426 protein-coding genes, 2 tRNA genes, 1 other RNA gene, 4 pseudogenes, 11 riboswitches and 2 other annotated features (2 of these 446 running past the window's edge) are annotated in these 461373 nt (G+C 31.1%); of the genes and pseudogenes, 315 read left to right on the top strand and 118 right to left on the bottom strand.

Annotation, left to right across the window (positions count from 1 at the left end; all coding sequences use genetic code 11):
* From ACWJKE_RS11380 to prfB, 5 genes are all read left to right on the top strand, one after another.
* A protein-coding gene (locus tag ACWJKE_RS11380; RefSeq protein ID WP_216303968.1) for a hypothetical protein crosses the window boundary here: on the top strand, positions 1-982 show its 3' portion. The gene continues 47 nt to the left of window position 1, outside the view; only the last 982 of its 1029 coding nucleotides appear in the window; its start codon lies off the left edge, out of view; its stop codon occupies positions 980-982.
* Positions 955-1635, top strand: coding sequence for a ComF family protein (locus ACWJKE_RS11375; RefSeq protein ID WP_258280592.1), 681 nt, complete (start codon positions 955-957; stop codon positions 1633-1635). The genes ACWJKE_RS11380 and ACWJKE_RS11375 overlap by 28 nt, the downstream gene beginning before the upstream one ends.
* Before the next feature lie 422 nt (positions 1636-2057).
* Positions 2058-2591: a ribosome hibernation-promoting factor, HPF/YfiA family gene (gene hpf / locus ACWJKE_RS11370; protein ID WP_165413081.1), complete on the top strand. Its 534-nt coding sequence runs from the start codon at positions 2058-2060 to the stop codon at positions 2589-2591.
* A gap of 197 nt (positions 2592-2788) precedes the next feature.
* Entirely contained in the window at positions 2789-5290 is a 2502-nt protein-coding gene (secA, locus tag ACWJKE_RS11365) for a preprotein translocase subunit SecA (protein WP_216303966.1), read from the top strand.
* A gap of 138 nt (positions 5291-5428) precedes the next feature.
* A protein-coding gene (gene prfB, locus ACWJKE_RS11360; RefSeq protein ID WP_216303965.1) for a peptide chain release factor 2 occupies positions 5429-6536 on the top strand; the annotation gives its coding sequence in 2 pieces (ribosomal slippage) (positions 5429-5506 and positions 5508-6536; 1107 coding nt in all).
* A 171-nt stretch (positions 6537-6707) separates the two neighbouring features.
* Here prfB and arcC read toward each other — a convergent pair.
* From arcC to arcA, 4 genes are all read right to left on the bottom strand, one after another.
* Positions 6708-7658 (bottom strand): carbamate kinase, encoded by a 951-nt coding sequence (arcC, locus tag ACWJKE_RS11355; protein ID WP_165413083.1) that lies wholly within the window; start codon positions 7656-7658, stop codon positions 6708-6710.
* A gap of 85 nt (positions 7659-7743) precedes the next feature.
* Positions 7744-9156: a basic amino acid/polyamine antiporter gene (locus ACWJKE_RS11350; RefSeq protein ID WP_216303964.1), complete on the bottom strand. Its 1413-nt coding sequence runs from the start codon at positions 9154-9156 to the stop codon at positions 7744-7746.
* A gap of 95 nt (positions 9157-9251) precedes the next feature.
* Positions 9252-10250: an ornithine carbamoyltransferase gene (argF, locus tag ACWJKE_RS11345; RefSeq protein ID WP_258280591.1), complete on the bottom strand. Its 999-nt coding sequence runs from the start codon at positions 10248-10250 to the stop codon at positions 9252-9254.
* 27 nt (positions 10251-10277) lie between these two features.
* A complete protein-coding gene (gene arcA / locus ACWJKE_RS11340; protein ID WP_216303963.1) occupies positions 10278-11501 on the bottom strand; it encodes an arginine deiminase in 1224 nt (407 codons plus the stop codon).
* An 808-nt stretch (positions 11502-12309) separates the two neighbouring features.
* Between arcA and ACWJKE_RS11335 the strand changes: the two genes are divergently transcribed.
* Both ACWJKE_RS11335 and aroD read left to right on the top strand, forming a co-directional pair.
* Positions 12310-13626 carry a YjiH family protein gene (locus ACWJKE_RS11335; protein WP_462958834.1) on the top strand — a complete coding sequence of 439 codons (1317 nt, stop codon included), beginning with the start codon at positions 12310-12312 and terminating at the stop codon, positions 13624-13626.
* A 167-nt stretch (positions 13627-13793) separates the two neighbouring features.
* Positions 13794-14558: a type I 3-dehydroquinate dehydratase gene (aroD, locus tag ACWJKE_RS11330; protein ID WP_462958833.1), complete on the top strand. Its 765-nt coding sequence runs from the start codon at positions 13794-13796 to the stop codon at positions 14556-14558.
* A gap of 146 nt (positions 14559-14704) precedes the next feature.
* On the opposite strand, the gene proS is transcribed toward aroD, so the two are convergent.
* Positions 14705-16141, bottom strand: coding sequence for a proline--tRNA ligase (gene proS / locus ACWJKE_RS11325; protein ID WP_216303961.1), 1437 nt, complete (start codon positions 16139-16141; stop codon positions 14705-14707).
* Between the two features lie 447 nt (positions 16142-16588).
* On the opposite strand from proS, the gene ACWJKE_RS11320 reads away from it, so the two are divergent.
* Together ACWJKE_RS11320 and ACWJKE_RS11315 are read left to right on the top strand one after the other, a co-directional pair.
* Positions 16589-18757, top strand: a complete 2169-nt coding sequence (locus tag ACWJKE_RS11320; RefSeq protein WP_220287803.1) for a Tex family protein — start codon at positions 16589-16591, stop codon at positions 18755-18757.
* 57 nt (positions 18758-18814) lie between these two features.
* Positions 18815-18993: riboswitch (FMN riboswitch) on the top strand.
* Positions 18994-19084: 91 nt separating this feature from the next.
* Entirely contained in the window at positions 19085-19714 is a 630-nt protein-coding gene (locus tag ACWJKE_RS11315; protein ID WP_216303959.1) for an ECF transporter S component, read from the top strand.
* Between the two features lie 111 nt (positions 19715-19825).
* Here ACWJKE_RS11315 and ACWJKE_RS11310 read toward each other — a convergent pair whose 3' ends face one another.
* The 4 genes from ACWJKE_RS11310 to tsaE all read right to left on the bottom strand — a co-directional run bounded on the left by ACWJKE_RS11310 (position 19826) and on the right by tsaE (position 22484).
* The gene (locus ACWJKE_RS11310; RefSeq protein WP_216303958.1) at positions 19826-20743 is read right to left on the bottom strand and encodes a polysaccharide deacetylase family protein; all 918 of its coding nucleotides are present in this window, start codon (positions 20741-20743) and stop codon (positions 19826-19828) included.
* 130 nt (positions 20744-20873) lie between these two features.
* On the bottom strand, positions 20874-21323 hold the full coding sequence (gene rimI / locus ACWJKE_RS11305) for a ribosomal protein S18-alanine N-acetyltransferase (RefSeq protein ID WP_216303957.1): 450 nt from the start codon (positions 21321-21323) through the stop codon (positions 20874-20876).
* Entirely contained in the window at positions 21316-22029 is a 714-nt protein-coding gene (gene tsaB, locus ACWJKE_RS11300; protein WP_216303956.1) for a tRNA (adenosine(37)-N6)-threonylcarbamoyltransferase complex dimerization subunit type 1 TsaB, read from the bottom strand. The genes rimI and tsaB overlap by 8 nt, the downstream gene beginning before the upstream one ends.
* Positions 22026-22484, bottom strand: a complete 459-nt coding sequence (gene tsaE / locus ACWJKE_RS11295; RefSeq protein WP_216303955.1) for a tRNA (adenosine(37)-N6)-threonylcarbamoyltransferase complex ATPase subunit type 1 TsaE — start codon at positions 22482-22484, stop codon at positions 22026-22028. Before tsaE ends, tsaB begins: the two co-directional genes overlap by 4 nt.
* A 130-nt stretch (positions 22485-22614) precedes the next feature.
* On the opposite strand from tsaE, the gene ACWJKE_RS11290 reads away from it, so the two are divergent.
* The 10 genes from ACWJKE_RS11290 to nth all read left to right on the top strand — a co-directional run bounded on the left by ACWJKE_RS11290 (position 22615) and on the right by nth (position 31194).
* Positions 22615-22690, top strand: a tRNA-Trp gene (locus tag ACWJKE_RS11290).
* A gap of 40 nt (positions 22691-22730) precedes the next feature.
* Positions 22731-22806 (top strand) — tRNA-Trp (locus ACWJKE_RS11285).
* Between the two features lie 114 nt (positions 22807-22920).
* Positions 22921-23901, top strand: a complete 981-nt coding sequence (locus tag ACWJKE_RS11280) for an NAD(P)/FAD-dependent oxidoreductase (RefSeq protein WP_216303954.1) — start codon at positions 22921-22923, stop codon at positions 23899-23901.
* A gap of 597 nt (positions 23902-24498) precedes the next feature.
* Positions 24499-25410, top strand: coding sequence for a cysteine synthase A (gene cysK, locus ACWJKE_RS11275; protein ID WP_216303953.1), 912 nt, complete (start codon positions 24499-24501; stop codon positions 25408-25410).
* A 283-nt stretch (positions 25411-25693) separates the two neighbouring features.
* Positions 25694-26287, top strand: coding sequence for a serine O-acetyltransferase EpsC (gene epsC / locus ACWJKE_RS11270; protein WP_187351438.1), 594 nt, complete (start codon positions 25694-25696; stop codon positions 26285-26287).
* Positions 26288-26301: 14 nt separating this feature from the next.
* On the top strand, positions 26302-27294 hold the full coding sequence (gene queG, locus ACWJKE_RS11265) for a tRNA epoxyqueuosine(34) reductase QueG (protein WP_220320449.1): 993 nt from the start codon (positions 26302-26304) through the stop codon (positions 27292-27294).
* A 38-nt stretch (positions 27295-27332) separates the two neighbouring features.
* Positions 27333-28040 carry a lysophospholipid acyltransferase family protein gene (locus ACWJKE_RS11260; RefSeq protein WP_165413622.1) on the top strand — a complete coding sequence of 236 codons (708 nt, stop codon included), beginning with the start codon at positions 27333-27335 and terminating at the stop codon, positions 28038-28040.
* Between the two features lie 223 nt (positions 28041-28263).
* On the top strand, positions 28264-29457 hold the full coding sequence (locus ACWJKE_RS11255) for a glycine C-acetyltransferase (protein WP_216303951.1): 1194 nt from the start codon (positions 28264-28266) through the stop codon (positions 29455-29457).
* A 122-nt stretch (positions 29458-29579) separates the two neighbouring features.
* Positions 29580-30539, top strand: a complete 960-nt coding sequence (locus ACWJKE_RS11250) for an L-threonine 3-dehydrogenase (RefSeq protein WP_165413624.1) — start codon at positions 29580-29582, stop codon at positions 30537-30539.
* Positions 30540-30558: 19 nt separating this feature from the next.
* Positions 30559-31194 carry an endonuclease III gene (gene nth, locus ACWJKE_RS11245; protein ID WP_216303950.1) on the top strand — a complete coding sequence of 212 codons (636 nt, stop codon included), beginning with the start codon at positions 30559-30561 and terminating at the stop codon, positions 31192-31194.
* A 126-nt stretch (positions 31195-31320) separates the two neighbouring features.
* On the opposite strand, the gene trhA is transcribed toward nth, so the two are convergent.
* Positions 31321-31974 carry a PAQR family membrane homeostasis protein TrhA gene (gene trhA, locus ACWJKE_RS11240; protein WP_220320450.1) on the bottom strand — a complete coding sequence of 218 codons (654 nt, stop codon included), beginning with the start codon at positions 31972-31974 and terminating at the stop codon, positions 31321-31323.
* Between the two features lie 351 nt (positions 31975-32325).
* On the opposite strand from trhA, the gene ACWJKE_RS11235 reads away from it, so the two are divergent.
* The 4 genes from ACWJKE_RS11235 (at position 32326) to ACWJKE_RS11220 (ending at position 36253) form a co-directional block, all read left to right on the top strand.
* Positions 32326-32916, top strand: coding sequence for a DUF1836 domain-containing protein (locus ACWJKE_RS11235; RefSeq protein WP_165413627.1), 591 nt, complete (start codon positions 32326-32328; stop codon positions 32914-32916).
* A 178-nt stretch (positions 32917-33094) separates the two neighbouring features.
* The gene (gene pepT / locus ACWJKE_RS11230; RefSeq protein WP_216303948.1) at positions 33095-34321 is read left to right on the top strand and encodes a peptidase T; all 1227 of its coding nucleotides are present in this window, start codon (positions 33095-33097) and stop codon (positions 34319-34321) included.
* Between the two features lie 281 nt (positions 34322-34602).
* Entirely contained in the window at positions 34603-35889 is a 1287-nt protein-coding gene (locus ACWJKE_RS11225; RefSeq protein WP_216304583.1) for a S1C family serine protease, read from the top strand.
* A 172-nt stretch (positions 35890-36061) separates the two neighbouring features.
* Positions 36062-36253, top strand: coding sequence for a hypothetical protein (locus tag ACWJKE_RS11220; RefSeq protein WP_165413630.1), 192 nt, complete (start codon positions 36062-36064; stop codon positions 36251-36253).
* Positions 36254-36390: 137 nt separating this feature from the next.
* On the opposite strand, the gene ACWJKE_RS11215 is transcribed toward ACWJKE_RS11220, so the two are convergent.
* Together ACWJKE_RS11215 and ACWJKE_RS11210 are read right to left on the bottom strand one after the other, a co-directional pair.
* Positions 36391-38391: a fructose-1,6-bisphosphatase gene (locus ACWJKE_RS11215; RefSeq protein ID WP_216304582.1), complete on the bottom strand. Its 2001-nt coding sequence runs from the start codon at positions 38389-38391 to the stop codon at positions 36391-36393.
* A 258-nt stretch (positions 38392-38649) separates the two neighbouring features.
* Complete coding sequence (locus tag ACWJKE_RS11210; protein WP_216304581.1) at positions 38650-40323, bottom strand: SulP family inorganic anion transporter; 1674 nt, start codon at positions 40321-40323, stop codon at positions 38650-38652.
* Between the two features lie 409 nt (positions 40324-40732).
* Here ACWJKE_RS11210 and ACWJKE_RS11205 point away from each other — a divergent pair, with 409 nt between their 5' ends.
* A complete protein-coding gene (locus ACWJKE_RS11205) occupies positions 40733-41749 on the top strand; it encodes a MarR family transcriptional regulator (protein ID WP_216304580.1) in 1017 nt (338 codons plus the stop codon).
* A gap of 137 nt (positions 41750-41886) precedes the next feature.
* Here ACWJKE_RS11205 and ACWJKE_RS11200 read toward each other — a convergent pair whose 3' ends face one another.
* Both ACWJKE_RS11200 and ACWJKE_RS11195 read right to left on the bottom strand, forming a co-directional pair.
* Positions 41887-42705, bottom strand: coding sequence for an IS3 family transposase (locus ACWJKE_RS11200; RefSeq protein ID WP_253198320.1), 819 nt, complete (start codon positions 42703-42705; stop codon positions 41887-41889).
* Between the two features lie 74 nt (positions 42706-42779).
* Positions 42780-43463, bottom strand: a complete 684-nt coding sequence (locus tag ACWJKE_RS11195) for a helix-turn-helix domain-containing protein (RefSeq protein ID WP_258280590.1) — start codon at positions 43461-43463, stop codon at positions 42780-42782.
* Positions 43464-43577: 114 nt separating this feature from the next.
* On the opposite strand from ACWJKE_RS11195, the gene ACWJKE_RS11190 reads away from it, so the two are divergent.
* From ACWJKE_RS11190 to ACWJKE_RS11175, 4 genes are all read left to right on the top strand, one after another.
* Positions 43578-44114, top strand: coding sequence for a transposase (locus tag ACWJKE_RS11190; RefSeq protein WP_462958831.1), 537 nt, complete (start codon positions 43578-43580; stop codon positions 44112-44114).
* Entirely contained in the window at positions 44069-44950 is an 882-nt protein-coding gene (locus tag ACWJKE_RS11185; protein ID WP_462959350.1) for an IS3 family transposase, read from the top strand. Before ACWJKE_RS11190 ends, ACWJKE_RS11185 begins: the two co-directional genes overlap by 46 nt.
* 378 nt (positions 44951-45328) lie before the next feature.
* A complete protein-coding gene (locus ACWJKE_RS11180) occupies positions 45329-45898 on the top strand; it encodes a LemA family protein (protein WP_216304635.1) in 570 nt (189 codons plus the stop codon).
* A gap of 43 nt (positions 45899-45941) precedes the next feature.
* On the top strand, positions 45942-46772 hold the full coding sequence (locus tag ACWJKE_RS11175; RefSeq protein WP_462959362.1) for a TPM domain-containing protein: 831 nt from the start codon (positions 45942-45944) through the stop codon (positions 46770-46772).
* Positions 46773-47067: 295 nt separating this feature from the next.
* Here ACWJKE_RS11175 and ACWJKE_RS11170 read toward each other — a convergent pair whose 3' ends face one another.
* The 6 genes from ACWJKE_RS11170 to ACWJKE_RS11145 all read right to left on the bottom strand — a co-directional run bounded on the left by ACWJKE_RS11170 (position 47068) and on the right by ACWJKE_RS11145 (position 55744).
* Positions 47068-47532 carry a class I SAM-dependent methyltransferase gene (locus ACWJKE_RS11170; RefSeq protein ID WP_220320384.1) on the bottom strand — a complete coding sequence of 155 codons (465 nt, stop codon included), beginning with the start codon at positions 47530-47532 and terminating at the stop codon, positions 47068-47070.
* A gap of 537 nt (positions 47533-48069) precedes the next feature.
* Positions 48070-49224 carry a glycerate kinase gene (locus ACWJKE_RS11165; RefSeq protein ID WP_216302335.1) on the bottom strand — a complete coding sequence of 385 codons (1155 nt, stop codon included), beginning with the start codon at positions 49222-49224 and terminating at the stop codon, positions 48070-48072.
* Positions 49225-49267: 43 nt separating this feature from the next.
* The gene (locus ACWJKE_RS11160) at positions 49268-50590 is read right to left on the bottom strand and encodes a 6-phospho-alpha-glucosidase (protein ID WP_462958830.1); all 1323 of its coding nucleotides are present in this window, start codon (positions 50588-50590) and stop codon (positions 49268-49270) included.
* A gap of 20 nt (positions 50591-50610) precedes the next feature.
* Positions 50611-52233 carry a PTS transporter subunit EIIC gene (locus ACWJKE_RS11155; RefSeq protein ID WP_216302333.1) on the bottom strand — a complete coding sequence of 541 codons (1623 nt, stop codon included), beginning with the start codon at positions 52231-52233 and terminating at the stop codon, positions 50611-50613.
* A 68-nt stretch (positions 52234-52301) separates the two neighbouring features.
* On the bottom strand, positions 52302-54866 hold the full coding sequence (locus ACWJKE_RS11150) for a glycoside hydrolase family 38 N-terminal domain-containing protein (protein WP_462958829.1): 2565 nt from the start codon (positions 54864-54866) through the stop codon (positions 52302-52304).
* Positions 54867-55021: 155 nt separating this feature from the next.
* Positions 55022-55744 carry a MurR/RpiR family transcriptional regulator gene (locus tag ACWJKE_RS11145; RefSeq protein WP_165413641.1) on the bottom strand — a complete coding sequence of 241 codons (723 nt, stop codon included), beginning with the start codon at positions 55742-55744 and terminating at the stop codon, positions 55022-55024.
* A 397-nt stretch (positions 55745-56141) separates the two neighbouring features.
* Between ACWJKE_RS11145 and ACWJKE_RS11140 the strand changes: the two genes are divergently transcribed.
* From ACWJKE_RS11140 to ACWJKE_RS11130, 3 genes are read left to right on the top strand one after another with little or no spacing between them, the layout of a single operon-like run.
* On the top strand, positions 56142-56714 hold the full coding sequence (locus ACWJKE_RS11140) for a GNAT family N-acetyltransferase (RefSeq protein WP_462958828.1): 573 nt from the start codon (positions 56142-56144) through the stop codon (positions 56712-56714).
* A 22-nt stretch (positions 56715-56736) separates the two neighbouring features.
* Positions 56737-56844, top strand: a complete 108-nt coding sequence (locus ACWJKE_RS11135; RefSeq protein ID WP_216302330.1) for a LemA family protein — start codon at positions 56737-56739, stop codon at positions 56842-56844.
* A 10-nt stretch (positions 56845-56854) separates the two neighbouring features.
* Positions 56855-57733: a TPM domain-containing protein gene (locus ACWJKE_RS11130; protein ID WP_216302329.1), complete on the top strand. Its 879-nt coding sequence runs from the start codon at positions 56855-56857 to the stop codon at positions 57731-57733.
* Positions 57734-57868: 135 nt separating this feature from the next.
* Here the strand turns inward: ACWJKE_RS11130 and ACWJKE_RS11125 are convergent, their stop codons facing one another.
* Positions 57869-58390 carry a DUF4230 domain-containing protein gene (locus ACWJKE_RS11125; RefSeq protein WP_220320380.1) on the bottom strand — a complete coding sequence of 174 codons (522 nt, stop codon included), beginning with the start codon at positions 58388-58390 and terminating at the stop codon, positions 57869-57871.
* A 410-nt stretch (positions 58391-58800) separates the two neighbouring features.
* On the opposite strand from ACWJKE_RS11125, the gene glgP reads away from it, so the two are divergent.
* The 4 genes from glgP (at position 58801) to ACWJKE_RS11105 (ending at position 63775) form a co-directional block, all read left to right on the top strand.
* Positions 58801-60420, top strand: a complete 1620-nt coding sequence (gene glgP, locus ACWJKE_RS11120) for an alpha-glucan family phosphorylase (RefSeq protein ID WP_462958827.1) — start codon at positions 58801-58803, stop codon at positions 60418-60420.
* Positions 60421-60900: 480 nt separating this feature from the next.
* Positions 60901-61056 (top strand): recombinase family protein, encoded by a 156-nt coding sequence (locus ACWJKE_RS11115; RefSeq protein WP_462958826.1) that lies wholly within the window; start codon positions 60901-60903, stop codon positions 61054-61056.
* Between the two features lie 217 nt (positions 61057-61273).
* Positions 61274-61834 (top strand): VanZ family protein, encoded by a 561-nt coding sequence (locus tag ACWJKE_RS11110; protein ID WP_462958825.1) that lies wholly within the window; start codon positions 61274-61276, stop codon positions 61832-61834.
* A gap of 567 nt (positions 61835-62401) precedes the next feature.
* Positions 62402-63775: an NAD(P)/FAD-dependent oxidoreductase gene (locus ACWJKE_RS11105; RefSeq protein WP_462958824.1), complete on the top strand. Its 1374-nt coding sequence runs from the start codon at positions 62402-62404 to the stop codon at positions 63773-63775.
* 213 nt (positions 63776-63988) lie between these two features.
* On the opposite strand, the gene ACWJKE_RS11100 is transcribed toward ACWJKE_RS11105, so the two are convergent.
* The 3 genes from ACWJKE_RS11100 to ACWJKE_RS11090 all read right to left on the bottom strand — a co-directional run bounded on the left by ACWJKE_RS11100 (position 63989) and on the right by ACWJKE_RS11090 (position 66196).
* Positions 63989-65017, bottom strand: coding sequence for a branched-chain amino acid aminotransferase (locus ACWJKE_RS11100; protein WP_216302323.1), 1029 nt, complete (start codon positions 65015-65017; stop codon positions 63989-63991).
* A 269-nt stretch (positions 65018-65286) separates the two neighbouring features.
* A complete protein-coding gene (locus tag ACWJKE_RS11095) occupies positions 65287-65430 on the bottom strand; it encodes a hypothetical protein (protein ID WP_216302322.1) in 144 nt (47 codons plus the stop codon).
* 127 nt (positions 65431-65557) lie between these two features.
* Positions 65558-66196 carry a RusA family crossover junction endodeoxyribonuclease gene (locus ACWJKE_RS11090; protein WP_216302321.1) on the bottom strand — a complete coding sequence of 213 codons (639 nt, stop codon included), beginning with the start codon at positions 66194-66196 and terminating at the stop codon, positions 65558-65560.
* Between the two features lie 399 nt (positions 66197-66595).
* Here ACWJKE_RS11090 and tsaD point away from each other — a divergent pair, with 399 nt between their 5' ends.
* Complete coding sequence (gene tsaD, locus ACWJKE_RS11085; protein WP_216302320.1) at positions 66596-67618, top strand: tRNA (adenosine(37)-N6)-threonylcarbamoyltransferase complex transferase subunit TsaD; 1023 nt, start codon at positions 66596-66598, stop codon at positions 67616-67618.
* Positions 67619-67723: 105 nt separating this feature from the next.
* Here the strand turns inward: tsaD and ACWJKE_RS11080 are convergent, their stop codons facing one another.
* A complete protein-coding gene (locus ACWJKE_RS11080; RefSeq protein WP_216302319.1) occupies positions 67724-68830 on the bottom strand; it encodes an AI-2E family transporter in 1107 nt (368 codons plus the stop codon).
* A gap of 317 nt (positions 68831-69147) precedes the next feature.
* Here ACWJKE_RS11080 and ACWJKE_RS11075 point away from each other — a divergent pair, with 317 nt between their 5' ends.
* The 15 genes from ACWJKE_RS11075 to kamE all read left to right on the top strand — a co-directional run bounded on the left by ACWJKE_RS11075 (position 69148) and on the right by kamE (position 86543).
* Entirely contained in the window at positions 69148-69771 is a 624-nt protein-coding gene (locus ACWJKE_RS11075) for a TetR/AcrR family transcriptional regulator (RefSeq protein WP_216302318.1), read from the top strand.
* Between the two features lie 24 nt (positions 69772-69795).
* Positions 69796-71907: an efflux RND transporter permease subunit gene (locus tag ACWJKE_RS11070; RefSeq protein WP_216302317.1), complete on the top strand. Its 2112-nt coding sequence runs from the start codon at positions 69796-69798 to the stop codon at positions 71905-71907.
* A gap of 42 nt (positions 71908-71949) precedes the next feature.
* Positions 71950-74277 carry a methyl-accepting chemotaxis protein gene (locus ACWJKE_RS11065; protein WP_216302316.1) on the top strand — a complete coding sequence of 776 codons (2328 nt, stop codon included), beginning with the start codon at positions 71950-71952 and terminating at the stop codon, positions 74275-74277.
* Between the two features lie 347 nt (positions 74278-74624).
* Positions 74625-75719, top strand: coding sequence for a hypothetical protein (locus ACWJKE_RS11060; protein WP_220287271.1), 1095 nt, complete (start codon positions 74625-74627; stop codon positions 75717-75719).
* A gap of 38 nt (positions 75720-75757) precedes the next feature.
* A complete protein-coding gene (locus ACWJKE_RS11055; protein WP_220320375.1) occupies positions 75758-76015 on the top strand; it encodes a cysteine-rich small domain-containing protein in 258 nt (85 codons plus the stop codon).
* Between the two features lie 105 nt (positions 76016-76120).
* A riboswitch (Lysine riboswitch) is annotated at positions 76121-76301 on the top strand.
* Between the two features lie 201 nt (positions 76302-76502).
* Positions 76503-76883: a 3-aminobutyryl-CoA ammonia lyase gene (kal, locus tag ACWJKE_RS11050; RefSeq protein WP_216302313.1), complete on the top strand. Its 381-nt coding sequence runs from the start codon at positions 76503-76505 to the stop codon at positions 76881-76883.
* Between the two features lie 158 nt (positions 76884-77041).
* Positions 77042-77866: a 3-keto-5-aminohexanoate cleavage enzyme gene (gene kce, locus ACWJKE_RS11045; protein ID WP_216302312.1), complete on the top strand. Its 825-nt coding sequence runs from the start codon at positions 77042-77044 to the stop codon at positions 77864-77866.
* A 48-nt stretch (positions 77867-77914) separates the two neighbouring features.
* The gene (gene atoD / locus ACWJKE_RS11040) at positions 77915-78568 is read left to right on the top strand and encodes an acetate CoA-transferase subunit alpha (protein ID WP_220287272.1); all 654 of its coding nucleotides are present in this window, start codon (positions 77915-77917) and stop codon (positions 78566-78568) included.
* A 1-nt stretch (position 78569) separates the two neighbouring features.
* Positions 78570-79235: a 3-oxoacid CoA-transferase subunit B gene (locus tag ACWJKE_RS11035; RefSeq protein ID WP_165412589.1), complete on the top strand. Its 666-nt coding sequence runs from the start codon at positions 78570-78572 to the stop codon at positions 79233-79235.
* Between the two features lie 12 nt (positions 79236-79247).
* The gene (kdd, locus tag ACWJKE_RS11030) at positions 79248-80285 is read left to right on the top strand and encodes an L-erythro-3,5-diaminohexanoate dehydrogenase (RefSeq protein ID WP_216302310.1); all 1038 of its coding nucleotides are present in this window, start codon (positions 79248-79250) and stop codon (positions 80283-80285) included.
* Positions 80286-80427: 142 nt separating this feature from the next.
* Positions 80428-81681 (top strand): lysine 2,3-aminomutase, encoded by a 1254-nt coding sequence (kamA, locus tag ACWJKE_RS11025; RefSeq protein WP_220287273.1) that lies wholly within the window; start codon positions 80428-80430, stop codon positions 81679-81681.
* A 37-nt stretch (positions 81682-81718) separates the two neighbouring features.
* Positions 81719-82726, top strand: a complete 1008-nt coding sequence (gene kamB / locus ACWJKE_RS11020; RefSeq protein ID WP_216302308.1) for a lysine 5,6-aminomutase reactivase subunit KamB — start codon at positions 81719-81721, stop codon at positions 82724-82726.
* 1 nt (position 82727) lies between these two features.
* Complete coding sequence (gene kamC / locus ACWJKE_RS11015; protein WP_216302307.1) at positions 82728-84188, top strand: lysine 5,6-aminomutase reactivase ATPase KamC; 1461 nt, start codon at positions 82728-82730, stop codon at positions 84186-84188.
* A gap of 10 nt (positions 84189-84198) precedes the next feature.
* The gene (kamD, locus tag ACWJKE_RS11010) at positions 84199-85755 is read left to right on the top strand and encodes a lysine 5,6-aminomutase subunit alpha (protein ID WP_216302306.1); all 1557 of its coding nucleotides are present in this window, start codon (positions 84199-84201) and stop codon (positions 85753-85755) included.
* On the top strand, positions 85755-86543 hold the full coding sequence (kamE, locus tag ACWJKE_RS11005) for a lysine 5,6-aminomutase subunit beta (protein ID WP_220287274.1): 789 nt from the start codon (positions 85755-85757) through the stop codon (positions 86541-86543). The genes kamD and kamE overlap by 1 nt, the downstream gene beginning before the upstream one ends.
* A gap of 93 nt (positions 86544-86636) precedes the next feature.
* On the opposite strand, the gene ACWJKE_RS11000 is transcribed toward kamE, so the two are convergent.
* Together ACWJKE_RS11000 and ACWJKE_RS10995 are read right to left on the bottom strand one after the other, a co-directional pair.
* A complete protein-coding gene (locus ACWJKE_RS11000; protein WP_220287276.1) occupies positions 86637-87983 on the bottom strand; it encodes a short-chain fatty acid transporter in 1347 nt (448 codons plus the stop codon).
* A 172-nt stretch (positions 87984-88155) separates the two neighbouring features.
* Positions 88156-89505, bottom strand: a complete 1350-nt coding sequence (locus ACWJKE_RS10995; protein ID WP_216302303.1) for a TIGR00366 family protein — start codon at positions 89503-89505, stop codon at positions 88156-88158.
* A 268-nt stretch (positions 89506-89773) separates the two neighbouring features.
* Here ACWJKE_RS10995 and ACWJKE_RS10990 point away from each other — a divergent pair, with 268 nt between their 5' ends.
* Positions 89774-91045 (top strand): M14 family zinc carboxypeptidase, encoded by a 1272-nt coding sequence (locus tag ACWJKE_RS10990; protein WP_462958823.1) that lies wholly within the window; start codon positions 89774-89776, stop codon positions 91043-91045.
* A gap of 62 nt (positions 91046-91107) precedes the next feature.
* On the opposite strand, the gene abc-f is transcribed toward ACWJKE_RS10990, so the two are convergent.
* Positions 91108-93033: a ribosomal protection-like ABC-F family protein gene (gene abc-f, locus ACWJKE_RS10985; protein ID WP_216302301.1), complete on the bottom strand. Its 1926-nt coding sequence runs from the start codon at positions 93031-93033 to the stop codon at positions 91108-91110.
* A gap of 281 nt (positions 93034-93314) precedes the next feature.
* Between abc-f and ACWJKE_RS10980 the strand changes: the two genes are divergently transcribed.
* The 12 genes from ACWJKE_RS10980 (at position 93315) to ACWJKE_RS10925 (ending at position 105191) form a co-directional block, all read left to right on the top strand.
* On the top strand, positions 93315-93953 hold the full coding sequence (locus tag ACWJKE_RS10980) for a redox-sensing transcriptional repressor Rex (RefSeq protein WP_165412578.1): 639 nt from the start codon (positions 93315-93317) through the stop codon (positions 93951-93953).
* A gap of 193 nt (positions 93954-94146) precedes the next feature.
* Entirely contained in the window at positions 94147-94926 is a 780-nt protein-coding gene (locus ACWJKE_RS10975; protein ID WP_165412577.1) for a short-chain-enoyl-CoA hydratase, read from the top strand.
* A gap of 82 nt (positions 94927-95008) precedes the next feature.
* Positions 95009-96148, top strand: coding sequence for an acyl-CoA dehydrogenase (locus ACWJKE_RS10970; RefSeq protein ID WP_216302300.1), 1140 nt, complete (start codon positions 95009-95011; stop codon positions 96146-96148).
* A 14-nt stretch (positions 96149-96162) separates the two neighbouring features.
* Complete coding sequence (locus ACWJKE_RS10965; RefSeq protein WP_216302299.1) at positions 96163-96945, top strand: electron transfer flavoprotein subunit beta/FixA family protein; 783 nt, start codon at positions 96163-96165, stop codon at positions 96943-96945.
* Between the two features lie 20 nt (positions 96946-96965).
* Positions 96966-97973, top strand: a complete 1008-nt coding sequence (locus tag ACWJKE_RS10960) for an electron transfer flavoprotein subunit alpha/FixB family protein (RefSeq protein WP_216302298.1) — start codon at positions 96966-96968, stop codon at positions 97971-97973.
* A 118-nt stretch (positions 97974-98091) separates the two neighbouring features.
* Positions 98092-98940: a 3-hydroxybutyryl-CoA dehydrogenase gene (locus tag ACWJKE_RS10955; protein WP_165412573.1), complete on the top strand. Its 849-nt coding sequence runs from the start codon at positions 98092-98094 to the stop codon at positions 98938-98940.
* Between the two features lie 201 nt (positions 98941-99141).
* On the top strand, positions 99142-100308 hold the full coding sequence (locus ACWJKE_RS10950) for an iron-containing alcohol dehydrogenase (RefSeq protein WP_216302297.1): 1167 nt from the start codon (positions 99142-99144) through the stop codon (positions 100306-100308).
* A gap of 410 nt (positions 100309-100718) precedes the next feature.
* Positions 100719-101588: a sulfide/dihydroorotate dehydrogenase-like FAD/NAD-binding protein gene (locus ACWJKE_RS10945; RefSeq protein WP_462958822.1), complete on the top strand. Its 870-nt coding sequence runs from the start codon at positions 100719-100721 to the stop codon at positions 101586-101588.
* On the top strand, positions 101588-102970 hold the full coding sequence (gene gltA, locus ACWJKE_RS10940) for an NADPH-dependent glutamate synthase (protein WP_216302295.1): 1383 nt from the start codon (positions 101588-101590) through the stop codon (positions 102968-102970). Before ACWJKE_RS10945 ends, gltA begins: the two co-directional genes overlap by 1 nt.
* A gap of 112 nt (positions 102971-103082) precedes the next feature.
* Complete coding sequence (locus ACWJKE_RS10935) at positions 103083-103505, top strand: C-GCAxxG-C-C family (seleno)protein (RefSeq protein WP_216302294.1); 423 nt, start codon at positions 103083-103085, stop codon at positions 103503-103505.
* An 11-nt stretch (positions 103506-103516) separates the two neighbouring features.
* Positions 103517-104398 (top strand): DNA-3-methyladenine glycosylase family protein, encoded by an 882-nt coding sequence (locus ACWJKE_RS10930; RefSeq protein WP_216302344.1) that lies wholly within the window; start codon positions 103517-103519, stop codon positions 104396-104398.
* Between the two features lie 79 nt (positions 104399-104477).
* A complete protein-coding gene (locus ACWJKE_RS10925; RefSeq protein ID WP_216302293.1) occupies positions 104478-105191 on the top strand; it encodes a TVP38/TMEM64 family protein in 714 nt (237 codons plus the stop codon).
* Positions 105192-105250: 59 nt separating this feature from the next.
* Here the strand turns inward: ACWJKE_RS10925 and ACWJKE_RS10920 are convergent, their stop codons facing one another.
* Positions 105251-105961, bottom strand: coding sequence for a TIGR01906 family membrane protein (locus ACWJKE_RS10920; protein WP_216302292.1), 711 nt, complete (start codon positions 105959-105961; stop codon positions 105251-105253).
* 292 nt (positions 105962-106253) lie between these two features.
* Here ACWJKE_RS10920 and ACWJKE_RS10915 point away from each other — a divergent pair, with 292 nt between their 5' ends.
* From ACWJKE_RS10915 to ACWJKE_RS10880, 8 genes are all read left to right on the top strand, one after another.
* Entirely contained in the window at positions 106254-106541 is a 288-nt protein-coding gene (locus ACWJKE_RS10915; protein ID WP_165412565.1) for a co-chaperone GroES, read from the top strand.
* 78 nt (positions 106542-106619) lie between these two features.
* Positions 106620-108248, top strand: coding sequence for a chaperonin GroEL (groL, locus tag ACWJKE_RS10910; RefSeq protein WP_165412564.1), 1629 nt, complete (start codon positions 106620-106622; stop codon positions 108246-108248).
* 200 nt (positions 108249-108448) lie between these two features.
* A riboswitch (purine riboswitch) is annotated at positions 108449-108546 on the top strand.
* A 153-nt stretch (positions 108547-108699) separates the two neighbouring features.
* Positions 108700-110154 (top strand): IMP dehydrogenase, encoded by a 1455-nt coding sequence (gene guaB / locus ACWJKE_RS10905; protein WP_165412563.1) that lies wholly within the window; start codon positions 108700-108702, stop codon positions 110152-110154.
* A gap of 73 nt (positions 110155-110227) precedes the next feature.
* Positions 110228-111757 carry a glutamine-hydrolyzing GMP synthase gene (gene guaA, locus ACWJKE_RS10900; RefSeq protein WP_216302343.1) on the top strand — a complete coding sequence of 510 codons (1530 nt, stop codon included), beginning with the start codon at positions 110228-110230 and terminating at the stop codon, positions 111755-111757.
* 336 nt (positions 111758-112093) lie between these two features.
* Complete coding sequence (locus ACWJKE_RS10895) at positions 112094-112534, top strand: hypothetical protein (RefSeq protein ID WP_462958821.1); 441 nt, start codon at positions 112094-112096, stop codon at positions 112532-112534.
* Between the two features lie 164 nt (positions 112535-112698).
* Entirely contained in the window at positions 112699-112821 is a 123-nt protein-coding gene (locus tag ACWJKE_RS10890) for an ATP-binding protein (RefSeq protein WP_290441237.1), read from the top strand.
* On the top strand, positions 112818-113528 hold the full coding sequence (locus ACWJKE_RS10885) for an ABC transporter ATP-binding protein (RefSeq protein ID WP_462958820.1): 711 nt from the start codon (positions 112818-112820) through the stop codon (positions 113526-113528). The genes ACWJKE_RS10890 and ACWJKE_RS10885 overlap by 4 nt, the downstream gene beginning before the upstream one ends.
* Entirely contained in the window at positions 113521-115131 is a 1611-nt protein-coding gene (locus tag ACWJKE_RS10880) for a hypothetical protein (protein ID WP_462958819.1), read from the top strand. The genes ACWJKE_RS10885 and ACWJKE_RS10880 overlap by 8 nt, the downstream gene beginning before the upstream one ends.
* 172 nt (positions 115132-115303) lie before the next feature.
* On the opposite strand, the gene ACWJKE_RS10875 is transcribed toward ACWJKE_RS10880, so the two are convergent.
* Together ACWJKE_RS10875 and ACWJKE_RS10870 are read right to left on the bottom strand one after the other, a co-directional pair.
* Positions 115304-115495, bottom strand: coding sequence for a hypothetical protein (locus tag ACWJKE_RS10875; RefSeq protein WP_165412559.1), 192 nt, complete (start codon positions 115493-115495; stop codon positions 115304-115306).
* A gap of 298 nt (positions 115496-115793) precedes the next feature.
* Entirely contained in the window at positions 115794-117074 is a 1281-nt protein-coding gene (locus tag ACWJKE_RS10870; protein WP_462958818.1) for a LysM peptidoglycan-binding domain-containing protein, read from the bottom strand.
* A gap of 386 nt (positions 117075-117460) precedes the next feature.
* Between ACWJKE_RS10870 and ACWJKE_RS10865 the strand changes: the two genes are divergently transcribed.
* From ACWJKE_RS10865 to ACWJKE_RS10795, 15 genes are all read left to right on the top strand, one after another.
* Positions 117461-118810: a glucose-6-phosphate isomerase gene (locus ACWJKE_RS10865; RefSeq protein WP_462958817.1), complete on the top strand. Its 1350-nt coding sequence runs from the start codon at positions 117461-117463 to the stop codon at positions 118808-118810.
* 17 nt (positions 118811-118827) lie between these two features.
* Positions 118828-119265, top strand: coding sequence for a YaiI/YqxD family protein (locus ACWJKE_RS10860; RefSeq protein WP_216302287.1), 438 nt, complete (start codon positions 118828-118830; stop codon positions 119263-119265).
* Positions 119266-119598: 333 nt separating this feature from the next.
* Entirely contained in the window at positions 119599-121605 is a 2007-nt protein-coding gene (locus ACWJKE_RS10855) for a triple tyrosine motif-containing protein (protein ID WP_220287495.1), read from the top strand.
* 131 nt (positions 121606-121736) lie between these two features.
* Positions 121737-122453 (top strand): pseudouridine synthase, encoded by a 717-nt coding sequence (locus tag ACWJKE_RS10850; RefSeq protein WP_462953268.1) that lies wholly within the window; start codon positions 121737-121739, stop codon positions 122451-122453.
* Between the two features lie 486 nt (positions 122454-122939).
* The gene (gene rnr / locus ACWJKE_RS10845; protein WP_462958816.1) at positions 122940-125126 is read left to right on the top strand and encodes a ribonuclease R; all 2187 of its coding nucleotides are present in this window, start codon (positions 122940-122942) and stop codon (positions 125124-125126) included.
* A 178-nt stretch (positions 125127-125304) separates the two neighbouring features.
* A complete protein-coding gene (smpB, locus tag ACWJKE_RS10840; RefSeq protein ID WP_216302283.1) occupies positions 125305-125805 on the top strand; it encodes an SsrA-binding protein SmpB in 501 nt (166 codons plus the stop codon).
* 225 nt (positions 125806-126030) lie between these two features.
* Positions 126031-126384: a transfer-messenger RNA gene (gene ssrA / locus ACWJKE_RS10835) on the top strand.
* Positions 126385-126801: 417 nt separating this feature from the next.
* Entirely contained in the window at positions 126802-127581 is a 780-nt protein-coding gene (locus ACWJKE_RS10830) for an ABC transporter ATP-binding protein (protein ID WP_462958815.1), read from the top strand.
* A complete protein-coding gene (locus ACWJKE_RS10825) occupies positions 127556-129502 on the top strand; it encodes an FtsX-like permease family protein (RefSeq protein ID WP_462958814.1) in 1947 nt (648 codons plus the stop codon). Before ACWJKE_RS10830 ends, ACWJKE_RS10825 begins: the two co-directional genes overlap by 26 nt.
* A 319-nt stretch (positions 129503-129821) precedes the next feature.
* Positions 129822-130493: a response regulator transcription factor gene (locus ACWJKE_RS10820; protein ID WP_216302280.1), complete on the top strand. Its 672-nt coding sequence runs from the start codon at positions 129822-129824 to the stop codon at positions 130491-130493.
* Positions 130490-131509, top strand: coding sequence for a sensor histidine kinase (locus tag ACWJKE_RS10815; protein WP_216302279.1), 1020 nt, complete (start codon positions 130490-130492; stop codon positions 131507-131509). The genes ACWJKE_RS10820 and ACWJKE_RS10815 overlap by 4 nt, the downstream gene beginning before the upstream one ends.
* Before the next feature lie 1085 nt (positions 131510-132594).
* Positions 132595-133269, top strand: coding sequence for a response regulator transcription factor (locus ACWJKE_RS10810; RefSeq protein WP_462958813.1), 675 nt, complete (start codon positions 132595-132597; stop codon positions 133267-133269).
* 1 nt (position 133270) lies between these two features.
* Complete coding sequence (locus ACWJKE_RS10805; RefSeq protein ID WP_462958812.1) at positions 133271-134287, top strand: sensor histidine kinase; 1017 nt, start codon at positions 133271-133273, stop codon at positions 134285-134287.
* A 161-nt stretch (positions 134288-134448) separates the two neighbouring features.
* Positions 134449-135216 (top strand): ABC transporter ATP-binding protein, encoded by a 768-nt coding sequence (locus ACWJKE_RS10800; protein ID WP_462958811.1) that lies wholly within the window; start codon positions 134449-134451, stop codon positions 135214-135216.
* On the top strand, positions 135209-137191 hold the full coding sequence (locus ACWJKE_RS10795; protein ID WP_462958810.1) for an FtsX-like permease family protein: 1983 nt from the start codon (positions 135209-135211) through the stop codon (positions 137189-137191). Before ACWJKE_RS10800 ends, ACWJKE_RS10795 begins: the two co-directional genes overlap by 8 nt.
* A 115-nt stretch (positions 137192-137306) precedes the next feature.
* On the opposite strand, the gene ACWJKE_RS10790 is transcribed toward ACWJKE_RS10795, so the two are convergent.
* Positions 137307-138362, bottom strand: a complete 1056-nt coding sequence (locus ACWJKE_RS10790) for a 3D domain-containing protein (protein ID WP_220287491.1) — start codon at positions 138360-138362, stop codon at positions 137307-137309.
* Between the two features lie 441 nt (positions 138363-138803).
* Between ACWJKE_RS10790 and ACWJKE_RS10785 the strand changes: the two genes are divergently transcribed.
* The 16 genes from ACWJKE_RS10785 (at position 138804) to ACWJKE_RS10710 (ending at position 154373) form a co-directional block, all read left to right on the top strand.
* Positions 138804-139487, top strand: coding sequence for a response regulator transcription factor (locus ACWJKE_RS10785; RefSeq protein ID WP_220287489.1), 684 nt, complete (start codon positions 138804-138806; stop codon positions 139485-139487).
* A 105-nt stretch (positions 139488-139592) separates the two neighbouring features.
* Positions 139593-140600: an ATP-binding protein gene (locus ACWJKE_RS10780; protein WP_462952627.1), complete on the top strand. Its 1008-nt coding sequence runs from the start codon at positions 139593-139595 to the stop codon at positions 140598-140600.
* Between the two features lie 72 nt (positions 140601-140672).
* Positions 140673-141437, top strand: coding sequence for an ABC transporter ATP-binding protein (locus ACWJKE_RS10775; RefSeq protein WP_462958809.1), 765 nt, complete (start codon positions 140673-140675; stop codon positions 141435-141437).
* On the top strand, positions 141424-143349 hold the full coding sequence (locus ACWJKE_RS10770) for an FtsX-like permease family protein (RefSeq protein WP_462958808.1): 1926 nt from the start codon (positions 141424-141426) through the stop codon (positions 143347-143349). Before ACWJKE_RS10775 ends, ACWJKE_RS10770 begins: the two co-directional genes overlap by 14 nt.
* Entirely contained in the window at positions 143346-143582 is a 237-nt protein-coding gene (locus tag ACWJKE_RS10765) for a hypothetical protein (RefSeq protein ID WP_462958807.1), read from the top strand. The genes ACWJKE_RS10770 and ACWJKE_RS10765 overlap by 4 nt, the downstream gene beginning before the upstream one ends.
* Positions 143583-143834: 252 nt before the next feature.
* Positions 143835-144704 (top strand): DUF1002 domain-containing protein, encoded by an 870-nt coding sequence (locus ACWJKE_RS10760; protein WP_216302271.1) that lies wholly within the window; start codon positions 143835-143837, stop codon positions 144702-144704.
* Between the two features lie 374 nt (positions 144705-145078).
* The gene (locus tag ACWJKE_RS10755; RefSeq protein WP_462958806.1) at positions 145079-145627 is read left to right on the top strand and encodes a serine hydrolase domain-containing protein; all 549 of its coding nucleotides are present in this window, start codon (positions 145079-145081) and stop codon (positions 145625-145627) included.
* Entirely contained in the window at positions 145608-147017 is a 1410-nt protein-coding gene (locus ACWJKE_RS10750) for a serine hydrolase domain-containing protein (protein WP_462958805.1), read from the top strand. Before ACWJKE_RS10755 ends, ACWJKE_RS10750 begins: the two co-directional genes overlap by 20 nt.
* 74 nt (positions 147018-147091) lie before the next feature.
* On the top strand, positions 147092-147787 hold the full coding sequence (locus tag ACWJKE_RS10745) for a response regulator transcription factor (RefSeq protein ID WP_462958804.1): 696 nt from the start codon (positions 147092-147094) through the stop codon (positions 147785-147787).
* A complete protein-coding gene (locus ACWJKE_RS10740; protein ID WP_462958803.1) occupies positions 147777-148874 on the top strand; it encodes a sensor histidine kinase in 1098 nt (365 codons plus the stop codon). Before ACWJKE_RS10745 ends, ACWJKE_RS10740 begins: the two co-directional genes overlap by 11 nt.
* Positions 148875-149324: 450 nt before the next feature.
* Positions 149325-150218 carry a metallophosphoesterase gene (locus tag ACWJKE_RS10735; RefSeq protein WP_216302268.1) on the top strand — a complete coding sequence of 298 codons (894 nt, stop codon included), beginning with the start codon at positions 149325-149327 and terminating at the stop codon, positions 150216-150218.
* Positions 150219-150306: 88 nt separating this feature from the next.
* Entirely contained in the window at positions 150307-150600 is a 294-nt protein-coding gene (locus tag ACWJKE_RS10730) for a DUF1002 domain-containing protein (protein ID WP_220320586.1), read from the top strand.
* A 333-nt stretch (positions 150601-150933) separates the two neighbouring features.
* The gene (locus ACWJKE_RS10725; protein ID WP_462958802.1) at positions 150934-151098 is read left to right on the top strand and encodes a hypothetical protein; all 165 of its coding nucleotides are present in this window, start codon (positions 150934-150936) and stop codon (positions 151096-151098) included.
* Positions 151099-151431: 333 nt separating this feature from the next.
* The gene (locus ACWJKE_RS10720; RefSeq protein ID WP_462958801.1) at positions 151432-152403 is read left to right on the top strand and encodes a tRNA dihydrouridine synthase; all 972 of its coding nucleotides are present in this window, start codon (positions 151432-151434) and stop codon (positions 152401-152403) included.
* 479 nt (positions 152404-152882) lie between these two features.
* Positions 152883-153758, top strand: coding sequence for an alpha-amylase family glycosyl hydrolase (locus ACWJKE_RS10715; RefSeq protein WP_462958800.1), 876 nt, complete (start codon positions 152883-152885; stop codon positions 153756-153758).
* Between the two features lie 273 nt (positions 153759-154031).
* Complete coding sequence (locus tag ACWJKE_RS10710; RefSeq protein WP_165413571.1) at positions 154032-154373, top strand: zinc ribbon domain-containing protein YjdM; 342 nt, start codon at positions 154032-154034, stop codon at positions 154371-154373.
* A gap of 125 nt (positions 154374-154498) precedes the next feature.
* On the opposite strand, the gene ACWJKE_RS10705 is transcribed toward ACWJKE_RS10710, so the two are convergent.
* The 4 genes from ACWJKE_RS10705 to ACWJKE_RS10690 all read right to left on the bottom strand — a co-directional run bounded on the left by ACWJKE_RS10705 (position 154499) and on the right by ACWJKE_RS10690 (position 159032).
* Positions 154499-155788, bottom strand: a complete 1290-nt coding sequence (locus tag ACWJKE_RS10705; protein WP_462958799.1) for a homoserine dehydrogenase — start codon at positions 155786-155788, stop codon at positions 154499-154501.
* Between the two features lie 115 nt (positions 155789-155903).
* A complete protein-coding gene (locus tag ACWJKE_RS10700) occupies positions 155904-157190 on the bottom strand; it encodes an O-acetylhomoserine aminocarboxypropyltransferase/cysteine synthase family protein (protein WP_462958798.1) in 1287 nt (428 codons plus the stop codon).
* Positions 157191-157302: 112 nt separating this feature from the next.
* A riboswitch (SAM riboswitch) is annotated at positions 157303-157414 on the bottom strand.
* Between the two features lie 133 nt (positions 157415-157547).
* Positions 157548-157658: riboswitch (SAM riboswitch) on the bottom strand.
* 74 nt (positions 157659-157732) lie between these two features.
* Complete coding sequence (locus tag ACWJKE_RS10695; RefSeq protein ID WP_462953259.1) at positions 157733-158701, bottom strand: permease prefix domain 1-containing protein; 969 nt, start codon at positions 158699-158701, stop codon at positions 157733-157735.
* 1 nt (position 158702) lies between these two features.
* Complete coding sequence (locus ACWJKE_RS10690) at positions 158703-159032, bottom strand: PadR family transcriptional regulator (protein ID WP_165413575.1); 330 nt, start codon at positions 159030-159032, stop codon at positions 158703-158705.
* A 203-nt stretch (positions 159033-159235) separates the two neighbouring features.
* Between ACWJKE_RS10690 and ACWJKE_RS10685 the strand changes: the two genes are divergently transcribed.
* The 3 genes from ACWJKE_RS10685 (at position 159236) to ACWJKE_RS10675 (ending at position 161956) form a co-directional block, all read left to right on the top strand.
* On the top strand, positions 159236-160084 hold the full coding sequence (locus tag ACWJKE_RS10685; RefSeq protein WP_462958797.1) for an undecaprenyl-diphosphate phosphatase: 849 nt from the start codon (positions 159236-159238) through the stop codon (positions 160082-160084).
* 63 nt (positions 160085-160147) lie between these two features.
* Complete coding sequence (locus ACWJKE_RS10680) at positions 160148-160699, top strand: hypothetical protein (protein ID WP_462953257.1); 552 nt, start codon at positions 160148-160150, stop codon at positions 160697-160699.
* Positions 160700-160723: 24 nt separating this feature from the next.
* A complete protein-coding gene (locus ACWJKE_RS10675) occupies positions 160724-161956 on the top strand; it encodes a WD40/YVTN/BNR-like repeat-containing protein (RefSeq protein ID WP_462958796.1) in 1233 nt (410 codons plus the stop codon).
* A 129-nt stretch (positions 161957-162085) separates the two neighbouring features.
* Here ACWJKE_RS10675 and ACWJKE_RS10670 read toward each other — a convergent pair whose 3' ends face one another.
* Together ACWJKE_RS10670 and ACWJKE_RS10665 are read right to left on the bottom strand one after the other, a co-directional pair.
* Positions 162086-162583: a cupin domain-containing protein gene (locus tag ACWJKE_RS10670; RefSeq protein ID WP_462953255.1), complete on the bottom strand. Its 498-nt coding sequence runs from the start codon at positions 162581-162583 to the stop codon at positions 162086-162088.
* A gap of 155 nt (positions 162584-162738) precedes the next feature.
* Entirely contained in the window at positions 162739-162930 is a 192-nt protein-coding gene (locus tag ACWJKE_RS10665; protein WP_462959368.1) for a hypothetical protein, read from the bottom strand.
* A 291-nt stretch (positions 162931-163221) separates the two neighbouring features.
* Between ACWJKE_RS10665 and ACWJKE_RS10660 the strand changes: the two genes are divergently transcribed.
* The 6 genes from ACWJKE_RS10660 (at position 163222) to ACWJKE_RS10635 (ending at position 168629) form a co-directional block, all read left to right on the top strand.
* Complete coding sequence (locus ACWJKE_RS10660) at positions 163222-164241, top strand: hypothetical protein (RefSeq protein WP_462958795.1); 1020 nt, start codon at positions 163222-163224, stop codon at positions 164239-164241.
* 33 nt (positions 164242-164274) lie between these two features.
* Positions 164275-165162: an ABC transporter ATP-binding protein gene (locus ACWJKE_RS10655; protein ID WP_462953253.1), complete on the top strand. Its 888-nt coding sequence runs from the start codon at positions 164275-164277 to the stop codon at positions 165160-165162.
* Positions 165163-165165: 3 nt separating this feature from the next.
* Positions 165166-165933 carry a hypothetical protein gene (locus tag ACWJKE_RS10650; protein WP_216302253.1) on the top strand — a complete coding sequence of 256 codons (768 nt, stop codon included), beginning with the start codon at positions 165166-165168 and terminating at the stop codon, positions 165931-165933.
* 142 nt (positions 165934-166075) lie between these two features.
* Positions 166076-166795 (top strand): response regulator transcription factor, encoded by a 720-nt coding sequence (locus tag ACWJKE_RS10645; RefSeq protein WP_216302252.1) that lies wholly within the window; start codon positions 166076-166078, stop codon positions 166793-166795.
* Positions 166796-166797: 2 nt separating this feature from the next.
* Complete coding sequence (locus ACWJKE_RS10640; protein ID WP_462958794.1) at positions 166798-168213, top strand: sensor histidine kinase; 1416 nt, start codon at positions 166798-166800, stop codon at positions 168211-168213.
* A 53-nt stretch (positions 168214-168266) separates the two neighbouring features.
* Positions 168267-168629, top strand: coding sequence for a YccF domain-containing protein (locus ACWJKE_RS10635; protein WP_216302250.1), 363 nt, complete (start codon positions 168267-168269; stop codon positions 168627-168629).
* A gap of 139 nt (positions 168630-168768) precedes the next feature.
* On the opposite strand, the gene ACWJKE_RS10630 is transcribed toward ACWJKE_RS10635, so the two are convergent.
* Together ACWJKE_RS10630 and ACWJKE_RS10625 are read right to left on the bottom strand one after the other, a co-directional pair.
* Positions 168769-169779, bottom strand: a complete 1011-nt coding sequence (locus ACWJKE_RS10630; protein WP_462958793.1) for a sensor histidine kinase — start codon at positions 169777-169779, stop codon at positions 168769-168771.
* Complete coding sequence (locus ACWJKE_RS10625) at positions 169776-170438, bottom strand: response regulator transcription factor (protein ID WP_220286983.1); 663 nt, start codon at positions 170436-170438, stop codon at positions 169776-169778. The genes ACWJKE_RS10630 and ACWJKE_RS10625 overlap by 4 nt, the downstream gene beginning before the upstream one ends.
* Positions 170439-170722: 284 nt before the next feature.
* Here ACWJKE_RS10625 and ACWJKE_RS10620 point away from each other — a divergent pair, with 284 nt between their 5' ends.
* The 7 genes from ACWJKE_RS10620 (at position 170723) to ACWJKE_RS10590 (ending at position 176717) form a co-directional block, all read left to right on the top strand.
* Positions 170723-171496 carry an ABC transporter ATP-binding protein gene (locus ACWJKE_RS10620; protein ID WP_462958792.1) on the top strand — a complete coding sequence of 258 codons (774 nt, stop codon included), beginning with the start codon at positions 170723-170725 and terminating at the stop codon, positions 171494-171496.
* Positions 171486-173486, top strand: a complete 2001-nt coding sequence (locus ACWJKE_RS10615; RefSeq protein WP_462958791.1) for an FtsX-like permease family protein — start codon at positions 171486-171488, stop codon at positions 173484-173486. The genes ACWJKE_RS10620 and ACWJKE_RS10615 overlap by 11 nt, the downstream gene beginning before the upstream one ends.
* Before the next feature lie 25 nt (positions 173487-173511).
* Positions 173512-173655 (top strand): hypothetical protein, encoded by a 144-nt coding sequence (locus ACWJKE_RS10610; protein ID WP_216302245.1) that lies wholly within the window; start codon positions 173512-173514, stop codon positions 173653-173655.
* Positions 173656-173984: 329 nt separating this feature from the next.
* Entirely contained in the window at positions 173985-174692 is a 708-nt protein-coding gene (locus tag ACWJKE_RS10605) for a lantibiotic protection ABC transporter ATP-binding protein (RefSeq protein ID WP_462958790.1), read from the top strand.
* The gene (locus ACWJKE_RS10600) at positions 174692-175417 is read left to right on the top strand and encodes a lantibiotic immunity ABC transporter MutE/EpiE family permease subunit (RefSeq protein ID WP_462958789.1); all 726 of its coding nucleotides are present in this window, start codon (positions 174692-174694) and stop codon (positions 175415-175417) included. Before ACWJKE_RS10605 ends, ACWJKE_RS10600 begins: the two co-directional genes overlap by 1 nt.
* A gap of 1 nt (position 175418) precedes the next feature.
* Complete coding sequence (locus ACWJKE_RS10595) at positions 175419-176162, top strand: lantibiotic immunity ABC transporter MutG family permease subunit (protein WP_220320345.1); 744 nt, start codon at positions 175419-175421, stop codon at positions 176160-176162.
* Positions 176163-176174: 12 nt separating this feature from the next.
* On the top strand, positions 176175-176717 hold the full coding sequence (locus ACWJKE_RS10590; protein WP_462953250.1) for a NisI/SpaI family lantibiotic immunity lipoprotein: 543 nt from the start codon (positions 176175-176177) through the stop codon (positions 176715-176717).
* Between the two features lie 248 nt (positions 176718-176965).
* Here the strand turns inward: ACWJKE_RS10590 and ACWJKE_RS10585 are convergent, their stop codons facing one another.
* Positions 176966-177388 carry a VOC family protein gene (locus ACWJKE_RS10585; RefSeq protein ID WP_462958788.1) on the bottom strand — a complete coding sequence of 141 codons (423 nt, stop codon included), beginning with the start codon at positions 177386-177388 and terminating at the stop codon, positions 176966-176968.
* Between the two features lie 228 nt (positions 177389-177616).
* Between ACWJKE_RS10585 and ACWJKE_RS10580 the strand changes: the two are divergent.
* The 6 genes and pseudogenes from ACWJKE_RS10580 to ACWJKE_RS10555 all read left to right on the top strand — a co-directional run.
* Positions 177617-177931, top strand: a pseudogene (locus tag ACWJKE_RS10580) (winged helix-turn-helix domain-containing protein); the annotation flags it as partial.
* 1 nt (position 177932) lies between these two features.
* Positions 177933-178439, top strand: a complete 507-nt coding sequence (locus tag ACWJKE_RS10575) for a hypothetical protein (protein ID WP_462958787.1) — start codon at positions 177933-177935, stop codon at positions 178437-178439.
* A gap of 653 nt (positions 178440-179092) precedes the next feature.
* Positions 179093-179761: a YczE/YyaS/YitT family protein gene (locus tag ACWJKE_RS10570; protein ID WP_462958786.1), complete on the top strand. Its 669-nt coding sequence runs from the start codon at positions 179093-179095 to the stop codon at positions 179759-179761.
* Positions 179762-180125: 364 nt separating this feature from the next.
* Complete coding sequence (locus ACWJKE_RS10565) at positions 180126-180902, top strand: IS4 family transposase (protein WP_462958785.1); 777 nt, start codon at positions 180126-180128, stop codon at positions 180900-180902.
* 43 nt (positions 180903-180945) lie between these two features.
* A pseudogene (locus ACWJKE_RS10560) lies at positions 180946-181113 on the top strand (transposase); the annotation flags it as partial.
* A gap of 75 nt (positions 181114-181188) precedes the next feature.
* Positions 181189-181455: a hypothetical protein gene (locus ACWJKE_RS10555; RefSeq protein WP_462958784.1), complete on the top strand. Its 267-nt coding sequence runs from the start codon at positions 181189-181191 to the stop codon at positions 181453-181455.
* Positions 181456-181783: 328 nt separating this feature from the next.
* Here the strand turns inward: ACWJKE_RS10555 and ACWJKE_RS10550 are convergent, their stop codons facing one another.
* The 4 genes from ACWJKE_RS10550 to ACWJKE_RS10535 all read right to left on the bottom strand — a co-directional run bounded on the left by ACWJKE_RS10550 (position 181784) and on the right by ACWJKE_RS10535 (position 187040).
* On the bottom strand, positions 181784-183313 hold the full coding sequence (locus ACWJKE_RS10550) for a HAMP domain-containing sensor histidine kinase (protein ID WP_462958783.1): 1530 nt from the start codon (positions 183311-183313) through the stop codon (positions 181784-181786).
* 14 nt (positions 183314-183327) lie between these two features.
* On the bottom strand, positions 183328-184074 hold the full coding sequence (locus ACWJKE_RS10545) for a response regulator transcription factor (protein ID WP_462958782.1): 747 nt from the start codon (positions 184072-184074) through the stop codon (positions 183328-183330).
* On the bottom strand, positions 184061-185962 hold the full coding sequence (locus ACWJKE_RS10540) for a serine hydrolase domain-containing protein (RefSeq protein WP_462958781.1): 1902 nt from the start codon (positions 185960-185962) through the stop codon (positions 184061-184063). Before ACWJKE_RS10540 ends, ACWJKE_RS10545 begins: the two co-directional genes overlap by 14 nt.
* 262 nt (positions 185963-186224) lie before the next feature.
* Entirely contained in the window at positions 186225-187040 is an 816-nt protein-coding gene (locus ACWJKE_RS10535) for a polysaccharide deacetylase family protein (RefSeq protein WP_216302239.1), read from the bottom strand.
* A gap of 185 nt (positions 187041-187225) precedes the next feature.
* Here ACWJKE_RS10535 and ACWJKE_RS10530 point away from each other — a divergent pair, with 185 nt between their 5' ends.
* The 10 genes from ACWJKE_RS10530 (at position 187226) to ACWJKE_RS10485 (ending at position 198332) form a co-directional block, all read left to right on the top strand.
* Positions 187226-187609: a YmaF family protein gene (locus tag ACWJKE_RS10530; RefSeq protein ID WP_462958780.1), complete on the top strand. Its 384-nt coding sequence runs from the start codon at positions 187226-187228 to the stop codon at positions 187607-187609.
* A gap of 250 nt (positions 187610-187859) precedes the next feature.
* Positions 187860-188516, top strand: coding sequence for a response regulator transcription factor (locus ACWJKE_RS10525; RefSeq protein ID WP_220286989.1), 657 nt, complete (start codon positions 187860-187862; stop codon positions 188514-188516).
* Entirely contained in the window at positions 188497-189867 is a 1371-nt protein-coding gene (locus ACWJKE_RS10520) for a HAMP domain-containing sensor histidine kinase (protein WP_462958779.1), read from the top strand. The genes ACWJKE_RS10525 and ACWJKE_RS10520 overlap by 20 nt, the downstream gene beginning before the upstream one ends.
* 62 nt (positions 189868-189929) lie before the next feature.
* A complete protein-coding gene (locus ACWJKE_RS10515; protein WP_462958778.1) occupies positions 189930-192254 on the top strand; it encodes a glycoside hydrolase in 2325 nt (774 codons plus the stop codon).
* Positions 192255-192396: 142 nt separating this feature from the next.
* Complete coding sequence (locus tag ACWJKE_RS10510) at positions 192397-193224, top strand: metallophosphoesterase (protein ID WP_462958777.1); 828 nt, start codon at positions 192397-192399, stop codon at positions 193222-193224.
* A gap of 186 nt (positions 193225-193410) precedes the next feature.
* Entirely contained in the window at positions 193411-193734 is a 324-nt protein-coding gene (locus ACWJKE_RS10505) for a rhodanese-like domain-containing protein (RefSeq protein WP_462958776.1), read from the top strand.
* A 96-nt stretch (positions 193735-193830) separates the two neighbouring features.
* Positions 193831-196311: a CoA-disulfide reductase gene (locus tag ACWJKE_RS10500; RefSeq protein WP_462958775.1), complete on the top strand. Its 2481-nt coding sequence runs from the start codon at positions 193831-193833 to the stop codon at positions 196309-196311.
* A 254-nt stretch (positions 196312-196565) separates the two neighbouring features.
* The gene (locus ACWJKE_RS10495; RefSeq protein WP_165414309.1) at positions 196566-197018 is read left to right on the top strand and encodes a DUF134 domain-containing protein; all 453 of its coding nucleotides are present in this window, start codon (positions 196566-196568) and stop codon (positions 197016-197018) included.
* A 112-nt stretch (positions 197019-197130) separates the two neighbouring features.
* Positions 197131-197958 (top strand): Mrp/NBP35 family ATP-binding protein, encoded by an 828-nt coding sequence (locus ACWJKE_RS10490; protein WP_462958774.1) that lies wholly within the window; start codon positions 197131-197133, stop codon positions 197956-197958.
* 17 nt (positions 197959-197975) lie between these two features.
* The gene (locus ACWJKE_RS10485) at positions 197976-198332 is read left to right on the top strand and encodes a NifB/NifX family molybdenum-iron cluster-binding protein (RefSeq protein WP_462958773.1); all 357 of its coding nucleotides are present in this window, start codon (positions 197976-197978) and stop codon (positions 198330-198332) included.
* A 151-nt stretch (positions 198333-198483) separates the two neighbouring features.
* Here the strand turns inward: ACWJKE_RS10485 and ACWJKE_RS10480 are convergent, their stop codons facing one another.
* On the bottom strand, positions 198484-198927 hold the full coding sequence (locus tag ACWJKE_RS10480; protein ID WP_216302222.1) for a DUF2383 domain-containing protein: 444 nt from the start codon (positions 198925-198927) through the stop codon (positions 198484-198486).
* A 372-nt stretch (positions 198928-199299) separates the two neighbouring features.
* Between ACWJKE_RS10480 and ACWJKE_RS10475 the strand changes: the two genes are divergently transcribed.
* The 21 genes from ACWJKE_RS10475 to pssA all read left to right on the top strand — a co-directional run bounded on the left by ACWJKE_RS10475 (position 199300) and on the right by pssA (position 221143).
* Positions 199300-200205 carry a GntR family transcriptional regulator gene (locus tag ACWJKE_RS10475; RefSeq protein ID WP_220320355.1) on the top strand — a complete coding sequence of 302 codons (906 nt, stop codon included), beginning with the start codon at positions 199300-199302 and terminating at the stop codon, positions 200203-200205.
* A gap of 34 nt (positions 200206-200239) precedes the next feature.
* Positions 200240-200653: a methylaspartate mutase subunit S gene (gene glmS, locus ACWJKE_RS10470; RefSeq protein ID WP_216302221.1), complete on the top strand. Its 414-nt coding sequence runs from the start codon at positions 200240-200242 to the stop codon at positions 200651-200653.
* A gap of 20 nt (positions 200654-200673) precedes the next feature.
* Positions 200674-202068 carry a methylaspartate mutase accessory protein GlmL gene (gene glmL, locus ACWJKE_RS10465; RefSeq protein WP_216302220.1) on the top strand — a complete coding sequence of 465 codons (1395 nt, stop codon included), beginning with the start codon at positions 200674-200676 and terminating at the stop codon, positions 202066-202068.
* A 20-nt stretch (positions 202069-202088) separates the two neighbouring features.
* Positions 202089-203546 (top strand): methylaspartate mutase subunit E, encoded by a 1458-nt coding sequence (locus ACWJKE_RS10460; RefSeq protein WP_216302219.1) that lies wholly within the window; start codon positions 202089-202091, stop codon positions 203544-203546.
* A 56-nt stretch (positions 203547-203602) separates the two neighbouring features.
* The gene (locus tag ACWJKE_RS10455) at positions 203603-204844 is read left to right on the top strand and encodes a methylaspartate ammonia-lyase (protein WP_216302218.1); all 1242 of its coding nucleotides are present in this window, start codon (positions 203603-203605) and stop codon (positions 204842-204844) included.
* A 91-nt stretch (positions 204845-204935) separates the two neighbouring features.
* Positions 204936-205778, top strand: a complete 843-nt coding sequence (locus tag ACWJKE_RS10450; protein ID WP_216302217.1) for a fumarate hydratase — start codon at positions 204936-204938, stop codon at positions 205776-205778.
* 24 nt (positions 205779-205802) lie between these two features.
* On the top strand, positions 205803-206360 hold the full coding sequence (locus tag ACWJKE_RS10445) for a Fe-S-containing hydro-lyase (RefSeq protein ID WP_462958772.1): 558 nt from the start codon (positions 205803-205805) through the stop codon (positions 206358-206360).
* Between the two features lie 32 nt (positions 206361-206392).
* Positions 206393-206656 carry a citrate lyase acyl carrier protein gene (citD, locus tag ACWJKE_RS10440; RefSeq protein ID WP_165414717.1) on the top strand — a complete coding sequence of 88 codons (264 nt, stop codon included), beginning with the start codon at positions 206393-206395 and terminating at the stop codon, positions 206654-206656.
* Between the two features lie 12 nt (positions 206657-206668).
* Positions 206669-207541 (top strand): HpcH/HpaI aldolase/citrate lyase family protein, encoded by an 873-nt coding sequence (locus tag ACWJKE_RS10435; protein ID WP_220320359.1) that lies wholly within the window; start codon positions 206669-206671, stop codon positions 207539-207541.
* 49 nt (positions 207542-207590) lie between these two features.
* The gene (gene citF, locus ACWJKE_RS10430; RefSeq protein WP_216302213.1) at positions 207591-209129 is read left to right on the top strand and encodes a citrate lyase subunit alpha; all 1539 of its coding nucleotides are present in this window, start codon (positions 207591-207593) and stop codon (positions 209127-209129) included.
* A 168-nt stretch (positions 209130-209297) separates the two neighbouring features.
* Positions 209298-210341: a [citrate (pro-3S)-lyase] ligase gene (gene citC, locus ACWJKE_RS10425; protein ID WP_216302212.1), complete on the top strand. Its 1044-nt coding sequence runs from the start codon at positions 209298-209300 to the stop codon at positions 210339-210341.
* A 7-nt stretch (positions 210342-210348) separates the two neighbouring features.
* Entirely contained in the window at positions 210349-210858 is a 510-nt protein-coding gene (gene citX, locus ACWJKE_RS10420; protein WP_462958771.1) for a citrate lyase holo-[acyl-carrier protein] synthase, read from the top strand.
* Positions 210851-211726: a triphosphoribosyl-dephospho-CoA synthase CitG gene (citG, locus tag ACWJKE_RS10415; RefSeq protein WP_216302210.1), complete on the top strand. Its 876-nt coding sequence runs from the start codon at positions 210851-210853 to the stop codon at positions 211724-211726. The genes citX and citG overlap by 8 nt, the downstream gene beginning before the upstream one ends.
* A 33-nt stretch (positions 211727-211759) precedes the next feature.
* On the top strand, positions 211760-212998 hold the full coding sequence (locus ACWJKE_RS10410; protein ID WP_216302209.1) for an ATP-binding protein: 1239 nt from the start codon (positions 211760-211762) through the stop codon (positions 212996-212998).
* 2 nt (positions 212999-213000) lie between these two features.
* On the top strand, positions 213001-213870 hold the full coding sequence (locus tag ACWJKE_RS10405; protein ID WP_216302208.1) for a response regulator: 870 nt from the start codon (positions 213001-213003) through the stop codon (positions 213868-213870).
* 154 nt (positions 213871-214024) lie between these two features.
* Positions 214025-215233: a sodium/glutamate symporter gene (gltS, locus tag ACWJKE_RS10400; RefSeq protein WP_462958770.1), complete on the top strand. Its 1209-nt coding sequence runs from the start codon at positions 214025-214027 to the stop codon at positions 215231-215233.
* Positions 215234-215686: 453 nt separating this feature from the next.
* Positions 215687-216895, top strand: coding sequence for a sodium/glutamate symporter (gene gltS / locus ACWJKE_RS10395; RefSeq protein WP_216302206.1), 1209 nt, complete (start codon positions 215687-215689; stop codon positions 216893-216895).
* Positions 216896-217118: 223 nt separating this feature from the next.
* Entirely contained in the window at positions 217119-218831 is a 1713-nt protein-coding gene (locus ACWJKE_RS10390; protein ID WP_216302205.1) for a sigma-54 interaction domain-containing protein, read from the top strand.
* A 176-nt stretch (positions 218832-219007) separates the two neighbouring features.
* Positions 219008-219160 (top strand): hypothetical protein, encoded by a 153-nt coding sequence (locus tag ACWJKE_RS10385; protein ID WP_216302204.1) that lies wholly within the window; start codon positions 219008-219010, stop codon positions 219158-219160.
* Between the two features lie 59 nt (positions 219161-219219).
* Positions 219220-220398 carry an acetyl-CoA C-acetyltransferase gene (locus tag ACWJKE_RS10380; protein WP_216302203.1) on the top strand — a complete coding sequence of 393 codons (1179 nt, stop codon included), beginning with the start codon at positions 219220-219222 and terminating at the stop codon, positions 220396-220398.
* 226 nt (positions 220399-220624) lie between these two features.
* The gene (pssA, locus tag ACWJKE_RS10375) at positions 220625-221143 is read left to right on the top strand and encodes a CDP-diacylglycerol--serine O-phosphatidyltransferase (RefSeq protein WP_165413341.1); all 519 of its coding nucleotides are present in this window, start codon (positions 220625-220627) and stop codon (positions 221141-221143) included.
* A 218-nt stretch (positions 221144-221361) separates the two neighbouring features.
* On the opposite strand, the gene ACWJKE_RS10370 is transcribed toward pssA, so the two are convergent.
* Complete coding sequence (locus ACWJKE_RS10370) at positions 221362-222132, bottom strand: polysaccharide deacetylase family protein (RefSeq protein WP_216303876.1); 771 nt, start codon at positions 222130-222132, stop codon at positions 221362-221364.
* Positions 222133-222451: 319 nt separating this feature from the next.
* Here ACWJKE_RS10370 and hydF point away from each other — a divergent pair, with 319 nt between their 5' ends.
* Positions 222452-223654, top strand: a complete 1203-nt coding sequence (hydF, locus tag ACWJKE_RS10365; RefSeq protein WP_462958769.1) for a [FeFe] hydrogenase H-cluster maturation GTPase HydF — start codon at positions 222452-222454, stop codon at positions 223652-223654.
* A gap of 542 nt (positions 223655-224196) precedes the next feature.
* On the top strand, positions 224197-224409 hold the full coding sequence (locus tag ACWJKE_RS10360) for a heavy-metal-associated domain-containing protein (RefSeq protein ID WP_165413344.1): 213 nt from the start codon (positions 224197-224199) through the stop codon (positions 224407-224409).
* Positions 224410-224589: 180 nt separating this feature from the next.
* Here the strand turns inward: ACWJKE_RS10360 and ACWJKE_RS10355 are convergent, their stop codons facing one another.
* Positions 224590-225081 (bottom strand): metallophosphoesterase family protein, encoded by a 492-nt coding sequence (locus ACWJKE_RS10355; protein WP_165413345.1) that lies wholly within the window; start codon positions 225079-225081, stop codon positions 224590-224592.
* 164 nt (positions 225082-225245) lie between these two features.
* Between ACWJKE_RS10355 and ACWJKE_RS10350 the strand changes: the two genes are divergently transcribed.
* From ACWJKE_RS10350 to ACWJKE_RS10325, 6 genes are all read left to right on the top strand, one after another.
* Complete coding sequence (locus ACWJKE_RS10350) at positions 225246-225956, top strand: hypothetical protein (protein WP_216303874.1); 711 nt, start codon at positions 225246-225248, stop codon at positions 225954-225956.
* A 3-nt stretch (positions 225957-225959) separates the two neighbouring features.
* Positions 225960-226259 (top strand): hypothetical protein, encoded by a 300-nt coding sequence (locus tag ACWJKE_RS10345; protein WP_216303873.1) that lies wholly within the window; start codon positions 225960-225962, stop codon positions 226257-226259.
* Between the two features lie 12 nt (positions 226260-226271).
* Positions 226272-227249 carry a 2-hydroxyacid dehydrogenase gene (locus ACWJKE_RS10340; protein ID WP_216303872.1) on the top strand — a complete coding sequence of 326 codons (978 nt, stop codon included), beginning with the start codon at positions 226272-226274 and terminating at the stop codon, positions 227247-227249.
* A 194-nt stretch (positions 227250-227443) separates the two neighbouring features.
* Positions 227444-228040 (top strand): sulfurtransferase-like selenium metabolism protein YedF, encoded by a 597-nt coding sequence (gene yedF, locus ACWJKE_RS10335; protein ID WP_462958768.1) that lies wholly within the window; start codon positions 227444-227446, stop codon positions 228038-228040.
* 215 nt (positions 228041-228255) lie between these two features.
* Complete coding sequence (locus ACWJKE_RS10330; RefSeq protein WP_216303870.1) at positions 228256-229494, top strand: YgeY family selenium metabolism-linked hydrolase; 1239 nt, start codon at positions 228256-228258, stop codon at positions 229492-229494.
* Between the two features lie 64 nt (positions 229495-229558).
* Positions 229559-229768 carry a hypothetical protein gene (locus ACWJKE_RS10325; protein WP_462953244.1) on the top strand — a complete coding sequence of 70 codons (210 nt, stop codon included), beginning with the start codon at positions 229559-229561 and terminating at the stop codon, positions 229766-229768.
* Between the two features lie 197 nt (positions 229769-229965).
* On the opposite strand, the gene ACWJKE_RS10320 is transcribed toward ACWJKE_RS10325, so the two are convergent.
* The 3 genes from ACWJKE_RS10320 to ACWJKE_RS10310 form a co-directional block, all read right to left on the bottom strand.
* Positions 229966-231516 carry a putative ABC exporter domain-containing protein gene (locus ACWJKE_RS10320; RefSeq protein WP_216303868.1) on the bottom strand — a complete coding sequence of 517 codons (1551 nt, stop codon included), beginning with the start codon at positions 231514-231516 and terminating at the stop codon, positions 229966-229968.
* Positions 231513-232214: an ABC transporter ATP-binding protein gene (locus ACWJKE_RS10315; RefSeq protein ID WP_216303867.1), complete on the bottom strand. Its 702-nt coding sequence runs from the start codon at positions 232212-232214 to the stop codon at positions 231513-231515. The genes ACWJKE_RS10320 and ACWJKE_RS10315 overlap by 4 nt, the downstream gene beginning before the upstream one ends.
* Before the next feature lie 224 nt (positions 232215-232438).
* Complete coding sequence (locus tag ACWJKE_RS10310; RefSeq protein ID WP_258280580.1) at positions 232439-232561, bottom strand: hypothetical protein; 123 nt, start codon at positions 232559-232561, stop codon at positions 232439-232441.
* Between the two features lie 214 nt (positions 232562-232775).
* Between ACWJKE_RS10310 and ACWJKE_RS10305 the strand changes: the two genes are divergently transcribed.
* A complete protein-coding gene (locus ACWJKE_RS10305) occupies positions 232776-233045 on the top strand; it encodes a hypothetical protein (RefSeq protein ID WP_216303866.1) in 270 nt (89 codons plus the stop codon).
* 46 nt (positions 233046-233091) lie between these two features.
* On the opposite strand, the gene ACWJKE_RS10300 is transcribed toward ACWJKE_RS10305, so the two are convergent.
* Together ACWJKE_RS10300 and ACWJKE_RS10295 are read right to left on the bottom strand one after the other, a co-directional pair.
* Positions 233092-233259, bottom strand: coding sequence for a hypothetical protein (locus tag ACWJKE_RS10300; RefSeq protein ID WP_216303865.1), 168 nt, complete (start codon positions 233257-233259; stop codon positions 233092-233094).
* Positions 233260-233434: 175 nt separating this feature from the next.
* Positions 233435-234322, bottom strand: a complete 888-nt coding sequence (locus ACWJKE_RS10295) for a LysR substrate-binding domain-containing protein (RefSeq protein WP_216303864.1) — start codon at positions 234320-234322, stop codon at positions 233435-233437.
* Positions 234323-234444: 122 nt separating this feature from the next.
* On the opposite strand from ACWJKE_RS10295, the gene ACWJKE_RS10290 reads away from it, so the two are divergent.
* From ACWJKE_RS10290 to ACWJKE_RS10210, 17 genes are all read left to right on the top strand, one after another.
* On the top strand, positions 234445-236010 hold the full coding sequence (locus tag ACWJKE_RS10290; RefSeq protein WP_216303863.1) for a nitrite/sulfite reductase: 1566 nt from the start codon (positions 234445-234447) through the stop codon (positions 236008-236010).
* 201 nt (positions 236011-236211) lie between these two features.
* On the top strand, positions 236212-237387 hold the full coding sequence (locus tag ACWJKE_RS10285) for an SAM-dependent methyltransferase (protein ID WP_290441250.1): 1176 nt from the start codon (positions 236212-236214) through the stop codon (positions 237385-237387).
* A 68-nt stretch (positions 237388-237455) separates the two neighbouring features.
* A complete protein-coding gene (locus ACWJKE_RS10280) occupies positions 237456-237809 on the top strand; it encodes a CidA/LrgA family protein (RefSeq protein ID WP_216303861.1) in 354 nt (117 codons plus the stop codon).
* The gene (locus tag ACWJKE_RS10275; protein ID WP_216303860.1) at positions 237802-238500 is read left to right on the top strand and encodes an LrgB family protein; all 699 of its coding nucleotides are present in this window, start codon (positions 237802-237804) and stop codon (positions 238498-238500) included. Before ACWJKE_RS10280 ends, ACWJKE_RS10275 begins: the two co-directional genes overlap by 8 nt.
* A gap of 89 nt (positions 238501-238589) precedes the next feature.
* Positions 238590-239153 carry a hypothetical protein gene (locus ACWJKE_RS10270; RefSeq protein WP_216303859.1) on the top strand — a complete coding sequence of 188 codons (564 nt, stop codon included), beginning with the start codon at positions 238590-238592 and terminating at the stop codon, positions 239151-239153.
* 176 nt (positions 239154-239329) lie between these two features.
* On the top strand, positions 239330-240103 hold the full coding sequence (sigG, locus tag ACWJKE_RS10265; RefSeq protein ID WP_165413361.1) for an RNA polymerase sporulation sigma factor SigG: 774 nt from the start codon (positions 239330-239332) through the stop codon (positions 240101-240103).
* Positions 240104-240272: 169 nt separating this feature from the next.
* A riboswitch (cobalamin riboswitch) is annotated at positions 240273-240446 on the top strand.
* Positions 240447-240823: 377 nt separating this feature from the next.
* Entirely contained in the window at positions 240824-241672 is an 849-nt protein-coding gene (gene cbiQ, locus ACWJKE_RS10260; RefSeq protein ID WP_375294770.1) for a cobalt ECF transporter T component CbiQ, read from the top strand.
* Positions 241673-241684: 12 nt separating this feature from the next.
* Positions 241685-242512 (top strand): energy-coupling factor ABC transporter ATP-binding protein, encoded by an 828-nt coding sequence (locus ACWJKE_RS10255; RefSeq protein WP_216303857.1) that lies wholly within the window; start codon positions 241685-241687, stop codon positions 242510-242512.
* A 63-nt stretch (positions 242513-242575) separates the two neighbouring features.
* Positions 242576-243328: an energy-coupling factor ABC transporter permease gene (locus ACWJKE_RS10250; RefSeq protein WP_216303856.1), complete on the top strand. Its 753-nt coding sequence runs from the start codon at positions 242576-242578 to the stop codon at positions 243326-243328.
* Complete coding sequence (locus ACWJKE_RS10245; protein ID WP_216303855.1) at positions 243328-243651, top strand: energy-coupling factor ABC transporter substrate-binding protein; 324 nt, start codon at positions 243328-243330, stop codon at positions 243649-243651. The genes ACWJKE_RS10250 and ACWJKE_RS10245 overlap by 1 nt, the downstream gene beginning before the upstream one ends.
* 40 nt (positions 243652-243691) lie before the next feature.
* Positions 243692-243880: riboswitch (cobalamin riboswitch) on the top strand.
* Between the two features lie 34 nt (positions 243881-243914).
* Positions 243915-244097, top strand: a complete 183-nt coding sequence (locus ACWJKE_RS10240; RefSeq protein ID WP_216303854.1) for a helix-turn-helix domain-containing protein — start codon at positions 243915-243917, stop codon at positions 244095-244097.
* Positions 244098-244288: 191 nt separating this feature from the next.
* Positions 244289-245416, top strand: coding sequence for a tyrosine-type recombinase/integrase (locus tag ACWJKE_RS10235; RefSeq protein ID WP_220287858.1), 1128 nt, complete (start codon positions 244289-244291; stop codon positions 245414-245416).
* Position 245417: 1 nt separating this feature from the next.
* The gene (locus ACWJKE_RS10230; protein ID WP_220287860.1) at positions 245418-247388 is read left to right on the top strand and encodes a tyrosine-type recombinase/integrase; all 1971 of its coding nucleotides are present in this window, start codon (positions 245418-245420) and stop codon (positions 247386-247388) included.
* Complete coding sequence (locus tag ACWJKE_RS10225; RefSeq protein WP_220287862.1) at positions 247388-247762, top strand: DUF6262 family protein; 375 nt, start codon at positions 247388-247390, stop codon at positions 247760-247762. Before ACWJKE_RS10230 ends, ACWJKE_RS10225 begins: the two co-directional genes overlap by 1 nt.
* A 94-nt stretch (positions 247763-247856) precedes the next feature.
* Positions 247857-248396 carry a cob(I)yrinic acid a,c-diamide adenosyltransferase gene (locus tag ACWJKE_RS10220; protein ID WP_216303853.1) on the top strand — a complete coding sequence of 180 codons (540 nt, stop codon included), beginning with the start codon at positions 247857-247859 and terminating at the stop codon, positions 248394-248396.
* Positions 248397-248459: 63 nt separating this feature from the next.
* Positions 248460-248624 (top strand): hypothetical protein, encoded by a 165-nt coding sequence (locus tag ACWJKE_RS10215; protein ID WP_462958767.1) that lies wholly within the window; start codon positions 248460-248462, stop codon positions 248622-248624.
* A riboswitch (cobalamin riboswitch) is annotated at positions 248615-248802 on the top strand. It overlaps the preceding gene by 10 nt.
* Before the next feature lie 199 nt (positions 248803-249001).
* Positions 249002-249853 carry a YitT family protein gene (locus tag ACWJKE_RS10210; protein WP_216303851.1) on the top strand — a complete coding sequence of 284 codons (852 nt, stop codon included), beginning with the start codon at positions 249002-249004 and terminating at the stop codon, positions 249851-249853.
* Between the two features lie 140 nt (positions 249854-249993).
* On the opposite strand, the gene ACWJKE_RS10205 is transcribed toward ACWJKE_RS10210, so the two are convergent.
* Positions 249994-250422 (bottom strand): DUF3842 family protein, encoded by a 429-nt coding sequence (locus ACWJKE_RS10205; protein WP_216303850.1) that lies wholly within the window; start codon positions 250420-250422, stop codon positions 249994-249996.
* Between the two features lie 248 nt (positions 250423-250670).
* Between ACWJKE_RS10205 and ACWJKE_RS10200 the strand changes: the two genes are divergently transcribed.
* Positions 250671-252335: a ribonuclease J gene (locus ACWJKE_RS10200; protein ID WP_216303849.1), complete on the top strand. Its 1665-nt coding sequence runs from the start codon at positions 250671-250673 to the stop codon at positions 252333-252335.
* Positions 252336-252550: 215 nt separating this feature from the next.
* Here the strand turns inward: ACWJKE_RS10200 and ACWJKE_RS10195 are convergent, their stop codons facing one another.
* The 4 genes from ACWJKE_RS10195 to ACWJKE_RS10180 all read right to left on the bottom strand — a co-directional run bounded on the left by ACWJKE_RS10195 (position 252551) and on the right by ACWJKE_RS10180 (position 254567).
* Positions 252551-252937 carry a thioesterase family protein gene (locus ACWJKE_RS10195; protein ID WP_369811890.1) on the bottom strand — a complete coding sequence of 129 codons (387 nt, stop codon included), beginning with the start codon at positions 252935-252937 and terminating at the stop codon, positions 252551-252553.
* A 229-nt stretch (positions 252938-253166) separates the two neighbouring features.
* Positions 253167-253514: a hypothetical protein gene (locus ACWJKE_RS10190; RefSeq protein ID WP_216303848.1), complete on the bottom strand. Its 348-nt coding sequence runs from the start codon at positions 253512-253514 to the stop codon at positions 253167-253169.
* A gap of 235 nt (positions 253515-253749) precedes the next feature.
* Positions 253750-254121 carry a CoA-binding protein gene (locus ACWJKE_RS10185; protein ID WP_216303847.1) on the bottom strand — a complete coding sequence of 124 codons (372 nt, stop codon included), beginning with the start codon at positions 254119-254121 and terminating at the stop codon, positions 253750-253752.
* 179 nt (positions 254122-254300) lie between these two features.
* On the bottom strand, positions 254301-254567 hold the full coding sequence (locus ACWJKE_RS10180; protein ID WP_165415082.1) for a hypothetical protein: 267 nt from the start codon (positions 254565-254567) through the stop codon (positions 254301-254303).
* 195 nt (positions 254568-254762) lie between these two features.
* On the opposite strand from ACWJKE_RS10180, the gene ACWJKE_RS10175 reads away from it, so the two are divergent.
* The 6 genes from ACWJKE_RS10175 to ACWJKE_RS10150 all read left to right on the top strand — a co-directional run bounded on the left by ACWJKE_RS10175 (position 254763) and on the right by ACWJKE_RS10150 (position 261769).
* Positions 254763-255197, top strand: coding sequence for a MarR family winged helix-turn-helix transcriptional regulator (locus ACWJKE_RS10175; protein ID WP_220286780.1), 435 nt, complete (start codon positions 254763-254765; stop codon positions 255195-255197).
* Positions 255198-255233: 36 nt separating this feature from the next.
* Positions 255234-257009, top strand: a complete 1776-nt coding sequence (locus tag ACWJKE_RS10170; protein WP_216303845.1) for an ABC transporter ATP-binding protein — start codon at positions 255234-255236, stop codon at positions 257007-257009.
* Positions 257006-259027 carry an ABC transporter ATP-binding protein gene (locus ACWJKE_RS10165; protein WP_216303844.1) on the top strand — a complete coding sequence of 674 codons (2022 nt, stop codon included), beginning with the start codon at positions 257006-257008 and terminating at the stop codon, positions 259025-259027. The genes ACWJKE_RS10170 and ACWJKE_RS10165 overlap by 4 nt, the downstream gene beginning before the upstream one ends.
* A 298-nt stretch (positions 259028-259325) precedes the next feature.
* Entirely contained in the window at positions 259326-259484 is a 159-nt protein-coding gene (locus tag ACWJKE_RS10160) for a hypothetical protein (protein ID WP_165415072.1), read from the top strand.
* A gap of 508 nt (positions 259485-259992) precedes the next feature.
* Positions 259993-261237 carry a group II intron reverse transcriptase/maturase gene (gene ltrA, locus ACWJKE_RS10155; RefSeq protein ID WP_220287628.1) on the top strand — a complete coding sequence of 415 codons (1245 nt, stop codon included), beginning with the start codon at positions 259993-259995 and terminating at the stop codon, positions 261235-261237.
* 52 nt (positions 261238-261289) lie between these two features.
* Positions 261290-261769, top strand: a complete 480-nt coding sequence (locus ACWJKE_RS10150; protein WP_462958766.1) for a DUF6143 family protein — start codon at positions 261290-261292, stop codon at positions 261767-261769.
* 91 nt (positions 261770-261860) lie between these two features.
* On the opposite strand, the gene ACWJKE_RS10145 is transcribed toward ACWJKE_RS10150, so the two are convergent.
* Complete coding sequence (locus ACWJKE_RS10145) at positions 261861-262058, bottom strand: cold shock domain-containing protein (protein WP_165413285.1); 198 nt, start codon at positions 262056-262058, stop codon at positions 261861-261863.
* Between the two features lie 739 nt (positions 262059-262797).
* On the opposite strand from ACWJKE_RS10145, the gene ACWJKE_RS10140 reads away from it, so the two are divergent.
* The 8 genes from ACWJKE_RS10140 to ACWJKE_RS10105 all read left to right on the top strand — a co-directional run bounded on the left by ACWJKE_RS10140 (position 262798) and on the right by ACWJKE_RS10105 (position 268653).
* Positions 262798-263169 carry an ATP-binding cassette domain-containing protein gene (locus ACWJKE_RS10140; RefSeq protein WP_220286778.1) on the top strand — a complete coding sequence of 124 codons (372 nt, stop codon included), beginning with the start codon at positions 262798-262800 and terminating at the stop codon, positions 263167-263169.
* Positions 263170-263731: 562 nt separating this feature from the next.
* Positions 263732-264364: a response regulator transcription factor gene (locus ACWJKE_RS10135; protein ID WP_253198250.1), complete on the top strand. Its 633-nt coding sequence runs from the start codon at positions 263732-263734 to the stop codon at positions 264362-264364.
* On the top strand, positions 264346-265446 hold the full coding sequence (locus ACWJKE_RS10130; RefSeq protein ID WP_216303840.1) for a sensor histidine kinase: 1101 nt from the start codon (positions 264346-264348) through the stop codon (positions 265444-265446). Before ACWJKE_RS10135 ends, ACWJKE_RS10130 begins: the two co-directional genes overlap by 19 nt.
* A gap of 108 nt (positions 265447-265554) precedes the next feature.
* Entirely contained in the window at positions 265555-266928 is a 1374-nt protein-coding gene (locus ACWJKE_RS10125) for an ABC transporter permease (protein WP_216303839.1), read from the top strand.
* Between the two features lie 10 nt (positions 266929-266938).
* On the top strand, positions 266939-267604 hold the full coding sequence (locus ACWJKE_RS10120) for an ABC transporter ATP-binding protein (RefSeq protein ID WP_216303838.1): 666 nt from the start codon (positions 266939-266941) through the stop codon (positions 267602-267604).
* Positions 267605-267746: 142 nt separating this feature from the next.
* Positions 267747-268004 (top strand): hypothetical protein, encoded by a 258-nt coding sequence (locus ACWJKE_RS10115; RefSeq protein ID WP_220286776.1) that lies wholly within the window; start codon positions 267747-267749, stop codon positions 268002-268004.
* Between the two features lie 87 nt (positions 268005-268091).
* Entirely contained in the window at positions 268092-268199 is a 108-nt protein-coding gene (locus ACWJKE_RS10110; protein WP_216303878.1) for an oleate hydratase, read from the top strand.
* A 178-nt stretch (positions 268200-268377) separates the two neighbouring features.
* Positions 268378-268436 (top strand) — a sequence feature (sodium ion sensor (DUF1646 type); this cis-regulatory element may regulate processes involved in with the transportation of sodium ions).
* 82 nt (positions 268437-268518) lie between these two features.
* Positions 268519-268653: a hypothetical protein gene (locus tag ACWJKE_RS10105; RefSeq protein ID WP_258280576.1), complete on the top strand. Its 135-nt coding sequence runs from the start codon at positions 268519-268521 to the stop codon at positions 268651-268653.
* Between the two features lie 235 nt (positions 268654-268888).
* Here ACWJKE_RS10105 and ACWJKE_RS10100 read toward each other — a convergent pair whose 3' ends face one another.
* Positions 268889-270337 (bottom strand): DEAD/DEAH box helicase, encoded by a 1449-nt coding sequence (locus ACWJKE_RS10100; RefSeq protein ID WP_216303836.1) that lies wholly within the window; start codon positions 270335-270337, stop codon positions 268889-268891.
* 527 nt (positions 270338-270864) lie between these two features.
* Here ACWJKE_RS10100 and ACWJKE_RS10095 point away from each other — a divergent pair.
* The 9 genes from ACWJKE_RS10095 to ACWJKE_RS10055 all read left to right on the top strand — a co-directional run bounded on the left by ACWJKE_RS10095 (position 270865) and on the right by ACWJKE_RS10055 (position 275969).
* Complete coding sequence (locus ACWJKE_RS10095) at positions 270865-271359, top strand: DUF2975 domain-containing protein (RefSeq protein WP_216303232.1); 495 nt, start codon at positions 270865-270867, stop codon at positions 271357-271359.
* A 36-nt stretch (positions 271360-271395) separates the two neighbouring features.
* Positions 271396-271602 (top strand): helix-turn-helix domain-containing protein, encoded by a 207-nt coding sequence (locus tag ACWJKE_RS10090; RefSeq protein ID WP_165413294.1) that lies wholly within the window; start codon positions 271396-271398, stop codon positions 271600-271602.
* A gap of 201 nt (positions 271603-271803) precedes the next feature.
* Entirely contained in the window at positions 271804-272448 is a 645-nt protein-coding gene (gene ppaX / locus ACWJKE_RS10085; RefSeq protein WP_216303231.1) for a pyrophosphatase PpaX, read from the top strand.
* 50 nt (positions 272449-272498) lie between these two features.
* Positions 272499-273071 (top strand): DUF5317 family protein, encoded by a 573-nt coding sequence (locus ACWJKE_RS10080; protein ID WP_216303230.1) that lies wholly within the window; start codon positions 272499-272501, stop codon positions 273069-273071.
* A gap of 108 nt (positions 273072-273179) precedes the next feature.
* Positions 273180-273665, top strand: coding sequence for a hypothetical protein (locus tag ACWJKE_RS10075; RefSeq protein WP_216303229.1), 486 nt, complete (start codon positions 273180-273182; stop codon positions 273663-273665).
* The gene (locus ACWJKE_RS10070; RefSeq protein WP_165413298.1) at positions 273649-274290 is read left to right on the top strand and encodes an accessory gene regulator ArgB-like protein; all 642 of its coding nucleotides are present in this window, start codon (positions 273649-273651) and stop codon (positions 274288-274290) included. Before ACWJKE_RS10075 ends, ACWJKE_RS10070 begins: the two co-directional genes overlap by 17 nt.
* Positions 274291-274310: 20 nt before the next feature.
* Complete coding sequence (locus ACWJKE_RS10065; protein WP_216303228.1) at positions 274311-274445, top strand: cyclic lactone autoinducer peptide; 135 nt, start codon at positions 274311-274313, stop codon at positions 274443-274445.
* Positions 274446-274724: 279 nt separating this feature from the next.
* A complete protein-coding gene (locus ACWJKE_RS10060) occupies positions 274725-275570 on the top strand; it encodes a DUF1186 domain-containing protein (protein WP_216303227.1) in 846 nt (281 codons plus the stop codon).
* Between the two features lie 171 nt (positions 275571-275741).
* Complete coding sequence (locus tag ACWJKE_RS10055) at positions 275742-275969, top strand: hypothetical protein (RefSeq protein ID WP_165413301.1); 228 nt, start codon at positions 275742-275744, stop codon at positions 275967-275969.
* Positions 275970-276029: 60 nt separating this feature from the next.
* Here ACWJKE_RS10055 and murI read toward each other — a convergent pair whose 3' ends face one another.
* Entirely contained in the window at positions 276030-276836 is an 807-nt protein-coding gene (gene murI / locus ACWJKE_RS10050) for a glutamate racemase (protein ID WP_216303226.1), read from the bottom strand.
* 383 nt (positions 276837-277219) lie between these two features.
* Here murI and ACWJKE_RS10045 point away from each other — a divergent pair, with 383 nt between their 5' ends.
* The 5 genes and pseudogenes from ACWJKE_RS10045 to ACWJKE_RS10025 all read left to right on the top strand — a co-directional run bounded on the left by ACWJKE_RS10045 (position 277220) and on the right by ACWJKE_RS10025 (position 284227).
* A complete protein-coding gene (locus tag ACWJKE_RS10045) occupies positions 277220-278650 on the top strand; it encodes an amino acid permease (protein WP_462952607.1) in 1431 nt (476 codons plus the stop codon).
* A 464-nt stretch (positions 278651-279114) separates the two neighbouring features.
* Positions 279115-280105, top strand: a pseudogene (locus ACWJKE_RS10040) (hypothetical protein).
* Between the two features lie 525 nt (positions 280106-280630).
* Positions 280631-281320: a response regulator transcription factor gene (locus tag ACWJKE_RS10035; protein ID WP_165413305.1), complete on the top strand. Its 690-nt coding sequence runs from the start codon at positions 280631-280633 to the stop codon at positions 281318-281320.
* Positions 281321-281324: 4 nt separating this feature from the next.
* Entirely contained in the window at positions 281325-282710 is a 1386-nt protein-coding gene (locus ACWJKE_RS10030; protein ID WP_216303223.1) for a HAMP domain-containing sensor histidine kinase, read from the top strand.
* A 38-nt stretch (positions 282711-282748) separates the two neighbouring features.
* Positions 282749-284227, top strand: coding sequence for a hypothetical protein (locus tag ACWJKE_RS10025; protein ID WP_462953235.1), 1479 nt, complete (start codon positions 282749-282751; stop codon positions 284225-284227).
* A gap of 28 nt (positions 284228-284255) precedes the next feature.
* Here ACWJKE_RS10025 and ACWJKE_RS10020 read toward each other — a convergent pair whose 3' ends face one another.
* On the bottom strand, positions 284256-285176 hold the full coding sequence (locus tag ACWJKE_RS10020) for a polysaccharide deacetylase family protein (protein ID WP_462953234.1): 921 nt from the start codon (positions 285174-285176) through the stop codon (positions 284256-284258).
* A 231-nt stretch (positions 285177-285407) separates the two neighbouring features.
* On the opposite strand from ACWJKE_RS10020, the gene ACWJKE_RS10015 reads away from it, so the two are divergent.
* Positions 285408-285533 (top strand): cob(I)yrinic acid a,c-diamide adenosyltransferase, encoded by a 126-nt coding sequence (locus tag ACWJKE_RS10015; protein WP_216303237.1) that lies wholly within the window; start codon positions 285408-285410, stop codon positions 285531-285533.
* 234 nt (positions 285534-285767) lie between these two features.
* Entirely contained in the window at positions 285768-287243 is a 1476-nt protein-coding gene (locus tag ACWJKE_RS10010) for a 4Fe-4S dicluster domain-containing protein (RefSeq protein WP_462958765.1), read from the top strand.
* Between the two features lie 73 nt (positions 287244-287316).
* On the opposite strand, the gene ACWJKE_RS10005 is transcribed toward ACWJKE_RS10010, so the two are convergent.
* Entirely contained in the window at positions 287317-288909 is a 1593-nt protein-coding gene (locus tag ACWJKE_RS10005) for an ABC transporter permease/substrate-binding protein (RefSeq protein ID WP_462958764.1), read from the bottom strand.
* Positions 288909-290036, bottom strand: coding sequence for an ABC transporter ATP-binding protein (locus tag ACWJKE_RS10000; protein WP_165413311.1), 1128 nt, complete (start codon positions 290034-290036; stop codon positions 288909-288911). Before ACWJKE_RS10000 ends, ACWJKE_RS10005 begins: the two co-directional genes overlap by 1 nt.
* Before the next feature lie 571 nt (positions 290037-290607).
* On the opposite strand from ACWJKE_RS10000, the gene ACWJKE_RS09995 reads away from it, so the two are divergent.
* A complete protein-coding gene (locus ACWJKE_RS09995; protein ID WP_253198191.1) occupies positions 290608-291042 on the top strand; it encodes a hypothetical protein in 435 nt (144 codons plus the stop codon).
* A 67-nt stretch (positions 291043-291109) separates the two neighbouring features.
* On the opposite strand, the gene ACWJKE_RS09990 is transcribed toward ACWJKE_RS09995, so the two are convergent.
* Positions 291110-292135, bottom strand: coding sequence for a DUF3048 domain-containing protein (locus tag ACWJKE_RS09990; RefSeq protein WP_220286769.1), 1026 nt, complete (start codon positions 292133-292135; stop codon positions 291110-291112).
* A gap of 267 nt (positions 292136-292402) precedes the next feature.
* On the opposite strand from ACWJKE_RS09990, the gene ACWJKE_RS09985 reads away from it, so the two are divergent.
* The 3 genes from ACWJKE_RS09985 (at position 292403) to ACWJKE_RS09975 (ending at position 295155) form a co-directional block, all read left to right on the top strand.
* Positions 292403-293143 carry a LytR/AlgR family response regulator transcription factor gene (locus ACWJKE_RS09985; protein ID WP_216303218.1) on the top strand — a complete coding sequence of 247 codons (741 nt, stop codon included), beginning with the start codon at positions 292403-292405 and terminating at the stop codon, positions 293141-293143.
* On the top strand, positions 293131-294462 hold the full coding sequence (locus ACWJKE_RS09980) for a sensor histidine kinase (RefSeq protein ID WP_462958763.1): 1332 nt from the start codon (positions 293131-293133) through the stop codon (positions 294460-294462). The genes ACWJKE_RS09985 and ACWJKE_RS09980 overlap by 13 nt, the downstream gene beginning before the upstream one ends.
* A gap of 477 nt (positions 294463-294939) precedes the next feature.
* Positions 294940-295155, top strand: coding sequence for a hypothetical protein (locus ACWJKE_RS09975; RefSeq protein ID WP_216303216.1), 216 nt, complete (start codon positions 294940-294942; stop codon positions 295153-295155).
* A 197-nt stretch (positions 295156-295352) separates the two neighbouring features.
* On the opposite strand, the gene ACWJKE_RS09970 is transcribed toward ACWJKE_RS09975, so the two are convergent.
* Positions 295353-295955, bottom strand: a complete 603-nt coding sequence (locus tag ACWJKE_RS09970) for an accessory gene regulator ArgB-like protein (RefSeq protein ID WP_220286767.1) — start codon at positions 295953-295955, stop codon at positions 295353-295355.
* A gap of 174 nt (positions 295956-296129) precedes the next feature.
* On the opposite strand from ACWJKE_RS09970, the gene ACWJKE_RS09965 reads away from it, so the two are divergent.
* The 29 genes from ACWJKE_RS09965 to ACWJKE_RS09825 all read left to right on the top strand — a co-directional run bounded on the left by ACWJKE_RS09965 (position 296130) and on the right by ACWJKE_RS09825 (position 318707).
* Entirely contained in the window at positions 296130-296279 is a 150-nt protein-coding gene (locus ACWJKE_RS09965) for a cyclic lactone autoinducer peptide (RefSeq protein WP_165413317.1), read from the top strand.
* A gap of 307 nt (positions 296280-296586) precedes the next feature.
* The gene (locus ACWJKE_RS09960) at positions 296587-296802 is read left to right on the top strand and encodes a hypothetical protein (protein WP_216303214.1); all 216 of its coding nucleotides are present in this window, start codon (positions 296587-296589) and stop codon (positions 296800-296802) included.
* 163 nt (positions 296803-296965) lie between these two features.
* Positions 296966-297712, top strand: coding sequence for an ABC transporter ATP-binding protein (locus tag ACWJKE_RS09955; RefSeq protein ID WP_216303213.1), 747 nt, complete (start codon positions 296966-296968; stop codon positions 297710-297712).
* Positions 297687-299147, top strand: a complete 1461-nt coding sequence (locus ACWJKE_RS09950; RefSeq protein WP_216303212.1) for a hypothetical protein — start codon at positions 297687-297689, stop codon at positions 299145-299147. Before ACWJKE_RS09955 ends, ACWJKE_RS09950 begins: the two co-directional genes overlap by 26 nt.
* Positions 299140-300018 (top strand): PqqD family peptide modification chaperone, encoded by an 879-nt coding sequence (locus ACWJKE_RS09945; protein ID WP_216303211.1) that lies wholly within the window; start codon positions 299140-299142, stop codon positions 300016-300018. Before ACWJKE_RS09950 ends, ACWJKE_RS09945 begins: the two co-directional genes overlap by 8 nt.
* 18 nt (positions 300019-300036) lie before the next feature.
* A complete protein-coding gene (locus ACWJKE_RS09940; RefSeq protein WP_462958762.1) occupies positions 300037-300318 on the top strand; it encodes a hypothetical protein in 282 nt (93 codons plus the stop codon).
* Positions 300308-300892, top strand: a complete 585-nt coding sequence (locus ACWJKE_RS09935; RefSeq protein ID WP_462958761.1) for a thioredoxin domain-containing protein — start codon at positions 300308-300310, stop codon at positions 300890-300892. The genes ACWJKE_RS09940 and ACWJKE_RS09935 overlap by 11 nt, the downstream gene beginning before the upstream one ends.
* A 115-nt stretch (positions 300893-301007) precedes the next feature.
* The gene (locus tag ACWJKE_RS09930; RefSeq protein WP_216303209.1) at positions 301008-302168 is read left to right on the top strand and encodes an urease accessory protein UreH domain-containing protein; all 1161 of its coding nucleotides are present in this window, start codon (positions 301008-301010) and stop codon (positions 302166-302168) included.
* Positions 302169-302195: 27 nt separating this feature from the next.
* Complete coding sequence (locus ACWJKE_RS09925) at positions 302196-302492, top strand: hypothetical protein (RefSeq protein WP_165413325.1); 297 nt, start codon at positions 302196-302198, stop codon at positions 302490-302492.
* 141 nt (positions 302493-302633) lie between these two features.
* Positions 302634-302924: a response regulator gene (locus ACWJKE_RS09920; protein WP_220286764.1), complete on the top strand. Its 291-nt coding sequence runs from the start codon at positions 302634-302636 to the stop codon at positions 302922-302924.
* Positions 302921-303142, top strand: a complete 222-nt coding sequence (locus ACWJKE_RS09915; RefSeq protein ID WP_220286763.1) for a hypothetical protein — start codon at positions 302921-302923, stop codon at positions 303140-303142. The genes ACWJKE_RS09920 and ACWJKE_RS09915 overlap by 4 nt, the downstream gene beginning before the upstream one ends.
* Positions 303143-303308: 166 nt before the next feature.
* Positions 303309-303449 (top strand): hypothetical protein, encoded by a 141-nt coding sequence (locus tag ACWJKE_RS09910; protein WP_220286762.1) that lies wholly within the window; start codon positions 303309-303311, stop codon positions 303447-303449.
* Positions 303450-304696: 1247 nt separating this feature from the next.
* Complete coding sequence (locus tag ACWJKE_RS09905) at positions 304697-305482, top strand: hypothetical protein (RefSeq protein WP_462958760.1); 786 nt, start codon at positions 304697-304699, stop codon at positions 305480-305482.
* Positions 305483-305727: 245 nt separating this feature from the next.
* Positions 305728-306621, top strand: coding sequence for a hypothetical protein (locus ACWJKE_RS09900; protein WP_220286760.1), 894 nt, complete (start codon positions 305728-305730; stop codon positions 306619-306621).
* 560 nt (positions 306622-307181) lie between these two features.
* Positions 307182-307310 (top strand): hypothetical protein, encoded by a 129-nt coding sequence (locus ACWJKE_RS09895; RefSeq protein WP_258280573.1) that lies wholly within the window; start codon positions 307182-307184, stop codon positions 307308-307310.
* Between the two features lie 274 nt (positions 307311-307584).
* On the top strand, positions 307585-307773 hold the full coding sequence (locus ACWJKE_RS09890; RefSeq protein WP_216303199.1) for a hypothetical protein: 189 nt from the start codon (positions 307585-307587) through the stop codon (positions 307771-307773).
* A gap of 122 nt (positions 307774-307895) precedes the next feature.
* Positions 307896-309026, top strand: coding sequence for a site-2 protease family protein (locus tag ACWJKE_RS09885; protein ID WP_216303198.1), 1131 nt, complete (start codon positions 307896-307898; stop codon positions 309024-309026).
* 48 nt (positions 309027-309074) lie between these two features.
* The gene (locus ACWJKE_RS09880) at positions 309075-309272 is read left to right on the top strand and encodes a hypothetical protein (protein WP_268064019.1); all 198 of its coding nucleotides are present in this window, start codon (positions 309075-309077) and stop codon (positions 309270-309272) included.
* Between the two features lie 380 nt (positions 309273-309652).
* On the top strand, positions 309653-310669 hold the full coding sequence (locus ACWJKE_RS09875) for a zinc metalloprotease (protein WP_258280572.1): 1017 nt from the start codon (positions 309653-309655) through the stop codon (positions 310667-310669).
* Between the two features lie 117 nt (positions 310670-310786).
* Positions 310787-311083, top strand: coding sequence for a hypothetical protein (locus ACWJKE_RS09870; RefSeq protein WP_220286758.1), 297 nt, complete (start codon positions 310787-310789; stop codon positions 311081-311083).
* A 227-nt stretch (positions 311084-311310) separates the two neighbouring features.
* Positions 311311-311577: a hypothetical protein gene (locus ACWJKE_RS09865; protein ID WP_220286757.1), complete on the top strand. Its 267-nt coding sequence runs from the start codon at positions 311311-311313 to the stop codon at positions 311575-311577.
* A gap of 104 nt (positions 311578-311681) precedes the next feature.
* Positions 311682-311807 (top strand): hypothetical protein, encoded by a 126-nt coding sequence (locus ACWJKE_RS09860; RefSeq protein WP_263492334.1) that lies wholly within the window; start codon positions 311682-311684, stop codon positions 311805-311807.
* Positions 311808-311996: 189 nt separating this feature from the next.
* On the top strand, positions 311997-312176 hold the full coding sequence (locus tag ACWJKE_RS09855) for a hypothetical protein (RefSeq protein ID WP_216303194.1): 180 nt from the start codon (positions 311997-311999) through the stop codon (positions 312174-312176).
* 170 nt (positions 312177-312346) lie between these two features.
* Positions 312347-313144 carry an alpha/beta hydrolase gene (locus ACWJKE_RS09850; RefSeq protein ID WP_220286756.1) on the top strand — a complete coding sequence of 266 codons (798 nt, stop codon included), beginning with the start codon at positions 312347-312349 and terminating at the stop codon, positions 313142-313144.
* Between the two features lie 236 nt (positions 313145-313380).
* On the top strand, positions 313381-313644 hold the full coding sequence (locus tag ACWJKE_RS09845) for a TM1266 family iron-only hydrogenase system putative regulator (protein WP_216303192.1): 264 nt from the start codon (positions 313381-313383) through the stop codon (positions 313642-313644).
* Between the two features lie 73 nt (positions 313645-313717).
* Positions 313718-315136 (top strand): [FeFe] hydrogenase H-cluster radical SAM maturase HydG, encoded by a 1419-nt coding sequence (hydG, locus tag ACWJKE_RS09840; RefSeq protein ID WP_220286755.1) that lies wholly within the window; start codon positions 313718-313720, stop codon positions 315134-315136.
* A 303-nt stretch (positions 315137-315439) separates the two neighbouring features.
* Entirely contained in the window at positions 315440-316885 is a 1446-nt protein-coding gene (locus ACWJKE_RS09835) for an NAD(P)/FAD-dependent oxidoreductase (RefSeq protein ID WP_220286754.1), read from the top strand.
* 126 nt (positions 316886-317011) lie between these two features.
* Positions 317012-317374 (top strand): Na-translocating system protein MpsC family protein, encoded by a 363-nt coding sequence (locus ACWJKE_RS09830; protein ID WP_220286753.1) that lies wholly within the window; start codon positions 317012-317014, stop codon positions 317372-317374.
* A 142-nt stretch (positions 317375-317516) separates the two neighbouring features.
* Entirely contained in the window at positions 317517-318707 is a 1191-nt protein-coding gene (locus ACWJKE_RS09825; RefSeq protein ID WP_220286752.1) for an L-lactate MFS transporter, read from the top strand.
* Between the two features lie 202 nt (positions 318708-318909).
* Here ACWJKE_RS09825 and thiT read toward each other — a convergent pair whose 3' ends face one another.
* A complete protein-coding gene (gene thiT / locus ACWJKE_RS09820; RefSeq protein WP_216303187.1) occupies positions 318910-319551 on the bottom strand; it encodes an energy-coupled thiamine transporter ThiT in 642 nt (213 codons plus the stop codon).
* 87 nt (positions 319552-319638) lie between these two features.
* Positions 319639-319743, bottom strand: a riboswitch (TPP riboswitch).
* Positions 319744-320015: 272 nt separating this feature from the next.
* Between thiT and ACWJKE_RS09815 the strand changes: the two genes are divergently transcribed.
* Positions 320016-320879 carry a polysaccharide deacetylase family protein gene (locus ACWJKE_RS09815; protein WP_220286751.1) on the top strand — a complete coding sequence of 288 codons (864 nt, stop codon included), beginning with the start codon at positions 320016-320018 and terminating at the stop codon, positions 320877-320879.
* A 66-nt stretch (positions 320880-320945) separates the two neighbouring features.
* Here the strand turns inward: ACWJKE_RS09815 and metA are convergent, their stop codons facing one another.
* Positions 320946-321863, bottom strand: coding sequence for a homoserine O-acetyltransferase MetA (gene metA, locus ACWJKE_RS09810; protein ID WP_220286750.1), 918 nt, complete (start codon positions 321861-321863; stop codon positions 320946-320948).
* A gap of 112 nt (positions 321864-321975) precedes the next feature.
* A riboswitch (SAM riboswitch) is annotated at positions 321976-322087 on the bottom strand.
* 210 nt (positions 322088-322297) lie between these two features.
* Here metA and ACWJKE_RS09805 point away from each other — a divergent pair.
* Positions 322298-323683, top strand: a complete 1386-nt coding sequence (locus ACWJKE_RS09805) for an MATE family efflux transporter (protein ID WP_258280571.1) — start codon at positions 322298-322300, stop codon at positions 323681-323683.
* 83 nt (positions 323684-323766) lie between these two features.
* On the opposite strand, the gene yjeM is transcribed toward ACWJKE_RS09805, so the two are convergent.
* Positions 323767-325299, bottom strand: coding sequence for a glutamate/gamma-aminobutyrate family transporter YjeM (gene yjeM / locus ACWJKE_RS09800; RefSeq protein ID WP_220286749.1), 1533 nt, complete (start codon positions 325297-325299; stop codon positions 323767-323769).
* A 238-nt stretch (positions 325300-325537) separates the two neighbouring features.
* Between yjeM and ybaK the strand changes: the two genes are divergently transcribed.
* The gene (gene ybaK / locus ACWJKE_RS09795; protein WP_216303183.1) at positions 325538-326008 is read left to right on the top strand and encodes a Cys-tRNA(Pro) deacylase; all 471 of its coding nucleotides are present in this window, start codon (positions 325538-325540) and stop codon (positions 326006-326008) included.
* Positions 326009-326440: 432 nt separating this feature from the next.
* Here the strand turns inward: ybaK and ACWJKE_RS09790 are convergent, their stop codons facing one another.
* The 3 genes from ACWJKE_RS09790 to ACWJKE_RS09780 all read right to left on the bottom strand — a co-directional run bounded on the left by ACWJKE_RS09790 (position 326441) and on the right by ACWJKE_RS09780 (position 328395).
* Positions 326441-326995, bottom strand: coding sequence for a sugar O-acetyltransferase (locus ACWJKE_RS09790; protein ID WP_220286748.1), 555 nt, complete (start codon positions 326993-326995; stop codon positions 326441-326443).
* Between the two features lie 289 nt (positions 326996-327284).
* Positions 327285-327617, bottom strand: coding sequence for a hypothetical protein (locus ACWJKE_RS09785; protein ID WP_462958759.1), 333 nt, complete (start codon positions 327615-327617; stop codon positions 327285-327287).
* Between the two features lie 223 nt (positions 327618-327840).
* The gene (locus ACWJKE_RS09780; RefSeq protein WP_216303180.1) at positions 327841-328395 is read right to left on the bottom strand and encodes a hypothetical protein; all 555 of its coding nucleotides are present in this window, start codon (positions 328393-328395) and stop codon (positions 327841-327843) included.
* Positions 328396-328805: 410 nt separating this feature from the next.
* On the opposite strand from ACWJKE_RS09780, the gene ACWJKE_RS09775 reads away from it, so the two are divergent.
* Positions 328806-330035: an aminopeptidase gene (locus tag ACWJKE_RS09775; RefSeq protein ID WP_187351415.1), complete on the top strand. Its 1230-nt coding sequence runs from the start codon at positions 328806-328808 to the stop codon at positions 330033-330035.
* 376 nt (positions 330036-330411) lie between these two features.
* Complete coding sequence (locus tag ACWJKE_RS09770; protein WP_165412632.1) at positions 330412-330579, top strand: zinc-ribbon domain-containing protein; 168 nt, start codon at positions 330412-330414, stop codon at positions 330577-330579.
* A 150-nt stretch (positions 330580-330729) separates the two neighbouring features.
* On the opposite strand, the gene ACWJKE_RS09765 is transcribed toward ACWJKE_RS09770, so the two are convergent.
* Positions 330730-330894, bottom strand: a complete 165-nt coding sequence (locus tag ACWJKE_RS09765; RefSeq protein ID WP_165412633.1) for a hypothetical protein — start codon at positions 330892-330894, stop codon at positions 330730-330732.
* 231 nt (positions 330895-331125) lie between these two features.
* Here ACWJKE_RS09765 and ACWJKE_RS09760 point away from each other — a divergent pair, with 231 nt between their 5' ends.
* Entirely contained in the window at positions 331126-331851 is a 726-nt protein-coding gene (locus ACWJKE_RS09760; RefSeq protein ID WP_216303179.1) for a hypothetical protein, read from the top strand.
* A gap of 43 nt (positions 331852-331894) precedes the next feature.
* Positions 331895-332320 (top strand): acyl-CoA thioesterase, encoded by a 426-nt coding sequence (locus tag ACWJKE_RS09755; RefSeq protein ID WP_220286745.1) that lies wholly within the window; start codon positions 331895-331897, stop codon positions 332318-332320.
* Positions 332321-332350: 30 nt separating this feature from the next.
* On the opposite strand, the gene ACWJKE_RS09750 is transcribed toward ACWJKE_RS09755, so the two are convergent.
* A complete protein-coding gene (locus ACWJKE_RS09750; protein ID WP_220286744.1) occupies positions 332351-332959 on the bottom strand; it encodes a 3'-5' exonuclease in 609 nt (202 codons plus the stop codon).
* A 252-nt stretch (positions 332960-333211) separates the two neighbouring features.
* Between ACWJKE_RS09750 and ACWJKE_RS09745 the strand changes: the two genes are divergently transcribed.
* The 3 genes from ACWJKE_RS09745 (at position 333212) to ACWJKE_RS09735 (ending at position 337485) form a co-directional block, all read left to right on the top strand.
* Complete coding sequence (locus ACWJKE_RS09745; RefSeq protein ID WP_220286743.1) at positions 333212-334885, top strand: sensor histidine kinase; 1674 nt, start codon at positions 333212-333214, stop codon at positions 334883-334885.
* 4 nt (positions 334886-334889) lie between these two features.
* Positions 334890-335591 (top strand): LytR/AlgR family response regulator transcription factor, encoded by a 702-nt coding sequence (locus ACWJKE_RS09740; protein ID WP_216303175.1) that lies wholly within the window; start codon positions 334890-334892, stop codon positions 335589-335591.
* 457 nt (positions 335592-336048) lie between these two features.
* On the top strand, positions 336049-337485 hold the full coding sequence (locus ACWJKE_RS09735) for a carbon starvation CstA family protein (RefSeq protein WP_216303174.1): 1437 nt from the start codon (positions 336049-336051) through the stop codon (positions 337483-337485).
* Between the two features lie 84 nt (positions 337486-337569).
* On the opposite strand, the gene ACWJKE_RS09730 is transcribed toward ACWJKE_RS09735, so the two are convergent.
* Entirely contained in the window at positions 337570-338745 is a 1176-nt protein-coding gene (locus tag ACWJKE_RS09730; RefSeq protein ID WP_220286742.1) for an amidohydrolase, read from the bottom strand.
* 241 nt (positions 338746-338986) lie between these two features.
* Positions 338987-339166 carry an asparagine synthase gene (locus ACWJKE_RS09725; RefSeq protein WP_216304641.1) on the bottom strand — a complete coding sequence of 60 codons (180 nt, stop codon included), beginning with the start codon at positions 339164-339166 and terminating at the stop codon, positions 338987-338989.
* A 225-nt stretch (positions 339167-339391) separates the two neighbouring features.
* Here ACWJKE_RS09725 and ACWJKE_RS09720 point away from each other — a divergent pair, with 225 nt between their 5' ends.
* The gene (locus ACWJKE_RS09720) at positions 339392-339556 is read left to right on the top strand and encodes a hypothetical protein (RefSeq protein ID WP_165412643.1); all 165 of its coding nucleotides are present in this window, start codon (positions 339392-339394) and stop codon (positions 339554-339556) included.
* Positions 339557-339870: 314 nt separating this feature from the next.
* Here ACWJKE_RS09720 and ACWJKE_RS09715 read toward each other — a convergent pair whose 3' ends face one another.
* Positions 339871-340284: a hypothetical protein gene (locus ACWJKE_RS09715; RefSeq protein WP_165412644.1), complete on the bottom strand. Its 414-nt coding sequence runs from the start codon at positions 340282-340284 to the stop codon at positions 339871-339873.
* Positions 340285-340609: 325 nt separating this feature from the next.
* On the opposite strand from ACWJKE_RS09715, the gene proB reads away from it, so the two are divergent.
* The 6 genes from proB (at position 340610) to xdhC (ending at position 348393) form a co-directional block, all read left to right on the top strand.
* Entirely contained in the window at positions 340610-341428 is an 819-nt protein-coding gene (gene proB, locus ACWJKE_RS09710) for a glutamate 5-kinase (RefSeq protein WP_216304244.1), read from the top strand.
* A 65-nt stretch (positions 341429-341493) separates the two neighbouring features.
* Complete coding sequence (locus tag ACWJKE_RS09705) at positions 341494-342750, top strand: glutamate-5-semialdehyde dehydrogenase (protein ID WP_462958758.1); 1257 nt, start codon at positions 341494-341496, stop codon at positions 342748-342750.
* Between the two features lie 563 nt (positions 342751-343313).
* Entirely contained in the window at positions 343314-344657 is a 1344-nt protein-coding gene (locus ACWJKE_RS09700) for a nucleobase:cation symporter-2 family protein (protein ID WP_220286740.1), read from the top strand.
* Between the two features lie 68 nt (positions 344658-344725).
* Positions 344726-347005 (top strand): xanthine dehydrogenase subunit XdhA, encoded by a 2280-nt coding sequence (gene xdhA, locus ACWJKE_RS09695; RefSeq protein ID WP_462958757.1) that lies wholly within the window; start codon positions 344726-344728, stop codon positions 347003-347005.
* A 19-nt stretch (positions 347006-347024) separates the two neighbouring features.
* Positions 347025-347912 (top strand): xanthine dehydrogenase subunit XdhB, encoded by an 888-nt coding sequence (gene xdhB / locus ACWJKE_RS09690; RefSeq protein ID WP_220286738.1) that lies wholly within the window; start codon positions 347025-347027, stop codon positions 347910-347912.
* The gene (gene xdhC, locus ACWJKE_RS09685; RefSeq protein ID WP_216304250.1) at positions 347905-348393 is read left to right on the top strand and encodes a xanthine dehydrogenase subunit XdhC; all 489 of its coding nucleotides are present in this window, start codon (positions 347905-347907) and stop codon (positions 348391-348393) included. The genes xdhB and xdhC overlap by 8 nt, the downstream gene beginning before the upstream one ends.
* 119 nt (positions 348394-348512) lie before the next feature.
* On the opposite strand, the gene ACWJKE_RS09680 is transcribed toward xdhC, so the two are convergent.
* From ACWJKE_RS09680 to ACWJKE_RS09655, 6 genes are read right to left on the bottom strand one after another with little or no spacing between them, the layout of a single operon-like run.
* Positions 348513-348977, bottom strand: a complete 465-nt coding sequence (locus ACWJKE_RS09680) for a nucleoside deaminase (RefSeq protein ID WP_216304251.1) — start codon at positions 348975-348977, stop codon at positions 348513-348515.
* A gap of 45 nt (positions 348978-349022) precedes the next feature.
* A complete protein-coding gene (locus ACWJKE_RS09675) occupies positions 349023-350375 on the bottom strand; it encodes a uracil-xanthine permease family protein (RefSeq protein WP_220286737.1) in 1353 nt (450 codons plus the stop codon).
* A gap of 28 nt (positions 350376-350403) precedes the next feature.
* Positions 350404-351597 carry a knotted carbamoyltransferase YgeW gene (ygeW, locus tag ACWJKE_RS09670; RefSeq protein ID WP_220286736.1) on the bottom strand — a complete coding sequence of 398 codons (1194 nt, stop codon included), beginning with the start codon at positions 351595-351597 and terminating at the stop codon, positions 350404-350406.
* Between the two features lie 36 nt (positions 351598-351633).
* Complete coding sequence (locus ACWJKE_RS09665; protein WP_462952574.1) at positions 351634-352944, bottom strand: YgeY family selenium metabolism-linked hydrolase; 1311 nt, start codon at positions 352942-352944, stop codon at positions 351634-351636.
* A gap of 58 nt (positions 352945-353002) precedes the next feature.
* A complete protein-coding gene (gene dpaL / locus ACWJKE_RS09660) occupies positions 353003-354214 on the bottom strand; it encodes a diaminopropionate ammonia-lyase (RefSeq protein WP_216304255.1) in 1212 nt (403 codons plus the stop codon).
* A 19-nt stretch (positions 354215-354233) separates the two neighbouring features.
* On the bottom strand, positions 354234-354872 hold the full coding sequence (locus tag ACWJKE_RS09655) for a helix-turn-helix transcriptional regulator (protein ID WP_462958756.1): 639 nt from the start codon (positions 354870-354872) through the stop codon (positions 354234-354236).
* A gap of 251 nt (positions 354873-355123) precedes the next feature.
* On the opposite strand from ACWJKE_RS09655, the gene ssnA reads away from it, so the two are divergent.
* The 8 genes from ssnA (at position 355124) to ACWJKE_RS09615 (ending at position 366846) form a co-directional block, all read left to right on the top strand.
* The gene (gene ssnA, locus ACWJKE_RS09650) at positions 355124-356455 is read left to right on the top strand and encodes a putative aminohydrolase SsnA (RefSeq protein ID WP_462958755.1); all 1332 of its coding nucleotides are present in this window, start codon (positions 355124-355126) and stop codon (positions 356453-356455) included.
* Between the two features lie 29 nt (positions 356456-356484).
* Positions 356485-359487, top strand: coding sequence for a putative selenate reductase subunit YgfK (gene ygfK, locus ACWJKE_RS09645; protein WP_462952572.1), 3003 nt, complete (start codon positions 356485-356487; stop codon positions 359485-359487).
* 20 nt (positions 359488-359507) lie between these two features.
* On the top strand, positions 359508-360881 hold the full coding sequence (gene hydA / locus ACWJKE_RS09640; protein WP_216304259.1) for a dihydropyrimidinase: 1374 nt from the start codon (positions 359508-359510) through the stop codon (positions 360879-360881).
* Positions 360874-363432, top strand: coding sequence for a selenium-dependent xanthine dehydrogenase (gene xdh, locus ACWJKE_RS09635; RefSeq protein ID WP_462959361.1), 2559 nt, complete (start codon positions 360874-360876; stop codon positions 363430-363432). Before hydA ends, xdh begins: the two co-directional genes overlap by 8 nt.
* A 12-nt stretch (positions 363433-363444) precedes the next feature.
* Positions 363445-364194 carry a selenium cofactor biosynthesis protein YqeC gene (gene yqeC, locus ACWJKE_RS09630; RefSeq protein ID WP_462958754.1) on the top strand — a complete coding sequence of 250 codons (750 nt, stop codon included), beginning with the start codon at positions 363445-363447 and terminating at the stop codon, positions 364192-364194.
* Positions 364195-364284: 90 nt separating this feature from the next.
* Entirely contained in the window at positions 364285-364878 is a 594-nt protein-coding gene (mocA, locus tag ACWJKE_RS09625) for a molybdenum cofactor cytidylyltransferase (RefSeq protein WP_216304261.1), read from the top strand.
* Positions 364871-365680, top strand: a complete 810-nt coding sequence (gene yqeB, locus ACWJKE_RS09620) for a selenium-dependent molybdenum cofactor biosynthesis protein YqeB (protein WP_216304262.1) — start codon at positions 364871-364873, stop codon at positions 365678-365680. The genes mocA and yqeB overlap by 8 nt, the downstream gene beginning before the upstream one ends.
* Before the next feature lie 143 nt (positions 365681-365823).
* On the top strand, positions 365824-366846 hold the full coding sequence (locus ACWJKE_RS09615) for a molybdopterin-binding protein (RefSeq protein WP_462959360.1): 1023 nt from the start codon (positions 365824-365826) through the stop codon (positions 366844-366846).
* A 148-nt stretch (positions 366847-366994) separates the two neighbouring features.
* On the opposite strand, the gene ACWJKE_RS09610 is transcribed toward ACWJKE_RS09615, so the two are convergent.
* From ACWJKE_RS09610 to ACWJKE_RS09595, 4 genes are all read right to left on the bottom strand, one after another.
* On the bottom strand, positions 366995-368455 hold the full coding sequence (locus tag ACWJKE_RS09610; RefSeq protein ID WP_462952569.1) for an IS1182 family transposase: 1461 nt from the start codon (positions 368453-368455) through the stop codon (positions 366995-366997).
* Positions 368456-368756: 301 nt separating this feature from the next.
* The gene (locus tag ACWJKE_RS09605) at positions 368757-370271 is read right to left on the bottom strand and encodes a DUF7852 domain-containing protein (protein WP_462952568.1); all 1515 of its coding nucleotides are present in this window, start codon (positions 370269-370271) and stop codon (positions 368757-368759) included.
* Positions 370272-370470: 199 nt separating this feature from the next.
* Positions 370471-371223: a CsxC family protein gene (locus tag ACWJKE_RS09600; RefSeq protein WP_216302674.1), complete on the bottom strand. Its 753-nt coding sequence runs from the start codon at positions 371221-371223 to the stop codon at positions 370471-370473.
* 154 nt (positions 371224-371377) lie between these two features.
* Positions 371378-372184 carry a CsxC family protein gene (locus ACWJKE_RS09595; protein ID WP_216302675.1) on the bottom strand — a complete coding sequence of 269 codons (807 nt, stop codon included), beginning with the start codon at positions 372182-372184 and terminating at the stop codon, positions 371378-371380.
* 278 nt (positions 372185-372462) lie between these two features.
* Between ACWJKE_RS09595 and ACWJKE_RS09590 the strand changes: the two genes are divergently transcribed.
* Both ACWJKE_RS09590 and clpA read left to right on the top strand, forming a co-directional pair.
* Positions 372463-372780 carry an ATP-dependent Clp protease adaptor ClpS gene (locus ACWJKE_RS09590; protein ID WP_216302676.1) on the top strand — a complete coding sequence of 106 codons (318 nt, stop codon included), beginning with the start codon at positions 372463-372465 and terminating at the stop codon, positions 372778-372780.
* Positions 372781-372782: 2 nt separating this feature from the next.
* Complete coding sequence (gene clpA, locus ACWJKE_RS09585) at positions 372783-375080, top strand: ATP-dependent Clp protease ATP-binding subunit ClpA (protein WP_216302677.1); 2298 nt, start codon at positions 372783-372785, stop codon at positions 375078-375080.
* A gap of 60 nt (positions 375081-375140) precedes the next feature.
* Here clpA and ACWJKE_RS09580 read toward each other — a convergent pair whose 3' ends face one another.
* Positions 375141-375509, bottom strand: a complete 369-nt coding sequence (locus ACWJKE_RS09580) for a VOC family protein (RefSeq protein ID WP_216302678.1) — start codon at positions 375507-375509, stop codon at positions 375141-375143.
* A gap of 204 nt (positions 375510-375713) precedes the next feature.
* Here ACWJKE_RS09580 and ACWJKE_RS09575 point away from each other — a divergent pair, with 204 nt between their 5' ends.
* The 4 genes from ACWJKE_RS09575 to asnS all read left to right on the top strand — a co-directional run bounded on the left by ACWJKE_RS09575 (position 375714) and on the right by asnS (position 379807).
* Positions 375714-376463: an MBL fold metallo-hydrolase gene (locus ACWJKE_RS09575; RefSeq protein WP_216302679.1), complete on the top strand. Its 750-nt coding sequence runs from the start codon at positions 375714-375716 to the stop codon at positions 376461-376463.
* A gap of 240 nt (positions 376464-376703) precedes the next feature.
* Positions 376704-377567: a YitT family protein gene (locus ACWJKE_RS09570; protein ID WP_216302680.1), complete on the top strand. Its 864-nt coding sequence runs from the start codon at positions 376704-376706 to the stop codon at positions 377565-377567.
* Positions 377568-377651: 84 nt separating this feature from the next.
* A complete protein-coding gene (locus tag ACWJKE_RS09565; protein WP_216302681.1) occupies positions 377652-377885 on the top strand; it encodes a hypothetical protein in 234 nt (77 codons plus the stop codon).
* Positions 377886-378073: 188 nt separating this feature from the next.
* Positions 378074-378349: a binding site (T-box leader), on the top strand.
* 66 nt (positions 378350-378415) lie between these two features.
* Entirely contained in the window at positions 378416-379807 is a 1392-nt protein-coding gene (gene asnS / locus ACWJKE_RS09560; protein ID WP_216302682.1) for an asparagine--tRNA ligase, read from the top strand.
* 348 nt (positions 379808-380155) lie between these two features.
* Here the strand turns inward: asnS and ACWJKE_RS09555 are convergent, their stop codons facing one another.
* The 3 genes from ACWJKE_RS09555 to ACWJKE_RS09545 all read right to left on the bottom strand — a co-directional run bounded on the left by ACWJKE_RS09555 (position 380156) and on the right by ACWJKE_RS09545 (position 383615).
* Positions 380156-380326, bottom strand: a complete 171-nt coding sequence (locus tag ACWJKE_RS09555; protein WP_165414303.1) for a DUF362 domain-containing protein — start codon at positions 380324-380326, stop codon at positions 380156-380158.
* Positions 380327-380741: 415 nt separating this feature from the next.
* Positions 380742-382733 carry a transketolase gene (gene tkt / locus ACWJKE_RS09550; RefSeq protein ID WP_216302683.1) on the bottom strand — a complete coding sequence of 664 codons (1992 nt, stop codon included), beginning with the start codon at positions 382731-382733 and terminating at the stop codon, positions 380742-380744.
* 150 nt (positions 382734-382883) lie between these two features.
* A complete protein-coding gene (locus tag ACWJKE_RS09545; protein WP_216302684.1) occupies positions 382884-383615 on the bottom strand; it encodes a YesL family protein in 732 nt (243 codons plus the stop codon).
* Positions 383616-383887: 272 nt separating this feature from the next.
* On the opposite strand from ACWJKE_RS09545, the gene ymfI reads away from it, so the two are divergent.
* The 5 genes from ymfI (at position 383888) to cysS (ending at position 389104) form a co-directional block, all read left to right on the top strand.
* Positions 383888-384628: an elongation factor P 5-aminopentanone reductase gene (gene ymfI, locus ACWJKE_RS09540; RefSeq protein ID WP_216302685.1), complete on the top strand. Its 741-nt coding sequence runs from the start codon at positions 383888-383890 to the stop codon at positions 384626-384628.
* A 126-nt stretch (positions 384629-384754) separates the two neighbouring features.
* Positions 384755-385084: a hypothetical protein gene (locus ACWJKE_RS09535; RefSeq protein ID WP_216302686.1), complete on the top strand. Its 330-nt coding sequence runs from the start codon at positions 384755-384757 to the stop codon at positions 385082-385084.
* 198 nt (positions 385085-385282) lie between these two features.
* Complete coding sequence (locus tag ACWJKE_RS09530) at positions 385283-385414, top strand: hypothetical protein (protein WP_258280570.1); 132 nt, start codon at positions 385283-385285, stop codon at positions 385412-385414.
* Between the two features lie 705 nt (positions 385415-386119).
* Positions 386120-387529 (top strand): group II intron reverse transcriptase/maturase, encoded by a 1410-nt coding sequence (ltrA, locus tag ACWJKE_RS09525; RefSeq protein ID WP_462952630.1) that lies wholly within the window; start codon positions 386120-386122, stop codon positions 387527-387529.
* A gap of 168 nt (positions 387530-387697) precedes the next feature.
* On the top strand, positions 387698-389104 hold the full coding sequence (cysS, locus tag ACWJKE_RS09520; protein WP_220286465.1) for a cysteine--tRNA ligase: 1407 nt from the start codon (positions 387698-387700) through the stop codon (positions 389102-389104).
* Between the two features lie 82 nt (positions 389105-389186).
* Here cysS and ACWJKE_RS09515 read toward each other — a convergent pair whose 3' ends face one another.
* Positions 389187-389330, bottom strand: coding sequence for a hypothetical protein (locus ACWJKE_RS09515; RefSeq protein WP_165413030.1), 144 nt, complete (start codon positions 389328-389330; stop codon positions 389187-389189).
* Positions 389331-389570: 240 nt separating this feature from the next.
* Here ACWJKE_RS09515 and ACWJKE_RS09510 point away from each other — a divergent pair, with 240 nt between their 5' ends.
* From ACWJKE_RS09510 to ACWJKE_RS09500, 3 genes are all read left to right on the top strand, one after another.
* Positions 389571-390065 (top strand): hypothetical protein, encoded by a 495-nt coding sequence (locus ACWJKE_RS09510; protein ID WP_216302688.1) that lies wholly within the window; start codon positions 389571-389573, stop codon positions 390063-390065.
* Positions 390066-390085: 20 nt separating this feature from the next.
* The gene (locus ACWJKE_RS09505; protein ID WP_216302689.1) at positions 390086-390916 is read left to right on the top strand and encodes a type I phosphomannose isomerase catalytic subunit; all 831 of its coding nucleotides are present in this window, start codon (positions 390086-390088) and stop codon (positions 390914-390916) included.
* Between the two features lie 170 nt (positions 390917-391086).
* Positions 391087-391782 (top strand): peptidylprolyl isomerase, encoded by a 696-nt coding sequence (locus ACWJKE_RS09500; RefSeq protein WP_253198144.1) that lies wholly within the window; start codon positions 391087-391089, stop codon positions 391780-391782.
* Positions 391783-391856: 74 nt separating this feature from the next.
* On the opposite strand, the gene ACWJKE_RS09495 is transcribed toward ACWJKE_RS09500, so the two are convergent.
* Positions 391857-392303, bottom strand: a complete 447-nt coding sequence (locus ACWJKE_RS09495; RefSeq protein ID WP_220286463.1) for a hypothetical protein — start codon at positions 392301-392303, stop codon at positions 391857-391859.
* 65 nt (positions 392304-392368) lie between these two features.
* Positions 392369-392809 (bottom strand): cell wall hydrolase, encoded by a 441-nt coding sequence (locus ACWJKE_RS09490; protein ID WP_216302691.1) that lies wholly within the window; start codon positions 392807-392809, stop codon positions 392369-392371.
* Between the two features lie 486 nt (positions 392810-393295).
* Here ACWJKE_RS09490 and ACWJKE_RS09485 point away from each other — a divergent pair, with 486 nt between their 5' ends.
* Positions 393296-394504, top strand: coding sequence for a serine/threonine-protein kinase (locus ACWJKE_RS09485; RefSeq protein WP_216302692.1), 1209 nt, complete (start codon positions 393296-393298; stop codon positions 394502-394504).
* Between the two features lie 193 nt (positions 394505-394697).
* Complete coding sequence (locus ACWJKE_RS09480) at positions 394698-395951, top strand: C40 family peptidase (RefSeq protein WP_220286462.1); 1254 nt, start codon at positions 394698-394700, stop codon at positions 395949-395951.
* A gap of 102 nt (positions 395952-396053) precedes the next feature.
* Here ACWJKE_RS09480 and ACWJKE_RS09475 read toward each other — a convergent pair whose 3' ends face one another.
* The 9 genes from ACWJKE_RS09475 to ACWJKE_RS09435 all read right to left on the bottom strand — a co-directional run bounded on the left by ACWJKE_RS09475 (position 396054) and on the right by ACWJKE_RS09435 (position 405256).
* Complete coding sequence (locus ACWJKE_RS09475) at positions 396054-397151, bottom strand: DUF3810 domain-containing protein (RefSeq protein WP_216302694.1); 1098 nt, start codon at positions 397149-397151, stop codon at positions 396054-396056.
* 122 nt (positions 397152-397273) lie between these two features.
* Positions 397274-397669 (bottom strand): large-conductance mechanosensitive channel protein MscL, encoded by a 396-nt coding sequence (gene mscL, locus ACWJKE_RS09470; protein WP_216302695.1) that lies wholly within the window; start codon positions 397667-397669, stop codon positions 397274-397276.
* A gap of 148 nt (positions 397670-397817) precedes the next feature.
* Entirely contained in the window at positions 397818-398921 is a 1104-nt protein-coding gene (locus ACWJKE_RS09465; RefSeq protein WP_216302696.1) for a GerAB/ArcD/ProY family transporter, read from the bottom strand.
* 45 nt (positions 398922-398966) lie between these two features.
* On the bottom strand, positions 398967-399182 hold the full coding sequence (locus tag ACWJKE_RS09460; RefSeq protein ID WP_216302697.1) for a hypothetical protein: 216 nt from the start codon (positions 399180-399182) through the stop codon (positions 398967-398969).
* Positions 399183-399200: 18 nt separating this feature from the next.
* Positions 399201-400355 (bottom strand): Ger(x)C family spore germination protein, encoded by a 1155-nt coding sequence (locus ACWJKE_RS09455; protein ID WP_216302698.1) that lies wholly within the window; start codon positions 400353-400355, stop codon positions 399201-399203.
* Positions 400352-401932 (bottom strand): spore germination protein, encoded by a 1581-nt coding sequence (locus tag ACWJKE_RS09450; RefSeq protein ID WP_216302699.1) that lies wholly within the window; start codon positions 401930-401932, stop codon positions 400352-400354. The genes ACWJKE_RS09455 and ACWJKE_RS09450 overlap by 4 nt, the downstream gene beginning before the upstream one ends.
* A gap of 123 nt (positions 401933-402055) precedes the next feature.
* Positions 402056-404002, bottom strand: a complete 1947-nt coding sequence (locus ACWJKE_RS09445; RefSeq protein WP_216302700.1) for a DUF6449 domain-containing protein — start codon at positions 404000-404002, stop codon at positions 402056-402058.
* Positions 403977-404876, bottom strand: a complete 900-nt coding sequence (locus tag ACWJKE_RS09440) for an ABC transporter ATP-binding protein (RefSeq protein WP_216302701.1) — start codon at positions 404874-404876, stop codon at positions 403977-403979. The genes ACWJKE_RS09445 and ACWJKE_RS09440 overlap by 26 nt, the downstream gene beginning before the upstream one ends.
* Before the next feature lie 2 nt (positions 404877-404878).
* Positions 404879-405256: a GntR family transcriptional regulator gene (locus ACWJKE_RS09435; RefSeq protein ID WP_216302702.1), complete on the bottom strand. Its 378-nt coding sequence runs from the start codon at positions 405254-405256 to the stop codon at positions 404879-404881.
* Between the two features lie 340 nt (positions 405257-405596).
* On the opposite strand from ACWJKE_RS09435, the gene ACWJKE_RS09430 reads away from it, so the two are divergent.
* Positions 405597-405761, top strand: coding sequence for a zinc-ribbon domain-containing protein (locus tag ACWJKE_RS09430; protein ID WP_165413014.1), 165 nt, complete (start codon positions 405597-405599; stop codon positions 405759-405761).
* A 110-nt stretch (positions 405762-405871) separates the two neighbouring features.
* On the opposite strand, the gene ACWJKE_RS09425 is transcribed toward ACWJKE_RS09430, so the two are convergent.
* Positions 405872-408376 (bottom strand): cation-translocating P-type ATPase, encoded by a 2505-nt coding sequence (locus ACWJKE_RS09425; protein WP_216302703.1) that lies wholly within the window; start codon positions 408374-408376, stop codon positions 405872-405874.
* 510 nt (positions 408377-408886) lie between these two features.
* Positions 408887-409076: riboswitch (M-box (ykoK) riboswitch) on the top strand.
* 427 nt (positions 409077-409503) lie between these two features.
* Between ACWJKE_RS09425 and ACWJKE_RS09420 the strand changes: the two genes are divergently transcribed.
* Positions 409504-411222 carry an ABC transporter permease gene (locus ACWJKE_RS09420; protein WP_216302704.1) on the top strand — a complete coding sequence of 573 codons (1719 nt, stop codon included), beginning with the start codon at positions 409504-409506 and terminating at the stop codon, positions 411220-411222.
* A gap of 23 nt (positions 411223-411245) precedes the next feature.
* Entirely contained in the window at positions 411246-412562 is a 1317-nt protein-coding gene (locus tag ACWJKE_RS09415; protein ID WP_216302705.1) for an ABC transporter ATP-binding protein, read from the top strand.
* A gap of 282 nt (positions 412563-412844) precedes the next feature.
* On the opposite strand, the gene ACWJKE_RS09410 is transcribed toward ACWJKE_RS09415, so the two are convergent.
* A complete protein-coding gene (locus ACWJKE_RS09410) occupies positions 412845-414065 on the bottom strand; it encodes an amidase domain-containing protein (RefSeq protein ID WP_462958753.1) in 1221 nt (406 codons plus the stop codon).
* Between the two features lie 187 nt (positions 414066-414252).
* Between ACWJKE_RS09410 and ACWJKE_RS09405 the strand changes: the two genes are divergently transcribed.
* From ACWJKE_RS09405 to iadA, 5 genes are all read left to right on the top strand, one after another.
* Positions 414253-415611 carry an MATE family efflux transporter gene (locus ACWJKE_RS09405; RefSeq protein ID WP_216302707.1) on the top strand — a complete coding sequence of 453 codons (1359 nt, stop codon included), beginning with the start codon at positions 414253-414255 and terminating at the stop codon, positions 415609-415611.
* Between the two features lie 202 nt (positions 415612-415813).
* Positions 415814-416548 carry a polysaccharide deacetylase family protein gene (locus ACWJKE_RS09400; RefSeq protein WP_268064013.1) on the top strand — a complete coding sequence of 245 codons (735 nt, stop codon included), beginning with the start codon at positions 415814-415816 and terminating at the stop codon, positions 416546-416548.
* A gap of 174 nt (positions 416549-416722) precedes the next feature.
* A complete protein-coding gene (locus tag ACWJKE_RS09395) occupies positions 416723-418750 on the top strand; it encodes a sigma 54-interacting transcriptional regulator (protein ID WP_216302708.1) in 2028 nt (675 codons plus the stop codon).
* 214 nt (positions 418751-418964) lie between these two features.
* Positions 418965-420635, top strand: a complete 1671-nt coding sequence (gene yfcC, locus ACWJKE_RS09390) for a putative basic amino acid antiporter YfcC (protein WP_253198145.1) — start codon at positions 418965-418967, stop codon at positions 420633-420635.
* A gap of 27 nt (positions 420636-420662) precedes the next feature.
* Positions 420663-421838 carry a beta-aspartyl-peptidase gene (iadA, locus tag ACWJKE_RS09385; RefSeq protein WP_216302709.1) on the top strand — a complete coding sequence of 392 codons (1176 nt, stop codon included), beginning with the start codon at positions 420663-420665 and terminating at the stop codon, positions 421836-421838.
* A gap of 46 nt (positions 421839-421884) precedes the next feature.
* On the opposite strand, the gene ACWJKE_RS09380 is transcribed toward iadA, so the two are convergent.
* Entirely contained in the window at positions 421885-422655 is a 771-nt protein-coding gene (locus ACWJKE_RS09380; protein ID WP_216302710.1) for a polysaccharide deacetylase family protein, read from the bottom strand.
* Between the two features lie 350 nt (positions 422656-423005).
* Between ACWJKE_RS09380 and ACWJKE_RS09375 the strand changes: the two genes are divergently transcribed.
* Positions 423006-424157, top strand: a complete 1152-nt coding sequence (locus ACWJKE_RS09375; protein ID WP_220319914.1) for a Rossmann-fold NAD(P)-binding domain-containing protein — start codon at positions 423006-423008, stop codon at positions 424155-424157.
* 166 nt (positions 424158-424323) lie between these two features.
* Here ACWJKE_RS09375 and ACWJKE_RS09370 read toward each other — a convergent pair.
* Positions 424324-424425 (bottom strand): annotated as a pseudogene (locus tag ACWJKE_RS09370) (chemotaxis protein CheV); the annotation flags it as partial.
* A 237-nt stretch (positions 424426-424662) separates the two neighbouring features.
* Here ACWJKE_RS09370 and ACWJKE_RS09365 point away from each other — a divergent pair.
* The 4 genes from ACWJKE_RS09365 to ACWJKE_RS09350 all read left to right on the top strand — a co-directional run bounded on the left by ACWJKE_RS09365 (position 424663) and on the right by ACWJKE_RS09350 (position 432272).
* Positions 424663-427692, top strand: coding sequence for a DEAD/DEAH box helicase (locus ACWJKE_RS09365; protein ID WP_220286452.1), 3030 nt, complete (start codon positions 424663-424665; stop codon positions 427690-427692).
* Between the two features lie 70 nt (positions 427693-427762).
* On the top strand, positions 427763-428575 hold the full coding sequence (locus ACWJKE_RS09360; RefSeq protein ID WP_220286451.1) for an SWIM zinc finger family protein: 813 nt from the start codon (positions 427763-427765) through the stop codon (positions 428573-428575).
* A gap of 46 nt (positions 428576-428621) precedes the next feature.
* Positions 428622-430424: an ABC transporter ATP-binding protein gene (locus ACWJKE_RS09355; protein ID WP_462952563.1), complete on the top strand. Its 1803-nt coding sequence runs from the start codon at positions 428622-428624 to the stop codon at positions 430422-430424.
* 15 nt (positions 430425-430439) lie between these two features.
* Positions 430440-432272 (top strand): ABC transporter ATP-binding protein, encoded by a 1833-nt coding sequence (locus ACWJKE_RS09350; RefSeq protein WP_462952562.1) that lies wholly within the window; start codon positions 430440-430442, stop codon positions 432270-432272.
* 107 nt (positions 432273-432379) lie between these two features.
* Here ACWJKE_RS09350 and ACWJKE_RS09345 read toward each other — a convergent pair whose 3' ends face one another.
* The gene (locus tag ACWJKE_RS09345; RefSeq protein WP_462958752.1) at positions 432380-434989 is read right to left on the bottom strand and encodes a cation-translocating P-type ATPase; all 2610 of its coding nucleotides are present in this window, start codon (positions 434987-434989) and stop codon (positions 432380-432382) included.
* 711 nt (positions 434990-435700) lie between these two features.
* On the opposite strand from ACWJKE_RS09345, the gene ACWJKE_RS09340 reads away from it, so the two are divergent.
* The 7 genes from ACWJKE_RS09340 (at position 435701) to ACWJKE_RS09310 (ending at position 441702) form a co-directional block, all read left to right on the top strand.
* Positions 435701-436393 carry a response regulator transcription factor gene (locus tag ACWJKE_RS09340; RefSeq protein ID WP_462958751.1) on the top strand — a complete coding sequence of 231 codons (693 nt, stop codon included), beginning with the start codon at positions 435701-435703 and terminating at the stop codon, positions 436391-436393.
* A 127-nt stretch (positions 436394-436520) separates the two neighbouring features.
* Positions 436521-437423, top strand: a complete 903-nt coding sequence (locus tag ACWJKE_RS09335; RefSeq protein WP_462958750.1) for an ABC transporter ATP-binding protein — start codon at positions 436521-436523, stop codon at positions 437421-437423.
* A 1-nt stretch (position 437424) separates the two neighbouring features.
* The gene (locus ACWJKE_RS09330; protein WP_462958749.1) at positions 437425-438186 is read left to right on the top strand and encodes a hypothetical protein; all 762 of its coding nucleotides are present in this window, start codon (positions 437425-437427) and stop codon (positions 438184-438186) included.
* 190 nt (positions 438187-438376) lie between these two features.
* Entirely contained in the window at positions 438377-439090 is a 714-nt protein-coding gene (locus tag ACWJKE_RS09325; RefSeq protein ID WP_462958748.1) for a hypothetical protein, read from the top strand.
* A 19-nt stretch (positions 439091-439109) separates the two neighbouring features.
* On the top strand, positions 439110-440033 hold the full coding sequence (locus tag ACWJKE_RS09320) for an ATP-binding cassette domain-containing protein (protein WP_462958747.1): 924 nt from the start codon (positions 439110-439112) through the stop codon (positions 440031-440033).
* Positions 440026-440763: an ABC transporter permease gene (locus tag ACWJKE_RS09315; RefSeq protein WP_462958746.1), complete on the top strand. Its 738-nt coding sequence runs from the start codon at positions 440026-440028 to the stop codon at positions 440761-440763. The genes ACWJKE_RS09320 and ACWJKE_RS09315 overlap by 8 nt, the downstream gene beginning before the upstream one ends.
* A 39-nt stretch (positions 440764-440802) precedes the next feature.
* Complete coding sequence (locus ACWJKE_RS09310) at positions 440803-441702, top strand: sensor histidine kinase (protein WP_462958745.1); 900 nt, start codon at positions 440803-440805, stop codon at positions 441700-441702.
* Between the two features lie 36 nt (positions 441703-441738).
* On the opposite strand, the gene gltX is transcribed toward ACWJKE_RS09310, so the two are convergent.
* Positions 441739-443394 (bottom strand): glutamate--tRNA ligase, encoded by a 1656-nt coding sequence (gltX, locus tag ACWJKE_RS09305; RefSeq protein ID WP_462958744.1) that lies wholly within the window; start codon positions 443392-443394, stop codon positions 441739-441741.
* Between the two features lie 511 nt (positions 443395-443905).
* Here gltX and ACWJKE_RS09300 point away from each other — a divergent pair.
* Positions 443906-444556 carry a Type 1 glutamine amidotransferase-like domain-containing protein gene (locus ACWJKE_RS09300; RefSeq protein WP_462958743.1) on the top strand — a complete coding sequence of 217 codons (651 nt, stop codon included), beginning with the start codon at positions 443906-443908 and terminating at the stop codon, positions 444554-444556.
* Between the two features lie 53 nt (positions 444557-444609).
* On the opposite strand, the gene ACWJKE_RS09295 is transcribed toward ACWJKE_RS09300, so the two are convergent.
* Together ACWJKE_RS09295 and ACWJKE_RS09290 are read right to left on the bottom strand one after the other, a co-directional pair.
* Positions 444610-446028 (bottom strand): MATE family efflux transporter, encoded by a 1419-nt coding sequence (locus ACWJKE_RS09295; protein WP_220319922.1) that lies wholly within the window; start codon positions 446026-446028, stop codon positions 444610-444612.
* A 146-nt stretch (positions 446029-446174) separates the two neighbouring features.
* Positions 446175-448259 (bottom strand): helix-turn-helix domain-containing protein, encoded by a 2085-nt coding sequence (locus ACWJKE_RS09290; RefSeq protein WP_220286444.1) that lies wholly within the window; start codon positions 448257-448259, stop codon positions 446175-446177.
* Between the two features lie 211 nt (positions 448260-448470).
* Between ACWJKE_RS09290 and ACWJKE_RS09285 the strand changes: the two genes are divergently transcribed.
* From ACWJKE_RS09285 to ACWJKE_RS09275, 3 genes are all read left to right on the top strand, one after another.
* Entirely contained in the window at positions 448471-449139 is a 669-nt protein-coding gene (locus ACWJKE_RS09285) for a hypothetical protein (RefSeq protein WP_216302728.1), read from the top strand.
* A 189-nt stretch (positions 449140-449328) separates the two neighbouring features.
* A complete protein-coding gene (locus ACWJKE_RS09280) occupies positions 449329-450237 on the top strand; it encodes a GNAT family N-acetyltransferase (RefSeq protein WP_216302729.1) in 909 nt (302 codons plus the stop codon).
* Between the two features lie 102 nt (positions 450238-450339).
* Complete coding sequence (locus ACWJKE_RS09275; protein WP_369811888.1) at positions 450340-450486, top strand: DUF2651 family protein; 147 nt, start codon at positions 450340-450342, stop codon at positions 450484-450486.
* 8 nt (positions 450487-450494) lie between these two features.
* Here ACWJKE_RS09275 and queC read toward each other — a convergent pair whose 3' ends face one another.
* From queC to queD, 4 genes are read right to left on the bottom strand one after another with little or no spacing between them, the layout of a single operon-like run.
* Entirely contained in the window at positions 450495-451151 is a 657-nt protein-coding gene (gene queC / locus ACWJKE_RS09270) for a 7-cyano-7-deazaguanine synthase QueC (RefSeq protein WP_216302731.1), read from the bottom strand.
* Positions 451152-451190: 39 nt separating this feature from the next.
* Positions 451191-451781, bottom strand: coding sequence for a GTP cyclohydrolase I FolE (gene folE, locus ACWJKE_RS09265; protein ID WP_216302732.1), 591 nt, complete (start codon positions 451779-451781; stop codon positions 451191-451193).
* 3 nt (positions 451782-451784) lie between these two features.
* Positions 451785-452450, bottom strand: a complete 666-nt coding sequence (gene queE, locus ACWJKE_RS09260; protein ID WP_462958742.1) for a putative 7-carboxy-7-deazaguanine synthase QueE — start codon at positions 452448-452450, stop codon at positions 451785-451787.
* Position 452451: 1 nt separating this feature from the next.
* Positions 452452-452883: a 6-carboxytetrahydropterin synthase QueD gene (gene queD / locus ACWJKE_RS09255; protein ID WP_216302734.1), complete on the bottom strand. Its 432-nt coding sequence runs from the start codon at positions 452881-452883 to the stop codon at positions 452452-452454.
* 366 nt (positions 452884-453249) lie between these two features.
* Here queD and ACWJKE_RS09250 point away from each other — a divergent pair, with 366 nt between their 5' ends.
* A complete protein-coding gene (locus tag ACWJKE_RS09250) occupies positions 453250-454758 on the top strand; it encodes a DUF1846 domain-containing protein (protein ID WP_165413913.1) in 1509 nt (502 codons plus the stop codon).
* Positions 454759-454848: 90 nt separating this feature from the next.
* Here ACWJKE_RS09250 and ACWJKE_RS09245 read toward each other — a convergent pair whose 3' ends face one another.
* Both ACWJKE_RS09245 and ACWJKE_RS09240 read right to left on the bottom strand, forming a co-directional pair.
* On the bottom strand, positions 454849-455607 hold the full coding sequence (locus tag ACWJKE_RS09245) for an acyl-CoA dehydratase activase (RefSeq protein ID WP_220319925.1): 759 nt from the start codon (positions 455605-455607) through the stop codon (positions 454849-454851).
* Entirely contained in the window at positions 455595-456605 is a 1011-nt protein-coding gene (locus ACWJKE_RS09240; RefSeq protein WP_216302735.1) for a 2-hydroxyacyl-CoA dehydratase family protein, read from the bottom strand. Before ACWJKE_RS09240 ends, ACWJKE_RS09245 begins: the two co-directional genes overlap by 13 nt.
* Before the next feature lie 342 nt (positions 456606-456947).
* On the opposite strand from ACWJKE_RS09240, the gene ACWJKE_RS09235 reads away from it, so the two are divergent.
* A complete protein-coding gene (locus tag ACWJKE_RS09235; RefSeq protein ID WP_165413910.1) occupies positions 456948-457742 on the top strand; it encodes a MerR family transcriptional regulator in 795 nt (264 codons plus the stop codon).
* 223 nt (positions 457743-457965) lie between these two features.
* Positions 457966-458997 carry a PTS sugar transporter subunit IIC gene (locus ACWJKE_RS09230; RefSeq protein ID WP_258876414.1) on the top strand — a complete coding sequence of 344 codons (1032 nt, stop codon included), beginning with the start codon at positions 457966-457968 and terminating at the stop codon, positions 458995-458997.
* A gap of 100 nt (positions 458998-459097) precedes the next feature.
* On the opposite strand, the gene ACWJKE_RS09225 is transcribed toward ACWJKE_RS09230, so the two are convergent.
* Positions 459098-460222: a 3D domain-containing protein gene (locus ACWJKE_RS09225; protein WP_220319927.1), complete on the bottom strand. Its 1125-nt coding sequence runs from the start codon at positions 460220-460222 to the stop codon at positions 459098-459100.
* A gap of 485 nt (positions 460223-460707) precedes the next feature.
* On the opposite strand from ACWJKE_RS09225, the gene ACWJKE_RS09220 reads away from it, so the two are divergent.
* On the top strand, positions 460708-461373 hold the 5' end (the start) of the coding sequence (locus tag ACWJKE_RS09220; protein ID WP_462958741.1) for a DEAD/DEAH box helicase. It continues 2283 nt past the right edge of the window; 666 of the gene's 2949 nt are visible here — the first part of the coding sequence; the start codon lies at positions 460708-460710; the stop codon falls past the right edge of the window.

Raw genomic sequence — 461373 nt, 5'->3', positions numbered from 1 at the left:
TAGCAAAGAAATTTTAAGATGTTCTTTAAACAGCAAAAAAAGAATTGATGTTGTATCTATGTTTTACAATTCCTCTGATATATTGTTAGAAACTATAATTGAATATGTTAATGAAAAGAAAAATATATTGTATATAACTAATGAAAACCAGAGGAGTATTGATATTATTTACTTCATAAATAAATTTAGTAATTTAGGTCAATATGTATATTCACCTGAAACGAATTATGGCAGTGTGAATGAGTATTTACATATATGCAATCATGAAAATGCGTTAAAACTCCAAGAAAAATTTGATTTGATTATTTATAATGATATTAGAAGTTTTCCTAAATACACTAAGCAACAAATAAAAAAAGTGTTATTAAGAATGTGTAAAGCAAATAGTGTAGCTATAGCCTATTCTGTAGAGAATGTTTTAAGCGAGGGCACGCCAATAATGTTTCCGTTAAAAAACAATAATATTCCGATTATAGAGCCTAGAATCATAACTACGAGGATAAATCTTAGTACGGATATACCTTTGGTTGTTTATCAATATTTGAATTGGTCAATTATATCTAATAGAAAGGTAATAATATTTACACCAGATGAGGAAAAAACTATAGCGGTCTTTGAGTATCTATGTAATTTCAAAGAAAAGTTAAGTGAAAATATTTTTTTGTTTATTAGTAAAAAAAGCGATGCTAATATTAAAGTAAAGTTCATGAATGAAGATGAGGGGATAATAGTCACTAATGACTTTGAAGAAAGTTATTTAGAATTTCATTCAATTGATGTTATAGTTTATTTTGCTGATAATGATAAATATAATCATAAGCAACTATTATATTTATCAAGTAAGGTTGGGAGATATGAAAGTATACAAAGGGGAGAGGCTATATTTTTAGCTAATGTTGAAACTGTGCAAATGGATAAAGCTAAAAATATAGCTAGAAAATTTAATGAGAAAGCGTGGGAGCGAGGATTATTAAATATATAAGAAAAATACTTTATTGTTTAGTTCAGCTCATATATTCAGGCGATGAACAGTGCGTGATTTGTAGTGGATATAGTGAGGAAAGTGAAGCTTTGTGTACTAAATGCAGAGAAAAATTGAAGCGCTGTGTGCAAAGCTTTTGTATAGGTCGCAATGAAGAAAAATATCTTGTTTGGTCAGTGTTTTATTATTCTAATATAGTAAAAGAATTAATTATTAGGCTTAAATATAAAAGCGATTTTATATGCGGTGAAATCTTAGCGGAATACATGTTACAACTTGTAAAAAGCAATGAATTACAGTTTGACTTAATATCTTATGTACCTATGACTAAAAAAGCTTTAAAAAATAGGGGGTATAACCAAAGCGAGTTTTTGGCAAGCTATTTATCGCGATTTTTAAATATTCCAGTGATTTGCAACTTGATTAAAACTGAGGATACTAAAGATCAAATAGGTCTCAATGGCGAAGAAAGATGGAACAATATGGAGAAATGTTTTGAGATCCAAAAAAATGAAGCTATAAAAAATAAAAATATTTTGCTCATTGATGATGTTATAACCACTGGGGCTACAGCGTTTCATTGTGCTCACAAACTGAAAGAAAGTGGGATAAATAATATTTATATATTGACAATAGCCAAAAGTAATGTATAATACGTATTGTAGTAAGTTAGGTTTGTGGTTGAAAGTCGATGCCAGTCGCAGGCGAAACGATCCACGTAAGTTAAACAAAGTTTAGCGAGCATGGTGCGGCTTAGAGGTTAGTCCTGCCGTTTAGTAGACGAGAGTGTTAGTAGTGAGAGGGTAATTCTGGGTAGCAAAAGCTCCAGCAGGCGAGTGTGGGGTCAAAGACCAGGTCAACTAACTTAATATATAAAAACTCCTAATATTATATTAGGAGTTTTTATTTTATTGGTACCTAAAAATATCGAATATAATTTAAATTGTATTAATATTATGTGAATTCTGATTTTAATGGTTGCTATTTAGCATTAAAAGTAATAGAATTGAAATATAAAACATATATCATGCTTAGCAATTAAGCAGTATGTAGATATTAGAGAGGGGCTGTAAGTATGAAAGTCAAAGTAATAGGAAGAAATATAGAGATAACAGAAGCCTTGAAAAATATTATAGACAAGAAAATAGCAAGATTGGATAAGTATTTTAGTCCAGATGTGGAAGCACAGACAACATTAGGCGTTTGTAAGAATAGACATACAATAGAAGTTACAATCCCTTTTAATGGAGTTATTTTAAGATCAGAAGAGCAAAATGAAGATATGTATACATCATTAGATATTGTAGTTGATAAATTAGAAAGACAAATTAGAAAAAATAAAACAAAATTAGAAAAAAGGAATAGAGGAACATCTCTTAAATTTCAAGGCATACCAAAATATGATAAGAACGAAGATGATGGTATAGATCCTAAGATAGTAAAGATGAAGAAATTTGCATTTAAACCTATGTCAGCAGAGGAAGCAGTACTTCAAATGGAACTCGTTGGTCATAGTTTCTTCGTATATATGAGTGATGGTAGTTCAGAGGTAAATGTAGTATATAAAAGAAAAGATGGAAATTATGGTTTGATAGAACCAGAATTTTAAAATATATTAAATTTAAAGGATTAAAGTAAATTTACTTACTTTAATCTTTTTTTAACTTAAAAAAAGTATAGTGAAAAATTATTAATGATAATTTACAAAATTTATAAATTCGTATAAGTTGAACAGTAACAAATTAAGTGGTATAATTTTAAGTATATATTTAGGGACTATTAAAATGAATAGTGAGGATGAAAAGTATGAAATTTTTTGAAAAGTTATTTGGTAGTTATAGTGATAGAGAGATAAAAAGAATAATTTCAACAGTAGATAAAATAGAAGAATTAGATCCGTTGATGACTAGTTTAAGCGATGAAGAACTTAAATCAAAAACAGAAGAATTTAAAACTAGATTAAATAAAGGAGAGACTTTAGAGGATATATTACCTGAAGCCTTTGCGGTGGTTAGAGAAGCTTCATGGAGAGTTCTTAACATGAAGCATTTTAGAGTACAACTAATTGGTGGAATAGTACTGCACCAAGGAAGAATAACAGAAATGAAAACGGGTGAAGGAAAGACCTTAGTGGCTACACTTCCCTCATATTTGAATGCGTTAACAGGAAATGGTGTTCACATAATTACAGTTAATGACTACCTTGCCAAAAGAGATAGCGATGACATGGGACGAATACACGAATTCTTAGGTATTTCTGTAGGCGTAATTATTCATGATTTAGATCAAACACAAAGGCAAGCGGCCTATAATTCAGATATAACATATGGGACAAATAACGAATTTGGGTTTGACTATTTAAGAGATAATATGGTTGTTTATAAAGAAGAAAGAGTTCAAAGAAAATTAAACTTTGTAATCGTGGATGAGGTTGATTCTATATTAATAGATGAAGCTAGAACACCGCTTATAATATCTGGAGAAGGAGAAAAATCTACGGATTTTTATAAAGTAGCAGATTATTTTGTTAAGGGTCTAGTGAAGGAAGAAGATTATACTATAGATGAAAAAGCTAGTGCTGTTATATTATCTAATGCTGGTATAGATAAAGCGGAAAAATATTTTCATTTAGAGAATTATGCTGATGCAGAAAATATGGGTATACAGCACCATACAGTTCAAGCTTTAAAAGCAAACTTCATCATGAGAAAAGATAAAGATTATATGGCAAAGGATGGTCAAGTTATCATAGTGGATGAGTTTACTGGAAGACTCATGGAAGGCAGAAGATATAGCGATGGGCTTCACCAAGCTATTGAAGCAAAAGAGAGCGTCAAAATTGAAAAAGAGTCAAAAACTCTTGCAACTATTACCTTCCAGAACTATTTTAGAATGTATAATAAGTTATCGGGCATGACTGGAACTGCGCTTACAGAAGAAAATGAATTTAGAGAAATATACGGATTGGATGTAATAGTAATACCTACAAATATGCCATTAACAAGAATTGATAACGCAGATTTAGTGTTTAAAACTGTTAATGGGAAATATAAAGCTATAGTAGATGAAATAGTTGAAACTTATAAGAACAAGCAGCCCGTTCTCGTAGGAACTGTTAGTATAGAAAAATCAGAATTATTATCTGATATGCTTAAAAAAAGAGGAATTCCTCATCAAGTACTTAATGCTAAATATCATGAAAGAGAAGCGGATATAGTCTCTCATGCAGGAGCACGTGGCATGGTTACCATAGCAACTAATATGGCGGGCCGTGGTACAGATATTAAGCTTGAAGAAGGCGTTGTTGAAGTTGGTGGACTCAAGATAATTGGAACTGAAAGACATGAATCTAGGCGTATTGATAATCAGCTTAGGGGTCGTGCTGGTCGTCAGGGAGATACTGGAAGCTCAAGATTTTACATATCACTCGAAGATGATTTAATGAGAATATTTGGGTCTGAAAGACTTCAAGGGGTTGTAGGAAAATTAGGATTAACTGATGAGGACGCTATTGAAAGCAAGATGGTAAGTGGTGCTATAGAAAGTGCTCAAAAGAAAGTTGAAGGAAATAACTTTGATATAAGAAAAAATGTTGTTCAATATGATGATGTAATGAACCAACAGAGAGAAATAATTTATAGACAAAGAACAGAGGTTCTTCAAGGCGAAAATATAAAAGATCAAATTGAAGAAATGATACAAGATGTTGTTTTCTCTGCAGTTGATTCACATATTAGTGGAGTTGAGGAAAGTTTTGATGAGGAATTAGTAAAACTTATTAACTATCTTGAAGAAATATATCTTCCAAAGGGTATGGTTTCAATAGAAGAACTTTCTAAAACATCTAATGAGGAAATTAAAAATACTCTTTTAGAAATAGCTAAAAAAATCTATGAACAAAAAGAAGAAAATTTTGGTGACGAACAAATAAGAGAAGTCGAAAGGGTTATTCTTCTAAGGGTAGTAGATAGTAAATGGATGGATCATATCGATGAGATGGAACATTTAAAGCAGGGCATTGGACTTAGAGCTTATAAGCAACAGGACCCATCACAAGCCTACCAAATGGAAGGTAGCGATATGTTTGCTGAAATGATTGAAAATATAAAGACGGAAACTGTTAAATACTTATTTCATGTGCAAATAGAAAAAGCACCTGAGAGAGAAATGGTTTCTAAGATTACATCAACAAATCATGATAATTCCATTAAAAATGAGCCAATTAAAAAAGTTACTAAACAAGGAAGAAATGATGAATGTTCTTGTGGTTCAGGGAAAAAATACAAAAATTGCTGTGGCAGAGGTTAATAATTATTAATAACTTCAAACAACCGCATAAGGGATAATAATAGTTGGAAATATAAAACCGTCAATTTCCAACTGAAAAGGGATGAGCAATTGATTCTTGCTTATCCCTTTTCAAATATAATGAAAGAGGTGCTATAATTGATAATACTAATCGAAGAAACAATAAGTGAATTAAACGTATTAAAAAGTAATGTAGAAGAGATTAGGGTGTCTCTTTGACGTAGCGTCTATGGAAAAACAATTAAAAGAACTTGAGTTTACAATGCAGGAGACGAGCTTTTGGCAGGATATAAAAGCGGCACAACAAGTTACTCAAAAAGCTAAGGGTATTAAAGATAGAATTGATAGATTCAATTTAATAATTAGTAAGATAGAAGATTTGGAAGTGCTAATTGAACTAAGTGAGGAGGAAGAAGATGATTCCTCTATAGCAGAAATGAAAAGTGAATTAAAAGACCTAACGCTGGATACAGATAGGTTCAGGATAGAAATTTTATTAGCTGGGAAATATGATATAAATAATGCGATTTTAACGCTTCATACCGGTGCAGGTGGAAGTGACGCTCAAGATTGGACAGAAATGCTTTATAGAATGTACTCAAGGTGGTGTGAAAAGAAGGGATATAAGATCGAAGTTTTAGATTATCAGCCATCTGATGAAGCGGGTATTAAAGCAGTGACATTAAAAATAACTGGCGAATATGCCTATGGATATTTAATGGCCGAAAAGGGAGTGCATAGGTTAGTGAGAATTTCACCTTTTAATGCAAATGGTAAGAGGCAAACCTCGTTTGCATCTTGTGAAGTACTTCCAGAGCTTACCGATAATCAAGATGTTGAAATAAAGCCTGATGACCTGAGAATAGATACTTATAGATCTGGAGGGGCAGGAGGTCAACATGTAAATAAAACTGACTCAGCCATAAGGATTACCCATATACCTACGGGTATAGTAGTACAGTGTCAAAATGAAAGAAGTCAGCATAGTAATAAACAAACTGCGATGAAGATGCTTATGGCAAAATTATTGGATTTAAAGGAAAGAGCTAAAAAAGATAGAATAGAAGACTTAACCGGGGATTTGAAAGAAAATGGTTGGGGAAGTCAAATTAGATCTTATGTATTTCATCCATATAATTTGGTAAAGGATCATAGGACTAATACAGAAATGGGTAATGTAGATGCAGTTATGGATGGGGATATTGATATTTTTATCGAGGCGTACTTAAGGCAGAACAATAAATAACATCAGGTATAGCTACAATAAAGAAGGGTGGTACCATTATAGAAATGTAGACACATTTCTATTTGAACCTAAAAGATCCAGCAGAATATATTGTATATTCTGCTGGATCTTTTATTTTTGTTATGTATAGGTCATAAGCATTTTCATCTTATGACTTACATTTAAAGTTTATTATTTTGTTATCACTGTTCCTGCTGTTCCGCTTATTGCTTCTCTAGCTTTTTCGAGTGATGTTATAATTGCTTTTCTGCCTTCTTGTGCTTCAACGAAAGCAAGAGCCGCTTTTATTTTTGGAAGCATAGAACCAGGAGCAAAATGTCCTTCTTTAATATAAGTTTTAGCTTCTTCAACAGTTATTATTGAAAGATTCTTTTGATTTGGAGTACCAAAGTTAATAGCAACCTGTTCAACGGCTGTAAGTACAACTAATGCATCAGCATTTAGTAATTCAGCTATTTTAGAAGAAGCAAAATCTTTATCTATTACTGCTGGAACGCCCTCAAGGTTTCCATTTCCATTATCAATTACAGGTATACCGCCACCGCCAACAGTTATAACAATATGTCCAGCTTCAACTAATGTTTTGATAATAGGTTCTTCAACTATAGCCATTGGAAGTGGTGAAGCCACTACGCGTCTCCATCCTCTATTTGAATCCTCTTTCATTATATATCCTTTTTCAATCATTAATTTCTTAGCCTGTTCCTCTGTAAAGAAAGAACCTACTGGCTTAGTTGGATCCTTAAATCCTGGATCATTCTGATCAACAATTACCTGAGTAACTACTGTTGCAACGTCCTTATTTATTCCTCGTTTTCTCATCTCTGATCTAATGCTTTGTTGCAGATGATAGCCTATATAACCTTGGCTCATAGCACCACATTCAGGAAAAGGCATTATTGGGCTATTTTCATTTATAGAAGCGGCTGCTTCATAAGTAGCTACGAGTTGACCTACTTGAGGTCCATTACCATGAGCAACAATAACCTCGTGACCCTCTTCAATTAAATCTACAATGGCTTCTGACGTCTGTCTTGCTGTTACTAATTGTGCTTCTGATGTAGTATCCTTTGGATTTGCTTGAAGGGCATTTCCACCAAGTGCTATTACTATTCTTGACATATATATTTCTCCTTTTATATTATATATAAAATATAATTTATTTAATAACTTAAAAATATTTTATAAAATTTCATTGAAATAATGTTTAAAGTTGAATTTTGCCAATTGAAAGCAGTATAATCATTAAGATTGCAACTACCATAATGGCTACCATTCCTATTTTCTCGTTTATTTTAATAGGTTCATTCTTTTCTTTCCTAGCCTTTAGATATACAAATATACCCACTGCATATAGTATTACTGCTGCTCCTAGATAATTTATTCCTACTGCGTAAATTACATATAGTGAATAGGTACAGGCTAATATAGAAACTATCTTATCTTTAGCTCCTAGGACATCTGTAAATGCAACTTTAACTGCATATAGTGATGAAAGCAAATATGGAATTAAAATACATGTTGTTGAAATTAAAAACACACTACCATATGCAGACTGAAGTGCTGGTAAAAGTAGCGAAAGTAAAAATATTTGAGTTAATCCATCAGTTAGTAATAATGAATTTACTGCAGCACCATTGTCATTTTGTTTAATAAACCATTTTGGCATTGTGCCACCCTTTGCCGCAACATAAGGAATTTCTGCTGCAAGCATAACCCAACTAATTAGGCAGCCTACAAGTGAAATAATTAAACCAACTTTAACGATTACAGCTCCAATACTGCCAAGTACAGTAATTGATAACATATCTGCTAGAGGGGTTTGTGAACTAGCAAGAGTATTAGCTGAAATTACTCCCATAGCGGTTGTTGAAACCAGTATATAAAGCACTAAAGTTATAATTAAACTTATTATTGTAGCAGTTCCGACAGTCTTTTGAGATTTCGCTCTCTCAGAAAGCACTGTTGCAGCTTCGATACCAATAAAGCACCACAAAATTGTACCCATTGCTCCTTTAATTTGCAAGAACACGGTGGTAGAACCCCCCGTAGAAGCTAATATTGTTTTCCAATTATCAACATTAAAAGTTCTAGTTTTAAATATTGCAAGACCAAATACAATTACCATTAATAAGGGTATGATTTTTGCAACTGTGGCAACGGCATTTATTATTCCGGCGCTCTTAACTCCACGCATTTGTATATAATGAATTATCCATAATAGTGCAGATGCTAATAAAAATGTTACTATAGGTTTTACGTCACCTACTAAACTATTAAAAGTTTTAAATATAAGAATAAAAAATGCAACGTTTCCAAGCCAAGCGCTTAACCAATATCCCCAGGCTGAATTGAATCCAACAAATTCTCCAAAGCCTTCTTTTGCATAAGTGAATATGCCCCCTGTAAGCGCTGGTCTTTTGTTTGCAAGTAATTGAAATACTAGTGCTAAAAATGCCACGCCAAGTCCACCAATTACCCATGCAATAATTACTGCTTGAGGGTTTGCTTTACCGATAAGATCAGTTGGGCTATTAAAGATGCCACCACCAATCATGGAACCAACTCCAAGAGCAATTAATAGAGACAAGCCTAGCTTCTTATCTTTATCCTTTTCCATTTTATAATCTCCTTTTGATTAATGTATTAGCCATATTTTAAATTGGTGAGAGCAATAATATTGCCCTCACCAATTAATTTTATAATTATTTTAGGCTAGTTTCCAAGTGTAGCAACCATAATTGCTTTGATTGTATGCATTCTGTTTTCTGCTTCATCAAATACTATAGAATGTGTACTTTCAAATACTTCATCTGTAACTTCTAAACCTTCAAGACCATATTTTTCAAATATATCTTTACCTACAAGTGTTTTTAAATCATGAAAAGCTGGTAGGCAGTGCATGAATTTAACGTTTTTATTACCTGTCTTATTAAGCATTTCCATATTAACTTGGTATGGCCTTAATAATTCTATTCTTGATGCCCATACTTCGTCTGCTTCGCCCATAGAAACCCATACGTCTGTGTAGATTACATCTGCATTTTTAACTCCTGCATCCACGCTATCTGTAATAGTAATTTTTGCTCCTGTTTCTTTAGCAATTTCATTGCATTTTGAAACTAATGCTGTTTCTGGGAATAAGCTCTTTGGTGATACTATTCTAAAGTCCATACCCATTTTAGCAGCACCAATCATCAATGCATTTGCCATGTTGTTTCTTCCATCTCCAGCATATACAAACACAATGTCGCTTAATGGCTTGTCAAAGTGTTCTTTTATAGTTAAAAAATCTGCAAGAATTTGTGTTGGGTGGTCTTCAGTTGTTAATCCGTTCCATACTGGAACTCCTGCATATTTTGCTAGTTCTTCAACTATTTCTTGGCCATATCCTCTATATTCTATTCCATCATACATTCTGCCAAGAACTCTAGCTGTATCTGCTACAGATTCCTTTTTGCCAATTTGAGTTCCTGTAGGTCCAAGGTAAGTTACATGAGCTCCTTGGTCTAGTGCTCCTACTTCAAAAGCACATCTTGTTCTTGTAGAACTCTTTTCAAATATTAGCGCAATATTTTTACCTTTTAATTTCTGTTGTTCTGTACCTGCATACTTAGCTCTTTTTAAATCTCTAGCTAAATCTAAAAAGTAGTTTATTTCATTTGGAGTAAAGTCCATCAAAGTTAAAAAGTTTCTGTTTCTTAAGTTAAACATAATAAATTCCTCCTAATATTGTTGTTTTTATAAGTTATCTCTATTTAGTGGCATACTCATACATCTTGGGCCGCCTCTTCCTCTTGAAAGTTCGGCACTTGGCATTGTGAGTACTGTTACACCATGTTTTGATAAAATTTCATTAGTAACATAATTTCGTTCATAAGTTATAACTTTTCCTGGTGCAATAGCTAGAGTGTTTGATCCGTCGTTCCATTGTTCTCTTGCTGCTACAATAGCGTCACCACCTCCGCATCTTATTAAATCAACTGAAGGCACTTTTAATGCAGATTTTAATACATTTTGTAATATATCTTTTTCTTGCTTAATATTTAATTGTCCATTGACACCTTTTGTAATTTCGAAAACATTAAGTGGTCCTTCTATCTCTGGGTGTATTGTAAATTTATCATAATCAACCATAGTAAATACAGTATCAAGATGCATAAATGCTCTACTAGATGGAATTTCTAATACTAATACTTTTTCAAAAGTAGTATGTTTTTCAAACAAATTTCTTGCTACAACTTCTATAGCTTCAGGTGAAGTTCTTTGACTACACCCTATTGCAAGGGTTGTGGCAGATAATATAAGTTCGTCTCCACCTTCGATATTACTTGGAAGGCTTCTATCATACCAAAGTGGCACTTCATTTTGTTTGAAGGAACTATGATATTCATGAATAAATTCTAGGAACAAAGTCTCACGTCTTCTAGCTTCAGTTTGCATAGTATTTATAGTAATACCATTTCCAATTGAAGCACCTGGATCGCGAGTAAAGTAAAGATTAGGCATAGGATCTAAGTAGAATGGATACTGGGTTCCTATTAATCCTCTTAGAGAATGAATCTCCTTAACAGCTATTTCGTTTTTTCTAACTCCAGCCATAAGTATATCAATCATTTCTCTTGTAGGCTTTGACATTAAATAATCATAAAGAGATTTATATATTTCTTTATTACTAATGTGACTTTCAAGTAAAAACTGTTGTAAAAATATTTTTTTGGTTTGATCCTCGATTAAAGCCTCTGTAACAAGTTCTTCTAAATAAAGAACTTCCACATCGTTTTCTTTTAATATTTTTGCAAATATATCATGTTCTTTTCGCGCTACTTCTAAATAAGGAATATCATCGAAAAGTAATCTTTCAAGAAGATTTGGTACTAAATTTTCTATTTCTCTACCGGGTCTATGTAGCATTACTTTATTAAGTTTTCCTATTTCAGAAGTTACATTTATAAATGACTCCATTTAATTTAGCCCCCTATTCGTTTTTGTTTATGCCATTATTATAAAGTGTACAATTATATAAGGAAAACCCAGGATTCTACTGTAATTCCATATATAACGTACATGTAAGCTTTGTTATTGATTTAACACTGCATATTTATGCTAAGCTTTATTTTGCTCAGTAATACTATGGATGTTTCCGCTTGAAAATTTAGAATATTAGATTCTATGTATATATATTCACAATGCTTTAGTTTACTATGCATAATACTAGAAATAAGGTATAAACATTCATAAAACTTTTTTCTGGTTATTTATACCTATAAATGTATAGTAATATCTAGATAAAAGCTACATAGCCTATATATTATTAATTATAACGTTAATAATTATGCATATAAACTTATTTTTCATCATAATATCGGACTAAAACCGTTAACAATATTATTTATTAACAAAATGTTCATAATATCGATATATAAAAGGTGATGATGTGAGACAGAAAAAAAATAATTAAATCCCCAAAAGGCATCTATAAGGGGATTATTGTATTAAATAACAATTAATTAAATTGGAGCGGAGGGAGTGTAGCGTGAATTTCCTTATTTATTGTGAATTATTTATTCGCATATAATGAATTGGTTTCGTAAATTTAGTATGTTAGCATTAGTTATTGAGTTTATACATACATTATTCATGAAAGAACTTTGAAAAAGATGCAGCTTTCCATCCTTCTTTTTTACTTCCTTACATAAGAATTATAAATAATTATAAATGCATTTTCTACTTGAAAATGCTAAAAAAATTAAATAAACATGGGAGGTAAATGATGAATAATTCAGAAAAGATAAAAGTAAACAATACGGCCAATGTATTTAAATTTTTAGGTTATAGTATAATTGGGATATTCATGTTTTTTATAACACTAACTATAAACGGGAAAACAACTATCCCCATAGACCACATAGTTACAGGACTAAAAGGGTTATCCACGAAAGGTGCTGGAATTTATGGATTAGTAGTTATTGTTTTAGGGGGGGTATATCCTTTCTATAAAAAAACATGGAATAAAGATAAGGTTAAAACAGTATTTTCTTTACTTAAATTATTAGGTATCATAATAGGATTTATGGCATTTTTTAAGATTGGACCAAGTTGTCTATTCGAAGAAGATATGATTCCATTTTTATTTGATTCATTAGTTATTTCAGTAGGGATAATTGTTCCTGTAGGTTCGGTATTTTTAGCATTTTTAGTTGGTTATGGACTTATGGAATTTATAGGTGTTTTAATGAAACCAGTTATGAGACCTATATGGAAAACACCAGGACGTTCTGCTGTTGATGCAGTTGCTTCTTTTGTGGGAAGTTATTCTATTGCATTGTTAATTACGAATAGGGTTTATAAAGAGGGGAAATATACAACAAAAGAAGCCGCAATAATTGCTACAGGATTTTCCACCGTATCTGCTACTTTTATGATTATAGTTGCCAAAACATTAGGAATAATGAATTTATGGTCTGAATATTTTTGGGTAACATTAGTAGTTACATTTATCGTTACAGCCATAACTGCAAGAATAAGACCTTTAAGTAAGAAATCTGATGAATACTATAATAATCAAAATGGTTATCCGGAAATATCTAAAGAGGGGAATAAATTTAAAAACGCATGGGAAGCAGGTCTTAAAGCTGCCCAAAATTCAGTGCCAATAGGAAGAAACATTGTTGAAAATTTAAAAGATGGATTTATTATGGCCATGGGAATATTACCATCAATAATGTCTGTAGGATTAATAGGATTAATTCTTGCAAAATATACACCTGTGTTCAATATAATAGGGTATGTTTTTTACCCAATAGTTTCACTGTTTAAACTACCTGAAGCATTACTTGCATCAAAAGCATGTGCAGTGGGGATAGCTGAAATGTTTTTGCCTGCATTGTTAGTTGTTGGGGCCCCGATCGTAACAAGATTTGTAGTTGCTGTAGTATCAATTTCATCCATATTGTTTTTCTCTGCATCAATACCATGCATATTGTCAACCGATATACCAATAAGTATACGTGAAATACTTATCATATGGTTTGAAAGAACAGTATTTACATTAATAATAACTATACCTATTGCGTATCTAATATTATAAATAAGTCGATTTAAGGGGGGGGATTTACCTCCCTTTGATTTTTGAGTGATTTATTCATAGTTTATAGGGGGAAGAAAAGATAAGGAAACTTTACTATATTGGTAATGACTGGTATTATATCTAGAAAAGAATTAGTGTCGCAAGTTACTTTGAAGGGGTGGGTGTTAATGAAAAAAGTAGTTACTATTAAAGCTGTTACGATTGGTGAAGGCCTACCTAAAATCTGCGTTCCAATGGTTGGAGAAACTATTCTACAGCTTATAGAAGAAGCTGAAATTTTAAAAAGGATTGATTTAGATGTTGTAGAATGGCGTGTAGATTTCTTCGAGGAGGCTACAAATATAGAGAGAGTTAAGAAAGCATTACAAGCAATTAGGAAAGTGCTAGTTGACAAGCCCATTATCTTTACATTCCGTAGTGCTAAAGAGGGTGGACAAAAGGAGATTAGTACTGCATTTTATTTTGAATTAAATAGATTAATTTCTGAAACAAAGCTTGTTGAAGTTATAGATATTGAATTATTTAACGATGAAAAAGATGTAAAAGAATTAGTTGAAGCAGCACATGCAAATGGCGTAGCGGTTATTATATCTAATCATGATTTTCATAATACACCAGAGAAAGAAGAAATTATATCTCGATTACGTAAGGCTCAAGGATTAGGTGCAGATATTCCTAAAATCGCAGTAATGCCTACTTGTGCAGAGGATGTGATTATACTGTTAGATGCAACGCGTATTATGAATGAAAGATATGCGGATGGTCCTATTATTACAATTTCTATGGCGGAAAAAGGGATTATCAGTAGACTATCAGGTGAATTATTTGGCTCCGCATTAACATTTGGCGCAGTCAAGAAGGCTTCTGCACCAGGTCAGATTGCTGTAGTAGAATTACGTAGAACTATTCAATTACTTCATAATAACACGTAAAAAAATTAGACCGCAATAGGATGATTTAATGATTTTTATTTATTATGATCAATAAAAAAGCCATAGAGGTATAACGCGATTTATTAAGGTATAAATTTAAAAAATTAAAAGCGATTGGCATAAACCAATCGCTTTTATATTTAAATTTAATAAGCTCTTCCCCAAATAACTGTAGCTTTAGATGGTTTTCCACAACATAAGCAAACGCCTTTTTCTTCTGGCATATTAAATGGCATGCATCTAGAAGACGCACCGGCTACTTCTTTTACTTTTTCTTCGCAAGCGAGTTCTCCACACCATGGAGCGCTAACAAATCCTAAAGTTTTATCAAGAAGTTCTTTTAATTCTTCTACGGTGCTCGCGTTAAAGGTTCGGGTATCTTGTGCATTTTTAGCTTTTTCAAATAAAGATTTTTGAATATCTTTTAAAATCTCGGGTACTAATGCTTCTAGTTCTGACATTGGAACAATTATTTTTTCGCGGCTATCCCGTCTCACAAGTACTACTTGGTTGTTTTCTATATCTTTTGGACCAACTTCTAAACGTAGCGGAACACCTTTCATTTCGTATTCGCTAAATTTCCATCCAGCCATTTTATCGCTAATATCCATTTTTACACGTGAAAGCTTTGATAATATATTTTTAAGTTCTGTAGCTTTTTCAATTACGCCTTCTTTATGAGGTGCAATTGGAACTATGATAAGTTGAATTGGAGCTACTGCTGGTGGCAGTATTAGACCATTATCATCACCGTGAACCATAATTAAAGCGCCGATAAGTCTTGTAGACATTCCCCAAGAAGTTTGGTGAACATAAGCAAGTTTACCTGTTTTATCTGAATACTGTATGTTAAATGCTCTTGCAAAACCATCTCCAAAATTATGAGAAGTACCACATTGAAGTGCTTTTCCATCATGCATTAAACTTTCAATTGTGTAAGTTTCATTTGCTCCTGCAAACTTTTCTTTTTCTGTTTTCTTACCTTTTATAACTGGAATAGCAAGGGTTTCTTCACAAAAGGTTGAATATATATTAAGCATTCTAAGAGTTTCCTCTTTTGCTTCTTCCGCCGTTGCATGAGCGGTATGGCCTTCTTGCCATAAAAATTCTGAACTTCTAAGAAAAGGTCTTGTGGTTTTTTCCCAACGAACAACGGAACACCATTGATTATATAATTTAGGGAGATCATTGTAAGATTGAATTATTTTTGAATAGTGGTCACAAAATAATGTTTCAGAAGTTGGCCTAACGCAAAGCCTCTCTGCTAGTAGCTCGTTGCCTCCGTGTGTTACCCAAGCAACCTCTGGTGCAAAGCCTTTAACATGATCTGCTTCCTTTTGAAGTAAGCTCTCAGGAATGAACATTGGCATATATACATTTTCATGACCTGTATCTTTAAACATTTGATCTAAAGTTTTTTGAATATTTTCCCAAATTGCATAGCCATAAGGTCTTATTACCATGCAACCTCTAACGCTCGCATAATCAGCAAGTTCCGCTTTTTTTACAATATCGGTATACCATTTTGCAAAATCTTCTTCCATAGAGGTAATAGATTCTACAAATTTTTTTCCTTTTGCCATAATTATTTTCCTCCGATTCAATAAAATATTTTAAAATAAATACAAAAAAACCCGTAAAAGGGCACTATAAAATCAATCATAGAATAAAAATAATAATATGTCAAGAAAACAATTCGTAAGGATTATTAATACCGCTTGTAAAGTTAACAAAGCATTTTTTTGAATCTATATAGGGTATAATATATGTGTTAACTATAAAAAAGCAATATAAGACAAAGGGTTAAAAGACAAGACCATATTAACCTTTCGAATATTTCTCCTAAAAATTTCTATATAGTGTATAGATATGAGGATAGAATTCGTGGTATGATTAAATATGTTGATTTTAGTCCATTAAATTTAAAATATAAATTATGTGAGGAGGAATAGCTATTTAGGTACATGAAAATAAAGTATCATAGTGCTTGTTATTTATTTAAATGTGACTTGCAAAAATAGCTAAAAAACATGGGGAATATAACTAACAGATTAATTAAAGAATTTTCAATAACTAAAGAACAGGCGGAAAGTGTAATTGAATTATTAGATGAAGGGAATACAGTTCCTTTTATAGCTAGATATAGAAAAGAGAGAACTGGGGGACTTGATGATATAATCCTTAGAAACTTTACAGAGAGGCTTATATATCTTAGGAACTTAGAAGAACGAAAAACAGATGTAGTACGTCTTATCGGTGATCAAGAAAAACTAACCGCGGAAATTGAGGAGTCAATAAGAAAAAGCGAGACATTGACAGAAATAGAGGATATATATAGACCCTTTAAGCCTAAGAAAAGAACTAGAGCTATCATTGCGATAGAAAAAGGGCTTAAACCTTTAGCTGAAATTATTGTATGCGGCGAGTTTAAGGGTGATATAAATGAGTATGCAGAGAAATTCTTAAGTGAAGAAAATGCAGTAAATAGTACTTCGGACGCACTTCAAGGTGCTGGGGATATTATTAGTGAAATGATTTCAGATGAAGCTGATTACAGAAAGTGGATTAGAGCATTAGTGCATAATCAAGGAAATGTTGAAACTAAAGGCGGTTCTGATGACACTACTCCATTTGAAATGTATTATGAGTATAAAGAAGGGGTTAAATCTATTCCACCGCATAGAATTCTTGCTATAAATAGAGGCGAAAATAGTAAGATACTTTCTGTGAAAATCAAAGCCGATAATGATAAGATTACTCAGTACTTAAGAGCTAAATGTTTAAAAGGGAATAATGAAACTGATAAGTATATAGAGTTAAGTATAGGTGATTCCGTAAAAAGACTTATATTCCCATCAATTGAGAGAGAAATAAGGTCCGGACTCACAGAAAAGGGTGAAACTAGCGCTATTGAAATATTTAAAGCTAATTTAAAGGCACTCTTAATGCAGTCACCTATAAAAGGAAAGGTAGTGCTTGGATTTGATCCTGGGTTTAGAACAGGGTGCAAAATAGCGGTGCTTGATGATACTGGTAAGCTTTTAGATATAGCTACAGTATACGCTACTGCGGGCAGTAAGGACGGTATTCAAAAATCTATAGATATTATTAAAAAATTGGTAATTAAGCATAATGTAGAAGTAGTGTCACTCGGTAATGGGACTGCTAGTCGTGAATCTGAAGAAATTTTAGCGCAGATAATTAAAGAACTTAAGGATGAATGCTCAAAAGATTTGTACTATGTTATAGTCTCGGAAGCGGGAGCCTCAGTATATTCAGCGTCAGAGCTTGCATCTAAAGAATATCCAGATATAGATGTATCTATTAGAGGAGCTATTTCTATAGGGCGAAGACTTCAAGATCCATTAGTGGAGCTTGTGAAAATTGACCCGAAAGCTATTGGAGTTGGACAATACCAACATGATGTAGCAGCTAAAAAACTCGATGAATCCTTAAAAGGAGTAGTTGAAGATTGTGTTAATGCTGTTGGCGTAGATCTTAACATTGCAACACCCTCTTTATTAGCTTATATATCAGGGATAAATGCTGCTATAGCTCAAAATATTGTAGCGTATAGAGAAGAAAATGGTAAGTTCAAAACTAGAAAAGAATTATTAAAAGTGAAAAGATTAGGAGCAAAAGCATATGAGCAATGTGCAGGATTTTTAAGGGTTATGGAGAGTAATGAATTTTTAGATAACACCTCAATTCATCCAGAAACGTATAATGCTACTAAAAAATTATTGGATTTTTTAAGGTACACAAGAGAAGATCTTAAATCTTTAAACTTTAAAGATTTGGATGATAGACTAAAAGATATTAATATTAATATGGATGAGCTTGCACAAATATTGGAGATAGGTGTTCCAACTCTTAGAGACATTATTAAAGAAATTAAAAAGCCTGGTAGAGATCCAAGAGAAGAACTACCGAAGCCGATATTAAAAACGGGTGTAGTTCAAATGTCCCATCTTAAACCGGGAATGAAACTTATGGGTACTGTTAGAAATGTGTCTGACTTTGGAGCTTTTGTTGATATTGGAGTTCATCAGGATGGGTTAGTGCATATAAGCCAGTTATCAGATAAATTTGTAAAGCATCCATTGGATGTGGTTAAGGTTGGCGATATAGTAGAAGTTAGTGTGATAGAAGTTGATGAGAAAAGAAAAAGAATATCATTATCAATGAAAAATAATTAATTAATATGTTGCTTATTTTACTGTATTTATATATAATTAAATTATAAAATAAAATTTAATAATCTTCAGGGCGGGGCTAATTTCCCCACCGGCGGTAAAGCCCGCGAGCCGTAAGGCTGATTCGGTTTAACGACATTTTGGAAGAGAGTTTTCCTTCCGAAGTCGTTAAGACAGCACCCTTGGGTGATGATTTGATTCCGAAGCCGACAGTATAGTCTGGATAAAAGAAGATGTGATATATATATAAATTTGCCCTGGCATAGTACTATGTCAGGGCTTGTATTATATCCATCCCTAGGAGATATAGTTAATTAGGGGGCACTAAAAATGAGAGACGAAAAACTTGTTAAACTAATCAAAATATCACTTTTATCTGTTATGGCTTTTCTTTTGATGTACATTGAGTTACCAATACCGATTTTCCCTGATTTCTTAAAAATTGACATCAGCGACCTGCCAGCACTTTTAGGGGCCTTTGCATTAGGACCAATAGCGGGAGTAGTTATTGAACTCTTTAAAAATATATTACATGGAATGCTAGCTACTAAAACAGCCTTCGTTGGAGAAGTAGCAAATTTTCTAGTGGGTTCATGTTTAGTATTAGTATCGGGATATATTTACAAGGCCCGCAAAAGCAAAGGTGGGGCTATTGCTGGATTATTAATAGGAGTAATTTGTATGTCGATTTTTGCAGGGATATTAAACTATTTTGTTGTTTTACCTTTATATGAAAAAGTATTAGGATTCCCAGTAGCTAGCGTTATAGAAATGGGATCAAAAATAAATCATAACATTGTCGATTTGAATTCTTTCATTATTTGGTCAATTATTCCTTTTAATTTACTTAAAGGAATGGTATTATCAGCAATGACCTTAGCTTTATATAAGAGTGTTTCGCCTATACTTCATAAAGAGAATATGGAGAGAGAATACAAAAGTAGAGAACAAAAAATATAAAAAACACTGGTATATAAATAGGGACTTATTTCAAAGATTTTAAAAAAAGGGTATTAACAAACTAAAGGATGACTTCTGCACAATGCAGAAGCCATCCTTTAGTTTTATTGTTCACCATTCACAATTAACCATGCTTTTAAATGTAGATATGGATGTTTTAGGATATATTCCATATCTATTTAGCTCTAGTAAAGAATCTCCTCTCTTTACGCTTCCATTATTAACAGTAACAGCCATTCGTATTCCTATTTTAGGCAGAAGGGTTAATACATCATCGTTATGGTGTCCATAAGGATAAGATAGATAATGGCTGCCGGTTAGTTCCGTATTTTTTATTAAATCTTTTTTTACATAATCTAAAGGTTTTGTAATTAAATAACCCTTGTTATTCTCTGTTTTATGTAAATTATGGGTATGGTTTGAATATTCAAATACATCAGTAGTTTCAGAAATATTTTTCCAACTTAAGAATTGTTGTGTTTTAGGATTAAATTCAACACTATTATCCTTGACATAAGATGTAATTAAAAATTGTGCAGCTTTAAAATTATATTTCTTCAAAATAGGATAGGCATAAATGTAGCTACTTAAATATCCATCATCAAATGTTATACATACTGATTTTTTAGGTAGTTCCAAATTCCCTAAAAGCCACTGTTCTAATTCAGCTAGATTTATTGTAGTGTATTTATTAGTGTATAAGTAGTCCATTTGTTGCTGAAAATTTTCAAGATTTAATACTACACCATTATTTGTAAATGTGTTTTCTTTTTTCTTTAGTAGATGATGATACATCAATATTGGTATTTTTTTTGACACACCTTCAGTTTGATCAAATGTTCTAACAATCGGATCTTTAAGCGTTGTTGATAAGCGTGGGATGTTAGATGAATTATCTACTGGTTTTGGTGATTTACTCTGAGAATCATCTGAAACTATTGTGCTTTTACTGGAAGTTGGACTAGCTAAGGAATTGCATCCAACCAATAGTAATGCAAAAAATAGTGCTAATATAATTTTTTTGGTCATAAATATTACCCCTTACTCTAATATATTTTAAACAGTTCACCCACATTATACCATTTTATTCTCATGCTTGCTAAATTTTTAGTAGAGAATAAAAAAAGACTGGCAAGAGCTAGTCTTTTTACGCTATCTGCTATAGGTGTCGATTCCACATAATTACTGCATCTTCCCCGTTATCTTCATAATAATGACGTCTAATGCCTTCATTTTCAAAGCCATACTTTTGATATAAGTTTATAGCAGCGAAATTTGAACTTCTAACCTCTAAGGTTATTGCTGTAACTTTTAGTTTCCTGCAAATTTTAAATAAGGCTTCCACGATGAGGTCGCCGCCGCCATGACCACGGGCATCAGGGTGAATTGCAACATTAGTAACATGGGCTTCATCTATAATTAGCCACATTCCTCCATAACCTACTATAGAATTGCCCTTTTTTAATACAACATATTTAGCAAATTTATTATCTAGTTCACTTTGGAGTGATTCGTAGCTCCATGAAATAGGAAAGCTTAACTCGCTAATATTGAGTATGGATTTAATAGATGATGCGTCCATTGGGCAAATTTTAAAATCGCTATTCATTTTTTATTTGCCTCATCTTTTCTTCGTACTCCCTCTCAGCTTGCGGCTGCCTAAGGTAAATAGGCACTGACGAGTATATATCATCGAATGTTCCATTAGATAAAAGGTTGAGCCCTAATTCGCCTAGGGATGAAGCCTTAGCTAAGTTTAAATGCGCTGGAGCAAAATTGGCTTTAGGTAAATTTGCTATAAGTTTTTCTTTGAATTTGAAAGTTCCATCTCCTACAAAGGAAATATTGCAATTTTTCTCTTTAAGCATATTTATTAATTCATCTAAGGAAATATTAATATAGTCACTGATGCGGGTGAGCTCGTAATTATTAAAAGTATATAAGGCAGTATAAACATTATCTCTTAAAGCATCTAGCAAAGGACAAATAATTCCATCTGTATATGCTAAGTTATATGCTAAAGAATCTAAGGTAGATACAGTTACAAAAGGCTTTTTTGAGCCTTGGCTTAACCCCTTAATGGTAGCCATCCCTATTCTAAGGCCTGTAAAGGAACCGGGCCCCTTTGATGCTACAAAGGCATCAATATCACTTATGGTTATTCCTGTATTTTTTAATAATTCATCAATTATAGGCATAAGTATTTGAGAATGTTGTTTTTTATAATTAAAAGTTATTTCACCAAGAACTTTGTTATCGTCAAGGATAGCACAAGTTGCTGATTGTGTAGCAGAATCCAGACTTAAAATCTTCATAGTTTTATCTCCTTTATATAATCATATCTTTTATCAGAATATCGGATGTTGATCTTTCTGAAATCATCTCCCAATCTAGGAAGTTTTTCTATGGTAATGGATAAATTATTGGGTGGAATCAGTTCTTCAATATAATTAGCCCACTCAATAATACTAACGCCATCACTAAATATATATTCATCAAAGCCTATAGCTGCTATTTCGTCAGGGTCATTTACCCTGTAGACATCAAAATGATATAATTTCAAGCGACCTGTATATTCATTTACAATTGTAAATGTAGGGCTTGTGATATGATCTTTTATATCTAAGCCTTTTGCAATTCCTTTTGTTAAATGAGTTTTGCCAGTGCCTAAGTCACCAATTAAGCAAACTATGTCCCCTGAATTTACATGTGAACCTATTAATTCGCCTATTTTATAAGTTTCGTCTACTGTAGTTACTATGTATTCCATAAGTTTCACCTCACTAAATATTTTATCCTAAAACATAGAAAAAGAAAAGGCCTCAGTGTTTCCTAAGAGATTAAAATATAAAAAAATCTTGCATTTATTTATAACACGTGATATAATTCAGATGTATTTTAGGGGTATGGCTCAATTGGTAGAGTAGTGGTCTCCAAAACCATTGGTTGTAGGTTCGAGTCCTACTACCCCTGCCATTTTTACATTTTTACATTTTTGCATTTTAAAAGTTAATAAAGGGGTATGGCTCAATTGGTAGAGTAGTGGTCTCCAAAACCATTGGTTGTAGGTTCGAGTCCTACTACCCCTGCCAAATAAAACCTGTGAAATTATTTTCACGGGTTTTTACGTTACTTATTTAAATATGCATTATAATGAATCATTAAATTTTAATGTTAGGCATCTGAAAAAAACTGGAGGGTATGTAATGCAACTATATGACATAGTAGTAATTGGGGGAGGTACAGCAGGCCTTGCAGCAGCTATTTCAGCTAAAGAGCACTATAAATGTAGAATTTTGATTTTAGAAAGAGAAAATCAATTAGGCGGAACAATAAATCAGTGTATTCATAATGGATTTGGCAAGAATATTTTTAGTGAAGAATTGACAGGACCGGAGTTTGTGCAGAAATTTATAGATAAAGTTAATAAATTGGGTATTTCATATAAATTAAATACTACTGTTTTAGATTTAAGTAATACTAAAGAAATTAATGCAGTGAATGCGTGTGATGGGATTTTTAAAATTGGAGCGAAAGCTATAATAATTGCGACCGGGTGTAGAGAAAGGCCAAGAGGATTTTTGAATCTGCCAGGTAGTAGATGTGCAGGTATATACACGGTGGGGTGTGCACAGAAATTTATAAATATAGAAGGATATATGCCAGGAAAAGAAATAGTTATATTGGGTACAGGAGATATTGCATTAACAGTAGCAAGTAGGCTAGCAATTGAAGGAGCTAATGTTAAAGCTGTAGTTGAAAGTAAAGATTTTATTGAGGCAACTGACAAAAAACTCATTGATTCCCTGAATGATTTTAATATACCTTTAAAAATAAAACAGAAGGTGGCGGATATCAAAGGCAAAACAAGGCTTGAGGGGATAACTTTAGTAAAAATTAATAAAAATAATGAAGTTATTAAAGATAGTGAGGAATATATTTCTTGTGATGCGTTACTATTATCTGTAAACTTATATCCGGACAATGAATTAGCAAAACAAGTAGAAATACTAATTAATGAATCAACAGGGAAAATTGAATTAAATGAAAGTTCACAAACTAATATAGCCGGCGTCTTTGCCTGCGGAAGCGTAGCTATTGGTTATGATTCTTCTGAAAATGTGGTAAAGCAAAGTTATAACATAGGTATTAGCACTTCGCAATACATAAAGAATTCTAACATCTAGTACGTAAACTTTTATGGTTTACCAATATAAGTGAATTTAAAACTGTTAGCTTATTTTAATGGTTTTTTTTATTTGTGTAAATATAAACGTGAAAAATAATGACATAAAAACAAAAAAATAGTATTGACATATTTTGATGTTAAGAATATAATAAAGAAAAGTAATTCATACTGAAATACTAGGAAATACTTAGAAGAAGGAAAGTAATATAAGAAGAATTTACAGAGAGAGAGTCTAAAGCTGAGAGGATTCTTATGGTCGACTTATATGAAGTGCCCTTTGGAGTTATGCACCGAAAAAGTCACATGAATGTGTCTTTGGTAGGCTGCATCGGGATTCACCCGTTATAGTGATAGAGCATAGCGCTGTGCTTGAAAAAGTGGCTTTATAATCAATTTAGTGGTTATAACTTAGAGTGGACCACGAAGTAAAACTTCGTCTCTAAATTAGAGGGAGTTTTTTTTGTACCCAAAAACTTTTGAAATATTAAAAATATAATTATATACGTGATGATTTTTATTTAAAATACTAAGGATGCAGGAATATAGATAGCTTTTGAAGGTAGATTACTTATTTTAAAATTGGAGGGATATTATTATGATGTATAACAATGTTTTAGATATGATAGGAGCAACACCGGTTCTAAAATTAAATAAATTAGTTGAGGGTGATATGGCTGATATTTTTGTGAAATTAGAAAAATACAATCCAGCTGGAAGTATTAAAGATAGAGCTGCCCTTGGAATGATAGAGAAAGCTGAAAAACTAGGAATATTAAAAGAAGGATTTACTATAGTTGAACCAACCAGTGGAAATATGGGAATAGCTTTGGCTATGATTGGAAGAATTAAAGGGTATGAAGTAATTATTGTTATGCCAGATAGCATGAGTGTTGAAAGACGCAATTTGATTAAGTCTTATGGAGCACAACTTGTACTTACAGATGGGATAAAAGGGATGAAGGGTGCTATAAATAAGGCAAAAGAAATAGCGGAGGGAAATTCTAGCTTTTTTATGCCACAACAATTTATTAATTTAGCAAATCCAGAAAAACATTATGATACTACTGCAGAAGAAATTATTAGAGATGTAGAGGACGTAGATATTTTTGTAGCTGGAGTAGGAACTGGAGGAACAATTGCTGGGATAGGAAGAAGATTAAAAGAAGCTAAACTTGGAATTAAAGTAGTTGCGGTTGAACCAGAAAACTCTCCCGTATTATCAGGAGGGGAACCTGGACCTCATAAAATACAAGGAATAGGAGCAGGTTTTGTGCCAGATATCTATGATAGTAGTGTAGTTGATGAAATAATAAAAATTTCTGATGAAGAGGCTTTTGAAATAGCAAAAAGAATAGCTAAAGAAGAAGGCATATTAGTAGGGATTTCAGCAGGGGCTAATATCGCAGCAGCTATGAAAATTGCGAGTAAAGTAGGCAAGGGTAGAAAGATTGTAACTGTTGCACCTGACGGAGGAGAAAAATATATTTCAATGGGAATCTATGATTAAATTTTTAACGACATTTCAAAAGGAAAGTCTCCCACTTCTATAAGTGGGAGTTACTACCCTAACAAATAGAAAACTTCAGTGGGGGCATAAATCTCCTTTTGAAGTCGTTAATTTATCTTCTACTAAGATGGTGCAGCTCCGCAGGAGATGATTTAACAAGGTGAAAATATTTATTTCTACTCTATAGATAAGTAGTCTGTGGGTTAACATATATGGAAATTTATATCTAAGAATATGAATTTCGATATTCACAAAATATAATTCTATAGGAGGGAATTATCATATGTTTAAAATGTTTAAATTGCTAGGATACGAAATTAATAATGTATTAGAAAAGGATCCAGCAGCTAAGAATTGGGTAGAAGTAATATTATTATATCCGTCTATCCATGCTATAATAATATATAGAATAGCTCATTTATTATATAATCATAAAATCTATTTTATATCTAGATCTATATCTCAATTAGCTAGGTTTTTTACTGGAATAGAAATTCATCCAGGGGCTAAAATAGGAAAAGGATTATTTATAGATCATGGGACGGGAGTAGTAATTGGAGAAACTACAGAAATTGGGGACAATGTGACCTTGTATCAAGGAGTTACACTAGGTGGAACAGGTAAGGATACAGGAAAAAGGCATCCTACTTTAGGCAGTGATGTGGTGGTGGGTGCTGGTGCAAAGATTTTGGGACCAATTAAAATAGGAACTGGTAGTAAGATTGGTGCCAATGCTGTAGTTTTAAAAGATGTATTAGCTAAGGCCACTGCTGTAGGTATTCCTGCTAGAATAATTTTTGTAAAGAATTCAACTATAATAGAAATTAAGGATTATGCAGGTGAAACTAAAAGAATGTACAACGATATGGTAATATAAAAGGGAAAGACAATATGGATATTAAAGAAGAAATAATAAAGTTTTGTAAAAAAAATGGCTTAGATGTAATAGGATTTAGCAAATGTAGAATTTTCTATGAGCTAAGTCCTTATTTTGAGAAAAGAAAAGAACTAGGGCTAGAAAATGAGTTTGAGGAGCAAATTGTAGATAATAGAATAAATCCATTTATATATATGCCCAGTGGGAAAACTATAATTTCTATTGCGTTTCCATATCTATATGATTTAGATTTTAATCAGAGAACGCATTTTTCAAAATATACCATGGGTAGAGATTATCATGTTGTTACAACTGAGTATATGGAAAAAATTTGCAAATTCATTGAAGGCATGGGTGCAAAAGCTATGTGCTTTGTGGATAGCAATGCGCTTCCGGAAAGATACATTGCGTGCAGTAGTGGAGTGGGATTCATAGGAAAAAACAATACTTTGATAACTGAAAAGTACGGCTCATATGTTTTTTTAGGAGAAATAATAACAGATCTAGTAATAGAGCCAGACAAGCCACTTAAGCAAAAATGTGGTGATTGTGAGATGTGTTTAGCAGCCTGTCCTACAAATTCTATAGTCAAAGGGAGAGTAGGAATAAATAATGATTCAAATATATGTCTATCCTACATAACACAGAAAAAAGATATAGAGGATTCTTGGTTCGAAAAATTAAATGGCAGACTATTTGGCTGTGATACCTGTCAGAGAGTATGTCACTTTAATAAAGAAATTGAATTTAGCTCTATTGAAGAATTTAAACCTTATGAACATATGAAGAGAATCGACGTGCAAGCATTAATGAATATTGATAATCGGTTATTTAAAGATAAGTACAAGATAACTTCTTGTGGATGGAGAGGTAAAAATATACTTAAGAGGAATGCAATGATTAATGAGGTTATTACAGAAAAATGTAAAATTATAACTATAGAGAAGGATACATCGCCTTATATAAGAGATTATTATTATAGACTTTTAAAGCTTTTAAAATTATAATAATGTTATAATTATTTATTATGAAAGGTGGAATTGTGATGGTTTCTAAAGCGGTGTTAAGAATAATAGACATTTTGCCAGATAAAGTTGTATCCTTTATAGCAAATAAACTAATTGATTCATATATTAATAAATACGCAAACATTAAAACTCACGGAATAGAGAAAATTAATGATATAAAATCTCCTATAATTTTCATATGCAATCATTTAAGCAATGCAGATGGTATAGTTATGAATAAGTTATTAAAGGACCACAATGTAACTTTTGTTGCCGGCGTAAAGCTAACAGATAATAAGCTTACAAAATTAGGTTTTCACGTTGCTAAGACAATAAAGTTAAAACCTAATTCAGCAGATAAGGAAGCTATATCTAAAATTGTTAGTACGCTAAAACAAGGCAATAACATTATGATTTTTCCAGAGGGTACTAGAAGTAGAAATGGAAAAATGATAGAGGGTAAGAAGGGTCTTATATTAATGGCTAAATTATCAAAGGCAACAATTGTTCCAATAGGTATTTGGGGAACGGAAAAGTTACTATCAATTAATGACAATGACATGGCGTCAGAAAGATTTAATTATGCAGATGTAAACATTAATATTGGTGGGCCTGTTTTACTCCCAAGTAAAAACCAAGATGAGGATAAAAACGAGTATTATGATAGGGTTATGCATGAAATAATGTCAAGTATAGCTGTGATGCTACCAGAGCAGTATAGGGGAGTATATTCCGATTGTAAATGAAAGAAAAGTTTCATTAGTATAAAAAAATGAAGAAAAAAACTTTATGATGGATTTTATTTGATCGAAAAGTATATAAAAAACATTTTTTACATTAAATTGGAATAAATTTTATAAATTAAAGGCATTTTACTATTAAATGATATATAATAGAGTTATGATTAAATATGAAATTCTCATGGATTATAATGAGAATTTCAAAAATAAAAAGTTGGAGGTATGTTACATGGGAAGTAAAGTACTTGGGAAATTTTTAAAAGAAAATTTAGAAGATTTGAAAAGTAAAGGTTTATATAATGTGATAAATACCCTAAAGAGTTCAAATGGGCCTGTTATTACAATTGGAGATAAAAAATTAATTAACTTATCTTCAAATAATTATTTAGGTCTTGCTACTAATCCTAGAATGATTGAGGCTACTATTGAAGCAACTAAAAAATATGGTGCAGGAGCAGGTGCTGTTAGAACAATAAATGGTACTTTAGAAATTCATATCGAATTAGAGCAAAAACTTGCTAAATTTAAACATACAGAAGCAGCTATTGCTTTTCAGTCAGGGTTTAATTGTAATATGGGCGCAATTTCAGCAGTAATGAATAAAAAAGATGCAATTCTTTCAGATTCATTGAATCATGCATCAATAATAGATGGATGTAGATTATCTGGTGCGAAAATCATAAGAGTAGAACACTCTGATATGGTAGATTTAAGAAATAAGGCAAAAGAGGCAGTAGAATCGGGTTTATATGAAAAAATAATGGTTATTACCGATGGCGTATTCTCTATGGATGGGGACATTGCGAAACTTCCGGAAATTGTCAAGATAGCAGAAGAGTTTGACTTAATAACATATGTTGATGATGCTCACGGTTCAGGAGTCCTTGGAAAAGGGACAGGCACCGTACATCACTTTGGATTGTCAGATAAAATAGATTTCCAAATTGGGACTTTATCAAAGGCTATTGGAGTTGTAGGTGGATATGTAGCTGGATCGCAGAATCTAATTGATTGGCTCATGGTTCGTGCTAGACCATTCCTATTCTCAACATCACTAACTCCAGGAGCTGCAGGTGCGGCTATTGAAGCTATTAATATTCTTACAGAAAGCACTGAGTTACATGATAGGCTTTGGGAAAATGCAAATTATTTAAAGAATGGTTTAAAAGAACTTGGCTTTAATATTGGAAATAGTGAAACTCCTATTACTCCATGTATAATAGGAGACGAAGTTAAAACTCAAGAATTTAGTAAGAAACTTTTTGAAGAAGGCGTTTACGCAAAATCGATAGTATTTCCAACTGTTAGAAAGGGAACTGGGAGAGTAAGAAATATGCCCACGGCAGCTCATACAAAAGAAATGTTAGATGAAGCTTTAGCTACTTATGCAAAAGTTGGCAGAGAAATGAACATAATAAAATAAGGAATATGCAGCTCCGCAGGAGCTGATTTAATTTAGGTATAACACATAATTACTAGGTGTTATACCTAAATTAATATTAAATATTAGGAATATTTATTTAATGTAGAGAGGAAGGGTGTAAAATGAAAAAAATATTAGTAACAGGGGCATTAGGACAAATAGGTTCTGAACTCGTAATGAAAATGAGAGAAATTTATGGCAGTAATAATGTAATAGCTACAGATTTAAGGAAATCTGAGGATAGTCAAGTAGTTACTTCAGGACCTTTTGAAATACTGGATGTAACTGACCATAAAGCTATGCTTGAGCTTTGCAAAAAATATGAAATAGATTCATTAATTCATTTAGCAGCCTTATTATCAGCAACAGCTGAAGCGAAACCACTACTCGCTTGGAATATAAATATGGGTGGACTTGTAAATGCTTTAGAGGTTGCTAGAGAACTTAAATGCAAGTTCTTTACACCTAGCTCTATAGGGGCGTTTGGACCATCTACACCTAAAGATAATACTCCTCAGGATACAATCCAAAGACCAACAACTATGTATGGTGTAAATAAAGTTTCAGGAGAATTATTATGTGATTATTACTATAAGAAATTTGGGGTTGATACAAGAGGAGTACGCTTCCCAGGTTTAATTTCTTATGAAGTTCTTCCAGGTGGAGGGACAACAGATTATGCTGTTGATATATATTATGAAGCATTAAGGTCAGGTAAATACACTTCATTCATTGGCAGCGGGACAAAAATGGACATGATGTATATGCCAGATGCAATAAATGCAATAATTAAGTTAATGGAAGCTGATGCATCAAAATTAATACACAGAAATGCATTTAATATTGCGGCTATGAGTTTTGAACCAGAAGAAATAGCTAATGAAATTAAAAAACATATTCCAGGATTTAAAATGGATTATAATGTAGATCCAGTAAGACAAGGAATAGCTAATTCATGGCCAAATTCAATGGATTCAACCTGCGCTAAAAATGAATGGGGATTTACTGCTGAATATAATTTGCCTAAAATGACTATTGATATGCTCGAAAAATTAAGAGCTAAAGGAATTGGCGCTGAGTAATGAAAAGTAGGTGACTTATATGAATAAAAAAACAATAAAAGCAGTGCTTGAAATTCTTAACGAAACGTATGCGGGGACAAAGTGTGGCTTGGATTTTACAACGCATTATGAACTTTTAGTATCAACCATACTATCAGCACAGTGCACAGATGATCGAGTAAATATTGTTACAAAGAAGTTGTATAAGAAATATAATACACCAGAATCCATGATCGCTTTATCAGACTTAGAACTAGGTGAAAAAATTAAAAGCTGTGGATTTTATAATAATAAGAGTAAAAATATTTTGGGAGCTACAAAATTAATATTAGAAAAATATAATGGAGAAGTGCCAAGCACGATGGAAGAATTAATAGATCTTCCAGGAGTTGGGAGAAAAACTGCTAATGTGGTTTTATCTAATGCATTTGGTATTCCGGCAATTGCTGTAGATACTCACGTTTTTAGAGTATCAAACAGAATAGGGCTTGCCCCAGGAAAGAACGTTTACGAGGTAGAGCAGAAGCTTATGAAAAATATTCCTAAAAAAATGTGGAGTGATGCTCATCATTACATTATATGGCATGGCAGAAAAATATGTAAAGCTAGGAAACCTAATTGCGAGGTGTGTCCAATAGCTCCTTATTGTGAATTTCTAAATGGAAAAGGAAAATAGGTAGCAAACTTTAGCTAGCTGAAAATCGAAAAATAAAAGCCCTTTATATTTTGAAAATATTAAAGAGCTTTTATTTTTTGAATATACTAATGGAATTATATTTTTAAAATTTTTACTATATTAAATTTAGTTAATGTACATTATGTACTTAAACATAAGTATAAAATGACAAAGGCTTCCAAGCATAATAAAAATATGAAATATCTCGTGAAATCCAAAAAGCTTTAGGTTTATTTTGGGACGTTTAGTAGCGTATATAACAGCTCCTACAGTATAAAAGAGCCCACCGGCTAGTAGCCAGATAAATCCACCTAAGGATATAGCCTTTATAATAGGGACAATAGCAATGACAGAAATCCAACCCATTAAAATATAGAATCCAGTGTATAGCGATCTAGGGGCATCAAACCAAACTATCTTCAAAATAATTCCTATAAGAGCTAAAATCCAAATACCAAAAAAAAGGAGGGTTCCAATGGTGCCTTTTAAAGCGATTAAGCATATAGGAGTATATGTCCCTGCTATTAGAACATATATCATAGAATGATCTACTCTTCTAAGTATTTTTATAACCTTTTGTGAAGATAAGGACTGGTGATATGTTGAACTCGCACAATAAAGGAGTATTGAACTTACCCCAAATACTGCAAGTATAATAGTGTTATACATATTTGAAATGATTAAGGAATATTTAATTAGAAGAATTAAACCTATTAGGGATAAAAAAGCGCCAGCTAAGTGTGTAAGGCTGCTTACAGGTTCTCTAAATTTTGATAACAAATCACTCACTCCTTTAAAATTAAAATTTATTATTTAAATCTAATGATTTTAAAAAATAAGGATAAACTTTTTGTAACATTTACTAGTTAAATATAGGTTTCAGTTATAGTAAGTCGATATATAGTTTTTGAAACTATATTAGCTATGTATTAATACTACATTATAAAGTGATAAAAATCAATAGTAATAATATTAAATTTATAGTTAATATTGTAACATCTAAGATGATGATTTAATTATTACAAACACCATCAAACAAAAGTCATAAGTTAGAGTGCTTATAATTGTAGATTATTCATAATTGTGGATTATGAGTAATCTATGCTATATAATGAAGGCGAGGTGGAATAAATGGATTATAACAAGGAAAGTCTAAATGAATTAGTTGAAGAGATTATAGGAACAAAAGATATCAATTTAATGGAAATACCGTGCGTAGATTTATATATGGATCAGGTTACAACTTTTTTTAATGAAAAGCTTGGAAGTCTTAGAAGAAATGAAGAAGATAAAATTCTTACAAAAACTATGATTAATAATTATACTAAAGGTAAGGTTTTGATGCCAGCAAAAAATAAAAAATATACTAATGAACATATGATTCTGCTGACACTTATCTATAATTTGAAGCAGACTATATCAATTAATGATATTAATACAATATTTGATCCTATTATTGATATAAAAGCTCCTCAAAGTATGAGTATTCCATTAAAAGATTTATATAATAATTTTTTAGCAATTAAAGAAGTTCAAAATCAAGAGTTTGCAGAAGATATAGATAAAGATACCGAATTTATAAAAGAGAGAATTAAAGAAATGGGAAAAAAAGATGGGGAGTTAATAGAATTAATATTAATGATATTACTACTTATTAATAAAGCTAATATGCAAAAGAGAATGGCGGAAAAATTAATTGATAACTTTTTGAAAAAAAAATAATAAATTTTGTACATATTTCATTTATGGAGTTCTGATATAAAACTTAGTAATGAAAAATAAACTATTAACAGTTATTTTATTTAAATATGCTTATAAAAAGTGTTTAAAATTCGAGCTAATTGTAATATAATGGTATATATCTAGTGAATTAGTTTATGAATGATAAGGAGATGAGCATATGTCAAAAGTTGTAGAAAAATTTTTAAAGTATGTTAGTTACGATACTAAATCTGATGAGGAATCAACTACGGTTCCAAGCACAACTGGCCAAATGAGACTTGCGACAGAATTAGTTAAGGAATTAAAGGCAATGGGGCTAAAACAGGCAAGTGTAGATGATAATGGATATATAATGGCGACTGTCCCCGCAAATGTACAAAAAAACATACCAACTATAGGATTTATAGCACATATGGATACCGCTCCAGATATATCAGGAAAAAATGTTAACCCTAAATTTGTGTACAACTATGATGGCGAAGACATAATATTAAATAAAGAAAATAATATAGTACTGTCTCCAAAAGATTTTCCGGAACTAAAGAATTACGTAGGGAAAACCCTTATAACCACCGATGGAACTACGTTACTGGGGGCTGATGATAAAGCAGGAATTTCAGAAATAATGTCTGCTGTAGAATACTTAATAGAAAACCCCCATATCCCACATGGTACTATTCGTATTGGATTTACACCAGACGAAGAAATAGGCCGTGGTGCAGATATTTTTGACGTGAAAAAATTTGATGCAGATTTTGCATACACTATGGATGGAGGAACTATCGGAGAACTAGAATATGAAAATTTCAACGCCGCAGGAGCAAAAATTTGTATTCATGGAAGAAATGTTCACCCGGGTTCGGCGAAAGGAAAGATGATTCACTCTACACTTATAGCAAACGAATTTGTAAATTCAATGCCACAAAATGAGACACCCTCAAATACAGAAGGTTATGAAGGATTCTATCATTTGATTAGTCTTAATGGTGAAGTTGAGGAATCAAAACTTCAATATATTATAAGGGATTTTAATAGTGAAAGATTTGAAAATAGGAAGGTATTTATCAAGGATGTAGCATATAAACTAAATAAAAAATATGGTAATGGTACAGTTGAAATAGATGTTAAGGACCAATATTTTAATATGAAAGAAAAGATAGAGCCGGTTAAACATATTGTAGATACAGCATTCTTGGCTATGAAAGAAGTAGGGATAAATCCTATAACGCAACCTATTAGAGGCGGTACGGATGGTGCAAGGCTTTCCTTTATGGGACTTCCAACGCCCAATATATTCGCAGGTGGACATAATTTCCATGGTAAATATGAATTCATTCCAACATTTGCTATGGAAAAAGCTGTTGAAGTGATACTTAAAATAGTTGAGTTATATGCTGGTAAATAATACGGTGAATCTTTACAATAAAGAAAACCATTATATTTTTATATAATGGTTTTCTTTATTATTTCATCATCTCAAGCGATGATGAAATGTCGTTAAACAAATAATATTAATTAAAAGTTTGTTAACAAGTTTGTCACTAAATTGTAACATAAAGGTCTTAGAATGTAATTAAAGATAAAATAAAAAAAAGTATATATAAATCAAATTTTATTATAATGTTTGAGGGAATAATAGTTAATGACTAATATCTATACACCGGGGTAAATGAGGAGGAAAATAATATGAGCGACGATACAAATAACAATGAAACGAACGAAAACATAATCCATAGTGAAGGGGTTAACGAAAAACTTACGGTAAATGCAGATAATGATGGGTATAACGAAAAAGAAAGTGAAAACACTAATCTTAAGCTAGAAAATATTAATTATACGGAAGTAAACAATAAAAAGGTGAAAAAAAATAAATGTGGGATGGGTAAGAGAATATTATCTTACATAATAGTAGGTATAGTATGTTCTGCGCTTGGAGGTGTAGGTTCTGCTGTTGTAACAATGAATATGATTAAGGACACAAGAACGACTGGTACACCTGCAACTAATACACCGGCGTCTAGTAATTCAAATGTAAAGCTTACTACTGCTAATAGTACAGAGGAGTTAACTACACCTGAAATTGTAAAAAAGGTAGGGCCCGCTGTAGTTGCAATTTCTACAAATACATCTAGTGTAAGTAAGGATGTTAGGAGGCAAGATCAACAGCAAGAAGGTGTTGGAACTGGAATAATATTTAGTAAAGACGGATATATTTTAACTAACTATCATGTCGTAAGCGGGGCTCAGAATATTAAAGTTATGCTTAGTGATGGAAAGGAAGTTTCTGCAAAAATAATCAACTATGATGCTACAGCTGATGTAGCTGTAATTAAATTAGCTGATAATACTAATGTTCCAGGTGTGGCTGAATTTGGAGATTCAGATACGCTTCAGGTAGGGGAATCTGTGGTAGCAATAGGTAACCCTTTAGGGAAAGAATTACTGGGGTCTGTTACTAAAGGAGTTGTTAGTGCAGTTAATAGGCAAATAAGTATTGAAAATAAAGATTTAAAGTTTATTCAAACGGATGCAGCAATTAATCCAGGTAATAGTGGTGGCCCGCTTGTGAATTCTAAGGGACAAGTTATAGGGATAAATACTGCTAAAATAGGTCAAGAAGGAGTAGAAGGATTGGGGTTTTCAATACCGATTAATACAATAAATCCTAAAATTGAGAGTTTGCTTAAACCGGTTCTTAACATAGGAATTTCTTGCAGAGACATCACTGAAGATATTTCAAAGGAATACAATATTCCAGTGGGAGTATACATTGCACAAATTAAAGAGTTTAGTGCCGCAGAGAAATCTGGAATGCGAGTAGAGGACACAATTATTAAATTTGATGGTAAAAAGATTAAAACTGTGGAAGAAATAAATAAGATTAAAGGTACACATAAAGCAGGTGACATAATTAAAATAGAATTGGTTAGAGAAGGAAAGACGATAAAAGTAAATTTAACACTTTCTGAGTAAATTTAACGACATCAATTCGCGGCTCCACAGGAGATGATTTAATGTATAGGATAAATAAAAGAAGCAGGGAATCATACGATTCTCTGCTTCTTTTATTTATTAACAAATTTTTAAATTTAAAACACATAAAAAATATCTTTTGTGGGAAAATAGCAGTGAAGGAGTGATGAAAATGGAAATGAACACCAGAGACACTATTATGAAAAAATTATTAGATGCACAAGAAAATACTAGAGATTATCAATCATTTGCAAGAGAAGTATCGGAAGAAACAGTAAGTAATACATTTAGGGAATTTGCAGAACAATCTGCAATGCAAGCTCAAAAATTGCAAGAATTATTAAATGTGCATGACGGAAAGTAGAAATATTAGCTATTTAAATTAAGTTACTTATAACTCATATTATATTGCAGCCCTAAAAGTGATAATTAACAAGGGTAAAGCCACTTGGCTCATTGAGCATCAGGTGGCTTTAAATTCTAAGTTTTATAAAACTCTTTTTATAAGTTTACTCGTTGTTCTTTAATAAGTCCTTTTCTGTATGCTGTAAGAAGCGACTCTAAATCTTTAATTTGATCCTGAATGTCGAGACCTACATCCGTATCTATTACACGTATACGATACGTAGATTTTTCTAGAACTATAGTAGAAGAAAGAATATCCTTACCTTCATCGATAGCCTTTTGCGTAGATTCAAAAGGTGCATGGGATGCTAAAAGCAATCCATAGGAATTATAAATAAGTGTATAGCCTGCGATGCCTGTTTCTGGTTGGTAAGCCTTAGAAAAACCACCATCAATAACTAAAAGTTTACCATTAGCTTTTATAGGACTCTCTCCTTGTATAGTTCTTACAGGAACATGACCATTTATAATATGTGAATCATGGGGGTTTAACTCAAATTCAGCCAATATATTATTGCATATTGTTTCATCATCCCTATATTTATAGTATGGATTTTTAACTTCTGTATGAGCGCTTTTGTCATTTATAAAATATCGCTCAAAGGTAGTCATTCTATCCTTTCCAAATAAAGGCGAATTACAACCACACCACAAATACCATATGGTGTCCAAAGCATAAAGCTTAGATTCTGAATTTGCTTTCCCAAAATAGGCTTCTCTTGCGACACGTTCAGTTCTATCTATATAGGATTTTCCACTATAAGTGATGTTATCTATTTTCATTTTCTTAAAACTACCATCATCAGTCAGTGCAACGCATCCATGATAAAGCAAATTGGAGTTATATCTTAAGTACATACTACCTTTAGAATATAAGAAACGTATATGCTTTTGGAGCTTTTCACTATTTGAGAAAGAGGATTTAAGTTTGTCAATAAGTTCCCTTTCCTCTTCAGATAATTTATAAGGGTTACTTGGATCTATAGTTGGGAAATTAGTATCGTTTAGCGTATATTCTTTTCCCTCAATTTTAATGATACCCTTTTCATAGTCTATCTCATCAAGAAGTAGCCTGTCCTGCATTTCATAATTAGGACGCCTTTTTATTATCGCACCTTCAAGCTTAAATTGAATTATAGAAATGGCTTTATGCATTTGAGACATTAGGTTAAGGTCTTTTTCTCCATAATTATCTTCAGAAAGAACTTTAGGCTTAAAGGATTTACATGGGTCATCCTTATAAAAATGTAGAGCGAAGGTTGCCAGGGGCAATAAGTTAATGCCGTAACCTTCTTCTATAGTATCTAAATTTGCATACCTCGTTGAAATACGAAGAACAGTAGCAATACAACTTTCAGAGCCGGAGGCTGCTCCCATCCAAAGTATATCGTGGTTACCCCATTGTATATCAATAGAGTGGTAACGCATAAGGGTATCTAAGATTATATGAGCTCCAGGTCCTCTATCATAAATATCGCCTAAAATATGAAGCCTATCTACAGTAAGCCTTTGAATTAGGTTTGAAATAGCAATTATAAATTCTTTAGCTCTCCCAATTTTAATTATGGTTTGAATAATTCCATTGTAATACTCCTGTTTATTAAAAGTGCTTTGTTGTTCGTGAAGTAATTCTTCAATAATGTACGAAAAATCTACAGGCAGTGCTTTCCTGACTTTAGATCTAGTATATTTTGAGGAGATGGTTCTACAAATTTTAATAAGTTTATGAAGAGTGATTTTGTACCAATCGTCTATATCATCCTCTTCTTTAAGCGCTAGGTCTAACTTTTGTTCAGGGTAATATATAAGGGTTGCTAGTTCTTTTTTTTCACTATCTCTCAGTGAATTACCAAAAATATCATTAATCTTTCTTTTGATTACGCCAGAGGCATTCCTAAGAACATGGTTGAAGGATTCATATTCGCCATGAATATCTGTAAGAAAATGCTCAGTTCCTTTAGGTAGGTTTAAGATAGCTTGTAGATTTATTATTTCGGTACAAGCATCTGGAATTGTGGGATACTTGCTAGCCAACAACTTAACATATCTCAAATCTTCCTCTATAGCATCAATTGGTGTCTCACTAGAAAATATCATTTTTGACTCTCCTTTATAATGGAAATAATTCTATTGGGGTAGCCCATTTAATATAAAGGCTACAGTTAATAGTATAATACATTTATATAGATTATTGTAATATTAAAGCAAAATATTTTTTATTTTAAATATAGGTTAATTACAAAAATATGATTTTGGAGAGTACTTGTATTTGAAACAGGTAGGGCTTAAACAATAAAAAGTACACTGACTTATGCCAATGTACTTTTTAGTATAGGTAAGATATCTCTTACTATTTTATAAAATTTGATGTTTTAATGAGACTTTAGGAGTTTTCAGTAGTAAATTAGCCCTAGCAATAGCTTCTTCAACATTACTGCAGAAATTTTCTTTTCCTAGAATATCTATAAACCCATATTTTTCAAGAACATTAGTAGGCTGTTCTTGAAGATTTAATATTATTAACTGAGTGTGATGTTTTGTGCAAAGGGAGTGAAGCATTTTTAAAGCGTGGTATCCCGTAGCATCTATAGCAGGTACATTGGGCATTTTTACAATTAAAATTTTAGTAGGAATACCTATTTCTCTAATAGCATGTACAAATTTATCTGCTGCACCGAAAAAGAAAGGTCCATTAATTTCATATAGAGATACATTTTCTGGAGTCTTTATGCTATCTATAAGCTCTACTTGGTCTTCGTCTTTATGTTCATCTAGAACAAATCGTACGTCTGTAACATCTGCCATTCTTCTCATAAATAGCAATGATGCAAGAAGTAAGCCTACTCCTATAGCGATTACTAGATCGAGGAAGAGTGTCAAAAAAAAGGTAACTAAGAGCACTAAAGCATCACTTTTAGGAGCTTTAAATATTTGCTTAAAGGATTCCCATTCTCCCATATTGTACGACACTATAATTAATATTGCTGCCAAAGACGACATAGGTACAAGTTTTACATATGGCATAAATAATAAAAGTATTACGAGCAGTGCTAAAGCATGAACAATACCCGCAACAGGAGTTCTGCCACCGTTTTTTACATTAGCGGCAGTTCGTGCTATTGCACCAGTTACAGGAATGCCTCCCACAAGACCAGAACAAATATTAGCAAACCCTTGAGCTACAAGTTCCATATTAGATCGGTGTGAACCACCAATCATACCATCAGCGACTACTGCAGATAGTAAGGACTCTATACCACCTAAAATTGCAATTGTTAGAGCTGGAAGCATGAGTTCTTTTATCATACTAAAAGAAGTATGAGGAAGAGAAATACTGGGCAATGAACTTGAAATCTCACCAAACCGGCTTCCGATAGTTTCTATATTTAAATTAAATAAAAGGGTTAATATAGTGGCTATCACTATCGAGACAAGCGTCCCTGGAATTTTTTTATTTACTTTAGGCCAAAATATAATTATTAAAAGTGAAAGAATACCAATAATCATACTTTGCATGTTTAAAGTGTTTAAATTATTAAAGTAAGCAATCCATTTAGGAACAAAGTCTGAAGGCACGGTTTGCATGGTTAGCCCAAAGAAGTCTTTAATCTGAGTGGAGAAAATAATAATAGCGATACCGCTTGTAAATCCGGTGGTAATAGGGTAGGGAATAAATTTTAACATACCACCAAATTTAAGAAGTCCCATTATTATAAGAAAGATGCCTGCGAGTATTGTCGATACAATTAGGCCATCGATGCCATATTTTTCAACAATACCAAATACAATAACTACAAAAGCACCAGTAGGACCACCAATTTGAACCCTGCTTCCTCCAAGCAAAGAGATTACAAATCCGCCGACGATTGCTGTATAAATCCCTTTTTCGGGAGAGGCACCAGAAGCTATGGCAAGAGCGATAGATAAGGGGAGAGCAATAATAGCAACAATAATTCCAGCAACAAAATCTTTGATGAACTGCTCTTTAGAATAATTTTTTAAACAGGTAAATAGTTTTGGGACGAACATAATTTTCACTCCTCTATTTTAATTAGCATTCGAATATTAAAAATAACTATAAAAGAGTATTATTTTAATTAGCATTCGAATATTAAAAATAGATACATATGAGTACTACTTTACTCCAAATATAATTATTTTTAATATTATTATACTTGAATATTACTTTACTCCAAATATATTAGTTTTTGATATTAAAATTCTATAAACAACAAAACTGTATTTAGGTATACGTGATATTAAATACTGTATAACATATTTATTATATCATATTTTACACAAAAAAAATATATTTTGTTATAAGAGAAAATCCTTTTATTGATTTGGTATAACATTTTTGATACAATATTGAATGTTAGATAGGCGTGTGAAATAATAAATCCTATTAATGCTAAACTAACATATAAGGGGACATATTATGGAACAAAATGAGCATTTGTTTAATATACATTCGTTATATAATCTAGCGAGATATGCTTTTTTAAAAATTGAATCTAATTACGCAAGGATGGTAGAAACTTCAGGTATAACTTTGCCACAACTTAGAATTCTTTGGATTATCAAAGTGTTTCCAGGAATTTCACTTAGTAGCGTCGCAAGGATTGGATGCTGGACTTCGCCTACTGTTAGTAATATGATTAAAATTTTGATGAGCAAAAATTTGATATTTAAAGAAGAAGCTAATAATAAAAAGGCATATAAATTTCAATTAACAGAAAAGGGTAATTGGTTTATTTATATAAATAAACAGGATAAGAAAAAAAAGATCTATCTTTTTGACTTAATAGGATTATTTTCACATAAGGAATTAGATTTTATTATAGAAATTTTTACTGGAATTATAATAAAAGAAGACAAAGAGTTTATTTTTGATTATATTGAGAAGCTTAATGAAATGAATTTAAAGATTGATTTAACAGATTTTGATACAAATGAAGTTAGTATTATAAAAAAGACTATTAGTGTATATAATCTTTTAAGAACATTCATATTAACTATTAAAAGCAATCATAGTGAACCACTTAAGGAATTTAATGTAACTTATGCTCAGCTTAGGGCATTGTGGATAATTGCTGCATTCCCAGGTATTACATCAAGTGAATTAAGTGAAATTAGCTTTTGGTCACCTTCTACAGTTCATGTAATAGTAAAGAATTTAAATAGTAAGCATTTTATTCATAAAGAAAAAGCTCTAATAAAAAATGCCTATTACTTAGATATATCTCAGCAAGGTGAAGTGTTAATAATAGAAGATTATAACAAGAATCAAAAAACTTTACTAATCTTTGAAGAATTGAAAGAGATTAGTTCGCAGGAAATTTTAAAGTTAAATTCTCTTTTAGTGAGAATGAATGTTAGATTAGGAAATTACAAAACAGAAGAATACATAAAAAAAACCTTCGCGTTTATTGAAAGCAGTGCATTGGGAGAGTGAAAATTTAGGGTCTGTTTAAGAATGCTAGATAATTTAGTAAAATAAAGGAAGCCATAATGAACTGCCCCCTGTCAAGTAGACAGTGGAAATAATTAAAGATTTTATGTAAGGCGTCTATCATTTGGTAGGCGCTTTATTTATGCTGCATTACCTAATAGATATCGCTGATATTCCATTGGTGTCATGCACTTTAAACGTTTTTGATAACGTCTATTATTATAATATTCTATATAGTCTTCAATCGATTTCTTTAAGCTTTCATAGTCTTCAAATTTATGAAGATAATACATTTCTGTTTTTAAGATTCCCCAAAATCCTTCCATTGGACCATTATCAATACAATGCCCAACCCTCGACATGCTCTGTATCATTCCAGCTTTTTTTAGTTTTTCTTTAAATATTTTTGAAGTATACTGGAAACCTCGGTCACTATGAAATATTGGTTTAGCATCAGGGTATACTTTAACAGCAAGATTAAAGGTTTGATAAACCAATTGGTTATTATTAGAATGACCAATGACATATGAAACAATACTTCTATCACCTAAATCAAATATTGCACTTAGATAAGCCTTTTGTCCACTTCTCCCATATTTAAACTCGGTTACATCTGTAAGCCATTTTTTATTGACTTGTTCTGCTTTAAAATTTCTATCCAAAATATTTTCTGCAGTAACTTCAGGAGTTGACTTAATATAATTATATCTTTTTTTTCTGCATACGGATTTTAATCCTAATATCTGCATCAGACGATAAATTCGTTTATAATTAACTTTTTTATTATATTCTCTACGGATTTTAATCGTCATCTGGCGATAGCCTAAGATACCGTCTTTTTCCTCATATAACTCACAAATAAGCTTTAATAATTCTTCGTTTTTCAATACTCGGTTACTTTTTTCTCTGTGTAGCCATTTATAATATGCAGAATGGCTAACGCCGCCTATAATGCACAACTCAGTTATAGGAAATTTATCTTTGTTAGATAATTCTTGGATTGCAAGATAAGTATCTTCGTATCTAGCTTCGCTTAATATCGCCTTCTTTCTATCTCTTGGATTTTTTTTAGAAGAGCATTCTCCATCCGTAATCTTCTATTTTGTGCTTCTAAAAGCTTGTATTGAGCTTTTAGCTTTTCATCTTCTGTCATTAACTCTTCAGCCTTTGGCTTTCCACGTCGGTCCAAAAGCCCTTCAATACCAAACTGATTATACTTCTTCATCCAGGTATAAATCTGAGGATAAGATACCTTATATTTTTCAACAGTTTTATTATAACTGTTATTGTTTTCAATACAGTACTTTATGATTTCAATGCGTTCAATATAAGAAGTTTTGCGTCCTTTGGTCATGATTATTTTTCCTCCTGTTCCAGAAGATTTTATGTTTTCATGACCATTATACTTCTTTATCCAATTGCATAAAACTGTATTTGACGAAATATGATACTTAATGCATAAATCATTCAGTGAGCCATGCCCATCAAGATATTCTTTTACAATGTTAATCTTGATTTTGGCAGTATAAGAAGTATTTTTGCTAGAATGTTTTAACCCAGCTTCACCTTCTGATTTATATCGTATTACCCATTTTTGAAAAGAACTCTTATGTACTTGAAGTTTGTTGCATAAACTTAACATACTAGCTTTTCCATTTAAATATGATGTTACAGCCTTAATTTTTTGTTGGTCTGATATAGTTGATTTTCTTCCCATAAAAAAATAGCCCTCCTTATAGTAAACAGTTTTATTATTTTAACTGTCTACCATGAACTGCTCCCCTTTTATTGGACAAAGTATTATAATTGTTTATATAAGGGGTGATTTTTTTTGAAAGTAAAATACACACTTGAAAAGCGTTTAGAAATACTTGATGAATGGAAGAAAGCTAATAATGGCTCACGCAATGCTCTAGCAAGAAAATATGATGTCGCTCCCCAAACAATACGAGGATGGGAAAAAATTCAGGAGTTACATGGCGACGATGCACTTATACCTCGTAATGGAAAACGGAATAAATATACAGGTGACTTTCGAATAAAGGTTGCAGAAGAATTAATAAATAGTGGTCTTTCAAAACATGAGATATGTTCTAAATATAATCTTAATGAATCTTTAGTTCTTAGATGGAAAAAACTCTATATTGAAAATGGCAAAGAATTTTTAGCTATAGATCATCGTGGCCGAAAAAAAGGAGAACCTATAAAGAATATAATCAGCACTTGTAAAAACTTAAAACTAAGCGATTTACAAACAAAAACGGAGAAGGCTCTTTACAATGAAAACGAGCGTCTTCGTGCGGAGCTAGATTACACAAAAAAATTGAATGCCTTAATTCAATCCAGGCAAACACCAAAGAAAAGGTAACAGTAATCTATGAATTAAGGCATAAATACACAATCACGCTGCTTTTAGATATAGCACAAATTCCACACAGTGTTTACTATTATTATATAAAACGAATGAACAGACTAGATAAGTATAAAAAAATAAAGCAAAAGATTATAGAACTCTTTGATAAAAATAAAAAAACATATGGTTACAGACGTATTACAGCGGAGTTACACAAACTCGGATATATAATTAATCATAAGACGGTACTAAAATTAATGAATTCTCTGGGACTGTTTTGTTGTGTAAGAATGAAGAAATATAACTCTTATAAGGGTGATGTTGGGAAAATCGCACCTAACATATTAAACAGGAATTTTAAAGCGGACAAACCTAATCAGAAATGGGTAACGGATATCAGTGAAATTTCATTTTGTGGGCAAAAAACATACGTATCAGTAATTCTGGATTTATATAATCGTGAAATTATTAGTTATGATCTTAATGACCATGCAAATATGATGCAAATTAATCATACATTGGAAGAGGCTTTTAGAAAAATACCCGATAACACGAGACTTATTTTGCATTCGGATCAGGGATGGCAATATCAACAAAAATCATATCGAAATAAATTAATAGCAAAAGGAATTCAACAAAGTATGTCACGTAAAGCAACCTGTCATGATAATGCAGTAGTAGAAAACTTTTTTAGTATTTTAAAAACTGAGCTATTGTATATAAGGGAATTTACATCAATGGAAGAAATAAAGATGGAATTAATCGATTATATCAAATACTATAACAATGATCGAATCAAACAAAGTTTGAATTGGTTAAGTCCAGTTAATTATAGAAAATCAGTAGCGTAAAAGGACCAGCAGTTACATTAAACTACTAGTCCCATACATGAAATATTTTGTTCAAATATTTTGTTCAACTTTTAGGGTTCAATTCACCATAAGGGGAGCATATCATAATGGGTTCCTTTATTTTATATTCCAATCAGATTTTACAATTATTTAAAATTTAATAAAAGGTTGTTAACCAAAGGATAAATTTAAATAATATATTTTTGAAATAATACATAATTTTAAAGAATAAATAGCAAATTAGTATAGTAAGCTTAATGAATTCATAAATTATTATATAAGGATAAATTTGCTTTAATATTTATATCTATTATAATTAGATACATGAAATAGTTAATAACTATTATATATTCTATAAAACAAAAAGGTGGTATAGAAATGAATAAAACATTAAGAACGATTGCAATTGTTGCAGCAATATTTCTAGTAATAACAATGCCTATTATTGGAGGTTACAATAAGATTGTAAGTTTAGAACAAAAGGTAAAAGTTACAGAAGGAAACATAGATACACAATTGCAAAGAAGGTCTGATTTAATTCCTAATTTGGTAGAAACGGTGAAAGGCTATGCATCTCAGGAAAAAGATATATTTATAAAAATAGCAGATGCCAGGGCTAAACTTGCAGGAGCAAAAACGGTGCCAGATAAAGCGCAAGCGGATAGCGAACTTGGAAGTGCGGTTTCAAGGCTATTAGTAGTTGTAGAGAATTATCCGGATTTAAAATCTAGTCAGAATTTTAGGGACTTAACGGTAGCTCTTGAAGGTACAGAAAATAGAATAGGAACAGCGAGGCAGGATTATAACACAAATGTTTCAAGTTACAACAGCACAATTAAAAAATTCCCGACGAACATTATTGCAGGGATTTTTAGATTTGATGAAAAGGCATATTATAAGGCTAGTGAATCAGCTAAAGTAGTACCAAAAGTTGACTTTACTAAGTAGGAGATAGAATATGAAGACTTATTTAATGAAATTAATTAGGAACATTCATAATTTTTCATCAAGCATGATTACGAAAGCAAAAATCAGCACAAAAGTTATTTTTGCAGTTATGATAAGCGTATTTTTACTGAGTCAAGTAACAGTTATAAATATAGTGAATGCAGAGACCAAATATCCTAAAGCTACAGAATTAAAATATGTTAATGATTACGCTGGAGTGATAAATAGTAAATCTACAGAATATATTTTGTCAGTAGGTAAGGAATTAGAAGCCAAAACAGGTGCACAGGCTACTGTTGTGGTTATAGATTCGCTGCAAGGAGAGCCTATAGAAGCGTATACTACTGGGATTTTTAGAAGTTTTGGTATTGGACAAAAGGGTAAAAATAATGGGCTATTAATTTTATTATCAATGAAAGAAAAAAAGTGGAGAGTTGAGGTAGGTACAGGTCTAGAAGGGGCTGTTACGGATATATACTCCTCAAGGGTTATGAATGATTTTGCAGTGCCAAGATTTAAGCAAAATCAATATGGAGAGGGTCTTAGGGCAGCATATTCAGCTTTAGCAGATAATATAGCTAAAGAATATAATGTAAAACTAGATAAGAATGTTAATGTTCCACAATATGTTGAAAGTTCAAACGTCTCTAAAAAGGGAAGTGGAATTCTAGCAATAGGATTTATCGTATTAGTTTTTCTTGACTTTGTTCTTAATAGAGGAAGAATAACCAGATTTATTATTACATTGCTATTTTGGAGTTCAATCGGTAGACGTGGTGGCGGAAATGGTGGTGGCTTCGGAGGTTCCGGAGGTGGCTCTGGAGGCTTTGGAGGAGGTTCATCAAGTGGAGGAGGATCTTCTGGAGGTTGGTAATAAAATAATTTGGTGGAATTAAATATTAAAAAGCAGAAAACAATGTGTTTTCTGCTTTTTAATATTTACAAATAATCACTATGAAAGCTTATGAGTGGTATTGGTATCGAAGGGGTAATTATCAGGTTCTAAAGTGCTATTCGCAACCTCTGCATCCATAAAGGAGAATAAGCAAACGAATTCCTATGCTTTAATTTTACCTTATCTGCTATATAAGATTAGAAGTTAATGAGCATATTATTTATAGTGTAGTCCAGTTTGTTACTCCTGTAATTACTAAAGGTGTATCAAGTATTCATGTACTGTGCAGATTGGTAGGTTTTTCTGATAATACTGATTGAATACGATTTTGTTTGTCAGAACCAGTGGCCGGATGGTCAAGTTCAAAAATTTGAATGTTTGATGCCCAATCAGGCTGACGATATGCAAATGTATCATAACCGGCAGCGAAAATTACATATTGTTTTGCGCCAACTCTCACAGCATTTTCAAGTGCTTTCTCCGCAAATGCTGATCTACCAAGTGGAGTTGGAGATAATTGATTATCTACAATCCAATGTAATGCTTCTTTCTGTGTACCGTCAAATAATGGATTGAAAAAATTGATTCCTTTTGACATGTTACTTGAAATTTGTTCGTATTCATTCTCAGTTAAAATGTCTTTTGCCAAGTAATCATCAAATACTTTTTCTGTATTTTGTACTGAATGATATGCCCTTGAAAATGCGCTTATCAATGCGGTCATGCTTTTTTGATCCATAAAATTATCACCTCTAATAATTAATACCATTTCATTATCAACAGTACAAGACTTGAAATTTTCCTTATTTTGTGGTATAATATAGGATGAAAATATAAAAGTTTACAAAATAGTAACATTTATAACGATGGCTTTTAGAATTCAGTAGAATAACAAAAGCCATCGCATCTATGAAAGAGTATATAAAAAACAAAATTAATAAATAACCATGAAAAGAGACAAATGACGTGAAATAAAAATTGAACTAAACCGCTAACAGCGGTGGCAGACGAGTGCTAATACGTTAATTTAATTTTTACTTAAATAGAATATAAAGAATTATCTTAAGTAACTAAGATAATTCTTTATTAGAAGGTGCACTTCCTACATACTTTTATTGTCGAAATATTAATAAGGGGAACCGAGATACGCGTAAAACCGGTAATTTAATGTAAAAGTTTTCCATCAAATTACCGGTTCAATTATTTCTTCATCAAGACTTCCCCATTCTATTACACTCGAAATTTTCCCCACAACAACTGTTGGTTCTGCTATAATTTACTCTTTTCCGTTAAAATACAATACTTTTATCAATCTAGCAATATTTTCAGATGCTTTTTTAATGCTATTATATCCATCTTTCAGCGCTTCCTCTAAGTTTTTAGGCTTATCTACTATACCAAAAACTGAAGTTACTCCCATTGAGTATAATTCGTCTATATCATCTCCAACTTTGCCAGCGAGCACAATGGTTGGTATATTATACTTTTTAGCAATGTGTGCAACTCCAGCTATGGTTTTTCCATACTTTGTTTGGCCATCTATACTTCCTTCACCAGTTATAATAAAATCTGCATCTTTAATTCTCTCCTCAAATTTAGTGTGCTTTATAACTAAATCTACACCTCTTAATAAACTACCATTTAATAAAAGGAAAGCCCCACCTAATCCGCCTGCAGCACCGGTCTTTGGTATATTAGAAATATCAAAGTCAAAGGTTTCTACTAATGCCTTGGCAAAATTAATCATTCCAAGTTCGAGTTCATCTGCAATTTCGCCTTTGGCACCCTTTTGAGGTCCAAAAACTTTAGTTGCCCCATTTTCCCCAACAAAAGGATTTTGGACATCACAGGCTACTTCTATACTTATTTTTTTTAGTCTAGTATCCATCTTAGAAATATCTAATTTATGAATTTTAATTAACTCTTTTCCACCAAGTCCTAATTCATTACCCTCCGTATCTAGAGCTATCACTCCTAATGCTTGTAACATCCCTAGACCTCCATCGTTTGTAGAAGATCCTCCAAGTCCAATTATTAAGTGATCTGCTCCTTTATTCAAAGCATCAAGAATCATTTCTCCAACTCCAAAAGTTGTTGTAAACATTGGATTTCGTTTAGAGTGTTCCACTAAATACAGCCCACAAGCTTCTGCCACTTCAATTACTGCCTTTTTTTCTTCTACTAACCATCCATATCTAGCCTCTGTCTTTTCACCTAAAGGACCTGTAACTATTACGTTTCTAAATTCTCCTTTTTGAGCATTTACTATAACCTCAGAGGTCCCTTCCCCACCATCCGCCATAGGAATAATATCAAATTCTGCATCTTTAAAGATACTCTTTATGCCACTTTTCATAGCATGGGATGCTTCAAATCCACTTACACTTTCCTTAAAAGAATCAGGTGCAATCACAAATTTAAGTTTTTTCATTATATCCCCTCTTTATAAATCGCTTATAAATCAATTGAAAAGTTTATTTAAGTTCTGGCCAATATCCTTTATTTGCTAAAATTAACGCATCAAGTACTTTACGTGCTTTTTCAGCAGATACTACTGTTCTATTTAAAGTTAGAGCTTGCAAAGCTTTTTGGTATGAACCTTCCATATATGCATCGACAGTTAGCTTTTCATAAGCTAATTGACCCTCCATTAATCCTTTATAGAAAGTAGATATATTTCCTACAGCGAGGGGTCTTGGTCCATTAGATGTCATTACAGCTGCTACTTCTACCATTGCATCATCTTGAATATTTGAAATCACACCATTATTTTCAGTTATTACTATATATATACGTTGTTTATTATAAGCAATAGACTGGGCAACTTCTATCATGAATTCACTATGTGCATCATTGTGTACAAGTACCGAACCTCTTGAAGTACCCACTTGTGTAACTCGTATGCATTCTTCAAACACTTTTCTTTCTCTACCATCCATTACTTCATTAGCACGAGTATAATTTGGATCTGAGTGTGCTACTTTTTCGCTTGGATATAAATAATATTGTAAGTAGGTATTTGGAAGATACTCTGGGAAGTCTTTAAGCATCTTTGAAACATTCTCATAAGTTGCAAGCCAAGATTTGTCGCGTTGCTCTGCATCAACAGGCTTAAACCCATTTTCACATATTAATTCTCTTAACTTTGGAGCTAAGTCTGTTCCATCTTTATCAAATAAATGTGTAAACCAACCAAAATGATTTAATCCAAAGTAAACTGGTTCAAACTCACTAGAATCCATTCCTAAAATTTTACCGTAAGATCTTAATAAATTTACAGGTTGATCACACATGTTCAATATTTTTTTATCATCCGGAAATACTCTTCTAACTGCCTCTGCCACTATAGCTGCTGGATTTGTATAGTTTAAAATCCATGCATCTTTTGAGTATTTACGGATATCATTAATAGTGTTTATCATATCACCTATAGAACGTAATCCATAAGCAAATCCACCCGCACCACAAGTTTCTTGTCCTACAAGCCCCATACTTAATGGTATTTTTTCATCTTTTTCACGCATTTTAAATCCGCCAGTTCTCATCTGCATAAACACAAAATCCACGTATTTATAAGCCTCTTCTACATCTGTTGTATAATAAAATTCTAATTCTGGATAGTTTTCTGAAAATAACACCTTTGCAAATTCACCAATAATTGATTGTCTTTGCGCATCAATGTCAAACAGGACTAACCTATTCATTGGGAATGTTTCTTTCATTTTACATAGGCTTTGTAATAGTCCTGGAGTCCATGTACTTCCTCCCCCAACTAGCGTTACGTTAAACTTTTTCAATTGAATCACTCCTATTTATATTATTTTACTGATTTTAAATTGTAAATATAATCATCTACCATGTTTCGTATTTTTGTAACTCTTCCCCCATAAACAATATGAATTGTATTTGGATCAGGAATAATTATACCATTTGGTTTTGTCTTTTTTATTAAATCCTTATTTATTTTTGAACCATCTTTTAACTCAACACGCAAACGTGAAATGCAGTTATCTACATCCACAATATTGTCAAGACCGCCTAGGCCTTCAACGATATTACGTGCTGAAATTTTATCATCACCAGTTAAAGCTTCTCCAGTTCCCGTTTCTTCTTCAGAATCTTCAAAGTCAGATTTACTTCTTCCAATTGTCATTACGTTGAATTTAGAAATAATAAAGCTAAATGAGAAATAATACATTGCAAAGAAAATCGGGCCTAAAAACAAGTAAATAACCCATTTCGTTTGTGCACCTTGTAATACTCCGAAAACAAACCAGTCAATAATTCCACCTTGAATATTTCCAATAGCAGCATGAAACATAGCAGGTACTAAAAATGAAAGACCTGCAAAAACAGAATTCACAATCCATAAGAGAGGAGAAATAAATATGAATGTAAATTCAATCGGTTCTGTAATTCCTGTTAGAATAGCCGCAGTTAAACCAGCTAAAAAGAATTTAATCACTTTGTCTCGTTTCTCTGGAAGAGCTTTACGGTAAATAGCATATACTACAGCTGGCATTCCAAATGCCATGTGTAAGATTTTACCTTGTGCTAAATACTGTGTTGCATTTGTTGAAAACTGTAAATTGTTATCTAGTTGATAAAGATAAATCTGCATTGCACCAACTAAATTATTCCCATCGATAGTCTCTATCCCACCTAATGCCGTAAAACGGAATGTTTGGTTTAAAATATGATGTAATCCTGTAGGATTGATGATCTTTTCTGTAAACCCATAAAGGAAAACTCCAAATAGTCCTGCTTCACTGATAAGTTTTCCTGTGGAAATAATTGCTGCATTAATCGCTGGCCAAACAAATGCTAGTATCATACCCACAATTACCATGATAAGTGCTGAGATAATTGGAACAAATCGCTTACCACTATAAAATGATAAGGCTGGATGTAATTCCGTTTTTCTGAATTTATTATGGATTAGAACTCCCATAAGACCTGCTATAATACCGCCAATCACATTCATGTTATAGACAAATATTCCAAGCATATTTGTAAATAATGAATTCTTCAAGATTGCATCCACTTGACTCATTGATTTATTTGCCGTTAAATATTCAACAGTTGTTGTTAATGGTGTAAGTCCTTGCACGCTTAAAATATAACTTATACCAACAAGCATTGCAATATAGCCAACAACTGCAGAAAACACTGCAACTTCTTTATCACGTTTTACCATTCCAAGTGGGATTGCCATAGCAAACAATAAAGGAAGTTGTGCAAATGGCAGTCCGGATACTTTACGGATAAGTCCTAAAAAGATTTGTAATGGCTCATTTCCTAAAAAAGGTATCGCTTTGATAATGTTTGGATTCTGAAGCGCTGCAGCCAGCCCCAAAAATATTGCCATAAAGGACAATAAAGAAATTGGAAATAATAATGACTTCCCAAAGCTTTGAAAATTCTTCTTAAAATTTGACATTTAATAGCCCCCTAATATTTAGGTTAATTTTAAATTTATGTTATTAATTAGTTATAACTAAAAGAATTCTATTTTTTAATTATAATGTTTAAAATTTCTTGTGGTTTAATAGTGTAGGCTGTTATTTTCTCTAATTTGTTTTCGGTTGGAGTTGCTAAGTAAGTTTCTTCTGTGAAAACAAGTGAAACATTCTCATCCTTAGGGTTAAACATCCGTATAAAAAGATCATTTGTTTGTTCTGTAAGTTTTAATGCAGATACAACGCATCCATTTAAATCCAAATTTAAACTTGTATTAATATTGGTTGTAAACCTAGGTATATTAACATTAAAACGATTAAATTCCTTTAATTGATACCCCGTAATAGGAGTTAAAAATTCTTTTCCTTCAAAGGCTTTATTAACCTTTGGCTTATGGAAAGTAAATGCTAAGTTAAATGTAAATTTCTGATTTTGGAGTTGATTATCAGGTGTTTCAATTTCAATGCCTGAAGGTCTTCCTGGCCGATTTATAAGTTCACGTTTTCCAAGGTGGGAAAAGCATCTAAAGAGTGTAATATAAATGTTTTTATCGTAAACCTCATATTCTTTTAATCCATAAGCAAAAATAGTTCCTTGCTTATCTTCATTTTCTAAAGAAATATAGGATTGAAAAGTTTCAATAGAGACAGGTTTTTCCACCCATTTTTCTTCTTTCCAAACTGAAAGTTCTTTATGGTTATACACAGGCTTTTTAACAACAGATAAATGAGAATCTACCTGGACTGTATCGGAAACAATCTCTGTATTAAATACCAATCGATATCTGGCATCCATGGCCATATTGGTATGCCTTATTTGCACATAACCTTTTGCATCTCCCTTATATAAGGTTATGTTAACTTCAAAACATACCTCTGTGCTAAGCTTGCCTTCTGCTCTTTCATTAAGGTCATTTGGTACAATATAATTAAGCTTACATTTTAGTACTTCTAAATTACTATCTTTGATGGTGGTAATATTTGTAATGTTAACATTTTGATGATTTATAAGTATATCTTTGTGTGGCGGTGAATAATCATAACTATCACCTGCATCACCACTATTCTCAATGGAAATTACATTTTGTACAACTTCACCGGTAGATTTATTTTTCAATGATATTGTATTTTCCTGAACTAGCAGTTCATAAAATTCATTTTCAATGGACTCATCATTGTTTATATTTACCTGCTTATTCCCCTCAAGGTCTTTATAACTTAAATAGCGAATACTAAGCCCATCTATTTCATTTATTTTTGCTTTTACTTTACTTTTATAGACTTTTATATCCAATAAGCGAGCAGCCACTTGACGATCAATAAGTCCCGCATCAACCAATTCTTGTTCTAATAACACATATTCAATATGATTACTTTCTTCATCTAGGATCTCGAAATTACTTGAACGGGTAATCAATTCAATTTCTACAAATTGATCTTTTCTTAAATGCGGTAAAAAGTTGTAAATTGTAATAGTTTTTTCATCTTGATTCTTATTTCCTAAAGAAATTAACCTCATATACAACTCAGTTTGTGTATCCACGGCCTCTTTCACATTTAGTAATCTTTTCTTAATATCTTGATTTACATAATCTGAATTACAACCGCCTATACTATCATGAGCATGAGCGCCAAACATCTGTTTATAACATTTAGCGAATAGTGCATGAGGGTAGTCTAATTTTAAATGCGATGCTAAAACTGCTAAAGGTTCTAAAATATTGTACATTTTATATTCAATTTCAGTATTAAGTAGCTTAATATCCATTCTTGTAGAATTGATGGTTCGATGAATTCGTGCATGCTTGCTATGGATAAGCTCTCCTTCTACAACTTCAAGCTTACAATCCCTTAAAGAATCTACGTAACTCTCAAAATCACTAACGCTTATATTATCGTCGGGATATATTTTTTTTAAGTGTTTTATAATAAGATGTATATCTTTTTGGATAGGCATCTGATCGTGACCGTTCATAACAAGCCTGGCATTACCTGCACTGTAGTTATCTAGTACCTCTAGAATTTTCCCCGTACGCTGCTTCAAAGCATCATAATCAGACTCTAAATATTTGGCTCCTTGATAACCAGTGGCAAGATTAATTCCATAAATTCTACTTCCATCAATTCCTTCCCAAATAAAGTCTGATTTTGGGGCCATTAATTCACTGAACCCTCGCCAAAAGACTGTACTTTCAATACCAAACTGTTTGTAAATCTGTGGCATCTGACTGGAATGCCCAAAAGTGTCTGGCGCATACCCAACTTTCATCGCGTCTCCATATTTAAGTGCGGTTTTAATCCCATAATATAAATTACGAATTATTGATTCTCCATGGACAATCAGTAAGTCTGTTTGGGTGTACCATGGTCCAGTGCGAAGCTGATTTGACTGTACTACCGCCCTTAACCGATCCTCCCATTCTGGTGCCACCTCCAAAAAATCATCTATCATGACACTTTGACCGTCTAATATATATATAATATCTTCATGTTCCTCTAAAAACTGAATTACTTCCTGGAAATGGTTTCTGAGCAGCACCTGTGTTTCATCTTTTGTAAAATACCATTCACGATCCCAATGCGTATGCATAAGTATCTTTATATCTCTTTTCATTGTGACCCTCCTACTGCGATGTAATTCTTTACATTTTCATTATACGACGTTTTATTACCTTGTTATCTCCAAGTTTACGGATAATTATACATAAAATTGTGCAAAAAAAAACATAGTAGTGGTTCTACTATGTGAAAAGACTACAATTCATTTTTTTATAATACCTTGGCTATTTGATCAATAAGCTCATTTACCATAATAATCATATGAATTTGTTGTTCCCTAGAAATACCATCTAGTTTATCCATATTAACTTCATGGTAAAAAACACCATCACTAATTTGAGCAAGGCTACTATCTTTTTTAGTAATTGATACCAGCTGCATATTGTAACTCTTAGCTTTCCTTGCTATTTGATTTATCCTAAGAGTTTCCCCAGAGCTTGAAAAAATAACAATTACATAATCCTTAAATTGATCAAGCATTTTTATTTCGCTAACAAATACTGTAGGAATTCCGAGGTATAATAGCTGTCTTTGAAAATATTTAGCTGAAATTTCTGATCCTCCAAGACCATAAATCAATAATTTCACATAACTCCCTTTGAAATATTTAATAATATCTTTTGCACTTTCGAAATTTATTTTTTCTAGAAAAAATTCTGTTTTATTAATACGCTCTTGACTGTGAGTTTCGATAAATGATAGATCTTCTTTAATTGCATACTTCAGTTCACTATAACCATTAAACCCTAAAGTTTTGCATGCACGATTAATGGTTGCTTGCGATGTAAAACTTTTCTCACTTAGTTCTATAACTGACAACCGAGGGATAGAATTAAAATGCTTTTCTAAATAGTCAAATACTGCCTCTTCACTTTTAGAAATTTTATTAATAAACCTACGCTCTTTCAATTTATGAATCACTTTATACTGCAAAGCTCTCCTCCTCTAATCTTCCACCCACCTGGTTCGTGTTCTTTCTTATTAAAATGGAAGCTCCTCATCACTTATTTCATTATTTTCAACTAACCCATTTTCAAAAGCCTGCTCACATGTTATACCAAAAGGAAACCCAATAAAAGTATATCATACTATACTCAAACATCGCACATGTAAAAATTTGATAATTATCTTTAAATACTGTCGCAAAATATAAAATTCATAGTTTTGTGACATCAAATAATGCCAACAAAAAAGGTCTACTTTTGTGACATTTATAGGTTTGTAAAAACAGTATATAATGGTATAATATTCTTAGAAGCTATGTCTGATTGGTATTGTATTATTACATAATGGTAGAAAAACACAAATTGTATATAATGAGGTGCAGAACATGATTGATTATAGTGAAATTATAAAAGAGAACTCTATCTTAGAATCAAACAGATTAATTCTGAGACCATTTTCTATAGAGGATGTAGATGATGTATTCTTATATACCAGTGATGATATTGTAACAAAATATTTAACATGGCCGTCGTATAAGGATATATCACAAACTGAGGACGTAGTAAAAAAAATTTATATAGGTAAAATTGGAGTTTTTGCAATTGAATTAAAATTAGAGCATAAATGTATTGGATGCATTGATTTAAGACTATGTATTCAACATAATAAAGCAAGTTTTGGGTATGTATTGAATAGGAAATATTGGAACAATAATTACATGTCAGAGGTGTTAAGTTTAATATTAGACCTTTCATTTTCAAAATTGGAATTGAATCGCATTGAAGCTACACATTATGTAGGAAATGAAGGTTCGGGTCGTGTTATGCAGAAATGTGGAATGAAATATGAAGGAACAGGTCTACAGGAAGTAAAGGTTAAAGGTACTTTTTATGACGTTGTTCATTATGCAATTTTAAGAGAACATTGGATTAATCCAACACAAGTTCAAAACTTATAAATAGAAATTACAAACTAAGAAGTTGTTTCCTAACTCCATTATTGCAGGGGTTTTTAGATTTGATGAAAAGACATATTATAAGGCTAGTGAATCAGCTAAAGAATTACCAAAAGTTGATTTTAATAAATAGGAGTTACAATATGAAGAATTATTTAATGAAATTAATTAGGAAGATTTATGATATTCCATGGAGAATACTTAACAAAGAAAAGATTAAGATGAGAATTATCTTTGTAGGTATGATAAGTATATTTTTACTGAGTCAAATAACAGCGATGAAGCTAGTGAATGCAGAGACCGAATATCCTAAAGCTACAGAATTGAAATATGTTAATGATTACGGTAAAGTGATAGATAGTAAATCAGCAGAATATATTTTGTCCATAGGTAAAGAATTAGAAGCTAAAACAGGTGCGCAGGCTACTGTTGTAGTTATAGATTCACTGCAGGGAGAAACTATAGAATCTTATGCTACTGGCATTTTTAGAAGCTTTGGTATTGGACAAAAATATAAAAATAATGGATTATTAATTCTATTATCAATGGAAGAAAAAAAGTGGAGAGTGGAGGTAGGCACAGGTCTAGAAGGGGCGGTTACGGATATATATTCCTCAAGTGTTATGAATGATTTTGCAGTTCCCAAATTCAAGGAAAATCAATATGGAGAAGGTCTTCGTGCAGCATATTCAGCTCTAGCAGATAATATAGCTAAAGAATACAATGTAAAACTAGATAAGGACGTTAATGTTCCACAATATGTTGGAGACTCAAATGTCTTTGAAGACTCAAATGTACTTGAAAGCTCAGATCTTGTTGAAAGGGGTAAGAAAAGCCTGGTAATAGGATTTTTTGCATTATGGCTTTTTCAATTTGTTCGTAATATAGGGAACGGTGATGGCTTCGGAGGAGGTTCATCAAGTGATGGAGGATCTTTTGGAGACTTCGGAGGTTCTGGAGATGACTCCGGAGGCTTTGGAGGCGGTTCATCTAGTGGGGGAGGATCTTCTGGAGGATGGTAATATAATGATTTTGTAAAATTAAACATTAAAAAGCAGAAAAACAATGTGTTTTCTGCTTTTTTATAATTAGAAATAATTACTATTAAATTTTAGGAGTCTCATATGCGCCTCATATGGATGTATCCTTTTTATTTTTCATTTGAAAATTATTGTTACATTTTTAAAACCCATATTTGATAGCATGCCTTGTAAAAGTAATTTAGTATTAGCATTAGCGCTATCTAAAAATCCTGTTTTTATTAAATCAGCTTCAACCTTAACTTTTTCATTACTGATTTCGTTTATCATATCTTGCATACTAAGCTTGTTAAACATTGAGGATTTTTCATCATAAATGAATAAGTCTTTACTATTTATTACATGATCTAAGATTTTAGCTTTTTTTAAAGTTATAGTAACGCTATCATTAGTGACAAGAACATCTAAATCTTTTAAATCTACTCCAGCTTTAATATAGCCATTGTATTTTATTAAAAATGATTTTTCAGTAAATGGAATAGAGTAATCTTTTAATTTTTTATTATCTCTTAGAGATATTATGTTTGAATAATTATACCTTAATGTAGAAAGTTCTGAAATTTTAGACAATCTTTCCGATATAAGGGTAGAAGTTATAGATTTATCATTATTAAATTTGATTATAATCGAATTAATCATTATTACCCCGATTATTAATATTAAAAAAATAAATTTATTTTTACGATTTAGGGGGTTAAAGGCGGATTTTAAATTCATACTAACACAACTCCTTATAATATGTGGTGATAACGATTAAAGGGAATCTTAGAATTAAATAATAAGTACAGTTATTGTATTATATGGTACTAAAGCATAGTTTTAAAACTAGAAATTCAAAAAAAACGATAATTTTTAAATAAGTGAGGAACCTTAATAAAGTATTTTTAGGAAAATATGTTTTTTTGTGCAAACGCGTGCATTAAACTAAAAAATTATGTATAATGATTATAAAAGATACAATTACAACAAATACAAAAGAAAACAACCAATTAAAAATTAAATTTAATTTTTAATTGGTTAGTGCTAAAAAAGTATAGGAGGGAAAATTAATGGATATTAACAATCTTCCAAGAGTTGCTTATTTTTGTATGGAGTATGGACTACAATCAGACTTTAAAACTTATGCAGGTGGACTAGGAATACTTGCAGGTGACCATTTAAAAGGAGCTAAAGATTTAAATCTACCACTAGTGGGAATAGGTCTCAAGTGGAAACAAGGATATACTGAGCAACTTGTAGATGGAAATGGAAAAGTATACGATACATATCATAATTATAATTATGATTTTTTAAAGGATACAGGGGTAAAAGTAACTGTTAAAATCAGAAATTTGGATGTAGTGTGTAAGGTTTGGAAATTAGAGGAATTTGGGAATAACCCAATATACCTTTTAGATACTGATATACCGGAAAATGGTGACAATTGGATAACTGGACAGTTGTATGGATGGTTTGGAGAAGAAAGAATTGCTCAAGAAATGGTGCTAGGTATTGGTGGAGTAAAAGCTTTGAGGGCATTGGAAATTCCTATAAATGTATACCATTTCAATGAAGGGCATGCGGCACTCGCGGCTACAGAGCTTATTAAAGAAAAAATGCAATCAGGATATAGTTTTGAGGAGTCTTGGAGTAAAACACGTGAGGAAGTAGTATTTACAACTCACACTCCAATAGTTGAAGGTAATGAATCTCATGATGTTTCCAAATTAGAGTACATGGGAGCATTTAATGGATTAACTAGGCAGCAAATGATTAGATTTGGTGGAGAACCATTTAATATGACAATAGCAGGACTTAGGCTTTCAAGAAAGGCTAATGCCGTAGCTCAACTCCACATGGAAACTGCAAATAAAATGTGGAAAACAGTTGCTGGAAGGCCATCTATTATTGGGATAACTAATGGAATTCATAAACCTACTTGGGTAGATGATCGAATCACTAAGGCATATGAAAATAATGGAGACCTATGGGGTACCCATATAACTGTTAAAAAGGAATTAATAGCGTTTATTAAAGAAAGAACGGCCATAACGCTTGATCCGGATAAGTTACTTATCGGATTTGCAAGAAGAGCTGCACCGTATAAGAGAAGCGATTTGATATTTACTGATGAAGAAATTATTTCTCCATTACTCCAAAGTGGAAAAGTTCAAATCGTATTCTCAGGAAAAGCTCATCCACTTGATGATACAGGAAAAGAAATAGTAGCAAAGCTTGTAAGGATGATGAAGAAGTATCCAAATAGCGTAGTGTTTTTAGAAAATTATGACATGAATATAGGAAGGATGCTAACTAGGGGCTCGGATGTTTGGTTGAATAATCCAAGGAGACCTTTAGAAGCTAGCGGAACTTCGGGAATGAAGGCTGCGATGAATGGTGTACTTAACTGCTCTATTCTAGATGGGTGGTGGCCGGAAGCTTGCAAGGATGGTGTAAATGGATGGCAGTTTGGAGATGCAGTGGGTCTTGATGATTTATCAGAAGTAGAATTAGATAAACATGATACAGAAGCTCTTTATGATACTTTAATAAATAGGGTTATGACTACCTATTATGAAAATAGAGAAAAGTGGATAGAGATGATGAAAGAAAGTATTAAAACTACAAGCTATGAATTTTCAGTAGAGAGAATGTTGGACGAATACTATAACAAGATGTATATAAAATAAAATATAAAAACAACTTCAAAACTATTTACAGTCTCTTCAAAATGAAATTTTTAAGGATTGGGAAATAGACTCAATGTGAAAGTAACACAATTAGTATTGTGTTACTTTCAGTTTGAATGTTACTTAATACTAATATTTGATATTATTATGTAATATATTACTTTTAAGTACACAGGGATGCCGTACTGCCTCATATTAACAGGCTAATATACCTTTTCGGGGGGGGGCGGGTACAGCCAACATACGGGTAAAAATAGGCCACATGATGGAAGTAATATCCAACATGTGGCTATATATTGTTTTATAATTGTTGATCAAGCCTATTTCTATTTGAAACATTCCATATATCCTTTTTATAACCCCAGTGAAACATATTTTAATAGTGTCATTAGGTACGCCCTATTGGTATAATTGATTAGTCATGAAAAAATAAGTATTTGAACTGTCCCATAAGACTTGTATCAGAATGGAGGCAGACATTTGAGAAAAATAGGATATGTTCGTGTAAGCTCACAGGACCAAAATGAAGAAATACAAATTAAACAATTAAATGAAATTGGAGTAGATATTATTTATCAAGAAAAAATATCTGGAGCAACTTTGGATAGAGAGAAACTTAAGAATATTACTATATAATTCTATTTTAATCCATTTTTAATGATTTTTTATAGTATATAAAAATCATTACTACCGTAATCTATTCTTCAACTATTGCAAAATGCATTTCTCTGTTGTAATATATACACTATCAGAAAAATTATAGCGTTTAAATAATAAATAAAATTTTTGTTATTCCTAATTTAAGGATATATAAATATAACAAGAATTGTTTAGATAATAGATAGGAGTAACTATGATAGAAATATATTACTATACGATTGTTATGATTGTTATAGCAACCTGGATAATAAGTAGGATTATAATTAATTCTAAAAATAAGCAGATTAATTGGAAATATGAACTTAAAATAGCGTTTATATTCTTTTGTGTAGCTGTAATACTAAGATTTACTTTCTTTCCTTTTGATTTAGTCAATGGTCATATACAGCCACTTACTTTGGAAATGAATAAAATTTATCCATTCAGAATAAATTTTATTCCATTAGTTAATCTTTTTGATTATGAAGGCTCTATCCGAGATACACTGATTAATGTAATTGGAAATACTGCTATGTTTATCCCTATCGGTATCATAATACCTCTTACATTTTCAAAATTAGATAGTTTTTCAAAAGTGATTACAATAGGCTTTATTACTTCCTTAATCATTGAAATAATGCAACTTCCATTTATTAGTAGGGTATCTGATATTGATGATCTTATTTTAAATACAGTTGGATGTGGTATCGGATTTGCTTTCTATTATTTAGCTCATAGAGTTAAACAATATTATACTAAGAAACTAAGACTGTAAGTTCATTAGTATTGTAGAAAATATTGGTATATGTCCTAAAACCCCTCTTATTTTACAATTTAGGGAATAGTTAAAACGAAAAAGAGTGTATCCATTGAAATTAATTACTTTCATGAGGTACACTCTTTTTTTGTTCTCTCGTTTTCCATGAAACTTTATTTTTTAAACTTTTCCAAATTATACTGGAACCAAAACGGCAATAGAATTACCATATTAGCCTATATTTATTACAACTACCATCTCCTTCGGTAAAACAGTTCTTTGCATCAGCTTCATTTCTATAATCCTTTGAAAATATTACTTTATAAATCAAATCATGTTAATATAAATAAGGGATTTATAAATTAACATGATTTTTAATTTGCATTGGGGGGCCTCTATGAAACGATACATACTATATATGTATAGTCTCAGTCTACTTAGTTTACACTCATATATCTAAAAAACAAAGAAAAGTTAGATGCCGTGAAACCAAAATTTAACTGCATAATTGGTGCCTAATTGACAATATCGGGTACAGCCCCCTAATATTAAAATATTTTTAAGAGATATGAAAGGAATAAATATATGTATGATATTACTATAGTAGGGTCAGGAGTTAGTGGGATGTTCCTCGCATATACTCTGGTACAGACAAAATCAAAATTAAAAATACTGATGATAGAAAAGGGAAGAAAATTTATAGACAGGGTATGTCCAATGGAAAACGGATTAAGCAAAAGATGTATCCATTGTAAACCATGTAATAAATTTCAAGGTTTTGGTGGTATGGGTAGGTCTGAGGGAAAATTTAATTACACTAATGATTTTGGTGGTTATTTAGGTGAAAAAATAGGAAACAGAACTGCACTAGAATTAATGGAATGTATTGATAATATCTTATGTCTATTTGGTGCAGACACAGTTAAATTATATAGTACAGAGAATGAAGAACTTAGTAGAAGAGTAAAAGAGAAAAATTATAATATACTAACTACAAAAGTAAGACATTTAGGAACAGCATTGTCTTATGGAATTTTAAATAAAATGTATTCACATCTTAAGGATAAGGTAGATATTAAGTTTGAGTTAGATATAACTTCTATAGATAAAATGAATAATGTATTTAACTTGAATAGTAAAGAAAATGTTTTCCAGTCTAAGATAGTTATATTAGCTACAGGTATAAGTGGAGGAGCGGAATTTCTGAAATATTGTCAAGCTTTTAATATTGAGCCCTATAGAAAAAGGCTGGATTTAGGGGTAAGGGTTGAAATGAAGGGTGATCAGTTAGACTCTATTCTTAAAGATTCTTTTGAAATTAAGATTAATTACAAAGGTGATGGATTTGAAGCTACAACTTATTGTATGAATCCTAAAGGAAAAGTAATCAAAAAGTTTCAAAAAGGCATCGTAATGGCTGATGGTCAAAATTATCTTGAAACAGACAGTCCGAGTTGTAACTTAAATTTTTCTATTCTTGTACCAAAATATTTTTCTTGTTTTATTGAGGCGAACGAATATGCCACAAGTATAATAAAATCTATAAATAAAGATAGAGAAAGAATAGTACTTCAAAGATTTGAGGATTTAAAAAATAATAGGGCAACTACAAAAGAACAACTTACTAAAAATAGTATTCAGCCGTCGATTGAAGGTGAGGGTGGAAATCTATATAATGAAATTCCGAAGATTTATATAGATGCACTATTAAAAATTATTAAATCAATAGAAGATATAATAGGAAAAGAGATTTCTGAAGACACTTTATTATATGGAATTGATGCAAAATTTTATGAACCTGAAATTAGTACTAATGAATATTTTGAGACCAAACAAGAGGGACTTTATGTTTTAGGAGATTGTTCAGGAACAACCTATTCTTTATCACAGGCGGCTGCAAGCGCAGTATATCTCGGTAGGTATTTGTTAAACAATAATAAGATACAAAAGGGTTTGTAATAACATTTTATATAGTTTAAAACGTATCTATAGGATTATGAATAAATATGACCTCTTTAAAATATCTTTCGAAATATTTGACATAAAAATACTCCTCCTTGCAATTTTTGATAATTAGCTTATCTCAATTATTGGCAAGAAAGAGTACTTTTTATTCTGTTTACACAAAATTACTTACAGGCCCTTTTGAAGTTGTTTTTTGTTATAAAATGATTATTTTACTTCCACAATCCAGCCTTCAGGAGATTTTATTTCTCCAAATTGGATTCCGTAAAGAGTATCATAAAGCTTTGTAGTAACTGGGCCCACTTCTGTCTCGCTGTGGAAAACATGAAGTTTACCGTTATATTCTATACCACCAATAGGCGTTATTACAGCAGCAGTTCCACAAGCACCTGCTTCTTTAAATTCACTAAGAGTACTTATTGCGACATCTCTTTCTTGTACTTCCATTTTTAAATATTCTTTTGCAAGATAAAGTAATGAGCGCTTAGTTATGCTAGGAAGTATTGATGGTGATTTTGGGGTTACAAATATATTATCATTTGTAATTCCAAAGAAGTTTGCAGAACCAACTTCTTCGATGGTGGTATGAGTTGCTGGATCAAGGTAGACACAGTCAGCAAATCCTTTTTCTTTAGCTTTTTCATAGGCAAGAAGGCTTGCAGCATAGTTTCCTCCAACTTTTACATTGCCTGTTCCATAAGGGGCGGCTCTATCATAGTCATCAGATGTCATAAAGTTTACTGGGGCTAGTCCTCCTTTGAAGTAAGCGCCTACAGGGCAACAGAATATTCCAAATAAAAATTCAGGAGCTGTACTTACGCCAAGGTTATCCCCAATACCTATCATATAAGGTCTAAGATAAAGTGTTGCTCCGGTTCCATATGGTGGAACAAATTTTTCGTTTGCTTTAACAACTTGGATACATGCATCAACAAATTTTTCAACGGGGATCTCAGGCATGAGAACGCGTGAACAACTGTTCATCAAACGCTTGGCGTTTTCGTAAGGTCTAAACAATTGGATATTGCCTTTTTTTGTACGATAAGCTTTTAATCCTTCAAAACATTGTTGGCCATAATGAAGAGCGGTTGAAGCTTCACTTATACAAAGTTTGTTATCTTCAACTAGTTTTCCGTCATCCCATTTGCCATTATTCCATATTGAAATATAACGTAAGTCTGTCTTGCTATAAGTAAAACCTAATTTATTCCAATCGATGTTAACATTTGCGGTCATATTAATCCCCCTATTTTGTAATTGGTTTTTATTTAAACGATGGTTTATACAACAGTATAAATATAATATTAAATTCTAAATGTTGTAAAAATTCGTATAAGATAGAATATGAGTATTATTGTAACATAAAATATGTACGGCTATAGCTTTTTCAGTATTTTCAGTATTTTAATAAGCTAAATTTAAAACATTTAAAGAATGAATAAAAAGTTGCATTAATGCAACTTTTTATTCATTCTTTAAATGTTTATTTTGAGATGATTAAGTTATTAATTTGACACTTCGGGAATATTATTTTTATCTTTACTCTTACTGCTATTAATATCATTTATAGATTGAAAACTTGTGCTGTTTTCCATATTAGCTATTGCGTCATTAACTTTTTTGTTTTTAGTCTTTTTATTTCTGTTCATGAGTTATATCTCCCTTCATATTTTTGTAGTAGGTATATTAATAGCATAGCCAGATTTTTTTGTAATATGTATGTGTAAATAGTAAAAGCTCAAACCATTTTACAAGTTAGAATGGTTTGAGCTTTTACTAAAATAATTTTTTGAAGCAGTTTTTGCATATAGTAGTTTTACCCTTATTGGCTGAAATGCATTCATCCTTTGACACCGGCTTTCTACATATTTCACATATTAGTTTTGACGTAGAGCTGTTAAGAGCCACAGATTTTGGCTTATTTACTTTAGCACCTATGGTGTTTTTTTTATTTGAGGGTGGATCGTAATTTATAGGTTGCTGTTTTTCTTTTTTTTCAACTATTGCGTAATTCATAGCATATGTACTTTCAGCAAAAAGTTCTAATTCAAATCTAGGATTTTCTTTATCATAAAACTCCTCAATAATAAGTCTTGTAACTTGGGCATCATTTACTATAAGACCACTTTTCTCTATACCATCGAAAATGCTTTTAGTTATGTTGTTTGTATCAGGATGCCTTTTTATACTTTTATAATATACTTTTAGAACAGCAATAAGGGATTCTGTTAAAAAAATATTACAGTTTTGGATTCTGCATTGATAAGCAATCTCTTCCTCATACAGAGCGTATCTATCATGGTACTTCCCGGAATTATAAGGTAAAATAGCTCTGCCATTCATGTTGAAAAGTTTAAAATTAGATTTTGAAATAGGTGAGCCTTTTATTATGACCTTTGCGTAGGTGTTACTCATATGTCCCTCCTAGGATCTATCTTAAATAGATAATAACTAATAGCCATATTCAAAAAAGTTTGAATATTTGATTTGTTATTTTTTGATGACTTAATTGAACTTTCTATAATATAATCATATATGCAATTATATCATAGAAAGGTAGATACTTAGTTTAAATCTATTTATGTACACTTAAGTAAGTAAGTGAGTACACTTAAGTAAGTAAGTGAGTACACTTAAGTAAGTAAGTGTACTCACTTGGAAATGCATATAAAAATTTGATATGCTAAAGTTAATAAAGTATAATTAATTTATGTTATTAACAGATGTAAACATTCATTGAACATAAAGTTCTTAGGATGTTTTTATGAATATAGAGAAAAAATTATATAAACTATATTAAAGGTGGTAAAAACAATGGAAAAGGATATTAAAATACTTGCAATTGAATCGAGTTGTGATGAGACAGCGGCGGCAGTAGTCGTGAATGGTCGTGAGATTCTATCAAATATAATTGCATCACAAATTGATATACATGAAAAGTTTGGGGGTGTTGTTCCTGAGGTGGCATCTAGAAAGCATATAGAAGCAATAAGTGCTGTAGTTCAAGAGGCGTTGGACGAGGCTAAAGTTACATTAGACGATATAGATGCAATAGGAGTAACTTATGGCCCAGGGCTAGTAGGGGCACTACTGGTAGGAGTTCAATATGCTAAGGGGCTCGCATATGCAACGAATAAACCTTTAATTGGAGTTAATCATATAGAAGGTCATATAAGTGCCAATTTTATTCAATATAAAGAACTTGAACCACCATTTATGTGTTTGGTAGTTTCGGGTGGACATACATTTATTGTATATATGAAGGACCACGGTGAATTTGAGGTTATGGCTCAAACTAGAGATGATGCAGCAGGAGAAGCCTTTGATAAGGTGGCTCGGGCAATTGGGCTAGGATACCCTGGTGGTCCTAAAATAGATAAAATAGCAAAAGAAGGCAATGCAGGTGCTATAAAATTTCCAAAAGCTAAATTTCATGAAGATACTTTAGACTTTTCTTTTAGTGGGGTTAAATCTTCGGTGCTAAATTATCTGAATAAAATGAATATGAAAAATGAAACAATTAATGTACCAGATGTGGCCGCATCTTTTCAAAAGGCAGTGGTTGATGTTTTGGTTCATAATGCTCTAGAGGCATGTGAAATTAAAGGCGTAGATAAAATAACAATAGCGGGTGGTGTGGCATCAAATTCTTGCCTTAGAGAGACAATGATAAAAGAAGGGCAAAAGAAGAACATAAAAGTTTTGTTTCCAGAAATGATACTTTGCACTGATAACGCAGCTATGATTGGAAGTGCAGCTTACTTTGAATTAATTAAAGGAAGAATTTCACCGCTAACGCTAAATGCGATACCGAACTTAAAACTTGGAGAAAGATAGGATAATATAAATATAGAGTTACTAAAGAACGAACATAGTGAATTTTATATAAAAAAGGAATGCGGATATATTACAATATATCTGCATTCCTTTTTGAAAATATTCTTATAATTCAATATCCTTTTCCGCAAGCTTCCTGTTAATGAATCTTTCAACTATCAGTAAAATAATCGCCATTGTGGGTACTGCAAGGAACATTCCAAGAACCCCAAAGGTTCCGCCACCTATGAGTATTGCAAGGATAATAAGTAAAGGGCTTAAACCAACAGATTTCCCAAGGATCTTTGGCCCTAAATATAATCCATCAAATTGCTGAAGAATAATAATGAATATAAGCACCCAAAAAGCCTTTATAGGGCTAAAGAATAGGGTAATGAAAAAAGCAGGAACCATTCCAATTAATGGTCCGAAATAAGGAATCATATTTGTAATTCCAACTATTAAGCTTATAAGTATAGTATTAGGTATTCTAAAAATACTAAGTCCTACAAAGCATATAATACCAATGATAACAGAGTCAATAAATTTTCCGATAACAAAACCTGAAAAGATATAATTGGCTTCTTTGCTAAATTTTATAAAACCATCTGCATTTTCTTTTTTTAAGATAGCATAAATCAGTCTCTTTATATTTAATATTAAGGATTCTTTATCCTTTAAAAGATACAAAGATACAACAAATCCAAGCAGAAATTTCATAAAAGAAGAGGTGAAACCTACGGCTGTTAGCAAGGCAACACTGATACCGGTATTTAGATATTTACTTAAGTTAGACATAAGTGTTAAGGTAGTTTCGTCTAAATATTTAGTTACACCATATTTATCAAGCAATTGAACCTTATCCATATTTTCATAAAACCAAATTCGAGTTTTAGATATATATTCGGGAGTTGAAACTGTTAGTTCGCGAATACTTTCACCTATACTAGGCGTTAGTATAGTGATACTAAAAACTATTATGCCTAAAACACATATATACATAATAAGTAGAGTTAGATTACGCTTTGTATGGAACTTTTTTTCAATATTGACCATTACGGGGTTTAATAAGTAGGCTATACCGAATGCCCATATAAATGAACTTATGTATGATATAAAAATACTAAGGGCATTGGTAACTAATTCTATGTGGTATACTATTCGAAATAAAATAAGCGATAATAAGATTATAGGGATTAAATTTAAATAAGGGATTTTTTTATCTTTGAACAAGCTCAATTCACTTCCTTAATTAATAATTATTTTAAAAATAATACGATGATGTAAGTATATCATAAATATAAAAATTAAAGAATATTTATAACATATTTCAGGTCACTATAAGGTTTATAGTGAATATTTTTGTTTTTTGCGGGACGGTTAGTAAGTATTTAAGTTAGCAATTAACAAATAACAATATTATGGATATTTACAATATATTTACAATATTATTATTGACTAATGGTAATAAAAGTATATAATAAATAAGTATGGTGAACAAATGACCGATGGTCATAAATTAAAATTAAAACCTAGGTGGTAAATGCATTATGAAAAAAGTTGAAATTATTAAAGAAAAACAAAGTAAATCGGAAATGAACAAATTAAAGAAGAAAAAGAGATTATACGACTCAGCTTATGAACTTTTTACAACTAAAGGGATTAATGACACTGCTATAAACGATATTGTAAAAGGAGCAGGAGTTGCCAAAGGAACTTTTTACCTTTATTTTAAAGACAAATATCACATTATTGATTTGATAGTCTTAAGAAAGAGTTCAAAAGTTTTAAAAGAAGCTATTGAGGTATCTATGAATAAGGAGTTTGAAGAATTTAATGATAAAGTAATATTCTTTGTAGATTATATAATTGAATATTTAAGGGAAGATAAAAAGCTTCTAAGGCTTATATATAAAAATCTTTCTTGGGGTATTTATAGAAAGGTGATAGCAGAACCTTTGGAGTATAACGAAATGAAGGAAATCGCAAAAGTATTTATGGATAATATAGTGAGCGAAACGATGTGTATATCGCAAGCTGAAAAGATATTATTTATGATTATTGAACTAACAGGTTCGGTTTGCTATAGCTCAATTATTTTAGAGGAACCAGATACTATAGATAATATGAAACCTGTGTTATTTAAAACTATTAAGAAAATATTGCAAAATTAATTTTCTAAGGGAGGGATGACCTAATTGAAAAAGTTCGGACATTTTATAGCTAAAAATAGGATAATAATTTTAATTATTTCTACATTGCTACTGGTTCCATCCGTAATTGGAATGGTAAACACAAAAATAAATTATGATCTTCTTACCTATCTACCACAAGAACTTGATTCCATGAAGGGACAAAATATTTTAGACAAAACATTCTCAAACGCAGCCACTTCAATGCTTATTGTTGATAATATGGAAGGCAAGGATGTTTTAAAAATAAAAGAAAAGGTTTCAAAGGTTAAAGGTGTAGAAAAAATTATTTGGGTAGATGATATTTTAGATACTACTATACCTAAGGAGATTTTGCCAGATGAAATTAAAAGCTCTTTTTATAGTGGCAATTCTACTATGTTAATAATTAAATTTAAAGAATCAGCATCTTCAGAAGCCACACAAAATGGTATAACCAATATAAGGAAGGTAACAAATAAACAATGTTATTTAAGTGGTATATCGGCAATTGTAAAGGATACTAAAGATTTATCGGATAAAGAAACACCATTTTATGTAATGATTGCAGTAATACTATCAGTCGTAGTTTTATCTTTAACAATGCAATCAGTTATAATTCCATTTATTTTCTTGTTAGGGATAGGGTATGCCATATTATATAATATGGGAACAAATATATTCTTAGGGCAAATTTCTTATGTAACAAAGGCATTAGCAGCAGTACTTCAACTTGGTGTAACTATGGATTATTCAATATTTTTACTTCATAGATACGATGAGGAAAGAGAACTTATGCCAAATGATCGTATAGGGGCAATGGGTGATGCTATAGCAAATACCATGGTCGCTATATCCGGAAGCTCACTCACAACTATAGCAGGTTTCTTAGCATTATGTACCATGCAACTTGCATTAGGTAAGGATATCGGGCTAGTAATGGCAAAGGGCGTTTTGCTTGGGGTTATAACTACGGTAACAGTATTGCCTGCATTAATTTTAGTGTTTGATAAACCTATTCATAGATTTAGTCACAAAACCATATTACCTGAATTTGATAAAACATCAAAACTGGCTACCAAACACTATAAAGTAATAACTATAGTATTTTTACTTGCATTTATACCAGCTATTTACGGAAATAACCACACTAAGGTTTATTATAACTTAGATGAATCGCTACCAAAGAATTTGGATTCTATTGTGGCAACAAATAAACTAAAGAAAGATTACAATATGACTTCGACACACTTTATTGTAATAAATGATAAGCTTGAAACTGATAAAGTTAAGGAAATGGTAAAGAAAATAGAAAAGGTAGATGGAATTGACAAGGTACTTGCTTCAGATAAGTACTTAGGACCACTTATTCCAGAAAGCTTTATCCCAGAAGATATTAAAGCCATTGTTCAAAAGGGCGGATATAAACTAATAATGGCAAATTCTAAATATAAGGCAGCTACAAAAGAAGAAAATGATCAGATAGATGAAGTAATTAAAGTTACAAAACAATATGACCCGAAATCAATGGTTTCAGGAGAAGGACCTCTTACTAAAGATTTGACAGAAATAGCGGATGTTGACTTTAAACATGTTAGCATAGCATCTATTGGCGCAATATTCGCTATAATACTTATAGTGTTTGCATCTGTATCTTTGCCAGTAATTCTGGTCTTAGCTATACAGCTCGCAATATTCATAAATATGGCAATTTCATGTTATATGGGAAATGTGATTCCATTTGTAGCATCTATAGTTATTGGAACTATACAGTTGGGGGCTACAGTTGACTATGCAATATTACTGACAACAAGATTTAGAGAAGAAATGAGAAATGGATACGAGAAAAACAAGGCTATGGAAATCGCAGTTAAGGGCTCTGCTAAATCTATTGTAACCAGTGCATTAACCTTTTTCGCAGCTACTGCAGGGGTAGCGATCATTTCTGACATGGAAATGATAAGTTCACTATGCACAATGATGGCAAGGGGAGCAGTAATAAGTATGGGAATTATCCTTTTTGTTCTTCCATCTATACTATTAGTAAGTGAAAAATTAATAATAATTACGAGTAGAAATTTTAAATCTAAAACACAAGCAAGTAGTGAACTAAAATCAGAATCACAATCAGAAAATTAAGAAGAACTTTTGAAAGCAAAACTATAGGGGAGATGTATTAACGTGAAAAATAAATGTATGTCAAAAAGATTATTAAGTATCGTGTTAATAGGTGCATTAGTTATTCCAAATATGACTTATGCTACTGAGTTAATTCAAAAGGATGAGACTGTTTATGTTACGTTAAATCAGCAAGGGGAGGTTAAAGAAAAAATAGTAAGTGATTGGCTTCACTCTAACGAGAAAAATATTGAAATTCATGATAAATCTATATTAAAGGATATAAAAAATGTAAAGGGTGAAGAAAAACCAAATGGTATTGGTGAGAGTTTAAATTGGAAGATAAGTGGTAATGATGTCTATTATAGAGGTACTACTGATAAAAAACTTCCTATTGATGTAAATGTTAAATACTTGCTTGATGGAAAAGAAATTAAACCAGAGGATTTGGCAGGTAAAAGTGGAGAAGTGAAAATAAAAATTGATTATAAGAATAATGAAAGCCGTATGGTTAATATTAAAGGGAAAAACAGAAAAATATATACTCCATTTAGCACTGTAACTGTACTAGATTTGCCAATAGATAATTTTAGAAATGTTAAGATTAGCGGTGGGAAAATGATTAATGATGGGAATAATCAAATAGTCACTTTCATTTCTCTTCCAGGTATGAAGGAAAGCTTGGATTTAGAAAAGACTACTTTAGACTTAAAAGAGAATTTAGAAATTACTGCACAGGTAGAAAACTTTGAAATGGGTCCTATAATGATAACAGGGACGCCAGAACTTCCTGATATGGAAGAGTTTAAAAGTGCCTCATCTTTAGGGGATTTAACTAAAGGCATTAATAACATACAAGATGCTAGTACCAAGCTAGCTGAGGGAACAGGCAAATTAGACCTTGGTCAAAAGGCTTTAGCTGATAATATGACATTATTTAATGGTGGAGTAACTAAGCTAGGCGTTGGGGTTTCAGGATTTAATACTGGTATGATAAAGATTGGCGACGGTACAAGTGCAGCACAAAGTGGTGCTCAGAAGGTGGCAGGTGGATTAAAAGCATTTGAGGCAGGAACTAGAAAACTCGGTAGTGGAGCACAGCAGTTTGGATCAGGTACAGTAGAATTTGCTGCAAATTCAAAAGCATTTGCAGATGGAGCAGGTAAGGTAGCATATGGAACAGATAAATTAGTTGCAGGTTCTAAAGGGCTATCAGATGGAGCTAATAAGTTAGCTGAAGGGACTAATACAGTGTCGGCTAAAATGGAATCACTAAGTGAGGGACTAGATACAATGGTGAATTCTACAGGGGATCTACAGCAAGGTCAAAAAAAAGTAACAGATGGTGCAGAGCAAAGCTTAGAAGGTATAGATAAACTAAAAAAAGGTAAAGAGTCAGAGATAAAAGCTACTGATTCTTTAATATCAGGAATTGAAAAATTACAGGGACTTATTGGGTTCCTTGGGGAAATTCCTGGTACAGGTGAAATAGCAGGAAATTTAAATGGTGGATTAGAAAATGAAAAAGGGGGCCTTGTAGCTTTAAAGGATGGCGGCAATGAATTGTTACAAGGATTAAATGAACTTGAAGAAGGCATAGAAAAAATCAAAACTGGTTCACAGCAGGTAGATACAGGTATGGGCCAGCTTCAAGAAGGACAAAAAAATGCAGTGTCAGGGTCAAAAGAATTAGCTAAGGCCACAAAACAAATATCAGATAAAACTGGTGAATTAGCTAATGGAGCAGGAGGACTTGCGCAAGGCACAGAACAATTAGGAACAGCTGCAGGAAAGCTTAAAACTGGTAGTCGGGGACTCATAGGTGGAGCAAATAAGTTAAATAATGCAGCTGAAGACTTAAGCGCAGGAACAAAAGTTATGGGAGAAAACACTAATAAATTAGTGGTAGGATCTCAAAGCGTGGCAGATGGTTTAACAAAATTAAATAATGATGGGATAAAACCATTAACACAAGGATCAAGTAAACTAAATTCAGCGGTGGGTGAACTTTCTGTAGGGTCAGGAAAATTAAAAGAAGGTGCCAATAAATTAGCAAATGGAAATAAAGAATTAGATAAAAATATGAAAAAATTTGATAAAGAGGGTATTCAAAAGATAAGTGGCGAAATTGACAGCAAAATGGGAGATGTGCGAGATATTATTGATGTGAAAGATGAACTTGTAAAAATATCTAATAATTATGGTACATTTTCAGGTGTAGGTGATAAGATGGATGGTAAAGTTAAATTTGTTATGAAAACTGATGGGATAAAAGTAAAGACTGTGGCAACTAAAGAAGATAAAAAAGTTGTAGAGATAAAAGAAGAAAAGAAGGGCTTTTTAACATGGGTAAAGAACATATTTAGCAGTAATGATCAAATGAAAAAATAATAAATCTAAAAATGAAGGTAGATACCGATTTAAATCGGAATGTAGAATTTATGGAAAGTATCTATAACAAATGCGAAAATAATTTCAAAAGTAATAAAGGGCGTTAGTTTAAATTTAAACTAATGCCCTTTATTACTTTTGAACGGATAAACCAATGTTAATATTTACAAAAAATTCATAATTAAAAGATAAAATAAACATTGTATATTTTTAAATTGTAAACATATAAATAACAGTGTAAAACACAAAAGAATCCAGTTGATACACTAATATAAGTGGAGTATAATAATCTAAGTTTCAATGATTTAAAATAATAATTATTATGAATTTAAATGAGGAGCAAAATTATGACTGGCCATAAAAAAATAACGAAAAAAAAATTAAAGTTACTCATTGTAGCGATGTGTTTATCGCTAAGCATATTGACACTGAGGGCTTATTTAAATAAAATCAATAGAAATTCGAGTAAAAATATAGAGACTATATCTAGTAAAGATGCTGAAATTAAAAGTAAGGATCAAAATGCAAAGCTAACAAAGATAGCATTCGAGAAGAATAATAATGTTTATCTTTATGATGAGATAAATGAACAGATTAAATCTTTAGGGGATAATTCAAATTCAAAAGATCTATTACAACTTTCTCCAGATAAAACAAAAATAGTATTTAGATCTTTTAATGAAGAAAAAGAAATAAATCCCCCACATATAATTGTTTATGATATTAAAACTGAAAAATCAACAGAGATTGATATAAATAATAAAGACGTTCAACAAATTATTGAACTCAAGTGGATAGATAATGAAAACATTTTGATTACGGGTCATATTAATCCGTCAGCTTCAGGTTATGCAATATATAACATAAAAAACAAATTGGAGTTAATATCATGCGTTGGTACCATAAGAGATATTATTATAAATAAAAAAAGCATCCTTTATAGCGTTACACCTCATATATTTCCAAAACCTAGGGCCAATTTATATATTAATGGTAATAAAATTTTTGAAAGTATAGAGGATAAAGAAGAAATATATGATGGAGTGATATCTAAAGATGGTAAAATGCTTGCCTTTAGAAGTTGGCTTTCAGATTCAAAGAATTCGAATGGTGAAGTAAGTGCTTATATTAATGTAGCTAAAATTAATAATGATGGAAAATCAATAAGTGATTTAAAGAAGACAAGCATAAATAGTGACATAACTGGAGATTTAAAATTTGATGATAAAAATAATATAAATATTATAGGGGACAAATTTATATATAAATTAGAAGCAGGCAATATTATTAAGGAAAAAAATAATTTGCCAAAGCAAGCAGAACTTTCTGCTGCGCAACTTAAAAAATTTAAACAAATTTTGAACAAGCAATTCCCCGAAGAATCTATTTTAGAGCAAACAATATTAGAAGATATAGATATATATAATGTGGTAACTTTTTAGAATTCGGAACTAACCTAGAAATTAAAGGAGGGTTAAAAATGAATAATAACTATAAATTTTTTAAAAATAAAGATTGCGAATATTTCCCATGCCATCAAGTTAAAAATGATGAAAAATTTAATTGTCTATTTTGCTATTGTCCACTATATTTTCTAGAGGAGTGTGGTGGAAATGGGAAATTCGTAAGTGGTGTTAAAGATTGCTCAATTTGCATGATTCCACATTCTGAAAATGGATATGAGTATATAGTAAGCAAGATAGTGGAAGTAAACAAAGCAAAAAGAAATAATAACTAAGAAAAAGTATTTTTTACTAAAAAAGTATAATTTTAAAAAAACATTGCATTTGAAACGTTTACGTATTATAATTAAGTAAGAGTTAAAAATAAAATTTAATAGTTTCACATAAATAGAGGTGCAGATAAAGAGGTAATTTTTGAATGATAAGGATATGAACATCCAATGTCAAAAATGAAGTATTTGTTTGCCGAAAGAATATTTTGGTTCTTCAATTTATTCTTGGGGATAGAAAGTAGTATTTCTATCACTGCCATAAGAGTTCTTATGGAGAGCTATTTATGTAATGAAAAGATGTTTTTTCATTGCATTAATAGACCTAGTACTTTGGTTAATTAAGGCGCTGAAAAATCAGTGCCTTTTTTTATTTCAAAATAAATTAACATAAGGCATTTTCTAAAAGATACACAACACAGATTTGTTGTTTTTTACAAAATTCCTAAAAATTACAAAATGAATAACTACAATAAACGAGGAGGAAAATAAAATGAAGTCTTTAATAAGGTTAAGAATGAGTGCACATGATGCACATTACGGTGGAAATTTAGTAGATGGAGCAAGAATGCTTCAATTATTTGGGGATGTAGCTACAGAACTTTTAATTATGAACGATGGTGATGAAGGATTATTCAAAGCATACGATGCTGTAGAATTTTTAGCACCAGTTTATGCAGGTGACTATATAGAAGCTGTTGGAGAAATAGTGAAGGTAGGGAATTCATCAAGAAAAATGATTTTCGAAGCAAGAAAAGTTATAGTACCAAGACCAGATATAAATGATTCAGCTTGTGATGTATTAGAAGAACCAATAATAGTTTGTAAGGCAAGCGGAACTTGCGTAGTTCTAAAAGAAAACCAAAGAAAATAATATGCAAGAGAATTAATGTAAACTTTTTCACCTAGTGGTTAATATTTTAGTTGCTAAATAAGTTTGTGCAAAATTATCATAATATACATAACTTATCATAAATATTATGGTAGATAGTAATTATTTTTGCACCACGAAGCACTATAAGGAGGTAGCACATGGAAAAATTAATAATTACTGCAGCTATATCTGGAGCGGAAGTTACAAAAGAACATAATCCAAATGTACCCTATACTGTTGAGGAAGTGGCAATAGAAGCGGAAAAAGCTTATAAAGCAGGAGCTAGCATCATTCATTTACACGTAAGGAAAGATGATGGAACACCTACTCAAGACAGGGAAAGATTTAGAGCTTGTATTGAAGCTATTAAAGAAAGATGTCCGGATGCAATTGTTCAACCATCAACAGGCGGAGCTGTCGGAATGAGTAATGCAGAAAGATTACAACCAGTTGATTTAGGACCAGAAATGGCAACCTTAGATGCAGGTACTTGTAATTTTGGTGGAGATGATGTATTCGTAAATACTGAAAACACTATTAAAGAATTTGGTAAAAAGATGATTGAAATGGGTGTAAAACCAGAAATTGAAGTTTTTGATAAGGGCATGGTAGACATGGCAATAAGACTTCAAAAGAAAGGTTTTATAAAAACACCAATGCATTTTAACTTTGTTATGGGTGTAAATGGTGGGATAACTGCTTCGCCAAGAGATTTAGTATTTATGGCAGGAAGCGTGCCAGAGGGAAGTACTTACACTGTATCAGGTATTGGTAGATTTGAATTTCAAATGGCAGCTGTGACTATTGTAATGGGTGGTCATGTAAGAGTTGGATTTGAAGATAATGTGTATATTGAAAAAGGTATACCAGCTAAATCAAATGCAGAATTAGTAGAAAAAGTAGTTAGACTTGCGAAAGAACTTAACAGAGAAATTGCCACTCCACAAGAAGCAAGAGAGATATTGGGTTTAAACAAAATATAAAACTGATAATTGTTATATCTTCAAGATAAATAAGAGGAGGTAAAATAAATGAATAAGGTTGTATCTTTAGAACAAGTTAGGCCATTACTCAAAGATGGAATGTCAATAATGATAGGTGGATTTTTAGCCTGTGGAACACCTGAAAAGATGATAGATCTATTAATAGAAACAAATGTAAAAAACTTAACTATAATAGCAAATGATACAAGCTATGTAGATAGGGGCATAGGAAGACTTGTAGTAAACGGTCAAGTTAAAAAAGTTGTGGCTTCTCATATAGGAACAAATGCTGAAACGGGAAGACTTATGACAGAAGGAAAAATGGAAGTAGAACTTGTGCCACAAGGAACACTAATTGAAAGAATAAGAGCAGCGGGAGCTGGGCTTGGTGGAGTGCTTACCCCTACAGGAGTTGGTACTATGATAGAAGAAGGAAAACAAAAACTTACAATAGAAGGAAAAGAATATCTATTAGAGCTTCCAATTAAAGCAGATTTAGCACTTGTTTATGCAAGCGTCGTAGATGAAATTGGAAATGCAGTTTATTATGGAACAACAAAAAACTTTAATCCAATTATAGCTACTGCTGCAGAAACTGTAATAGTAGAAGCTGAAAAAATTGTTAAAATTGGAGATTTAGATCCAAATAATATTGTGACTCCATGTGTATTGGTTGATTATATTATAGGGGAGGCTAACTAATATGATTACAGATAGCAAGATTGCAAAACAAATTATTGCAAAAAGAATTGGTAAAGAATTAAAAGATGGACAACTTGTTAATTTGGGCATAGGGCTTCCAACATTAGTTACGAATTATATTCCAGAAGGCGTCCATGTTACTCTCCAATCAGAAAATGGAATGGTTGGAATGGGAGCTTCTCCAGCAAAAGGAGAAGAAAACAAGGATGTAACTAATGCAGGTGGTCAATTTACTACAATACTTCCTGGCGGAGCATACTTTGATACCGCAATGTCTTTCACTTTAATAAGAGGAGGACACGTTGATATGACTGTTCTTGGAGCATTGGAAGTAGATCAGGAAGGAAACTTAGCTAATTGGATTGTGCCAGGCAAAATGGTTCCTGGTATGGGTGGAGCAATGGATTTAGTAGTAGGAGCCAAAAAGGTTATTATTGCAATGCAACATACAGCTAAAGGGACTCCTAAAATATTAAAAAAATGTACGCTGCCATTAACAGCAAAGGCACAAGTTAACCTTATAGTTACAGAACTTGGAGTAATGGAATTTACTGAAAAGGGACTTGTACTTACTGAAATTCATAAAGATACAACAGTTGAAGAAGTTAAATCACTTACTGAAGCTGAATTAATAATATCAGAAAATCTAAAAATAATGGATGTATAGGAGGAAGTTATTATGAACAAAGGATGTAAATACGGAACTCACAGGTCACTTGAACCAAAAGGTGCATTGCCACAACCAGCAACTAAAATATCAAATGATATGAATATATTTGATAATGAAATTTTAATTGATGTTCAGGCTTTAAACATAGACTCAGCTAGCTTTACTCAAATAGAGGAAGAAGCAGGACATGACATTGAAAAAATAAAATCTAAAATCATGGAAATTGTAGCTGAAAAAGGAAAAATGCAAAATCCTGTAACAGGTTCAGGTGGAATGCTTATTGGAACAGTTGAAAAAATAGGCGAAGCTTTAAAAGGAACAACAGATCTTAAAGTGGGAGACAAAATCTCTACATTAGTTTCACTATCATTAACTCCTTTAAAAATAGAAAAAATTGTTGATATCAAACCAGATATCGATAGAGTTGAAATAAAAGGAAAAGCTATTTTATTTGAAAGTGGATTATATGCAAAACTTCCAAAAGACATGAATGAAAATCTAGCATTAGCAGCATTAGACGTTGCAGGAGCGCCAGCTCAAGTTGCTAAACTTGTTAAACCAGGTCAATCAGTTCTTTTACTAGGCGCAGCAGGAAAATCAGGAATGATTTGCTCTTATGAAGCAGTTAAAAGAGTAGGACCAACAGGAAACGTTATAGGCATTGTAAGAAATGAAGAAGAGAAAGCGAGATTAAAAAGATTAGGTCTAAAAATGCAAATAGTTATTGGAGATGCTAGAAACGCTATTGATGTAATGAACACTACTCTAGAGCACAACAATGGATGTGAAGTAGATGTAGCAATAAATATGGTTAATGTTCCAAATACTGAAATGTCATCAATTTTACCAGTAAAAGATGACGGAATAGTATACTTCTTCTCAATGGCTACAAGCTTTACAAAAGCAGCTCTTGGAGCTGAAGGTGTAGGTAAAGACGTTACTATGATCGTAGGAAACGGATACACTAAAGGACATGCTGAAATAACCCTTGAAGAGTTAAGAGAAAATGAAACATTAAGAAAAGTATTTGAAGAATTATACGTTTAATGACATTTCAGCTTCGAAGAAGATGATTTAATTGTGATTTAGAGAATACAATATAAAGTTATATTGTATTCTCTCTAAACCATATTGATATATCAACTACATATTATAAAATTAAAAATTATTATACGATGGAGGTACTAATATGAAAGTTAATAGAAGATTTGAATTATTTAAAGATGTAACTGATGAGCAATGGAATGATTGGAAATGGCAGGTTAAAAATAGAATTGAAAATGTGGATCAACTAAAAAAATATATACCATTAACGCAGGAGGAAGAAGAAGGAGCTAGGAAATGCGTTCAAACATTAAGAATGGCTATAACTCCTTATTACTTAGCATTAATAGACCCTAATGATCCAAACGATCCAATAAGAAAACAAGCTATACCAACAGGGCTTGAATTACATCAGGCACATGCTGATTTATTGGACCCATTACATGAAGATTCAGATTCTCCAGTACCAGGGTTAACTCATAGATACCCAGATAGAGTATTACTATTAATAACTGATCAATGCTCAATGTACTGCAGACACTGTACAAGAAGAAGATTCGCAGGTCAAAGCGATAGTGCTATGCCAATGGAAAGAATAGATAAAGCAATCGAGTACATTAAAAATACTCCACAAATTAGAGATGTATTATTATCAGGCGGAGATGCTCTACTTGTTTCAGATGATAAATTAGAATATATAATTAAAAAATTAAGAGCAATTCCACACGTTGAAATAATAAGAATGGGTTCGAGAGTACCAGTGGTTCTTCCACAAAGAATTACAAAAGAATTAGTTGATATGCTAAAGAAATATCATCCAATTTGGCTAAACACTCACTTTAATCATCCAAATGAAATTACAGAAGAAGCAAAACTTGCATGCGCGCGGCTTTCAAATGCAGGAGTACCTCTAGGAAATCAATCAGTTCTTTTAAGAGGGGTTAATGACTGTGCACATATAATGATGGACCTTGTACATGAGCTTGTTAAAATTAGAGTAAGACCATACTACATCTATCAATGTGATCTTTCAATGGGACTTGAGCACTTTAGAACACCAGTATCTAAAGGGATAGAAATTATTGAAGCTTTAAGAGGCCATACTTCAGGATTCTGTGTTCCAACATTTGTTGTTGACGCTCCAGGTGGCGGTGGTAAAATACCAGTAATGCCAACTTATATTATTTCTCAAAGTCCTGAAAAAGTGGTACTTAGAAACTTTGAAGGCGTTATAACTACTTATGAACAACCAACTAGTTATACTTCAGGTTGTCGCTGTGAAGTTTGCGAAGGAAAGAAAAAGGTTCATAAAGTAGGAGTGGCAGGGCTATTAAACGGTCAGCAAATGTCTATGGAACCAGCTGGACTTGAGAGAAATCTAAGAGGACATCACGAGTAAAATTAAGGACAGCATAAACAACCCAAGCATTTTCAATATGATTCAAAAATATGACAGTATTTCTATCATAGGAATGAATAAAAATGTAGGAAAAACAACCACCTTAAATCATATATTGAGGGAAGCCAGAGGGGAAATATCCCTTGGGCTTACCTCTATAGGAAGAGACGGAGAAGAGTTGGACCAAGTAACTGCTACTGAAAAACCTAAAATTTACATTGAAGAAGGAACTATAATTGCTACTGCAAAACAATGCTTATTGAATAGTGATATTACCAGGGAGATTTTAAAAACTACTGGTTTCAACACTCCTATGGGTGAAATAATTATATGCAGAGCATTAAGTGACGGATATGTAGATTTAGGCGGTCCATCTGTAAATTCCTATATGACTTTAATATGTGATGATCTTAAAAGGTTTGGAAGTGAGCTTGTAATTGTGGATGGTGCCCTTAATAGAAAAACCTTCGCCTCTCCATCAATTACAAATGCTACAATTTTATCAACTGGAGCGGCGCTGTCAAAAAGTATGGATAAGGTTATAGAAGAAACTAGTCATACTGTTAAATTACTTTCATTGGAAAATGAAAAGAATAATGAAGTATTAAATCTCGCTAATGAAGTTTTACGCATCGGCAGAATAGGTATTATTTGCAAAGATAATACTATAAAAATGCTAGATGCAATTACAGCATTGGGATCTTCTAAGGAAATTGTTGGGTCTTTAGATGAAAATGCCTCCTATGTAGTTATTAAAGGTGTAGTTTCAGATAACCTACTAGAAGATATTATGACATCTACAAATAAGTATAAAGGTGTAATTTTCCTAGTTGAAGATGGAACAAAGCTCTTTTTAACTAGGGAAACCCTTTATAAATTTAAAAAGCAAGGTGGAATTATAAAAACAATAAATCCCATTAATATAGTATGTGTTACATCCAATCCAAAATCACCTTATGGGTATGAATTTGATAAGCAGAAGTTTTTAGATGGGCTTAGGGATAAATTAAATATACCTGTATTTGATGTTATTGGAGGGGAGTAAAATGAAATTTTTAGATAAGCAGCAGAGGGATCAAATTGGTTTTTCTTTTGTTATGGATAAATTGGGGATAACTACTTCTTATGGGCTTGAGGAGAAAAAAAATATTAGACCATTTAAAGATTCAGAAATAAATGAATTAACTCATGAATTAAATAGTCTAGAAAATATGATTAAATCAATGAGAGCTCATAGTCAAGAGTATAATGGAATAGGACGAATATTTTGTAAACTAAAAGATATTAGAAATTCTATTAAAAGATGTAATGAATCAGAAACATTAGATGAAGTTGAATTATATGAAATTAAATATTTTTCAATATTAGTAACAGATTTAAAAAATATTTTGGATAAATTACAGCTTGATATAGAGGAGGTTCATCTAAACTCTTTAGATGAGATTATCTCCCTCCTAGACCCACAGAAGAAGGGAATGTCTACTTTTTATGTTTATGATGAGTATTCTAAAACTTTGAAAAGCATTCGTGAAAAGAAAAAACAAAAGGAAAAAGAAATTTTTACTGTGAAAACCGAGGAAGAAGTAAATGAACTAAAGAAGCAAAGGTTAGATTTAGTTATAGAAGAAGAAGAGGAAGAACTAAGGATTAGAAAAGAGTTAACACTCCAGATTTCTAAGGAAACTGAGATCATAAACCAAAATATAAAAGCGATAGGTAGATTAGACTTTTTGATTGCCAAAGCGAATTTATCCATAGATTATAATGGTTCCCGTCCGAAAATTTGTGAAGAAATGAAGATTAATCTTGATGAAGCCTTTAATCCTGAAATTAAAGAAATATTAGAAAAAGGAAAAAAGGTATTTACCCCAGTTAGTATAGAGCTATTTGGTGGTACAACTATTATAACTGGTGCTAATATGGGTGGGAAAAGCGTTACCCTTAAGACTATTGTTCTGAATTTACTGCTTGGGCAAATGGGCTTTTTTGTATTTGCAAAAAAAGCACAATTTCCAATCCTTAATTTTATTCATTTTGTTTCAGATGATATGCAGTCCATATCCAAAGGCTTAAGTACATTTGGTGCAGAAATAATAAAGTTAAAAGAAGTGGTAGAGTCTGCAAAAATAGGAAATGGATTTATAGCTCTAGATGAGTTTGCAAGAGGTACTAATCCAAAAGAAGGGTACTATCTTATGAAATCTCTTTCTAAATACTTGACTAAATTTCAATCAATAAGCTTAATTTCAACTCATTACGATGGAGTAGTTGAGGAGAATATGGAACATTATCAAGTAATGGGACTTAAAAATGTAGATTTTAATGCGCTAAAGTACAAGATAGATTTAAATAAAACTCATTCTGTTGAAATAATACAACAACATATGAATTACAAGCTAGAGAAGGTTTCAAAAGAAAATGAAGTGCCAAAAGATGCACTTAATATAGCATTATTACTAGGACTTGAAAAGGAAATAGTGGATATAGCAAAAAGTTTCTACAATTAGGAGGAATAAAATGGAAAGCAAATTAAATATGAATTGGGATGTTGTGAGTAAAGCTAGACAATCAGCTAAAAACATAGCAAAAGATACTCAAGAATTTATTGACATACATACTACAGTAACAGTAGAAAGAACGGTGTGTAGACTTTTAGGTATTGATGGGGTAGATGAAGTTGGAGTACCAATTCCAAATGTAGTAGTGGATAACATTAAAAATGGTAATGGATTAGCACTTGGTGCGTCAATGTTTATAGGAAATGCTATGGTTGAAACTGGTCTTTCACCACAAGAAATTGCTGAGAAAGTAGCAAAAGGTGAAATGGATTTAACTAAAACTCCTATGCATGAAGAATTCGAAATAAAAATGGCTGTAGATAAAGTAGCTAAAGAAATGGTTGCTAAAATTAAAGAAAATAGAGGCAAAAGAGAATCATACCTTGAAAAATTTGGCGATAAGAGTAGCCCATATCTTTATGTAATAGTTGCTACAGGTAACATTTATGAAGATATAACCCAAGCAAGAGCAGCTGCTAAGCAAGGCGCAGATGTAATAGCCGTAATAAGAAGTACAGGACAAAGCTTACTTGACTTCGTTCCATACGGAGCTACAACGGAAGGTACTGGAGGAACACTTGCAACACAAGAAAACTTCAGACTTATGAGAGCGGCCCTTGATGAGGTTGGAGAAGAATTGGGGAAATATATAAGACTTTGTAATTATTGTTCTGGATTATGTATGCCTGAAATAGCTGCTATGGGAGCTATAGAAAGATTAGATGTAATGCTCAATGATGCTTTATACGGAATTCTTTTCCGCGATATCAACATGCAAAGAACTATAGTTGACCAATATTTCTCAAGAGTAATAAATGGATTTGCGGGAGTTATTATAAACACTGGAGAAGATAATTATTTAACTACTGCAGATGCAGTAGAAGAAGCTCATACAGTGCTTGCTTCACAATTTATAAATGAACAATTTGCATTAGTTGCTGGAATTCCAGAAGAACAAATGGGACTTGGGCATGCGTTTGAAATAAGTCCAGATGTTGAAAATGGATTTATATATGAATTAGCACAAGCGCAAATGGCAAGAGAAATCTTTCCGAGAGCACCACTAAAATATATGCCTCCAACTAAGTTTAAGACTGGAGATATATTTAAAGGACAAGTACAAGATACATTATTCAATATGGTTACTATTATGACAGGACAAAAGTTACATCTTCTTGGAATGCTTACAGAAGCAATACACACTCCATTTATGTCAGATAGAGCGTTATCAATAGACAATGCTCAATATATATTTAGAACTATGAAGGATTTAGGATCAGAAATCACCTTCAAAAAAGGTGGCATGATGGAAACAAGGGTTGATGAAGTATTAAATAAAGCAGCAGATTTAATTGGAGAAATTGAAAAAGAAGGCTTATTCAGTACGATACAGCAAGGGAAATTTGCAGGAATTAAGAGACCTTATACTGGTGGAAAAGGACTTGCAGGAGTTGTAGAAAAAGAAAAAGCTTACTTTAACCCATTTATAGATTTAATGTTAGGGGGAAATAAATAATGAGCGAAGGACAATATTCATTAGAAGTTAAAGAGTATGATCAAAATTTGGATTTAACAAAGATTAAACCCTATGGAGATACTATGAATGATGGTAAGGTACAAGTGAGCTTTACACTTCCAGTAGAAGATAATGAAAGAGGAGTAGAAGCAGCACTTCAACTTGCTAAAGCTATGGGACTTAAAAATCCAAACTGTGCTCATCATGCATCTTTAGATAAAGAATTTTCTTTTTATGTTATTTATGGTTCATTATCGCATTCTGTAAACTATGAAGAAATTCATGTTCAAACTGTAGAAGTAGAAACAATGGATATGAAACAAATTGGAGAATATATAAAAGAAAACATTAAACGTGACGTTGTAATAATTGGAGCTAGTACAGGAACAGATGCTCATACAGTTGGGATAGACGCTGTAATGAACATGAAGGGATTTGCAGGACACTATGGTCTTGAGAGATACCCTATGATAGAAGCTTTGAACTTGGGAAGCCAAGTTGAGAATGAAGAATTTATCAAAAAAGCTATAGAGCTTAAAGCAGATGTTCTTTTAGTTTCTCAAACAGTTACTCAAAAGGATGTACACATCCAAAACCTTACTAATCTAGTAGAATTATTAGAAGCAGAAGGAATCAGAGATAAAGTTGTCTTAATTTGTGGAGGTCCAAGAATAACTCATGAACTTGCTAAAGAGCTTGGATATGATGCAGGTTTCGGACCAGGAAAATTTGCTGATGATGTAGCAAGTTTTGCTGTTACGGAGATAGTTGAGAGAGGTTTAATTTAATAAATTTATAATAAAAAAATAGGGGGTACATCTTTAATTGATTTATTTAATCATTTAAAGATGTACCCCTTTTGTTGTTATAATAAAAACTTCCTAGAAAAGGAATAATCCTAACCCAATAATAATACCTGAGTATAATAAGTCAATTACACAAAAACCCATTACGTCCTTAGCACTGAGTCCAGCAATTCCAAGAGCGGGTAATGCCCAAAAGGGTTGAATCATATTAGTCCATGCATCTCCCCAAGCAATAGCCATAGCAGTTTTCGCAGCAGGTACGCCTAAAGCTGCACCGGCAGGCATCATAATAGGAGCTTGAACAGCCCATTGACCACCGCCAGATGGTATAAAGAAGTTAACAAGTCCTGCACTTAGAAAAGTGAATAGTGGAAAGGTATGTTGATTAGATATACTAACGAAAGAAGTAGACATAACACCTGCAAGAGAAATTCCAGCAGCGCTTGTACCTACCATCATTCCCATAATACCTGCGTAGAATGGGAATTGAAGTATAATTCCAGCAGCGCCTTTGGCGGCGTCTGTAATTGCATTAACAAATCTTCTAGGAGTTCCATGAAGAGCAACTCCTAGGAACAAGAAAATAGCATTAACAATGTTTAGATCGAGGCTACCACCTTTAACAAAATAGTAAACAATATAACTAAAGCCCATAATTGCTAATAACATTGAGATAAGGGTGCTGTTTTCAAGTTTATCAGCAGGAGTCATTGCTTCTTTAGCTATTATAACTACTGGGTTCTCAACCAAAAGTTTTGTATCTATAGTGACAGTATGATCAATGTCAGGATGCATAGCTTTGTTTATAAGAGGCAATGTAATTAATAGTACAGCTAATATAATTAAATTGTAACCTGAAAACAATGTTGCACTAGTTGGTATAGGAGAAGTAACAACGCCTGCAGTAGCTTTTACAACTTCAGGACCACCAGAAGCAACTACTAGTGGGATAGAACCAGAAAGACCAGCGTGCCATACTAAAAAGCCTGAATAAGCAGAAGCTATTAAAAGCCTATAATCTACTCCTTTAACTTCTTTAGCTAATTCCTTAGCGAAAATAGCCCCAATAACTAAACCAAAGCCCCAGTTGATCCAACAAGCTATAGTAGAAATAAGTGTAACCAAAATAATTGCTTGACTCGGTGATTTAGGTATTTTTGCAAGGGTCTTAAGACCTTTTTTAAAAGATGGTGCATTGGCGAGAGCATGGCCTGTAACTAATACCAATGCCATTTGCATTGAAAAAGCAAGTAATGTCCACAAACCTTTGCTCCAGTGAATAGTCATAGCCAAAGGACTTTGTCCAGTAAGAACTATGCCTAAAATTAATACAAAGAATGTTAAAAGTACAGCAAATATGAATGGGTCTGGTAAATATTTTTGGACAAGATTAACACAACCATTTGTAAATTTTTTGAACATTTTGATTCCCCCTTATTAGCTATATAAATTTAAAATGCTCCTATGTAACAATATTCTATATTATGCAAAAAAAGTACCTGTAGATCAGACACTTTTACCAAAGTGTCCGATCTACAGGTATCGATATAAACTTAAAATAACTTTTAATCAGTTTGAGACAGTCCCTTAGCTATTATGATATAAACATTAGCCCTAGTCCAATAATAACACCTGAGTATAATAAGTCGATTATACAAAAGCCCATTACGTCCTTAGCACCGAGACCGGCAATTCCAAGAGCGGGTAATGCCCAGAAAGGTTGAATCATGTTAGTCCATGCATCTCCCCATGAAATAGCCATAGCAGTTTTTGAAGCAGGCACACCTAAAGCTGCACCAGCGGGCATCATAATGGGAGCTTGAACAGCCCATTGTCCACCACCAGATGGTACAAAGAAGTTAACAAGTCCTGCGCTTAGGAAAGTGAATAGAGGGAAGGTATGTTGATTAGATATACTAACAAAAGAAGTAGACATAACTCCTGCGAGAGAAATTCCACTAGCACTTGTACCAACCATCATACCCATAATACCCGCGTAGAATGGGAATTGAAGTATAATTCCAGCAGTTCCTTTAGCAGCGGATGTAATTGCGTTAACAAACCTTATAGGAGTTCCATGAAGAGCAATTCCTAGGAACAAGAAGATAGCATTAACAATATTTAAATCAAGACTACCACCTTTAACAAAATAATAAATAATATAACTAAAGCCCATAATTACTAATAACATTGAGATAATAGAGCTATTCTCAAGTTTATCAGCGGGAGTCATTTTTTCTTTAGCTATTATAATCATTGGTTCCTCCACCAAAAGTTTTGGATCTATAGTAATAGTATGTTCAGTGTCAGGATGCATAGCTTTGTTTATAAGAGGCAAGGTTACTAAAAGTATAGCTAATATAATTAGATTATAACCTGAAAACAATGTAGCGCTGGTTGGTATAGGTGAAGTAACAACACCTGCAGTAGCTTTTACTACCTCAGGACCACCTGTAGCAACTACTAGTGGTATAGAACCAGAAAGACCGGCATGCCATACTAAAAAGCCTGAATAAGCAGAAGCTATTAAAAGTCTATAATCTACGCCTTTAACTTCTTTAGCTAATTCCTTAGCAAAAATAGCTCCGATAACTAGACCAAAGCCCCAGTTAATCCAGCAAGCTATAGTAGAAATAATTGTAACAAGAATAATTGCTTGACTTGGTGATTTAGGGATTTTTGCAAGAATTTTAAGACCCTTTTTAAAAGATGGTGCATTGGCAAGCGCATGACCTGTAACTAATACTAGCGCCATTTGCATTGAAAAAGCGAGGAGCGTCCACAAACCCTTACTCCAGTGAATAGTCATAGCTAATGGTCCTTGACCAGTAAGCACCATCCCTAAAATTAATACTAGAAAGGTAAGGATTACAGCAAATATGAATGGGTCTGGTAAATACTTTTGGACAAGATTAACACAACCATTTGTAAATTTTTTAAACATTATTATTCCTCCTATTTTATTATGTGAAATTAATCTATACAAGAAAACATATTTATGATTTTTTGTGAAAAAATATTAATATGTATGACAAAATTATACATGACATCATATAATAAGTCAAAAAAGGAGAAATATATTTTTATGAGTGAAAATTTATATACAAAGGAGGAGGCAAAAAAATAGGTGTGGTATTTTATTCGTTAAAACCTGCAACATTTTTATTAAAATTCATATAATAGTATTATAGAAAAATTTAGGAGGGTAAAAGTTGCAAACCCTAAAAATAGGCTCAAGAGGAACATCGGTAATGGAAATACAAGCACTACTTAATAAATTAGGCTATGATGTAGGAGGAATAGACGGAATTTACGGAACTAAAACGGCACAGGCAGTATTGATGTTTCAAAGATATTTTGGCTTATCACCTACAGGCACAGTAAATGATGATACTTATAAACTTATGAATAGATTTTTAATGGGTTATGATACTTATAGAATTAGACCGGGTGATACAATATACCTTATAGCAAGTAAGTACTTTGTGACCGTAGAAAGTATAATTACTGCAAATCCTCAAATAAATCCTAACAACTTGCAGGTTGGAGAGGTGATCATAGTTCCATATTCATTAGATGTAGTTTTTACAAATATTGATTACACTTATGATATTATGAAAAAAGATTTAGAAGGGCTAAAGGCTAGATACCCATTTATTGAAGTGGATAGTGGCGGCAAGAGTGAGCTTGGAAAAGAACTTTATTATGTGAAACTCGGTAATGGACCCAATAAAGTTTTTTATAATGGATCTCATCATGCTATTGAATGGATAACTACTGTGCTTTTGATGAAGTTTATTGAAAACTTTTCTAAAGCCTATGCAACAGGTGAAAATATAGAAGGGTATAGTGCCTTAGATATCTGGAATAAAAGTACTATATACATTATGCCTATGGTAAATCCAGATGGGATTGACTTAGTGCTTAATGGCCTAGAGAGGAGTAACCCATACTACAATGATTTAATTAAGTGGAATAATGGGAGTTCTGATTTTTCTAAAACATGGAGTGCTAATATTCGCGGTGTAGACCTTAATCATAACTATGATGCTATGTGGCAAAAATCAAAGGACGCGGAAAAAAGTTATGGCGTATATGGACCGGGCCCTACAAGATATTCAGGTACTGCGCCAGAATCAGAATCAGAGTCTAAAGCGGTAGCAGATTTTACAAGAAAACATGGGTTTAGATTAGTAATAGCGTATCACACCCAAGGGGAAGTAATATACTGGGATTTTCAAAATTTGGCAAGTGCTGAGGCTAGAAAAATAGGAGAGATATTTTCCTCTTTAAGTGGTTATGAATTAGCAGAAACCTATGGAATCACAAGCTATGCAGGATATAAGGATTGGTTTATAGAAAAATATAGAAGGCCGGGTTATACCATTGAGGTCGGAATTGGAAAAAATCCTCTGCCAATAAGTCAGTTTAATAAAATTTATAAGGACAATATTAAAGTTTTATTAGAAGGGGCATTAATTTAGGTATCTAAAAGAAAAAGCTCTTAGACCACAAATGTTTGATTGTGTGCTAAGAGCCTTAATTTTTAGTCCACTTCCGATATAAAGTCTTCCCAGTTTGCATAAAGAGTTTCAAGTTCGGTTTTAATACTAGAAATTTGATTGTTTGTCTCAACACTCCGACTAGGACTTGAATAAATCTCTTCAAGGCAAAGATCACTATTTAATTTTTCTAATCGCTGTTCCGATGAGGTAATTTTATCTTCTAGGTCTTTTAAATCGATTTTCTTTTGTTTTTCTAGTTTTTGTTCATCTCTCTTCTTTCTTTTATCAAGATTAATTTGAGTTTTTGACATGCCGTCGTAGGCTTCTTCTACTTGGAACCTTAGAGGGTTTTTCTTTTTTTCTATATAATAAGTATAATTACCTAAATACTCTTTAAGACCATCTTGTTTTAATTCAAGTATTTTAGTAATTACCTTGTTTAAGAAATACCTATCATGAGATATTACAAGAACAGTACCGTCATATCCAAGTATCGAATCTTCTAAAGCTTCACGAGACATAATATCTAAGTGATTTGTTGGCTCATCTAATAGTAAAAAGTTGGATTTTGATAGCATTATTTTTAGAAGATTAATTCTACATCTTTCACCACCACTCAATGTGGATATACTTTTAAATACATCTTCTCCTATGAATAAAAATGCAGCTAATGCAGTACGTACTTCTGTGGTAGTAAGTTTAGGAAATTCATCCCAAACCTCATCTATTATAGTTTTTTCTGGATTCAAATTTGATTGTTCTTGGTCATAATATCCTACAAAAATATTTTTGCCCAATATTTTTATACCTGTATCACTTGAAATTTTATCCATTATAATATTTAAAAGAGTGGTTTTGCCACGACCATTTTCACCAATAAGAGCGAACTTTTCGGATCTTTTTATATCTAGATTTAAATTCTCAAACAAAAGATTGTCTCCAAATCGTTTTGATAAATTTTCTGCATGGAGAACGTCATTTCCGCTTTTAATTTCTGTTTCAAATTTGATTTTAGTTTCCCTAGGAGCTGTGTCGGGGGAATCAACCCGGTCGAGTTTATCTAAGGATTTTTGTCTGCTCTCTGCAGCTCTTACACTTTTTTCTCTATTAAAGGATCTATATCTAGTTATGATGTCTTCTTGCCTTTTTATTTCTGAGCGTTGCAAATTGTATGCTTTTAATTGAACTTCATAATTTTTTTTCTTTAAATCAATAAAATTTGTATAATTTCCATTATAAGAATCTACATGACCGTTAGTAAGTTCAAAAGTTTTATTGGTAATAGCATCTAAAAAGAATCTATCGTGGGATATTATAAAAATAGTTCCTTTATAAGATTTCAAATAATCTTCTAACCATTCTATAGCATCTAAGTCTAGGTGGTTAGTAGGTTCATCTAATAAAAGAATATCGGGATTTTTAAGTAATAATTTGCATAGTGCAACTCTAGTCTTTTGACCTCCACTTAGTATGTTTATTGGCTTATTATAATCTTCTTCCATAAAGCCAAGACCTTTGAGAACCTTATTAATTTCAGCTTTATATGTGTAGCCGCCCCTGTTATTGTAAAGTTCACAGATTAATGTATATTCTTTTATTATTCTATTATTATATTCTTCTTTGGAAGTATCATAAGGTTCATTCATTTTTGATTCTAAATTGTTAAGTCTTTTTTCGAGGCCTAATAGATCGTGGAATACTAAAAGAGTTTCTTCATATATAGTATTACTTAAAGTTAATTCAAGATTTTGAGATAGATAACCAACTTTTTTATTTTTATCTATAAATAGCTCACCATTATCATAATCCAATTGTGATGTGAGTATTTTAAAAAGCGTAGATTTACCTGCCCCATTAGCACCAATAAATCCAATCTTTTCACCTTCATTTATACTTAAAGTTATTTTGTCTAAAATAACATCTATGCCGTAACTTTTGTGAATATCCTTGCAACTTAAAACTATCATTGTTTTCACCTTCCCTGTTATGTAGTATTAAAAAAATTCAACTTAATTAGTTATAAATATTAATTAAAGTTGCTTCATATATTATTGTACTATTTATATTTAATTTTTTGTAGTAAAAAAGAAATATATATAGATTAATTTTTAATAATAGTATATATATATATATAATGGTAATAATTTCACAATAACTACTAAATTTATAGCAAAAGTAGTTTTAATTTATAATAGTGTGTTAGTATAGATAGTATGTAATTTATGATATTCGTAGAGGAGTGTATATTGTGGAAAGAAAAAAGAATATATCAATGGCAGTTATTAAAAGATTGCCTAAATACCATAGATATTTAAAAGAACTTTTAAGAAATGATGTAGATAGGATATCCTCGAAAGAATTGGGCGAAAAGATTGGGTTTACAGCATCTCAAATTAGACAAGACTTAAATTGTTTTGGAGATTTTGGACAACAGGGATACGGATATAATGTTAAAGAATTGTTGAATGAAATTAGTGGAATACTAGGACTCTCAAAAGAATATAAGATGGTAATAGTAGGCGCGGGGAATATCGGGCAAGCTATTGCCAATTATACTAATTTTGAAAAGCTATCATTTAACTTGGCGGGTATTTTTGATGTTAACCCAAAGCTTATAGGATTAAAAATTAGAGATGTTGAAGTAATAGACTTAGATGAATTAGCGCGTTTCCTTAAAGCGACACCAATAGATATTGGCGTAATATGTGTTCCACATATTAGTGCTCAAAAAGTTAGTGACATAATGGTAGCAAATGGGGTTAAAGGTATATGGAATTTTGCACCTGTGGATTTAGAGGTGCCTGTAGAAACCATTGTGGAGAATGTCCATTTAAGTGAGAGCTTGCTAACACTTAGTTGTTTAATGAATGACAAATCATATTCATAAAATTTACAAAGTTTATAAAGTTTATGAAATCAACAAGATTAATTTAAAAGATTATGAATATTTCTTGTTGAAATAATTACTATAAAGAGATATAATGTAATTGAGGCGAAGGGCTTCAATTACATTTAGGTTTATTTGTTATATTATTAACAAATATTTAATGAATGGATTAATTCGTAAGGAGTTGATTGTTATGGAATACAAGAATATTGTTCTTCAAAAAGAAGACAAAGTCGCAATACTTACAATTAGTAGACCAAAGGCTCTAAATGCATTAAATACAGAAACATTAAAAGAGCTAGATTTAGCAATAGATGAAATTGCTGAAGATGATAAAATCTACGCAGTGATCTTAACAGGAGAAGGAAAAGCTTTCGTAGCAGGGGCTGACATCACCGAAATGAAAGATCTTAATGTTATGGGTGGAAGGAAATTTGGAAATCTAGGGAATAAAGTTTTCAGAAAACTAGAAACTTTAGAAAAACCTATAATAGCTGCAGTAAACGGTTTTGCGCTAGGTGGAGGATGTGAACTTTCTATGGCTTGTGATATTAGAATCGCTTCTTCAAAAGCAAAATTTGGACAACCTGAGGTAGGTCTTGGAATAACTCCTGGCTTTGGAGGTACGCAAAGACTTCCTAGACTTGTAGGACTTGGAATGGCTAAAGAACTAATTTATACAGCAAAGATTATTAATGCGGAAGAGGCATTAAGAATTGGACTTGTAAATAAAGTAGTTGATCCAGAAAATTTATTATCAGAAGCTAAAGCACTAGCAAATACAATTGCAGGACAAGCACCTATTGCTGTAAGTTTTTGTAAGGCAGCAATCAATAAGGGAATACAAATAGATATAGATTCAGCGCTTTCATACGAGTCAGAGATATTCGGAGAATGTTATGCGACTGAAGATCAAAAAAATGGAATGACAGCATTTATTGAAAAAACAGAAAAATGCTTTAAAAATAAGTAATAAAAAGTATTCTGTAAAAAGAATAGGCAGATAACAATTAAAGATTATTATTTGTCTCAGAGAATAGTGAGGAGGAAAGTTCATGAATTTTGCATTGACAAAAGAACAAGAATTTGTAAAACAGATGGTAAGTGAGTTCGCATTAAACGAAGTTAAACCTTTAGCTTCGGAAATAGACGTGACAGAAAGATTTCCTAGCGAAACTGTAGAGAAAATGGCTAGATACCATATGATGGGTATCCCAATTGCTACTAAATACGGTGGAGCAGGCGGAAATAATGTATCATACATTATGGCTGTTGAAGAACTATCAAAAGCATGTGCAACTACAGGAGTTATACTATCAGCTCATACTTCATTATGTGCTGGCCCAATAGATGCTTTCGGTACAGAAGAACAAAAAATGAAATATTTAGTTCCACTTGCAAAAGGTGAAAAACTAGGAGCTTTTGGACTAACAGAACCTAATGCAGGAACAGATGCGTCAGGTCAACAAACTACAGCAACTTTAGATGGTGATAACTATATATTAAATGGTTCAAAAATATTTATCACAAACGGTGGAGTAGCAGATACATTTGTAGTTTTTGCAATGACTGATAAAACTAAGGGAACAAAAGGAATCACTGCTTTCATAGTTGAAAAAGAGTTTCCAGGATTCTCAATTGGTAAACACGAAGATAAATTAGGAATAAGAGCATCATCAACTACAGAACTTGTATTTGAAAACTGCATAGTTCCTAAAGAAAACATGCTTGGAAAAGAAGGAAGAGGGTTCGGTATCGCAATGAAAACCCTTGATGGAGGAAGAATCGGAGTAGCGGCTCAAGCCCTAGGAATTGCAGAAGGCGCACTCAATGAAGCTACTAAATACATGAAAGAAAGAAAACAATTTGGAAAACCACTTTCAGCATTCCAAGGTTTACAATGGATGGTTGCAGAACTTGATGTTAAAATTGAGGCTTCTAAACTTTTAATATATAAAGCAGCATGGAATAAAGATAATGGTTTACCATATACAGTAGAAGCTGCTAGAGCAAAATTATTTGCGTCAGAAACAGCTATGGAAGTTACAACTAAAGCCGTTCAAATCTTCGGAGGATATGGATATACTAAAGAATATCCATTAGAAAGAATGATGAGAGATGCTAAGATAACTGAGATATATGAAGGAACTTCAGAAGTTCAAAGAATGGTTATAGCTGGAAATTTATTAAAGTAGGAGGAGATTAAGGAATGAATATAGTTGTATGTTTAAAACAAGTTCCAGATACAAACGAAGTTAAAATAGATCCTAAAACAGGAACACTTATAAGAGAAGGCGTTCCATCAATAATAAATCCAGATGATAAAAATGCACTGGAAGAATCTTTAAGATTAAAAGATGAACATGGTGCACATGTAACAGTAATAAGCATGGGACCCCCACAAGCAGAAAAAGCTTTGAGAGAAGCTTTAGCTATGGGAGCTGATGAAGCAATATTAGTATCTGACAGAGCATTCGCAGGAGCAGATACATTAGCTACATCTCATGCACTTGCAGCGACTTTAAAGAAATTAGATTATGACGTAGTGTTTGCAGGCAGACAAGCTATAGACGGAGATACAGCGCAAGTTGGACCTGAAATAGCAGAACATTTAAATCTTGCTCAAATAACATATGTTGAAAAAGTTGATGTAATTAAGGGTGGATTAAAAGTTAGAAGAGCTTGGGAAGACGGATATGAAGATATAGAAGTTAAGACTCCTGTTCTTTTAACAGCAATAAAAGAGTTGAATGAGCCAAGATATATGAACATAAAAAGCATTTTTGAAATGTTCCAAAATAAAGAAGTAAAAGTTTGGAATGCAGCAGATATCGGAGCAGACATAGCTGTTCTCGGTCTTAAAGGTTCACCAACAAAGGTTAAAAAGTCTATGACCAAAGAAGCTAAGGGAAAAGGCGAATTAATACAATTACCAGCTAATGAAGCTGCTTTATATGTAGTTTCAAAATTAAAAGAAAATCACTTTATCTAAGAAGCAGGGAGGATTAAGTTATGAATATAGAAGAGTACAAGGGCGTATGGGTCTTTGCTGAGCAAAGAGACGGAGAACTTCAAAAGATTTCATTTGAACTTTTAGGTAAGGGACGTGAAATAGCAGATAAATTAGGAGAAGAATTAACAGCTGTATTACTTGGAGATAAAACAGATGATATGGTTAAAGAATTAGTAGCATATGGCGCTGACAAAGTAATAGTTGCTAGTCATCCATTATTGGGCCACTTTACAACTGATGCATATACAAAAGTAATATGTGATCTTGCAAATGAAAGAAAACCAGAAATTATATTTGTAGGAGCAAGTTATTTAGGAAGAGATTTAGGACCAAGAGTATCCGCAAGACTTTCAACAGGACTTACTGCTGATTGCACTTCATTAGATATAGATACAGAAAACAACAATCTAATGATGACAAGACCAGCATTTGGAGGAAACTTAATGGCTACAATAGTTTGTGGAGAACATAGACCACAAATGGCTACTATTAGACCAGGAGTTTTTGAAAAATTAGCTAGAGATGAAAAAAGAAGCTGCCCAGTTGAAAAAATAACTGTAAACTTAGAAGAATCAGATATCAGAACTAAAACAGTAGACGTTGTAAAAGTTGCTTCAGTTTTAGCGGATATCGGAGAAGCTAACATTATAGTATCTGGTGGTCGTGGAGTTGGAAGTAAAGAAAACTTCGCGTTACTTGAAAAACTGGCAGTTACCATAGGCGGAGTTGTTGGAGCATCAAGAGCTGCAGTTGAGAATGGTTGGATAGATAAAGCAGTTCAAGTAGGTCAAACAGGAAAAACTGTAAGACCAACTGTATACATAGCTTGCGGTATTTCAGGAGCAATTCAGCATTTAGCTGGTATGCAAGATTCTGATTTCATAATAGCTATAAACAAAGATGCAACAGCGCCAATCATGAAAGCTGCTGATGTAGCTATTGCTGGAGATTTCATAAAAGTTATTCCAGAAATGATAGCTCAGATTAATACATTAAGAAACAAATAATTAGATTTTAAAGTAGTATTTAAATGAACTTGCTCTAATGCTGAAATTTAGCATTAGAGTAAGTTTTAAAAATATTTATTACTTTTAGTTTTTAAAAAAATAAAAGGAGTGTGTTATTATGAAAAAGATTTTTGTACTTGGAGCTGGAACTATGGGAGCGGGTATTGTTCAAACATTCGCAGTAAGTGGTTGCGAAGTAATAATGAGAGATATTAAAGATGAATTTGTTGATAGAGGACTTGTTACAATTAAAAAGAATTTAGAAAGATTAGTTAAAAAAGAAAAAATTACTGAAGCACAAATGGAAGAAATACTTTCAAGAATTACAGGAACTACTGATATGGAATTAGCAGCAGACTGTGATTTAGTAGTTGAAGCAGCTGTAGAAATTATGAAAATAAAGAAAGAAATTTTTGCAGAGCTTGACAGAATATGTAAGCCGGAAACTATATTATCATCAAATACATCATCACTGTCTATAACTGAAGTAGGAGCTGCTACAAATAGACCTGACAAAGTTATAGGAATGCATTTCTTTAATCCAGCTCCAATGATGAAGCTTGTAGAAATAATTAAAGGAATGGGTACGTCCACTGAAACTTTCGATGCAGTTAAAGAAATTGCAATTGCAATCGGTAAGGATCCAGTAGAAGTTGCTGAAGCTCCTGGATTTGTTGTAAACAGAATATTAATACCAATGATTAACGAAGCTGTAGGAATACTTGCAGAAGGTGTTGCATCTGCAGAAGATATCGATAAAGCAATGAAACTTGGCGCTAATCATCCAATGGGACCTCTAGCACTAGGAGACCTTATAGGTCTTGATGTATGTCTTGCTATCATGGATGTTTTATATACTGAAACAGGAGACAATAAGTACAGAGCTCATAGTCTTTTAAGAAAATATGTTAGAGGCGGATTGCTAGGAAGAAAAACTAAAAAGGGAATATTTGATTATTCGAAATAAGATATTATTTTAATATGAACAATGAATTTAGAGAGCATTACAACTTGTAGAGGGTTGTAATGCTCTTGTTTTAATGTTGACTTTGCATTGTTAATGATATATCATTAACAATATAACAAAGAAATGACAAAAGTTGGTATAAACAACTAGGCATAAACGTATAAAAGAATATAATATTTTTTAAAAATGGGGGGAAATATAATGAATAGATTTACGTTACCAAGAGATATTTATTTTGGAGAAAATTCATTAGAGGTGTTAAAAACCTTAAAAGGCAGAAAAGCAGTAATAGTTACTGGCGGAAGCTCTATGAAAAGATTCGGATTCTTAGATACGGTTGAAGCTTATTTAAAAGAAGCTGGAATTGAAGTTAAGCATATTACTGGAGTAGAACCAGATCCATCGGTAGAAACAGTTATGAACGGTGCAGCAGTAATGAGAGAATTCCAGCCGGACTTAATAGTATCAATCGGGGGTGGTTCACCAATTGACGCAGCAAAAGCTATGTGGATTTTTTATGAGTATCCAGAATTTACTTTTGAACAAGCGGTTATACCATTTGGTATTCCTGACTTAAGACAAAAAGCTAAATTTATAGCTATACCATCAACTAGTGGAACAGCAACCGAAGTTACAGCATTTTCAGTAATAACTGACTATAAAGCAAAAATAAAATATCCTTTAGCGGACTTCAACTTAACACCAGATATAGCAATAGTAGACCCAGCACTAGCTCAAACAATGCCACCTAAATTAGTAGCACATACAGGTATGGATGCATTAACACATGCATTTGAGGCTTATGTAGCAGGACTTAGGTCAAGCTTTTCAGATCCTCTTGCAATACAAGCTATAACTATGATTAGAGAAAATATATTAAAATCATTTGAAGGTGATGTGGAAGCGAGAAATGAAATGCACATTGCACAATGTCTTGCGGGAATGGCATTTTCCAACGCACTACTAGGAATATCTCATAGTATGGCACACAAAATAGGTGGCGTATTTCATGTTGCACATGGCTTAGCTAATGCAATATTACTTCCATATGTTATAGATTTTAACAAAAAATCTTGTGGAGATAGATATGCTACAATTGCTAGAAGTCTTAATTTAGCTGGAAATACAGAAGATGAATTAATTGATTCATTAACTGATATGATAAGAGATTTAAATAAAGCTATGAATATACCAACTTCTTTAAAGGAAAACGGAATGACAAAAGAAGAGTTTGATGCAAATGTAGATTTTATATCTGAAAATGCTATAAAAGATGCATGCACAGGATCTAACCCAAGACCAATAAATACTTGCGAAATGAAAAAGATATTAACTTGTACCTTTACAGGAGAAAAAGTTAAATTTTAACGACATTTCAGAAGGAAAGTCTCCCAATTCTATAAGTGGGAGTACCTACTTTAAGTAGGAGTATAAATCTCCTTCTGAAGTCGTTAATATGCAGCTCCGCAGGAGATGATTTAATATTAGGCACATTATGAAATTGTACCAATAGACAATAATTAAATGATTAATAAGAGGACAGGTAGTAAAGAGCATTAGTATTTAATACTCTTTACTACCTGTCTATTTTGACTTAGTATTTTCACTCTAATAAAAATTTCAAGTGAAATTTATTTTGACAAAATAGAGATAATGTAAAATGTATTTTAACAAATATATAATTTAGATTTTTGTGGTAAAATGAATATATAATAACGAAGGTTTTAGTGTAGGAACATAGGCAGACCAAAATCATATATGAATATGGAGGATTAAAAATGTATAAAATAGTCGAAAAGAGAGCATTAGCACCTCAGATATTCTTAATGGATATTGAGGCTCCGAGAGTAGCTAAATCAGCAAAACCAGGTCAATTTATAATTATAAAGATGGATGAAAAAGGCGAAAGAATACCTTTAACAATTAGTGATTATGATGCGTTAAGAGGTACAGTAACTATAGTAGTTCAAACAATAGGTTGTTCAACAAAAAAAATGGAAAAGTATGAAATTGGTGACTCATTTTCAGATTTTGTAGGACCACTTGGACAAGCATCTGAATTAATGAGTGAGAGCATTGAAGATTTAAAGAAAAAGAAAATTGTGTTTGTAGCTGGCGGGCTAGGAACTGCACCAGTTTACCCTCAAGTTAAATGGCTCAGCGATCAAGGTATTAAGGCAGACGTAATAATAGGCGCAAAGGCTAAAGATTATGTAATTATGGAAGAAGAAATGAAGAAAGTAGCAGGGAATGTATATCCATGTACTGATGATGGTTCATATGGATATAAGGGACTTGTCACAAATAAATTAAAAGAATTAGTTCAAAATGATGGCATAAAATACGATTTAGTTGTTGCAATTGGACCAATGATAATGATGAAATTTGTTTGCAAATTGACTGAAGAACTTGGAATATCAACTATTGTAAGCATGAATCCTATTATGGTTGATGGAACAGGAATGTGTGGAGCTTGCAGACTTACTGTAGATGGTGAGACTAAATTTGCTTGCGTTGATGGTCCAGAATTTGATGGTCATAAAGTTAATTTTGATGAGGCAATGAGAAGACAAACAATGTACAAAACTCAAGAGAGTTCTAAAGGTGAAGGCATTAAAGCAGGCTGCGGTTTAGGAGGTGCTAAATAATGGGTAAAATGAACAGAGTTGCAATAGGGGAACAAGATCCAAAAGTAAGAGCAACTAATTTTGAAGAGGTATGTTTAGGATATACAGAGGACGAAGCAGTTGAGGAAGCTACAAGGTGTTTAAATTGTAAAAAGCCAATGTGTGTTGGAAAATGTCCAGTAGCAATAGATATTCCTGGGTTCATAGCTCACATAAAAAATAGAGAATTTACAGAGGCAGTTAAGGTAATTGCAAAATATAGTGCGTTACCAGCAGTCTGTGGAAGAGTTTGTCCACAAGAAACTCAATGCGAAAGCAAATGTATATTAGGAATAAAGGGAGATGCCATAGCTATTGGTAAACTTGAAAGATTTGTAGGTGACTATTCAAGAGAGCATAATGTTGACCTTTCAGAAACAAAACCTAAAAATGGCATTAAGGTTGCGGTAATCGGAAGTGGTCCTTCAGGACTTACCTGCGCAGGAGATTTAGCTAAAGCTGGGTACGATGTAACTATTTTTGAAGCACTTCATGAAGCTGGTGGAGTTTTGGTATATGGAATTCCAGAGTTTAGGTTGCCAAAAGATACAGTTGTTAAACATGAAGTTGAAAATGTTAAGAAATTAGGAGTTAAATTAGAAACGAATGTGATAGTAGGACGAACTGTAACAATAAATCAGCTGATGGAAGAAGAAGATTTTAAAGCTGTATTTATCGGTTCAGGTGCTGGACTTCCAATGTTCATGGGAATACCAGGAGAAAATTTAAATGGAGTATTTTCTGCTAATGAATATTTAACTAGAAGCAATTTGATGAAAGCATTTAAAGAGGGGTATCAGACTCCTATAAGAACAGGTGAAAAGGTTGCTGTTGTAGGTGGAGGAAATGTTGCTATGGACTCTGTGCGTACAGCAGTGAGACTTGGAGCAGAAGGGCACATAGTGTACAGGAGATCAGAATCAGAACTTCCTGCAAGAGCCGAAGAAGTGCATCACGCAAAAGAAGAGGGAGTTATAATGGATTTACTTGTGAATCCAATTGAAATCCTAGGAGATGAAAAAGGGAATGTTATAGGCATGAAGTGTATAAGAATGGAGCTAGGAGAACCCGATGCATCAGGAAGAAGAAGACCTATAGCGATTGAAGGGTCGGAATTCATAATGGATGTAAATACGGTTATAATGTCTCTAGGTACATCACCAAATCCATTAATTCCTTTAACAACAGAAGGGTTAGAAATCAATAAATGGAAGTGCATAGTTGCAGAAGATGAAACAGGATTAACATCTAAAAAGAATGTATATGCTGGTGGAGATGCTGTTTCAGGAGCTGCTACAGTTATATTAGCTATGGAAGCAGGTAAAAAAGCTGCTAAAGCTATAGATGGAATGTTAACAAAATAATAATTTTTAAATTACAAACTCCATAAACAAAGGTTTATGGAGTTTGTTTTAAAAAAGTGAGGACAGGTAACAACTATTTGGTATAATAATATTGCATAGGAGGAGGTATATTATGTTAATAGATAAAATAAATAAATATTACACTAAGGAATATGATTTAAGTTGTGCTGAGGTGATGATTTACGCTGCTAGTGATGAATATAATATGAAATTAAAAAGCGAAACGTTTAAAACTATGTCATCATTTGGTGGAGGAATGGGTATTGAGAGCATATGCGGAGCAATAACAGGTTCTTTGGCAGTTATAGGTATATTATTTACTAAAGAAAAAGCGCATGAAGGTGATAGAGTTAAAAGACTATGTCAGGAATTCTTCCAAAAATTTGAATCAAAGTTAAGCACGAATAATTGCGCGGCTCTTAAAGCAAAATATAAAAAAGAGGATGGTAGTTGCAAGGTAATGATTGAAACTGCTACTGAAATATTAGATGAAATTGTGATACGCGAATTAAAAGTTAATAATTTAACTCAATGAAAGGAAAAATTATGGATTACAAAAATATTGAATCATTTAATGAAGGCATTATAATAAAAGATGTAGAGAACTTTGAACTAGACCATATATTCGAATGTGGGCAATGCTTTAGATGGGACAAGGAGCCTAATGGCAATTACATAGGGGTAGCATATGGGAAGGTAATAGAAGTAGAAAAAAAGGGGACGCAAGTAAAGATATATAATATAAATGAGGAAGAATTTAATGAGATTTGGTGTGATTATTTTGACCTTAAAAGAAATTACACAGTTATCAAAGAGAAATTTAAGATGGATCCTCTTCTTAAAAGATCTGTTGATTTCGGGTATGGCATTAGATTATTGCAGCAGGAGCCTTTTGAACTTACCATATCATTTATAATTTCTTCAAATAATAGAATCCCAATGATAAAAAGAGCTATAAACAATTTGAGCAAAAAATGGGGAAAACCAATAGAATATAAGGGGAAAACGTACTACACATTTCCAACGCCTGCAGATTTAGAAGAAGCTACTATAGAAGAAATTCAGAGTTGTAGTCTGGGGTTTAGATCTAAATATGTAAAAAACACAGTACATCAGGTATATACTGGTGAAGTGAATTTGGAGCTTATTAAAGCCGCGGAAGATGATATTTGCCATGAAGAACTAAAAAAACTTAGTGGAATAGGCCCAAAAGTGGCGGATTGTATTATGTTATTTTCTATGCAAAAATATTCTGCTTTCCCAGTGGATGTGTGGGTTAAGAGGGCGATGCAATTTTTTTATTTAGCACCAGATGTCTCTCTACCTAAAATAAGGACCTTCGCTAGAGACAAATTTGAAAACTTAGCAGGTTTTGCACAACAGTATTTGTTTTATTATGCAAGAGAAAATAATATTAAAATAGAATAAATTAAGCAAAGCAAGTAATACTATATAAAACTATGAGTTACTATTGAAATAAATACAAGAGTGAAGAGGATGAAAAACAATGAAAAGAATGTGGAATAGTATTAGAATGAAGGTATCAGGATATAAACAATATATATTACTATCAGCAGTTTTGCTAGCTTTCGCATACATAGGATATGAATATTATTTCAAGTATTCATATATATTGAGAAATCCGAATATATTAAAAGAAGTTATTCTTTCTTATGGAAATTTCAGTGTTTTAATTTTCATTCTTATGCAGGTTTTACAAGTAGTAGTTTTTTTTATTCCAGGAGAATTTATACAAATTGCTGGAGGATATATTTTCGGTGCATTTTTAGGCGGTATAATATCTTTAATGGGTATTACTTTAGGAGGTATAATAGTATATCTTATTGCTAATAGTTATGGTAGGCCTTTTGTGGAAAAGTTGTTATTAAAAAAGAAAGTGAAATTTTTTAGAAAAATATTAAAAATAGGAAGCAAAAAAAATGTTATATTCATTTTTTTTTTAATCCCAGGAATACCTAAAGATGCTCTAATATACATATGTGGAGTATCTGATGTTTCTTTTAAAGATTTCTTTATATATTCAACACTCGGTAGAATTCCAGGGATTTTTATTTCTTCTTATTTTGGTCAAAAAATAGATGCATGGGATGTTACAAGTTTAATAACTATAGGCATAACAATGAGTATTATATCAATAGTAGGGATTTTTAAAGGAAATACTATAATAAAAAATGTAATTAAAAAGAAAAAATCTTATTAAAAAGTTACGATAACACATGTTTTATAAAATATTATAAAGAGTATAGCTTTTTATAAATATTATAAAGAGCGTAGCTTTTTATATTGTGATTTATATATACACCTTAATATTATGCTACTTATAGTAATCAAAATAATTATTAATATTGCACAATGGAAGAAAAAATCCTGTGGAAGGATCGTTATTATTGGATCATGTTCAATATCAAATAACCAGTAATCATTTTTAAAGAAAATATGATGAAAAGCTGTGAAGCTTTTATCGAAATTAATTAAAAAGGGTATAAGTAATATTATAGGTACGATAATAAGAAAAATTGAACTAGTTAACAAGTATCTTATTGTTTTGTGTCTCTTATTTATGATTATACCTATAATACTTATTAATATGGAGAAAAATAGCATTACCTTAAGAGTATCAAATATTATTTTAACTTCCTTAAAATGAATTTTACCATTATTGGATGAAGGTAGCGTTGGAAGAGTGAATTCTTCAATTTTATTTTGAGTTAAATATGTGATTACATAGTCATAATTAGTCTTTAGTTCCTTTTTATTTAAATTAGAAGATTCTTCAATTTTTAAAACATCAATATCCATATAGTATAATGGTTTAAAAAGCAAAGTAAGATTTATGCTTAAAATTATAAAAGAAAAAGTAAAACTTAAGATAAAAAACGTTTTGAATGAAAATTTAATAAGCGTTTTTACATTTCTGAAAATGGAGTCTCTAAAAAAATAGTTATTAAACCATTTATATAGACTATTCATAAAATCACCTCTATTAGTGATTTTAACAATAAATCAAAATATATTCAATGATAATAAAAATGTGCTAAAATTATAATTTCATTAAAAAGTAAGTAAACAAGAGAAAAACTATATAATGCAGTGATAACTAAACATAATATAGTTTAGTTGCGTATAAATGGTATAATATATGGAATAGGTGAAGTTGATATTATACTGATTATTAATTAAAATATTAGGTATAGAACTCATTAGCACTCAGATGTGATGAGTGCTAACAAAAACAACAAAAATATATAAGGAGGGGTTTAAAATGAATATTAGACCACTTAGTGATAGAGTGTTAATTAAAAGATTAGAGGCGGAAGAAACTACAAAAAGTGGAATACTTCTTGCAGGAGCTTCAAAGGAAAAACCACAAGAGGCTGAAGTAGTTTCAGTAGGACCAGGAAAAGTTGAAGATGGGAAAGTAATTAAAATGGAAGTTAAGGCAGGGGATATAATATTATTCTCTAAATATTCAGGAAGTGAAATAAAATATGATGGTATTGAGTATATCATATTAAAGCAAGATGAACTATTAGCTGTAATTGAAAAATAACATTAACGTAATAATAATTAAATAATAATTGATAGTAAATGATTATTTAATCATTAGCGTCGTATAGGAGGGTTTAAAATGGCTAAAGATATATTGTTTGGAGAAGAAGCGAGAAGAGCTATGCAAAGAGGTGTAGATAAACTTGCAAACACTGTTAAAATAACACTCGGACCTAAAGGAAGAAATGTTATTTTAGATAAAAAGTTTGGATCACCATTAATAACAAATGATGGTGTTACTATAGCTAGGGAAATAGAGCTAGAAGATGCATTTGAAAATATGGGAGCACAACTTGTTAAAGAAGTTGCTACAAAGACAAATGATGTAGCAGGAGATGGAACAACTACAGCTACATTGCTTGCCCAAGCTATAATAAGAGAAGGTTTAAAAAATGTTACAGCTGGTGCCAATCCAATGTTAATAAGAACTGGTATAAAAATGGCTGTAGATAAAGCTGTTGAAGAAATTAAAAAATCTTCTAAACCAGTTAATGGTAAGGAAGATATATCGAGAGTTGCTGCTATATCAGCTAGTGATGAAGTAACAGGAGCTCTAATTGCTGATGCTATGGAAAGAGTAGGCAACGAAGGTGTTATAACTGTAGAAGAATCAAAATCTATGGGAACAGAACTTGATGTTGTTGAAGGAATGCAATTTGATAGAGGATATTTAAGTGCATATATGGTTACAGATGCAGAAAAAATGGAAGCGAATCTTGATGAGCCATATATTTTAATAACTGATAAGAAAATTACTAATATACAAGACATACTTCCAATACTTGAGCAAATCGTTCAACAAGGCAAAAAGTTATTAATAATTGCTGAAGATATTGAGGGTGAAGCTTTAAGCACATTAGTTGTTAATAAATTAAGAGGAACTTTTACTTGTGTAGCTGTTAAAGCACCAGGTTTTGGTGACAGAAGAAAAGAAATGCTTCAAGATATAGCAATCCTAACTGGAGGAGAAGTTATATGCGAAGAATTAGGAAGAGAACTAAAAGATGTTACTGTTGACATGCTTGGAAAAGCAGAAAGTGTTAAAATATCTAAAGAAAACACTACTATAGTAAATGGCAAGGGTGAAAAAGATACAATACATGATAGAGTTTCCCAAATTAAAAAGCAAATTGAAGAAACTACATCAGATTTTGATAGAGAAAAATTACAAGAAAGACTTGCTAAACTTGCAGGCGGAGTAGCTGTAATAAAAGTTGGAGCTGCTACTGAAACTGAATTAAAAGAAAAGAAACTCCGAATAGAAGATGCTCTTGCAGCTACAAAAGCAGCAGTTGAAGAGGGAATAGTTCCTGGTGGTGGAACAGTTTATATTAATGCTATTTCTGAGATTGCAAAATTATCATCAGATACACCAGATGTTCAAGTGGGTATTAACATAATTAAAAGAGCATTAGAAGAACCATTAAGACAAATAGCTACAAATGCTGGCGCTGAAGCTTCAGTTATAATAGAAAAAGTAAGAGAAAGCGCTGGAGAAAATGGATATGATGCTTTACGTGGAGAAATGGTAAACATGATAAAAGCTGGGATTGTTGATCCAACAAAAGTTGTAAGATCAGCACTTCAAAACGCAGCATCTGTTGCAGCAACATTCTTAACAACTGAAGTTGCAGTTGCAGATATTCCAGAAAAGAATTCAGCACCAATGGGTGGCGCACCAGGAATGGGAATGGATGGAATGTACTAAAAATAATTTGAACAATAATTATTATAAATAAAGTATATTCAAATAAAAAATTAACTAGGGTTTTGCCTTAGTTAATTTTTTTTATTTTGTTAAGCCTTATAATTATGTTTCTAGTATGTTCGCGAACTAGTTCATGAACATACTAGAAATATTCATTGACAAATGCTTAAACATTAACTATCATTATTGTAATAACAAATTCAAAGAACAATTACGCTACTCATATATACCTTGAATATGGCAAGGAGTATCTACCGGAAGCCGTAAATTTCCGACTATGAGTAATCTTAGTATGAGCTTATTTTTGGCATGCTAATTTTACTTTAGTTAAGGTAGGATTAGTATGCCTTTTTATACTTTATACCTTATTTTAAAATATCGTATATATAAATATTCTTATGCTAATTATAAAGACGAATGTAAAATAAAATTGTGAAAGGGTGTTAATTAAATGGCAAAAATATTAAAACAAGCATATACTTTCGACGATGTATTGCTAGTTCCCAATAAGTCTAAAGTATTACCTAAGGATGTTAGTTTAGTTACTTACCTTACGAAAAAAATAAAACTTAACATACCTTTAATGAGTGCTGGTATGGACACTGTTACTGAGTCTAGAATGGCTATTGCTATGGCTAGAGAGGGTGGAATAGGAACTATACATAAGAACATGAGTATTGAAAACCAAGCTATTGAAGTGGATAGAGTTAAAAGACAAGAAAATGGTGTAATTACAGATCCATTCTTCTTATCTCCAGATAATATTTTAGAAGATGCATTAGCACTAATGAGTAAATATAGAATATCAGGAGTTCCAATTACAACAAATGGTAAATTAGTTGGAATAATCACTAATAGGGATATTGTTTTCGAAACTGATTATAGTAAGAAAATTAAAGATATAATGACAAGTGAAAATCTAATTACTGCATCAGAAGGAACAAGTATGCAGGAAGCTAAAGAACTTCTTAAAAAACATAAAATAGAAAAGTTACCTTTAGTAGATAGCGAAAATTATTTAAGAGGACTTATTACTATAAAAGATATAGAGAAAACCATAAAATTTCCGAATGCTGCAAAGGATTCTAGAGGAAGATTATTATGTGGTGCAGCTGTTGGTGTAACTGTAGACATAGCGGAGCGAGTAGCAGCCTTAGTGAAAGCTGGAGTAGATGTAATAACTATAGATACAGCTCATGGACATTCTTTTGGAGTAATGGATGCAGTACGAAAAATAAAAGCTGTATACCCAGAACTTCAAATAATAGCAGGGAACGTTGCTACGAGTGAGGCAACCAGAGATTTAATTGAGGCAGGAGCGGATTGTGTAAAAGTAGGGATAGGTCCTGGATCAATTTGTACTACAAGGATTGTAGCAGGAGTAGGAGTTCCACAACTTACAGCAGTTATGGATTGCGTTGAAGAGGGGAATAAATATGGAGTTCCTGTTATTGCAGACGGCGGCATAAAATACTCAGGAGATATAGTTAAGGCATTAGCAGCAGGTGCTAAAGTGGTAATGATGGGTTCTATGTTTGCAGGCTGTGAGGAAGCTCCAGGTGAAATGGAAATCTATCAGGGAAGAAGCTATAAGGTATATAGAGGCATGGGTTCTCTAAGTGCTATGGCTTGCGGAAGTAAGGATAGGTATTTCCAAGAAGGAAATAAAAAGTTAGTTCCAGAAGGGGTAGAAGGAAGAATACCTTTCAAAGGAAGTGTTATAGAAACTATATATCAGATGATAGGCGGTATACGTTCAGGAATGGGATATTTAGGTTCTGAAACGCTAGAGCAATTATTTGAGACTTCAACCTTTGTTGTCCAAACATCAGCAGGGCTAAGAGAAAGTCATCCACATGATGTGTCAATTACAAAAGAAGCGCCAAATTATAGCGTGAACAACTAGTATAGATGAGAATAGATAAAATATATATAAATAGCTAAGTATAAAGCTTAAGTGTACAGGAGGAAAAACATTGATTAATAGAGAATTAATTTTAGTTGTTGACTTTGGTGGTCAATATAATCAACTTATTGCAAGAAGAGTTAGAGAGAATAATGTTTATTGCGAAATAATACCATATACATCTTCTGCCGAAAAAATAAAAAACATGAATCCAAAAGGAATAATATTCACCGGCGGACCCAATAGTGTATATGCAAAAGGTGCTCCAAAGGTTGAAAAAGAAATATTCGAACTAGGTATTCCTATTTTGGGAATATGTTATGGTGCTCAACTAATGGCTCGAGTATTTGGTGGAGAAGTTATAACACCTGATGTTCGAGAATACGGAAAAGTAGAAGTTGACCTATGCAAAGATGCTACTATTTTTGCAGGAATAGAAAAGAATCAATGCTGGATGAGTCATACAGACCATATTTCTAAAGTACCAGAAGGATTTGATATAATTGCAACTACTAAAGATTGTCCAGTAGCTGCTATGGCGAGTGTTTCTAAAAAACTCTATGGAGTTCAATTTCACCCAGAAGTAAAACATACTCTTTTTGGTGAAGAAATGATTAGAAAGTTCCTATATGATGTTTGCGAGGTTAAAGGCGATTGGTCAATGTCATCTTTTGCGCAGGAAAAAATCAAGGCTATAAAAGAACTAGTTGGAGATAAAAAAGTACTTTGTGCTCTTTCAGGAGGCGTAGATTCTTCAGTTGCAGCAGTGCTTGTACATAAAGCAATAGGAGATCAGTTAACTTGTGTATTTGTAGATCACGGCCTTTTAAGAAAAGATGAAGGCGATCAAGTTGAAACAATATTCAAAGGCGAATTTAAAATGAACATAATAAGGGTTAATGCTCAAGAGAGATTCTTAGGTAAGCTTAAAGGTGTAAGTGATCCAGAGAAAAAGAGAAAGATAATTGGAGAAGAATTTATAAGAGTTTTTGAAGAGGAGTCTAATAAACTCGGACAATTAGATTTCCTTGTTCAAGGAACAATATATCCAGATGTAGTTGAAAGTGGTACTGCTACTTCAGCTACTATAAAAAGTCATCATAATGTTGGCGGACTTCCAGAAGATATGCACTTTAAACTAATAGAGCCTTTAAGAGAATTATTTAAAGATGAAGTTAGAGCAGTGGGAGAAGAGATTGGAATTCCTCATTACTTAGTGTGGAGACAACCATTCCCAGGACCAGGTCTCGCTATAAGAGTACTTGGAGAAATAACACCTGAAAAATTATTTATAACTAGCGAAGCAGACGCAATATTCAGAGATGAAGTGGCTAAAGCTGGACTTGAAAGTGAAATATGGCAATACTTTGCATGTCTACCAAACATCCAATCTGTTGGAGTTATGGGAGACGAACGAACATACTGCCATACGGTTGCCCTAAGAGCTGTAACTAGTTCAGATGGAATGACTTCAGATTGGGCTAGAATACCATATGAAGTGTTAGATATAGTTTCTAGAAGAATTGTTAATGAAGTTAAAGGAGTAAACAGAATTGTTTATGATGTAACTTCTAAGCCACCTTCAACTATTGAGTGGGAATAGGTATGAACGTTGTTATACCTATATATATTAATGAAATAAGTTAATTAAAGGTGTTTATGAAACATACTATTAAATTAGTATTTCATAAACACCTTTTTTTATGTTTTTCAATAGAAGTATGGGATATAAGTTTACAACAAGAAAAATATTGTAGCTCCGTAGGAAATGATTTAATTGATATATAGTAAGGTAATTATAAAACATAATATATATCAAATTGTGGCATAATAATTTTATAAATATTAGAGAGCAATAGCAAAATGTAATATATCACCAAAATGAGTTAATAAGAAATTATTCGAAAAGTAAATAGATAAGAAAAGGGTGTGAAAAAAAATGAATAAATTAGAAACATTAATAGATGCAGGATATAAAATAGAAATTCAATCAAATGCTAAGTTTTGTTTGATTTTGCAGGATACAATCCCTTGTGTGAGTTTTAATGCGGATAATGTAGAGGAAGCTATTGATTCAGCTTATTACTTTGTAAAAGAGCTGAAAACAGGGGCAGATAAAACTGAAATCGAAACAGAAACACAAACACAAACATCAAAGCAAACAAAGGATCATAAAACTATAATTGATATACCGCAACCACAAGAATTAAAAATTGATGAAGATATACTTAATGGAGAATTTAAGATGACGACTACTATTAGATTATATTCAGAAGTTTGGGGGGAGTTTAAAGATTTTGCAGAGACATATAAAGAGTATAAAAGTATGGATTTAGTTAGCATGGCACTTCTAGAATATATTGAGAAATACAAAGAATAATTATCCTATAATTAGTAATTAGCATATAAAGTGGTTTGGCTTAGGCTGAACCTTTTTTTATTTTAAATTAGGGAATTAGAGAAAGGGAGAATTATTATGGTTAATAAGACAATTATTACTATATTTATTGGCATAACTGGTGTAACATAAGAGATAAAGATAAAGTGTTTTTACCATTTTATCAGTGTGATGACTCTAGAAGTAAAAAGGCAAGTACTGGTGTTGGCCTAGGGCTGAGCATTGTTAATTTGGTAATAGAGAAAAATGAGGGTGGTAGAATAAAATGAAATTAGTACTTAAAGATATAGAAAAGAGTTATGGAGAAAAACAGGTGTTAAAAAAAGCATCATTTACATTTGAAAAAGGAAGAATATATGGACTTTTAGGAAGAAATGGAGCAGGTAAAACAACCCTTTTTAATTGCATAAGTGGGGAAACTAAATATGAGGATGGTAGCGTGAGTATAGTAGAAGATGGACAAGCATCAGTGGAAATAGATTATAGTAAGGTAGGATATGTTTTTTCAGATCCAGTGATACCAGAGTTTTTAACTGGATATGAGTTCTTAAAATTTTATATTGATATTAATAAGGAGAAAATTGAAAATTTGCTTACAATAGATGAGTATTTTGATATTATAAAAATTAAGGATGAAGACAGATATAGGTTGATGAAGGGATATTCCCATGGAATGAAAAACAAAATGCAAATGGTTTGTCTTTTAATAACTAGACCTGCTGTAATTTTGCTAGATGAGCCCTTAACCTCTTTTGATGTAGTGGTGGCTCTAGAAATTAAAAATTTGTTAAAGAAAATGAAAAGTGAGCACATTATTATTTTTTCTACTCATATTCTTCAGCTGGCTACAGATTTATGTGATGAAATATTGGTTTTAAATAATTGTATTTTAGAAGAAGTGGATAGTGAGGTTCTAAAGAGTCCTGAATTTGAAGAGAAAATCATGAAGATTTTAAAGGAGGGAGGAAATGATTAGTACATTTATAAATAGTTTTAAGGTATCTTTTGCAGAGCAGGCTAATACTTTTATATATTTTCTTAAAAGGATACCAATTTTGGGTAAAAAAATTCCTGAAAATTTGTATAAAAGAACCCATGCTAAACTGGTTATAGGGGTTATACGTGAAATTTTAGGAGTGCTAGGTGGATTTATAGGAAAAACTATATATTTAGGTGTAATGATTATTTTGCCATCCTATTTAATGACTAAGGATATAGCAAAGTTACAACCTTATTTTTTACATATTTTTTTCTTTTTAAGCTTTATTTTGGGACCAGTTATGAAAAATGTAATTTTTGATAAAACCAACAAAGCGGCCTTTAATATGATAACACTAATGAGAGCTGACGCAAGAGAATACTATCTTGGAGAAATAGTATATAAAAATATAACAGACTTTATATACTTTGTTCTTCCAGTAATAATTATAGGTTTAATAATAGGATTTTCACCATTAAAAGCTATGGTGCTTGTAGCGGAAATAATAGCATTTAGATTGATAGAAGAAGGGCTACAGCTTTTTATATATGATAAGACAGAAATAATACAAAAACATAAAGATTTATTTATGTCACTAGTAATCATAGGAGGACTTGTCCTTGCCTATGCACTACCTTTATTAAGAGTTACTATTGATTTTAATTTAATATTATTAAATGCTTTAGTGGCGATTATTGTATTAATTCTAGGCGTGGCAGCTTTTATATACTTATGGAAATTTAAGAAATATACTTTAATAGCAAAAGATTTATTAAATAAGGATAGTTTATTTGATGTAGAGGCTATTAGAAATCAAGCGACTTTTTCAACTGTGAAATTGGATGAAAAGAGAATGAGTAAGGAAGAATTAAATACAAAAAAATATGACCAAAAGAAGGGCTATGAATATTTAAACTCATTATTTTTTCTTCGTTTTAGAAGAATAATGGTAAAACCTGTAAAGGAAAGAGTCGTCTTTATAGGTTTTATATTTTTAATTACCATGTACTTTGTGATTTTTATGCCGAGTAAAAGGGTGGATATAGTGAACATAATTAAAAAAAGCATTCCCCCATTGGTATTTATAATGTACAGCATGTCAACGGGAGAAAGAATTTGCAAGGCTATGTTTTTTAATTGTGATGCAAGCCTATTAAGACAAGGCTATTACCGAGAGGCAAGTGTGATTTTATCCAACTTCACTTCAAGACTTAAGAGGGTAGTTATTCTTAACCTGATACCGGCTTTAACTTTATGTTCTGCTATAATTTGTATTATATTAGCTAGTGGTTATAGCTCCCAGCTTATTGGAATGATACCACTATTTTTGTGTATTATTTGTTTAGCTTGTTTCTTCTCAATACATCATTTGTTCATGTACTATGTATTGCAGCCTTATACAGCAGGGTTAACAGTGAAAAGTCCCTTATTTAAATTCGTAAACATGGTTATGTATATCGGTAGCTATACGTGTCTTCAAATTAAGACGACTTCATATTATTTCACAGCAGGGATTATTATAACAACTATTGTATATATGGTAGTTGCGTTGATTTTAACATATAGAGTAGCGCCAAGAACTTTTAAGTTAAAATGGTGATAATATAAGCAAAATCGCTGGGCGAATAAATATATTACTGAATTCTTAAAAACATGCACACTTTATGGATAAATTGCATATAATACAATTAGTTTATTTAATAAAATAGGGATACCAGAGGACACAACAGATTAAGAATTAGTAGTAAAAAATAGATAGTACGCATAACTATCTATTTTGTTTTTTTATCATCCTTATGAACTTCGATACCAAATTCTGTTTCGGACTGATCAGGTAGTTTGGTACGCGCTTTTATATTAAAACTTATTCTATCTTTTGAAAAAAATACTACTGCGGAAGTTATACCAAGAACAGCTATTGAGGTAATACAAAACAGCTTGAACATTTGGGTAATCTCCGACATTTAATTCTCACCTCCCTTAATTTTTATTCCTTAGGTATCCCATAAAATAGGGAGGTGATAAATCTGTTGTGAAAATACCAATTACATAAAATTGATGTAAATATATGGTATAGTTATAATATATACCTTTAATAATTTTAATTCAATATTTACTATAATACAATAAAATACAAAAAATGCACTCTTAAGTAAACAAAAAGGATATGTTGCGCAGAAAGCATCTTAGCAACATATCCTTTTGGTTATAGCATAATCAAAGAAAAACTCTTAATTCTTATTTGAAATAACAATCGCTTAACTAAATTACCTTTTTTACATCGAATAATGAATTTTGAACTAGAAAGGCTTGAGAGAAGTATTTCCCAATAGTCCAATAACTAACCCCGCCTAAATTATATGCATTAGCAGTCCTAAGTTTGACGTTCATACTCCTAGCATCTTCAAACCAAACTACATGTCTTTTGCCATTAGAATCGTAATAGTTAAAAAACGGTGCTTGAGCGGTATAGTCATATTGAATAGATGCAAATACCTTTCTCGCAAGATCAACTGCTTCTACATTACCGAGTACAGTTGCTTTAGTTCCTTTTACATAAGGTAAAGTCCAAACGTACCCATAATTAGGTATGCCCATAAAGATGTTTTTACTTGGAATTACGGTTACAGCATAATCAAGGATTTTTTTTACTTCATTAATTGGAGCCACCGCCATTGGTGGACCTGCAGTATAACCCCACTCATAAGTCATCAGTATAACATGGGAAGCTATGGCACCGTGAAATGGGTAATCATGCGCTTCATAAAGTAATCCTTTTATATCACCATTTGGCTTAGGGGCTAAAGCTGTAGTAACAATATAGCCTAAAGCCTTTAGTTTGATTACTGTTTTGCGTAAAAAATCATTATAGCTTTGTTTATCTTTTGGGAAAATATATTCTAGATCTATAGCTAAACCGTAATAATTTTTATTTTCCAAGATGCTGACTATGTTATCTAATAAAGTGTTTTGTATATTTTCATCTGTAAGTATAATATGGGCTAGGTCACTATCAAAACCACCACCCTCTTCTAAATTCGTAATTACCATCATAGGAGCTACTTTAGCTTTTCTAGCAGCAACTATTAAGGGGACATCATTTATTCCTTTTAGAGTTCCATTAGGCAGCACCTGATAACTGAATATACTAAGGTATGTGAGACTTGGAAGAGTCTTTGCGAGAACATCCATATCCGTAGTAGGAAGTGCATAGCCATTAACTTCAAGTGAGCCTAATTTTTGCGTTGATGGTGGTATAATAATAATTTCACTAGGATAAATTAGTATAGAATTTTTAAGGTTAGGATTTGCAGCATATAAATCTGAAATAGTTACACCATACATTCTAGCTATCATGTAAAGTGATTGACCAGGAAGAATTTTGTGTTTTCTTGTGACTTGAAGTATTACAAGCGTTTGGCCTACCACAAGTTCATCTGGGTTTGCAAGTTCATTATCAGAAGCAATTTTATTAGATGGAACTCCATATAATTTAGAAATTATATATAAGGTTTCACCACTTTTTACAACATGAATAATCAAAAAAAATCACACCTCTTATAGTAATATAATTTAATATATGCTATACAATACAAGGGAGTACTTACTATATTTTTATGGTGAATAAAGTCACGGTCAATTATTTGGAAAAGTCACTAGAATAAATGAAGCATTCACAGATAATACTATAGCTATCATGTATAGGCGACTCCAATTTTAGGGACTTTTATATTTAAGTTTAATTTTTAAAGTTTTAATAAATAAAAATAACAAAATTTGTTATAAATACAAAATTTTATTAAAAAACTTGATTTATTTAAATGAATAAACTAAAATTATAGTATATTGTTTTAGCGAGGCAATGCAATGCGATGAGCAAAATAATCAATGATTGTTTTGCTTCAAGATATAAGCAAGGAGGAATATTAATGGCAAAAATTTTATCATTAGATTTAAGCAAAACAATTCCATATTTAGGTAAACATGAAGTTTCTTATTTACAGCCAATGGTATCTGCTGCACACAAAATGCTTGCAGATAAAACAGGTGCGGGGAATGAATTTTTAGGATGGATGGACCTTCCTTTAAATTATGATAAATCAGAATTTAAAAGAATTAAACAGGCAGCAGAAAAGATAAAAAATAATTCTGAAGTCTTAATAGTAATTGGAATAGGTGGTTCTTACCTAGGAGCTAGAGCGGCTATAGAAACGTTGAGTCATAGTTTTTATAACAGTCTTTCAAGCGATAAGAGAAAGGCGCCAGCAATATTCTTTGCAGGTAATAATATAAGTTCTACATATATGGCAGATTTAATTGATGCTGTAGAAGGAAAAGATATTTCTATAAATGTAATATCAAAATCAGGAACTACTACAGAACCAGCTATTGCTTTTAGAATATTAAAAGGATTATTAGAAAAGAAGTACGGAAAAGAAGGAGCTAAAGAAAGAATTTTTGCTACTACAGATATTTCTAAAGGAGCTCTAAAAAAATCAGCAGATGCAGAAGGCTATGAAACTTTTGTGATTCCGGATGATATAGGAGGAAGATTCTCAGTGTTAACAGCTGTAGGTTTACTTCCAATAGCAGTAGCGGGCATTGACATTGATGAAATGATGAAGGGTGCAGCGGATGCAAGAGAAGCATACAGTGTAGAGGATTTAAACAATAACGATTGTTATAAATATGCAGCAGCTAGAAATGCACTATATAGAAAAGGCAAGGTTACAGAAATTTTAGTTAACTATGAGCCATCACTTCAATATTTTGGTGAGTGGTGGAAACAACTTTGTGGGGAAAGTGAAGGAAAAGACCAAAAGGGAATATTCCCAGCATCAGTTAATTTCTCTACAGATTTGCATTCTATGGGACAGTATATTCAAGAGGGTGTAAGAAATATATTTGAAACAGTTATTAATGTAGAAAAGCCAAGGAAAGAAGTTGTAGTAGAAAAGGAAAGTGAAGATCTAGATGGATTGAACTTTTTAGCAGGTAAAACTATGGATTTTGTTAATAGAAAAGCTTTCCAAGGAACAGTACTTGCTCATAATGATGGGGGTGTACCTAACATTATTTTAAATGTGCCAGCATTAACAGCGTATAATTTTGGACATATGGTTTATTTCTTTGAAAAGGCTTTAGCAATAAGCGGATATTTATTAGGTGTGAATCCTTTTGATCAACCAGGAGTTGAAGCATATAAGAAAAATATGTTTGCTCTTCTTGGAAAATCAGGATATGAAGAAACCAAAGCAGCACTCGAAAAAAGGCTTTAAAAAATGAGAAAAATCATATGAGAATTATTGTAGATGCAGATGGTTGCCCTGGTAAACAGCTAATAGAAAAGGCAGCTAAGGAAAACTCTATAGAGCTTATTATGTATTGTGATATTAATCATATTTTGAGTAGCGATTATGCCTCGATAAGGTATGTTGATAGTGGATTTCAAAGTGTTGATATGAAAGTAGCTAATGAGGCGAAATCTAATGACATAGTAATCACTCAAGATTTTGGGGTTGCTGCTATGGTTTTAGCTAAAGGTGCATATGCAATAGGCCCTAAAGGACATATATATGATGATGATAATATTGATAAATTATTATTTGAGAGGCATTTATCCGGCAAACTAAGACGGAGCGGAGGTAAAACCTTTGGTCCTAAAAAACGAACAAATGAAGATGATGAAAAGCTTTATAACAATTTAATTAAATTGATTCTAAAAACGCAATAATGCACTTAGAATATACGAAATAGTTAGTAATAAAAATTACTAGCTATTTTTATATTTTTGAAAAGAATAATCGCGAATTCAGTCATGAGATGAATTTTTGGGTGTAACGTTCAATTATAATGACGAATTTAATACATAAATAGCTATGAAATTTTAAATTTTATTATTTTATAATAAAACATTGAAAGTTTATGTCTATATATAAAAGAAAAAATATGGAATATACACTGTTACAAATAATGGAATTATAGTATAATATATTCAGTATAGAGATTGGTTTTTTAATAATATTTTTGTATTGTATAGCTTATTTATAAAGGTAGGTGAATTTAAATGAATGAAATGAATATATCGTTTAGCTTAGAAAACCCTGAAGAAAAATATAAAGAAATCGGAATAAGTGTTGAAAATATATTAGAGGATAATTTGAACTATAAATTTCTTGTAGGGATTGATGGAACATGGACTACTTTGAAGAAATTAAGTGGAGCCAGGGATGCTATATGGAAGCCACAGGCAGATGGTAAGTACTCCATAATGGTACAAGCTAAAAGAAAAGAAAGTAAGAAGCCCTTTGATTATATGTCAAAAACAGATTACCTGGTAGGCGAGGCTTACGAAAAGTTAATAAATGATATATACATAGATAAAATAGAAATAATGGCAGGTGAAAAAGTCACCTTAACAGTAGATGCCACAAAGATTCCTATTATGTATAGATATTGGGTACATGAAAGGGGGAATTGGCTACTTATAAAAGACTATTCATCAGAAAATATACTGACTTGGACTTCAAAATATTGTGGAGAGCAAGAGTTTTTGGTAGAATGCAGGAATTTAGATTCAAAAAATACATTTGATGACTCTATGAAAATACGATTTAATGTACAAGCCATACAATCAGTAGAAATTGTAAGTTTTAAATGTTTGACGGATGGTATGGTAGAAGGTGCGGAACTAGTTTTTGAGGTGGAGGCAAACTATGGGGATAACAGGATGGTTTTGTACAAATTTGTAAAAATTAATCCTAAGGGGAATACCAAATGCATACAAGATTATTCAACTAAGAAATTAGTTAGTTATGTTGAAGAAAACAAGGGTGATTATAAGCTACTATGTATGGCAAAGGATATGTATTCAATTCATGAATTTGATGATAGAGCATTGATTCATTATAGCGTTAAACCTTATGAAGAAATAAACATACATAGTTTCACTAGTGATTTAAGCTCACCGCAAGTATGTGGCACTCCTATAATTTTTAAGTGTATTGCTAGAGGTGGGAAAGAGTTATTATATAAATTCAAAATTGATGGAAAATGCATAGAGGATTCTGGTTACATTAGAGAAAATAATTTTTTTTGGATACCAAAAGAAGCGGGAGAATATAAAGCTTACTTATGGGTGAAGGATGCATCTTTTAAAGGAGAATATGAGAAGAAAGGTTCTTTAGATTTTCTAATTGACGATATAGGTAATGAAAATGTGGTTATTGATGATATAATTTTGGATAATAAAGAGACAGTACTAATAGGCCAAATAGTTCATGTAAAAGTCAAAGCAACAGGAGGAAATTCTTTAAGATATAGTTTTATAATTTCTAAAGATGATAAAGAGATAGAAAAAATACAATTTGGAACACGTGATTTTCTAGAGTTTACGCCAGAGGAGAGTGGAAAGTTCAAACTGGAGGTAAGAGTAAAAGATAAATATTCCAAAAGGAAATTTGATTGTCACGAAGTTCTATGTATTCAAGCTTTAGAATGCATTCCAGCTAAAATAGACTATGTATTAATGCCAACAAGAGAATACTTTATGGTTGGAGATACTATTTCTCTCCAAGTTATATCTGAAAATACAAAAAATACTCTTGTGAATTACGTTTTGAAAATAGATGGTCATTTAGTAGAACAAACAAATTTTGTGGAACATAAAAATTATGAGATTAAACCTAAATGTAGTGGAAACTATTTAATAGAACTTCTAGCAAAGAATAAATTGAGCACAAATGCATATGATAGTAAGAAGGAAATAAGAATAGAAATACATGAGACGCTACCTGTAAGAGATACAAAGATTCTATGTGATAAGGCAAATTTTATGGCTAATGAAACAATAACATTTGTAGCACAAAGTAAGGGTGGCAAGAATGTTGAATATGAGGTCTATCTCATGGAAAAAGGAGACTGGAGTTTGGTACAAAAATTTAGCAGGAAAAATGATTACATCTTTATGCCTTTTACTAAAGGGATTTACAGAATACTAGTATTATCAAAAAGTTCTTATAAGAGTATTTCATATGAAGATTATGATATAATGGAGATTGAAGTAAAAGAATAACTTTAAAACAGCTTTTAAAGGCTGTTTTTTTTATGAGTAAAAGATTTAATGTTAAGCTTCGAAGAAGATGAATAGTACCGTAGGTGATAATTTACCTGAAGTTTTAGAAATAGTTAAGGAGATGAATAGATATGGAAAGAATAGACAAAATATTATCAAATTTAGGCCATGGAACAAGAAAAGAAGTGAAGGCGTTGTTAAAAAAAGGGAAAATAGAGGTCGATGGAGTAATAGTTTCTGATAATACAATGAAAATTGATCCGGATAAGGCTGTAATAAAGGTAGCTGGTGAAGAAATAACATATAGAAAATACATATATATAGTCATGAATAAGCCAGCTGGGGTAGTTTCTGCTACAGTAGATAAGTATGATGAAACTGTTATTGATTTAATAGATCAAGAATACCATGCTTTTAATCCATTTCCTATAGGAAGATTGGATAAAGACACAGTAGGGTTATTGCTAATCACTAATGATGGTGAATTAAATCATAAATTGATAGCACCTAAGAATCATGTAGATAAGGCGTATTATGCCGAGATTAATAAATTTGTAGATCAAAAGGATATAGACACCTTTAAGAAAGGTGTTGTATTAGATGATGGTTATAAATGCATGCCGGCCATATTAAAAGTATTAAATGCGAATGAAAATGGATCTGAGGTAATGATTACTATTCAAGAAGGCAAATTTCATCAGGTAAAAAGAATGTTCGAAAGTGTTGATAAAAATGTTGCATTTTTAAGAAGAATTAGTTTTGGACCATTAAAATTAGATGAAAATTTATCTGAAGGACAATATCGAGAATTGTCGGAAGAAGAGTTGGATTTATTAAAACAGATTTAATTTAGTTAATAATATTATTTTTTATGAAAAAAATAAGTGAAATGTCTTTATTTTAAAATATTATTAGAATTAAATTTGTAAAAAACGCTTGCAAACATTAGTTAAATTTAATATAATTAAGTAGTAAAGTTAAATAGAGAAATAAATAGCCCCCTTTTTATTTGTTTAAAGCAGCCCAACCCCAAGGGCTGTTTTATTTTGTATAAAAAAGTCGATTTTTGTGAAGAATTCTTGATATAACATATTTCGATAAAATGCTCACATTAAATAGCATTATTTAATGTGAGCATTTTTTATTTGATAATAGGGAAGTATATAAGCACATAGTATATACTAGATGTATTTTTTGGATTATAATAAAAGCGAGTAAATATAGAAACACATGAATAATTTAACACAACATTTAGTGAGAAACTAAAGCAATACTAAATATTTTTTAAAATTTGAAAAATATATCAATATGAAAATTAGATAGGAGGAAATCTTATGGAGATAAAAGAAAATTTAATAAATTTTATGACAGAGCAGGCATATAAGCCTATGAATATAGCAGAACTTTCTAGAGTATTCGATATTAAAAAAAAGGATATGAAAGGGTTTTCTAATTTATTAGCTGAAATGGAAACAAATGGGGATGTGGTTAGAACACATGCCGAATATTATGGTATTCCAGAGAAGATGGGTCTTGTAATTGGTAAATTCCAAGGTCATCAAAGAGGCTTTGGATTCGTAATAGCAGAAGTAGAAAGACCAGATGTATTTATTCCTGCGGATAATTTAAATGGAGCAATGAATGGTGATAAAGTTCTTGCAAAAGTTTTAAAGGAAGAAAATAGCGGGAAAAAATGTGAAGGTGAAATTGTAAGAGTAATAGAAAGGTCTAATAAAACAATAATAGGAACTTATGAGGACAGTAGTAATTTTGGGTTTGTAGTAGCTGATGACAAGAGGATTGCTCAGGATATATTTGTTCCTAAATCAGAAAGAAATGGTGCAAAAACAGGGCAAATAGTAATAGCTGAAATAACTCAGTGGCCAGGACAAAAAAGAAATCCCGAGGGGAGAATTATAGAAATTCTCGGAAGCAAAGGTGACGCGGGCATCGATATATTAACTATAATTAAAAAACATAAGCTACCAGAGGAGTTCCCACAAAATGTTGAAGCATATGCCGATAATATAGCCGAAGTGATTCCACAAGAAGAATATACGCGCAGAACAGATTTAAGGGATTTACGTATGGTAACCATAGATGGCGAGGATGCTAAAGATTTAGATGATGCTGTGTCTATTGAAATTTTAGATAATGGAAACTATCGTTTAGGAGTTCATATAGCAGATGTTTCTCACTATGTAAAAGATAAAAATCCTTTGGACAAAGAGGCTTTTAAAAGAGCAACTTCAGTATACTTAATTGATAGGGTTATACCAATGCTTCCTAAAAAATTATCTAATGGGGTTTGCAGTTTAAATCCTAAAGTAGATAGACTAGCTCTTAGTTGTATTATGGAAATGGATAAAGAGGGTAAATGTGTAGATCATGAAATAATGGAAAGTGTTATAAAAACTAATGAGAGAATGACTTATACAGATGTTACTAAAATACTAAGGGATAAAGACGCCGAAACTATTAAAAAATATGATTATTTATATGAAGATTTTAAACATATGGAAGAGTTATGTGGAATTCTTAATAAGAAGAGAATGAATAGGGGCGCTATAGATTTTGATTTCGCTGAGTGTAAAATAATATTAAATGAATTAGGAAAGCCTGTAGACATTGTACCTTATGAGAGAGCTATTGCAAATAGATTAGTTGAGGAATTTATGTTAACGGCTAATGAAACTGTAGCTGAGCATATGTTCTGGCTAAATGTGCCATTTGTATATAGAATTCATGAGGATCCAGATGAGGAAAAATTAATGCGATTTAGTGAATTTGCTCATAATTTAGGATATTCTATGAAGTGGGGAAAGGATATACATCCTAGAATGCTTCAGGAAGTAATAGGAAAAGTAAAAGGCCAAAAAGAAGAGATGGTACTAAGCACTTTATTATTACGTTCTATGATGAAAGCAAAATATTCTCCAGAATGTGTTGGGCATTTTGGGTTAGCAGCCAAGTATTATTGTCATTTTACATCACCAATTAGAAGATATCCTGACTTAATGATCCATAGGATAATTAAAGAAGTTATAAATGGAGGATTAAGTCAAGCGAGAACAGATAGATTAGGTAGAGAAGTAGAGATAGCGTCAAAACAATCATCAGATATGGAAAGAGTAGCTATGGAAGCTGAGAGAGAAGTAGATGACTTAAAGAAAGCTGAGTATATGAGTGAGCGAATTGGTCAAGAATATGATGGTATTATATCCTCAGTAACTAATTTCGGATTGTTTGTTGAACTTCCTAATACTGTAGAAGGGTTAGTTCATATGACTAGCTTGGATGATGATTATTATGTCTTCGATGAAAGACATTTAACCCTTATTGGTGAGCGAACTAAGAAAATGTATAAACTAGGAGAAGAAGTAAGAATTGTAGTTAGTAAAGTTGATTTAACTTCACATGAAGTTTATTTTGATATAATTGAAGCTGATGAAGAGAAAGAAGAAGACCAAGAAGTTGAATACTCTGTTAGTGATTTAAATGAGCTTATAAAGGAAGAGTAGTCAAAAAAAGAAGACTATAATATAGAATAATTTTAAAATACACAGAAGAGGTTAATAGCTTCTTCTGTGTATTATATTTAAAAGATATATTGTAAAAATAATCCATGCATTTCTTGAAAAAGAATACATAGTATAGTATAATAATATGTATTATACATAATATATATAATGTGTTCTTATGTATATTAATAAGAATAAAGCAGGTGAAATTGTGGCAAAGAAATCGGAAAACAAAACACTAGCAGAAAACAGGAAAGCAAGACATGATTATTTTATAGAAGAAGCAATGGAAGCTGGTATAGCGCTTGTTGGTACAGAAGTAAAGTCTATTAGATCTGGAAAAGCGAACTTAAAAGATGCTTATGCAGATGTTATAAATGGTGAAGTATTTATAAAAAATATGCATGTTAGTCATTACGAAAATGGGAATCAATTTAACACTGATCCTTTAAGAGTAAGAAAATTATTGCTTCATAAAGAGCAAATAAATAAACTAGCATCATTTACGGCTCAAAAGGGTTTTACACTAGTTCCATTATCCCTATATCTTAAGGATACTAAGGTAAAAGTTAATCTTGGTATTGTTCGCGGTAAGAAAGACTATGATAAGAGAGATGCGATGCTAGAAAAAGATGCTAAGAGAGACATGGATAGGCAGATAAAAGAGAGAATGAGATAACTAGCAATAATGCACATACATTCCATGATATTAGCACTTGATAAAGGATATAATATAGTGTATCATTAGGTTTATAGTAAGTAACAAGAAATTAGATTAGCAGTTGATATCTAATTAATTTATGGGTCATAAAAATTTAATAATTTAAATTTGCGTAATTACATGCAATAATAGTTATATATTATTGTAGTACAAAAGATTTTAGTTTAATCTTTTGACATATTAGGGGGCGTACTTGGTTTCGACGGGGGTACGTTGCATCGAGGAAGCGAGCCGAGGGAACCTATGGACCCGCGTTAAAAAACTATTGGAACAATTTAAACGCAAACGATAATTTAGCACTAGCAGCTTAGTTCTGCTACGTCTTACCTTTGAATACCGCGACTTAGGATAGGGCGCCGACAGCGGTGAACCGAGCTTGGGAAAGCTTTGACCCAGGAACGGAAAATATGAAGCTACCGGAACCTAAACCCCGTCAGTAGGGGTTAGGAGACGGGAATTTTAAAGTACTGACTACGCTCGTAGATGCCTAGGTGTTATGGCTTTCGGACAGGGGTTCGACACCCCTCGCCTCCACCAGTAAAACCCACAACTAATTAATAAATTAGTTGTGGGTTTTCTTATGCCCTAATTTAGTTGGATTAGTATAATGAAGTGTGAATTCGAAAAAGAAGACAAAAACTTAAATAAATTATGTTTCCATATACAGACCATGTGGAGACGGAGGTGAAGATAGTAAAGAAATAAGCTAATATCAAAGGCTTTGAAGGTTTTAAAGTAAATATTGAAGTGTGTTTTATGTGTCCTCAGACTTAAAGTGTCCGAAAAAATTTTTTTGCGGTTTTTTATCATTGAAATAATCAAACTTATGTTAACATAACAAAAATGTAATGTTAATGAAATATACATCGATGGCTGCTGCAAATAAAATTATATATAATAAGTACATCAGATGGAGTTAGAACAATTAAATTTAAAATAAAGGGAGGGTTATAAATGAAAAATATATTAAGTGTAGAAAAAATTGAAAAGTATTATGGAAATAAAGATAATGTAACAAAGGCTATAGACAGTATCAGTTTTAAGGTAGATGAGGGTGAGTTTGTTGGGATAATGGGACCTTCAGGAAGTGGTAAAACAACATTGCTTAATTGTATATCAACTATTGATAATGTCACTACAGGGAAAATAATAATAAATAATAGTGATATTACTAGGTTGAAATCAAAAGCATTAGATAAGTTTAGACAAAATGAGTTAGGTTTTATATTTCAAGATTTTAACCTACTAGATACCCTTACTGCTTATGAAAATATAGCTTTAGCATTAACAATAAAAGGTGAGAAAAGTTCAGAAATAGATGGGAAAATAAAATCAGTAGCAAAATATTTAGACATTGAACCAGAACTAAATAAATATCCTTATCAAATGTCAGGTGGACAAAAGCAAAGAGTTGCTTCTGCAAGAGCAATAGTAACAGAGCCATCCTTAGTACTTGCTGATGAACCAACAGGGGCGCTGGATTCTAAAACAGCTAGATTATTACTTGAAAAATTAGAAAGTCTAAACAAAGATTTAAAGACCACAATACTTATGGTTACCCATGATGCTTTTACAGCAAGCTATGCTCATAGAATCCTTTTTATTAAAGATGGAAAAATCTTTAGTGAGGTAGTCAGAGGTAAGGATACTAGAAAAGAATTCTTTAATAAAATTATAGAAGTTATAACTCTACTTGGAGGTGATGATAATGTATTCCAAAATAGCTGTAGGTAATGTAAAGAAGAGTTTTAAGGACTATGCTATATATTTCTTAACACTAACTTTAGCAGTTTGTATATTTTATAGCTTCAACTCAATTGGGTCACAAAAGGCACTTATACAAATGAAATCTGTATCTAAAATAATGAAAGTTATGTCTTATGTGTCAGTATTTATATCCATAATATTAGGTAGTTTAATATTATATGCAAATAATTTCTTGATAAAAAAACGTAAAAAAGAATTAGGAATATACATGACTTTAGGTATGGGGAAAAGAAAAATATCTATAATATTAGTAATGGAGACTTTTCTAGTTGGAGTTATATCTTTAATTAGTGGACTTATACTAGGAATTGGAGCATCACAAGGATTATCCACCTTTGCATTAAAGTTATTTGATGTACCGATTAATGAATATAAGTTTGCAGTTTCAACAGGTGCAATAGGTAAAACTGTATTATACTTTGGAATCATGTTTTTACTTGTTATGATATTTAATGTATTTGTTATATCTAAATACAAGATAATCGATTTATTAACAGCAGGTAAAAAAAATCAAGATGTTAAATTCAAAAATTCTACTATATATTTAATAGCATTTATTTTATGCGTAGGATCACTTGGGTTTGCATATAAATCAATACTAAAAGTAGGTTTAAATGTACTAGACCCTATGTTCTTAATATCAATAGCTTTGGGAATATTAGGTACAGTGTTATTTTTCTTTAGTTTATCTGGACTTATATTATATGTAGTAAAGAAAAATAAAAAGGTTTATTTTAAAGGGTTAAATATATTTGTAGTAAAACAGATAAATAGTAAAGTTAATACAAACTTCATATCAATGTCTTTAATTTGCTTAATGTTATTCTTCACAATAGTAAGTTTATCTATGGGAATAGGCTTTAAAACAGTTATGGATGCAGGAATTAAAAAGTCAATGCCCTTTGATGCCAGCATATCAGTAACAAATAAGGATGGAGTCTACAACATAGAAGATGTTTTAAATAAAATTAATTTGAAAATAAGTAAAAATGAAAAATCCGTAGCTCATAATGAATATGTTACAGGTATGAAAGCTAGTGAGTTTTTAACAACAGGAGATTTTAAAGAAGACTATGTAAAATTTGTTAAACTATCTGATTATAATAAAATTTTAAAATTTAAGAATGAAAAAGAAGTAAATTTAACTAAGGATGAAGTTTTAATTTTATCAAATACTGATAAGTTTATGAAACCAATAAATAAAAAAATAATAAATAGTAATAATAGAATTAACATTAAAGGGAAAGAATATCTAATAAAAAACCCTAAAGCTATAGAAGAAAATCTTCAAACTGCTTATTTTACAACTAGTTTTTTTATAATAATTATAAATGATGAGTTTTTATCAGGTTACAAAAGTACTTGCTCAGTACTTAATGTAAATTATTTAGATAAAAATAGAGAAAAATATAATAAAAAATATCAAAAACGCGAGGACAATGGTAAAGGTAGTTCTATACTCGGTATCTCAAAGGATGGGGTTTATTCAGAAAATATGGTAACAACAAATGTATTAATATTTACCGTAATATATTTAGGCATTGTATTTTTAATAACTAGCATGGCAGTACTCGCTCTTCAACAATTATCAGAAGCTAGTGACAGTATAGAAAGATATAAAGCTTTAAGGAGACTTGGTGCAAACGAAAAAATGATAGATAAAACAATTTTTGTTCAAACATTGATATATTTTAGTCTTCCAGTTAGTCTTGCGTTAATTCATTCAGTGGTTGGAATTAAGGTAACTAGCGATTTATTAAATAGCTTACAAGAAACAAAGATTAACTCTTCAGCATTAGTAACAGCTTTAATATTTATTGTAATTTATGCAGGATACTTCTATACAACATATGTAGGATATAAAAATATTGTTAGGAATAATCTATAAAGGGATTTTACAAAAAAATGTTAATATTCAGCAACGAAGCTGATTAATAAGGAGCGTGATTATTATTAAAGTTTAATTATTAAAGTTTAAAAATAAAGTAAGTAATAAATTAAAGAGGTATTTGCTGAAAAGTAAGTACCTCTTTAAGGAGCTCTCAAAATGGCCACAAGCTAACGGGTGAAAGTCCCGATTAAGAGTGGATAGAGCTGAATATGTACTTTAATATTTAAGATATATAGGAAGTCTTATATTTTATAAAATTTGGAATATGTTATGATATTAGGGTACAGAATAAAATAAGCAGGAGGTAAGAGTACATATGGAAAAAATTATTATTATTGAAGATGATGAAGTTATAAGAGAAGAATTACAAAATTTTTTAAAAAGATATGGATACGAAGTAAAAGCTCCTATGAATTTTAATAATATAATACAATATGTTGAAAATGAGAATGCAGAACTTATATTGTTAGATATTAATCTTCCAGTGTTTGATGGTTATTATATATGTAGAGAAATACGAAAAACCTCAGGGGTTCCAATTATAATAGTTACAAGTAGAGATAGTGACTTAGATGAATTAATGAGTATGAATTTAGGAGCAGATGATTTTATAACAAAGCCTTATAATATAGAAATATTATTAGCAAGGATAACTAATATTTTAAGAAGAACAGGTGGAAGTTCAAAAACTAATAATATATTAAGCTATAAAGATTTTAATTTAAATCTTTTAAATGCAACGGTTATTTATAAGGATAAATGCTTGGAATTAACGAAAAATGAGGTTAAGATATTCTCTTACTTAATAAACAATAAGGGAGATATAGTAAAACGAGATTCGCTTATGGAATATCTATGGAAATCAGATTATTTTGTAGATGATAGTACCTTAACTGTTAATATTAATAGATTAAGAAAAAAACTTGAAGAGATAGGCATAGAAAATCCAATAGAAACAAGAAGAGGGTTAGGGTATATAATACCATGAGTATAGGTGAATTTATTAAAGAGAAAATGCTAGTAATAATATCTAACATGCTGCTATTTATTATATTAGCAACTATAATGATTATTATTAATGTTAATTTCGTTATAATTTTATATGTTTTTTGTATTTGGTTTTTGCCATTAATTTCTTATATGGCTTTAGAGTTTATAAAATTTAAAAATTATTATGATGAAATTAATAACATATTAGAAAATTTAGATAAGAAATATCTACTTCCAGTGGTAATAAAAGAAGCGAAATTTATACAAGCGAAAAAATTAAATTCTATACTTAAAGAGATAAGCCGCGATATGCACGAAAATGTAAAATATTACAAGGGTATACAGGCGGAATATAGAGAATACATAGAGACATGGGTACATGAAATTAAAACACCAATAGCTTCTACAAAGCTAATAATTGAAAATAATCAAGATGAAGTAACTAATAAAATAGACTTCCAGATAAATAGAATTGAGGGTTTTATAGAACAGGTGCTTTATTATTCTCGAAGCGATGATGTTAGTAAAGACTATATTATAAAACAAATTAATCTTGATAATGTAGTAAGGAATGTAGTTAAAGGAAATTATAGAGATTTTATTCATAAGAAAATAAAATTAGATATAAAAGATATAAATGAAATTGTATATAGTGATAAGAAATGGACTGAATTTATTATTAATCAGATAATAGGAAACTCTATAAAGTACTCAAGTAGTAAAGAGCCCATAATAAGTATATATTCAATTAAGAAAGCTAATTCAGTAATGTTAACCATAGAGGATAATGGGGTAGGTATAATAGATAAAGATATAAATAGAGTGTTTGAAAAAGGATTTACTGGTGAAAACGGAAGAAAATTTAGTAAAAGTACAGGAATGGGATTGTATTTATGTGAAAAACTATGTTCAAAACTGGGCTTAAAAATTACTATTGATTCTGAGGAGAATAAACGAACTAAAGTTACATTAATATTTCCTTTGTCTAGTATGGCAAATTCTACATATGACTAAGGATAAATTATTAAAATCTATAAGAGTTCATGTTTCTAAAATAGGGGGCTAATCCCGTTATTTTTGTATCTTTTTATCAAAACACACTCAAGGGGAGTATGCGTTTACATAAAATGGATTTATTAAAGCTGATGTTGAGTTAAGAATAGAATTATAAATAATTTTTTAATTTATGAATAACCTAGATTTAAAGTATTAAATATTAGCTTCAAATATATATTATAGTCATGATGACTCTTACCTTAAAAATATGGTAAGAGTATTTTTATTCTAAGGGAGGTAGCAACGATGTTAGAAGTTGGTTATTTGAATGAAAAGGAAGGCTTAAAGTTGTGCCACAGGAGGTCCAAGAAACAATTCAAGGCATATTGAATATTCTAGACATAAAATACGGATTGGATAGATAGAAATACATAGATAATGGTCATAGTGGTAGAGGGAGAAGAGGACTTATAAAACTAAACATATAAAAAAATAAGGTCCATTAATTTTTAGAATTCATTCAATAACAAGCTCGGTCAAACTTATATAGCAAAGAGTTCAGATATTTAGGAAGAATGGCGATAAAATGAAAGATAAAAGAAGAGAGAATTGTCATTTATGTGGTTGTTTTTTTCTGTTCACTGCAAAACCTCAAATAACTATAAATAGGATAGCAACTCTTTAATACGTATTAGTTTTAGTTTTTCCTATTATATATTTTCTATTATATTTATTTTTATTTACCTCTAAATTATATAAGTCTATGTCAAAAAATATATCTAAATTATTTAAGGCATTTTACCAAAAGGAAGATTATAAAAATCATTTTGGGTTAGGTCTTTATATAGCACACAAAATTATCAATAATTATAATGGTGGATTTTAAAGGGCGTGCTTCGCCTCTATCATACATATTCACAACCGCCTGTAGGTGGCTTAAATAGCTGCCTACAGGCGGTTATATTTTTTGATGGGTGAGGGTAGCTCCATCAATTATATATTTGTGAAAAATTACATGTGACACTTTGGAAAAACTTGACTGAAATGCATATGACATTTAGTATAGTAAATACATGGATAAATAATGGCAAAGGGTGATGAATATGTATAAAATATTAATTGTAGAAGATGACCCAACTATATCAAGTATATTAAAGAATCAATTGTGCAAATGGGGTTACGAGGCAGAAATTATTTCTGATTTTAATAATGTTATAGATGAATTTATAAAATATGATCCGCAGCTGGTGATTTTGGATATTACATTGCCTTTTTATAATGGATTTCACTGGTGCATGGAAATTAGGAAAATATCAAGGATTCCAATAATTTTTGCGTCTTCCGCCAGTGATAATATGAATTTGATTATGGCTATTAATATGGGCGCTGATGATTTTATTGCTAAGCCTTTTGATCTAAATGTAATAGTTGCAAAGATACAGGCCTTACTCAGGAGGACTTATTCTTTTCAAGGACAAGTAAACATTTTAGAAAGTGATGGAGCTGTTCTTAATTTAGGAGAGCTGACTCTTACCTATAAGAATGATAAGCTGGATTTAAGTAAAAATGAGTTCAAGATATTACAGATTCTTTTAGAAAACAAAAACAAGGTTGTTTCCCGTGATGATATTATGAGGAAGCTGTGGGAAAGTGATAGTTTTATTGATGATAATACTTTAACGGTTAATGTCACTAGATTTCGAAAAAGGCTGGAGGATATAGGGCTTAAGGATTTTATTAAGACAAAAAAAGGCATAGGATATATAGTGGGTGATTAAGATGAAAAAAAATTATCTTTGGACTATCGCAATTTCCTATTGCAAGGATAAAATAAAAACAATTATTAAATTTTTTATTTTTATAATGATATTTTTCATGGTATATTTTTTATATCATCTTCCATTAGAGCCTATTTTATATGCAACCTTACTATCAGCTACATTAGCTTTTTTATTTAACCTTTATGATTTTAGTGTATATTATGATAAGCATATGATTCTTCAAGATATTCTCAGTGGGATACAATTTAAACTGGATAAGCTACCAAAGGCTAAGACATTAATAGAAGAAGACTACCAGAGTATTATTACAACTATATATAAGGGGAAATCAGAAGTATTATATAACACTGACAATAAATTAAGTGAGATGGTTGATTATTATACAATGTGGGCACATCAAATAAAGACCCCTATTGCTGCTTTTTCTATGATTATTCAGTCTATGCAGTCAGGTATAGAAAAAAAACTTATGGAGCAGGAGCTATTTAAAATTGAACAATATGTAGAGATGGTGTTGCATTATATAAGGCTAGAGAATTTGTCCTCTGACTTAAAATTAGAGATATATTCATTACATGACATTATTCGTCAAACCGTGAAGAAATATGCGGCTACTTTCATATATAAGAAGATTTCACTAAACTTTAAGGAGTTTGATTGCAAGGTAATAACTGATGAAAAATGGATTACCTTTGTGCTAGAACAAATTTTATCTAATGCATTAAAGTATACAAAAAGCGGCAGCATTTCGATTTATATAGAGGGGGATTTAGAGAAAACCTTAATAATTGAGGATACTGGCATAGGTATAGCAACTGAAGATATTCCAAGAGTTTTTGAAAGAGGTTTTACAGGGTATAATGGCAGAATGGACAAAAAATCAACAGGAATAGGATTATATTTATGTAAGGAAATTATTACAAAACTGTCTCATAAAATATTTATGACCTCAGAAATAGGAAAAGGAACAAAGGTAGCTATTGATTTTTATACAGATAAAATAAATATAGACTAGCCTTACACAGAGGGGTAAAGAGTAACCTTACATAAATGTAAGGTTAAATAAGGAAGTGTAAGCTTAAGTTAAGGCAGAGCATTCCTTTTTTTTATATAATTAATTTGTAGTTAGGAAATAACATAAATCAATTTCCGAAAGTAAAAATTGGAGGGGTCAACATGGTATTAGTAGAAGTTAAAAATTTAAAGAAGATATATTCAACAAGATTTGGGGGTAATAAGGTTCAAGCTTTAGATGATGTTTCATTTTCAGTAGAAGCTGGTGAATATATAGCTATTATGGGAGAATCAGGATCAGGTAAAACTACATTGCTTAATATATTGGCATCACTTGATAAACCTACAAGTGGAGAAGTTTTATTAGAAGGAAAAAATATTGTTAACATAAAGGAAAGTGAAATATCTGCCTTCCGTAGAAATCATTTAGGTTATGTGTTTCAAGATTTTAATTTACTTGATACATTCTCTATAAAGGATAATATATTCCTTCCACTAGTGTTATCAGGAAAAGACTATAAAGAAATGGATAGCAGACTACAACCAATTGTAAATAAGCTAGGAATCAAAGATATATTAGAAAAATATCCCTATGAAATATCAGGAGGACAAAAGCAAAGGGCAGCAATAACCAGAGCTATTATTACAAATCCAAAATTAGTTCTTGCAGATGAGCCAACGGGTTCATTAGATTCAAAGTCCGCAGGTGAGATTCTGAAATTATTCTCAGCTATAAATAAATCTGGTCAAACTATTCTTATGGTTACACATAGTACAATAGCTGCAAGCCATGCTAGTCGTGTACTTTTTATAAAGGACGGAAAGCTCTTTAATCAAATTTATCGTGGAGATATGAGTAATGATGAAATGTATCAAAAGATTTCAAATACACTAACTCTGTTAACTACAGGAGGCAGTGAAAATGAATAGTTCCTTTTATTTAAAATTTGCTAAGACTAATTTAAAGAAAAATAGCAAAACTTATTTGCCATACATATTAGCTTGTATAAGTGCAATTATCATGTTCTACACCATGGATTGTATAGTATTAAACGAAGGATTAGATAAGATGAAACGGCCAGAAACATTAAAAATGATTCTGAAATTTGCAGTTAAGGTCATTGCTATATTTTCTACAGTATTTCTATTTTATACTAATAGTTTCTTAATAAAGAGAAGAAAGAAGGAAATAGGGCTTTATAATGTGCTTGGAATGGAAAAAAAGCATATTGCCAAGGTTCTTTCTATTGAAACCGTAATAGTAGCTGCTATTAGCTTAGTTTTAGGTATTTTAGGTGGAATTATAGTTGGAAAATTAATGTTTTTAATATTAATAAATTTAATGAAACTGGATATTACTATTTCATCTTCATTTTCAATATCAGTGCCAGCAATAATACAAACTATAGGATTGTTTAGTATGGTTTTTGCAGCTATTTTAATAGTAAATCTTCTACAAGTTAAGCTTACCAATCCTATTGAATTACTAAAAGGTGGTCAAAAGGGCGAAAAAGAGCCAAAGACATCTTGGGTATTAGCTATTTCTGGGATTATTGAATTAGCTGTTGGGTATGGTCTTGCCATTAATTTAGAATCACCATTAGAAGCATTTTATATATTTTTTATAGCAGTAATTTTAGTCATTGCTGGAACCTATAGTACTTTTATAGCTGGAAGCATAGCATTTTTGAAGATATTAAAGAAAAATAAGAAATTTTTCTACAAAACAAAGAATTTTGTTTCAGTATCTGGAATGATTTATCGTTTGAAGCAAAATGCTGTAGGTCTGGCTAATATTTGCATTTTAAGTACAGCGGTATTACTAACAATATCAACAACTGTTGCTTTATATGCGGGTCAAGAAAGCAGCTTAAAAATTGCTTATCCATTAGATGTAGCAATATCTATAGGAAATACATCAGCAAAAGAAAAGGACAAAGTAGCAAATATGATAAAAGAAGAAGCCAATAAGAGTCATGTAACACTAAAAAACCAAATAGAATTTTACGATAAAGAATTAATGACAGTACAAAATGAAAATTCATTCAAAATTGCTAAATCAGATGTATCGGCTATGAGTGATATAAAAAGTATACATCTTAATACTTTAGAGGATTATAACAAAATGGAAGGCAAAGCTGCATCTTTAAAAGATAATGAGGTACTCATCTTTTCAGTTGGGAAGGAATTTAATTATGATTCTATTGTTATAAGTGGTAAAAAGTTTAAAGTGAAAGAGCATCTTAATAAAATAAAGATAGCGAATAAAAATAAAAATAACATGATAGATGAATATAGAATTATAGTTAAGGATATGAATACATTAAAGGATACCTCTGAAGAAAAAAATGTTACAGGATGTGTATTTACTAATGATCGTATTAAATTTGATGTCGATGGTAATAAAGAGGATACTATAAAATTTTGTGATTCATTAAAAAGCCATATAACTGCTATGAAAGATAGTGATTTTGCAAGTATTTATACAGCTAGAGAAGATTTTTATATAGATAATGGTGGGTTCATATTTATTGGATGTTTTTTAGGACTATTATTTACAATGGGAATAGTTTTAATAATTTACTATAAGCAAATGTCTGAAGGGTATGATGATAGGGAAAGATTTAAAATCATGCAAAAGGTAGGTATGAGCAAGAAAGAGGTTAAAAATACTATAAACAAGCAAATACTTATGGTGTTTTTCCTTCCACTAGCAGTAGCAGCACTCCACATTGCCGTTGCTTTCAACGTTGTATCCAAACTATTATCTTTGTTTGGTCTATTTAGTACTAGTGCATTAATATTTGCAATAGCTGGCACAGTTGTAATCTTTGCAGTGTTATACGCTGTAGTTTATGGATTGACAGCTAAGACTTACTATAATATTGTTCAGCAAGAAAATTAGGAAAATTAAAAAACCACACCCCTATAGAATATAGGAATGTGGCTTAGAAATAACTCGTTTTTTAGAGTAATGTCTAATTAAGTGGGCTCAATTAAAACAATTTACACCCTCTTTATTAGTCATTTATTATACGGATGTTTACATTTCTTCGGCCCCAATTAAGTGCTTCAGCTTCTGTATTAAAAAATACATCGATGATATTACCTTTAATAGCGGAACCAGTATCTGATGCAATAGCATATCCGTAGCCTTCTATATAAACCTTAGAGCCCGTTGGTATAACTGTAGGGTCCACAGCTATAGTGCTGTATCCATTTGGATTTCTGCTTGTCCTAGAACCTGATGCTGTAAAACCATCCGTTGAATATGCGGTCGATTCTATAATGAAGTAGTTATTTGATTTTGATGCATCACTAGGGATAGCATCAGATTTAGAGGGTGCACTTTTAGCAGAATCTAAGTGTCTAGATATAGTAATGGAATTTGTTGCTGCTTGCTTTTTTATTATTTTTGCAGCGGCTAATTCTTTTATTCTCGCATCAGCTAATTCTTTTGCATTTTTGTCAGCGATTAATTTAGTTTCTTTTTTAGTTACGTTGCTAATAAGCACCTTGTGTTCTTTTATGTCTTTACTTAATTTTGTTAGAATAATTTCATTATTTGTTTTTAGCACTGATAATTTATCATTTTCATTATTTAAAGTGGCTTTATGTTTTATTATAGAATTTCTTTGTTTTTTTATTTCATCAATGAGTTTTCTGTCATGCTTTATTATCCTTTCAAGTGTATCTACCCTTGATATAACATCACTAAAACTAGTTGAATCTAGAATTACCTTAAGATAACCATCTGAACCATTTATATACATAGCTCTTGCTCTTTTTTCAAACAAGGCTTCTTGATCGATAGCGTTTTTTTCTACAATTTCTAATTTAGTTTGCGTTTTTCTTATATCTTGAGCGATGTCATTCATTTTAGCTTTGTTAATGTCAATTTTATTTAATACTTTATCAATTTCAATGTCAAAATTATTTGCTTTTATCTGTAAAGCTTTTTTGCTGCTTTGAACTTGTTCTAATTCAGATGTTTCATTAGTACTTGGCGCAGCAAAAGTATTGACATTGATAGTTATTGTTAGCATCATAACAACAGATATTATTTTTTTTTTCATACATGAACCTCCTTAAAATAGCTATAAATATTAATAATATTTTTTATTATATTATAATGTTGTAAAGAATTATGTTGCAAAGTGAATATGGTTAAAAAAAGGCTAATTAATACCTCTTTTAAATTTTAGGCTATGTTAGACAATAATATATATAAAATTGACACCATTCTATATGGTTATCAATATAGAAAATTACACAACCACAATTAGGACAAACTATTCCTACAATTTATTATACAATTATTTCTAATCTTTATGCAAACTTTTTACTTATATCATTCACTTCTTCCAATGGACAGTGATATAGTTGTCGGGGGCTTTTATATTTCAAGAGATAACTATCTTTTGTTTTTGGGAGGAAAGATGGTATAATAACAATAGCTCAAGAACAAAATTGTATAATAGACAAAGGAATAAATTAGGATGGGTTAGGGCGTTGAAATGAATAATACATATAAATTATTGATAATTGAAGATGATAAAAACATGTGTGAAGTGTTAAATAATATTCTAAGTAAATGGGGATTTGAAGTAACCGTATGTGAAGATTTTGAAAAAATAATAGAGTGCTTTAAAGAATGTGAACCTAAGGTGGTTCTTATGGATATTAACCTTCCAATTTGTGATGGCTTTTATTGGTGTAAAAATATAAGAGAAATATCTAAAACACCAATCATATTTGTATCTTCAAGGGATAGTAATATGGATATAGTAATGGCAATTAATAGTGGTGGAGATGATTATATTCAAAAACCTTTTGATTCAAATGTGTTAATTGCAAAACTACAAGCTATTATAAGAAGGACATATGAGTATAAAAATGAAGAAACAAGAGTATTAAAATGTGATGATTTATTATTAAATTTAGACAACACAACTCTTTTATATAATGGAAATTCCTTAGAACTTACAAAAAATGAAATAATCATTTTGCATTCTCTCATAGAGAATAAGGGAAAAGGAGTTTCTAGAAGTAAACTAATGAAAAAGCTTTGGGATGATGATATATATGTTAATGAGAATACTTTAACTGTTAATATTAATAGATTAAGAAACCGCATAGAGCAAATTGGAATAAAAGATTTAATAATAACACAAAAAGGCATTGGATATATAATATTATGATATTAAGTCAACTGTTTGGATGAAAATTCTAGATGGTTGACTTTTTCTTAAGATACAAGAAAGATATAGTTATTTATATGAAGGATAAAAAGGGGGAAATGATAGATGAAGATAATTGATTATATGAAGATTAATAAAATATGGTTAATAAGCAATACAATAATTTTTATAATAATTAATTGTATATTATATAGCAGTAGTACTATAAATAAGAGTTTTCAAGATATTATGTACATGGATATACTTATTTTATTAACAGTATTTATAGCTTTTACTTATGGATTTATAAAAGAAAAAAATAAATACAGTAATATTTTAAAGTGTAATGAGGAATTAGATAATAAAATAAATGATTTTCATTTAAATGTATTTTCAAATATATTAAAAAAACAAAGTCTAGAACATCTAAAAAAGGAAGAAAGTTTAAAAAACAATATAAATGATTTTGAGGATTATATTACAAGATGGGTTCATGATATTAAAATTAATATTGCTGTTGCTTACCTATTATTAGAAGACTTGGAAGAGGATGAGTCGCAAAAGGTAATATTTGAAATAAAACAAATGGAGTTTAGTGTAAATCAAGTGCTATATGTTACAAGGGCAAATAATTATAATTTAGATGTAAAAAGTGAGCAAGTAGCAGTAGGAGATGAAATTAGAAAGGCAATAAAAGAGAATGCAGGATTTTTCATAAACAAAAACATTGAAATAATATTAGAGGTTGAAGGGTTTAATATAATAAGTGATAGAAAATGGATTCACTATATCCTTTCTCAAATTATTAATAATAGTAGTAAGTATACTAATGAAAATGGACAATTACATATTTTCAGTAAAGAGGATAGCAAGGCTTATTATTTACATATTAAAGATAATGGGATTGGTATTCCTAGAGAAGATATAAAAAGAATATTTAATAAAGGATTCACTGGGAAAAATGGAAGGTCAAGAACTAAATCAACTGGTATTGGTTTATATTATACAAAAAAAATGTGTAATAATTTAAATATAGATTTGAAGGTAGAAAGTGAAGAGGCAGAGTACACTGAATTTATTCTAAGTTTTTACAAGTTAGCAGATTACTACAATGTTACACCAATGTCACATTAGAACCTAATTTGTAACCTTGATAGGTGGAGGAGTAATCAGATATAAATTATACTATAGATACGAGGTGATAATATGAATAAAATTGTAGCGGTATCGAAGTTAATTAAAGAATATGGAAGGTTAACTAATAAACATAAAGTATTAAAGGAAGTAGATTTAGAAATTAATGAAGGTGAATTTATTAGTATAATGGGACCTTCAGGTTCAGGAAAAACTACCTTTTTAAATGTCATGTCAACGATAGACAAAGCAACTTCAGGAGAGGTTTTAATTGATGGTAAAGATGTGAACAGGCTAAAAGAAAATGAATTAGCTAGGTTTAGGAGAGATGTAATAGGTTTTGTTTTTCAAGATTTTAATTTGTTAGATAATATGACAATAAGAGATAATATTGCATTGCCATTAACACTAAACAATGAAAAGGTAGAGACAATATTAGAAAAGATTAATAAACTAACAAAGCTCTTAGGCATAGAAAAGCATCTGGATAAATATCCTTATCAATTATCAGGGGGCCAAAAGCAAAGAGCAGCAATTTGTAGAGCATTAATTACATCTCCAAAGGTGATTTTTGCAGATGAACCAACGGGTGCAATAGATTCTAAATCAGCTATAGAAGTTCTTGAATGCTTTGTAAATATAAATAAAAGTTGTAATACTACGATTATAATGGTAACTCATGATGCTAGGGCTTCAAGCTATTCAGATAGAGTGATGTTTTTGAAGGACGGAAGTATAAGTGGTGAATTAGATAGCAATGGAGATAAAAGTGACATGTTTAAAAAGATTCTTAATATGATAGCTATGATGGGAGGAGTTAGTGATGAACTCATTTAAACTATCATTGATGCTTTTTAAGGATAACATAAAGGTATATAAACTTTATTTGCTTATTACAATTGTATCGGTTGCAACTTTCTATAACTTTTTAGCAATAGGAGACAATGAGGCATTTATTGCAATTAGTGAAAGGTTTCAGGCAGCAAGTGTAGCAAGTCTTTCATGTGGATTTATTTTAGTATGTACAGTAGTATATTTTATATTTAATGCAGATAAATTTTTCTTATTAAATAGGCAAAAGGAGACTGCCTTGTATATGTTAATGGGAATTACCCAATCAAAAATTGGACAAGTATTTGCAATAGAAAGTTTATTACTTGGAGCTACATCTATATGTAGTGGACTTATATTTGGAGTAACCTTATCTAAACTATTTTTTATGCTACTCGCAAAATCCATATTTTTAAATGTAGAAATACCTTTCAAAATTTCATTAAATGCTGTCTTTATAGTAATGTTAGTATTCTCATGTATTTTTGCAATATTAGGTTATAAAAAATTTAGAGTAGTAAAGAAAAGTAAACTCATAGATATGATTAATGCTACAAAGAAAAAAGAAGAACTACCAAAGTTAAGATATTTTAAGGGTATCTTAGGGGTTCTATTAATTTTAGCTGGTTACTTAGTTGGCATTATGATTAAAAGATGGGAGCTAGATTTGCTGTTTTCATCTATGACAGCGCTATTATGTGTTTCAATAGGTACATACTTTTTCTTTGGAAGTTTCATGTCCATAGTCTTTAATAAGATGATAAAAAATAAAAACATGGTATATAAGAATGTTATGTTAGTAAGTATTTCTAATATGTACTTTAGACTAAAGGGGAATTATCGTAATCTAGCTATGACAGCAATGTTATGTGCAGCAGCTATAACAGCCTTTGGAGTAAGCTTATCCTTTGAGAAAGTTGCACAAAAAGAAGCTATTAAGCAATCTCCATATAGTTTTAGCTATGAAAGTAATGATGAAAAATTAAAAGAAAAAGTAGTGGGAATAATTAATGAATCTAATCATGAGTTAATTGGAATTAATGAAAATAAATTTATTTTAGGAAAGATTGATTATATAAACTATCATAGAAAAGTAGATTATAAAAATGAAGCAATAATAATAAGCTATTCAACATTAAAAAAGAACTTAGAGTTTCTAAATTATAAAGTAACAGATAGCATTAAGCCTAAGGGATGCGAGGCCGTTTTTATAATAAGTGCAACAACATTAGCATCTCCATTGAATGTTCTGAAAGAAGAAATAAAAATAAAAAATAGAGAGTATGTAATTAAAAAACAAGAGGATGCACCCTTTACTGGGATTATAGACAAATTAGGGACAAAAAATATATATATTTTAGAAGATGATGAATATGAAAAGGTTAAGGAAGGCTTTAATGAAACATCTTTAAATTGCGTTCAAATAAGTAAAGAGAAAGAGGCAGATGAATTAATATCCAATATAAGGGAAGTTATGCCAAAGGAGAAGGTATATCCACATATTAACGAATACACATGGGATTATTATGCAATAGAAATATTTCATTTTTTAGGGCTAATAATGTCTATAATATTTATACTTTCAACCTTTAGTACAATTTATTTTAAAATATTAAAGGATGCCTTCATGGATAAAGAGCAGTACAAAACACTGAAGAAAATAGGCATGAGTAAAGCGGAAGTAAAGAAATCTGTGCATGTACAAGTTGGAATTTCATTTATTTTACCTGGTAGTGTAGGAATACTGCATAGTATTATTGCAATTAAGATGTTAGAACAAATAATGAATTTTTCGTTTAATACTCAGTTAATAATTGCGCTATGCTTATATTCAATAACAATGATTTTATTCTATTTTTTCATAAGTAATGATTATGTGAAGATGGTCTATGAAGAAGGCGTAGTTGTGAAACAGTGAATAAAACTAAAATGTCAAAGGAGTTGCCAATACTTAAATTTATTGCAATTAGATCTATGAAAGATATACCTAATGAAAAATATACAAATATAATGAATAAAAATTTAGATGAATTTAAGGAGTATAATAAATTTAGTTATTCTGATCTAGAAGGAAGACATTATATTTTCTATACGAAATCAAAAGAAATTGGGAAAGAAACTCGAGAGTTTTTAGGCAAATATGATAATTAATATTATTAAAAAGAAAGGCGGAGTAGTGGATTTCAAAGGGAGCAATAGAACTATAAATTATTAAATTTAATTCTCCAACCAATATTAGAAGTGATGAAGGAGTATATGTTGAAGAAATTTCCAAGTATTAAAGGGACCTATAGTTCATACAATTCAATGGAAAAAAATCCATTTACCAAATTAGTATAGTTTAGGTTATAATATATCTAAGTCACAACAGTTAAATAATGTGGAATATGGAGGTCTTGTCAAATGAATAAGAAATTAGTCTTAGGTGTAATGTTAACAGTAAGTTTGTTTGTAACACCTATAAAAAATGTATATGCTGATTCATATAAGAGTGTTACTATAGGGGATGATTTGACGAATCAACAGAAAGAAAACATGCTAAAGTATTTTGATGTAGATAGGAATAGTGCGAGTGTTGTTGAAGTTACAGCTAGTGAAGAGAAGAAATATCTGGGAGATACAGTATCTAGAGCTCAATTAGGTAATAAGGCGATATCATGTTCTTATATTGAGCCAACAACTACTGGTGGTTTAGTAGTCAATACAAATAATGTAACTTGGGTAAATGCTAGTATGATAAAGAATGCCCTAATTACAGCAGGAATTGAGAATGCTAATGTTAAAGTTTCTGCACCATTCACTGTATCCGGTACGGCAGCTATGACTGGCATATTAAAGGGATTTGAAAATAGTAAAGACGGTAAGAAATTAGATGAAAGTACAAAGAAAACAGCTAATGAAGAGGTCGCAGTTACAGGCAAACTAGGTGAAAAAATTGGACAAGATAAAGCAGCGGGATTAATCAATGAAGTAAAGAGTGAAGTTATAAAAGATAAACCTAAGAATGAGGCAGGTATAACAAAAATAGTAAATAATGTAACGAATAATTACAATTACAATCTGTCTAAAGATGATGTAAGTGGTATTGTTGGATTAATGAAAAATGTAAATAAATTAAACTTGGATTACAGCAAAGTAAAAGGACAGCTTGAGGGTGTAGCTAGTACAATGAAAAATACATTAGAGAGTGATAAGGCTAAAAGTTGGTTCTCAAGTGTATGTGATTCTATTGGAAATTTCTTTAAGGGAGTATCAGATAGTTTAAAATCATAAATGAGATGGGTATGGGAGGTATAAGTTTAATATTAAAAAGGTAGACTTGAAAAGTGGTAACAGGGGTTCACTGGTTATTAGAGATGTCTTCTGTATTTAAGGAAGGCACCTTTATATAGTGGATTACACCCATCAGGCTTCGCCTCCACCAGTAAAATCCTGAACAGAGATGTTCGGGATTTTTTTATGCCTTAATTTAAAACATAAACATAGTAGTCTGTAATACTCCATTAATTAACAAAAGTGTGCACTGAAATAGTGTACGGTTTTATATTTTTATATATAAACTTTAGTTTTTCGTAAGAAAATAGTTAAAATTAAAAATTTATTTTAATATAAAATCTAACTATAGAATAATTAAGGAGTTGGAATTTATGAAGATGAAAGCAAAAAAAATTATGATAATATTATTAAGTACTATGTTGATAAGCTCAGGGTTACATAGTAATAGTTTTGGAAAGGAAATAGAGAAGAAACATTTAGAGGTGAATAACAGTCAAAATTTACAGCGATTCACAGATGATTTTTTGAAGAAGAATATGGAGAAGCATTCAATTGCAGGAGCAGCTATAGCTGTTGTAAAGGATGGAAAAGAAGTATTTAAAAAAGGGTATGGGTACAGTGATATAGATAAGAAAATATCAGTAGATCCTGATAAGACTACTTTTCCAGCAGCATCAGTGAGTAAATTATTCACTGCAACAGCTATTATGCAACTGTATGAAGAAGGCAAAATAGATTTGAAAAAAAATATTAATGAGTATATAAATCATTACAAGGTTATTAATAATTATAAGGAACCAGTGACTTGTGGTAATTTATTAACTCATTCTAGTGGAGTTGACGAAGCTAGTGAACTTAATGGCACTACTTTAGATGAAAAATCCATACAATCACAGGAATATGGATACCCATATTCCTAAGGTGGTAAGGGAGCCTAACACTGTTAGTAGATATTGTAACGAGGGGTATAACCTTCTAGGATATATTGTAGAAAAGGTATCTGGTATTACTTATGAAGAATATGTAAAGAAAAATATATTAGAGCCATTAAAAATGAATAGTAGCTTAGTTAGATTAAAAAATAATAATACAGCTAAGGGTTATGGGTACGGAGGAATAGGCGGAGACTATAATGAAAGTCCTTTAGCTTATCAATATACTTCCGGATCTTCAGGGATAAATGCAACAGTTAAAGATATGGAAAATTTTATGATAGCTCACTTAAATAATGGAGAGTTTCAAGGAAAGAAAATTTTAAATGAAAAAACATCAACAATAATGAAGGATAAGCAATTTTCAAATGACAGCAGCTTACCTGGAATGGGCTATGGATTTATAAGAAGCAATAGAAATGGACAAGAAATATTAAAACATGAAGGTGCATTACCATCAGGTAGTACTACTACATTATTTTTAATGCCAAAGGAAGGTTTAGGGATGTATATTGCAACCAATTCAGTAAATTCACTTCCATTTAACTTTGAAGAAGAGTTTTTAAATAAATTTTATCCTACCACCAATAATATGTTTAATGAAATAAAGAAAAATTCAATTAAAAATTTTAGTAAATATGAAGGAACATATAGAAACTATGATGGGATATCAAAAAGTAACATTATGAAGATTGGTTTTTTATTTGACCCTTCTATGGATATGAGAATTATAGATAATAAAGACGGTACATTAACTCTTAAGGAGTATACTCTTGCTAAAAAGAAAATCACTACAATTCTTGTTGAAAAGGAAGATGGAGTATTTGCAAGGGAAGATGGACGAGGAGATTTTGCATTTAGGATAAATGACAATGGTAAAGTAACTTATGCATTTAATGATGTAAGCCATAATTCATTTGAAAAGATAAGTTTTTTTGATGAAGTAAATTTTAATATAGCTATATTTGCTATAGCTATGATTATGTTCGTTATTAATATAATTGGAACAATAGTTTTGTTTATAAAAAGGAGGTTTAAACAAACAGGGTGCAAAAGTTGTAGGGGCATAAAATTAATTAGAACAGCAAACTTAGTTATTAGTGCGTTTAATGTAGTTGGAATGCTTGGTGCAACTATAATGGCAATGACTATGATTAGTACTAATGATTTTACCTTTGCATGGTTACTTTATACTTTTTTAGGATTTCTAATAGTATCAACGGTTTTAAGTATTTGTGGATTAATTATTTTAATATATAATTGGGTTAAAAAGAGAGGAAGAAAAGCAGAAAAAAATTATTTTACAATCATAACTATAGTTAATTTTATTTTCATATGGTTCATATATTACTTTGATTTTTTAGGATTTAAAATATAACCTGAAACATCAATTATTTTGAAATGTGGTATAATTTTATTAAAAACAGGTATTTGATGGGAGAAATAAGCGCTATGTTTAATGTACTGATTGTAGATGATGAAGTAGAAATAATTGAACTTATGGAAGTATACCTACTAAATGATGGGTATAAGGTGTTTAAAGCTATAAATGGGGTAGATGCACTTGATATAATTAATGAAGAAAAGATTCATCTTGTGATTTTGGACATAATGATGCCAGGAATAGATGGGTTGCAGGTTTGTATGAAGATTAGAAAAGAGTATAATATTCCAATTATAATGGTTAGTGCAAAGGGTCAAGACATTGACAAAATACAAGGATTATCTACAGGGGCAGATGATTATATGGTAAAGCCATTTAACCCAATGGAACTTATTGCTAGAGTGAAAGCTCAAATAAGAAGATATGTATATCTTAATGAAAATCACAAACCGTTTGACGATGAAGATATTATTGAAATAAAAGGGATTACTATAAACAAAAGAAATCATAAAGTAAATTTATTTGGTACAGAGTTAAAATTAACTCCAAAAGAATATGAGATATTGTTACTATTGGCAAGTAACGGTGGGAAAGTATTTAATGCTGAGGATATCTTTAAAGAAATTTGGAAAGAAAAATATTTTGAAGGAAATAATACTGTTATGGTTCATATATGGAGATTAAGAGAAAAGATAGAGGATAATCCCAAGGAACCTAAAATAGTAGAAACAGTGTGGGGAGTTGGATATAAAATTGAAGAATAACAGTATTAAATATAATATACTCCTAAATTTTTTTACAGCTACGATAATGTCTATAATATCAACATTAGTAGGAGTTTTTTTAGTAATTATGTGGCTACATATTTTTTGCCAAAGTCTCTATATGAAATTTATTAATGATTATAATACAAATAGTTCAGTTATGCTGGGGATTAGTATAGGAGTGTTTGTGTTTTTTATAGTGCTGATGTGCTTAATATTTATCAAAAAAATGAATAAAATCACTGATTATATAGAAGAAATATCACAAAATTTAAAGATAGTAGCTAATGGAAATATAGATATAAATATACCTATCAGAACAAAGGATGAGATGGGAACATTAGCTTCAGATGTTAATAAAATGGCATATAGCATAAAAGAACTACTGAAAAAAGAAAGACAGTGGGAAAAGCAGAAGAATAACTTGATTACAAATTTATCTCATGATTTAAGGACTCCGCTTACTTCTGTTATTGGGTTTTTACAGTTGATTGAAAAGAAAAATTATAAAAATGATAATGAGTTGCATCATTATTGCGAAGTTTCATTAAGTAAAGCAAAGGAATTAAAGAGTTCAGTGGAACAACTTTTTGAGTTTACAAAGATATGTAATGGAGATGTAAATTTAAATAAATCTAATATATATTTACACCAATTAATAGAACAAGTTACCATTGGTTTTATACCGGCTTTTGAAAATAGTGGTATGGAATATAGAATATCTTCAAAAGATGCAGGTTTAATAATAGATGGAGATGCTATTTTATTAGTTAGAGCCTTTGAAAATATAATATCTAATGCAATTAAGTATGGTAGTAAGGGGAAATATTTAGATATAAATATAGGGAAAGAAAATAATATGGCTGTAGTTAGCTTTGTAAATTATGGAGATATAATAGAAGAAGAGAATTTGAAGAATTTATTCCAAAGGTTATACAGGGTAGAAAAATCTTGTAATAAAAAAGATGGAACTGGACTTGGGCTTTCAATTGTAAAGACAATAGTAGAATTACATAATGGTAATATAGAGGTTGCAAGCTCTAAGGAAAAAACAGAATTTAAAACAAAATTACCACTTGATCAATAGGAACAGAAAATAGTAACTAATTCCTTTTTTAACCTAGTTCTTGTTTCACTATATATTATTTTTTTATAAGAAGTTATGCCTTAAATTTAAAGGATTAAACAATAAAATTAAATGCATAATTTTAATATGGTTAGTCTCTATGTTAGGTTTATCTCCATTAACTTTATTAATAATAAAGTATTGTAATTTAATGATAAATGGATACTACGCAGCAGTTAATCACCTTAGGGGAGCCTTGGACTTTTTCCAAGGCTCTTATTTTTTTAAAAATATTATATGAGGTAACGAACCTAATATAATAACTTCTTTAAGATAGGTTAATATTAATTCCTTGACCGTTGTTTCTAAAGCATCGATATCCTTTTTTACGGGCCTCTAAGTGTTCTTTATGAGTAAACATTGTAATATATTTAAATATAGAAAGAATCTGCTGGTTTAGAGGGGGATAAAATGAATACATTAAAACATCTATCTAAAGTTTTTGAGTCATCGGAGGAAATTATTTTTGACGATTCCTCCAAGATTGTTTTAATGAGTGATTGCCATAGAGGAGATGGAAACTGGTCAGATGATTTTTCAAAGAATCAAAATATTTATTTTGCGGCCTTAACTCATTACTATGACGAACACTATACTTATATAGAGATTGGTGATGGAGATGAACTTTGGGAGAATAAAAGACTTTCTGACATTAAGAGGGTACATAGCGATGTTTTCTGGTTGCTATCTAAATTTTATAATGAAGATAGGCTTAATTTTATTTTTGGAAACCATGATATAGTAAAAAGAAACGATAAATTTGTAAAAAATAATTTATATAAATATTTTGATGAACTCAAGAAAAGGTATATTCCTTTATTCGATAATATTAGGCTCCATGAGGGGATAGTATTGAGGCATAAAGTTACTAATGACAAAATCTTTCTAATACACGGGCATCAAGTGGACTGTCCAAATGATAAAATGTGGAGATTGACCAGATTTTTAGTAAGGTATTTATGGAGACCTCTTAACTTCTTTGGAGTAAATGATCCAACTAGAACAGCACAGAATTATCATAAGAAACAAGTAGTAGAAAAAAAGCTTATTGAATGGGTAATAAAAGAAAAACAGATGATGGTCGCAGGACATACACATAGGCCTATGTTTCCTGAAGTAGGTGATCCTCCATATTTCAATGATGGAAGCTGTGTTCATCCTCGATGCATAACAGCAATGGAAATTGATTTTGGTAATATCAAACTTGTAAAGTGGTATGTTAACACAAAGAAGGACGGAACTTTATTCGTAGACAGGGAAGTACTTGCAGGACCAAGAAAATTAAAGGATTACTTTGATACTTAAATAGTATAAAAATATGAGGTGACATTATGGGTCTATAATTTATGTTAAGAAAATATCCATTATCAAGCCCATTTAGATGAAAAATTAGGTGGGGGTTCTAGCCTTAGTTGTAATTTTAACAGCAAGTTTGCTTGCAACACCTATAAAAAATGTATATGCTGATTTATATAAGAGTGTTACTATAGGGTATGATTTGACGAATCAACAGAAAGAAAACATGCTAAAGTATTTTGATGTAGATAGAAATAGTGCGAGTGTTGTTGAAGTTACAGCTAGTGAGGAGAAGAAATATCTGGGAGATACAGTATCTAGAGCTCAATTAGGTAATAAGGCGATATCATGTTCTTATATTGAGCCAACAAGTACTGGTACCCCCTACTGAGACACAAGAGTTCACTGGTTATTAGAGATGTCTTCTGTATTTAAGGAAGGCACATTTATATAGTGGATTTAACCTATCATGATTCGGCTCCACCAGTAAACCTTCGATTAATTAATAAATTAGTTGGGGGTTTTCTTATGATTTAATTATATATAGAATCTAGCCTCAGATTTGATTTTAGTAGGAAGACTTTTGTGTTTGTAAAAAATAAGCTAATTATTAAGTTAAAAAAATAAATTACATATAATTATATGAATAGAATCAAAATAACAAGACAATAGTTTATTAATTTAACATATTGGTATATAATAGTTTGAATTGGAGGTATTAGATATGGAAAATGAAAATAATGAAATATATGATATTTTTTTGAACTTCACTTTTAGTCAATTAAAAAAATTATTTAAGAAGGCAAAGAGTAAAGAAGAGCAGGATTTTTATATTATGTTATCTAATATGGTTCTACAAAAGGAACAAGAAAAGGTCATAGGTAAATAATTATGCCAACGTACACAATATTTGCAGGCGAGGATACCATTGAAAGAAGGTACCATTCCTCATTAAAGAATTTAAAATATGCCAAGTTGGACAAATAATATATTAAGTAAGTAGCTAGTAAAACTTAGTGCGTTTACTAGCTACTTATTTAACGTAATAGGAGTTTTTAAACCTCTTTATAATCAACAGATTTTGCAGACAATGTCTGCAAAATTGTTTGCTATGTTTTGCCTTTGGTTACTGGAAAGAAAATATAATTAATTAATATTAAGTAGATAAGAAAAAAGAATGCTGATATAATGTTTTTTAGAATAGTTATAAAGGGGTTATTAAATGAAATATTATTTAGCACCAATGGAAGGAATTACGGGATACATATATAGAAATTCTTATGAAAAATTTTTTAATAATATTGATAAATACTTTACACCTTTTATTGTTACAAATAAAAGTAGAAGTCTTAAGTCTAAAGAATTAAGAGATGTTTTGCCTGAAAATAATAAAGGGATGAATATAGTTCCCCAAATACTTACTAACGATTCAGAAGGGTTTATTATTACTTCTAGAAAATTACAACAATTAGGTTATAAGGAGGTTAATTTAAATTTAGGATGTCCTGCTGGAACGGTTGTTTCAAAAAATAGAGGCTCGGGATTTCTAGCCAAAAGGGAAGAACTTGATATGTTTTTAGATGAAATATTTAAAATAGATGATATGAAGATTTCTATAAAAACTAGAATAGGAAAAGATAGTCCAGAGGAATTTTATGAGCTAATAAAAATTTACAATAAATATCCTTTAGAAGAATTAATTATCCATCCGAGAATACAAAAAGATTTTTATGGAAATAAACCTAATTTACAGGTATTTAAAGATGCATTATCTTTAAGCACCAATCCAGTATGTTATAATGGGGATATTTTCACTATTGATGATCATAATAAGCTAATGAAAGCTTTTCCAGAGGTAAAAGCAGTAATGCTAGGAAGAGGGATACTAGCTAATCCAAGGTTAATAAATGAGATTAAAAATAATACTAATACTAATATAGATAAACAAGTACTAAAAGATTTTCATGATGAAATTTTAAATAAATATATAGAATTATTTGATGAAGATAGAAATGCAATATTTAGAATGAAAGAGCTATGGGCGTATATGATTTACATGTTTTCAGATAATAAAAAATATGCTAAGAAAATAAAGAAGTCACAAAATTTAAGTGATTATAATGAAGCTGTCTTAAGTTTATTTACGGAGCAGGAAATCATAGAAGGGGCTGGATTATTTAATAATCAATATTAAATATGGATGTATTCTATTAAATAAGTATGATTAAGAAGAGCAAGAGGATATAATAAAATAATTTTATATTATTGGTGGGTTTTAAAGGTTAAGCATCGCCTCCATCAGTAAAACCCTCGACTAATTAATTTTAGTCGGGGGTTTTCTTATAGTCCACTATAAATTTTGTATTTAAATTCTTTTCACTGCAAAATGCACTTGGTGTTATACATCAGGTGTATTATATTTTTTTGAAAAATTATTCTATGTATATTTAATGGTAATTAAGTACATCATTATCTATAGGAACTACATTATGTTAAATTTATTTCCTGTAAAAATTATCTGATAGTAATAGTAATAATTTAATTAATGTTGCAGCTTGAGGAAGATGAACAGTTACGAAGGTGATGATTTAAGCTGAAAATGGGTTAGATGGTTGGAGAGTAAATAAATGTTTAAATACATTATAAAATAAATGATTAATGAAAGGACATAATATGAGAGAAATAATATTACACTGTTTTCAATGGAAAATCTCAGATATAACTAAAATTTTAGATAAAGTAAAAGAGTGTGGCTATACATCCATACAGGTTACTCCCGTGCAACCTTGCAAAAAAGGAGATGAATGGTGGACATACTATCAACCGCTATCATTTAAAATAGGTAATAGAAGTGGAACAAAGGAAGATTTAACAGAATTATGTTATAAAGCTAATAAAATAGGAATTAAAATCATCGTTGACGTAGTGTTACGACATTTAGCGGGTGATGAGAGTGGAAAGCTAATACCAAGTCAAACCGTAGATCAAAACCTACGAAATAACCCTAAATTTTGGACTAATGCAAAAAATACAGTAGATTATGGCAATAGAAATGCAATAGTTAACGGTGCTTTTGGATTACCAATGCTCAATTACAATGATGTAGAATTACAAAAAATTTATATAAATTTTTTAAAAGAACTAAAGAATTGCGGAGTGGGTGGGTTCAGAATCGACATGGGTAAGCATTTTGCATTAGAAAGTGAAGGAAGTTACTTTTGGACAAGGGTATTTAGTGAATTTAAAGATATGTTCAACTATGCTGAATGTATTGAATCCAGTAAAGAACTATTAAACAAGTATACACCTTTTATCAATGTGTTAACTGATGGTGATGCAACTGACCAGAGCAAGATGGTTATTTATGTAATGTCCCATGACACCGAGGAAAGCTGGGGATTTACTAAAAGCATGGATGATAATGTGATAACATCAAAATGGGGTTTACTATTAAAAAATCATAAAGAAAGTAATGTATTATTTTATATTAGGGCATATTCAGATTTATGGAAAATGGAAAATATTAAAAATATTAATTTGGCAAGATAAATGACTGCTATGGTTATTTTTGAAATTAGACTTGCTTTTAAAAAACTTGTATGTAAAAAATGATTAATAGAAAAAAGGGACTTTAAGGAGAGGGCGGAGGAAGGTTTGTCAATATGAGGAGACTATGATAGTATATAAGCATATAAGGAACTCCCTATATTTTTTTTGTGAATTTTAACTTTGTAATTGCTATTCTTATGAAGGTGTAAAAAGAAAATTGACAATAATTCTTATATATTAGAGTTAACAATAACGAATGGAGGAAATGAAATTATGGCTGATTTGCCAAATTGCCCAAAATGTAATTCAGAATACACTTACGAAGATAGAAGTATTTTTGTTTGCCCTGAATGTGCTCATGAATGGACTTTAGAATTAGAAACAGAAAGTAGTGAAGAGAAAAGGATTATCAAAGATGCAAATGGAAATGTATTAAACGATGGTGATTCTGTAACAATAATCAAAGACCTTAAAGTAAAAGGAAGTCCATTAGCCATAAAAAAAGGTACAAAAGTAAAAAATATACGTTTGGTTGATGGAGATCATAATATTGATTGCAAAATTGATGGGTTTGGAGCTATGGAATTAAAATCTGAATTTGTTAAAAAAGTATAAATCATGGTTTAATGTAATAGAACCGAAATAGTGAACTTCACCCCATTGAATGATTATAACTAAAAAAGTTGTAAAATTCATCTGATGGGGTGTTTTTATATATAAATACTAAAAGGAGAATAAGTTTAATAAAATGATTCCATCCTTATTATACTTTCTATTTTGTTGACGTTTTCTAGTTCTTTTATTTTTTCTAATGAAATTCTTATGTTTTTTTCTGAACTTTTATGTGTAATAAATCCTAGTGGTCCATGATCATCGTGCCTTACATCTCCAGTAACGGACATAATGCTGACATTGTTTTTCCCAAATATTTTCGCTGTATCTCCTAAAACTTCTACTGTATCTTTAACATTAAGTCTAATATAGAATTCTGATTCATTTTCTTCTGATTTTTTCACTTCTTTAAAATCAGTCTTGTCACTTAGGTCTAATAAGTCATAAGGATTTACATTATTTCTTAATATGGATATTATATCACCTACAACTGCACTTCCAGTTGGAAAAGCTCCAGCGCCTTTTCCATATAGCATTAACTCTCCAACTGCATTTCCTTTTATCATAATAGCATTAAATGCATCGGCTACATTTGCCATTGGGTGGCTCGAAGGTATTAGGGTTGGATGTACTCTTAGCTCTAATTTGTTATTTACTTCTTTAGCTATTGCTAAAAGTTTTATTGAATAACCAAGTTTTTTAGCATATTCTATATCTATGTCACTAATACTTCTTATTCCTTCTCTATAAATACAATCATGATCTACCTTAGTTCCAAATGCTAGAGAAGACATTATTGCAAGCTTATATACAGCGTCAAAGCCATCAACATCAGAGGTTGGGTCTGCTTCAGCATAACCCTTTTCTTGCGCCTCCTTTAGTGCTTCATCAAAGCTAATCCCATCCATTGTCATTTTGCTTAATATGTAATTAGTTGTTCCATTTATAATTCCAATTATCTGCTCAATCCTATTGGCTGTAAGGCTCTCATTAATCTCGCGTATTATTGGAATTCCACCAGCCACACTTGCTTCATAATAAAACAATACGTTTTCTTTCTCCGCTGTTTTAAATAACTCTTCGCCCCAGTTCGCGATAACTAATTTATTAGCAGTTACAATATGTTTTTTAGATTTCATTGCGCGTATCATATACTCTTTAGATTTATCGCATCCACCAATAAGTTCAACCACAATTTTTATACTTTCATCATTTATAATATCATCAATGTTATCTGTTAATAGGCCATTAGGTGCTTTGATATCTCTTTTTTTATCTATATCTTTTACAAGTATTTTAGCAACTTCTATTTCATAATTTGAACGTTTCATTATTTCTTTTCTATTTTCGTGAAGTATTTTCCATACACCCGTCCCAACATTTCCAAAACCTAAAATCGCTATTTTTACCTTTTTCATAATAGTTTTCCTTTCTAAACTTTAAAGTTATTCCTCCGTCATCTAAGGTGATGGAGGAATATAGTTAGGAACAAGACCTTATTTTGAAACCAGCTGCCAAAGAATTATTGACTTTTTATTGAACTGATTTTTCTAGAGCTTGCGTCAAATCGTATATAATGTCATCGATACCCTCAACGCCAATTGAAAGTCTTATCAAATCTGAAGTAACTCCAGCAGATTTTTGCTCCTCTGCGTTAAGCTCTGCATGAGTTGTACTTGAGGGGTGAATTACTAGAGATTTTGCATCTGCAACATTTGCAAGCAGCGAAAATAATTCTACATTATTAATAAATTTTTTTCCAGCTTCAAGGCCACCTTTTATTCCAAAAGTGAATATTGATCCTGCTCCTTTTGGTAGGTATTTTTTAGCTAAATCTTTGTATCTGCTCCCGTCAAGTTCAGGATAATTTACCCATGAAACATTTGGATGCTTACTCAAAAATTCAACAACTTTCCTAGCGTTTGTTACATGTCTCTCAACTCTTAACGATAATGATTCCAAACCTTGAAGAAATAAAAATGCACTTTGAGGGCTAAGCGTCGCACCGGTGTTTCTTAAAAGTTGAACTCTAGCTTTTAAAGCAAATGCTGGAGCACCTAAATTAGCATATACTATTCCATTATAGCTTTTATCCGGAGTTGTAAAATCAGGGAATTTACCGCTAGCTGCCCAATCAAATTTACCAGCATCAACTATAATTCCACCAATAGTAGTTCCATGTCCTCCAATGAACTTTGTTGCTGAATGAATAATTACATCTGCACCATACTCAATTGGACGGCAAAGGAAGGGAGTTGCAAAGGTATTGTCAATAATAAGGGGTATTTTATTTTCATGAGCAATATCCGCTACTGCCTCTATATCTAGAACATTTATTTTTGGGTTTCCCATTGTTTCAGCATAAAGTGCTTTTGTTTTATTCGAGATAGCTTTTCTAAAATTTTCAGGATCATCTGGATCAACAAATGTTACGTTAATTCCAAGTTTTCTAAGAGTAACATTAAATAGTTCATAAGTACCACCATATAGAGTGCTTGCAGCTACTATTTCATCGCCTGAATTTGCTACATTAAGTATTGCATAGAATGTTGCAGCTATTCCTGAAGCTGTAGCAAGTCCTGCTACTCCGCCTTCGAGAGCGGCTACTCTTTTTTCAAAAACGTCTGTAGTTGGGTTCATTATTCTTGAATATATATTTCCTTCTTCTTTTAATTGAAATAAATTTGCTGCATGATCTGCATTTTTAAAAACAAAAGATGATGTTTGATAAATTGGGACTGCTCTCGAGCCTGTAGTAGGGTCTGGAACCTGCCCTGCATGTACCTGTAATGTTTCAAAACTTAATGTTCGCTCACTCATATTAATTTCTCCTTTTATAATTATTTTTCTAAAAAAAAGCTGCTCTCCTATAAGGAAAGCAGCATGATTAACTTTAATAAACAATAAAATTGTATCATAAAATTTGCTATCGTCCTTATCTTTCAGATTTTACAATCTGATGGAATTGACACCATTGCACTTCTTTTAAAAATGCTGGTTGTCGGGCATCATCGGGCCAGTCCCTCTGCCGCTCTGGATAAGTTATATTTAGTTGTTAGTATTTAGTACATTATTTATTTAGATTTTTGGGAAAGAAAAAAAGCTACTTTCCTATAAGGAAAGTAGCAATAGTTAACTTTAATAAACAATAAAATTGTATCATAAAATTTGCTAACATCCTTATCTTTCAGATTTTACAATCTGCAGGAATTGACACCACTACATTCGAATAAGAATGCTGGTTGTCGGGCTTCATCGGACCAGTTCCTCTGCCACTCTGGATAAGTTGTATTCAGTTATTAGTATTTAGTATATTACTCATAAAAACAATTGTCAATACTTTTTTAAAAGATAAAATTATTTTAATTATGCCCTTTTATAATACTATATGCTGCACTGAACATACCAAATAAAATGCCAACGATAGGGAATATAATCCAATTAATGTGCCATAGATTAAAAACTAATCCACTGACAAGGAAGATACAGATTGCTAATGGCCATACGATAGCAGCAACTGCACCAATAAGTTTATTATCTTCAGTTTTTTCTTTTGAAAAGTCACCAATCTGTAAAAGAATACTAAAACTCTGCTTAATATTTCCAAAATATATAAAGAGGAAAACGGCAATAGCAATCATCACAAGTAAAACAACTACTCCGTAGCTAGATGCATTGTCGCCAAAAGCAGATGATACAAAAAGTGCAACTGGTGATATGACACATATGCACACACCTGTTATTACAGATATCATATGGGTTGATGCAAAAGCATTATTTTTTTGATTTACAATTACTTTTACATGAAGAGGTAAATCAAAACCGCTTTTTAGATACTTGTATTTTTCTAGCTTCATACCGGAATAAATGAATAAAGCTACAGCAGGTACACACAGTAAGAATAGTGCAATAATGCCAAACATATCGCTGAAATCTTTTGAAATTCCTTTACAGATAATGCCACCATCTATGAGAGTGGTAATTAATATTAATATAGCCGTTGCTACAATACATAAAAAAACACCTATACCCATCAATAAGCCAGATTCTTTTTTTGTAGTCATAAAGTTATCGGCCTCTTCTTGTGTAATGGTTTTAAGTATCGCACCCTTTTTCATATGTTCGATGCCAAGTTCATCAATTAATTCGTCAATATTGCCAAATTCTGAAATTACAATACCAATGGCCTCATTTTCTGATTTTCCATCATTCTTATTCTCGTTATATTTTTCTTCCATATTCCATAATAAATCATTTTTTAATTTGACCGTCTGATTTGTTCTTGGTAGGACTTTAAACATATTATCTAAATAATTTTTTATAGTTTCCATTCTAATCCCTCTCCTTAATAAATTTATTAATAACTTCTTTTGTTAAGCTCCATTCTTCACATTTTTCTTTATAGTAGGTTAAACCTACGGGGGTGATTTTATAATATGTGCGTCTTTTACCAAAGGTTTCGTCTTTATAGAAAGATTCGATATATCCATTCTTCTCAAGACGGTTGAATGCTGAATAGAGTGTGGTCTCTTTCATAACATACTTCTCCTCTGATAATTTTCTGATGTTTTTTGATATTTCATACCCGTAGGATTCGCCATCTTGAAGCATAAAAAGAATAATCGTATCATTATATCCTCGAATTACATCGCTGCTTATCAAATTATATCCTCCTTTGCTTTTACTGCATCTGTAGTACTTTGTCTGTCGTAGTAATTCAAGGATAACACAATTACTACGACAGGTAAAGTATTTTCTGAAATTTGCATAGATGTAATATTACTGTAAGTTTTGAAGATGGTACCTTATAGATTATTATGATAAACTATATACAGTAATAATTAGATTGGAAGGAATGGTGAGTTATGGACATAATATTTTTATTAAAAGCAATTATAATAGCAATAGTAGAAGGGGTAACTGAATTTATCCCAGTATCGTCTACAGGACATATGATATTGATTGGATGGGCAATTGGGTTTGAGGGAGAGTTTGTAAAGATGTTTGAAGTTGTAATCCAACTTGGAGCAATAATGGCAGTTGTTGTTTTGTATTGGGAGAAGATTAGCGAAAGTATAATAGAATTTTTTAAGTTTATATTTACTAAAGGAAAAGAGGGAAAGAAAGGATTCAGATTTGGGATAAATGTTATTACGGCATCTATTCCAATGGGAATTGCAGGAGTAGTATTATACGATAAAATAAAACTATTGTTTACACCAGAGGCTGTTATAGTAGGATTCATAGTTGGTGGATTATTGTTACTAATAATCGAGAGGAGAGTTAGAAACAGGGATCATAAAGTAGAAAGTATAGATAGCATAACGCCTATACAATCATTTAAGATCGGTTTATTACAACTGCTTGCAATGTGGCCAGGAATGTCAAGAAGTGCTTCTACAATTATGGGCGGATGGATTGCAGGATTATCAACACCAATAGCAGCAGAATTTTCATTTTTCATAGCGATTCCAGCTATGATAGGGGCAACAGGAAAAGATTTATTTGAATTTGATTATTCTGTAATGACGAAAACATTATGGATTTCATTAATAGTAGGATTTGTTGTAGCCTTCATAGTATCTTTGATAGTTATGAAAAAATTTGTGGATTATTTGAAAAAGAAGCCAATGAAAGTCTTTGCAATATATAGAGTAGTAGTAGGTATTTTACTTGGAATATTAGTATTAACTAAGGTTATTATTTTAGCATAATCATAGAGAATAAATAGCAAGAGGTATTTTTTCTTATATAAATAGTAAAAGGAGAATAAGCATATGGGAAATAATAAAGTATTAAATATTATAACCTCTATAATGATAGTAGCATCTATAATTATGGCTTTTTTTCTTTATGAAACAGTAAAGGGAAAAAATAAAATTACATATGTATTAAGTGATATGAAGACGGCAGTAAATGATGAAGGTAAAGACCAAATTTTAAAAAATGAAATAAACGAAGTAAAGGTTATAGATATAAACTTTCCTTTTATAAAAACAAGTATTGAGAGTACAGCAACGGATTGTTCAACAATTGGGAGTAGTATATTCCAGAAATATCAGGTAAATACACTTAAGAATAATATTAGTGAAATGGAGTTTGATGGGCTTCAGTATGAAAGTAATAAAATTATTAAAGGTAATCTAAAAGACTTTCTAATTGAAATTACTTTTAACACAAGATACTTAAAAGATGATGCAAATCTATTAAAGAATTCTATGATAGAAGGTAAAAATAGACCTTTATTTAGAACAAGGTTCCATATAAAGGTTACAGATAAACCATTTACATACGAGCTAGTTGAAATAGGTAAGGATTTAGGAAGATAAGGTGTGCAGGAAGTAGGGAAAGATATGAATAAAAAGAATAAGATATTAATTAGTATATCAATAATTTTAGTTATATTTTGTATTATAGGTGGATATTATATATATAATATCAAAAGCAATTACAGTAAAAACCATCCGATTATAGAATATAAAGATACTTCAAGACTTCAATATATAGCAGGTCCAATGCTTGAAAAATATCTAGGACAATATAAAATTAATACTAAGAATAAGGTAAATGAAAAGATAAGTTATTATACTTATAAAAGCAGTCAACTTATTGCAGGGGATAGTGGAACTTTTGCAATATCGGCAATATTTGATGTGGAGCCATATGATAAAGGTGACCTTAGCAAGCTAAGTAAATGGGGTTTAATAGATAATGGTGGAATGATTCATTGTGATTGGACTTTAATTATAAGTAAGTTTGAAGGTAATAAGTATAAACTTTTAGATGTTTTACAAACCAGCGATGTAAAGAAAAAATTAGGTATATCAAAGAAAAATAGCAATATAATAGAGCCAGTAGTAACAGCGGATAAGTGTAAATATAAAATAGAAAAAGATGATGTGTATATAACTTATGATGGCGGTGTAAATTGGACTAAAATTCCAATAGCGCTTATGCCGTTAGAGGATAAAGATAAGCAAGATACAAAATCAGATGACTTGAATAAAGGAAGTTATTATATATCCGAAAAGAAAACGGCATTTATATATGGAACTGGAAGTTTATGTATATCGAGTGACGAAGGGGAAACGTGGAAAGATGTAAATTTACAAAGTGATATTATGGGTATAAGAAGACAATTCATTGGATTTACGGATGAAGGATTTGGATATGCAATTATTGCTGGCGATAGAGCAATGAGTTTTGAAATGATAGATATTTATACTAGTAAAAATGGAGGAGATACTTGGGACTTTAAAGGTCCATTAATGAAAGACGGATCAAGCCTTGCAACTGGGATTTCATTTTCAACGAGCAAAATTGGATTTATAACAACTAAAAATAATGGCATATATATGACTACTAATGGAGGAGAGAGTTGGAATACAATTGAATTGCCAATATCAGAGGAACTTAAAGGCATATATGATGATCCAGTAGCACCTGTATTTAAGGGGAGTCATGGTGAGCTTTATGTTGGACAAGGGGATGATGGTGACTATGGAGCAGGCAAAAGCCAGGTATGTAGGTTTATTAGTGAAGACTTTGGTAAAAACTGGAAATATGATGGAGAGGTTATAAAATAAAAAAATGGTTATATATTGATTATGCTAAGAGAATGCTTAAATGTTTAGAACATAAATAAATAGTATTAAAATAGTGAGACCATACTAGAATTATTGATTCTAGTATGGTCTTTAATTATAAAGCAATAGTTATTTTGTAAGCTTAATTATTATATCCTTATGTTGAGAGTACTTGTTTAAAAGAACATCTCTTTTTAATATTTCAAAATCTTTAAAGTCAAAGCCGGGGGATACCATACAGCCAACAAGTGAGTAACCTGAACTATTCATAGCAGAACCAAAGATATAATTCTTAGGTACTAGGAATTGTGGAGTTTCTCCATTTTTTATATTAAGACCTAGTTGCTTAGTAGTAAGTTCTCCCTCTGGACTTATCATATATATTGTAAGAGGGGAACCTGCATGATAGTACCACATTTCATCTGATTTCAATCTATGAAACCTTGAAATTTCTCCATCTCTTAATAAAAAATAAATACTAGTCCAAAGTATTCTTTCACCTTCAAAGCTAGTTTTTAAATCATTGGAGCTAATATTTTCACAAGAGTCAAAGCTGCTTTTGTAGAAACCACCTTCAGGATGAGGTTCCATATTTAATGTGTCAATAAAGTATTGTGATGGGTGCATAATTTATCTCCTTTGTAAAAAAATGATTACACTTAATTATAATCAAATAGGTCAGTAGTGACAAGGGTAGTTTCATTTAGATTATAACTGTAGCAGCATCAATACAAAAACTGTATTAGAAAATTCCAATACAGTTTTTGTATTTGTTTACTCAATTAATCCCAAAAATCATCATGAACATTTACGACATCTTGCTCAATTTCTTCAAAAGGGCCTTCAACATTAATATTCTTTTGTCCTTTTGCAAAGACATATCTGCAAGATAAATCAAAGGTTGGATTTATATCATTATTACCAGTAAGCTCTAGTAATCTTTTCTCGCTTATATCATATACTACTTCCCCCACATTACCCCAATATATTGCACCAGAACACATTACACATGGCTCGGCAGTTGTATATAAAGTACAATTCTATAAAAAGTCTTTTGTTTATTTGCAAAATATTTTTAGCTAGTTAAATAAAATCCTTTTTCTATCTTATTTTTAAAATATAAAACATTTGTAAGGTTTATTTAAGGTTAATGTTATCAAGAGATAAGATTAACCTTATATAATGTACCTATAGCAAGATTCACTTCATAATTATAATCTTACCGAAAAAAATAATTACTGAAGAGGAATACAAGGAGGTACAATATGATATATTGGGAACTTAAAAAAATATTAAAATCAAAAACTGGAATAATTGTAGCGGCGATATTTATTTTACTTTGCGGAGTAATGGCTTTTATAAAACCAGAAATGGAAACACAGAACTCACATAGAAATGAGCAATATGAGTTAATTAAAGACACAAGAAAAGCAGAGGTAATTGCACAGGGGAAATTAGATGCAAAAATAGGAACAATAAAAGAAATGGCAAATAGTCAGGAGAAGGATGACTTTAGTAAAGGTATAAAAGAAATATCCAGTAAAAAGTTAAAAAGTATGGAAGATACAAAATATAAGGATGTTAGCTTCTGGAAGGCATACGATTATAGAGCAACCAATACTTTTATGGCATTCTGTATGGTGGTAATTCTAATTATAGTTTGTTGTAATACATATACAGATGAGATTGTTTCTACGGTAGAAAATTTGATTCTTACATCAAAAAATAAAAATAGGGCTTTATATTCAAAACTAGGACTTGGAATATTAATACCAACAGTTTTATATGGAGGGTATCTAGCAATTCAATTCATAGTGACAGCGATTCAATATGGCATGCCCACCAATGGGAAACTACAAGCAATAAGAATAATAGATAATCCTATTTTAGTAAGGGATGCATATACCATAATTCAATTTATAATATTTAAGATAGGAATAATGATATTAATACTAGCTACTTTAGGTGTAATTGCATGTTTATTCTCATTTATAACAACAAGTTCAATAGCATCAACAAGTGGATTTTTGATTTTTATTATTACTCCAAAATTATTAACAGTGGTAAAAATAATTCCGAGTAATGTTAAAATGGTGCTCGCGAATGTTAATTTTATAAATTTACTATTTTATTTTAATCAGTTTGCTGGCATATATTTTGGAAATGTGAAATTCTTTGGGATGAACTTTGACTTAATAAATCTTTGCCTTGGAATACTGGCAGTAACTATAGTGGCAGGAATTACACTCAGCGTAGTATCATTTAAAAAAATATTAGTAAGATAATTAATGGATTTTAAAATTAGAGGAGGAACGATTATGAACAAGCTTGAAATAAGAAATTTAACAAAAAGCTTTGGAAAAAAGAATGCAAATAATAATATAACACTCACTTTAGAAAATGGTGTATATGGACTACTCGGACCAAATGGAGCGGGTAAAACTACACTAATGAAACAAATAGTAACATTAACAAAACCTACCAGTGGAGAAATTATTTATAATGGAAAAAGTATTTATGATAAAGAAGATGAGTACCGAAATATTATTGGATACCTTCCGCAAGAATTTGGTGCATATAAGAATTTCACAGCAAAACAATTTTTGAAATATGTGGCTGCATTAAAGGGAATAGACAAAAATAAAGCCTCTGAAAAAATTGATGAACTACTAAATCTTGTTGGATTATATGAGGTTAGAAACAAGGCAGTTGGCAAATTTTCAGGTGGTATGAAAAGAAGAGTTGGAATTGCACAAGTATTATTAAATGATCCTAAAATAGTTGTACTTGATGAACCAACAGCGGGTCTTGATCCACAAGAAAGAGCAAGATTTAGAAATCTTATAGCTGATATATCTAAGGAAAAAATAATAATACTTTCAACTCATATTATTTCGGATATAGAAGCAGTAGCAAGAGAAACCATAATGATTAAAAATGGTAGCGTTATAATAAAAGGAAGTCATAAAGATATATTAACTGGCATGAAGGGAAAAGTATATAAGATTACAACAGATAAAGAAAATGAAGTTATGGATATACAAAGAGATTATAAGGTAGTTAACCTTCAAAGGGGTGCGGATGTTACAGAGCTCAGAGTAGTAAGCGATAAAATGCCTTTATATGCATCAGCGCAGAGCATAGAACCAAGATTTGAAGATGTATATATGTTTTACTTTGAGTTAGAAAATACTAGGGAGGTGTAACTTGTGGAAATTCTTATAAAATCAGAAATAAGAAAAATGTTATTTAAAAAGAGCGTTATAATAACTTGGATTGCTTTACTTTTATTAAGTAGAAGTTTAATTTATCCGTCTTCAAGTGCAGAGATTTGGGCGGATGCCTTTAGTAAAATGTATGGAATCGTACCAGTGATAGGGCTAATAACCTTTATGGTAATTTCAGCTACATATACCCTTGAATATAGCTCTAATATGAATGAACTTATAAATACAACGCAAAATGGAAAGAAAAAGGTTGTAACGGCGAAATGGATTGGTGCGGGCATAGCAACAACAATAGTTAATCTATCAATAGTACTTACAATGCTTATAGATGGATTAATAAAATCAAATTTTAAAGGGCTAGACTTACAATTAAAAGAACTTTGGTATTTTGGAAACAGTGGTTCAAACATAACTGTATTGCAAATGATGATTATACTTATAATAACAGTTACAGTAGGTTCATTCTTTTGCTCCCAGCTAGGATTATATCTATCAGCAATAAGTAAATCGGCTTCCATACCTTTTATTTTTGGAGGGTTACTTATAGGATTGCCATATGTATTGCCAGCTATATTATATCGATTTGGAAATGTGAAATATCTTGGGATAACTCCACTTTGGGGAATGATGTCTATGCAATTAATAAGATATCAGGTTCCAATATCATTAATTATGATTCAAATAGTAATAGTTATTGCTGGTTTTATATTTTTACCAAAGCTTACCTACAAAGCATTTATAAAGGAATAAAAAATATGATAAGATAGTTTCTATGGTATTATATAAGTAAGAAACACAAGGACATTTCAGAAGACTAAACAATTATTAATTGTTTAGTCTTCTGAAATATTTAATATGGAGTATTTAGGTGATAATTTAAGAGGTGGTAATTATGAATAATTCAATTAATAAAAGTAAAATATTAATAGTTGATGATGAAGAGGATATATTAGGACTTTTATCTACTGTGCTTAGAAAAGAAGGTTTTGAAAATATATATGCTGCAGGGACTGCAAAAGAAGCATTAGATTTAGTAATACGGATAAACCCAGATATTATTCTTTTGGATATAATGATGCCAGATAGAGACGGGTATGAAGTATGTAAAGAAATAAGAAGCACTTCTAGAACGCCAATTTTGTTTATGTCGGCTAAAACGGAAGAGTTAGATAGGATTTTAGGATTTGCTTTAGGAGCGGATGACTATATTACAAAGCCATTTAGTCCAAAAGAGGTCGCATATAGGGTGAAGGCTCATCTAAGAAGAAATAATTACATTGGTGAAGAGCCTGATGAAAAGTGCAAAATTATAGTTTTTGGACCCTTTGAATTAAATGAGGAAAAGATAGAGCTTAAAAAGAATGGCGAATTAATAGAGTTAAAACCAAAAGAATTTAAGATGTTAGCATACTTTGCAAAAAATCCGAGCCAAATTCTGAGCAAGGAAAAAATTTGTAGTGGGGTTTGGGGAGAAGATTATATAGGTTTTGACAATACAATTATGGTTCATATAAGGAGACTCAGAGAAAAAATAGAGGATAATCCTTCAATGCCAAAATATATAGTTAATATTAAGGGGCTTGGATATAAATTTGTTGTAAAGGATGAATAGATATGAAATTCAAATTAATGGGCAAATTCATGATAACTGTGGTTTCTGTAGTTATAATAGTAATGATTATAAATATTATTGCAGCCTTTTCTTTTATAATTTATAACAATGAGACAAAAGGAACCTTAATAGAGAAAAAATTAAAAGGTGTAGGGGCAGAGGATTATACTAGAAATTTCAGCAAATGTATTGTAGGTAATAAAGAAGCTGTTTATATAGACAATAATGGGAAACTAAGCTTGGATAATAATAATATATGGATACAGATATTAGATGAGCAAAGTAGTGAAGTATATAGTTATAAAAAGCCAAAGGGTACAAAAAAAAGTTATACTCCTTTTGAATTGATTAATGAATATAAGTATGTGGATGAAAAAACCTTAACAACTATTTTTTTAGGTGAAAAACAAATAGAAGGACGTAAATACAGCTATATAATAGGATTCCCATGGGACACGGTTGAGCGACGAGTAATTACTATTAATAATAGTAATTTTGTAGAAACGATAGGTAACTTTATTTATATCATTTTAATATTAGATGCATTAATTGCATTGTTTTTTGCATATTTATTCTCAAGAAGACTTACTAAACCTGTAATCAACATAATAAATGGTGTCTTAGTATTGTCGGATGGAAAATATGATTTGAATTTATCTGAAAAGGGGCTATATACTGGGGTCTACCGCAACTTAAACAATCTTTCATCAACTCTTAGGAGTAATGAAATAGAAAGAAAAAAACTGGACCAAATGAGAGAAGAATGGATCTCAAATATGTCACATGATATTAAGACGCCACTGGTATCTATAAAAGGATATGCCGAAATTTTAAGTAGTGATGATTATGATTTATCAAAAGAAGAGATAAATCAGTATTCAAAAATAATAGAAAGTAAGTCTAATTATATAAAAGAGCTTGTAGATGATTTAAATTTAACAACAAGATTGAAAAATAAAGTATTGAAGTTAAACAAGAAAAAAGTAAATATGGTTAGCTTGGCACGAAATGCTGTAATTGATTTACTAAACGATCCTAAGAATGCTAATGTAGATATTGATTTTATTTGTGATAATGAAGTTATAGAAGCTTTTGTGGATGATATTCTGATAATGAGGACTATAAAAAACTTGGTATATAATGCAATAGTTCATAATAAAGAGGGCGTAAAAATAAAAGTATTGGTTGAGAAGTATGATAACATAAAAATTGTTATAAGTGATAACGGAAAAGGAATAAGGCCGGAAGAACTAAACCTTATATTTGAAAGATATTACAGAGGTGCAAATACCGGAAAAGGACATGAAGGTTCGGGACTTGGAATGGCTATTGCGAGGGACATAGTAAAAGCACATGATGGAGAAATTAGGGTGCTAAGTGAGCTCGGACGTGGTACAGAAATAGAAATCAATTTATAAATAAGTATTCGATTTAAAGATTTTTATGAATATAATAAGAATGGAGATGGATAATGAATTTTATAGGTAATATTATTTGGTTATTATTTGGTGGAATCATTTCAGCTATTGCATGGTTTTTATCAGGTCTAATTTTATGCGTTACAATTATTGGAATACCGTTTGGTATTCAATGTTTTAAGATTTCAATATTTGTATTGTGGCCTTTTGAAAAAGAAATAGAGCTTGGTAATTTTGGTGTTGGAGGATTGATTTTTAATGTTATCTGGATTATTTTTTTAGGATGGGAACTTGCCATAGCGCATCTCGTTACGGGTGTAATATTTTGTATAACAATTGTAGGAATACCATTCGGACTTCAGCATTTTAAATTTGCTCAACTTGGGCTCATACCTTTTGGAGCGAAAATACATTAGATATAAATTAGCTCAATATTATTTATAGAAAATAGGTAGGCACATAGTATTCTATGATGCTCTATCTATTTTTTAGTTGTATTTTATTTCACATCTACAGTGGCCTCAGGATACTTTGAGGAAGAACCCCTAAAGGTTACTACTCGTCAAATATTTTCAGCTTATTAGGAAAGAAAATCATCATTGTAGTTCCAGAAGGTTCAGAAAACTGAACGGTTATATCTAATCCTAATTTTTTGCATAATATTTTACATAGATAAAGTCCCATTCCCGTGGATTTCATATATGATCTACCATGATGTCCTGTAAATCCCCTATCAAAAACGCGAGGTATATCCTCAGGGGGAATGCCTATGCCGTTATCATGAACATGCAGAATGGTGCCTGATATTACTTGCCTCGTATAAAATGAAATTATTAGTTTATCACTTCGATACTTGATTGCATTATCAATGAGTTGTTTCAAAATAAATATAATCCATTTAGGGTCAGTTGTTACATCTAATTCCAAATCTTTCATTTGTATTTTGCCACTAATTCGTATGATACTCATTGAGCAGCTTTTTATTGTGCTATTGACTATGGATGAGAGACGAGTCGTCTCTATCTGATAATCTTCATAAAGCGTATTACTTCTGGCATAGTAAAGTGTTTGCTCAACATAACCTTCAATTCGATCAATTTCAGATTGTATTTGATGCGATATAGGTGATTTGTTATTTGCTATAATCAAATTGATTGCCGTAATAGGTGTTTTGATTTCATGCACCCATAATTCAATATAATCGTGATAGTTTCGCTGTGATATTTTAAAGCTTGCGATATTATCATTCATGACCTTTGTTGAGTCTTTCAAAATCTGATAAAAAACCTGACCACTAAAAAAATGCGGTGCTTCAACAATATCAGTGATATATGTCTTTTCATCAAGAATTTGAAAAATTAAAAGCAGTTCGCTGTAAAAATGCTTCATTCTGTAATAGTCAAAGCATAATCCAGAAATATAACAGAAAAGCAATATACCACAAATGAAAATAATAACAGAACTTTTAACATTAAACAGATATAGTATACCAGTGATAATAACATAGGATAAAAGAACAAGAATAATTTGAATTGATTTTTCTTTAAGATAATTTATGACACTCATATCTGATACCCTTGACCGCGTTTTGTAATTAAATAATCGGTTAAGCCAAAAGACTTAAGTTTCCGTCTAAGCCTTGCAATGTTGACATTCAAGGTATTTTCATCAACATAATCCCCATTTTGCCATAGCTCATTCATAAGATCATCCCTTGAAATTATATTGCCCTTATTCAGTATGAGCAATCGAATTATACCTAACTCATTTTTTGATAAGTCTACTTCCCCGCCATCATAGATCATTTTGCTTTTTAAAACATCTACGGTTAGGTCTTTATGGCTAAGTAAGATACTCTCAGGATTATCGGTGGTTCTTTTTAACACAGACTGAATATGAGCTAGTAATATTTGAAGATTATAAGGTTTAGTGATAAAATCATCAGCTCCAATGTTTAAGCTTAGCAATTCGTCTATTGGTGTGTTTCTGCTGGTGACAACGATGATAGGAACAGGAGATTGTTTGCGTATTTCACGGCATACGTGGAACCCGTCCTGATAAGGTAAATTTAAATCCAAAAGTATTAAATTAGATTTTGAATGTAATACAATTTCAATAATATTTTCAAAATCATTGCTATCAAAACACTCATAACCATATTTAGAGAGGAAACTCTTTAGCTCCCTAGAAATTGTTGGATCATCCTCAATGATAAATATCTTCATTTTACAGTCTCCTCTTCGATATAAATATAATAAACGATACCACGATGTTATATTGCAGTACTTTGCACATACGACAATTATAATGAATTATATGGTATATTGTACATAATATTCGTTATAATGGCAAGGAGTAGAGTAGCCCAACCATCACTTACGGTGCTGGTTACAGCAATGCAATTGATGATTAACCTTACAAAATGGTAATGCTACGGTAAGGTTAATCGATAGTTTGAAAAATAGAAAGATGATAAAGTAGGGTAAGAGAGAGAAAAGGAGCGATAACGATGAATATTAATACGATTTTAAAAGTTAAAGATATTGAAAAAGTATATGGAAATAAAGGTAAAGTTACACATGCATTAAATGGTGTTTCTTTTGAAGTGAATAAAGGAGAATTTTTGGGAATAATGGGTTCTAGCGGAAGCGGAAAAAGCACATTACTTAACTGTATCTCTACCATTGATACTATTACATCAGGACATGTATATGTAGACGAAGAAGATATCACTCTTTTAGGTGGAAGTAAGCTTTCCAAATTTCGTCGTGAAAAATTGGGATTTATATTTCAAGATTATAATTTATTGGACACATTGACAGCATATGAAAACATCTCATTAGCATTGTCCATTAATCATTGTCCTGTGAATAAAATGAAACAAGAAATAGATAATGTAGCTTTGGCTTTAAATATAGAGAAAGTGCTTAATAAGTATCCTTATGAAATGTCTGGAGGACAGCAACAAAGAGTGGCAGCAGCTCGTGCTATGGTGGCTCATCCATCTTTACTTTTAGCAGATGAACCAACAGGAGCGCTTGACAGTAAATCTGCAAAAATGCTATTAAAAAGTTTGGAAGATTTAAATCGTAATCAAGAGGCCACAATTCTTATGGTAACTCATGATGCGTATAATGCAAGCTTTTGTAAAAGAATCATTTTTATTAAGGATGGGAAAATATTCAATGAGTTATATAAAGGCAGTCATGATCGAAAAACCTTCTTTAATAGCATCATGGAAGTTGTTTCTGTTTTAGGAGGTGAGAGTGATAATGTTTTTTAAACTTGTTTTTAAAAATGTACGTAGGAGTATTAAAGACTATGTGGTCTACTTTTTAACATTGGCCCTGGCGGTTAGTTTGTTTTATGCATTTAATTCAATAGCATCTCAGCCAGGATTAAGCAAATTATCTTCTGCAATGAAAATGATGACCGATACTATGAATCAATATATAGGAATTCTATCAAAATTTATTGCTGTGATTCTTGCTTTTGTTGTAGTATACGCAAATCAATTTATTATGAAAAGAAGAAAAAAAGAAATGGGAATGTATATGACTCTCGGCATGGACAAGTGGAGCATCTCATCTATTTTTGTGGGGGAAATTGTTTTGGTTGGTATTTTTTCCTTAATAGTTGGATTAGGTATAGGTTTGCTTTTATCACAAGGGCTTTCACTAATAGCATTAAATTTATTTGCAACAGATGTATCTTCATTCCAGTTGGTTTTGTCTGTTAATGCTATAAAAGAAACAATTATTAATTTTGCTATCATTTTTGGGGTTGTTATGATAGTTAACACGCGTTCGATTTTTAAATTAAAGTTAATTGATTTATTAACAGCAGACAGAAAGAATCAAGAATTAAGAGTTCATAATAAATGGATTTCATTTTTATTATTTGCTACATCAGCATTTTGTATGATTTTAGGTATATACATACTATTTAGTACTGGACTTAGCAAAACAACTCTACCCAAAGTTATGGTGCTTATTGGGGTTGGTATTCTATTGTTTTATTATACTGCTTCTAGTGTAATGATATTATTTGTTCAAAAAAATAAACGTATGTACTTTCGTGGATTAAATACATTCTTATTTAGACAAATTGGTAGCAAGCTTCAGACAAATTATCTTGTCATCACAGTTATTAGTGGATTGCTTTTGTGCTCGCTTGTAGTCCTTAGCTCAGGGTTTAGTATTAGTGGTCAAATTAACAATCTGATGAAAAAATCTATTCCTTATGATGTTACCGTTCTGTTACCTATAAGCAAGAATAAAGTAACTCCACTAGAAAAATCCCAAAAAGATGGAGTCATTTTGCAAGAAAATTTGAAGGATTATTGTGAGAGCATTCTATATGTTACGGATTATACCTATGGAGATATATTTGAGGGGCAAGTCGTAAAATTATCCATTACGGATAAGGACATGCCAGAATCTAAAATTAACTTCATGTCAGAGACGGAGTTTAATAAACAGATGACTCTTCAAAATGAGAAACAGATTAGCTTATCTAAAAATCAATATCTTATAAATGCAACCTATAAGAACACAATACCTTATGTAGATCATTTTTTAAAGAATCATGGGAAGATTACAGTTTCTGGTCAAGAATTAACACCACAAAGGGCAGAACCCCTTAACAAGACAATTATAGCATTTGCTCCTATAGGCGCAAATGATCCGGGAACAATTATTGTATCTGATGAAATTGCTTCAAAGTTAATACCTGATGCATATTTATTAAACGGTCTTTATAAGGCAGATGCGAACAAAGACCTATTGAACGCACAGATGATTAAAGCATGGAGTGATTCAATAGTGAATAAGAGCATTAGCTATATGACAAAAGATGTTCAACAGGATTCCTATTTTGGGACATTTGGGGTTATTGCATTCATATGTAGTTATATTGGTCTTGTGCTTATTATAATTTGTTTGGCAGTAATTGCACTGCAACAATTAACTGAAACTCAAGATAACAAAGAACGATATCACACATTAGCCAATATGGGGGCAGATGGGAAAATGATTCGTAGCACATTGTTTCTACAGATTGGATTTTACTTTATTGTGCCACTGATTATGTCAATGGTCTTATCTATGTTTGTTACTAGATCCGTACTAAATGAAGTGGAGTCATTCTTTCAGATGTCTATTGGGCTAAACATGGGGGTAAGTTTTGCAATTATTATCGCTTTGTATATCATGTACTTCATTGCAACTTACGAAAGTGCAAAACAAATCATTGTTGAACAAAAGATAAAATAAAGAAATATAGTGAGGAGAGAAAAATATGGAGAATTTTTTATTAAATTTAGGAGTGTCTAAAGGAATTATTCAAACTATTCAATGGTGGTCGCCAGCCCTTGAAGGAATCGTAGTCATCATTGCTATAGTTATTGTTGTGGGGATTATTAAACATAAGAAAAACAAATAAATTTATTTATAGCTCTCATCTTAAGTTAAGGTAGGGGCTATTTGACGATTACGAATATGATAAAAGCGCCAAGGCAATTATTCATTTTCTAAAATGGAATAATTATTATGATGTTACAAAAATGTAAGTTGAAAGAGCAAAATGTAAGCCGAAGCAATGGTGGTATATTTTGCTTTTTTGTATACTAAGAGTGTAAAACATATTTAAAATAATTAATATTAACGAGGGGTATTTATAATGACAGAATTATTGAAAGTAGAAAAAGAATTTTTGAACTCTTTATAAAATTCTTATATTATAAAACTATAGTAAACGAAAGGAAGATGAATATGGATAATTATATTTTACAAACAAAAAATATTTGCAAGACTTTTAAAGAACAACGTGCGGTAAATAATATTTCCCTGTTGATTAAGAAAAATTCTGTCTATGGATTGCTAGGACCAAATGGTGCAGGAAAATCAACTTTATTAAAAATGATTACGGGAATGCTTCATCCAACATCAGGAGAAATTATTTTTGATGATCATTCTTGGAGCAGGAATGATCTTTCAAATATAGGGGTTTTGATTGAATCTCCACCTCTTTATGAAAATTTGACGGCGGTAGAAAACCTGAAAGTTCGAACCATTCTTTTAGGGCTTCCTGATTCTCGTATTAAGGAAGTATTGGAAACAGTTGATTTGACAAACACAAATAAAAAGCAGGCAGGACAATTTTCTATGGGGATGAAGCAAAGGCTTGGAATTGCAATTGCACTACTAAATAAACCCAAATTGTTAATTTTGGATGAGCCTACAAATGGCCTGGATCCTCTTGGAATACAAGATTTACGTGAGTTAATACGTTCTTTCCCAGCTCAAGGAATGACAGTCATCCTCTCCAGTCATATATTGTCTGAGGTTGAATTGATTGCAGACCACATTGGTATCATCAGCAATGGGGTACTCGGGTATAACGGCAAAATTAATCCTGGAGAAGATTTGGAAGTACTTTTCACAGAGGTTGTGAAAAAGAACAGGGAGATGGTTTCATAATGCTCGAATATTTACAGGCTGAAAATTTAAAATATAAGAGAACATTTATAAAAAAAATAATTTTTCTTGCACCTATGGTTACCTTCCTCATTGCACTTTCATCTGTTATATGGTTTCAAGCCAATAGCTTTAATTCGTGGTACATGATGATACTACCAGGATATATTTCAATAATGGCAGTGATGACTAATGAAAGGGAAGAAAAAAAATTACGGTATAGAGCTGTATTTGGTCTTCCAATTTCACTAAAAAAAGTGTGGATTTCAAAAGTTTTGGTAAATGGGTTTTATATGCTTCTATCCTGCATGGTTCTGTCAGTAGGAATTATTTTAGGCGGCTACTATTTTCCCGTCACTGTACCGTTTTTTCGGGCACTTGTCGCAGCTGTTTTGATTGCAGTTACATTTTTGTGGCAAATTCCACTTTGTATGTTTTTAGCAAAGAAACTGGGAATGATAGGGGCTGTTTTGATTAACGTTTGCGGTAGTATTATGTTAAGTTCTTTGACTGCAATAACATCAACGTGGTGGATTTGTCCTTATAGCTGGACAGCTCGTATTATGTGTCCAGTTCTTGGATATCTTCCAAATGGACTTAAGGTAGAAACAGGATCTCCACTACTAAATCCAATCGCGATTCCAATTGGAATAATTTTGTCTCTTATTCTGTTTGCATTGCTATTGATTGTTACCGCTAATTGGTTTTCAAAACAGGAGGTTAATTAATATGGTTGCTTTACTTAGATGTATAAAATCGGATTTTTACAAATTAAGACATACTTCTATTTTGTGGATTCATTTATTTATTCCACTAGCAGGAGCGTTTATGTTTTTATTATATTACTACGGGACATCAAAGAACTCAATTATGGATATAGAAGGGTATCTAGATGCGCTGGCCATTGCGTTTCCTTTACTGATAGGATTAATCAGTGGGATAGTAATTGAGCAGGAAGAGCAAGCTGGAGGTTTTCAAGTAATGCTATGTACTTCAAAATCAAAATGTACTACGTATTTAAGCAAGTTAATTTTTTTACTTTTATTAGGAAGTTTTTCTATTGCACTTGCTGTAGGAGTATTTGCACTTGGATTTCACGTATTGCCCTACTTATTTTATTTAAAAGCAGGTGCAGCATTAATTATAGGAAACATATTTCTTTATATATTGCATGTGTTCATTAGTCTTCAATTTGGAAAGGGAGCATCTACGGGGCTCGGAGTTTCCGGAAGTCTGATTTCTGCTCTTATGCTTACAGGTCTTGGTGATTATATATGGCACTTTGTTCCATGGGCATGGAGTGTGAGACTTTGCAATAGTATGGTTAACAAGTTGAACTATCCTGCTTTCAGTGCTGAAATAGCACTTGATATGCAAAAGGGATTATTTGTAATGCTATTTGCAATATGTATTGCCTTCGTTGCTAGTTTATTTTGGTTCAGAAAGTGGGAAGGAAGAAAGTCATATGAGTAAGGAGAAATTATTATGAAGATAAAAAAAATATTGATACCTTTGTTCACAGTTTTGTTTTGTACGCTAATAACAGGATGTTCTCCAAAAGATAAAATAATTAGCAAAGCCAGGAACCATGCAATTAAAGATAAAATTATTTGTAAAGTTAATGCTAAAAATGCTACTCAAATAAGTTACAAGGATACAACCTATCAAATTTCAAATCTTTCATTGGAGCGGTCTAAAATTGGGGGATGGAACGGAATTATTGACAAAGTGGCAGTTATTGATAAAAATAATTGTATACTTGAGCAAAAAAGAATTGATTCGTCTGCCCAATTAACAATAGAGGATGTAAAAAAGAATCTTCCTAAAGATGCAAAGTTTATTGTCTCTTTTCAAAATGTTTGTTCAATAAAAGATGTGGAGACTAAAGGCGCCATTGCTGTTCAAATCAATAACAATTTTTACAAAGCGATTCCTGTAGAAGGCGCATCTACTGATAAAACAGTCATCAAATTATCTCCTGCGGGGCTACACAGCTTCTCAGAAGACGAATTGACAACTTCAGAATGAGAAGCGTTTTACTTTTTTATAAAAATAGATTACGACAAAGTTATACTAATATATAGAAAACGAATTTAACGGCATTTCAGAAAGAAAGTCGGGAGGCAGCAACAAAGAGTGGTTTATTTTAAAATGTAGGGTGTAGTTTGTGGGGATTGGTACAAAAACATAAAATAAAATACTGCAAATCCATTTCTGAATAATACAGTATTTTATAGATTATTATCCGTTTATATAGTTGAAATGAATTCAAACAGTTACTTAATTCGTTTCAAAATCGGATGATCTTCTTTCATCTCAAGCAGATCCCACAGGTTCCCATATAAATCCTTAAATACTGCAACCATTCCATAAGATTGGTCTTTTGGTTCTCTCACAAATTCTATTCCTCTTGAAATCATTTCATTATAATCTCTCCAAAAATCATCAGTGTTTAAAAAAAGAAAAACCCTACCACCTGTCTGGTTACCTACAAATGAATCTTGCTCAGATTTAGATGCTTTTGCAAGTAATATTGTAGTACCGGTCGATCCAGGTGGAGATACTACTACCCAACGTTTATCTTGTTCTGGCTGATAGGTATCTTCAATTAATGTAAAATTAAGTTTCTTCGTATAAAAGTCTATCGCCTCATCATAATCCTTCACAACTAGAGCTATGTAGATAATCGATTGAACCATTTTCTCAACTCCTAACTTCTCCTAATATTTTTATAATCATTTTATAATTAAAGTAATTATATCATGTTTACCAACATTAAGTCATTAGAACTGTTTTTAGTTCCATTCCTACTTGTACCCCGGTAGCTCCATCAATTATATATTTGCAATAAAATTATGGGTGATGCCTCGGAAAAGCTTGACTGAAATACATATAACATTTAGTATAGTAAATTAATGGATAAATAATCTTTTCAAGGACAAGTAAGCATTTTAGAAAGTGATGGAGCTGTTCTTAATTTAGGAGAGCTGACTTTTACATATAAAAATCATAAGTTGGATTTAAGTAAAAATGAGTTCAAGATATTACAGATTCTTTTAGAAAACAAAAACAAGGTTGTTTCCCGTGATGACATTATGAGGAAGCTGTGGGAAAGTGATAGTTTTATTGATGATAATACTTTAACGGTTAATGTCACTAGATTTCGAAAAAGGCTAGAGGATATAGGGCTTAAGGATTTTATTAAGACAAAAAAAGGCATAGGATATATAGTGGGTGATTAAGATGAAAAAAAATTATCTTTGGACTATTGCAAGTTCCTATTGCAAGGAGAAAATAAAAACAATTATTAAATTTTTGATTTTTATAATGATATTTTTCAGTGTATATTTTTTATATCATCTTCCATTAGAGCCTATTTTATATGCAACCTTACTATCAGCTACATTAGCTTTTTTGTTTAGCCTTTATGATTTTAGCATATATTATGATAAGCATATGATTCTTAAAGATATTCTCAGTGGGATACAATTTAAACTGGATAAGCTACCAAAGGCTAAGACCTTAATAGAAAAAGACTACCAGAGTATTATTACAACTATATATAAGGAAAAATCAGAAGTATTATATAACTCTGATAATAAATTAAGTGAGATGGTTGATTATTATACAATGTGGACACATCAAATAAAGACCCCTATTGCTGCTTTTTCTATGATTATTCAGTCTATGCAGGCAGGTATAGAAAAAAACTTATGGAGCAGGAGCTATTTAAAATTGAACAATATGTAGAGATGGTATTGCATTATATAAGGCTGGAGAATTTGTCCTCTGACTTAAAATTAGAGTTATATTCACTACATAACATTATTCGTCAAACAGTGAAGAAATATGCGGATGGATTGACAGCCAAGACTTATTATTAAATTGTTCAGCAAGAAAATTAGATAGTAAATTATTATAAACTGAGTTGTATCTGGGGGAAGATACGTAAAAATGATATTTCGTACGTTAAGAAAAGCATAAACCCATAAATGTATGTTTTAGGATGAAAAGTGTCCCAGAGGGGCACAAAATCAATGTACTATATTCTTACATTGTGGTGTGACAAGAAGTCGTTAATTACCAAATTACTGTCTTTTACAACACTTTCGAATGAAGAAGAAATATCTAACTTATCAAATATATTGTGAGAGACCAGAAGCAGAAATGCTCATTTTTTAGCTCGTTTACGTTATACCGTAGAGAAACGCCAACTAATTCTTTAACAATTTCAAAATATACTTAATATAACTATATTTTTCAAACAATTACATAAATAATATATACTTGTATATAAATTTGTATCATTGTATAATTAAAATTGACCTTTTTGGTAGTTTATAATAAAAATTTGAAAATATTATAGAGAGCAACTATAAAATATAAGGCAAAGGATGGAAAACATGACAAAAAAATTAAATCTAATTAAAAGACTAATCCTATTTTTTATAGGAATGAGTATAATACAGATCGGGGTAGCTTTGTTTTTAAAAACTAATATTGGTTCTGATCCGTTTACTTTATTCACTCAAGGATTAGCATTTTTATTAAAGAAAACACCTGGAAGCGCCAATATGATTATTTTATTTGTAGTGGTTTGTATAATACTTTTAGTTGAAAGAACGCGTATTAATATAGGAACAATTATATGCGTGGTGGGGGTAGGCCCCATTATGGATCTTGGAGTAAAGGCTGTTTCATTCTTTCCGATTGAATCTTTAAATATTGGTGTAAAAATACTTTTAGTTGTATTCGGCTGTGGCCTAATTGCAATTGGATTTTCTATACTTTCAGCAAGTAATCTAGGCGTTGCACCAAATGATATTATTCCATTTATAATAAAAGATAAAACTAATTTAGAATATCGTTGGGTTCGTATGAGCTTAGATGCTATCTTTTTAATAACAGGATTTACACTCGGTGGAGTATTTGGTATAGGTACAATAATATCTGCATTGTTAACAGGTCCATGCATACAATTTTGCCTTCCATATGGAGAAAAGTTAGTAAATGCGATTGTTAAAAATCAATCTGAACATAAAGAGGAAGAAAATGTATATGTGGAAGCTTAAATTTAATTATATTAATGGATAGTAAAAGAAAAGTTTTCTATAATGATGGCTGGGTAAAATAATAATAAAAACAACCATCTGGAGCCCAGATGGTTGTTTTTATTGATTCACTATGATTCTATTATTGGCTAATTTAGGGGTGCTGCCACATAGCCATCAAGCTAAGGGAAGTCTATAAAAATAAAGCCCCCCCATTTGTAAAAATGTTATCATTTAAAAGATAATAAAAACACATCAATGGGGGTAATTTACAAATGATATAAGAAACTTAAAACTGAATAAAAATATGAAACATTTTGCAGCTTAAATTAAAAGATGTTTTTCAAAAGAGAAGATTGAAGAAATAGCTAGAGTAACAGGCTTTGTGAAAAGAAAAGGTAAAATTAAAGCATGGGAATTCGTTTGCTTATGCTGCTTTATGGATGCAGAGGTTGCTAATAATACACTTGTTACCTTATGTACAAAACTTAGTGCAAAAATAGGAATAGTTATTTCTAATCAAGCATTAGATCAACGTTTAAATGAAAGATGTGTGGAATTTTTAAAGAAGATTTTTGAGAACCTGTTGCGCCAAACAATAACAAATAATACTTGCATACCAAGTGTATGGGATGAACATTTCAAACGAATAAGAATACTTGATTCTACTGCTTTTCAAGTAACAGAAAGCTATAAAGATATTTATCCTGGATCTGGTGGCTGCTCTCAAGCTTCAGGTGTAAAAATACAACTAGAATATGAATTGAAATCTGGAAATCTTCTTAATATACAAGTAGGAGCTGGCTCAGGAAGCGACAATACTTTTGGGAGCAAAATAAGAGATACTATCAAATCTGGGGATCTTATTTTAAGAGATCTTGGGTATTTCAACTTTGAAGATTTTTTGGACATAGAAGATAGAGAAGCGCTTTACATATCAAGACTCAAACCTAATATAGCAGTATATATATATAATAAGGATATAGAGTACTATAAGAATGGCGCTCCTAAAAAATCAAGCCTTTTTAAAAGAATCTACATTTCTGACATAATGAAACAGATGGGCGAGGGGGACCGTTATGAAATTAAGGATGTCTATGTAGGCAAGGAAAAGACGCTAAAAACAAGGCTTATTTTATATAAACTACAAATGGGCAATTGAAAAAAAGAACAGAAAAATCTGTGAAGAATGCTGAAAAAAGGGTATAGAAAAAAGTAATAATACGATTGAATTATTAGGTATATCTATTTATATAACGAATATTAAGGAAGAAGTTTTAAGTTCAAAGCAGGTTCATGAGTTTTGCAGTTTAAGATGGCAGATCGAAATAATATTTAAAACGTGGAAATCCATATTTAGTATACATGTTGTAAAGTTAGTTAAAATAGAACGGTTTCAATGTCAGCTTTATGGAAAACTTATTTTGCTACTCATAAGTTTTGCTGTAATGTTTAAAATGAGGACTTTAGCATTAGAAAATAAAGGTCTTGAAGCTAGTGAAATTAAGACTTGTGAAGTAGTTCATGAATATATTGATAGTCTGTATTTTGAGCTTATCAAATTCCCTAATAAAGTTCTCAATACCTTAAAATTAATATTTGAAAATGTAGTTAGGAATGGTCTGAAATCTCATAAAAAGGACAAGAAAACTGTTTTTGATATTCTTGGAGTTTGTTATAAATTAACATCATCGCAGGCTAAAGTTGCAGCATAAAACAACTTGATAAAATTGTAAAAGCCCCACTATATACGTGGCTTTTTTTGGTGTACCCTAAAATTGTTTGAATACTATTGTACACTTAAAATTTACCATTAAAATTTATCAAAATAAATTTTAATGGTAAAATATAGTATTTAATACTGACTTACTAATATTCAATATGGCTTAGCTTGATGGCTATGGGGTGCTGCCAACATTTCGGGAATGGTGGCAGTACCCATATAAGCAAAAGGAAGATTTAATAATGAGTGGATTTTCTTTACGAAATGCAGCTCAATTAATTTAAATTTTATTGTTTATATGAAAAATTTATATGCGATTTTTATAAATCTCGCGAAGGCAAAGGCCAATTTTCTTGTTTGCCTAAAGGGAGATAAATAATAAATTCGCTACCTTTTCCTATTTCACTATTAAGAATGATTTTTCCTCTATGTCTTTCTACTATTTTTTTTACTATAGCGAGTCCAAGACCACTGCCTCCATCACTTTCTCTCGCCTCACTCCCTCTTATAAATTCATTGAAAATTTTTTGCTTAAATTCATCAGTAATACCAATACCATTGTCAGAGATCTTGAGTATTAATTCTTCATGCTTTTCTATATTTATGGTTATAATTGTTCCACAAGGGTTATATTTTATAGCATTGCTTAAAATATTATGGATAGCTCTATACATCTCTTTGTTATTAAATTCATATAAAATTTCTTCTTCAGGAATGTCTAATAAAAGTTCAAACCCTTTTCCCTGGATTTCGCCATAAATATTTACTACCACTTCTCTTATAAATTCCACAAAATCCTTTGGTTGCACAATTAATGGATAGTTACCATTATCCAATTTTGTAAAAGTGAAAAATTCATCGATTAAACCTGATGTACGTTCAGATTTATCATATATATATTCTAAATACTTTTGTTTTGTTTCTTCATCATCCACCATGCCATCTTTTAAAGCTTTTGAATAACCATAAATAGTAGTAATAGGTGTTTTTAAATCATGTGAAATATTTACTAACATTTCTCTTTTACTTTTTTCAAACTCTTTTTTTCTGATTTCTGCTTGATCCAATTTTTCAGCCATATAATTAAAAGCATTTCTTATGTTCTCGAATTCTTTTTCTGCTTCAAAATTTAATCGTGTGCTATAATTTCCAGAAGTCATTTTTTCAATTCCTTCTGCAATATGCCCTAAAGGCTTAGTTATTTTTTTTGAAGTCCAATGACTGTATAATACATTACCTATAAAAAAGAAAAGTAAAAAAGAAAATATAGCTTCTATAAAAATACCAAAAATAGCTCTGCTCTGCTTATATATGGTGTTATTAGTATTTATAAAATTTTTAATACTGAATTTCACATTTTCCATTGGGATTTTAACTAAACATATATATTGGTTTTTATCTAAGCCTTCAAATGCTGCTGAAGAATAGCTGTACAGATTGTCCTTATACTTACCATCTTCAATGTGTGCATCATATTTGTTTATTGCTGGTAGAACTTGAACTTGAAACTGGATACCTTTTGATTGGTAAAATGCGTACTTCTTTAATTCTTGTTGTGTATACAAATATTTACTATCCTTTTTCAATCCTTTTACATATACAACTTTATTGTTATATATTATTTCTACCCAGCCCTGTATTTTTTCTATATCCTTAGTATTAGTATTTTTATAATCTGGATTTATAATATCTGTTGCCTCTATTTTAGGCTCTGTGTATTCACCATAAGTTAAGGTAGCCACAATATAGAGTAATATTATGGCTATGATAAAAGTAAATAAATTATAAAACACAAATAAGATATAGTTTTTCCTTAGTGTTTTATGCAATCCCATATTTTTTTTGCCCACTTTTATACCTCTTTTTATGATAACTTATCAAATTTGTATCCCAAACCTCTTATGGTTTTTAAATATGTTGATTTGTTACCATCCTCTTCAACTTTTTCTCGTATATTGCATATATGAACCATAATTGTATTATAATCTCCGTAATAATTTTCTTCCCAAACTTTTTCGAAAATCTGTTTTTTTGTAAATACTCTACCTGGGCTTTTCATTAAAATGCTCAATATTTTATATTCCGTATATGTAAGAAATATTTCTTTCTCGTTTTTAAAAACAGTGCATTTTTTTTCATCTAAAATTATATCTCCAATAACAATCTCATTTTCCTCATTACTATTTTCATTTAATACACTTAATTTATAAGCTCTCCTGAGTTGAGCCTGAACTCTAGACAAAAGTTCGAGAGGATTAAATGGTTTGGCAACATAATCATCAGCCCCTAAATCTAAGCCTAAAATTTTATCATTGTCTTGATTTTTAGCTGATAACATTATAATAGGTATTGTATAATTTTCTCTTATTTTTTTAGTTAGCTGATAACCATCAAGTCCCGGCAACATAATATCAATTACCGCAAGATCTACATCATTTTCAAGAATCTTATTCCAGGCGTCTATACCATTGCCTGCCTTTATAACTTCATGCCCTTCTTTTTCAAGATACAATTGAATTAATTCTAAAATTTCCTTTTCATCATCTACAATTAATATTTTTCTGCCCATAATCTTACCTTCTTTAATTATCAAGTTTCTAATAAAATCCATTCATTTTATACATAAACATTACAACAGTAGCAGCAAATATAATTACAATAGAATAAAATATCTTTCTAAGTTTAGAAAAATCATTGTTTTTCCATCCATGAGACATCCATATTGTACACATCAAAGTAGATATAAATGCTAGATAGGAGTTTCCTCTTATAAAAGGTGTAATTACATTATTTATAACATTCATATTATTTGTTTCTGCATATATAAATAAAATAACATTTAAAGCACCATACATACAAATAAAAAAACACAGAGAAAGTAGGAAACTCTTCATATATTTACTAGCTTTCGTTTTTTCTTTATTTCTAAGCAGTGATACTAGTATTATTATACCTGCTAAAAAAGCAAAAAGTAATCCTATGGGTAACATATAAGATAAATACTTATCTACCTCTGATATTTTTTCATAACTTTCGACCCCTGCTAAAATATAGATTTTATTATTTTGCTCTACTAACTTAACATATTGATTTCGTTCTTGGTCGTAAAAAAGGTCTTTATCTACATGTTTTAGTATAGATTTTTTACTTCCAGCATATGAAATCATATTTCCTGTACTTTTTTCATATTCAATCTTAACATTTAAAGATGGAATTATTGATATAACTTTACATATACCTTTGTGTGGAAAGTTATTTAACGCGTAAGTCCCCTTTATTTTTTCCCAATCCATACTCAAAGAAATATTATCTTTTACTTTTACAATATCTTTTGCATCTCCTTTTCGCCCATTAAAAAACTCATAAAACTTATCTGCATATTCATTGCATACTTTTGAACTATTATCTGAATTTGTATTAATTGAAATAAACATTCCTATATTTTTTTCTGGCATAATAGTCAATATGCTGTTGAAAGATGGTAACTCACCAGTATGTTCTAGTACAATCTGTCCATTTCTCTTATTTTGAAAAAAACCTAATCCAAAACCTAAAAGTTTTGAATTGTTGCAAGAGTTGTTAGTCTGCATGGAATTTACTGACAATTCATTTAAAATTTTTATTTTGTTAAATTCACCATTATTAAGCTGCATAAGCATGAAATTTGCCATATCGGAAGCAGTAGAACACATAGCTCCACTCGGATGATCTACAGGCATAGAATAAGATGTTTCTATATATTTGTCTTTTATATATATATAAGGCTTTGACATGTTACCTAATATATCTTTGCTTATCCAATAGGAAGAATTTTTCATATTCAATGGCTTTAATATTTCATCAGTAATATACTCTTTTACAGGCTTCCCTGTAACTTTTTCTATTAAATAACCTAATATAGCATAGTTATAAACATTATAATGAGTAATTGTACTTGGTGTATTGATTACGGGCGGAAGATCTTTTTTTAAAAAATCACCCAAACTTTCAATACTACCGTAAAATTTATCACCTGTAGTTCTGTAAATCATAGGCCATTTTTCATCAAGACCTGAAGTGTGATTTAATAGATTTCTAACCGTAATAGGCTTTGAAAAACTATTTTTTATTTTAAAATCTTTTAAATAGTTATTTACAGCTTCATCGAGAGATATTTTACCTTCTTCTACTAGCTTCATCACTGCTGTTGCTGTAAAAAGTTTTGTAATAGATGCAATCTGAAATACTGTAGTATCAGCATTTACAACAGTTTTCTTTTCCACATCACTATATCCATATCCTTTTTCAAAAAAAATTTTTCCATCTTTAACTACAGAAACTGTTGCACCAGCTACTTTATAATCTTTTAAAACTTTTTGCATATATTCATCAGATATCTTTTGAAAAGATTCCAAAGATGTGTCCCTAGTTTCCGCTAATGCAATATTTTTAGGCCATATAGTTAAGAAGAGAATAAGTGTAAGTACAAAAGATAGTACTTTGTTTTTGTTGTTTTTCATAGTGTTTTCCTACCTTTACATTAATAAATTGTAAGCGCTTACTAATTATTATGATAATACATTTACCTTTTAGCTATATTAACTAAATCTTAAGATTATCTTAAGATTTAATTCAACTCAGGGGTTATTTGAAGGGCTTGATAGTTGAACGTAGTGACAAATTAAAAAGGGGGTATGTGTATCAGTATTATAGGAATATTTAAGGACATTAAAAGAGTAAAATAATAATAAAAACAACCATCTGGAGCCCAGATGGTTGTTTTTATTGAAATAAAGATTTATAATCAGCATTAGAAATTCCAGTTTTAAAGGCATTCAGGTCCTGAAAAGAACTTACATCTACCCTGTGTAAGGAAAGTAGACCATCATTTTTAGAGGACCAACTAGACGACTTACCATCAATGGTGAAAGCCATTTTGTAACCAGCTTCGTTCACAGCCTCAATGGCACTTTTGTTGTACGCACCACCAGGGTAGGCAAAGAAGTTTATTTCTTTCTTTAATATTTTTTCTAGATCTTTTTTAGATTGAATTAATGTTGCTAGTTGCTTATCCTTAGAAAGTGATTTTAACTTATCATGATTTACGGTATGGCTTTCTATATCTACTCCGTATTTATCCATTTCTAAAAGCTGTTTGGATGTCATAAATTCATGATCTTTATCAATATGAGAAGTAATAACAAAAATTGCTGCTTTAAAATTATATTCTTTTAGAACAGGGAACATAGCAGTATAATTATTTTCATAGCCATCATCAAAAGTAAGGACTACAGATTTTTCAGGTAGAGGCTTCTGATTCATAAAGTACTTATATAAATCCGTAAGCGTTATAGTCTGGTAACCGTTATCTTTTAGGTATTTCATTTGCTCCTTAAACGTTTCAATAGGAAGAGAATTGGAATCACTTTTTCCAGAGGTAATTGAGTGGTACATTAGGACTGGAACACTCTTACCGTAAGGTTTATTAACTGTAGACTCTTTCTTTGTTATGGGTATAGGTTTTGAAATAGATTTTGAACATCCAAGGATAGAGGTTAAAAAAATTAATATAAATATGAAACACAAATTTTTTTTCATATCGACCTCCTAAACCGATTTATATTATAAATTATTATTTGTAATGTATAAAAAATTATACTAAATTGTTTTAGGAGAGTATAGAGAGCGCTAGAAATAAAATACATAAGAATTTTTTTGCATTTAGTTCTTTTTTTAAATAAGATACATACAATAGTAACTGAAGATAAAAAGGAGTGATGTTAATGTCAAATATTGAAAATAACTGTGGTTGTGAAAAAAAGCATGAGGATAACTGTTGTAAAAAAGAAAAGCAATTCCACGACCATGAATTCTTAGGAAGTACTAGATTAGCAGAATTAGATAGTGAGGATGCTCATAATCATAGATTTGCTGGAGTGTCAAGTCCTGCAATACCAGTTCAAGGTGGGCATGTGCATAAAGTTAAATCAAGAACAGATTTTTTTGATCACTTTCATGAATTTGAAGCAACTTCAGGTTTAGCAATACCTGTTGGCGGTGGTAGGCATGTTCATTTTGTAAAGGCTAAAACTAATGTCGTTGATGACCATTGCCATGAATTAATATTTGCTACACTTATAGAAGCTCCAATATTCGAAGAAGCTTAATAAAAGAACTAAGTTAAGTTAAGGCATTGCTGTAAAAGGCAGTGAATGCTAACATCGTTCCATATAACAAGGCTGCACTCCTTTAAAATAAGTTTAAAGGAGTGCAGCCTTATTAATGCTTTACTATGTTTTTTGAATATAATATGATATTAATTGAGTAGAAGTTATAAATGTTATAGAGAAAATACTTATAGTTGGGTATAATCTAAATAAAAACTATAATATTTAGTGGCTAAAAGGAGAGGTTTAATTGAATATACTAATTGCTGATGATGAGAAACAAATGGTAAAAATCCTTTCAGCTTATTTTCAAAAAGAAGGGTTTAATGCAATTACAGCAAAGGATGGAGAGGAAGCCTTAGATTTGTTTCATTTACATAAAATTGATTTAGCAATTTTGGATTGGATGATGCCAAAGGTTAGTGGAGTTGAGGCTTGTAAATATATTAAGGAAAATAGTAATACAAAGGTATTAATTTTAACTGCAAGAACACAAAATGAGGATGAAATTGAAGCATTAGATTGCGGAGCCGATGAATATATAAAAAAGCCTTTTGATCCTAGAATACTTTTAATAAGGGCGAAAAAGCTTATAAATTTTGATGATGAGATAAGTATTAATAATATAAAAATAAACACAGATGAGAAAAGGGTATATAATAATGGAGAAATATTAAAATTAACAAAAATAGAATATGATCTTTTGATTTCTTTTGTGAGAAATAGGGGGATTATTTTATCTAGAGATAAGCTAATAGATTTAGTTTGGGGAATGGATTATGATGGGGATCATAGAACGGTGGATACTCATATAAGAAGACTTCGAGCGAAAATAGGTGAGGATAGTATAAAAACCTATAGAAAAATTGGTTATAGTATGGAGGCGGATGAGAATCAAAATAAGTAAAAAGTTCACATTGTCTATAGCGTCAGTCACAATTTTTGTAACTATAATTTCTATGGTGATAAATGTATTTTTTATTGAAAGATTTTATATGTTTAAAAAGACGAGGACATTAGACCAGATTTCTGAGCAAATAAACAGAAAAAAAACAGATTATATTTTTAAAAATATAGATGAAATGGAAAAGAAAAATGATGTCACTATAGTTTATTCGGAGGCAAGTAGCGATATTAATAATATTAATGAGGATTTAATAACTAAATTTAGTTCGAATAAAATAAAGCTAAATAAATTCTGGCTTACGGAAGATACTCTAAGTAAGTTAAATAGTAAAAGTGTAAACAAGATATATGACCAAGGAGTAACAAAATATAAGGTACTAACAAAGTTTATAAAGGTTGATAAATATATATTTGCTATAGCGATGCCACTACCATATATGGGAGAAACTATAGATATTATAAATAAATTTAATATATATTTAAATATATTTTCTTTGATTTTAATTATAATTTTAGTTGGCTTTTTTTCTAAAAAAATAATAAAACCATTAGAACTTATAAAAGAATTATCAAAGGATATTGCTAATTTAAACTTCAGAAAAGAGGAAATTAAAACAAATGATGAAATAGAAGAGCTTGCTATAAGTATAAATAGTATGAGTGGAAGCTTAGAGCGGGCACATAAAGAAATCAATTTTCAAAATGAAAAGTTAAAGACTTTAATTTCAGATATGGCTCATGAGGTTAAAACTCCATTAGCTTTAATAAAGGCGTATGGACAGGGAATTGAGGATGGTTTAGATGATGGGACATATATGGGAATAATTAATGAGCAAATAGACCATATGGATAGTTTAGTAGAAAACCTTTTGTTTTTGTCAAAGCTTGAAAAAAAAGAATTAAAAAAATCTAACTTTAGTTTAAAGAAACAGTTTAGTAGTGTTTTAAAAAAATATAAACTACTTATAGATGAGGCTGACATAAATTTTATATCAAATATAAATAAAGACGAGGAATATATTATTTATGGAGATAAGGAAGGCATTGATATAGTATTAAATAATTTAATTACAAATGCTATAAAGTATACTAATAATAATGAGGTAGAAGTAGAAATAGTCAAAGAAGATAATAAAACAATGTTTTCTATAAAAAATGGATTAGAAGAAAGTAGTAAAGAAGCTTTAGAAAATATATGGACACCATTTTATGTGCTTGAAAAATCAAGAAGTAAGGAACTTTCTGGTACGGGATTAGGGTTATCTATAGTGAAAAAAATATTAGAAAAACATAATCTTGACTTTGGATTTAATGTAAAACAGAATAAGATTGAATTTTACATAATATTTTAAATAAAGTTTTTTGTAACATTGGCGTAACACTTCTATAGTATTTTACTTATGAGGTGATTTAGTTGAAAAAAAGAATATCATTAGTTTTAGTAGCTATAACTGTAACAACATTATTTTCAGGTTGTAATAATAAAGCTATTTCAAGTAATAATAAAGTTAATCCAATTAATAACAAAATGAATGCTAAGGTTGAAAATTTAGATTTTAAGTTTAAAGTAGAACCTGTTACCTTTAAGGTAACGGTAGAATCTAATGGAATCACGGAAACAGTATCTGAGCCTTTAGAAAAAACGGAGGTATCAAACTTAAAGGATAATGGAAATAAAATATCTTGGAGTTATAAAAAGAAAAATATTGATGTAGAAATTCAAAAGAAAGATAAGTATTTAGATGTATCTATAAAATCTAGTAATAAGGATGGTGAAAATAAATTTTCATGGCCGAAAGTAACAGGAGAAGGATATATGCTTCCATTAAATGAGGGTAAGTATATTCCAAAGGATGATAAAGTCTGGAAAGACTATTTAAATGATAATGAAATGAAAACTTTAGAGTCTTTTTCTATGCAGTTTTTTGCAGCAAGCAAAAAGAATTATTCGTTATTATATATAATTAAAAATCCTTATAATAATGAAGTTAAATTTGATACTAAAGAAAATATTAAATTTACTTTTAATCATGAATATCCTTCAATAAATAAAAACAAAGATTATGGATTTAGAATTTATTTAACTAAGAATAATCCAGTAGATGTGGCTAAAACTTATAAAAATTTTATTGTTGAACAAGGCAACTTTAAATCTCTAGAGGATAAGGCTAAGGATAATAAAAATATTGAAAAACTTTATGGAGCGCCACATGTTTATTTTTGGGATAGGTCGGCAATATCTGAGGAAAATGTTAAATGGGATAAGATAAAAGGAAGCATTCCAAAAGATCTAAAACTTTGGATGCAGGAGTTATTAAAAACAAAGGTTGAGGATGGTGGAGAGCTCGCTACTGCTTTTAATGATTTAGATTCTTCAGATTATGTTGATAAATATACAAAAAATAGAATTATAAAAGGTTTTAATTCTGTAATACAGTTAAAGGAGTTTTATAATCCTAAGGTGTTTTCGAATTTAGATAAAAAAAGTAAAGAGTTAATAGATAAGGGGATAAATAAATTAAACCCAGTAGAATTAATAGATTTAAATAAAGGTTTATTAAAATCATCTTTGGGAGATGTAGCAGATACTATTGAAAAATGGGCAGATGCTAATACTGTTAATGTACTTTACGATATGAAAAAGTCCGGTATTGATAAAATGTGGGTTGGATTAGACGACTTTGAAGAAGGCTTTTTAAAGCCAGAATTAGTTGAAAAAGCAAATGAATTGGGATATTTAATAGGTACTTATGATTCTTATCATTCAATTCATAAGCCAGGACAAGAAAAGTGGTCAACAGCGAAATTTTCTGATACATCACTTTATGAAAATGCTACTGTAACCAATAAAGAGGGCAAAAAGATAGAGGGGTTCCAAGGGTCTGGAAGAAAGTTAAATCCAACACTTGCTATGCCAAGTGTAAAAGATAGAGTTTCATCTATTTTAAAGACTGGTTTAAAGTATAATTCGTGGTTTTTAGATACAGATGCAACAGGAGAAGTGGAGGATGATTATTCTAAAGAGCATCCTACAACAGAAGCAGAAGATATAGAGGCAAGAATAGAAAGAATGGAATACCTTGAAAAGCAGTTTAATATGGTAGTTGGAAGTGAAGGAGGAAATGACTTCACAAGCCAATCTATAGCGTTTGCTCATGGCATAGAAACACCATCTTTTTCATGGATGGATAAGGATATGAGTAAAAATAAGGATAGTAAATATTATGTGGGAAGATATTATTCAAGCAATGGAGGAGCACCAGAGTTATTTTCAAAGCAGATACCTATAAAGGATAAGTATAAGAGGTTATTTATGGATACCGCATATACAATTCCACTATACAAGTTAGTTTATAATAATTCAGTTATTACTTCTCATTGGTGGGGCTGGGGTACATTAAAAATAAAAGATGAAGTAGAAAATAGAATGCTATATGAGGTTTTATATAATGTACCACCACTTTATCATATTGATAAAAATGAATGGAATAAGAATAAAGCCGTTATTGTAAAACATACAAAGGTATGGTCTGATTTTAGTAAAAATGCAATTACTAAGGAAATGACAGATTTTAAGATTTTATCAAAGGATAGATTAGTCCAAATGACTAAATATGGAGAGTGCTTAAAGGTAATAGCTAACTTTTCTAATAAGGAAGTTAATGTTGAAGGGGAAAAAATTGCCGCAAAATCTCTTATTATATTTGATGGAGACAATAAAATTAAATATACCCCCTAAAGGACTAAGCTCTAGCTTATAAATTATATTTATAAGCTGTTTTTTTGGCTAAACGATAAAGATATGTAACCTTAATGTAACATAGAAGGGTTATATTAAGGTTAGAATAGTTTAAAACTAAGGATAAAGGATATGATAAAAAATGAAAGTGAGAAGAAAAATTACTATTTGGATAATATTATTTGTAAGCTTGTTAGGAGTATACACAACTTGTATAGAGAGAAATTTATTAATTGTAAAAAGGCAAAATGTTACAATTAATAAAAATGGGGATGAAAAGCTAAAGGTAGTGCAAATTACGGATATACATCTTGGAGAGTTTTATAACTTAAATCAGCTAGAGAAGGTTGTCCAAAAAATTAATGGATTAGATGCCGATATAGTGGTATTTACAGGTGATCTAATAGATAATGCTTCAACATATAATGAGATTGACAATATAGCAGAGGTTCTTAAACAAATAAAATGTAAAACAGGTAAATATGCTATATATGGTAATCACGACTATGGTGGAGGGGCTGTTAGATACTATGAGGAGATAATGAATAAAGGTGGATTTAATGTTTTGAAAAATGATGGGGCAAGCATTGTGTTTAAGGATAAGCATATAAAAATTTTTGGAGCAGATGATGGGTTAATGGGAAATCATAGTGTAGATAAAACAATGAACGGAATTAACAATAAGTCTGTAAATTTATTATTGTTACATGAACCAGATTTAGTAGACAAATATAGTGATTATCCAGTTGATTTAGTTCTTAGTGGACATAGCCATGGTGGACAAGTATACATTCCTTTTTATGGTCCACTAAAGAAAAATGTATTATCAGAAAAATATACCAAGGGCCTTTATAAATTAGACAACACTAGAGGAGCAAAAATATATGTTAATAGTGGACTGGGAAATACAAAGGTGCCATTTAGATTGTTTAATATGCCACAAATTTCTCTTTTTAACTTGAAAATTTAATTTTTAAAATAGTTTGGTACACGAACAACTTTCGTGTATCTTATTTTATTAAGTGGTTAAAAATAAATACTTAGTGAAATTTGAAATTTCTATTGCTTTTTATTTTATATATGTTATTGTATTATTATAACGTAATATTAAGATATAATAATATATAAATATAAATTTTCTAGGGAGGCTTAAACTATGTTTAATTCAAAGGTTGAAAATGTCAGTGCAGAAGAGGCATATAAGCTTATAAGTGGTGATAAAGAACTTATTATTTTAGATGTTAGAACTAAAGAGGAATATGATAATGGTCACATTCAAGGAGCAAAACTTGTTCCAGTTCAGATTCTTCCTATGAAACTTGCTGAATTTGATAAGTATAAAGATAGGCCGGTACTAGTTTATTGTGCATCTGGTGGAAGAAGCCCGAGAGCAGTGGATATTTTGGAAAACAATGATTTTAAAAATATTTACCATCTAGGTCGTGGAATATCTTCTTGGAGATACGGTCTAACTAGATGATGCTCGGATAATATCCACATGATGTTAAGTATAAAATTAAAGATGAAATAATAATAAAGTTAGTAAGCCAATTAAAAGAATAAGAGGGGGATATTTGTGATAAAAAAAATATTAATCGTAGGTGGCGTAGCTGGTGGAGCTTCAGCCGCCGCAAGGTTACGACGACTAGATGAAAATGCAGAAATAATTATGTTTGAGAGAGATGAATACATTTCTTTTGCAAATTGTGGGCTACCTTATTATATTGGTGAGGTAATAAAAGAAAGAGATAAGCTTTTAGTACAAACACCTGAGAGTATGAAAGCTAGATTTAACATAGATGTAAGAAATAACAGTGAGGTAACTTCCATTAACACGGGCAAAAAGGTTGTAACAGTTAATAGTAAGGCTAAAGGCACTTATGAAGAAAGTTATGATTATTTAGTGTTATCACCAGGAGCAAAAGCAATTAAACCTAATATAGAAGGTATAAACAATAAAAGAATATTTACTTTAAGAAATATACCAGACACTGATAACATTAAAACATATGTGGATAAAAAAGGTATTAATAGTGCGGTAGTTATTGGTGGAGGATATGTTGGTGTGGAAATGGCTGAAAACTTAAAAGAAAGAGGTCTTAAGGTTACTCTAGTAGAAGCAGCACCTCATATAATGGCTCCTTTTGACACGGATATTGTTGTAACCGTCGAAAAAGAAATTTCAGATAACGGTGTAGAAATAATTTTGAATGATGGAGTTAAAGCCTTTAAAGATACTGAAGATGGTGTTGAAATAACTTTAAATAGTGGTGCAAAATTAAGCGCTGATATGATTATATTGGCAATAGGCGTATTTCCTGATACTGGATTTGCGAAAGAAGCTGGTATTAAAGTAGGCGCTAAGGGTCATATATTAGTAAATAATAAAATGGAAACTAGTGCAGAGGGAGTATTTGCAGTAGGTGATGCTATTGCAGTTGTAGATTTTATAAACAAAACAAATACTGCAATACCACTAGCTGGTCCTGCAAATAAGCAAGGTAGAATAGCAGCCGATAATATAGCTGGTTTAAAAACTACATATAAGGGGACTCAGGGTACTTCAATTATAAAGGTATTTGGTTTAACAGCTGCAAGCACAGGTAATAATGAAAGAACTTTAACAAGACTTAATATCCCTTATAAAGTTATATTTGTACACCCTGCGAGTCATGCTTCCTATTATCCAGCAGCTCTTTCAATGACATTAAAACTTATTTTTAATGATGAAGGTAAAATACTCGGAGCTCAAGGTGTAGGTTATGATGGAGTGGACAAGAGAATAGATGTACTTGCTACAGTTATTAGACTTGGTGGAACAGTAACTGATTTAACTGAGTTAGAACTTTCATATGCACCACCTTTCTCATCTGCTAAGGATCCAGTAAATATGGCCGGGTTTGTCGCTGAAAATGTGTTAGCAGGAAGAGTGGATGTATTAACCACAGATCAGTTTATAGACTACGATAAAGAAAATGTTACGGTATTAGATGTTCGTACTGAAATGGAATTTAATAATGGACATATTGAAGGCTCTATAAATATTCCTGTAGATAGTTTAAGAGAAAGAATTGGTGAACTTGACACAAATAAAGAAATTATTGAGTATTGTCAGGTAGGATTAAGAGGGTACGTAGCTGCAAGAATTTTAGCTCAAAAACAATTTAAGGTTAAGAACTTAACTGGGGGATATAAATCAGCTTCAAGTTTAAATTTTAAACCAAATAAAGCTAAAATTAGGGATATACCCAAAAATCAGAGTTTAGATCCAGATACTCAAGTTATAAAGGATGAAGTGGCTATAAGCGTTGATAATTATGATAAAACTCTCGATGCTTGTGGACTATGTTGTCCTGGACCGTTAATTCAAGTTAAAGCTAGCATTGACGATTTAAATGAAGATCAAATATTAAAAGTAACAGCAACTGACCCTGGATTTTATGAGGACATTAAATCTTGGTGTAATAAAACAAATAATGAATTAATAGATTTAAGAAAAGAAAAAGGTATGGTTTACGCATTTATAAAAAAAAACAATAATAATCTTACAAAAATAAATAAATCATGTTCCTCAGATACAGTGGAAAAAAATAATAAAACAATGGTAGTTTTTAGTGGTGATTTAGACAAAGCTATTGCGGCATTTATTATCGCAAATGGAGCAGTTGCAATGGGGAGTAAAGTTACCATTTTATTTACCTTCTGGGGTCTTAACATCATACGGAAACCTGAAAAAGTATCTGTAAAAAAAGGTTTAATAGATTCAATGTTTGGAGTTATGATGCCAAGAGGAAGTAAGAAACTTAAACTTTCACAAATGAACATGATGGGAATTGGAGCTAAAATGATTCGATCAGTAATGAAGAATAAAAATATAAGTTCTCTTGAGGACTTAATAAAATCAGCGATTGATAGTGGAGTGGAAGTGGTAGCCTGCTCAATGTCCATGGATGTTATGGGAATTACAAAGGAAGAACTTATTGATGGAGTGAAAATTGGTGGAGTTGGTTATTACCTAGGCCAAACTGAAGATTCAAATGTAAATCTATTTATTTAATAATATATAAAAAGTGTCTATCATATAAGATACATTTTATTTTTATGATCATACTTTTTTTAATTATACTAATTGTAATTTCAACCTATAAATATTCGTATTTTAATTGTATCTTCAACATGTTAAGAAAAAAAATATATATTAAATATTGTTGTTTGACATTAATGGCAAAAGGATGTAAAATTTATTAGCATATGCCACCAATTAAGAATATTTAAGAACTTAAAAAAGTATATGAAATAAGGAGAATATTAATGGCAAGACCAGTTAAGGATAGAAGGGTGGAAAATTTACCGCAATATACATACTTTGTACCTGCAGGTAGAAGGAAATGTGAAATTGAAGAAATAATTATAAAGGTTGAAGAGTTTGAAGCCATGAGGCTTAAAGATGTTGAAGAACTAAATCAGGAAGAATGTGCAAAGAGAATGCTAGTTTCAAGACAAACTTTTCAAAATATAATTGATAGCGCACGAAAAAAGATTGCTATAGCTTTAATAGAGGGAAAAGCAATAAATATAAGTGGTGGAAACTATACGAGGAATATATGTCAATTCAAATGTGCATCCTGCGGTTATACCTATGAAATAAAGTATGAAGAAGATAGAAAAATTTGTCCATCATGTGCTTCGCAGCAAGTTACTTGTAATAAAAGAAGCAGTTTTTGTCATGGACAATGTAATAAACAGACAACAGATGATAAATAGTTTTATAAGTTTTTACTTAAAACAAATCTATGTTTATTGGCATTTGACAACAATAAATAATAGTATTATAATATAAATGGCATATGACAAATAAAAAGCGAGGTGATAATGCATGGCTGATTGTAAAAGTTGCCCATCAAATGGTGAGTGTGATAATAAAGATACATGTAGCATAGAAAACAATCCATTAAACAAAGTTAAAAACATTATCGGCGTCATGAGTGGTAAAGGCGGCGTGGGTAAATCAACAATATCTGCTCTTATTGCGCATGAACTTAATAAAAAAGGTTATAAGGTCGGTCTTATGGATTCGGATATTACAGGCCCGAGTATACCAAGGTTGTTAGGTATTAAAGATGTTAAACCTGTAATGAGTGAAGCAGGTATTATACCAGTTAGAACAGTTGAGGGTATTGATGTTATTTCAATGAACTTTCTTGTGGAGAATGAAGAGGATCCAGTTATTTGGAGGGGGCCCGCAATTTCTGGGGTTGTTAAGCAGTTTTGGACTGACGTTATATGGGGAGAGCTTGATTATTTAATTATAGATATGCCTCCTGGCACAGGAGATGTTGCTTTGACGGTAATGCAATCAATACCAATTACAGGTATAGTAATGATTTCAACGCCACAGGATTTAGTGTCTATGATTGTTGGGAAAGCAATCAATATGGCCCGTAAACTTAATATAAATATATTAGGATTAATAGAAAATATGAGTTATATTATTTGTCCAGGATGCAGTGAGAAAATAAAAATCTTTGAATCAGATAACATAGATGAATTCTTAAATAAAAATGACCTAGATTTGCTTGGCGAAATTCCGATGTGTAGAGAAATTGTTAATATTTCTAACAAGGGAGAATACAACCTAAATCCTGAATTATCAGAAATAACTGAAAATATTATTAATAAAATTATTAATAATATAAAAAAATAGAAATGGAGGTGAACGATATGAAAATAGCAATACCTAGTAATGGCAGTATGGTAAATCAACATTTTGGAATGAGCAAAAGTTTCGTAATTGCGACAGTAGAGGACAACAAGATAGTAAACATTGAAGAAATATCTGCAGTAGAGCTTGCACATCAGCATCAAGGCTTGGCAGACCTACTTACAAAGCACGGAGCTACAGTAGTTATTACTGGAGGAATTGGTGGGGGAGCAATTAGCGGTCTACAGCAGAATGGCCTTGAAGTGATAAAAGGAGCATCTGGAGAATATAAAAAGGTTATTGAGGAATATATTAATGGAACGTTAGAAGATAAAAATGTAGTATGTAATCATCACGGTGAACATCATCACCAATAAAGAAAAAGGAGCACAATTGTGCTCCTATTGTTATTTACTAAAAAATGCAGAAGTCATTTTAAAAAGTCTAATTAAATTCTGCTATTATATTATTAATATGAAATATTGGACTAAGTGTATATTAGGCCAATTTTATTTTTTTGGAATATTACTATACATCGTTTGAAGTATTAATAAGATTATTTATTGAATTAATATTATTTTGATATTCGGTTATGATAGTGTTTAATAGTTCAAAGTTGTTAGGAGCATCACTACCAGCAAGTAATTCATTAACAAATTTTATTCCCATGTATTCTCCTTGGACTGCTTCTTTAAGATAACTAGCAGTATCAGTAGTGCCAATATGTTTTATATTTGATATAGTTTCTGCTACGACACCTTGGATTCCTATACCATTTGATGGATTACCACCAAGATCGTGTATTTTAGTAGAAATTTGGGTGGTATGTTGCTTATGAATTTGTTGTATTTTTTGTAGTTCACTTTTGGTATTAGCATCATTAGCATGCTCAATTAGGTCATCAAAACTGTTAACAGCCATGTATTCGCCTTCCAGAATAGAATTCAAATTTTTAATGTTTTCACTATTCATATTATCAACTCCTTAACATTTATTTTGCCCAAATAGATCATGCTTATTAAAAAAAATAGAAATAAGAATATATTATATAAAAAGTTAGATATAGTATTTTATTACGTTTACAGACGAATAGTGTTACGTTTACATGGAAATAGTATTAAATCTAAGAACAAGTTAGATAATTGTGTCTAATTGCTCTAAAATACGGAAAACGCAACTAAATGCTCGTAAAACAGCGATTGAAGTGGATTGGTCCATATAGTATAATAAATCTTGTAATGGATTAGTCCATTAATCCAATATGATTTAGGAGGAATTTTTATTAATATCGAAATAAACAAAAAAAATGGAATACCACTTTATATTCAAGTTAAAAAACAAATTATGGATGAAATAAAAAAAGGAACTCTTAAGGTTGGAAGAAAAATGCCTACAGAAAGAGAATTGTCTGCGAGATTAAAAGTAAGTAGAAACACTGTAAGCACTGCATATAACGACTTGGAACAAGATGGGGCGTTAAAATCCTATCAAGGAAAGGGAACTTTCGTAGTTGAAGAATCTATATCTTGGGAAAATCTCGATATTGAAAATAAAATAATGAAATTCATTGATTTAGGATTAGAGGAAGCTTTAGAAATTGGAATGAAACCAGAAGAATTTCTAGATTTAGTAAATCAAAGGGTAAATGAAAAAAAACAAATAATGGATAAAGTAATAGCAATATATATAGAGTGCAACATAGAACAAGCTAAGATGTTTAGTAAGCAACTTAGTAAAAATAGTAATATGGATGTAATGTTCTTAATGGTAAATGATTTACGAAAGATGGACAAGCTAACTAAAGATAAGATTGAAAGTGCTGAGTTTATAATAACCACATTTAATCACATTAATGAAGTTACAAATTTAACTGAGGGGCTTAATAAGGAGATTTTAGGTGTTGCAATTACTCCAAATTTAGAACCAATAGTTAAAATAGCTAGATATGGTGAGAATACAAAATTTGGATTTGTATGTATCTCTGAAGAATTTATTTTTAAAATAAAAGGAGCTTTAGAAAAGGCAGGATTAGCTGATGCCAATATAAAATTCTCAAATACTACTGATGACAATGAACTTAAAGATATAATCCGAGAATCAGATGTGATGATAGTATCACCAGGCAGATATAAAGATGTTAAAAGTAAAAATCCCAACAATAAGGAAATAATTGAATTTCTATATAGTCTAGATGAGGGTTCAGTAAAAGCGCTTAAGTCAAAGATTATTGAAATAAAGTTCAAAAAATAATGTGTTAAAAAATTATTTAGGAGGCTTTTAAAAAATGGAAAAAAAGACTTTAATTTTAGGAGTAATAGGTTCAGATTGTCACGCGGTTGGTAATAAGATTTTAGATTATGCTTTAACGGAAGCAGGTTTTAATGTTATAAACATAGGAGTGCTTTCACCACAAGAAGATTTTATAAATGCAGCTGTTGAAACTAATGCAGATGCCATAATAGTATCTTCTCTTTATGGACAAGGAGAAATCGATTGCAGAGGCATGAGGGAACAATGTGATGAAGCAGGATTAAAGGGTATATTACTTACTGTAGGCGGAAATATAGTTGTAGGAAAACAAAATTGGGAAGATGTGCACAGTAGATTTAGTGCAATGGGATTTGATAGAATATATCCACCAGGAACAACACTCGAAACAACAATACATGATTTAAAAGAAGATTTGAAAATATTATAAAATCAATAGGAGTGATATAAGTGGATGCATATTTGCTTGTAGATTTTGGAAGTACATATACGAAATTAACTGTTGTAGATATAGCAAAAGAAGAAATAATTGCTACGGCTAAGGACATAACGACAATTGAAGACAATATAATGATCGGTTATGAAAAAGCCTATGCAAAAATAGAGCCAATATTAAAAGACAAAAATGTTAATCTTATTAATAAATTAGCATGCTCCTCAGCCGCGGGAGGCCTTAAGATGATAGCCATTGGACTAGTGCCAGATCTAACTGCAGAAGCTGCTAAAAGAGCAGCACTTGGAGCTGGAGCTAGAGTATTAAAAGTATATAGCTATGAATTAACATTGACTGAAATTGAAGAAATTAAAAATTCAGACTTAGATATAATACTTCTTGCAGGTGGAACTAATGGTGGCAATAAGGAATGCATTATACACAATGCAAAAATGTTAGCTGACAATGGAGTTAAATTACCAATAGTAGTAGCTGGGAATAAAGTAGCAAGTGATGAAATAAGACAAATACTCACTGACGCTAAAATGTATTTTAGCATTACTAAAAATGTAATGCCAACTTTGAGTAAACTAAATGTAGAGCCGGCTAGAGAAGAAATTAGAAAAGTCTTTATGGAAAAAATTATTGACGCTAAAGGGCTAAGTAATGCAGAAGATTTAGTGAAGGGCATTTTAATGCCAACACCAGCGGCCGTTTTAAAGGCAGCTACGATACTTAGTGAAGGCAGTGATGAAGAAAAAGGTCTAGGAGATTTAATAATTATCGACATTGGTGGAGCAACAACGGATGTACATTCTATAGCAGAGGGAGAACCTACAAAGTCTGGCGTTTCAATAAGAGGCCTAGAAGAACCTTTTGCAAAAAGAACTGTTGAAGGTGACCTTGGTATGAGATACTCTGCAGTTTCTTTGAGGGAAGCGGCCGGTAGCAGAAAAATCAGAAAGTACTTAGGGGACACAGAAAGAAAAATTGATATTGAAGCAAATTGTAAATATAGAATAGAGCATATAAAAATGGTTCCTACAACTAAGGAAGAAATAGAATTTGATGAGGCTATGGCGAAAGTAGCCACAGATATATCTATGGAAAGACATGTAGGTACTGTGGAACACACAAACACTCCTATGGGAGCTATGTACACTCAAACAGGAAAAGATCTTATGGAAGTAAAGTATATGATAGGTACAGGTGGAGCATTAATACATAGTGATAATCCACAAGAAATTTTAAAAGCGGGAGCCTTTAGTGCAGAGAATCCAACGTATTTAAAGCCGCGGGATGCAATGTATTTGATTGATAAAACTTATATATTATCTGCAATGGGATTATTGTCTCAAGATTACCCAGACAAAGCTGTTAGAATCATGAAAAAGTATTTAGTAAAAGTATAATTAATTAGGAGGTAATTTCAGTGGAATTAAGAAATAAAAAATGGACGGATGAAGAGTTCTTTGAGGTTAGAAAAGAAGTAGTAAGTCAATGGCCAACAGGTAAAGAGGTAGATTTAAAAGAAGCTGTAGAATATAACAAGAGAATCCCAGAGCATAAAGACTTTGCAAAAAAATTAATAAAAGCTAAAGAAGAAGGAGTAACACTCGCGCAACCAAGAGCAGGTGTTGCGTTAATTGATAAGCATATCGAATTATTAAAACACTTAGAGGAACAAGGCGGAGCAGATTTACTACCAACTACAATAGATAGTTATACAAGACTGAATAGATATGATGAATGTGAAATTGGAATACAAGAAAGTTTAAAGGCGGGAAGATCTTTACTAAACGGATTCCCAGGAGTTAATCATGGAGTTAAAGGTGGTAGAAAAGTTTTTGAAGCTGTAAATTCTCCATTGCAAGCAAGACACGGAACTCCAGATGGAAGATTATTAGCTGAAATCACTCATGCTTCAGGTTGGACTTCAAATGAAGGAGGCGGTATTTCTTACAATATTCCATATGCTAAAAATGTAACTTTAGCAAAATCAGTTTTAGATTGGCAATATTGTGATAGACTTGTTGGGTTTTATGAAGAACAAGGAGTCTCATTTAATAGAGAGCCTTTTGGACCATTAACAGGAACTTTAGTGCCACCTAGTACGTCAAATGCAATTGCAATAATTGAAGCTTTACTTGCTGCAGAGCAAGGAGTTAAAAACATTACAGTTGGATATGGTCAGTGCGGAAATTTAATACAGGATGTTGCAGCTATAAGAGCATTAGAAGAGCAATGCGACGAATACTTAAAAGCTAATGGATATAAAGATATATATTTAACCACGGTATTACATCAATGGATGGGAGGCTTCCCTGAAGATGAAGCGAAAGCTTTTGGAGTTATAGCTACGGGAGCTGCAACGGCAGCACTTGCAGGAGCAACAAAAGTAATAGTTAAAACTCCTCATGAGGCTATAGGAATTCCTACTAAAGAAGCTAATGCTATGGGAATAAGATGTACAAAGATGGCTTTAAACTTATTAAAAGGCCAAAGGATGCCTATGTCTAAAGAGTTGCAAACAGAGATAGAAGTAATAAAGGCTGAAACAAAGTGTATGTTAGATAAGATGTATGAAATCGGAAAAGGCGATTTAGCTATAGCGACAGTTAAAGGATTTGAAATGGGAATTATTGATGTACCATTTGCACCAAGTAAATATAATGCTGGTAAAATGATGCCTGCAAGAGATAATAATGGAGCGATAAGATACCTGAAATTTGGGAATCTACCATTTACACAAGAATTGAAAAATTTCAATATGAAAAAACTTGAAGATAGAGCAAAATTTGAAAACAGGGATATAAGCTTTCAAATGACTATAGATGATATATTTGCAGTAGGAAAAGGTGTACTTATAGGAAGACCACAGAATAAATAAATGTATAGATGAATCAAAGTTACAAAAAAAAATTTATAGAAGGACAGGTGTATATTATGAAAATTATTGATGTAGTGTGTTCAACAGGAAGAACAGGATTTTATTTTGACGACCAAAGAGCTATAAAAAAAGGTGCAGACCATGATGGATTTACATATGTAGGTGCGCCAGTGACAGAAGGATTTACATCAATTAGACAAGCTGGAGAGTCAATATCAGTAATGATTATACTTGAAGATGGTCAAGTAGCTTACGGAGACTGTGCAGCAGTACAATATTCAGGAGCCGGTGGAAGAGATCCATTATTCCTTGCAAAAGATTTTATACCAATTATAGAAAAAGAAATAGCACCAAAATTAATAGGTAGAGAATTAGAAAGCTTTAAATCACTCGCAGAAGAGTTTGATCACATGTTAGTTAATGGTAAAAGGCTTCATACAGCAATGAGATACGGAATAACTCAAGCTATTCTAGATGCTGTCGCAAAAGCTAAAAAAGTAACTATGGCAGAGATTGTACGCGACGAATACAAAACTGGAGTAGATATCAAGAGAATTGATATTTTCACACAATCAGGTGATGATAGATATGCAAGTGCAGATAAAATGATAATAAAAGGTGCAGACGTAATGCCTCACGCACTTATAAATAACGTAGAAGAGAAATTAGGGCTTAAGGGTGAAAAATTACTCGCTTATGTTGAATGGTTAAAAAATAGAGTATTAAAAATAAGAACTAGCGAGAGTTATAATCCAATATTCCACATAGATGTATATGGAACAATAGGACTAGCTTTTAATAATGATATAAAAGCTATGGCAGATTATATAGCAACACTCGAAGAAGCTGCAAAACCATTCAAGTTAAGGATAGAAGGACCTATGGATGTTGAGCATAGAGAAAGACAAGTTGAATCGTTAGCTGGATTAACAGCAGAACTTGATAATAGAAAAATTAATGTGGAACTAGTTGCAGACGAATGGTGTAACACATATGAAGACGTAGTGTTATTTGCTGATAAGAAAGCGGGCCACATGCTTCAAATAAAAACTCCAGACTTAGGTGGAGTTAACAACATAATTGAATCAATACTATACTGCAAAAAGCAGGGCCGTGGAGCATACTGTGGTGGAACATGTAACGAAACTAACAGATCTGCAGAAGTTTGCACAAACATAGCTATTGCTTGTGGAGCAGATCAATGCTTAGCAAAACCAGGTATGGGTGTAGATGAAGGTTACATGATAGTTAACAATGAAATGAATAGAGTTGTAGCTTTAGTTAATAGAAAAAAATAAGAAGAATAATGAATGAGGGGTAATTGGAAAAGGCGGTTTATTTAAACTGCCTTTTCCAATATTAGATGTTGAATTAAAAAGGAGAATAACAATGAAAGAAATAAATGTAGCTGAAATAACAAAAACCGTAAGAAATTTATGTATAGATGCTAATTACTATCTTTCTGATGATATGAGAAACAAATTAACAAAGGCTAGAGAAGAGGAAACTTGGGATATAGCTAAAGGTGTTTTAGATAAGATTTTAATAAATGTAGATATAGCTAAAAATGAAAAAATGCCAATGTGTCAAGATACAGGGATGACTTGTGTGTTCATAGAAATTGGTCAAGATGTTCATATAGTAGGAGGCAGCCTTTACGAATCTATTAATAAAGGCGTAGCCGCAGGATATGAAGATGGATTTTTAAGAAAGTCAGTAGTTAAAGACCCAATAGACAGAGTAAATACAAAAGATAACACTCCAGCAGTTATATATTATGATATAGTTCCAGGAGATAAGTTTAAAATAACTGTAGCTCCAAAGGGCTTTGGCTCAGAAAATATGAGCCAGATTAAAATGCTAAAACCTTCAGATGGTCTTAAAGGGGTTAAGGAATTTATTCTAAAAGTAGTAAAAGAAGCTGGTCCTAACCCATGTCCACCAATAGTTGTAGGTATAGGATTAGGTGGCACTTTTGATAAGGCAGCTAATCTTGCTAAAAGAGCAGCGATTAGACCTACTGAAGAGGCAAACTCAAATCCTTTCTATGCAGAACTTGAAAAAGAGCTTACGCAGGAAATAAATAAGCTTGGTATAGGACCTCAAGGTTTTGGTGGAAGAACTACCGCATTAGCTGTTAATATTGAAACTTATCCAACTCATATAGCGGGTCTACCAGTTGCGGTAAATATAAACTGCCATGCGGCAAGACATGCGAGTAAAGAGTTATAATAAGGATAAGGGGAGGGAAATGTTATGGAGAAAAGAATAACTACGCCACTTACAGAAGATAAGGTTAAAGCTTTAAAGGCAGGAGATAGTGTGCTATTATCTGGTGTTGTATATACCGCTAGGGATGCAGCTCATGCAAGACTCGTGGATCTTATAGATAAGGGAGAAGAACTTCCGATGGATATTAAAGATGCGGTCATATATTATGTTGGACCAACTCCAGCAAAGCCTGGAAGGGCCCTTGGATCAGCAGGGCCAACTACAAGCTATAGAATGGATGCTTACACACCAAAGCTTTTAGAAAAAGGATTAAAGGGAATGATAGGTAAGGGATTAAGATCACAAGAGGTTGTGGACTCTATGATTAAAAATGGTGCTGTATATTTTGCAGCCATTGGTGGAACAGCGGCTCTAATAGGTAAATGTGTAAAAAAAGCAGAAATAGTAACCTATGAGGATTTAGGTTCTGAAGCTATAAGAAGACTTGAGGTAGAGGATTTACCTATAGTTGTAGTAATAGATAGTGAAGGTAACGATCTATATAAACAAGGACAAAATGCTTATTTGGAAAGTGTAAAATAAATTTGATTTAAGTTATAGTGTGAGGTGATACCATGGAAATTAATAAACCAGCAAAAGCCGGAACAATGGAATCTAACGATATATATGTAATGCTTATGCCAAACCCTAAGGGCGGTATTGAAATAAATCTTCAAAGTATTGTTATGAAACAGTTTGGGGAAGAAATAGAAAGAGTAATACTAGATACACTTAAGGAATTAAAAGTAGAAAATATTATAGTAAATGCTCAAGATAAAGGTGCATTAAACTATACAATAAAAGCTAGAATAGAAACAGCTACAAAAAGAGCTCAATAAGAGGTGATGTATATGAAAAGGTTGAGAAGAACTATGCTATTTATGCCTGGTAATACTCCAGCGATGCTTCAGGACGCAGGAATTTTAGGCGCAGACTCAATTATATTAGATTTAGAGGATGCTGTAAGTCTAACAGAAAAAGACAGTGCTAGAATTTTGGTAAGCGAAGCAATAAAAAATGTAGATTATAGTAATGTAGAAGTGGTAGTTAGGGTAAATCCATTTTCTACTGAATTTGCACAAAAGGATATTGATATAATTGCAAGAGTTAAACCAGATACATTGATGATACCGAAAGCTACAGAAGAAGAACTAAAGGCTATAAATGAAATACTTACAAACATAGAAGCGCAGGAATGTTTTGCAAAGGGAAGTATAAAGCTAATTCCAATAGTGGAAACAGCCTATGGAGTTGAAAATGTTTATAACATAATAAAATCTTGTGATAGGATAGTAGCTGTTTTACTTGGAGGAGAGGACTTAACTTCAGATTTAGGTATAAAAAGAACCAAAGAAGGAGAAGAAGTTTTCTATGCAAGGAATCGAGTAGCAATTGCATGTAGGGCAATGAAGGTGGATTCTATTGATACTCCATTTACAGATACTAACGATTTTGAGGGATTATCAAAAGATACGTTTAAAGCTAAAAGCCTAGGATTCACAGGTAAAGCAGCAATAAATCCAAGACAGATTGATACCATTCATTCTGTATACGCTCCAACTTCAGAAGAAGTAAAATACGCCAAAAGAGTCCTAGAGGCTATGGAAGAAGCAGAAAAAGAAGGAAAAGGAGTATTTTCCCTAGATGGGAAAATGGTAGATGCTCCAGTTATAAATAGAGCTAAAAACACAGTAGAATTAGCAAAGCTTTTAGGCCTTATATAAAAGCTTTTTTTAAGCTACTTTAGTGGATTAGTTAATTGAGGTGATAGTAATGAAAAATATACTAGGTAGAGAAATACCAGAATATATAGAAGGTTATGGAAAAGTAACCCCTTTCGAAGGTGCATTTAAACATGTTGGCATTAAAATGAAAAAAGAAGTAAAAGTAAACTCTGTAACTCCTAGTGACGAAAAAGTTTTAAGTAGTATAGAAGAAGTTTTAGAGAAGGTTTCATTAAAAGATGGTATGACAATTTCATTCCATCATCATTTAAGAAATGGAGATCATGTATTAAATTTGGTGGTGGATGCTATTGCAGAAAGAGGAATAAAGAATATTACCTTAGCAGCAAGCTCTCTGTTCCCAAACAATGTGCCTTTAATTGGGCACATAAAAAACGGTGTAATTACTAAAATAGTGACTAATTATATGTCAGGTCCTGTGGCACAAGAAATTTCCAGAGGAATATTAAAAACACCAGTTATAATGCATACCCATGGTGGACGTGCTAGAGCAATAGAAAGTGGAGATTTGCACATAGACGTAGCTTTCATTGCAGCACCTACAGCAGACACATATGGAAACATTAATGGATTGTATGGAAAATCAGCCTGCGGAGCCCTAGGTTATGCAGTATCAGATGCGCAGTGTGCAGATAAGGTAGTAGCAATAACAGATAATTTGGTACCTTACCCTACTTGCCCTATAGAAATAAGTCAAATATATACAGATTATATTCTAAAGGTAGATTCCATTGGTGATCCAGCTGGAATAGTATCAGGTACTACAAAAATTACTAAGGATCCAGTGGGGCTTAAAATAGCTAAAATGGCAAGTGATGTTATGGTTGCGTCAGGGCTTGTTAAAAATGAAATGTCATTTCAAACAGGTGCAGGTGGGATTTCTTTAGCTGTAGCTGCAGAATTAAGAAAGTATATGAAAGAGAATGGTATAGTTGGTAGCTTTGCGTCAGGTGGAATAACTGGATATCTTGTAGATATGTTTAAAGAGGGATTATTTAGATCATTATTTGATGTGCAGTGTTTTGATTTGCAAGCAATACAATCTTATGTAAGTACTCATAAACATCAAAGAATGTCTGCTTCCATGTATGGAAATCCAGATAACAAAGGTGCAGTTGTAAATAACCTAGACATAGTCATATTAGGTGCTACAGAAATAGACACAAATTTTAATGTTAATGTAACCACTGGTTCAGATGGGGCTATCATGGGTGGTTCTGGGGGCCATAGTGATACAGCAGCAGGAGCTAAGCTTACAATAATTGTTACACAATTAACGAAGGCAAGACTTCCAATTATAAAGGATAGTGTAACTACGGTAACAACTCCAGGAGAAAGTATTGATGTTATTGTAACAGAAAGAGGAATAGCCGTTAATCCAAAGAGGACGGACATAATTGAGAAATTAAAGAAAACTAATCTTCCTATAATGACGATTGAAGAGATGAAAGCAATAGCTGAAAAAATGACAGGTAAACCAAAAGCAATTGAACTTTCGCAGGAAATAGTTGCAGTTATAGAATATAGAGATGGTTCGGTAATTGATGTGGTTAGAAGACCACTATAATGCATAAAATAAAGCTGAAAATAATTATTTTCAGCTTTATTTTATTTATATTAAACGTTGCAATGGTAAACCTATATATATTGGATTTTATCGCATAATAAAGATATAATAGAGTGTAGCGATAATATATCTTCGGGGGGACCAGAAGCTTTCATAAGGAGGATTTCTATGTATGGATTTAACGCTGAAAGAATTAATCTAAAGGATGAAGATGAGGTAAAGAAAGTAAAAGATTTTTTGCAAACATTTGGACTACTACTTGATGATAATGTGGATTATACCATTGTTATTAGAAAAAATGAAGAGATTAAAGCCACTTGCTCTAAGTCGAAAAATGTATTTAAATGTTTTGCAGTTTCAGATGATTTAAGAGGAGAAGGGGTATCCGCTATATTGATGGGAACATTATCGGATAAGCTTTTTGAGGAAGGAATTTATCATAGTTTTATATTTACTAAGGTAGAAAACACAGATATATTTACGTCGCTTGGGTACAAACTTGTGCATAAAATAGAAAATGTAGCTCTACTTGAAAGTGGGATATATGATATAAAAAAGTATTTAAATGATATGCAAGAGGAATACGATATAGATGCAGATATTCAGAAGTCAGCGATAGTTATGAATTGTAATCCATTCACATTAGGACATAAGTATTTAATAGAAGAGGCTGCGAGGCAAAGCACAGAAGTCCTGGTATTTATAGTTGAAGAAGATAAATCTTCATTCCCATTTATCTATAGATATGCTATGGTTAAAGAAGGTGTTTCCCATTTACATAATGTACGGGTGATTAAAGGGGGAGAATATATTATTTCGGAAGCTACTTTTCCATCCTATTTTTTAAGAAAAGAAGATGTAATACTAAAGGCATATACAACACTCGATGCATCAATTTTTGGAAAATATTTTTGTGAAACTCTAAATATAACTAAGAGATTTATAGGGAAAGAGCCTTATTGCATCGTTACAAACGCTTATAATGAGGCTTTAAAGGAAATACTACCCACCTATGGGGTAGAAGTTGTAGAGGTAAAAAGAAAAGCGCTTATGGGAGATATTATCAGTGCCTCAAAGGTTAGAAAATTAATTAAGGAAGACAAAATAAGCCATATTGAACATATAGTACCTAGTTCAACGTGGGAATTTTTAAATACTTTGGTAGGAAAGGAGATAATGCGGAAAATAAGGCTCAGCGATTCTCCGCATTAATTACGATATGTATACAGCAGAAGATATATTGCTAGCAAGAGAAAAAAGAATTGAATATCAAGAAGATCTAGTGAAGAGATACAAAATGCCAATATTGGTTGTTAGGGTTAACTATCCAGGCATAAACAAGGATAATCATTATTCACAAGAAATAACTGTGATTATGGATCAAATAATTTGTAAAATGCTTTCTGATTCTATTAATTATAAAAAAATAGTTACAACTGCAGAAGGTCCCATTGTGATTATGTGCATAAATAAGAAAGCAAGGGACATTAAATCGATGACACTTAATTTAGAAGATAATCACATTTTAGGAAGATGTGTAGACTTAGATGTATATGATGAAAAAGGTAGAAGTATTAGTAGAAGGGATTTCGGGTTAGATATGAGAAAATGCTATATCTGTGAAGACGTAGCTCATAATTGTGTAAGAAGCAAAAAACACAACTTCGATGAAGTTGAAGAATTTATTAAAAGTAGATTTGCAGAATATGGGGAGAAATTTTATGAATAATAAATATTTAATATCCCATGAAGCGTTTGTTATAGCAGGGTACGCAATTGAAGCAATGCTATGTGAAGTGGCGGCATATCCGTCACCTGGGTTAGTGTCATCTATATCAAAAGGGGCTCATATAGATATGGATCACTATTCTTTTATTAAAAGCACCTCGGCTCTAAGTAAGTATATGGTATTGTTTGCGCAGGAAGGATATTCAAAGAGAACTCCCAAAGAAATATTTAAGGCTATTCGAAATATAGGAATAGAAGCCGAAAAAGAGATGTTTAAGGCTACCAAGGGTGTAAACACTCATAAAGGTATGATTTTTCTTTTAGGTATAAGTTGTGCAGCCGTGACCAAAGTGATGTATGATAAGAAAAATTTTGAGGAAATTCAAAATATAATAAAGCAAATGACTAGAGGGCTTGTTCAGGATGAATTATTTTATATGAATAAAGATAAAGTCACAAGCTATGGAGAAAAATTATTTTTAAAATATAATGTAGAAGGAATAAGAGGGCAAGTAGAGAGAGGCATTCCTCTAGTTTTTGATTATTCTCTTGGAGTATATAAGGAAAATAAAGCTCAAAAATTAAATAGTAGGTTAATACATACCCTCATATCCATCATGCAACATTGCGAGGATTCGAATGTTCTTCACAGACATTCAATGGATACGTTAAAAGAAGTAAAGGAAAAGGCAATTCATATAATCTCTTTAGGTGGAATGGCTACAGAAAGTGGTAAAGCGGCAGTAGAAGAATTGGACAAAGAATTTATAAAAAACAACATAAGTCCAGGAGGATCAGCAGATTTGCTAGCCGTAACTGTATTCTTTAATTCTGTAGAGGAATATTTGAGTCTTAACAGAATCTCGTAATTGATTACAATATTTACCTGTTTGGAGGGGTATATGCTAAAGACAAAGAAATATATCGTCATATCATTAATTGTATCTCTATTCGCAGAAATATATTTTTACCCATTAGAAAGTCAACTAAAATTTTCAGTAGGGGTAATTATTTTCAACTTAAGTATACTTATAATGGACGATATGTCAGAATTGAGAATGGCGTTTTTATCTGGCTCACTAATATTCGTAATGAGGAATATTTTTGGAATAGTATTATCACAGTATGGAATTATAGATATAATAGCTTCTAATTTTCCTTCGCTAGTATATTATTTAATCTATGGTGCTTTTATTAATATTACTAAAGTTAGAAAATATAAAGACCGTATAGTTAATACAATTTTATTATTAACATTAATAGATTCGATAAGTAACATATTTGAAGCTATTATGCGAAATGGCATTAATTTATATATTATAAGAATCATATTTTTGGTAGGATTTATTAGGGCGGTTTTATCTTACCTTGTTTACCTCACTTATATTAAACAAAAATTATTTATCATAAATAGTGAACATCAGAAGAGATATACAGAGCTCAATTTATTAATTTCGAATATACATGCAGAAATGTTTTATTTAAAGAAGTCTATGAAAGATATTGAAAAGGTGATGTCAAAAAGCTATTGTTTATATGAGACTTACAAGTATAATGATGATTTAAGAGAAAAAACGTTGGACATCGCAAGAGAGGTACATGAAATAAAAAAAGATCATTATAGAATTTTAAAAGGATTTGAATCACTTATAGATAATTTTGAAAATCAAGATGAAATGACACTCTCAAGTATTTTTACTATTATTAATGATAATACAAGCAGATATATAAAAGAAGGCAATAAAGAAATAATAATAGAATTCCAGTTTAAAAATGATTTTACTATTAGGGCTTATTATAATTTATTTATTATTCTTAATAATTTAATAATTAACAGTATAGATGACTGTGAAAATGAAGGGTTCATTAAAATATCTGAAAAAGAAGATGAAGGTAATATATATTTTGAAGTAACTGATACAGGGAATGGAATTGATGAAGAGATTCTTCCTTATATTTTTAATCCAGGGTTTACTACAAAGTATGATAATATAACAGGAAAAGCATCTACGGGTATCGGACTTTCACATGTGAAAAATATTATTGAAGACTTAGGAGGAGATATAGAGGTAAAATCAGATAGAGTGACGGGTACTACATTTATATTGAAAATACCTAAGAACTCATTGAATGGAGGATAACTGTGGGAAAAAGTTTTTTGATTATTGATGACGATGTTAATATTAGAAAAATGCTAGGCCTTTTAATAAAGAAAAATAACCTTGGAAAAGTTATTTGTGAAATAGATAGTGGTGAAGATGCTGCGCAAGACATTATATTCTATAGCCCGGATATAGTGCTTATTGATTTTTTGTTACCTACAATGGATGGAATTGAAATAATTAAGGATGCTAAGAAGAAAGGGTATAATGGTAAGTTTATTATGATATCTCAAGTTGAGGATGAGTTATTGGTATCAAAAGCCTATGAAAATGGAATAATTTTTTTTATAAGTAAACCTATAAACAGTATAGAAGTTACTAATGTTATAAGAGGGATATGTCATAATATTGAGCTTGAAAATTCGTTAGCACTTATAAAAAGTGCAGTATCAAGCTTAAATAATGATAAAAGTATAACAAAGGAATTATTTTTGGATGATCAAATAACTAATATTTTTGCTGATATAGGTATTACAGGTGCTGTAGGGAGTAATGAGCTAATAAAAATTATACATAAAATAATAGATTTTAAAAAAAGGAATCCATCATCTACATATCAGCTACAAAAAATATACAGTGAAATCGCACAGGAGGAATATGGAGATGTAAACATAAATAAAAAGGCATTAGAACAGAGGATTAGGAGAACTATTCAAAAGGCCTTAAAAACTATAGCAGAGATCGGTTGTGATGATTATAGTAGTAGTATTTTTATGGAATATAGCACATTATTATTTGACTTCAAGCAAGTAAGGCAGGAAATGAGACATATAAACAATGATACAAATGAGCCCGGCAAAATAAATACAAAAAAATTTATTGAAAGCATTATTACCAAATTAAGCTCATAAGTATTCAAAACATAGTCCTATAGATAACAAAAAAATACTAATAATATAAAAAGTTAATTTATTTGTGCAAGAGTTCGTAGTTTTGTGTAGTTATTTGTATAATTTGCTTATAATATATAGTATATAACAAAAACATTATCAGGAGGTACAAGAAATGAATTTTAAATTAGATATGATTCAAGCAGTGGCAGTGGCAGTTATCGTTCTATTTACAGGACAAAAAATTAAAAACAAGTTGACTTTTTTAGAAAAGTATTGCATACCAGCACCAGTGATCGGAGGATTGATTTTTGCAATAATCACATTGCTACTAAAAGTAAGTAATATATTGGTTTTTGATATGGATATAACGCTACAAAAATTATTTATGACAGCGTTCTTTACAACTATTGGGTTTACTGCAAGTCTTAAATTACTAAAAAAAGGTGGAAAAGGAGTTTTTATTTTTTTAGGATTATCCGTCGTAATTGTAGTTCTTCAAGATATTACAGGAGTTGCACTTGCTAAGATGTTTGGTCTAAATCCACTTATAGGTCTTTCAACGGCATCAGTACCTATGGTAGGTGGACATGGAACTGCAGGTGCCTTTGGTCCAATATTTGAAAAAGCAGGTGCAGTAGGTGCTACCACGGTAGCAATGGCATCAGCAACCTTTGGCTTAATTATGGGCAGCGTTATTGGAGGGCCTATAGGGAAAAAATTAATTGAAAAAAATAATCTTTCATATCCTATGAAAACGGTTAATTCAAATGTGCATGAAGAGGCAGCAACAACCAAAGAAGACACTGTAAAACATCTAATTCCCGAGAAGTTTATGGGAGCTGTATCTCAGATTTTATTAGCTATGGGGCTAGGTACAATTATATCAACACTTCTAGAAAAAACAGGGATAACTTTTCCACCATACATTGGTGCTATGTTTGCAGCTGCAATTCTTAGAAATATATCTGATTCTACAAATGCATATAGAATCCATATAGATGAAATCGATGTCATAGGGGGTATTTCATTATCTTTATTCTTATCTATGGCGTTAATGGGATTGAAATTATGGCAATTAGCAGATTTGGCTTTACCTCTAATAGTAATGTTATTTGCTCAGACCATTTTAATGGGGTTATTTGTATATTTCATAACGTTTAATGTTATGGGAAGAGATTATGATGCAGCGGTAATGGCCTCTGGTAATTGTGGATTTGGTATGGGCGCTACACCAAATGCAATGGCAAACATGGGGGCTATGACATCAAAATATGGGATTGCTCCAAGAGCGTTTTTTATAGTTCCGTTAGTTGGAAGTTTATTTATAGATTTTTGTAACGCTGGAGTAATTACAATGTTTATGAATTTTTTTGTGAAATAATAGATATTTAAATTGTACATATTAAATAATTTTGGAAACTAAGCTTATTTGCTTGAGTGTTCCTAATAAAATAACCAAAAAAATAGCGAGAAAAAATCTCGCTATTTTTTATTGCATTATAAGAGCATAACAGAGACTTATGAAACATAAGATTACATATAGTGGAAGTATTTTTATGGGATAATTTATATGTAAAAAAACAATTGATGTACAAGCATATACACTAGATATTTTAACACTGTCACATACATAAAAAGGATTTTATAGGACATACTACATTATTATAGACATAATTATTTAATGCATATTGCTTGGTTAAGAAAAAACATAAAAGTCTGAAAATTTAATTTTTAAAAAGAAGTATTTTGTAGTATTGTGTTTTTATCTGTATAAGCTTATTATAATTATCATATATACTATAATATAATATGATATAATACAAGGAGGATAAAAATGGTTATAAAATTAGACATGATTCAAGCAGTAGCATTAGCAGTTATCGTTTTATTTATAGGACAAAAAACCAAAAACAAGTTAACATTTTTAGATAAGTATTGTATTCCAGCACCGGTTATTGGTGGATTACTCTTTGTATTTCTTACTTTAATACTAAAAGTAACTAACATATTGACTTTTGATATGGATATAACGCTTCAAGCAGTATTTATGACGGCATTCTTTACAACCATTGGGTTTACAGCAAGTCTTCAATTATTAAAAAAGGGTGGAAAACAAGTTTTAATTTTTTTAGCAATAACTACAGTACTTATAATTCTTCAAGATATTACAGGGGTTACACTTGCTAAGATATTTGGATTAAGTCCAATTATAGGTCTTTGTACTGGTTCTGTCCCTATGGTAGGTGGACATGGAACATCAGCTGCTTTTGGTCCATTATTTGAAGCAAAAGGTATAGCAGGTGCCACAACAGTAGCATTGGCATCAGCGACATTTGGACTAGTTATGGGCAGCATGATTGGAGGACCTATAGGTAAAAAATTACTTGAAAAAAATAATCTTTCATATCCTATGAAAACGGTTAATTCAAAAACTTCTAAAGATGTAACAGTATCCAATGAAGACACTAAAAAACCAATGATACCTGACAATTTTATGAGTGCAGCATCTCAGATTTTGTTAGCTATGGGAATAGGTACAATTATATCTAGTCTTTTTGAAAAAACAGGATTTGCTTTTCCGGGATATATAGGTGGTATGTTGGCGGCCGCAGTTTTAAGAAATATAGCGGATGCTACAAAGGCTTATAAGGTCCATTTAGATGAAATTGATGTTATAGGAGGCATTTCATTATCTTTATTCTTATCTATGGCATTAATGGGATTAAAGCTATGGGAATTAGCAGATTTAGCTTTACCTCTAGTCATAATGTTATTTGCTCAGACAATTCTAATGGCGTTATTTGCATATTTCGTAACTTTTAAGGTTATGGGAAGAGATTATGATGCAGCGGTAATGGCTTGTGGACAGTGTGGATTTGGTATGGGAGCTACACCAAATGCAATGGCGAACATGAGCGCTATGACATTAAAATTTGGTCATGCTGAACGTGCATTCTTTGTTGTACCATTAGTGGGAGGTTTATTTGTAGATTTTGTTAACGTTGGAATCATTACGACGTTTATGAATTTCTTTATTAAATAATAAACACTTTTAATCTTACAAATTCTATACTTTAGCGACATTTCAGAAGGAAAGTATGTATTACTTAAAATACATACTTTTTTTAGTGAAAGAATAATATAATAGTTAAAAAATAAGCTAATAATCATAAATAGCGAGAAAAAATCTCGCTATTTTAATTATATCTTGATAAAAAAAACTATGGACTTTATAATTGTGTTATAAGCTTAAGGGAAGGTGACGAATGGGTACAATTAATGATTATTATAACCAGGTTATATGCACTATTAATGAAGGCGTTATTGTTATAGATAAGAAAGGCATCATAAAAATCATTAATAATGCTGCTGAAAAAATGTTGAAGGTTAATGCAGAAAGTAGCATAGGGAAACATATTTTAAAAATATTTCCTTATGGTGAATTATTAAGTATAATTGAAAATAGAGAAGAACAATTAAATATAAAAGAGGGTAAATTTATTATAACCCGTAAAGTAATAACCCAAAATGGCGAAGTCATAGGTGCACTCCAAATATTTAGTAAAAAAACGGAAAATAAGATATTAATGAATTCACAAAGAAATGGAAGAATAGACGAAAATATTTTGAATACAATTTTTAATGCTGTAAAAGAATGTGTGGTTGTAGTAGATCAAAATGGAATAATAACTATGATGAGCGATGAATATAAAGAATTTATTAATTGCAAAAATCCAGAGGGAAAACATGTAACTGATGTTATAGAAAATACAAAATTACATATAATAGCGAAGAGTGGTAAACAAGAGTTTGGAGAAATTCAAGAAACTAATGGACATAAGATAATTTCGATAAGAGTTCCTATAAAGAAAGATGGTAAAATTGTAGGGGCCATTGGGAAAATAATGTTTAAAGATTTAGACAATTTTAAAATATTAAGTAATAAGATAAACAATTCACAAAAAGATGCTGAATATTGTAAAAATGAAATAAGCACAGATCAAAAAGCAATATATACTTTTGAAAACATTATAGGCAATAGTGTTAAAAGCCGCGAGGTAATGAAACTCGCCAGAAGAGTAGCTAAGATAGATTCAAACGTTTTAATTACTGGTGAAAGTGGAACGGGTAAAGAACTCTTCGCGCACTCCATTCATAATGCTAGTAGAAGATGCCAAAAGCCTTTTATAAAAATTAATTGTGGAGCTATTCCAGCACAGCTTTTTGAGTCGGAAATGTTTGGTTATGAAGAAGGCGCTTTTACTGGTGCTAAAAGATCAGGTAAGAAAGGTAAGTTTGAACATGCAAATGGCGGGACAGTCTTATTAGATGAAATTGGTGATATGCCTATGAATATGCAAGTTAAACTCCTAAGAGTTATTCAAGAAAAAGAATTAGTGAGGGTTGGCGGGAATGATGCTATCAAAGTTGACATAAGAATTATTGCGTCAACTAATAAGTCATTAGAACAGTTAATTAAAGATGGAAAGTTTAGAGAAGATTTGTATTATAGGTTGGATGTTATGCATTTAAAATTACCCTCATTAAGAGAAAGAGTAGAAGACATTGATGAATTGTCTAATGCATTAAGGGTAAAAATATGTAAAAAATATAATATCTACTCGGAGGGCATTTCAAGGGAGGCTATTGATTGTTTGAAATCTTATAACTGGCCGGGCAATATAAGACAACTTGAAAATGTAATAGAAAGAGCTATAAACCTGCTTGATACAGATATTTCTATAATGCCAAGACATTTTCCAGAAAAGATAATTAATGGTAAATTAAAAAAATATTCATTAGAAAATAATTATTTAAAAGATGTTGTTGAAACTATTGAGCAAGACCTTATCATGGAATGTATAAAAAAAACAGGAGGGAATAAAAAAGAAACTGCAAAAATATTGGGACTTAGTAGGGCCGGATTGTATAAGAAATTAAATAGGTATAATTTAATGAAATTAGCGAATCTACAATAGTACACATGTAAACTATGGTTACATGTGTTGTTTTTATATTAAAAATAGTTGCAGTGGTACAAATGGGGATTGTAAAAAAAATTATATGCTTAGGTGTATCAATACGTTGAAAATACTTTTAGTGATTTTTTTAACAATTAGGTTATAATATTAACAAGCTCAAGATGGGTAAGTGTATGGGGTTATTAGTGTTAACTAAGTTTACAGTCGTAGTTATAATTTGTTTTAAAAAATTGGCAGAGGTTGGTATAGTAAGAGTTGTAAGATTGTGCACACTTGGCATGGAAATTGCTAGTAATAAATATATAGGAAAAAACAAAAGCATATAATAAATTCCTATTATGTGGTAATAATATACTAGAGAAATAAATAAACGGAGGGTTATAATATGAGAGAAGTAGTAATTGTAGGAGCAGCAAGAACAGCAATAGGATCTTTTGGTGGAGGATTATCAAAAGTATCAGCTGTAGAAATGGGAACTGTTGCAGCTAAAGAGGCTATAAAAAGAGCAGGAATTAAACCAGAACTTGTAGAAGAAGTTGTTATTGGTAATGTAATACAAGCAGGACTTGGACAGAATGTTGCAAGACAAATATCAATACATGCAGGCATTCCAGATGAGGCTTCAGCACTTACAATAAATAAGGTTTGTGGATCAGGACTTAGAGCTGTAAGCATGGCAGCACAATTTATAATGTGTGGAGATGCGGAAGTAGTTTTAGCAGGCGGAACTGAAAGCATGAGCAACGCTCCATATGCACTACCAAACAATAGATGGGGTGCAAGAATGGGAGACGGAAAAGTAGTTGATACTATGATTAAAGACGCTCTATGGGATGCGTTTAATGACTATCATATGGGAGTTACAGCAGAAAATATTGCAGAAAAGTGGAACATAACTAGAGAAGATCAAGATCAATTTGCTTTGAAAAGTCAATTAAAAGCTGAAAAAGCTATAAAAGAAGGTAAATTCAAAGACGAAATCGTTCCAGTGGTAATCCCTCAAAGAAAGGGCGACCCAATAACATTTGATACAGATGAATTCCCGAAATTTGGTTCAACTATAGAAAAATTAAGAAAATTAAAACCAGCATTTAAAAAAGACGGTACTGTAACAGCAGCTAATGCATCAGGAATAAATGACGGTGCAGTTATGTTTGTAGTAATGTCAAGGGCTAAAGCAGATCAATTAGGACTTAAACCTCTAGTTACAATAAAATCTTATGCATCAGGTGGAGTAGATCCGAAAATAATGGGATATGGTCCAGTTCCAGCAAGTAAAAAAGCATTACAAAAAGCAGGAATGACCGTAGCTGATTTAGATTTAATAGAAGCTAACGAAGCTTTTGCATCTCAATCATTAGCTGTAGCTAAAGATTTAGGCTTAAATCCAGAAATAGTAAATGTTAATGGTGGGGCTATAGCACTTGGACATCCAGTAGGAGCTTCAGGTGGAAGAATACTTATTACATTAATATATGAAATGATAAAAAGAGATTCTAAAACAGGACTTGCTACATTATGTATAGGTGGCGGTCAAGGAACTGCGATTATCGTTCAAAGATAATAGCAAAAAAGGATCAGCAAAAAAATGCTGGTCCTTTTTTAGTTGATAGAAAATAAAGTAATTATTAATTAATATTCAGAATATTAATTAAGTAAGGATTTAATTTAAAATTTTGATATAAATGAAGATTAAGTAAAATTTAAGAAGCTTTTAATAATAATGTTATATAATATTAAAGAATAACTGCTAATAATATGGTATAATTATAAGGATAGGAGTGATATAGATGGTTAAAATAAAAAACGCTGTGCCAAACATGTTCACCTTAAGCAATATGTCTTGTGGAATTTTATCTATACTTATGAGTTTTGACGGAAATTATAAATTAGCAGCGGTATTTATTCTTTTAGCAGGAATATTTGATAGATATGATGGTAAAATAGCTAGGTTTTTAAATGTGGATAACGATTTAGGTAAAGAACTAGATTCATTATGCGATTTAGTATCTTTTGGTTTGGCACCTTCAATATTAATATTTAATATTTATAATTTCGCAGGGCTTGGGTCAATTGGGTATTTAATGGTTTTAATTTTCCCAGTAGCAGGTGCATATAGGTTAGCGAAATATAATATTACGGATTTTGATGGGGTTTTTTCAGGAATTCCTATTACTGTTACAGGCACATTTTTAGCACTGTATGCTTTATTTATGTTTAACAAAGCTTCAAATTTAGGGTCGACTATGATTTTAATGGTTATATTATCTTATTTAATGGTAAGCAAATTAAAATTTAAAAAACAATAGTTAAACAATTATAATGAAAAAAAATTTATAACGCAATTATAGTAAAAACCTCACTTTATAGTGAGGTTTTTTTAACAACATTTCAGAAGGTGAGTTTCCTACGCATATAATTGGGGGCACATATTATAGCAAAAATAAAATTTCAGTGGGAATATAAATCATCTTCTGGAGTCGTCAATTCATCTTCGTAGAAGATGTGCAGCTCCGCAGGAGATGATTTAATCTCTAAATTTATAATAATATTCAGGGGTATCTTCAGTAATAACCTTAAATTCATAACCTGAATCTAGATAGTATTTTATGATTTCAGGTAGAGCTTTTACAGTGTTTTTATTATTAAAATTGCAGTGCATAAGGAGTATGGCTACATTTTTATTTCCTTTAATTATTTTTGAATTTTTAATAAGTTGTGAGACACTTAAATTAGGGTTTATACCATCAGATAAATTAACATTCCAATCATATACTTTAAAATTGTTTTTATGAAGTTTCTCTAAATTAGAAGCATTTAAGCGTTTAGCGCTACCGCCAGGAAATCTAATAACCTTAGGAGCAAAGCCAGTGACTTCTTCAATTTTGTTGGAATCTTTTTTCATTTCATAAATAAACTCATCTGTACTTCTATATATTTTTTTAAAATTATGACTGTATGTGTGAAGACCTATACCATGACCCTCATTATATATTCTCTTAAGAATTGATTCCTTTCCTTGAATTTCTTTTCCTACTATAAAAAAAGTAGCTTTTACATTTTGTTTTTTTAATACATCTAATAAAGCATCGGTAACAACGTATGTAGGACCATCATCAAAAGTTAAATAAACAAATTTTGAAGTTTCAATATCGCCAGCAGATTTTAATGACGGACTACATGGTATAAATGCCTGGCTGTTTTTCTGTATATTGGATATATGTGGACTGTTAGATAATAAGAAACAAATAATAGTGGTAGCAAAAACAAGGAAAATACTTTTTTTTCTAAAACTCATATTATCACACACCTTTAATTTTGTCGTAATTAGTATACCCAAAGAAAAATGTATTAAAGCAGTATATTTTTATATGTAAAATTTTTATGTAGCGTGTAATAGGGATTTATAGATAGGTAGTATATCATCACCACAGGTGATGATAATTATGTTAAAGTAGGGCAAGAACATATCTGATGAGTTGTTGACATTCAATACTCAAATTTTGTATAATTATGTTGTTTGATAAAGTTGGAATCTTCTAATTTGTATGGAAAAATAAATTGATAAAATTTTTAAATTATAAATTTGAACATAAAAGATAAGAGGAGGATATACTATGCAACAAACGCCGAATGCTAATAGGCTTCATATAGCTATATTTGGAAAAAGAAATGTAGGGAAATCAAGTTTGATTAATGCAATTACGTCGCAGGATATTGCATTAGTATCTGATTTATCAGGAACCACAACAGACCCAGTTTATAAGGCAATGGAGCTACTTCCAATAGGTCCTGTTGTTATTATAGATACTGCGGGGTTTGATGACGAAGGCGTAATCGGAGAACTTAGAATAAAGAAAACTAAAGAAGTTATGGACAAAACTGATCTAGCACTTTTGGTTATTGACGGTAATGAGGAAGATTTATTATTTGAGAAAACATGGTATGAAGATTTAAAAAAAAGAAAAATACCTGTAGTTGGAGTCATCAATAAAGTAGACAAAAATGAAGTATCACTCAAGGATATTCAAAAGGTAATAGATCTAACTTTTGTTAATGTTAGCGCTAAAGATAAGACCAATATTGATGGGTTAAAAAAAGTAATTATGGCTAATGCGCCAGAGGATTTTGAAAAATGCACGATTGTCGGTGACATAGTAAAGCCGAAGGCAAGAGTAATAATTGTAGCACCACAAGATATCCAAGCCCCAAAAGGTAGACTAATACTACCGCAGGTTCAAGTAATAAGAGATCTTCTTGATAATGATGTTATGGCACTAGTGGTAAAGGATAGTGAACTAGAGGACATTTTAGCCGCGCTAAAGGACAAACCAGATTTGGTGATTACGGATTCGCAGGTATTTAAAAAAGTCAATTCTATAGTACCAAAAGATGTACCACTTACTTCCTTTTCTATACTTATGGCTAGGTATAAAGGAGATTTACGCACCTTAGTTAAAGGGGCAAAAGCTATAGATACATTGAAACCAGGAGATAAGGTACTTATAGCAGAAGCTTGCACCCATCATCCACTTGTTGGAGATATAGGCCGAGAGAAGCTTCCTATATGGCTTGGGGAAAAAGTAGGTGGAAAGCTAGATATAACGATTTGCGCCGGCAGCAGTTTTCCAGATGATTTAAGCGGATATAAGCTAATAGTTCATTGTGGAGCCTGTATGGTTAATAGGCAGCAATTCATGTCAAGGATTAAGAAGGCTAATATAGAGGAACTGCCTATTACCAATTTCGGTATAGCTATAGCACATATAAATGGTATATTGGATAGAGTACTTAGTGCGTTTGAAGAAGATTCTTTTTAAAGAAAGTTTTTTGAAAAGTATTATATAAAATTAATATAGGGGTAATTTAACTTGAATTTAAATCAACAATTTCAGATGTGCAGAGGGACGTAATTGATAGGACATACTCAATGGGTACTTATATACCTATAAAGACAAAAAAGGGAATGAATAAAGGTGTTGCACACAGAGTAAAAGAGGTATATAGTTATGTGGGAATAGCGGCTAGTAAATTTGAAACTATTAAATGAATTGATAATATTACATTAGAATTAATGAAGAGGCTGTCAAAATTAAAGCTAAAATAAGGGATAAAAGAGAATTTATTTTAAAATTATGGGTATAATACTTTAAATATACCCATAATAATTGAAATTTTAACCATTAATGGAGTATTATATTTAACTTTAGGTTGCAACAGTATATATTAATTTTAGTTCAGTATTATTATTAAATACAGGTAGATAAAAAGAATTTAAAAAAATAAGTTGACTTATTGATTATATAATTTAGAATGTAACATATATAATAATATGAATTAACAATAGAAAGGGGTAGTTTAAATGAAGAAAAAAATATATATTGATGGAATGAGTTGCTCACATTGTGTAAGCCATGTAAAGGAGGCATTACTCGATATTGGTGCTAGTAAATTAAAAGTAGATTTAGAAGAAAAATTTGCAGTAGCAGAATTTGAAGACGAAACAACTGATAATGACATTACGGAAGCTATTGAAGAAATAGGATATGAAGTTACTGAGGTAGAAGAAGATTAATATAAAAAAATAAAAAGTTTGCCAATATTGGTAGGCTTTTTTTCTGTCTACTTTTTCATGTCCATTATATGTAGAAACTATAAATATTGGGTAAATAATTAGAAGAAATTATTTGCCCAATATAATATATGAATTTTTTAAAAAGGTACAGATGTATTTTCCTTAATTATTATAAAAATATTAATTATAAAATTTTAATTGAACATTTATTTTCTTATCTTGTATTTCTAAAATAACATAAGAATACCATGGTTCACGTCTTTTACACGTGGGTGAACCTGGATTTATCATGAGTACTTTATTTTTAGTCAAAATAAGTGGCTGATGAGTGTGTCCAAAGATGATTATATCAACTTTATCATCTATAAATTTATCATAGGCTGTATTTAGTGTGCTTTTGCTATTACCATGGCCGTGATACAAACCAATTTTATATCCTTCCACAGATATAATTACTTTTTCTTTTAGTAAATCTCTGATGTATCCTTTATCATTATTTCCCCATACTCCAACAAAGTTCTTATGCTCTTTTAATTTTGACACGACGCTTGAGGAAATATAATCACCTGCATGAATTATCATGTCGGCTTCTTTAAATATATTATTTATTAATTTAAAAAGTTTATCATTATGTTTTTTCGCATGAGTATCAGATAATATCGCAATTTTCATATTTCATCACCTTATAATATTATAGTATTTTATATTATTATTTGCTACATAATTAGTATGTGCGATATATGATATTTCTGTTATAATTATTATATAAATAAAAAGGGTATATTTTTACATTTATTGTGAAGTTTTAGATTTTTATTAAAGCGCAAGGAGAAAAAATGGGGGAAATAGAAGACACGGTCTTAATGTTAGAGCAAACAGGAATAAATATAAAAAACGAGAGATCTTTGCACTCATCCATTAAGCAATGGTATGCGGTGCCAGGGGACAGATTAGAAGTAAAAGTAGATAAATATATAATTGATTTGGTAAGGGAAGATTCATTAATTGAAATACAAACGAAAAATTTTGGTGCAATTGGCAATAAGCTTAGAGAATTGGTTAAGTACAATAAGGTTATGCTAGTACACCCTATAGCTGTTGAAAAATATATAGTAACAACAGAAAAAACTAATAAAGTAATTAGTAGAAGAAAATCTCCTAAAAAAGGTAAAGTGGTTGATTTATTTGATGAGTTAATTAGAATACCTGATTTAATGGCGGAAGAAAATTTTATACTGGAAATCTTAATGACTAAAGAAGAAGAGATACGGTGCAAGGATGGTAAAGGAAGCTGGAGAAGAAAAGGAATAAGCATTGTGGATAGAAAGCTTTTAGAAGTAGTAGATAAAATAACATTTAGAGAAGTAAAAGATTTTTTTGAATTTTTACCACAAGAACTACCAGTGAATTTTACCAATAAACAATTAGCGAAAACATTAAAAGTTACGGTATACAAGGCAAGAAAAATTACTTATTGTTTTAGACAAATGAAGATTATAAAAGAAGTAGGAAAGATTAAAAATGAACTTATATTTGAGAGGGTGTGAAGAATGGATAATAAACCTAAAGTTATCACATTTATGCTGATATCCGCTTTTGCATTTATAGGAGCTCTATTAATTATTAAACCTCAATTCAATTTTTTAGTTCTGCCTCCACCTTTAGGGTTTATATCTGCTATGTGTGCAGGAGCAGCCTATACCTTAATCCGATGTTTAAGAGATAGAGAAAAAGCATCGACTATCGTATTTTATTTTTCTTTTGTTTCAGTTGTATCAATGTTGAAAAAAAAGTTAAAGATTAATAAAAAAACTATTACTACAAGTCGGAGGTCAATTTTAGAATTATAGGAGGAGTAATATATGGATAAGAAAAAGGTTTACGTAACAAGAATAATCCCCAATGAGGCTATTAAGCTTTTAAAAAAGCATTTTGATGTAGAAATTAATCCTCAAGATAGAGTTTTATTAAGAGGAGAGCTCTTAGAAAAGGTAAAAGGTAAGGATGCAGTTTTATGTCTCTTGACTGATAATATTGATAAAGAGGTATTTGAGACAGCTGGTGAAAAATGTAAGATATTTGCTAACTACGCAGCAGGGTACAGCAATATTGATACAGCTGCAGCGACTCAAAGTGGAGTAATAATTACAAACACTCCGCAGGTACTGGATGATGCGACTGCTGACTTAGCATGGACACTGCTTATGGTTGTATCTAGAAGAATCATTGCAGCAGATAAATTCACAAGAAATGGTGCTTTTCAATCTTGCGATCCTATGATGTTTCTTGGACGTGAAATCACGGGTAAGACTTTAGGAATTGTAGGAGCAGGGAGAATTGGTTTTAATTTTGCAAAGAAAGCCAAGGCTTTTGATATGAAGATACTTTATACTGATTTGTTGCGAAATTATGAAATGGAAAAAGAATTGGGTGCTATTTATGTGGATAAAGAAGCATTATTAAAGGAAGCGGATTTCGTTTCATTACATGTACCACTTTCACCTTCTACCAGACACTATATTAGTGAAAAGGAATTTTCTGTGATGAAAAACACTTCAGTTATTGTTAATACATGTAGTGGTCCAGTAATCGATGAAAAAGCATTAGTTAAAGCCCTTAAGCAAGGTGAAATATGGGGAGCTGGGCTTGATGTATTTGAACATGAGCCAGACATTGAACCAGAGCTTCTCGATATGTACAATGTTGCAATTGTTCCACATATTGCCTCGGCTACGATGGAAACAAGGACAAAAATGGGATTAACTGCAGCTAATAATATTATTAAAGTATTGAATGGTGAAAAGCCGGATACTTGTGTTAATGTGGAAGTATTAAAATAATGTTCCCAATAAATCACTCCCATTCAGATTAACGAAGGGAAGTGATTTATTTTAATTGTAATAATATTCTGAGAACTTTATTGACTTTTATTTTGCAAAATGGTAATATAATGAAATGAATAAGAGAAGCAGAAAACATTTACAGGGTGGAATTAAACTTGAAAATCTTGACGTTACCATGGGAGGTAAGTTATATGATAAGAATTGATGCTAAAGGAAAAACTTGTCCCATACCAGTTATAGAAGCCAGGAACGCTCTTAAAGCAGTTGAAGAAGATGAAACCGTATTAGTTATTGTAGATAATGAAATGGCTAAGAAAAATTTAGAAAAAATGGCTAAGGGAATGGGATACAAATGGGAATCCAAAACTATTAATGAATATCATTATGAAGTTAAAATTATAAAAGGGTTAGGTTCAGATGAATCTGTTAAAGAATTAGAAAATGAGAAAAAGGAAAATACATTAGTTGTTATATCTTCTGATAAAATGGGAGAAGGGAATGATGAATTAGGACAAGTTCTAATTAAAGGCTTTATTTATGCTTTGGTAGAAGCAGAACAAATCCCCTCTACTATTGTTTTCTATAATGGGGGAGTAAAACTTCCAACCAAACAATCTTCAGTGTTAGATAGCTTGCAAAAATTAGAGAGGTTGGGAGTGGAAATTTTATCTTGCGGAACATGCCTTAACTATTATAATTTAGAAGATGAGCTGTCTGTTGGACAAATCACAAATATGTATAACATTGTTGAAAAAATGAATGCTGCTAATAAAATTATTAAGCCTTAGATTATAAGGCTTTTTTTTATTTACTCTGTTTGGTAATTTTTTCATATATTCATTAATATGATATTGGTAGTAGTAAAATATCATGAAAATAGAATATGAGCTATGTCCAAGCTATTAGAAAATTAGGTGCAGAGACTATAGTAATAGATTTAAACTATAATTGAAGCACATTCAAATAAATAACAAAATATAGAGGAATAGAAGGAGGATTTTCTATGAATTTAGATTTTAAAAAAGTATTAAAGAAAGCAGAAGAGTACAAAGGGGACATAACAAGGTTTCTTCGTGACATGATTGCTATTCCTAGTGAAAGCTGTGATGAACGTAGAGTCGTTGAGAGAATAAAAGAGGAAATGCAGAAAGTAGGCTTCGATAAGATAGACATAGATAATATGGGAAATATAATAGGAACTATAGGGCATGGTAAACATATTATTGCTATGGATGCACATGTAGATACAGTAGGCATAGGAGATAAGGGGTTATGGCAGTATGACCCATACAAAGGCTATGAAGATATGGAAGTAATCATAGGACGTGGTGGAAGTGACCAAAAGGGTGGTATGGCTTCTATGGTTTATGCCGGGAAAATTATTAAAGACTTAAACTTACAAGGTGACTATACTCTGCTTATTACAGGTACGCTACAAAAACATGAATGTGAAGGGAATTGTTGGCAGTACATGATAAATGAAGACAAGATTCAGCCGGAATTTGTTGTGATTACAGAGCCTACCTCCTGCAATATATATAGGGGGCAAAGAGGAAGAATGGAGGTAAAAGTAATTACTCATGGTAGCACAACAGAGCGAGGAGAAAATGATATTTATAAAATGGCACCTTTTTTTAATGAGTTGAAAGATCTTAATGAAAGATTACATTATGATGATTTTTTGGGGAAAGGAACCTTAACTGTTTCTGAGGTGTTTTTTACTTCTTCATCAAGAAGCGCGATGGGAGATAGTCAAACCATATCAATAGATAGAAGATTAACCAATGGAGAAACGTATGATGAGGCCCTAGAGCAAATAAGAAATCTTTCATCGGTGAAAGATTTGAAAGCTGAGGTTTCCATGTATGATTACGAAAAACCTTCCTATAAGGGAGTTGTTTACCCTACAGCTGCTTATTTTGAATCTTGGATAACAGATGAGGACCATCCAGTTTGCGAAACATTAGTAAGCGGATATAAAGGCTTATTTAATGAGGAGCCTCTAGTTGACAAATGGGCATTTTCTACAAATGGAGTTTCTATTATGGGCAGATACGGTATACCTTGCATTGGCTTTGGACCAGGTCATGAAGAAGAGTCGCATTCTCCAAATGAAAGAACTTGGAAACGTGAATTAGTAAATGCTGCAGCTATGTATGCAGTTATTCCTAGTTTATATGTAAGCAGATTAGTAAAAGATAGTGTTAATTTAGGTGTAGATAATTACTCTTATAAAGAGTAGAATAAAAAATATAAACAATTTATTCTTAAGTAAGACTGTTTATATTAATTTTATTGAGGTGATTATGAAGAATATGAAAAAACTATACGTTGTTGAAAAGGTTGTCACAATATTAACTTTATCATTGCTTTTAATAGGTGCGTGGCTTAGTTATACAAATAACGTTTCTGGCGGTGTAATTATCTTATGTGTAGGGGTGATATCCTCATTACTAAGAAATAAATTTTTTAAAAAAATAGAATATAAAAACAAAAAAAGTGAATTTTATTTTTGAAATAATAATTATAATTTATGTGTTACTATTATTAATTATAGGTTTAAAGGGGTGCAGCCGATAAATCTGTGATAGCAGAAATACTGAAGTTTACATAAAAAACAGTGAGTATATGTGCCAATTTTAAATAGAGGTTAATTAGGTACAGGCGACATATATATGTCGCCTGTACCTAATTAATCTAAAAAAATATATCACTATAATTCAATATTTTCAAACACTCCCTTACCCAAAAACACTATTAAACTGCTAAATATAAGATTATAGGTAATAAATAGTGTGTAGGCTATTAGCATTCCCGTAGAACTATATAATGCTATCAGAAGGACTATACCAGGTGATAGTATTAAAAGTAAGATTGCAATTCTTATAAGAGATGTAAATACTATGTTATTACCACTGCCTAAAATTCTTCTAGTAAGAATTCCACCATAGATGAAAAGAGAACCTATTGAAACAAAGGCTATTATATTAAGGAGAATAAGAATGATACTACTTTTAAATAATATTCCTGTTATTGCAAACACTATAGTTCCATCAATAAGGTTTTTAAGGTTATCAACTACAGTTGCATAGATAACCTTCTTAAAGGCGTGGGCTGGTAATATGTAAATGTATGGGTTTGATAAATCTCTTTGCCACTTACTAGCAAAGGTAAAAAATAATTGAAGATATATCATGCCACCTAAGACTATTTTTAAATCTTTTATAGGGCTAAATAATCCAGCACTTATTGCTATAACTGCGTAAATAACAGACACTACATTTATCAATGCAAAACCAGTCTTTTTATACTCTAATATTTGTCTCCAAAATATAGCAGAGGCAAATTTTCCTTTTTTAGTGTATTGAACTTTTCTTACTTTAGGTTTTTTACCCGGTTGTACAAATAATCGCTCACCCCGACGCGTGGCGGAGATGGCTGTTTCTTTTAATTCAGTTGAAGCTAAAACATCTTCATAATAGTCAAGTTGCATAGAGTAAATTAAATAACTGAAAATACCTCCAGACGCAACAATCAGAGCTATATAAACAAAAAATATTGAATGTATGCCATTCATTGAAGATAATATAATTGCCCTTACCCACCCGTATACAGGAATATATGAAATGGCAGGACTATTTAGCAATGATATAATAGCCTTAACTGGGGACCTAGTTATATATAATTCTATAAAGTATACTATAATTAGGGATACTCCTAAAAATTTAAAAGTATTTCTTAAAATAACCTTATTTTTTTCACATTTAGAAGCTATTGAATATAATAATATCTTTAGTATTGAGTTGAAAATGAGCATAATGAATAAGCCAAAGATAATTACTATAATTCCATAGGATTTAATATTAGTAAAACGATAAAGGTTAGGTCCTTGAAATGAAACAAAAAAAACTGCTATAAATGAAGTATATATTTGTTTTAAAAATCCATATACTAAAACTTTCTGAGGACTAGTGGGAGATGTAAATACTAAATTTATGTCTGCACCCCTAAAAAAAGTGGCTCCATTATTTATTGAGGAATAGAGGTCCGGTGCGGTGAACAGTAAAATAATAAATCCTACAATAGTAGTGTACAACGCTGGATCTAAAATATTTTGCTTGCTGGTATTACTGCTGCCAAAAATAAAAGTTAGTGACAAAAGTATAAGAAGTATAATATAGGCAATTAGCTTTATTGGCTTTCGCTTTAGTTCTAATAAAAAATTTCTTATAGATTTTTTTATTATATAAAATAATGGCTTCATACGCTATCCTCTGTTACATCAAAGAAGAGTTCTTCTAAGGTCTCATTCCTATTCATAAGCTCTTGCTTTGTACCGGAGAGTACTATATTTCCATTTTTCATTATCAATACCTTGTCCCAAAAATCATCAACACTATCTATTATGTGGGTACTTATTAGAATGGCAGAACCTTTTTCTCTGAGCTCTAAAATTGCTTTCTTTAGTTCTTTTATTGCTTTAGGATCTAGGCCCATTAAAGGCTCATCAAATAATACTACCTTAGGGTTTATTATTAAGGCGCAGCAAATACTTACTTTTTGCATCATACCCTTGGACAGCTCTTTTCCAAGCTTATTTCTTTTATCAATTAAATCAAATCTTTTAAGTAATTCTTCGGCTTTTTCCTTATAGTTATTTATACCATAAGCGGCAGCCATATATTCTATATGCTCATAAACTGTGAGCAAATCAAACATAGCTGGAACCTCTGGAACATAGGAAAATAATTTTTTTGCCTCAACACTCTTGTTTTTGTGATTACAAATTTCAATGTATCCATCATATTTTAATAGCCCAGCGATGCATTTTATTGTGGTGCTTTTTCCAGCACCATTTGGGCCCAAAAGAATAGCAATTTCACCTTCATTTACTTGAAAGCTAATATTGTTTACAACTAATTCTTTAGAATATTTTTTACTTAGGTTTTGTACAGTAAGCATATGTTCATCTCCTTAAATAGGTAAAATCACCATAATTATAACAAAACGGTTATCTTTAGGCAAGGTCTGTATTTAAGTAGAAAGAACCATCCTAAATTTAATATTTAGGATGGTTCTAATTTATTGTGAAATATATCTGATTTATATCCAAAGGTGGTTCAAATATTCTTGGGGTTAATTACAAGAATATTAATTTATAACGGTAGCGTTAGCATACCCTTGAGTTACATAGTTGTTATCACTATTTTAATCCCCACAAGTGCTAGAACTAAGGCGACAACACACAGAGTAATTAAAATAGAGGTATTTTCCGACATTTCAGACACATTTTCGTTTTCAGGTTTCATAATTATTTGTCTCCATTTCAGCAATTATTGGCCATGCTATAAATTTCAATCTAATACTGGTATGATGATAATTCTTATTATCTATATTTTGCATGTCTTGTTTTATACTATCGTTGTAGCAACCTATTCCTATACAAATTAATACTACTAAATAAGTATTGCATTTAAGTGTCAATATTGTTAACAATTTATAACCATAATATTATATCACAAAATGGGTAAACTATATAATGCATTGGATATGTGCAGTGTATTTTGTACATTAGAAGGGAGAATATTTATGAATAAAAATGATTTAGAAGAAATAAAAAAAATGAAAAAACAATCGGAATCAAATAAAGGTGTTAGTGGTGCGTCAAACGGCGATGTGACTAATATGTATAACATGCCTAACATGGCTAGTGGCCCTAGTGATGCTACTCCAGAAGAAAAGCAACAATTAAATGCACGTTCAGAAGCATCTAAAGGCACTACTGAAAAATAATTTTAAGGCAGGATAATCCTGCCTTAAAATTATTTTTCAGTATAGATTATAACATATGTCTATCAACACCATATCCGTACCTAAAGCAATTGACAACACTCGAACTTTTATCTGCAACAATAACATCCCATAAGTCTTCCGTATTTGTGCCTATAGCTCTTCCTGCAACTCCTGCACTATAACAAGAAGCAGTATTAATAAAATTCCATCCCAAATCAATAGGTTTATTATTATTATTATTATTATTATTATTATTATTATTATTATTATTAGTGTGAGTGTATCCATAGACATAACATAGTATTTTTCTTGGACCTTGGCTCGTGGAATTTATTTATAAAATAAAAGCACTTCTATTATTGATATGCTTGATTACTAATAATTAAGCATTACTTATTCATATGGCTACACTTTTCTAATTTCTCAACAAATAATGTTGCAATCCTGGATAGATTTTTTTCATGAACTAAATAAGAAAAAAATCTATTGTATTTTGTTTTGATAGGTATAATTTTAAGTTCATTGTTAATGGCAGCATCAGTTACTACTAAAGATGAGATAAAAGTTACACCTAGATTGTTTTTAACAGCTTCTTTAATGGAGTAGTTACTTCCGAGAATAATGAAGTTTTTTGGAGATATGCCTTCTGCATTTAAAAAGATATTTAGATATTCACCAGTGCCAGAACCCTCTTCTCTATGCATCCAAGTTTGATTTGACAAACAAGTTTTAAGTCCAATATTTTGGTCATATGTAAAGGAATTTGGAGTTACAACAACCATTGTATCCTCATAAAAATTTTTGAAAGTATAGTCATGCACAGGGACGCTGCCTTCAGTTAAAGCAATATCAATATCATAGTTTTTAAATTTTTCATAAATATTATGGGTATTTTCAATAGCAACTTCTAGTTTTATGTTTGGAAACTCTTTAATAAACTCTCCTAGTATTGAGGGCAGTAAAAATTCACCTATAGTCATGCTTGCGCCAATCTTTAAAGTGCCAGAGGTGGAATTATGATAATTGTTAAGTTCTTCTTTTGTATCATCTATTAGGGAGATTATTTGTTTAGCTTTTTTGTACAACATTTCTCCAGTTTGTGTAATTAATATACTTCTCTGTTTATTTGATCTTTCTATTAGTCTTGTATTGAAGTGTTTTTCTAAAATTACAATATGTAAGCTTACGCTAGGCTGAGATATGTTGATGCTCTTTGCAGCCTTTGTGAAACTTTTCTTATCTACCACAGCAATAAAGGTTTTTAATTCCTCAATCAAAATTATCACCCTACCTATCAGAAATATTAATAAGTATTATATAAAACATGTATTATACTTATTGGTTAAAAAACAGTATACTATAGCCATAATAATGTTGCAATAGGAAAGGATTGATAATGATGAAAACTTTAAATAAAATTCTTCTTAGTGAAGTACTTCTTGGGGAAGTTGAGGATTTTAGAGCGCTTGGACATAAATTTTTAAATGGGGAAACAAGTAAAATGGACTTTAAAGGATCCTCGGGTGGTATGGGCGTGTATGCCGAGCGTAGTGGCAAGAAATTTATGATAAGATTTAGAATACCATCAGGGATAGCTTCTATAAAAGATCTTAAATTAATATATGATTTTACACAAAGATATAAATTAGATAGTATACATCTAACTACTCGTCAGGCGATACAACTACATGGAATTACTATTGATGAAGTTTGTGATTCCATGGAAGAAGGTATAAAGAAAGGTTTATACTCAAGGGGATCCGGCGGTAATTTCCCTAGAAATGTGTCAGTCTCACCGCTATCTGGAGTAGGGGAAAAAGATGTGTTTGATGTATCACCTTACGCAACAGCTGTAGGAGACCATTTTTTAAGTAAGGTATATACGTATAAACTCCCAAGAAAATTTAAAGTTGCATTTTCAAGTAATGAAAAGGATGAGGCACATGTAACTGCTACTGATTTAGGTTTTTTAGCGGTTAAAGAAAATGGCATAGAGTATTTTAAAGTGTATTTAGGTGGTGGAATGGGGAATAATTCAAAACTATCTGTGAAGAGAGAACAGTTGATTAAACCAGAAGATATTTTATATCATGTTGAAGCAATAACAGATCTTTTTATTAATGAAGGCGACTACATTAACAAAGGAAGAGCTCGCATAAGATATATTATGGAAAGAATGGGCGAGGAGAAATTTGTAAACTGCTATAATAGTTATTTGGAAAAAGTTAAGACTAGAGAAAATTTAAAAATCAAGGTACAAACCAAAATCTACGACAAAGTTGGGATTGAATCATCGATGCGAAGTCCAAGACTATTTACTCAAAAACAAAAGGGATTATACAGTGTGTATGTGCATCCAATAGGCGGACAATTAAAAAGTGAGCATTTGAAACTAATAATAGATAAAATAGAAGTTATGAATGAAGTAGAGATAAGACTAGCTATGTCAGAGGGATTATACATTAGAAATTTGAATGGGAAAGAAGCTGAAATAATCCTTGAGCTAACAGGTAAAATGGGTGGAAATACTTCACTGGAATGTTCTATTGCTTGTATAGGAGTTCCTACTTGTCAGATGGGAATTTTAGAAACACAGCATACTTTAAAGGAAATACTAAGTTATTTTAAAGAAAATAATTTAACAAAAGATATACTGCCTCATGTTCATATATCAGGATGCCCTAATTCTTGTTCTATACACGAAATAGGAACAATTGGGTTTTGCGGTAAAAAGAAAAAGGTCCAAGATGAGCTTATAAATGTATTCGAATTACATTTTGGGGGAGAGATTGGGATAGGTAAAACAAAGCTAGGTAAATATTATGGCGATATTAAGGAAGCAGAAGTACCAAAATTTTTATTCGAACTTGCAAGTGCTGCAATTAATGATAAAAAAGATTTCACTAGTTGGACTGAGCAAAATGTATATGAACTTAATGAAATTATAAACAAATATATAGTATAAGTATATAGTATAAGTAAGTAAATGAGAGTGATTGATATCAATTAGATTATGATTATCGTTTACCAAGCACTAGTCTTCTACGGATTGCTTTTGACCTCTAGTTAAAAAAATGGTATACCTAAGAAGATTAGTTGTTATAATTGTGAAATAAATAACTAATTACTAGTAAACTATATTAATATAATTAAGGAGTGATAAATGTTGGTTACTGACAAACTGTTTTATAAAACTTTATTAAAAAATATGTTTTCTGATCCGTTTGAAATTAAATTTTGCGATGGGAGTGTAGCAAAATACGGCGAAGGTGAGTCTAAATTTAAAATTATTTTTAATGAGCCAATACCGAAAGTCGACATTATAGATAATCCTTCAATAGCCCTTGGAGAAGGATATATGTCTAAAAAAATAGACATAGAAGGTAATTTACAGTTTGTTATAGAATCCTTATATAATAACAAGGAAAGCTTTTTGAAGAATAGTGAAAAATACATGAAATTAATAAAGAAAATAAAAAGTAACATAAAGACAAATAAAGATAATATACAATTTCATTATGATATTGGTAATGACTTTTATAAATTATGGTTGGATGATACTATGACTTATTCCTGTGGATATTTTGAGCATGAAACAGATTCTTTAAATCAAGCTCAAGAAAATAAAGAGAATCATATTTTAAAAAAATTAAATTTAAAAGCAGGGCAAAGCTTGCTTGATATAGGTTGTGGATGGGGAGAACTTATAATTTTAGCAGCAAAACAATATAAAGTAAAGGCTATTGGAATTACCTTAAGTGAAGAACAACTTCAAAAGGCTAATGATAGAATAAAAGCAGAAGGGCTAGAAGATTTAGTTGAAGTTAGGCTTTCAGATTATAGAGAATTGAAGAACGTAAGTTTTGATAGGATCGTTAGTGTAGGAATGCTCGAGCATGTAGGAAAGGAAAATTTGTCTGAATATTTTCATGTAGTAAATAATCTATTAAAGGATAAAGGACTATCTCTACTTCATTGTATAACAGGAGTAAATGAAGGTGGTACAAATACATGGATAGATAAATATATTTTCCCAGGTGGATATATACCTGGAATTAAAAATATAATTACTGATATAGCAGAGCAGGAGTTTGAATTAATAGGTATAGAAAGCCTTAGGAGACATTATGGGAAAACGTTAGAATGTTGGTCACAAAACTTTGAGAAGGCGCTTCCTGAAATAGAAAAGAGTAAGGATGAAACATTTATAAGAATGTGGAGATTATATTTAAATTCATGTGCTGCATCGTTTAATCGCGGTAATATCAATCTTCATCAGATATTGTTTGCTAAAGGTGTAAATAATGATTTGCCTTTGACAAGAGATTACATATATAAATAGGTAAGAATTTTATGCTTTAATAAGAAAATTACACAAATGACAACATTTTATAATAAGTAGGTGAAACAATGAAGTACTTAAGACAATTAATGATTATTTTGATTCCGTATATTATTGGAACTATATTGCAACTTATGTTTAAATTACCGATTCCGGGAGCGGTTATTGGACTTATTTTACTGTTTTTGGGGTTGCAAATAGGTATAGTTAAGGTTGAAATGATAGAAGAAGTTTGTGAGTTCCTTTTATCAAATATGTCTTTTTTCTTTATTCCTGCTGGAGTAGGTCTAATGACAGCATTTGGTGTGTTAAAAGGAAAATGGATACCATTTATCGTTATAGTTGTTCTTTCCACATGTTTAGTTTGGATTGTAACAGCACTCGTAGTTAAATTTTTAAGGAAAGGACGTTTATATGAATGATTTAATTACTTCACCAGTTTTTGGTGTAATAATATCCCTTATTGCTTATGAAATTGGGATTTACATAAAGAAGAAAGGCAGACTTTCAATTTTTAATCCACTTTTGATAGCCATTATTATATTAATATTTTTTTTGACAAAGCTACATATTAAATATGAAGACTACAATAACGGAGGTAAAATAATTTCATTTTTTTTATTTCCTGCCACAGTGTCATTAGCTTTGCCTATGTATAAGAAATTCTCTTTATTTAAAAAAAATGCTATTCCAATACTTATAGGGATTTTTAGTGGTGCTATTTCTGGTATTGTATGTGTAGTATTCCTTTCGAAATTATTTGGAATTTCCGATGTACTTATTGAATCTTTAATACCTAAGTCTATAACAACACCTATAGGAATAGCATTGTCAAATCAGTTAGGGGGACTTTCCTCAATTACAGTTGTAGCTATAATAATGACAGGTGTTGTAGGCTCAATTGTCGGACCGTTTTTATATAAAATTTTAAAAGTTAATGATAAAGTTGCCTTAGGGATTGCTATGGGAGCATCTTCTCATGCACTGGGAACAGCGAGGGCTATGGAAATAGGAGAAACTGAGGGAGCGATGAGTGGTATAACTATGGCTATTTCAGGTATTGTAGCTGTCCTTTTATATCCTCTTTTATGGAATATGTTTTTGCGCTTTTAGGATAATTTCTTGGAATACGCTACATTTTGGCTTCGATTAAATTAAGTTTATATATGTAGTTTATGTATTATTAAGGAGGTTTTTTCATTATGAAAAAAAATGAGATTAAAGGTCCGCTAAATAAATTAATTGATTCAATAGACAATTTATTATCTGATGAAAAGGAGCAAAAACTAAGGAGTAAATTGGGAAAAGAGGTAAGGAAATATATTTTTACAGATGAAATAGTTAAAAAACTTAATGAAAGCGATTTTTCAGGATTAGTTGAGCAGGAAGAAGAAATAGAGATGCTTTTTTCTATGATATTTCCTGTTTTCATTGAGAAAGATGATGTTTTCTTTAGGCTGTATAAGCATAAAATTGAAGTTGATTTATCAGATGAAATGAGTGATAGATATATTTACATATTTTCTGATGGGAGACTTATATCAGGTTTATTTGAATGTTTCAAGCTTTATGATGATGAATATATTTATGGAATAAAAAAAATAATAAATATTATTCCAAGGCTTAGAGAAACTGTAAAAGAGGAATTAGTAAACCTAGATAAAAGTGAAAAATTTAATAAACAAAAAATAGGTGATTTTAAGAATAGAGAAATAGTAGCTAAAAAGAATTTTAATGAATTAATAGATAGCTTAAATAAGTTTTAGTAATATGTAGGAATGTTATGGGCGGGATTAAAGAAATTGTGATGCAATTTTGATGAATCTATTATTAAGATTAAAATAAAAACACCCTTTCAGATGTTAAAGGTTGTCTGTAGTATAAAAAGCAAACCATAAGGACATAATTTAGAAGCAATTACTCTGAAGGGAATGATGACCTTATGGTATTCAATAAAGTAGAAATATGTGGTGTAGATACTTCAAAATTACCCGTACTAAAAGAAAAAGAAATGAAAGAGCTACTATTTAGGATACAAAATGGTGAGTATGAGTGTAGAGAAAAATTTATTAAAGGAAATTTAAGATTGGTTTTAAGTGTGATAAAGCACTTTAATAATCGAGGAGAAAACGTAGATGATTTATTTCAAGTAGGCTGTATTGGTTTAATGAAGTCCATTGATAATTTTGATCTAAGTCTAAATGTTAGATTTTCAACATATGCAGTTCCTATGATTATTGGGGAAATAAGAAGATATTTAAGAGATAATAACTCAATAAGAGTTAGTAGATCATTAAGGGATATTGCATATAAAGCATTACAAGTTAGGGACAGATTGGTGAATCAAGACAACAAAGAGCCTACTGTAGCTGAAATAGCAAAAGAATTAGAATTACCAAGGGAAGATGTAGTATTTGCTTTAGATGCTATACAAAATCCTGTATCTTTATTTGAACCAATTTATCACGCTGGTGGAGATGAAATTTATGTAATGGATCAAATAAGTGACACCAAAAATTTAGATGATAATTGGCTTGAAAATATATCGATTAAAGAGGCAATGAAAAAATTAAATGTTAGAGAAAAGTTAATCTTAAATTTAAGGTTCTTCGATGGAAGAACTCAAATGGAAGTAGCAGGTGAAATAGGAATATCCCAAGCACAAGTTTCTAGACTTGAAAAAACTGCATTAAAGCACATGAGAAAGTACGTATAGGGTCCCCTAGTGGGTCCCTTTTTTTACTGTAGCATTTATTTCAGAATATAGTATAATGTATTATTTTGTGAAAGTTTGAAAAATATTATCTTTTTACAATTAAAGTAGTTGATTTTTTGTAATAATAAGTCTACTATGTAATGAGTACATGTGTGAAAGAATTATAAAAATTAAATAATAGAATATAGGTTTAAATTAATTAAAAGGGAATCAGGTTAAAATCCTGAACTATCTCGTAGCTGTAATAGATGAATTTAAGTGCATTATGCCACTCGAAAACGGGGAAGGCGCGCTTAAATAATGATTCTTGAGTCAGAATACCTGCCCATATTTTCGCACTACAAACTCTACGAGTGATAGAGAGGGCTTTATAATGAAAATTTGTTTGTTGATTTTATATGATTAAGCATATTTTTGAATCGTTTCCTTCTAACACTTTAGTTAGAAGGATTTTTGTTTTGTAGACAGGCCTATACTACGAATTGTCAAAACGAGCCTATAACATGATTAGGCAGAATATCATCGTTTTCGCCGGGTGCTTCAATGCGATTATAGTTACATTATCTGGCCTTGCATTTTTAAATCAGATTGTAGGTGTAATTGTTTACTATGCTTCATCTATTTTTATTATTCTAAAATCTCCCAGAATGCTGCCATGGGGTGAAAATTCAAAGGAGATGTGAAATGGGAAAAATTATTATTTTATGTGCCATTTTTCTAATGGTGGGCTTTTTCTTCAAATGGAAAAAAGGGGATGGGACACATAATCATCACCATGGAACCGGACATAAACACGGCGAAGGGTTTTCAATTGATTTTTATGCTTATACTTCTAAAATCAGGCACTGGAATGCTACTTTTAAAGTATCTCTTTCTGTTTTGATATTGATTCTTTGTATTGTATTGGAAAACCCCTATGTATCTGTTGTGGTCATTATTGCAATGGCCTATCTGACCATTGTAAAAGGAGAGCTTCCAGTAAACGAATACTTGTCAATACTGGCGATTCCAATCATCTTTATCCTCCTTGGCACTTTTACAATTGCTATTGATTTTTCAAAGCAGCCGATGGGGCAGTATAACTTGTATCTTGGCTTCTGCTATGTGTTTACTTCTCAGGCAAAGCTTAAGGAAGTGGCATTTTTGATTCTGAAAGTTTTTGCAGCTATAAGTGCCCTACAAATGATGACACTGTCAACTCCATCCTCCGAGATTATATATGTGCTTCGAAAAGCACATGTTCCAAAGCTTATTGTAGAGCTGATGAACCTCATTTACCGTTATATTTTCATTTTAATGGATGTCTATACTAAAATGAAAAATTCCGCAGAATCTCGTCAGGGCTACTGTGATTTTAAGACTTCCTGCTATACATTTGGAAGCATTGCAAGCAATATGCTGGTTATTTCGCTTAAAAAGGCAAACGATTATTATGATGCCATGGAGGCCAGATGCTATGATGGGGATCTTATATTTTTGGAGGAAGATAAAAAGGTAGAGACAATACAGATTGCCTCTGCAGTAGTATTTATAATTTTTTTGATCCTGATATGGGGCGTTACAAGATAGAAAGGAGCTATTATGGGGAAATCAATATTAAAGGTCGAAGATCTATACTACGTCTACGGGAATGGAAAGTCTGCATTGGACGGTGTAAGCGTGGATATCTATGAAGGTGAGAAAATCGCTGTCATTGGTTCCAATGGATCCGGAAAATCTACATTTTTCTTGAATATAAACGGTGTATTTACACCTGAACAGGGAAAAATCATTTACCGGGGTACTGTCGTTAATAAAAAGAATTTAAAAGGACTTCGAAAAAATATCGGAATTGTATTTCAAGATGCGGACAATCAAATAATCGCATCTACAGTTAGGGCAGAAGTTGGATTCGGGCCGATGAATTTAAGGCTTCCAAAAGAGGAAGTACTAAAGCGAGTTGAGGAAGCACTGGCATACATGAACATATCAGATTTCAAGGATCGTCCGCCACACTATTTGAGTGGCGGTGAAAAGAAGCGCGTCACCATTGCGGGCATCATTGCTATGAAATCGGAGATCATTATCTTTGATGAACCTACTGCATCACTGGATCCTTTAAATGCACTGATGTTAGAAGAAGTTTTGGATAAGCTTGGTTCGGAGGGCAAGACAATGCTCATTTCCACCCATGATTTAGATTTCGCATATCGATGGGCGGAGCGAGTCCTTGTATTCTGCAAAGGAAAAATTATCGCAGATGGAACACCATTAGAAATTTTCCAAAATACAGAAATTTTAAAACAAGCAAATCTAAAACAGCCAACCGTGATGGAGATATATGAATTGCTTGTAGAAAAACATCTGCTGGAAGATACTAGTGCCTATCCGAAAAGTACGCAAGAATTTAAGGAAATGTTTGAAAAATAGTTAGGTTTTCTAGGCGGGTTAGCTTAGATTAATATAAATTAAAAACAATAGAGGAGGAAAAAAATGAATCAGAAAGAAAAGAAAATTGTCTTTATTGCGATTGCTTTCGCATTAATTTTCGGGGTAGCTCCGGCAGCAAACGCAATGCATATCATGGAAGGATACCTTCCACCAAAATTCTGTATTATATGGGGTGTTATATGCGTTCCATTCTTGGTAGCAGGTTACTTATCAATTAAGAAAACATTAGCTAAGAACCGTAAATCCATCACTATTCTTGCTATGTCAGGCGCATTCATTTTTGTGCTTTCATCTTTAAAGATTCCGTCAGTAACAGGAAGTTGCTCACATATGACTGGTACCGGACTTGGTGCAATCCTATTCGGACCAATGGCAGTCAGCATCCTGGGGATTATTGTACTACTTTTTCAGTCAATTTTGCTTGCTCATGGCGGACTGACCACTCTTGGTGCTAATACGTTTTCTATGGCTATTGCAGGACCGCTTATTACTTATGTAATCTACAAATCAGGCCAGAAGCTCAAAGTCAATAAATATGTAGGTATTTTTCTGGCAGCATCAATCGGTGACTTATTAACCTATTGTGTAACAAGTTTTGAACTTGCACTTGCGTATCCGTCTGCAAACGGTGGTATCGCAGCATCTGTAGTCAAGTTCCTTGCAGTATTTGCACCGACACAGCTTCCACTGGCAATTATCGAGGGTATTCTGACCGTTGTTATCATTATGGGTCTTGAAACATATGCAAAATCCGAATTAACAGAACTTGGATTCCTAAAGGGAGGCGAAAATTAATGGTAAAGACGAAAAAAAGGGTTATCATTTTATTAATTATTGCTGCAGTGATTGCCATTATACCATTATTCACGTTAAAGGGTGCTGAATTTGGTGGCTCAGATGATGCAGGAAGCAAAGTGGTTTCCGAGATTACAGGTACCGAGTATAAGCCTTGGTTTGAACCTGTTATGGAAACTTGGATTGGTGGAGAATTACCAGGGGAAATTGAGAGTTTACTCTTTTGTCTACAGACAGGTATAGGAGTTGGTGTTCTATTCTTTTTCCTGGGAAGATTCGTAGAGAGAACTAAAAAAGAAAATCAGGGGAATAAAACTGAATAATGCTTTTTCATATAATTGGGATGAAAGTATCATTTATTGATTTAATATTATAATTATGGGTAATTAAAGTATTAATTGCTTTAGTTTAAAAGGGAAGACAGGTGGAAATCCTGCGCGGTCCCGCCGCTGTAAAAGAGGAGTCCTTATAAAAAATACCACTGGGAAACTGGGAAGGTTTTAAGGGCAATGAGACTTAAGCCAGAATACCTTTCTATAATTATACACAGTTAACTCTACGAGAGATAGGGAGGTGTTTTCAAAATATGGTGGTAAATGTAGAAAAGAGGTTCGAGTTGGTTAGCTATATGGCTGATATTGAAAAGGGAATTATTGAAAAAACACTGAATAAAAACGAAAACAATGTTAGCAAAACATCAAGAGAATTAAGTATTTCAAGACAAGATTTGCAATATAAAATAAAAAAATATAAGATAACCCTGAGATAATAAAGCATATGTATGCATATGCTAATAAAAGGAATATAGTGTAGTTAATTAGACCGTGTTTATAGTATTCTATGATACATTCTTATATAGATATAAAACGATAAGTATTAAATATATAGTTTGAAATATTATAGTAGCTATAGTAAACTATATGTAGAATATAATCGAATTATAGGAGTGTATATAAAAGTATGGAAGTAGTAAAAGTAAAAACAGAAGATGGTAAGGAAAGATATTTTGTTGCAGATGATAATGGATTGCCTATAGAACCAATATTAAAATTTATTAGGTTTAAGGATAACACCAATTTTGCGAGAAATACTTTAAGAATGTATTGTCAGCATTTAAAGTTGTACTTTGAATATCTACAACAAAGAGAATTAGATTTTCAAAAGGTAACTATTGATGACTTAGCTTTATTCGTGAACTGGTTACAGAATCCTTATAAGAGTTTAAAGGTAATTCCAACGCATCAAGTTGATGAAGCAAGAAGTCCAAGAACAGTAAATATTATAGTAAATGCAGTTTTATCGTTTTACGACTATATTTTAAGACACGAGGAATATAGCAATAACATTTCAGATAGACTTAAAAAGTTTGTATCTACTCCAAGTAGAAACTTTAAAGGTTTCTTATATGGAATAGCTCATGAACAAAAGAAAGTTTCAAGTAATATATTAAGATTAAAAGTCCCTAAGTCTAAACCTAAAACCATATCTAAGGACGAAATAGGAACGCTCGTTAGAGCTTGTAATAACCTTAGAGATAAGTTTCTATTAATATTGCTATATGAAACTGGAATGAGAATAGGCGAAGCCTTATCGTTATGGATTGAAGATTTTGATATAAGTGACATGATTATAGACCTACAAGATAGAGGCGAACTTGAAAATAACGCAGAGATTAAAACAGTGTCAAGTCCAAGAAGGATTGATATATCACAGAATTTAGCCGATACGTTTATGGAATATATAGCTGAATATCATACCGAAGAAGTTGAAACTAACCATATATTCATAAAACTAAGTGGTGAAAACAAGTATAAAGCTATGCATTATGTTGATGTTGATAATTTATTTAGAACATTAAAAAAGAAAACTGATATATATGTTACACCCCATATGTTTAGGCATACATCAATAACTACTCTTAGAATGGCGGGTTGGCAACCAGAATTACTTAGAATAAGAGCAGGACATAAAAATATTTATACTACTATGAATACTTATATTCACCCTTCTGACAAAGAAATAACGGAAGAGTTTAATAAAACTCAACCGAATTTGAGATTAGATATTTACAATGAAGGGGATGAATAAGATGAAAAATTTACAACGGATAAAAGGTAATCAACAAAGTAAGTATGATGAAATAATTGAGTATTTGAAGCAAGATAATGGATATTGGCTAGAGAATGATAAATGGGATTTAACAGAAGAATTTTTTGTAAGAAAAAAAGTTTATACTTCAAGATATATTGACTTTCTTTCTTTTAAAAATGAGCTGATAAAGAATGAAATTAAATATTATGTGTTATTTAATTTTAAGGAATATCATCTTAAAAAATCACAGTTGTTAAATATAAGTTATAGGTTAAATCCTATGGCAATCTTTATTGAAAAATCATATAAAGATATAAATAGTTTTAATATGATTGAAGATAAAAACGCATTGTTAATAAAATGGAAAAGCCATTTATTAATATCAAATATAAATACTGATAATAGCTTAAATATTTGCAATTCCATATTAAGCTCTCTATACGATTTTATTAAAGATTTTTATGATGATAGAGAAGAAACCGAAAAAGATATATGGTATTCAAAGAATATTAGAGGTGCTAAAATACCTGCAAGTGGTGCTAATAATGCAATAAATAATCAACTTAATTTTAATAATATTCCTGTTTATTATGGAGATATGGTCAAACGATATTTTAAAACTATTATAACTAAAAAGAGTTGGAATCATTGTGTTCAGATTACAAATAATTTAAATTATTTCTTTAATAAGTTTTATTCCAATGGATATAAAAATGGATTTATGGAAAATTTATCAAGACAAGATATAGAAAACTATTTATATTGGTTGGGCAATGATTATAAAGACAAAAACCCAACATACAGATGTAAATTTATATCTTATATTAGAACATTCTTAGAATATATTCAAATGGCTCAATATGATAAAGCTCCTAAAAAAGAGATATCATTTTTAATATTCCAAGATGATATTCCTAAAAGAGAATTAAATAAAGATGAAGTTAAGAAAGCTAAATTTATCCCAGAGCCTATATTAAAACAATTAGATAATAACATTATGGATTTAGATAGACCGCAGTATATATCTATTTATATTCTCCTTAGAGAAACAGGATGGCGTGGTACTGATATATTAAATCTTAGATATCATAATTGCTTAGAACAAATTTGGAATAACAAAGAGCAAAGCTATAACTACTACTTATGTGGTGAAATAACCAAAACAGATATAGCACTACTTAAAATACCTATAAGAGATAAAGTTGCTGAAATGGTTCAAAAATCTATTGATAAAGCTAAGGAGTTAAGTACAGAAGAAAATAATCCAAAGAAGTATTTATTTAATACTTATGAAGGAAAGTTAAAAGGAAGACCGTTAAACAAGGCATCATTATTAATAACTATTAAAAGGCTAATTGAACAAAAAGAAATTAGAAATATTAATGGTGAGTTATATCACTTTAGACTACATTCACTAAGACATACAAGGGCTAAGGAATATGTAGAACAAGGCATGGGAATAAGTATTATACAACAGATTTTAGGACATCAGAGCATTCAAATGACAGTTCATTATGCTACTGTTAGTGAGAATATGCTTTACGAGAAATGGAAGAATACCGAGGATTTAGAACTCTTTAAAGTAAATACTGAAACTAATGAACTTATAGAGGTAGATACATCAACTGACGCAGGAGAAAATCTTATTAGATATGAATATGTTAAAAAGAATTTAGACGCTGTAAGAGTACCATTTGGAGTATGTTTTAAAGCTTCTAAAATCCCTTGTAAGCAACAAATGAACCATTGTTTAACTTGTGCAAGTTTCTGTACTACTACCGAAAATGTCCCCGAATACGAGGAAGAAATACTAAAAGTTAAAACACAGATTGAAGTTAGTGATAAATTTGGCAGAGAATTATGGTCAGAAAAGAATAAGCAGTATCTAAATATATTAGAGAAAACATTAGGAAAAGTTAAAGAACAAAAGTTGGTTCATAAGAACGGTAAATCAAGGGAGGATTCATAATGGCAGACCATACTAAAGGATTAAAAGAATATGCAAAAAATAAAAGTAAGATTACTTTGGAAAAGGTGGATAAAGCCATTAGGGAACTTTCTTTGACTGAACAGAAAATCAACTTCAATAGTGTTTCTCAATTAGGTGGGATTTCTAAAACTTTTCTTTATAATAATGAAGAGACTAAGAAAAGAATTGAGGAACTTAGGGATAATCAAACGAGTAGGACTATGAATCAAAGAGCTAAATATGATAAAACAGCTAAATCTAAAGACATTATCATAATGGCTAAGGATAAAAAGATTAAAGAACTTGAAGAAGAGAATAGGAAGTTAAAAGAGCAATTAGAGATTCTTAGAGGTAAGTTATATGAAAAATTATAAACTACATTGTTTATATGTAGTTTATGTGCAAACATAGCTATGACAAGAGGCTTACTATCTTGTACACGAGATATTAAAAGGAGAAATGAATATAATGGGGAAATTAAAAAACGGATATGTTCAAATTTATACGGGGAATGGCAAGGGGAAAACGACTGCAGCTGTAGGACTAGCTGTACGTGCAGCAGGAAATGGATATACTGTATTTATGGTACAGTTTTTGAAGGGAAGTAAAACTGGTGAAATTGAAAGTGCAAAAAAATTGGCTCCCTTTTTTAACATATTTAGGTTTGAGAAAAAAAGAGGTTTTTTTTGGACGTTAAATGCAGAGGAAAAAAATGAATTAAAAGAAGAAGTACAAAAGGGGTATGAATTTTGCAGGGAAGCATTAAAAGAAGAAAAATGCGACATACTTATCATGGATGAGGTAATGGGAGCGTTGAACAATCAACTAATAAGTGAAGAACAACTACTAGAATTAATGGAGAATAAACCTGGTAATATAGAATTGATTTTAACAGGGAGAGACGTACCTAAAGCTATAATAGATAAAGCAAACCTTGTAACTGAGATGAAGGATATTAAACATTATTTTAACGAAGGAATACCATCTAGAGAGGGTATAGAGTTTTGATTATAACCACCTCAAATTCTAAAATTAAGTTAATAATATTTAGAGTTTGAAGGGGGAATTATTATGAATACGTACAAAAACTTAGGCAAAGAATTTATTGTCAATATAACGGGGAATAGAGAAGCCGATATGGTTATTGTGGAAGAATTTAATAAAAACTCTGTTATAAATAAAGCTCAATTAAAAAAGGTTTTATGGAAGAGATTAAAAGAAAGTAATTTAATATAGCATATAAAGGTATGAGATGTTTTGCATTTCATTTAAAAGGGAACCAGGTGAAAAGCCTGAACGGTCCCGCCGCTGTAATGGTGAGAAGCTTTAAATTATACCACTGACAATTTTGTTGGGAAGGATTAAAGCGACTATGATCCAAAGTCAGAAGACCTGCCTTCATTAATACACCAAGAACGTTACGAGTGATAGGGGGTGTGACGCATATTTGTATGAAAATGCATTTTAAATTTTGCATTTTTTACAAATATGGTTGGTATTATTATCAAGCCCTTAGCATAAATGCTAAAGGGCTTAATTTTTCGTTGAGAAAGAAATTATGATTATTTTACAGAGGATAGGTAATACAATTGATAATTATAAGGAGGCATATTATGCAAATAAAGATAAAGGAATTTGCGCTTATAAACATAGGAATGCTTATGGTATCAGCAGGTTTATATTTCTTTTTAATGCCAAATAATTTAGCGACAGGTGGGGCGAATGGATTAGCAATAGTTATAAATAAATTTACAGGGGGGTTATCCGTAGGTTGGATAATGATGATAATAAACCTTATTTTGTTTGTAATAGCATTTATTGCTATCGGAAAGAGTTTTGGTGGAAAAAGTGTGTATGCAAGCTTTGGTGTAGGAGGTATTATAATTGTATTTCAAAAGTTTATACCTATTAATAATTCAATTACAGGAGATATTTTACTGGAACTTATATTTGGAATACTAATATCAGGAATAGGTACAGCTATAGTCTTTGATCAAAACGCTTCAACAGGGGGGACAGATATCTTAGCTAAGATATTAAATGAATTTTTTCATATAAATTTAGGAAAAGGAGTTTTAATATGTGATTTAATTATAATTTTAATGGCAGTTTTTGCTTTTGGAATTAAGCTATCATTATATGCAATGCTCGGAGTTATAATTAATGGCTTTCTTATAGACCACATCATAGATGGAATAAATGTGTGCAAAGAAGTTACAATTATAAGTAAGAACAGCGATAAGATAAGAAAATATATAAGAGAAAAGCTAGATAAAACATCTACTGTATATAACGGAGTAGGGGATTTTTCAGATGAGGATAAAGAAGTTGTTGTGGTTATAGTAGGAAGAAGGGAGTTTATAACACTTAAAAAATTCATAAAATTTGTTGATAAGGATGCTTTTGTAACAGTGAATAATATTTATGAAGTCTTTGGATACGGATTTAAATCCTTAAAACATTAAATAAAAATTTTAGATAGCTAATAGAGCGGATTAACAACATTTATGCCATGAAAGCAGGCAAAATTGTTAGTTATGGAATACCGACAGAAGTCTTAACCCAAGAATTAATAAAGTCTTTTAAATATTATGTATAAACCTTCTTATATAAAATGATATTTTATATTACTTTTTATATCAAGTACAATCTCTTCAATTATATCCTTGATTTGCATATTCCTTGTGCCTGGTATATAAATACCATGTTTTTGTAGTGGAAGTATATATTTAGTACAATCCATATTAAATATTGACGTGGCAATCATGGGGGTAATTTCACCGTTAATGCCACCACTACATATTATTCCAATTGGACCGATTATGCTATCAATTTTATTTTTCTTGCAAAATGAGCAAATTGATTCCTCTCCACTTATACCAATATTTGCACCAGCTCTTACCATATTTGAACAAGCAAATGTATTTGTACCAAGTGCAACAATATAGATATCTAGGCTAATTTCTTTACGAATTTTTTTTATGATTGTTTGACCAAGACCTGCCCCTTGTGCGTCTATTACAGCTATTTTCATGGTAATACCTCCAAAAAATAAAATTTATAATATAATGAAATCTATTTTTATATAGATAATATTATTATACTATAATGTTTATGTATATTCTGTGTTTAGTTCAAATAAAATTACAACGTTGGTATAAATAAAATGATTATAAAAAAGCAAAAAAAATTCTCCCATAAAGGTATTAATTTTATAATTCGAGGCAAAATAAAGAAAATAATATTAATAATATAATTGATATAAATGAAGGGGAGAATTTAGTGAAAAACGAGGAAAGTATAAAGGTTATTCCTTTAGGAGGCCTTGGAGAAATAGGTAAGAATATAACAGCTTTTGAATATGCGAATGAAATCATTGTTATAGACTGTGGTATAGCCTTTCCTGATGAGGAAATGTATGGTGTAGATTTAGTAATTCCAGATATAACTTATTTAAAAAATAATGCAGAAAAAGTAAAAGGTATTTTTTTAACTCATGGACATGAAGATCATATAGGGTCGCTTCCGTACATTCTAAAACAATTGAATGTACCTATTTATGGTACTAGGTTAACGTTAGGGCTAATTGAAAATAAACTAAAGGAGCACAATATATTATCTAATTGTGAACTTCACAATGTAAATGCTGGAGAAACAATAGAACTACAAAATCTTAAAGTTGAATTCATAAGGGTTACTCACAGCATAGCAGACTCCTGTGCTATTGCCATCCACTCACCACTAGGTGTTATATTACATACTGGTGACTTCAAAATTGATTATACCCCCATTGATGGATTGGTCATGGATCTTGAACGTATCTCAAATTTAGGTAAAGAGGGCGTGCTACTTCTTATGGCGGATAGCACGAATGTGGAACGTGAAGGGCATACAATTTCTGAAAAAACTATAGGGAAGACTCTAACTAGAATAATTTCTAATGCAGAGGGAAGGGTTATTGTAGCTACATTTGCTTCAAATATTCACAGAATACAGCAGATCGTAGACGCCTCTGTGAAACATGGTAGAAAAATTGTTTTTAGTGGGAGGAGTATGGACAATATCTCACAAGTAGCTATTGAACTTGGATATCTCCATGTACCAGAAGGTTACATTATAGGTATAGATGATATGCAAAATTACCACAATAAAAATATTACAATAATAACTACCGGAAGTCAGGGCGAACCTATGGCAGGACTTGCTAGAATGGCTTTTGCTACTCATAGGAAAATCACCCTTGAACCAGAGGATTTATTTGTTATTTCTGCATCTCCAATTCCAGGCAATGAGAAACTTATATCTAGAGTAATCAATGAGCTATTCAAAAAAGGGGCAGAGGTAATTTATGAGGATTTAGAAGAAGTGCATGTATCCGGTCACGCATATCAAGAAGAATTGAAATTAATTCACGCATTAGTTCATCCTAAATATTTTATGCCAGTTCATGGTGAATACAGACATTTAAGTCACCATGCTAAGTTAGCACAAGAATTAGGTATGCAAGGCAAAGATATATTTACTATGGAAACAGGGCAGGTTTTAGAACTTACAAAGGATGAAGCTAAAGTAACAGGACGGGTACACACTGGATCTGTATTTGTAGATGGACTTGGTGTTGGGGATGTTGGAAGCATAGTGCTTAGAGATAGAAAGCACTTAGCAGAAGATGGCATGCTCACTGTTGTGGTTACTTTAGAACGCGAATCTTATAGTATTATTGCGGGACCAGACATAATAACTCGCGGATTTATATATGCAAAGGAATCGGATGAATTAATTAGTGAAGTAAAAGAAATTGTTAGGGTTGAGCTTAATAAGTGCTTAGACAAGAAAATTATTGAATGGTATGTATTAAAATCTAATATAAAAAAATCCACAGAGCGATATTTGTATGAAAAAACAAAGCGTAGGCCAATTATTCTTCCAATTATTATGGAGATTTAACAGTTTTTTTAAGCTGGTGGTATATACAAAAGGCCAGCAAAAATCATATAGTAAAACTAAAAAATTGCAGTAGTTAGTTCTACTGCTTTTTTATATTGCTATTGTATCTAAAAATAGTATTAATTTTTAACATAACAAAAGACTGCCCTGTTAGGTACAGTCTTAATTGTGATATTGTAGCATCGAAGATGATGAACAGAATCGCAGGTTATGATTTAACGTGCTGTTTTTTTCATGAATTCTTCAGAATTTACTATGTACCTTATATGAATTCCTTCACCTATTTTACCCATGTCATCATAGGCTTCCACCTTAAAGAACAATTTTTTGCCTTCTGCCTTTGATAATAAGGCTTCAGCTCTAACCTTAACGCCAACAGGTGTTGCCTTTATGTGTTTAACACTAATCTCTATACCGACGGTTGTGAACCCATCAGGTAAATTTCGTTGAACACAATTTGTTGCTGCATTCTCCATAAGCGCTGTCATAGCTGGAGTAGCATAAACATCTAGACTTCCAGATCCATAAGAAATCGCGGTGTCACTGCTGTTAATAGTCTGCTCCATAGTAAATTTCAAGTCTTTATTAAAATTGAATTCCAATTTTATCACTCCATTCCGTTTATTATTTTTTACTATACCAATACCTTATTATACCATGTTAACACCTTTAGGATAGTGTTATTATGATATGTCTTATGATATAAATTAAAATAGAACCCCATTACTGGAATTCTATTGTTTAATTGCATGGTTATATGATCTTTTAAAATATTCAAATTGAAATAATATCATAACGAATAATTCATTTCTTACTGTTTGGGCTAATTATTTAGCCACATCTATACAGTTTTCTTTGAATTTCGGAATTACTGTAATTATACAACTCTACTAATTTTATTCCTTTGGAATCAATGTGTATTTTATCTTCACAAATCATAACTACATTATTATTATATTTAGGGCTACGACTTCCACATTTTACAAAGGCTTCTTTCTCTTCATATTTTACAAAACCTAACCTTTTTAATTTTCCCAAATAGGAAGCAAATTCTTGATTCTTCTCTTTTGGATCTTCCTCTGTTAAATTGTAATTTTCAATTTCGAATGACATTCCTGGCAACATATCAGCATCGTAAATGTCAATTAGCATCTCGCTTTCTAATGTGTTTAATTCCATATATTCCCCTCCCGCTATAGTATAAAACAATGCCGGTTAGATAATTTACATATAAAGGTAAAATGCCTATCCGCAATATTTTAATTATACCACAAAGCAATACATTATTTTGTAATATTGTGTTATCATTGGTAATAATTATTCTGCAAATTTCTGCAATATTTCTAAAAATGTGCAAAACTTATTTATGTTGAGTTTACAAAACGGTATATGGGGAGGAAAGATTTTATTTGGTTTATATTTTTGATAATTCTACTAAGGCACATCCATCTATTACTTGCATTCCACTTGATTTACAAAAATTAATTATTTCAGGGCTTTCAGCTCCTGGTTGAATAAGGACTTTATCTATTTTTAAATCATGGGCTTCATGAAGAATTTTAATACCTTTATATGGATTAATGCATAAATCTAAAACTTCTACCTTGTAGGGTATATCACTTAGGGTGGTATAAATCCCCTCATTTTCAATAGATGGATTTACCCCCACTACGTTAAATCCATGTTTTTTTAAGGAATTCAATATTTTATAAGCATATTTGGAAGGGTTTAATACATCCCCAACTACAACCCAGTTTTTATAATTTAAAAATTGACTAGCATCCAATGTTGTCATCTCCTAATAAAATTAATTTCTATAATATTATCATTCCCTAGTAGCGATAAAAAAAACATGCTAATTAGCATGTTTTTTTATTGTTATTTTATCAAAAGAAATTTGGATAATCTGTTCTTCGCTTTTTTTATTTCACTATGAAACATAAAAAACCTAACTGAATTATATGCCTATTTAAAATTTACAGAAGTAACTAAATGTCTTATATTATCGATAATTGGATTTATCACCTGTAAAAGATAGCTAAGAAAATCAGTTAATACAGGTATTGCAATACCTATTTGTTTAAGGACATATATTAAAAGGAAGACACCGAGTGTAATGCTTAATATCCTTCCAATTATTTTAAATACTGCAATACCAAGATAAGCAAGTAATATAGCTAATGCAACCATAATAATGGTATTCAGATTAATATTAGAAAAATCAACATTCATAAACACACCTCCATTATTTATAAAATTATAACTTAAACTCTAGGGCTTGGCAAAGGTAAAATATCCTAAAGTCCAATTTAAGGGTATGTGAAAATGTATTGACATAAAATATATATGGGATTATAATATAATTCGTAAGCTAAATATACGGATACGAAATATTAGTACACGAAATACATTTAAGGGGGTAATTAAGTGAAAAAAATAAATGAAAGCGTAGAAGTTGCAAGACTTTTTCAAGAGGTTATGCAGCTATTTAAACATAATATGAGTAAAGTTCTTTGTGATACAGGTATTTCTGCGCCTCAAGGTATGGTTTTGGGACTTTTAAGTAAAAAAAAGAAACTTAAGATAACAGAACTTAGCAATGAGCTTTGTTTATCAAATAGTACAGTCTCTGGAATTATTGATAGGCTTGAAAAGCAGGAAATGGTAGTAAGAGAAAGAAGCGATGTGGATAAGAGGGTAGTCTACGTAAGTATGTCACCAAACTTTAAAGAGATGCATAAAAACTTTCATAACCAATTTGAAAAAAACATTGCAGATATAATGAGTAAGGGAAGTACAGAAGAACTTCATAAAATATTTGAAGGCTTAGATACACTTAAGAAGCTTTTAAATGACCAATAAAAATAATGCAATAACAAATGAATGGAGATGATACTTTTGATTAAATTATTTAGATTTTTAAAAGAATACACATTGCAAATAGTGCTAATAGTTATATTGATTTTTACTCAAGTACTTGCGAACCTATATTTGCCAACCTTAATGGCTAATATAGTTGATAAAGGTATAGTACAAAAGGATGTAGTTCAAACTATTTCATTTTTAGGATTCAGTGGAACTTATAAAGGAATAGATTATATTATTAGAATAGGCGGACTTATGCTATTATTCTCAGCAGGTGGAGCTATATGCTCAGTTGTAGCTGCATTCCTATCGTCAAGAACTGCTGTAGGGTTTGGCAGGATTATTCGTAATAAATTGTTTGCTAAAGTTGAAGGGTTTTCGCTGCATGAGTTTGATAAGGTCGGTACTGCAACCCTTATAACAAGGACTACAAATGATGTTACTCAGGTTCAAACAGCAACTGTAATGATTTTTTCTATTATGCTTTTTGCACCTTTAACTGCTATAGGTGGTATTGTTATGGCTTTAAGAGAGGACGCACATTTAACCTGGATTTTTGCAGTTGTAATTCCGTTACTTGGAATTATTATTGGAATAACCCTTAAATTCGCTATGCCATTATTTAAATTAATGCAAGTGAAGATAGATAAATTGAATCTTGTATTACGTGAAGGACTTACTGGTATTAGGGTTGTACGTGCATTTAATCGTATAGATACTGAAAAGGCTAGATTTGATGATGCAAATACTGATCTTATGAATAATGCTGTAAAAGTGAATAAAATCATGGCATTTTTATTGCCAGTAATGATGTTAATTATGAATGTCACAACAGTTGCTATTATTTGGTTCGGCGCTAAAAGAATAGATGCTTCAAGTATGGAAGTTGGTTCATTAATAGCATTTATACAATACGGAATGCAAATTTTATTCGGATTCTTAATGCTTGCTATGGTATTTATAATGATACCAAGGGCGCAAGCTTCTGCAATAAGAATAAATGAAGTATTAGAAATGGAACCGGAAATCATTGATCCAAAGGTTATTAAATTGGCTGATAAACAAAGTGGATATGTTGAGTTTAAGGATGTAACATTCGGCTACCCAGGTGCAGATCAACCAGCCATTAGCCACATAACATTTAGTACAAGACCTGGTGAGACGACAGCTATTATTGGTGGTACAGGTTCTGGTAAATCAACTCTTATAAACTTAATACCGCGTTTTTATGATGCAGTTAGTGGCTTAGTATTGGTTGATGGAGTAGATGTTCGCGAAATGAGTCAGGAAGCTCTAAGGTCTAAGATTGGTTTCGTTCCTCAAAATACTGTACTCTTTTCTGGAACTATTGCCGAGAATATTAAATATGGTAAGGATAATGCTACTATTGAAGAAATTCAGCATGCAGCTACGGTAGCACAAGCTACAGATTTTATTAATGGAATGAAAGAAGGATATGACCATCTTATTGCCCAAGGAGGAACAAATGTTTCTGGTGGACAAAAACAGCGTCTATCTATTGCACGTGCCTTAGTTAGAAAACCTGAAATATATATTTTTGATGATAGTTTTTCAGCACTTGATTTTAAAACTGATGCAAAACTACGTGAAGCACTTAAAAAAGAAACAGCAAAATCAACGGTAATAATCATTGCCCAAAGGGTTGCAACAGTTATGGACGCAGATAGAATTATAGTTTTAGATGAGGGCAAAATTGCAGGCATAGGAACTCACAAGGAACTTTTAACTAGTTGTAAGATATATCATGAAATTGTATCTTCACAGCTTTCAGAGGAGGAATTATCATGAGTGAAAATAACAAGAACAATAAATCAGGTGAAGGAGCGGGAAAAGGCATGGGGCGCTCAGGTGGACCAATGGGATCCTTCGCAGGTCCTGTAGTGAAAGCAAAGGACTTCAAAGGTACATTAAAAAGGCTTTTAAGTTATTTAAAGCCTCAAAGAACTAATTTTATTCTGGTATTTATATTTGCGATAGTAAGTACTGTTTTTACAATAGTAGGACCTAAGGTTTCAGCAAGAGCTTTAGATAAATTATTTGAAGGCATAATGAGTAAAGTTGGGTTACTTCAGTTGCATGCTCAGCAGGGCAAAATAGCAGCTTTAATAAAGTCTGATCCAGCAGTTGCAAAGAGGCCTGAAGTAATTGAGGGCCTTGCCAAAATTAAAACTGGAATTTCTAAAATAATGGATGTAAATGGTGGAAAGATAGATTTCATATACATTCGAAATATTATTCTTTTATTATTTGCATTATATATAGTAAGTACAGTTTTTGCATTTCTTCAACAATATATAATGGCTGGAGTTGCGCAGAAAACTGTTTATAATTTGCGTAAAGAAGTTGAAAATAAGCTTTCGCGGTTACCACTTAAGTTTTTTGATTCAAGAACTCATGGTGAGATATTAAGTCGTGTAACAAATGATGTTGATAATATATCAACAACGCTTCAACAAAGTCTTACACAGCTTATTACGTCTGTTGTTACAATCGTAGGTATTATCATTATGATGCTCACAATAAGCCCATTAATGACGCTGGTTGTTATATTAACTTTGCCACTATATATTGTTGTGACAGCGTTTGTAGCAAAACGATCCCAAAAATATTTTGCAGCGCAGCAAAAGGAAATTGGAGCACTTAATGGTCATGTTGAAGAGATGTATACTGGACACAAAATTGTTAAATCTTTTGGACATGAGAAGGATTCTATTGAGGAGTTTAAAAATATTAATGACAGATTATATGTTTCGGGTTGGAAAGCTCAGTTCATATCGGGAATAATAATGCCTATGATGAGATTTGTTAGTAATATAGGTTATGTAGTAGTTTGTGTTGTTGGTGGATTTTTAGCAACGCAAGGTAAAATTAGTATTGGTAATATTCAAGCCTTTATTCAATATTCTAGTCAGTTTACTCAGCCAATAGTTCAAACTGCAAATATTGCTAACATAATTCAATCAACAGTAGCTTCAGCTGAACGTATTTTTGAATTATTAGATGAGGTCGAAGAGCTTGTAGAAACTGAGGATACCAAGGTAGTTGAGCTTCCTAAGGGAGAAGTTAAGTTTGAGAATGTTGACTTTAGTTATAAAGCAGAAGAACCTCTTATTAAGAATATGAACCTCGATGTAAAAAGAGGTCATACAATTGCAATTGTTGGACCAACAGGTGCTGGTAAAACTACACTTGTTAACTTGCTTATGAGGTTCTATGAGATAGATGCAGGTTCAATTACAGTTGATGGAGTGGATATCAGAGACATAAAGCGTGGAGAACTACGTAATATGTTTGGGATGGTACTTCAGGATACATGGCTCTTTAATGGTACTATAATGGAGAATATTGCGTATGGTAAAGAGGGAGCAACTAATGAAGAAGCTATAGAGGCAGCAAGAGCAGCTCATGCGCATCACTTTATAAAGACTCTTCCTGATGGATATAATACAATACTAAATGAAGAAGCTTCAAATATATCACAGGGTCAAAAACAACTTCTTACTATAGCTAGGGCAATACTTGCAAATCCAACTATTATGATACTTGATGAAGCTACAAGTAGCGTTGATTCAAGAACAGAAGTTTATATACAAAAGGCTATGACAGAACTTATGCAAAATAGAACAAGTTTTGTAATTGCACATAGACTTTCTACAATTAAAGATGCAGAGTTAATATTAGTTATGAATAAAGGAAGTATTATTGAGATGGGGAGTCATAATGAACTTCTTGCTAAGAATGGATTCTATGCAGATCTTTATAATAGTCAATTTAGTGGAGCAAACTTAGATAATGAAGTAGTATAAATAAAAGAATAATGATAAATGAAATTTTTAAATACCCTATAGAGTAGACAAGTAAAAAAAGTCTGCCCTATAGGGTATCTTTATGCATAATTATGTTTGGGATATTACTTGTAAAGGTATAGGCATCATTTTCATCTCAAGAAATACCAGCAGAAATGCCAATACATTGATGTTTTAGATTATTAAAACAAACATTCAAAAAGTAGTAAGAGTGACTCTTACTAGTATTTTTTTATGAAAATTTATCATGTCACGATATTTTAATATTGCAAATATAATGTAGTGAGGTGGTAATTTAATGAATCAAAAAAATTGTAAAGATAGATACGAAACACTTTCGAAAACTGTTGATATTCCTATAGAGCTGTACGAATCTATGCGTGGACAATATTTTATTGGGTATGCTGATGATTGTGCGCCACGAAAGCGTGGTAATCAACTCGCAAGAGTTGATTAATATAGCTGTGCTATACAGATGATGGAGGAAGGTCCTCCGAAATCGCCATGCAGGTGGAGATTTCAAACTACCTTAAGGTGCTGTAATCAAAAGTTATGGTGCTTAGCGTTAAGGAAAAGGCAGAGGTAAATCTGTCAAGTATGTACTAAAGAGATGAACGAGCATGTGAATCACTTACGAAAATGTCGAAAGCGTAGAGACTCCATCAAAACCAGGGGGTAGTCGTTAACTTGGGATAAGCCTAGAGGAAACCTGTTTACTGGCTAGGCGGTGGGCGGCATAAAGGTGGCATGACTTTAGTATGGGCATTTGTATGGAACGTGGGAACCTACGGCTTGATGTTAAGAGAGTATTTCAAGCAGAAGAACTGTGAGAAAAGAGTATCGATGCAAGCATAGGGGCAGATTGGGTCGTAGTAGTGAAGAAACTTCTGTAATGGAAGTGGAGCGAAGGACTTCAAGTTATTCAGTTTCAGAAATAAGTCAACTTTGAAAAGGAGGAGGAGCTTATGACAGAAACAAAGCCGTTTAATATTTCTAAAAGAGCTGTAGTTACAGCTTACGAAAAGGTGAAAGCAAACAAGGGAACATATGGAGTTGATGGACAGTCAATTGAAGATTTTGAAAAGAACTTGAAAAATAATCTATATAAAATCTGGAATAGGATGTCATCAGGAAGTTACTTTCCACAACCTGTAAAAGCAGTTGCAATTCCAAAGAAAAGTGGAGGAACTAGATTACTAGGGATACCGACTGTTGAGGATAGAATTGCACAAATGCTAGTTAAACTATACTTTGAACCAGAAGTAGAGACTATGTTTTATGAGGATTCCTACGGATATAGACCTAATAAATCTGCAATACAGGCACTTGATGTTACAAGAAAAAGGTGTTGGAGGAAAGATTGGGTCCTTGAATTTGATATAAAGGGACTATTTGATAATATCAAACATAACATTTTAATTAAAATGGTAAAGAAACATACAAATGAAGAATGGATTATTCTATATATTCAAAGGTGGTTAACTGCACCATTTCAAATGGAAACGGGAAAACTAGTGCCAAGAATTTCTGGAACTCCGCAAGGGGGTGTCATAAGTCCAGTACTTGCGAATCTGTTTTTACATTATGTGTTTGATGATTTTATAACAAAAGAATTCAAAACAATTCCGTGGGCAAGATACGCAGATGATGGAATAGCACACTGTGTATCCCTAAAACAGGCTAAATATCTACAAAGACGGTTGCAAGAAAGGTTCGAAGAATACGGATTGCAACTGAACCTTGATAAAACAAAGATTGTATACTGTAAAGATGATGATAGAAAGGGAGATTATCCAAATATATCATTTGACTTTCTAGGGTATACATTTAAGCCTAGAGGCGCAAAAAGTAAATATGGAAAGTATTTTACAAGTTTCTTACCAGCGATAGCAGATAATGCAAAGAAAAGAATTAGGAAAGAAGTAAGAAGTTGGAGAGTACAGTTGAAGGTAGATAAAGACTTGTGGGATATATCAAGTATGTTTAATAAAAAGATACAGGGGTGGATTAACTATTATACACATTTCTATAAAACGGGAATGTATTCAGTATTAAGATATATCAATAATGCTTTAGTAAAATGGGTTCGAAGAAAGTATAAGAAACGAAAACATAAACGAAGAGCAGAATATTGGTTGGGAAGTATTGCGAAAAGAGATATAAATTTGTTTGCACACTGGAAAATGGGAATATTACCAACGACTGAATGATGGGAGCCGTATGAGCTGAGAGGTTCACGTACGGTTCTGAGAGAAACTAAGGGTGAAGTTCCCTTGGTTTACTTACTTAGTATTTGGGAAAGGTACAAGTGCCTCGGCAAGATTATACAATCCAATTAATTCAGGTGTTATTTTACATGTGAATGTTTGGACTGTAACTGATGTTGCAGAGTCAGCTTTCCGTGCACAGTTTTGGTTTAACGCAACTCCTCCTGAGTCAGATGTTAAGTATGCACTTGTAACGCCTACAAATTTAAGTGTCAAACCACAACCTAGAGCAAAGGTGAAATTAGAATACGCATCTAATGTTATAGGTGAGCCAACTGGTGGAATCAAAGCTTTTGTAAGACGTGCCCAGCCTGAAACAACATTGGTGGAAAGTGAAAATGGTAAAATAATTATTGGCGAAGGTGGTAATTTCTTAATATTTCTATCAAATCCAGAAACACCAGAAGTTTTAACAGAAGGTAGGATAGCTTTTGGTTGGTGGGAAGAAAGCATAAGTAACAAATGTAATAATTAACACTTTTCTAAGCTACAAATACGTACGTTGTAAATCATACAAATAAAAAAAGACCATTAAATAGTATAACTATTTAATGGTCTTTTTTTAATTATAAAACTGAAATGTTTTCTGCTTGTGGTCCTTTAGGTCCTTTAACGATGTCAAAAGAAACTCTTTGACCTTCATCAAGTGATTTGTAACCATCTGAATTTATTTGAGAAAAATGTGCGAAAACATCTACTCCGTCTTCTCCTGTAATAAAACCAAATCCTTTTTCTCCATTAAACCATTTAACTGTACCATTCATATAATGTATACCTCCGAAATTTTATTTTCTTAAATGCTTTGTAATAGCTCACTAATAAAATTTCGATATTAAAATACTATATTTAAAAGTACCAATTGAAATATATATGTGCTACATTAATTACTATTCATTTAAGTCAATTCTTATGTTATCATAGTTTATTATAAAAAGCAAGTTATATTAACTAATTGTTTTATATTTAGCATAAAATTAATTGTAGATTAGGAGGATTAAAATGAAAGAAAATCAATTTTAAAAGGATTTTTAGATGAAAAGGGTCAGTAAAATATGCTACTATATATGTAGATAACTAATAAAGTTATAAAGATAATTATGTGACCGTAGTTATTGAAATGATTTTATTGGACAGGAACCTAAGATTCATAAGATATATGAAGAAGGCTATTCCACAAATGGAAAAGACGAGGACTAGGTCTGTACAGCGCAAAACAGATTATAGATAAAAAATATCATAATGCATTCTTAAATACAAGCATAGAAGGTAACATGTTTGTTCAAGAATTGTGGATAAAATATATTTAAAAAGCATCCTATGTGGATGCTTTTTTTGATGCATAGGAGATGCTATATAGTTTTCATAAACGTTAATTTTTTAAGACTCATCGTAAAAATAAGTTTTTTCATGAAGAACTAAGTTTCACTTGGGAAGACTTGGATAATATAGGGCCAAAAGTTTGGTCCTATAAAGTCATCAAACAGAAATGAAGGAAGTGACATTATGGGTATTTTAGAATGTGAAAATGTTCGCAAAAATATAAGCAATAAGGAAATCTTAAAAAATATCAATTTCGAATTAAATAAAAATGAAATTGTGGGTTTGGTTGCCCCAAATGGTGCAGGTAAAACCACCTTGATGAAGCTAATGGTAGGTTTATCTAGTATTACTCAAGGAAAAATAAAGCTCTATAATTTTGATGTGGAGCAAGAATTTTTAAAATACATTAAAGAAGTTGGTGCCATCATTGAGGTGCCCATTTTCTATCCAAGTTTAACATGTTTGCAGTGTTTAAAGTTTTATGCAAAACTTAGAAATGTGGATAAAGACTCGTTATCAAAAACTATTCAATTAGTGGGTTTAGAAAATTTATAGGGTTATTTAATATTAGCACCAAAATTAATAAATATATTCTACCTACTATTGTATTTTTATTAAGGTGCTTTCCCTTCAAAATATCCCATTCCAAACTCTCTTAATATCTTAGGTACATAATTGCATCTACATTTAAACAGGAGCAAGATTTTGCATTAACACGGAATTAACATTGGATAATGTATAATAGAGTTCAGTCAAAAAATTATAATTTACAATAAACGCTTTTAGAGACAATGATTATGATTTAGTTGAAATAGCATGGAAATCAGTACTTAGGTCTATAATAGGGTTAATACTATTTAAAAGATAAATCGAGTTGGAATTATATGAAAAATCATAAGCTGGTGAAAATAATTTAAATTAGGGAGATAAGTCATTGATATTTTTAAGTTCATAAACACAGTCACGAAATTGTGACGTGATGATTTTTATGTAAAAACAAATTAAGGAATATCAATGGCTTGAGAGTTTTCGAGGGTACGGTACTACAGGATAGTTTGAGAGGTGATTAAAAATGCGTCTACTTATCATAGAGGATGACAAAGAATTGTCATATGTAATGAAAATCGGACTTGAAAAAAATGGGTTTACTGCCGATGTCGCGAACACAGGATTTGAAGGTGAAGAAAAAGCCTTTGCAAATAGTTATGACACAATTTTGCTTGACCTTAATCTTCCGGATAAAGACGGGATAGAAATTTTGTCCTTTTTACGTGAAAACAATATCCACACACCGATTATTATAGTTTCAGCGCGGGATGAAGTTCAACAAAGGGCGTTAGGACTTAATAGTGGTGCTGATGATTATATCATCAAACCATTTGACTTTGTAGAGCTTGAAGCGAGAATACAGGCCGTTGTTAGGCGTTTTTATGGACGCACGAAAAATGAAATCGATCTTGGAAAAATTAAGGTTTATCCAAATACGCGCAAGGTGTTTGTGGGTCAATTTGAAACAGTACTGTCGGCAAAGGAATTTGACATATTGGAATATCTGGCAAGTAGAAGCCCGGATATTGTATCAAGTGAAGATATTGTAGAACATGTGTATGATGAGTTTTATGACCCTTTTTCGTCCGTTTTACGCGTTCACATTGCAAATTTGCGCAAGAAGCTGACTCGGAAAGGCGGAGAAGGATTGCTGATTACGATTAAAGGGAAGGGGTATCAGTTATGCGAAAAAAAACAATGAAAATTAATTGGCTTCTTCTTTATTATTCCGGTGCGGTAACAGCACTTTTAATTCTTGTTTTCTATATTTTTGTTAGCACAATATCTGTTCCAAAATCAAATTTGCCAAAACATTTATTTGTTGCAAACGAGAAAAACATTGCTTATTCTATGCAGGGCGAAAGTATGGAAATACCTTTTAATGACAAGTACACTTCTGTTGTTACAAAAACTAATTTGGAAAATTATTATATAAGTGCGTTGCTTAAAAACATACCGATTCTTATTATATGCATTATAGGAATGTTCATTGTTGGAACAATTATCTTATCCAAAATACTAAGAAGGCAAAACGAGGAGCAGGCGCTATTGCTTGCAAAGCAGCTTTGTAATATTGGCGAAGAAAATTCGTTACCAGACCAACACCCAGCTGTTGTAAAAGAATATCAGAAAATAAAGGACAGATTGGCGGCTTATGCACTTGATTATGTCCGTCTAAGCTCCTATGTGACACACGAGCAAAAAAACATTCTTGCATTACTTCGGGCAAAACTACAGCTTTCGGAAAACTCGGATTATACGGCTGAGGTGGATAAACTCACCGATAGTTTGAACGATGTTTTGACCCTCTCCGCAACAAAAGACAGTGGGGAAACTGAAATTGTAGACGTTGCTTTAGTGTGTGCGGATGTATGTGACGAATACAGAAAAATTTACCCGCAGGTTGATTTTAATTTTGACGATTATGCTAACAATTTGGTGTATGGACGTGAACTATGGATTAGCCGCGCGGTCTCTAACCTTGTCTCAAATGCTATTAAGTACGGTGGTAGTGGAGAAATACAGGTTTCAGTTGAAAACAAAAAAGGTAGCATCATTATTACTGTTTCCGATGAAGGAGAAGGTATTGATGAAGAGGAACAGGAAAAATTATTTGATTACCAGTATAGAGTAGGCAAGCTCAAAAGAAATGGATATGGCATTGGATTAAGTATTGTGAGGCATGTCTGTGAGCTTTGTGGTGGTATTTGTTGGGTGGAAAACCGGGATGTGCGTGGCACAACCTTTTTTATGATTTTACCTGAGGCCTTAACGTTAGATTAACATTAGATTTGCTAAAATGAAATTGTTCCAAAGTGAATTCGTCTAAAAAGAAATCTTCAGATGAACCACTTTGTGAAATCTAACAAATTAATTCAAGGAGGCAAAGCAATGTACATTTTTCAAAATGCAATAAAAAACGTAGGCAGAAACAAGGGACGAAATATTCTTATGGGTATTATTATCCTTATCATCATAATTACGACAGTGGTATCATTGATAATAAACAACGCAACAAGTGAAATTATTGACAATTACAAATCTGAATTCGGCGCAAAGGTTAGTATAGCGCCTGATATTGACAAAATTATGGAAAGCGGTAAGCGGGGGGGCAGATTAACTGCTGATCAATATTTATCATTTGCTAAATCTGATTATATTAAAGAAAGTAAGTTATCCGCAGAAATACAAACTAGTAGTGAGAAACTAAAGGGAATAGGTCAAGATGAAGATGAGAAAGCTAGGAAAGAAGAAGGGGAAGGAGGGTCCATTTCATCAAATGGTTCAGGTAAAGAAGTACAAATTCCAACAATGAAGCTTAAAGGCGAATCAGATATTGATAATCTTGAAGAATTTAAGGATGGAAAAAGAAAGATAATAGACGGCAGAATTTATAAAGCTGAAAATGAATGTATTTTGAGCAAAGAATTTGCAAAGCTTAATAATATTTCTGTTGGTGATAGTATTACTGTCAAAGGTAATGGAAAAAGCATTAAATTAACTGTAACAGGATTGTATTTCGATACAACAGATGAGTTCGGAGGAATGCCGATACACTCTAGTTGGGCAAATAGACGTAATGAGATTCTTACCACGTTTAATACGATAATTAATGCGAAAGATGAAGGAGTTATGATTAATGCGTCATATTATCTAAAAAACCCTGATTTATTGCCTAAGTTTGAAGCTGAATTGCGTACAAAAGGACTTGCTGACACTTTTGTGGTAAGTGCAGACGATGCAGGCTATGACAAAGTAGTCGGACCTGTGGAAGGTTTAAAAAGCATATCCATGACATTTATGATTGTTGTCCTAATATTGGGAATGCTCATTCTTGTTTTACTTTCTTCCATCTCAGTAAGAGAACGTAAATATGAAGTCGGAGTTCTTCGTGCAATGGGAATGAAAAAAGGCAAGGTAGCGGCGGGATTTATAACTGAATCACTGATAATTACCACAATATGCCTTGTAATAGGGCTTGGTATAGGAAGTGTATCATCACAACCTATAGCAAACGCCTTACTTAAAAATCAGATAACAGCGGCAGAAAATGCTTCAGCTGGCGCTGATAAAATGATGTCGTTTGGCTCAGATTCAGATACCAGTAATGATAAACCAGTCAGTGAACTAGGTGCTCATTTGAGTCTGGACTCTCTTTGGAAAATATCGCTTATTGCCCTGCTACTTGCATCAGCTTCAAGCATTGTAAGTACCAGCAAGATTACGAAATACGAACCTATCAAGATATTGATGGAAAGGAATTAGGAGGGTTAAAATGAGTGTATTAACATTAAAAGATGTGTCGTATCAATATGAAGGCAGTAAGAAATCAGTTTTCAAAAACGTCACTGCGACGTTTGAAGCTGGGAAAGTATATACTATTGTTGGGAAATCCGGTTCGGGAAAATCAACATTGTTATCTCTTGTTTGCGGACTAGATGTCTGTGCGGGTGGAGAAATATTGTATGGTGGTACAAGTCTTAAAATATTGGACCGTGACGAATACAGGTCAAAAAGCATCGGCGTTATTTTTCAGGGTTTCAATTTGATTACTAATGCGACAGCCATGGAAAACATCGTTCTTTCCATGAATATAAGCGGCAGTAAAGAAAAAGATAAAAAAGCGTTTGCATATGCGCTTTTAGAGAAGGTTGAAATTGACAAAGAAACAGCAGATCGCAAAATTTTAAGGCTTTCCGGCGGAGAGCAGCAACGTGTCGGCATTGCCCGCGCATTGTCGCACAATCCTGATGTCATTATTGCCGACGAACCCACAGGAAATCTGGATAGTGAGACTGAAGCGGAAGTTTTGAAGATTTTAACGTCACTTGCCCATAATGAGGGAAAGTGCGTTATCATCGTCACCCATTCCAAAAAAGTCACATCCAGTGCAGACGAGGTTTGGGGAATAAATGGTGGAAAATTGCTTTTAATTAAATAGTGATAATTCATAGAAAGGGAGTAAATGAAACAGGGGTAAAAAGAAAATTCCGATTTTTAGTATCATTTTATATGTATTTGCCGTTTTACTTGTGCTTTATACGACTTGGGCAGTGATCCACTGCCAAGACCAAATTTCTACGATGATTGCACAGGGAAAGTTGGAGCTAAAAGGAAACGAGTATGATATCGTAAACTTCTACATGGCAAACTGTGCACAATATGTGTTGTTTGCAGTTATTATATTTACGCTGGGGTGGATATTGCAAAAGAATTCATCCGATACGGAAACAAAGCTTAACGTTGAGAATCAAGTAACCCCTTCACCATCCAACATTTCTAAAGATGATGAAATAAAGGATGAGGATTTTAAGGATTGGCTCAAGGATAACGATAAATAATATAATCCTTAAAAGTGTTTTGTCCGTAAGCGGTAAATAACCAGTCATGGAGTAGTTCACTCATATTCTTAAAACATCTATTAAGTTATTCCAGAAGGTTCAACTAATTTAGCATTACTTGGACAGTTCTGTGAAATAGAAGATGATGCACTTAAATCTTTGCAAAATAATTTAAATAACATTAGGGAGTTATAGGCTTTTAAGTTAAAAGCCTATAACTCCCTTTTAATCTCACACAAAATAAATACACCAGTTATTTTATGAAGTTTACTCTTTTTTACAAAGAAAAGGATTTTTTATTTAGAAATTGAATTAATTTAAACTATGTAGTATTATATACTATATAGAAAAATATATTTTAATGTTTTTTAGCGGTTGGACAAACTGAAGCTTAGTTTGATTCCGAGAATTTTGTTTCTAGGGCGGGAAACTCTTATTTGAGTCCCGCCTTTTTATTTTTTGATTAATAAACATTAAAAATTATTTATAGATACTAATACAAGGAGGCAATGATATGAATTCTCAAGATATGATTGTAATTGTTACTGTTGGAATATTAATTATAGGATTTGTTTATATTAATTTTATTTTTTTTCCAAAAGTTGAAAAAGAAAGAAGAGAAAAAGAAGAACAACAAAAAAATAAATAAAAAGTAGATTCATTTTTTAAGTGGCAAACAGGACCTTATTAAAGAAATTAGTTATGGATGGGATCTTTATGAAATATTATGGAAACACCTCTTTATTATTTGTCATCCGGGCGATGTTTAAGAATACAGATAAGAATAGTAACAAAGTTGTTAATTATTATACAAAAAAACTAGTAGCAGGGGAACAAAAGAAGCCTTACCCCTACTACTAACATCTTAACTGATAGCTACTTTTCTATTCATATATCACTTTACTTACGCTGCGAAGTCTACCTTTGATAGGTGTTTCTTGTAATTCCTTAAATACCAACTCACCTTTATTATTTAATATTTCTACAAAAGTAGATATATCAATTATATTGATGATTCCTATATCATCTTTTGTCATGCCGTTAATACTGCAAAGTGTACCTACAATATCCATTGCTCTCATCTTTGTTTTCTTACCTGCGTTAATATGTAATTTCATAATTTCTTTGCTTAGCTCGGCGCCTTTTGCTTCTTTAACTTCAGGTCTTGTATTCATTTTTCTCGCAAATTCTTCTTTGGCATTACTTACGGTTTCGGTTGAAGGTCTTTCGTTTAAAATAATCTCTTTGCCAATATATTGATGTATATCATTTAAAAATCTGCTTTCGTTTCTGGTTACAAAGGTAATTGCATGGCCTGTCTTTCCTATGCGTCCAGTTCTTCCTATCCTATGGACATAGCTTTCTTTGTCGCCCGGTATATCATAATTAACTACAAGGCTAATGCTATCTATGTCTATGCCTCTAGCTGCAACATCTGTAGCCACTAGATATCTAAAATAACCTTTTTTAAAATCATTCATTACTCTTAATCTATCAATTTGTTCCATTCCACCATGTATTTTTTTACAAGTATACTCGAGATTTGCCAGTTTATTATAAACTGCATCTACTTTTAGTTTTGTATTGCAGAATATTATACAGCTATCAGGGTTTTCTACTATGGTTATATCTCTTAAAAGGTCTATTTTATCTAGTTCATCTACGTTATATCTTTCTTGACATATATTACTTTTTAATTTATTTTGGTCCTCTATTTCTATGTATATAGGATCTTTCATGTAGTTGTTACATAAAGTCTCTATATCTTTGGGCATTGTGGCTGACAATAACATAGTCACACGTTCTTTTGATAAGCCACCTATTATTGTTTCTATCTGATCTACAAATCCCATATTAAGCATTTCATCAGCTTCATCTATTACAAGATACTTTACATTTGATGTATCAAATGTACCTTTTTCTAAATGATCAATAATACGACCAGGTGTGCCAACTACTACATGTGTTTTTTGTTTAAGTTCCTTTTTTTGATCATAGAAAGGAGACTTTCCATAAATTGCAGATACTTTAAGTCTTTTAAATCTACCTATATTAAAAATATCTTCTTTGACTTGAATAGCAAGCTCTCTTGTTGGTGTAAGCACTAATGCTTGGGGTTTATTTTCTTCCCAATCTACTAATTGGCAAATAGGAATGGCATATGCGGCAGTCTTCCCACTTCCGGTTTGGGACTTTACTACTACATCCTTTTGCGCGATTACCGCTGGTATAACCTGCTTTTGGACTTCTGTGAAATTCTTGAAATTTAACATGTTAATTGCTTTTAATAACTCACTGCTTAACTTACAATCGTTGAAATTTGCATTTATCATTTGATCATCTCTTTCCTTATAATTCTATTACTATTATTGTTAGGATTATATTTTTTTATGCTCCACATACAAGGATTCTCCGTTTTTTTATTTATTGCAGATAGGTACATTGTCCCTATCATTACATTGGGATCACCAATATACACACTAACTTTTTTATTATATCACACCCATGTATTTCAACGTAAATATTACCACCGAAACAGGAAAACATTGAAAACAGCTAAATTTAATTGGAAGTAATGACTTCATACCAGCTATTATCGATAATAGCAGGGTACTAATGTTTTGCAATATAAATTCATTGATAAACAGTGAATTTGCATTGTAAAAAAAAAACTAATGTGATAATATTGTTTTAAAGTTCATATAAGTTAAATTACAATTTTATATCATTTAAGAATCTGGAGATAAAAAGCAAACAACATAAATTGTTGAAATTAATAACATTGATTTATACTTACTTGTTAATATAAAGTAGCATTTAATTTAAAAAAATAAAAGTACAAGTTATGGAGGAAATTTTTATGAAATATTATGGAAAAACTTCTTTATCATCCCTACTAAAGTTAATGCTAGATGGTTTAATTGTTATAGGGTTTATTGTGTATTTATTAATACTTAGAAAAGCATTGGTGGCGGAGCAAGTAAACTTACTTAACTTTAAAAATATTATCACCTGCGTTCTATTCGTCCTAGGTGGTTTTGCATTACTTTGTATAATGTATTATCTTAGGTGCATTATGAATTCATTAGTTAAAGCAAACCCTTTTGTATGGAAGAATGTTGAAAGTTTAAAAATTGTTGCTGCTTCATGTTTTATAATTGCTGCTTGTTATGTGCTCAATTTTTTTATTAACAATCAATATTTAAATTTAAAGTTAATAGAAATTGATGCTAAAGGGATTCACACAGACATTGAGTTTATAATTTTTTTCTTTGCAGGTTGTTTTACATTAGTTCTTTCTAAGGTTTTTAAACAGGCGATTGAAGTTAAAGAAGAAAATGATTTTACGGTATAGATATTTGCGTTATATAAACAAATTGAGGTGAAATACATGGCAATAATAGTGAATTTAGATGTAATGATGGCCAAAAGAAAAATTTCTTTATCTGAACTGGCAAACAGAGTGGGAATTACAAATTCGAATTTGTCTATATTAAAAACCAATAAAGCAAAGGCAATAAGATTCTCTACCCTTGAGGCTATATGTAGTGAGCTTCAGTGTCAGCCAGGAGATATTTTAGAATACAGAGAAGAATAGTAACAAAAAACTTAGTGAAAGCTATCGAAGGTAACTACTGAAATATACATATATTTCAGTGGTTTTTTGTCGTTTAAATATAATTTACTTTAATACAAATATATGGAGAGATAGTTTTATTTTTCTTTTAAAATGCTTGTTATTTTGGTAGAATGAAATTAGCGGAGTAACTCCGTTATTGTAGATAAGGGGGAGATTTTTATGGCAATTCGAAATATTTTGTTTGATTTGGATGGGACTTTGTTAGATACAAATGAACTAATTATACAATCTTTTCAGCATACTTATAAAATGCACTTGAACAAGCAAGTAGATAAAGAGGAGATTATTAAAAACTTTGGAGAAATTTTAAAAATTACATTAGATAGGGAATTTGGTGATGACAGTGAAGAAGCCATTAAAACCTATCGTAGATTTCAAACCGGTAACTTCGAAAAGTTGATTACAATCCACAAGGGCGTAAGGGAAGGAATAATAGAGCTCCATAGACAAGGATATAATCTTGGAATCGTTACTTCCCGTTTAAATGATTCGGCCATTAAAGGATTAAAACATTTCGGATTAATGGATTATTTTGAAAGCATTATAGGGGCAGACGATACAGACCAACATAAGCCAGATCCTACCCCAGCACTTATGGCTTTAAAGGAATTGAAAGGGAAGCCAGAGGAGACCATCTTTGTGGGGGATAGTCCATTTGATGTTTTATGTGCCAAAAATGCAAAAATTACATCCGTGGTTGTTGGGTGGAGCGCACTGCCTATGGACATGATTCTTAAGTATGAGCCCGATTATGTTGTAAACAGCATGGAAGAATTTATGAGATTGGTTGAAAAAGTAGTATAATTTAAAGAGAAATAGATTTAATATTGAGATTTTGAATGTGAGGAATATATATGATTGAATCCATACTTCTAGCTCTTTTTATTGCAAAAATAAAAGGGTACAAAGTAAGACCACTTTTTAAGACATGGGCAGTATATCCTGTATTAGCATTTGTACTAATATATGTAATTTTAGAGGTAATGCTATTTCATGGTAATTATGCATTTATAAAGTATGCTAGCACTTTTCATTATTTTTATCTTTTAACGTTTTTGATTTTGATTATTAAATATAAGCTTAATGTTAGTGCAATTATAGGGTCAATATTTATTTTTATTGGAACTGCTTTGAATAATACTGCTATAGCAGCTAATAATGGGAAGATGCCAGTATTTCCAACTTTAGCATACTTAACTGGTTATGCAAAACCAGATTCTTTTATGAAAGTCAATGACATACATATTATGGGGAGTGAAGTAACTAAGTTGAAGTTTTTAACAGATATAATTGATGTGGGTTATAGCGTTATGAGTATTGGAGATATATGTATAAGAGTTTTTGCCTTTATTATTATATTCAATACCATAAAGATCATTAATGAAACAGAGATAATGAAGTCTGAGGGTTGCACTAGTAGTATCTGAAGTTTTATTGAATTGTATTAAGAATTATATCCTATTTTGTAATATTAATGATATAATTGGCAATATATACATAGATATTTTAGAAGGGTGTTAGGGGAGAAGTAAAATATGTTGAAAATAACGTTGTTAGAGTTTTTATTTAGAGGTCTGCCGGAAGGATTTCTAATTTTTTTCGCAGTATATGTATTTTCAAAGACTGTTATTAATATAAAAAGATATATAATATCAAGTATTATTTTTATTATAGCAGTTTATTTAATAAGATTACTACCAATTCAATATGGAGTACATGCTATTCTTAATATTATAGTAATTATTGTATTAACGGTTAATATAAATAAAATTAGCATAATTAAATCCATAAAAGCAGGCATAATGACAGTAGTTCTGGAACTTATTTGTGAGGGAATTAATGTTTTTATAATTGATAATATCTTTAAAGCAGATCTTATGTATGTGTTAAGCGAACCTTTATTAAAAACATTATATGGAATTCCATCATTGTTGGTTTTTGCAATTATAGTATCCACATATTATTTATATGTTGCTAGAAGAAAAAAGATGAGCGAGGTAATAAATGGAGAAATTATCTGATAATATTGCTAATAAAGTAGCATTAGAATTATCCCTTGATGAGGATAATAGAGAGGTAATTGCCTATGGCACTTTTGCTTTAATGCAGATGTTTATTTCTATAATTATTGTATTTTTATTTGGATTGTTGTTTCATGTAGCGTTTGAAGCTCTAATAATTTCCTTTACAGCAAGTATTCTTAGAAAATATTCTGGAGGAGTTCATGCAAGTTCACCAGGAATTTGCACTTTCATAGGAACAATTGTATGTGTAGGAGAAGCGGTATTAATATCGCTTTTAATGAGCTCAGTGGTTAATTTAAAATTAATTATAATAATAGGAACATTGATTTTTATATGGTCCTATTACATAATTTACAAATTAGCCCCAGTGGACAGTGCCTCAAAGCCTATAGTAAAAGAAGAAAAAAGAAAGCGGATGAAAAAAGGATCTACAATACTTTTAAGTGTTTATTTAATCATTTCAGTATTTATTATCCTGTTGTATATAAATAGTGGTGGAATAAATCTACTTTTTTATGCTCTATGCATATATTCAGGCATCTTATGGCAAGCATTTACGCTTACAGCTCCAGCACACTTATTAATAGGTAAAGTAGATACCTTTTTAAATCATAAATATTAAGAAAAGGAGGTAAAATTAGTATGAAGAAAATAAATAAACACCTATTCACTTTAATTGCAGTGGTAACTACATTTGTGGCGGCTTCTGTAGCTTCTTCAGCATGCTGGTGGTTTACTTATCAGCCTGTAGAACCAAAATGTCTAAGAGAAAAATAATAAAGAAATGAGGTCAGTTTTACTGACCTCATTATTTTTTTCGTAGTGCAGACCTTACAATAAAAGCAAAATTTATAAAGACGCTATTGATGAGATTAGTAGATCTAGCGGTAATCAGTTCGATAAAGAGATTGCTGATGCCTTTATCCAAGTTATTAGGGGAAGTGAAAATGTACTTGGTGATAGAGAGACCTTGAAAATATAAAAAGCATTGATATTATAAAGAAATTATAAGATAATACATTAGTAGCGAATCAAATGAAGAAGGAGTTTTATTTTATGAATGAATTACTTAAAGAAATTGAATATAATAATGGGAAATTTCCAGAAGCACAATTAAAGGAAATAATAAACCGCAAAGAAGAGTTCATACCTGAATTACTTGAGGTATTAAAAAATGCCAAAGAAAATTATGGAGAGATTTTAGAAAAACCTAATTATTTTGCGCATATATATGCCATTTTCTTGTTAGCACAGTTTAAAGAAAAGCAAAGTATTGAGCCGATTATAGATTTAATTAGTTTACCAAATGAAATTTCAGACGATATTTTTGGTGATTTTCTTACAGAGGATTTACACAAAATTTTAGCATCAGTTTGTGGAAGCGATATGGATCCAATAAAAAGATTAGTAGAAGATAGCAGTGTTAATGAATATGTTAGAAGTGCTGCGATTAAATCCTTTATTGTACTTCTGGGCGAAGGAGTTATATCACAAAGTGAAGTTATTGAATATTACAAAAGTTTATTTGAAGAGAAACTTGAACGGGAATTTTCACAAGTTTGGAATGAACTTATATATGATTCTTGTGAAGCGGGTCCTAGTGAATTATATGAACACATAAAAAAGGCTTATAAAGATGGACTAATAGATGAGGAGTGCATTTCTTTAGAAGAAGTGGATGGGGCTATTAAAATCCATGATAAAGAAAAATTTCCAAAGTTAAAAGAGGAAGGGTATTCATTTCTTAAGGATACTATAGAAGAGTTAGGGTGTTGGAGATGTTTTCCTAGAGAGAGTATTGAGTCTAAGTCGCAATATATGCTAGGAATTAACAAGATGAATAAAAATAAAAATAAAAAAAAGCAGGTAAAAGCTACAAAAAAAAAGCAAAGAAAAAAATAGAGGATAACCCGTAGATTGATTTCTACGGGTTTTTTTAGGTTATAATTTTTTTAGCAATAACCATTATTTCATTATCAAGTTCATATAAATCCCAAGAATTTCATAGTATTACAACAAGGTAAAAAGCCTAAAATAAGAGTATGAAATTTAAAAAAAAGAGGAGGTTTTTTTATGTCACACAATAATAATATACATTATAATGAAGATCGTGATAAAAACCAAAAAGATAATGCGATAGCGGTGCTAAATAATATAGCAGAAAGTCATAGTATAAAAGATCGAGTTCTTAAAAAACATTCTGATATTGAGTCATTAGAAAGTGTGAGTAAGGTGAGAACAAAGAAGGATGAGAGTGAAGATAACAGTGATGGAAGTTATAAAATTTCAAATTTTTTATAAGGTACATTAAAAACAGGCAAGATCCTAAGGAACTTGCCTGTTTTATTTTCTATTATATAATTAATTCTCTTCAATATATTTTATGATATTGTCAGGATTTCTTAGTGCTAATAAATCCACACCTTTTTCATACTTTTTAATATCGCCTGTTGTATAAATCTCAAATGAACCGTTAGTCTTATCATTATTAATAATATTATTTTCTTGTAAATACTGCTTTAACTCAGCACATTGTTGTAAAGCAGGATTTATAAAGTTTATATTGGGATAACATTCCTTAAATATATCCATTATTAGTGGGTAATGAGTGCATCCTAAAATAATAGTATCAACATTTTCTTTAGTAATAATAGTTCCGATATGATTTTTTACTATACACTTTACAGCCTCAGATTTATAATCGGAACTATCAATGATTTCTGCTAGTTCTGCACTCCCTTCTGATATAATTTGTATTTTACTATTAACTTTTAATAAAGCTTTATTATAACAATGAGTATTTACTGTAAAACATGTAGCTATTAAACCAACAGCATCTTTGTCTGTACTTTTACTTATAGTATCAATAACAGGATTAATAATACCAATTATTTTAATGTCATAATCCATACTAAATAGTTCTATTATACTGGATATTGTATTACAAGCAATTGCTATCACCTTTACGTTTTTACTAATTAGAAAATCAATCATACGTTTTGTTAAACCCGTAATCTCGCCTACTGTTTTGTTCCCGTATGGTACATTTTTATTATCTCCAAAATACATTATATTCTCATAAGGCAGGAGAAGTTGAAGTTCTTTAACAACTGATAAACCTCCTATTCCTGAATCAATAACTCCTATAGACCTATTATTATTTATCACGATATCACCCCTTAAAATTAAATTTGTCTTTCTGGAAAAATATTAAAAATATTCCCCATATTTGAGTTAATTGTTTTTCTTATTTATATATATGTAGGGTATCTATGTACCGTTAATGAACATGTTAAACTAAAGTAAATATAACATAAAGTTTATTTAGCGTAAAGAATTACATTATGATTTATAAGACTAAGACTAAGACAGAGGCCATTATGGCTGCTATTATCGTATTTTGAGGACTATAGAGGTGCATTTTTTACAATAAAATCAAACAATTGGTTTATAAGTGAAAGTAGTAGTTGATTATAGGTTACTAATATTGGTATAATTGTATAAAGCAAGGCTAGTGATTGCACTAACCTCTAAAATTAGGGAGGTAAATTATGAATGATACAAAAAAACTTGGCTTATGGACTTTGGTAATGTTAATTTTTGTTCCAACATTTGGATTTGGGAATATTGCTTCAAATGCAGTGGCACTCGGACCGGCAGCTATTCCATCATGGCTTATAGTTGCTCTATTATTCTTTCTACCTTTATCAATAATGATAGCAGAGTTAGCTTCTTCTAATAAAGACAAAGAAGGAGGTTTATACACCTGGATAGAATGTTCAATTGGTCCAAGATGGGCGTTTATAGGTACCTGGTCATACTTTGTTGCTAATTTATTCTATTTGCAAATGGTTTTTGCCAGAATACCAGTCATGGTATCATGGACTCTTTTTGGTGAAAATAGATTTAACGATGCCAATGCATATTTGTTACCTTGGATAGGATTGGGACTAGCAGTGGTATTAACGTATATAGCTACAACTGGAGTTAAAAGATTCTCGAAAATCAGTGATTTAGGTGGAAAACTAACTTTAGCAGTTACAGTTATATTTATATTATTTGCAGTTGTTGGAGCATTAGTTGGTAAGCAACCATCAGCTACAACTTTCACAAAAACAACACTTATTCCCAAGTTTGATGCTGACTATTTTTCAACTTTCTCGTGGCTGATTCTCGCTGTTGCAGGGGCTGAGGTGGCAGGGACTTATATTAAAGATGTTGCAAATCCTAAAAAAGTTTTCCCAAAGGCTGTTCTTATAGCAACTACATTTATAGCTGGAGCATATGTACTAGGATCACTTGCAATATGCTTAGTTGCATCACCTGAATTAATAACCAAAGCTGGTGTTAAGGATGCAGGTTATGTTGTTTATAAGATATTAGCAGAATCCTGGGGTTTAAATGGTAAAATATTTGTTCAAATATATGCTTTTATTTTAACTGTATCGTCTATAGCCGCATTTGTGGTTTGGTTAGAATCCCCAATTAGGGCTATGTTCTCAGAGGTTCCGAGTGGCACCTTTCCTAAATTTTTAACTAAGAAACGTGAAGATGGAACACTAGTTAATGCACTTTGGGTTCAATGTGGAATCTTATCAGCATTAATAATAGTACCACTAATAGGATTGAATTCAATAGATACTTTTTTTAACACATTAACTACATTATCCGGTTTATGTCTTGCAATACCTTATATTGTTCTTGCAGCTGCATATTTAGTATTTAGGCTTAAAGGTAATGTACCTCCATTTGTAATGTTAAAATCAAAAGCGGCTGTAGTTACATCTTCAACTATTGTTTTCGTATTAGGTGTATTAGCATTCTTTGGCGCTGGCTGGGGAGATATTGCAGGAGCTACAAGTTTCAAAGAAGCAATAGTTCCAATATTAAAGAATTATGGTGGGCCAGTAGGATTTATAATTTTTGGATTTTTTATAACATATTTAACAAAAATATTTACTAAGAGTGATATTAAAAGATAATTTGCTAATGAAATAAAAATTATAATAGGACATTTGTTTAAACGGACATCCTATTTTTTAAGGATTATATATAGGAGTTACAAAGAAAGAGGTATAGCAGGATTTTGCTATACCTCTTTCTAATTCAAGCTAATTTAATTAAAGAGGGGGGGGGGATGCAATGAAATTATTGTTCTATGTGGAAACATAGAAGATTTAAAAATAAGTTAGAATATTTTTAGGAATTTAAATATAGACTAATAAGATGTAATATTGAAACAATTACGATTCCATCTAAAACGTATATATAGTAAGCATATAAGCGGATGGGGATTAAAATGTTATAGTTTTGTCAATTTAGTCGGGGATTTGTTTTTATTTTAGCTTAAATGAAAGAATACAAAATTGAAGTCTTTGAATCAATACTATATAATAAATAAATAAATAAATATAGTAATGAAAAATTCTATAATAGAGGTGTAATTATGTTTTCAAAATTAAGAGAACTACTAATAGGTAAGACACTAAAAACAGAAGAATTAGAAGGAGAAAAATTAAATGTTTTTTGGGGACTTCCTATATTATCTAGTGATGCCGTTTCTTCAGTTGCATATGCAGGGGAAGAAATTTTAATTGTGTTAATTAGTGTTATAGGTATTATAGCATATAGATATATGTTTTATGCTGCGTTGTGTATTGTCGTACTATTATTTATACTTGTTTTTTCTTATAGGCAAACTATTGATAGCTACCCATGTGGTGGTGGATCATATATAGTCGCAAAGGATAATCTTGGTACAAAAGGTTGGAATGTTCTTAAAGTGGAAAAGAAGTAGAACTCTGGGATGGAAACATAAGGAATTTATAAATGGATTAGGTGCAGTTGTAACTTTTATTACAGTAATACTCATAGGTATAACAAAGTTTTTCCACGGAGCCTGGATAGTTTGTATTGTAATACCTTTACTTGTTTATCTTATGGTTAAGATTAAGCAACATTATAATAAGATAGCGCAACAACTTAAATTATCATTAGAACAAAGACCTAATGAAGGAGTGACAACGAATAACCAACAACATGTAATAATACTTGTAGGAGCATTAAATAAATCATTTTTAAAGGCATTAAACTGTGCTAGATGCCTATCACAAAATGTAGTTGCATTTCATGTATCAACTGATGCTGAAGCTACTGAAAAATTAGAAAGAAAATGGGAAGAGTATAATCCTGGGATTCCATTAATAATAAAACATTCCTCCTATAGAGACATAATGAAACCATTAATGAATTTTATAGAATCTGAAGAACGTGCTTCAAAACATGGAGAAACTGTGACAGTTGTAATATCACAATATGTCATTACTAAGTGGTGGCATAATTTACTTCATAACCAAACAGCATATTTTATAAAGAGTATGCTATATAAAAATAGAAATGTAGCAGTGCTTACTGTACCATATATAATAAAAGAGTAGAAACTCTAAAATTCTTTGCCTAGTCCAATACTTCATGGTCATTATTAAGAAAAATTAAATAATTTAAACAAAAGCACTTAATATGATTAAGTGCTTTTTTCAGAGCACATTATACATCTACCTTAAATTCTAAATGTTTCGCTTTTTCAAAGTTAGGAGTTAATTTTAAGAAAAGAACTAAATTTCTAGAAATGTGCGCAGGCAAGTACCGCCGTTTTAAGTGGTTTAGTTCTTAATTATTATAGGGTTACTCTATTTTTGACGTATAAACTGTTTTGAGTTGAACCAGTTTGTTTTAATTGTAATAAATCTAAATAATGCTAAGGCTGATCCGATTGCAGAGCGAAGCATAAGATGATCTAGTCCAAAAATCACAGCAAAAAAGATTGCGATGGAGGAGCATTACAAAGCAATTAGAATATTATTACTTATAATATTTCATAGCTGCATTATGTTATAATTAAAGCTAATAATATGTAAAGCAGATTGTAGTAGAATATTGCTTTCATTGTAAGAGGTGAAATTATGGAAAAAAAAGTGCTCATTATAGAAGATGAGGAATCTATTAGAGGGTTTATTAAAATTAATTTCCAAAGAAATAACTTTTTAGTGCTTGAAGCTGTATCTGGAGAGGAAGGTTTAGAAAAAGTCCACCAGGAGCGACCAGATTTAATAATCTTAGATATAACACTTCCTGGTATGGATGGGTTTAAAACCTGTGAATTGTTAAGGGCGGATTTTCCGAATTTGGGTATTATCATGCTTACTGCTAGAGGACAAGATATGGATAAAATAATGGGCCTTGAGTATGGTGCTGATGATTATATGGTAAAACCATTTAATCCTTTAGAACTTATTGCCAGAGCAAATTCTCTACTTAGACGAATGAGTCATAGTGAAGAGAAAAATCCTGAGCGATTAATATCTGGGTGCTTCATCATAGATACTGTTTCAATGAAGGTATATAAAAATCGCCAGCTTCTAGATTTAACTCCTAAAGAATACTTGATTCTGAAGGCCTTCATGGAAAATGAGGAAAAAGCTTTTAGTAGAGATGATTTATTAAACTTAGTATGGAATTATGAATACTTTGGAGACTCTAAAATTGTAGATGTTAACATACGACGTCTTAGAGAAAAAATTGAAGATACTCCTTCTAAGCCCAAATATATAGAAACAGTATGGGGCGTTGGATATAGATGGAAAAAGAGGTGATATTTTGAGAGGAATAAAAGCCAGACTTGTTTGGAGTTATCTATTAGTGATTTTTTTTACGGTAATTACCTTAGAAGTTTTTCTTACGGTTTCTATAGAGAAATATTACTACAAAAACATGGAGTCTTTGCTTTCGAGCCAAATTAAGGGGTCTGTTGATTTTTATAATAATTATTTTTCTTCATCAAGTTTAAAGGAAAATGTGGAGAATAATGCTGATATTTTTTGGAAAAACACCTCTGCTGAGGTCCAAATTATTGATAACTCAGGAATGATGCTAATGGATTCAATTGGTAATTTTAATGAGAAACCTATTGAAGATGATGATGTAAAAAAGGCATTGATGGGGGGACTTGGAACCTTTACTAAGAAAGATAAGTATACAAAAGAAAATTTTATGTACGTTTCATACCCCTTAAAATCCTCTAATAAAATAGAGGGTGTACTGCGTTTTGTTACTTCATTATCTGAGGTAGATGCACTGATTCGTAAAATAACATTTCTTTTCTTAGGAGTTGGGGCTCTTGTAATTGTGATTTCTGGTGTTTCTAGTATATTTATATCTAATACTATTGTGGAACCCTTAGAGGAAATAAAAAACCTAGCTAAGAAATTTGCGTCTGGAAACTTCAATGAAAGACTAGAAAAAATAAGAAATGATGAGATTGGAGAACTATCCGATACATTTAATTTTATGGCTGAAGAAATTGAAAAAAATCAAAAGTTGAAAAATGAATTTATTGCGTCGGTTTCTCATGAACTTAGAACTCCGTTGACATCTATAAAAGGTTGGGCTGCAACTATTAGTTCTGGTAGTTTAGAAGATAAGGAAGAAATCCTAGATGGACTTAGCATCATAGAAAAGGAAAGCGATAAACTTACAGGAATGGTGGAAGAACTGTTGGACTTTTCTAAATTTATATCTGGAAAAGTACCACTTACAAAAGAATATGTAAATATTCAAAGCATTATAGCCTATATAGAAAAACAGTTTATGCCCAAGTCAATACGTCACAATATTAATTTTACTGTTAAAATACAAGAAGCTTTATCTCCAGTTTTTGCAGATGAAAAAAGGGTGAATCAAGTTATTATTAACGTTTTAGATAACGCCTTTAATTTTACAAAAAAAGGGGGCAATGTAACACTCGAAGCATGCATTGCCGGTAATAATATTTGCATTATTATAAAGGACGATGGAATAGGAATTTCACCGGCGGATTTGCCTAAAGTCACAGAAAAATTTTTCAAAGGCAGAACAAGTATGTCACAAAATGGAATAGGACTTTCTCTTTGTAAAGAAATCGTAGAAATGCACAATGGTAAACTTGAGATTTCAAGTGAACACGGCATGGGTACAGATGTTAGAATATTCTTACCGTTGGCATAAGAAATAATAAAATTTAAATATATAAGAGGTGGCTCGCAGTGAAAAAGGCGTTATGTTTATTTTTTGTTTTATTTTCTATTATAATTTTTATATGGAGTCAGTATGTAGGATTAAATTTAAACTCTCAGGGATTACATAAAAAACTCAAGGTGTCTCCTATAGGAGGAAGCTGGACAGTAGAAAAATATGTTTCTATTGGTGGAGCTACAATAGATGATAAAAAGGCAAAAGAATTAATTGGAAAGAGTGCTTATTTTAGTGAAGATACAGTTGACTTTAATGGTGACATTTCTAATAATCCTCAATATAAAGTTAAGTCCGTGAATACTAAAAACTATTTTTGGAATACTGTAAAAATAAGTGCTAAAAGTTTAGGAATACAAAATGATGATGTGCAAATTATAACCATTAACTCCAATAATATTTTTTACGATGAATACATAAAGTTGGATGAGGTAACTTTAATAAAAAATTATGAGGGCATTTTATTATATTTTCATAAAGTAAAAGATTCTAGTACTACGCATTCATATGATAAAGATAAAGAAGATAACACAAAAATTTTAATCAGTAAGGCAGAAAAAGAAATAAGATCTAAGTCAGGATTATTACTTGGACTAAGGTATGAAAACCCTAAAGCGGAAGATGGGCTTAGCAAATATTTATATAAAACCTTAATGATTAGTTCGGTAAATGATAAAATTCTACCCATTGTGGAAACTAAAGATTTGCTACTTCCAAGGCAAGATGGATTTTGGAAGGTAGGGATAAGTAAGAAAATAGAAAATGGAGATGCTAAGGATGTACTTTGGTCTTATCCAATTAATCCAATTAATCCGACTAAACCGATAAATACAAATTCAAAACAAATAAAGTATACCAAAACGGAAGGTAGTATGGCTATTAAATTTGTAGGTAGCAATTATGTTTCAATTGATACTTTAGAGGATGTAAATAATAATTATTCAGAAAATAAATACACTAATAATCAGCTTAAAATTCTTCCTATGGATAATCTATTGGGAGAATCCATAAAACTTACAAGCATACTGGGAAGGGAAATAGAAAAGTCTACTTTGGCAGGTACACTTTTAAACGCACCTAAAAACATTAAAGATGAAAATCTAAAAAAAGTGGATACTAATTGGGGTGTAATAAGAAGGAGTGGACGATGGATACTAAGGGGAAGAATGGAAACGAAAATAAATAGTAAGAATTCATTTATAGATTTTGATATTCCTTATGCTACACCTAAATCATTAACTACATATGATAATTTATTTCCTTCTTTTAACGTAATAAAAACAAAGGTTCCTAGTGCAGTGGATGCTTATTCCTCACCTAATAGAGACTTTGTTGTTGTTCTAACCAATACAGAATTAATGGTTTTTACTATAAAAGGATATAACCTTGGAGAAAAATCATTAACTTTGAAGTTTAAATCAGGAGAGCTGCCAGTAATGGCCCATTGGGCTACGGGTAGTTATGTGGATGATTGGCAAAAAAAAGTAAAATAAGTGCTAACGCGACTAGTCGCGTTAGCACTTATTTTATTGTTTTAAATTCATATCCTTGACCCTTTAAATATTCTATAATTTGAGGTAATGCATTAGCAGTTCCTATTTTACCATAAGTATCATGCATCAATATAATTACTTTTTCTTTTGTTCCAACCTCTTCCTTTAATATGCTAAGGAACTCTTCGGGACTTTTATTGCGCTTACCTTCCGCATCTTTAATTTGAGCATTCCAATCTATACTGACCATGTTTTTTTTCTTTAATATTGTATCAAACTCTGGTAAAGTTGGATCTTTATAATATGTCCTGGACATATATCCTCCTGGCACCCTTAAAATATTTGTATTAAAATCCTGGCCAAGAATATTTTTTAAAGCGTCCTCGGTTTTTTTCACATCATTCATGAAAACAGGTATATTAATTTTGTTGTTAGGAAACAACACATTCAGGCTATGACAATAAGTGTGATTGCCTATTGCATGTCCTTCATTAAATTCACGCTTTACAAGTTCTTTACTTTTTTCATTCTCTTCTACATTTTCTCCAATCAAAAAAAATGTTGCTTTAACGTCATACTCTTTTAGAATATCTAGTATTTGGGGGGTTACAGTGGTAGATGGACCATCATCAAAGGTAAGAAATGCTATCTTCTTACCATCATTTTTTTCTTTGTAATTTACTATGGCATTTACCTTTGTAGCATCATAAATGTACTTTTGTCCTTCTTTATTTACGGTATAATTTTTTGGTGGTTTATTGATGGTTTCATTATTATGCTGTAATGCATTATTATTTGTAGCAGTAACTGGTTCAGCTTTAACTTCTTCTTTAAGAAAATTTTTACCTATTATGAGAGCACCTATTAAAATTAAAAAAATGCAGCCAGATAATAAATTTATTTTTATAGTTCTTTTATTAAGTCTCTTTGTTTCATTAATATTTAACACTTATTTAACACTTCCTTAACAGCTTATTTGCAAATAATAAACACTGAATAAAATTACAATTAAATACAACTTGTCCAAAATTTGCAATATTATCATCTCATATGTAAAATGTTGTCGTATCTATACATTTATAATACTACTTATTCTAATTTAAGAGATTACAGAATTATTACAATTTCATTACATATTTCATATTACGTTTAAATTTAACTTGCTAAGCACTCAGAAAAAATAAGGATTAAACAAAATAATGAATATGATGTAGTTGTATTAGATGAGCTTACTATAGAATTATATTTTAAATTTATGGATATAGAATGTATATTGGAATTAATAAAAAATAAACCAGAAGTTTAGAACTTATTATAGCAATGGTGTTTTGTCGAGGAAAGGTATTGTGGGTACTTGAGGGGCCCACTTGCTGATTTCTTAACATAGTGATATTATTTTAATGTAACTAAAACCAATTATTAGGAACAATACATATATATATTCTCGATAATAGGAATTGAATATCTTTTACACGTTTTTAAAAGTGTCTAGAATTTGATATTCGTACTTTACATTATAAAAATAGGAGAAGTGATAAATTTGAAGCAATTTGATAATGATATACAACTTATAAAATATGAGGTAATAACAGAGGTAGTTAAACTTGCGATTAAAGGAACTCTAAAAAAAGAAGGTAGAAATCTATTTAAGGTTCTTGTTCCAGGCCCTAAAGCAAGAACTCGTTGTTGTATTCATAAGGAAAGAGCAATTATTGGGGAAAGAATAAAACTTGTAATGGGCGGATGTAAAAAAAACAAAAATGTTATTGAAGTAATAAGTATTGCTTGTGATGAATGTCCCATACAACGATTCACGGTTACCGAAGCTTGTAGAGGTTGTTTAACACACAAATGCATTCAAGTATGCCCTGTGGATGCAATTCACTCTATAAATCGTAGATCTTACATTGATACAGAAAAATGTATTGAATGTGGCAAATGTGAAGCTGCTTGCCCGTACAACGCAATCTCTGATGTTATGAGACCATGTCGTAGAGCTTGCAGTGCAGGCGCATTAAGTATTGATGAAGATAAAAAAGCAGTAATAGATAATGATAAATGTATACAATGCGGTGCTTGTGTTTATCAATGCCCTTTTGGTGCAATTATGGATAAATCATCAGTAGTAGATATTACTAATGCATTAATAAAATCAAAAGAAGATAAAAATATGCATGTATATGCTGTCGTTGCCCCTGCAATCGCTAGTCAATTTACCGATGTTAAGATTGGTCAAGTACTTTCAGGTATAAAAAAAATGGGCTTTTATGATGTCGTAGAAGCAGCTATTGGTGCAGATATGGTAGTTCAAAATGAAACAAAAGAATTTATAGAAACTATCGAGGAGCTCAAAACTATGACAAGCTCTTGTTGCCCAGCTTTTGTTTCATATATCAAGAAAAATTACCCAGAGCTCGGTAAACATGTATCAAGCACAGTTTCTCCGATGATAGCAATTTCTAAGCTCATTAAAAATACAGATCCTTTAGCTAAAGTTGTATTTATTGGACCTTGTACGGCTAAAAAAATGGAAATAAAGCAATCAGATATAAAAGGCATTACTGATTATGTAATGACTTTTGAAGAACTTCAGGCAATGCTTGAGGCATTTGAAATAGAGCTTCAAGAGTGTGAAGAACTTCCTTTGAATAATGCTTCTTATTATGGAAGGATTTTTGCTAAAGCTGGTGGTCTTACCGAAGCAGTAAAACACTTAGTTGATGCTGAAAATGTTTCAGTTGAGTTTAAACCTATTAGCTGTGACGGCCTTATTGAATGTGATAAAGCCTTGAAATTATTGAAATTTAATAGATCAAACGGCAATTTCATAGAAGGAATGGCTTGTTCTGGTGGATGCATAGGTGGAGCAGCATCCCTTAAACATGGTTCACGAGATAAAAATGAAGTAAATAAGTACGGAAAATTAGCGTTAGAAAAAGATGCTAGCGATTCACTCAAAGTAATAAAGGTAGAGGAAATTGATATGCACCGTGGTAAAAACTTCATGTCTAAATAATCTTTTATAAGAAGAGGTATAGCAAAATTTTGCTATACCTCTTCTTATAAAAGATATTCTATAACTTTATATACTACTTAATCAATTTATTTTCCCTCAAAAAGTCTTCGGCAACCTTTGCTGGTTCTTCGGAAAGCTTATCAACTTTATAATTTAAGTCTATCATTTTTTCTTTCGTAATCTTGCCGCCTAATTTATTAATTAAAGGTTTAAGTTCTGGATGTTTTTCAAGAGTTTTACTACTAACTATGGGTACACAATCATAATTTGGGAAGAAGTTTTTATCATCTTTTAAAACCTTAAGGTTATATGACTTTAATAACCCTTCAGTTTTAAAAGCATCTATAGCATCTACTTTTTTATTGTCTAAGGCTGTATACCGAAGTCCTCCATCAATCGCGCTAGCACTTTTAAATTTCAAATTATATACTTTAGTTAATCCTGAATAACCATCTGCTCTATTGCAAAATTCTAATGTAGCACCGAGATTAAGCTCGCCTCCTACTTTTGCAAGGTCTGAAATGGTCTCTAGATTGTATTTTTTAGCAGTGTCTTGTCCTACCGATAATGTATAAGTATCATTAAAACCAAGGGGTTTTAGCCAAGTTATACCGTAGTTTTTAATGTAATAATCACTTACAATTTTATAAGCTTTAGCTGGATCATTAATTGGGCACCTCTTCATAATACCGACTAAACTCATTCCAGTATACTCAGGGTACATGTCTATTTCACCAGTTTTTAATGCAGAATAAGCGAGGCCTGATCCTCCTAAATTTAAATGTGTCTCTACTTTGATATCTGTATTTTTTTCTATTAGTGTTGCTAGTATATTACCTAATATAATTTGTTCGGAACTGTTGTAACAACCTACCACAATAGTGTCAGTCTTTTTAGTGGACATATACACACCGCTAGCTATCAGTATCATAGCTAAACTACTAGCTATGATTTTTTGCGTTTTACTAAACTTATGTTTTTTTCTCTTAGACAGTTTAATTGTTCCATCTGCTTTTCTGATTCCTGGAGGTGTTACCCCTTGTTCAATTTTCTCTACAATAGAGTCCATTAACAGTGCTAATAAACATGCAGGAATTGCTCCAGCTAGAATCATATTATTATCTACCGTTTGCACACCTGAGAATACCATATATCCAAGTCCGCCTGCACCTATAAATGCTGCAATTGTCATAAGTCCAACAGCAGTAACTGCTGATATTCTTATACCAGTCATAATTACTGGGAACGCAAGTGGTAATTGAACTAATTTAAGTACTTGTTTATTTGTCATACCCATGCCTTTAGATGACTCGATTACATCTGGATTTATATTCATAAGTCCAGTATAGGTATTTTTTATAATAGGAAGTAGTGAATATAAAAATACCATAAGTATTGCTGGCGTACTACCTATTCCAAGTATTGGTATTAAAAACCCTAATAAAGCTAAACTAGGTATTGCTTGTATTAAATTCGCAAGACCTATAACGGGCCCCGATAACTTCTTAACTCTAGATATTAATATACCTAAAGGGATTCCAATAATTATGGCTATAACCACAGCAAATACGGTTAATTCAATATGTTGAAGTGTTAAATCTATTATTTGACTCTGCCTTGAAACTACAAAGTCTTTAAAACTAACTATTCCATTTAATATGCCCATTATTCATCATCCTCCTGGTTAATATACTGATTGCTTAAAACAATCAACAAGCTACTCTCAGTAATTAATCCAACTAATTTAGAACTGTCATCTACAACTGGAACATATCCAATTTTAAGTTCATTCATTAGATTTAATATATCTATTAAAGAGTCATCTAAATTAACGGTTTTAATTTCTGTGCCCATAATAGTATTTACCTTTATAGAACCTATATAATTCCTTATAATATCTTTTATTGTAATGATTCCTTCCAGCTTATCTTCTTTATTAATAATTAACAAGCTGTCCACTTTGTTTGCCTTCATGATTTCTAAAGCTTGGACTACTGTTCTGTTGCCACTAGTTGTAATTGGCTCTGTAATCATAATATCCCTAGCTTTTATAAACCCTGGTTGCTGCCATATTCTATTTTTACCTATAAATTCTTTAACGAAATCATTAGCAGGATTATTTAAAATTTCTTCTGGAGTATCATACTGAACAATGTTTCCGTCCTTCATAATACAAATTCTATCACCGAGCTTAAGGGCTTCATCCATATCATGAGTTACGAAAACTATTGTCTTTTTAGACTCTTGCTGAAGATTAAACAATTCATCTTGAAGCTGATTTCTCGTAATTGGATCTAAGGCACTAAAAGGCTCGTCCATAAGAATTACATCTGGATTTGTTGCCCAGGCCCTTGCTACCCCAATTCTTTGTTGCTGACCTCCACTTAATTCACATGGATATCTATCAACATACTCTTCTGCCTTCATTCCTACCATCTTTAAAAGTTCAGTTGTTCGGTCAAGTATTTTATCTTCTGGCCATTTTTCCAGCATTGGTATTATTCCAATATTCTCTCCTACAGTCATATGTGGTAAAAGTCCTGTTTGCTGTATGACATACCCCATATTCCGTCGTAGCTTAATTGTATCACCCTTTAATATATTTTTACCATCCAAGTGTATGCTCCCTGATGTTGGTGAAATTAACCTGTTAATCAATTTTAAGGTTGTGGTTTTACCGCAACCACTTTGTCCTACTATAACTACAAATTCTCCCTTATTTACAGTAAAACTAATGTCGTTAATTACGGTTTTGCCCTTGAAAACCTTCCTTATATTCCTAAACTCTAACATATAACCTCTCCTCAATAAAATAATAGAATGTCAGTCAAATTTTATTAATTAAAACTAACAACCTATATGGTATCATAGGATTGTCTGTTTACAAAACTCCATAAATTGAGAATAAATGTGACAGGTCTGTCAATATTGGGGTATAGGTGATATACGGATAAAAATGGAACATATGCTAGATAATAGTACCATTACTGGCTATATGGTCTTTTATAGGGGCCGAATATAGGCTATTTATGTTTTAAACATTTTATATTTTGTTTTTGTAGTACAAATCGAGTTTGTTTTAGTCGCCCACGTAAGTTTTACGTTTTAAGTGATGACGGTAAAGAAGCATATCATTGTTTAAAAAGTGAGTGGAAATCTCTTTCAAAACACTTAGATGTATTATTAATGGAGGATGGGTTTAAAACTTGGAAACCCTAGTTATAAATTGTTCACAATATTGACACTTAAATGCAACAATTATTTGTTACTATTATTAAAAGAAGCAGAAGTGCTGAAAAATAATATCAGTATTAAAACGAAATTATAATATAGCCTTTAATGGCGGAAATGGGGACGAATTACTATGAAAATCAAAGCAAAAAATGCGTCTAAAAAATCAGGAAAATCTGCTATTTCAATTACTTTGTATGTTGTCGCTTCAGTTGTTGCAATTATGGGAGTTGCATTATTAGTTAATAATGTTTTCTTATATAGAACTAACTTTAATCAAGCTGTAGCTCAGGGTTATTCTGCCGCTACTGTAAGGGATGCGTTAGTGCCATCACAATTGTTGCCAGGAATATTTGAACCAGTTGCAATATATGGAGGTATCGCATTTCTTCTATTAGGAGTGGGTGTAGTAAACAAAAAAGTTTCAAAATGTTTAATATGCTTAACTAAAGCTGAGGTTTGTAATGATATTGTTGAAGAAGATATTGATGAAGAATATTTTGATGAGGAATATATTGTAGAAACAATTAATCAGGAAGAAATTGATGGAAAAATTCAAAAAGCTTAATCGAAATACAACAAAAAGACTTGTCTCATTATACGAGGCAAGTCTTTTTTTCGCCTAACCTTATAATTTAATTAATATCTACAATGGTATTTTTATCTACAATGTTCCAGCAAGTTTTTCCAGGATTTAATGGCAAATTATTACCACCCTCATCAGTTAGAAGTGTTTGCGAAGTGGCATCTTTTTTAGCCCAATGCATTTTTATAAATTTACCATTACTAATAACATAACCATCCCCCTTACCTACAAGAGAAATGTCTAAATGTTGTCCATCTGCTTGTTTTTTAATGGAGGTGATTTGCACCACTATGGTTTTAAATGCTAGTGGAAGCTTATTCTCTTTATTAGTTGATGATTTTCCATCCATGCTTTTGAGGTAAAGCCCATCCTTATAATTGTAACCAGTGTTGTAATTTTTGTTTATTTTTAAAAGTACATCTATAGCTTTCGGTGATTTAGCGTTATCCCAATAGCCTTTGTCAAATTTTAATTTTACAGTAGGAGCTTTGACAAAATCTTTTCTTTTAACAAGTTCTCTTAATTTTTCTGTGGAGGTATAAAGATTATGAGGAGCCTTTCGCAGCGAATCTCTCCAATAAGTAGAAGCATGTGTCATTTCATTCATACTCATCAAGTTTTCATTTTTTATTTTAACAAGAGCTTCCGAACTTCCACCACAATGAGCAAAGGGCAGGTTATATTCTTTTGAAATATCTAAGAAGTAAGGCCTGGCACTTCTAATTGGTCCAACCTTTTCAGCATTGTTTTTTTGAAATAATGCAATGAATCTAGGTGTGCCACCTTCAGCCATGGTCTCATAAACTATATCCGCAGCATTCAAACCCGATTGAGGTCTTGCAGCTACTGAGTTTTCTACTACCACAAGCACAGCAATATTATCTAATAGTTCTTTTTTTACCGCTTCACCCGTATAAGGAGAGAAGTACTTTTGTGAGGTCTTTACAGCTGATTCTGTTTTTTTAGGGTTTGATTGCTTTGGCGTAGCAATAGATTCAGCTTTTTTGCTACAACCCTGCGAAATAAAGCTTATGGAAATAATTATACAAAATAATAGTATAGATTTGTTTTTCAAAGCAACATCTCCTTAGTTAATTTTAGAGGAAAACGTCATTACATTCATTCCTCTATTTTAATCTATTCGAAATATTGTGTATATAGAATAATATAAAAACTAAAAATGCCATAGGAGGATTAAATTCGCTCATAAAAACCACCGCGGGCATAGCTCATGTAACTAATTAGCAATGTAGTGTTTTTTTGTTGGAAATGGTATAATAATAATGTAAATTGTCATATTATTATAAGTTTTAGTTTGAATTCTTATTAAGGTGGTGCTAAAATGCTTGATATAATTATTTGTGAAGATAATGAGATGCAAAGGGAAAAGATTGAATGTATTATAAAAAATAAATTAATAGATTTAAAGCTTGATTTAAAGATAGTTTTATCAGCTGATAATTCTAAAGATGTAGTTAATCATCTTAAGAACAACATAGAAAAAAGCTTTATTTACTTTTTAGATGTAGATTTAGGCACTAAATCAAATGGAATAGACCTTGCAAAAGAGATAAGAAATTATGATACAAAAGGATATATTGTTTTTATAACTTCACATGCTGAGTTATCATTTTTAACATTTAAATATAAAGTACGAGCTTTTGATTATATCTTAAAATTTGATGATGAGGCTCTTAAAAGCAGCATTTCAGAATGCTTAAGTGGAGCCTACAATAATTATAAAAATGTTAATGTTAAAGAAAAAGAAGTCATTTCAATAAATCTAGTGAATAGGATTGAAAACTTTCTATTTAATGAAATCCTATTCTTTGAAACAGCAGATATTGGTCATAAATTAAGGGGTCATACGACTAATGGCCATTTTGAGTTCTATGGAAAAATGAAGGATCTAGAAGCTAAATTACCATCATATTTTTATAAATGTCACAGATCTTATATAGTTAATACCACCAAAATTAAGTTTTTTGATAAAAAAAATAAAACTATCTATATGATAAATGATGAAATCTGCTATAGTTCAGCATTATATCTAAAAGGATTAATTAAAAAATGTTTAATATGATAATGGAGTTATTATATATATTTATTATTGCATTAAATTTTGGTATTATTATGATTAATATAAGTTATATGGAAATAACTAAAAAAAACCTTTTAGTTATTAATAGTGTTTTATTTTCTATAATTGTATTATTGAATAATTATAATGAAAACAAGTTGATAATTCCTATTACAACAATAATAATGAGTATATATTTATATATACTTTTTAAAAAAGTATACTATGCTCTATTAATTTCTATTTTTATACAATTGATTTTTGCTTTTGGTGATGCTGTTACTGGGGTTATCTTAGTTTTTATTTTAAAAATTAAATATTGTGATATACTAAATAATCCTAAAATTAAATTATTAACAGCTTTATTAATCTTAATAGTATGTTATTTTCTAAGTAAATTTTCATGTAAAGTTTTAAAAAATAACTATGTTAAAAATTTTTTGAATATAAAATCAAAAAATATTTCTATTTTAGTCTCCACTGTAGTAATATCACTTATTTCTATATATTCTTATTCTTTATCATTAAAAATGATATTTAATAAGCCTAATAAATTTTTTATTTCATTAAACCTTTTTTTGATAATTAGCTATTTTATTGTGATATTAATATTAACTCATACAAATAACGAAAGTATTAAAAAAGATTTAGAATGGGATTACAGAGAAAAGGAATTGGCCCATCTTAAAGAATATACTATAAATTTAGAAAATCTTTCAAATGACTTAAGAAGTTTTAGACATGACCAAATTAATATATTCCAAACAATAGGGGCATATATTGAGTCAGAAAATATAAAAGGGTTGAAGGAATTCTATTATAAAGAATTAATGCCTGAAAGTAAAAAAATATTGGAAAAGAATCGATCTTATACATCACTTATGCATATAAAAATTGATTCGTTGAAAGGACTACTTTCTTCTAAAATTATTAAGGCTCAATCAAAAAACATAAAAGTCAAAATAGAGATTGTGGACGATGTTAATGGATTATCAATATATTTAATAGATATCTGTAGGATTATCGGAATTGTTTTTGATAATGCAATAGAAGCTGCGATATTATGCGATAACAAATTTATTGAATTTTTAGTATATAAAAATAATAATAGTACTACATTTATTATAAAAAATTCTTGCCCGGAAAATACTGCATCTATTCATAAAATATACGAGAAAAATTTTTCAACAAAAGGCGTCAATAGAGGAATAGGCTTAAAAACTGTTAAAGATATTTTGAATGAAAAATATGATAATGTATATTTAAATACTAGTATTGATAATTTCGTTTTTACACAAGAACTAATTATTGTTAATAATTAGTTCTTGTGTTGTAAATTTTCATAGTCATTATTTGATTTTCTGAAAATAAAGAAGTCTAAGAGAGTAATTTATTGATAAAAATTAATATTAATTACATTTCACGCTCAAAAAAGCCCAACTTAGGAAATAATGTAGAATCAAATAATTAAACATGGTAAAATAAAGTCATGGTAATTCAAGTAAATCGATAGAAGAACTGAGGAAAAAGGGTTTATAAGATTGTGCTAAAAGTTTGGATTTAGTGCTATAGAAATAGACTAATAATTACATTGTATGTAAACGATTGTCTGAATTGAATAATTATTAATCATGATGATATCTTGTTCCATTCTTTTGTTTAGGTATTTTAGTTCTCGCGAAACTAAAATACCAAATCATGAGCGGGAAGCAAGTTATTTATATAAATTATTAAAATATAATGGGGTAAGTCAAAGATAGATTAATATTTTTGACAATACCACAAAAAAGGGGTGTCTTATGGAAACTTATTTATGTCCAAAAATAGATTGTACTTCAGTTGAAGTTACTGAAGATCAAGCGTGGGTTATAGTATTTATGGCAGCGTTACTAGCGGTAGGTGTTACATGGATGGTAGGCATGTCAGTGTGGTGTGTTAGTAATGGTTACAAGGGATTCACTGGTGATTATAGCATAGTTGAATGGGGATTAAAAGTCAATTTTGAATGTAAATAAAATGTAATAATAAATTTATTTTATTATTGCAACATCTTAGACAAGCTTATAATTAGGCTTGTCTAAGATTTATTTATAATCTATATTTGGATACTGTAAGGATATTTAGAATTAAAAATATAATAATGTATATTTAAATATTAGTATTGATAACTTCGTTTTTACACAAGCACTAATTATTGTTAATAATTAGTGCTTTAAAGTTGCAGATTTTTATAGTTATTATAAGGTTTTCTGAAAATAAAGTAGGCAAAGGGAGTAATTAAAAAGGATTCTTGGAAGATGGAATAAATAATTATATTTTTATAAATTGAATTTGGTAATAATAGACTTACTGAACACGAAATTAATACAACAGCGATAGATTTTAGTTTTAAAGCTTTTCTTAATTTTTTGCTTACAAGGGGACGCTCAGCTGTATCGGCAGGAGCATATTTAACAACTAAAATTAAGCTTATTAAAAATAAGATAATTATTGAAGTTCTATTTAGAGTGAAATTTAGACTTAAAAACACATTTCCTAAGAAAATTATATAATTTAAAAAAATACACTTTAGGCTAGAGTCTGCATGAACGCCATTAGCAAAAGATCTAAGGAAGCCAAAAACTATAAATGCTATTAATGTATAGGTGAATACTTTAAGAAAATATGATGTTACAAACAGAATAATCAATTTGTATATACTAATTAATATAACTTGAGTGCCATAATGGAGTATTTCAAGTTCTTCCTCTGTCTTATCTAAATTTTTTTTGACAAATTCCATGTATAAGTTGCTTAATTTTTCATTTATATTCATATAACGCCACCCTAAACAATAATTTATTGATAAAAATTAATATTAATTACATTTCACGTGCAAAAAAGCCCATCTTAGGAAAAAATGTAGAATTAAGCAATCACAATATGGTAAAATAATATCATGGTAATTCAAGTAAAGCAATAGGATAACTTAATAATAAGGGGTGGAAAAATGAAAAATTTAATATTAGAAAAAGTAGCTTCAATAACTTGTTCTGGTGTATCGGCAGTGGCGAAAGCTTCATCATCAATGTGTATAGTTTGGTCATTTAATGAATGTAAGATGCCTAAATCACTATATAAGGTTGATAAAAAATTATAAAGAGATTTGGTATGGGTTTGTATTTTAGGTAAGAATATTAAAAGGACAACCCTTAAAGGTTTATAATGTGGTAGTAGAGAAATAAGGGTAGTAATTATTTTGTATGTAAACGATTGACTGAATTGAAGAATTATTAATCATGATGATATCTTGTTCCTTTCTTTTGATTAGGTATTTTAGTTCTCGCGAAACTAAAATACCTAATCCTGAATTGGAAGCAAGTTATTTATATAAATTATTAAAATAAAATTGGGTAAGTCAAAGATAGATTAATATTTTTGACAATACCACAAAAAAGGGGTGTTGTATGGAAACTTATTTATGTCCGAAAATTGACTGTACTTCAGTTGAATATACTGAAGATCAAGCGTGGATTATAGTATTTATGGCAGTATTACTAGTAATTGGTGTTACATGGTTCATAGGTATGTCAGTGTGGTGTCTTGCTAATGGTTACAGTGGCTTCACTGGAGATTATAGCATAATTGAATGGGGATTAAAAGTCAAATTTGAATGTTATTAAATGAATAAAATGCAATAAAAAAGCTATTTTATTGCATCATTCTTCAACTTAGACAAGCCTATAATGGATAATAAGCTTGTCTAAGTTTCATTTAAATTTATAGTTGATTGCAAAATAAAATTTTACAAAAACAATATTCTATTTAGGGAGGAGAACTTTTATTATGTTATCAATTAAAGACCTTAGTAAAAAATATTCAAATAATTTTTGGGGCATTCAAAATTTTGATTTAGAACTAAAAGAAAGAGAATTGGTTTCAATTGTTGGTCCAAACGGTTCTGGAAAAACTACAATAATTAATTGTTTACTTGGAGTTATTTCTCCAACCAAAGGGACTTTGTCTTTATACGGTCAAAAAAATAATACTAAGAAATTTAAAGAATATATTGCATATGTACCGGACGAACTATTACTTATTGAGTCTTTGACAGGTAAAGAATATATTAACTTCGTAAAATCAATGTATCAAAATGTAAATGACGAAAAGATTAAAAAACTTGTACAAATATATAATATGGCAGAAGCTATGGAGCAAATAATAAAAAATTATTCACATGGAATGAAGAAAAAGCTTCAATTAATTGCAGCATTTATGTTAGAAGGCAAATTGATGGTGTTAGACGAGCCATTTAGAGGATTAGATGTAGAATCGATAATAACAACAAAAAAAATGTTGAGAAAATTTTTGAAAGATGGAAAAAGTATTTTAATGTCAACTCATGATCTTCTTTTAGCTGATAGTTTGAGTGATAGAATTGTAATAATTTCAAAAGGGAGGAAAGTTGCAGAAAATACTAGTAATATATTAAAAAAAGAATATAACTGTAATTCACTTGAAGAAGTTTTTATTAAAGCATCTCTTGATAAAAGTAGGAGTGATAAAATTGACGAAGTCATTAATAATTTGTAAATTAATTTTTAAAATATGGCAGAGAAGTTTAGCAAAAATATTGAATACTAAAAGTAAGGTTGTAGGAGTAATTTCATTTTTATTATTTATTACCTTATTATCCGTAATAGCAGGATACTGTGTTGTAAATCCTATAATAGTAATGTTTGTGAATGGGGATACTAGGTCACTATATTTATTGTTTTCTGGTATATTGGTAAATATTTCTGTGGTAACAACGGCACTATTTGTATTGGTGAAATCTGTAATACAAGAACGCGGTGAATTTGAAATGCAGTTAAATTGGTTTCCGCTTACTACATTCGAAAGGAATTTAGGATACAAGCTTCCAATATTTTTTGTTGTATTTGTCAGCGAATTGTTTATAAATACTTTATTAGTTGTACCTTCATTGGTTATGAATGATTTACAGGGAGGTTTTTTGCTAGCCAGTATATTAGCTTTTATTATACAAATTACTTTTGTATTCTTTTTAAATACAATAATATATGACTTTTGTATATTTATTATATCTATGATTGGACTCCCTTATAGAAAGCTTATAACGCTTTTAATTTTACTAATGTCAGTATTTTATTATTTTATAGAAAATTTTTCGGTGGAAGGGATTTTATCTTCATACACTAAATTTGATTATAATATACTTTATTTAATTAGTGGAGTTCTTATGAAATCAGTAAAGGTTGCAGCATTTAATTCTGTAAGCTATTTAAGAATAAGTATTTATATCTTAATTACTGCATTTTTAGCTTTAAGCACTTTATTTTGCTATGAAAAAGTTCAGAATAACAACTCTTCTAAAATATTAAAATTTCTGCCTATGTCAAAGGGGTTTAATAGATCATTAATTATAAAAGAAGTTAAAGTTCAAATTAGAAATGAAGAAAACTACATAAATATAATAATTTTTTTGCTATTGTCAATTTTAGTAAGATTTAAATTGGGAAATTTAGAGCCGAATATTATGATAATAGGGATAGTAAGTTTAGTTTCTAGTATGTTGGCGCTAAACTCCTTTGGAAATGAAAATAATTACTTTATAATGTATAAAGCTAATGGGGTTGAATTGTTAAAGGTGTTGATTTCAAAGGCAATAGGATTATGTATTATCGGATATGGTTTATTTCTACTTATAACTATAATAATACTAGGAATTGATATGGATATATATCAAGTATTGATTAGCATTCCAATAGTTATTAGTTCAATAATATCATTATATATTTTAGGAATATTAATTCCAGTAGATAACAAGAACCCTTATATGGGTGTATTTGCTTTTTTTATTCTCTTTTTTACAATGATTCCTATAGTAGTTATATTAAATCAAATAATTACAACAAATATGTCTTTGATAATTGTGGCGGTAGTACTTACAATTATATTATTTACTGCTTTTTATTTAGTGGCCAAATGGAGGATAAAATATGAATAAATTAAAAAGAATACCATATATACCTCAAAATATTGAGATTAATAAAGATCACATATTTGATCATAATCTACATGCTGATATTCCAATAAATGAAACGGCTTATAAAATATTATTACTAGTTGATGGAATTAAAAGTGTAAGTGAGATTACAGAATATTTAAACAAAGAAATCAAGATCGATTATGATGTTCTATATAATGATATAAATAATTTATTCTATGAATTAAATAAAAATTATCTTTTAAACTGGAAGTATGACACCAATATAAGGATAAAAAAAATATTTATAAATCTTATTGCACAATATAAAAAAGGATATAAAGAACGAGTTACTATAAAAAACAGCAACTTTTTTTCTGTATTTAATAGTATTAATAATGTGATTTTTAAAAAAATAGGAATATTATTTATATGGACATTAGTTCTATACATATTGAGTGTAGTTTTAATTAGTGATAGTTTAGCTTCGGGAGTAGCATTTGGATTTTTGATCGCTTTTGTTGGATTAATTTTGAGCACAAACATACATGAATTATCTCATATGTATTCTTTATGGATAAAAAAGAAAAATAAAAATATAGGATTTTTAGGGGTAAGTCCATTGGGAGTGAGATTTGTAAGACCGGCAGAAACTAATTCTAAGAACAATATTATTATAGCCTTATCAGGATCAATAATTCCTGGAATCTTAGGAGTCTTAATGTACATCATTAGTTTCACTATGTTTAAAGAGTGGCAATATTCTGTGTATATCAATATTTTTGCGGGAATGTTTGTTATTCAATTAGTACATTTACTACCATTTACAGGTGATGGTAAAAATATTCTTAACTATATATTCTTAATGATATACAATAAAAAAATAATTTAGATACTAGGGGAGATTAATATGATAAAAATTAGTGAAAAAACATATGGTTTAGCGGCTGTTTTAAGTATAATTATTTTACCTATAACTGCTATGAGTTTAATCTTTCTTAAAATGTTTGGTAATAAAAGTGGTAAAATCCTTTTTAACACAATGGAGATTCTTAAAATTGGAAACAATGGCTATACGTTTAATATAAAGACTACATTTTTATTATTAGTTTTGGCTGTATTTTTGGCGACTATTGTCTTATCAATAATATTTAATATTTTATTGAAAGGATTAAGGAAAAATGAAGGTTAAAAGAAAGAAAAAATGTGTTGTCATTACAATAAGTTTAGTTCTATTAGTGATTATGGGTATTTTTATAAATAGATCTGAGGGTTTAAGTAAAAAAGATGATATTAAGACTATATCTAATGCTGGAATTGTTTTTGGTGATATTAAGGCACCTGTTAAGATAATTGAGTATACGGACTTTAATTGTCCAGATTGTAAAAAAATGAATGAAAATATTGAGCCAATCCTATTAGAATACATAGCTAATAAAAAGGTTGTTTTAATATTTAAGACTGTTAATGAAAATATGCATTTAAATATTCCTAAAATTAGTACAGAGGATTATAAAGAGATTGGAAAGATCTTCAATGAAAAAGAAAAGTATATTAGTCCAAAATCAGAGCAGTACTTAAAGTCATATTTAGGAGAGAAATTATATAATAAAAGGAAAGATGATAACAAGGAAATAAAGAAAGAAATAGACTATCTCAAGATTAATACGATACCAACAATGTATGTAGGTAATGAAAAAATGGTTGGTATTTATAAAAAAGACGAATTTAAAAGAATTGTAGAAGATATATTAAACTCCAATTAGGAAAATAAATTGTGGTGGAATTATGATTAGATGTTTTAATCGTAAATAAATAGTAGGAACTTTATCATATTCATAGTGAAATTGAAATAATAAATAATCCAAGTGAGGTTAAAATATGAGAAGTATGAATATTAATAAAGTAGTAAAAAGATACTGTAGAATATTATTTTTACTAATAATATTCTTTGCCATTAATTTCTTAATGGTCGACACAATTCATGCAAAGACTAATGAGTTAAATTTGATTTATTTCAATGTGCCTCTTTGTAATACATGCAATAAGTTTGAAGATGAACTAAATAAGTTACAGAAAGAACATAAAAATATTAAGATATATAAATATGATATAAGTAAAAGTCAAAATTATGAGATGCTTGTTAGATATAATAATGAATATAAGTTAAATAAAGAGACTGGAGGAGCACCAATTATATTCGTATCAGATAGATATATAAAAGAGCCGTCTGAAATAAAGTCTATAATAAGAGAAATATTACAGAATGAGAATGAGAAGGTTAAGGAAACACCTATTTTGGAGGGAATTCAGATAAATGCAAATTCATTCAATTATGATATTTTAGGTTTTATATTTACAGGATTTATTAATGGACTTAACCCATGCTCTATATCCATGCTCTTATTTTTTCTCTCACTTATTAGTGTCAAAAATGTTGGAATAAAGAAGCTTGGTTTTAGTTTTATTTTAGGTAAATTTATAGCATATTTATTAATAGGTTCAGTCTTATACACATATCTATCTAAAATAAATATAGGAATATATAATACAATAATGAAAGAAATATTTATATTGTTTTCTGCTATAATTATTTATTTGAATGTAAATGATTTTTTAAAAGCAAGAAAAGAAAAATTTGGACAAATTAAAAATCAACTCCCAAGAAAAGTTAGACGTTTTAATCACAATGTAATAAAAAGATTTTTGGAAAATAAAAGTGGGAAAATATTAGTTATTATAAGTTTTTTATTAGGTGTAGTTATTTCATTAGGAGAATTTTTATGTACAGGACAAGTATATCTTGCAAGTATAAGTTACATGATACAAAAAAATAGCATTTATTCTCTTAAGGCTTTTTCTTATTTATTCTTATATGATTTAGTATTTATTATACCACCAATTATAATCGTATTTATTATTGATAAAGGGACTGATATGTTCAAAGTATCATCATTCCTTGTAGAGAAAATGTATTTAATAAAACTATTAACCGCAATAGTGATGTTCTTATTTTGTTTATTTATAGTTTTTATAATTTAATATAGTAAATATAAAGGAGTTTATTAAATGCCGAGAAATATTAAAATAACAGATAATGATAATTGCATTTTATATGAGGGTAATCTTTATAAACTACCAGTTGCAGAGAATATTATTATTGAGCAAAGTATTGAATACTTCAATGATTCAGAACCCTGTTTTTTACATAAAAGCGCAGTTACAAAAAAAATATATTATGAAATTGAAGACTTTTTTCAAGAAAAAGATAACATTGGCGTTAAAGAGATAAAATTAGGTGAATTTCCATTAATTTTGAAACGTCTTCTTGAGAAGATTGGAAATGCTAAAAGCATTTACTTGTAGTATGACATATTTGATGTGTATTTTTATTAATTAATATACCAATAAACTAATTTCTTTTAAAAAAGATAAGTAATCATTAATTATTATTGATTACTCATCTTTTTTCTTTTGATATTAATTTCTATTCTTTTGGATATCAACTTGAATGAAGAAAGAAATGGATTGTCATTAGGTGGAGAAATCAGGAAATTGGATGATTATAAAAATGAAATGATTTTTGTGACAAATCACATACAAATGGCATTTAAAGTTTTTCAGTATAAACTAAGAGTTTTAGAGTTTATTGATAAAAATTATAATATTGATAAACAGTTAAAAGAAAGTATTTTAATTGCAACGAAAATATTAAACAAGAATAAGGAAGAAATTGAAGAAAAATCATTGCAAATTAAGTTTGGAAAATATGTAGGGGAAATGGATGTGAGATTTTGAAAATCATTAATAAATTTTATGAATTTGCTATGTCCGATTATGCAGCTAATGTTAGAAAATATATTCCTTGTTTAATTATAATTTCAATTATCCAATTTAATATTAGTAGCTTTTGGCCAGAAGGCATATTAGAAATTTTTATGTTTTTAGTATTGTTTGTAGTTAATTTGAAATTTATTTGCGCTGTAATCAAAAGCTATAAAGAATTTTGCAAGTAGAATTATGGTGTTTTTTATGGGTGAATTTAAACGGTATTACCCTTATTTTACAAAAAAGCTATCCAATAAAACGATACTTAGTTTAGAAGTGGAAGGCTTCGTAAATCTACAAAACAAATACAACATTAATTATATTCGAAAAGTAATAGAAAAAAGGTGGGTATAAATGAATATATTCAAGGACTTTGTTAAACAAGACACTATACTCTCAAAATTATCAACTAATGGAAGTAATTTATTTTTGGCGGTAGTATTACTTTTAGGCACATCAATAGTCTTAATTAATAGCTTTTTTTATTATTTCTGATATGTTTTTTATAAGTAGATTTTTACGGTGTTGTTAAAAAAAGGATTAACAGGTGTAGAATTGTTAGGTGCCTGTAAAAACATGGATGCGGGCACAAGCCTAAGGGGGAAGAAGTAATCACCTAGATAAAACATTTAACATAGTTGGTATCACCCTATTGAATGGACACAACTAAAAAAGAGTTGTAAAATTCATTTTATGGAATGATTTTTTTGAAAAAATAAAGAAATTATCAAGTTAAAGTTAATCTAAACACTGTAAATATGTATTTAGAAGAAAATATAGGTGGAATTACTATCGCAAAGACTTTAGGCCTTAACAGGTGTGGCAGAGTTTTATTAATGCTCAAGAAGTGTTTTATGTGGGTAGGATAAAAATTAATACTAATATTTATACAGAAAATGAGATCACCGAATATGGACCTAAAACAAGAAAAACGTATTATCATCTAAATATTAAAGAGCTCGCAGAGTATTTAGCCAAATATTCACTCTGTTGGGGAGTAATATATCCAATGCTACTATGTATCATTTTTATGGTTTATTGACCTTTTATTTATCTAATCTGTTACTGTTGATTTTGATAGGGAATATTCACTGCTTAACCCTGCTAAGCTTTTTTCCAGAGTTAGATAGCTCTACTATTGTATTTTTGAATAAAGCTGTATATTGTTTTTGACCTCTTGCAATTATAAACACATCCTTATCATATTTATATTTTAATGTGTTCGGTTTTTAGTGTCTACAATATTATACTAACACCAAATGAGTGGTAATTTCTCTTGGAAATATAACCATTAATTTCGCTAGTAAGCTATTAATATATATTATGGAAATCAGTATTCGAAGTCAAGCAAGGGAGCAGGCACGATGAGTAAAAGCATTTTATGAAATTTGACTAAATCATATTACAATAGAAGTCTGTGAAAGCAAATTATATAGATAATAATGTATTTAATAGAACGGGAAGTTGATTTAAGCAAAGAGATAACTTCTGGTTAGCATATAATAATAAATTACAAAAGGGGAACATATGAGTTTAGTGTTTATATATATCATTATAAGTTTTTTATTAACGAACATAATTCACGAGCTAATTCATTTTTTGGCTTTGAAATTAATAGGATTGGATATATATTGTCTTGATGCTTATCCAATTAAAATTTATAAAAATGAAGATAAATATAATATAAAAATAGATATAAGCTTAAAGAATACATGCCTGGTTTTGTTTTACCTGAAATAAGTATGCTTAGAAATAAAACTGATTTTAAAATTCAAAAAAATAAAATTATATTTATAACTTTGGCCGGTTCTTTTGGAAGTTCAGTATTGGGAATCATAATTAATATAATATATAATTATTATATTCCAAATTTGTTTATTAAAGTTTTTGGTGTTATGTCAATGATAATAGGGGGTCTTACTCTTTTATTTAGTGATGGGATAATGTCTTATAGGCTATACAAGGATAAAGTGTTTGCCGTATCAACTTTATTTTACTATAATAATATATTATCAAATCAAAAGCAAAATATTAATGAGGAGAATCTGTTTATTTACAAATATGCTAATGATGTATGTGAAGAATTAAATATGGAAGATAAATTTTTCCACAACATCAGCCATAATAAAAATCAAATAAATTTACAGACATATATACTTTATTATGTATTAATTAATAGTATTGATGGTTTTAATATAAATATAATTAAAAACATGGAGAATTTAATAGAAAAGTTATCCCAAATAAAATATTTAAATGGAAATCTGTTTGAATATATAAATGTAATTGTTATATATATGGTAATTAAAGAGGGAAAATTAGAAGAGGCAAAAAAAATATTTGAGTTAATAAGAAATAGTTCTAATAAGAGAAATTTTTATCAAAAATACATTATTAGTAGAACAAAATATTTTCTTAACGAGATTACTTATAATGAGGTTTTAAACTCAATTCCTAAATCATCTATTGTAAATAGTAGATTAGAAAAATTATTATTTGAACAATTTAGGAATTTATATATTCTTTAGAACGGACATCTCACCCCATTATAAAAAATGGAACGTAGTGACTAGTTTTTAGTTACTAATTAGCTGCAAATGCTACAAAATTTGCTGATTAATAAGGTTACATAAAAATAATTAATAACTAACACCTTGACTTTAATCTAAGAAGATCTAATTACTTTTGGGGTTAGTGATGATAAACAAGAACCATTGAGATACGTCTAAATACCCATGTCAAAAAATAATTATAAAAATAGGAGATATTATAAATGAAAAAGTCTGTTAAGATCTTAATGTTATTAAATTTAATTAGTTATATAAGTAATTTTGCATTTGCATTTATATATTCATACGATAAAATCGTATTGAAAAATAATTTAACAATAGAAGTGTTTTGGGTATTGTCACCATATGTATTTTTAATCGCTACATCATTTATATTAGCTACTGATAACAAAGAAGGATATAAAATGTTTAAAATTGAAGCAATAATCGATTGGGTTATAAGAGTTGCATCATGTTGTGTTGCTTTTCAAGGATTTAATTTCAAATTTTTATCAGCAGGGTTTATTATACAACAAGTCATATTAGCTTCTTTATTAATTGTTAATGTATATTTGGAATATAAGATGTATAAAAAAGCAAAAAAACATACACCTGTTAAAAAAGAAAATATGGAAGTTGAAATAATATCTGAAGAAGAAAAACAAAATATAAGAGAAATTGGTAAAGCGGCAACACTTGGAATGAATTCATTTTTTATATTTGCGGGTTTTGGAATGGGTATAACACAAATACATCAGATTGATATTAAATTACTAAGAATATTTATTGTATTTGTTTCTATTTATTCATTTATATGGTTTTGTATTGCTAATTATAGAAAGTGTTATTTATTTTATTTAGATAAATCTTTAGCAAAGAGAATTTTTGTTAGAGACGGTTTGTATGCATCTCTTGGATATATATTAGTTCTTATATCTGCATTTGGATTTTTTGGGATAGGTACTTTGCTTGAATCTGCGGTTATATTGATTGGGATTTTATTACTATATCCAACAATATGTACTGATAGAAAAATAGGACTTAGATATACAAAAGTTAAAGATATTTTAGGTGAAAATTTTTATTTGTATTTTAATTGTAAAGAAAAGAATTTGTAGCAAGGTGAAGAATGCGACTGCGACTCCTGCAGTTTGTGTATAAATCGGATTTTCTGAATTATAATCATCACCATAGAAGGAACTGTTTTCAGTGACTTCTATGGTGATTTTCAGTTACATCCTATGGGGTTTGGACAGTCACCTAAAAAAGGAATAAAGCGACGGTTTGGTAAAAAGAGTATGGAGCTGTTCAAGGTAAGGTTTTAAATATAGATCAAGGTTAAAGTAAAACTTGATAAAAATTACCTTGCAGATAAAAAAGGAGGAAAAGTTAATGTTACCCTTGGTATGATTACAGAAACTAGGGTTAAGTATGAAAAAATCACATATATGAAATACTTCATGGAACAGATTGGGATAAAACTTAATTAGCTATTTTAGGTGTCAGCAAGTGCTTTTGATATAAATAATGCAATTAATGTGATTATTAATTGTAGTAAACAGTTGAAAATATTATAATAATGGGAAGGGGATTAAAAAATTGAAATGGCTTTAAAATTACCGAATAATTATGTTGAGGTTGAGAGTGGTGAGATGGAGTATGGTTAGGAGTTGATGTTATGCCAGTTCGGGTAGCTGGAGAAGGAGCTATCTCATCATATATTAGAAAGGTAGGAGTTAGTGAGGGAAAAAAATATTTAATAGGAATATTAAAACCAAATTACTTTCTATTGGTGCTGGAGCACTAGCAGGTAGCCTTGTTGGTGCAGTAAATTTTGCAATAAATGCCGCTGATATTGGAAACACTGTTGCAAGATACTTAGATAATCATGATTCAAAACCAGGAAACGGTTGGTTATCAATATAAATTTTATAATATAGTAAAAAAATAAGTATTACCAGCTTTAACATTGTATCTTGGTACACTTAATAGTGCATAACAAAATATTAATGTTGAAGCTCGATTATACACAATGTGAGATATAAAAAGTATAGTTTTAAAATTATAAGGAGATGATTTATATGAAAGTCACAAAAGGAAAAGTAATTACTTGTATAAAGTTTTCAGTGTCACTTTGTTTTTTTAATTTTTTGTTTGACTATTTTTTCAGACCATCAAATATAAGTTTAGCAAGAAATATTTCTGTTGCAGTTGGTGTTGCAGTAGGGGTGGTTTTCTATAGCACAATTTTTGATAAAAAGGCAAACTGATATATATATTACTAAAAATTGGAGTATAATATTTATATAAAATTTAAGAAGGTGTATATGATAATTAAAAAGAAAAATATAAAATTAATATATATTAGGTTGCCATGTGGAGATTTCATATTATGAATATAAGTAATAAAAAAATAATGGGTCTTGTTTCATTTTTTGTAGGTATAGATATATTAATAATATTAACAGCGTTATGTAAAATTAAAAACTTATCTATTGATATTGAAAGTGTTCACAAATACAGTATATTAATATTATTAGTTTTATTATTAAGTTGTATTTATATCGATATAATAATTCATGAATTAGGTCACTTTATAGCTGGAAAATTAGTTGGATTTAAATTCTATTCTTTTACTATTTTTCCGTTTGAAATAAGAAATCAAAATCAAAAAGTCATTTTTCAAATCACTGGCAATTATGGGTTATTAGGTTCGTGTATGATGTATCCCAAGACTTTTAGTAAATTATTTAAAGAGTTATTAATATATTATCTTGGAGGCATAGGTTTGAACTTTATATTTATAATTGCATATTTATTTTTGATAATTTATAAGGTACCTAACATGAATAATATTTTCATAAAAATATTTTTTTGTTTTTTATTAATTATTAGTGAATTTAATTTAATTAAAAATGTTATACCAAGTAAAGTTAATGGAATGAAAACAGATGGCTCAAATGTATTGACTATAATAAACCCATCAGATTCCAATGATATTGATTTAATGGAAATGGTAATATCATTGCAACTTTTTTGTGGTATTAGACCAAGGGATATAAATTTTAAAGTACTAAATAATCGAAATATATTTAGTGATAAAAGCTTTCACGAATATATAAGCTTATATTATTTTTATTATTACCTAGATAGTGGAAATTTTGATAAAGCCCAAGTATGTATAGGTATAATTGAAGAAAATATTGATGAATATACTAAGGATGTAAGGCTAGATGTAATGTGTGAAATTTTATATTCTTATTGTTATATTAAAAAAGATATCAACAAATCAAAAGAAATATATACACAAATTTCACAAGTACTTTTAAATGATAAAAGTATTGGTGGTTTTCGAATACAAATGGCATATGAACTTTATATTAAAAAAGATATTGTAAAGGCTTTAGAATTTGGGCAGAGTGGATTAAGTTTAGTTAATCAGGATGAAGTAAAAGGAATAGATATTTTTGAAAAAGCTGAAATAGAAAGAATGATTGAACGAATCTCCAATTATAGTAATTAGCAAACAGAAGGCATACACCGTGATAGAGTAGTTATTACTGTGGCAGGAATGGAAGGTGACTTAGGGTGGATGGGTATGAAACTAGATAAAGAATATTATGTGATAGTGTCTATAATAGTATTTGTATGTGGTCTTATTATTAGTACTTATAATTTATATAATTTTACTGGATTTTTAATAATATTGCTACCGAGTACTATATTTAATGTTAGTTGGCATTGGTATCATAATGATAAAGGAGAATGATGTAGAACACTTAGGGAGCAGTTGTGATTTAAAGTGTATATGCTTTTATGTTAAGAGGTGGTCTGCTTTATGAGAAAAAGATAATCAGGCTAATAACTAAAGGTGGTTGCCAAGGATGTAGGTGATTAACATCTTGATTTAAGAGAGAAATAATGTCTCTCATCTGAATGCCCAAATTAAGTAACTTTAGCTCAAATAATTTAGACAAATGGAGCTAATTTGGTTTGTGACTAAATAGTAACTATAGTTAATAGATTTCAATTTTAGTATTATTTAATTTTTGGGGGGGGGAATCAATTAATTACATAAATAATAATATATTTCATAGAAAATTCAGATTCACTAAAATAATAATTAATGTTATTATACTAATAATCTTAATGAAGGGTGCGTATAAAACCAATTTATATAACATAGTTTTAGGTAAAGTGAATTTAAAAAATGATTACATGTTGAATAGAATGGTAATGTATTTTATTGTGGGAATTTTAATCTACTTTGTTTCAATTTTTATGCATGAATTAGGTCATTATTTAATGAGTAAATTAGTATGTATAAAGTTGGAATTATTTGTTGTAGGGCCAAGCATATATATGAATGATAAAAAAAGTCTCTTGTCATATACAAACCAATATATAAAGATATTATATGGGGGACCGATATTTACATTTGTAATTATTCTCATTTCATCCCTGTTTATAATAGAAAATAAATTTACTGTGATTTGTATGATTTTATTAATTGTAAATTGGTCAATTTTTATAACTATATTTTATAGCAGCATTAGTGTATATGGTGACTATTGTTTAATTGATTTACTCAAAAGAAAGCCTGAGTTTGTTATATTAATGTTTTCTATTCAATTCTCATCTGAATATCCAATTAATAATTTTATAGTTGAAGAATCTGAGCTGTTTGTGGACAAAATTTTGTCCAAGTGTGAATATAATAATATGGTCGTAGCACTAATAAACAGAATTATTGATCAAAAGATAATAAATGGAGAGAATTTAAGTATTCAGTGTATTAAATTTAAAGAATGGATTTTTAATTATTACTTTAAGTCTTCAAAAGGAAATATAATGTTTGATGCTAAAATTATAAAAGTTGCTTATAAATTCCTTCTGCATGAATACTCTTTAACAAAATATGAACTTAAATTAGATAATTATAAAAGTTTTGATAAGTTTTTAACCTTAAATAATTATAATACATTTAAATATTTTGCCATGATAAACGAAAGTTTAAGAGGATTATTTAGTGACGGTACTGGTTTTGATAAAAAATACAAAGAATATATTTGTGATGCGGGACAAATACTTTCAAAATGTAGTAACTATAAAAATTTGTTAGAAGATATTATGAAGAAATTAGGAGGCTGTGAGAAAAGTCTGTAAAATACAGCTTTCTATGCTAAAAATAATAGCTCCTAAATGAAACAAATTTTTTTTGTTTTACTTTGGTCATACGGATATCTCGCTTGATTGTTGCCAAAGAAGAAACTTTATATTTAATTGATAGCTAATTATAAAAAGTGTGATTTATTTTATTTAGATAAATCTTTAGCAAAGAGAATTTTTGTTAGAGACGCTTTGTATGCATCTCTTGGATATATATTAGTTCTTATATCTGCATTTGGATTTTTTGGAATAGGTACTTTGCTTGAATCTGCGGTTATATTGATTGGAATTTTATTACTATATCCAACAATATGTACTGATAGAAAAATAGGACTTAGATATACAAAAGTTAAAGATATTTTAGGTGAAAATTTTTATTCGTATTTTAATTGTAAAGAAAAGAATTTGTAGCAAGGTGAAGAATGCGACTGCGACTCCTGCAGTTTGTGTATAAATCGGATTTTCTGAATTATAATCATCACCATAGAAGGAACTGTTTTCAGTGACTTCTATGGTGATTTTCAGTTACATCCTATGGGGTTTGGACAGTCACCTGAAAAAAGGGAATGAAGCTGAGTTAAGTAAAGGGATAACAACCTCCGGTTAGTATAGAATAATAAAGTATAAAAGGGGAACATATGAGTTTAGTGTTTATATATATCATTATAAGTTTTTTATTAGCGAACATAATTCACGAGCTAATTCATTTTTGGGCTTTAAAATTAATAGAATTGGATATATGTCTTGATGCTTATTCAATTAAAGTTTATAAAAATGAAGGTAAATATAATATAAAAATAGATATTAAGTTGAAAGAATACATGCCTGGTTTTGTTTTACCTAAAATAAGTATGGTTAGAAATGAAACTGATTTTAAAATTAAAAAAATAAAATTATTTATTTAGCTTTAGCTGGTTCTTTTGGAAGTTTACTACTAACAAAAAAAGAATGATGGAGATTGCTAAGGGTTAACAGACCCTATGGCTAGATAGTGGATGGAGAGTGTGTGATGAAAATTACAACGAAAGACAGAATGGTTTCATTTATAAAAGTGTTTTTGATATTTTTTGTGATTAATTTTATTGGTCAATATTTTTTTAAACATTCAATTATGGATTTATACACAATAATCTAGCCGGAGCAGGACTAGTTGTCGCATGCTCGTATGGTCAAGTATGGGTAATTGCTTCTATAATGAAAGTTACTTTTGCTGCTGCAGTGAATAGCTTGGGAATTGCAGGAGTTGCAACTATAGTTGGAGGTACATTTGGAGTTTCAAAGGGTTAGTTGCGCTTGCGCTAAGTAAAGTTTTTAAGGAGGATTTATGACTAAGAAAATGAAACTTGTAAGCTACATCGTAATGCAGTCTTTCATATTATTAGCTGCATTTTTAATAATACTTTTATCATTAAAGTATAATTTATCAATGATGATACCATTGATAATGATTATAATTGCACAAATACCAGTTTTTATATTTTTATTTAGTAAAAATACTAAATAAAAATAGAGGGACTGTCATACTGAATTAGTGGTAGACTTTCATTATTACGCTTAAGATAAAAAAGTAGAGGAAAACGTCATTACATTCATTCCTCTATTTTAAACTATTCGAAATATAGTGTATATAGTATTATACTAATACTAAAAATACTTTAGAGGAGGGGATAAAAAATGGCATTTTTACAAGTGAACTTTGCTTCAAAAGCCTTAAAAAGAGATGTTACTTTCAATGCGCTTATACCAATTGATACAATAGAAATACAGGAGGAAGAAATAATTAAGAAAAAACCAATGAAAGCGCTGTATCTCTTGCATGGGTTAACTGGAAATTACACTGATTGGGTTTGTAGTAGTAAAATTGAGGAACTATCTTTAAGACACAATATCGCAGTGTTTATGCCCTCTGGAGAAAATAATTTTTATTTAGACGATGTTGATAAAGGCGAATTGTTTGGTGAGTTCGTTGGAAATGATTTAGTGGAATTTACACGCAGGATATTTCCGTTATCAAGGAAAAGGGAAGATACATTTATAGGTGGGTTGTCTATGGGTGGATATGGAGCAATTCGAAATGGATTAAAATATTCTGACAATTTTAGCCGTATCATTGCATTATCTTCTGCTATAGTTACATACAATATTGCTGGAGCTTCTAGTGATTTTAAGGACGAAGTTCGTGACTATAAATTTTATACTAGAGTATTTGGTGATCTGAATCAACTTTTGGATAGTGATAAAGACCCAGAGGCACTTATTATTAAGTTGAAGAAGAAAAATGCTCTAATTCCTAAAATATATATGGCGTGCGGTACAAACGATTTTTTGTTAGATGTAAATCATAAATACCGTGATTTTTTAATTTCAGAAAATATAGATGTAACATATGTAGAAAGTCCTGGCAGCCATACGTGGGATTTTTGGAATGAATATATTGAAAAAGGAATCAGATGGGCAGTTAAAAATAAGTAAATAAATTGTTGTATTGCTTTTTACTATCAGGAGTGGTACGGTTAGATTGATTTTAAATTAACAAAGTTATCGTTCTGAATGCACGAGGGTTCGTCCCGAATGAGAAGGCGAGAGAATAGTTGGAATGCTCCAAAGAACATATCTTTATTGGTTGTACCTTTGGTTTCGACGTACTATCCTTGTGCCTTTTCGGGTGCAGGGGTTTTTTTTATTGTTTAAAAGAAAGGAGGTTGCCAATGGAAACAAGAATTGCTCTAATTGGAATTATCGTTGAAAACACAGATGCTGCTCCAAAGCTTAACTCTATTCTCCACGAATATAGAGAATACATAGTAGGAAGAATGGGAGTACCCTATCTGAAACGCCATATTTCGGTAATAAGTATCGTTGTGGATGCGCCGAATGATGTTATCAGTGCCCTGTCAGGTAAGCTTGGAATGCTACCAAATGTAAACACCAAAACGATTTATTCCAAGGCGCCACCTATAGCAAAGCAGTAAACGAATGATTAAATCAAGGTCTATAAGAGTTTGACCATTTATAAATAATAAATATTAAAAAGGGGTTTATGCTATGTATGATAATAAGTCTAAAAATGCAACTGAGTTTATTGATGACGGTGAAATTCTATCTACCATTTCTTATGCTCGAGAAAACAAAAGAAATCGTGAGCTAATTGATAGCCTGATAGAACGTGCAAAAGACTGTAAGGGTCTAACACACAGGGAGGCTGCAGTACTTCTCGAATGTGATTTGGAAGATGAAAAAGAAAAAATGTTCAAACTGGCAAAAGAGATTAAGCAGAAGTTTTATGGCAATCGTATTGTTATTTTTGCTCCACTATATCTTTCGAACTATTGCGTAAATGGTTGTGTGTATTGTCCATATCACGCTAAAAATAAAACAATATCCCGTAAAAAACTTACGCAAGAAGAAATAGCACAAGAGGTCAAAGCACTTCAGGATATGGGACACAAGCGATTGGCTTTAGAATCAGGAGAAGACCCTGTGAACAATCCAATTGAATATATCCTTGAAAGTATAAAGACCATTTATAGTATTAAGCATAAAAATGGAGATATCCGCCGTGTCAATGTCAATATTGCTGCAACTACAGTGGAAGAATATAAGAAACTTAAGGATGCGGGCATCGGTACCTACATACTTTTCCAGGAAACGTATAACAAAAAAAATTATGAGGAGTTGCACCCAACAGGACCAAAGCACAACTATGAATATCATACGCAGGCTATGGATCGTGCCATGGAGGCTGGTATTGATGATGTGGGGATCGGAGTTTTATTCGGTTTAAATATGTACCGTTATGACTTTGTTGGACTACTCATGCATGCAGAGCATTTAGAGGCAGCCATGGGTGTGGGTCCACATACAATTAGTGTTCCTCGAATATGCCCTGCTGATGATATTGACCCAAATACGTTTTCAAATTCAATCTCGGATGAGATGTTCGAAAAAATTGTGGCTATTATTCGTATCGCTGTTCCATACACTGGCATGATTGTATCAACCCGTGAATCGAAAATAACACGTGAGCGTGTCTTGGAACTGGGTATATCTCAGGTAAGCGGAGGCTCATGCACCAGCGTTGGCGGATATGCGCAGACAGAAACGGAAGAAGATAACTCGAAGCAATTTGAAGTAACTGACACTCGTAAATTGGATGAAATTGTAAACTGGCTTTTGGAATTTGGGTATATTCCAAGCTTTTGCACCGCCTGTTATAGAGAAGGGCGTACAGGTGATCGTTTCATGAGTCTTGTGAAATCAGGTCAAATTGGAAACTGCTGTCAGCCGAACGCACTAATGACACTTAAAGAATATTTGGAGGATTATGCTTCACTTGATACCAAAAAAAAGGGCGAGATGGTAATTGAAAATGAGATTCCTAATATAAAAAATGAAAAGGTTCGTACAATTGCAATAGAGCATTTAAAAGAACTTAAGGAAGGGAAGCGAGATTTCCGTTTCTGATATTACAAATTAACATTTAAACATAACCATAATCATAAAATACAGTAAAGGTGTGTGTCAAAGTAATTGACACATGCTTTTTACGTTCTCGCATTAAGTAAAATTTATTTAATAGCTCAGCAACTATAAAATTACATCGCATTTATTTTTATAAACAACATACACGGCGAAAACTAATAAATAAGAAAACGATTTTATTGAAAATATCTATTATAATGTAAATAATTATATTATAATAGATATTAACAAAGATTAAATATTAAAAGGTTTTAAATATTAATAATATGTTGAGGGGTGATATTTATGTATGATGTAATTATTATAGGAGCAGGAGTAGTAGGTGCAGCGATAGCAAGGGAACTTTCAAGATATAATCTAAAAATAGGCGTTTTAGAAAAAGAAGATGACGTTGCAACGAAAGCATCAAAAGCAAATAGTGGAATAGTTCATGGTGGATATGCTGCAAAGTACGGTACATTAAAAGGACGATTATGCGGAAAAGGAAACAAAATGTATAGAAGTCTTGAGGAAGAATTAAATTTTGGATACAGACAAACAGGAGCTTTAGTGATTGGATTTAATGAAGGTGACGAGAAAAAAATTACTGAGCTTTATGAAAATGGTCTAAAATTAGACTGTAATGATTTAGAGGTGATAAGAGGAGCGAGACTAAAAGGAATAGAGCCACACTTAAATAGTGAAGTAAAGGTAGCACTATATGCTAAAAGCGTAGGGGTAGCGTCTCCTTATGAATTTACAATTGCGTTAGTAGAAAATGCTATAACTAATGGCGTTGAACTTAAGCTTGAAAATGAAGTAATATCTATAGAAAAATTAGAAGATAAGTTTATTGTACATACTAACAAGGAGGATATTAAAGCAAGATATATTATAAATGCTGCGGGTTTGCATAGTGATAATATATCTAACATGGTAGGGATCGATGATTTTAAAATAACACCAAAGAGAGGCCAATATATTTTAATGGGAAAAGATCAAGGGCACCTTGTGAATACTGTTATTTTTCAAGTGCCTACAGATAAAGGGAAAGGGATATTAGTAACTACCACATATCATGGCAATTTTATGATAGGACCTAATGCAGAAGAAGTGAGTAATGGAGATGATGTGTCAACTACCGCTGAAACTTTAAAAGATGTCATTATGGCGGCTAGAAAGTCCATACCTGATTTTAATGTGAGAGGCGCATTAACTACTTTTTCAGGGATAAGAGCTAGTAGCAGTACGGGGGATTTTATCATTGAGGAAAGCAGAGTTAAAAGATTTATTAATGTGGCTGGGATAGATTCTCCGGGGCTTACATCATCGCCAGCAATTGCTGAGATGGTGGTAGAAATACTTAAGAATTCAGGAATGAATCTTGTGAAGAATAATAATTTTAATCCTTATAGAAAAGGAATAATAGTAAAAAAAGATAATAGTTTTGATGGAGAAGTTAATCATGAAGATAAATCAAAAAATATTATATGCAGATGTGAGCAGGTTACAGAGGCAGAGATTATAGATGCGCTTCATAGAAATATACCAATTAACTCTATAGATGCGATTAAAAGACGTACAAGAGCAGGAATGGGAACTTGCCAAGGGAATTTTTGTAAACCTAGAGTTAAGGCTATTATAGCAAGAGAACTGAATATTTGCGAAGATAAAGTGAACGTGCGAGGCAAAAGTGATTCTAAACCGCCTGTTAGAGCGGAAATAAATTTGATTAGGAAATTTGAATCTTAGCAAAGGATGATAAAGTAACAAACTACAACCTTAAATATTATTATTTACAATTATCAATTGATATGCTAAAATTATTTATTATATCAAGACTCTGATTCTATTTATGATGATTTATGGAGGAGCTCAATGACAAAAGGACAAATTGAAGCGAAATTAAGCGAAGCAATTAGTAAATTTGAGATTGAACACATGGGTAGAGGCCCAGAAAAAATTCGGACAATCATATTTCAAGATTTAATTATAGTAAGACTTAAAGGATTTTTAAGTAAATCAGAAAAAAGCTTGGCTCAAAGCAAGGAAGGCGTCGATTTAATTAAAAGACTGAATATTGCTTTGTTTGAGAATGCAAGAGAAAATTTGGAAGAAACTATAAAATCTATAATTGATGTTAATATAGTAAGTACTTATTCTGATGTGAGTACCAAAACAGGTGAAAAAATTATAGCTATAATTGTAGACCAAGATATTGAAGAACGATTAATAAAATAATCATGGAAGACGCACTGAAGGGTCAATGACCAGTCAAGGGGTAAGCCAATAACTATAACTCTGAGTGAGGAGTTTTTGTTATTGGCTTTTTTATTGATTTTAATTTTAAAGGAGTATTATAAAAAACGAAGGGGATGATAATATGAAATTTAAGCAAAGGTGGATATATGTGATTTTGGGAATTATAATTATGATGTGCTTAGGCACTGTATACTCATGGAGTGTTTTTAGGATTCCAATTGAAAAGGCTTTTAATATAGGATCTACTCAAAGTGGCTTTCCTTACATGGTTTCTTTAGCAGCTTATTCATTTTTTATGTTTATAACTGGAAAATATTTAGAGAAATACAGTCCAAGAATGGTTATTTCTATGGGTGCACTTCTTGTAGCATTAGGATGGATATTATCTGCATATGCACCAAATATATATATTTTAACTATAACATATGGGGTAATAATTGGCGCTGGCGTAGGCATAGCATATGGAGCTCCGATGACGGTAGTAGCAAAATGGTTTCCAGAAAAAAAAGGCTTAGTAGTAGGCATTGTATTAATAGGATTTGGGTTGTCACCACTTATAACAGCTCCACTTGCAAGAAATTTAATAGAAAGTTATGGAATAACAAAAGCTTTCCTAATATTAGGTGTATCTTTTGGGGTAATAATACCTTTGCTTTCGTATCCATTTAGATATCCGTCTGATGTGGAAAGTAAAAGTCTTGAAACAACTGCAAGCACAAAAATTCATATGAATGGTACGAATACTGCTAAAATGATTAAATCAAAAAACTTTAAAGGGTTATATGTAAATTTTATGATTGGATCAATGATTGGACTAATGTTAATTGGAATGACAAGTAACGTTGGTGTAGAACTCATTAAGCTATCCCCAAAAACAGTAGCTTTATTAATGATCGTATTTGCAGTTTTTAATGGAATAGGTAGACCTATATTTGGCTTGATTACGGATAAGTACTCGTCTAAAACCGCCATGCTAATTTCTTACGCACTAATTATTATCGCAGCATTATTAATGCTAGTGGCAAATGAAGGCAGTTTAGTATTATTTAGTATAGCGTTTTCGATATTTTGGTTTAATCTTGGAGGATGGTTAGCTATAGCGCCTACTTCAACTCTTGATATGTATGGAACGAAACATTATAGTGAGAATTATGGTGTTGTGTTTACGGCATATGGTATAGGAGCCATTATCGGGGTGTTGGCTTCTGGACTTCTAATGGATATCCTTGCGAATTATAATTATATTTTTTATTTTATAATTGGTTTATGTATTATGGGTATTCTTTCATCTAAAAGAATGATTAAAACGTAATCTAACAGAATTGCCCATTTTAGTGGGCTAGAGTTAAGAGATGATTGATAGTAATTTCTAAGTTATTATATTTAATGCTACGTAATATTAATATTACGTAGCATTAAATATAATACAGTAAACTTCATGATGAACAGAATAATGTATTAGTATAACTTTTGGTTGAAGAAAAACGTGAAGTAGGTAGTAGATATATTTCGAGTTAATTTAGAGCTTTGGTTATAGCTAACTTTGATAATCGTTTTAAAGGTAGAAGCCCAATAATTACACAGGTAATAATGGTTTCCACACTTAGGTATGAACCGTTATATAAAAGGGAGTATAAATAAACAGAGGTTCCTTTTGGAGCATAGCTTCCGAAGAACACTACTCCAGAAATAAAATGGCATGTAAATCTAGCTAGCATTGCTACGACTACGCCAATAAGTATGACCTTAGTATTACGTGATCTAAAGTAACCAACTATTCCAATGGCCATAAAAGGAAGCGGATAATCAAATAGTACTTGCACTGGATGGAGTGCGAAGGGTGCTACTAAAAAATTAATAATTCCAAATAAAAAACCTGTTAAAAACCCAACTTCAGGACCATAAAATAAGGATATAAGTATGATTGGAACCATGCTCCCAGCAGTAATGCTACCACCTTGTGGTAATTTTATAATTGTAATAAACTGCAATACAGTAGATAATGCAAGAGATATACCAACTAAAGTTATCATCTGCGTAGTAAATTTAATTTTCCTAACTTTCAAAACTGCATAGATTAATAACAAAACTCCTAATAGTGCAAAAAGAGCAATGGGGGTTTTTGTAATTTCAGCGATTCTTTCGGTAAAAGTCATTTTTATAGCCTCCATGTATTGTGCTACAGAAGTATTATGGCAAAAACAAAAAAACTATATTCAAAAAAGGAATATAGTTAATATACTTATACATCATAACCGCTTTCCTCCGCTGGTATTATCCAGATCAGGTATAAGGGTCAATGAATTAAATATTCATATCTCAGCCATTAGGCACCCCTAGCACATATATTATTATTATAATTTAATTATATAGAAGTATATTATATTTTACAACCTGTTTTAGATATTTATGAATTAAAAGAAAATAATAAAATAAAGAAAATACCGGAAAAGATTGATTTTATAATCTGGATGGTATAAAGTTAATAAATGTAAGGTGATCAATTTAGCATTAGGGTTACAAAATACTCAGGGAATTTATTATTAAGGGGTTTTGTATTAGATGATGAAGATTAAAAAATAATATGTGTTTCCGAAAAAATACATACAAGGAGGTTATTATGAGAAAAAAAATAATTTTAATATTTACACTCGTTATTTTAATGTCTCTTTCGGGGTGTTCAAGATCGAAGACTGCTACAATAAAAAAAACTGCCCCAGTTAAACCAGCAACTGCAGTTGAACCCGTTAAACCGGCTGAACCCGCTCAAACCTCTTCGATACCCGCTTTTGACAAGACTGCTGTTATGAAGGCTTCAGGAAAGAGTGTTCCAGTTTTAATGTACCATTCAATTGACTACGAAAAAGATAATCCTATTCGTCTTCCTGTTAAAAGATTTGAGGAGCAACTAAAATATTTAAAAGATAATGGTTATTATACTATTACACTTACAAATTTATATGAATATCTTATTAAGGATATACCAATACCTGAAAAATCCATAGTTCTTACTTTTGATGATGGTTATGAAGATAATTATACGGATATGTTCCCTGTTTTGAAAAAGTATAATTTTAAAGCAACAATTTTTGTTATTACTGGTAGTATTGATAAAAGTCCTAACTATATGACTTCGAAACAGCTTGTGGAAATGGAAAAATATGGAGTGGAAATAGGGAGTCATACCGTAAAGCATGAAAATTTAAAAGAGATGCCTAAGGATAAGCAACTAGAAACTTTAGTTAAATCTAAAAAAGATTTGGAAAAAATATTAAATAAACAAATAAAATTCTTTTCCTACCCTTATGGTGGATACAGCAAAACTTCAATTGAGGCTGTACGAGAAGCAGGGTATACAATGGCTTTTAGTACTGACGGCAGATGGTCTTCCAAAGAGGATGGTATACTTTCCTTACATAGGGTATATATAAGTTCATTCCATGACATGGAAGAATTTAAGAAACGTATTTCTAATACAGATTAAATTTTAATAAAGTTCAATATTTAGAGTTGGGTCCCTAAGTTACTAGGGGCCCAACTTTTATATGTATTATTCTAGGTACACCAAATTGTAAGGTGTCTCCTGATAAACATAATAATTTAACCAGTTTAAAAAAAGCAAACTTGAGTGACCTCTCCATTTTACGATAGGTATTTTTAATGGATCGTCTTTTGGATAATAATTTTTGGGGACATTTATATTTAAGCCGTTTGCTATATCCCTGTCATATTCATTTTTTAATGTTAATGGATCATACTCTGAATGCCCGGTTATAAAAATTTGTCTTCCCTTTTTTGCTGATACAATGTAAATGCCTGATTCCTCAGATTCTGATAAAATTTCAAGCTCATCTATTTTATCAATATCAACTTTTCTTATTTCAGTATGTCTTGAATGTGGAACATAAAATTCATCATCAAATCCACTCAAAAGTTTAACGTTTTGCTTTGTTATTTTATGTTTAAACACTCCAAATACTTTACTATCAAGTTTATGTTTTTGCACTCCGTAATGATAATGAAGCCCTGCTTGAGCACCCCAACAAATATGCAAGGTAGAGTATACATTGTGAACACTCCATTCCATAATTTTTTTAAGCTCCTCCCAGTAATCCACTTCTTCAAAGGGAATACTTTCAATTGGCGCTCCAGTTATTATCATTCCATCAAATCTAGAATTCTTTATTTCTTCAAAAGTGTTATAAAATTTAATTAAATGTTCCTGCGATATATTTTTACATGCATGGCTTGCAGGGTGAAGAAGAACTATATCAATCTGTAGTGGAGAGTTCCCAAGAAGTCTTAAAATTTGTGTTTCAGTATCGATTTTTGTTGGCATAAGGTTTAAAATCACAATTTTTAAAGGCCGAATATCTTGGTGAAATGCGCAGTCTTCTGTAATAGTAAAAATGTTCTCTTTATTTAAAGTTTTAAACGCTGGAAGATTGTCAGGTATTTTTATTGGCATTTGCATCCTCCTTGTAATTAGGCATCTTATAAAAAAAAGCTGCTTTCCTATAAGGAAAGCAGCGTGATTAACTTTAATAAACAATAAAATTGTATTATAAAATTTGCTATCGTCCTTATCTTTCAGATTTTATAATCTGATGGAATTGACACCATTGCACTCCACTTAAGAATGCTGGTTGTCGGGCATCATCGGGCCAGTCCCTCTGCCGCTCTGGATAAGTTGTATTCAGTTGTTATTGCTTAGTATATTACTCGTAAAAGCAATTGTCAATAGGTAAAAATGTCTTTGTTTTATTTTTGACAATATTGAACATATGTGTTACGATTGCTACTGTTCATCGGAGGGTATATAGATAATTATATGCTGGATAAGATGGTTGGATAAAGCCAACTTCCTTATCCAGCATTTTTTTATTTTAGGAGGCACATATTATGACACAACAGAACATTTTAACAGAAGGAAAGGTTATTATGAAACAAGAGAATACTTTAACAGAGGGTAAGGTTATCCCAACGCTTTTAAAATTTGCATTTCCGTTTCTATTAGCAAGCTTGTTGCAAGCACTCTATGGTGCAGCTGATTTGTTGGTTGTTGGACAGTTTGATAATTCGGCGCAAGTTTCTGCTGTGGCAACAGGAAGCCAGATTATGCAGACAATCACAAGCGTTATCCTTGGATTAACAACTGGAGGTACTATTTTAATTGGCAACTATTTGGGTGCAAAAAAATATAAAGATATTGCAGAGTCAGTTGGAACTATCATTTGTACATTTGGTATAATAGCAGCTGTGTTGACTGTAATTATGGTGGTAATGACAGGTACTATTACAAATTTAATGAATACGCCAACAGAGGCATTTAAATACACAAAAGAATATATTTTTATCTGTTCTTGTGGTATTCCATTTATTATAGGGTACAATGCGTTGAGTGGTATTCTGCGAGGGCTAGGCAATTCAAAAGCACCATTATTCTTTATTGCGGTAGCTTGCGTAACTAATATTATGGTAGATTTAATATTAGTGGGTGGGTTCCATATGGGGGCGCCAGGAGCTGCAATTGCTACTATAGCTGCTCAAGCTATAAGCTTCATAATTGGGGTGCTGTATATAAAAAAGATAGGTTTTAACTTTGAGTTTCATCGTAGTCATATTAGGATTGAAGCAGGAAAAGCAAAGAAGGTATTTAAGCTAGGATTACCAATAGCATTACAGGATGGTTTAATTAATATTTCTTTTATAATAATTACAGCAGTTATTAATGTAATGGGACTTACTGCTTCTGCATCTGTAGGTGTTGTCGAAAAAATAATTGTATTTACAATGCTTCCAACGATTGCATTTGCTTCAGCAATTGCAGCGATGACAGCTCAGAATATGGGGGCAGGAAAGAAGGAAAGAGCAAAACAATGTTTGTATATAGGCACGGGATGCTCATTAATATTAGGAATAATATGTTATGCATATGCACAATGGAATCCAACATCGCTTACAGCATTGTTTTCTAGGGATACAGCGGTCATAGAAACAGCTGCATTATATATTAAATCATACAGCATCGATTGCATTTTGGTATGCTTTGTATTTTGTATGAACTCGTTTTTTAGTGGTTGTGGTAATTCGTTATTTCCAATGATTCACAGTTTAATTGCTACATTTATCATTCGTATACCGTTATCTTTTGTTTTAAGTAAAATAGTAGGTATGACTCTATATGAAATTGGATTTGCTTCTCCTCTTGCAACATTCGCATCACTTGTAATGTGTATAATCTACATGAAATCAGGTAAATGGAATAATAATAAAATTATTTATTGAGGAAATTATATAATATAATGTGAAAAGCAAAAAAATGATTTCTGTGCACAACACAGAAATCATCTTTTTGATTCAGCATAGACTTATTTAAAATTTTTATTTGTAAAGGGTATATTTTTATTTAAATATTTCTTTTCATAGTGGCTATACATAAACCAGGCAACAGCCGCAAAAAATATCGGGCCACCTATACTCCAAAGTGTTATGCTCAATTTTCCTTCCAGTGCTGGTTGTATTATTGAGAAGAAGTTTGCAAATCCAACAGTGAACATAACAACTATTGTCCATATTAGTGCACTTCTTTCAGTTTTGAATATTTCAAAAGGCTTAATAATATCTTTGTTTTTCTTAAATGGTGCAAAAGCAAAAGCTATAAACATGTATGGAAGAGTCATAGCTACATTAGTCATAGCTACTAATACAACGAAGAAACCTGACATATTCTCTCCACCAAAGGATACAAGAGCAATAATAACACAAACTATTGTAGCTTGAATCCACATAGCCCTTTGAGGCATTCCATTTTTCATTTCTGCCATTTTCCCAGGCCATAATTTAGCTGGAGTACCTTCAATTAATTGTTTTAATGGAGAAAACATTAATGTAAAGAATGCACCGGCTAAAGCTAAGAACATTGAAAGCCCAACGAATCTAGCTACTCCATGCGCCAAAGCTAAACATGTTGCTTCGCTTGCACCGAATGCGCTACCAAGAGAATATCCTAGGTTACTCATTACTACATAACCAACATTACCTAAGTGAACGCCATTTCCAGTCATAACAGTTGACCAGTTAGTAAATATACCAACAAGGAATAGTCCAAGTGCGTATCCAACTGAGATAACAATTGCTGAAATAACAACACCCTTAGGGAAGTTTTTTTCAGCATTTTCTGTTTCGTCAACTAGTCCTCCAACAACTTCAATACCACCATAAGCAAATATAGCAAATACTACGAAAGCAAATGATGAAATCATATTTCCAGAATAAGCAGGATCTGGCGAGGATATGAATGAACTAAGTCCAGTTATTGGCTGAGCTAACTGGCCATGATTTCCTATAAGGACTAGTAGAGATCCGACTAATAATACTACATTTAACAATGCAACTGCAGTGCCACCTAGTGAAGTTACCTTTTTAATTTTATCTAATCCCTTAGTTGATATAAATGTAACAAATATTATCCAAAGCATTCCAAGTATTCCTAAAGTTTTAGGCCCGGTTAATCCAAATAAGGAACAAGTCTGTGTTATATCTTTACCAAATATTGCATTCGATATTGGAACCCAAATTCCCGATGCAACGTTAACCATCCAAATTACATAAGATGCGTACCACATGAACGTTGCCATAAAAGCAAATTTAGCCCCCACTGATTTTTCCATCCATGAGTAGATTCCACCTTTTTCATCCTTGAAAGCTGCACCAAACTCAGATAGCATGAAAGCAAAAGGAATAAAAAATGTTATTCCAGACAGTATGTACCAAGGAATGGCAGCATAACCCATCTTATAGAATGATCTGGGAATGTTGTTAAATCCATAAACCGAAGTAAAAATCATTAAAACTAATGATACTAATGTTAAATGTTTAGTACTTTTTACTTTTTCCGACATGTTTTTTCCCCCTTTAATGTAGACGATCTAAGTTAATTTACTTTGTTAATATCATTATATAGCAACTGGTAAAAATTTCAATAGCAAAGGGGTTATTTATAGTTAATAATTGTAAAATAGACCAATAAATACTATTGTGATTAGGTAAATAGTGCATAAGGTAAGAAAAGAGGATATAATAAGGGAAGCTTTGAAACTAACTTTTTATTGTAAATCCATTTAAATAAAGGGGAAGATGATGATAAAAACAAATGCTATGCGAATTTTAGATAAAGGGAATGTAGAATACAATGTTATAACTTATGATATCAAAGATGATAAAATAGATGGAGTGTCTGTGGCAAATAAGATAGGTAGAGATGAAAAGTATGTCTATAAAACTTTAGTGACACATGGAATTTCTAAAAATATTTATATTATATTAATTCCAGTTAGAGAAGAAATAGACTTTAAGAAAGTAGCTAAAGTAACTAACGAGAAAAGAATAGAAATGTTAGATTTAAAGGATCTTCAAAAGGTTACAGGATATGTTAGAGGGGGGTGTTCCCCTATAGGTATGAAGAAACAGTATAAAACATTTATTGATAAAAGTGCTCTCGAAATAGATACCATAATTGTAAGTGCCGGAAAAATAGGAGTTCAAGTAGAAATCAACGCAAATTTATTAAAGGATAATGTGGAGGGTGAGTTTGCTTTTTTAGTAAAGTAATCTAACAATTATTCTGAGGGATTATCCAATCGGGATAATAAATTATCATAGGGTGGTGTATTAGCAATTTTAAAATAGGGGATGTTAATGATAAATTACGTTTCTAAAAACTTTTAACGACATTTCAGAAGGAAAGTCTCACACTTCTATAAGTGGGAGTAACTACTATAAGTGGAAGTATTTGCACAATTGGGTGTAAAATATATGCAATTACGGTTTAGATAAGAAGAAGTTGAACTTAGGTTACAAAAGAATGTGAATAAAAAAATTGGCAAAAGCCAGATAGTGAACTACTGAAATATATATTTCAGTAGTTTTTTGAATATCGAGCATTTTTAATATTACTTGTAATTTATTTCATTATCGGATTTCAATTTAAAGATGAAATGTTGATACAACAGTTGTTAGTACTATATTAGGTACTTTTATTAATTAATCAATATTTTTTATTATTCTACAAGGATTTCCAACAGCGATAACATTAGCTGGAATATTTTTTGTAACCACGCTACCAGAACCTATTACGCTATTATCCCCAATAGTTACACCGGGATTTATTATAGAGCCACCACCAATCCATACATTATTACCTATAGTTACAGCTTTTGTATAATCAGCATTTTTGGGCCTTAATTTGGGATCAATTAAATGAGTTGCAGTAAATATGCTTACATTAGGAGCACACAATACATCATGTCCAATTTTTACAAGTCCATCATCTAAAACCAAAAAATTAAAATTCGCATAGAAATTTTCTCCAATTTCAATATTAGTGCCATAATCACAATGAAAGGGAGGTTCTATTTCAAAATTCCCGCCTATTTCTCCAAGTAGTTTTTTAATAATATTTATTCGCTCGATTGTTTCCTCGGGATCTGTATTATTATATAGTTTTGTAAGATGCCTAGCTTTATTTCTTAAGAGTACTAAATCTTTATCATAGGCATTATATATTTCACCATTTAGCATCTTTTGTTGTTCATTCATTTTATACACTCCTTATTATACTTAGTTAGTATGAGTATAGCATAGTAGAATAAACAGTAGAATTAAAGAGCCAATAAAGCTTAATATAGAAAGTAAAGTGATTAGAAATGGAACCATGTGATATGTCTTTAAAGTATATGATATACAGCGAGAATAAGGGGCGCGTTTCACAAGAATTTGGAAAGGAAATTATGGCAAAATAAGCATGGAAGAACAAAAAACTAAGTCACTTAGATTATTTATGTGACTTAGCCTAATCATATGATTTTGCTCGAATCTAAGTAGAAAATTATTTTTTTACATTGTCTTTGTCCGGCATAGGCATCATATGGTGCATATGCATCATACACATCATACACATCATATGCATCATATGCATCATACAGTTCTGCATCATAGGATCCATTGGTGTCTGATTCATAGGCATCATTGACATCATAGGATTCATTTGATTCATAGGCATCATTGACATCATAGGATTCATTTGATTCATAGGCATCGTAGGCATCATAGGATCCATTTGATTCATAGGCATCATATGCATCATGGGATCCATTTGATTCATAGGCATCGTAGGATTCATTTCTTTCATGTTTTTACAGTCCATTGAATAATTTTTCATAAAAATCTCCTTATAAAAGTTATACACAATATATTATTATGTAAAATAACATTTTATGTTACTACCTTTTCTAATTTAAAACATACTTCTAAAGAATCTTTATTGTTTTATATATAAGTAATTGTAAGTAGTTAAAGAGAACTACATGATTACAAAATTTCAAAATAAAATTAAACCATTAAAAAATGCGATTTTTTAATGGTTTAATATTTGTGATACTATACTATTTTTTTAATTCCGTTTTTCCTGTCAATTTACTTTTGGCATCCATTTTGAATGTAGATTTAGATTCATCAGTAGTAAAATATATATTTCCGTCAACGGTAGCATCTTTTAACTGAAAGTTATTTGCAGAAACATAAAGATCACCTTTGAAAGTCCCATGTTCTATACTGCCGTTAACACTATTGATAGTTAATTTTGGAACAGTTAAAGTGAATCTAGCAGTTATGTTTTTATTCTCATCTTGGCTGTATAGAGCTATCTTACGTTGTATAATATCTTTGCCACTATCATCTTTTTTACCGTTTTTATACTCACCATCAACTACAAGATCTTTATCAATAGCTAAATCCTTTGTTATTGCAATAATCCATGTCCCCTTGCTACTTATAGCCTTTTCAAAAGTAGCTGTAGTATTTACTATTGAAGCTGTAGTTACTACATTTGGGGTTGTTTCTGGCGGTGTTGTTTGTTTTGGGGGTGCAGGTTGCTTAGCACATCCTACAAACAACACAGTTAATAGAGCTGATGTTAATAGTACAATTTTTGATTTCATGAAAAATCCTCCTTATTAGTAAAATAATTATCGGTTTAAATGTAGTATAACCAAAATCATAAAAATTCATGTTTTTAAATAAATTATATTTAAGTAAAAGTCAGATATGATTATTTTGAGATAATTGTTTTGATTTAGTTCTCATAATTATCTTTATATAATAATATTACTAGTATAGCGGTTATAAAGATTATTATCATTGAAGTAAATAGAAAAGCAGATAGATGAAACTAAACATTAGATTTCATACGCTGTTTTTTATGGTATAATTTTCTTGGATGTACTAATAATAAATTATAAATAAAGTAAGCAAAATCAATCCGTGCAGAAGGCTACACGAGATATTGGAAGGAAGTGAGTATTTAGTGAATTTGAGTACTTGTTGTACACTTACTCGCTAAAAATAAATTATGAATAATGAATTATTAGAAAAATATGCTCTTTTATTGGTAAAAACAGGAATTAATATTCAAAAGAATCAAACACTTGTAATCAACTCGCCTATAGAGTGCGCGTCTTTTACTAGAATTGTTTCTCGAAGTGCTTATATAGAGGGTGCTAGGGAAGTAATTATAAATTGGAGGGATGAATTATCCTCAAAAATTAAATTCATGCATGCGCCAGAAGAGGTTTTTGAAGAATATCCGGAATGGCAGAGAGATTTTTACTTATCTAATGCACGAATGGGCGCAGCTTTCTTAAGTATTTCAGCCTCTGATCCTGAACTTATGAAGGATGTTAATCCGCAGAGATTGTCAAAAGCACATAAAGCAGCTAGTACTGCAATAAAAGAATACAGAGATAGGCTTATGAGTAATAAAAATGTATGGTGTGTTGCATCAATTCCAACTTTATCCTGGGCAAAAAAAGTTTTTCCAGAATTATCAGAGGATAAGGCAATGGAAAAACTTTGGAACTCTATATTTAAAACAGTAAGGGTTGATACAGAGGATCCTGTTGCTTCATGGGAAACTCACAAAAGCAATCTAAAAAAAAGTATGGACTTTTTAAATTTGAATAACTTTAAATATTTGCAATATAAAAATTCATTGGGTACTGATCTTAAAATTGAGCTTCCAGAAAATCATTTATGGCTTGGAGGATCAGATTATACCCCAGAGGGCATAGAGTTTATAGCTAATATGCCTACTGAAGAGGTATTTACACTTCCTAAAAAAACTGGAGTTAATGGAATAGTAGTAAGCTCAAAACCTTTAAACTATAATGGAAATCTAATTGAAGAATTTTCACTTACTTTTAAGCAGGGAAGAATTGTAGATTTCAAAGCAAAAAATGGTTATGATATTTTAAAGAGCATTATTGAAACCGATGAAGGATCTTATTATCTTGGTGAAGTGGCTTTAGTACCATATGATTCTCCAATATCAAATTCAAATATACTATTTTATAATACACTTTTTGACGAAAATGCATCTTGCCATTTGGCTATTGGGAAAGCATATCCAGTATGCATAAAAAATGGTGAAAATTTAAGTAGTGAGGAACTTGCAAAACTAGGGGTCAATGATTCCTTTGTGCATGAAGATTTTATGGTTGGCACAGGAGATTTGCAAATAATAGGTATTACAGCAGATGGAAAAGAAATACCTATATTTAAGAGTGGTAATTTTGCATTTTAACCACATTTCAGAAGGAAAGTCTACTACTTCTATAAGCGGGAGGTAACTACCCTAGCAAAAATAAAACTTCAGTGGGATTATAAATATCCTTCTGGAGTTCTTCAAAGCTGTGCAGCTACCCAGGAGATGATTTAAAGGATAGAGATAAATATTATTTCACTATGGTATGATTTTATAATGATATAAAAAAATGATTGTATAAAAAAGTAAAAAAATATTGTACATGCATTCATAATATGTTAATATAAGTATATAATAGTAATTAATAATTGCTATCTAGAGAATCTAATATGATAAACAGCATATCCTCTTTTAAGGAAATTATTGTTAATCAAATTTAGATTTTAATTTCCAAATAAAAGGAGGAATATTTAAAATGGAAGACAAAAACTTAATTTGTAAAGATTGTGGGAAAGAATTCGTATTCACTGAGGGCGAACAAGCTTTCTACAAAGAAAAAGGATTTGAAAATGAACCACAAAGATGTGTTGATTGCAGAAGAGCAAGAAAACAACAAAATGATAATTCATCTTTTAGAAGATAGTATAAATAAGTGCAAAGCCCTATAAAACTTTGGTTTTATAGGGCTTTTTTTATTTTCTAGGAAATTGTAAAAGTGCATAAGGTAGTGAAGTGGAAACTACAAACTAAAAAACTCCAGAAACATTCTGGAGTTTTTCTAGCGATAAAAATATTATTTGTTATGAGATAATTTAGAGCGTTTAGTCAATTTGTCATTATTTGCATCAATTTTCACGCCATTTTCAATTCCTATATCACCACCGCTTTGGGGGAACATTTTTCTCAGTTCGGCGTTAGTTTTTTTATCAGTTTTCATGTGACTTTTATTATTGTCCATAAGTATTACCTCCTTTTATATTAGGGTTATATAATAATATAACCTAATAATCATAAAAATATTTGCATGAGGAAGTTACTATAAATAGTAGAGATATTTTTACCTTTTTAAGTAATTAAGTAAAATAATATTTTGTGAAATTTGTATTTAACAATTTTAAATAGAGGTGTAATATTAATATGGAATATTTTTTATATGATTTAAAAATAATTTAGGAGGAAGTGACGTAATATGCCTTTTAATGTATACGATAGAAATAGGAAATATTTAGGGTTTATTCAAGCTGCATATCCACAATATACAAGTGTATTTATGGTTGCTAACACAGATATTAAGTTGGAAGAGAAGGATTTTAATAAAAGCAAAATAAAATTGGAGTTAGCTAGCTTTTTGGGCTGTAAAAACATTTTAGGGAAAATTAATGAACCAAGATTAAGCAAAAGCATAGATAATGTAATGAGAAAAGAATTTGGAAAATTTAAAGATAATACCTATGAAGAATTGTTGAAATTGGTATATCTTAGAATATTACGTTGTGAAGAAAAATTTCATTATAAAAGCATCCCAAATGAAGAAATCAATGCATATTTCTTGGTGGATATTAATAATGTTATAATTGAAAATGATTCAATAATTATGAATGAGGATACAGTATATGTTAGTAATGAAAAAATAGGAAATGATATTCCTATGGTTGCAAAGATTATTGATTATCCAAGAATACAAATTGATAGCATGACCTCAGGACAGGGGTTGCTATTAGGGGCAGACATTGCAGATTTGGCGGGAAGAAACCATATTCACAGGACAAAACTAAAAATAAAATCAGGAAATTTTGTATGTGATCTTAATTTGCCTGTAGAGTTATACTTGAAAAAGGGTGATACAATTCAAATATATGTATATAATAAGGTTATTAAAAGGATATTTTGCGATGGTATAATATATGAATTCTAATAATGTTTAGAGTTTAATACAAATGAAGACTGGAGAAATGAAAATGTATATCAATGAAACGAAATTAAAAGTAAGGTATGTAGAGACGGATCAAATGGCGATTGTGCATCATTCAAATTATTACGCTTGGTTTGAAGTAGGTAGAACGGAGTATATAACAGAAATAGGCATGACCTATAAACAGGTGGAAGAAAATAATATTATGTTACCAGTGGTAGAGAGCTCTTGTAGGTACATAGAAGGTGCAAAATATGAAGATATAATTATAATTCAAACATTCATGAAAGAGCTAAATAGGGCTAAGGTAATATTCAATTATAATGTTATTAGAGAAAATGACGGGAAAATCTTAGCTAAAGGCAGTACAACTCATGCTTTTGTTAATGAAAAATTTAGAGTTGTAAATCTTAAAAAAGTCAATATGGAGATGTGGAGTGGATTTGAAAAACTCTTTGAAAAGATAGAATAATGTACGATTATTCTATCTTTTCATTATAAATTATTTAACAAGCTTTGAAAAATAATGTTTAGGGATAAAGCCTTTCTTAATACCTTCTGTAACTAGCAAATAGGTTGCAGTAGTATCAAATCTAGCATCGTGAAAATTTGAAGTATCTCCAAAATATTCATTGCTTTTTAAATTTATATGAGTCTCATTTAACTTAAGAAATGTAATAGTTTCTGATAATTTTGGGTTTTTATATCCACCTCTTGAAGTAAGAAGTTTGCATATATCTTTATAATATTTCATTGTACAAAAAGTATGGCTAAGATTTAGCTTATGCCCACAACTTTCAAGTTCATGAGTTAAAAATTTTATATCAAAATTAACATTGTGTCCTATAAGAATGTCTGCGGTTAAAAAGTCATCAATAAAATCTTCGTGAGAATCTTCAAAAGTTTTGCCATTGCTTAGTTTAAATAAAGCCTCTACACTGAAACCATGCACATCTTGCGCAGATGGCTCTATATAATCTACTGTAAAGAAGATATTTTTACCTATTGTTTTTGTTGGTTTATAATTAGTATCAACAAGGATGTAACTTAGTTGACATATATTACCTGGCCTTATGCCAGTAGTTTCTGTATCAAAAAAAATCATTCGCATTAGAGACCCTCCTGTAGTTATCACCTAGGTGTATATTTACAATTAATAGAATAATGTATAAAGGCTATTTAAAGTATTCCAACATTTCGTATTAATTAAAAATAACCTTATAGTAATTATAGCATAGATAATATATCTTTATATATTATAGAATGTTGTATATACTATTTATAAAGCCTTCTTTAATCATGTGTGAAAAATAGACTAAGCTAGTTATTTTTAGATATATTGGGTGAAATGGAGTTAATATGTATGATCGAATTGTTAAGAAATCTTACTAATAATTTAGGGTATGTGATTCTTATTGCTTTTTTCGTTTCTAGGATAGGGAGCTTTAAGAGGATCGTTCAAAAAGATGAGTTCAAAAAAAAAGATCTAATTATGCTCTCGATAATTTTTGGAACATTTGGAATTTTAGGGACCCACACGGGAACAGAGTTTAATGGAGCGATTGCTAACACTAGAATTATTGGAGTAATGGCAGGGGGAATATTATGTGGTCCTTTTGTAGGAATACTTGCAGGGGTTATAGCTGGAATCCACAGGCTACTAGTAGATGTAGGAGGGGTTACATCAATACCTTGTACAATCGTAACTATAATTTCAGGAATAGTTGCAAGTATAATATATAAAAAATCAAATGAAAATAACAAGTGGTTGTATGGGCTAATTGGTGGGATTCTAATTGAAACGTTAGAAATGATTTTAATACTTGTGATGGCACATCCTTTTAGTAGGGCCTTAACAATTGTGGAAAGTATATATTTACCTATGAGCTTTACAAATGCCATAGGAATCGCAATCTTAATATTAATAATTCAAAAAATACATAAGGAAAAGGAAGAAATCGCAGCAAAACAAGCACAAATAGCTTTGGAAATAGCTAATAAAACATTGCCATATTTTAGAAAAATGCAAGAAAATTCATTTGAAGAGATATGTGGAATAATAAAAGATTCAATTCATTCAGATGCAGTATCTATAACAAATAAGGAGTATATATTAGCTCATGTAGGTGTAGGAGCTGATCATCATATAAGAGGAAAACGGATTGTAACAGAAGCTACAAAAAAAGTTATTAGAGAGGGAAACTTACTTTCTTTAACTAATGCAAAACAGATAGATTGTCCTAATGTTAAGTGCAATTTGAAATCCGCAATCATTGCTCCTTTGAAGGAAGGAGACGAAATGATAGGAACATTAAAAATATATTATTGCAGCGAGGATGCAATTTCCTTTAGAAATATAAACTTAGCCGTAGGATTATCCCAACTAATTTCTACTCAATTAGAAATTAGTAAATTAGGAGAGCTAAAGAATATGGCAAATAAGGCTGAAATAAAGGCGTTACAAGCTCAAATAAACCCTCATTTTTTATTTAATGCACTAAATACTATAATTTCATTTATTAGACTTGATCCTAACCGTGCAAGAGAGTTAATTATAAATTTATCCACTTACTTGAGATATAATTTAGAAACAGGAGAAAATCTCGTAGATATTTACCGTGAACTAGAGCAGGTTAAAGCATATATAGAGATAGAAAAAGCAAGGTTTGGAGAAAAACTTCATGTAATTTATGATATTGAAGACGATTTAGATGTCAAGATTCCAAATCTGATCATTCAACCAATAGTTGAAAATTCTATTAAACATGGTATTTTAGAGGGGAAAGGATACGGCAGCGTGACAATTGAAATTAAAAAAATTGCGGCTGGTGACATTACAATAGTAATTGAAGATGATGGAGTTGGAATTTCAAAAGAGATTATAGAAAAAGTCTATGAAGGTAAAATGGAAGAAAATAAAATAGGCATGTCAAATGTTCATAATAGATTAAAGTATATTTATGGTGAAGGATTAAGGATAGAAAGACGTACGAGTGGTACTAGAATCAATTTCAATGTGAGGGAAATAAGGGAGTGACGATATGAATTGTATTATTGTTGATGATGAATATCCTTCAAGAGAGGAGCTAAAGTACTTCATAAATAATTTCAGTAGTATAAAAATAATGGATGAATTTGATGATTCTATTAAGGCATTAGAGTTTATTGAGCAAAACAAACCGGATATTATTTTTTTGGATATCAATATGCCTAAATTAGATGGAATGGCATTAGGTAAAATTATTAATCACTTCCCGAAACATTACCTTATTATTTTTATTACGGCTCATAAAGATTATGCTGTAGATGCATTTGAAATTCAGGCTTATGATTATATATTAAAGCCGTATTCAGAAGAGCGTATAGTTAGTACATTAAAAAATATTGAGAAATTTTTCGATAAAAAAAGTATAAATAATAAAATAACACTTTGGAAAGATAATAAAATGATGGTGAGGAGTATGATTGATATTTCTTATTGTGAAGCAAGAGAAAGAGAAACATTAATTTATATTAAAGGAATGCAATACAATATAAATTGTAGCATTTCTGAGTTCTATAAAAAGCTTCCAGAAGAATTCTTTTTTAGAGGTCATAGATCATATATTATAAATACTGATAAAATAACTGAAATAATTCCATGGTTTAACAATACCTTTATGTTAAAACTGCAAGGTGAAGAAGTACATATACCGGTAAGTAGAAATAATATAATTGAGTTTAAACAACTAATGGGCATATAAAAGTACTCCATGCGCTTTTTTTGTTTTTTCATGTATAAAACTGTATTTAATTCTTAATAATATATTATAATTATGTCAATATAATATAATTATGTTAATAAATTGAAATGTAATTATAAATATTGAGGAGGAGTTAAAATGGTATCGTTTATTTTAGCAATTATCGCCCTTATAGTAGGTTATTTTATTTATGGTACAATTGTAGAAAAGGCCTTTGGGGCAGATGCTGTTGCAGCTCCGCAGGAGATGATTTAAGGCATATGAAAATAAAGATGATTGTTACAAAATAGTATATTAACGGACTTTTTATAAAATATAGACCATATATTGCAAATTTACAAACAATGGGTATATAAAAGCACTTTATGTGCTTTTTTTGTCGTTTCATGTATGAAAGCGTATTCAGTTCTTAAAAATACATTATAATTTAGTTGATAAATAATTAGGGGGAGTTCAAATGGTATCATTTATTTTAGCAATTATAGCGCTTATAGCAGGTTATTTTATTTACGGCACAATTGTAGAAAAAGCTTTTGGAGCAGACGAGTCAATTAAAACACCCGCTGTAAGGCTAGCGGATGGTGTAGATTTTGTTGAAATGCCTGGATGGAAGATTTTCTTAATTCAATTTCTTAACATTGCAGGATTAGGACCTATATTTGGAGCAATTGCAGGTGCAATGTGGGGTCCAGTTGCATTTTTGTGGATTGTCTTTGGATGCATCTTTGCAGGTGGAGTTCATGATTACTTTTCAGGTATGCTATCAGCAAGACATGATGGTGCAAGTATTCCTGAAGTTGTAGGAAAATATCTTGGTAAAGGATTTCAAAACTTTATGAGAGTGTTTTCGGTAATAGTTTTAATACTAGTAGGAGTAGTTTTCGTAACTGGACCAGCAGGTATATTAAAAGATTTAACAGGTATGAATTTTCAACTATTAGTTTATATAATATTCGCATATTATTTACTGGCAACAATGGTTCCAATAGATAAGCTTATTGGAAAAATATATCCTATATTTGGATTTTGCTTGTTGATTATGGCAGTTGGTATTGCTTTTGCTTTAATCTTTGGTAGGTACCATATTCCAGAAGTGACACTATCAAATTTGGTTAATATGCATTCAAATTCAGATAAAAATCCAATATTTCCTATGTTATTCATAACTATTGCTTGTGGTGCTATTTCGGGGTTCCATGCAACTCAATCGCCTTTAATGGCAAGGTGTATAAGTAGTGAAAAACAAGGTAAAAAGATATTTTATGGTTCAATGATCGTGGAAGGTATAGTTGCATTAATTTGGGCAGCGGCAGCAATGAGTTTTTTTGGAGGAGTAGATCAGTTAAATGCTACTATGGCGATTAGTGGTCATACAGCAGCGTGGGTAGTAAACGAATCTTCAATTAGTTTGCTTGGAAAAGTTGGTGGAATCTTGGCTATACTCGGGGTTGTAGCATGTCCTATAACTTCTGGTGATACAGCGTTTAGAAGTGCAAGATTAACTTTGGCTGATGCATTTAAATTTAGTCAAGGTCCTATTAAAAACAGATTTGTAATTAGTATTCCACTATTTGTGGTAGGATTCATATTAACTAAGATGGATTTTGCAATAATATGGAGATACTTTGGATGGTCTAATCAAACTTTAGCTACTATAGTATTATGGACAGCGGGTATGTATATGGTTAGTATGGGTAAAAAACACTGGATGGCAACGGTGCCGGCTACATTTATGACAGCCGTATGTACTTCTTACATCTTAATTGCCCCAGAGGGGTTTAAACTTTCACAAAATATTTCATACACGATCGGGATTATAGGAGCAATTGCAGCAATGGTAATTTTCTTGATTGCATCAAAAAAGGTAGAATTAAAAAGCAACATTAATATATAAAATTTCTTTTGAATCTCATTACAAAATAAAGGCTGTTAACATAAATATTATGTTGACAGCCTTTAAAATTCCTTTAAAATTCCTTTAAAATTCCTTTGAAATTTCATTTTTTACAATTTCACCATTAACCATTACCAATGCTACTTTACTTCTTAAATCAAAGGGATGTCCACTATATATAACAATATCGGCATCCTTTCCAATTTCCAAGCTTCCAACAATGCCATCTATGCCAAGTATTTCTGCAGCATTTATAGTTATTGCCTTAAGGGCCTCTTCTTCATCCATACCCTCTCTTGATGCAATGCCAGCACATACTGGGAGATATTGAAGTGGGATAACAGGATGGTCTGTCATTATGGCTACTTTTATACCCGCTTTTGATAAAATTCCAGGCGTTTTAAAAGTTAAATTTTTAAGTTCTACTTTTGATCTATTAGAAAGCGAAGGACCTAATATTACACCCTTTTGAATGCCTTCTTTTAAATAATCTATAATTAAGTGGCCTTCTGTGCAATGATCAAGGGTTATATCTATATTAAATTCCTTTGCGACTCGAAGAGCAGTAAGGATATCATCAGCTCTATGAGCATGAGCTTTTAGAGGTATTTCTTTTTTTATGACCTTTGCTAAAGCTTCCATTTTCATGTCAAATTCAGGCATTTTATCAGGATTTTCTAAGGCTTTATTTTGTTTTTCTATATACATCTTTGCCTTAATGAGATTTTCTCTTAAAATAGCAGCAGTGCCCATTCTTGTGCTGGGGGATTTTTTCTGAGCATGATATACCCTTTTAGGATTTTCACCAAAGGCGACTTTCATAGCAAGACACTCATTTACAATCATATCATCAATTCTATTTCCATAGGTTTTAATAACCGTAAACTGTCCACCAATTACATTGGCGCTACCTGGACCAGTTGCAACGGTTGTTATTCCAGCGTCGATTGCATCTTTGAAACATATATCCATAGGATTAATAGCGTCGATTGCTCTTAAATGAGGGGTAACTGGGTCAACAGCCTCATTACCATCAGCACCTTCAAAGCCCATTCCGTCTTCCCACATTCCAAGATGGCAGTGTGCATCAATCATTCCTGGCATAACAAACTTATTTTTAACATCGATAATTTCTGCGTTACGGGGTGGATTTACGTCATTTGCAATAGCAATAATTTTACCATGATCGATTAAAATCATTCCATTTTCAAAATCCTTATTTGCCATACTGTGTATATTGGCATTTTTAATTAAAATCATATAAACAACTCCTCAATTATTAGATATACTAACATTTCTATAATGAAATTATTATACTAATACTATTATAACATTGATTAGTAAATATTGTAAAAAGATTTTATGGGGAATTTAGAGATTAGATACTATAAAAAAGCTGATTAGAAATTGAAATTTCTAATCAGCTTTTTCGTTTATTCTAAATTATTTTTTTTGAAATTAGAAAGACTTTTTAATATTTAGACAAATGTAACAAAGTAAGTTATCGTCTGTGTTCAACCAAATCAATTGCTCCTAACACAATGTGAGCAAGCCCGAAGCCAATAACACCTGCTTCAATCATAGGAAGCATATTTTTTTTATTCATACTGTTTTTTGAAAATGATGCTCCAGCCGTAGTAACAACTGCACCTAACATAGTTGGAATTAATCCTTCACGCATATTAAAAGACCTCCCTTTTTAATAATATGTTAATATATTTTACAAATATGAGATTATTAATACTATAAAATATATAGAATATAGTCTACATATTATTAAATATGGATTATAATGTATTCACATTTTATATTCATATTTAATAGTTTTAGAATAAAAGTTATCTTCTAGGTAAAAATAAGATATTACAATATTTTATTAAAGTTTAGAGGAGGTAAATAAAAGTCTATGAAAAAAACAAAATTGCCAAAAGGTCAGCATGAAGAGGAAGTTGAAAATATAAAAAATTTGCTTGAAGAAGGCAAGGGCATGATTGAAATTTTAAACTTAACAAGTTTAAATGAAGAGGAAGTCATACAGATTAATGATAAAATTAGAGGAAAGAATAAATAATAAAATGTATTAGTATTAAACAAAATAATATGTAAAAGATAATAAGGTAATGAGGCATATTAAAATAAATTTAAGGAGGAAAAATTATGGCGAAAAAAGGAATGAGTAGACCGCAAGCTCAGCCTAAAGGTGATAATAATAAGAAAATGAAGAAAGACGATGCTAAAAGGGTTCCAGTGGTAGGTAAATAAAGAAAATATAAAAAACTGCTTATTTTATAAGCAGTTTTTTATTATAAATCAATTACCACCATGTTGACTCAACATGGCGGTTAATTATAATTAGGGACTTAGTTGTAATCTAAAATTTGGTAATTATTCATATAACCCAAATCCGGTAATAACAACCATATCCCAATCAGTTTCTTCATTTTTAATCCAATGGTATTCAATGCAAAGTTCTTTTAACCAGGCATTAAGGCCACTACTTTTCTTGCTTACGTTCGGGGATTGTCTTCCAAAATTTTCCCTAATCATTTCAAGTAATTCTATTTGGTCTTCTTTTCCTAGCTCTTTATCTAGCATGTCGTCTATAACGTCACAACACTTTTCATAACATTTTTTGTCTTCAACATACAATTCGTCCGCAAGTAGCTGTCTTTTATTATTTAAAGTGTGTTGTACATTTTTAATTTCATCTAAATTTGATAAGTATTTCTTAGCTATGTTCATAGCGGAAATCTCATTATCTATTCTAACTATTGCTCTTTCTAATTTTGCATTTCTCATTTTAATCTTCCTACTTTACATTTTTTATTTAGTCATTAACTAAGGCATCTTAAAAAAATAACTAGTAAGCATGATAGTCTATTTTTTAGATGGCTAATGACAATAGATTAATTATATCATTAAATTCACTATGATACAAAACTCTACTTAAATAACCTCATCCTAAAAATCAAAATTTTATAAATTAATTAACCCTGGTAATTTATATGGTGTAAAATTAAATTAGTATTATGTATAAAATATCTTTTAAAATTTTAAAAAGTATGGTAAATTTATAAAAACAGAAAATTAAATTAAATATTAGAATGAGATGGGGAGTGGTTATATGAACAGTAGAAAAGAATATTTAAAAGGTGTAACAAAAATTGTGGTAAAGGTAGGAACTTCAACATTAACCCACTCTACAGGATTATTAAATTTTAAACGTATTGAAAATCTTATAAGACAATTGGCAGATATTCATAATCAAGGAATTCAGGTTGTACTAGTCACCTCTGGAGCGATAGGAGCAGGCATGGGGAAATTAGGGTTTACGGTGAGGCCGGAAACAATACCAGAAAAGCAGGCAGCGGCCGCTGTAGGTCAAGGCATTTTAATTCACATGTATGAAAAGTTTTTTTCAGAGTATGGAAAGACTATAGCACAGATTCTTTTAACAAAAGAGGATATCGTAGATAATACAAGATATCTAAATGCCCATAATACGTTTTTGACGTTACTATCTCAGGGGGTTATACCTGTAGTAAATGAAAATGATGCTGTAATCGTTGATGAAATAATGTTTGGAGACAATGACACATTATCTGCAATGGTAACAAGTCTAATAGGTGCGGATTTATTGATAATACTTTCCGATATTGATGGATTGTATGACTCAAACCCTAGGACAAATTCTGATGCGAAAATCATTTATAATGTATCCGAGATTACTGATGAAATTAAGGAATCTGCAGAAGGTGTAGGGTCAAATCTTGGAACTGGGGGTATGGCAACTAAGATTAAGGCAGCAGAAATTGTAGTAGCTGCAAATGCATCTATGATTATTGCAGAAGGCTCTGAACCTAATATTATTAATGATATTTTAGAAGGTCGTGAAGTAGGGACATTATTCGAAAGAAATACAAAAACCATGAGCGAGAGATAGAATAGGTTACACATTGTAATAGCATAGCTGTTATCTATGCTATAAAGCGCCAAGGAGGAGAAAAATTGAATTTTGAAGATTATATTATAAATATAGGCAGACGTGCTAAAGATGCGTCTAGAATCATGGTTACTGCTAGCACTAATGCGAAAAATAATGCACTTTTACATATGGCAAAAGCTTTAATAAACAGTGAAAACGCTATAATTGAAGCAAATATTAAGGATATGGAATTAGGTAAGAAAAATAATTTGTCTGTTGCAATGCTGGATAGATTAATGATTAATCAGCAGAGAATTGAAAATATGGCTGAGGGACTTAAAAATGTTGCATCACTTCCTGATCCTATAGGTGACGGAATAAAAAGATGGAAAAGACCAAATGATTTAGATATTTCCATGGTAAGAGTTCCATTGGGCGTTATAGGTATGATATATGAGTCAAGGCCAAATGTAACTGTAGATGCAGCAGCTTTATGCTTAAAGGCAGGTAATTCAATAATACTCAGAGGAGGTTCAGAGGCTATAAATACTAATATGGCTTTAGCTAAAGTTATTAAAAAAGCTGCTACTTTCGCAGGACTACCAGAAGGGTGTATTCAGCTTATTGAAATGGTGGATAGAGAATTAGTAAATAAGTTAGTAAAGCTTAATGATTACGTAGATGTAATTATTCCTAGAGGTGGCGCTGGACTTAAAAAAGCCATTATAGCAAATGCTACTGTACCAGTAATCGAGACAGGGCTAGGTATTTGTCATATATATGTGGATTCAGAGGCTGATTTAGGTATGGCGGAAGAAATAGTAGTTAACGCTAAAACTCAAAGACCGGGAGTATGTAATGCAGTAGAAACAGTACTTGTACATGAAAATATTGCTAGTGAGTTTTTACCAAGGCTTGCACAAAGACTTTATGGATTAGGTGTGGAAATTAGAGTATGTGAAAAAGGAATTGAAATTATTAAAGATGCGAAGGCTGCGATCGACGCGGATTGGGATACTGAGTATTTGGATTTAATAGTTTCAATTAAAGTTGTTGAGTCAATGGAAGAAGCTATTGACCATATTTTTAAATACGGAACAAAACATTCAGAAGCTATAATAACTAATAATTATAGAAATTCGCAGAGATTTTTAATGCAAGTAGATGCCTCTTGTGTATATGTAAATGCTTCTACAAGATTTACAGATGGCGCAGAATTTGGATTTGGTGCAGAAATAGGTATAAGCAATCAAAAACTTCATGCTAGGGGCCCAATGGGGCTTGAGCAGTTAACAACTACAAAATATCTTATATATGGAGATGGGCAAGTTAGGGAATAATGAGCTACCTCAAAAGTAAAATTTATGTAGGGTAACTAAAATCATATTAATATTTTAAATTAAAAATAGTAAAAGCACTGCCAATATTATTGAGTTTCAATAATATTGACAGTGCTTTTTTAGATTTTAGTATTTTTTGTACATAGCTTTAAACATTCACCACAGCCCTTAATTATATTGGAATGCAACAATTCCATTTCTTGTCCATTTGCCAAGGCTGCAGAAATAGCTAAGGGGTTAAAAGTTTTGTAAATCATTGACTTTTATTTGTCAAGATGGTAATCTTGACGAAGGGTATAATAGGAAAAAAAACAATATTTTTACAAAAAAATAACAGAGCGTTAGTTATTTATAAATATTCTAAATGAATCTAGAAAACGTATACGAAAGGTAACTATATTTATTGTATGCATCCTAAAAAAAGGCGTAATAAATATAGTAAGTAGGATTATATTATTCATTCCTTTGTAGTATTTTGAATTATCACAATGTCTAGAGTACAAATACAGTCTCCATTATTGTAAATTTATTTATAATTTAATTATAAAAGGGGGATATATTCTATGAGGACAGTAAATTCACCTAGAAACAACGATGGTATCTTGTATAAGATAAACGACAAACCACCAATCCACATTACAATCATACTTGCTTTTCAACACATTATGGCGGCGTTCGGAGGTATTGTAGCAGTTCCACTAATAGTTGGAGGTGCTTTAGGACTACCAGTGAAAGACATTGCATTTTTAGTAAGTGCCGCATTATTTGCAGCGGGCATCGCTACATTTATTCAAGCCAAAGGAATTGGTCCTGTAGGGTCTAAACTTCCATGTGTTATGGGAACTGATTTTACATTTGTTGGACCATCTATAGCAGTAGGTTCTGCTTTCGGGTTGCCGGGAATGTTTGGTGCAACAATAATGGGATCTTTCATTGAGATTTTTTTAAGTTATTTTATTAAACCACTGAGGAAGTTTTTTCCACCAATTGTAACGGGAACTGTTGTTATGTTAATTGGTTTAACTTTAATACCTGTATCAATAGATTGGGCTGCTGGTGGAGTCGGATCTAAAGATTATGGAAGCGTGAGGAATGTATGTATAGCGTTTGCGGTTATGTTAGTAATTGCTTTATTAAATAGATACGGTAAAGGACTCATTTCTTCTGCATCAGTTATAATTGGTCTGGTATTTGGATACACAATATGTTTTCCATTAGGAATGCTTGATTTTTCAGCAATTGCAAATGCTAGCTGGATTGAATTTCCAACAATTTTCAAATATGGTGTTGCCTTTAAGCTCAGTGCATTTGTTGCATTTATTACAGCGTATCTAGTAACAACTGTTGAGACGGTAGGATGTCTTATGGCTGTTGGTGAAGCAGCGGGAAAAGAGGTAACTTCAGAAGAACTTTCAAAAGGTATACTTGCCGATGGTGTTGGGTCTCTTATAGCAGGATTTATTAATGCTGGGCCTAATACATCATTTTCGCAGAATGTTGGGCTTATACCACTTACTAAAGTTGCAAGTAGATTTGTAGTTGCTGTTGCTGGAATTATTTTAATGGGACTAGGTATATTTCCTAAAATTGGTGCCCTTATTGCAATTATGCCAAGCCCGGTTTTAGGTGGTGCCGGTATTATAATGTTTGGAATGATAGTATCAGCGGGAATTAAGACTATTAAAGGTGTAGAACTTAACAACAGAAATATGCTTATACTTGCGATTTCAATTGGAATAGGGTTAGGAGTTACTGTAAGGCCAGACCTTTTAAATAGTATGCCGTCAGCAGTTAAAAGTTTCTTTTCTTCAGGTATAAGTGCAGGTACAGTGTCAGCTCTATTACTTAATTTTGTATTAAAAGAAGAATCGAAAGCTAACTTAGATTCAAAAACAGTTTCACAATAAAAAATATTATTAGATCATAAGAGGTTATTGAATATAATAAGGACGCATTTATATAAGGAGGGAAAAAAATGAGTATTGGGAAAAGTATTAAGAGGGTTGATGCTTTTGATAAAGTAACTGGACGGGCACTATATACAGATGATTTTCAATTAAATAATGCTCTAGTTGCTAAAGTTCTTCATAGTAAAATTGCGAATGGTCTTGTTAAAGCTATTGATACTACAGAGGCGATGAAACTTCCAGGGGTTGTAAAAATTGTAACTTGTTTTGATGTTCCTGATATTAAATTTCCAACAGCTGGGCATCCTTTTTCAATTGACCCGAGTCATGCGGATATTGCAGACCGAAAGTTACTTAATCAAAGAGTTAGATATTATGGTGATGACATAGCAGCTGTAGTTGCTAAAGATAATGTAATTGCAACAAGAGCAATTAATCTTATAAAAGTTAAATACGATGAATATGAACCATTAATGTCCATAGAAGCTGCCTTAAAAGAAGGGGCAAAAGCAATCAATGAAGATTACCCTGATAATATTCTTTCGCATACAAGTTATGAAATGGGTAATTATGATAATGCGATAAAAGAACAAGGACTTATTGTTTTTGAAGGGGAATACGAAACTCCGGCCGTTAAACATTGCCAGATTGAAAATCCAATTTCCTATGCATATGAAGAGGGAAAAAGAATTGTTGTTGTTTCATCAACTCAAATCCCTCATATTACAAGACGTGTAATTGGTCAAGCACTTGGTGTTGATTGGGGTAAAATCAGAGTTATTAAGCCATATATAGGGGGTGGGTTTGGGAATAAACAAGATGTTCTTTATGAACCACTTAATGCATATTTATGTAAGGCTATCGGTGGTAGATGTGTCAAACTTGATCTGACCCGGGAAGAGGATTTTGCTAATACCCGCGTGCGTACTGCCATGAAAATCAAAATTAAAAGTTATCTAAGATCAAATGGACGATTTGTTGCAAGAAAAGTTGAAATATATGGTAATAAAGGCGCTTATGCATCACATGGACATAGTGTAACAAATAAAGCTGGCCACGCATTTAAACAGATATATCAAGATGCGGTTGCAACTAAAGGGGATATGTATTCGGTATTTACGAATATGCCTCCATCTGGTGCCATGCGTGGTTATGGGATACCACAAATCACTTTTGCGCTTGAATCCCATATGGATGATATTGCAATAAAACTTGGGTTAGACAGGATTGAAATAAGAAAACTTAATGCTATGAAAGTAGGTTTTGTTGATAATCAGGTTAAATGCAATTGTAATGGTCTTTACGAATGTATCGAAAAAGGTAGAAAATATATTGATTGGGACAATAAACTTAAAGAATACCAAAATCAAACAGGGCCTGTAAGAAAAGGTGTTGGTATGGCAATATTTAGTTATGCAACAGGTGTTTATCCAATATCACTCGAAACAGCATCTTGTAGGATTGTGCTTAATCAAGATGGTTCTGTTCAAGTTCAAATGGGTGCGACAGAGATAGGTCAGGGGGCAGATACGGTATTTAGTCAAATGGTATCAGAGGTTCTTACTATTCCAATTGAAAATGTCCATATGATATCAACTCAAGATACAGATATTACACCATTTGACACAGGCGCTTATGCATCGAGGCAGTCTTATGTATCAGGGATGGCCGCTAAAAAAACTGCTATAAAGCTCAAAGAAAAAATAATTGAGCACGCAAATTTCATGTTAAAAGTTCCATCAGGAAATATTGATCTTAAAGATAATAATATTATAAACAAGGAAACTGGTGAAGTTTTAGCATCACTTAAAGAAGTTGCTATTCATGCACTTTACAATGTAGAAAGATCAATTCATATAACAGCTGAAGAAACAAACCAATGTAAATCAAATACGTTTTCCTTTGGAGTATGTTTTGTCGATGTTGAAGTTGATATTCCCGTTGGTAAAATTAAAGTTATTAAAGTTATTAATGTACATGATTCTGGTAAAATTATTAATCCAGCACTTGCAGAAGCCCAGGTACATGGTGGTATGAGCATGGGACTCGGTTATGGTTTAAGTGAGCAGCTATTGTTTAATGAAAAGACTGGCAAACTACTTAATGACAATTTACTAGATTATAAATTTCCAACTATGATGGATACACCACACCTGGAAGCACAGTTTGCGCAAACATATGATGTGTCAGGGCCTTTTGGTAACAAGGCACTAGGAGAACCGCCTGCGATCCCCGTTGCACCTGCAATTAGAAATGCTGTGCTAAATGCTACAGGAGTTCAGTTCAATGTTGCTCCGTTAACGCCACAAAGACTTGTAGAAAAATTTAAGAATCAAAATTTGATATAAAGATGGAGGTGACATAACAATGTATGATATCGGAAAAATATATAGTGCAACTTCAATTCAAGATGCAATACAGCATCTTGTGGATGAACCTGATGCTGTAATTATTGCAGGTGGGAGTGATGTACTTATTAAGATTCGTCATGGAAAGCTTGCTGGATGTTCTCTTATAAGTATTTATGGATTAGACCAGCTAAGAGGAATATCTATGGAGGAAAATGGTAGTATAAAAATAGGCGCCCTTACTAGTTTTTCACATATAACAAAAAATGAAATTATTAAAAAACATATTCCAGTACTGGGAGATGCGGTTGATGAAATAGGAGGCCCACAGTTAAGAAACATTGGCACAATTGGAGGGAATATTTCAAATGGTGTTACAAGTGCTGATAGTGCATCGACGTTATTTGCACTGAATGCTATTCTTGAAATAGAAGGGGCAAATGGGAAGAGGGTTATTCCAATTGCGCAGTATTATGTAGGTCCAGGAAAAGTTAGTTTAAAAAATGGTGAAATACTTACGGCTATATATATTACAAAAGAAAATTATGAAAATTTCACAGGTAATTATATTAAATATTCTATGCGTAATGCAATGGATATTGCAACCCTTGGATGCAGTGTAACTTGCAAACTTAATATGCAAAAAGATGTGATTTGCGATGTACATCTTGCCTTTGGGGTTGCAGGTCCTGTCCCTATGAGATGTCCAAAAGCTGAAGAAGCCATAAAGGGAATGAAAATATCTGATGAAATGTTCAATATTTTTGGAGAAATAGCAAAGACAGAAGTTAATCCGCGTACTTCCTGGCGTGCATCTAAAGATTTTCGTCTCCAGCTTGTTTATGAATTGTGTAAACGGGCTTTAAAGGAATCAATAAGACTATCAGGAGGTGTGGTAAATGGCTAATGCAATTTTAAACTTCACAGTAAATGATGAACCTAAACAACTTATGATAGATGATAGAGAGTCACTTACGGATGTTCTCAGAAATCATCTTCATCTTACGAGCGTTAAAAAAGGCTGTGAGGTTGGAGAATGTGGAGCTTGTACTGTCCTTATTAATGATGAAGCTTTTGATTCTTGTATTTACCTTGCAATTTGGGCAGAGGGTAAAGAAATTCGTACAATTGAGGGTTTAATGGATGGTGATGGAAATATATCAGATATTCAAGAAGCATTTATTGATGAAGGTGCTGTCCAATGCGGTTTTTGTACATGTGGAGCTGTTATGGCATCTATCCCTGTTCTTGAAGACAGTAAAGAGTATACAACAGATGAAATTAAAAAAGAACTTTCAGGTAATCTTTGCCGTTGTACAGGTTATGAAAATATTTTGAATGCTGTAGAAAAAGTTAAAAAGCATCGTTGCGAAAATTGTAACCATTGAGAACGATGGTGAAATGTTTTAAACTTCGATCGTCACTGGTTTAAAACAATAATGAAGATTCAAGAAATGAAAAATAAAGCACTTACATCGCTGCGATGGAAGTGCTTTGCTTTTATGTTCTAATATTGAACCCTATCTATTTTAATTTTCCATTTTTTAAAAGCTTCAAGGCTCTCTTCTCTATCTATTTGTAGCCTTTCAACTTGCAATTTTTTTGCCGTTCCGTTTATTACATCATAAATATATTGGTCATCAAAATCTATATTTGCAGCATCTTGCCTTGTTGAACCATAATAAAGTGTTTTTATTTTTGCCCAATGAATTGCTGCAAAACACATAGGACAAGGTTCACAAGAGGAGTATATTATACAATCTGATAAATCGAATTTACCAAGTGCACTAGAAGCTTTTCTAATGGCTGTAACCTCAGCATGTGCAGTAGGGTCGTTGGTCTTAATAACTTGATTATGAGCGGAACTTATAATTTCACCATTTCTTACAATAACGGCTCCAAAAGGGCCACCATCGTTGTTCTCCATTCCAGCTAAAGCTTCTTCTATAGCGATTTTCATAAACTTATTCATTTTTATACCACCTCATTAAAAAGCCACTAAAGTGGCTTGATTTTTTTACATGTTTATTGATTTAGATTTATTATTAGTAATAGTAACGTTTTCAGGTTTATCTTTAGGTAAGATAAGGTTTAGTGCTATTGCAACTATGGTTGTAACAACAATGGATGATTTTCCGAATATAGATATAAACCATGATGGGAATAGAGCAAATGCATTGGGAACTTGAACAATACCTAGACCTAATGCAATTGCAATTCCTACAACTGCTGAGTTTCTCATTGTAAGATTAGTTAAAGAAATCATTTTAACTCCTGTCATTGTTATTGTGGCAAAAACCGAGATTGTTGCTCCGCCAAGAACACATTGAGGAATAGTTGTAAGCAGTGAAGCAAATTTAGGAATAAGACCTGCTAAAATTACAACAAAAGAAGCAAAAGCAAATACCCACTTATTGATAACTTTATTTGTAATTACTATACCTACATTTTGGCTATATGTCGCAGTTGGCATACAACCAAAGAAAGCACCAATTATACTTGAAAATCCGTTTCCGATAATACCACCAGAAAGTTCTTTATCAGTGGGAGATCTATCCATACCTCCACCCGTTGTAGCAGATAAATCACCTATAGCTTGAACAGAATTTACAATATACATTATAGCCATAGATGTTATAGCTGTAATATTAAAGTTTATACCGAAGTGTAGTGGTTTTGGAGCTTGAAATAAGCCAGCTGAAGTCACCGCATCAAAGGATACCATTCCAAGAAATATAGCAATAACATATCCTGCAATTATACCTATTAAAATAGATGCAAGTTTGAGAGTCCCCTTAGTAAAATAATTTAAAAACATAACAACAGCAAGTGTTGTTAGAGCAACAGCCCAATTTTTAGGAGAACCGAAAGTTGGAGAACCAGCACCGCCAGCTATATATATAATAGCGACTGAGTAGAGTGATAATCCTATGCTAAATATAACGGTACCAGTAACAAGAGGTGGAAAGAATGCTAAAAGTTTTTTTAAAAATATCCCAAAAATTATAGCAACTAAACCACCTATTATTTGGGCTCCCAAAACAGTAGCAATATTAAATTCACCAGTAATAGCCGTTAATGTTGGAACATATGCAAAACTTACTCCCATAATTACAGGTAATCTTGAACCAATAACTTTACCAAGTGGAAAAATTTGAATTAAGGTTGCTATACCAGCAAAAAAAAGTGAGGACTGTACAAGTAAAATTTTATCAGCGGCGGTGAGATTTGCAACGCCAGCAATTATGAGAGCCGGTGTAACACAACCAACAATCATAGCAACGACGTGTTGCATGCCTAGCGGTATAATCTCTTTAAGTGAAGGTTTACCATCATATTGGAATAATAAGGATTTTTGATTAGAACTCATAAAAACTCCCCCCAGCATTTAATTTGGGTTATTTTAATTTGCGCTCTTTATTGATCTTCTCAAGCATAGCTAAAACTTCTTGTGGATTATTAACTTTACTTAAGAAAATCATAGCAGCTATTGTATAAGGTTTATAGCTTGCTTCTTTATAAAGTGGTTTGCGATAACGATCAAACACAGAAGCTGCAACTTCTCCAACTTCACAGTTAACACCAGAGATATCAGCGGGCAAACAGTGAAGATAAAGTGCTTTCCCATCTTTTGTAGTTTTCATAAGTTCCTCAGTACACTGCCAATCCTTATGCTCAGCATTTTGTGAAAGGAGTTCTTTTTCAAGTGTATTTATACCAGCTTGGTCATTTTTTGCATATAAATCTGTACGTTTTTCCATAGCGACAAAAGGAGCCCAGCTCTTAGGATAAACTATGTCGGCATCTTTGAATGCTTCTTCCATAGAATTTGTTTTTGTAAATGAACCACCAGACTTCGCAGCATTTTTTATTGAAATTTCTTCGACGGAGCTCATAACTTCATAACCTTCTGGATGTGCAAGAACAACATCCATACCGAAACGAGTTAAAAGTCCAATTACTCCTTGGGGAACTGAAAGGGGCTTACCATAAGATGGAGAATATGCCCATGACATAGCAATTTTTTTACCTTTTAAATTTTCAATACCGCCCAATTCATTTATAATATGAAGAGTATCAGCCATACATTGAGTGGGGTGGTCTATATCACATTGTAAACTAACAAGTGTTGGACGTTGTTCTAAAATCCCTTCATCGTTACCTTCTTGTACAGCCTTAGAAACTTCACGCATATAAGCATTACCTTTTCCAATATACATATCATCACGGATACCTATAACATCTGCCATGAAAGAAATCATGTTAGCGGTTTCTCTTACTGTTTCACCATGAGCAACCTGAGATTTTCCTTCATCAAGATCCTGAACTTCAAGACCAAGAAGGTTACAAGCAGAAGCGAAACTAAATCTTGTACGAGTTGAATTGTCACGGAAGAGTGAAATTCCCAGGCCACTATCGAAAATCTTTGATGATATGTTATTTACTCTTAATTCTTTAAGAGCTTCTGCAACTGTGAACACTGACTCGAGTTCGTCCTTTGATTTTTCCCAAGTGAGCATGAAATCATTATTATACATATTTTTAAAATCTAGGGAGTTAAGTTTGCTGATGTATTTATCCATTAAAGCCATTTTTAAAAACTCCTTTTTATTTAGTATTATTTATTTTTATTTACTTTTACAATAAATCGTTGGGAGAGCAGCATATACAGCAGCACATTTAACCAAGTCATCTTTCCAAGTTTTTTCATTTGGAGCATGTGCCTGAGATTCTGCACCAGGTCCGAATCCTATGCATGGTATTCCATGACGACCCATTATAGCAACACCGTTTGTTGAGAATGTCCATTTATCAGTAAGCGGACGAGCTTTTCTCATTTCATCAGTGCTATAAGAACCGCTTCTTGTTGTTCCGAACATTCCTTGGTATGATTCTTCCATTGCCTTAACAACGGCATGATCTTCAGGAATAACCCAGGTAGGGAAGTAGCAATCCTGAGGGTATGAAAGTCCAGTCCAGCTTTCTTTGTCATATTTATACATAGTGACTTCAGCATTGTATTTTTTAGCAGCTGGAAGTTGACGGATTTCTTCTAAACAACTTTCAAAGGTTTCTCCAGAGGTCATACGACGATCTAATGAAATCGCGCAAGAGTCAGCTACTGCACAACGGCTTGGTGAAGTAAAGAATATTTCTGATGTAGTTACAGTACCACGTCCTAAGAATTGAGATTCTTCGAATTTAGGGTTATATTTTTTATCTAACATTTTTACGAGACCTTTGATTTCTGTAGAATCAGCAGCATCATTTGTGTTAAGGTTTTTGATATCTATTAATATTTCAGCCATTTTGTAGATTGCGTTGTCTCCTCTTTCTGGAGCTGAACCGTGGCATGAAACACCCTTAACATCAACACTGATTTCCATACGTCCTCTATGTCCTCTGTAGATACCGCTATCAGTTGGCTCTGTGCTTACAACGAATTCAGGTTTGATTTTGTCCTGTTCTATGATGTGCAGCCAGCAGTTTCCGTCACAATCCTCTTCCTGTACTGATCCAACTACGAGAGCTGTGTAGTCTTCGCTTAACATGCCAAGATGTTTCATTATCTTAGCGCCGTATACAGCTGATACGATACCACCAAGTTGGTCAGATGCACCACGTCCACCAATTTCTTCCTCAGTTTCAAAACCTATATAAGGGTCAAAAGTCCAGTTACTGAGCTCTCCAAGACCAACAGTGTCAATATGAGCATCAAAAGCTATAAGAGTTTTACCTGTTCCAACGTAACCTAAAATATTTCCCTGTGGATCAATTTCTACTTTGTCAAAACCAAGAGAAATCATTTCTTGTTCTATTCTTTTAACAACACCTTCTTCCCCACAGCTTTCGCCAGGGATAGCAATTAAGTCACGTAAGAATTTTGTCATTGGAGCTTTATAGCTCTCCGCTTTTTCCTTAATACTGTTAAAATCCATTTTTTTATTCCCCCTTAAATTTGAATAAATATTAAATTACTAGTTAAATTGAGAATTATTACAATGATGAATAATTACCATCCCATACAATATTACGATATACATCTGGATCAGTATCTCCCTCTGTTGAAAACAAGAGTACTTTTGAATTTTCATCAAGTTTTAGAGCTTGTTTTAGATCTTTTAAATTATCATTTTTCATTATATTAAATAGAACACCCATTGTTACAGCGCCGGATTCGCCAGAGGTAACAGTAGGATCTCCCTTAATAGGTGCAGCAAGTAGTCTCATTCCTTTAGCGGAAATATTATCTGGGCAAGATACAAAGAATGAACTATTATTTTTTAAAATATCCCATGATATTGTATTTGGTTCTCCACATGCAAGGCCTGCCATGATTGTTTGCATGTCATCAGTAACAATTCTTACATTTCCGTCTTTTGCTGATGCAGAACGGAATATACAATCAGCCTTATTGGGTTCTACTATAGTAACTATTGGTGGATTACCAGGATAAGCATTTGAAAAATAGCCTTGGACTGCACCAGCGAGAGAACCTACACCAGCTTGCAGAAAAATATGTGTTGGTGCATCACAATTATCATTATGCAGTTGTTCATTAGCCTCCATTGCCATTGTTCCATAACCTTGCATAATCCAAGAGGGTATTTCTTCATAACCAAGCCATGCAGTATCTTGAACAACTACAGAATTAGGAGTTTTTGCCGACTCGGCTATTGCGATGCGGACGCATTCGTCATAATTTACATCTTCTATTGTAGCAATAGCGCCTTCCTTTTGAATGTTTTTTAATCTGGTTTTTGAAGAGCCTTTTGGCATGAAAATGACGGATTTTTGATTTAATTTGTTAGCTGACCAGGCAAGACCTCTTCCATGATTCCCATCAGTTGCTGTGAAGAAAGTTGTTTGTCCGAATTCTTTAAGAAGTTCTTTCGATGTAATAGTATCATAATGAAGTGTTGATATATCCTTACCTAATTTTTTTGCAATGTAGCAACCTATAGCAAAAGAACCACCTAAGACCTTAAAAGCGTTTAAGCCAAATCTATAAGACTCATCTTTTACATACAGATTCTTAAGGCCAAGAAATTTAGCCATATTATTTAGTTTAGCTAAGGGCGTTTGACTGTATTGCGGGAAACTTTTATGAAAAGAGGATGCCTTATCAATTTTTTCAAGGGACATTACATTTAACATTTTATTACTGTTTTTAGGGAGCTCATTCCGTATCCAGTTTATTTTATTCATAACAAAACCTCCAAAAAATTTATTTTTTTATATCTACATAATTGTAGATTGAATACTTTGAAATTCCGAAAAAACTTGCTATTTTATCGCCTGCTTTAGTAATTAGGAAAGCGCCGGCATCATTAAGATATTGAATAGCTTGTATCTTTTCGTCTTTACTCATTAATGCAACTGGTTTATTTATTTTCATTAAAGATTCTTCTAATAAATCATCTAGTAGTTGATTTACATTTTGAGGAATTTTATCCCCGTCATAAATGTTTTCTTTATGACTAATTAAGGACTCTATACAATTACTAGCAATTGTAAGCTCAGTAATATCATAATTTATAGAAAATATACCAACAGGAATGTTTTCATCATTTCGTATATATATAGTACTCGATTTTAGAATCCTGCCATCGTGAGTTTTGGTAATATAGTTTAAATTATCTTCAATTTGTTCACAATTGTTTTTTAAAGCAGTTAATACAACACGCGAAGCGCTACTAGTGCTCGTTGTTCTTTTTGTAACATCGCCATTCTCAATAAATAGAATGGGATAATCTGGGTTGCCGGAAGATAAGTCATGTATAACTACTTCACAATTTCGCCCAAATTGAGATGAAATGCCTTTGGCTAAATTTTTTAAAAAATCTAAATTACTGTTAATATCCATAATAAACCTCTCAATCGGCTATATAATAAGTAATAATTTATAAAATATTACAATATTTATAAGATAAGTATATCAGTGTTTTCTTATAAATCAATAAAAAATACAAAAATTTTTTAAGCTTACAAAAATTTTATTGGAATGAATTGACTAAATTCGGAAAAAAATGGTAGAATAAATTTGGAATAGTAAAAACAATGAGAACAATCAATTAATTACATATCATTTTGAAAATATATTACAGGAGGGATATTATGATTTTAATAGGCAATGGTAAGTTATTGACTAGAGATAATGACAATACATTTATTGAGGATGGTTGTGTATGTATTGATGCTAATATTATAGTGAATATCGGAACCACAGAGCAAATGAAGAAAAAGTATGAGGGCGCTGAGTTTATTGATGCTAAAAAAGGTTTAATTATGCCAGGAATGATTAATACTCATCATCACATATATAGTGCATTTGCCCGTGGTCTTTCTATTAAAGGGAATAACCCTAAAAGCTTTTTAGATATTCTTTCTGGAATGTGGTGGAAAATAGATAGATTATTAACACTCGAAGATACAGAATATAGTGCATATTCAACATACTTAGATTGTATAAGAAATGGGGTTACAACTGTTTTTGACCATCATGCAAGTTATGGTAGTATTTCCGGAAGTTTATTTCAAATATCGGGTGTTGCTAAAAAGCTAGGAATTCGTACATCTTTATGTTATGAAGTTTCTGATAGAGATGGAGAGGGAAAAATGAGACAAGCTGTAAAAGAAAATGTTGAATTTATGAAGTCAGCTAAAAAGGATTCCTCTGATATGCAAAAGGGTATGATGGGACTTCATGCATCTTTTACATTAAGTAATAAAACACTTGAGTATTGTGCTAAAAATATAACCTGTGGTGCTGGGTATCATGTGCATACAGCAGAAGGTATAGATGATGTATATGATTCTTTAAAAAAATACAATAAAAGAATAGTAAATCGTTTATTTGATTTTGATATTTTGGGTGAAAAAACTATTGCTGTTCACTGTATACACATAAATCCTGCTGAAATGGATTTATTAAAAGAAACAGATACAATGGTAGTACACAATCCTGAATCTAATATGGGTAACGCTGTAGGATGTACACCTGTGCTAGAGCTTGTTAAAAAAGGATTGACTTTAGGGCTTGGAACTGACGGATATACAAGCGACATGTTTGAATCCATGAAGGTTGCAAATATTTTGCATAAGCATAATAACTGTAATCCATCTGTTGGATGGGATGAAATTCCTATAATGACATTTAAAAACAATGCAAAGATTGCTAATAGATTCTTTGAAAAACCTCTTGGAATTATACAAAAGGGAGCTTATGCTGACATTATAGTAGCAGAATACGATCCACTAACGCCATTTAATGTAAATAATGCAAACGCTCATATTTTGTTTGGAATTAATGGAAGATGTGTAACAACTACGATGATAAATGGTAAGGTTCTTATGAAGGAGCGTGAAATAATCGGTGTTGATTCTGAGCAAATCATGGCGAAATCAAGAGAATTATCAAATGAATTGTGGAATAAAATCAACAGCTAAAAAACAATAAAAATAAGGGGGTATTACCTATGGGTGATAGAATGACACCTATTCCATTTAAAAACTTAATGGAGTGGATAACTTACGAAAATAAAAAGCAGGTCAAGATATTTGGAGTAAACAAATTTTTCAAAAAGCAGGATAATAAGGTTCTCGAAATATTTGGAGAAAAAATTGAAACTCCTTTTGGTCCAGCAGCTGGTCCACATACACAGTTAGCACAAAACATAATTGCAGCTTACGTTTCTGGGTGTAGATTTTTTGAATTAAAAACAGTGCAAACCCTTGACGGTGAAGATTTACCTGTGTCAAAGCCATGCATAAGAGCAGAAGATGAGTGCTATAACGTAGAGTGGTCAACAGAGCTTAGAGTTACCGAGGCATATGATGAGTATGTTAAGGCTTGGTTTGCACTAAAAATATTATCAAAGGAACTTGAGCTAGGAAGTCCTGATGGATTTATTTTTAATATGAGTGTAGGATATGATTTTGAGGGGATTTCTTCACCTAAAATAGGTGAATTTATTAGGGGACTTAAAGATGCATCTAAAAGTGATATATGGAGTGAATGCAGGTCATACGTCTTTGGAAATATGGATAAATTCCAAAACATTGATAGTGAATATGTTGAGCATATATCACCTAAGGTATGTACATCGATAACATTATCAACATTACATGGATGTCCATCACAAGAAATTGAACGCATTGCAACATACCTAATAAATGAAAAAGGGCTAAACACTTATGTGAAATGTAATCCCACATTATTAGGTTATGAATTTGTACGTAAAACTTTAGATGATATGGGGTATGATTATGTTTCATTTGATGAACATCACTTCAATGAGGACTTGCAATTTAATGATGCTACTCCTATGTTTAGAGGTTTACAAGATTTGGCAAGCAAGAAAGGATTGTCATTTGGCGTTAAATTAACGAATACAGTTCCAGCTCAGATTAAAAATGCTGAATTACCAGGTGATGAGATGTATATGTCAGGAAAATCTCTATATCCCCTTTCAATAGCACTTGCATATAAGCTTTCAAAAGAATTTGGAGGAAAACTTAAGATTTCTTATTCAGGGGGTGCAGACGTTTTTAATATAAATGATATATTTGAAACGGGTATATGGCCTATAACTATAGCAACAACACTTTTAAAAGTTGGTGGATATCAAAGGTGTGTTCAAATTGCTGAAAAATTAAACAAGTCGGAATATGCTAATAAGTATGTTATTGATAATGGAAAATTAAGAGATCTTAAAGATAAATCAGTAAAAGATATTCATCATATAAAGCCTATAAAACCAATTCCTAATCGCAAAATAAATGAGAAAGTACCATTAGTTGATTGCTTTATTGCATCATGCGAGAAGGGATGTCCTATAGGACAAGATATTCCAGAGTACATACGTCTTGTTTCAGAAGGAAAACATCTTGAAGCACTAAAGGTAATAGTTGAAAAAAATCCACTCCCATTTATTACTGGAACAATATGCAGTCATGCTTGCATGAGCAAATGCATCAGAAATTTCTGCGATGAGTCTGTTAACATAAGGAATATAAAATTACAAGCAGCAGAAAAAGCATACGATAGTTTAATTAAGGAACTTAAGATAGCAGATAAAGGTGATGCACGGGTAGCAATTGTTGGTGGAGGAACTACAGGTCTTGCGGCAGCGTATTTCCTTGCAAGAGAAGGAATCAATGTAACAATTTTTGAAAAAAGAAACTCTTTAGGAGGAATAGTAAAACATGTTATTCCAGGATTTAGAATACCATCAAATTCTATTGAGAAAGACATTGAGCTTGTTCGAAGCGTGGGAGTTAAAATTGAATTAAATTCAGAGAAGAATTCTGCAGATGAGTTGAAAAAGCAAGGATATAAATATGTCCTATTTGCGATCGGGGCATGGCAGCCAGGTAGAGTTAATATCGAAGGCGGAAATGTAATAAATGTACTTCATTTTTTAGAGAAATTAAAGAATAATGATAAAAATTTAAATATTGGTAAAAATGTTGTAGTAGTAGGTGGTGGTAACACTGCTATGGATGCAGCTAGGGCAGCTAAAAGAGTAGACGGAGTAGAGAATGTATATGTAGTATATCGTAGAACTAAAAAATACATGCCTGCAGATGTCGAAGAATTGCAAATGGCAATCAAAGATGGAGTAGAATTTAAGGAATTACTATCACCTGTAAAAGTTAGCGGTGGTGTTCTTAAATGTGAGGTTATGAAACTCGGAGAACCAGATGAAAGTGGAAGACGAAGACCAGTTCCAAGCGGCGATATGGTAGATATAAAAGCAGATATCGTTATATCAGCAGTTGGGGAGAAGATAGATACTAAGATATTTGAAGAAAATAATATTAAACTAAATGAAAAAGGACAAGCCGATGTAAATGCACAAACACTAGAAACAAACATTAAAAAAGTATATGTTGCTGGAGATGGTCTGCATGGACCGGCTACAGTAGTTGAAGGCATAGCAGATGCAACAAGATTTGCAAGGTCTATAGTCAAAGAAGAAATGAATCGTGATTTAAGAATAAATATGCCAAAAGCAAGCACAAATACTGAAGCGGCAATAGCTAAAAAAGGTATACTCCAAATGGCTGAGTGCGGTCCTAAAGAATGCGCACGATGTCTTGAGTGTTCAACAATATGTGAAGCTTGTGTCGATGTCTGCCCTAACCGTGCAAATATTACTATAAAAGTAAAAGGTAATAAAATGCATCAAATAATTCACTTGGATAAACTATGTAATGAGTGTGGAAACTGTGAAACGTTCTGTCCATATGATAGCGCTCCATATAAAGAAAAGCTTACACTATTTGCTAAAGAAGCCGATTTTGAAAACAGCAAAAACATGGGATTTGTATTAATTAATAAAGATGAAAAAATCGTAAAAGTTAGGTTAGATAGAGAAGTTTTAGAAGTTAATCTTAATGAAAACAATACAGAAATACCTAAAGACATTGGAAATATGATTTGGGCTGTAATTTCGAACTATAGTTATATGATTTGAAAATTGATGAGGTGGGTTAAATGTTAATTATTATAAAAAATGGGACTATTGTAACTCCTAGAAAAAGCTATATTTCTGATATTAAAATTGAAGATGAGATAATTACCTCTATTGGTGAAAATTTAGAAGATGATAAAGCACAAATTATAGATGCAGCAGGTTGTTTAGTATTTCCAGGATTTATTGATTCTCATACTCACTTTGATTTAGATACAGGATACACTAGAACTGCAGATGATTTTAAAACAGGTACTGCCGCGGCTATTGTAGGTGGAACCACAACGATTTTGGATTATGCAACTCAAAACAAAGGAGAAACTCTAAGTGAAGCGCTAATAAATTGGCATAATTTAGCTAAAGATGTTTCAAGTTGCGATTATGGATTTCATATGGCAATAACGCAGTGGAATGCAGATGTAAAAGATGAACTTAAAATAATGAAAGACCAGGGAATAACATCATTTAAAGCATATATGGCCTATGACAATTTGCGTCTTAATGATGGAGAGATATATGATCTTTTAAAGTGCTTAAAAAAATATAATGGTTTGCTTTGTGTTCATTGTGAAAATGGTGATCTTGTAAATACTATGATAAAAGAACAGCTTAATAGTGGAAATACGACCCCGGTAGCCCATCCACTGTCACGACCTAATATTGTGGAATCAGAAGCAGTATCAAGATATATAGATATTGCAAATTTAGCAGACGCGCCTATATATATTGTACATCTAAGTACAAAAGAAGCTTTAGAAGAGGTATTAAAAGCAAGAAAAAGAGGACAAAAAATATATGTAGAAACATGTCCTCAATATCTACTTTTAGAAGATAGTTTATATTTATCAGAGGATTTCGAAAGTGCTAAGTATGTTCTGTCACCACCTTTAAGAAAAAAAGATGATCTAGAAAGATTATGGCAAGCTTTATCAAAGGAAGATATTGATACAATTGGAACAGATCATTGCAGTTTTAATTTTAAAGGTCAAAAAGATCATGGTATAAACGATTTTAGTAAAATACCCAATGGTATACCAGGGGTTGAACATAGACCAATCCTTATGTACACCTATGGAGTAGATAAAGGTAGAATAAGTAAAGAGCAAATGTGTTCTCTGCTTAGTGAAAATATTGCAAAGATTTTTGGAATGTATCCTAGAAAGGGAGCATTACAAGTTGGAAGTGATGCGGATATAGTTGTATGGGATATAAGAAATCAAGGAATTATATCTAAGTATAATCAAACACAAAATGTAGATTATACACCTTTTGAAGGATTTAGAACTGTAGGGTCTGCTAAGCATGTTTTTCTACGAGGGACACAGATTGTAGAGAATGGAAATATTATAAAGCAGAATTTTGGGAAATATATAAAACGGGGTGGTCGCAATTTTTAACTTTGTTGTAAATGGGAATAAAGTTAGGGCTAAGGAAGATAAAAAGCTAATTACATTCTTAAGGGAAGATTTGAATTTAACATCAGTTAAAAATGGGTGCTCTGAGGGTGCCTGTGGAACATGTATGGTTTTAGTTGACGGCGAGGCAAAAAAAGCATGCATATTAAAAACAAGCAAGCTTGTAGATAAAAATATTATAACGGTTGAAGGCCTAACTGGTAGAGAAAAAGATGTATATGGATATGCTTTTATGCAGGCAGGAGCAGTACAGTGTGGTTTTTGTACTCCAGGAATGGTTATAAGTGCAAAGAGTCTTATTGATAAGGTAGAAAATCCAACTGAGGTCGAAATAAAAAATGCTTTGAAGAATAATATTTGCCGCTGCACGGGATATGTGAAAATAATTGAAGCTGTGAAGCTGGCGGCTAAACTATTACAAGAAAACACAGAGGTACCTAAATCTACTTGTAAAGGTTTAATAGGAGAAAATTTGAATAGAATTGATGCTGTAGACAAAGTGCTTGGCACAGCAGAATATGTAGATGATATGCGTATAGATGGGATGATTTATGGTGGAGCGGTTAGAACTAAATATCCACGTGCCTTAGTAAAAAGTATAGATATTAGTGAAGCTAAAAGACTACAAGGTGTTTATTTAGTAATTACAGCGGATGAGCTTCCTGGAAGCCTAAAAGTTGGTCATATTATAAAGGATTGGGATGTATTAATACCAATGGGAAAGATAACTCACTGCATAGGAGATGCTATAGTTCTAATAGCTGCCCGAACGAAAGAAATACTAGAAAAAGCTAAATCTTTAGTTAAAATTGATTTTGAAGAATTAACACCGGTTACATGTCCGGAAGATGCACTGAAGGGAGGTGCGCCTCAAGTACATGCAAGCGGTAATTTATTAGTAACTGAAAGCATGGTATTTGGCAATGCAGATAAATATATAAAAAGTTCGAAATACAGCGTAACAAATAAATACAGCACGCCATTTACAGAACATGCTTTTTTAGAAACCGAAACGGCAGTAGCTGCGCCAGATGGTAATGATGGAATAATAATATATTGCGGTGACCAAGGTATTTATCAAACAAGGAAGGAATGTGCAGAAGCTTTAGGGATTGATCAAAGTAAAGTAAGGGTTGTAAGTAAAATAGTTGGTGGTGGTTTTGGTGGAAAAGAAGATATGAGCGTTCAACACCATGCATCAATTCTAGCTTATTTATGTAACAAACCTGTGAAGGTTGCATTAAGTCGCAGGGAAAGCATGATGATACATCCCAAACGTCATGCTATGGAGATGGAGGTTACAACTGCGTGTGATGAAAATGGATATTTGATTGCTATGAAAGCTATCATAATAGCTGATACAGGAGCATATGCGTCGCTGGGCGGACCTGTGCTGCAAAGAGCATGCACCCATGCAGCAGGGCCGTATAATTATCATAATATTGATATAATTGGGAAAGCAGTATATACAAATAATCCACCAGCTGGTGCATTTAGAGGGTTTGGGGTAACACAGAGCTGTTTTGCAATAGAAAGCAATTTAAATCAGCTTGCGCATTTGGCTTCAATAACTCCCTTTGAAATAAGATATAGAAACGCAATTAGACCAGGCCAAGTACTTCCTAATGGTCAAATTGCAGATTCATCAACATCTATTGTTGAAACTTTGGAAGCAGTGAAAGAAATATGCAAGCAAAATCCTAAAGCAGGAATAGCTTGTTCTATTAAAAACAGTGGACTAGGAGTCGGAATCCCTGATATTGGACGTTGCACGCTGGTTATAAAGGATGGTAGCGTATATATTCATACCAGTGCGGCTTGTATTGGACAAGGGCTTGGGACTATATTAACGCAAATAGTTTGTGAAACCCTTAATATGTCATCGGATAAAGTGGTACATGCAGCGCCAGATACTTTGACTTGCCCTGATTCTGGGAATACAACAGCTTCACGCCAAACATTATTCACAGGTGAGGCAGTAAAAAGAGCAGCTAGAGAACTTCTTGATGCATTAACTTATCAAACATTAGAAAACTTAGATGGGCAAGAATTCTATGGAGAATTTAAAGGGATAACTGATAAAATGAGCTCAATTAAACAAAACCCTGTAAGTCATGTAGCTTATGGCTATGCTACACAGGTAGTTATTTTGAATGATGAGGGTAAACTTTTGAAGGTTATTGCGGTTCATGATGTTGGTACTCCTATAAATCCTAAAAGTATTGAGGGGCAGATTGAAGGCGGTGTTGTTATGAGTCTTGGATATGCTCTAACAGAGGATTATCCGCTTAGGGGCAGCGTACCAACTGCAAAATTTGGGACACTGGGATTGTTTAAAGCAACGGAGGTACCGAAAATAGAATCTATTATATTAGGTAGAGGAAATATGAATCTTGCATATGGAGCGAAGGGAATAGGTGAGATATGTTCAATACCAACTGCGCCTGCTGTGGCTGGTGCGTATTATAGCTATGATGGAGAGTTTAGAACAAAGCTACCTATTTTGAATACGCCATACAGTAAGAAAAAATAAGTAGGTGATATCATGAAGCTGAGTAATTATATGGAATTGAAGAAAAAAGACATTATATCTTTTGTAGGTGCAGGTGGGAAAACCACGATGATGTTTAAGCTTGCAGAAGAGCTGAGAGCGAATAATAGGGTCTTAGTAACTACAACCACTAAGATATACATTCCATTAGATGATAAGTATGACTTTATATGCACTGATAAAGAAATAATTCCAAGGTATATTACTATGAATAGAAATGGAATTTATATTTTAGGATTAGCTGTAAATGGAGAAAATAAAATATTGGGGCTAAGCACAAAAGAATTAGATGAGTTAGTACCACATTTTGACTATATACTAATAGAGGCAGATGGGGCAAAGGAAAAACAGCTAAAAGGGTGGAATGAATTTGAACCAGTTATATACGCAAAAACTACAAAAACTGTAGGAATTATAGATATGCAGTCATGTGGTATTCTAATTAATGAGAGCAATATTCATAGAAGTAAGATATTTTGTGAAATAACGGGGGTAAAAGAGGAAGAAACTGTTAAAATTGAACACCTATCTAAGCTAATATTTCATCCTAAGGGGTTGTTTAAGGGAGCACAAGGAGAAAAAATACTATACATAAATAAAATAGAAGACCCCCATCATTTAATATTAGCCAGGTTGTTAGTTAAGGAAATAAATTTAAAGAATAAGAAATTATTAAATAGTATATTTATTGGAAGTTTAAAAACTAACGTATATTTTGGAGAATCCCATGAAGGTATTATATGATTAGAAGGATTTTTTATCATATAAATTATGTAAGAAAAATGAAATTAAGTTTTAAGTTTGTAGTTATGGGTAAGAGTAGGTGATATAATAATGGTAACTGCTATAATATTAGCATCAGGGTATTCGAGGAGAATGGGGAAAAATAAGCTTATTTTAAAATATAAAGGTAAAATGCTAATTGAACACACTATAGAAGTAATTAAACAATGTTGCTTTTTAGAGGTGATTGTTGTAGCTAGAGAAGAGGAAATAATAGAAATTGGTAAAAGAAATGATTTAAAAGTTATTAAAAATGAAAATGCAGTTAAAGGAATAAGCGAATCAGTTAAATTGGGTGTAACACATACAACAGAAACAGATGGATATATGTTTTTTACTGCGGACCAACCTTTTTTAGATAAAGATACGATAAATGGATTAATCTATGAATTTAAAGAGAATTCAGCTTATATAATTATTCCAAGGTGTGATGGTAGACATGGGAATCCTGTAATATTTCCGTACATCTTTAAGGAAGACTTTTTGAAGTTAGAAGGGGATGTTGGTGGGAAAATAATAATAAATAAGAATTTAGAGAAAGTTAAGTTTGTAGAAATACATAATAGTACAAAATTATTTGATATTGATACTAATGAAGATTATGAGTATATTCTAAAACTAGAGGAGAATAATGAGCATGTTTAATGAGATTGTCATTGTACGTGGCGGAGGAGATTTAGCATCTGGAACAATTCAAAAATTGCATAGAAGTGGATTTAGGGTATTAGTTCTAGAAGCATCAAAACCGACTGCTATTAGACGGAAGATTTCTTTTAGTGAAGTGGTATATGAAAGAGAAGTAGAGGTAGAAGGAATTAGGGCTGTACATGTATTCAGTTTAAGTGAAATAGAAAATGCTTGGAGCAATAAAAAAGTTCCAGTAATTATAGATGAAGAAGGAAAATATATTAAAGAAATAAAGCCTAAAATTGTAATTGATGCTATTATTGCTAAGAAAAATATGGGAACAACAAAGGATATGGCAGATATAACTATTGCTGTTGGTCCAGGATTTACAGCAGGTAAAGATGTAGATGTTGTAATAGAGACGGCTAGAGGGCACAATCTAGGTAGACTTATTTTTAGTGGACAAGCTGCGGAAAACACAGGAGTTCCAGGAAATATTAGGGGGTACTCTAAAGAAAGAGTTATACATTCGATATGCGCTGGAGTAATGAAGGATGTTCTAGATATTGGTGCTGTGGTTGAAAAAGATGAAGTTATTGCCTATATAGGAGAGACACCAATAAAAGCAACAATATCAGGACTGTTAAGAGGAATTATACGTAGTGGAAGTACTGTAAAAGAGGGATTTAAGATTGCGGATATCGATCCGAGGGTGTCAGAAAAAATGAATTGTTATACTATTTCTGATAAAGCAAGAAATATAGCAGGCGGAGTATTAGAAGCAGTATTTTATTTAATGGCATCTCAGAATGAGGATTAATGGTATGGAAAAGAGAATTCTAAAAGGGATTTAAGAAAGTTTAAGAATCGAGGTCTATAGATTGTTTAATGGATGCAATGCTTTCACGTGGAGTGTGGTATTAAATAAAACTTATTTTAAAATACGAGTTAGAGGTGATTGATATAAAAAAAATACCTGTGAGAGACGCAGTTGGATCCGTTTTATGTCATGATATTACTCAAATTGTTCCAGGAGTAGTAAAAGATAGAGCATTTAAAAAAGGACATATAATTAAAGAAGAAGATATACAATTATTACTTTCATTGGGAAAAGACAACATATATGTATGGGAGGAGAAACAAGGATATCTTCATGAAAATGATGCAGCAGAACGTTTGAGAGCCCTTACAGCAGGAACAGGACTTACATTTAGTGAAGTAAAAGAAGGTAAAATTAATTTTATAGCAGAGTACGATGGACTTCTTATAATTAATACAAGGTTGTTATATGGACTTAATTCATTAGGTGAGATAATTTTAGCTACATTACATGATCACTATCCTGTAAAAAAGGGACAGAAGGTAGCGGGAACAAGAGTTATTCCACTTGTAATTGAGGAGGATAAGATAAAAAAAGCAGAGGATTTAATCGGCGATGCGAAAATCGTAAGCATAATACCGTATGCACCAATGAAAGTAGGAATTGTTACTACAGGCAGTGAAGTATATCATGGCAGAATAAAGGATGCGTTTGGTCCTGTAATAAGAAGCAAAGTTACGGAATATGGTTGTGAAATACTTGGACAAACTATACTTTCAGATGATGAGAATAAGATAACGGAGGCTGTAGACGCATGGATAGAGCAGGGGGCTGGAATGGTAATCTGTACTGGCGGAATGTCAGTAGATCCTGATGACGTTACCCCTGTAGCAATTCAAAATACAGGGGCAGAAATTGTAACATATGGATCACCCGTGCTTCCAGGTGCAATGTTCTTGCTAGCTTATAAAGGAAATATTCCAATCTTAGGACTTCCGGGATGTGTAATGTACTCTAAGAGAACTATATTTGATTTGGTATTACCAAGGGTACTCGCAAAGGAAAAATTGAGTTTTGCTGATATAGCAGCTTATGGTCATGGGGGACTTTGTATGGAGTGTGAGGAATGTAGGTATCCTGATTGTACATTTGGAAAGGGAGTATAATAATAGTAAAAAACCCCAAGCTACCTTGAGGCCGCTGAAAAAAGCACTCTTTATTTAGTAGAGTTTTCAAGCTTGAATAGAAAAAGCATGAGATATTCATATTTTGGATATCTCATGCTTTTTATTTTATAATTAAGTTTTAAAAGCCCTATTTCATGCTTTTCAACTTAATTATTCTCTTTAGATTCACAGTGAAGATTGATAATGCACCTTGAATTTGCATACTAATTAAGCCTGACGATATTGCTACATCATAGCTATGTTGGTGCTTAAGTTCACTGTTTTTAGCCTCTATCATATAACGTTCCCTAGCTCGTTTTTTAAAATATTCACTTTTTTCGAACTCTATTTGATCTTTGTGAGTATTTGACTTTATTGAAACTGAATAAGTTTTAGATTTAGCGCCTTCTTTATAACACCCATCTTTATGAACACAATTTTTACACTTTTCTACATTAAAATAGTAGGTTAGCACTTGATTTTTACCAACATTCTTCTTTCCCTGTTTTGCTTTTTTAATAGCCATATGACCTGCCGGACATACAAATAAACCAGCATCTTTATTAAACTCAAATTCATCTTCTTTTTTTCGCATTCCTTGTGAAATTACAGGATTTAGTCTTGAAATTAATGCAATTTTATTTTCTTTTGTATATTCTAGGTTTTTCTTTTCAGAATAAGCTGTATCTCCAATTACTTCATTTACATCTATACCAGCCTCACGGCTTTTTTCTATTAAGGTTATGAGCTCCTTTCCATCACTTTTTTCGCCAGTTGTAATAACAGCTGCTGTAATTAAACGTTCTTCACTCATAGCAAGGTGTGATTTATATCCAAAAAAAGAACTATCCTCAGTTTTATGCCCCACTTTTGCATCCTCATCTTTTGATATTTTTAGATTTTCTAAGTCATCATTAATAGCTTCCATTAAGTAGTTTAATTTAGTTTTCACAGCTGGATTTGCTGCAGTTTCTGGCTTCTCGTTTATGGTATCAATTAATAATTTGCAGTACTCAAGAATATCTTCAAGTACTCCAGTTGTAACTTTATTAGGTAACTCTTCTTTAATACCAGGATGTACTCCGTACAATGTTTTTCTTAAGTTTTTTGCACGTTTCAATAATTCCTCGCTTGCTGACTTTTGGTTATAACGTGACTTGGTATGCGTAGCATCAACTATTATTGCTTTACTTTTTAAAACTCCCTCTTTTATAGCAAGTTCTACAGTCTTGTTTATTAATAAATCCAATAAATTCATGTCTTTAAGGCGAAGCTTTCTAAATTTAGTTAGTGTACTTGAGTTTATTAAATTTGTTTCTTCTGGGGCTAAATTTAGAAAATATTTAAAGGACATGTCATAAAGAGTTCTTTCAACAACATCTTCATCAGACAATTCATATATTACTTTCAAAAGTAAATATTTAAATAGCATTATGGGGTTAATAGCACCTCTACCCATAGATGAACTATAGTTAATCATCAATTCGTCATAAACAAATGAAAAGTCAACAAGGTCATTAATTTGCTTTAAAATGTTATCTTTCGGAATAATTAACGAATATAAGCTATGGTATGTATTTATTTTTATTTCCAATTGTCCTTTTAGCATAATAGTTTAGCCCCTTTTATTTTATTCTACTATACTAATTCGACATATCTTTTAAAATTCCTTTTTGTTTTTTAGTCTTTTATATAAAAAAATCGCCATCTTTAATTAGATGACGATTTTTCATATAGTTTTTCAGTGGCCTCGCTACCTTGGGGGTTTTACTGTTTAAGGTTTTTAGAGAATATGATCTAGTATAATAGAGTAAATTGTGAAATGAAGTTTATTAGGAGAGTAAAATAAAATTTAATCAACATATAACAGTTTTGCCATGTTTTTTTATTTAAACATTACTATAAATTATCTATTTAGTTTTTTTATAGTTTATGGCTACATCTTGTTCTTGAAGTAATGTTAATGAAAGATTTATTATTATGTTTTCTTTGATAGTATTAAAATTGATTTCTATAGGAAAGTCTTTATTAAATGGCGTTTTATCAACAAGGGTATATGTTTCATAAATTTTAGCTTTTTCTATTTCGCAATTTATAGGTGGAACACTGCAATCTATATATCTATCACATTCTATATTTTTTTTGTATAGATAATCACCATAACCTTTATTAACATCTAAACAATCTAATGAGACATAAATTGGTATATAATCTAGAGGATTTTGATTAGAGAAAATGGGGGGGACTTTATACTGGATCAAAGTAGTGCATTTAAAAGGAATATAAATTATAAGAGATTCAGTATCTAAATTAATTATACCATCGTGAACATCTTTAGCTATAGAGGAATCTACTTTGTTTCTTACAAAACCTTCTAAAAAAAGTTTTCCATTTAAGGAGGGAGAAATATCATCTTTTTTATACAAAGGTATAAGCTTACTATTAGTTAAGTATACGTCTTTTTTCATGTTTTTTATATCTAAGGCAGCGTTTTTTAATCTAAATGTTGATTCAATAGGAATATCTATGGTTTTCTCTGCAATTATGAGGGGGAAGGTCGATACTAAGCTTTTACTGGGGTTAGTATTTATACTTCCACGAATATCATAAATACAATCGGGAGTTGTAGTATTAATTTCACCTTCTTTTTTTATACAGTCTGTATCAGTTTTAATAATTAATTCGCGTGTAGGAAGTATAAATTTTGTAGTAATTTTATCTTTTGTATTTTTTTGTACACTTAAATTATTTTTATGCTTAATATTTGTTAACCTGTTTTTGAATATCTTATTAATACCTTCATTATAAGATGATTGTTGTAAGAGTTTTAAAATAACAAGCAGTTTTGACATAATTAATTTATCGCAAATAGGAGGTATAGAATCTGAGTCACCTTCAATATTTACATGTTTAAGAGGCGGTATAAAATCTGAGTCACCTTCAATATTTACTTGTTTAAGAGGCGGTATAAAATCTAAGTCATCTACAATATTTACATGTTTAAGAGGCGGTATAAAATCTGAGTCACCTTCAATATTTACTTGTTTAAGAGGAGGTATAAAATTTGAGTCATCTTCAATATTTACTTGTTTAATAGGAAGTATAAAATCTGAGTCACCTTCAATATTTACTTGTTTAAGAGGAGGTATAAAATTTGAGTCATCTTCAATATTTACTTGTTTAATAGGAAGTATAAAATTTGAGTCATCTTCAATATTTACTTGTTTAATAGGAAGTATATATTCTACATTCACTCTATCTTTTGCATTTTTTTGTAAGCATAAATTATTTTTGTGATTAACATTTGTTGAGACTTTTTTAGATGATTCATTAAAAATTATAAAACAATTTGGTCGTTGCAACATATTCAAAACAATAAGTAACTTCATCAGCCTTGATTTATCACAGTTATTTTTTTCCTTCATTCAAAAATGCTCCTTTATTATAAGGGTCAGAAATATTAAATAAAACGGGCTAGATAGCATACTGTAGAGTTATTTTATTTCATATGCCTTATGTAATTAAATATTATTGAATATGGAATACGTATTATATTAATTATATATAAATAACCGTTCTTCTAAAGAATTATATTATTTTAGAAGAACGGTTATATCTAAATGTCTATAGCGGAATATTCACTTGTTGCAATTGTAATACTTTAACTCTAACATATACAACCATTTTTTCAATTACTTTATTATAAAGTTTTACATTTGAATTAGTTTTATGGTACATAGGATCTGTATTCATATCGTCCTCAAAAATTCTTACTCCTTCTAATTCACAGTATGGGCTTTCAGTAAAAGTTATATTATCTTCAAAAGATTGCTCACATGCTGATTTTCCAATAAGAGTTTCTTTGCAGTCATCATGGCACATACAACTACTTAATAAATCTATTTCGGTTTGAGCGCTCCGAACGTTAACTACTGGTGGTACAACATATTGAACTTCTGTTACAGTTGTAAATTTGACATCTACGGTTGTATGAGCTATTCTACCACTTACAATTTTATCGTCGATACAGTCAGCAGTAGCATATTCTATATTTTTTCTTACAAATCCACTTATAAATAATTTGCCAGATCTTAGAATGCCATTTTCAATTACTCCTGATCTTGGAAGTAACTTGCATTGAGTTAAATATACATTTTTCTTTATTCTTTTAATTTCATAGAATGGTTCGTTCAATCTAAACTCAGCCTCGACATCTATTTGAATTTCCCTTTCGCCGAGAACTACAGGAATTTTAGCTACTAGAGGGCCATTAATTCCAACTGGTCTGATAGTAGTTCCACTGCTTAAAGGTAATGTTTTTGAACTAATAACTTCACCACAATTATCGCAAGGGTGAAGAGTTTGATTATTTTCCAAAAGTAATTCCTCCTTTTTTTCAGGTCTTATGACCTTCTACATACTATGTAGAAAATAAAGAAAGTGTTACTTTAAATATATAAATAACCGTGCTTCTAAAGGAAAATATCTTCTTTAGAAGAACGGCTATATCTAAATGTCTATAGCGAAATATTTACTCGCAGAAATCGCAATATTTACTCGTAGTGCAAATGGGGTTAACTGGATCATCATATGGTATATTTACCTGTTGTAATTGTAATACTTTAACTCTGACATATACAACCATTTTTTCAATTACTTTATTGTAAAGTTGTACTTTTGAATTAGTTTTATGGTATATAGGGTCTGTATTCATATCGTCTTCAAAAATTCTTACTCCTTCTAATTCACAGTATGGGCTTTCAGTAAAAGTTATATTATCTTCAAAAGATTGCTCACATGCTGATTTTCCAATAAGAGTTTCTTTGCAGTCGTCATGGCACACACAACTACTTAATAAATCTATTTCAGTTTGAGCCCTGCGAACATTAACTATTGGTGGTACAACATATTGAACTTCTGTTACGGTTGTAAATTTGACATCTATTGTTGTATGAGCTATTCTACCACTTACAACTTTATCTTCGATGCAGTCAGCGGTAGCATATTCTATATTTTTCCTTACAAATCCACTTATAAATAATTTTCCGGATCTAAGAACACCATTTTCAATTAATCCTGACCTTGGAAGTAATTTGCATTGAGTTAAATATACATTTTTCTTTATTCTTTTAATTTCATAGAATGGTTCGTTCAATCTAAACTCAGCTTCGACATCTATTTGAATTTCTCTTTCGCCGAGAACTACAGGGATTTTAGCTACTAGGGGGCCATTAATGCCAACTGGTGTAATATTAATTCCACTGCTTAAAGGCAATGTTTTTGAACTGATAATTTCACCACAATTATCGCAAGGGTGAAGAATTTGATTATTTTCCAAAAGTAATTCCTCCTTTTTTTAGGTCTTATGACCTTCTACATACTATGTAAATAATAAAAAAATGGTTCATTCAAACATCAGTATATTTTAAATGCTAGATATGAAATATAAAAGTATAGAATAGTTGAAATAATATAGGTAAATGCAGTAATATATAAACAAGTAGGATATAATAGTCTTGGAGCAAGGTATAGAAAATAAAATAGACTAGAATGTGAATAGTTATTTTTTTAGATTATTAAACATAAATTTTAATAAAAACAGTGGGGTTGTTAATTATGTCAGAAAAAAGGACCTTCGATGAGGAAATTATCATTAAAGAAAAAATAGAAATGAAGATTAAGAAGCCTAGTAAGTACATGGTGATAATCCACAATGATGATTATACAAGTATGGAGTTTGTTGTGCAGGTTTTAGTTGGGGTTTTTAAAAAACAGGTTGTGGAAGCCACAAAAACCATGTTTGAAGTCCATAAAAAAGGTAGTGGCGTTGCAGGGATATACAGCTATGACGTAGGTATAACAAAAATTGATCAAGCTATGGATATGTGTGAAGAAAGTGGATTTCCACTGAAACTAACCTTAGAAGAGGAGTAATTATGCAATTAGATAATATAGTAAATGAGATTATTACTGCGGCTTTTAATGAAGCTCAAATGTCAAATCATGAATACTTTACACCAGAACATATTCTTTACGCTTCTTTATTTTTTGAAGAGGGAATTGAAATAGTAGAGAATAGTGGCGGGAATGTTAAAAGACTTAAAAAACAAATAACAAAATTTTTAAAGGAAAATATAGAAATCGTAGAAGATGTAGAGCCGATCCAAACAATTGGAATTCAAACCATTCTATCAACGGCTGCAGATCATGTTATGCTTTCGGGTAAAGAGATAGTTAAGATAGGCGATGTGATTGTGGCCATGTATGATGATGATGAAAGCTTTGCTTCTTATTTTTTGCGGAAACAGCAAATGAAGAGAAGAGATCTTCTTAATTATATAGCTCATGGTATCTCTGTGGTAGATACTTTTGATTTTGATTCTACAACAGATAATGAGATAGAAGAGCCGGTGAGATTTACTGACAATGAAGAAGATATAGAATACACCTATGAAGAGGAAATTGAAAATCCCAATGATAAGGAAAATTTTTTAAGTAACTTTACTGTAGAGTTAACAGAACAAGCAGGCAAAGGAGAGATGGATCCTCTTATAGGGAGACAAGATATTCTGCTAAGAACCTTACAGGTATTATGCAGGAGGCTTAAAAATAATCCGGTGCATGTAGGGGAACCTGGAGTAGGGAAGACTGCTATTACTGAAGGTCTTGCACAATTAATTGTAGAAAATAAAGTGCCAAAGTTATTGCAAGGGAGTAAAATATATTATTTGGATATGGGTGCTCTTCTCGCAGGTACAAAGTACAGAGGAGATTTTGAAGAACGTATTAAAAAAGTGTTAAGCGAAATTAGTAAGGAAGAAAAACCTATAGTGTATATAGATGAAATCCATACTATAGTTGGAGCAGGTGCAGTTTCTGGAGGATCTATGGATGCTTCTAATATTTTAAAACCCTTTCTTGCAGATGGTAAGGTAAGATTTATTGGATCAACTACTTATGATGAATATAAGAAACATTTTGAAAAAGACAGTGCACTGGCTAGAAGATTTCAAAAAATCGAGGTGCCAGAGCCTTCAGTTGAGGATACTTTCGATATTCTTATGGGGTTAAAAGATAAATACGAAACTTACCATAATGTTACATACAAAGATGAAGCTTTAAAAATAGCAGTAGAATTATCTAGCAAGTACATTAAGGACAGATTTCTTCCAGATAAGGCTATAGATATTATGGATGAAGCAGGTGCTTATGCAAGGCTTTATGCTGAAGACAATGAAGAGACTATTCTTATTACGGTGGGTGCAGTGGAAAAAATAGTAGCTTCTATTGCAAAAATTCCAGAGCAAAGTGTATCAAATAATGAAATAGATATACTGAAAAATCTAGATATTAATTTAAAGAAACAAGTTTTTGGGCAAAGAGACGCTATAGACACTTTAGTAAGATCTATAAAGCGATCTAGGGCAGGTTTTAATGAAGAAGATAAGCCAATAGCGTCGCTCCTCTTTGTTGGACCTACAGGGGTTGGGAAAACAGAAATAAGTAAACAATTGTCGAGTAGCTTAGCTATTCCACTTATTAGATTTGATATGAGTGAATACCAGGAAAAACATACTGTTGCAAGGCTTATCGGTGCACCACCGGGATATGTAGGTTATGAAGAGGGTGGAATGTTAATTGAGGCTATTAAAAGAACTCCTTATTGCGTGCTACTTCTAGATGAGATTGAAAAAGCCCACCCTGATATATTTAATGTGTTATTGCAGGTTATGGACTATGCAACATTAACAGATAATACTGGTAAAAAGGCGGATTTCAGAAATGTGATTTTAATAATGACTTCTAATGCAGGAGCGAGAGAGGCTGGCAAACATATAATTGGGTTTGGAGACAAAATGGAGTCTGGGCAAGTAATTACTAAAGAAGTGGAGCGAGTATTCTCACCCGAATTTAGGAATAGATTGGATAACATAATTGTATTTAATAAAATTGATGAAGCTATGGCTCTTCAAATAGCTAAGAAGGCAATGAAACAGTTTGAAGAAAAACTTTTAACTAAAAATATAAAATTAAAGGTTACAGATAATTTATATGATTGGTTAAGTAAAAAGGGTTTTTCCGAGGATTATGGCGCGAGAGAAATCAATAGAGTGGTCCAAAAAGAAATAAAGGCTTATTTTGTAGATGAAGTGCTGTTTGGAGACCTTTGCACAGGCGGTAGTGCAATAGTTGATATTGTGGATGGTAAACTTACAATTATTAAAGGAAATTAAAAAAAAGATGTTGCTAATAAAAATAGCAACATCTTTCTATTTAAATTTATATTATTATTTCTATTTTCTAGGAATAACCTCTGTCCAGTAACCATCTGGATCTATAATGAAATATATTCCCATAGATTTATTTTCATAGCAAATACAACCCATTTTTTTATGGTATGAGTAGGCTTCATCAAAATCGTCTGTAACTACAGCAAGGTGGAATTCATTTTCACCTAAATTGTATGATTGCGTTCTGTCCTTAAGACAAGTAAGTTCTAACTTATGATTAGTTGTTTCATCACCTAAAAATACAAGAGTAAAACTACCATCTGATGGATGAAATCGCCTAGTTTCTATAAATCCTAAAGCATTTTTATAAAATTCCACGCTTTTTTCTAAATCCAATACATTTATATTATTATGATCGAAAGAAAACTTCATTTAATATAACCACCTTTTCATATATCGTGTAGCACACGCTACACTGATTAATATATCACATATGCCATAGAATCATTATATGCTTACTTAAATTTTATTCATAGGAGTTTAAAAATAAAAATATCTGGTTTGGAATATATTTATATTTGCATAGAATGTATGATATGAGTTTACTATCACAAAATTATGAAGGAGTGAAAATATATGAGAGAAATAGAAACAAAAATATACTATATATACCATAGTGGGTTTGCCATTAAAACTAAAAATCATTTTTTAATATTTGATTACTATAAAGAACCTGTAATAAATGATAAAGCCCATAAGCAGACAGCATTGTTATCATCTGAAAATATTAAAGACATGAAAAATGTTTATGTGTTTTCATCACATAGTCACGAGGATCATTTTAATTCTTGTATTTTGGATTGGGAAAATTATAATAGTGATATACAATACATACTTAGTAATGATATAAAAATAGATAAAAATAAATCGAATTATAGATTTATAAAGGAAGGTGAAGAAAAATTATTTAAAGACGTTTATGTAAAAGCTTATGGTTCAACTGATATTGGAATATCTTTTTTAGTAAAAGTTGATGGGGTAACTATTTTTCATGCTGGAGATCTTAATTGGTGGCACTGGAAAGAGGACAGTTCAGAGGAGCGATCTGAAGCAGAGGCTTCATTTAAAACTCACATAGAGAAATTAAAAGAAGAAAAATCTATCGACATAGCTTTTTTTCCTGTAGATCCAAGACTTCAAGAGTTTTATTATATAGGCGGAGAATATTTTGCAAAAGAAATTAGGCCTAAACTACTTATACCTATGCATTTCGGAGATGAAGTAGCTATTACTAAAGAATTTGCTAGTATAATGAGAAAAATTAACATAAAAGCAGTTGAAATAAATCATCCTAGGCAAGAGATAATATACAAAAAATATTTTTAATATATATGGATAGAAATAGTCATTTATGTCTATAATTTAAATAACCAAATAAAAAAGCATCACATGCAGTATTTTTTAGTCCCCCTAAATTAATATTACATGTGATGCTTTTTATATTTAGGTGGATTTATGATGCAAAACTTATAAAATAATTAAAAACTATAATTTCTATTTACATAATTTTATAATTGTGATAACTTTATTATTATAGAGCAGTAAGTAGAAAGTAGGATAGATTAAATGAGAACAGAAACTAAAAATGAGAACGTTTTAAATTATATTTACATTATTATCGGGACTACAATACTCGCAGCAGGCATAAATATGTTTTTGGCAAAATTTAAATTAGTAACAGGTGGAGTAGCAGGTATTGCCATTGTTATTCAATATATTGCAGAAAAGCATTACGGAATAGGAGTGCCTCTATGGTTTACTAATATTGTGATAAATATACCATTGCTTATCATTGCTAGAAAACTTAAGGGGAAAAAATTTGTGGGTAAATCCATGTTTGCTGCGGCATATCTATCTTTCGCGTTGTTTTATACAAGCTTTATACCGATGCCACAGGTCGATATTTTGTTGGTTAGTATATTTGGTGGAGTATTTGTTGGTATAGGCTTAGGGTTTGTATTAAGAGCATCCGCTAGTACTGGAGGAACCGATTTAGCTGCAAACATCATAAAGGTTTATTTAAAAAATATGCCAATAGCTAAAATTATATTAGCTATTGATTCGATTATAATACTAACAGGTGCTTTTGTATTTGGTGTTCAAAAAGCTATGTATGCACTAATATCTACTTATATAGTTAGTAAGGTTATAGATGGTATACTTGAAGGAATAAATTATTCTAAAGCGGTATTTATTATTTCAAATAGTTCTAAGGAAATAGCGGAAATATTAATGAAGGATTTAAAGAGAGGTGTAACAGGAATAAATGCTACTGGAATGTATACAAATGGACCCAAACAGGTGCTATATATAGTAGTTGGTAAAAATGAAATAGTACCTCTTCAAAAAATGGTTAAATTAATTGATGCCAACGCATTTATTACTGTTGCAGATGTAAGAGAAGTATCGGGAGAAGGATTTACAAAATAAAATACAAGTATAATAGGCAACATTTTCAAAGTATATTTTGAAGTCTTCATGTAAAGACTAAATTTAGAAAGGAAGTGATTATACATGGATGATAGATTAAATAGTAAACCTATTATATTTGACCACCCAGAGAAACTTACGCAGGGTGTATCTTTAGAAAAAGATGATGTTGTAGCAAAAACTTTCATTAATGAAGAAGATGGATGTGTGAAATGTAACATTGTTCTTGAAAATAAGGTTACTGGAGAAACGGCAAAGAGAGATGAAGTTATTGGTGAGATAGTTGAAGATGAAAATGAAGATGAAGAATTTGATTAAATAGATATGCTTGTTTAAAAGAATTATAATATATATAATTAAGAGAAAAACTTAAGGGATGCCTAAAATGATTGAAAAATCATTTTAGGCATCTATTTTTATTATAAAAATATTTGACATTTATTATTAAAAATATTATAATTTTAATTGAATATAAAAATAATTGATACATATACTAATATTTAAATATAAAGACTGTGAAGAGAAGAGTAGATATAAAAGGGTAGTAATAGCGAGTTGGTGATGGTGAAAGACCAATACGAAGTTTATATCGAAGAACATCTCAGAGTTTCTAACCGAAATCTTTAAGGTAGTAGGCTTAGACGGCTCCAATCCGTTAACTGTTGGGCAGTATCAATTGTATAACTCGTATCAACGAATATATAATTCTGTACTGATTAGATTGGTCATATTATATGACAAAACTGGGTGGCATAGCGAAATTATAGCCTTTCGTCCCTTTATTATTAAGGGATGGAAGGCTTTTTTTATTATTAAGGTAAATATAAAATTATAAGGAGGGCAATTTTATGGAAAAATTGTTAGTAAAACAAATTTATAGAGAAAAAGAAAAATATGAAGATCAAGTAGTATCTATCTCTGGATGGATAAGAACTTTAAGATCTTCTAAAGCGTTCGGGTTTATAGAAGTTAATGATGGAAGCTTCTTCAAAAATATTCAGGTAGTTTTTGAGGAAGGCTTAGAAAATTTTGCTGAAATAGCTAAATTACCTATAAGTTCATCTTTGACTATAGAAGGGAAACTTGTTGTAACGCCAGAAGCTAAGCAACCATTTGAGATTAAAGCTACTAAAATAGTTTTAGAAGGGATGTCAAATACCGATTATCCATTGCAAAAGAAAAGACATTCTTTTGAGTATTTAAGAACTATTGCACACTTAAGGCCAAGAAGTAATGCTTTCTCAGCAGTGTTCAGGGTGCGTTCATTAACTGCTTTTGCTATACATGAGTTTTTTCAAAAGAGAGGATTTGTATATACCCATACACCAATAATAACTGGTAGTGATTGCGAAGGTGCGGGTGAAATGTTTAGAATATCTACCCTTGATTTTAGCAATATTCCGCTAGGCGAAGATAAAAAAGTTGATTACGCGCAAGACTTTTTTGGTAAAGAAACTAGCTTAACTGTAAGTGGACAGTTAGCAGCAGAGGCTTTTGCTTTAGCGTTTAGAAATGTTTATACTTTTGGGCCAACATTTAGAGCAGAAAATTCTAATACAGGAAGACATGCAGCTGAGTTCTGGATGATAGAGCCTGAAATAGCATTTGCGGATTTAAAAGATGATATGAAACTCGCAGAAGACATGATGAAATATATAATAAAATATGTTATGGAAAACGCTCCAGAAGAGATGGAGTTTTTCAATAGTTTTGTAGATAAAGGTTTAATTGAAAGATTAAATGGTGTTGTAAACGCAGAGTTTGGACAGATAACATATACTGAGGCTGTGGATATTCTACAAAAATCAGGAAATGAATTCCAGTACCCGGTAACTTGGGGCTGTGATCTTCAAACTGAGCATGAAAGATATTTAACAGAAGAAGTGTTTAAAAAACCATTATTTGTAACGGATTATCCAAAGGAAATAAAATCTTTTTATATGAGAATAAATGACGATAATAAGACAGTTGCAGCAATGGACTTACTTGTACCGGGAATAGGAGAAATTATCGGTGGAAGCCAAAGAGAAGAAAGACAAGATATTTTAGAAGCTAGAATGGAAGAATGTGGTCTTAATAAAGAAGATTACTGGTGGTATTTAGAGTTAAGGAAATACGGCGGAACTAAGCATGCTGGATTTGGACTAGGATTTGAAAGAGCTATTATGTATATTACAGGTATGAGCAACATCAGAGACGTTATTCCATTCCCAAGAACAACTGGGTCTGCTGAATTTTAACGACATTTCAGAAGGAAAGTCTCCCATTTGTATAAGTGGGAGTACCTACTATAAGTAGGCGTTATTTGCCCTAGCAAATAGAAAACTTTAGTGGGAGTATAAATCTCCTTCTGAAGTCATCAATGCATCTTCTGCGAAGCTGTCGCGGCTCCGCAGGAGATGATTTAATAGTAAATTACAATATTAAAAGCAGCTCCCTATGTGTAGAATAGGAGCTGCTTTTAATTTAGAAATCTGATAGCACATGCTAACCCTGGGGAAGGGTTTCATAATATAACAGAATAAAAAGATACAAGCTACTGACAAAAGTCAGTAGCTTGTATCTTAATCATAAGATCTATGTTCTAATTAAGCCTCAACTGGAGCGCCTGTAGGACAAACACCTGCACAAGCTCCACAATCGATACAAGTATCAGCATCGATAACAAATAGTGAATCTCCTTGGCTTATAGCGTTAACTGGGCATTCAGGTTCGCAAGCTCCACAGCTTACACATGCATCAGTAATTTTATATGACATAATAATCAACCTCCTTTTTAACTAATTTACTACATAATATCATAATTGGGCTAATAAATAAAGAGTTTTTTAGAAATAGAAGATGGTGGAACATATGTAATAATTAATGGGGGTATTAGTAATTCTATATGGCATAATTATTTTGCTTATTTTTATATGTTAAATTAAATAAATATTTATATTAATAATTTATAAATGCTTTTAAAATACAATATTAAATAAACTGCATTAAATAATAGTTACAGCTAAAAACTAAATTTAAAACAGTTTATTTAATACATATGGTAGTTAGTAACTTTTAGCTGTATCTATATTAATGATGAGCTCATCTATCTAGCTGTGAGTTAATAACTATTAATAATATTATGTGTAAGATTTAAAAAATTATTCAGAATAAAATTATAACTTAATTAAATTACTTACGGAGCAATTTAATTGCTCTATTAACAACATTTTCTGTTGTAAAGCCGAATATTTTGAATAAATCGTCGGCTTTACCTGAAGCTCCAAATCTATCAATAGAGATTACATCTCCGTCTATTCCAACATATTTATGCCAACCAAAGGAAGAAGCGGCTTCAACTGCCAAGCGGGATCTTAGGTCTGATGGTAATATAGATTCCCTGTACTCTTTTGATTGGGCATCAAACAAATCTAAGGATGGCATACTTACTACTCTAGCTTTGATACCACGGTCATTTAATATCTTAGCTCCTTCATAAATAAATTCTACTTCAGAACCAGAAGCCATTAAAATTATATCAGGGTTTCTACCTTTTTCTTCATAGGTTTTTAAGACATAGGCACCCTTTAAAGCTTCAATTGAGGTTTCTTCATACAAAGGTAGATTCTGCCTTGTTAGTATTAATGCAGTAGGAGTTGTTTTTGAAGTCATTGCAGCATAAAAGCCAACAGCTGTTTCTCTTGAATCAGCTGGTCTAAAGACATTGAAGTTTGGTAGAGATCGCAAAGCTGCAAGCTGTTCAATTGGTTCATGAGTTGGACCATCTTCACCAACTGCTATACTATCATGAGTTAAAACATAAATTACTGGAAGACTCATAAGGGAAGATAATCTCATTGCACCCTTCATATAATCACTAAATACAAAGAAAGTTGAAACAAAGGGTTTAAGACCTCCATGAACATATATTCCATTTGCAATAGCAGCCATTGCATGCTCTCTTACTCCAAAATGAAGGTTAGTGCCAGTTCTATCTTCCATAGAAAAATCACCTTTGCCCTCCATATAGGTTTTATTAGAAGGAGCAAGATCTGCTGAACCACCTATAAGGTTTGGTACATGTTTTGCTAATATATTTATTATTGCGCCAGAAGAGTTTCTTGTTGCTGCTGTGCCTTCAAACTTCCACATATCTTGGATCTTAAGTAAATCAACAGAAAGTTCTCCGCTTTGCCATGCTTCATATTCCTTAGCAAGTTCAGGATTTTTTTCACTATACTGCGCATAAAGTGTGTTCCAAGTTTCTTCTTTTTCCCTAAGATCTGACTTTACATTTTCCATATGATTAGTTACTTCATCGGGAACTGTAAATGGATCGAGGTTCCAGCCTAGGCATTTTTTCATTTCAGTTATATTAGATTCTCCTAGTGGTTCCCCATGTGCTGAGGCAGTACCTTGTTTTTTAGCACAACCGAATCCAATAATAGTTTTAATTTTAATAAATGTAGGTTTATTTAACTCAAGTTTTGCAGTTTCAATGGCACTACTTATTGCGTCCATATCATTGCCATCTTCTACATATAAAACCTGCCATCCATAGGCATCAAATCGTTTACTTACGTCTTCTCTAAAAGCGATATCTGTATTTCCTTCTATAGTTATACTATTTGAGTCATACATTAAAATAAGTTTTCCAAGTCCTAAGGTACCTGCCAGGGATGCTGCTTCTCCAGAGATTCCTTCCATATTACATCCGTCACCACATATAGCATAGGTATAATGATCCACAATAGTATATTCTTTAGTATTAAATTTTGCTGCAAGATGGCTTTCGGCTATTGCCATACCTACCGCATTAGCAATACCTTGTCCGAGTGGTCCTGTGGTAACTTCAACACCATTTGTATGACCATACTCAGGATGACCGGGTGTTAAACTTCCCAATTGTCTAAAATTCTTTAAATCTTCAATAGTTAGACCATATCCAAAAAGATGAAGTAGAGAATATTCTAGCATTGATCCATGCCCAGCTGACAATACAAATCTATCTCTATCCTGCCATTTTGAATTGCAAGGATTATGCTTCATATGCTTCGCCCATAATGTATATGCCATGGGTGCCGCTCCGAGCGGAAGCCCTGGATGTCCAGATTTTGCTTTTTCTATTGCCTCAGCTGATAAAATCCTTATAGTATCTACGGTTAATTGTTCAATTTTACTCAATGTAAATTCCTCCTTGTTATATATCTTAATTATTATGATATTTCAAATTATTTATAATAGATATATGTCCTATATTTAATATAAAAGATTACTCTCTGTATTGCAAGGATATATTGTTTTTTATCTGATTTGAAGTATTATTTAATGGTTTTATCCATTTTGGCCTTCTTCCTGAATTTTCTCAGTATTTTTTTTAAGATTATACTCAATTTCCAATAGTATTTTTTGCTGATAGAACATTATTAAATAACAGATGATACTTGATATAAATACTAATATAAAGGTAGAAACTTTAAAAAATATGAGTATTACAACCAAAAAACTAGCTAAATTCAAAATTGTAATATGAAATTTACGAATGGTATAGTAGGCAGCAGTTTTAAAAATATCTTTTGTACTTAAATAAAATCTTGAGATTATTGGGAACACATAAAGACTCATTGAAAAAATAAAAGCTACAACTATAAAAATAAAAACAGTTAAAAATTTTGGGTAACTACTTGAAATAACCAATTTGATGTCAATAAATAGTATAGATAGTGTAATTATTTCTAGAGACCAAAAGAATAATGATTGGAAAAAGTTAACTTTATAAGCCTTAAAAAAATCTTTCGTAATATTTATATCTTTTTCCCGGATAAGTTTGCCCATAACACTAAGAAGAGCTGTTGCGGCAGGGCCTATTGGGATACAACATATAAGGATAATAGAAATAAACCCCTGTGGAATTGTATTTGAACCATTAGAAAAGAGTGCAATTAATATGAAAAGTAGTGGAATATTGAGAAGTAGAAAGTACAGATTGCCCAAGAAAAACCAAAATATATAATTAGTTATCGTATATATAGGTCCTTCACCAAATTTTCTTTTTAAATTAGCCATTTTTCCCTCCAACTGCATTTATCAAATGCTACTGTGTAAATAGGTATAATAATTTGGATTTTTTTATAACTAACTAAAATGTAACATAAATTGTGTGAAATTTAAATAGGTAGAAGTCATAAAAAAGTTGATTGAATTTTGGAATTCTGAACAGAAGAATAATTGAATAGATAATTATTTACAAGATATTAAATGAAGGGATGTTTTAATATTTAGTAAATTAGCGGTATAATAAATAAAAAAGAAAACATTTTAAGTTAGGGGCGGTATATATGAATTTAAAAGGTAAAGTAGCTATAGTTACAGGAGCATCTAGAGGAATTGGGAAAGGTATTGCTATAGAGCTAGCTAAGGCTGGGGCTTGCGTTGTTATAAATTATAAAAGCAATGATGAAGCAGCTGAAAAAACCTTGCAGGAAATTAGAGAGCTAGGAGCTTATGCCTTGAAAATTAAAGGTGATGTAAGTGATTATGAATTTTCAAAGGGTATGATAAAAACTACTGTTGAAAAATTAGGTAAAATAGATATTTTGATAAATAATGCAGGGATCTCAAAGGTCGGGCTGTTTATGGATGATATGCCAGAAGAATGGGACAATATTTTAAATGTAAATCTTAAAGGCACAATTAATTGTTCGCACAGTGCTGTTAAAGAGATGATAAAACAGAAAAGTGGAAGCATAATAAATATATCTTCAATGTGGGGTAATGTAGGGGCCTCTTGTGAAGTGATTTACTCAGCATCTAAGGGTGCGATTAACTCTTTTACAAAGGCACTAGCTAAGGAACTTGCACCATCTAATATTAGGGTTAATGCAATAGCTCCAGGGGTTATAGATACAGAAATGAATGGTTGGCTAACTGATGGCGAACGCAAATCTTTAACTAATGAAATACCTATGATGAAATTTGGAGAAGTGCGAGATGTTGGCATGCTTGTAACCTTTTTAGCTAGTGAAAATTCAAAATATATTACTGGACAGGTGATAACAATAGATGGAGGAATGCAATAATAATATTATTAATAATTTATTAATACTTTCTTAAGCAATCTCTAATGTTAGATTCTAATTATATGTTATAATTAGATTAATATTTAATAAATAAATCTTATGAAATGAAAGAAGGCTAGGATTATCATGGAATATACAAAGGGCAGAAATATAATTTCAAAGTTATTTAAATCAGTTTTATCAATTGGTACATTTATTGTTTTATTAATAACATTACCTTATATAGCTATCTTTGTTATTAAAGCCTTATTTGCAATTTTAGTTTTTGGAGCTTTAGTATGGTATAGTTTTAAACTAATAAAGGGTACTAAAAATTTCATCTACAAATTAAGTACAAAGAAAAATTTTGCTGCGAAAGCTGATATGTTTAGTAGTGATAAAGATACTTCAGATTCCATTGATATTAATTATGATGATAGTGTTATTGTTGATGTTGATTATGAAGAGATACTATAAGGCACATTCTAATTAAGATAAATCAAATATATAAATGATCTTTTAAAAACCAGTCTATATTTTAGATTGGTTTTTGTTTTCTAGATTCTATAAGAAATAAATTTATGAGAATGGGTTCTACAATTATAATTAGGTAGAATATTTTTTTTGAAAATAGCGAAACATATAAATAGCAATATAAATAAAGGAGATGTTTTTATGCCTAAAGATAGCCAACCTGACAATAAATTTTCTAGATTAGCTAAAAGTAATTATGATACTCCTATAACTAGAGAATCTGCAAAAAATCAAAATGCTACAACAAAAAAACAGTCTGCTGACAGAAAATAAAAAGAGCAGAGCATATAAACTTTTGTCTATATGCTCTGCTACTTTTATTTTATAGGAAATTGAAGAATTATAAATAATTTAAATAACGTATCTGCAAATTTTATAAATTAGAATCAAATAAAAGATTATTAACATAATTTATTGCATTATCTTATTATTATGTTAGAATTTATATATATGTTATTGTTTTAAGATTCTAAATAATTAGAGTTACTTTTGTATTTGAAAATCTGTGCTTGTTTATACTTTGAAGTTTAAAGCTGCAGCATGCCTGTAGCTTTTTATATTGTGCGCCCGGCATGGGCGCAATCTAATGGGTGAAAGTCCCTAGCACGGGTTAATAGTGCCAAGTGCATAGCTTAAGACAAGGGTGTCCATCGTGAGATGGAATCTGAAGGAAGTTGGCGGCCAAACTCCGGTCTGACGAACAGAAACTACATATAAGGCATATGCTTGTGGGTAAGTTTGCAATACAAAACGAAGCCCAAAACTATTCGAAACAAGTGGTGTAAATGTAGCAGATAGATGGAGTGAAAGATTGCGTTCTTACCCGGGGAGATCTGATAGGTAAGTTGTGGATATGAATTTAGAAATAACAACCCATACAGTGATGTATGGCTGAACTATCAGAAGTCAGCAGACGTCATAGTACCATGCAAAACGCGTTAGCGTGGGAAGGACTGAACAATAGGAGGTTTTGGAATTTTGAAGGATACGAGAAAATATGATAAAAGCAGACAACTTCATAAAGAAGGCTCTCTACGAGAGAATAGAGTGGAACTCGAAGGTAATGTAGAAGTGCATAGTATTTCCTCTATGTCAGAAGAAGGAAGAAACGATGTGAATGAATATGATAATGGTTTACTCGAGCAGATATTATCGAGAGATAATATGAATAAAGCATATAAAAGAGTAAAAGCCAATAAAGGAAGTCATGGGATTGATGGTTTGACAGTAGATGAACTTCTACATTATCTAAAAGAGCATGGACAAGAATTAAGGCAATCATTATTAGAAAGTAGATATAGACCTCTAGCCGTAAGAAGGGTAGAAATACCAAAACCTGACGGTGGAATTAGGCTACTTGGAATACCTACTGTATTAGATAGAGTTATTCAACAAGCGATATCACAAACTCTAATACCAATATATGAAAAGAAATTTTCTGATAATAGTTACGGTTTTAGACCTTTAAGAAGTGGAAAACAAGCTGTTGAAAAATGTAGGGGATATATTAATGCTGGACATACATGGACGGTGAATATAGACCTTTCTAAATACTTTGATACGATAAATCATGATAAATTAATAAGGATACTATCGGAAGATATTAAAGATAGTAGAGTAATTTCTCTGATACGAAAGTATCTACAAAGTGGAGTGATGATAAATGGGGTATTTATGAATACAGAAGAAGGAGCACCTCAAGGCGGGCCTTTGTCCCCATTATTAAGTAACGTAATGTTACATGAACTCGATGTAGAACTAACAAAACGAGGACTAAACTTTTGTAGATATGCTGATGATGCGAATATATACGTCAAAAGTGAGAAATCAGCAAATAGAGTAATGAAGAGTATTACGAGATTTATTGAGGAAAAGTTAAAGCTTAGAGTGAATAAAGAAAAGAGTACAGTAGATAGACCTTGGAAACTTAAATTTTTAGGATTTTCATTTTACCGAGCAAAAGGTGAATACAGAATGAGAGTTCCTCAAAAACCTATAATCAAATTCAAAGCAAAGCTAAAAGAATTAACTTCAAGAAGTAATGCGATGAGCATGAAATATAGGTTTATGAAACTTAAGCAAGTGATAGTTGGATGGATAAATTATTTTGCTATTGCAGACATTAAAAGTATTCTTAAAACACTTGATGAATGGTTAAGGCGAAGAATTAGAATGTGTTTTTGGAAACAATGGAAAAAGATTAAAACAAAATATGGGAACCTTGTTAAATTAGGAATACCAAACAATAAAGCTTTGCAATATGCAAATACAAGGAAAGGCTATTGGAGAACATCCAATAGCCCTATATTAAACAAAACATTGACCAATAAATACCTTAAAAATATAGGATTAGTTTCTATATCTGAGACATATTTATTAAAACATTAATTTCTATTGAACCGCCGTGTACCGAACGGTATGCACGGTGGTGTGAGAGGTCGCTAAATAAATTAATTATTTAGCTCCTACTCGATTTAAATGAAAAGATTAGATTATTAGTAAGAGTTTCCGGAAAGCTTTGGATACTTTTGTACTATTTAAGAAGGAGTGAATATATTGAGTTTTAATGTTTATAATACTATGACTAGAAATAAAGATGAGTTTGTACCTTATAAAGAAGGTAAGGTGGGAATGTATACTTGTGGACCTACAGTGTACAACTATGCACATATAGGCAATTTAAGGACATATATTTTTGAAGATGTACTTAAAAAATCCTTAGAGTATTTTAATTATAAAGTTAAACATGTAATGAATGTAACTGACGTAGGGCACCTTCAATCGGATGGGGATGAAGGGGAAGATAAAATGGCATTAGGTGCAAGCCGTGAGCATAAAACAGTATGGGAAATTGCTAAGTTTTATGAAGATGCTTTTTTTGAAGATTGTAAAAAACTTAATATAAAAAGACCTACTATTGTATGTAGAGCTACAGATCATATACAGGATATGATAGATTTTATAAAAAAACTTGAAGAAAAAGGATACACTTATGTATCTAATGGAAATGTGTATTTTGAAATTGACAAATTTGAAGACTATACTAAGCTTGCAAACCTTAGCATAGATGAACTGAAAGCAGGAAGTAGAATAGAAATAGATCCTAATAAGAAAAACCCACTTGATTTTGTACTATGGTTTACAAACTCTAAGTTTTCTAATCAAATTATGCAGTGGGAGTCACCATGGGGCAAGGGGTTTCCAGGTTGGCATTTAGAATGCTCGGCAATGTCTGTTAAATATATTGGTGAATGTTTAGATATTCACTGTGGTGGAGTGGATCATATTGCGATACATCACACTAATGAAGTAGCTCAATCTGAAGGAGTATTAGGACATAAATGGGTAAAATACTGGATGCATGGAGAGTTTTTAGTACTAGATAGTGGTAAAATGTCAAAATCTACTGGGAATTTTTTAACTGTAGCAAGACTTGAAGAAGAAGGATATAGTCCTCTTGATTATAGATATTTCTGTCTTCAATCTAAATATAGAAAACAGTTAGTATTTAGTTTCGACAGTTTAAATGACGCTAGGAATGGCTACAAAAAACTTAAAGAGAGAATTGCTACTGTTTTAAACTCTATAAATCAAAATGATGTAACGAGTGGTGAGAAAACTAACGCATACAAAGAAAAATTCTCATCATATATCAGTGATGATTTAAATATAGCAAATGCTTTCACTGTACTTTTTGATGTTTTAAAAGATGGTGAACTTAATAATAAGGAAAAAGCTATACTTATAGAAGATTTTGATAAAATATTCTCATTAGATCTTATGACAATTGAAAAGGAAGATACAAATGTAGATGAAGAGCTTATAAATAAGCTTATAATTGAAAGAACTGACGCAAGAGAGAGTAAAAACTGGGCAAGAGCAGATGAGATAAGAAATGAATTTATAGCTATGAATATCGAACTTTTTGATACTAAGGAAGGAACGACTTGGAAAGTTAAATAAGTATGAATTAATAAGGCATCTATGGGCAATAATCATAGATGCCTTGTTTTATCTAAACTAAATAGGATGGACCGAGTAGGAATTATTCTATTTTACTTCTTTTTGAAGCCGCCTGGATTTTTTCATCGCTGCCAAGTCGTTTTGGTAATCTAGCATCATCATTTTTCTTAATCATAATTTGCTCTTGGGTAGTGTAATTGTAGTTTTTTGAATCTTTTCTTGCCATGGATATTGCCACCTTTCTAAAGTTTAATGAAATATTAGTTTCTCCAATATTCAGAGTATAATGCATCTAAATTATAACTAAATTTCCAATGTTTTTACAAAATAATAGAAATTAAATTAATAATGTGATAAAATTTTAAAAAAGGAAGTGATAAGAAAATTTAGTTTATAATATTATGTATAGCTTAAGGCAGAAAGTAATATATTTTAAATAAAACAATTAAAATCTGAGGTGATAAATATGGATAGATCAGCTTTGAAAGCTTCAATATCAATTGCAGTTATTGGTATGATTTTAATATCAGTTATATATTTTAGACCGGTGAGCATTGAAAGAAACTATGGTGGATATATGTATGATGAGAATAGTGAATTTAACAAATCAACTGAAATTAAGCTTGTTGGAGAATTAAAAAAGAAATTATCTTTGAATTATGAATTTACTGGAAGTGTAGAAGTAGATGGTATTAAAGAGAAGGTTATTCTAAAGAGAATATGGGCGAAGAACAATGTTTTTAAGACTACGGGATATAGCACTTTTATAGAAGCTAAAAATAGTAAAACAGGGCAATATGAAGTGACTGGAACGCTTAATACATCAAAGAACTTTAATGAAATACTTATAAGAGTAGCTGAAGTAGATAACAAATATAATGGTAAATTTGATATTTGTGGGCCAAGTAGTACTGTGAAAGAGGCAAAAGGTATAATAACAAATATGGGAAAAAATAATTAACGTGTATTGGAGGAGTTGTATTGTCTAAAGAATTAATTTTAAAATTAAAGCCATACTTAAGTGAAAAAATATGGGGATGGGAGAAATGGGTACTTTCATGTCATGAAGAGGGAAATTCTACGGTGCAAGAAGGAATTTATGAAGGACGAGAATTGTCTGAAATTTTAGGATGTGGTAGTGATTTTCCTATACTAAATAAAATTATAAAAGCAGAAGATACCTTATCAGTACAAGTACATCCAAATGATGATTATGCTAAAAGGGTTGAAAATGCTAATGGAAAAACAGAATGTTGGTATATATTGGAAGCTAAAAAGGGAGCGACTTTAGTATCAGGAATAAAGAAAGGTTTAAATAAAGAAAAGCTAAGGCAAATTATAAAAGAAGGTAAACTAGAAGATTATTTAGAACGAATCAATATAAGCAGGGGAGATTTCATCTACATACCAGCGGGTACGGTACATGCTATAGAATCTGGTGTAAAGCTTATTGAGGTGCAACAAAATAGCAACATTACTTATAGACTTCATGACTGGGGACGAGGCAGAGAAGTGCATATTGAAAAATCCTTAGATGTTATAGATTATGATGGTAAGAATAAAGGTGGGAAAATTGATAATTTTAATAAATTAGAGACACCTTATTTTAAAGTGGAAAAAATTATTGTCAATAACAATTATATAGACATAGTTAATGATAGTTTCCATAGCTACACTGTAATATGTGGCGAGGGAGTAATAAAAGTGAGTAATGGGCAAATGAAATTAAAAGAAGAAGAAACAGTTTATATATCAAAAGGAATAGAGTATACACTTGAAGGTAATATGGAATTAATTAAATCTAGTGTGTAGAGGATTAATGACATTTCAAAAGGGAGGTCTTAAACTTCTACAAGTGAGGGTTCCGTGTTATAACAAAAATAAAACTTCAGTGGGAGTGAAAATCTCCTTCCGAAGTCGTTAATATTGTATTTTCGCGGAAGATAGTTAATGCTAGGCAAGTTATGAAGGAGCGTTTAAAAATGAAAAGGATGAAGTTTTTAAAAAAAACAATGATATTGGGTACAGTGATTTTTGTGTTTTTGGCAGCTGGATGCGCTAATACGGAAAAAGATAATGTCGATAGTAAACCTAAAGCAACAAAAGAGGTAGAACCTACTCCAGTAGTTAAAAAACAAACAGAAAAAGGAGCTAATGACAAAAATCCAATGGTTACTATAGTAATGGAAGATGGCTCGACTATTAAGGTAGAATTATATCCAGAAATTGCACCGAATACAGTTAGAAATTTTGTTTCTTTAGTCCAGAGTGGTTATTATAATGGATTAATTTTTCATAGGGTAATACCAGGTTTTATGATACAAGGAGGAGACCCAGAAGGAACGGGCACGGGCGGCCCCGGGTATACAATAAGCGGCGAGTTTAGTAATAATAGTTTCGACAACCCTTTAAAACATGAAAGAGGAGTAGTATCTATGGCTAGAAGTGCTGATAAAGACTCAGCTGGTTCACAGTTTTTTATAATGATTAAGGAAAGTAGCAACTTAGATGGTGATTATGCTGCTTTTGGTAAGGTTACAGAAGGTATGGAAACAGTGGATAAAATAGTAGCTGTTGAGACTGGGAGTAATGATAAACCTAAAAAAGATCAAAAGATGAAAAAAGTTACTGTGGACACGTTTGGAGTAAAGTATGGTGAAGTTGAGAATGTAAAATAAAATTATAAGAAATGCCCCTAGTGAGTTAAGTTCACTAGGGGCATCTTTTATATGTTTCGTGATTTTAAATTACATTAATACGAAGATTTTGTCTGTTTTTCATAATTATCTGTACATTTAGATTGGTTTTTAAAAATTCTTACAAATCTAATAGAGAATATATCACACATTACCAGATCATTTGAACCACTTTCTTGAATGACAATAAAACTAATACCAACTTCTTTTAATATGCCTTCGCGATCAACCCACATACCAGTTCCAATTAAAAATTCTACTTTTATATATTTACCTATTTGGGTAGATAACCAACCTTGATTATAAAGTGGATTATCTACTATGGGTGAGACAGGTGGCATTTCACGGTGCTGGTTATTATCAGGGGTTGGCATCGCAGGTCTTTCTCTTGTATTATCATCTGTACCAAATTTTGGAATAGGTGCCATTGGGGGTTCAGAAAACACAGGAACACTGTCCCACATTGGAATTTGATTAAAATTGTTAGGTGGTGCTATAAACATAAAATATCCTCCTTAAAAATTATATTAAATTATTATCTAAAGGTATAGTTAGTAATGCTTTTTAATTAAGTAGTAAAATACTTCGCTGTGGGATTGTAAAAGCAATGTAGACCTACACTGACTTGATAGATACCACTACCATTGAAAGGGAATTCATCTGGACATGGTGCATAGGGATTAAAATACCATAAGGACTCACCTGTTGTATATAATCTATTGCCAGCTAAAGCCCAATCAGCAATATCATAATGTATCTGCTCTGGTCGACTTGCCCAAATGGTTTGTGGGTTAGTCACACCACGAATTACAGATCTTGCACAATCAAATTGTCCTTCCTGAAATATGATATTCCTTAAATCACCTTGACCTATCCTAAGATATTCACCATCTGCTACGTGCACTCTGTTCATAACTACAGAGGCAACAGCTTTCATCCCATTTTCGCCTTCTCCACCAGCCTCACATTGTAGTATTCTAGCCAATAACTCCCTAGCACTGAAAGCCATAAATAGTCATCTCCTTAATTCGCTCTACAGTGTTATTATATTCAGGGAGTTAATAATGGTACTTAAAAAAACAAAGAAATTTTTTATTTACAAGGAAACTGTAAGATTTATTGGGTATTTAATAAATTGTGAGAGATAGCTATATAGCATTAAAGAAACTCTAATAAAAATCCTATTGGCATATTGTTAGTAACATTTAACATGAATACATGGTAAATCAATGGGAAGTTTGATATAATTACCTTGTATTTGTGTTCTCTTTTGTTAAGCTATTATTATTTGTGGTAAAACAATAATAGCAAATGCATTTTATATTTGTATATACTTTCGCGTAAAGGATATTAGATACCCAATATACCTATATTTATATATATATTATTATTGGATAAGGTATGACTATAAAAAGAAAATATCACTTAAAATTTTATATTTATACATATGTTATTAGATGAATAAGTTATGAAACATTTATACAAGAGGTGAATTATGCTAAATAGTGGAGATATATTAGACAAAAAATATGTAGTAATTAAAATTTTAGGCAAGGGTGGAATGGGCACCGTTTATTTATGCGAAAATATAATTCAGGGTAATTTTTGGGCTATAAAAGAAGTAATAAAAAATACAAAAAATATAGATATTTTAACAGAGGCTAACATTTTAAAAAATCTAAGCCATCCAGGTATTCGGAGAATAGTTGATATATTTTATGAAAATAACAATCTATATATGGTTCAAGATTACGTAGAGGGTCAAACACTAAAGGAGTATGTTAAGGTAAATGGTAGAATACAGACAGAAAAAACTTGCCGGATTACATCTGATTTATGTGATATTATAGGATATTTACATAATCAAAATCCAGCTATTATATATAGAGATATAAAACCATCGAACATAATTATAACAATCAGTGAAAAAGTTGTTTTGATTGATTTTGGTATTTCGAAAATTTATAAGGGTGACAAGTCGCAAGACACAGTGTGCGCAGGTTCTAATGGATATGCGGCTCCAGAGCAATACGGCTTAGGGAAATGTTGTACGCAAACAGATATATATGGCATCGGAATGTTAGTATACTTTATGGTGAAAGGGAAGACCCCTTTCACAGGTATAGAACCTCTTTTGGACGAAAATTATGGGCCTGATATTAATGAAAAATTAAAAATAATAATACAGAAGTGCGTTAAGATTGATATTAAGGATAGATATATTTCGGTTAAAGATCTAAAAAAAGAAATTTTAGAAGTATTAAAAAAAGATAAATATGAAAAAATAGCGGGTTTGAGTGACTATAATATTAGCACAAATGTGGGGACTAAAAAAGCTAAAACAAAAATCACAAATAAAGGGAAGTTAACAAAAATTAAAAATGGGTTTTTCTGTTGTCTAGTTGTAACTCTAGCAAGCATTTATATTTTCCATGGGAATAAAAAAGAAAGTACAGTTATGAACACTATAGATAGGACCGAAATAGTGAGCCCCGTAGTAGGGTCATCAAGTATAGAGAAAGATGCTATTAAGGAGGCTATAAAGAAGTCTGTTAAGACACCTATTATAAGCCATGTAAAGGTAGCAACTAGTTATATTACACAAGATAGCTCAATAAAAGAAAAAACGCCGCAATTATCTAAAGCAAAGGATAAAGAAAAACGAAAAAACAAACAAACAAACATAGTAAAAAAGATTAAATAAATGAGATATTTAGAAATGGATGTAGATGTATAGAGCTGGACAGGTAATAATAATTTAAATTAATTTGGACTGTTAATAAGGTTAATTTATATTAATCGTTCCAATTGCCTAATATAGTGCTATAATATGGTTAGGAAATAATAATATGAGAATTAATGATGATTTTACAACATAAGATATGGGGGGAGTAACAATGAGAAGAAGAATATTACCTTTACTTATAGCTATTGGACTAGTTATGTCAGTAAGTAAGCCGATGTTCGCAGTGTCACTAACGCAGCAGTTAGATAATCAAAAGAAGCAGCTGCTAGAACAACAGGGTTCATATAGTTTGTCACAAAAGAATTCTGACCAATTAGAGATATCTATTGAAATGTTAGATTTAGATATTGGGAACATGAACGCAGGAATTGATAAAGCAAAAAATGAGATATATAGTACTGAGAAAAAAATAGAGAAGACTACAAAAGATATAGTAGTTGCCGAGCACAATATAAAGGGCGAGGAATCTGTATTTAATGAAAGAATGAGAGCAATGTATATGAACGGAGCAGATAGTTATTTAGAGATACTACTTGATTCTGAAGGAGTCGAAGACCTTATCTCAAGAGTAGAAAATGTTAAAAAAATTGTAGAATATGATAACAAAATTATTAAAGAATTAAATGAGAAAAAGAAAATTATTGAGGATAGAAAAAAAGCTCTTAATGATAAAAAAGTAAAAGTTCTAGCGTTAAAAGCTAATAATGAAATTAAATTGGACGAGCTTAGTGCAAAGAAAAAAGAACAAGGACTACTAGTAGTAGAAGCTAATAAACAGGAAGAATTGAATAAAAATGAGATGATAAAAATACAGGCTTCAGTAGACAGTACTACGAATCAAATAAAAGATGAAGCAGATCAAAAACGTAAATACGATATGGCAATAGATACTAAAAAAACTCAAGAAAATACCCCATCAAGAGGGCAGGTAAGTACCGCAGTGAAAAATGAAACAAATGATGAAAAAGAAATAGTTGAAGAGGTAAGCAAACCAAAACCAACCTTACCAAAACCAACTTTACCAAAACCGACTTTACCAAAACCAACTTTACCAATTGGTTCAAATGAAGTAATAGAATATGCTAAAACTTTCCTGGGAACACCATATGTGTGGGGAGCAACGGGTCCAAATTCATTTGATTGTTCAGGTTTTACTCAATATGTATATGCACATTTTGGAGTTACTACAGGTAGAGATACTTATGCTCAGATAACTCACGGATCATATGTGTCTAGAGAGAATTTACAACCAGGAGATTTGGTATTCTTTGGATCAGGAAGTCCTCACCATGTTGGTATTTATGTAGGAAATAATTCATACATACACGCACCAAGCACAGGGGATGTAGTTAAAATATCACAATTAACGAGAAGTGATTATATGTCTGCAAGAAGAGTTAGATAGCAACATGTAAAATAACATAAAATGATTCACAGAAATAATATAATAGGTTTGATTGATGATTTTTAAAACACCGTGGTTAATTTTAACCACGGTGTTTTAAAATCATTTTTCTCTGTAATCAGCAAGAAGTAAGTCGACCATTGCACCATAGCTTTTTGTTCCCGATTGTTGATTTTGAGATTTAAGATAAGTGTCGTTAATTTTATCTCCTATTTTTTCTATAGGACCGGAGTACATTTCCCAAAAAGATTGGTTGTACTTCAAGTCATTAATTACACCTGTGCTACAAGTTAAAATCAATTCTTTATATTTTTGTGAATCACTTTTTTGTAATGCATTTAATGAATAAGATAATGCTGCAAGTGTTCCAGAGTATTGAAAATCTATATACGGATGATTTATACAAGCTATATATGCAATATAGTTTGCTTCATCTTCTTTGGCAAAGCCTCTTTGATGGGCCATTTCGTGAACCGTGGTAAATGGAAGGAATGAATCAGGTTCTGCCATATTAATATTTGCTTCGTTAGTAAAAGGAAAATAAAAACCTGTAATTCCTGTATAGCACATTGGACTTGAAAGTAATATACCCTTAGGTATTCCATAGTTACCTTTTAATGCAGCATATTTAAGTGAAACTTTATCATATCCTAATTGAGCAGTTTTTAGGATATACTTTTTATTATAAGAAAGTTCCATTACACCATATTGGTTTTCGTTTGTTTTTTTTCTTAGAGAACTTGAACTATTTATAAGATGCATGCAAAGTGAAGCAAGTTCATTTGAAGATGACGAGCGGACATTTAACTGAAATATTTTATTGAGTGTAAGTCTTTGATAATTAAATCCCCATAAAAACTGGAATGAAAAATATATTAATCCGGATGCAGCAAGTATATTTAAAACAAAGTGTTTTAAAATACCTAATCTTTTATTTTCATATTTGTATAAGTCAAAAGTTGTTTTTAAAATATACAATAACGCGAAAGTTACAAAGAAAATAATTGTAAGTTCTGCAAGAGAAAATGGTAAGAAGTGGGTAATTGCACTTAAAATATTAGCAATTATTTTATAAAAAAATGATGAATAGTATTTTTCTATAAGAGTCGGAAACATTCTAGATATTTGAGTTAGGAGAATACCTAAGGGTAAAAGCAAGATTAAAAATGATGATTTCTTCTTACAGGAAAAAAACTTCAAACGAAGCACCTCCTTTATATATTTATAACTCCCATGTTTTAGTTGTTTGTATAAATTGAATGTAAATATAATTAATTATACAAAAATCTCCAAGTGAAATGTTTACTTGGAGATTTTTTATATTATTTTCTTTGTTGTAATAAGTCTCTAATTTCACTTAATAGCACTTCTTCATTTGAAATTTTGGGAGCGATAATTTTTTCGATTTCTTTCTTTTTAACAGATTGTATAGCTTTTATAAATATAAAAAGTGAAAAAGCAATTATTAAAAAGTCTATGATAGATTGAATAAATAAACCATATTTAATTGACAATGCTACTCCACCGGCTATAGATGAAGGTATATCATATTGTAAACTACTAAAATTAATTCCACCCATTAATATGCCAAGGAAGGGCATTATAATTTCATTCACTAAAGAGGTAACTATTTTAGAAAACGCCGCACCTATAACAACAGCTATTGCTAAATCTAATACACTCCCTTTAAGAGCAAATTTCTTAAATTCTTTCAACATATGTGGAACACTTCCTTTCAATGCATATACTAGAAATTTTAAAAGTATTTATATTATATCATATATTATTTATACTAAAAAAATAATTTTGAAAAATATGATTGTTATACTCATTTGCATATGACTTAGCTGAAACAATACTAAGTAATTATTTAATTACGCTTGTTGTTTTTGAACTTCTACTCCTAATCTCCACCACAATAAAAATAACTAAAGGTATTATAACTTCAAATACAAAAGAATAATATGGCAATATATTCAAAGTCCAGGATGACATTTCCATGGTACTCTCGTAAACAAAAAAAGAGAAGTTAAACATTAGAAGAGCTACAGGTGTTGCAATAAATTTGTAATCATTAAATCCAAAAACCTTGGAAATTCCATTGCAAACTGCAAAAATACATATACTTACTTTAACAAAGACGCATACTAAAAATTGAATAGCTACTGTCATTTCGAGTCTTTGAAGCAAATTACCTAGGTGAATAAGGCTTATTACCGTGGGAGAAGGGAAATATAATCTTGATAAGGTTCCACTTCCTAATACTAAAATATTTCTTAATGTTGCTAAAAATATAAGCCCTCCACCCACTAGTAAGCCTACCATAAATGTTTTTTTATAATTTCTAACTTTAGATATATTAGAAAATACCATTGTAAAAATTACGGTTTCACCAAATGGATAAGTAAAACTTGAGAAAGCACCTCTTAGAAGTGGAGCGGCACCGCTACTTAGTATTGGTTTTAATTTGCTTATATTCATTTGTGAAATTGAAAATATAGAGACAGTAAAAAATATTAGAATTACAATCCAAATGAAGAACTCAGACCATCTTCCTAAGACTTCAATACCTTCTTTTAAACACCATATAAGAAGTATAGTAAAAAAAATCATAGGAACTACCACTGGTGTATCAGGTAACGCTAAGATATCAGTAAATTCTGATAAGCTTCTAAGAGTTAAGGAGCCATCATGAAAGGCAAACCATATCATTAGTATACTTATTGTTTTCCCTATAAACTTCCCCATAACGATTTGAAGTATATCAAATAAATCTTTCCCAGGATATGAGGATAAAATTTTAGAAAACATAAGTAACAATATAATAGACCACAAAATAGCAATAATTATTGCTATCCAGGCATCTTGTTTTGCATCGCCTCCTCCAGATCCTCTTAAAAAAGAAGTTCCAATTATAAAAAGTATTATAAGTATTGTAGCTTGTCTTTCAGAAATAACTTCATTTTTCATTTATGCCTCCCATACTATTTGCTGTAATGATAAACAGTAAATAAACTAATTTGATTTGCCAAATATCGAAACTACAATATTTTTTATTTGATTCGATGGACTTGGTAACTGTACTCCTAAAGTTAGAAGAATGCTAATTATCATTGAAAATATAATCAGAGAAAAATAAAGTGCTATTTTACCAATATCTTTTTCTTTTAATAGTACGACAGTTTCAAAAAACATTACTATGATATAAAAAATTATTACAAGTAAAAACATTTATAAATTCTCCTTTGATTATTTTTCTATTGAAATAGGATTTGTTGTTGTACCACTACCCTTTATTTTCAGGTGCACGTTAACTTCAGTCTTTAGACCTATCAAAATATCTTCTCCATTATTTTTGTAAGTCTCACTTACTTTTGGTTTTTCTTTTTTGAAAATTTCTCCAAAACCTAAAACGTCGCTATGGTAATTTTTCTGTAATTTACTAATTAAAGATTGTATATTATCTTCAATTTTTTTTTCTGCTTCACTCTTAAGTATTTTTAAATTTTCCTCTTTAATAAAATCTTTAGTTCCTCCAACCTCAGATATAGTTACAACTGGGTATATATCAATTATAAGTGATGATATTCCATTGTTATAAAGGGGGGTTAATTTAGTTTTATTTTCATGTATTTCTAAGGTTATGCTGGTGCCAGAACCTGAAACATCTTTCAAAGTAATTAACCCTTGTTTTATTTTGTTCTGAATCATAAGCATGTATAGGGTTTCGTCTCCATCTATATATCCTACAAGCTTATCGGACTTAAAAATAGCAGAGCCATTTAAATTAGGAACTATAGTTCCAGCATTAAGCTCATTTTTAACTGTAGCTATTGCTTCAGACTTACCTTCTGAAGACATTGCATCGACAAATAACCATAACATTGAGTTAGGAAATTTAGAGAGTGTTTCCCATGAAGTCATGGCATCATTAAGATGAAATGAAGTTACGTTATTAAGATTAACCTTAGTTTTTAAAATTTCGGCAGCACTATCACCCTTTGCTATTAGAATCCACATATCTGATCTAAGGCTGGAGTCTCTATGGGCCCAATCGATCACCGGAATTACCCCTTCATTTGCGACTGGCTCACTTATTATTAGCACCTTTTCAGCACTCCAAAAAAGTTTTAAACCAGTTTTTTTTATCATATTTCTCACCGCATTAAATATACTGTCACCTTCGGAGCTATATAGCTCAGAACCAATGGTTGAGGAACCACCTTGACGTTGCGTGGTTATAACTTCTGTTGTAACAATATATTTATTTGTTGATATATCCTTATCTATAGCAACGCCAGCTACTATTGCTAATGTGTCTATTTCGCTATAGTTCCAGCACCCGCATAATATAATAGGACACATAGCTATAATAAAAATTATGATTACGATTTTTTTTTTCATTTGGAGTCTCTCTTTCTTAATTTTTTTTGACGCCTTTTATTTTTTGTAAATAGCTTCGGTCTTAAATACATATCCCACCAGGGAGCTCTAATTACCGTATCTTTTATATCCTGAATAGAAAAAGAAGGGATGTTAGTCATATAAGGTATACCAAAGGAACGAATAGACATCATATGAAGAACTAAACCCATTACGCCAAAAATGTAACCATATAAACCTAGGAAGGAAGATAATAATAAAAAAATTATTCGTATCTCTACTATTCCTAACACTTGAGGTAGCATAATGCTTGAAATTCCAGTTAGTGCAGTAACTATTACTATAGGGGCACTGACTAGTCTTGCGTTAACAGCAGCATCACCAAGCACTAAGGCACCTACTATACTAATTGCTCCGCCAATATGTTTAGGCATTCTAAGACCTGCTTCTTTAAGTATCTCAAATACAATCATCATGCCCATGGCTTCTACAATTGAAGGAAAAGGTAATCCTTGTCTCGCAGAATATATACTTAAAAGAAGTGGAGTTGGAATAAGTTCTTGATGGAAGGTAACAAGTGCTACATATATAGCTGAAGTACTAGTACTAATAAAAAAACATAACCATCGAAGAAATCTGACAAAGGAGGAATATAAAAAATTGTTATAATAGTCTTCATTGCTCTGAAAAACCTCAACAAAGATAGTTGGAAGAGTTAAAACAACAGGAGTTCCATCGCAGAGAACTGCAAACCTTCCTTCTAGAAGTTTACCTGCTACCACATCAGGTCTTTCTGTATTAAAAATAGTCCTAAAGGGAGAATAAGGGGCATCTTTAATTAATTCCTCTATGTAACCAGAATCTAAAATACCATCAATATCAATATTATTAAGCCGCGTCATTAGCTCTTTATGTATAGGTTCCATTGCTATACCTTTAATATAACATACACATATTTGAGTTTTAGTTTGTTCACCAATTCTCATGAATTCGAATTTTAAGTTAGGATTAATAAGCTTCCTCCTAATAAGTGTAATATTTAAATTCATTGATTCGGTAAAGCCTTCCCGAGGTCCCCTAATTATAGTTTCTGATTGAGGTTCTGAAATTGCCCTTTTTTCCCATCCTATAGTACCGATGGAAATTACTTCAGCCAAACCATCTATGAAAAGCATAGTTTTTCCGTATATAATTTCATTAATAATATTATCAACAATAGATGTTTTTTTGTTGTCTGCAGTTAAAAGTATTTTTTGCATTAAAATATCCATAATGTTACTATCATTAATCTCAGATATATCACCTAACAAAAGTGGCTTTATAATATCCTCATTAATTGTTTTCAGATTTGCCATTCCATCAATATAAACAAGCGTACACTTAGTGCTAGTAGGTTTGCCAATTGATAGATCTCTATATACGACTGTTGTGTCATTAATAAAAATGTTTTTTATCATATTAATATTTTCATCTAATGATTTTACTAGGTTTATATTTGAAAAGTCATTTGCATTCATAAATAAAACATCCTTTGTATTATAATAATTAACTACATATAGATATTTTAGCCAATTTGTAAATGATTTAATCATATACATTTTGCTCAACATCCTAAAATACTCTCTCCAAATCTGAACTTTCTTTGGTAAAAATATAAAAAAAGGACGGTTAATAACTAATTGCATGCAATTAGTTATTAACCGTCCCCATATTTTCTTGTTTTATTTGAAATATTCGCGAACGAAATCAGGTACATATGCGGTTTCAATATTTAAATAAGTAATATCATCACCGTTTTTCATATGTAGACCTAAAGCATACTGTCCTTCAACATTTTGTGAGTAGTTTGTTAGACAGGTTTCAAGCTTAGTTTTATCAGTGATTTTAAGTCTTTTTACATTGACGGTTTCATCCGAAAGATTAATTCCTCCATGGGGGTTGCTAGGGTTTCTTTTTTCTATAATAGCATAGTCTATATCTTCAGGCAAAATTCTAGCCTTAGAATAGTATCCATTTTGTTTTAACCAATTTTCAAATTCTTTATAGGATTTTTTCCAAGATAAATTTATTCTTTCATCATTTGATAATAATATATCAATACTCGCCCATGAATCTCTTGAATCTATGATGCTTTCATAAGTTTCATTTAAAGCCTCTTTTTTCAAAATATCTGTTGCTTCTTTAATTTTTGTTTGGTTTGCTATTGTTATCCCATTATTTTTATATCTTGAGTTAATTGAAATTTTATCAATGGATTTATAATCGGTGTTTAAAATACTATTATGAAATTCTTTATATTCCTTTGATTCATATATAGGTTTTAGATATTTTCCATACTCATCTTGTGGAATATTATATTGTCTTTTTATTTGCTTTCCATTTTTCAAGTTATATAGAATATCAAATTGCTTATTTGTATTTGAAGCGTACTTTAAAGTTTTTTTATCAGTTATAAGCTTACTATGCAATTTCACAATGTTATTAAGAGTTTGTATTTCATGATAAGCAGATATTGGGTTGTCCTCCTTTAAACTAGTTGTATAATAGAACCCATTATCTATAACAATGCTGTCGATATTTTCTATAGTAGGAATTCGTTTTTCATATCCAATAATATCAGAATTAATAACAAGTGCTAGTAGGGCGATAATACCTGCGTACATGAAATACCCCTTTATATTTCTAAAAATTCTTAGGGATTTAGTTATTATAATTTCTGCAATAATATATCCAATTACAGAGCCTATAACATATCCGAGTATAATAAAGCGTATATCATAGCCTCCGCTTTTAAAATACGTTCCACCTACTAGCATACAGCAGAAGGTTATGCCATATTTAAATACAGGCTGTAGATGTTTAAAAGCAACAACATTAGATGCAGCTTCTAAATTTCTTTTATGGTATGCGAATCTAGCTACAAGGTAAAGAATAATACATAAAATTATATATATAAATATTTCCATTGAAGTCATTGGTGTATTAGTTAAAAATCTTGTAATTGGAGAAAAAAATTCTATGCTATTATTTATATAGTAGTTACTGGCAATGCCATAAATAAAGAAGTCAAGATTATAACTAATTAAGGCAGTTAATCCAAGCGGTAAAAATAAAAATATATACGTAAGTATTCCCTGTGCAGTTGAAAGTCCTGTGAACATACCAACTAAAACACTTGAAAGAAAAATAACAATATTAAATAAAATTGTTAGTCCAGCCCAGAACATAACATTATTAACCGTAAAGTGAATGTTAGCAGTGTTTAAATTTAAAGATTCTTTAAGTAATAATGAAGAAAGTGCAGTGATAATTACTGGTAATACAAGAAGCAGTATTCCTATAAATATATGGTTATCATATAACTTCACCCTTTTTATAGGAAGAGCGTGAATCATATCTACAGATTTTTTGTTTTGTATGTATCTAAATAATAGTATAGCAGTTAAAACCGGTATAACTGCAGTGGACATCAATAGTATGTTATTATTAAAAATATCTTTCATTGATGAAGAATACTCTGGATGAGCGGTGTTACTAGCGTTCATCATCAATATTTTAAAAGGTACTTCAAATAATAAAAATATTGTGTAACATATGCCTATCCAGCCAAAGCGTTTTATATCATTTACGAGTACCCCTTTATTAAAGCATGATGTTTTCAATTTCATAGTTAACGGCCCCCATTTCATATATAAATATTTCTTCTAATGTAAGAGTAAGAACATCCATAATCACAGGATTAAATTTATTAAAGTAATTAATAACATCAGACTTATTTCCTCTAACAATTAGAAGAAGCACTATTCCTCTTTCTTCCTTGTGGAGTATATTAGCACCGCTAAGAAGTTCTTTTGGTACTTTATCCTTAAAGGCAATTTGTATTTTATGCACATCAGATTTTAACGCATCTAAATCTTTTTCTACTATGAGAGTTCCTTTATGAAGAATTCCTATATGGTCACAGATATCTTCTAATTCCCTTAAATTGTGGGAAGAAATAATAATAGTCATTTCTTTGTCCGCCACATCTTGGATTATTAAGTTTTTGACCTTTTGCCTCATAACTGGATCTAAGCCGTCAAGTGGTTCATCTAAAATCATAACCTTAGGCATAGTTGATAGTGCAAGCCAAAAGGCAACCTGTCTTTGCATACCTTTAGATAAACTATTTATTTTTTTATTTACATCCATATCAAATACTTTTATTAGATTTTCAAATCTTTCATTGTTCCATTTAGGATAAATATTTTTATAATAGTTAGCCATATTATCTATTGTATATTGGGAAAAGAAATAAAGGGAATCTGGTATAAATACAATTTCTGATTTGGTTAATACATTCTCAAACACATTTTCACCAGCTATTTGAACTATTCCCGTGTCCTGTTTATAGATACCTGCTAAAAGCTTTAAAAGAGTTGTTTTTCCGGCACCGTTTGAACCTACAAGGCCGTAAATAGAGCCTTTATTAACATTAAGGTTTACATTTTGTAATGCTTCTAAATCAGCAAAGGATTTAGAAACATTTTTTACTGAAATCATATTTATTCCTCCTTCTTATTAGTTTGTATTTGTGAAATTATTTTTAAAATATATTCTTTTGTCATCCCCATATACATCGCCTCAGACAGTATTTTTGTTAATTCATTTTCTATTTTCTTTAGGTTTTCAGAATCTGCTACTTTTGCGGAGGGAGTAACGAAACTGCCTTTTCCTTTTATGGAGTGAATATATCCTTGTATTTCTAGTTCCTTATACGCTTTTTGAATAGTATTGGGGTTCATAGTAAGCTCCATTGAAATAGTGCGCACTGAAGGTAGTTGCTGATTAGGCTTCAATATTTCACTAATTATAAGCTGCTTAAGCTTTTCTACTAGTTGTTCGTAAAGGGGCAGACGACTTCTTAAATCTAATTCAAACATCTTATTCCTCCTTTCTTTTTTATTTTAAATGTATAATCCTAGTGTGTCAACTGTATTATTGAACGCAATACAGATATAGTATAGAGGATAAATATTACATTGTAAAGGTGTAAATATAAAATTAAATTATTTATAATCGTATAGGATAAGTACAAAATTCATCGCGAACAATCAAAAATGTATTGTTATTCACTTATATGTATGGTAAAATACATTTATATTAACTGGTTAACGCCAGTTATTACTGAGACTAAACTAGATAACAACATATCCTCTTTTTAGAATATAATTGTTAATCGATTGTTAGATCTTAATATTTGAAAAAGGAGGAATGTTTAAAATGGCAGATAAAACTTTAGTATGTAAAGACTGTGGTAAAGATTTCGTATTCACTGAAGGCGAACAAGAATTCTACAAAGAAAAAGGATTCGACAATGAACCTCAAAGATGTGTTGATTGCAGAAGAGCAAGAAAACAACAAAATGACAGAGGATTCAGAAACTAGTAAAGAACTTACTATAAACCCTATAGGATTAAACCTATAGGGTTTGTTTTTTTTTGTAGGCAATTGGGATACTATCAGTAGTTATCCTAATTAGGAAAGGGCATTTTTTTTTATTTTTTAATTTTATTGTTCTTTGGATTATTATAAAACTTAACAATTTCCCACCAACCAGTAGAAGCAGCACCAAGGATGCAGGCTAGTATAGCGGTTTTAAAATTCAGCGCTACAGTTTTAAAAATAGGATGAGCAGCTGGAATATACACTATTGAAAATAACATCATTAAGGCTAAACTATTAATGTAAAGTCTAGCTTTGCTACCTTTTCCCTTAAAAATACTAAATAGATACTTAGTGTTGGATCTATTAACTAAGACTAAAATTACATTTCCGACTATCAGGCTCATTAAAGAAAAAGTTCTTGCATAGTCTGCACTTAGACCTGAGTCAACCATATAGTGGAAAGGTAAAAATGCTGCTAAAAACATTGTTGTACCCTGTAATAAAACTTTTTTTGTTAATGCTCTCGTTAGTAGAGGTTCATCTGGCAAGCGTGGGGGCTGATCCATTATATAATCTTCTGCTGGTTCACCTTCAAAAACTATAGAACAGGTTGGATCCAAAATTAACTCTAAAAGAACAATATGAACAGGTAGTAATATTTGTGGTAAGTTAAAAACAGGTGAAAATAACGCTAAGGCCATAATAGGAATGTGAATTATCATTATATATACCATAGCTTTACGAATGTTATCAAAAACCCTTCTTCCATCTTCTATGGAGTGAACTATAGTTGTAAAATTATCATCCATTAGAATCATATCGGCAGCTTCTTTCGCAACCTCTGTTCCTCTTTTGCCCATTGCAATACCTATATTAGCATTTTTTAGAGCTGGGGCATCGTTTACGCCATCACCAGTCATTGCAACAATTTCACCGTTCTTTTTAAGTGCCTTAACTATCTTCATTTTATGTTCTGGAATTACTCTTGAGAAAATATCACAATGCTTCACTGCCTCGCAAAGTTCATAGTCGGTCATAGCATCAATTTCATCTCCAGTAATAGCAGAGTTATTAAAATTAAGACCTATCTCATGTCCTATGGCTATAGCTGTTTTAGAATAATCTCCAGTTATCATCATTACCCTTACTCCAGCTTTTTTGCATATATTTATAGCATCCTGTACGCCTTCTTTCGGTGGATCTTGAAGTCCGATTAATCCCTTAAAACATAATCTATACTGCTCTAAATTATCTTTAAGGGTACAAGTTACTAAATCAGCCAGTACAATAACTCTTAACCCGTTGATAGCCATATCATCAATAATATTTAAAATTTTGGTTTCTTCATTTGGACTTAGATTACATAGTGGCAATATAGTTTCTGGGGAACCTTTAGCTGCTATATAATAGGTATCATTTTCTTTGTAAATGTTCGCCATTCTTTTGGTTTTAGGATCAAAAGCATATTTTTTAGCTAACTCAATATTGTAAAGCTCATTTATGTCTATTTTATCAGTGCCAGCTGCAACTATCGCTTTTTCCATAGGATCGTAGGGATCTTTTTCGCAAGCTAAAACTAAAAGCTTAGCTAAATCTTTATCCAGAAGTTTATCTGGGTCTATAAATTCATTGTTATATATAGTTTTTACCCTCATAATATTTTGTGTGATTGTTCCTGTTTTATCTACGCAAAGAACGGTGGTGGAACCTAAAGTTTCCACAGCGGGTATACTGCGAATTAAGGTGTTCTTTTTAGCTAACCTAAATGCGCCTAGGGATAAGAAGATTGTAAGTACTACGGGGAACTCTTCTGGAATAATGGCCATAGCCAAGGTTATACCTGCGAGTATACTCTCAACAAATTCACCAGTATGCATATAGGAAAAACTTATTACTATAATGCATAAAATAAAGCCAGCAATAGCTAATGTTTTTACTAAATTAGATACTTTCTTTTGAAGAGGAGAGGGTTCCTGATTTGTTTCATTTATAGCTTTTCCTATTTTTCCATATTCCGTTTCAAAGCCTATTGTCCTTACTCTAGCAGTGCATTTCCCGAAATTAGACAAAGTACCTGCATATAAATAATCCTGTTTCCAGTATTCCTTAGAGGAATCTATAGCTCCGGTGGGTAGCTTATATACAGGTTCGCTTTCTCCAGTTAGAGAAGATTCATCCACTGAAAAGTTTGATTCCTGTATTACTTCACAATCTGCTGGAATACGATCTCCTTCTGATAAAAAAATTATATCAGAAGGTACAAGTTCGCAGCTTTTAATTACTTGTTTTTTTTCATCCCTAAGGGCTATAACATGGGGTGCCGTCAAATCTTTTAAAGCATCCATAGTTTTTTCGGTTTTCCATTCCTGAACGAAGGTTATAGTAGCAACAAAAATAACAAAAATAAGCATTATACTACCTTCTCTTGGTTCACCTAAAATAAAATATAAAGTTGATGCTCCTGCTAATAATAAAAACATAGGCTCTTTGAATACACTTAAAAATTTTATTATGGGATTAGACTTTTTAACTTTCACAAGCTCATTAAAACCATATTTTTCTCTAAGAGTTTTTACCTCGATCTTACTCAAACCTTTTAATGAATTATCTTTCACTTATTACACCTCATTATCAATTAATAATACATATACTAACTACTATATGTTATGAATGTAGAAATGTTAAAGGTCTCAAAAAAAATAATATAAATATATATTATCAATTGAGAATTATATGCAGATATTAATGAGAATTAATTGTGAATAATATGCATTAATATATGTTAATTGTTAATAAACAAGTGGATAGGAGAAACGATACCTATTTTTATGATGCTGTTTTTTTGATATGCTATAACTACAGAGCTTCATAATATATCTACAGTAGTAGTAAGGTGAAAATTTTGATTAATAAGACGAAACTGTAGTGAATGATATTAAAAAAACTGGATAAAATAATACTATGGTTTATTTTATTAAATTAAAGATATAAAGTATCTGTGTGGGATATTAATAATGGTTTCTAATTGATAACAACAATTAAAAACTATTGAAAATATCATTGACATACTTTAGTTTTACGCATATTATAAAAATATAGACTAAAACTAATTGAGAATAACAATTTTATATTCTTGTTAGGTGAGGTTACTGTATAGAAATATGCTACTGCCCAGAAATGTCGAGAGACGCCAATGGGTCAGCAGGTACTACCGGATTAAGGTTTTACTTAATGTAGCTGACAACATTCATAGATAATATGAATGATTATGTTCTACGCTTTACAGTGCTAAAACTCAACGAGTGGAGAAGGTATTATTTGATTCGTATTGAATCTCTTCACTTGTTGTGGAGAGATTTTTTATTTTATGATATTTTAGAAGGAAAGTCTCCCACGTCTATAAGTGGAAGTTGCATACTATAACAAAGAAAAAACTTCAGTGGGAGTCTAAATATCCTTCTGAAGTCATTGATATTGCAGCTTCGCAGAAGATGATTTAAGGAGGTGATTGACATGGATGATGGCCCTGCGGATAGTAATTTAATAAACAAATTTAATGAATTTTATATCATTACCATAGCCAATCGCTATTTGATAGATATGTTTTATTAAATATGTATTAGTTATGGTAGAAATATAAGGTTGCAGCATCGAAGACGATGATTTAACTAATTAAGTTTATTTAGATTACTATGAGATGTGTTAATTTTAATTCATAATACAAATCATAGGAGGTTTTAAAATGAAACATACAGTAAGTTTTATTAAAAGAAAATTTGGACTATTTGACATTATAATATTTGCATCAATAATAGCATTATTGTATATTTTGGTGTCACCAAGTATTAACCATACTTCAACTGGTCAAAGTGTAGTGATTTCAACGAGTTTATCAAAGCTTCCAATTTATGCTCTTAAGTCAGTTGGAAGAATGACGGCAGCATATATTTTATCATTAATATTTACATTTATATACGGATATATGGCTGCCCATAATGAAAAGGCAGAGAAGGTTCTGGTACCTATACTTGATATTTTGCAATCAATTCCTGTACTTTCATTCTTGCCAGCTGTTGTTTTGGGATTAGTTGCAGTATTCCCTAATAATAACATAGGAATTGAAATTGCTTCAATTATTTTGATTTTTACTGGGCAGGCATGGAATATGACCTTCAGCTTTTATCATTCAATTAAGAATATTCCAAGAGATTTAAAAGAAGCAACTGAAGTTTTTCAATTAAGTAAATGGCAACAATTTAAAACCATGGAACTTCCATTTTCAGCTATAGGTCTTGTTTGGAATAGCATGATGTCTTGGGCTGGTGGTTGGTTCTTTCTAATGGCGTGTGAAATGTTTACCATAAAGGATAGAAATTTTAGACTTGAGGGTTTAGGATCTTATCTTCAAACAGCAGCTAATGAGGGAGATGAAAAAGCACTCTTGTGGGGAATAATTACATTAGTACTAGTGATTGTACTGCTAAACGAATTGGTTTGGAAGCCTGTAATTGTATGGGCTGATAAATTCAAAGTAGAGCTTACTGGGAATGATGAAAAATCCCACTCCTTCATTCTTACAATGATAAGACGTTCAGTGATTATTGAATTTCTATCAGAAAAGGTATTTAGTAAAATTAAATTTTTTGCTAATAATATTATTGATAATTTAATAGGCAGATTTAGTAGTAGCAAATATTCGAGGGTTAGTATTTTAGGGAAGTTTATAAGCATAATAGTACGAATTATAATAATTATTTTACTTTGTTATTCGTTATTTAACGCGTTAAAACTTGTATCTACGGTTTCTCTTAATGAATTAAGCAAGTTTATTCCAGCAGTAGGAGCATCACTATTAAGAGTACTTGCTGCACAAGTTATAGCACTTTTATGGACAGTACCAGTTGGAGTTGCTATAGGAATGAATAAAAAGCTAGCAAATATATTTCAACCGATTATCCAAGTTATAGCATCGGTTCCAGCTACTGCACTATTTCCTGTAGTATTGGGATTATTTATGAATGCTGTTGGAGGATTAAGTATAGCATCAGTCTTTCTGATGTTAATGGGAACGCAATGGTATATATTGTTTAATGTAATTGCAGGAGCAATGGCAATACCAGAGGATTTGGTAGCAGCTAGTAAGACTTTTGGACTTAAAGGCTTTAAAAAGTGGAAGATACTAATACTACCAGCAATATTTCCCTATCTCATAACTGGAATGATTACAGCTACAGGTGGATGCTGGAATGCCACTATAGTATCTGAATATGTAAATTTTGGGAAAGAGACATTTAGCACTATAGGAATTGGCGCATTAATATCAGATGCAAGTAATAGTGGGGATTTTCCAATGCTTATTCTTAGCACAATCGTTATGTGTATAGTGGTAGTTACATTCAATAAGTTGATTTGGAAACCATTGTATAATTTAGCAGAAGTGAAGTATAAAATTGAACTATAGTAAGATAGAAAGAGGTGTTAGTAATGGCAAAGGTAAAAGAGTTTATTAAAGTAAGCGGAATAACTAAATATTATGGAGGTTCAGATAAGCCTACAATTGAAAATATAAATATAGATATTAATGAAGGCGATTTTGTTGGGATACTCGGACCATCTGGATCTGGTAAATCGACTATATTAAGAATAGTAACAGGTCTAATTCAGCCTGATAAAGGTGAAGTTTTATTTGATGGAAAAAGAGTTAACGGCGTTAACCCCTACGCATCTATAGTATTTCAAACATTTGCTTTATATCCATGGCTAACTGTACTTGAAAATGTAGAACTTGGGCTTAAAGCTAAAGGGTTTCCTAAAGAATATACAAGAGAGAAAGCAGAAGATTTAATAAATCTTATAGGACTAGATGGATTTGAAGAGGCATATCCTAAAGAATTATCAGGTGGTATGAGGCAAAGGGTTGGATTTGCTAGGGCGCTCGCCGTTGAACCTAAACTTCTATGTTTGGACGAACCTTTTTCTGCACTAGATTTTTTAACCGCTGAAAATTTAAGAACTGAGCTTATAGATTTATGGACTGATAAAAGAATGCCAATGAAAAGTGTGATAATGATTACTCACAATATTGAAGAAGCAGTACTTATGGCTAATAAAATAATAATATTAAGCAAAAATCCTGCAAGGGTAATTGCAGAATTAAAGGTAGACCTTCCTCACCCTAGAAATAGGAAGTCTCCCGAATTTGAAAGTATTGTAGATAACATCTATAAGGTTTTGACCAGTGGGAAATTGGAAGAAAAGATTGAAGACAAAGAAGTAACTGAAGCTATTAATGAAAATAAAGAAAAACCTGTTCTAATACCGAAAGCTCCTATAGGAGTTATGTCAGGTCTTCTTGAGCTTATTGACGATAATGATGGCAAAATGGATATCTATCAGCTTGGACGTGATTTAATGATGGAGAGTGATGATTTACTTCCAAATATTGAGGGTACATGTATGCTTAATTTCGCTGAGATAAAAGAGGGTGATATAATTATTACGACGCTTGGAAAAGAATTTGTTGAAGCTGATATAGAAGATAGTAAAACTATATTTAAAAATCAGATTAAAAATATTTCAACTTTTAGGGTTATTGAAAATGTGTTAAATAGTAAGAGAAATAAGACTATGAAAGAAGAATTTTTTAAGGAACTATTTATGCAGCATTTTTCAACTTATGAAGTAGAAAATACAATGGGCTCAATAATTGATTGGGGTAGGTATGCAGAGGTATTTAATTACGATCATGACTCTGAAGAATTATTTTTAGAAAATGAGGATAATAACGGTTATATCAATTAGTATTAAATTAACACCAGGAAAAAAATAAATATTATATTAAACATCTAGATTTCAGATTTATCTGTTATGTAGGTGTTTTTTGTTATAAACTATCATAAATTTAAGACTTTTCAATCTATTTTTAATCTAACGAAAGGGGAAAAAACAAGGATATTTCAATCAATTGTATAAATTACTATAACATATAAAAACACCCCATCAATTGGATCCTACAACTTTTTTTTAGTTATGTCCGTTAAATGGGGTGTGATTTTTATAAAAATAATGAATATGAGTTTAAAACTATTTGACATGTATTAAGTAGAAATTAATATTTTTATCGCCCCAACCTAAATCCCAAGGTACATGATATCTATCAATAGTGTGAGTATTAACAAGAGGATAACCATGAGAATCAAAACCGGTAACCATAGCAAAATGATCTATATCGCTACCCTTGGCATAACATATAAGATCGCCTAAATCTAATTTTTGTACTGCACCACATGGATAACCAGGAATGGGAGAAATTAATTCCTTAAATGTCCCTTTTCCTAGTAGTTTTCCTCTGCCACTATAAAGCAAATAATTTTTAAAGGCATCAGCATTAACCCATGCCGAGCTTCCGTCGGCTCCGTCATATTTTTTGTAAGTACAGTTCCAAGTGCCATCAAATTTTAGGCCACCACCCTCTTTATCTCCTATTGATTGAGATACGTAATTTGTACAATTTCCACCAATACCGGTATAGTTTGTGTACCTTTTATTATATTTTGTTGAATTTCCACTTGCCCATGGTATTCCACAATATTTATCTGCGTATTTAACAGCATTTATTTTGTCATAATGACCTTTGGTAATAACTTTTAATTCAGATGATATTTTAGGGCAATTTTCCAGTTTATAAATAGGCTGTTTATTAGCATTAAGTTTAACGTCTTTTATTTCACCTAAATAAGATTTTAATGCATCTTCAAAGCAATCTAAATACCAATCGGAATAAACTACCCATTTCCCTTCTTTTTTGATTAATTCAATAGAGTGTGTTAATCCTACTCCAAAAACATTTGTAGTGGGTGCTATATCATTTTTATAAGAATACTGAAATTTGTAATATTCATCCACTAATAAGCGAATGCCTCTTTTGGTACTAGTTATTTTTCTAACTTTGGGGGTAGATTCAACTTTTATAAAATTCATATCTCTTTGACTTGACCAATCATTAAAATAACTTAATCTTTTTACTTCATGTTCTAAACTCCATTTCCCAAGTTTTTGAGAGGTATCAAAATAATTAGGGAGATTAGTAAGATCTTTAGTAATAAACATGGAGCAACGTTCTTTATAAATATCTTCGAGTGCTTTTGTAACTTCAGTTTTATCAGAATCTACTAAAGCTATTGTAGGAATAGCAGTATCTTTATTGATATAAAAAGTATCTGGTTTATAGCAAAATAAACACAACAATAAAATAAAAGGAAAAATGATAATAGAAATACGAATTCGGTTAATGCTTTTTCTCATGAATTGATACACCTCCAATCTATTTAAAGCAATAATAAAATAAGTACTAATTTAGTATTCCACATTATTAAGATTTCTTGCAAAATTTAAAAATAAATTATTGTTAAATGTTGAAGAATTATTCATCAAAATAGAGTTAGCTAATATACTTTATAATGGCAATTAATTTTTGTGAGGTAGATTATGTATGGCATATAGGGATACAACAAATGAAGTCCTTAATATTTCTTTACCTGTAGTTGCGGAGATAACAGTATATACATTAATGTCCATTTTTGATTTGATGATGATTGGCAAATATGGCGGGAATGTAGCAGTAAGTGCTGTGGGATTAAGTAATAATTTAACAAATGCATTTATAGGAATATTTGTTTCAGGAGGTTTTTGTATAAGTATTGTTTCACTAGTTTCTAGACTGGTAGGTGCAAGGCAGTATAAAACCGCTGAAAAATTCGCAGCAATAGGATTAATTTTAGGTGTTATATTTTGTTTAATTATTACAATTTTTATTTTTAATTTTGGAAAAGAGCTTCTTTATATACTTGGAGCTAGAAATAGAATTTTAGAAATAGGATATTCATTTATAAAAGTTAACTCTATAGCTATGTTTTTTTGTATGAACATGAGGCTTTTAAATTCTATTTTAATAGGATACGGAAACACTTTTATACCATTCATATGCTCCTTAATTGTAATTTCCTTTAAAATGATTTTTAATTACTTATTAATTTTTGGTATTGGATTTAAAGCAAGGGGGATAGAAGGGTTGGCTATAGCTTCTATAATTGCTTATTTAGGTGGTTTTATTTTTTCCTTTTACTATACTGTTTTTAAGTCTAAAATTAGGTTTAAACCCTTTTTTATTTTCAGTATTACTTTTAGTGATGTCAAAAAAATATTAGCACTCGCCATTCCTTGTTCATTAGAAGAAACAGTTTTTAGCATTAGCAAATTGATATGTGTTGCCATTATAATTCATTCTGGAAGCGTTTCCTATGCAGCGGATGAAATAGCTAATATGATAGAAGGAATTTCAGTTATGCCCAGTACTGGATTTGGAATCGCAGTTATTACTTTAGTAGGACTTAATATAGGGAAAAAAGATTATAAAAAAGCAAAAACAACTGCGTATAATTGTGTTTTTTATGCTGTATTTATGATGAGCATATTTGCAATAATTTTCTTATTTATGTCCAACATTCTGGTAAAGTTTTTTGTGAATGAAAATGAAAAGAGGGTTGCTTATTTAGCAGGGAAATGTCTTGCCATCGGAGCAGTAGAGCAACCATTTATAGGTATATCGGTAGTCTTTGCTGGTGCATTAAAGGGATTAGGAGACGTTAAAAGCCCATTTTTTATTTGTTGTTTTACAAGTTGGATTATTAGATTACCATTAACGTTTTATATTATTTATATTTTAAAATACCCAATTACAGCGGTATGGTGGATTACTGCGGTGCAATGGGGAATTGATGCATTGCTCATGTTTTGCCTCTTTGAATACAAATTTAGTAAATTACCGAAAAGGTCTACAAGGATAATATAAAACATATATTATGATTGCTATACATATGGAATTTAATTATAGTAATTAGTATACCTAATTTATTATATGTTATGTATACAATAAGTTAAGATAACACAATTTTTTTAGGTAATACAGTAAATCCCACTTATTATATAGATTACTTAGGGTAAAATAAATTTAATGAACAATGTATGTTAATTAAATTTAAGGAGGAAATAATGTGAAAAAGAAATGTTTAATTAGATTTATAGTTTTATTCCTTGGGATATTTTATTTATCTGTTAATTCTTGTTTATTAGGTAGCCAAAGAGCATTAGGATATTCTATAGCAAATAAAAAAGATGAAAAAGTTATATATTTAACCTTTGATGATGGACCTAGTATTATGACAGATAAAGTTTTGGATATACTTAAAGAGAATAATGTAAAGGCTACTTTTTTTCTTATAGGAAATCAAATTAAAGGTCAAGAAGCTGTAGTAAAGAGAATATATAATGAAGGGCATAATATAGGTCTGCATTCTTATACGCATGAATATAAGAATATATACCCCAGTAGAAAAGGGTTTATATCTGAAATGTTACAAACACAGAAAGAAATTAATGAACTTATAGGAACTAATCCAACAATAATAAGATTTCCGTCTGGTAGTAGTAAGCATTTAACTAAGGCTTTTTTAGAACAACTTCATAGCTATAATTTTAAAGTATATGATTGGAATGCTACTATGTCTGATGGAATTAATGCTAAAGCTCCCGCTGATAAGATGTATACAGAAGCTACAAAAAATACCGTTACGAAGCATCCTATAATATTGCTTATGCATTGTGATTATATGCATAAAAACACATGTAAGGCACTACCTAGGGTTATAAAATTCTATAAAGATAATGGATACGAATTTAAAGTTATTAATGATGAAACTCCTGAAAATTATTTTCCTATTAAAAAGTAATATGTAAATAGATTAATTAAATAATATTATCAAACAACGAAATAGCTGTAATATAAGCTTAAATTTCGATTTTTTCAAATTGATATTTAAGCTTTATATTATGGAATACTAGATTGTTTATAAAGTAGTGTATAATATGATATATATTATTTAATACATATTGGGGGAATACATATGATTAGAGGTATAAGTTTAGTCGCAGGCTCTGAATCTACAAAAATAGCTTTGTTAAAGCAACTTGAAGAATACATAGATATCAAATATGTAAAAAGCTATGCTATAGAAAATAACAAAATTCATGACATTATAGAAAATGATTTGGTAATTCTTTCAGGCGAAATTGTTAAGCGGGAGTTAATTGAAAAGGGTTTGTTAAATACTAAATGTGATATCATTATTGCAAAGAGAACTATAAATTATGACCATATTGATGAAATATTCTTAATACCGGAAAATACCGAAGTGCTCTTAGTGAATGATTTAAAAGAAAGTACATATGAAACGATAGAAATATTTAAGGAATTGGGTATTGACCACATTAAATGCGCACCATATTATCCAGGAATCTTAGAAATTAATGAAAGAATAAAAATCGCTATAACTCCAGGGGAGACAGATAAAATTCCTGGTTTTATAGAAAAAAAATATGATATAGGACCAAGAATAATGGATCCTACTACTATAATAAAAATTTTAGTTAAGCTAGATCTATTAGAAAAAAAATCATTTGTATTTTCTCAAAATTATCTTTTCAAAATAATTAACATTGCAGAAAAATTAGGTAAATATAATAATAAAATAATCAAGATGAATTCACATCTTAATTATGTTATTGATGGACTTCATCAAGGGTTAATTGTATATGATAAAAATGGAATAATAAATGTATTAAATGAAGACCTAAAATGCAGTTTAAAAATAAATAATAATAAATTAGTAGGTAAAAGACTCAAAAATGTGGTGTATAATAAAAAACTTTTAGAATACCTTATGGATAATACAGAATTTGGTGAAAAAGGGTTTAATTTAGAGGGGATAGATTTATCGGTTAATAAATTTCAAATTGATGATAATGATTATACAGTAGCAGTATTTAAGAAGTACTACGATACAACAAATGATAACAAGGAAAAAAACCTTATAACAAAAGGATTGGTTGCTAAATATTCCTTTGATGATATTATAAGTGATAATTCAAATATGCAAAAAACAAAAAACATAGCAAGAAAATTAGCAAAAACAGATTTAACTATATTAATTGAAGGAGAGAATGGTACGGGAAAAGAACTTTTTGCTAGTGCTCTACATAAAAGCTCAAGACGGAGAAAAGAACCGTTTCTCGCCGTAAATTGTAGTTCATTACCTGATGAGCTTATTGAAAGTGAATTATTTGGGTATGAAGATGGAGCATTTACAGGTGCAAAAAAGGGTGGAAAACCCGGTTTATTTGAGCAAGCAAATGGGGGGACTATTTTTTTGGATGAGATAGGAGATATTTCATTAAAAGTTCAAATAAGATTACTTAGAGTGCTTCAAGAGAAAGAAGTTATGAGGATAGGGGGTAATGGCATAATACCTGTAGACGTTAATATAATAGTAGCTACCAATAGAAATTTGTTTAAAATGATAGAAGAAGGCCAATTTAGAAAGGATTTATATTACAGATTAAAAATAGGATACCTTAAAATCCCCCCCCTACGTGATCGTAAAGAGGATATAGAGCCGCTAATGAAGTGTTTCCTAAATATGGAAAGTAGACAAGAGATTAAAATTGATAGTGATGTAATTGAAATACTAAAAAAATATGATTGGTATGGGAATGTACGCGAACTTAAAAATACAATAAACTATATGCTTGCTATAAGAGATAGTGATACTATAACATTAAATGAACTGCCAGATATAAGTTTCTTTCAAAATTATGATACTAAAATTAATGAAAGTTCATGTTTAACTATTGATTATTTAGATAAGGAACTTAAGTATATACTAATGCAGGTACATAAATTGAGTAATGAAAGAATAATTGTAGGAAGAAAGATTATTTCAGAAGAAAGTAAAAAAAATAACTTTAATATGAGCGAATCAATGGTTAGAACTAGATTAGAAAGGTTAGAAAGAAAGGGCTTAATTGTAAAAGGTAAAGGGAAAAAAGGTACATGCCTTACAGAGTTAGGTGAAAAAGTAGTATTACAAAAATAAAATAAAATTTAATATGATAATTTAAAGATACATTATAATGAATGGTGACCATTAAGCATAATTGGATGCTATGTGGTCACCATTCATTTTTAGTTTATAAAAATAATTGAGACTATGACTAACTTATATATGCAATTAACTCAATTTAACAAAAATATAAATTGGCATATAAATTGCTACTATATAAAACATATGAATTAAAGGGGGAATCATAATGGTGCAAAATAAAAAGAAAAACTGTGATTTTAAAATGCCGGACACTTATGTAATCGTATTCTTTGTTGTCTTATTAGCGGCACTATTAACTTATATCATGCCTGTAGGTAGATTTGAGATTAATTATAAAGCTTATGATGCTAATGGCAAAAAAATTGTTGAAGTTGCAGATGGGCAAAAAGCTTCTTTTCAGGTACATAACCAAAATTATATTATTGACTCTTCAGGTGAAAAAACTTTATTAATTGAAGAAGGCAAAGACGAACCAGTAGGTGAAATAAATAAGGGCAAGGCTAAGGCTTTAGAAGTAAAAAAAGATGATAAGGTATCTTTTAAGATAGTACAGGAATTTGGTAAATTTTTTTCGACGGGAGAAAAAAAAGGAGTTAAACTATTTGCAAGTGGTGGAGAGATGGGCTTCCTTAATTATATATTTGAGGGTCTTGTAAAAGGAGACAAGTGGGGAAGTGCAGTAGGTGTTATAGCATTTATTTTAGTAGTCGGTGGTTCATTTGGAATTATATTAAAAACTGGCGCTGTTGAGGAAGGTATTCTTTCAATGATAAGTAAAACCAAAGGGAAAGAGGTTATACTTATACCATTAATCTTCTTATTGTTTTCATTGGGAGGTGCTGTATTTGGTATGTCGGAGGAAGCAATTCCATTTGCTATGATTATTATTCCATTAGTAATAGCCATGGGATATGATGCAATAGTTGGTATTATGATTACTTATGGTGCAACTCAAATAGGGTTTGCTACATCATGGATGAATCCATTTAATGTGGCCATTGCACAAGGTATCGCAGGTATACCTATTTTATCTGGTGCAGGATTTAGGATAGTTTTATGGGTATTCTTCACTACATTAGGCATCGCATATATTTGGTTTTATGCTAAAAAGATAAGAAAGAATCCATTATTATCAGTTGCATATGAATCAGACGGCTTTTATAGAACGGATTTCAAAAAAAAGGAGCTTAAGGATATTGATTTTACATTTGGACATAAGTTAGTGCTTGTTACCATAGTACTCGGAATGGTATGGGTTGTATATGGGGTTACTAAATACGGGTACTATATTCCGGAAATTGCAACAGTATTTTTTACCATGGGACTTGTTTCAGGTATTATTGCTGTAATATTTAAGCTTAACAATATGAGTGTAAACGATATTTCAATTTCATTCAAAGAAGGAGCAAAAGACTTAGTTGGAGCTGCATTAGTAGTAGGTATGGCACAGGGTATTATTTTAGTACTTGGAGATTCGTCTCCTGTAACTAACTCTGTTCTAAATACTATGCTTAATGGTATGTCTATTACACTTAGTGGGCTTTCTTCAGGATTAAATGCATGGTTTATGTATATATTCCAAGCGATATTTAACTTCTTTGTTGTTTCTGGATCAGGTCAAGCGGCTATAACAATGCCACTCATGGCACCACTTGCAGATATGGTAGGTGTAAGCAAACAAGTTGCAGTATTGGCGTTCCAATTAGGTGATGGATTTTCAAACCTAATTGTTCCAACTTCAGGATGTCTAATGGCTGTATTAGGTGTTGCAAAATTAGACTGGGGTAAATGGGCAAAATTCCAAATGAAATTTCAAGGTGTATTATTTGTTACATCTTCAATTGTAATGTTTACAGCTGTAGCAATAGGTTACTAAAATACTTATAATGAAAGGAGAATTAGCATGTTAACGTTAATTAAGGGAGGAAAAGTATACTCGCCACAGTATATGGGAAAGAAAGATGTTTTAATATGTGGTGATAAAATAGAGCTTATAGAGGATAGTATTAATATAGAAAATAGTGGGTTAGAAATTAAAGTCATAGAAGCATATGGAAAATTATTATTCCCAGGATTTATTGATTCGCATGTCCATATTTTAGGAGGAGGAGGAGAGGGTGGATTTAAAACCCGAACTCCAGAAATAAATTTATCTGATTTAACAACTGCAGGGGTAACTACAGTAATTGGGTGTTTAGGGACTGATGGTATATCAAGAGATGTGAAGTCTTTACTTGCAAAGGCAAGAGCCCTTGAAGAAGAAGGAGTATCAACATTCATATATACAGGATCGTATAAGATACCGATTAAATCTATAACTGGAAATGTGCAAGAAGATATTATTTTAATTGATAAAATTATAGGTGTTGGAGAAGTAGCCCTGTCAGACCATCGATCAAGCAATCCAACATTTGAACAGTTCTCACAATTAGTAGGAGATGCAAGAGTAGCTGGGATGTTATCTGGAAAAGCAGGAATCATAAATGTTCATATGGGTGATGGTAAGGATGAACTTAACTATCTGGATAGGTTAGCTGAAGAAACGGATATACCGCTAACTCAAATTATTCCAACACATATAAATAGGAATCCATCCTTATTTAAAAAAGGTTTAGAATATGCAAAAAATGGTGGGTATGTTGATTTAACGACAAGTACTACAAAAAAATTTCTAGAAGAAGGAGAACTGAAATGCAGCACTGGTCTTAGAATTATGCTTGAGGGATGTGTTAATATTAAGAATATAACATTTACTTCAGATGGACAAGGAAGCCTTCCAGACTTCGATGATAAAGGCGAATGTATTGGTCTTAAGATTGGGGGATGTGATTCGCTATATAAAGAGGTAAGAGATGCTATAATTAATGAAAATGTTAGTATAGAAAATGCAATTAGTGTAATAACATCAAATCCTGCAGAACACTTAAAACTGAAAACAAAAGGATACTTAAAGGTTGGCTTTGATGCAGATATTGTTGTAGTTAATGAAGATGATTTAAATATCAATACTGTAGTAGCAAAGGGTATAACAATGATTCATGAAAATAAGGTTTTGGTTAAGGGAATGTTTGAAAAATAAACAAGCTATTAGTTGTAAAATATATATTTTACAACTAATAGCTTGTTTATTTTTGTTTATTTATAATATCTATTAAAATCTTCATTCTTTCATGAATATTTGGTTCTATGTTATCACGTTTATAATGAAAATCATTTGGATCTAATAAGTAACTATGAGTTACTCCAAACAGTGTTTTATTTTCCTTGATTCCTTTTTTTAATATTTCTGAAAGTTTTTCAATGTTAAAGTATTCGAGTCTTAACTCTTCATTCTCATTTTGTGCGTAGACAGGTAAAGAAGTTAATATATTTTTTGTTACTTTATACTGAGGTCTATAAATATTGTGAGATTCATATTTTATATTAGTTAACTCTGATAATATTTTTGATGTATTATCATCTATTGAAAAATATCCTCCACGAAAAGCCTCAATAGGCTCAATTCCTATTTTTGAAATATATTCGTAACAATGCTTTATTATAATCTTTTGCTGATCATAAGGGTAGTAGGATATTAAATCTTCATCGCTTTTTATAAATGGACAAAGCTTTTCTATATGTTCTGGCAAATTATTTGGATGAATATGAAGGCCAAATATAACTTTATAATTATTTTTTATCTTTTCTATTAGATTTAGCTCATTCATCATTTCGGCAAAAAACGGAGTTATGAATAAAAGTGTATATATATTGTTCTCGGAATTTAATTTTAAAAGCCTCTCTAAATTCATTACATTGTTTTTTAAATTTTTATCGAAATTGTATCCTTCACAATCTATAGTTAAAACAAAATCGAAATTTGGATATTTAATATACTTATCTAAAAAATACTTCATAAATTAACACAACCTCCTAATAAACATTGCAAACTTGCAATTTGCATTGTATAATCAAATTACAGTAAGTAACAACTTAATTATACAATGCAGATTGTTACTTGTCAAAAAGTTAGTAACACTCAGTCTCACACTGCTTCATAATACAATTTTAAAATTAATACTTTGAAATTTTAAAGCCTTTCAAAATATAATTCAATTATTAGTACATCTATTTTTCAAAAACAAAAAAATAAAACTAAGAAGGATAAAGGTGTTATTTTATTTTAAAATAACAACTATTTTGGTTCTGCAATTTTTCAAAAAAATGAATTAAACAAAAGAAGAGAAAGACAAGGAGGATGATAATATTGAAAACTATAGGTTTTCCAAGAATGCATAAAGAAATAAATGAGAAAAGAGATTTTTTGCCAACATTTTTTGATATACTTCAAAAGGAAAAAGTGAAAATATTTCTTGAAGAAGGATATGGTTCGGCTTTAGGTTATACAAAGGAAGATTATTTAAATAAGAATAGCACAATACAATTTGTATCTAATAAAGAATCTTATGAAAAAGATATAGTTGTAGTTTTAAGATCTCCAGAGTTTGAGCAAATTGATTATATGAAAGAAGGAAGTATTTTATTAAGTATGCTCCATTATCCAACTAGAGCTACCAGAGTAGAAAAGCTTAAAGAAAAAGGCATATTTGCTGTTTCTATGGATTCTATTAGAAATGATTTTTCAGAAAGAATTGTTGTAGATTATGAGGGAACTTCAGGAAATGGAATTAATGCAGCGTTTACTGAACTGGCAAAAAACTATAAAAATACTTGCATTGAAGAAAGAAAACCTATAATTGTGAGTATAATGGGAATGGGACGGGTTGGTTTAACCGCAGCAAGACTGGCAGGTAAATATGGGAATAACAAAGCAAATGAAGATATACTTAAGGAAAAAACTAAAGGTGTACTTGTTAAGATGCTACCTAGAAATATAACTGATGATAAAAAGCATATGATTGAAATTCTAAAAAATACGGATATTTTAGTAGATGCAACTACTAGGGATGATGCAACAGAGTATATTGTCAGTAATGAATTATTAGGATATTTAAAGGAGCATTCTATAATTTTAGATTTAACATCAGATCCTTATTTATCAGATGTTTTTCCTATTCAAGTAAAGGCAATAGAAGGTGTACCACATGGAACACTAGATAAAATTGTTATTTACCCTGCTGATGACGAGTATAGTACTATACCAAAGTGTTTGAAATCACTTAATCGAAGAACAGTAGTAAGCTGTAATGCTTGGCCGGGAGTTAACCCAAAGGGTTGTATGGATTTATATGGTAAACAACTTGTATATATTGTACAAAATCTTATAGGATATTCTGTTGATAATTTTGATTTATATAATAATGACTATTTTAATAGATCAATATACAGAGGAACTATTGAATGTTTTGAAGAAAGTTTGAATGATTATGGAGATGAAATAGTAGATGTAGTAATATAATCGTAAAAGCTGTGAACTTGACTTTCACAGCTTTTACAAGTATATAGGATAAATATCCATCTGAGTTATTTTAATATCGGTTATAATTATAGTATAATAAGGGCTAATATTAGTAACTATTTTTTTTAAAACCAGTAATAATATTATTTATTGTCTAAAATAATATTTCTATAACTAGTGAATTAATTGCATAGTGTTTATTATTTATGATGAATTCTAGTATTTCAAGTTCACCAGTTCCAGATTCTAATAGTATATTATTATTCATATTTTTCATCACTTTCAAATAGGTATAAACATAGCATTTTAAAATAAATATTTATATTTATATTTCAAGCAAAATGTCCATAACTTTACTTTTAAATGTTAAAATAAAGCTTTAAGTAACAAGTTAAATTTAAAAATAGTAAAATAGAATATAAAAGTGAAATTTTCCAGTAAAATATGGTAAACTATATAGTGTATAGTAAAATGTTAACAGCATTATTTAGAGGGTGAAGTAAAATTGATATTAAATGGCGGATGGATAGAAACTACAGAAGGTATGCATACATTTATATTGTGGGGCGAGAGTGGAGAAACTAAGTGCACAAGACGAGGTAGAAAGCCTAAAAATGCACTTCCACTATATGAAAAAATGGCTTCAGTTGTAGAATTGCGTAGCAAAACAAATAATTCAGCAATAGATATAAAACATGGGAAATATAAATATGATGCAATAAAAAAGGAACTTCTAAAAAGAGAAATTAGGGGTATTACTTTTAGTAATTTAGATTCATTTAATTTGATTTTGAATATAGAAAGAGACTGTACGAAGCAGATAGAGTTATCAGGGGAAATAAAGTTTTGGATTACAGTGGCAAAGTTTACTGCTGAGCTAATTATAAAGCATAAGTATTTACCCTCTTTAACCATCGATAGAGCAAAGAAAAAAGTGAATTCTCAGTGGAGATGGCACACAAGCGATCCTGAGTATATTGATAAAAAGAAGGTTTTATGTAGTAATATGCCTACAGAGTGTAAGGCATATTTTCATTTAGATGATCAGCAATTCATATACACAAATAGTAATAAACTGGTAAGTAATTTTATGGATTCTATGATTGACAGTATGGTAAGAAGTAGTTGTAACGAAATAAACAAAGATAATGATTACTTAGAGTATGATTTTAATAATTTAAGTAGTACTTGGATGCATTCTCTTTTTTCAGAATTGCCTGAGATACCGATAGACACAAGTGATCAGGTTAAAATGCTAAATGAGTATAAGAAATGGATAGAACCTATAAAAATTAAAAATAATAATTTTAAATTCCGTACATGTTTCAAAGTTATTCCACCTACAAGAGAAGAGGAGTGGACAATTGAATATTTGCTTCAAGCAAAGGATGATCTTAGCCTTGTGCTACCAGCAAAAATGATTTTTGAAGAATCTGTGGATACAATAACCTATTTAAATAAAAAATTTAATAATCCCCAAGAAAGGCTTCTAGAGGATTTAGCAGTTGCCTCAAAAGTATTTATTCCTATTGAAAGGAGTCTTTATGATGCAGTACCCATAGAGTGCAAGCTATCTATGGAGGAAGCCTATTCATTTTTAAGAGAATCAGCTTATTTCTTGAAAGAAAAAGGATTTGGTATTATTGCACCAGCCTGGTGGAAAAAACCTTCAAGGATCTCTGTTAAGCTAAAGGATAAAAAGCACATTACAAATACTAATTTAGCAGTAAAGAGTACATTCAATATGGATACTATTCTTGAATATGACTGGAAATTGGCATTAAATGGAGAAGAGATAAGTGAGAAGGAATTTGAAAAAATTTCAAATTTGAAAATACCATTTATTCAATTAAGGGGTCAGTGGGTACAGGTTGATATACATCAAATTAAAACACTTTCCAAGATGAAAATGAATAAAGGGTTAAATGGGAAGATTCCTGTCGGAGAATTATTAAGACTCAACTTAAGTGATGAGGAGATAATTCCAGGAGTTACTGTTGATAATATAGATAATCAAGAAGCTGTGGGGCATTTTTTTGAGAAATTGTTTAATTTGAATAATATAGAAGAAGTTGATATTCCATTAGGATTTAGAGGTACCCTTCGTGAATACCAGAAAAGAGGGTTTTACTGGTTAACTTTTTTGCGAAATCATGGTATAGGGGCATGCCTTGCTGATGATATGGGGCTTGGAAAAACTGTACAAAGTATATGTCTTATGCTTTATGAGAGAGAAAAGGGGTTAACGGATAAACCTACTTTAATAATATGTCCTACGTCTGTTGTGGGAAATTGGGAAAAAGAAATTGAAAAGTTTGCACCTAATCTTAAATCAGCAATTCATCACGGAAATAGTAGGTGGAGTTATGAAACTTTTAGCGAGGAAATACATAAAAATGAGGTTGTTATTACAACTTATGCGCTAATGGTAAGGGATAAGGAGTTATTCCAAAAAGAAGAATGGGCAGGGATTATATTGGATGAAGCTCAAAATATTAAGAATAGCGCGTCCAAACAAACTCAATATATAAAAAAACTTAAAGCGGAATATAAAGTTGCATTAACAGGAACGCCGGTTGAAAATAGACTTTCAGATTTGTGGTCTATTATGGACTTTTTAAATAAAGGATATCTATATAATTGGTCAACATTTAGGAGTGAATTTGCAGTTCCTATAGAGCGGGATGGAGATTCTAAAAAAAGTAATAAACTAAAAAAAATAATTGCTCCATTTGTGCTACGAAGACTTAAAACTGACACAAATATTATCAAAGATTTGCCAGAAAAAATAGAGACTAAGGAATATACAGCTTTAACAAAGGAACAGGCTACTTTATATCAAGCTGTGGTAAATGATTGCATAAATAAAATTGATGAATCAGAAGGTATTCAGCGTAGGGGACTTATTATTTCTTCATTAACAAAGTTCAAGCAAATTTGTAATCACCCTGTGCAATTTTTAAAGGACGATGGCGACATTGAAGGACGCTCTGGAAAACTTGAAAGGCTTCTAGAAATGCTGGAAGTTGTTATAGAAGAAGGGGATAGGTCGCTTGTATTTACGCAGTTTGCGGAAATGGGACATATTTTAAAATCAGAAATTGAGAAAAAACTAGGGGTAAGAACACTATTTTTACATGGAGGAACCAGCAGAAAGAAAAGAGAAGAGCTAATTAATGTTTTTCAAGAAGATGGTAATGAGCCTATGGTATTTATATTATCTTTAAAGGCTGGTGGACTTGGGTTAAACCTAACAAAAGCCAATCAGGTATTTCATTTTGATAGATGGTGGAATCCTGCTGTAGAAAATCAAGCAACGGATAGGGCATTTAGAATAGGGCAACTTAAGAATGTCCATGTTCATAAATTCATATGTATGGGAACCTTAGAGGAAAAAATTGATGTTATGCTAGAAAAGAAGCAGGCACTTGCTGAAAGTGTAGTTTCAACAAATGAAAACTGGATATCAGAGATGAGCAATGAGGAGCTTCACGAACTCTTTACATTAGAGCAGGACAACAAAGATTACAATTGATAGATAACATCGAAGGTGATAATTAATAATTGTTACCTAAACATAGACATTGGCAAGGAGGTGGAAACCTGTGGCTGGAAGAATAAGAAATGAATTTGGTAGCAATTGGTGGTCTAAAAAATGGAATAACGCAATTTCGAGCTTTACTATAAGTTCTAGAGTTGACAGTGGACGAGAATATGCAAGAGGTGGAAATGTACTGAGCATAGAGGTTTCAAAGGGGAAAATTGAGGCAGAAGTTCAGGGAAGCAGATTAACACCTTATAAAGTGAATATGGAGCTTGATAGTTTTTCGGAGCAGCAGTGGGGAAAAATCATGAAGATTATGTCTCAAAAAGCTATTTTTTGCGCTAAACTTTTAAATGGAGAAATGCCTGAAAATATAGAGGAAGCTTTTAAAGAAGCCGGAGTTTCTCTTTTTCCCAAAAAACAAATACATTTAGTAACTCAGTGTTCCTGCTCAGACGTTGCAAACCCATGCAAACATATCGCTGCAGTTCATTATATGCTTGGGGTTGAGTTTGATAAGGATCCCTTTGTAATTTTAAAACTGAGAGGCATGGATAAAGATGAATTTTTACAAGCTTTGAGAACTTTAAGAAGTGGAAATGAAGGTGAAAAGGTTAAACGAAAAGCAAAAATACACCGTAGGTCAAGAAAAACTATTGAAGATTTAAAAAGAGAATTTGAAAATTTTAATAAAATAGATGATGATGTATTAAACATGACATTTTCTTATATAACACCCGAAGTTAAGCATGGAGTTATAAAAACATTGGGTATTCCAGACTTTTGCACAAGCACAGATGAGTTTAGGTGCAAAATGGGGACAGCGTATACTAGCGCTGAAGAGGAGACTAGAAAGTATATACATGAAAAGTGATTAATAACCAGTATCAAATAGGCCCAGCTACAAGGAGACAAATTATATGAAAAAACTTTTAAAGTTAACTAAAGGAAATAGATTATTATATATTACAGCAATAATTTCTATAGCAGTAGCTACTTTCATAGCAATGCTGGAGCCTATGGTTATAAAAGTAACAATAGATTCAATAATAGGAAATAAACCAATGGACGTTCCATTACCTATGCAAAAATTGGTTATGCTATTAGGTGGCACAGGTATGCTTTCGAGAAATCTATGGATATGTGCTTTGGGGCTTGTAATATTAACATGTATAAGAGGGGTTTTCTTATTCCTAAGAGGGAATCTTTCTGCTCGCGCTGCTGAAAATATTGCAAGAAATATGAGAGTTAAGCTGTATGATCATATTCAGAATTTGCCATATGGATATCATGTAAAAGCAGAAACAGGTGATCTTATTCAAAGATGTACGTCAGATGTAGATACCGTTAGAAAATTCTTTGCGACGCAAATGGTGGAAATAGGAAGAGCGTTTTTTATAGTAACATTCGCAATTTTAATGATGTTATCACTTAATAAAAAAATGACGATTATTGCCATGGTAATAGTACCAATTATATTTGTATTTTCATATGTGTTCTTTTATAAAATAAAGGACACTTTTGAGCACTCAGATGCACAAGAGGGGGTACTAACCTCAGTGCTTCAAGAAAATTTAAGTGGAGCACGCGTGGTAAAAGCTTTTGGAAGGCAAAAGTTTGAAATTGAAAAATATGAAAAAGAGAATATGAAATATAGAGATTTAAATTTCAAATTAGTAAAGCTACATTCAATTTATTGGTCTACATCAGATATACTTTGTATGACTCAAATTGGTTTGGTTTTAGTATCGGGCATATATTTTGCAGTTAATGGCGAAATAAGTTTGGGCAGTTTGGTGGTATTTAACACATATGAAGGAATGTTATTATGGCCAGTAAGGCAGCTGGGTAGAATTCTTTCAGATATGGGCAAAATGTCAGTTTCGCTTAAGCGAATAACGAATGTTCTTGAAGCGCACGTAGAACAAGAATATGGAAAAGCACTTAAGCCACAAATTAAAGGTGATATAAGCTTTGAAAATGTAAACTTTGAATACGAGAAAGATAATAAAATTTTAAGCGATATAACTTTCACAGTAAAGAAAGGCGAAACAGTGGCTATTGTTGGACCAACAGGTTCAGGTAAGTCATCGCTAGTGCATCTATTATTAAGACTTTATGACTATAACAGTGGGTCTATAAAGGTTGATGGAGTAGAGCTTAAGGATATTGAAAGAAAGCATATGAGAAGTAATGTTGGAATAGTGCTTCAGGAGCCTTTTCTCTATTCAAGAACTATAAAGGAAAATATCAAAATGGCAAAGATAGACTCTGAAGATATAGAAATTCATGATGCGGCTACAGTAGCTGATGTGCATAATGTTATATCTTCTTTTGAAAAGGGGTATGACACTATTGTAGGAGAAAAGGGTGTTACCTTGTCAGGAGGACAAAGGCAAAGGGTCGCCATAGCAAGGACACTTATAAACAATATGCCTATATTGATATTTGATGATTCACTAAGTGCGGTGGATACTGAAACTGATAGAGTTATAAGGCGAAAACTTAAAAAGAAAAGTGAAAGTAATACTACCTTCATAATCTCTCACAGAATTTCTACAGTTATGGCTGCGGATAAAATTATTGTAATAAATCATGGAAAGATTGAGGACATAGGAACCCATGACATACTCATTAAAAAGGATGGTATCTATAAAAGAATATGGGATATACAGACATCGTTAGATTCCATAAAGGATGAAAAGCAGGTGCTTAATGAGTAAAAGGCAGGTGATATTATGGATAGGATAGATGAAAATAAAGCTACTAAAAAAATAGATATAGGTATATGGAGAAAGCTCTTTAAATATCTTACAGAATTCAAAAATGGACTTATATTTTTGGCTTTCCTAATGGTAGGTGTGGCAGGCGTAGATGTAGTAATGCCACTACTTACAAGGTATGCTATTGATAATTTTATTGCAAAGAAAACCATAGACGGGCTTGCAATATTTGCATTAGTTTACTTTTGCATAATTGTTTTTCAAGCGTTAAATGTAAGATTATTTATAATGCATGCAGGTAAAATTGAAACGCACTTAGCTTATCATATAAGAAAGCTTGGGTTTAAAAGGCTTCAACAGCTATCTTTTTCATATTATGATAACTCATCAGTGGGATGGCTTATGGCAAGGATGACCTCAGATGTAACAAGGCTTAGTGAAATAATATCCTGGGGATTAATTGATATGGTGTGGGCAATAGTTATGATGATTGGGTTTATAGGAGTAATGCTTTATAATAACGTAAAGCTAACTCTTATAAGCATGAGTGTGGTGCCATTCTTATTTTTAATAGGGATATTTTTTCAAAAAAAAATATTGATATCATATAGAAAGGTTAGAAAATTAAATTCACATTTAACTGCGGATTTTAGTGAAGAGGTATCTGGAGCTAAAACTACTAAAACTCTTGTTCGTGAAGAAGAAAACTTAAACGAATTTAAACAAGATGCAGGCAATATGAGAAATTCTTCAGTTAAGGCAGCTATGTTCTCTGCTCTCTTTCTTCCAATTGTTATATCCATGGGAAGCGTAGGAGCAGGTTTTGCTTTATGGCTAGGAGGGGATAGGGTTATATCACAATCGTTATCTTATGGTACTTTTGTAATGTTTATTGCTTATACTGTGCAGTTCTTCGACCCTGTAAGTCAGCTAGCTGGAACCATTGCAGAACTTCAGAATGCTCAAGCATCTGCAGAGAGAATTATAGCTTTAATAGAAACTGAGCCAGATATATGGGATAAAAATGATGTGATTGAAAAGTACGGAGATTTATTTAATGCAAAACAAGAAAACTGGGAAGAAATACATGGAGATATTGAGTTTAAAGATGTGTGCTTTTCCTATAAAAATGGAGAAAAGGTGTTTCAAAACTTTAACCTAAAAGTGAAAAAAGGTGAAACTATAGCATTAGTTGGAGAAACAGGTTCTGGTAAAAGCACTTTAGTAAACCTACTTTGTAGATTTTATGAACCAAGTAGTGGAGAAATATTAATTGATGGAAAAGATTATAGAGAAAGATCACTATTGTGGCTTCAATCTAATCTAGGCTATGTACTTCAAAGCCCACATTTATTTAGTGGAAATATTAGAGATAACATTATATATGGAAAGCTTAATGCAACCTTCGATGAAATTGAAAATGCATCAAAGCTTGTAAATGCTCATGGGTTTATAAGTAAACTAGAAAAAGGCTATGATACGCAGGTTGGTGAAGGGGGAGGGAATCTATCCACAGGGGAGAAACAACTTATTTCCTTTGCTAGAGCCATTGTAGCAGATCCAGCACTATTTGTTCTTGATGAAGCTACATCATCTATAGATACGGAAACAGAAAGAATGATACAAAATGCCATAGAAAAAGTTTTAAATGGTAGAACTAGTTTTGTGGTTGCCCATAGACTTTCTACCATAGTATCTGCAGATAGAATTCTTGTTATAAGAAATGGAAAGATTACGGAATCAGGAAATCACAGAGAACTACTAAAAAGAAAAGGTTATTACTATAAACTATATACAAATCAGCTCTTAGAAGATAAGGAAATGGAAAGCAAAACGGTGCTTTCTTAAGAGAAAGCACCGCATAGAAAATTCTGATATAATAAATTATAAATACAAGGGACGGTTAATAACTTTACTAGAAGTTATTAACCGTCCCTATTCTATAGTTTAGTATATTACGTATGAGCTCTTACAAATAATAGTTTATATATTTGAATAAGAATTAGAGGCATAAGGGAGAGTCCATATATCATAGCACGTTGGGTTATTGTTAAAGTAGCTACTTCGAAAACTCCCATAAATGGCTTAAAGCTTAAAACAAATTCTAAAAGTAAATAACCTAATATAGTGGCAATCCATAAATATTTATTTGAGAAAACTCCTATTCTAAATATTGATTCTTGTGACCTAGAGTTAAATCCATGGAGCAGTCTTGATAAACACAGTGTTGCAAAGGCCATTGTGCTTGCAACCACAGTATCACCGGTGGATAATCCTATATGGAACGCTGTCATTGTACATAGTGCAATTAGTAACCCTTCAAGTAGTACTTTTATTGAAAAGGATTTATTTAATATAGGTGAGTTTATATTTCTAGGTTTTTCATCCATTATATTTTTATTATGAGGCTCAAGTCCTATTGCAATAGCTGGAAGGCTATCTGTAACCAAGTTGATAAACAAAAGGTGCACTGGTGCAAAAGGCATTGGAAGCGCTGCAAGTGAAGTATAAAGCACCGAGATTACAGCGGCAGAATTTCCAGATAATAAAAATTTGATTGAATTTTTTATGTTTGAATATATACTTCTGCCATTGGAAATTGCCTTTACAATGGTTGAAAAGTTATCATCCATAAGTACTATAGAAGCAGCATCTTTAGCAACCTCAGTACCCGTTATTCCCATAGCTATACCAATGTCTGCTTGTTTTAAAGCAGGGGCATCATTTACACCATCACCGGTCATTGCCACTACATTTCCTCTTTCTTGCCATGCTCTTACTATTCTTATCTTATGTTCAGGGGATACTCTTGCATATACAGAAATATTTTCCACCTTAGATTTAAGCTCTTCATCATTTAAGGAATCAATTTCATAGCCTTCTATAGCAACAGATCCATTATTTAATATACCTATTTGTTTAGCTATGGCAGAAGCGGTTATTTTATGATCTCCAGTTATCATTACTGGCTTAATGCCAGCCTTGATACATTCTGCAACTGCGACTTTAGATTCCGCTCTTGGAGGATCCATCATGGAAATTAGACCTACAAATGTCAAGTCATTTTCATCGCACGTATCAATTGTTTTTCCATTTTCTATTTCTTTATAAGCAAAAGCTAAAACTCTGAGTCCACTTTCAGAAAATTCCCTATTTACCCTTTCAATTTCCGTTTTATCATCATCAGTGAGGGTTTTAACTCCACTTGATGTAACAATAGTTATCGTCCTTAATAAAAGTACATCAAGTGCACCCTTGGTTATCATAAAGGTTTTGTCTTTAAGTTTATTTGCTGTACTCATTAGTTTTCTATCGGAATCAAAGGGTACCTCGAAAGCTCTTGGATAGTCTTTTCTGATATCTAGCTCATCCAAATCGTATAATTCACCTAGGTTTACAAGTGCAACTTCAGTGGGATCACCAATCTCTTTGTCTTTAATAGTTACAGCATCATTACATAATAGCGCCATTAGTACAAGATTCTTTTCCAAAAGATTATCATGGTCAAGTTCATCATGCGACAATACTTTTTCATCAACATATACCTTTTGTACAGTCATTTTATTCTGTGTTAGCGTTCCAGTTTTATCTGAGCATATCACTGAAATGCTTCCCAAGCTTTCAATTGCATGAAGCTTTCTTACAACCGCATTTTCATGAGACATTTTTTGGGTTCCAATGGCAAGAACTATTGTTACTATTGAGCTTAAGGCTTCAGGTATTGCAGCAACAGCAAGAGATACAGCAAACATGAAGGAGTCAATAATTGCATAGTCTCTAAATATATTGAGAGCGAAAATAAGAGTTGATATTGCAAGTATAACAAAGGCAAGTTTTTTACCGAAGTTATCCAAATTAACTTGTAATGGAGTCCTCTTTTCCTTTGCAGTTTCTAAAAGGTTAGCTATTTTACCTAGTTCTGTTTTCATTCCAATAGATGTAACTAAAACAACAGCTCTTCCATAGGTTATAAAACTTCCGGAAAACACCATATTTTTTTTATCACCAATTGATAAATTATCCTCATTTATTATATTTGTTGTTTTTAAAACGCTTTCTGACTCACCTGTTAAAGAACTTTCATTTACCTGAAGACTGTAGTTTTCAATTATTCTTCCATCAGCACTTACATAGTCTCCTGCATCTAAATATAAGATATCTCCAACCAGCAATTCCTTTGAAGGGATTTCTAGCTTTTGACCATTTCTTAGAACCTTGGCTGTGGGAGAGGAAAGAGCCTGAAGGCTTTTTAAAGATTGTTCTGCTTTAATGTGCTGAAGAGTTCCAAGAATCGCATTTATAACAATAACTACAATTATAACAAGTGTACTCTCAAACTTTGAAAGGAAGGCTGATATTATTGCAGCGCCTATAAGTATTAATACTAAAAAGTCTTTGAACTGATCTAAAAACACATGTATGTGACTTTTTCTAGCAGCTTCAGTTAATTCATTAAAGCCCTGTTCTTCCCGCCTGTTTTTTATTGCAAGGTCATCTAGTCCTTTGTCATTAACCCCCAGAGTGCTCATCACTTCTTTTGATGTTTGATTATAAAATATTTTCATTATTGTCCCCCTTCTCAAAGTAGGATAGTGTAAGCACTATCTCTGTTTTATTACTATAAAATGAAAAATAGTTAATAAAAATAGATATAAAACCTATTGATTATAGTAACAGGGCAAAATAAAAAAGACTCTACAATTGATGGTTATATCAATTGTAGAGTCTTACTAAACTTTAGAAGTTATCAAAGCCGGGATTTAATCCGTGGTGACGACTTTGAACCTGCTAAAAAAAACAGGAAGTTACTCCCTCTACATATATTATTTTGTAACCCGTACATAATCTTTATACTCATATACTAATATTTTTAAGTGAATTTGTCAACATAAATATATCAAATATTCAATATATTAAGAGATGAAGGTAACTGCAAATGTTAATTATGATAAAAATAAGAGAGTGTAAGTACATAATTTTTAATGACATTTCAGAAGGAAAGTCTCCCACTTCTATAAGCAAGAGTACCTACTATAAGTAGGAGTTACTTACCCTAACAAATAGAAAACTTCAGTCGGAGTATAAATCTCCTTTTGAAGTCGTCAATGCACCTTCTGCGAAGCTGTTGCAGCTCCGTAGAAGATTTAATGGTAATATTTAAAATAAAAAAGTATAAATCATGATATAGTATAAGGGTAACCTTCCGGATGCCCTTAAAAAAACAATAAATACATAATGAAATAGGTGGTATAAAGGTTGCAGATTGGGGGTGGAGTATGAATAAGGATATTAATATATTAGTGATAGAAGATGATGATTATATAAATAGTATGTTAGCTAGACTTTTGCAAAAAGATAATTATAACGTAAGACAAGCTTATTCAGGTACAGAGGCTATGATGTATATTGAAAACAATGATTTTCAATTGGTACTACTTGATTTAATGTTGCCTGGAATGAATGGAGACGAAGTATTAAAGGGTATAAGGGAAATTAAGCAAATGCCAGTAATTGTGATTTCAGCGAAAATAGATAAACAAGATAAAATAGATATGCTAAAGCTAGGAGCAGATGATTATATTACAAAGCCTTTTGATATAGGGGAGGTTTCAGCTAGGGTTGAAGCAAATATTAGAAGATATATGGATTTTAATAATAGTGATAATTGTGAGCGGAATTTAACATATAAAGATATAGTTCTAAACAAAGAAACTAAAGAAGTTATTGTAAATAACCAGGAGTTAATATTAACAGCTAGAGAATTTACAATACTTGAGTTGTTTCTGTCTCACACTAAAAAAGTATTTAGTAAAGCTAATTTGTTTGAAAGTGTTTGGGAAAGTGAGTATTTAGGAGATGACAATACAATTAATGTTCATATGAGTAATATAAGAAATAAATTACATAAGGCAAATCCTAATGAACAATACATAGAAACAATATGGGGTATGGGATATAAAATATCATAAAAAATAACTAGTAAATATACTAGTTATTTTTTTATTCTTAAGGTTTTCTTAAGGAGTTCTTTAATTTCTCTTATGCATTGAGTATTAAGATAAATATATAAGAAATAAAAAATTTGGGGGAGTTAAAGTGAGTGAAGTTTTAAGGCTAAGTAATATAAGTAAAGTTTATGGAAATCAAAAGGTGCTAGATAAAGTAGAGTTATCTATAAATGAAGGAGAAATTATTGGACTTGTAGGTCCGAATGGTGCAGGCAAGACTACGTTAATGAAAATTATTACGGGTCTAGTTAAAAAATATGATGGAGATGTTTATATAAAAGGAGAAAATATAAAAAGTATTAAAAGGTGCAAGACAAAACGGATTGGTTGTGTTATAGAAACACCAGGCTTTTATCCGGATTTAACAGGTTATGAAAATTTACTTTTTTTCGCAGCGGTATCTGGATTAGAAGATAAGAAAGAAATAGATGAAATTATTAAAAAATTAGGTATTGACGGTTATATGGATAAGAAAGTCAAAAAATACTCATTGGGAATGAAGCAAAGATTAGGAGTGGCCCAAGCAGTTTTATCATATCCACCTATATTAATATTAGATGAACCTACTAATGGATTAGATCCTGCAATAGTGCCTCAGCTTAGGGAATTTATAAAGTACATAGCTGAGGAAAAACAAACAGCGGTATTGATGTCAAGTCATATTCTTTCAGAGATTGAGCTTATGTGTGATAAAGTTGCATTTATACAACAAGGCATGCTAATAAAGGTTGAAAATTTAAAGAAAATTAAAAAAGATAATGATGTTGTTGCTTTTAAAACTAGTAAATTACATGAACTTAAAACACTTTTTGAAACTAAAAATTTAACTTATAAAATTTTAGGGGAAGACACTATTCATGTAACTATAAAAGCTTTTGAATTAGAAAGCTTAATTTTAGATGTAAGCTCTGCAAAAATACCTTTTACAGGAGTATATGAGGTGAAGGAAAGTTTAGAAGAAAAATATTTGAGGACTATAGGAGATGAGTAAAATGCTTAAGTTATTAAAGTTATCTTACCTGAATGTTAAAAATATAGTACGTTCGACAGAGTCAATATTATTAATTTTAGCTGCTTTTGCTTATTCTATTATGTGGGTTGTTTTAGTTCAGATAAGATCAATGAAATCATTTCAAATTATAGATCATACTTCTGAATTTGGGCGGTTTCTATTTATTGCAATATTATATATGAGTGTGTCAATTCTTCGAAATGATATAAGATCTAATACTACTACAACCCTCTTTACAGGAGTTTTTACAAGAGTTGAAATAATGTTTTCTAAAATAATGTCACTAATTATGTTATCTGTATTTGTTTCAATATTAGTGGAATTAAATTGTTTATTGGTAGCTATATTACAATATAGCAAAATAGGAATTTCTGGATTTTTAAGCATAAATCATTTACAAATAATTATTACTTATAGTGCGGTAACATTTTCAATGGGATCGCTAATGATTCTTATAATTTCTATTACTTTTAGCGAAAAGAAAAGCATTTTGCTTATTATATTATTTTTAAGTGCTATAAATTTTTATAATGCTGGATTGATAATTAAAGTCTTTAGGGAACCATTATTTATTGAAAAAATTTCAATTTACGCTAAAACACCTTTTTACATTTGGACAGATTGCACAATGAATTTAACATTGGGAGGAGCCAATAGATACGAATTATTAATAGCTGTAGTTTATGGCGTTATTTTTTTAGCATCTTCAATGTTTATTATAAATAAAAGGGGGATTAAATAGAGGGAGTATTGTTTAGCGACATTTCAGAAGGAAAGTCTCCCAATTCTATAAGTGGGAGTTACATGCTATAACAAAAATAAAACCTCAGTGGGGGTCTAAATCTCCTTCAGAAGTCGTTAATATTGCAGCACCGAAGGTGATGATTTGATGGCTATTTTCGTCAAATGTTATAATAATGGAGGGATTAGATTTGAAAAGAATATTAAATGTTCTTACCTTGGAAATGAAAAGAAAAAACTTCATTAAAAACATAGTAATTAGTGTGGTTATCCTTATACCTATATTCCTTTTGCTTTTAATAATAGATAAATCAAAATATATTTCTTTTGTAGTACTTACGGCTATTCCATATATATGGTTGACTAGTTTCTGTTTTTCATTAGCACAGGAATTTGAAAATAAGACTGATAGAATAATTTTTACTGGTATATTTAGTAGAAGTGAAATAATTATTTCAAAATTGATTAGCTTTTGTATGATGGCTTTAGTTTATCTTATATTTTATGAAATTGTAGCAGTTATATTTAGTATATATGGTGGACAAGGTACTTCAAATTTATTAAATATTAAAACCTTAGGAAATAATTTGTATGTGTTTTTAATTTATGCATTTACAATAGGTTCTTTTATATTGCTGGTTTCAGCCTGCACAGCTAATGGAATATTTACTGGCATAATTACTTATGTCTTGTATTTTGATTTGATTTTGGTACTACTGGCACAGGCACTATCATCAAGCAAAAATGAAACATTAAAAGGTGTTATAAGAAATTCACCATTTTACAATGCTAATATAGGATTTTATCATTTGAAATACAATTTTAATCAGTCAATGGTGATGCTTATTAGTGGGTCTATATTTCTTATAGCAACTTGCATTATAATTAATAAAAAAAATATGTAAAGAAAGGGTGCAGCACATTATGAATAATGTAATAGTAAAAACTACAGCAGTTTCAAAGATATATAAAGGAATAAAGGTACTAGATACTGTTGATATGACTATTAAGAAGGGGCAGATATATGGACTTATTGGATTAAATGGAGCGGGTAAAACCACATTAATGAGGGTTATAGCTGGCCTTTGCGTAAAGGATAGGGGAAGTTTGGAGTTATTTGGGAAAAGTGATGAAATTAATATACAATCTAGTCGAAGGCGTATGGGGTGCTTGATAGAAATACCTGGAATTTATGTTAATAAGACTGCTTATGAAAATTTAGAAATTGAAAGGATTCAAAAGGGTATACCAGGAAAAGAGTGTATAGAAAAAGTTTTAAATGATGTAGGATTAGTAGATTTAAAGAATAAAAAGGTGAGAAATTTTTCTAAAGGCATTAAACAAAAATTAGGAATAGCAATGGCACTTCTTAGTGAACCAGAATTTTTAATGTTAGATGAGCCTATTAATGGATTAGACCCTATTGCAATAATACAGATAAGGGAGTTATTAAAAAAGCTAAACATTGAAAATGGAGTTACAATGTTAATATCTAGTCACATATTAGCAGAACTTCATCAACTGGTAAATTGCTATGGAATAATTCATAATGGTAAACTCATAGAACAAATTACAGATAGTGAATTAGAGGATAAATGTAAAAAACTTATTCACATTAAAGTAGACGATGCTGCAAAAGCATCAGTTGTGTTAAATACAAAGTTACAAACAACAAATTTTCAGGTTTTACCTAATAATATTATTAAATTATATGATTATGTAGATAATGCAGGGAAAGTGTCGAAGGCCCTTTCAGGGGAAGGAATTTCAGTAGAAGAAATTATGCCTATGGGAGATGACTTAGAAGATTACTTTACTAAAGTAATAGGTGGTGCATTAAATGCTTAATTTATTAAAAGTTGAATTTTACAAATTGAAAACATCAAAAACATTCAAGTTGATATTAGTATTAATGGTAGTTCAATCAATTTTGTGTCCTATAACATTTAGTAAGGAAATGACGGGGAAACAGGTGCTATTACAGGTGTTTGGGGCACAAGAATTTATAGCATTATACATGCTAATAGGCGCGTTTGCGGCATGTTATATAGGTGATGAATTTAGCACTGGATGTATAAAAAATTTAATTGCTTGTGGGCATAAAAGACGGGATATTGTTATAGCAAAAAGTATATCTTATTATGTTGGAATCGCAATGATAAGTTTAACGTCTCCAATTTTAATTACTATAATAAACACTATTATGAACGGATATGGTGAAGTATTTACTTTGAATTCACTTGCATTTATACTTGAATTATCGTTTCTTATGGTTCTTATATATATTGGCATAGGAAGTATTGCAGTTTTAATATCATTTATGTCTAGAAATAGCATAATTACAGTGGGAGCGTTCATTTTAGTAGATACAGTTAATAGAGTTTGCAGAGGTTTAATTTTTCGAAAATACCTTATTATTAAAATTTTAAATAAAACTATATTTGGCCAATCATTGTTTTTGGACACGGATTATGTTGAATTTTCACAGGGGTTTAAAATAATAGGAATCTCTATAACAACAATAGTAGTTTTAACATTATTAAGTGTGTATTTTTTTAACAAAGCAGAGATTAAGTGATTTTAGAAAAAAACATATATAGCAAAGGTGGGAGATAAAGTGATATTTATAATTGTAGGACTATTAGTTGCATCAGTGATTTTGTTTGCTCGCTTATTTTATATGAAAAAGCAAGTAATAAGTGTAACAAATCAGCTTATAGATATCAATGAAAACAATATAGATAAAAAAATAACTATAGGTCTTATAAATCCAGAAATTGAAGCATTAACTAAAGTTATTAATGACACTATAAATATGAGAAAACAATGTGAAGCAAGCAAAATTAAATTTCAGAATGATCTAAAACAAAACATTGCAAATATGTCACACGACCTTAGAACGCCATTAACATCAATAAAGGGATATATTCAATTTTTAAAACTAGATAATATAAGTGATGAAGAAAGAGTGGAATATTTAAACATAGCGGAGCAGAGGACTAAATCTCTTGAAAGCTTATTAAATGATTTTTATGAACTATCTTTAGTTGAATCCCAAGATTTTGAATTGGATTTTGAAAAAATAAATATTACCAATATATTGCAAGAAATATTACTTGGCAAGTATAGTGATTTTACAAGTAGAAATTTGAAGCCCAATATACAAATACCAAATCAAAACATTTATATAATAGCAGAAAAAAAATCTTTAGAGCGAATAATTGAAAATTTGCTAAGTAATGCTATTAAATACGCAAGAGATAATGTATCAATTTATTTAGAAACCAACTCAAATGTGGTATTATTAAAAATAACAAACACAGTTATAAATTTATCTTTAGAAGATGTAGAAAAGATTTTTGACAGATTTTACATGGCAGACAAAACCCGCTCAGAAAAAGGAACAGGACTTGGACTTTCTATTGTAAAAACATTAGTAGAAAAAATGAATGCAATCATAACAGCGGATATTATTAATGACGTGTTATGCATTTGTTGTGAATTTAAAAGACTATAAAAATTGCCACCTACATGTAGGTGGCAATTTTATTTCTTAAATAAAATTTTGACTTAATCTTTCAATAACACGGTTTTCACCCATAACTTGCATTACTTCATGTAAATCTTGAGTTTGTGTTTTATTGGTTATTGCTACCCTTACTATTGTGGCAACATCTGATAGTTGACCTATAAATAAATCTGGATTCTTTTTATAAGTTTTAGCATTTTTTGCATACCCAAGTTCGAGTGCTAGCGCTTTAAGGGTTGCAAACCAGGTGTCATTATCATGGGAATGATCATATACATCTATATAGCTAGTAAGTACTCTTCTTACCTCATCCATTGGTATATGGGTAGGGAAATTGTAACTACCTTTTATGCTGTTTTTATAAAGATCATCAAAGAAATATTCAATATGTTCTTTTACATCTAACCATTTTACAAAATCTTTTCTTGGCTTTTCATTTTCTCTTTCAATATTAAATATTTTTTTAGAATAATCTTCATTTTCAATTAGTTCATTTGCAATTGTAGTATCATAATGTTTAGCCCAATTAAGATAAAGGTCGTATACGGTGGATGCATCCATAGTGGCTATAACATTTTTACTAATATCATTAAGTTTTAAAATATCAAATAGAGCTCCACTTTTGCTCATGTTTTCAAGGGTGATATTAAAGTTTGTGCAAGGTTCATCTTCATGGGTATCTCTCCACTCTTGAAAATTAGAGTTAATAAGATTTACAAGGTACTCAGTTACAGCTATAAAAGGATAACCTTGAGATTTATAAAAATCTACGGAAATTTCAGGGTCGTTTCTTTTACTGAGCTTACGTTTTGATGTCCCATCCATTTTCATAATTGTAGGTATATGAGCGTATTCTGGAGGAGTACATCCTAACATTTCAAATAGTTGCAAATGTATAGGAAGAGACGAAAGCCACTCTTCACCACGGATTACATGGGTTGTTCCCATTAAATAATCATCTACTGCATGTGCAAAATGATATGTTGGAATCCCATTAGTTTTAAGGATCACAATGTCTTGGTCGTTTTCTGGCATACTTATAGTTCCTTTAATTAAATCATTACAAACTACTCTTCGACCTGATTCTTCAGGAGATCTAAGTCTTATAACATAAGGTGTGCCTTTTGATAACTCAGAATTAATTTCATTAAGACTAGAATTTCTGTGAATAGCCCATTTTCCATGATACCCTGTATTAATTTTAAGTTCTTGTTGAGTTTTCCTTGTGTTATCTAAAGCTTCTTCAGTGCAAAAGCAAGGGTAAGCTAATCCTTTTTTTATTAGTGATTTTACAAAAGCATGATATATACTAATTCTGTCGCTTTGTTTATAAGGTCCATATGTACCCTTTTCATTATCAGAATCTACAACTCCTTCATCAAAAAGAATTCCAAAATCCCTTAGAGTGTTAGTGGTGTCTTCAATGGCGCCAGCAACCTCTCTCTTTTTGTCAGTATCCTCTACTCTAAGATAAAATATTCCTTCGCTTTGATGAGCTAGTCTTTCAGATATAAGAGCCGCAAATACACCTCCAAGATGCTGGAAGCCAGTAGGACTTGGGGCATATCTTGTAACCATAGCATTAGGTTTAAGATTTCTTTTTGGATAAAACTCTCTATAGTGTTCTGGAGTTGTGGTTATGTTAGGGAGCAGTAAATCTGATAGTTTTATATAATCCATTTTAATCATCCTTTCTTATAAAAGTGAAGCAATGTACGTGATAATTTAATTAAAAATAAAAAAACCTATCATCCTATAATAGGATGAAAGGTAAACTTATTGGTTATCTTTAAATTGAAATTACAATTACTTTTCTTTTCCATTATAGTTAACACTAATTATACATATATTATCTAGATTGTCAACATACAACAAATTATATTTTAAGCAAAAATTAACAATATATATATATTGGGAGATAACTTGGCGTCAATTTTATAATAAGGCTAGCATTTAGAATTACATAAGGTGTCAAGATGTAGTTGTATAGAATAGAATAGCATCACGAGTGGAAAAAGTATAAGAAGTCAAAGCTTTAGAAGTGCACCTATGGCTACTGAAAAAGCAATAAAACTATACAAATGTCTAGGTTTTGAAAAATAAGGTATAATATATAAAATAAATGAAACATATAATTAGAAGTTATCAAAAGTAAAGACTTAAGGGAAAAATATGGAAGTGAGATGATGATATGGGAGCATTGGTTCTGCTAAGCGATTTTACTGAAAAAGATAATGTTAATTTGAAAAAAAAGATGAAAGAATTATTTTTAGATAAAAAATATACTTTAAGCTATATACCTTCAATGACTGATAGAAATTTAAAGTGTTTTGAAAAAACAAAAAATAAGTTAAGTGAATACGGGAACTTCGAATTTAATTATTTTGATATAGATTATTTTTGTAATATAGAAAAAATAGATAAAATATTTAAATCGGAAGTAATATATCTATCATCAGGGAATACCTATTACTTTTTAAATAGCTTAAAGAAAAGATATTTTATAACTAGACTTAGAAGGTATGTTGAAAATGGAGGTTATGTTATAGGATTAAGCGCAGGGGCAATAATGATGGCAAAAGACATATCAGCTGCACAATTTGGTGATGAAGATATAGTTGGATTATCAGATTTATCATCTTTAGATCTAGTTGATTTTGACTTTATGCCGCATTGGAATCATCACAGTCATTATTTAGAGGATTTAAAGGAATATTCTAACAATACGGGCAATACAGTTTATACATGTAATGATGGCGATGGAATCATTGTGATTGATAATAAATTGCACTTTTATGGGGATATAAAAATGATAAAAGAAGGTGAAATAAGGAAAGCTTAGTTAAAAGTCGATGTAATAATTTATACATCGACTTTTACTGGAAATATAAAATATTAAATAGTTGCATTAGCAAGTCTAAGTTTAGTCTTATTATTCTTGAAAATTTGATGCATCTCTAGTATTTCTAAAGAAATATAAGTATATTTAATGAATATAGCAGCTGTAATGAAGGATATCATGTCCGATACAGGATAAGCAAGCCATGCTCCAAATACACCCATATCCAAACCACTTACAAAGGCATATACTAGTGGAATAAATACTATTAGTTGTCTAAAAATAGATAATTTTAAAGAGGCTTTAACTCTATTTATAGCTTGGCAATAGGCGATTGATAAATAATATACTCCAATGCAAGGGAATACAGCTATAACTACTTTAAAAGCCTTTGCTGTCTGTTGTATAATGGCAGGATCATTTATAAATAATCCTATAAGTTGTTTTGAAAAGATCATGAATATTGCCCATAATAAAGTTGAACTTACAGATACTGCAATTATAGATGTTTTAACAACTTCTTTTAATCTTGTATAATTTCCAGCACCATAATTATATGCGGCTATAGGTTGCATAGCTGAACTTATACCCATAATCGTCATAAACAAAAACATTGAAACTCTTGTAGTTAAACCAACTGTTACGATGGCCAAATCTCCGCCATAAGAGGCTAGTAAATTGTTTAAGATAGCAGCGACTACGGCATCTGATATCTCTATTATAAAGGTTGAAAACCCAACACATATTATTCCAATTGATACTGCTTTATTAAGGGTTAATTTAAAAGAAAATTTTAATCCCTTTTTTATTTTTATAAATACAATTAAAACATATATAAAAGCGATTATCTGAGATACTACTGTTGCGATAGCAGCTCCCTTTACTCCATATGAAAATACATTTACTAGGAAATAATCTATAATTACATTACAAATTGCTCCAATAGAAGTACTTAATAAAACTATTTTAGTGTTTCCAAAAGCAGTTATAATATAAGATGCAATTAATGTAAAGGATTGAAATAAAACTCCCATTAATATTATACTTACATAATCTTTTGCAAGAGGAAATGTATTTTGCGAAGCACCTAAGCTAAGTAAAATTTTATCTTGAAAAATAAAAATGCTAAAACTAAACACAGATATTATTATAAACATTAGAACTATAGCATTAGGTATAATAATTCTTAAATTTTCAAAATCCTCGTCTCCACAGCTTCTTGCAACGGCGGTAGAAGCACCAATGGCTATAAGCATAGATATAGCTAAAAATAATCTTTGAATTGGAAAGGCTATGGTTAAAGCACCGATTGCATTAGCTCCTATTGATTGTCCCAAAAACATAGAATCTACCATGTTGTACATTTCTGCTACCATTAAAGAAATTATTGCTGGCACGGAAAATTTTAATAACAGTTTCCAGATTTTTTCCTCGCCAAACATTTTATTGCTTTCTGTGACGCTACTCATTGTCATGAAATCCACTTCTCCTTAATCAATTTGTTTCCTTAATATTATTATACGCTGTTATGAATATTTTAACATTCACACAATTGCTACATAAAAAGTACAAAGTTGCTGACATGTGAGAATGGATAATACTTAAATAACAAAAAAACACCTTAAAACAGGTGTTTTTGTACTTCTTGAAGAACTATTAAGGTAGAACCATAGCCTTCAATCTTTATTATGTTATTATAAACTGCAGTTTTTTTTGCAAAAGATAAAGAAATATTGGGAGCAGAAATCTTAGTTAGAATTTTCCATTCATCATAACCCAGTCTTTTCGGCTTACCCATGCGTAACCAAATATCGTAAGCTGATCCAACTTTTTCTCCAATTTCATATTTAATAACTTTATAGTCATGCACTAAATTTTTAATGGATAATGATATTTTTCTTTCAGTAATATTTTTACTACCCTTACCTTTAGATAAATCCTCTAACTTAATCAGGGTATTAAGTTCATCACTGTAACTGTAAAGTAAGACCTGGATATCTTCATCTTGCCTTGTGATAATATATCCATCACCTTGGTCTACAACCTCATTTCCTAGTTTTGATAATAAATAATAAGCGTAGTAGGAAGCTTTCTTTATACCATCTAAAGTAAGTAGGCCTGGTGAACCAAAAAACAATTCGTTGTTTAAAATTGAGTTCTCCTCCACGGTATCAAAAGCTTTTAGGGTGAGCAGACTGCTATTGTTGTTAATAAAATTATGAATAATATATGGAAGCATATAGGAAGAATCATAAATAGTATTTATAGCTTTAGGAACATTAAAAGGATCCTCTATTAAATTTTGCAATTTATATTTTACAAAAATTTCGCGAGTAATATTTATGTACTCTACAGATAAATCCTTTGAGGCTTGGAATTTCCACAGCTTTACTACCTCAATTCCATATATATTAGCAAAATATAGTATAAAGCTTTCTAAAAGTTTTATGAAAGAACTTTTATCTTCAAAAGTCTGATTCAAAATTATTAATGGTACAAGGGATATATCCATTAAGAATTCTAAAAGTTTTTCAACTTCATTCCAATTTAAAAACCTTACATTCTCATTGAAATATATTTTCATTTCTTTTCCAAATAGGTTTTGAACTATACCATTTTTAAAACCTATAGCATCTTGAATAGCTCTTAAATATCCTTGTTCCCGTGCTTTAATAAGTTCTTTTGCTTGTCCTAAATTTATTTTTTCCTTCCATTTATGTTGTAATTCTGTGCTTGGGTATGCGAAATCTGTTTGGAGTTTTATAATTTTGTTAGTATAGTTAAATCTATCATAGTCCTCTAAATAATAAGATAAATACTGAAGTGAGCTAGATAAATCATAAGTTTCTACTTTTTTAAAGCTATCAAATTCTTCCTCTGGTATATGATATTTTTTTCTGAATTGCAGAGGAGTACACTTGTAGTAATCTTTAAAGCTCTTATTATAATACCTAGCATGAGAAAAGCCAACATCCAAAGAAATATCTGAGATTGTTTTATCAGTATCTAATAGTAGTTTAATAGATTCATCTACTCGAACATTATTTACTAAATCTTTAAAAGTTGTTCCAGAGATGTCTTTTATTTGATGACATAAATAGTAAGAACTTAAGTATTCTTGATTAGCTATATCCTGTAAAGTAATTTTATTCATGTAGTTATTATATATGTACTTGATGATTCTATGATACCTCTGAAATTGCATTACATTTTCTTTTAAAGCGTTCTCATAAGTAAGATAGTGAAAGTTATTTATTAAATGGAATAATAATTTTACTAAAACAGCATCTATATGATCGTCAAAGTTTTCACTTTTTTGTATTACCTCGCAAGCTAGTATAGATAAGTATTGCCTTAAAATATCATATTTTTCTTCATGTTGTGCACCTTCTTTACTAGAGTTCGTATAAAAATAAATATTTTTCATATCATCATAATACTTTTCAAAAAATGTAAAATCCAAGTGAAAAATTAAAACCTTATTTTTCTCATTTGAATAAATTCTATGGGGTTCATCACAATTTATGATTTCAAGCTCATGTGCGTATACTTCATAATTCTCTGATTCTATAAGTACATTAATAGTGCCCTCAAGCACAAAGATTATTTCTATAGAATTATGCCAATGGATTGGATAATCCTTTATATTCTCAAGGGAAATGCTTATAGGTAAATCGTTTATATAACTTATATATTCTTTTCTCATTGTAATAACCTCTTCATTAATTATTATGTATAGGTATATTATACATCATGAATTTAAAAGTTATACCCACATGGTAAGTTGCAGGAAAAAATAAAAATATGGAGGGTTAACAATTTACTGAAAAATTACATAATAAATGAATAATATGGAAACAATATTATTGTAATACTTCAAGAATTGATATGTATTTAGAAGTTGTAAGGAGGAGTTAATGGGGAAATATATTTATATTGTTATTTCAAGAACACCAACTTCTACAGGCAAGATAGTTAGAAAATTTTTAAAAGAAAAATATAATCATGCATCAATTAGCCTGGATAAAAATTTAATTCAAATGTATTCCTTTTGTAGATTTTCAATTAGCAATCCCCTTGTAGGAGGTATAGTGAGAGAAAGTGCATTTACGCTTACCATAGGACTTGAAAAAGATGTTCCTATTAATGTATATCGGATACCAGTAACTGTTAGAAAATATGAATTAATAAGTAAATTCATATATGATATATATAATGATACTGAGATATATTACTATAATTTTCTTCAAGCTATTGGGATTATTTCTAATAAGAAGCATGCTGTTTACAAGACATATATATGTTCTGAATTTGTCATGGAAGCATTAAGGCAAGGAGGGATCAAGCTTACTTCATTAGAACCCTATCAGATAACACCAACAGAAATTTGTGACATTATGGAAAAGTTTATTTGTTATTCTGGAAATCTCAACGACTATCCATTTAAACAGAAGGTAAAAACAAAAGAGGATGAGCTTTTCTTTTGTAAAACAGGTTTTCTTTATGAATGGGTACATACGCTTAGACATTTTTGGAAGGTTATATATAGAGATATGAATAGCAAAAAAAATAGTAGTAGGATCTAAATTTAAATTGTTGATAAAGTGTCTTATTTAGGGTAGTAACATATAATGCAAGAATTAAAAATAAAAATAAAACATATAAATCGTATGTATCAATAATTTATACATCTGATTTATATGTTTTTTGCATTGAGATACACTAAAATGTAGATTATACTTTAAATATGAATTTTTAAATTAGGGGGAAAAACGATGGATAATTATCATCATACAATTTCTATAAAGTTGGAATTAAATGAAGAAGAATATGAAGCTATTAAAAGTTTGGAAGCTGCTTGCTATGAAAAACAAAAAATTAATTTGAAATTAGAACTTGGTCTTAAAATGCGCCAAAGAAAAAAAAATGTAAAAAATAAAATTGTTGGAGAGTTCCTATATTATGAAAATGAAATTCTAGTAGGTTATTTAGGCTTATGCAATTTCGGAGGAGCTACAGTAGAAATAAGCGGTATGGTACACCCTAATTTTCGTAGAAAAGGAATCTTTAAAAAACTATATTTAATTGCTAAGGAAGAATGGCAAAGAATATGTCCTCAAGAGGTGTTAATGATATGTGACCATACATCGGTTTCGGGCCTTGCATTTATTAACTCCATTGGAGCAGAATATGGTTGTTCAGAGTATAAAATGTGCTTAAATAAGAAAGTATTAGAGGCTACTCCTAGCAATGTAATTAAACTTAGATTGGCATCAACAAGTGAAGACGCGGTTGAAATTGATAGGCAAAGTTCTATTTATTTTGGAACTCCTAAAAAAGATGCTCATGATAAAGAGGATAAAATGGACATGGAAAAACCGTCAATTAATGTGGATGATAATTTTATTAGTTATATGGCTGAGCTTAATGGGGAAATTATAGGTAAAATTCATATTTGTATAAATGATAATGAGGGGTTTATTTATGGAGTTGGAGTAATTCCAGATTTTCGAAGAAAGGGATATGGACGAGAAATTTTAAATTCTGCCCTTAATATATTAAATAATAAAAATGTAGATAATATTTTTATTGAAGTTTCTAGGTCAAATAAAAATGCACTTGGACTTTATGAATCCTGTGGATTTGAAGAAATTTCTGTAATGGATTATTATGTAGTATATTAAAGCACTAGATGTTCATTATATCTACTGAGGAACATCTTTTTTTATATTGATTTCGATTTAAATCTATTAAATGCTTGTTATTTTACTGATTAACTTTGGAGTTTGTTGAGTGTAACCTTTACTGTATTTAATTCAAGTTTTCTAATTTGGTGTTTTGTATACACCCTTATTTCTTTTTTTGGAACACTTATAGGAGATTTAATCATTATATCTAGGAATGAGTTGGTTAACAAAAGAAAAAATCTATAAAATAATATTTATAGATTTTTTTCTTTGAATTCTAAATATCCATTTTTTCTTAGTTTACAAGAGGGGCAGTCTCCACAACCATTACCTTTTATTCCATTATAACAAGTTAAAGTATCCTCTTTAACTATATCAAGTACACCTAAATCATAAGCCATTTTCCAAGTTTCTGCCTTGTTAATCCACATTAAAGGTGTTTCAATTACAAAATCATAACCCATAGCTAAGTTTAAGGTAACATTTAGAGATTTTATAAATACATCTCTACAATCTGGGTATCCACTAAAATCACTTTGAGATACACCAGTTATAATATTGCTTATACCTCTTTGCTTTGCAAACACAGCTACAAAACTTAAGAATAATAAGTTTCTTCCATCTACGAAGGAATTAGGTACACTATCTTTAGGTGCTGACGTGTCCACCTCTATATCTTTTCTTGTTAATGAATTTGGTGCTAGTTGGTTTAATAGGTTTAAGTCTAAAAAATGATGCTCAACGCCGTGCTTTTTACATATATCCTTTGCACATTCGAGTTCTAATATATGTTTTTGACCGTAATCAAAAGATACAGCTATAACTTCTTTATATCTCGCCAGCGCCCAAAATAAACAAGTTGTGCTATCTTGTCCGCCACTGAATACTACTACTGCTTTTTCTCTATTCATAATTAATACGCCTCCCCTTATTTACTATAAACCCTCTATTTATTTACTATAAAGCATCATCAATTTATTATTTAAAATCACATCAGTATTAAATCTTCCCCTAAAAGTAGTTGACAATGTTTTAGTGCCTGGCTTTTTTACTCCACGGGTCGTCATGCAGGCATGCTCACCTTCTATAATAACAGCCACATCGCGTGAGTTAGTAACCATCTGCATAATCTCAGCTATGTCTGTACCTATTCTTTCTTGAAGCTGTAATCTGCGACCTACCATATCAGCTATTCTTGCAATTTTACTTAAACCAATAATTTTTTTGGTAGGAACATATGCAACTGTAACTTTCATATCATACATTAAAGCTAAATGATGTTCGCAATGACTAAAGATTTGGATATCCTTCATTATTACCATATCACGAGACCCTTCTTCAACTATTAAATCATCAACAAATGTTGTATTAAACATTTTTGAAATTTCATCATTGCTATATCGCATGCCAGCGAATACTTCTTCGTACATTTTAGCTACACGGGTTGGGGTATCTTTAAGGCCTTCCCTTGAAGGATCATCACCTATTGCTATTAAAATACCTTTTATATGTTCTTCAATTGCTTTCGTATCAATTGCCATATTTTACACACCTCTCTTATTTGGATCCCAAATGATTTTATGAAGTTGTACTTGAAGATTAACACCATTCATTTTATTATACTTCATAAATTCTACAATCTCCTCTAGGTCAATTTGTCCGAATACTGGACTAATATATACATTTGTTTTGCTAGTTAGCTCATATTTATCTATTATAAATTTGGCCTTTTGTAAATCTGACCTGCTGCCAGATACAAATTTAACTGTATCTTTATAACCTAAATATTTAAAGTTATTTAAAGTCATTTTATCTTCCATATTACTTGAAGGTAATTTATAATCCATATTAAAGCTTGGTGGATTTTCTATACTTAAAAATTCATCTAAAATAACACTACCATTAGTTTCTATTTCAACATGAAGCGATTTATCGCTAGAGAGCGTTTGTAATAGTTCTATAATTCCTTCTTGAAGCAGTGGCTCACCACCAGTTAAGGTTATATTTCTAATTTTAGTAGATTTTATATATTTGTATATCTCAACAGGCGTCATGAAGTCATAACGAACATTTTCATTATTGGCCCAGGTGGTATCGCAATAGCTACAATGTAAATTACAGCCTGCAAATCTTATAAATACTACTAGTTGTCCTGACAGAGGACCTTCTCCATTAACACTTATAAATTTTTCAACTACTTTGTATTTCATTTTAACGTGCCCCGCTTTCTTCATATGATGCACTATTAGTAGGCGTTTCATAAACCGTAGTTTTTTTTACAAGATAACCTTTATCTTTCATTAGTTCAAAAAAAAATGATGCAAAGTTTTCAGCTGTTGGTCTAAAATCAACCAGAATTACATTAAAGCCATCTTGCTTTAGACAATTTAAGGTTTCGCTTCTCATGGTATCTTCTTGCACTATTAAGGCATGGTCATAAGAATCTACCATATCTTTAACATCTTTTTTTAGATCACCAAAATCTATTATCATGCCGTCAAGTTGTCCGCCTTGTGCCAAGGTTTCTGATTGAACGTAAACTTCAACTTTCCATCTATGTCCGTGAATATTTGAACACTTTCCTTTATAACCAGAAAGAAAATGTGCACTGTCAAAGCTGTGTTCTGTCTTTAAAATATACATGGGTTCACTCCTCTTAATATTTATGTTAATATCCTTAATATTTCGAAAAAATCATTTTATTTTTCATGTTTATAATTTTTTGTAAATAAAAAAGGGCATAATCTACCCTCATACAAAAAAAGCTACCTAAAACGGTAGTTACGTCCTAGTTTTGTTTATAGACAGGATGGTTTAGAACTGTCTTATTAGGTTTTATTATTACTAATTTTACTATAAGTTATGAGGTATGTCAACTCAATATAAAGTTTACTTTAAACTGAAATTGTGTAATAATATAAAGTTGTAAAAGCATATTCAATTATAGTATCATGGAGAAATATTGGGTATAATATATCTAAAAAATAATGTTGTTAGTGAGGAGTAAAAATGAAAATAGGATTTGATCAGAAAAAATATTTAGAAGAACAATCAAAATATATTTTAGAAAGAGTTAATAATTACGATAAATTATATTTAGAATTTGGGGGGAAACTTTTCAATGACCTTCATGCAAAAAGAGTTTTACCAGGATTTGATGAAAATGCAAAGATTAAGTTACTACATAAATTAAAAGAAAAAGTTGAAGTCATTATTTGTGTATATGCAGGAGATATCGAGCGAAACAAAATTAGAGGGGATTTCGGTATTACATATGATGTTGATGTTTTAAGATTAATTGATGATTTACGTGAATATGATCTTGATGTAAATAGCGTTGTAATAACCAGATATGATGGGCAACCAGCAACTACGATTTTTATAAATAAGCTAGAGCGTAGAGGAATAAAAGTATACAAACATAGGGCAACCAAAGGATATCCTACAGATGTAGATGCAATTGTAAGTGATGAGGGATATGGCAAAAATCCATATATTGAAACAACAAAATCTATTGTAGTTGTAACAGCACCAGGGCCAGGAAGTGGCAAGCTAGCTACTTGCCTTAGTCAGCTTTATCATGAACATAAGCAAGGCAGAGCAGCCGGTTATTCAAAGTTTGAAACCTTTCCAGTATGGAATATTCCTTTAAAGCATCCTTTAAATATAGCCTATGAAGCTGCAACAGCGGATCTTAACGATGTAAATATGCTGGATTCATTCCATTTTGATGCTTATGATAAAATATCCGTAAACTATAATCGCGATATTGAAACTTTCCCTGTACTTAGGCGAATTATAGAAAGGATAACAAATGAAGAAGCTGTTTATAAATCTCCAACAGATATGGGAGTTAACAGAGTAGGCTTTGGAATTATTGACGATACGGTTATTAAAGAAGCATCTAGACAAGAGATAATAAGAAGGTATTTCAAAACAGGATGTGAGTATAAAAAAGGTTACATAGATAAAGAAACCTTCGAGCGGGTAAAGCTTCTTATGGAAGAGCTTAATTTAAAACAGCAAGATAGGAAAGTTGTTATTCCTGCAAGAGAACGCTCGTCGGCTTTAAAACAATGTTCGAGTAAAAATGAAACTTGCCCAGCAATGGCAATGGAGCTTAATGATGGAACAATAGTAACTAGTAAAAGTTCATCTGTAATGGATGCAACAGCTGCCATAATTTTAAATGCTGTTAAATATTTTGCAAATATAAATGACGAGATTCACCTTATTTCTCCAGTTATACTTGAGCCAATTATAAATCTAAAATCAAAAACATTAGGTAGTAAGAAACCAGCTTTAGATTGTGAAAATGTGTTAATTGCCCTTAGTATATGTGCTGCTACAAATCCAACAGCAAAGGTAGCCATGGATAAATTAGTAATGCTAAAAGGATGTCAAGCTCACTCAACTACAATCATAAGTACAAATGATGAGCAAACTTTTAGAAAACTTGGCATAGATATAACCTGTGATGCAGAATATGCAACTGAGAGTCTTTACTATAACAATTAGTTATTTTAAATACCTTGTTTCTAATAACATAGAAGTAAAAGCTCACTCTATCAAAGTAGGGTGGGCTTTTATGATAAAAAAAGAGTAAGTTTATAAAAACTTATCTCCATAATAGCAACATCCAATGGCTCCATTAAATTGTGGATGCTCAATTGATACTATCTCTTCATAATCTTCTTTTAAATATCTTTTTAGTGCGGTATTATTAGCAACACCACCAGTTAAAATTAATTTTTTACCTTTAAATCTACTTAAAAGAGGTTGAAGTCTCTTGTATAGAGAATAGTTAACACTGGAACATAAGTTTTCTATACTTACACCTTCAGCTATTTTTCCAATTAACTCTGACTCAGAAAACACAGCACATGTTGAATTAAGTTCTACAGGATTTTCATAATTCACACTCATGTCATCAAGAGATATTTCAAGTACATTTGCCATATTCTCTAAATATCTACCACAGGAAGCAGCACATTTTTCATTAAGCTCTAGGTCAGTGGTGATGCCTTTTTCTACTTTTACAACCTTAACATCTTGGCCACCTACATCTAAAAGTATAAAATCTTTTAAGCCAGTTTGATAGAGCCCCCCATACACGTGGGCCTTTATCTCATTTATTGGTGTGAATAACAATAAGTCAATATTATTTCTTCCGTAGCCTGTAGATACTGCCTTATCAATTTGCCTAATATCAAGCTTATCTAAATTAACAACAATCTTACCATCAAAGTCGCAGTAATTTCTGTAAAAGCTCATGGTACTTACTTTAGCCTTCTGTATTATCTTATTATTTTCCATTAAAACAATTTTAACCTCGCGGCTTCCAAGGTCAATTCCTAACACTCGCATTTTTCAGCCTCCTTCAAATCTAGTAGCATATCAAGAAAGGCTTCTAACCTAAGTTTTGTTCTTGCATCTAAGATATTTAACTTGTCACCTTCGATATTTAATATGGGTATATCTAGTTTTTCTTTTAAAATAATATTTTCGACTGCTCTATAGCAAAAGGCTTGAGTGTAGTGAATTATTCCATCTAGTTTACGTTCGTCAATTTGCGTTTGTAACTCTTTGATCCTAAAGTCAGTATCATAAGGATAAGTGTAGTCATAATATTGCTGAAATATATTTAGTGATTTATCTGCTCTTGGAAAAGCAAATTCTCTTTGAACTTCATTGTATACAAAATTAGCATTAAACTTCTCAACAAATTCATAGATATCGCAAGTCATGGGAGGAACCCCTATATATCCAAGTCGTAGTTTTCTAATTACTGGTTTTTTATTTTTCATATAACAAATAGATTTTTTAAGTTCGACTTCAAAGGCATCTATATCTCCATTAAAATCACTTAAGCTTACTTGATATAGATGATTTTCAAAACCAGTTACCTTATTATGGATATGTGTTAGTTCATCAATTGTTTTAGCTAAGGCTCTAATTTCATTTAGCCTTTTTCTAACTACTTCAACTTCTTCAATCGTTACATTAAAGATACTCATAAATTTATTTATTTCGTGTTCTACATCATCTAATTTGTGACTGTGTGGAAAGGAAAAGGGATAAACTTTTATTCCTTTTAACGTAAGCACTTCAATAAGGGCTTTGGTATTAGAACAGTCGCCCTCCACAACTCCGATTATCTCTTTAATGCCGTTTGCTAAGCACGCTCCATAAATTCCCTTTATCCAAGTGCACAAGCTTTTAGGAAAGCCATCTTTTTCTGCAATGTCTATATATTTCAAATAGTCCTTAGAGGTTATAAAAACATTATTTAAATCTACAGGGGTATAACCCGCCGCAATTAGAACCTCTACAGGTACGGTAGTTGTTAAGCCTATTTTCTTCATTTTAAATCCTCCTAAAAAATAAAAAAGGGCGTAAAACGCCCTTAACGTCCTAGTTTTGTTTATAGACAGGATGGTTTAGAACTGTCTTATTTAAGTTTTATATTAATAAAGTTTACTTCATATAATTAAGTATGTCAATTAGACATTATTTCTACGTACATAAATAAAATTTAAAATATTATTGAAAAATATATTGACGCTAACGTTACGTTATAGATTATTATAGATTTGTAGGGAAGAAAATAGAGAAGGGATTTCTAGGGTAACGACACTTTAGTTTATGAAGATGCAAAGCTGATTCGGTATTGATGATGATTAATAAAGAACGAAGGAGATGATTTTATGTCCTACAAAATAAAAGAAGTAGCTGACATGGTTGGAGTAAGCGTACGTACACTTCATCATTATGATCAAGTAGGTATTCTAAAGCCAGATTCTGTAACAACAGCAGGATACAGACTTTACACTGAGATGGACATTGAAAGATTACAGCAAGTTTTATTTTTTAAAGAACTGGATTTTACTTTGCAAGAAATAAAAGAAATTTTAGATAATCCAGGTTTTGATAGAAAACATGCGTTAATGACACATAAAGAGCTACTGATAGAAAAAAAGAAGAGACTTGATAAGATAATAAAATCTGTAAATAAAACTATAGATTCCATTGAAGGGGGAACAGATATGAATAAGAAGGAAATGTTTGAGGGATTTGATATGACTGGAATAGAGGCACATAAAGAAAAATATGCAGAGGAAACAAAGCAAAAATATGGTAACTCTGATGAATACAAGGAAAGCGTGAAAAAAACCTCAAAGTACACAAAAGATGATTGGGCCAGAATCAATACAACAAGTGGACAAATATACAAGAAAATTGTAGATAATATGGATAAAGGTGTAGAACATTCGGAAGTTCAAAAGGCAGTAGGCGAGCTAAGACAGCAAATTACAGATAACTTCTACAATTGTACTATAGAAATATTTAGAGGACTTGGAGATTTATATGTTTGTGATGAACGATTTACAGCTAATATTGATAAGTATAAAGAAGGTCTAGCTAAGTTCTTAAGTGAGGCAATGTATTACTATTGTGATAAGGCAAAAAAAGGTGTCACCCACTTGGAAAGTAGCAAGTAAAGAAAAGGGACAGTTAATAATTTGTATAAATTATTAACTGTCCCTTTGAAAATTTCATTCAGGTTTTGTTTTATAATTTGATTGTAACATGTATATTGGAATGTTATTATTAGATTGTAAAACTTTAAATTTCGTTGCAAGGATAAATATTACAAATATAAGAACTAACAAATTAAACAAGTATAATAAATGATAGTATTTCAAAATGAAAAGGGGGATAAATTTGTTTGTATTAATTAAAGGTATAGGATTATTACTTTTTACATTGTTCTTGTTTTCACTTTTTAGTTTAAAAATGCCTAAAGGTCAAAAAGCTATGTCAGGCCTGGCAAATGCTGCTGTAGCAACATTTTTAGTAGAAGCGATACATAAATATATAAGCGGAAATTTATTAAACATTAAATTCTTGGGTGAAGTAGGCGCTTCCTCAGGAAGTATGGGTGGCGTAGTTGCTGTAATATTAGTTAGTATAAATATGGGGTTGAATCCTATATATGCTGTAACAGCTGGTGCTGCAGTATTTGGGTATGGTATTCTTCCAGGCTTTGTAGCTGGATATATAATTGCATTTATCGGCCCAATTTTAGAGAAAAAGCTACCCAAAGGACTAGATATAATAGTTGGTGCAATTTTGATTGCACCACTTGCTAGGGGTATCGCTTTAGTGGTAGATCCAATAGTAAATTCAACTTTACTTAGTATTGGAAGTATGATAACTGTCGCTGCTAATCAATCCCCTTTTATTATGGGGTTCTTATTAGGTGGAATTATGAAGATGATATGTACATCTCCTTTAAGTGCTATGGCACTAACCGCGATGCTTGGGTTACAAGGTCTTGCAATGGGGATAGCATCTATTGCCTGTGTTGGTGGAGCTTTTTCAGATGGTATAGTATTCAAAAGACTTAAACTTGGTGATAAAAGTAACATAATAGGTGTGATGCTTGAACCGCTAACACAGGCTGATATAGTAACTTCAAATGCACCTCCTATATTTTTTTCAAACTTTATAGGAGGTGCACTAGCTGGTTTAAGTGCTGCTTATTTTAAAATAATAAATAATGCTCCGGGTACAGCTGCACCTATTCCTGGATTATTAGCACCATTTGGTTTCAATGAACCTAAATCAGTTATTTTTGCTATATTATTTGCCATATGTGGTGGAATTATTGGTGGACTCTTTGGTTCTACTATAGTTCTTAATATTAGAAAAAAAAGAAATAAAAAAGTAGAAAAGGAAGATGTTGTAGCGTAAAGTAGAAAAATCAAGGACCGTTAATAATTTTATAAATTATTAACGGTCCCTGATTTTGGTTTATTATTCTCTAATCGCATATGAGGCATTTACAAAATAATTAATCTAGTATTTGTACGTTTAAGTATTTAACGCCCCAGTTATTAACTTCTTCAGGGGTGTTGAAAAATACATCTATAAAGTTACCTTTTATTGCAGAACCAGTGTCCGCAGCAATTGCATTGCCATAACCTTCAACATATAATTTTGTTCCTAAAGGAATGACATTAGGGTCTACGGCTATTGTACTATAGCCATTTGGATTTCGCTCTGTCTTTCTTCCGGAGGCAGTATAAGTATTACCTGGAGAATCTGTCGAATAGGCAGTGGCCTTTACACTAAAAGACCTACCAGAAGATGCAGTAGCTTTTAAATTAGCAGCCCTTGAAGGAGCTGAACCATTTTGAGGATTCACAGAATTTTTTAAAGATTCTCCTCTTGAAGGGGTTATGGGTGACAAAGTGCCTTGAGCTATAATTTTACTCTGAGGTTCTTTAACTACAGCTTCTTTAACAACTTTTCTAGTTACTTCTTTCCCATTCTCATAAGTTACATTTAAAGTAATACTTTTTTCGCCTTTTGTTCCATTTTGTACAACCTTACTTTCAGATTTTAATGTATCGCTATCCTTTTTAATAACAGTTTTAAAATCAATGGGTTTTGTCTGTTTTAGTGTTTCTATTTTAACTCTAGTTATGGTAACATCCATACCTTTAGATAACTTCGTTTTTACTGATGGTGAAATCTTATCAGTAGGGCTTAAAACGATTTTTTCTGTAGTTAACATTCGGGCGATATCTTTTTCAGCAGACTTTACGTTAAGCTCTTTATTGTCTACTAAGACTTTAATATTTACAGCGCGATCTATAGTTATAACATCATTGGTAGTTATTTTTGAATTTAAAGATTTGTCAATCCTATCTTTTACTGCTATATTTATACCAGCTTTTTCTAAGGCGCTGTCAAAAGTTTTTTGGTAAGTTACTAATTTAGTAGGTTTGCCATCTACAACCACTGTAATATTTTTTCTGATAAAGCTCATGAAAACAGTTAAAGTTGCAAGTATGGTGATAAGAATAGATCCAATAACAATTTTTGTTCGCTTATCTTTCATAAATTTAAGCAGAATATCATCTCCTATTATAAAATTCAGTACAAAGCATCTACAAAAAATAATACTAATCATTCTAGTCTATTTTTTTTGATGATTAAGTACTGGTGTCAGATGCCCAAAATACAGTAATCTTAAACATATTATAGTTAAAATCACTCTCAAAAGATGCATGAGAAGTAGGGGAATCATGTATCTGTACCAATATATGGAACGATAGAATATTTCAACAATATTGTAGCACGTTTATTTGTGGGAGGCAACTATTTTTTGTTGCAAGTAGGTTGTAGAGTGCAAGCAACTCATTTGTAGCGTGAGCGGCACCATGCTATAATATGACTATAAATATTTGAACAAAATTATACAAGGCCTCAGAACGATATCTAAAAAATTACAGTATTTGCAAGGTAACTGTGCAAGCACTTGTGAATATGGTAAGGATATCAAAAGGTGCTTTTTATATATTTATGAATCAAAAGAAATATTATTCTTCGAGGTACCTCAAAATTTTCTCGAAAAATATGACAATAAGTGATATAAACAATTAGTGAGGAGCATTTATGAAATTAAAAGAGCTTGAGAATATAGTATTTAAATCATCTTCAGAGCTTATGAGAAGTGAGGGAGAAAATGCGTTTAATAGTGGATTAGTTATTAAGATTAAAGGCAAGAAAATAGAAAATATATATCATATTTATGGTCGCGTCAAGAGTGATACTCAATGGAGTGAGTTAAACACGCATATTAAAATAGATTTATTAAAGAAAAAATTGGATGGTATAAAATGTACTTGTGAGGATTTCAAAACAGCATCTAATGTGGGATATTTATTTATGTGTAGCCATTTAACGGCTACAGCATATAGTTTTTTTAGCATAACTGCAAAAAAAAATTATGAGAAAAATGAAAAAACGGAAAAGTTAAAAGAAGATAATTCAAATAATCAGGGAAGCGAAAGTATTATAAAGTTAGTTCGTAAGGTTTCAAAAGGCCCAACTTATTATGAAGCGCAATATGCAATAGGTAAGGAAAAAATAAAGATAGAGCCTAAGGACTTGAGAACTTTTTTAACTGGGACTAACCATAAGAAAATTAAGCTAAACTATGATAGTTTTGAGTTTGAAGCTCCAATAGTGCTAAAAGATTTACCACTAAACTTTACATTAAAGATTAGAAACGAATATTTTGTTTTAACAACTCATAGGCAGTTCCCAGTATCATTAAAT

The sequence above is a fragment of the Clostridium sp. CM036 genome (genome assembly GCF_055081135.1).
This window is presented reverse-complemented; position numbering and strand designations above follow the sequence as displayed.

What these genes read in the sequence shown, in the direction of transcription:
- hpf (WP_165413081.1), top strand. Translation starts at nt 2,058, where the DNA reads ATGAAAGTCAAAGTAATAGGAAGAAATATAGAGATAACAGAAGCCTTG.
- secA (WP_216303966.1), top strand. Translation starts at nt 2,789, where the DNA reads ATGAAATTTTTTGAAAAGTTATTTGGTAGTTATAGTGATAGAGAGATA.
- arcC (WP_165413083.1), bottom strand. Translation starts at nt 7,658, where the DNA reads ATGTCAAGAATAGTAATAGCACTTGGTGGAAATGCCCTTCAAGCAAAT.
- ACWJKE_RS11350 (WP_216303964.1), bottom strand. Translation starts at nt 9,156, where the DNA reads ATGGAAAAGGATAAAGATAAGAAGCTAGGCTTGTCTCTATTAATTGCT.
- argF (WP_258280591.1), bottom strand. Translation starts at nt 10,250, where the DNA reads ATGTTTAACTTAAGAAACAGAAACTTTTTAACTTTGATGGACTTTACT.
- arcA (WP_216303963.1), bottom strand. Translation starts at nt 11,501, where the DNA reads ATGGAGTCATTTATAAATGTAACTTCTGAAATAGGAAAACTTAATAAA.
- ACWJKE_RS11335 (WP_462958834.1), top strand. Translation starts at nt 12,310, where the DNA reads ATGAATAATTCAGAAAAGATAAAAGTAAACAATACGGCCAATGTATTT.
- aroD (WP_462958833.1), top strand. Translation starts at nt 13,794, where the DNA reads ATGAAAAAAGTAGTTACTATTAAAGCTGTTACGATTGGTGAAGGCCTA.
- proS (WP_216303961.1), bottom strand. Translation starts at nt 16,141, where the DNA reads ATGGCAAAAGGAAAAAAATTTGTAGAATCTATTACCTCTATGGAAGAA.
- ACWJKE_RS11320 (WP_220287803.1), top strand. Translation starts at nt 16,589, where the DNA reads ATGGGGAATATAACTAACAGATTAATTAAAGAATTTTCAATAACTAAA.
- ACWJKE_RS11315 (WP_216303959.1), top strand. Translation starts at nt 19,085, where the DNA reads ATGAGAGACGAAAAACTTGTTAAACTAATCAAAATATCACTTTTATCT.
- ACWJKE_RS11310 (WP_216303958.1), bottom strand. Translation starts at nt 20,743, where the DNA reads ATGACCAAAAAAATTATATTAGCACTATTTTTTGCATTACTATTGGTT.
- rimI (WP_216303957.1), bottom strand. Translation starts at nt 21,323, where the DNA reads ATGAATAGCGATTTTAAAATTTGCCCAATGGACGCATCATCTATTAAA.
- tsaB (WP_216303956.1), bottom strand. Translation starts at nt 22,029, where the DNA reads ATGAAGATTTTAAGTCTGGATTCTGCTACACAATCAGCAACTTGTGCT.
- tsaE (WP_216303955.1), bottom strand. Translation starts at nt 22,484, where the DNA reads ATGGAATACATAGTAACTACAGTAGACGAAACTTATAAAATAGGCGAA.
- ACWJKE_RS11280 (WP_216303954.1), top strand. Translation starts at nt 22,921, where the DNA reads ATGCAACTATATGACATAGTAGTAATTGGGGGAGGTACAGCAGGCCTT.
- cysK (WP_216303953.1), top strand. Translation starts at nt 24,499, where the DNA reads ATGATGTATAACAATGTTTTAGATATGATAGGAGCAACACCGGTTCTA.
- epsC (WP_187351438.1), top strand. Translation starts at nt 25,694, where the DNA reads ATGTTTAAAATGTTTAAATTGCTAGGATACGAAATTAATAATGTATTA.
- queG (WP_220320449.1), top strand. Translation starts at nt 26,302, where the DNA reads ATGGATATTAAAGAAGAAATAATAAAGTTTTGTAAAAAAAATGGCTTA.
- ACWJKE_RS11260 (WP_165413622.1), top strand. Translation starts at nt 27,333, where the DNA reads ATGGTTTCTAAAGCGGTGTTAAGAATAATAGACATTTTGCCAGATAAA.
- ACWJKE_RS11255 (WP_216303951.1), top strand. Translation starts at nt 28,264, where the DNA reads ATGGGAAGTAAAGTACTTGGGAAATTTTTAAAAGAAAATTTAGAAGAT.
- ACWJKE_RS11250 (WP_165413624.1), top strand. Translation starts at nt 29,580, where the DNA reads ATGAAAAAAATATTAGTAACAGGGGCATTAGGACAAATAGGTTCTGAA.
- nth (WP_216303950.1), top strand. Translation starts at nt 30,559, where the DNA reads ATGAATAAAAAAACAATAAAAGCAGTGCTTGAAATTCTTAACGAAACG.
- ACWJKE_RS11235 (WP_165413627.1), top strand. Translation starts at nt 32,326, where the DNA reads ATGGATTATAACAAGGAAAGTCTAAATGAATTAGTTGAAGAGATTATA.
- pepT (WP_216303948.1), top strand. Translation starts at nt 33,095, where the DNA reads ATGTCAAAAGTTGTAGAAAAATTTTTAAAGTATGTTAGTTACGATACT.
- ACWJKE_RS11225 (WP_216304583.1), top strand. Translation starts at nt 34,603, where the DNA reads ATGAGCGACGATACAAATAACAATGAAACGAACGAAAACATAATCCAT.
- ACWJKE_RS11220 (WP_165413630.1), top strand. Translation starts at nt 36,062, where the DNA reads ATGGAAATGAACACCAGAGACACTATTATGAAAAAATTATTAGATGCA.
- ACWJKE_RS11215 (WP_216304582.1), bottom strand. Translation starts at nt 38,391, where the DNA reads ATGATATTTTCTAGTGAGACACCAATTGATGCTATAGAGGAAGATTTG.
- ACWJKE_RS11210 (WP_216304581.1), bottom strand. Translation starts at nt 40,323, where the DNA reads ATGTTCGTCCCAAAACTATTTACCTGTTTAAAAAATTATTCTAAAGAG.
- ACWJKE_RS11205 (WP_216304580.1), top strand. Translation starts at nt 40,733, where the DNA reads ATGGAACAAAATGAGCATTTGTTTAATATACATTCGTTATATAATCTA.
- ACWJKE_RS11195 (WP_258280590.1), bottom strand. Translation starts at nt 43,463, where the DNA reads ATGGGAAGAAAATCAACTATATCAGACCAACAAAAAATTAAGGCTGTA.
- ACWJKE_RS11180 (WP_216304635.1), top strand. Translation starts at nt 45,329, where the DNA reads ATGAATAAAACATTAAGAACGATTGCAATTGTTGCAGCAATATTTCTA.
- ACWJKE_RS11170 (WP_220320384.1), bottom strand. Translation starts at nt 47,532, where the DNA reads ATGGATCAAAAAAGCATGACCGCATTGATAAGCGCATTTTCAAGGGCA.
- ACWJKE_RS11165 (WP_216302335.1), bottom strand. Translation starts at nt 49,224, where the DNA reads ATGAAAAAACTTAAATTTGTGATTGCACCTGATTCTTTTAAGGAAAGT.
- ACWJKE_RS11155 (WP_216302333.1), bottom strand. Translation starts at nt 52,233, where the DNA reads ATGTCAAATTTTAAGAAGAATTTTCAAAGCTTTGGGAAGTCATTATTA.
- ACWJKE_RS11150 (WP_462958829.1), bottom strand. Translation starts at nt 54,866, where the DNA reads ATGAAAAGAGATATAAAGATACTTATGCATACGCATTGGGATCGTGAA.
- ACWJKE_RS11140 (WP_462958828.1), top strand. Translation starts at nt 56,142, where the DNA reads ATGATTGATTATAGTGAAATTATAAAAGAGAACTCTATCTTAGAATCA.
- ACWJKE_RS11130 (WP_216302329.1), top strand. Translation starts at nt 56,855, where the DNA reads ATGAAGAATTATTTAATGAAATTAATTAGGAAGATTTATGATATTCCA.
- ACWJKE_RS11125 (WP_220320380.1), bottom strand. Translation starts at nt 58,390, where the DNA reads ATGATTAATTCGATTATAATCAAATTTAATAATGATAAATCTATAACT.
- glgP (WP_462958827.1), top strand. Translation starts at nt 58,801, where the DNA reads ATGGATATTAACAATCTTCCAAGAGTTGCTTATTTTTGTATGGAGTAT.
- ACWJKE_RS11110 (WP_462958825.1), top strand. Translation starts at nt 61,274, where the DNA reads ATGATAGAAATATATTACTATACGATTGTTATGATTGTTATAGCAACC.
- ACWJKE_RS11105 (WP_462958824.1), top strand. Translation starts at nt 62,402, where the DNA reads ATGTATGATATTACTATAGTAGGGTCAGGAGTTAGTGGGATGTTCCTC.
- ACWJKE_RS11100 (WP_216302323.1), bottom strand. Translation starts at nt 65,017, where the DNA reads ATGACCGCAAATGTTAACATCGATTGGAATAAATTAGGTTTTACTTAT.
- ACWJKE_RS11095 (WP_216302322.1), bottom strand. Translation starts at nt 65,430, where the DNA reads ATGAACAGAAATAAAAAGACTAAAAACAAAAAAGTTAATGACGCAATA.
- ACWJKE_RS11090 (WP_216302321.1), bottom strand. Translation starts at nt 66,196, where the DNA reads ATGAGTAACACCTACGCAAAGGTCATAATAAAAGGCTCACCTATTTCA.
- tsaD (WP_216302320.1), top strand. Translation starts at nt 66,596, where the DNA reads ATGGAAAAGGATATTAAAATACTTGCAATTGAATCGAGTTGTGATGAG.
- ACWJKE_RS11075 (WP_216302318.1), top strand. Translation starts at nt 69,148, where the DNA reads ATGAAAAAAGTTGAAATTATTAAAGAAAAACAAAGTAAATCGGAAATG.
- ACWJKE_RS11060 (WP_220287271.1), top strand. Translation starts at nt 74,625, where the DNA reads ATGACTGGCCATAAAAAAATAACGAAAAAAAAATTAAAGTTACTCATT.
- ACWJKE_RS11055 (WP_220320375.1), top strand. Translation starts at nt 75,758, where the DNA reads ATGAATAATAACTATAAATTTTTTAAAAATAAAGATTGCGAATATTTC.
- kal (WP_216302313.1), top strand. Translation starts at nt 76,503, where the DNA reads ATGAAGTCTTTAATAAGGTTAAGAATGAGTGCACATGATGCACATTAC.
- kce (WP_216302312.1), top strand. Translation starts at nt 77,042, where the DNA reads ATGGAAAAATTAATAATTACTGCAGCTATATCTGGAGCGGAAGTTACA.
- atoD (WP_220287272.1), top strand. Translation starts at nt 77,915, where the DNA reads ATGAATAAGGTTGTATCTTTAGAACAAGTTAGGCCATTACTCAAAGAT.
- ACWJKE_RS11035 (WP_165412589.1), top strand. Translation starts at nt 78,570, where the DNA reads ATGATTACAGATAGCAAGATTGCAAAACAAATTATTGCAAAAAGAATT.
- kdd (WP_216302310.1), top strand. Translation starts at nt 79,248, where the DNA reads ATGAACAAAGGATGTAAATACGGAACTCACAGGTCACTTGAACCAAAA.
- kamA (WP_220287273.1), top strand. Translation starts at nt 80,428, where the DNA reads ATGAAAGTTAATAGAAGATTTGAATTATTTAAAGATGTAACTGATGAG.
- kamB (WP_216302308.1), top strand. Translation starts at nt 81,719, where the DNA reads ATGATTCAAAAATATGACAGTATTTCTATCATAGGAATGAATAAAAAT.
- kamC (WP_216302307.1), top strand. Translation starts at nt 82,728, where the DNA reads ATGAAATTTTTAGATAAGCAGCAGAGGGATCAAATTGGTTTTTCTTTT.
- kamD (WP_216302306.1), top strand. Translation starts at nt 84,199, where the DNA reads ATGGAAAGCAAATTAAATATGAATTGGGATGTTGTGAGTAAAGCTAGA.
- kamE (WP_220287274.1), top strand. Translation starts at nt 85,755, where the DNA reads ATGAGCGAAGGACAATATTCATTAGAAGTTAAAGAGTATGATCAAAAT.
- ACWJKE_RS11000 (WP_220287276.1), bottom strand. Translation starts at nt 87,983, where the DNA reads ATGTTCAAAAAATTTACAAATGGTTGTGTTAATCTTGTCCAAAAATAT.
- ACWJKE_RS10995 (WP_216302303.1), bottom strand. Translation starts at nt 89,505, where the DNA reads ATGTTTAAAAAATTTACAAATGGTTGTGTTAATCTTGTCCAAAAGTAT.
- abc-f (WP_216302301.1), bottom strand. Translation starts at nt 93,033, where the DNA reads ATGATAGTTTTAAGTTGCAAGGATATTCACAAAAGTTACGGCATAGAT.
- ACWJKE_RS10975 (WP_165412577.1), top strand. Translation starts at nt 94,147, where the DNA reads ATGGAATACAAGAATATTGTTCTTCAAAAAGAAGACAAAGTCGCAATA.
- ACWJKE_RS10970 (WP_216302300.1), top strand. Translation starts at nt 95,009, where the DNA reads ATGAATTTTGCATTGACAAAAGAACAAGAATTTGTAAAACAGATGGTA.
- ACWJKE_RS10965 (WP_216302299.1), top strand. Translation starts at nt 96,163, where the DNA reads ATGAATATAGTTGTATGTTTAAAACAAGTTCCAGATACAAACGAAGTT.
- ACWJKE_RS10960 (WP_216302298.1), top strand. Translation starts at nt 96,966, where the DNA reads ATGAATATAGAAGAGTACAAGGGCGTATGGGTCTTTGCTGAGCAAAGA.
- ACWJKE_RS10955 (WP_165412573.1), top strand. Translation starts at nt 98,092, where the DNA reads ATGAAAAAGATTTTTGTACTTGGAGCTGGAACTATGGGAGCGGGTATT.
- ACWJKE_RS10950 (WP_216302297.1), top strand. Translation starts at nt 99,142, where the DNA reads ATGAATAGATTTACGTTACCAAGAGATATTTATTTTGGAGAAAATTCA.
- ACWJKE_RS10945 (WP_462958822.1), top strand. Translation starts at nt 100,719, where the DNA reads ATGTATAAAATAGTCGAAAAGAGAGCATTAGCACCTCAGATATTCTTA.
- gltA (WP_216302295.1), top strand. Translation starts at nt 101,588, where the DNA reads ATGGGTAAAATGAACAGAGTTGCAATAGGGGAACAAGATCCAAAAGTA.
- ACWJKE_RS10935 (WP_216302294.1), top strand. Translation starts at nt 103,083, where the DNA reads ATGTTAATAGATAAAATAAATAAATATTACACTAAGGAATATGATTTA.
- ACWJKE_RS10930 (WP_216302344.1), top strand. Translation starts at nt 103,517, where the DNA reads ATGGATTACAAAAATATTGAATCATTTAATGAAGGCATTATAATAAAA.
- ACWJKE_RS10925 (WP_216302293.1), top strand. Translation starts at nt 104,478, where the DNA reads ATGAAAAGAATGTGGAATAGTATTAGAATGAAGGTATCAGGATATAAA.
- ACWJKE_RS10920 (WP_216302292.1), bottom strand. Translation starts at nt 105,961, where the DNA reads ATGAATAGTCTATATAAATGGTTTAATAACTATTTTTTTAGAGACTCC.
- ACWJKE_RS10915 (WP_165412565.1), top strand. Translation starts at nt 106,254, where the DNA reads ATGAATATTAGACCACTTAGTGATAGAGTGTTAATTAAAAGATTAGAG.
- groL (WP_165412564.1), top strand. Translation starts at nt 106,620, where the DNA reads ATGGCTAAAGATATATTGTTTGGAGAAGAAGCGAGAAGAGCTATGCAA.
- guaB (WP_165412563.1), top strand. Translation starts at nt 108,700, where the DNA reads ATGGCAAAAATATTAAAACAAGCATATACTTTCGACGATGTATTGCTA.
- ACWJKE_RS10895 (WP_462958821.1), top strand. Translation starts at nt 112,094, where the DNA reads ATGAATAAATTAGAAACATTAATAGATGCAGGATATAAAATAGAAATT.
- ACWJKE_RS10885 (WP_462958820.1), top strand. Translation starts at nt 112,818, where the DNA reads ATGAAATTAGTACTTAAAGATATAGAAAAGAGTTATGGAGAAAAACAG.
- ACWJKE_RS10880 (WP_462958819.1), top strand. Translation starts at nt 113,521, where the DNA reads ATGATTAGTACATTTATAAATAGTTTTAAGGTATCTTTTGCAGAGCAG.
- ACWJKE_RS10875 (WP_165412559.1), bottom strand. Translation starts at nt 115,495, where the DNA reads ATGTCGGAGATTACCCAAATGTTCAAGCTGTTTTGTATTACCTCAATA.
- ACWJKE_RS10865 (WP_462958817.1), top strand. Translation starts at nt 117,461, where the DNA reads ATGGCAAAAATTTTATCATTAGATTTAAGCAAAACAATTCCATATTTA.
- ACWJKE_RS10860 (WP_216302287.1), top strand. Translation starts at nt 118,828, where the DNA reads ATGAGAATTATTGTAGATGCAGATGGTTGCCCTGGTAAACAGCTAATA.
- ACWJKE_RS10855 (WP_220287495.1), top strand. Translation starts at nt 119,599, where the DNA reads ATGAATGAAATGAATATATCGTTTAGCTTAGAAAACCCTGAAGAAAAA.
- ACWJKE_RS10850 (WP_462953268.1), top strand. Translation starts at nt 121,737, where the DNA reads ATGGAAAGAATAGACAAAATATTATCAAATTTAGGCCATGGAACAAGA.
- rnr (WP_462958816.1), top strand. Translation starts at nt 122,940, where the DNA reads ATGGAGATAAAAGAAAATTTAATAAATTTTATGACAGAGCAGGCATAT.
- smpB (WP_216302283.1), top strand. Translation starts at nt 125,305, where the DNA reads ATGTATATTAATAAGAATAAAGCAGGTGAAATTGTGGCAAAGAAATCG.
- ACWJKE_RS10830 (WP_462958815.1), top strand. Translation starts at nt 126,802, where the DNA reads ATGAAAAATATATTAAGTGTAGAAAAAATTGAAAAGTATTATGGAAAT.
- ACWJKE_RS10825 (WP_462958814.1), top strand. Translation starts at nt 127,556, where the DNA reads ATGTATTCCAAAATAGCTGTAGGTAATGTAAAGAAGAGTTTTAAGGAC.
- ACWJKE_RS10820 (WP_216302280.1), top strand. Translation starts at nt 129,822, where the DNA reads ATGGAAAAAATTATTATTATTGAAGATGATGAAGTTATAAGAGAAGAA.
- ACWJKE_RS10815 (WP_216302279.1), top strand. Translation starts at nt 130,490, where the DNA reads ATGAGTATAGGTGAATTTATTAAAGAGAAAATGCTAGTAATAATATCT.
- ACWJKE_RS10810 (WP_462958813.1), top strand. Translation starts at nt 132,595, where the DNA reads ATGTATAAAATATTAATTGTAGAAGATGACCCAACTATATCAAGTATA.
- ACWJKE_RS10805 (WP_462958812.1), top strand. Translation starts at nt 133,271, where the DNA reads ATGAAAAAAAATTATCTTTGGACTATCGCAATTTCCTATTGCAAGGAT.
- ACWJKE_RS10800 (WP_462958811.1), top strand. Translation starts at nt 134,449, where the DNA reads ATGGTATTAGTAGAAGTTAAAAATTTAAAGAAGATATATTCAACAAGA.
- ACWJKE_RS10795 (WP_462958810.1), top strand. Translation starts at nt 135,209, where the DNA reads ATGAATAGTTCCTTTTATTTAAAATTTGCTAAGACTAATTTAAAGAAA.
- ACWJKE_RS10790 (WP_220287491.1), bottom strand. Translation starts at nt 138,362, where the DNA reads ATGAAAAAAAAAATAATATCTGTTGTTATGATGCTAACAATAACTATC.
- ACWJKE_RS10785 (WP_220287489.1), top strand. Translation starts at nt 138,804, where the DNA reads ATGAATAATACATATAAATTATTGATAATTGAAGATGATAAAAACATG.
- ACWJKE_RS10780 (WP_462952627.1), top strand. Translation starts at nt 139,593, where the DNA reads ATGAAGATAATTGATTATATGAAGATTAATAAAATATGGTTAATAAGC.
- ACWJKE_RS10775 (WP_462958809.1), top strand. Translation starts at nt 140,673, where the DNA reads ATGAATAAAATTGTAGCGGTATCGAAGTTAATTAAAGAATATGGAAGG.
- ACWJKE_RS10770 (WP_462958808.1), top strand. Translation starts at nt 141,424, where the DNA reads ATGAACTCATTTAAACTATCATTGATGCTTTTTAAGGATAACATAAAG.
- ACWJKE_RS10760 (WP_216302271.1), top strand. Translation starts at nt 143,835, where the DNA reads ATGAATAAGAAATTAGTCTTAGGTGTAATGTTAACAGTAAGTTTGTTT.
- ACWJKE_RS10755 (WP_462958806.1), top strand. Translation starts at nt 145,079, where the DNA reads ATGAAGATGAAAGCAAAAAAAATTATGATAATATTATTAAGTACTATG.
- ACWJKE_RS10750 (WP_462958805.1), top strand. Translation starts at nt 145,608, where the DNA reads ATGGATACCCATATTCCTAAGGTGGTAAGGGAGCCTAACACTGTTAGT.
- ACWJKE_RS10745 (WP_462958804.1), top strand. Translation starts at nt 147,092, where the DNA reads ATGTTTAATGTACTGATTGTAGATGATGAAGTAGAAATAATTGAACTT.
- ACWJKE_RS10735 (WP_216302268.1), top strand. Translation starts at nt 149,325, where the DNA reads ATGAATACATTAAAACATCTATCTAAAGTTTTTGAGTCATCGGAGGAA.
- ACWJKE_RS10725 (WP_462958802.1), top strand. Translation starts at nt 150,934, where the DNA reads ATGGAAAATGAAAATAATGAAATATATGATATTTTTTTGAACTTCACT.
- ACWJKE_RS10720 (WP_462958801.1), top strand. Translation starts at nt 151,432, where the DNA reads ATGAAATATTATTTAGCACCAATGGAAGGAATTACGGGATACATATAT.
- ACWJKE_RS10715 (WP_462958800.1), top strand. Translation starts at nt 152,883, where the DNA reads ATGAGAGAAATAATATTACACTGTTTTCAATGGAAAATCTCAGATATA.
- ACWJKE_RS10710 (WP_165413571.1), top strand. Translation starts at nt 154,032, where the DNA reads ATGGCTGATTTGCCAAATTGCCCAAAATGTAATTCAGAATACACTTAC.
- ACWJKE_RS10705 (WP_462958799.1), bottom strand. Translation starts at nt 155,788, where the DNA reads ATGAAAAAGGTAAAAATAGCGATTTTAGGTTTTGGAAATGTTGGGACG.
- ACWJKE_RS10700 (WP_462958798.1), bottom strand. Translation starts at nt 157,190, where the DNA reads ATGAGTGAGCGAACATTAAGTTTTGAAACATTACAGGTACATGCAGGG.
- ACWJKE_RS10695 (WP_462953259.1), bottom strand. Translation starts at nt 158,701, where the DNA reads ATGGAAACTATAAAAAATTATTTAGATAATATGTTTAAAGTCCTACCA.
- ACWJKE_RS10685 (WP_462958797.1), top strand. Translation starts at nt 159,236, where the DNA reads ATGGACATAATATTTTTATTAAAAGCAATTATAATAGCAATAGTAGAA.
- ACWJKE_RS10680 (WP_462953257.1), top strand. Translation starts at nt 160,148, where the DNA reads ATGGGAAATAATAAAGTATTAAATATTATAACCTCTATAATGATAGTA.
- ACWJKE_RS10675 (WP_462958796.1), top strand. Translation starts at nt 160,724, where the DNA reads ATGAATAAAAAGAATAAGATATTAATTAGTATATCAATAATTTTAGTT.
- ACWJKE_RS10670 (WP_462953255.1), bottom strand. Translation starts at nt 162,583, where the DNA reads ATGCACCCATCACAATACTTTATTGACACATTAAATATGGAACCTCAT.
- ACWJKE_RS10660 (WP_462958795.1), top strand. Translation starts at nt 163,222, where the DNA reads ATGATATATTGGGAACTTAAAAAAATATTAAAATCAAAAACTGGAATA.
- ACWJKE_RS10655 (WP_462953253.1), top strand. Translation starts at nt 164,275, where the DNA reads ATGAACAAGCTTGAAATAAGAAATTTAACAAAAAGCTTTGGAAAAAAG.
- ACWJKE_RS10645 (WP_216302252.1), top strand. Translation starts at nt 166,076, where the DNA reads ATGAATAATTCAATTAATAAAAGTAAAATATTAATAGTTGATGATGAA.
- ACWJKE_RS10640 (WP_462958794.1), top strand. Translation starts at nt 166,798, where the DNA reads ATGAAATTCAAATTAATGGGCAAATTCATGATAACTGTGGTTTCTGTA.
- ACWJKE_RS10635 (WP_216302250.1), top strand. Translation starts at nt 168,267, where the DNA reads ATGAATTTTATAGGTAATATTATTTGGTTATTATTTGGTGGAATCATT.
- ACWJKE_RS10630 (WP_462958793.1), bottom strand. Translation starts at nt 169,779, where the DNA reads ATGAGTGTCATAAATTATCTTAAAGAAAAATCAATTCAAATTATTCTT.
- ACWJKE_RS10625 (WP_220286983.1), bottom strand. Translation starts at nt 170,438, where the DNA reads ATGAAGATATTTATCATTGAGGATGATCCAACAATTTCTAGGGAGCTA.
- ACWJKE_RS10620 (WP_462958792.1), top strand. Translation starts at nt 170,723, where the DNA reads ATGAATATTAATACGATTTTAAAAGTTAAAGATATTGAAAAAGTATAT.
- ACWJKE_RS10615 (WP_462958791.1), top strand. Translation starts at nt 171,486, where the DNA reads ATGTTTTTTAAACTTGTTTTTAAAAATGTACGTAGGAGTATTAAAGAC.
- ACWJKE_RS10610 (WP_216302245.1), top strand. Translation starts at nt 173,512, where the DNA reads ATGGAGAATTTTTTATTAAATTTAGGAGTGTCTAAAGGAATTATTCAA.
- ACWJKE_RS10605 (WP_462958790.1), top strand. Translation starts at nt 173,985, where the DNA reads ATGGATAATTATATTTTACAAACAAAAAATATTTGCAAGACTTTTAAA.
- ACWJKE_RS10600 (WP_462958789.1), top strand. Translation starts at nt 174,692, where the DNA reads ATGCTCGAATATTTACAGGCTGAAAATTTAAAATATAAGAGAACATTT.
- ACWJKE_RS10595 (WP_220320345.1), top strand. Translation starts at nt 175,419, where the DNA reads ATGGTTGCTTTACTTAGATGTATAAAATCGGATTTTTACAAATTAAGA.
- ACWJKE_RS10590 (WP_462953250.1), top strand. Translation starts at nt 176,175, where the DNA reads ATGAAGATAAAAAAAATATTGATACCTTTGTTCACAGTTTTGTTTTGT.
- ACWJKE_RS10585 (WP_462958788.1), bottom strand. Translation starts at nt 177,388, where the DNA reads ATGGTTCAATCGATTATCTACATAGCTCTAGTTGTGAAGGATTATGAT.
- ACWJKE_RS10575 (WP_462958787.1), top strand. Translation starts at nt 177,933, where the DNA reads ATGAAAAAAAATTATCTTTGGACTATTGCAAGTTCCTATTGCAAGGAG.
- ACWJKE_RS10570 (WP_462958786.1), top strand. Translation starts at nt 179,093, where the DNA reads ATGACAAAAAAATTAAATCTAATTAAAAGACTAATCCTATTTTTTATA.
- ACWJKE_RS10555 (WP_462958784.1), top strand. Translation starts at nt 181,189, where the DNA reads ATGTTTAAAATGAGGACTTTAGCATTAGAAAATAAAGGTCTTGAAGCT.
- ACWJKE_RS10545 (WP_462958782.1), bottom strand. Translation starts at nt 184,074, where the DNA reads ATGGATTTTATTAGAAACTTGATAATTAAAGAAGGTAAGATTATGGGC.
- ACWJKE_RS10540 (WP_462958781.1), bottom strand. Translation starts at nt 185,962, where the DNA reads ATGAAAAACAACAAAAACAAAGTACTATCTTTTGTACTTACACTTATT.
- ACWJKE_RS10535 (WP_216302239.1), bottom strand. Translation starts at nt 187,040, where the DNA reads ATGAAAAAAAATTTGTGTTTCATATTTATATTAATTTTTTTAACCTCT.
- ACWJKE_RS10530 (WP_462958780.1), top strand. Translation starts at nt 187,226, where the DNA reads ATGTCAAATATTGAAAATAACTGTGGTTGTGAAAAAAAGCATGAGGAT.
- ACWJKE_RS10520 (WP_462958779.1), top strand. Translation starts at nt 188,497, where the DNA reads ATGAGAATCAAAATAAGTAAAAAGTTCACATTGTCTATAGCGTCAGTC.
- ACWJKE_RS10510 (WP_462958777.1), top strand. Translation starts at nt 192,397, where the DNA reads ATGAAAGTGAGAAGAAAAATTACTATTTGGATAATATTATTTGTAAGC.
- ACWJKE_RS10505 (WP_462958776.1), top strand. Translation starts at nt 193,411, where the DNA reads ATGTTTAATTCAAAGGTTGAAAATGTCAGTGCAGAAGAGGCATATAAG.
- ACWJKE_RS10495 (WP_165414309.1), top strand. Translation starts at nt 196,566, where the DNA reads ATGGCAAGACCAGTTAAGGATAGAAGGGTGGAAAATTTACCGCAATAT.
- ACWJKE_RS10490 (WP_462958774.1), top strand. Translation starts at nt 197,131, where the DNA reads ATGGCTGATTGTAAAAGTTGCCCATCAAATGGTGAGTGTGATAATAAA.
- ACWJKE_RS10485 (WP_462958773.1), top strand. Translation starts at nt 197,976, where the DNA reads ATGAAAATAGCAATACCTAGTAATGGCAGTATGGTAAATCAACATTTT.
- ACWJKE_RS10480 (WP_216302222.1), bottom strand. Translation starts at nt 198,927, where the DNA reads ATGAATAGTGAAAACATTAAAAATTTGAATTCTATTCTGGAAGGCGAA.
- ACWJKE_RS10475 (WP_220320355.1), top strand. Translation starts at nt 199,300, where the DNA reads ATGGATGAAATAAAAAAAGGAACTCTTAAGGTTGGAAGAAAAATGCCT.
- glmS (WP_216302221.1), top strand. Translation starts at nt 200,240, where the DNA reads ATGGAAAAAAAGACTTTAATTTTAGGAGTAATAGGTTCAGATTGTCAC.
- ACWJKE_RS10455 (WP_216302218.1), top strand. Translation starts at nt 203,603, where the DNA reads ATGAAAATTATTGATGTAGTGTGTTCAACAGGAAGAACAGGATTTTAT.
- ACWJKE_RS10450 (WP_216302217.1), top strand. Translation starts at nt 204,936, where the DNA reads ATGAAAGAAATAAATGTAGCTGAAATAACAAAAACCGTAAGAAATTTA.
- ACWJKE_RS10445 (WP_462958772.1), top strand. Translation starts at nt 205,803, where the DNA reads ATGGAGAAAAGAATAACTACGCCACTTACAGAAGATAAGGTTAAAGCT.
- citD (WP_165414717.1), top strand. Translation starts at nt 206,393, where the DNA reads ATGGAAATTAATAAACCAGCAAAAGCCGGAACAATGGAATCTAACGAT.
- ACWJKE_RS10435 (WP_220320359.1), top strand. Translation starts at nt 206,669, where the DNA reads ATGAAAAGGTTGAGAAGAACTATGCTATTTATGCCTGGTAATACTCCA.
- citF (WP_216302213.1), top strand. Translation starts at nt 207,591, where the DNA reads ATGAAAAATATACTAGGTAGAGAAATACCAGAATATATAGAAGGTTAT.
- citC (WP_216302212.1), top strand. Translation starts at nt 209,298, where the DNA reads ATGTATGGATTTAACGCTGAAAGAATTAATCTAAAGGATGAAGATGAG.
- citX (WP_462958771.1), top strand. Translation starts at nt 210,349, where the DNA reads ATGTATACAGCAGAAGATATATTGCTAGCAAGAGAAAAAAGAATTGAA.
- citG (WP_216302210.1), top strand. Translation starts at nt 210,851, where the DNA reads ATGAATAATAAATATTTAATATCCCATGAAGCGTTTGTTATAGCAGGG.
- ACWJKE_RS10410 (WP_216302209.1), top strand. Translation starts at nt 211,760, where the DNA reads ATGCTAAAGACAAAGAAATATATCGTCATATCATTAATTGTATCTCTA.
- gltS (WP_462958770.1), top strand. Translation starts at nt 214,025, where the DNA reads ATGAATTTTAAATTAGATATGATTCAAGCAGTGGCAGTGGCAGTTATC.
- gltS (WP_216302206.1), top strand. Translation starts at nt 215,687, where the DNA reads ATGGTTATAAAATTAGACATGATTCAAGCAGTAGCATTAGCAGTTATC.
- ACWJKE_RS10390 (WP_216302205.1), top strand. Translation starts at nt 217,119, where the DNA reads ATGGGTACAATTAATGATTATTATAACCAGGTTATATGCACTATTAAT.
- ACWJKE_RS10385 (WP_216302204.1), top strand. Translation starts at nt 219,008, where the DNA reads ATGGGGTTATTAGTGTTAACTAAGTTTACAGTCGTAGTTATAATTTGT.
- ACWJKE_RS10380 (WP_216302203.1), top strand. Translation starts at nt 219,220, where the DNA reads ATGAGAGAAGTAGTAATTGTAGGAGCAGCAAGAACAGCAATAGGATCT.
- pssA (WP_165413341.1), top strand. Translation starts at nt 220,625, where the DNA reads ATGGTTAAAATAAAAAACGCTGTGCCAAACATGTTCACCTTAAGCAAT.
- ACWJKE_RS10370 (WP_216303876.1), bottom strand. Translation starts at nt 222,132, where the DNA reads ATGAGTTTTAGAAAAAAAAGTATTTTCCTTGTTTTTGCTACCACTATT.
- hydF (WP_462958769.1), top strand. Translation starts at nt 222,452, where the DNA reads ATGCAACAAACGCCGAATGCTAATAGGCTTCATATAGCTATATTTGGA.
- ACWJKE_RS10360 (WP_165413344.1), top strand. Translation starts at nt 224,197, where the DNA reads ATGAAGAAAAAAATATATATTGATGGAATGAGTTGCTCACATTGTGTA.
- ACWJKE_RS10355 (WP_165413345.1), bottom strand. Translation starts at nt 225,081, where the DNA reads ATGAAAATTGCGATATTATCTGATACTCATGCGAAAAAACATAATGAT.
- ACWJKE_RS10350 (WP_216303874.1), top strand. Translation starts at nt 225,246, where the DNA reads ATGGGGGAAATAGAAGACACGGTCTTAATGTTAGAGCAAACAGGAATA.
- ACWJKE_RS10345 (WP_216303873.1), top strand. Translation starts at nt 225,960, where the DNA reads ATGGATAATAAACCTAAAGTTATCACATTTATGCTGATATCCGCTTTT.
- ACWJKE_RS10340 (WP_216303872.1), top strand. Translation starts at nt 226,272, where the DNA reads ATGGATAAGAAAAAGGTTTACGTAACAAGAATAATCCCCAATGAGGCT.
- yedF (WP_462958768.1), top strand. Translation starts at nt 227,444, where the DNA reads ATGATAAGAATTGATGCTAAAGGAAAAACTTGTCCCATACCAGTTATA.
- ACWJKE_RS10330 (WP_216303870.1), top strand. Translation starts at nt 228,256, where the DNA reads ATGAATTTAGATTTTAAAAAAGTATTAAAGAAAGCAGAAGAGTACAAA.
- ACWJKE_RS10325 (WP_462953244.1), top strand. Translation starts at nt 229,559, where the DNA reads ATGAAGAATATGAAAAAACTATACGTTGTTGAAAAGGTTGTCACAATA.
- ACWJKE_RS10320 (WP_216303868.1), bottom strand. Translation starts at nt 231,516, where the DNA reads ATGAAGCCATTATTTTATATAATAAAAAAATCTATAAGAAATTTTTTA.
- ACWJKE_RS10315 (WP_216303867.1), bottom strand. Translation starts at nt 232,214, where the DNA reads ATGCTTACTGTACAAAACCTAAGTAAAAAATATTCTAAAGAATTAGTT.
- ACWJKE_RS10310 (WP_258280580.1), bottom strand. Translation starts at nt 232,561, where the DNA reads ATGAAACCTGAAAACGAAAATGTGTCTGAAATGTCGGAAAATACCTCT.
- ACWJKE_RS10305 (WP_216303866.1), top strand. Translation starts at nt 232,776, where the DNA reads ATGGGTAAACTATATAATGCATTGGATATGTGCAGTGTATTTTGTACA.
- ACWJKE_RS10290 (WP_216303863.1), top strand. Translation starts at nt 234,445, where the DNA reads ATGAAAACTTTAAATAAAATTCTTCTTAGTGAAGTACTTCTTGGGGAA.
- ACWJKE_RS10280 (WP_216303861.1), top strand. Translation starts at nt 237,456, where the DNA reads ATGAAGTACTTAAGACAATTAATGATTATTTTGATTCCGTATATTATT.
- ACWJKE_RS10275 (WP_216303860.1), top strand. Translation starts at nt 237,802, where the DNA reads ATGAATGATTTAATTACTTCACCAGTTTTTGGTGTAATAATATCCCTT.
- ACWJKE_RS10270 (WP_216303859.1), top strand. Translation starts at nt 238,590, where the DNA reads ATGAAAAAAAATGAGATTAAAGGTCCGCTAAATAAATTAATTGATTCA.
- sigG (WP_165413361.1), top strand. Translation starts at nt 239,330, where the DNA reads ATGGTATTCAATAAAGTAGAAATATGTGGTGTAGATACTTCAAAATTA.
- cbiQ (WP_375294770.1), top strand. Translation starts at nt 240,824, where the DNA reads ATGGTGGGCTTTTTCTTCAAATGGAAAAAAGGGGATGGGACACATAAT.
- ACWJKE_RS10255 (WP_216303857.1), top strand. Translation starts at nt 241,685, where the DNA reads ATGGGGAAATCAATATTAAAGGTCGAAGATCTATACTACGTCTACGGG.
- ACWJKE_RS10250 (WP_216303856.1), top strand. Translation starts at nt 242,576, where the DNA reads ATGAATCAGAAAGAAAAGAAAATTGTCTTTATTGCGATTGCTTTCGCA.
- ACWJKE_RS10245 (WP_216303855.1), top strand. Translation starts at nt 243,328, where the DNA reads ATGGTAAAGACGAAAAAAAGGGTTATCATTTTATTAATTATTGCTGCA.
- ACWJKE_RS10240 (WP_216303854.1), top strand. Translation starts at nt 243,915, where the DNA reads ATGGTGGTAAATGTAGAAAAGAGGTTCGAGTTGGTTAGCTATATGGCT.
- ACWJKE_RS10235 (WP_220287858.1), top strand. Translation starts at nt 244,289, where the DNA reads ATGGAAGTAGTAAAAGTAAAAACAGAAGATGGTAAGGAAAGATATTTT.
- ACWJKE_RS10230 (WP_220287860.1), top strand. Translation starts at nt 245,418, where the DNA reads ATGAAAAATTTACAACGGATAAAAGGTAATCAACAAAGTAAGTATGAT.
- ACWJKE_RS10225 (WP_220287862.1), top strand. Translation starts at nt 247,388, where the DNA reads ATGGCAGACCATACTAAAGGATTAAAAGAATATGCAAAAAATAAAAGT.
- ACWJKE_RS10220 (WP_216303853.1), top strand. Translation starts at nt 247,857, where the DNA reads ATGGGGAAATTAAAAAACGGATATGTTCAAATTTATACGGGGAATGGC.
- ACWJKE_RS10215 (WP_462958767.1), top strand. Translation starts at nt 248,460, where the DNA reads ATGAATACGTACAAAAACTTAGGCAAAGAATTTATTGTCAATATAACG.
- ACWJKE_RS10210 (WP_216303851.1), top strand. Translation starts at nt 249,002, where the DNA reads ATGCAAATAAAGATAAAGGAATTTGCGCTTATAAACATAGGAATGCTT.
- ACWJKE_RS10205 (WP_216303850.1), bottom strand. Translation starts at nt 250,422, where the DNA reads ATGAAAATAGCTGTAATAGACGCACAAGGGGCAGGTCTTGGTCAAACA.
- ACWJKE_RS10190 (WP_216303848.1), bottom strand. Translation starts at nt 253,514, where the DNA reads ATGGAATTAAACACATTAGAAAGCGAGATGCTAATTGACATTTACGAT.
- ACWJKE_RS10180 (WP_165415082.1), bottom strand. Translation starts at nt 254,567, where the DNA reads ATGAATGTTGATTTTTCTAATATTAATCTGAATACCATTATTATGGTT.
- ACWJKE_RS10165 (WP_216303844.1), top strand. Translation starts at nt 257,006, where the DNA reads ATGAGTGAAAATAACAAGAACAATAAATCAGGTGAAGGAGCGGGAAAA.
- ACWJKE_RS10160 (WP_165415072.1), top strand. Translation starts at nt 259,326, where the DNA reads ATGAATCAAAAAAATTGTAAAGATAGATACGAAACACTTTCGAAAACT.
- ltrA (WP_220287628.1), top strand. Translation starts at nt 259,993, where the DNA reads ATGACAGAAACAAAGCCGTTTAATATTTCTAAAAGAGCTGTAGTTACA.
- ACWJKE_RS10145 (WP_165413285.1), bottom strand. Translation starts at nt 262,058, where the DNA reads ATGAATGGTACAGTTAAATGGTTTAATGGAGAAAAAGGATTTGGTTTT.
- ACWJKE_RS10140 (WP_220286778.1), top strand. Translation starts at nt 262,798, where the DNA reads ATGGGTATTTTAGAATGTGAAAATGTTCGCAAAAATATAAGCAATAAG.
- ACWJKE_RS10135 (WP_253198250.1), top strand. Translation starts at nt 263,732, where the DNA reads ATGAAAATCGGACTTGAAAAAAATGGGTTTACTGCCGATGTCGCGAAC.
- ACWJKE_RS10130 (WP_216303840.1), top strand. Translation starts at nt 264,346, where the DNA reads ATGCGAAAAAAAACAATGAAAATTAATTGGCTTCTTCTTTATTATTCC.
- ACWJKE_RS10125 (WP_216303839.1), top strand. Translation starts at nt 265,555, where the DNA reads ATGTACATTTTTCAAAATGCAATAAAAAACGTAGGCAGAAACAAGGGA.
- ACWJKE_RS10120 (WP_216303838.1), top strand. Translation starts at nt 266,939, where the DNA reads ATGAGTGTATTAACATTAAAAGATGTGTCGTATCAATATGAAGGCAGT.
- ACWJKE_RS10115 (WP_220286776.1), top strand. Translation starts at nt 267,747, where the DNA reads ATGATTGCACAGGGAAAGTTGGAGCTAAAAGGAAACGAGTATGATATC.
- ACWJKE_RS10105 (WP_258280576.1), top strand. Translation starts at nt 268,519, where the DNA reads ATGAATTCTCAAGATATGATTGTAATTGTTACTGTTGGAATATTAATT.
- ACWJKE_RS10100 (WP_216303836.1), bottom strand. Translation starts at nt 270,337, where the DNA reads ATGATAAATGCAAATTTCAACGATTGTAAGTTAAGCAGTGAGTTATTA.
- ACWJKE_RS10095 (WP_216303232.1), top strand. Translation starts at nt 270,865, where the DNA reads ATGAAATATTATGGAAAAACTTCTTTATCATCCCTACTAAAGTTAATG.
- ACWJKE_RS10090 (WP_165413294.1), top strand. Translation starts at nt 271,396, where the DNA reads ATGGCAATAATAGTGAATTTAGATGTAATGATGGCCAAAAGAAAAATT.
- ppaX (WP_216303231.1), top strand. Translation starts at nt 271,804, where the DNA reads ATGGCAATTCGAAATATTTTGTTTGATTTGGATGGGACTTTGTTAGAT.
- ACWJKE_RS10080 (WP_216303230.1), top strand. Translation starts at nt 272,499, where the DNA reads ATGATTGAATCCATACTTCTAGCTCTTTTTATTGCAAAAATAAAAGGG.
- ACWJKE_RS10075 (WP_216303229.1), top strand. Translation starts at nt 273,180, where the DNA reads ATGTTGAAAATAACGTTGTTAGAGTTTTTATTTAGAGGTCTGCCGGAA.
- ACWJKE_RS10070 (WP_165413298.1), top strand. Translation starts at nt 273,649, where the DNA reads ATGGAGAAATTATCTGATAATATTGCTAATAAAGTAGCATTAGAATTA.
- ACWJKE_RS10065 (WP_216303228.1), top strand. Translation starts at nt 274,311, where the DNA reads ATGAAGAAAATAAATAAACACCTATTCACTTTAATTGCAGTGGTAACT.
- ACWJKE_RS10060 (WP_216303227.1), top strand. Translation starts at nt 274,725, where the DNA reads ATGAATGAATTACTTAAAGAAATTGAATATAATAATGGGAAATTTCCA.
- ACWJKE_RS10055 (WP_165413301.1), top strand. Translation starts at nt 275,742, where the DNA reads ATGTCACACAATAATAATATACATTATAATGAAGATCGTGATAAAAAC.
- ACWJKE_RS10045 (WP_462952607.1), top strand. Translation starts at nt 277,220, where the DNA reads ATGAATGATACAAAAAAACTTGGCTTATGGACTTTGGTAATGTTAATT.
- ACWJKE_RS10035 (WP_165413305.1), top strand. Translation starts at nt 280,631, where the DNA reads ATGGAAAAAAAAGTGCTCATTATAGAAGATGAGGAATCTATTAGAGGG.
- ACWJKE_RS10005 (WP_462958764.1), bottom strand. Translation starts at nt 288,909, where the DNA reads ATGGGCATATTAAATGGAATAGTTAGTTTTAAAGACTTTGTAGTTTCA.
- ACWJKE_RS10000 (WP_165413311.1), bottom strand. Translation starts at nt 290,036, where the DNA reads ATGTTAGAGTTTAGGAATATAAGGAAGGTTTTCAAGGGCAAAACCGTA.
- ACWJKE_RS09995 (WP_253198191.1), top strand. Translation starts at nt 290,608, where the DNA reads ATGAAAATCAAAGCAAAAAATGCGTCTAAAAAATCAGGAAAATCTGCT.
- ACWJKE_RS09985 (WP_216303218.1), top strand. Translation starts at nt 292,403, where the DNA reads ATGCTTGATATAATTATTTGTGAAGATAATGAGATGCAAAGGGAAAAG.
- ACWJKE_RS09980 (WP_462958763.1), top strand. Translation starts at nt 293,131, where the DNA reads ATGTTTAATATGATAATGGAGTTATTATATATATTTATTATTGCATTA.
- ACWJKE_RS09975 (WP_216303216.1), top strand. Translation starts at nt 294,940, where the DNA reads ATGGAAACTTATTTATGTCCAAAAATAGATTGTACTTCAGTTGAAGTT.
- ACWJKE_RS09970 (WP_220286767.1), bottom strand. Translation starts at nt 295,955, where the DNA reads ATGAATATAAATGAAAAATTAAGCAACTTATACATGGAATTTGTCAAA.
- ACWJKE_RS09965 (WP_165413317.1), top strand. Translation starts at nt 296,130, where the DNA reads ATGAAAAATTTAATATTAGAAAAAGTAGCTTCAATAACTTGTTCTGGT.
- ACWJKE_RS09960 (WP_216303214.1), top strand. Translation starts at nt 296,587, where the DNA reads ATGGAAACTTATTTATGTCCGAAAATTGACTGTACTTCAGTTGAATAT.
- ACWJKE_RS09955 (WP_216303213.1), top strand. Translation starts at nt 296,966, where the DNA reads ATGTTATCAATTAAAGACCTTAGTAAAAAATATTCAAATAATTTTTGG.
- ACWJKE_RS09945 (WP_216303211.1), top strand. Translation starts at nt 299,140, where the DNA reads ATGAATAAATTAAAAAGAATACCATATATACCTCAAAATATTGAGATT.
- ACWJKE_RS09940 (WP_462958762.1), top strand. Translation starts at nt 300,037, where the DNA reads ATGATAAAAATTAGTGAAAAAACATATGGTTTAGCGGCTGTTTTAAGT.
- ACWJKE_RS09935 (WP_462958761.1), top strand. Translation starts at nt 300,308, where the DNA reads ATGAAGGTTAAAAGAAAGAAAAAATGTGTTGTCATTACAATAAGTTTA.
- ACWJKE_RS09930 (WP_216303209.1), top strand. Translation starts at nt 301,008, where the DNA reads ATGAGAAGTATGAATATTAATAAAGTAGTAAAAAGATACTGTAGAATA.
- ACWJKE_RS09925 (WP_165413325.1), top strand. Translation starts at nt 302,196, where the DNA reads ATGCCGAGAAATATTAAAATAACAGATAATGATAATTGCATTTTATAT.
- ACWJKE_RS09910 (WP_220286762.1), top strand. Translation starts at nt 303,309, where the DNA reads ATGAATATATTCAAGGACTTTGTTAAACAAGACACTATACTCTCAAAA.
- ACWJKE_RS09905 (WP_462958760.1), top strand. Translation starts at nt 304,697, where the DNA reads ATGCTTAGAAATAAAACTGATTTTAAAATTCAAAAAAATAAAATTATA.
- ACWJKE_RS09900 (WP_220286760.1), top strand. Translation starts at nt 305,728, where the DNA reads ATGAAAAAGTCTGTTAAGATCTTAATGTTATTAAATTTAATTAGTTAT.
- ACWJKE_RS09895 (WP_258280573.1), top strand. Translation starts at nt 307,182, where the DNA reads ATGCCAGTTCGGGTAGCTGGAGAAGGAGCTATCTCATCATATATTAGA.
- ACWJKE_RS09890 (WP_216303199.1), top strand. Translation starts at nt 307,585, where the DNA reads ATGAAAGTCACAAAAGGAAAAGTAATTACTTGTATAAAGTTTTCAGTG.
- ACWJKE_RS09885 (WP_216303198.1), top strand. Translation starts at nt 307,896, where the DNA reads ATGAATATAAGTAATAAAAAAATAATGGGTCTTGTTTCATTTTTTGTA.
- ACWJKE_RS09880 (WP_268064019.1), top strand. Translation starts at nt 309,075, where the DNA reads ATGGAAGGTGACTTAGGGTGGATGGGTATGAAACTAGATAAAGAATAT.
- ACWJKE_RS09875 (WP_258280572.1), top strand. Translation starts at nt 309,653, where the DNA reads ATGAAGGGTGCGTATAAAACCAATTTATATAACATAGTTTTAGGTAAA.
- ACWJKE_RS09865 (WP_220286757.1), top strand. Translation starts at nt 311,311, where the DNA reads ATGAGTTTAGTGTTTATATATATCATTATAAGTTTTTTATTAGCGAAC.
- ACWJKE_RS09860 (WP_263492334.1), top strand. Translation starts at nt 311,682, where the DNA reads ATGAAAATTACAACGAAAGACAGAATGGTTTCATTTATAAAAGTGTTT.
- ACWJKE_RS09855 (WP_216303194.1), top strand. Translation starts at nt 311,997, where the DNA reads ATGACTAAGAAAATGAAACTTGTAAGCTACATCGTAATGCAGTCTTTC.
- ACWJKE_RS09850 (WP_220286756.1), top strand. Translation starts at nt 312,347, where the DNA reads ATGGCATTTTTACAAGTGAACTTTGCTTCAAAAGCCTTAAAAAGAGAT.
- ACWJKE_RS09845 (WP_216303192.1), top strand. Translation starts at nt 313,381, where the DNA reads ATGGAAACAAGAATTGCTCTAATTGGAATTATCGTTGAAAACACAGAT.
- hydG (WP_220286755.1), top strand. Translation starts at nt 313,718, where the DNA reads ATGTATGATAATAAGTCTAAAAATGCAACTGAGTTTATTGATGACGGT.
- ACWJKE_RS09835 (WP_220286754.1), top strand. Translation starts at nt 315,440, where the DNA reads ATGTATGATGTAATTATTATAGGAGCAGGAGTAGTAGGTGCAGCGATA.
- ACWJKE_RS09830 (WP_220286753.1), top strand. Translation starts at nt 317,012, where the DNA reads ATGACAAAAGGACAAATTGAAGCGAAATTAAGCGAAGCAATTAGTAAA.
- ACWJKE_RS09825 (WP_220286752.1), top strand. Translation starts at nt 317,517, where the DNA reads ATGAAATTTAAGCAAAGGTGGATATATGTGATTTTGGGAATTATAATT.
- thiT (WP_216303187.1), bottom strand. Translation starts at nt 319,551, where the DNA reads ATGACTTTTACCGAAAGAATCGCTGAAATTACAAAAACCCCCATTGCT.
- ACWJKE_RS09815 (WP_220286751.1), top strand. Translation starts at nt 320,016, where the DNA reads ATGAGAAAAAAAATAATTTTAATATTTACACTCGTTATTTTAATGTCT.
- metA (WP_220286750.1), bottom strand. Translation starts at nt 321,863, where the DNA reads ATGCCAATAAAAATACCTGACAATCTTCCAGCGTTTAAAACTTTAAAT.
- ACWJKE_RS09805 (WP_258280571.1), top strand. Translation starts at nt 322,298, where the DNA reads ATGACACAACAGAACATTTTAACAGAAGGAAAGGTTATTATGAAACAA.
- yjeM (WP_220286749.1), bottom strand. Translation starts at nt 325,299, where the DNA reads ATGTCGGAAAAAGTAAAAAGTACTAAACATTTAACATTAGTATCATTA.
- ybaK (WP_216303183.1), top strand. Translation starts at nt 325,538, where the DNA reads ATGATAAAAACAAATGCTATGCGAATTTTAGATAAAGGGAATGTAGAA.
- ACWJKE_RS09790 (WP_220286748.1), bottom strand. Translation starts at nt 326,995, where the DNA reads ATGAATGAACAACAAAAGATGCTAAATGGTGAAATATATAATGCCTAT.
- ACWJKE_RS09785 (WP_462958759.1), bottom strand. Translation starts at nt 327,617, where the DNA reads ATGAAAAATTATTCAATGGACTGTAAAAACATGAAAGAAATGAATCCT.
- ACWJKE_RS09780 (WP_216303180.1), bottom strand. Translation starts at nt 328,395, where the DNA reads ATGAAATCAAAAATTGTACTATTAACATCAGCTCTATTAACTGTGTTG.
- ACWJKE_RS09775 (WP_187351415.1), top strand. Translation starts at nt 328,806, where the DNA reads ATGAATAATGAATTATTAGAAAAATATGCTCTTTTATTGGTAAAAACA.
- ACWJKE_RS09770 (WP_165412632.1), top strand. Translation starts at nt 330,412, where the DNA reads ATGGAAGACAAAAACTTAATTTGTAAAGATTGTGGGAAAGAATTCGTA.
- ACWJKE_RS09765 (WP_165412633.1), bottom strand. Translation starts at nt 330,894, where the DNA reads ATGGACAATAATAAAAGTCACATGAAAACTGATAAAAAAACTAACGCC.
- ACWJKE_RS09760 (WP_216303179.1), top strand. Translation starts at nt 331,126, where the DNA reads ATGCCTTTTAATGTATACGATAGAAATAGGAAATATTTAGGGTTTATT.
- ACWJKE_RS09755 (WP_220286745.1), top strand. Translation starts at nt 331,895, where the DNA reads ATGTATATCAATGAAACGAAATTAAAAGTAAGGTATGTAGAGACGGAT.
- ACWJKE_RS09750 (WP_220286744.1), bottom strand. Translation starts at nt 332,959, where the DNA reads ATGCGAATGATTTTTTTTGATACAGAAACTACTGGCATAAGGCCAGGT.
- ACWJKE_RS09745 (WP_220286743.1), top strand. Translation starts at nt 333,212, where the DNA reads ATGATCGAATTGTTAAGAAATCTTACTAATAATTTAGGGTATGTGATT.
- ACWJKE_RS09740 (WP_216303175.1), top strand. Translation starts at nt 334,890, where the DNA reads ATGAATTGTATTATTGTTGATGATGAATATCCTTCAAGAGAGGAGCTA.
- ACWJKE_RS09735 (WP_216303174.1), top strand. Translation starts at nt 336,049, where the DNA reads ATGGTATCATTTATTTTAGCAATTATAGCGCTTATAGCAGGTTATTTT.
- ACWJKE_RS09730 (WP_220286742.1), bottom strand. Translation starts at nt 338,745, where the DNA reads ATGATTTTAATTAAAAATGCCAATATACACAGTATGGCAAATAAGGAT.
- ACWJKE_RS09725 (WP_216304641.1), bottom strand. Translation starts at nt 339,166, where the DNA reads ATGCGTGAAGGATTAATTCCAACTATGTTAGGTGCAGTTGTTACTACG.
- ACWJKE_RS09720 (WP_165412643.1), top strand. Translation starts at nt 339,392, where the DNA reads ATGAAAAAAACAAAATTGCCAAAAGGTCAGCATGAAGAGGAAGTTGAA.
- ACWJKE_RS09715 (WP_165412644.1), bottom strand. Translation starts at nt 340,284, where the DNA reads ATGAGAAATGCAAAATTAGAAAGAGCAATAGTTAGAATAGATAATGAG.
- proB (WP_216304244.1), top strand. Translation starts at nt 340,610, where the DNA reads ATGAACAGTAGAAAAGAATATTTAAAAGGTGTAACAAAAATTGTGGTA.
- ACWJKE_RS09700 (WP_220286740.1), top strand. Translation starts at nt 343,314, where the DNA reads ATGAGGACAGTAAATTCACCTAGAAACAACGATGGTATCTTGTATAAG.
- xdhA (WP_462958757.1), top strand. Translation starts at nt 344,726, where the DNA reads ATGAGTATTGGGAAAAGTATTAAGAGGGTTGATGCTTTTGATAAAGTA.
- xdhB (WP_220286738.1), top strand. Translation starts at nt 347,025, where the DNA reads ATGTATGATATCGGAAAAATATATAGTGCAACTTCAATTCAAGATGCA.
- xdhC (WP_216304250.1), top strand. Translation starts at nt 347,905, where the DNA reads ATGGCTAATGCAATTTTAAACTTCACAGTAAATGATGAACCTAAACAA.
- ACWJKE_RS09680 (WP_216304251.1), bottom strand. Translation starts at nt 348,977, where the DNA reads ATGAATAAGTTTATGAAAATCGCTATAGAAGAAGCTTTAGCTGGAATG.
- ACWJKE_RS09675 (WP_220286737.1), bottom strand. Translation starts at nt 350,375, where the DNA reads ATGAGTTCTAATCAAAAATCCTTATTATTCCAATATGATGGTAAACCT.
- ygeW (WP_220286736.1), bottom strand. Translation starts at nt 351,597, where the DNA reads ATGGCTTTAATGGATAAATACATCAGCAAACTTAACTCCCTAGATTTT.
- ACWJKE_RS09665 (WP_462952574.1), bottom strand. Translation starts at nt 352,944, where the DNA reads ATGGATTTTAACAGTATTAAGGAAAAAGCGGAGAGCTATAAAGCTCCA.
- dpaL (WP_216304255.1), bottom strand. Translation starts at nt 354,214, where the DNA reads ATGAATAAAATAAACTGGATACGGAATGAGCTCCCTAAAAACAGTAAT.
- ACWJKE_RS09655 (WP_462958756.1), bottom strand. Translation starts at nt 354,872, where the DNA reads ATGGATATTAACAGTAATTTAGATTTTTTAAAAAATTTAGCCAAAGGC.
- ssnA (WP_462958755.1), top strand. Translation starts at nt 355,124, where the DNA reads ATGATTTTAATAGGCAATGGTAAGTTATTGACTAGAGATAATGACAAT.
- ygfK (WP_462952572.1), top strand. Translation starts at nt 356,485, where the DNA reads ATGGGTGATAGAATGACACCTATTCCATTTAAAAACTTAATGGAGTGG.
- hydA (WP_216304259.1), top strand. Translation starts at nt 359,508, where the DNA reads ATGTTAATTATTATAAAAAATGGGACTATTGTAACTCCTAGAAAAAGC.
- yqeC (WP_462958754.1), top strand. Translation starts at nt 363,445, where the DNA reads ATGAAGCTGAGTAATTATATGGAATTGAAGAAAAAAGACATTATATCT.
- mocA (WP_216304261.1), top strand. Translation starts at nt 364,285, where the DNA reads ATGGTAACTGCTATAATATTAGCATCAGGGTATTCGAGGAGAATGGGG.
- yqeB (WP_216304262.1), top strand. Translation starts at nt 364,871, where the DNA reads ATGTTTAATGAGATTGTCATTGTACGTGGCGGAGGAGATTTAGCATCT.
- ACWJKE_RS09610 (WP_462952569.1), bottom strand. Translation starts at nt 368,455, where the DNA reads ATGCTAAAAGGACAATTGGAAATAAAAATAAATACATACCATAGCTTA.
- ACWJKE_RS09605 (WP_462952568.1), bottom strand. Translation starts at nt 370,271, where the DNA reads ATGAAGGAAAAAAATAACTGTGATAAATCAAGGCTGATGAAGTTACTT.
- ACWJKE_RS09590 (WP_216302676.1), top strand. Translation starts at nt 372,463, where the DNA reads ATGTCAGAAAAAAGGACCTTCGATGAGGAAATTATCATTAAAGAAAAA.
- clpA (WP_216302677.1), top strand. Translation starts at nt 372,783, where the DNA reads ATGCAATTAGATAATATAGTAAATGAGATTATTACTGCGGCTTTTAAT.
- ACWJKE_RS09580 (WP_216302678.1), bottom strand. Translation starts at nt 375,509, where the DNA reads ATGAAGTTTTCTTTCGATCATAATAATATAAATGTATTGGATTTAGAA.
- ACWJKE_RS09575 (WP_216302679.1), top strand. Translation starts at nt 375,714, where the DNA reads ATGAGAGAAATAGAAACAAAAATATACTATATATACCATAGTGGGTTT.
- ACWJKE_RS09570 (WP_216302680.1), top strand. Translation starts at nt 376,704, where the DNA reads ATGAGAACAGAAACTAAAAATGAGAACGTTTTAAATTATATTTACATT.
- ACWJKE_RS09565 (WP_216302681.1), top strand. Translation starts at nt 377,652, where the DNA reads ATGGATGATAGATTAAATAGTAAACCTATTATATTTGACCACCCAGAG.
- asnS (WP_216302682.1), top strand. Translation starts at nt 378,416, where the DNA reads ATGGAAAAATTGTTAGTAAAACAAATTTATAGAGAAAAAGAAAAATAT.
- ACWJKE_RS09555 (WP_165414303.1), bottom strand. Translation starts at nt 380,326, where the DNA reads ATGTCATATAAAATTACTGATGCATGTGTAAGCTGTGGAGCTTGCGAA.
- ACWJKE_RS09545 (WP_216302684.1), bottom strand. Translation starts at nt 383,615, where the DNA reads ATGGCTAATTTAAAAAGAAAATTTGGTGAAGGACCTATATATACGATA.
- ymfI (WP_216302685.1), top strand. Translation starts at nt 383,888, where the DNA reads ATGAATTTAAAAGGTAAAGTAGCTATAGTTACAGGAGCATCTAGAGGA.
- ACWJKE_RS09535 (WP_216302686.1), top strand. Translation starts at nt 384,755, where the DNA reads ATGGAATATACAAAGGGCAGAAATATAATTTCAAAGTTATTTAAATCA.
- ACWJKE_RS09530 (WP_258280570.1), top strand. Translation starts at nt 385,283, where the DNA reads ATGCCTAAAGATAGCCAACCTGACAATAAATTTTCTAGATTAGCTAAA.
- ACWJKE_RS09515 (WP_165413030.1), bottom strand. Translation starts at nt 389,330, where the DNA reads ATGGCAAGAAAAGATTCAAAAAACTACAATTACACTACCCAAGAGCAA.
- ACWJKE_RS09510 (WP_216302688.1), top strand. Translation starts at nt 389,571, where the DNA reads ATGGATAGATCAGCTTTGAAAGCTTCAATATCAATTGCAGTTATTGGT.
- ACWJKE_RS09500 (WP_253198144.1), top strand. Translation starts at nt 391,087, where the DNA reads ATGAAAAGGATGAAGTTTTTAAAAAAAACAATGATATTGGGTACAGTG.
- ACWJKE_RS09495 (WP_220286463.1), bottom strand. Translation starts at nt 392,303, where the DNA reads ATGTTTATAGCACCACCTAACAATTTTAATCAAATTCCAATGTGGGAC.
- ACWJKE_RS09490 (WP_216302691.1), bottom strand. Translation starts at nt 392,809, where the DNA reads ATGGCTTTCAGTGCTAGGGAGTTATTGGCTAGAATACTACAATGTGAG.
- ACWJKE_RS09485 (WP_216302692.1), top strand. Translation starts at nt 393,296, where the DNA reads ATGCTAAATAGTGGAGATATATTAGACAAAAAATATGTAGTAATTAAA.
- ACWJKE_RS09480 (WP_220286462.1), top strand. Translation starts at nt 394,698, where the DNA reads ATGAGAAGAAGAATATTACCTTTACTTATAGCTATTGGACTAGTTATG.
- mscL (WP_216302695.1), bottom strand. Translation starts at nt 397,669, where the DNA reads ATGTTGAAAGAATTTAAGAAATTTGCTCTTAAAGGGAGTGTATTAGAT.
- ACWJKE_RS09465 (WP_216302696.1), bottom strand. Translation starts at nt 398,921, where the DNA reads ATGAAAAATGAAGTTATTTCTGAAAGACAAGCTACAATACTTATAATA.
- ACWJKE_RS09460 (WP_216302697.1), bottom strand. Translation starts at nt 399,182, where the DNA reads ATGTTTTTACTTGTAATAATTTTTTATATCATAGTAATGTTTTTTGAA.
- ACWJKE_RS09455 (WP_216302698.1), bottom strand. Translation starts at nt 400,355, where the DNA reads ATGAAAAAAAAAATCGTAATCATAATTTTTATTATAGCTATGTGTCCT.
- ACWJKE_RS09450 (WP_216302699.1), bottom strand. Translation starts at nt 401,932, where the DNA reads ATGTATATGATTAAATCATTTACAAATTGGCTAAAATATCTATATGTA.
- ACWJKE_RS09445 (WP_216302700.1), bottom strand. Translation starts at nt 404,002, where the DNA reads ATGAAATTGAAAACATCATGCTTTAATAAAGGGGTACTCGTAAATGAT.
- ACWJKE_RS09440 (WP_216302701.1), bottom strand. Translation starts at nt 404,876, where the DNA reads ATGATTTCAGTAAAAAATGTTTCTAAATCCTTTGCTGATTTAGAAGCA.
- ACWJKE_RS09435 (WP_216302702.1), bottom strand. Translation starts at nt 405,256, where the DNA reads ATGTTTGAATTAGATTTAAGAAGTCGTCTGCCCCTTTACGAACAACTA.
- ACWJKE_RS09430 (WP_165413014.1), top strand. Translation starts at nt 405,597, where the DNA reads ATGGCAGATAAAACTTTAGTATGTAAAGACTGTGGTAAAGATTTCGTA.
- ACWJKE_RS09420 (WP_216302704.1), top strand. Translation starts at nt 409,504, where the DNA reads ATGAAACATACAGTAAGTTTTATTAAAAGAAAATTTGGACTATTTGAC.
- ACWJKE_RS09415 (WP_216302705.1), top strand. Translation starts at nt 411,246, where the DNA reads ATGGCAAAGGTAAAAGAGTTTATTAAAGTAAGCGGAATAACTAAATAT.
- ACWJKE_RS09410 (WP_462958753.1), bottom strand. Translation starts at nt 414,065, where the DNA reads ATGAGAAAAAGCATTAACCGAATTCGTATTTCTATTATCATTTTTCCT.
- ACWJKE_RS09405 (WP_216302707.1), top strand. Translation starts at nt 414,253, where the DNA reads ATGGCATATAGGGATACAACAAATGAAGTCCTTAATATTTCTTTACCT.
- ACWJKE_RS09395 (WP_216302708.1), top strand. Translation starts at nt 416,723, where the DNA reads ATGATTAGAGGTATAAGTTTAGTCGCAGGCTCTGAATCTACAAAAATA.
- yfcC (WP_253198145.1), top strand. Translation starts at nt 418,965, where the DNA reads ATGGTGCAAAATAAAAAGAAAAACTGTGATTTTAAAATGCCGGACACT.
- iadA (WP_216302709.1), top strand. Translation starts at nt 420,663, where the DNA reads ATGTTAACGTTAATTAAGGGAGGAAAAGTATACTCGCCACAGTATATG.
- ACWJKE_RS09380 (WP_216302710.1), bottom strand. Translation starts at nt 422,655, where the DNA reads ATGAAGTATTTTTTAGATAAGTATATTAAATATCCAAATTTCGATTTT.
- ACWJKE_RS09355 (WP_462952563.1), top strand. Translation starts at nt 428,622, where the DNA reads ATGAAAAAACTTTTAAAGTTAACTAAAGGAAATAGATTATTATATATT.
- ACWJKE_RS09350 (WP_462952562.1), top strand. Translation starts at nt 430,440, where the DNA reads ATGGATAGGATAGATGAAAATAAAGCTACTAAAAAAATAGATATAGGT.
- ACWJKE_RS09345 (WP_462958752.1), bottom strand. Translation starts at nt 434,989, where the DNA reads ATGAAAATATTTTATAATCAAACATCAAAAGAAGTGATGAGCACTCTG.
- ACWJKE_RS09340 (WP_462958751.1), top strand. Translation starts at nt 435,701, where the DNA reads ATGAATAAGGATATTAATATATTAGTGATAGAAGATGATGATTATATA.
- ACWJKE_RS09330 (WP_462958749.1), top strand. Translation starts at nt 437,425, where the DNA reads ATGCTTAAGTTATTAAAGTTATCTTACCTGAATGTTAAAAATATAGTA.
- ACWJKE_RS09320 (WP_462958747.1), top strand. Translation starts at nt 439,110, where the DNA reads ATGAATAATGTAATAGTAAAAACTACAGCAGTTTCAAAGATATATAAA.
- ACWJKE_RS09315 (WP_462958746.1), top strand. Translation starts at nt 440,026, where the DNA reads ATGCTTAATTTATTAAAAGTTGAATTTTACAAATTGAAAACATCAAAA.
- gltX (WP_462958744.1), bottom strand. Translation starts at nt 443,394, where the DNA reads ATGGATTATATAAAACTATCAGATTTACTGCTCCCTAACATAACCACA.
- ACWJKE_RS09300 (WP_462958743.1), top strand. Translation starts at nt 443,906, where the DNA reads ATGGGAGCATTGGTTCTGCTAAGCGATTTTACTGAAAAAGATAATGTT.
- ACWJKE_RS09295 (WP_220319922.1), bottom strand. Translation starts at nt 446,028, where the DNA reads ATGACAATGAGTAGCGTCACAGAAAGCAATAAAATGTTTGGCGAGGAA.
- ACWJKE_RS09290 (WP_220286444.1), bottom strand. Translation starts at nt 448,259, where the DNA reads ATGAGAAAAGAATATATAAGTTATATAAACGATTTACCTATAAGCATT.
- ACWJKE_RS09285 (WP_216302728.1), top strand. Translation starts at nt 448,471, where the DNA reads ATGGGGAAATATATTTATATTGTTATTTCAAGAACACCAACTTCTACA.
- ACWJKE_RS09280 (WP_216302729.1), top strand. Translation starts at nt 449,329, where the DNA reads ATGGATAATTATCATCATACAATTTCTATAAAGTTGGAATTAAATGAA.
- queC (WP_216302731.1), bottom strand. Translation starts at nt 451,151, where the DNA reads ATGAATAGAGAAAAAGCAGTAGTAGTATTCAGTGGCGGACAAGATAGC.
- folE (WP_216302732.1), bottom strand. Translation starts at nt 451,781, where the DNA reads ATGGCAATTGATACGAAAGCAATTGAAGAACATATAAAAGGTATTTTA.
- queE (WP_462958742.1), bottom strand. Translation starts at nt 452,450, where the DNA reads ATGAAATACAAAGTAGTTGAAAAATTTATAAGTGTTAATGGAGAAGGT.
- queD (WP_216302734.1), bottom strand. Translation starts at nt 452,883, where the DNA reads ATGTATATTTTAAAGACAGAACACAGCTTTGACAGTGCACATTTTCTT.
- ACWJKE_RS09250 (WP_165413913.1), top strand. Translation starts at nt 453,250, where the DNA reads ATGAAAATAGGATTTGATCAGAAAAAATATTTAGAAGAACAATCAAAA.
- ACWJKE_RS09245 (WP_220319925.1), bottom strand. Translation starts at nt 455,607, where the DNA reads ATGCGAGTGTTAGGAATTGACCTTGGAAGCCGCGAGGTTAAAATTGTT.
- ACWJKE_RS09240 (WP_216302735.1), bottom strand. Translation starts at nt 456,605, where the DNA reads ATGAAGAAAATAGGCTTAACAACTACCGTACCTGTAGAGGTTCTAATT.
- ACWJKE_RS09235 (WP_165413910.1), top strand. Translation starts at nt 456,948, where the DNA reads ATGTCCTACAAAATAAAAGAAGTAGCTGACATGGTTGGAGTAAGCGTA.
- ACWJKE_RS09225 (WP_220319927.1), bottom strand. Translation starts at nt 460,222, where the DNA reads ATGATTAGTATTATTTTTTGTAGATGCTTTGTACTGAATTTTATAATA.